General features: G+C 70.6%; 421 protein-coding genes, 6 tRNA genes, 1 other RNA gene and 1 pseudogene (2 of these 429 cut by a window edge). 215 read left to right on the top strand and 214 right to left on the bottom strand.

The genetic code is table 11. The features are described from left to right. Together thpR and GON04_RS17700 are read right to left on the bottom strand one after the other, a co-directional pair. Positions 1-454, bottom strand: partial view of an RNA 2',3'-cyclic phosphodiesterase gene (gene thpR, locus GON04_RS17705; protein WP_338051002.1) — the 5' portion only. 74 nt of this gene lie to the left of the window's left edge; the window shows 454 of its 528 coding nt (coding positions 1-454); it begins with the start codon at positions 452-454; its stop codon lies beyond the left edge, outside the window. Beyond that, positions 451-1,077 (bottom strand): CDP-alcohol phosphatidyltransferase family protein, encoded by a 627-nt coding sequence (locus GON04_RS17700; protein ID WP_157399349.1) that lies wholly within the window; start codon positions 1,075-1,077, stop codon positions 451-453. The genes thpR and GON04_RS17700 overlap by 4 nt, the downstream gene beginning before the upstream one ends. A 175-nt stretch (positions 1,078-1,252) precedes the next feature. Here GON04_RS17700 and GON04_RS17695 point away from each other — a divergent pair, with 175 nt between their 5' ends. After that, on the top strand, positions 1,253-2,515 hold the full coding sequence (locus GON04_RS17695; RefSeq protein WP_157399348.1) for an MFS transporter: 1,263 nt from the start codon (positions 1,253-1,255) through the stop codon (positions 2,513-2,515). On the opposite strand, the gene GON04_RS17690 is transcribed toward GON04_RS17695, so the two are convergent. Next, on the bottom strand, positions 2,479-3,336 hold the full coding sequence (locus tag GON04_RS17690) for an endonuclease/exonuclease/phosphatase family protein (protein ID WP_157399347.1): 858 nt from the start codon (positions 3,334-3,336) through the stop codon (positions 2,479-2,481). The genes GON04_RS17695 and GON04_RS17690 overlap by 37 nt on opposite strands. Before the next feature lie 109 nt (positions 3,337-3,445). On the opposite strand from GON04_RS17690, the gene GON04_RS17685 reads away from it, so the two are divergent. After that, positions 3,446-5,038 carry an alkaline phosphatase D family protein gene (locus GON04_RS17685; RefSeq protein WP_157399346.1) on the top strand — a complete coding sequence of 531 codons (1,593 nt, stop codon included), beginning with the start codon at positions 3,446-3,448 and terminating at the stop codon, positions 5,036-5,038. Then, the gene (locus GON04_RS17680; RefSeq protein WP_157399345.1) at positions 5,035-7,764 is read left to right on the top strand and encodes a sensor histidine kinase; all 2,730 of its coding nucleotides are present in this window, start codon (positions 5,035-5,037) and stop codon (positions 7,762-7,764) included. Before GON04_RS17685 ends, GON04_RS17680 begins: the two co-directional genes overlap by 4 nt. A 10-nt stretch (positions 7,765-7,774) precedes the next feature. On the opposite strand, the gene serB is transcribed toward GON04_RS17680, so the two are convergent. After that, the gene (gene serB / locus GON04_RS17675; protein WP_157399344.1) at positions 7,775-8,500 is read right to left on the bottom strand and encodes a phosphoserine phosphatase SerB; all 726 of its coding nucleotides are present in this window, start codon (positions 8,498-8,500) and stop codon (positions 7,775-7,777) included. Between the two features lie 79 nt (positions 8,501-8,579). Next, positions 8,580-12,026, bottom strand: a complete 3,447-nt coding sequence (mfd, locus tag GON04_RS17670) for a transcription-repair coupling factor (RefSeq protein WP_157399343.1) — start codon at positions 12,024-12,026, stop codon at positions 8,580-8,582. 59 nt (positions 12,027-12,085) lie between these two features. Between mfd and ispD the strand changes: the two genes are divergently transcribed. Together ispD and ispF are read left to right on the top strand one after the other, a co-directional pair. Next, positions 12,086-12,799, top strand: coding sequence for a 2-C-methyl-D-erythritol 4-phosphate cytidylyltransferase (gene ispD, locus GON04_RS17665; RefSeq protein WP_157399342.1), 714 nt, complete (start codon positions 12,086-12,088; stop codon positions 12,797-12,799). Beyond that, entirely contained in the window at positions 12,796-13,281 is a 486-nt protein-coding gene (gene ispF / locus GON04_RS17660) for a 2-C-methyl-D-erythritol 2,4-cyclodiphosphate synthase (protein ID WP_157399341.1), read from the top strand. Before ispD ends, ispF begins: the two co-directional genes overlap by 4 nt. Here the strand turns inward: ispF and GON04_RS17655 are convergent. Next, entirely contained in the window at positions 13,278-14,732 is a 1,455-nt protein-coding gene (locus GON04_RS17655) for a sensor histidine kinase (RefSeq protein WP_157399340.1), read from the bottom strand. The genes ispF and GON04_RS17655 overlap by 4 nt on opposite strands. A gap of 128 nt (positions 14,733-14,860) precedes the next feature. Continuing rightward, a complete protein-coding gene (gene ompR, locus GON04_RS17650; RefSeq protein WP_157399339.1) occupies positions 14,861-15,592 on the bottom strand; it encodes an osmolarity response regulator transcription factor OmpR in 732 nt (243 codons plus the stop codon). 168 nt (positions 15,593-15,760) lie between these two features. Here ompR and GON04_RS17645 point away from each other — a divergent pair, with 168 nt between their 5' ends. The 3 genes from GON04_RS17645 to GON04_RS17635 are packed head-to-tail and all read left to right on the top strand — an operon-like array spanning position 15,761 to position 18,313. Beyond that, a complete protein-coding gene (locus GON04_RS17645; RefSeq protein WP_157400749.1) occupies positions 15,761-16,465 on the top strand; it encodes an SIMPL domain-containing protein in 705 nt (234 codons plus the stop codon). Positions 16,466-16,520: 55 nt separating this feature from the next. Further along, positions 16,521-17,504: a diacylglycerol/lipid kinase family protein gene (locus tag GON04_RS17640; protein ID WP_157399338.1), complete on the top strand. Its 984-nt coding sequence runs from the start codon at positions 16,521-16,523 to the stop codon at positions 17,502-17,504. Then, entirely contained in the window at positions 17,501-18,313 is an 813-nt protein-coding gene (locus GON04_RS17635) for a metallophosphoesterase (RefSeq protein WP_181653635.1), read from the top strand. The genes GON04_RS17640 and GON04_RS17635 overlap by 4 nt, the downstream gene beginning before the upstream one ends. Before the next feature lie 6 nt (positions 18,314-18,319). On the opposite strand, the gene GON04_RS17630 is transcribed toward GON04_RS17635, so the two are convergent. After that, positions 18,320-19,090, bottom strand: a complete 771-nt coding sequence (locus tag GON04_RS17630) for a 3-hydroxybutyrate dehydrogenase (RefSeq protein WP_157399337.1) — start codon at positions 19,088-19,090, stop codon at positions 18,320-18,322. Positions 19,091-19,181: 91 nt separating this feature from the next. On the opposite strand from GON04_RS17630, the gene GON04_RS17625 reads away from it, so the two are divergent. The 6 genes from GON04_RS17625 (at position 19,182) to rimO (ending at position 25,849) form a co-directional block, all read left to right on the top strand. Further along, entirely contained in the window at positions 19,182-20,087 is a 906-nt protein-coding gene (locus tag GON04_RS17625) for an alpha/beta fold hydrolase (RefSeq protein ID WP_157399336.1), read from the top strand. Next, positions 20,084-22,288 carry a RelA/SpoT family protein gene (locus GON04_RS17620; protein WP_157399335.1) on the top strand — a complete coding sequence of 735 codons (2,205 nt, stop codon included), beginning with the start codon at positions 20,084-20,086 and terminating at the stop codon, positions 22,286-22,288. Before GON04_RS17625 ends, GON04_RS17620 begins: the two co-directional genes overlap by 4 nt. 5 nt (positions 22,289-22,293) lie before the next feature. Further along, entirely contained in the window at positions 22,294-23,529 is a 1,236-nt protein-coding gene (locus tag GON04_RS17615) for an amidohydrolase family protein (RefSeq protein WP_157399334.1), read from the top strand. Then, positions 23,507-23,583, top strand: a tRNA-Val gene (locus GON04_RS17610). The genes GON04_RS17615 and GON04_RS17610 overlap by 23 nt, the downstream gene beginning before the upstream one ends. Before the next feature lie 270 nt (positions 23,584-23,853). Next, complete coding sequence (gene phaR / locus GON04_RS17605) at positions 23,854-24,387, top strand: polyhydroxyalkanoate synthesis repressor PhaR (protein WP_181653634.1); 534 nt, start codon at positions 23,854-23,856, stop codon at positions 24,385-24,387. Positions 24,388-24,463: 76 nt separating this feature from the next. Beyond that, positions 24,464-25,849 (top strand): 30S ribosomal protein S12 methylthiotransferase RimO, encoded by a 1,386-nt coding sequence (rimO, locus tag GON04_RS17600; RefSeq protein ID WP_181653633.1) that lies wholly within the window; start codon positions 24,464-24,466, stop codon positions 25,847-25,849. A 157-nt stretch (positions 25,850-26,006) separates the two neighbouring features. On the opposite strand, the gene GON04_RS17595 is transcribed toward rimO, so the two are convergent. Continuing rightward, positions 26,007-26,091, bottom strand: a tRNA-Leu gene (locus GON04_RS17595). 55 nt (positions 26,092-26,146) lie between these two features. On the opposite strand from GON04_RS17595, the gene rnr reads away from it, so the two are divergent. Beyond that, positions 26,147-28,360 (top strand): ribonuclease R, encoded by a 2,214-nt coding sequence (gene rnr, locus GON04_RS17590; RefSeq protein ID WP_157400746.1) that lies wholly within the window; start codon positions 26,147-26,149, stop codon positions 28,358-28,360. A 27-nt stretch (positions 28,361-28,387) separates the two neighbouring features. Then, positions 28,388-29,149 carry an SDR family oxidoreductase gene (locus GON04_RS17585; RefSeq protein WP_157399332.1) on the top strand — a complete coding sequence of 254 codons (762 nt, stop codon included), beginning with the start codon at positions 28,388-28,390 and terminating at the stop codon, positions 29,147-29,149. Here the strand turns inward: GON04_RS17585 and GON04_RS17580 are convergent. The 3 genes from GON04_RS17580 to GON04_RS17570 are packed head-to-tail and all read right to left on the bottom strand — an operon-like array spanning position 29,146 to position 33,241. Continuing rightward, a complete protein-coding gene (locus tag GON04_RS17580; protein ID WP_157399331.1) occupies positions 29,146-30,582 on the bottom strand; it encodes an NAD(P)H-hydrate dehydratase in 1,437 nt (478 codons plus the stop codon). The two genes, GON04_RS17585 and GON04_RS17580, sit on opposite strands and share 4 nt — an antisense overlap. Before the next feature lie 21 nt (positions 30,583-30,603). Beyond that, entirely contained in the window at positions 30,604-31,872 is a 1,269-nt protein-coding gene (locus tag GON04_RS17575; protein WP_157399330.1) for a D-amino acid dehydrogenase, read from the bottom strand. A 28-nt stretch (positions 31,873-31,900) separates the two neighbouring features. Next, the gene (locus GON04_RS17570; RefSeq protein WP_157399329.1) at positions 31,901-33,241 is read right to left on the bottom strand and encodes an amidase; all 1,341 of its coding nucleotides are present in this window, start codon (positions 33,239-33,241) and stop codon (positions 31,901-31,903) included. A gap of 181 nt (positions 33,242-33,422) precedes the next feature. Here GON04_RS17570 and rpsB point away from each other — a divergent pair, with 181 nt between their 5' ends. From rpsB to GON04_RS17470, 20 genes are all read left to right on the top strand, one after another. After that, on the top strand, positions 33,423-34,175 hold the full coding sequence (rpsB, locus tag GON04_RS17565; RefSeq protein WP_157399328.1) for a 30S ribosomal protein S2: 753 nt from the start codon (positions 33,423-33,425) through the stop codon (positions 34,173-34,175). 77 nt (positions 34,176-34,252) lie between these two features. After that, complete coding sequence (gene tsf, locus GON04_RS17560; RefSeq protein ID WP_157399327.1) at positions 34,253-35,170, top strand: translation elongation factor Ts; 918 nt, start codon at positions 34,253-34,255, stop codon at positions 35,168-35,170. Between the two features lie 96 nt (positions 35,171-35,266). Continuing rightward, on the top strand, positions 35,267-35,986 hold the full coding sequence (gene pyrH, locus GON04_RS17555; protein WP_157399326.1) for a UMP kinase: 720 nt from the start codon (positions 35,267-35,269) through the stop codon (positions 35,984-35,986). A gap of 21 nt (positions 35,987-36,007) precedes the next feature. After that, positions 36,008-36,571, top strand: a complete 564-nt coding sequence (gene frr / locus GON04_RS17550; RefSeq protein ID WP_157399325.1) for a ribosome recycling factor — start codon at positions 36,008-36,010, stop codon at positions 36,569-36,571. Further along, positions 36,571-37,314, top strand: coding sequence for a polyprenyl diphosphate synthase (gene uppS / locus GON04_RS17545; protein WP_157399324.1), 744 nt, complete (start codon positions 36,571-36,573; stop codon positions 37,312-37,314). Before frr ends, uppS begins: the two co-directional genes overlap by 1 nt. An 8-nt stretch (positions 37,315-37,322) precedes the next feature. Beyond that, positions 37,323-38,177 (top strand): phosphatidate cytidylyltransferase, encoded by an 855-nt coding sequence (locus GON04_RS17540; RefSeq protein WP_157399323.1) that lies wholly within the window; start codon positions 37,323-37,325, stop codon positions 38,175-38,177. Next, positions 38,174-39,361: a 1-deoxy-D-xylulose-5-phosphate reductoisomerase gene (ispC, locus tag GON04_RS17535; RefSeq protein WP_157399322.1), complete on the top strand. Its 1,188-nt coding sequence runs from the start codon at positions 38,174-38,176 to the stop codon at positions 39,359-39,361. Before GON04_RS17540 ends, ispC begins: the two co-directional genes overlap by 4 nt. 17 nt (positions 39,362-39,378) lie before the next feature. After that, positions 39,379-40,752 carry an RIP metalloprotease RseP gene (gene rseP, locus GON04_RS17530; RefSeq protein ID WP_157399321.1) on the top strand — a complete coding sequence of 458 codons (1,374 nt, stop codon included), beginning with the start codon at positions 39,379-39,381 and terminating at the stop codon, positions 40,750-40,752. A gap of 57 nt (positions 40,753-40,809) precedes the next feature. After that, complete coding sequence (bamA, locus tag GON04_RS17525) at positions 40,810-43,107, top strand: outer membrane protein assembly factor BamA (RefSeq protein WP_157399320.1); 2,298 nt, start codon at positions 40,810-40,812, stop codon at positions 43,105-43,107. Then, a complete protein-coding gene (locus GON04_RS17520; RefSeq protein ID WP_157399319.1) occupies positions 43,107-43,616 on the top strand; it encodes an OmpH/Skp family outer membrane protein in 510 nt (169 codons plus the stop codon). The genes bamA and GON04_RS17520 overlap by 1 nt, the downstream gene beginning before the upstream one ends. Before the next feature lie 7 nt (positions 43,617-43,623). After that, positions 43,624-44,598, top strand: a complete 975-nt coding sequence (lpxD, locus tag GON04_RS17515) for a UDP-3-O-(3-hydroxymyristoyl)glucosamine N-acyltransferase (RefSeq protein WP_181653632.1) — start codon at positions 43,624-43,626, stop codon at positions 44,596-44,598. 2 nt (positions 44,599-44,600) lie between these two features. Further along, complete coding sequence (fabZ, locus tag GON04_RS17510) at positions 44,601-45,038, top strand: 3-hydroxyacyl-ACP dehydratase FabZ (RefSeq protein ID WP_157400745.1); 438 nt, start codon at positions 44,601-44,603, stop codon at positions 45,036-45,038. 4 nt (positions 45,039-45,042) lie between these two features. Then, a complete protein-coding gene (lpxA, locus tag GON04_RS17505; protein ID WP_157399318.1) occupies positions 45,043-45,834 on the top strand; it encodes an acyl-ACP--UDP-N-acetylglucosamine O-acyltransferase in 792 nt (263 codons plus the stop codon). 3 nt (positions 45,835-45,837) lie between these two features. Further along, positions 45,838-46,974 (top strand): lipid-A-disaccharide synthase, encoded by a 1,137-nt coding sequence (gene lpxB, locus GON04_RS17500; protein WP_157399317.1) that lies wholly within the window; start codon positions 45,838-45,840, stop codon positions 46,972-46,974. After that, positions 46,946-47,599, top strand: a complete 654-nt coding sequence (rnhB, locus tag GON04_RS17495; protein ID WP_157399316.1) for a ribonuclease HII — start codon at positions 46,946-46,948, stop codon at positions 47,597-47,599. The genes lpxB and rnhB overlap by 29 nt, the downstream gene beginning before the upstream one ends. Further along, positions 47,596-48,348 carry a TrmH family RNA methyltransferase gene (locus tag GON04_RS17490; protein WP_181653631.1) on the top strand — a complete coding sequence of 251 codons (753 nt, stop codon included), beginning with the start codon at positions 47,596-47,598 and terminating at the stop codon, positions 48,346-48,348. Before rnhB ends, GON04_RS17490 begins: the two co-directional genes overlap by 4 nt. Positions 48,349-48,523: 175 nt before the next feature. Next, positions 48,524-49,693 carry a glutamine-hydrolyzing carbamoyl-phosphate synthase small subunit gene (carA, locus tag GON04_RS17485; RefSeq protein WP_181653630.1) on the top strand — a complete coding sequence of 390 codons (1,170 nt, stop codon included), beginning with the start codon at positions 48,524-48,526 and terminating at the stop codon, positions 49,691-49,693. A 2-nt stretch (positions 49,694-49,695) separates the two neighbouring features. Next, positions 49,696-52,947 carry a carbamoyl-phosphate synthase large subunit gene (gene carB, locus GON04_RS17480; protein WP_157399315.1) on the top strand — a complete coding sequence of 1,084 codons (3,252 nt, stop codon included), beginning with the start codon at positions 49,696-49,698 and terminating at the stop codon, positions 52,945-52,947. Positions 52,948-53,062: 115 nt separating this feature from the next. Then, complete coding sequence (greA, locus tag GON04_RS17475) at positions 53,063-53,542, top strand: transcription elongation factor GreA (RefSeq protein ID WP_157399314.1); 480 nt, start codon at positions 53,063-53,065, stop codon at positions 53,540-53,542. Further along, complete coding sequence (locus GON04_RS17470; RefSeq protein WP_157399313.1) at positions 53,539-53,991, top strand: DUF4149 domain-containing protein; 453 nt, start codon at positions 53,539-53,541, stop codon at positions 53,989-53,991. Before greA ends, GON04_RS17470 begins: the two co-directional genes overlap by 4 nt. On the opposite strand, the gene GON04_RS17465 is transcribed toward GON04_RS17470, so the two are convergent. Then, positions 53,969-54,442, bottom strand: a complete 474-nt coding sequence (locus tag GON04_RS17465; RefSeq protein WP_157399312.1) for a YhbY family RNA-binding protein — start codon at positions 54,440-54,442, stop codon at positions 53,969-53,971. The two genes, GON04_RS17470 and GON04_RS17465, sit on opposite strands and share 23 nt — an antisense overlap. A gap of 36 nt (positions 54,443-54,478) precedes the next feature. On the opposite strand from GON04_RS17465, the gene GON04_RS17460 reads away from it, so the two are divergent. The 5 genes from GON04_RS17460 (at position 54,479) to GON04_RS17440 (ending at position 60,359) form a co-directional block, all read left to right on the top strand. Then, entirely contained in the window at positions 54,479-55,138 is a 660-nt protein-coding gene (locus tag GON04_RS17460; protein ID WP_157399311.1) for an RlmE family RNA methyltransferase, read from the top strand. Positions 55,139-55,643: 505 nt separating this feature from the next. Further along, entirely contained in the window at positions 55,644-57,554 is a 1,911-nt protein-coding gene (gene ftsH, locus GON04_RS17455; protein ID WP_157399310.1) for an ATP-dependent zinc metalloprotease FtsH, read from the top strand. Between the two features lie 77 nt (positions 57,555-57,631). Then, positions 57,632-58,486, top strand: coding sequence for a dihydropteroate synthase (folP, locus tag GON04_RS17450; RefSeq protein ID WP_157400741.1), 855 nt, complete (start codon positions 57,632-57,634; stop codon positions 58,484-58,486). Further along, positions 58,483-59,817 (top strand): phosphoglucosamine mutase, encoded by a 1,335-nt coding sequence (glmM, locus tag GON04_RS17445; protein ID WP_157399309.1) that lies wholly within the window; start codon positions 58,483-58,485, stop codon positions 59,815-59,817. Before folP ends, glmM begins: the two co-directional genes overlap by 4 nt. Continuing rightward, positions 59,817-60,359 (top strand): MOSC domain-containing protein, encoded by a 543-nt coding sequence (locus tag GON04_RS17440; protein ID WP_157399308.1) that lies wholly within the window; start codon positions 59,817-59,819, stop codon positions 60,357-60,359. Before glmM ends, GON04_RS17440 begins: the two co-directional genes overlap by 1 nt. Here the strand turns inward: GON04_RS17440 and GON04_RS17435 are convergent. Next, the gene (locus tag GON04_RS17435; RefSeq protein WP_157399307.1) at positions 60,356-60,499 is read right to left on the bottom strand and encodes a hypothetical protein; all 144 of its coding nucleotides are present in this window, start codon (positions 60,497-60,499) and stop codon (positions 60,356-60,358) included. The two genes, GON04_RS17440 and GON04_RS17435, sit on opposite strands and share 4 nt — an antisense overlap. 94 nt (positions 60,500-60,593) lie before the next feature. On the opposite strand from GON04_RS17435, the gene GON04_RS17430 reads away from it, so the two are divergent. The 7 genes from GON04_RS17430 (at position 60,594) to sixA (ending at position 67,841) form a co-directional block, all read left to right on the top strand. Then, complete coding sequence (locus GON04_RS17430) at positions 60,594-61,598, top strand: M14 family zinc carboxypeptidase (protein ID WP_181653629.1); 1,005 nt, start codon at positions 60,594-60,596, stop codon at positions 61,596-61,598. Then, the gene (locus GON04_RS17425; protein ID WP_338050999.1) at positions 61,595-62,356 is read left to right on the top strand and encodes an alpha/beta fold hydrolase; all 762 of its coding nucleotides are present in this window, start codon (positions 61,595-61,597) and stop codon (positions 62,354-62,356) included. The genes GON04_RS17430 and GON04_RS17425 overlap by 4 nt, the downstream gene beginning before the upstream one ends. A 113-nt stretch (positions 62,357-62,469) precedes the next feature. Then, complete coding sequence (locus GON04_RS17420) at positions 62,470-63,297, top strand: GNAT family N-acetyltransferase (protein WP_157399306.1); 828 nt, start codon at positions 62,470-62,472, stop codon at positions 63,295-63,297. Between the two features lie 10 nt (positions 63,298-63,307). Next, positions 63,308-64,168 (top strand): UDP-2,3-diacylglucosamine diphosphatase, encoded by an 861-nt coding sequence (locus tag GON04_RS17415; RefSeq protein ID WP_181653627.1) that lies wholly within the window; start codon positions 63,308-63,310, stop codon positions 64,166-64,168. Continuing rightward, complete coding sequence (locus tag GON04_RS17410) at positions 64,165-65,256, top strand: glycosyltransferase family 4 protein (RefSeq protein WP_157399305.1); 1,092 nt, start codon at positions 64,165-64,167, stop codon at positions 65,254-65,256. The genes GON04_RS17415 and GON04_RS17410 overlap by 4 nt, the downstream gene beginning before the upstream one ends. 33 nt (positions 65,257-65,289) lie before the next feature. Continuing rightward, positions 65,290-67,389: a polyphosphate kinase 1 gene (gene ppk1, locus GON04_RS17405; protein WP_157399304.1), complete on the top strand. Its 2,100-nt coding sequence runs from the start codon at positions 65,290-65,292 to the stop codon at positions 67,387-67,389. Continuing rightward, positions 67,380-67,841: a phosphohistidine phosphatase SixA gene (sixA, locus tag GON04_RS17400; RefSeq protein WP_157399303.1), complete on the top strand. Its 462-nt coding sequence runs from the start codon at positions 67,380-67,382 to the stop codon at positions 67,839-67,841. Before ppk1 ends, sixA begins: the two co-directional genes overlap by 10 nt. A gap of 7 nt (positions 67,842-67,848) precedes the next feature. On the opposite strand, the gene GON04_RS17395 is transcribed toward sixA, so the two are convergent. Genes GON04_RS17395 through GON04_RS17380 form a run of 4 tightly spaced genes read right to left on the bottom strand, consistent with a single transcriptional unit; the run spans position 67,849 to position 71,499 of the window. Continuing rightward, entirely contained in the window at positions 67,849-68,277 is a 429-nt protein-coding gene (locus GON04_RS17395; protein WP_157399302.1) for a hypothetical protein, read from the bottom strand. Positions 68,278-68,334: 57 nt separating this feature from the next. After that, on the bottom strand, positions 68,335-69,816 hold the full coding sequence (locus GON04_RS17390) for a Ppx/GppA phosphatase family protein (protein ID WP_157399301.1): 1,482 nt from the start codon (positions 69,814-69,816) through the stop codon (positions 68,335-68,337). 53 nt (positions 69,817-69,869) lie between these two features. Beyond that, positions 69,870-71,018: an ABC transporter substrate-binding protein gene (locus tag GON04_RS17385; protein ID WP_157399300.1), complete on the bottom strand. Its 1,149-nt coding sequence runs from the start codon at positions 71,016-71,018 to the stop codon at positions 69,870-69,872. 1 nt (position 71,019) lies between these two features. Continuing rightward, positions 71,020-71,499: a fasciclin domain-containing protein gene (locus GON04_RS17380; RefSeq protein ID WP_157399299.1), complete on the bottom strand. Its 480-nt coding sequence runs from the start codon at positions 71,497-71,499 to the stop codon at positions 71,020-71,022. Positions 71,500-71,655: 156 nt separating this feature from the next. Here GON04_RS17380 and pstS point away from each other — a divergent pair, with 156 nt between their 5' ends. The 7 genes from pstS (at position 71,656) to phoR (ending at position 78,270) form a co-directional block, all read left to right on the top strand. Then, positions 71,656-72,693 (top strand): phosphate ABC transporter substrate-binding protein PstS, encoded by a 1,038-nt coding sequence (pstS, locus tag GON04_RS17375; protein ID WP_157399298.1) that lies wholly within the window; start codon positions 71,656-71,658, stop codon positions 72,691-72,693. Positions 72,694-72,822: 129 nt separating this feature from the next. Then, a complete protein-coding gene (gene pstC, locus GON04_RS17370; protein WP_157399297.1) occupies positions 72,823-73,788 on the top strand; it encodes a phosphate ABC transporter permease subunit PstC in 966 nt (321 codons plus the stop codon). Further along, positions 73,788-74,672: a phosphate ABC transporter permease PstA gene (gene pstA / locus GON04_RS17365; RefSeq protein WP_181653767.1), complete on the top strand. Its 885-nt coding sequence runs from the start codon at positions 73,788-73,790 to the stop codon at positions 74,670-74,672. The genes pstC and pstA overlap by 1 nt, the downstream gene beginning before the upstream one ends. A 9-nt stretch (positions 74,673-74,681) precedes the next feature. Further along, a complete protein-coding gene (pstB, locus tag GON04_RS17360; RefSeq protein WP_157399296.1) occupies positions 74,682-75,455 on the top strand; it encodes a phosphate ABC transporter ATP-binding protein PstB in 774 nt (257 codons plus the stop codon). A gap of 19 nt (positions 75,456-75,474) precedes the next feature. Further along, complete coding sequence (gene phoU, locus GON04_RS17355) at positions 75,475-76,176, top strand: phosphate signaling complex protein PhoU (protein WP_157399295.1); 702 nt, start codon at positions 75,475-75,477, stop codon at positions 76,174-76,176. A gap of 4 nt (positions 76,177-76,180) precedes the next feature. Then, the gene (gene phoB, locus GON04_RS17350; RefSeq protein WP_157399294.1) at positions 76,181-76,891 is read left to right on the top strand and encodes a phosphate regulon transcriptional regulator PhoB; all 711 of its coding nucleotides are present in this window, start codon (positions 76,181-76,183) and stop codon (positions 76,889-76,891) included. Positions 76,892-76,917: 26 nt separating this feature from the next. Beyond that, positions 76,918-78,270, top strand: a complete 1,353-nt coding sequence (gene phoR, locus GON04_RS17345; RefSeq protein WP_157399293.1) for a phosphate regulon sensor histidine kinase PhoR — start codon at positions 76,918-76,920, stop codon at positions 78,268-78,270. On the opposite strand, the gene GON04_RS17340 is transcribed toward phoR, so the two are convergent. The 5 genes from GON04_RS17340 to trxA all read right to left on the bottom strand — a co-directional run bounded on the left by GON04_RS17340 (position 78,221) and on the right by trxA (position 83,548). Continuing rightward, positions 78,221-79,573, bottom strand: coding sequence for an MATE family efflux transporter (locus GON04_RS17340; protein WP_157399292.1), 1,353 nt, complete (start codon positions 79,571-79,573; stop codon positions 78,221-78,223). The genes phoR and GON04_RS17340 overlap by 50 nt on opposite strands. Continuing rightward, positions 79,573-81,261 carry a hypothetical protein gene (locus GON04_RS17335; RefSeq protein ID WP_181653626.1) on the bottom strand — a complete coding sequence of 563 codons (1,689 nt, stop codon included), beginning with the start codon at positions 81,259-81,261 and terminating at the stop codon, positions 79,573-79,575. The genes GON04_RS17340 and GON04_RS17335 overlap by 1 nt, the downstream gene beginning before the upstream one ends. 103 nt (positions 81,262-81,364) lie before the next feature. Beyond that, a complete protein-coding gene (locus tag GON04_RS17330) occupies positions 81,365-81,625 on the bottom strand; it encodes a type B 50S ribosomal protein L31 (RefSeq protein WP_157399290.1) in 261 nt (86 codons plus the stop codon). Between the two features lie 92 nt (positions 81,626-81,717). Then, positions 81,718-82,983 carry a transcription termination factor Rho gene (gene rho / locus GON04_RS17325; protein WP_157399289.1) on the bottom strand — a complete coding sequence of 422 codons (1,266 nt, stop codon included), beginning with the start codon at positions 82,981-82,983 and terminating at the stop codon, positions 81,718-81,720. A 232-nt stretch (positions 82,984-83,215) separates the two neighbouring features. Next, positions 83,216-83,548 carry a thioredoxin TrxA gene (gene trxA, locus GON04_RS17320; RefSeq protein ID WP_157399288.1) on the bottom strand — a complete coding sequence of 111 codons (333 nt, stop codon included), beginning with the start codon at positions 83,546-83,548 and terminating at the stop codon, positions 83,216-83,218. Between the two features lie 149 nt (positions 83,549-83,697). On the opposite strand from trxA, the gene GON04_RS17315 reads away from it, so the two are divergent. Both GON04_RS17315 and GON04_RS17310 read left to right on the top strand, forming a co-directional pair. After that, a complete protein-coding gene (locus GON04_RS17315) occupies positions 83,698-86,163 on the top strand; it encodes a PD-(D/E)XK nuclease family protein (protein ID WP_338050998.1) in 2,466 nt (821 codons plus the stop codon). After that, the gene (locus tag GON04_RS17310; protein ID WP_157399286.1) at positions 86,156-89,407 is read left to right on the top strand and encodes a UvrD-helicase domain-containing protein; all 3,252 of its coding nucleotides are present in this window, start codon (positions 86,156-86,158) and stop codon (positions 89,405-89,407) included. Before GON04_RS17315 ends, GON04_RS17310 begins: the two co-directional genes overlap by 8 nt. A 151-nt stretch (positions 89,408-89,558) precedes the next feature. Here the strand turns inward: GON04_RS17310 and GON04_RS17305 are convergent, their stop codons facing one another. Next, positions 89,559-89,969: a hypothetical protein gene (locus tag GON04_RS17305; protein WP_157399285.1), complete on the bottom strand. Its 411-nt coding sequence runs from the start codon at positions 89,967-89,969 to the stop codon at positions 89,559-89,561. A 243-nt stretch (positions 89,970-90,212) separates the two neighbouring features. On the opposite strand from GON04_RS17305, the gene GON04_RS17300 reads away from it, so the two are divergent. From GON04_RS17300 to GON04_RS26610, 3 genes are all read left to right on the top strand, one after another. Then, complete coding sequence (locus tag GON04_RS17300; RefSeq protein ID WP_338050997.1) at positions 90,213-92,549, top strand: ATP-binding protein; 2,337 nt, start codon at positions 90,213-90,215, stop codon at positions 92,547-92,549. 379 nt (positions 92,550-92,928) lie between these two features. After that, positions 92,929-93,540, top strand: a complete 612-nt coding sequence (locus tag GON04_RS17295) for a hypothetical protein (RefSeq protein WP_198349324.1) — start codon at positions 92,929-92,931, stop codon at positions 93,538-93,540. A gap of 142 nt (positions 93,541-93,682) precedes the next feature. Next, positions 93,683-94,675 carry a hypothetical protein gene (locus GON04_RS26610; protein ID WP_181653625.1) on the top strand — a complete coding sequence of 331 codons (993 nt, stop codon included), beginning with the start codon at positions 93,683-93,685 and terminating at the stop codon, positions 94,673-94,675. Positions 94,676-94,938: 263 nt separating this feature from the next. Here the strand turns inward: GON04_RS26610 and ffs are convergent. After that, an RNA gene (gene ffs, locus GON04_RS17285) (signal recognition particle sRNA small type) lies at positions 94,939-95,035 on the bottom strand. 63 nt (positions 95,036-95,098) lie between these two features. On the opposite strand from ffs, the gene dnaX reads away from it, so the two are divergent. From dnaX to GON04_RS17240, 9 genes are all read left to right on the top strand, one after another. Further along, positions 95,099-96,928, top strand: a complete 1,830-nt coding sequence (gene dnaX / locus GON04_RS17280; RefSeq protein WP_157399282.1) for a DNA polymerase III subunit gamma/tau — start codon at positions 95,099-95,101, stop codon at positions 96,926-96,928. 36 nt (positions 96,929-96,964) lie between these two features. Beyond that, positions 96,965-97,297 (top strand): YbaB/EbfC family nucleoid-associated protein, encoded by a 333-nt coding sequence (locus GON04_RS17275; RefSeq protein WP_013901659.1) that lies wholly within the window; start codon positions 96,965-96,967, stop codon positions 97,295-97,297. A gap of 33 nt (positions 97,298-97,330) precedes the next feature. Further along, the gene (recR, locus tag GON04_RS17270) at positions 97,331-97,918 is read left to right on the top strand and encodes a recombination mediator RecR (protein WP_181653624.1); all 588 of its coding nucleotides are present in this window, start codon (positions 97,331-97,333) and stop codon (positions 97,916-97,918) included. Between the two features lie 38 nt (positions 97,919-97,956). Further along, a complete protein-coding gene (locus tag GON04_RS17265) occupies positions 97,957-98,370 on the top strand; it encodes an MAPEG family protein (protein WP_157399281.1) in 414 nt (137 codons plus the stop codon). A gap of 115 nt (positions 98,371-98,485) precedes the next feature. After that, on the top strand, positions 98,486-99,532 hold the full coding sequence (locus tag GON04_RS17260) for an ABC transporter substrate-binding protein (RefSeq protein WP_157399280.1): 1,047 nt from the start codon (positions 98,486-98,488) through the stop codon (positions 99,530-99,532). Between the two features lie 3 nt (positions 99,533-99,535). Continuing rightward, on the top strand, positions 99,536-100,351 hold the full coding sequence (locus tag GON04_RS17255) for an ABC transporter ATP-binding protein (RefSeq protein WP_157399279.1): 816 nt from the start codon (positions 99,536-99,538) through the stop codon (positions 100,349-100,351). A 4-nt stretch (positions 100,352-100,355) separates the two neighbouring features. Continuing rightward, a complete protein-coding gene (locus GON04_RS17250) occupies positions 100,356-101,195 on the top strand; it encodes an ABC transporter permease (RefSeq protein WP_157399278.1) in 840 nt (279 codons plus the stop codon). Between the two features lie 143 nt (positions 101,196-101,338). Further along, complete coding sequence (locus tag GON04_RS17245; protein WP_157399277.1) at positions 101,339-102,163, top strand: sugar phosphate nucleotidyltransferase; 825 nt, start codon at positions 101,339-101,341, stop codon at positions 102,161-102,163. Positions 102,164-102,176: 13 nt separating this feature from the next. Then, a complete protein-coding gene (locus GON04_RS17240) occupies positions 102,177-102,839 on the top strand; it encodes a PIG-L deacetylase family protein (protein WP_157399276.1) in 663 nt (220 codons plus the stop codon). Here the strand turns inward: GON04_RS17240 and GON04_RS17235 are convergent. The 3 genes from GON04_RS17235 to GON04_RS17225 all read right to left on the bottom strand — a co-directional run bounded on the left by GON04_RS17235 (position 102,822) and on the right by GON04_RS17225 (position 106,307). Beyond that, positions 102,822-104,153: a DUF4910 domain-containing protein gene (locus tag GON04_RS17235; RefSeq protein ID WP_198349322.1), complete on the bottom strand. Its 1,332-nt coding sequence runs from the start codon at positions 104,151-104,153 to the stop codon at positions 102,822-102,824. The genes GON04_RS17240 and GON04_RS17235 overlap by 18 nt on opposite strands. After that, complete coding sequence (locus GON04_RS17230) at positions 104,150-105,430, bottom strand: class I SAM-dependent methyltransferase (protein WP_157399275.1); 1,281 nt, start codon at positions 105,428-105,430, stop codon at positions 104,150-104,152. The genes GON04_RS17235 and GON04_RS17230 overlap by 4 nt, the downstream gene beginning before the upstream one ends. Positions 105,431-105,578: 148 nt before the next feature. After that, the gene (locus GON04_RS17225) at positions 105,579-106,307 is read right to left on the bottom strand and encodes an SDR family oxidoreductase (protein ID WP_157399274.1); all 729 of its coding nucleotides are present in this window, start codon (positions 106,305-106,307) and stop codon (positions 105,579-105,581) included. A gap of 221 nt (positions 106,308-106,528) precedes the next feature. Between GON04_RS17225 and GON04_RS17220 the strand changes: the two genes are divergently transcribed. The 4 genes from GON04_RS17220 to GON04_RS17205 all read left to right on the top strand — a co-directional run bounded on the left by GON04_RS17220 (position 106,529) and on the right by GON04_RS17205 (position 110,812). Further along, positions 106,529-107,602 (top strand): core-2/I-branching beta-1,6-N-acetylglucosaminyltransferase family protein, encoded by a 1,074-nt coding sequence (locus tag GON04_RS17220; protein ID WP_157399273.1) that lies wholly within the window; start codon positions 106,529-106,531, stop codon positions 107,600-107,602. Continuing rightward, complete coding sequence (rfbC, locus tag GON04_RS17215) at positions 107,599-108,171, top strand: dTDP-4-dehydrorhamnose 3,5-epimerase (RefSeq protein WP_157399272.1); 573 nt, start codon at positions 107,599-107,601, stop codon at positions 108,169-108,171. Before GON04_RS17220 ends, rfbC begins: the two co-directional genes overlap by 4 nt. Further along, positions 108,168-109,205, top strand: coding sequence for an NAD-dependent epimerase/dehydratase family protein (locus GON04_RS17210; protein ID WP_157399271.1), 1,038 nt, complete (start codon positions 108,168-108,170; stop codon positions 109,203-109,205). Before rfbC ends, GON04_RS17210 begins: the two co-directional genes overlap by 4 nt. A gap of 134 nt (positions 109,206-109,339) precedes the next feature. After that, positions 109,340-110,812 carry an MFS transporter gene (locus GON04_RS17205; RefSeq protein WP_157399270.1) on the top strand — a complete coding sequence of 491 codons (1,473 nt, stop codon included), beginning with the start codon at positions 109,340-109,342 and terminating at the stop codon, positions 110,810-110,812. Here GON04_RS17205 and GON04_RS17200 read toward each other — a convergent pair. From GON04_RS17200 to gloB, 11 genes are all read right to left on the bottom strand, one after another. Next, the gene (locus tag GON04_RS17200; RefSeq protein ID WP_157399269.1) at positions 110,801-112,225 is read right to left on the bottom strand and encodes an amidohydrolase family protein; all 1,425 of its coding nucleotides are present in this window, start codon (positions 112,223-112,225) and stop codon (positions 110,801-110,803) included. The genes GON04_RS17205 and GON04_RS17200 overlap by 12 nt on opposite strands. After that, entirely contained in the window at positions 112,222-113,280 is a 1,059-nt protein-coding gene (locus GON04_RS17195) for an aromatic ring-hydroxylating dioxygenase subunit alpha (protein WP_157399268.1), read from the bottom strand. The genes GON04_RS17200 and GON04_RS17195 overlap by 4 nt, the downstream gene beginning before the upstream one ends. Further along, on the bottom strand, positions 113,274-114,332 hold the full coding sequence (locus tag GON04_RS17190; protein ID WP_157399267.1) for an aromatic ring-hydroxylating dioxygenase subunit alpha: 1,059 nt from the start codon (positions 114,330-114,332) through the stop codon (positions 113,274-113,276). Before GON04_RS17190 ends, GON04_RS17195 begins: the two co-directional genes overlap by 7 nt. A 19-nt stretch (positions 114,333-114,351) precedes the next feature. Next, complete coding sequence (locus tag GON04_RS17185) at positions 114,352-115,320, bottom strand: ABC transporter substrate-binding protein (protein ID WP_157399266.1); 969 nt, start codon at positions 115,318-115,320, stop codon at positions 114,352-114,354. Between the two features lie 496 nt (positions 115,321-115,816). Next, a complete protein-coding gene (locus GON04_RS17180) occupies positions 115,817-117,181 on the bottom strand; it encodes an FAD-binding oxidoreductase (RefSeq protein ID WP_157399265.1) in 1,365 nt (454 codons plus the stop codon). 25 nt (positions 117,182-117,206) lie between these two features. Beyond that, on the bottom strand, positions 117,207-118,001 hold the full coding sequence (locus GON04_RS17175; protein ID WP_338050995.1) for an ABC transporter permease: 795 nt from the start codon (positions 117,999-118,001) through the stop codon (positions 117,207-117,209). After that, on the bottom strand, positions 117,998-118,840 hold the full coding sequence (locus tag GON04_RS17170) for an ABC transporter ATP-binding protein (protein WP_157399264.1): 843 nt from the start codon (positions 118,838-118,840) through the stop codon (positions 117,998-118,000). Before GON04_RS17170 ends, GON04_RS17175 begins: the two co-directional genes overlap by 4 nt. Then, positions 118,840-119,826: an ABC transporter substrate-binding protein gene (locus GON04_RS17165; protein ID WP_157399263.1), complete on the bottom strand. Its 987-nt coding sequence runs from the start codon at positions 119,824-119,826 to the stop codon at positions 118,840-118,842. The genes GON04_RS17170 and GON04_RS17165 overlap by 1 nt, the downstream gene beginning before the upstream one ends. A 61-nt stretch (positions 119,827-119,887) precedes the next feature. Beyond that, complete coding sequence (locus GON04_RS17160) at positions 119,888-120,754, bottom strand: creatininase family protein (protein ID WP_157399262.1); 867 nt, start codon at positions 120,752-120,754, stop codon at positions 119,888-119,890. A 574-nt stretch (positions 120,755-121,328) separates the two neighbouring features. Beyond that, positions 121,329-122,861 carry a transglycosylase SLT domain-containing protein gene (locus tag GON04_RS17155; RefSeq protein WP_157399261.1) on the bottom strand — a complete coding sequence of 511 codons (1,533 nt, stop codon included), beginning with the start codon at positions 122,859-122,861 and terminating at the stop codon, positions 121,329-121,331. Next, on the bottom strand, positions 122,858-123,661 hold the full coding sequence (gloB, locus tag GON04_RS17150; protein WP_157399260.1) for a hydroxyacylglutathione hydrolase: 804 nt from the start codon (positions 123,659-123,661) through the stop codon (positions 122,858-122,860). Before gloB ends, GON04_RS17155 begins: the two co-directional genes overlap by 4 nt. On the opposite strand from gloB, the gene GON04_RS17145 reads away from it, so the two are divergent. The 5 genes from GON04_RS17145 (at position 123,660) to GON04_RS17125 (ending at position 129,949) form a co-directional block, all read left to right on the top strand. Next, the gene (locus GON04_RS17145; protein WP_232533145.1) at positions 123,660-124,460 is read left to right on the top strand and encodes a class I SAM-dependent methyltransferase; all 801 of its coding nucleotides are present in this window, start codon (positions 123,660-123,662) and stop codon (positions 124,458-124,460) included. The two genes, gloB and GON04_RS17145, sit on opposite strands and share 2 nt — an antisense overlap. Further along, positions 124,457-124,918, top strand: a complete 462-nt coding sequence (rnhA, locus tag GON04_RS17140; RefSeq protein WP_157399259.1) for a ribonuclease HI — start codon at positions 124,457-124,459, stop codon at positions 124,916-124,918. The genes GON04_RS17145 and rnhA overlap by 4 nt, the downstream gene beginning before the upstream one ends. Before the next feature lie 138 nt (positions 124,919-125,056). Further along, on the top strand, positions 125,057-126,496 hold the full coding sequence (locus GON04_RS17135; protein WP_157399258.1) for an efflux RND transporter periplasmic adaptor subunit: 1,440 nt from the start codon (positions 125,057-125,059) through the stop codon (positions 126,494-126,496). Between the two features lie 20 nt (positions 126,497-126,516). Beyond that, the gene (locus GON04_RS17130; RefSeq protein ID WP_157399257.1) at positions 126,517-129,657 is read left to right on the top strand and encodes an efflux RND transporter permease subunit; all 3,141 of its coding nucleotides are present in this window, start codon (positions 126,517-126,519) and stop codon (positions 129,655-129,657) included. A gap of 142 nt (positions 129,658-129,799) precedes the next feature. Next, positions 129,800-129,949 (top strand): hypothetical protein, encoded by a 150-nt coding sequence (locus GON04_RS17125; RefSeq protein WP_157399256.1) that lies wholly within the window; start codon positions 129,800-129,802, stop codon positions 129,947-129,949. A 35-nt stretch (positions 129,950-129,984) separates the two neighbouring features. Here the strand turns inward: GON04_RS17125 and moeA are convergent, their stop codons facing one another. The 6 genes from moeA to GON04_RS17095 all read right to left on the bottom strand — a co-directional run bounded on the left by moeA (position 129,985) and on the right by GON04_RS17095 (position 136,169). Next, a complete protein-coding gene (moeA, locus tag GON04_RS17120; RefSeq protein ID WP_181653623.1) occupies positions 129,985-131,256 on the bottom strand; it encodes a molybdopterin molybdotransferase MoeA in 1,272 nt (423 codons plus the stop codon). Continuing rightward, positions 131,253-131,864, bottom strand: coding sequence for a molybdenum cofactor guanylyltransferase MobA (mobA, locus tag GON04_RS17115; protein WP_157399255.1), 612 nt, complete (start codon positions 131,862-131,864; stop codon positions 131,253-131,255). Before mobA ends, moeA begins: the two co-directional genes overlap by 4 nt. Beyond that, entirely contained in the window at positions 131,865-132,980 is a 1,116-nt protein-coding gene (gene moaA, locus GON04_RS17110; RefSeq protein ID WP_157399254.1) for a GTP 3',8-cyclase MoaA, read from the bottom strand. It abuts the gene before it with no gap. Positions 132,981-133,062: 82 nt separating this feature from the next. Next, entirely contained in the window at positions 133,063-133,824 is a 762-nt protein-coding gene (locus GON04_RS17105; RefSeq protein ID WP_157399253.1) for an SDR family oxidoreductase, read from the bottom strand. A 28-nt stretch (positions 133,825-133,852) separates the two neighbouring features. Beyond that, the gene (locus GON04_RS17100) at positions 133,853-135,286 is read right to left on the bottom strand and encodes an aldehyde dehydrogenase family protein (RefSeq protein WP_157399252.1); all 1,434 of its coding nucleotides are present in this window, start codon (positions 135,284-135,286) and stop codon (positions 133,853-133,855) included. Between the two features lie 64 nt (positions 135,287-135,350). Next, positions 135,351-136,169 (bottom strand): metal-dependent hydrolase, encoded by an 819-nt coding sequence (locus GON04_RS17095; RefSeq protein WP_157399251.1) that lies wholly within the window; start codon positions 136,167-136,169, stop codon positions 135,351-135,353. Positions 136,170-136,270: 101 nt separating this feature from the next. On the opposite strand from GON04_RS17095, the gene GON04_RS17090 reads away from it, so the two are divergent. Next, the gene (locus GON04_RS17090) at positions 136,271-136,861 is read left to right on the top strand and encodes a TetR/AcrR family transcriptional regulator (protein WP_181653622.1); all 591 of its coding nucleotides are present in this window, start codon (positions 136,271-136,273) and stop codon (positions 136,859-136,861) included. 45 nt (positions 136,862-136,906) lie between these two features. On the opposite strand, the gene GON04_RS17085 is transcribed toward GON04_RS17090, so the two are convergent. Then, on the bottom strand, positions 136,907-139,042 hold the full coding sequence (locus tag GON04_RS17085) for a sodium-translocating pyrophosphatase (RefSeq protein ID WP_157399250.1): 2,136 nt from the start codon (positions 139,040-139,042) through the stop codon (positions 136,907-136,909). Positions 139,043-139,269: 227 nt separating this feature from the next. Here GON04_RS17085 and ppa point away from each other — a divergent pair, with 227 nt between their 5' ends. After that, positions 139,270-139,815 (top strand): inorganic diphosphatase, encoded by a 546-nt coding sequence (ppa, locus tag GON04_RS17080; protein ID WP_157399249.1) that lies wholly within the window; start codon positions 139,270-139,272, stop codon positions 139,813-139,815. A 65-nt stretch (positions 139,816-139,880) separates the two neighbouring features. On the opposite strand, the gene GON04_RS17075 is transcribed toward ppa, so the two are convergent. After that, positions 139,881-141,023: a GNAT family N-acetyltransferase gene (locus GON04_RS17075; RefSeq protein WP_157400730.1), complete on the bottom strand. Its 1,143-nt coding sequence runs from the start codon at positions 141,021-141,023 to the stop codon at positions 139,881-139,883. A 41-nt stretch (positions 141,024-141,064) separates the two neighbouring features. On the opposite strand from GON04_RS17075, the gene GON04_RS17070 reads away from it, so the two are divergent. Both GON04_RS17070 and GON04_RS17065 read left to right on the top strand, forming a co-directional pair. Beyond that, positions 141,065-142,729 carry an NAD+ synthase gene (locus tag GON04_RS17070; protein ID WP_157399248.1) on the top strand — a complete coding sequence of 555 codons (1,665 nt, stop codon included), beginning with the start codon at positions 141,065-141,067 and terminating at the stop codon, positions 142,727-142,729. Between the two features lie 14 nt (positions 142,730-142,743). Beyond that, positions 142,744-143,082, top strand: a complete 339-nt coding sequence (locus GON04_RS17065; RefSeq protein WP_157399247.1) for a P-II family nitrogen regulator — start codon at positions 142,744-142,746, stop codon at positions 143,080-143,082. A gap of 24 nt (positions 143,083-143,106) precedes the next feature. Here the strand turns inward: GON04_RS17065 and GON04_RS17060 are convergent, their stop codons facing one another. The 6 genes from GON04_RS17060 to GON04_RS17035 are packed head-to-tail and all read right to left on the bottom strand — an operon-like array spanning position 143,107 to position 146,409. Beyond that, positions 143,107-143,697, bottom strand: coding sequence for an LOG family protein (locus GON04_RS17060; protein ID WP_157399246.1), 591 nt, complete (start codon positions 143,695-143,697; stop codon positions 143,107-143,109). Beyond that, positions 143,694-144,098: a diacylglycerol kinase gene (locus GON04_RS17055; RefSeq protein ID WP_157399245.1), complete on the bottom strand. Its 405-nt coding sequence runs from the start codon at positions 144,096-144,098 to the stop codon at positions 143,694-143,696. Before GON04_RS17055 ends, GON04_RS17060 begins: the two co-directional genes overlap by 4 nt. A 29-nt stretch (positions 144,099-144,127) precedes the next feature. Continuing rightward, entirely contained in the window at positions 144,128-144,676 is a 549-nt protein-coding gene (locus tag GON04_RS17050) for an RDD family protein (RefSeq protein ID WP_255481745.1), read from the bottom strand. A gap of 13 nt (positions 144,677-144,689) precedes the next feature. After that, positions 144,690-145,397 (bottom strand): DUF3106 domain-containing protein, encoded by a 708-nt coding sequence (locus GON04_RS17045; protein WP_157399244.1) that lies wholly within the window; start codon positions 145,395-145,397, stop codon positions 144,690-144,692. A 14-nt stretch (positions 145,398-145,411) separates the two neighbouring features. Continuing rightward, complete coding sequence (locus GON04_RS17040; protein ID WP_157399243.1) at positions 145,412-145,846, bottom strand: DUF3619 family protein; 435 nt, start codon at positions 145,844-145,846, stop codon at positions 145,412-145,414. Continuing rightward, entirely contained in the window at positions 145,843-146,409 is a 567-nt protein-coding gene (locus GON04_RS17035; RefSeq protein WP_157399242.1) for an RNA polymerase sigma factor, read from the bottom strand. The genes GON04_RS17040 and GON04_RS17035 overlap by 4 nt, the downstream gene beginning before the upstream one ends. Positions 146,410-146,682: 273 nt before the next feature. Here GON04_RS17035 and GON04_RS17030 point away from each other — a divergent pair, with 273 nt between their 5' ends. The 7 genes from GON04_RS17030 to pbpG all read left to right on the top strand — a co-directional run bounded on the left by GON04_RS17030 (position 146,683) and on the right by pbpG (position 155,682). Then, positions 146,683-148,485 carry an acetolactate synthase 3 catalytic subunit gene (locus tag GON04_RS17030; RefSeq protein ID WP_157399241.1) on the top strand — a complete coding sequence of 601 codons (1,803 nt, stop codon included), beginning with the start codon at positions 146,683-146,685 and terminating at the stop codon, positions 148,483-148,485. A 160-nt stretch (positions 148,486-148,645) separates the two neighbouring features. After that, positions 148,646-149,137 (top strand): acetolactate synthase small subunit, encoded by a 492-nt coding sequence (ilvN, locus tag GON04_RS17025; RefSeq protein WP_013901625.1) that lies wholly within the window; start codon positions 148,646-148,648, stop codon positions 149,135-149,137. Positions 149,138-149,174: 37 nt separating this feature from the next. Continuing rightward, positions 149,175-150,191: a ketol-acid reductoisomerase gene (ilvC, locus tag GON04_RS17020; RefSeq protein WP_157399240.1), complete on the top strand. Its 1,017-nt coding sequence runs from the start codon at positions 149,175-149,177 to the stop codon at positions 150,189-150,191. A 122-nt stretch (positions 150,192-150,313) separates the two neighbouring features. Then, on the top strand, positions 150,314-151,129 hold the full coding sequence (pssA, locus tag GON04_RS17015; protein ID WP_157399239.1) for a CDP-diacylglycerol--serine O-phosphatidyltransferase: 816 nt from the start codon (positions 150,314-150,316) through the stop codon (positions 151,127-151,129). A gap of 194 nt (positions 151,130-151,323) precedes the next feature. Next, entirely contained in the window at positions 151,324-153,018 is a 1,695-nt protein-coding gene (gene leuA / locus GON04_RS17010; RefSeq protein ID WP_157399238.1) for a 2-isopropylmalate synthase, read from the top strand. Continuing rightward, positions 153,003-154,541 (top strand): 2-isopropylmalate synthase, encoded by a 1,539-nt coding sequence (locus GON04_RS17005; RefSeq protein WP_157399237.1) that lies wholly within the window; start codon positions 153,003-153,005, stop codon positions 154,539-154,541. The genes leuA and GON04_RS17005 overlap by 16 nt, the downstream gene beginning before the upstream one ends. Before the next feature lie 115 nt (positions 154,542-154,656). Then, the gene (gene pbpG / locus GON04_RS17000) at positions 154,657-155,682 is read left to right on the top strand and encodes a D-alanyl-D-alanine endopeptidase (RefSeq protein WP_157399236.1); all 1,026 of its coding nucleotides are present in this window, start codon (positions 154,657-154,659) and stop codon (positions 155,680-155,682) included. Positions 155,683-155,742: 60 nt separating this feature from the next. Here the strand turns inward: pbpG and GON04_RS16995 are convergent, their stop codons facing one another. Genes GON04_RS16995 through GON04_RS16980 form a run of 4 tightly spaced genes read right to left on the bottom strand, consistent with a single transcriptional unit; the run spans position 155,743 to position 158,863 of the window. Then, on the bottom strand, positions 155,743-156,549 hold the full coding sequence (locus GON04_RS16995; protein WP_157399235.1) for an IclR family transcriptional regulator: 807 nt from the start codon (positions 156,547-156,549) through the stop codon (positions 155,743-155,745). A 40-nt stretch (positions 156,550-156,589) separates the two neighbouring features. Next, positions 156,590-157,339 carry an arginyltransferase gene (locus GON04_RS16990; protein WP_181653621.1) on the bottom strand — a complete coding sequence of 250 codons (750 nt, stop codon included), beginning with the start codon at positions 157,337-157,339 and terminating at the stop codon, positions 156,590-156,592. Beyond that, the gene (gene aat, locus GON04_RS16985; RefSeq protein WP_157399234.1) at positions 157,336-158,100 is read right to left on the bottom strand and encodes a leucyl/phenylalanyl-tRNA--protein transferase; all 765 of its coding nucleotides are present in this window, start codon (positions 158,098-158,100) and stop codon (positions 157,336-157,338) included. Before aat ends, GON04_RS16990 begins: the two co-directional genes overlap by 4 nt. 13 nt (positions 158,101-158,113) lie before the next feature. Further along, complete coding sequence (locus tag GON04_RS16980) at positions 158,114-158,863, bottom strand: glycosyltransferase family 25 protein (protein ID WP_157399233.1); 750 nt, start codon at positions 158,861-158,863, stop codon at positions 158,114-158,116. A 185-nt stretch (positions 158,864-159,048) separates the two neighbouring features. Here GON04_RS16980 and GON04_RS16975 point away from each other — a divergent pair. Together GON04_RS16975 and GON04_RS16970 are read left to right on the top strand one after the other, a co-directional pair. Then, positions 159,049-159,124 (top strand) — tRNA-Asn (locus GON04_RS16975). 337 nt (positions 159,125-159,461) lie between these two features. Further along, positions 159,462-160,478, top strand: a complete 1,017-nt coding sequence (locus GON04_RS16970) for a hypothetical protein (protein WP_157399232.1) — start codon at positions 159,462-159,464, stop codon at positions 160,476-160,478. A 24-nt stretch (positions 160,479-160,502) separates the two neighbouring features. On the opposite strand, the gene GON04_RS26835 is transcribed toward GON04_RS16970, so the two are convergent. Continuing rightward, a complete protein-coding gene (locus tag GON04_RS26835; protein WP_157399231.1) occupies positions 160,503-161,288 on the bottom strand; it encodes a response regulator in 786 nt (261 codons plus the stop codon). A 347-nt stretch (positions 161,289-161,635) separates the two neighbouring features. On the opposite strand from GON04_RS26835, the gene thiD reads away from it, so the two are divergent. The 12 genes from thiD to GON04_RS16905 all read left to right on the top strand — a co-directional run bounded on the left by thiD (position 161,636) and on the right by GON04_RS16905 (position 171,847). Further along, positions 161,636-162,478: a bifunctional hydroxymethylpyrimidine kinase/phosphomethylpyrimidine kinase gene (gene thiD, locus GON04_RS16960; RefSeq protein ID WP_157399230.1), complete on the top strand. Its 843-nt coding sequence runs from the start codon at positions 161,636-161,638 to the stop codon at positions 162,476-162,478. Beyond that, the gene (locus GON04_RS16955; protein ID WP_157399229.1) at positions 162,475-163,575 is read left to right on the top strand and encodes a LuxE/PaaK family acyltransferase; all 1,101 of its coding nucleotides are present in this window, start codon (positions 162,475-162,477) and stop codon (positions 163,573-163,575) included. Before thiD ends, GON04_RS16955 begins: the two co-directional genes overlap by 4 nt. Further along, a complete protein-coding gene (locus GON04_RS26830; RefSeq protein ID WP_157399228.1) occupies positions 163,572-165,041 on the top strand; it encodes an acyl-CoA reductase in 1,470 nt (489 codons plus the stop codon). The genes GON04_RS16955 and GON04_RS26830 overlap by 4 nt, the downstream gene beginning before the upstream one ends. After that, entirely contained in the window at positions 165,038-165,778 is a 741-nt protein-coding gene (locus tag GON04_RS26825; protein WP_338050993.1) for an ABC transporter ATP-binding protein, read from the top strand. The genes GON04_RS26830 and GON04_RS26825 overlap by 4 nt, the downstream gene beginning before the upstream one ends. Then, positions 165,769-166,533: an ABC transporter permease gene (locus GON04_RS16940; protein WP_157399227.1), complete on the top strand. Its 765-nt coding sequence runs from the start codon at positions 165,769-165,771 to the stop codon at positions 166,531-166,533. The genes GON04_RS26825 and GON04_RS16940 overlap by 10 nt, the downstream gene beginning before the upstream one ends. Before the next feature lie 5 nt (positions 166,534-166,538). Continuing rightward, positions 166,539-167,528 carry an ABC transporter substrate-binding protein gene (locus tag GON04_RS16935; RefSeq protein ID WP_157399226.1) on the top strand — a complete coding sequence of 330 codons (990 nt, stop codon included), beginning with the start codon at positions 166,539-166,541 and terminating at the stop codon, positions 167,526-167,528. A 13-nt stretch (positions 167,529-167,541) separates the two neighbouring features. Then, positions 167,542-168,309: an SDR family oxidoreductase gene (locus tag GON04_RS16930; protein WP_157399225.1), complete on the top strand. Its 768-nt coding sequence runs from the start codon at positions 167,542-167,544 to the stop codon at positions 168,307-168,309. Beyond that, positions 168,306-169,394 (top strand): thiamine phosphate synthase, encoded by a 1,089-nt coding sequence (locus GON04_RS16925; protein ID WP_157399224.1) that lies wholly within the window; start codon positions 168,306-168,308, stop codon positions 169,392-169,394. The genes GON04_RS16930 and GON04_RS16925 overlap by 4 nt, the downstream gene beginning before the upstream one ends. Continuing rightward, positions 169,391-170,422: an FAD-dependent oxidoreductase gene (locus GON04_RS16920; RefSeq protein ID WP_232533144.1), complete on the top strand. Its 1,032-nt coding sequence runs from the start codon at positions 169,391-169,393 to the stop codon at positions 170,420-170,422. The genes GON04_RS16925 and GON04_RS16920 overlap by 4 nt, the downstream gene beginning before the upstream one ends. Next, entirely contained in the window at positions 170,419-170,622 is a 204-nt protein-coding gene (gene thiS, locus GON04_RS16915; RefSeq protein ID WP_157399223.1) for a sulfur carrier protein ThiS, read from the top strand. Before GON04_RS16920 ends, thiS begins: the two co-directional genes overlap by 4 nt. A gap of 4 nt (positions 170,623-170,626) precedes the next feature. Then, the gene (locus tag GON04_RS16910) at positions 170,627-171,403 is read left to right on the top strand and encodes a thiazole synthase (protein WP_157399222.1); all 777 of its coding nucleotides are present in this window, start codon (positions 170,627-170,629) and stop codon (positions 171,401-171,403) included. Between the two features lie 168 nt (positions 171,404-171,571). Next, the gene (locus tag GON04_RS16905) at positions 171,572-171,847 is read left to right on the top strand and encodes a hypothetical protein (protein WP_157399221.1); all 276 of its coding nucleotides are present in this window, start codon (positions 171,572-171,574) and stop codon (positions 171,845-171,847) included. Between the two features lie 128 nt (positions 171,848-171,975). Here GON04_RS16905 and GON04_RS16900 read toward each other — a convergent pair whose 3' ends face one another. The 7 genes from GON04_RS16900 to GON04_RS16870 all read right to left on the bottom strand — a co-directional run bounded on the left by GON04_RS16900 (position 171,976) and on the right by GON04_RS16870 (position 178,675). Continuing rightward, complete coding sequence (locus GON04_RS16900; protein WP_157399220.1) at positions 171,976-173,079, bottom strand: NAD(P)/FAD-dependent oxidoreductase; 1,104 nt, start codon at positions 173,077-173,079, stop codon at positions 171,976-171,978. A gap of 7 nt (positions 173,080-173,086) precedes the next feature. Then, a complete protein-coding gene (gene fdxA, locus GON04_RS16895; protein ID WP_157399219.1) occupies positions 173,087-173,416 on the bottom strand; it encodes a ferredoxin FdxA in 330 nt (109 codons plus the stop codon). A gap of 103 nt (positions 173,417-173,519) precedes the next feature. Continuing rightward, complete coding sequence (locus GON04_RS16890) at positions 173,520-174,821, bottom strand: sulfate adenylyltransferase subunit 1 (protein ID WP_157399218.1); 1,302 nt, start codon at positions 174,819-174,821, stop codon at positions 173,520-173,522. Continuing rightward, positions 174,821-175,753 (bottom strand): sulfate adenylyltransferase subunit CysD, encoded by a 933-nt coding sequence (gene cysD / locus GON04_RS16885; RefSeq protein WP_157399217.1) that lies wholly within the window; start codon positions 175,751-175,753, stop codon positions 174,821-174,823. The genes GON04_RS16890 and cysD overlap by 1 nt, the downstream gene beginning before the upstream one ends. Then, positions 175,750-176,475 (bottom strand): phosphoadenylyl-sulfate reductase, encoded by a 726-nt coding sequence (locus tag GON04_RS16880; protein ID WP_157399216.1) that lies wholly within the window; start codon positions 176,473-176,475, stop codon positions 175,750-175,752. Before GON04_RS16880 ends, cysD begins: the two co-directional genes overlap by 4 nt. Continuing rightward, on the bottom strand, positions 176,475-176,852 hold the full coding sequence (locus GON04_RS16875) for a DUF934 domain-containing protein (RefSeq protein ID WP_232533198.1): 378 nt from the start codon (positions 176,850-176,852) through the stop codon (positions 176,475-176,477). Before GON04_RS16875 ends, GON04_RS16880 begins: the two co-directional genes overlap by 1 nt. Positions 176,853-176,863: 11 nt before the next feature. Then, positions 176,864-178,675, bottom strand: a complete 1,812-nt coding sequence (locus GON04_RS16870; protein ID WP_157399214.1) for a nitrite/sulfite reductase — start codon at positions 178,673-178,675, stop codon at positions 176,864-176,866. A gap of 193 nt (positions 178,676-178,868) precedes the next feature. Here GON04_RS16870 and GON04_RS16865 point away from each other — a divergent pair, with 193 nt between their 5' ends. Beyond that, a complete protein-coding gene (locus GON04_RS16865) occupies positions 178,869-179,588 on the top strand; it encodes a response regulator (RefSeq protein WP_157399213.1) in 720 nt (239 codons plus the stop codon). Here the strand turns inward: GON04_RS16865 and mnmC are convergent. Together mnmC and GON04_RS16855 are read right to left on the bottom strand one after the other, a co-directional pair. Next, positions 179,563-181,380: a bifunctional tRNA (5-methylaminomethyl-2-thiouridine)(34)-methyltransferase MnmC2/FAD-dependent 5-carboxymethylaminomethyl-2-thiouridine(34) oxidoreductase MnmC1 gene (mnmC, locus tag GON04_RS16860; protein ID WP_181653619.1), complete on the bottom strand. Its 1,818-nt coding sequence runs from the start codon at positions 181,378-181,380 to the stop codon at positions 179,563-179,565. The two genes, GON04_RS16865 and mnmC, sit on opposite strands and share 26 nt — an antisense overlap. Positions 181,381-181,389: 9 nt before the next feature. After that, a complete protein-coding gene (locus tag GON04_RS16855) occupies positions 181,390-181,662 on the bottom strand; it encodes an oxidative damage protection protein (protein ID WP_181653618.1) in 273 nt (90 codons plus the stop codon). A gap of 115 nt (positions 181,663-181,777) precedes the next feature. Here GON04_RS16855 and GON04_RS16850 point away from each other — a divergent pair, with 115 nt between their 5' ends. After that, positions 181,778-182,806, top strand: coding sequence for a sulfate ABC transporter substrate-binding protein (locus tag GON04_RS16850; RefSeq protein WP_157399211.1), 1,029 nt, complete (start codon positions 181,778-181,780; stop codon positions 182,804-182,806). Between the two features lie 284 nt (positions 182,807-183,090). Here GON04_RS16850 and GON04_RS16845 read toward each other — a convergent pair whose 3' ends face one another. Both GON04_RS16845 and GON04_RS16840 read right to left on the bottom strand, forming a co-directional pair. Continuing rightward, the gene (locus GON04_RS16845) at positions 183,091-184,182 is read right to left on the bottom strand and encodes an MBL fold metallo-hydrolase (protein ID WP_157399210.1); all 1,092 of its coding nucleotides are present in this window, start codon (positions 184,180-184,182) and stop codon (positions 183,091-183,093) included. Positions 184,183-184,345: 163 nt separating this feature from the next. Beyond that, positions 184,346-184,993, bottom strand: coding sequence for an FMN-dependent NADH-azoreductase (locus GON04_RS16840; RefSeq protein ID WP_157399209.1), 648 nt, complete (start codon positions 184,991-184,993; stop codon positions 184,346-184,348). Between the two features lie 110 nt (positions 184,994-185,103). Between GON04_RS16840 and GON04_RS16835 the strand changes: the two genes are divergently transcribed. Beyond that, positions 185,104-186,021 carry a LysR family transcriptional regulator gene (locus GON04_RS16835; protein WP_157399208.1) on the top strand — a complete coding sequence of 306 codons (918 nt, stop codon included), beginning with the start codon at positions 185,104-185,106 and terminating at the stop codon, positions 186,019-186,021. A 6-nt stretch (positions 186,022-186,027) separates the two neighbouring features. On the opposite strand, the gene glgA is transcribed toward GON04_RS16835, so the two are convergent. From glgA to GON04_RS16765, 14 genes are all read right to left on the bottom strand, one after another. Next, positions 186,028-187,500 carry a glycogen synthase GlgA gene (glgA, locus tag GON04_RS16830; RefSeq protein WP_157399207.1) on the bottom strand — a complete coding sequence of 491 codons (1,473 nt, stop codon included), beginning with the start codon at positions 187,498-187,500 and terminating at the stop codon, positions 186,028-186,030. Continuing rightward, complete coding sequence (locus GON04_RS16825; RefSeq protein WP_157399206.1) at positions 187,497-192,545, bottom strand: malto-oligosyltrehalose synthase; 5,049 nt, start codon at positions 192,543-192,545, stop codon at positions 187,497-187,499. Before GON04_RS16825 ends, glgA begins: the two co-directional genes overlap by 4 nt. Positions 192,546-192,561: 16 nt before the next feature. Next, entirely contained in the window at positions 192,562-194,418 is a 1,857-nt protein-coding gene (treZ, locus tag GON04_RS16820; protein WP_338050991.1) for a malto-oligosyltrehalose trehalohydrolase, read from the bottom strand. Continuing rightward, positions 194,415-196,577 carry a glycogen debranching protein GlgX gene (glgX, locus tag GON04_RS16815; protein WP_157399205.1) on the bottom strand — a complete coding sequence of 721 codons (2,163 nt, stop codon included), beginning with the start codon at positions 196,575-196,577 and terminating at the stop codon, positions 194,415-194,417. The genes treZ and glgX overlap by 4 nt, the downstream gene beginning before the upstream one ends. Continuing rightward, positions 196,574-197,863 (bottom strand): glucose-1-phosphate adenylyltransferase, encoded by a 1,290-nt coding sequence (locus GON04_RS16810; RefSeq protein ID WP_157399204.1) that lies wholly within the window; start codon positions 197,861-197,863, stop codon positions 196,574-196,576. Before GON04_RS16810 ends, glgX begins: the two co-directional genes overlap by 4 nt. 25 nt (positions 197,864-197,888) lie before the next feature. After that, complete coding sequence (gene glgB / locus GON04_RS16805; RefSeq protein ID WP_157399203.1) at positions 197,889-199,802, bottom strand: 1,4-alpha-glucan branching protein GlgB; 1,914 nt, start codon at positions 199,800-199,802, stop codon at positions 197,889-197,891. Between the two features lie 413 nt (positions 199,803-200,215). Further along, positions 200,216-200,932, bottom strand: coding sequence for an ABC transporter ATP-binding protein (locus GON04_RS16800; RefSeq protein ID WP_157399202.1), 717 nt, complete (start codon positions 200,930-200,932; stop codon positions 200,216-200,218). Position 200,933: 1 nt separating this feature from the next. Then, positions 200,934-201,689: an ABC transporter ATP-binding protein gene (locus GON04_RS16795; protein ID WP_157399201.1), complete on the bottom strand. Its 756-nt coding sequence runs from the start codon at positions 201,687-201,689 to the stop codon at positions 200,934-200,936. 58 nt (positions 201,690-201,747) lie between these two features. Then, on the bottom strand, positions 201,748-202,767 hold the full coding sequence (locus GON04_RS16790; RefSeq protein ID WP_157399200.1) for a branched-chain amino acid ABC transporter permease: 1,020 nt from the start codon (positions 202,765-202,767) through the stop codon (positions 201,748-201,750). Positions 202,768-202,801: 34 nt separating this feature from the next. Then, positions 202,802-203,665, bottom strand: coding sequence for a branched-chain amino acid ABC transporter permease (locus tag GON04_RS16785; RefSeq protein WP_157399199.1), 864 nt, complete (start codon positions 203,663-203,665; stop codon positions 202,802-202,804). Beyond that, the gene (locus tag GON04_RS16780) at positions 203,665-204,282 is read right to left on the bottom strand and encodes a LysE family translocator (protein WP_157399198.1); all 618 of its coding nucleotides are present in this window, start codon (positions 204,280-204,282) and stop codon (positions 203,665-203,667) included. Before GON04_RS16780 ends, GON04_RS16785 begins: the two co-directional genes overlap by 1 nt. Positions 204,283-204,343: 61 nt before the next feature. After that, positions 204,344-205,531 carry an ABC transporter substrate-binding protein gene (locus GON04_RS16775; RefSeq protein ID WP_157399197.1) on the bottom strand — a complete coding sequence of 396 codons (1,188 nt, stop codon included), beginning with the start codon at positions 205,529-205,531 and terminating at the stop codon, positions 204,344-204,346. Between the two features lie 112 nt (positions 205,532-205,643). Continuing rightward, positions 205,644-207,218 carry a benzoate-CoA ligase family protein gene (locus tag GON04_RS16770; RefSeq protein WP_157399196.1) on the bottom strand — a complete coding sequence of 525 codons (1,575 nt, stop codon included), beginning with the start codon at positions 207,216-207,218 and terminating at the stop codon, positions 205,644-205,646. Between the two features lie 133 nt (positions 207,219-207,351). Next, positions 207,352-207,828 carry a flavodoxin domain-containing protein gene (locus tag GON04_RS16765; RefSeq protein ID WP_157399195.1) on the bottom strand — a complete coding sequence of 159 codons (477 nt, stop codon included), beginning with the start codon at positions 207,826-207,828 and terminating at the stop codon, positions 207,352-207,354. Positions 207,829-207,926: 98 nt separating this feature from the next. On the opposite strand from GON04_RS16765, the gene GON04_RS16760 reads away from it, so the two are divergent. From GON04_RS16760 to GON04_RS26600, 5 genes are all read left to right on the top strand, one after another. Beyond that, positions 207,927-208,838, top strand: a complete 912-nt coding sequence (locus GON04_RS16760; protein WP_157399194.1) for a helix-turn-helix transcriptional regulator — start codon at positions 207,927-207,929, stop codon at positions 208,836-208,838. Beyond that, positions 208,838-210,529 (top strand): 2,3-epoxybenzoyl-CoA dihydrolase, encoded by a 1,692-nt coding sequence (gene boxC / locus GON04_RS16755; RefSeq protein WP_157399193.1) that lies wholly within the window; start codon positions 208,838-208,840, stop codon positions 210,527-210,529. Before GON04_RS16760 ends, boxC begins: the two co-directional genes overlap by 1 nt. 42 nt (positions 210,530-210,571) lie before the next feature. Next, positions 210,572-211,996: a benzoyl-CoA 2,3-epoxidase subunit BoxB gene (gene boxB, locus GON04_RS16750; RefSeq protein WP_157399192.1), complete on the top strand. Its 1,425-nt coding sequence runs from the start codon at positions 210,572-210,574 to the stop codon at positions 211,994-211,996. A 154-nt stretch (positions 211,997-212,150) separates the two neighbouring features. Continuing rightward, a complete protein-coding gene (locus GON04_RS16745) occupies positions 212,151-212,711 on the top strand; it encodes a hypothetical protein (protein WP_157399191.1) in 561 nt (186 codons plus the stop codon). Positions 212,712-212,774: 63 nt separating this feature from the next. Continuing rightward, positions 212,775-213,329, top strand: coding sequence for a hypothetical protein (locus GON04_RS26600; RefSeq protein WP_181653617.1), 555 nt, complete (start codon positions 212,775-212,777; stop codon positions 213,327-213,329). Here GON04_RS26600 and GON04_RS16735 read toward each other — a convergent pair. Further along, positions 213,319-213,708: pseudogene (locus GON04_RS16735) on the bottom strand (DUF488 domain-containing protein). The gene GON04_RS26600 and the pseudogene GON04_RS16735 sit on opposite strands and share 11 nt — an antisense overlap. A gap of 39 nt (positions 213,709-213,747) precedes the next feature. On the opposite strand from GON04_RS16735, the gene GON04_RS16730 reads away from it, so the two are divergent. Beyond that, positions 213,748-213,824, top strand: a tRNA-Pro gene (locus tag GON04_RS16730). Positions 213,825-213,944: 120 nt separating this feature from the next. Then, the gene (locus GON04_RS16725; RefSeq protein WP_157399189.1) at positions 213,945-214,373 is read left to right on the top strand and encodes a hypothetical protein; all 429 of its coding nucleotides are present in this window, start codon (positions 213,945-213,947) and stop codon (positions 214,371-214,373) included. A 109-nt stretch (positions 214,374-214,482) separates the two neighbouring features. Here the strand turns inward: GON04_RS16725 and GON04_RS16720 are convergent, their stop codons facing one another. From GON04_RS16720 to ppk2 (GON04_RS16710), 3 genes are all read right to left on the bottom strand, one after another. Further along, entirely contained in the window at positions 214,483-214,839 is a 357-nt protein-coding gene (locus tag GON04_RS16720; RefSeq protein ID WP_157399188.1) for a hypothetical protein, read from the bottom strand. Between the two features lie 78 nt (positions 214,840-214,917). Continuing rightward, on the bottom strand, positions 214,918-215,391 hold the full coding sequence (locus GON04_RS16715) for a bacteriohemerythrin (RefSeq protein WP_157399187.1): 474 nt from the start codon (positions 215,389-215,391) through the stop codon (positions 214,918-214,920). A 137-nt stretch (positions 215,392-215,528) separates the two neighbouring features. After that, positions 215,529-216,425 (bottom strand): polyphosphate kinase 2, encoded by an 897-nt coding sequence (gene ppk2, locus GON04_RS16710; RefSeq protein WP_157399186.1) that lies wholly within the window; start codon positions 216,423-216,425, stop codon positions 215,529-215,531. A 178-nt stretch (positions 216,426-216,603) separates the two neighbouring features. Here ppk2 (GON04_RS16710) and GON04_RS16705 point away from each other — a divergent pair, with 178 nt between their 5' ends. Beyond that, positions 216,604-217,605 (top strand): aromatic ring-hydroxylating oxygenase subunit alpha, encoded by a 1,002-nt coding sequence (locus GON04_RS16705; protein WP_181653616.1) that lies wholly within the window; start codon positions 216,604-216,606, stop codon positions 217,603-217,605. A gap of 12 nt (positions 217,606-217,617) precedes the next feature. Here GON04_RS16705 and GON04_RS16700 read toward each other — a convergent pair whose 3' ends face one another. From GON04_RS16700 to GON04_RS16650, 11 genes are all read right to left on the bottom strand, one after another. After that, entirely contained in the window at positions 217,618-218,718 is a 1,101-nt protein-coding gene (locus GON04_RS16700; protein ID WP_157399184.1) for an FUSC family protein, read from the bottom strand. A 56-nt stretch (positions 218,719-218,774) separates the two neighbouring features. After that, positions 218,775-219,440, bottom strand: coding sequence for a PepSY-associated TM helix domain-containing protein (locus GON04_RS16695; protein WP_157399183.1), 666 nt, complete (start codon positions 219,438-219,440; stop codon positions 218,775-218,777). Between the two features lie 167 nt (positions 219,441-219,607). After that, positions 219,608-221,719, bottom strand: a complete 2,112-nt coding sequence (locus tag GON04_RS16690; RefSeq protein WP_157399182.1) for a PAS domain-containing hybrid sensor histidine kinase/response regulator — start codon at positions 221,717-221,719, stop codon at positions 219,608-219,610. Next, positions 221,716-222,051: a circadian clock KaiB family protein gene (locus GON04_RS16685; RefSeq protein ID WP_157399181.1), complete on the bottom strand. Its 336-nt coding sequence runs from the start codon at positions 222,049-222,051 to the stop codon at positions 221,716-221,718. Before GON04_RS16685 ends, GON04_RS16690 begins: the two co-directional genes overlap by 4 nt. Before the next feature lie 9 nt (positions 222,052-222,060). Beyond that, on the bottom strand, positions 222,061-222,390 hold the full coding sequence (locus tag GON04_RS16680; RefSeq protein ID WP_157399180.1) for a circadian clock KaiB family protein: 330 nt from the start codon (positions 222,388-222,390) through the stop codon (positions 222,061-222,063). Then, positions 222,387-224,123 carry a circadian clock protein KaiC gene (gene kaiC, locus GON04_RS16675; protein ID WP_157399179.1) on the bottom strand — a complete coding sequence of 579 codons (1,737 nt, stop codon included), beginning with the start codon at positions 224,121-224,123 and terminating at the stop codon, positions 222,387-222,389. Before kaiC ends, GON04_RS16680 begins: the two co-directional genes overlap by 4 nt. 163 nt (positions 224,124-224,286) lie before the next feature. Next, positions 224,287-225,411, bottom strand: a complete 1,125-nt coding sequence (locus tag GON04_RS16670; protein ID WP_157399178.1) for a sensor histidine kinase — start codon at positions 225,409-225,411, stop codon at positions 224,287-224,289. A 133-nt stretch (positions 225,412-225,544) separates the two neighbouring features. Continuing rightward, on the bottom strand, positions 225,545-226,384 hold the full coding sequence (locus GON04_RS16665; protein ID WP_157399177.1) for an isocitrate lyase/PEP mutase family protein: 840 nt from the start codon (positions 226,382-226,384) through the stop codon (positions 225,545-225,547). A 225-nt stretch (positions 226,385-226,609) separates the two neighbouring features. Further along, positions 226,610-226,927 carry a hypothetical protein gene (locus GON04_RS16660; RefSeq protein WP_157399176.1) on the bottom strand — a complete coding sequence of 106 codons (318 nt, stop codon included), beginning with the start codon at positions 226,925-226,927 and terminating at the stop codon, positions 226,610-226,612. Between the two features lie 129 nt (positions 226,928-227,056). After that, positions 227,057-228,280: a DUF5666 domain-containing protein gene (locus GON04_RS16655; RefSeq protein WP_157399175.1), complete on the bottom strand. Its 1,224-nt coding sequence runs from the start codon at positions 228,278-228,280 to the stop codon at positions 227,057-227,059. Continuing rightward, complete coding sequence (locus tag GON04_RS16650) at positions 228,277-229,158, bottom strand: DUF6502 family protein (protein ID WP_157399174.1); 882 nt, start codon at positions 229,156-229,158, stop codon at positions 228,277-228,279. The genes GON04_RS16655 and GON04_RS16650 overlap by 4 nt, the downstream gene beginning before the upstream one ends. Positions 229,159-229,390: 232 nt before the next feature. On the opposite strand from GON04_RS16650, the gene GON04_RS16645 reads away from it, so the two are divergent. The 6 genes from GON04_RS16645 to GON04_RS16620 all read left to right on the top strand — a co-directional run bounded on the left by GON04_RS16645 (position 229,391) and on the right by GON04_RS16620 (position 234,327). Then, complete coding sequence (locus GON04_RS16645) at positions 229,391-230,374, top strand: Bug family tripartite tricarboxylate transporter substrate binding protein (RefSeq protein ID WP_157399173.1); 984 nt, start codon at positions 229,391-229,393, stop codon at positions 230,372-230,374. Between the two features lie 16 nt (positions 230,375-230,390). Beyond that, positions 230,391-231,263, top strand: coding sequence for an amidohydrolase family protein (locus GON04_RS16640; RefSeq protein WP_157399172.1), 873 nt, complete (start codon positions 230,391-230,393; stop codon positions 231,261-231,263). Continuing rightward, a complete protein-coding gene (locus GON04_RS16635) occupies positions 231,253-232,104 on the top strand; it encodes an IclR family transcriptional regulator (protein WP_232533142.1) in 852 nt (283 codons plus the stop codon). Before GON04_RS16640 ends, GON04_RS16635 begins: the two co-directional genes overlap by 11 nt. 52 nt (positions 232,105-232,156) lie before the next feature. Then, the gene (locus GON04_RS16630; protein ID WP_157399170.1) at positions 232,157-233,203 is read left to right on the top strand and encodes a ketopantoate reductase family protein; all 1,047 of its coding nucleotides are present in this window, start codon (positions 232,157-232,159) and stop codon (positions 233,201-233,203) included. A 61-nt stretch (positions 233,204-233,264) separates the two neighbouring features. Then, positions 233,265-233,948: a glutathione S-transferase family protein gene (locus GON04_RS16625; RefSeq protein WP_157399169.1), complete on the top strand. Its 684-nt coding sequence runs from the start codon at positions 233,265-233,267 to the stop codon at positions 233,946-233,948. Between the two features lie 82 nt (positions 233,949-234,030). Then, a complete protein-coding gene (locus tag GON04_RS16620) occupies positions 234,031-234,327 on the top strand; it encodes a hypothetical protein (RefSeq protein ID WP_157399168.1) in 297 nt (98 codons plus the stop codon). A 26-nt stretch (positions 234,328-234,353) separates the two neighbouring features. Here GON04_RS16620 and GON04_RS16615 read toward each other — a convergent pair whose 3' ends face one another. Next, entirely contained in the window at positions 234,354-235,940 is a 1,587-nt protein-coding gene (locus tag GON04_RS16615; RefSeq protein WP_157399167.1) for an MFS transporter, read from the bottom strand. 266 nt (positions 235,941-236,206) lie between these two features. Here GON04_RS16615 and GON04_RS16610 point away from each other — a divergent pair, with 266 nt between their 5' ends. Then, positions 236,207-238,672 carry a hypothetical protein gene (locus GON04_RS16610; protein WP_157399166.1) on the top strand — a complete coding sequence of 822 codons (2,466 nt, stop codon included), beginning with the start codon at positions 236,207-236,209 and terminating at the stop codon, positions 238,670-238,672. Positions 238,673-238,910: 238 nt separating this feature from the next. On the opposite strand, the gene GON04_RS16605 is transcribed toward GON04_RS16610, so the two are convergent. The 4 genes from GON04_RS16605 to GON04_RS16590 all read right to left on the bottom strand — a co-directional run bounded on the left by GON04_RS16605 (position 238,911) and on the right by GON04_RS16590 (position 243,716). Next, on the bottom strand, positions 238,911-239,699 hold the full coding sequence (locus tag GON04_RS16605) for a hypothetical protein (protein ID WP_157399165.1): 789 nt from the start codon (positions 239,697-239,699) through the stop codon (positions 238,911-238,913). A 74-nt stretch (positions 239,700-239,773) separates the two neighbouring features. Then, a complete protein-coding gene (locus GON04_RS16600) occupies positions 239,774-241,309 on the bottom strand; it encodes a glycine betaine ABC transporter substrate-binding protein (protein ID WP_157399164.1) in 1,536 nt (511 codons plus the stop codon). A gap of 9 nt (positions 241,310-241,318) precedes the next feature. Beyond that, on the bottom strand, positions 241,319-242,710 hold the full coding sequence (locus tag GON04_RS16595; protein WP_157399163.1) for a S41 family peptidase: 1,392 nt from the start codon (positions 242,708-242,710) through the stop codon (positions 241,319-241,321). A 73-nt stretch (positions 242,711-242,783) separates the two neighbouring features. After that, complete coding sequence (locus GON04_RS16590; RefSeq protein ID WP_157399162.1) at positions 242,784-243,716, bottom strand: LysR family transcriptional regulator; 933 nt, start codon at positions 243,714-243,716, stop codon at positions 242,784-242,786. A 96-nt stretch (positions 243,717-243,812) separates the two neighbouring features. On the opposite strand from GON04_RS16590, the gene GON04_RS16585 reads away from it, so the two are divergent. From GON04_RS16585 to GON04_RS16555, 7 genes are all read left to right on the top strand, one after another. After that, positions 243,813-244,778, top strand: a complete 966-nt coding sequence (locus GON04_RS16585; protein WP_157399161.1) for a Bug family tripartite tricarboxylate transporter substrate binding protein — start codon at positions 243,813-243,815, stop codon at positions 244,776-244,778. Between the two features lie 2 nt (positions 244,779-244,780). After that, positions 244,781-245,836, top strand: a complete 1,056-nt coding sequence (locus GON04_RS16580) for a 4-hydroxythreonine-4-phosphate dehydrogenase PdxA (RefSeq protein WP_157399160.1) — start codon at positions 244,781-244,783, stop codon at positions 245,834-245,836. Beyond that, the gene (locus tag GON04_RS16575; protein WP_157399159.1) at positions 245,833-247,029 is read left to right on the top strand and encodes an L-rhamnonate dehydratase; all 1,197 of its coding nucleotides are present in this window, start codon (positions 245,833-245,835) and stop codon (positions 247,027-247,029) included. The genes GON04_RS16580 and GON04_RS16575 overlap by 4 nt, the downstream gene beginning before the upstream one ends. A gap of 5 nt (positions 247,030-247,034) precedes the next feature. After that, positions 247,035-248,564: a UxaA family hydrolase gene (locus GON04_RS16570; protein WP_157399158.1), complete on the top strand. Its 1,530-nt coding sequence runs from the start codon at positions 247,035-247,037 to the stop codon at positions 248,562-248,564. Between the two features lie 17 nt (positions 248,565-248,581). Further along, positions 248,582-249,511, top strand: a complete 930-nt coding sequence (locus GON04_RS16565; RefSeq protein ID WP_157399157.1) for a dihydrodipicolinate synthase family protein — start codon at positions 248,582-248,584, stop codon at positions 249,509-249,511. A gap of 156 nt (positions 249,512-249,667) precedes the next feature. Further along, complete coding sequence (locus GON04_RS16560) at positions 249,668-251,116, top strand: RNB domain-containing ribonuclease (RefSeq protein ID WP_157399156.1); 1,449 nt, start codon at positions 249,668-249,670, stop codon at positions 251,114-251,116. Between the two features lie 136 nt (positions 251,117-251,252). Then, a complete protein-coding gene (locus tag GON04_RS16555) occupies positions 251,253-251,804 on the top strand; it encodes a GAF domain-containing protein (RefSeq protein WP_157399155.1) in 552 nt (183 codons plus the stop codon). Here GON04_RS16555 and GON04_RS16550 read toward each other — a convergent pair. Continuing rightward, positions 251,801-252,379: a DUF1439 domain-containing protein gene (locus GON04_RS16550; RefSeq protein WP_157399154.1), complete on the bottom strand. Its 579-nt coding sequence runs from the start codon at positions 252,377-252,379 to the stop codon at positions 251,801-251,803. The genes GON04_RS16555 and GON04_RS16550 overlap by 4 nt on opposite strands. A 68-nt stretch (positions 252,380-252,447) precedes the next feature. Next, complete coding sequence (locus tag GON04_RS16545; protein ID WP_181653615.1) at positions 252,448-253,188, bottom strand: siderophore-interacting protein; 741 nt, start codon at positions 253,186-253,188, stop codon at positions 252,448-252,450. A 31-nt stretch (positions 253,189-253,219) separates the two neighbouring features. Between GON04_RS16545 and GON04_RS16540 the strand changes: the two genes are divergently transcribed. Beyond that, the gene (locus GON04_RS16540; protein ID WP_157399152.1) at positions 253,220-253,702 is read left to right on the top strand and encodes a MarR family winged helix-turn-helix transcriptional regulator; all 483 of its coding nucleotides are present in this window, start codon (positions 253,220-253,222) and stop codon (positions 253,700-253,702) included. Between the two features lie 9 nt (positions 253,703-253,711). Here the strand turns inward: GON04_RS16540 and GON04_RS16535 are convergent, their stop codons facing one another. From GON04_RS16535 to GON04_RS16460, 16 genes are all read right to left on the bottom strand, one after another. Next, entirely contained in the window at positions 253,712-255,430 is a 1,719-nt protein-coding gene (locus GON04_RS16535) for a protein kinase domain-containing protein (protein WP_181653614.1), read from the bottom strand. A gap of 4 nt (positions 255,431-255,434) precedes the next feature. Then, a complete protein-coding gene (locus GON04_RS16530) occupies positions 255,435-256,247 on the bottom strand; it encodes a formate/nitrite transporter family protein (RefSeq protein WP_157399151.1) in 813 nt (270 codons plus the stop codon). A gap of 34 nt (positions 256,248-256,281) precedes the next feature. Further along, positions 256,282-256,617, bottom strand: a complete 336-nt coding sequence (gene nirD, locus GON04_RS16525) for a nitrite reductase small subunit NirD (protein ID WP_157399150.1) — start codon at positions 256,615-256,617, stop codon at positions 256,282-256,284. Positions 256,618-256,624: 7 nt separating this feature from the next. After that, the gene (gene nirB, locus GON04_RS16520) at positions 256,625-259,144 is read right to left on the bottom strand and encodes a nitrite reductase large subunit NirB (protein ID WP_157400723.1); all 2,520 of its coding nucleotides are present in this window, start codon (positions 259,142-259,144) and stop codon (positions 256,625-256,627) included. A 301-nt stretch (positions 259,145-259,445) separates the two neighbouring features. Continuing rightward, positions 259,446-259,613 (bottom strand): hypothetical protein, encoded by a 168-nt coding sequence (locus tag GON04_RS16515; protein ID WP_157399149.1) that lies wholly within the window; start codon positions 259,611-259,613, stop codon positions 259,446-259,448. Between the two features lie 137 nt (positions 259,614-259,750). Continuing rightward, positions 259,751-260,584, bottom strand: coding sequence for an amidohydrolase family protein (locus tag GON04_RS16510; protein ID WP_157399148.1), 834 nt, complete (start codon positions 260,582-260,584; stop codon positions 259,751-259,753). 22 nt (positions 260,585-260,606) lie between these two features. Continuing rightward, on the bottom strand, positions 260,607-261,752 hold the full coding sequence (locus tag GON04_RS16505; protein ID WP_157399147.1) for an ABC transporter substrate-binding protein: 1,146 nt from the start codon (positions 261,750-261,752) through the stop codon (positions 260,607-260,609). A gap of 44 nt (positions 261,753-261,796) precedes the next feature. Continuing rightward, complete coding sequence (locus tag GON04_RS16500; protein WP_157399146.1) at positions 261,797-262,651, bottom strand: shikimate dehydrogenase family protein; 855 nt, start codon at positions 262,649-262,651, stop codon at positions 261,797-261,799. Beyond that, positions 262,651-263,550 (bottom strand): dienelactone hydrolase family protein, encoded by a 900-nt coding sequence (locus tag GON04_RS16495; protein WP_157399145.1) that lies wholly within the window; start codon positions 263,548-263,550, stop codon positions 262,651-262,653. Before GON04_RS16495 ends, GON04_RS16500 begins: the two co-directional genes overlap by 1 nt. A 108-nt stretch (positions 263,551-263,658) precedes the next feature. Further along, the gene (locus GON04_RS16490) at positions 263,659-264,627 is read right to left on the bottom strand and encodes a Bug family tripartite tricarboxylate transporter substrate binding protein (protein ID WP_157399144.1); all 969 of its coding nucleotides are present in this window, start codon (positions 264,625-264,627) and stop codon (positions 263,659-263,661) included. Between the two features lie 26 nt (positions 264,628-264,653). Continuing rightward, positions 264,654-265,640 (bottom strand): zinc-binding dehydrogenase, encoded by a 987-nt coding sequence (locus tag GON04_RS16485; RefSeq protein ID WP_157399143.1) that lies wholly within the window; start codon positions 265,638-265,640, stop codon positions 264,654-264,656. A gap of 49 nt (positions 265,641-265,689) precedes the next feature. Continuing rightward, positions 265,690-266,502, bottom strand: coding sequence for an enoyl-CoA hydratase (locus GON04_RS16480; protein WP_157399142.1), 813 nt, complete (start codon positions 266,500-266,502; stop codon positions 265,690-265,692). Beyond that, positions 266,502-267,692 (bottom strand): CaiB/BaiF CoA transferase family protein, encoded by a 1,191-nt coding sequence (locus tag GON04_RS16475; RefSeq protein WP_157399141.1) that lies wholly within the window; start codon positions 267,690-267,692, stop codon positions 266,502-266,504. The genes GON04_RS16480 and GON04_RS16475 overlap by 1 nt, the downstream gene beginning before the upstream one ends. A 10-nt stretch (positions 267,693-267,702) precedes the next feature. Further along, entirely contained in the window at positions 267,703-268,776 is a 1,074-nt protein-coding gene (locus GON04_RS16470; protein WP_157399140.1) for an isocitrate/isopropylmalate dehydrogenase family protein, read from the bottom strand. Positions 268,777-268,887: 111 nt separating this feature from the next. Next, entirely contained in the window at positions 268,888-270,258 is a 1,371-nt protein-coding gene (locus GON04_RS16465; protein WP_181653612.1) for an MmgE/PrpD family protein, read from the bottom strand. Between the two features lie 114 nt (positions 270,259-270,372). Then, a complete protein-coding gene (locus GON04_RS16460) occupies positions 270,373-271,341 on the bottom strand; it encodes a Bug family tripartite tricarboxylate transporter substrate binding protein (protein WP_157399139.1) in 969 nt (322 codons plus the stop codon). Positions 271,342-271,445: 104 nt separating this feature from the next. Between GON04_RS16460 and GON04_RS16455 the strand changes: the two genes are divergently transcribed. Next, positions 271,446-272,360, top strand: coding sequence for a LysR family transcriptional regulator (locus GON04_RS16455; RefSeq protein ID WP_157399138.1), 915 nt, complete (start codon positions 271,446-271,448; stop codon positions 272,358-272,360). A 3-nt stretch (positions 272,361-272,363) separates the two neighbouring features. Here the strand turns inward: GON04_RS16455 and GON04_RS16450 are convergent, their stop codons facing one another. The 14 genes from GON04_RS16450 to GON04_RS16385 all read right to left on the bottom strand — a co-directional run bounded on the left by GON04_RS16450 (position 272,364) and on the right by GON04_RS16385 (position 287,746). Next, a complete protein-coding gene (locus tag GON04_RS16450) occupies positions 272,364-273,323 on the bottom strand; it encodes a tripartite tricarboxylate transporter substrate binding protein (RefSeq protein WP_157399137.1) in 960 nt (319 codons plus the stop codon). Between the two features lie 321 nt (positions 273,324-273,644). Further along, positions 273,645-275,219, bottom strand: a complete 1,575-nt coding sequence (locus GON04_RS16445; RefSeq protein WP_338050988.1) for a gamma-glutamyltransferase — start codon at positions 275,217-275,219, stop codon at positions 273,645-273,647. Continuing rightward, complete coding sequence (locus tag GON04_RS16440) at positions 275,216-276,106, bottom strand: polysaccharide deacetylase family protein (protein WP_157399136.1); 891 nt, start codon at positions 276,104-276,106, stop codon at positions 275,216-275,218. The genes GON04_RS16445 and GON04_RS16440 overlap by 4 nt, the downstream gene beginning before the upstream one ends. After that, positions 276,103-277,065: a tripartite tricarboxylate transporter substrate binding protein gene (locus GON04_RS16435; RefSeq protein WP_157399135.1), complete on the bottom strand. Its 963-nt coding sequence runs from the start codon at positions 277,063-277,065 to the stop codon at positions 276,103-276,105. Before GON04_RS16435 ends, GON04_RS16440 begins: the two co-directional genes overlap by 4 nt. Before the next feature lie 27 nt (positions 277,066-277,092). After that, positions 277,093-278,103: a Gfo/Idh/MocA family protein gene (locus GON04_RS16430; RefSeq protein ID WP_157399134.1), complete on the bottom strand. Its 1,011-nt coding sequence runs from the start codon at positions 278,101-278,103 to the stop codon at positions 277,093-277,095. A 91-nt stretch (positions 278,104-278,194) separates the two neighbouring features. Then, positions 278,195-278,518, bottom strand: a complete 324-nt coding sequence (locus GON04_RS16425; protein WP_157399133.1) for a hypothetical protein — start codon at positions 278,516-278,518, stop codon at positions 278,195-278,197. A 114-nt stretch (positions 278,519-278,632) separates the two neighbouring features. Continuing rightward, positions 278,633-279,985 carry a hypothetical protein gene (locus GON04_RS16420; protein WP_157399132.1) on the bottom strand — a complete coding sequence of 451 codons (1,353 nt, stop codon included), beginning with the start codon at positions 279,983-279,985 and terminating at the stop codon, positions 278,633-278,635. After that, the gene (locus GON04_RS16415; RefSeq protein ID WP_157399131.1) at positions 279,982-280,350 is read right to left on the bottom strand and encodes a hypothetical protein; all 369 of its coding nucleotides are present in this window, start codon (positions 280,348-280,350) and stop codon (positions 279,982-279,984) included. The genes GON04_RS16420 and GON04_RS16415 overlap by 4 nt, the downstream gene beginning before the upstream one ends. Before the next feature lie 8 nt (positions 280,351-280,358). Continuing rightward, positions 280,359-281,897, bottom strand: a complete 1,539-nt coding sequence (locus GON04_RS16410) for an LVIVD repeat-containing protein (RefSeq protein ID WP_157399130.1) — start codon at positions 281,895-281,897, stop codon at positions 280,359-280,361. Between the two features lie 25 nt (positions 281,898-281,922). Beyond that, positions 281,923-283,029: an amidohydrolase family protein gene (locus tag GON04_RS16405; RefSeq protein ID WP_157399129.1), complete on the bottom strand. Its 1,107-nt coding sequence runs from the start codon at positions 283,027-283,029 to the stop codon at positions 281,923-281,925. Between the two features lie 89 nt (positions 283,030-283,118). Continuing rightward, positions 283,119-285,059 (bottom strand): AMP-binding protein, encoded by a 1,941-nt coding sequence (locus tag GON04_RS16400; protein WP_157399128.1) that lies wholly within the window; start codon positions 285,057-285,059, stop codon positions 283,119-283,121. After that, a complete protein-coding gene (locus GON04_RS16395) occupies positions 285,056-285,937 on the bottom strand; it encodes an HpcH/HpaI aldolase/citrate lyase family protein (RefSeq protein ID WP_157399127.1) in 882 nt (293 codons plus the stop codon). The genes GON04_RS16400 and GON04_RS16395 overlap by 4 nt, the downstream gene beginning before the upstream one ends. 29 nt (positions 285,938-285,966) lie before the next feature. Further along, complete coding sequence (locus tag GON04_RS16390; protein ID WP_157399126.1) at positions 285,967-286,761, bottom strand: enoyl-CoA hydratase/isomerase family protein; 795 nt, start codon at positions 286,759-286,761, stop codon at positions 285,967-285,969. A 13-nt stretch (positions 286,762-286,774) separates the two neighbouring features. After that, positions 286,775-287,746: a Bug family tripartite tricarboxylate transporter substrate binding protein gene (locus GON04_RS16385; RefSeq protein ID WP_157399125.1), complete on the bottom strand. Its 972-nt coding sequence runs from the start codon at positions 287,744-287,746 to the stop codon at positions 286,775-286,777. A 141-nt stretch (positions 287,747-287,887) separates the two neighbouring features. Between GON04_RS16385 and GON04_RS16380 the strand changes: the two genes are divergently transcribed. The 9 genes from GON04_RS16380 (at position 287,888) to GON04_RS16340 (ending at position 296,851) form a co-directional block, all read left to right on the top strand. Next, positions 287,888-288,535 (top strand): TetR/AcrR family transcriptional regulator, encoded by a 648-nt coding sequence (locus GON04_RS16380; RefSeq protein WP_157399124.1) that lies wholly within the window; start codon positions 287,888-287,890, stop codon positions 288,533-288,535. Between the two features lie 15 nt (positions 288,536-288,550). Next, positions 288,551-289,384 carry a Clp protease/crotonase-like domain-containing protein gene (locus GON04_RS16375; protein ID WP_157399123.1) on the top strand — a complete coding sequence of 278 codons (834 nt, stop codon included), beginning with the start codon at positions 288,551-288,553 and terminating at the stop codon, positions 289,382-289,384. A 5-nt stretch (positions 289,385-289,389) separates the two neighbouring features. Then, positions 289,390-290,001: an enoyl-CoA hydratase/isomerase family protein gene (locus GON04_RS16370; RefSeq protein WP_157399122.1), complete on the top strand. Its 612-nt coding sequence runs from the start codon at positions 289,390-289,392 to the stop codon at positions 289,999-290,001. Between the two features lie 69 nt (positions 290,002-290,070). Then, a complete protein-coding gene (locus tag GON04_RS16365; protein ID WP_157399121.1) occupies positions 290,071-291,213 on the top strand; it encodes an acyl-CoA dehydrogenase family protein in 1,143 nt (380 codons plus the stop codon). Between the two features lie 16 nt (positions 291,214-291,229). Further along, entirely contained in the window at positions 291,230-292,312 is a 1,083-nt protein-coding gene (locus tag GON04_RS16360) for a Gfo/Idh/MocA family protein (protein ID WP_157399120.1), read from the top strand. A gap of 29 nt (positions 292,313-292,341) precedes the next feature. Then, entirely contained in the window at positions 292,342-293,316 is a 975-nt protein-coding gene (locus GON04_RS16355; RefSeq protein ID WP_157399119.1) for a tripartite tricarboxylate transporter substrate binding protein, read from the top strand. Positions 293,317-293,483: 167 nt separating this feature from the next. Further along, the gene (locus GON04_RS16350; protein WP_157399118.1) at positions 293,484-294,602 is read left to right on the top strand and encodes an ABC transporter substrate-binding protein; all 1,119 of its coding nucleotides are present in this window, start codon (positions 293,484-293,486) and stop codon (positions 294,600-294,602) included. Positions 294,603-294,704: 102 nt separating this feature from the next. Next, on the top strand, positions 294,705-295,808 hold the full coding sequence (locus GON04_RS16345) for an alpha/beta hydrolase (protein ID WP_157399117.1): 1,104 nt from the start codon (positions 294,705-294,707) through the stop codon (positions 295,806-295,808). Positions 295,809-295,846: 38 nt separating this feature from the next. Then, a complete protein-coding gene (locus GON04_RS16340; protein ID WP_232533141.1) occupies positions 295,847-296,851 on the top strand; it encodes a LysR family transcriptional regulator in 1,005 nt (334 codons plus the stop codon). Here the strand turns inward: GON04_RS16340 and GON04_RS16335 are convergent. Beyond that, on the bottom strand, positions 296,820-298,484 hold the full coding sequence (locus GON04_RS16335; protein WP_157399116.1) for a thiamine pyrophosphate-binding protein: 1,665 nt from the start codon (positions 298,482-298,484) through the stop codon (positions 296,820-296,822). The genes GON04_RS16340 and GON04_RS16335 overlap by 32 nt on opposite strands. A 132-nt stretch (positions 298,485-298,616) precedes the next feature. Here GON04_RS16335 and GON04_RS16330 point away from each other — a divergent pair, with 132 nt between their 5' ends. The 6 genes from GON04_RS16330 (at position 298,617) to GON04_RS16305 (ending at position 301,670) form a co-directional block, all read left to right on the top strand. Next, complete coding sequence (locus GON04_RS16330; RefSeq protein WP_157399115.1) at positions 298,617-299,597, top strand: tripartite tricarboxylate transporter substrate binding protein; 981 nt, start codon at positions 298,617-298,619, stop codon at positions 299,595-299,597. 34 nt (positions 299,598-299,631) lie between these two features. After that, on the top strand, positions 299,632-300,534 hold the full coding sequence (locus tag GON04_RS16325) for an amidohydrolase family protein (protein WP_157399114.1): 903 nt from the start codon (positions 299,632-299,634) through the stop codon (positions 300,532-300,534). A 14-nt stretch (positions 300,535-300,548) separates the two neighbouring features. Beyond that, positions 300,549-300,875 carry an NIPSNAP family protein gene (locus GON04_RS16320; RefSeq protein ID WP_157399113.1) on the top strand — a complete coding sequence of 109 codons (327 nt, stop codon included), beginning with the start codon at positions 300,549-300,551 and terminating at the stop codon, positions 300,873-300,875. Between the two features lie 83 nt (positions 300,876-300,958). Continuing rightward, the gene (locus tag GON04_RS16315) at positions 300,959-301,195 is read left to right on the top strand and encodes a hypothetical protein (RefSeq protein ID WP_157399112.1); all 237 of its coding nucleotides are present in this window, start codon (positions 300,959-300,961) and stop codon (positions 301,193-301,195) included. A 122-nt stretch (positions 301,196-301,317) separates the two neighbouring features. Then, positions 301,318-301,497, top strand: a complete 180-nt coding sequence (locus GON04_RS16310) for a hypothetical protein (protein WP_157399111.1) — start codon at positions 301,318-301,320, stop codon at positions 301,495-301,497. After that, complete coding sequence (locus GON04_RS16305; protein ID WP_157399110.1) at positions 301,494-301,670, top strand: hypothetical protein; 177 nt, start codon at positions 301,494-301,496, stop codon at positions 301,668-301,670. The genes GON04_RS16310 and GON04_RS16305 overlap by 4 nt, the downstream gene beginning before the upstream one ends. Positions 301,671-301,697: 27 nt before the next feature. On the opposite strand, the gene GON04_RS16300 is transcribed toward GON04_RS16305, so the two are convergent. Beyond that, positions 301,698-302,201 (bottom strand): YqhA family protein, encoded by a 504-nt coding sequence (locus GON04_RS16300; protein ID WP_157399109.1) that lies wholly within the window; start codon positions 302,199-302,201, stop codon positions 301,698-301,700. Between the two features lie 165 nt (positions 302,202-302,366). On the opposite strand from GON04_RS16300, the gene ppk2 (GON04_RS16295) reads away from it, so the two are divergent. Next, positions 302,367-303,218: a polyphosphate kinase 2 gene (ppk2, locus tag GON04_RS16295; RefSeq protein ID WP_157399108.1), complete on the top strand. Its 852-nt coding sequence runs from the start codon at positions 302,367-302,369 to the stop codon at positions 303,216-303,218. 15 nt (positions 303,219-303,233) lie between these two features. On the opposite strand, the gene GON04_RS16290 is transcribed toward ppk2 (GON04_RS16295), so the two are convergent. Genes GON04_RS16290 through GON04_RS16265 form a run of 6 tightly spaced genes read right to left on the bottom strand, consistent with a single transcriptional unit; the run spans position 303,234 to position 310,152 of the window. Further along, on the bottom strand, positions 303,234-304,241 hold the full coding sequence (locus GON04_RS16290; protein ID WP_157399107.1) for a TRAP transporter substrate-binding protein: 1,008 nt from the start codon (positions 304,239-304,241) through the stop codon (positions 303,234-303,236). A gap of 44 nt (positions 304,242-304,285) precedes the next feature. Continuing rightward, positions 304,286-305,281, bottom strand: coding sequence for a zinc-dependent alcohol dehydrogenase (locus GON04_RS16285; RefSeq protein ID WP_181653611.1), 996 nt, complete (start codon positions 305,279-305,281; stop codon positions 304,286-304,288). A 35-nt stretch (positions 305,282-305,316) separates the two neighbouring features. After that, positions 305,317-307,047 carry an FAD-dependent oxidoreductase gene (locus GON04_RS16280; protein WP_157399105.1) on the bottom strand — a complete coding sequence of 577 codons (1,731 nt, stop codon included), beginning with the start codon at positions 307,045-307,047 and terminating at the stop codon, positions 305,317-305,319. Next, positions 307,044-308,648, bottom strand: a complete 1,605-nt coding sequence (locus tag GON04_RS16275; RefSeq protein WP_157399104.1) for a GMC family oxidoreductase — start codon at positions 308,646-308,648, stop codon at positions 307,044-307,046. Before GON04_RS16275 ends, GON04_RS16280 begins: the two co-directional genes overlap by 4 nt. Beyond that, positions 308,645-309,475 (bottom strand): sugar phosphate isomerase/epimerase family protein, encoded by an 831-nt coding sequence (locus GON04_RS16270; RefSeq protein ID WP_157399103.1) that lies wholly within the window; start codon positions 309,473-309,475, stop codon positions 308,645-308,647. Before GON04_RS16270 ends, GON04_RS16275 begins: the two co-directional genes overlap by 4 nt. Next, positions 309,472-310,152: a hypothetical protein gene (locus tag GON04_RS16265; RefSeq protein ID WP_157399102.1), complete on the bottom strand. Its 681-nt coding sequence runs from the start codon at positions 310,150-310,152 to the stop codon at positions 309,472-309,474. The genes GON04_RS16270 and GON04_RS16265 overlap by 4 nt, the downstream gene beginning before the upstream one ends. A 136-nt stretch (positions 310,153-310,288) precedes the next feature. Here GON04_RS16265 and GON04_RS16260 point away from each other — a divergent pair, with 136 nt between their 5' ends. Genes GON04_RS16260 through GON04_RS16250 form a run of 3 tightly spaced genes read left to right on the top strand, consistent with a single transcriptional unit; the run spans position 310,289 to position 312,932 of the window. After that, positions 310,289-311,128 carry an IclR family transcriptional regulator gene (locus tag GON04_RS16260; protein ID WP_157399101.1) on the top strand — a complete coding sequence of 280 codons (840 nt, stop codon included), beginning with the start codon at positions 310,289-310,291 and terminating at the stop codon, positions 311,126-311,128. Then, positions 311,125-312,045: an SMP-30/gluconolactonase/LRE family protein gene (locus tag GON04_RS16255; protein ID WP_157399100.1), complete on the top strand. Its 921-nt coding sequence runs from the start codon at positions 311,125-311,127 to the stop codon at positions 312,043-312,045. The genes GON04_RS16260 and GON04_RS16255 overlap by 4 nt, the downstream gene beginning before the upstream one ends. Further along, positions 312,042-312,932 (top strand): hypothetical protein, encoded by an 891-nt coding sequence (locus tag GON04_RS16250; RefSeq protein WP_157399099.1) that lies wholly within the window; start codon positions 312,042-312,044, stop codon positions 312,930-312,932. Before GON04_RS16255 ends, GON04_RS16250 begins: the two co-directional genes overlap by 4 nt. On the opposite strand, the gene GON04_RS16245 is transcribed toward GON04_RS16250, so the two are convergent. Both GON04_RS16245 and GON04_RS16240 read right to left on the bottom strand, forming a co-directional pair. Then, complete coding sequence (locus tag GON04_RS16245; RefSeq protein WP_157399098.1) at positions 312,916-313,500, bottom strand: sugar O-acetyltransferase; 585 nt, start codon at positions 313,498-313,500, stop codon at positions 312,916-312,918. The genes GON04_RS16250 and GON04_RS16245 overlap by 17 nt on opposite strands. A gap of 49 nt (positions 313,501-313,549) precedes the next feature. Beyond that, positions 313,550-314,125 carry a hypothetical protein gene (locus GON04_RS16240; RefSeq protein ID WP_157399097.1) on the bottom strand — a complete coding sequence of 192 codons (576 nt, stop codon included), beginning with the start codon at positions 314,123-314,125 and terminating at the stop codon, positions 313,550-313,552. A 180-nt stretch (positions 314,126-314,305) separates the two neighbouring features. Here GON04_RS16240 and GON04_RS26595 point away from each other — a divergent pair, with 180 nt between their 5' ends. Beyond that, positions 314,306-314,824: a hypothetical protein gene (locus GON04_RS26595; protein WP_181653610.1), complete on the top strand. Its 519-nt coding sequence runs from the start codon at positions 314,306-314,308 to the stop codon at positions 314,822-314,824. Positions 314,825-314,839: 15 nt separating this feature from the next. Here GON04_RS26595 and GON04_RS16230 read toward each other — a convergent pair whose 3' ends face one another. The 4 genes from GON04_RS16230 to GON04_RS16215 form a co-directional block, all read right to left on the bottom strand. Next, positions 314,840-315,820, bottom strand: a complete 981-nt coding sequence (locus tag GON04_RS16230; protein WP_157399096.1) for a Bug family tripartite tricarboxylate transporter substrate binding protein — start codon at positions 315,818-315,820, stop codon at positions 314,840-314,842. 11 nt (positions 315,821-315,831) lie between these two features. Beyond that, positions 315,832-316,893 (bottom strand): Ldh family oxidoreductase, encoded by a 1,062-nt coding sequence (locus GON04_RS16225; RefSeq protein ID WP_157399095.1) that lies wholly within the window; start codon positions 316,891-316,893, stop codon positions 315,832-315,834. Continuing rightward, positions 316,886-317,569, bottom strand: a complete 684-nt coding sequence (locus GON04_RS16220) for an aspartate/glutamate racemase family protein (protein ID WP_157399094.1) — start codon at positions 317,567-317,569, stop codon at positions 316,886-316,888. Before GON04_RS16220 ends, GON04_RS16225 begins: the two co-directional genes overlap by 8 nt. Before the next feature lie 97 nt (positions 317,570-317,666). Continuing rightward, on the bottom strand, positions 317,667-318,653 hold the full coding sequence (locus tag GON04_RS16215; protein WP_157399093.1) for a Bug family tripartite tricarboxylate transporter substrate binding protein: 987 nt from the start codon (positions 318,651-318,653) through the stop codon (positions 317,667-317,669). 72 nt (positions 318,654-318,725) lie between these two features. On the opposite strand from GON04_RS16215, the gene acnA reads away from it, so the two are divergent. Genes acnA through GON04_RS16200 form a run of 3 tightly spaced genes read left to right on the top strand, consistent with a single transcriptional unit; the run spans position 318,726 to position 323,175 of the window. After that, positions 318,726-321,368, top strand: coding sequence for an aconitate hydratase AcnA (acnA, locus tag GON04_RS16210; protein ID WP_157399092.1), 2,643 nt, complete (start codon positions 318,726-318,728; stop codon positions 321,366-321,368). Positions 321,369-321,379: 11 nt separating this feature from the next. After that, positions 321,380-322,108 carry an ABC transporter substrate-binding protein gene (locus GON04_RS16205; RefSeq protein ID WP_157399091.1) on the top strand — a complete coding sequence of 243 codons (729 nt, stop codon included), beginning with the start codon at positions 321,380-321,382 and terminating at the stop codon, positions 322,106-322,108. Continuing rightward, positions 322,105-323,175, top strand: a complete 1,071-nt coding sequence (locus GON04_RS16200) for a lactonase family protein (RefSeq protein ID WP_198349319.1) — start codon at positions 322,105-322,107, stop codon at positions 323,173-323,175. Before GON04_RS16205 ends, GON04_RS16200 begins: the two co-directional genes overlap by 4 nt. Positions 323,176-323,184: 9 nt before the next feature. Here GON04_RS16200 and GON04_RS16195 read toward each other — a convergent pair whose 3' ends face one another. Beyond that, complete coding sequence (locus tag GON04_RS16195) at positions 323,185-324,081, bottom strand: GntR family transcriptional regulator (protein ID WP_157400719.1); 897 nt, start codon at positions 324,079-324,081, stop codon at positions 323,185-323,187. Between the two features lie 107 nt (positions 324,082-324,188). On the opposite strand from GON04_RS16195, the gene GON04_RS16190 reads away from it, so the two are divergent. Together GON04_RS16190 and GON04_RS16185 are read left to right on the top strand one after the other, a co-directional pair. After that, entirely contained in the window at positions 324,189-325,169 is a 981-nt protein-coding gene (locus GON04_RS16190) for a Bug family tripartite tricarboxylate transporter substrate binding protein (RefSeq protein ID WP_157399090.1), read from the top strand. Between the two features lie 428 nt (positions 325,170-325,597). Further along, a complete protein-coding gene (locus tag GON04_RS16185) occupies positions 325,598-326,497 on the top strand; it encodes a hypothetical protein (protein ID WP_157399089.1) in 900 nt (299 codons plus the stop codon). A gap of 15 nt (positions 326,498-326,512) precedes the next feature. Here the strand turns inward: GON04_RS16185 and GON04_RS16180 are convergent, their stop codons facing one another. From GON04_RS16180 to GON04_RS16145, 8 genes are all read right to left on the bottom strand, one after another. Continuing rightward, positions 326,513-327,523 carry a bestrophin family protein gene (locus tag GON04_RS16180; RefSeq protein WP_157399088.1) on the bottom strand — a complete coding sequence of 337 codons (1,011 nt, stop codon included), beginning with the start codon at positions 327,521-327,523 and terminating at the stop codon, positions 326,513-326,515. A 136-nt stretch (positions 327,524-327,659) separates the two neighbouring features. Further along, positions 327,660-328,682, bottom strand: a complete 1,023-nt coding sequence (locus GON04_RS16175) for a D-2-hydroxyacid dehydrogenase (RefSeq protein WP_338050987.1) — start codon at positions 328,680-328,682, stop codon at positions 327,660-327,662. Next, on the bottom strand, positions 328,679-329,656 hold the full coding sequence (locus GON04_RS16170; RefSeq protein WP_157399087.1) for a Bug family tripartite tricarboxylate transporter substrate binding protein: 978 nt from the start codon (positions 329,654-329,656) through the stop codon (positions 328,679-328,681). The genes GON04_RS16175 and GON04_RS16170 overlap by 4 nt, the downstream gene beginning before the upstream one ends. Positions 329,657-329,696: 40 nt before the next feature. Beyond that, a complete protein-coding gene (locus GON04_RS16165; RefSeq protein ID WP_157399086.1) occupies positions 329,697-330,479 on the bottom strand; it encodes a class II aldolase/adducin family protein in 783 nt (260 codons plus the stop codon). A 17-nt stretch (positions 330,480-330,496) separates the two neighbouring features. Continuing rightward, complete coding sequence (gene tcuB, locus GON04_RS16160) at positions 330,497-331,666, bottom strand: tricarballylate utilization 4Fe-4S protein TcuB (protein WP_157399085.1); 1,170 nt, start codon at positions 331,664-331,666, stop codon at positions 330,497-330,499. After that, positions 331,653-333,056: an FAD-dependent tricarballylate dehydrogenase TcuA gene (tcuA, locus tag GON04_RS16155; protein WP_157399084.1), complete on the bottom strand. Its 1,404-nt coding sequence runs from the start codon at positions 333,054-333,056 to the stop codon at positions 331,653-331,655. Before tcuA ends, tcuB begins: the two co-directional genes overlap by 14 nt. 59 nt (positions 333,057-333,115) lie before the next feature. Continuing rightward, positions 333,116-334,054, bottom strand: coding sequence for a LysR family transcriptional regulator (locus GON04_RS16150; RefSeq protein WP_157399083.1), 939 nt, complete (start codon positions 334,052-334,054; stop codon positions 333,116-333,118). A 66-nt stretch (positions 334,055-334,120) separates the two neighbouring features. Then, complete coding sequence (locus GON04_RS16145) at positions 334,121-335,029, bottom strand: LysR substrate-binding domain-containing protein (RefSeq protein WP_157399082.1); 909 nt, start codon at positions 335,027-335,029, stop codon at positions 334,121-334,123. A gap of 115 nt (positions 335,030-335,144) precedes the next feature. Here GON04_RS16145 and GON04_RS16140 point away from each other — a divergent pair, with 115 nt between their 5' ends. Genes GON04_RS16140 through GON04_RS16120 form a run of 5 tightly spaced genes read left to right on the top strand, consistent with a single transcriptional unit; the run spans position 335,145 to position 341,663 of the window. Continuing rightward, positions 335,145-337,328, top strand: coding sequence for a thiamine pyrophosphate-dependent enzyme (locus tag GON04_RS16140; protein ID WP_157399081.1), 2,184 nt, complete (start codon positions 335,145-335,147; stop codon positions 337,326-337,328). Further along, the gene (locus GON04_RS16135; protein WP_157399080.1) at positions 337,325-338,788 is read left to right on the top strand and encodes an indolepyruvate oxidoreductase subunit beta family protein; all 1,464 of its coding nucleotides are present in this window, start codon (positions 337,325-337,327) and stop codon (positions 338,786-338,788) included. The genes GON04_RS16140 and GON04_RS16135 overlap by 4 nt, the downstream gene beginning before the upstream one ends. A 60-nt stretch (positions 338,789-338,848) precedes the next feature. Next, complete coding sequence (gene dctP / locus GON04_RS16130) at positions 338,849-339,820, top strand: TRAP transporter substrate-binding protein DctP (RefSeq protein ID WP_157399079.1); 972 nt, start codon at positions 338,849-338,851, stop codon at positions 339,818-339,820. Next, positions 339,817-340,347, top strand: coding sequence for a TRAP transporter small permease (locus GON04_RS16125; RefSeq protein WP_338050985.1), 531 nt, complete (start codon positions 339,817-339,819; stop codon positions 340,345-340,347). The genes dctP and GON04_RS16125 overlap by 4 nt, the downstream gene beginning before the upstream one ends. Then, positions 340,344-341,663, top strand: a complete 1,320-nt coding sequence (locus tag GON04_RS16120; RefSeq protein WP_157399078.1) for a TRAP transporter large permease — start codon at positions 340,344-340,346, stop codon at positions 341,661-341,663. The genes GON04_RS16125 and GON04_RS16120 overlap by 4 nt, the downstream gene beginning before the upstream one ends. 85 nt (positions 341,664-341,748) lie before the next feature. Here GON04_RS16120 and GON04_RS16115 read toward each other — a convergent pair whose 3' ends face one another. Continuing rightward, positions 341,749-342,678 carry a LysR family transcriptional regulator gene (locus GON04_RS16115; RefSeq protein WP_157399077.1) on the bottom strand — a complete coding sequence of 310 codons (930 nt, stop codon included), beginning with the start codon at positions 342,676-342,678 and terminating at the stop codon, positions 341,749-341,751. Positions 342,679-342,780: 102 nt separating this feature from the next. Here GON04_RS16115 and GON04_RS16110 point away from each other — a divergent pair, with 102 nt between their 5' ends. From GON04_RS16110 to GON04_RS16100, 3 genes are read left to right on the top strand one after another with little or no spacing between them, the layout of a single operon-like run. Then, the gene (locus GON04_RS16110; protein WP_157399076.1) at positions 342,781-343,578 is read left to right on the top strand and encodes a gamma-glutamyl-gamma-aminobutyrate hydrolase family protein; all 798 of its coding nucleotides are present in this window, start codon (positions 342,781-342,783) and stop codon (positions 343,576-343,578) included. 2 nt (positions 343,579-343,580) lie between these two features. Continuing rightward, entirely contained in the window at positions 343,581-344,684 is a 1,104-nt protein-coding gene (locus tag GON04_RS16105; RefSeq protein WP_157399075.1) for a M14 family metallopeptidase, read from the top strand. 16 nt (positions 344,685-344,700) lie between these two features. After that, on the top strand, positions 344,701-346,011 hold the full coding sequence (locus GON04_RS16100; protein WP_157399074.1) for an MFS transporter: 1,311 nt from the start codon (positions 344,701-344,703) through the stop codon (positions 346,009-346,011). 374 nt (positions 346,012-346,385) lie between these two features. On the opposite strand, the gene GON04_RS16095 is transcribed toward GON04_RS16100, so the two are convergent. The 8 genes from GON04_RS16095 to GON04_RS16060 form a co-directional block, all read right to left on the bottom strand. Continuing rightward, entirely contained in the window at positions 346,386-347,360 is a 975-nt protein-coding gene (locus tag GON04_RS16095; RefSeq protein WP_157399073.1) for an L-lactate dehydrogenase, read from the bottom strand. A gap of 81 nt (positions 347,361-347,441) precedes the next feature. Beyond that, positions 347,442-349,769, bottom strand: a complete 2,328-nt coding sequence (locus GON04_RS16090; protein ID WP_157399072.1) for a glycoside hydrolase family 65 protein — start codon at positions 349,767-349,769, stop codon at positions 347,442-347,444. Continuing rightward, complete coding sequence (locus GON04_RS16085; protein WP_198349317.1) at positions 349,762-350,508, bottom strand: beta-phosphoglucomutase family hydrolase; 747 nt, start codon at positions 350,506-350,508, stop codon at positions 349,762-349,764. The genes GON04_RS16090 and GON04_RS16085 overlap by 8 nt, the downstream gene beginning before the upstream one ends. A gap of 362 nt (positions 350,509-350,870) precedes the next feature. Beyond that, positions 350,871-351,164, bottom strand: coding sequence for a SorU family sulfite dehydrogenase c-type cytochrome subunit (gene sorU, locus GON04_RS16080; protein ID WP_157399070.1), 294 nt, complete (start codon positions 351,162-351,164; stop codon positions 350,871-350,873). Then, positions 351,164-352,381, bottom strand: a complete 1,218-nt coding sequence (sorT, locus tag GON04_RS16075) for a SorT family sulfite dehydrogenase catalytic subunit (protein WP_157399069.1) — start codon at positions 352,379-352,381, stop codon at positions 351,164-351,166. Before sorT ends, sorU begins: the two co-directional genes overlap by 1 nt. 208 nt (positions 352,382-352,589) lie before the next feature. After that, on the bottom strand, positions 352,590-353,381 hold the full coding sequence (locus tag GON04_RS16070) for an IclR family transcriptional regulator (protein WP_157399068.1): 792 nt from the start codon (positions 353,379-353,381) through the stop codon (positions 352,590-352,592). Beyond that, on the bottom strand, positions 353,378-353,845 hold the full coding sequence (locus tag GON04_RS16065; protein ID WP_157399067.1) for a MaoC family dehydratase: 468 nt from the start codon (positions 353,843-353,845) through the stop codon (positions 353,378-353,380). Before GON04_RS16065 ends, GON04_RS16070 begins: the two co-directional genes overlap by 4 nt. After that, a complete protein-coding gene (locus GON04_RS16060; RefSeq protein WP_157399066.1) occupies positions 353,842-355,041 on the bottom strand; it encodes a CaiB/BaiF CoA transferase family protein in 1,200 nt (399 codons plus the stop codon). The genes GON04_RS16065 and GON04_RS16060 overlap by 4 nt, the downstream gene beginning before the upstream one ends. Before the next feature lie 166 nt (positions 355,042-355,207). Between GON04_RS16060 and GON04_RS16055 the strand changes: the two genes are divergently transcribed. The 12 genes from GON04_RS16055 to GON04_RS16000 all read left to right on the top strand — a co-directional run bounded on the left by GON04_RS16055 (position 355,208) and on the right by GON04_RS16000 (position 372,413). Further along, a complete protein-coding gene (locus GON04_RS16055) occupies positions 355,208-356,197 on the top strand; it encodes a C4-dicarboxylate TRAP transporter substrate-binding protein (RefSeq protein ID WP_157399065.1) in 990 nt (329 codons plus the stop codon). 7 nt (positions 356,198-356,204) lie between these two features. Beyond that, complete coding sequence (locus GON04_RS16050) at positions 356,205-356,768, top strand: TRAP transporter small permease (RefSeq protein ID WP_157399064.1); 564 nt, start codon at positions 356,205-356,207, stop codon at positions 356,766-356,768. Positions 356,769-356,770: 2 nt separating this feature from the next. Continuing rightward, positions 356,771-358,078: a TRAP transporter large permease gene (locus GON04_RS16045; RefSeq protein WP_157400716.1), complete on the top strand. Its 1,308-nt coding sequence runs from the start codon at positions 356,771-356,773 to the stop codon at positions 358,076-358,078. Then, positions 358,075-359,205: a type 2 periplasmic-binding domain-containing protein gene (locus GON04_RS16040; RefSeq protein WP_157399063.1), complete on the top strand. Its 1,131-nt coding sequence runs from the start codon at positions 358,075-358,077 to the stop codon at positions 359,203-359,205. Before GON04_RS16045 ends, GON04_RS16040 begins: the two co-directional genes overlap by 4 nt. After that, positions 359,202-360,365 carry a CaiB/BaiF CoA transferase family protein gene (locus tag GON04_RS16035; protein ID WP_157399062.1) on the top strand — a complete coding sequence of 388 codons (1,164 nt, stop codon included), beginning with the start codon at positions 359,202-359,204 and terminating at the stop codon, positions 360,363-360,365. The genes GON04_RS16040 and GON04_RS16035 overlap by 4 nt, the downstream gene beginning before the upstream one ends. After that, a complete protein-coding gene (locus GON04_RS16030) occupies positions 360,362-361,090 on the top strand; it encodes an SDR family oxidoreductase (protein ID WP_157399061.1) in 729 nt (242 codons plus the stop codon). The genes GON04_RS16035 and GON04_RS16030 overlap by 4 nt, the downstream gene beginning before the upstream one ends. 21 nt (positions 361,091-361,111) lie before the next feature. Then, positions 361,112-361,954, top strand: coding sequence for a fumarylacetoacetate hydrolase family protein (locus tag GON04_RS16025; RefSeq protein ID WP_157399060.1), 843 nt, complete (start codon positions 361,112-361,114; stop codon positions 361,952-361,954). Between the two features lie 397 nt (positions 361,955-362,351). Then, positions 362,352-364,061, top strand: coding sequence for an ABC transporter ATP-binding protein/permease (locus GON04_RS16020; RefSeq protein WP_157399059.1), 1,710 nt, complete (start codon positions 362,352-362,354; stop codon positions 364,059-364,061). Beyond that, on the top strand, positions 364,058-367,447 hold the full coding sequence (locus tag GON04_RS16015) for a hypothetical protein (RefSeq protein WP_157399058.1): 3,390 nt from the start codon (positions 364,058-364,060) through the stop codon (positions 367,445-367,447). Before GON04_RS16020 ends, GON04_RS16015 begins: the two co-directional genes overlap by 4 nt. 1 nt (position 367,448) lies before the next feature. Then, on the top strand, positions 367,449-370,550 hold the full coding sequence (locus tag GON04_RS16010) for a discoidin domain-containing protein (protein WP_157399057.1): 3,102 nt from the start codon (positions 367,449-367,451) through the stop codon (positions 370,548-370,550). Between the two features lie 301 nt (positions 370,551-370,851). Continuing rightward, positions 370,852-371,409, top strand: a complete 558-nt coding sequence (locus GON04_RS16005; RefSeq protein WP_181653608.1) for a phosphatase domain-containing protein — start codon at positions 370,852-370,854, stop codon at positions 371,407-371,409. Further along, positions 371,406-372,413 (top strand): hypothetical protein, encoded by a 1,008-nt coding sequence (locus tag GON04_RS16000; protein WP_157399056.1) that lies wholly within the window; start codon positions 371,406-371,408, stop codon positions 372,411-372,413. Before GON04_RS16005 ends, GON04_RS16000 begins: the two co-directional genes overlap by 4 nt. Before the next feature lie 13 nt (positions 372,414-372,426). Here the strand turns inward: GON04_RS16000 and GON04_RS15995 are convergent, their stop codons facing one another. The 9 genes from GON04_RS15995 to GON04_RS15955 form a co-directional block, all read right to left on the bottom strand. Next, a complete protein-coding gene (locus tag GON04_RS15995; protein WP_157399055.1) occupies positions 372,427-373,281 on the bottom strand; it encodes a class II aldolase/adducin family protein in 855 nt (284 codons plus the stop codon). Between the two features lie 130 nt (positions 373,282-373,411). Beyond that, entirely contained in the window at positions 373,412-374,752 is a 1,341-nt protein-coding gene (locus GON04_RS15990) for a galactose oxidase-like domain-containing protein (protein WP_157399054.1), read from the bottom strand. 635 nt (positions 374,753-375,387) lie between these two features. After that, positions 375,388-376,257 (bottom strand): amino acid ABC transporter substrate-binding protein, encoded by an 870-nt coding sequence (locus tag GON04_RS15985; RefSeq protein WP_157399053.1) that lies wholly within the window; start codon positions 376,255-376,257, stop codon positions 375,388-375,390. Positions 376,258-376,329: 72 nt separating this feature from the next. Further along, complete coding sequence (locus GON04_RS15980) at positions 376,330-377,301, bottom strand: Bug family tripartite tricarboxylate transporter substrate binding protein (protein WP_157399052.1); 972 nt, start codon at positions 377,299-377,301, stop codon at positions 376,330-376,332. A gap of 21 nt (positions 377,302-377,322) precedes the next feature. After that, a complete protein-coding gene (locus GON04_RS15975; RefSeq protein WP_157399051.1) occupies positions 377,323-378,351 on the bottom strand; it encodes an LLM class flavin-dependent oxidoreductase in 1,029 nt (342 codons plus the stop codon). Beyond that, positions 378,348-378,698: a hypothetical protein gene (locus tag GON04_RS15970; protein ID WP_157399050.1), complete on the bottom strand. Its 351-nt coding sequence runs from the start codon at positions 378,696-378,698 to the stop codon at positions 378,348-378,350. Before GON04_RS15970 ends, GON04_RS15975 begins: the two co-directional genes overlap by 4 nt. After that, positions 378,695-379,198, bottom strand: coding sequence for a flavin reductase family protein (locus GON04_RS15965; protein ID WP_157399049.1), 504 nt, complete (start codon positions 379,196-379,198; stop codon positions 378,695-378,697). Before GON04_RS15965 ends, GON04_RS15970 begins: the two co-directional genes overlap by 4 nt. Before the next feature lie 4 nt (positions 379,199-379,202). Further along, on the bottom strand, positions 379,203-379,754 hold the full coding sequence (locus GON04_RS15960; protein WP_157399048.1) for a cupin domain-containing protein: 552 nt from the start codon (positions 379,752-379,754) through the stop codon (positions 379,203-379,205). Between the two features lie 28 nt (positions 379,755-379,782). Beyond that, positions 379,783-380,769, bottom strand: coding sequence for a Bug family tripartite tricarboxylate transporter substrate binding protein (locus GON04_RS15955; protein WP_157399047.1), 987 nt, complete (start codon positions 380,767-380,769; stop codon positions 379,783-379,785). Positions 380,770-380,868: 99 nt separating this feature from the next. On the opposite strand from GON04_RS15955, the gene GON04_RS15950 reads away from it, so the two are divergent. From GON04_RS15950 to GON04_RS15940, 3 genes are all read left to right on the top strand, one after another. Beyond that, complete coding sequence (locus GON04_RS15950; protein ID WP_157399046.1) at positions 380,869-381,690, top strand: IclR family transcriptional regulator; 822 nt, start codon at positions 380,869-380,871, stop codon at positions 381,688-381,690. Next, positions 381,687-382,637 (top strand): alpha/beta hydrolase fold domain-containing protein, encoded by a 951-nt coding sequence (locus GON04_RS15945; protein ID WP_157399045.1) that lies wholly within the window; start codon positions 381,687-381,689, stop codon positions 382,635-382,637. Before GON04_RS15950 ends, GON04_RS15945 begins: the two co-directional genes overlap by 4 nt. A gap of 159 nt (positions 382,638-382,796) precedes the next feature. Beyond that, entirely contained in the window at positions 382,797-383,546 is a 750-nt protein-coding gene (locus GON04_RS15940; protein WP_157399044.1) for a substrate-binding domain-containing protein, read from the top strand. A 60-nt stretch (positions 383,547-383,606) separates the two neighbouring features. Here the strand turns inward: GON04_RS15940 and GON04_RS15935 are convergent, their stop codons facing one another. The 3 genes from GON04_RS15935 to GON04_RS15925 are packed head-to-tail and all read right to left on the bottom strand — an operon-like array spanning position 383,607 to position 386,618. Continuing rightward, complete coding sequence (locus tag GON04_RS15935) at positions 383,607-384,419, bottom strand: HpcH/HpaI aldolase/citrate lyase family protein (protein WP_157399043.1); 813 nt, start codon at positions 384,417-384,419, stop codon at positions 383,607-383,609. 13 nt (positions 384,420-384,432) lie between these two features. After that, positions 384,433-385,614, bottom strand: a complete 1,182-nt coding sequence (locus GON04_RS15930) for a CaiB/BaiF CoA transferase family protein (protein ID WP_157399042.1) — start codon at positions 385,612-385,614, stop codon at positions 384,433-384,435. Between the two features lie 8 nt (positions 385,615-385,622). Next, the gene (locus tag GON04_RS15925; RefSeq protein ID WP_157399041.1) at positions 385,623-386,618 is read right to left on the bottom strand and encodes a tripartite tricarboxylate transporter substrate binding protein; all 996 of its coding nucleotides are present in this window, start codon (positions 386,616-386,618) and stop codon (positions 385,623-385,625) included. Between the two features lie 108 nt (positions 386,619-386,726). On the opposite strand from GON04_RS15925, the gene GON04_RS15920 reads away from it, so the two are divergent. The 4 genes from GON04_RS15920 (at position 386,727) to GON04_RS15910 (ending at position 389,723) form a co-directional block, all read left to right on the top strand. Continuing rightward, the gene (locus GON04_RS15920) at positions 386,727-387,632 is read left to right on the top strand and encodes a LysR family transcriptional regulator (RefSeq protein WP_157399040.1); all 906 of its coding nucleotides are present in this window, start codon (positions 386,727-386,729) and stop codon (positions 387,630-387,632) included. Positions 387,633-388,069: 437 nt separating this feature from the next. After that, the gene (locus GON04_RS26820; RefSeq protein ID WP_232533140.1) at positions 388,070-388,420 is read left to right on the top strand and encodes a hypothetical protein; all 351 of its coding nucleotides are present in this window, start codon (positions 388,070-388,072) and stop codon (positions 388,418-388,420) included. Further along, a complete protein-coding gene (locus tag GON04_RS26815) occupies positions 388,417-389,043 on the top strand; it encodes a DUF1294 domain-containing protein (RefSeq protein ID WP_338050981.1) in 627 nt (208 codons plus the stop codon). The genes GON04_RS26820 and GON04_RS26815 overlap by 4 nt, the downstream gene beginning before the upstream one ends. Positions 389,044-389,099: 56 nt before the next feature. Beyond that, positions 389,100-389,723 carry a hydrolase gene (locus tag GON04_RS15910; protein ID WP_157399039.1) on the top strand — a complete coding sequence of 208 codons (624 nt, stop codon included), beginning with the start codon at positions 389,100-389,102 and terminating at the stop codon, positions 389,721-389,723. Here GON04_RS15910 and GON04_RS15905 read toward each other — a convergent pair. Continuing rightward, the gene (locus GON04_RS15905) at positions 389,720-390,124 is read right to left on the bottom strand and encodes a nuclear transport factor 2 family protein (protein ID WP_157399038.1); all 405 of its coding nucleotides are present in this window, start codon (positions 390,122-390,124) and stop codon (positions 389,720-389,722) included. The genes GON04_RS15910 and GON04_RS15905 overlap by 4 nt on opposite strands. A gap of 154 nt (positions 390,125-390,278) precedes the next feature. On the opposite strand from GON04_RS15905, the gene GON04_RS15900 reads away from it, so the two are divergent. The 14 genes from GON04_RS15900 (at position 390,279) to GON04_RS15835 (ending at position 400,162) form a co-directional block, all read left to right on the top strand. Further along, entirely contained in the window at positions 390,279-390,479 is a 201-nt protein-coding gene (locus GON04_RS15900) for a hypothetical protein (RefSeq protein WP_157399037.1), read from the top strand. After that, entirely contained in the window at positions 390,472-390,846 is a 375-nt protein-coding gene (locus GON04_RS15895; protein ID WP_157399036.1) for a hypothetical protein, read from the top strand. The genes GON04_RS15900 and GON04_RS15895 overlap by 8 nt, the downstream gene beginning before the upstream one ends. An 84-nt stretch (positions 390,847-390,930) precedes the next feature. Further along, the gene (locus tag GON04_RS15890) at positions 390,931-391,290 is read left to right on the top strand and encodes a hypothetical protein (protein ID WP_157399035.1); all 360 of its coding nucleotides are present in this window, start codon (positions 390,931-390,933) and stop codon (positions 391,288-391,290) included. Further along, positions 391,287-391,709 (top strand): VOC family protein, encoded by a 423-nt coding sequence (locus GON04_RS15885; protein WP_157399034.1) that lies wholly within the window; start codon positions 391,287-391,289, stop codon positions 391,707-391,709. The genes GON04_RS15890 and GON04_RS15885 overlap by 4 nt, the downstream gene beginning before the upstream one ends. 54 nt (positions 391,710-391,763) lie before the next feature. Then, positions 391,764-392,669, top strand: a complete 906-nt coding sequence (locus tag GON04_RS15880; RefSeq protein ID WP_157399033.1) for a LysR family transcriptional regulator — start codon at positions 391,764-391,766, stop codon at positions 392,667-392,669. A gap of 109 nt (positions 392,670-392,778) precedes the next feature. After that, the gene (locus GON04_RS15875) at positions 392,779-393,750 is read left to right on the top strand and encodes a Bug family tripartite tricarboxylate transporter substrate binding protein (protein WP_157399032.1); all 972 of its coding nucleotides are present in this window, start codon (positions 392,779-392,781) and stop codon (positions 393,748-393,750) included. Between the two features lies 1 nt (position 393,751). Further along, positions 393,752-394,603: an amidohydrolase family protein gene (locus tag GON04_RS15870; RefSeq protein WP_157399031.1), complete on the top strand. Its 852-nt coding sequence runs from the start codon at positions 393,752-393,754 to the stop codon at positions 394,601-394,603. Further along, positions 394,600-395,460 (top strand): amidohydrolase family protein, encoded by an 861-nt coding sequence (locus GON04_RS15865; protein WP_157399030.1) that lies wholly within the window; start codon positions 394,600-394,602, stop codon positions 395,458-395,460. Before GON04_RS15870 ends, GON04_RS15865 begins: the two co-directional genes overlap by 4 nt. Before the next feature lie 481 nt (positions 395,461-395,941). After that, positions 395,942-396,343: a YciI family protein gene (locus GON04_RS15860; RefSeq protein ID WP_157399029.1), complete on the top strand. Its 402-nt coding sequence runs from the start codon at positions 395,942-395,944 to the stop codon at positions 396,341-396,343. A gap of 2 nt (positions 396,344-396,345) precedes the next feature. Next, complete coding sequence (locus tag GON04_RS15855; RefSeq protein ID WP_157399028.1) at positions 396,346-396,876, top strand: GNAT family N-acetyltransferase; 531 nt, start codon at positions 396,346-396,348, stop codon at positions 396,874-396,876. Positions 396,877-397,010: 134 nt separating this feature from the next. Then, positions 397,011-397,397, top strand: coding sequence for a hypothetical protein (locus GON04_RS15850; RefSeq protein ID WP_157399027.1), 387 nt, complete (start codon positions 397,011-397,013; stop codon positions 397,395-397,397). 3 nt (positions 397,398-397,400) lie between these two features. Next, entirely contained in the window at positions 397,401-397,661 is a 261-nt protein-coding gene (locus GON04_RS15845; RefSeq protein WP_157399026.1) for a DUF5985 family protein, read from the top strand. Next, on the top strand, positions 397,662-397,919 hold the full coding sequence (locus tag GON04_RS15840) for a DUF5985 family protein (protein ID WP_157399025.1): 258 nt from the start codon (positions 397,662-397,664) through the stop codon (positions 397,917-397,919). Beyond that, positions 397,916-400,162 (top strand): trehalose-6-phosphate synthase, encoded by a 2,247-nt coding sequence (locus GON04_RS15835; RefSeq protein WP_181653607.1) that lies wholly within the window; start codon positions 397,916-397,918, stop codon positions 400,160-400,162. The genes GON04_RS15840 and GON04_RS15835 overlap by 4 nt, the downstream gene beginning before the upstream one ends. A 25-nt stretch (positions 400,163-400,187) precedes the next feature. On the opposite strand, the gene GON04_RS15830 is transcribed toward GON04_RS15835, so the two are convergent. Together GON04_RS15830 and GON04_RS15825 are read right to left on the bottom strand one after the other, a co-directional pair. Continuing rightward, entirely contained in the window at positions 400,188-400,448 is a 261-nt protein-coding gene (locus GON04_RS15830; RefSeq protein ID WP_157399024.1) for a DUF3297 family protein, read from the bottom strand. 55 nt (positions 400,449-400,503) lie between these two features. Further along, positions 400,504-401,664, bottom strand: coding sequence for a PAS domain-containing sensor histidine kinase (locus GON04_RS15825; RefSeq protein WP_157399023.1), 1,161 nt, complete (start codon positions 401,662-401,664; stop codon positions 400,504-400,506). Between the two features lie 145 nt (positions 401,665-401,809). On the opposite strand from GON04_RS15825, the gene GON04_RS15820 reads away from it, so the two are divergent. Together GON04_RS15820 and GON04_RS27190 are read left to right on the top strand one after the other, a co-directional pair. Continuing rightward, positions 401,810-402,172 carry a hypothetical protein gene (locus GON04_RS15820; RefSeq protein ID WP_157399022.1) on the top strand — a complete coding sequence of 121 codons (363 nt, stop codon included), beginning with the start codon at positions 401,810-401,812 and terminating at the stop codon, positions 402,170-402,172. 139 nt (positions 402,173-402,311) lie between these two features. Then, positions 402,312-404,852, top strand: coding sequence for an ATP-binding protein (locus GON04_RS27190; protein ID WP_157399021.1), 2,541 nt, complete (start codon positions 402,312-402,314; stop codon positions 404,850-404,852). On the opposite strand, the gene GON04_RS15810 is transcribed toward GON04_RS27190, so the two are convergent. From GON04_RS15810 to GON04_RS15805, 3 genes are all read right to left on the bottom strand, one after another. Continuing rightward, the gene (locus GON04_RS15810) at positions 404,849-408,184 is read right to left on the bottom strand and encodes a CHASE domain-containing protein (protein ID WP_181653606.1); all 3,336 of its coding nucleotides are present in this window, start codon (positions 408,182-408,184) and stop codon (positions 404,849-404,851) included. The genes GON04_RS27190 and GON04_RS15810 overlap by 4 nt on opposite strands. A gap of 11 nt (positions 408,185-408,195) precedes the next feature. Further along, positions 408,196-408,330 (bottom strand): hypothetical protein, encoded by a 135-nt coding sequence (locus tag GON04_RS27090; RefSeq protein WP_255481736.1) that lies wholly within the window; start codon positions 408,328-408,330, stop codon positions 408,196-408,198. A gap of 266 nt (positions 408,331-408,596) precedes the next feature. After that, positions 408,597-408,848, bottom strand: a complete 252-nt coding sequence (locus GON04_RS15805; protein ID WP_157399019.1) for a hypothetical protein — start codon at positions 408,846-408,848, stop codon at positions 408,597-408,599. A gap of 604 nt (positions 408,849-409,452) precedes the next feature. Between GON04_RS15805 and GON04_RS15800 the strand changes: the two genes are divergently transcribed. Further along, positions 409,453-410,796 carry a glycosyl hydrolase family 8 gene (locus GON04_RS15800; RefSeq protein ID WP_157399018.1) on the top strand — a complete coding sequence of 448 codons (1,344 nt, stop codon included), beginning with the start codon at positions 409,453-409,455 and terminating at the stop codon, positions 410,794-410,796. A gap of 195 nt (positions 410,797-410,991) precedes the next feature. Here the strand turns inward: GON04_RS15800 and GON04_RS15795 are convergent, their stop codons facing one another. Beyond that, complete coding sequence (locus GON04_RS15795) at positions 410,992-411,561, bottom strand: type 1 glutamine amidotransferase domain-containing protein (protein ID WP_157399017.1); 570 nt, start codon at positions 411,559-411,561, stop codon at positions 410,992-410,994. A gap of 198 nt (positions 411,562-411,759) precedes the next feature. Here GON04_RS15795 and GON04_RS15790 point away from each other — a divergent pair, with 198 nt between their 5' ends. Beyond that, positions 411,760-411,948, top strand: a complete 189-nt coding sequence (locus tag GON04_RS15790; protein ID WP_157399016.1) for a hypothetical protein — start codon at positions 411,760-411,762, stop codon at positions 411,946-411,948. Between the two features lie 46 nt (positions 411,949-411,994). On the opposite strand, the gene GON04_RS15785 is transcribed toward GON04_RS15790, so the two are convergent. Beyond that, positions 411,995-413,089 carry an ATP-binding response regulator gene (locus GON04_RS15785; protein WP_157399015.1) on the bottom strand — a complete coding sequence of 365 codons (1,095 nt, stop codon included), beginning with the start codon at positions 413,087-413,089 and terminating at the stop codon, positions 411,995-411,997. Positions 413,090-413,247: 158 nt separating this feature from the next. Here GON04_RS15785 and GON04_RS15780 point away from each other — a divergent pair, with 158 nt between their 5' ends. The 3 genes from GON04_RS15780 to GON04_RS15770 all read left to right on the top strand — a co-directional run bounded on the left by GON04_RS15780 (position 413,248) and on the right by GON04_RS15770 (position 414,118). After that, a complete protein-coding gene (locus GON04_RS15780) occupies positions 413,248-413,442 on the top strand; it encodes a hypothetical protein (RefSeq protein WP_157399014.1) in 195 nt (64 codons plus the stop codon). A gap of 66 nt (positions 413,443-413,508) precedes the next feature. Further along, positions 413,509-413,585: transfer RNA gene (locus GON04_RS15775), tRNA-Arg, on the top strand. Positions 413,586-413,896: 311 nt separating this feature from the next. Further along, complete coding sequence (locus tag GON04_RS15770) at positions 413,897-414,118, top strand: hypothetical protein (RefSeq protein ID WP_157399013.1); 222 nt, start codon at positions 413,897-413,899, stop codon at positions 414,116-414,118. Between the two features lie 73 nt (positions 414,119-414,191). Here the strand turns inward: GON04_RS15770 and GON04_RS15765 are convergent, their stop codons facing one another. The 13 genes from GON04_RS15765 to GON04_RS15705 form a co-directional block, all read right to left on the bottom strand. Next, positions 414,192-414,524, bottom strand: a complete 333-nt coding sequence (locus GON04_RS15765) for a hypothetical protein (protein WP_157399012.1) — start codon at positions 414,522-414,524, stop codon at positions 414,192-414,194. A gap of 123 nt (positions 414,525-414,647) precedes the next feature. Next, positions 414,648-415,601, bottom strand: a complete 954-nt coding sequence (locus tag GON04_RS15760; protein ID WP_232533139.1) for a tripartite tricarboxylate transporter substrate binding protein — start codon at positions 415,599-415,601, stop codon at positions 414,648-414,650. A gap of 32 nt (positions 415,602-415,633) precedes the next feature. Then, a complete protein-coding gene (locus tag GON04_RS15755) occupies positions 415,634-416,497 on the bottom strand; it encodes an isocitrate lyase/PEP mutase family protein (protein WP_157399010.1) in 864 nt (287 codons plus the stop codon). Positions 416,498-416,530: 33 nt separating this feature from the next. After that, positions 416,531-417,136, bottom strand: a complete 606-nt coding sequence (leuD, locus tag GON04_RS15750) for a 3-isopropylmalate dehydratase small subunit (RefSeq protein WP_157399009.1) — start codon at positions 417,134-417,136, stop codon at positions 416,531-416,533. Further along, entirely contained in the window at positions 417,133-418,536 is a 1,404-nt protein-coding gene (leuC, locus tag GON04_RS15745; RefSeq protein ID WP_157399008.1) for a 3-isopropylmalate dehydratase large subunit, read from the bottom strand. The genes leuD and leuC overlap by 4 nt, the downstream gene beginning before the upstream one ends. An 11-nt stretch (positions 418,537-418,547) precedes the next feature. Beyond that, positions 418,548-419,540, bottom strand: coding sequence for a Bug family tripartite tricarboxylate transporter substrate binding protein (locus tag GON04_RS15740; RefSeq protein ID WP_157400712.1), 993 nt, complete (start codon positions 419,538-419,540; stop codon positions 418,548-418,550). 40 nt (positions 419,541-419,580) lie between these two features. Then, on the bottom strand, positions 419,581-420,561 hold the full coding sequence (locus GON04_RS15735) for a tripartite tricarboxylate transporter substrate binding protein (RefSeq protein ID WP_232533138.1): 981 nt from the start codon (positions 420,559-420,561) through the stop codon (positions 419,581-419,583). A gap of 34 nt (positions 420,562-420,595) precedes the next feature. Further along, a complete protein-coding gene (locus tag GON04_RS15730; RefSeq protein ID WP_157399006.1) occupies positions 420,596-421,558 on the bottom strand; it encodes a 3-hydroxyacyl-CoA dehydrogenase in 963 nt (320 codons plus the stop codon). Between the two features lie 8 nt (positions 421,559-421,566). After that, positions 421,567-422,586 carry a LacI family DNA-binding transcriptional regulator gene (locus GON04_RS15725; RefSeq protein WP_157399005.1) on the bottom strand — a complete coding sequence of 340 codons (1,020 nt, stop codon included), beginning with the start codon at positions 422,584-422,586 and terminating at the stop codon, positions 421,567-421,569. Continuing rightward, positions 422,583-423,362 carry an SDR family NAD(P)-dependent oxidoreductase gene (locus GON04_RS15720; RefSeq protein ID WP_157399004.1) on the bottom strand — a complete coding sequence of 260 codons (780 nt, stop codon included), beginning with the start codon at positions 423,360-423,362 and terminating at the stop codon, positions 422,583-422,585. Before GON04_RS15720 ends, GON04_RS15725 begins: the two co-directional genes overlap by 4 nt. After that, positions 423,359-424,681 (bottom strand): histidinol dehydrogenase, encoded by a 1,323-nt coding sequence (hisD, locus tag GON04_RS15715; protein WP_157399003.1) that lies wholly within the window; start codon positions 424,679-424,681, stop codon positions 423,359-423,361. The genes GON04_RS15720 and hisD overlap by 4 nt, the downstream gene beginning before the upstream one ends. Positions 424,682-424,820: 139 nt before the next feature. After that, complete coding sequence (locus GON04_RS15710) at positions 424,821-425,324, bottom strand: hypothetical protein (RefSeq protein ID WP_157399002.1); 504 nt, start codon at positions 425,322-425,324, stop codon at positions 424,821-424,823. A 189-nt stretch (positions 425,325-425,513) separates the two neighbouring features. After that, positions 425,514-426,263 (bottom strand): fused MFS/spermidine synthase, encoded by a 750-nt coding sequence (locus GON04_RS15705; protein ID WP_157399001.1) that lies wholly within the window; start codon positions 426,261-426,263, stop codon positions 425,514-425,516. Between the two features lie 83 nt (positions 426,264-426,346). On the opposite strand from GON04_RS15705, the gene GON04_RS15700 reads away from it, so the two are divergent. After that, positions 426,347-426,419, top strand: a tRNA-Gly gene (locus GON04_RS15700). Between the two features lie 76 nt (positions 426,420-426,495). On the opposite strand, the gene GON04_RS15695 is transcribed toward GON04_RS15700, so the two are convergent. After that, a complete protein-coding gene (locus tag GON04_RS15695) occupies positions 426,496-427,077 on the bottom strand; it encodes a lipid-binding SYLF domain-containing protein (RefSeq protein ID WP_157400711.1) in 582 nt (193 codons plus the stop codon). Positions 427,078-427,238: 161 nt separating this feature from the next. On the opposite strand from GON04_RS15695, the gene GON04_RS15690 reads away from it, so the two are divergent. Together GON04_RS15690 and GON04_RS15685 are read left to right on the top strand one after the other, a co-directional pair. Continuing rightward, the gene (locus GON04_RS15690) at positions 427,239-429,230 is read left to right on the top strand and encodes a hypothetical protein (protein ID WP_157399000.1); all 1,992 of its coding nucleotides are present in this window, start codon (positions 427,239-427,241) and stop codon (positions 429,228-429,230) included. Between the two features lie 22 nt (positions 429,231-429,252). After that, a complete protein-coding gene (locus GON04_RS15685) occupies positions 429,253-430,302 on the top strand; it encodes a hypothetical protein (protein ID WP_232533137.1) in 1,050 nt (349 codons plus the stop codon). Between the two features lie 63 nt (positions 430,303-430,365). Here the strand turns inward: GON04_RS15685 and GON04_RS15680 are convergent, their stop codons facing one another. After that, a complete protein-coding gene (locus GON04_RS15680) occupies positions 430,366-431,292 on the bottom strand; it encodes a LysR family transcriptional regulator (RefSeq protein ID WP_181653605.1) in 927 nt (308 codons plus the stop codon). A gap of 86 nt (positions 431,293-431,378) precedes the next feature. On the opposite strand from GON04_RS15680, the gene GON04_RS15675 reads away from it, so the two are divergent. From GON04_RS15675 to GON04_RS15660, 4 genes are read left to right on the top strand one after another with little or no spacing between them, the layout of a single operon-like run. Beyond that, the gene (locus GON04_RS15675; RefSeq protein WP_157398997.1) at positions 431,379-432,305 is read left to right on the top strand and encodes an MBL fold metallo-hydrolase; all 927 of its coding nucleotides are present in this window, start codon (positions 431,379-431,381) and stop codon (positions 432,303-432,305) included. A gap of 10 nt (positions 432,306-432,315) precedes the next feature. Beyond that, positions 432,316-433,131 carry an MBL fold metallo-hydrolase gene (locus GON04_RS15670; RefSeq protein WP_157398996.1) on the top strand — a complete coding sequence of 272 codons (816 nt, stop codon included), beginning with the start codon at positions 432,316-432,318 and terminating at the stop codon, positions 433,129-433,131. A gap of 49 nt (positions 433,132-433,180) precedes the next feature. Further along, the gene (locus tag GON04_RS15665; protein ID WP_157398995.1) at positions 433,181-434,179 is read left to right on the top strand and encodes a Bug family tripartite tricarboxylate transporter substrate binding protein; all 999 of its coding nucleotides are present in this window, start codon (positions 433,181-433,183) and stop codon (positions 434,177-434,179) included. Positions 434,180-434,213: 34 nt separating this feature from the next. Further along, complete coding sequence (locus tag GON04_RS15660) at positions 434,214-435,140, top strand: ZIP family metal transporter (RefSeq protein WP_157398994.1); 927 nt, start codon at positions 434,214-434,216, stop codon at positions 435,138-435,140. Between the two features lie 14 nt (positions 435,141-435,154). Here the strand turns inward: GON04_RS15660 and GON04_RS15655 are convergent, their stop codons facing one another. After that, complete coding sequence (locus GON04_RS15655; protein WP_157398993.1) at positions 435,155-436,090, bottom strand: DedA family protein/thiosulfate sulfurtransferase GlpE; 936 nt, start codon at positions 436,088-436,090, stop codon at positions 435,155-435,157. A gap of 193 nt (positions 436,091-436,283) precedes the next feature. Between GON04_RS15655 and GON04_RS15650 the strand changes: the two genes are divergently transcribed. Together GON04_RS15650 and GON04_RS15645 are read left to right on the top strand one after the other, a co-directional pair. Next, positions 436,284-437,159: a pirin family protein gene (locus tag GON04_RS15650; RefSeq protein WP_157398992.1), complete on the top strand. Its 876-nt coding sequence runs from the start codon at positions 436,284-436,286 to the stop codon at positions 437,157-437,159. A gap of 179 nt (positions 437,160-437,338) precedes the next feature. Beyond that, complete coding sequence (locus tag GON04_RS15645; protein ID WP_157398991.1) at positions 437,339-438,556, top strand: c-type cytochrome; 1,218 nt, start codon at positions 437,339-437,341, stop codon at positions 438,554-438,556. Positions 438,557-438,582: 26 nt separating this feature from the next. On the opposite strand, the gene GON04_RS15640 is transcribed toward GON04_RS15645, so the two are convergent. Genes GON04_RS15640 through GON04_RS15625 form a run of 4 tightly spaced genes read right to left on the bottom strand, consistent with a single transcriptional unit; the run spans position 438,583 to position 443,009 of the window. After that, complete coding sequence (locus GON04_RS15640) at positions 438,583-440,007, bottom strand: dihydrolipoyl dehydrogenase family protein (RefSeq protein ID WP_157398990.1); 1,425 nt, start codon at positions 440,005-440,007, stop codon at positions 438,583-438,585. A gap of 50 nt (positions 440,008-440,057) precedes the next feature. Next, the gene (locus GON04_RS15635) at positions 440,058-441,413 is read right to left on the bottom strand and encodes a Dyp-type peroxidase (protein WP_198349315.1); all 1,356 of its coding nucleotides are present in this window, start codon (positions 441,411-441,413) and stop codon (positions 440,058-440,060) included. Beyond that, on the bottom strand, positions 441,410-442,423 hold the full coding sequence (locus tag GON04_RS15630; protein ID WP_157398989.1) for a hypothetical protein: 1,014 nt from the start codon (positions 442,421-442,423) through the stop codon (positions 441,410-441,412). Before GON04_RS15630 ends, GON04_RS15635 begins: the two co-directional genes overlap by 4 nt. Before the next feature lie 28 nt (positions 442,424-442,451). Further along, positions 442,452-443,009, bottom strand: a complete 558-nt coding sequence (locus GON04_RS15625) for a hypothetical protein (protein WP_157398988.1) — start codon at positions 443,007-443,009, stop codon at positions 442,452-442,454. A 159-nt stretch (positions 443,010-443,168) separates the two neighbouring features. Between GON04_RS15625 and GON04_RS15620 the strand changes: the two genes are divergently transcribed. Continuing rightward, positions 443,169-444,416, top strand: a complete 1,248-nt coding sequence (locus tag GON04_RS15620) for a BamA/TamA family outer membrane protein (RefSeq protein ID WP_198349313.1) — start codon at positions 443,169-443,171, stop codon at positions 444,414-444,416. A gap of 66 nt (positions 444,417-444,482) precedes the next feature. On the opposite strand, the gene GON04_RS15615 is transcribed toward GON04_RS15620, so the two are convergent. The 3 genes from GON04_RS15615 to GON04_RS15605 form a co-directional block, all read right to left on the bottom strand. Continuing rightward, complete coding sequence (locus tag GON04_RS15615) at positions 444,483-444,698, bottom strand: hypothetical protein (RefSeq protein WP_157398986.1); 216 nt, start codon at positions 444,696-444,698, stop codon at positions 444,483-444,485. An 80-nt stretch (positions 444,699-444,778) separates the two neighbouring features. After that, entirely contained in the window at positions 444,779-445,048 is a 270-nt protein-coding gene (locus GON04_RS15610; protein WP_157398985.1) for a hypothetical protein, read from the bottom strand. Positions 445,049-445,193: 145 nt separating this feature from the next. Then, positions 445,194-445,946, bottom strand: coding sequence for a bestrophin-like domain (locus GON04_RS15605; RefSeq protein ID WP_157398984.1), 753 nt, complete (start codon positions 445,944-445,946; stop codon positions 445,194-445,196). A gap of 268 nt (positions 445,947-446,214) precedes the next feature. Between GON04_RS15605 and GON04_RS15600 the strand changes: the two genes are divergently transcribed. After that, a complete protein-coding gene (locus GON04_RS15600) occupies positions 446,215-446,412 on the top strand; it encodes a DUF3606 domain-containing protein (protein ID WP_157398983.1) in 198 nt (65 codons plus the stop codon). Here the strand turns inward: GON04_RS15600 and GON04_RS15595 are convergent. Both GON04_RS15595 and GON04_RS15590 read right to left on the bottom strand, forming a co-directional pair. Beyond that, positions 446,409-446,780, bottom strand: a complete 372-nt coding sequence (locus tag GON04_RS15595) for a hypothetical protein (RefSeq protein ID WP_157398982.1) — start codon at positions 446,778-446,780, stop codon at positions 446,409-446,411. The genes GON04_RS15600 and GON04_RS15595 overlap by 4 nt on opposite strands. Positions 446,781-446,864: 84 nt before the next feature. Then, complete coding sequence (locus GON04_RS15590) at positions 446,865-447,251, bottom strand: 2,4'-dihydroxyacetophenone dioxygenase family protein (RefSeq protein WP_157398981.1); 387 nt, start codon at positions 447,249-447,251, stop codon at positions 446,865-446,867. Positions 447,252-447,445: 194 nt separating this feature from the next. On the opposite strand from GON04_RS15590, the gene GON04_RS15585 reads away from it, so the two are divergent. Continuing rightward, complete coding sequence (locus GON04_RS15585) at positions 447,446-448,534, top strand: AraC family transcriptional regulator (protein WP_157398980.1); 1,089 nt, start codon at positions 447,446-447,448, stop codon at positions 448,532-448,534. Here the strand turns inward: GON04_RS15585 and GON04_RS15580 are convergent. Further along, a complete protein-coding gene (locus GON04_RS15580) occupies positions 448,465-449,358 on the bottom strand; it encodes a DUF4344 domain-containing metallopeptidase (RefSeq protein WP_157398979.1) in 894 nt (297 codons plus the stop codon). The genes GON04_RS15585 and GON04_RS15580 overlap by 70 nt on opposite strands. A 70-nt stretch (positions 449,359-449,428) precedes the next feature. Beyond that, on the bottom strand, positions 449,429-450,392 hold the 3' portion of the coding sequence (locus tag GON04_RS15575) for a hypothetical protein (RefSeq protein WP_198349311.1). 254 nt of this gene lie beyond the right edge of the window; 964 of the gene's 1,218 nt are visible here — the last part of the coding sequence; the start codon falls outside the window, past its right edge; the stop codon is at positions 449,429-449,431.

Below are 450,392 nucleotides of genomic sequence, written 5' to 3'. Positions count from 1 at the left end.
CGCAGCGCCATGCGAAGGGCCGCACGGCTCCCGGCGGCCGCGCGCCCGTGGCCTTGCGCGCAAACGTGACGTGGGGACGGTAGGCCCGGAGTTCGCTCGCGAAGCCCTGGTTGCGCAACGCGGTCGCCAGTGCCGCGTGCAGCTCCTGCAACGCAGGTGGCGCGGCGAGTTCCAGGACGGCGATGCCGCCCGGCCACACCTTCGTGCGGGCACCCTCGGCACCCAGTTCGAACGATTGACCCGCCACTGCGAGCAGCGGGCGCAGGGCCGGCAGGCGGGTCGCCGGCACCGCCCCGAGGAAATGCAGCGTGACGTGCAGCTTCTCCGGCGGCACCAGTGCGGCACCGGGCGGCCAGCCCCACTCCTGCTGCTGCCTGGCCAGGGAGCGGCGGGTCGCGTCGTCGGGCCAGAGGGCAAGGAACAGGCGCAGGGAAGGGACGCCAGCGATCGTCACGGCTTGGGAATGTGCAGCGTCTTGCTGATCATCAGGCTGCCCGACAGCACGAACAGGAGCACCACCGGGTGCAGCGTCCATGGGCCGAGCTCGATCGCGCCGCCCCACAGCTGCTCGCCGATGCGGCCCTGCCAGGCGGCGAATGCCAGCACGGCCGTGAGCAGCACGCTGGTGGGAATGGGCGTGCCCTCGAAATGCGAGACCTTGCCGCTGTCACCGCTGAGCGATTCGGCGGTGACGTTGTAGCGCGCCAGTCGGCTGACGCCGCAGCACACGAAATAGATGAGGGCGGCGGCGTCCCAGCCGCCCTGGGCGCCGGCGGCGAAGGCGAGGGCGGCCGGACCGACGCCGAACGAGATCACGTCGGAGAGCGAATCGAGCTCCCGACCCAGCGGGGAGTGCTCGTGGCGGGCCCGGGCGATGCGGCCGTCGAGCACGTCGAAGATGAACGCTGCGGGGGCCAGGGCGGCGGCGGCGAAGAAATGCAGCGTCTCGCCGCTGACCAGGTACCGCATGGCCAGGAACACGGCGCCGACGCCGCAGGCGGCGTTGCCGAGGGTGAAGAAGTCGGCGAGGTGGAAGCCCCGCAGCATCGAGAAGTGGCGGGGGGCGACGGTGTGCATGGCAGGGACGGTGGATGGGTTGGGAGGGCCGGTCGATGGATCGGCTCACCTTAGTCGCTGTGCGGCAGGGTTGAGTCGGCACGGGGCACCGGCGCTTGTCGGTGCCGTCCGACGGGGCGCGCGCAAGCAGGATGTTCCCGATGCGCCGGGCTGCGGCGCCGTGTCCAATGCGCCGATGACCTCCGCCGCCGTCCTGCGGGGCGCGCCCGCCGCGGCCGCCGCCATCGAGTCCACCTATGCCTGGCTGCGCCTGGCCGTGTCGCTGGTGCTGATGACCATCGGCGGTGCCGGCATGTATGCCGTCACGGTCGTGCTGCCCGCGATCCAGGTCGAATTCGGCGTCGCCCGCGGCGATGCCTCGCTGCCCTACACCCTGACCATGATCGGCTTCGGGGTGGGCGGCGTCGTCATGGGCCGCATGGCCGACCGCTTCGGCGTGATGTGGCCGGTGCTGGTCGGCGGCGTGGGCCTGGGGGTGGGCTTCATCGCCGCCGGGCTGGCGCCGGGCCTGTGGACGTTCTGCATCGCCCAGGGCCTGTTCCTCGGTTTCCTGGGCACCTCGGCCACGTTCGCGCCGCTGGTGTCCGACACCTCGCTGTGGTTCGACCGGCGGCGCGGCATCGCGCTGGCGATCTGCATGAGCGGCAACTACGTGGCCGGCGCGGTGTGGCCCCCGGTGATGCAGCACTTCATCGATGGCCACGGCTGGCGCAACACCTACGTCGGCATCGGCGTGTTCTGCCTGGTCACCATCCTGCCGCTGGCGCTGTTCCTGCGGCCGCGCCCGCCAGTGCTGGCGGCGCCGGCCCCGACCGCGGGCCCGGTGCCGGCGCCCGCAGCCGGTTCGCGGCCGATGGGCCTGGCGCCCGGAGTGGCGCAAACCCTGCTGTGCGTGGCGGGCGTGGCCTGCTGCGTGGCGATGTCGATGCCGCAGGTGCACATCGTCGCGTACTGCAGCGACCTGGGCTTCGGCGCGGCGCGCGGGGCCGAGATGCTGGCGCTCATGCTCGGCATGGGCGTGGTGAGCCGGCTGGTGTCGGGCTGGATCTCCGACCGCATCGGCGGCCTGCGCACCCTGCTGCTGGGCTCGGTGCTGCAGGGCATCGCGCTGCTGAGTTTCCTGCCCGCCGCCGGGATGATGTCGCTCTACCTGGTGTCCGCGATGTTCGGGCTGTTCCAGGGCGGCATCGTGCCGTCGTACGCGCTCATCGTGCGACAGCATTTCCCGCCGGCCGAGGCGGGCGCCCGGGTCGGAACGGTGCTGATGGCCACGCTGTTCGGGATGGCGCTGGGCGGCTGGATGTCGGGCGCCGTGTTCGACCTCACGGGTTCCTACCGCGCCGCGTTCCTGAACGGCATCGCCTGGAACGCGCTCAACCTGGCGATCGTGCTGTTCCTGCTCTACCGGCTCAGGTCCAGCTCGAGCAGGACCGGTTGATGGTCGGACGCCTGCGTCTGCAGGTCGGCCTCGATCCGGCGCACGGCCCCGGCCAGGTCTTGGCTGACGAACAGGAAATCGAAGCTGCCCGTGAAGCCCTTCCACTGCGCCCGGTCGTGCAGGCCGAGGGTGGGGGGATGGGGCTGGCCGGGATGCGCGAGCGTCCAGGCATCGACCCAGCGCGGGGCACCGGCGACCGGCTCCTGCAGGCGCGCCACGGCCGGATCGGTGGCGGCGCAGTTGAAGTCGCCGGTCAGCACGGCGCGCGGCCCGCGCGGGCGGGGCTCGAACGGCGTGCCCTCCTGGCCGGGCAGGCCGGGGGAGGGGTGGGCGGCCGCCGTGCGTTGCAGGTCGCGCAAGGCTTCCACTTGCGCCTGCCGCTGCGCGGCCGAGTAGTACTCCAGGTGCGTGGTGGTGATGCGCAGCGGGCCGCCCGGGGCGTCGAGCACGACCTCCAGCGCCAGCCGCGGCATGCTGTGGTTGGCGGGATCGGCGGGCGAGGGCAGCTGGTGGCGCAGCACCTGCACCGGGGGCAGGCGGGTGAAGACCATGTTGCCGAAGCGCTGCGGCCCCAGCCCCGGCGTGTGGCGCTCGGTCGCCACGCCGTCCACCGCGTGGTAGGCGGGCAGCAGCCCGGCCAGTTGCGCGAACTGGTCGACGCCCGCCGCGAGGCCCTCCAGCCCGGGATAGTTGTCCGCCACTTCCTGCAGGCACAGGACGTCGAAGTCGCCCAGGGCGCGGGCGCCGGCCACGATGCGGGGCAGGTCGACCCGGCCGTCGACCCCGCGGCCCCACTGGATGTTCCAGGTGATGACGAGCATGCGCGCTTCCCGGTGGCTGTGGCGACCAGTGTAGGCAGCGTGCGGCGGCGCGTCAGACCGGACGCTTGCCACTGCGTGCACACGGATGGGTTGCTATAGTCCGCCGGCCATGACCGCCGCCCACCGTCCGGACCGCCGCAGGCTGCTCCAGCTCGCGGCGGCGGCCGCCGGCACGCTGTGGCTGCCCCGCGGCACCCAGGCGCAGCAGCGATGGTCCAGCGACCCCTTCACGCTGGGCGTCACCAGCGGCGCCCCTGCACCGGATTCCGTCGTGCTCTGGACGCGGCTGCTGCCGGCAGGGGGCCTGCCCGACGGCGGCCGCTCGGCGCTGCCGGTGCACTGGGAAGTGGCGCACGACGAGAACTTCGCCCAGATCGTGCAACGCGGCGAGGCCCTGGCCCTGCCGGACCTCGGGCACAGCGTCCACGTCGAAGTGCCCGGGCTCGAGCCGGACCGCTGGTACTTCTACCGCTTCCTGGCCGGCGACGCCGCCAGCACCGTGGGCCGGACCCGGACGCTGCCTGCGCCCGGCGCGGCGCCCAACCTGCTGCGCATCGCGTACGCCTCCTGCCAACGGTGGGAGCACGGGCACTACGCGGCCTGGCGCCACATGCACGCGGAGCGGCCGGACTTCGTGGTGTTCCTGGGCGATTACATCTACGAGTACCCCAATGCGACGGCGGCGGTCCGCAGCTTCCCGACCCTGGGCTGGGTGAAGACGCTGCCCCAGTACCGCGAACGCTATGCCCTGCACCGCAGCGAGCCCGGACTGCAGGCGATGCATGCCGCCTGCCCCTGGCTGGTGACCTGGGACGACCACGAAGTCCAGAACGACTACGCCGGCGGGCACGCCGGCGATCCGCGCCCGCTGCGCATGAACGCGGTGGCCGATTTCGCGGCCCGGCGGGCGGCGGCCTACCAGGCGTACTACGAGCACATGCCGGTGCGCGCGGCCGAGTTCGCGAAGGCGCTCACGGCCGGCCGGGCGGGCGGCGAACTGCGCCTGCACACGCGCTACCGGTTCGGCCGGCTGGCCGACCTGCTGCTGCTGGACGACCGGCAGTACCGTGATCCGCAGGCCTGCGCACCGGACGGACAGGCCTCCGGGCCGGTCGACCCCGCCACCTGCCCGTCCTGGGACGACCCCCGGCGCACCCTGCTCGGCCCGCAGCAGGAGCGCTGGCTCGACCAGGCTTTGGGCGAGGCTCCGCAGGCCTGGACCGTGCTGGGCCAGCAGACGCTGTTCGGGCAGCGCGACCTGCGATCGGGGCCCGGCCAGCTCTTTGCCGGTGATGGCTGGGACGGCTACCCGGCGGCGCGGCGGCGCCTGCTGGAGGCGCTGCAGCGTCACCGGGTCGCCAACCCGGTGTTCCTGGGCGGCGACGTGCACGAGAACTGGGTCGGCCACGTGCTCGCCGATTACGACCGCGCCGACAGCGAGCTCCTGGGCGTGGAGTTCTGCGGCACCAGCATCACGTCGCGGCCCGGTGGCGCCGAGCGCCTGCCGGCGCGGCTGGCCGAGAACCCGCACTTCGTCTTCGCCGACGCCGCCCACCGGGGTTACGGGGTCGCCGAGTTCACGCCCGATCGCCTGACCACCACGCTGCGCGGCCTGGACGATGCGCGGCGCATCGACGCGCAGGTCTCGACGCTGGCCCGGTTCACGGTCGAAGCCGGCCGCCGCCGGCTCGAGCGGGCATGAGGCGCGCCCTGTGGCTGGCGTGGCTGCTGCTGGCGGCCGTGCTGCCCTGCCAGGCCGGCAGCGTCGCGATCGGGACCGAGCCGGTGTACGCCCTGTCGCGCGCCTTCGCGGCGCTGGAGGACCCGGGCGGCATGCTCACCGTCGACGAGGTAAGGCAACCGGCGCTGCAGGCCCGGTTCCAGCCCGTGCCGGCCAGCGGGCCGGGTCCGAACTTCGGCCTGTCGCGGTCTGCCTGGTGGCTCATGGTGCGGCTGGACGCGCAGCCGCAGGCGCCGCGCGAATGGCTGCTCGAGATCGCCTACCCGCCGCTGGACCGCGTGGAGGTCTACGTGCCCGGCCCCGGCGGCGTCGCGCGCCAGGTGGGCGGCGACACCGAGCCCTTCGCCGACCGCACGATGCCGCACCGCAACCACGTGTTCAAGGTCGACGTGCAGCCTGGCGGCCCCACCGTGCTGTACCTGCGCATCGCGTCGGCCGGCACGCTGTCGGCGCCGGCGCGCCTGTGGCAGCCGGCGGCGCTGTGGCAGCACGACCAGGCCACCTACGCGGGCCTGAGCCTTTACTTCGGCCTGCTGGGCGGGCTGCTGCTCTACAACCTGCTGCTGTTCGTCTCGGTGCGAGACCGCTCCTACCTGGTGTACGTGGCCTTCGTCGCCGCGATGGGCGTCGGCCAGGCCGCGCTCCTCGGCCTGGGCGCGCAGTTCCTGTGGCCCGGGCAGACCTGGTGGAACACCGTGTCGGTGCCGGTGGCGTTCACGGCCACCGCCCTCTTCGGGCTGCAGTTCGCGCGCAGCTTCCTCTCCAGCGCCGCACGGATGCCGCGCCTGGACAGGCTGGTGCTGGCGCAGATGGCTGGCTGGGCCGTCGCGCTGGTCGCTTCGCTGGCCTTGCCGTACCGCTCGTCCGCGTACCTGGTCATCGGGCTGTCCCTGGCGGGCGTGGTCACCGTGTTCGTGCTGGGCTACCTCGGCACCCGCGGCGGCTTCGCCGGCGCGCGCGCCTTCTTCCTGGCCTGGGCGCTGCTCCTGCTGGGGGTGGCCATCCTGCTGCTGCACAACGTCGGCCTGTTGCCGTCCAACGCCGTCACGGCCAACTCGCTGCTGATCGGGTCGGCGCTGGAAATGGTGCTGCTGTCGTTCGCCCTCGGCGACCGCATCAACGTGGCGCGCCGCTTCAAGGAGCAGGCCCAGGCCCGCATCGCGGCCGAACACGCGATGGTGGAGGCGCTGTCGCAGTCGCAGGCCCGGCTGCAGCAGGTGCTGGACGAGCGCGAGGTCATCCTGGAGAACTCCATCGTCGGCATCGCCTTCCTCACGCCGGAGGGGCGTTTCCGCTGGGCCAACAAGGCCATGGCCGACATCTTCGGCGGCGGCTTCGAGCCGATCACCTCGATGGAGCCGTTCTACCTGTCGCGCGAGGACTACCTCCAGGTCGGCCGCGAAGTGGCCGCCGCGGTGGCGCGCGGCGAGGTGTACGAGCGCGAGCTGCTGGTGCGGCGGCGCGACGGCGCGCTGATCTGGGTGGCGCTGTCGGGCAAGGCGGTGAGCCGCCGCGACCTGGGCCAGGGCACGGTGTGGGTGGTGATGGACATCACCGAGCGCAAGCGGCTGCAGGAGCAGCTGCAGTCGACGATGTCCGAGCGCGAGGCCATCCTGAACAACGCCGTGGTGGGCATCGTGCTGTCGGTGTTCCGCATCCACGAGTGGGTGAACGAGAAGTTCGCGCAGATGCTGGGCTACCCGCGCCAGGTCCTCATCGGCCAGTCGTCCCTGTACATCCACGCCGACCGCGAGAGCTGGGAGCGGTTCGGCGTCGAGGCGCGCGCCTCGCTCATCGCCACCAACGGCTACACCTGCGAGCGGCAGCTGCGGCGCCGCACCGGCGAGCTGATCTGGGTGCAGATGGGCGGCAGCTGCGTGCGCGCCAACGACCCCGATTCGGGCGTGATCTGGACCTTCCTGGACATCACCGAGCGCAAGAAGGGCGAGGCCGAGATCCTGGAGGCCCTGGAGCAGCAGCGGGCGCTGAACGACCTGCGCACGCGCTTCGTGGCGATGACCAGCCACGAGTTCCGCACGCCGCTGGCGGCCATCCTGTCGGCCGAGGAGGTGCTGCGGCACTACGGCGACCGGCTGCCCGCGACCGATCGCCTGGAAACCCTGGACGGCATCGCGGCCGGCGTGCAGCGCATGTCGCGCATGCTCGACCGGGTGCTGCTGCTGGGCCAGGCCGACGCGCAGATGCTGGAGTTCCGCCCGGCCGACGTGAACCTGCCGGCGCTGTGCCGCCGCCTGGTCGAGGAGGTGTGGGCGCAGCACCCCGACACCGACTGCGAGATCGCGGTGCGGGCCGCTCCCGCGGTGGGCACCTGCCGCTGCGACGAGAAGCTGCTGCGCCACATCTTCGGCAACCTGCTGTTCAACGCCATCAAGTACTCGCCCGACGGCGGCCAGGTGCGCTTCGACGTGCGGCGCGAGGGCGCCGAGCTGGTGTTCGAGGTCGCCGACCAGGGCATCGGCATCCCGCCCGACGAGGTCGGCCACCTGTTCGGGTCGTTCCACCGCGCCAGCAACGTCGGCAGCATCCAGGGCACGGGGCTGGGCCTGGCCATCGTGAAGAACGCGGTCCAGGTGCACGGCGGCCGCATCGACGTGGAGAGCACCCTCGGCAAGGGATCGACCTTCACCGTGCGCCTGCCCATGGTGCCGGCCGGCGCGCCGGCCTGACGGGCGCCGCTTAGGGGCGCACCACCTCGAGCAGGCGGTCGAGGCCACCTTCGTCCACCGCCACCATGGCCTGCTCGCGCACCCTGGGCTTGGCGTGCCAGGCCATCGACAGGCCGGCTTCGCCCATCATCGGCAGGTCGTTGGCGCCGTCGCCCACCGCGATGGCCTGCCGGGGATCGATGCCCAGCGCCGCGCAGGTCTCCAGCAGCATGCGGCGCTTTTCGGCGCCGTCGCAGATGTCGCCCCAGGGCTGGTCGACCATGCGCCCGGTGAGCTGGCCGCAATTGGGACCGGACTCGATCTCCAGCACGTTGGAGCGGGTGTAGTCGATGCCCAGCTTGTCGCGGATGCGGTCGGTGAAGAAAGTGAACCCGCCCGACACCAGCAGCGTCTTCAGGCCGGCCGCCTGGCAGGCCTTCACCAGCTTCTCGGCGCCCGGGTTGAGCTGCAGGCGCTGGGTGTAGACCAGCTCCATGTCGGCCACCGTGACGCCGCGCAGCAGGGCGACCCGCCGGCGCAGGCTCTCCTTGTAGTCGGCGATCTCGCCGCGCATCGCGGCCTCGGTGATGGCGGCCACTTCCTCCTTGCGGCCGGCCGCATCGGCGATCTCGTCGACGCACTCGATGTTGATCAGGGTCGAGTCCATGTCGAACGCGACCAGCTTGAAGTCGGACAGCCGCAGCGGCGGGGTGAAGCCCTGGATGGAAAGGCCGGGAGCGAAGGAGGTCAGTGGCATGGGGGCGATTTTCCCATTCTGGAATGAGGAAACGGGACGTACGGGAGTGCGCGTTCGGGGTTTGCGTCCGCTCCCGCCTTCAGGCCGTTTCAGCAACCTTCGGCTGCCCCAGCGACCGCAGCACGTCGCGCACCATCTGCGCCCGGTCGCGGGGCTCTTTCAGTTCGCGCTCGATGCGCAGCTTCTCGTTGCCGGCCAGCTTGATGTGGCGGTTCTTCTGCACCAGCTCGATGATGCGCAGCGACTCCACCGGCGGGTTGGGCCGGAAGGTGATGGTGATGACGCCCGGCGCGGCGTCGACCTTGACCACGCCATAGGGGCGGGCCAGCACGCGCAGCCGGTGCACGTCGATCAGGGTCTGCGCCTGCGCCGGCGGCTTGCCGAAGCGATCGACGATCTCCTCCAGCAGCGAGTCGATCTGGTCGGTGGTCTTGGACGTGGCCAGCTTCTTGTAGAACGACAGCCGCAGGTGCACGTCGCCGCAGTAGTCCTCGGGCAGGAGGGCCGGGGCATGCAGGTTGATGTCGGTGGTGACGGACAGCGGCGCCAGCAGGTCGGGCTCGTGGCCGGCCTTGAGCGAACGCACCGCCTCTGCCAGCATCTCGTTGTACAGCTGGAAGCCCACCTCCAGCATGTTGCCGCTCTGGTTCTCGCCCAGCACCTCGCCGGCGCCGCGGATCTCGAGGTCGTGCATCGCGAGGTAGAAGCCCGAGCCCAGTTCTTCCATCTGCTGGATGGCGTCGAGGCGCTGGGCCGCCTGCTTGGTCAGGCTCTCGGTGTCGGGCACCATCAGGTAGGCGTAGGCCTGGTGGTGGCTGCGGCCGACGCGGCCGCGCAGCTGGTGCAGCTGCGCCAGCCCGAACTTGTCGGCCCGGCTGATGACGATGGTGTTGGCCGTCGGGACGTCGATGCCGGTCTCGATGATGGTGGAGCACAGCAGCACGTTGAAGCGCTGCTGCACGAAGTCGCGCATCACCCGCTCGAGCTCGCGCTCGGGCATCTGGCCATGCGCGACCGCGATGCGGGCCTCGGGCAGCAGCGCCTCCAGCCTTTCGCGCCGGTTCGCGATCGTCTCCACCTCGTTGTGCAGGAAGTACACCTGGCCGCCGCGCTTGAGCTCGCGCAGGACGGCCTCCCGGACCACGCCGTTGCCCTCGTTGCGCACGAAGGTCTTGATGGCCAGGCGCCGCTGCGGCGCAGTGGCAATGACCGACAGGTCGCGCAGGCCCTCCAGCGCCATGCCCAGCGTGCGCGGGATGGGCGTGGCGGTGAGCGTGAGCACGTCGACCTCGGCCCGCATGGCCTTCATCGCCTCCTTGTGGCGCACGCCGAAGCGGTGCTCCTCGTCGATGATGAGCAGGCCCAGGTTCTTGAACTTGGTCGATTCGGAGAGCAGCTTGTGGGTGCCCACCACGATGTCGACGCTGCCGTCGGCCAGGCCCTTGAGCGTGGCGGTCACTTCCTTGCCGGAGCGGAAGCGCGACACCTCGGCCACCTTGACCGGCCACTTGGAGAAGCGGTCGACCAGCGTCTGGAAGTGCTGCTCGGCCAGCAGCGTGGTGGGAGCGAGGAAGGCCACCTGCTTGCCGCCGGTGACGGCGATGAAGGCGGCGCGCAGGGCGACCTCGGTCTTGCCGAAGCCGACGTCGCCGCACACCAGCCGGTCCATCGGCTGCGGCGAGATCATGTCCTGGATGACGGCGTGGATGGCCGCGTTCTGGTCGGCCGTCTCCTCGAAGCCGAAGTCGTTCGAGAAGGCCTCGTAGTCCTGCGGCGAGAAGCGGAACGCGAATCCCTCGCGCGCCGCGCGGCGGGCGTAGATGTTCAGCAGCTCGGCGGCGGTGTCGCGCACCTGCTCGGCGGCCTTGCGGCGGGCCTTCTCCCACTGGCCCGAGCCCAGCTTGTGCAGCGGCGCCTCGTCGGCCGACACGCCGGTGTAGCGGCTGATCTGGTGCAGCTGGCTGACCGGGACGTACAGCGTGGCCTTGTCGGCGTATTCCAGGTGCAGGAACTCGGTGTTGCCCTGGCCCAGGTCCAGGTTCACCAGGCCCTTGTAGCGGCCGATGCCGTGCTGCGTGTGCACCACCGGGTCGCCGACGTTCAGCTCCGACAGGTCCTTGATCAGGGCTTCGACGTCGCTGACCTGCTCCTGCTTCTTGCGCCGGCGCGTGGTGGCGCCGGCCGCGAACAGCTCGGTCTCGGTGACGATGTCGAGCGCCTCGGCCACCCAGCTGAAGCCCTCGGCCAGCGCCGCGGTGGCGATGCCCAGCTTCTCGTCGCTGGCCAGGAACTCCTCCAGCGAATCGAACGCCGGTGGCGACACCTGGCTGGCGCGCAGGAAGTCGAGCAGGCTCTCGCGGCGACCCGCACTCTCGGCGACCACGAGGACGCGGTGCGCGGTGGCGGCCACGTGCTGGCGGAAGCGGGCCAGCGGCTCCTCGGCGCCGCGCACCACCGACAGCTCGGGCAGCTTCTGGAACAGCGCGCTGTCCGCGATGTCCTGCGTGCCCGGCCGCAAGGCCAGCTGGGCGTGGTCATTGGCGCGGCCGTAGAACTGCTCGATCGTCAGGAACAGGGCTTCGGGCGGCAGGATGGGGCGGTCGGGGTCGCCCTGCAGCAGGCGATGCCGGTCCCGGGTGTCCTGCCAGAAGCGCTGGAAGGCCGGCTCCAGGTCGCCATGCAGCACCAGCGTGGCCTGGGGACCCAGGTAGTCGAACACCGTCGCCGTGTCGTCGAAGAACAGCGGCAGGTAGTACTCGATGCCGGCGGTGGCCACGCCGTTGCCCATGTCCTTGTAGATGCGGCTGCGGGTCGGGTCGCCCTCCAGCAGCTCGCGCCAGCGGCTGCGGAACTTGGCCCGTGCGTCGTCGTCCATCGGGAATTCGCGGCCGGGCAGCAGGCGCACGTCGGGCACGGGATACAGGCTGCGCTGGCTGTCCGGGTCGAAGGTGCGGATCGAGTCGATCTCGTCGTCGAACAGGTCGACCCGATACGGCACGGCCGACCCCATCGGGAACAGGTCGATCAGGCCGCCGCGCACCGCGTACTCGCCGGGGCTGACGACCTGCGTGACGTGGTTGTATCCCGCCAGGGTGAGCTGCGCCTTCAGCCGCGCCTCTTCCAGCTTTTGCTTCACCTGGAACGAGAACGTGTAGCCGGCCAGGAAGGACGGCGGGGCGACCCGGTACAGCGCCGTGGTGGCCGGCACGATGACGACGTCGGCCTCGCCCTGCGAGATGCGCCACAGCGTGGCGAGGCGCTCGCTGATCAGGTCCTGGTGCGGCGAGAACGTGTCGTAGGGCAGCGTTTCCCAGTCGGGGAACAGCGCCACCCGCAGGTCGGGCGCGAAGAACGCCAGTTCGTCGATGAGGCGCTGCGCATCGGCCGCGCCGGCCGTGACGATGCCGGTGGGGCGGCCGGCGGCCTTCTCGCGCTCGGACAGGCGGGCCAGCAACAGCGCGTCCGCCGAGCCGGGAGGGCGGGGCAGCGCGTAGCGCTTGCCGGGTGACAGCTTGGGAAGTTCCATCGGTGGTGCAAATGCGAACACCCCTCGCCGGGCAGGGAGGGGTGTGCATGGATTCTAGAATGGCCCCCATCTCCATGCCGGCCCATCCTTCCGATTCCCCTGTGCGGTTCCACGCCGTGCTGCCGTGCGCAGGAACCGGCAGCCGCGCCGGCACCGAAGGCCCCAAGCAATACGAACCGCTCGCCGGGCGGATGCTGGTGCTGCACACGCTGGCCGCCCTGGCGCAGGTCCGGCGCCTCGCGTCGCTGCTGGTGATGGTCGCGCCGGACGACCGGCGCATGCCGGCCGGCAGCGGCTACACCGTGGTGGCATGCGGCGGCGCCACCCGCGCGCAGACCGTGGCCAACGGCCTGGACGAACTGCACCGGCGCGGCGCGTCGGAGAACGACTGGGTGCTGGTGCACGACGCGGCGCGCTGCCTGGTCACGCCGGCCCTGGTCGACCGCCTCATCGATGCCTGCGCCGACGACACCGTCGGCGGTTTGCTGGCCCAGCCCCTGGCCGACACGCTGAAGGAGGAGGCCGGCGGGCGCGTGGCCGCCACGCTGCCGCGCCAGGGCAAGTGGCTGGCGCAGACGCCGCAGATGTTCCGCCTCGGCCTGCTGCGCCGGGCGCTGGCCGAGGCCGGCCCGGGCGTGACGGACGAGGCGTCGGCCATCGAGGCGCTCGGCTTGCAAGCCCGGCTGGTGCAGGGCAGCGCGCAGAACTTCAAGGTGACGTGGCCGGAGGATTTCGCCCTGGCCCGCGCCGTGCTCGAAAGCAGGACGACATGACCATCCGCATCGGCGAAGGCTGGGACGTGCACGCGCTCGTGCCGGGCCGCCCGCTCATCCTCGGCGGCGTGACCATCCCCTACGGCCGCGGGCTGCTCGGGCACTCGGACGCCGACGCCCTGCTGCACGCGATCACCGATGCGGTGCTGGGGGCCGCCGGCCTGGGCGACATCGGCCGCCATTTCCCCGACACCGACGAGCGCTTCCGCGGCGCCGACTCGGTGCTGCTGCTGGAGGAGGCCGTGCGGCGGGTGGGTGCGGCCGGCTGGCAGGTCGGCAACGTCGACAGCACCGTCGTGGCCCAGGCGCCCAAGCTGGCGCCGCACATCGACGCCATGCGCACGCGCATCGCCAAGGCGCTGGGCGTGGACGCTGCCCAGGTGAACGTCAAGGCCAAGACGGCCGAAAAGCTCGGCCCGGTGGGACAGGGCCAGAGCATCGAGGCCCGGGCGGTGGCGCTGCTGGTGCGCGCCGGTTCCTAGTCGTCGGAGGTCTCGCGCTGCAGCTGCTCGGGCTGGCCGTCGGCCGCCTGCGGCGCCCTCGGCTTCTGCAGCTTGATGTGCGCCGCCAGCCCGCCCGAGGTGGTGTTGGCCAGCGCGAAGATGCCGCCCATGCGCTGCACCGTCTTGTCGACGATGGCCAGGCCCAGGCCGGCGCCGGTGGCGGCGGTGCGGGCGGCGTCGCCACGGAAGAACGGCTTGATGAGGTTGGGCAGCGCTTCCGGTGCCACGCCCATGCCATGGTCGCGCACCTTCAGCAGCACCCATTCGTTGCGCGCCTTGGCTGCGATGTCGACCTTGGCGATGCCGGTCTCGGGCGTCTTGCCGTAGCGCCGCGCGTTCTCGAGCAGGTTGGACACCACGCGGGCGAGCTCGACCTCGTCGGCCAGCACGAAGAGGTTCTTCGGCACGTCGACGTGAATGCGCATGTCCTCGTTGTCCTGCACCGCGTAGACGCAGGCCTCGACCACGTCGCGCAGCGAGACCGGCTTGAGCTCGGCGTGGTCGGGCCGGGCGTAGTCGAGGAACTTGTCGATGATGGCGTCGAGCTGGTCGATGTCGGCGGCCATGTGCTCGCGCGCGTCGGCGTCGGCGACGCTCATCTCGGTTTCCAGGCGCAGGCGGGCCAGGGGCGTGCGCAGGTCGTGCGAGATGCCGGCCAGCATGACGGCCCGGTCCTGCTCGATCTTGGCCAGCTGCTGCGCCATTCGGTTGAAGCCGATGTTCACCTCGCGGATCTCGCTGGTGACGGCCTTCTCATCCAGGCGGCTGGCATCGAAGTCGCCGTCGCGCACCCGGCTGGCGGCGAACGACAGCTGCTTGAGCGGGCGGTTGATCAGCCGGGCGATGAGGGCGGCACCGGCCAGTGACAGGCCGGCAGCCGTGATGAGCCAGATGAGCCAGGTGCGGCCGCCCACCTTGGTGAAGCGGTTGCGGTCCAGCAGCAGCCAGTAGGAATCGGAGTCGATCTTGAAGCCGACCCAGAAGCCCTTCTCGCCGTTGACCGCCGACGCCAGCACGGTGCCGGGACCGATGCGGCCCAGCAGCTCGTCGGCGATGCGGTCGTCCAGCGACAGGTCGTCGACGGTCATGTACACGTCGGTCGGCTTGGCCGGCAGGATGCGCACGCCTTCCTGCTCGGCCAGGGTCTTGATGAGCGAGACGCGGGCGATGGCGTCGGAGTAGCGCAGGGCGGCCCGGCTCAGGTTTACCAGCGACGCGATCTGCTGGGCCGTCTGCACCGCCCGCGGCTCGAACTCGAGCGCCCGGAACGTCTGCAGCCAGGCCACGATGGACCCGATGAGGAGCAGCGAGAGCAGGAAGAAGGTGCGCCAGAACAGCGACAGCCCGACCCGCGGGCGCATGTCCAGCGGAGCCGGAGCCGTCTCGAGCGGCGCCGGGCTGGTGACTTCGATGAATTCCCCTCGGATCATGGCTTCACTTCTTGCGGCCGGTTGCGGCCTGCCGTCTCCTCCTCTGGACGACGGCGGCGGCGATCTTGACTGGACGACGGCGGCGGCGATCTTGATTCTGGCATTGCCGCGCTGCGAGCGCAGCAGGATCAACCCGCGCCGTCCGGTACGAACACGTAACCCACGCCCCAGACCGTCTGGATGTAGCGGGGCGAAGCCGGATCGAGCTCGACCAGCTTGCGCAGGCGCGACACCTGCACGTCCAGGCTGCGGTCGAACGGCTCGAACTCGCGGCCGCGGGCCAGCTGCGCAAGCTTCTCGCGCGACAGGGGCTGGCGCGGGTGGCGCACCAGCGCCTTGAGCATCGCGAACTCACCCGTGGTGAGCGGCAGCTCGTCGCCGTTCTTGCGCAAGGTGCGCGCGCCGAGGTCGAAGGCGAAGGGGCCGAAGGTGACCACCTCGTTCTCGCTGGACGGCGCGCCCGGGGCTTCCTGCGCGGGGCGGCGGCGCAGCACCGCGTGCACCCGGGCCAGCAGCTCGCGCGGGTTGAACGGTTTGCCGAGGTAGTCGTCGGCGCCGACCTCGAGGCCGACGATGCGGTCCACGTCCTCGCCCTTGGCCGTGAGCATGATGATGGGGGTGCGGTCGTTGGCGGCCCGCAGCCGGCGGCAGATGGACAGCCCATCCTCGCCCGGCATCATGAGATCGAGAACGATGAGGTCGGCGGTCTCCCGCAGCATCAGGCGGTTGAGCGCCTTTCCGTCCTCGGCCAGGATGACCTCGAAGCCTTCCTGGGTCAGGTACCGCCTGAGCAGGTCGCGGATGCGCGCATCGTCATCGACCACGAGGATCTTGTCAGTGCGGGCTGCAGCTTGTGTCATGTTGGTCCAAACGTATTTGTAACAGCGCCGATTCTGAAGGAGGCTGCCAGCAACCGTGCGGGAATCCCCGGGAGCTCTGACACACTGTTACAGAAGTTGCGGCAGCTGGGACCGGATCACTTGGCCGCGGTCCACGGCCGCGCTGGGCCGCCCGTTGACACTGCCATGATGCGTCGAATCACCCGTCCCCTGGCCCTCGCGGCCTGCCTCGCCACCACCGCCTCCTGGGCCGCCGCGCAGGTGCTGCCGGTCCCCGAAAACGTCGTGCAGCTGGCCGCCAGCGCGACCGTCGAAGTCCCGCAGGACCTCCTGGTCCTGCAGTTGCAGGCCACCCGCGAGGGCAGCGATGCCGCGCAGGTGCAGTCGCAGTTGAAGGCGGTGCTGGAGGCGGCGCTGGCCGATGCCCGCCGCTCGGCGCAGCCGGGCCAGCTGGACGTGCGCACCGGAGCCTTCACCGTGGGTCCGCGCCATGGCCGCGATGGGCGCATCAGCGCCTGGCAGGGCACGGCCGAGCTCATCCTCGAAGGCACGGACTTCGCGCGCATGGGGCAACTGGCCGGTCGCCTGCCGGGCATGGCCGTGTCGTCGTCGAGCTTCCGGCTGAGCCGTCCTGCGCGCGAGGCGGCGGAACGTGAGGCGCAGGGCCAGGCCGTGTCGGCCTTCCGTGCTCGCGCGGCGGAGCTGGCCAAGGGCTTCGGCTTTCCGGCGTACACCCTGCGCGAAGTCTCCGTCCAGGCGCTGGACCAGGGCCTGCCGCCGCGCCCGCGCGTGATGGCGATGGAGGCCAAGGCGGCCGGCGACGCCCCGGTGCCGCTCGAGGCGGGCAAGGCCAACGTGGTCGTCAACGTCTCCGGTTCCGTCCAGTTGCGCTGAGGTCACGCCGCCGTCCGACACGGAGCCACCACCCGGCCCTCCTAAGCTGGGCCGGATGCAGGCCGCGCAAGCCGACGACATTTCCGCCGACACCGTGGCGGGCCAGGTACCCGAACTGTTGGTGGTGTCCAACCCGGGTTCGGGCGCACAGGATGGCCAGGCCCGGCGCGAGGCGCTGGCTACGGTGTTCCGTGAGCAAGGCCGTGCCTTCCGGTTCATCGACGTCGACGGGCCGGGTGACCTGGAGGAGGCGAGCCGGCGTGCCGCCGAGGAAGCGCGGGGCCGCAAGGGCGTGATCGTCGCCGTCGGCGGCGACGGCACCATCAACACGGTGGCCCAGGCGGCGTGGCGGGCCGGCTGCGCGCTCGGCGTCCTGCCGCAAGGCACCTTCAACCTGTTCGGCCGCGACCACGGCATCGCGCAGGACCTGGAGCAGGCGGCCCGCATGCTGCTGCGGGCACGGCCCCGTCCGGTGGCGGTGGGCGAGGTCAATGGCCGGCTGTTCCTGGTGAACGCCAGTGTCGGGCTCTATCCGCAGTTGCTGGAGGACCGGGAGGTCTTCAAGCAGCAGTTCGGGCGCCGCCGCTGGGTGGCGGTGCTGGCCGGCCTGGTGACCATCTTCGAATGGCGTCGGCAGCTGACGCTGGAATTCGAGCGCGACGGCCAGGCGGTCGTGGTGCGCACGCCGACCCTGTTCGTCGGCAACAACCGCCTGCAGCTCGAGCGCATCGGCCTGCCGGCCGAGGTAGTGGCCCGGGTCGGGGAGGGCGAACTCGCGGCGGTCATGGCCCGACCCATCGGCACCGGGCGCATGGTGCTGCTGATGCTGCGCGGCGCGATCGGCCGGCTGGGCGAGGCCGAGCAGGTGGACAGCTTCGCGTTCCGTTCGCTCACCGTGAAGGTGGTGGGCATGCGCAAGCTCAAGCTGGCCGCGGACGGCGAAGTCGGCGTGATGGCACCGCCGCTGCGGTTTTCGGTCGCATCGCGCCCGTTGCTGCTGATGGTGCCGCGCGACGAGGACCGGGTACCCGTGGCGTGAGCCTGCTGCTGCACCTGTCGGACACCCACTTCGGCACCGAACTGCCGCACGTGGTGCAGGCGCTGCTGGCGCTGGCGCACCAGCGGCGCCCCGACGTGCTGGTGTTCAGCGGCGACATCACCCAGCGCGCCCAGGTGTCCCAGTTCGAGGCGGCCCGGCAGTTCTGCCGCGACCTGGGCATTGCGCGGATGCTGGCGCTGCCCGGCAACCACGACATCCCGCTGTTCGACGTCGCTGCCCGGCTGTTCCGGCCCTACGTCCGTTACCTCGATGCATTCGGCCCGACGCTGGAGCCCGTGCTCGAGACCGACGCGTTCCTCCTCATCGGCGTGAACACCACGCGCGCCTCGATGCACAAGAACGGCGCGGTGTCGCCGGTGCAGGCCGCCCGGGTAGCCAACCGGCTGCGCCAGGCGCGCGGCGGCCAGTTGCGGGTCGTCGTGACGCACCAGCCGGCCGAAGTCGGCCGGCCGGAGGACGTGCACGACCGGTTGCGCGAGGCCGAGCCGGCGCTGCAGGCGTGGTCGGCAGCCGGCGCCGATCTGGTGCTGGGCGGGCACATCCATCTGCCCTACGTGCTGGACCTGGCGGCGCGCGAGACCCCGACGCCGCGGGCGATGTGGTGCGTGCAGGCGGGCACGGCCGTGTCGTCACGGGTGCGGCACGGCACCTCGAACTCCGTCAACTTCATCGAATGGCGGCAGCACCGCGGCGCCGAACGGCGCCACTGCCTCCTGGAGCGCTGGGACTACGACGAGCGGGCGGGGGCCTTCACGGCCGCCTCGACCCGCACGCTGGCGCTGGCCTGAACCGGCTTACTGCGCGGCCCAGCCGCCGTCCATGTTCCAGGCCACGCCGCGCACGTTGTTGGCGGCCGGAGAGCAGAAGAAGACCGCCAGCTCGCCGAGCTCCTCGGGCGTGGTGAACTGCATCGAGGGCTCCTTCTCGCCGAGCAGCTGGCGCGTGGCCTCCTCGTTGCTCCAGCCGTTGGCGGCGGCCTTGGCATCGACCTGCTTCTGCACCAGGGGCGTGAGCACCCAGCCGGGGCAGATGGCGTTGCAGGTGACGCCGGAGGTGGCCGTCTCCAGCGCCACCACCTTGGTCATGCCGACGATGCCGTGCTTGGCGGCGACGTAGGCCACCTTTTCGGCCGAGGCCACCAGGCCGTGCACCGAGGCGACGTTGATGATGCGGCCCCAGTTGGCCTTCTTCATGGCGGGCAGCGCGAGCCGCGTGGCGTGGAAGGCGCTCGACAGGTTGATGGCGATGACGGCATCCCAGCGGTCGGGCGGAAAGTCCTCGACCTTGGCGACGTGCTGAATCCCGGCGTTGTTCACGAGGATGTCGACCTGGCCGAACGTGGAGGCGGCGTAGGCCATCATGGCCTCGATGTCGGCCGGCTTGCCCATGTCGGCGCCGTGGTAGCCGACCTTGACGCCGAGCCTGGCAACCTCGGCCTTGGGGCCTTCGACGTCGCCGAATCCATTGAGCACGATGTTGGCGCCCTGGGCGGCCAGCGACTTGGCGATGCCCAGCCCGATGCCGCTGGTGGAGCCGGTGACGAGGGCGGTTTTCCCTTTGAGCATGGGACGATCTCCGTGGGTGGTTGGTACGATGCGGATGCCGCCGGCAGGGGTTGCCCCCGCCGGAACGCGCGAAGTATCGGACACATTTTCCATGCCCACCCCTACGCTCGACTACGTACCGTGCCCGGACGCCGCCGGCGGCCATCGCATGGCGTACTGGCAATGGGGCGACGCCGCCGCCGGACGGGTGGTCGTCTGCGTGCACGGCCTGTCGCGCCAGGGGCGCGACTTCGACGTCCTGGCCCAGGCCCTGGTGGACCGCAGCCCCGACCCGATCCGCGTGGTCTGCCCCGACGTGGTGGGCCGCGGCCGCAGCGACTGGCTGAAGGATCCCCGCGGCTACGTCCAGCCGACCTACGTCGGCGACATGGTGGTTCTCCTGGAGGCCCTGCACCGGCAGGCGCCGATCGCCGACCTGTCGTGGTTCGGCTCCAGCATGGGCGGGCTCATCGGGCTGGGGCTGGCCGGGAGCCCGAAGCTGTCGCTGCCCTCGCCAGTGCGCCGGCTGGTGCTCAACGATGTCGGACCGGTGATCCAGTGGCAGGCGCTGCAGCGCATCGGCGGCTATCTGGGCCAGACCGGTCGCTTCGAAACGGTCGGGGAGGCCGCGCATGCCATGTGGACCGTGTCCGCCGGCTTCGGCGCCCACACCGCCGAGCAGTGGCTGGCGCTGTCGACGCCCATGGTGCGGCCGCTCGACGGTGGCGGCTGGACGCTGCACTACGACCCGGCGATCGCGGTGCCGTTCCGGGAGGTGACCGAGCAGTCCGCCTTGCAAGGGGCGGCTGGGCTCTGGGCCCTGTACGACGCCGTGAAGGCCCGCACGCTGCTGGTGCGTGGCGCCAGGTCGGACCTGCTGACGCACGACACGGCGCTGGCCATGACCCAGCGCGGCCCGCACGCGCGGCTGGTCGAGATCGAGGGGGTCGGCCACGCGCCCACCTTCGTCGTGCCCGGACAGGTCGACCTCGCCACCGCATTCCTGCTCGAACCATGAAGAGCCTGGCCGCCGAACCCTTGGAGGGGGGCGCGGTTCCGGAGCTGATCGCGGCGACGGAACAGACGCTTCCCCAGCAGGCCAACGCGCTCGCGCGGGCACGGTCGTTCGCCGAGCCCTTCATCGCCGGCGAGACCCTGGACACGGGCGAGAACTCGCTGCAGCACGCCGACGCGGTGGCCGGCATCCTGAAGTCCATGGGAGGCTCGGAGGCGATGCAGGCGGCCAGCTACCTGGTCTATGCGTGCCCCCACCTGAACCGTCCGCAGGAAGTGATCACCAAGGCCTTCGGCGACAGCTACGCCGCGCTTGCGCTGGAGACCAACGACCTGGTGCGGGTGCAGCGCCAGACCCGCTCGGCCGAGGAAGCCGGCCGGCCGGTGGACGACCCGCGGCTGCAGACCGAGAACGTGCGCAAGATGCTGCTGGCGTTTTCGCGCGACCTGCGAGTGGTGATGCTGCGGCTGGCGTCGCGGCTGCAGACGCTGCGCTGGCACGCCGCCCACAAATCGGCGGCGCCGCCCTCGATCGCGCGCGAGTCCCTGCACGTGTTCGCCCCGCTGGCCAACCGCCTGGGCATCTGGCAGCTGAAGTGGGAGATGGAGGACCTGGCCTTCCGCTACCTGGAGCCGGACACCTACAAGCAGGTCGCCCGCCTGCTGGACGAGAAGCGGGTCGAGCGCGAGGGCTACGTCGAGCAGCTGCGCCTGCGGTTGCAGGACGAGCTGCGGCGGCAGGGCATCGAGGCCCAGGTGCAGGGCCGTCCCAAGCACATCTACAGCATCGTCAAGAAGATGCGCGGCAAGTCGCTCGGCTTCGAGCAGGTGTTCGACGTGCGCGCGCTGCGGGTCATCGTCCACGAGGTGCGGGACTGCTACGCCGCGCTGTCATGGGTGCACCAGCGGTTCGAGCCGATCGCGTCCGAGTTCGACGACTACATCGCCAAGCCCAAGCCCAACGGCTACCAGTCGCTGCACACCGTGGTGCGCGACGAGGGCGGACGGCCGATCGAGATCCAGATCCGCACCCAGGCCATGCACGAGCATGCGGAGCATGGCGTGGCCGCCCACTGGGCCTACAAGGAGGCCGGGTCCAAGGGCTACGCCGGCGTGTCGGCGGCCGGCGAGTACGACGCCAAGATCGCCGTGCTGCGCCAGCTGCTGGCCTGGGAACGCGACCTCGCCGGCGCGGCCCGGGGGCTGTTCGACGACCGCATCTACGTGCTGACGCCCGGCGCCGCCATCGTGGAGCTGCCGCAGGGAGCGACGCCGGTGGACTTCGCGTACAGCGTCCACACCAACCTCGGCCACCGCTGCCGCGGCGCCCGGGTCGACGGGGCCATGGTCCCCCTCAACACCCAGCTGCAGAACGGGCAGACGGTGGAGATCGTGACGGCCAAGGAGGGCGGCCCCTCGCGCGACTGGCTGAACCCGGACCTCGGCTTCCTGGCGAGCAGCCGGGCGCGGGCCAAGGTGCGGGCCTGGTTCAACGAGCAGGTGCGCCACGAGACGGTGGCACGCGGCCGCGAGCTGGTGGAAAAGCTGCTGCAGCGCGAGGGCCGCACGGCCATGAAGCAGGTGGACCTGGCGGCGCAGCTCGGGTTCAAGAGCGCGGACGACCTGTTCTTCGTGGTGGGCAAGGACGAGTATTCGCTGCGCAACATCGAGACCCTGCTGCATCCGCCCGAGGCGCCGTTGCCGCCGGACGAGTTCCTGCTGCTGAAGAAGTCCAGGCCACAGGAGAAGCACCCCAAGGGCGGCGTGCTGGTGGTGGGCGTCGATTCGCTCATGACCCAGCTGGCGCGCTGCTGCAAACCCGCGCCTCCCGACCAGATCGCCGGCTTCGTGACCCGGGGCAAGGGCGTGAGCGTCCACCGCACCGACTGCAGCAACTTCCGCGAGATGGCGGCGCGCAACGGCGAGCGGGTGATCGAGGTGGAATGGGGCAGCCCGCGTGGCGGCACCGGTCCCGTCTACCCGGTCGACGTGTCGATCGAGGCGGCCGACCGGCAAGGCCTATTGCGCGACATCTCCGAGGTGTTCGCCAAGGAGAAGATGAACGTGATCGGCGTGCAGACGCAGACCGTCAAGGACACGGCCTGGATGACGTTCACGGTCGAGATCGCCGATTCGGCCCGCCTGGGGCGCGTGCTGGGCGTGGTGGCCGAAGTGTCCGGCGTCCGCTCGGCGCGCCGGCGCTGACCGCCATGGGCACGCTGCTGCTGCGCGACGTCCGGCCGCTCGGTGGCGCTGCGGTCGACGTGCTGGTGCAGGACGGTCGCATCGCGGCAATCGGTGCGGGCCTGGCGGCGCCTGCGGACGCCGTGGTGGAGCAGGGTGGCGGCGGCCTGCTGCTGCCCGGATTGGTCGAGTCGCATACCCACCTGGACAAGACGCTGTGGGGCTTGCCCTGGTACCGCAACGAGGTCGGCGCCCGCCTGGTCGACCGCATCGACAACGAGCGGCGGTTCCGCGCGGCCACGGGGCACGACGCAGAGGCCCAGTCGCTCGCACTGGCGCTGGCTTTCCTGGCCCAGGGCACGACCCGCATCCGCACCCACGTGGACATCGACACCGATGCCGGCCTGCGGCACCTGCGCGGCGTGCTGGCCACGCGCGAGCGGCTGCGCGACGTGCTCGACCTGCAGGTGGTCGCGTTCCCGCAGTCGGGCCTGCTCTCGCGGCCCGGCACCGAGGCCCTGCTGCGGGAGGCTCTGGAGCAGGGCACCGACGTGCTGGGCGGGCTGGATCCGCAGGGAATCGACCACGATGCGGCGCGCTCGCTCGACGTCCTGTTCGGTCTCGCGACCCGCCATGGTGTGCCGCTGGACATCCACCTGCACGAGACCGGCGAGGAGGGCGTGCGGACGCTGCAGGCCGTCCTCGACCGGACGCAGGCGCAGGGCCTGCAGGGACGGGTGGCGATCAGCCATGCCTTCTGCCTCGGCGATGCGCCCGAGGGCGTGCGTGGCGCGCTGCTCGACCGGATGGCCCGCCTGCAGGTGGCGGTGATCACGACCGGGACCGCGTCGAGGCCGGTGCCGTCGCTGCTGGCGTGCCGGGCCGCTGGCGTGCCGGTGGCCGGCGGCAACGATGGGATCCGCGACACCTGGACGCCCTATGGCCGGCCCGACATGCTCGAGCGCGCGATGCTGATCGGCCTGCGCAACAACCTGCGCCGCGACGACGAGATCGCCGCGGCCCTTGAGTGCGTCACCAGCGGAGGTGCGGCGGTCTGCGGCTTCGAAGGCTACGGCTTGGCGCCCGGCTGCGTGGCCGACCTGGTGGTGGTTCAGGCCGAGACGCCGGCCGACGCCGTGGTCAGCCGACCCGTGCGGGATCTGGTGCTCGCACGTGGCCAGGTGGTGGCCCGCGGGAACGGACTTTCGCCTCTGCTACAATCTCATCTCTCAACACCCCAGGCGCGTAGCTCAGCTGGTTAGAGCACCACCTTGACATGGTGGGGGTCGTTGGTTCGAGTCCAATCGCGCCTACCAATCTCGCCGTGCGGCACCATCCGCCGGCACTATTCCCCCAGGAACACGGCCGCCGAGGTGCATCACCTCGGCGCGTTCGCGTTCCATCCGCGGGATGAACATCTGCCGTTGCCCAGGCCATCCACATCCAAGGTGGGTGCGGCCGATTCAGCCCTACCGTGTAGGGAAAACCTTGGGAATGCACGGCCTGTGCCTCCCTAGAATGCATTGATCCGCCCTGCGGCGCCGCCCCGGCGCCACGCTGGTCCGGAGCTCCCGGGAGCCGTCCTCGTGCAAAGCAAGAAAGCCAGTGGCACGCAGCCAACGCAGCGCGTGATCAAGAAGTATCCGAACCGGCGGCTGTACGACACCGACACGTCCACCTACATCACCCTGGCCGAGGTCAAGCAGCTGGTGATGGACAGTGAATCGTTCGTGGTGCGCGACGCCAAGACCAACGAGGACCTCACGCGCAGCATCCTGCTGCAGGTCATCCTCGAGGAGGAGGCGGGCGGCGAGCCGATGTTCAGCGAGGCCGCGCTGGCCAACATCATCCGGTTCTACGGCCACGCGGCCCAGGGCTTCATGGGCAGCTACATCGAGAAGAACATCCAGGCATTCACCGACATCCAGGCCAAGCTGGCCGAGCAGTCCAAGCAGCTCACGCCCGAGATGTGGGCGCAGTTCATGAACATGCAGAACCCCATGATGCAGGGGATGATGGGCAACTACGTCGAGCAGTCCCGGGCCGTTTTCGACAAGATGCAGGAGCAGATGCAGAAGCAGGCCGAGCAGATGTTCGGCGCCTTCGGCATGAAGCGCTGAGCCGGCACCCGCTGCCGTGCGGCCCCGCATGGGCCGGCCCGGTCCCCGGGTATGGGCCTTCTGGGACAATCCCAGGGTGAGTGAAACCATTTCCCCCGACATCTCTGCCGTTCCCAAGGTCGGCTTCGTCAGCCTCGGCTGCCCGAAGGCCCTGACCGACTCCGAACTGATCCTGACCCAGCTCTCGGCCGAGGGCTATCGCACGGCCAAGACGTTCGAGGGCGCCGACCTGGTCATCGTCAACACCTGCGGCTTCATCGACGACGCCGTCAAGGAAAGCCTGGACACGATCGGCGAAGCGCTGTCCGCCAACGGCAAGGTGATCGTCACCGGCTGCCTGGGCGCCCGGGCCGGCGAGGGTGGCGACAACCTGGTGCGGCAGATGCATCCCTCCGTGCTGGCGGTCACCGGACCGCATGCCACGCAGGAGGTGATGGACCATGTCCATGCGCACCTGCCCAAGCCGCACGACCCGTTCGTCGACCTGGTGCCGGCCGCGGGCATCAAGCTCACGCCCAAGCACTACGCATACCTCAAGATCAGCGAGGGCTGCAACCACCGCTGCACGTTCTGCATCATCCCGTCCATGCGCGGCGACCTGGTGAGCCGGCCGGTCGGCGACGTGCTGAAGGAGGCGCGCGCGCTGTTCGAAGGCGGCGTGAAGGAACTGCTGGTGGTGAGCCAGGACACCTCGGCCTACGGCGTGGACGTGAAGTACCGCACCGGCTTCTTCGATGGCCGGCCCGTGAAGACGCGCATGCTGGAGCTGGTGCAGGCGCTGGGCGAACTGGCGCGGCCGCACGGCGCCTGGGTGAGGCTGCACTACGTGTATCCCTACCCGCACGTGGACGAGGTGCTGCCGCTGATGGCCACCGGGGCGGTGCTGCCGTACCTGGACGTGCCGTTCCAGCACAGCCATCCCGATGTGCTGCGCCGGATGAAGCGGCCGGCCAGCGGCGAGCGCAACCTCGAGCGCCTGCAGGCCTGGCGCGCAGCTTGTCCCGAACTGGTGGTGCGCAGCACCTTCATCGCGGGCTTCCCGGGCGAGACCGAAGCGGAGTTCCAGCACCTGCTGGACTTCGTGCGCGAGGCGCAGATCGACCGGGCGGGGTGCTTCGCCTACAGCCCGGTCGAAGGCGCGGCGGCGAACGAACTGCCCGGCATGCTGCCGGCGGAAGTGCGCGAGGAGCGCCGCGCGCGCTTCATGGCGGTGGCCGAGCAGGTGTCGGCCGAACGGCTGCAGCGCCGGGTGGGCGCCACCATGCAGGTGCTGGTGGACAGTGCGCCTGGCCTCGGCCGCAAGGGTGGGATCGGGCGCAGCTATGCCGACGCGCCCGAGATCGACGGCACGGTCCGCCTGCTGCCGCCCGAGAAGATCAGCAAGCAGCTGCGGCCCGGTGAATTCACCCGGGCGCGCATCGTGGCCACCGAGGGACACGACCTCGTCGGGTTGCCGATCTGAACGCGCCGGAAAAAAAGCCGCCTGCGCAGGCGGGCGGCTTCTCGAAGACAAGGCCGGCCTGTGCCGGCAAAGCAAGGCTGGCGAACGCCGGCAAAACAAAGCCGGCATGCTGCCGGCCAAAAAAACAAAGCCGGCGGTGCCGGCTTTATCATCTGCTTGGTGCCCAGGAAGGGACTCGAACCCCCACGATGTTACTCGCTAGTACCTGAAACTAGTGCGTCTACCAATTCCGCCACCTGGGCATCTCAGGAAGACAAGGATTCTAGCATCAAAAATTCAGAACAACGACAGACAGGCCTGCTCGACGAAATCGAAGGCGTGATCCAGGGCCATCGCGACGGCCACGGCTACGTGGTGCGCGACGACGGCGAGACCGATCTCTACCTGCCTCCCAACGAGATGCGCGCGGTGCTGCACAAGGACCGCGTGCGGGCGCGCATCGTGCGGCACGACCGCAAGGGCCGGCCCGAAGGCCGCGTGGTGGAGATCGTCGAGCGCCCGCCACAGCCCATCATCGGGCGCCTGCTGCACGAGAGCGGCGTCTGGCTGGTGGCGCCGGAGGACAAGCGCTACGGCCAGGACGTCCTCATTCCCAAGACAGCGACCGGCACGGCCAAGCCGGGCCAGGTGGTGGTGGTCGAACTCACCGAGCCGCCCAGCCTGTACGGCCAGCCGGTCGGCCGGGTCAAGGAGGTGCTGGGCGAGATCGACGACCCCGGCATGGAAATCGAGATCGCGGTGCGCAAGTACGGCGTGCCGCACGAGTTCACCGATGTCTGCATCGCGATGGCCCGCACCTTGCCCGACAAGGTGCGTCCCACCGATCGCAAGCACCGCGTCGACCTGACCGACGTCCCGCTGGTCACCATCGACGGCGAGGACGCGCGCGACTTCGACGACGCGGTGTACTGCGAGCCGGCCAAGGTGGGCCGCGGCAAGGGCTGGCGCCTGCTGGTGGCGATCGCCGACGTCAGCCACTATGTCGAGACGGGCAGCCCGATCGACATCGACGCCTACGACCGGGCGACGAGCGTCTACTTCCCGCGCCGGGTGATCCCGATGCTGCCGGAGAAGCTGTCCAACGGGCTGTGTTCGCTCAACCCCGAGGTCGACCGGCTCTGCATGGTTTGCGACATGCTGATCGCCGCCACCGGCGAGATCCAGGCCTACCAGTTCTACCCGGGCGTGATGTGGAGCCACGCACGCTTCACGTACACCGAAGTCGCCGCCATTCTGGCCAACACCCGGGGCCCCGAAGCCCAGCGCCGCAAGGACAGGGTGGGCGACCTGATCAACCTGCACGACGTCTACCGCGCGCTGCTCAAGGCGCGCCAGGTCCGCGGCGCGGTCGACTTCGAGACCACGGAGACGCAGATCGTCTGCGACGAGAACGGCCGCATCGAGAAGATCGTGCCGCGCACCCGCAACGATGCGCACCGCCTCATCGAGGAGGCGATGCTGGCGGCCAACGTCTGCTCGGCCGACTTCATCCAGGAGAGCAAGCATCCCGGCCTGTTCCGCGTGCACGAGGGGCCCACGCCGGAGAAGAAGGACATCCTGCGCAACTACCTCAAGGCCATGGGCGTCGGGCTGACCATCAGCGACGAACCGATGCCCGGCGAGTTCCAGAAGATCGCCGAGGCGACCAAGGACAGGCCGGACGCGCAGCAGATCCACACCATGCTGCTGCGGTCGATGCAGCAGGCGATCTACACGCCGATCAACAGCGGCCACTTCGGCCTGGCGTACGATGCCTACACGCACTTCACCAGCCCGATCCGCCGCTACCCGGACCTGCTGGTGCACCGCGTCATCAAGGCCATCCTTGCGCGCACGCACTACACCCTGCCGGCCCTGCCCACGCCCGGCGAGGCACACGAGAAGCTGGCCCGGCGGCTGGCCACCCGCGTCGCGCCGCCCGGCCACAAGCTGAAGAAGCCACCGGCGCCGCCCAGCCGCGAAGTCCAGGCCTGGGAGGCAGCCGGCCTGCATTGCAGCGCCAACGAGCGCCGCGCCGACGAGGCCAGCCGCGACGTCGAGGCCTGGCTCAAGTGCAAGTTCATGCGCGAGCACCTCGGCGAGGAGTACAGCGGCGTCGTCAGTGCCGCCACCACGTTCGGCATCTTCGTCACGCTCGACCAGCTCTACGTCGAGGGGCTGGTGCACATCACCGAACTCGGCGGCGAGTACTTCAAGTTCGACGAGGCACGGCAGGAACTGCGCGGCGAACGCACCGGCATCCGCTACGCCATCGGTTCGCGCGTGCGCGTGCAGGTCAGCCGCGTCGACCTCGACGGCCGCAAGATCGACTTCCGGCTGGTGCGCGAGGGCGAGGACCTGGAAGCGCGCGCGATGCGCGACAAGGGCGTTCCCGCCGGCGGCGGTGCCGGAGCCAAGCGCGCTGCCAAGAAGGCGCCGCGCGGCGTCGAGCACGTGCCGATCAAGTCGTTGACGGCGGCCGTGAAGAAGGCCGCCGCCAACAAGCCCAAGGGCCGCAAGGGGCGGCGCTGAGAGAACCAGGAATCACCAGGAGGCAAGATGAGCAAGAACGAGACGGGCCGGGTGGCCATCGTCACGGGGGCCGGCAGCGGCGTGGGCAAGGCGGCGGCGCTGGCGCTGCTGGGCGGAGGCTGGCGGGTGGCGCTGGCCGGCCGGCGGCCGGACGCCTTGCAGGGCGTGGTGGAGCAGTCGGGTGCCGGCAGCAATGCGCTGGCGGTGCCGACCGACGTCACCGACCCGGCATCGGTGCAGGCCCTGTTCGACACCGTCGTCAAGACCTGGGGCCGCGTCGACCTGTTGTTCAACAACGCCGGCATCAACGCACCCAACACGGCCATCGAGGACCTGCCGATCGAGAAGTGGAAGGCGGTGGTCGACACCAACCTCAGCGGGATGTTCTACACCATCCAGCAGGCCTTCCGCGTGATGAAGGCGCAGTCGCCGCGCGGCGGACGCATCATCAACAACGGCTCGATCTCCGCCCACGCGCCGCGGCCGGGCTCCATCGCCTACACCGCGACCAAGCATGGCGTGACGGGCCTGACCAAGACGGCGGCCCTCGATGGGCGCAAGTACGACATCGCGGTCGGCCAGATCGACATCGGCAACGCCGTGACCGAGATGGCGGCGCGCATGGCCAAGGGCGTGCCGCAGGCCGACGGCGAGATCCGGCCCGAGCCCATGATGGACGTCAACATCGTCGGCCAGTCGGTGCTCTACATGGCCAACCTGCCGCCCGAGGCCAACGTCCTGTTCCACACGGTGATGGCCACGAAGATGCCCTTCGTGGGCCGCGGCTAGCCGCCGGCGCGCGCCGCCAGGGCGCCCGCCACCAGCGGCTCGCCGGCGGGCCAGCGGTCGGCCAGCTGGCCGTGGCGGAACACCGCCGCCTGCCCGGCCTCGAACGCCGGCAGCCCGTGCGCCAGCAGGGCCGCGATCCAGCCGGCGAGCACGTCGCCGGTGCCGCCGGTTGCCAGCCGGGCACTGCCGGTCGGGTTGATGGCCGGCGGCTGCCCCGGCGCGGCGATCACCGTTCCCGATCCCTTCAGCACCACCACGCAGGCGTAGCGCGCGGCGAGTGCCTGCGCGGCGGCCAGCCGGTCGGCCTGCACCGCCGGCGTCGACGTCCCCAGCAGCCGTGCCGCCTCGAGCGGATGCGGCGTGAGCACCGTCGGCAGCGAACGTTGTGACCGCGCGCGCAGCAGCGCCTGCAGGTCAGCCTGCGCGGCCACGGCGTTGAGTGCGTCGGCGTCCAGCACCAGCGATGCTGCTTGCGGCAGCACCTGGGGCAACACGTCCGCCACCGCGGTGCCCCCGCCGCAGCCGCAGGCGACGGCGAGGGACGGCAGCGGCAGCGAGGACCAGTCCCTCAGCATCAGTTCCGGCAGGCCGGGCGCCAGCCGGGCGGCAGCCGGATCGAGCGGGGCGAGGTAGACCCGGCCGGCGCCGGCATGCAGGGCGGCGCTGGCGGCCAGCAACGCCGCGCCCGCCATGCCCGGCGCACCGCCGATGACGGCGACGTCGCCGTAGCTTCCCTTGTGCGACGCGTGGAGCCGGGGCTGGGCCAGTGGCGGGCCGGCGAGGAGGGCGCACGGCGCCTCGGGGCCGGCCGGCACCTCCAGGTCGTCGAACCAGACCTGGCCGGCCGCGTCGCGGCCGCCGGCCGTGAACAGGCCGGGCTTGAGCGTGAGCAGGGCCAGCGTGTGCGTCGCACGGACGGCGAGACCCGCGCCCGTGTCCGCATGCAGCCCGCTCGGCACGTCGATCGCGAGCACGGGGCGGCCGACACCCGCCATCGCCTGCGCCGCTGCCGCCAGCCCGCCCTGCAGCGGCCTGGCGGCCCCGATCCCGAGCAGCGCGTCGATGCACAGGTCGCAGTCGTGCGGAGGGGCGGGTGCCAGGTCAAGCCCGGCCTGGCGCAGGCGTTCCCACGCGCGCTTGGCATCCGCGGGCAATGCGGCAGGGTCGCCGGCCAGAGTGACGACGGCTTCCTTGCCCCATGCGGCCAGGTGCGTGGCGGCTTCCAGGCCGTCGCCACCGTTGTTGCCCGGCCCGCAGGCGATCCAGATGCGCCGGGCGTGCGGCGCGATCGCGAGGGCCAGCCGGGCCGTGGCCAGGCCGGCCCGCTGCATGAGCGTGAACGGCGGCAACGCCGCCTGCGCCGCCTGTTCGATGCGGCGCGTGGCGGCGACGTCGAACAGCGGCCAGGACCGATCCGGAGCGACCTGGTGCATGGCCGCGATTGTGCGGCGCCGTCAGCCGCGCAGGCGTTCGATGCCCAGCCCTTCGAGATCGAGCAGTGGTTCGTTGCCGCCCATGAGGTCGGCGACGACGCGGGCGCTGCCGCAGGCCAGGGCCCAGCCGCTGGAGCCGTGGCCCATGTTCACCCAGATGCCCGGAACACCCGAGGCGCCGAGCACCGGCGGGCCGTCGGGCAGCATGGGGCGCGCGCCCTTCCATTCCTGCACGGCGGCGCCGGTGTTGGTCAGCTGCGCCGCGCCAGGGAACCAGTCGTGCAGCACCTTGTACAGCGTCTGCAGCGAAGCCTCGCGCTTGTGGCGCAGCCGCCCGCCGATCTCGGCGCTGCCGGCGACCCGCACGCGCTGCCCCAGGCGCGTGATGGCCACCTTGTAGCGCTCGTCCATGAGGGCGCTGCGCGGCGCGTTCAGCGGCTCGCGGATGGGCGCGCTGATCGAATAGCCGTACACCGGCGCGATCGGCACCCGCAGGCCGACCGGCCGCAGCAGGGCCACCGATTCGACGCCGCCGCACACGACCACGGCATCGAACCGCGCCTGCCCCTTGGCCTCGCCCTGCCGCACGGTCAGGGTCGTCGGGGCGGCCGGGTCCAGCGGCAGCACCTCGGTGTTGAATTCGAAGCGCGCACCGACGTCCCGGGCCGCGTCCTTCAGCAGGATGGCGAACTGCCGGCAGTTGCCCGCTTCGTCATCGGGCAGGTGGATGGCCCCCAGGAAGTCGGTGTCGGGGTTGATCGCCGGCTCCAGCACACGGGTCGCCTCGGCGTCGATCTGATGGAACGAGACGCCGGCGTCGCGCAGGACCTGCAGGCCGGGCATCACCAGCTGCTGCTCCTTCTCGGAGCGCAGGAGCACCAGGTAACCCGGGCTGCGGTCGTAGTCCAGCTGCAGCGAATCGGTGAGCCAGTGCAGGCGTTCGCGGCTGTAGAACGCGAGCCGCTGCAGCCGCGCCCGGTTGGCGAGGTAGGTGTCGAGCTGGCAGGCCTGCCACCATTGCACCATCCAGGACAGCTCATGGGCCGACAGCGGCAGGCTGAGCTTGACGGGCGCATGCCGGCTGAACAGGTAGCTCAGCACCTTGCGCGGCATGCCGGGTGCGGCCCAGGGCGTGACGTAGCCGGGTGCGACCATGCCCGCATTGGCGAAGCTTGTCTCCTCGGCCACGGCGCCGCGGCGCTCGATCACGGTGACGGCGTGGCCGTCGGCCGCCAGTTCGTACGCAGTGGTGACGCCGATGATGCCGGCGCCGATGACGGCAACTCTCAAGGACGGGGGCTCCGGGGCAGCGGACCGGTCATTCGCCGCGCGCGGCGGCGAGCTTGGCCTCGGCGGCCAGCGCGGTGTCCAGCAGGCCGTCGTCGTGCAGCGCGCCGTGCCAGAGCATCAGGCCCACGGGCAGCGTGCCGGGGGCGTGGCAGGGAATCGAGATCGCGCAGCCGTCGAGCATGTTGACCACGCTGGTGTTGCGAAGGAGCTGGGCGTTGACGCGGAAGAACGCCTCGTCCCGCTCCGCCCCGGGCGCCACCTGCGCAATGGGCGGGGCGACCATGGGCACGGTGGGCGACAGCACCGCGTCGTAGCCCTGCAGCTCGGCTTCCACCCGGGCGATCCAGGCCGCGCGCGCCTGCACCAGGTCCAGGTACTCCCAGGCCTTGATGCCGGCGCCGCGCTCGATGCGGATGCGCACGCGCGGGTCGTAGCCGATGCCACGGGATGCCAGCAGCTGGCGGTGCCAGGCGTAGCTCTCGACGGCGGCGAAACCGCCGGTGGCCTGGATGGTGCCCAGGTCGTGGATGGCATCAAGCGCGATCTCGTCGACGCGCGCCCCGGCATCGCGCAGGGTGGCGAGGGCCGCGTCGAAAGCCTGGGCCACCGCGGGCTCGAGTCCGTCCAGCATCTGCGTGCGGGCGACCGCGAAGCGCTGCTGCGCGAGCGGCTTGCGCGCCAGCACCACGCGGCGGTCGGCCAGGATCTCGTGCGCCAGCACCGCATCGCGGACGGAGCGCGTCATGGCGCAGACCGTGTCCAGCGTCGTGGACAGGGGCAGGGCGCCGTGCAGCGGCGTGAGGCGCGCCGTGTTCTTGAAGCCGACGATGCCGCACAGGGCCGCCGGGATGCGGATCGAGCCGCCGGTGTCCGAGCCCAGGCCGATGAACGCCGCGCCGGCCGCCACCGAGACGGCGGCGCCGGACGACGAGCCGCCCGGGATGCGCGGGGTAGCGGGGTCGGCCGGGTTGGCGGGCGTGCCGTGGTGGGGGTTGACGCCCACGCCGGAGAACGCGAACTCGCTCATGTTGGTGCGGCCGATGACGGTGCCGCCGGCGGCCCGCAGGCGCGCCACCGCCAAGCTGTCGGTGCTGGTCGGTTTCGCGTCGGCCAGCACGGTGGACCCGGCGGCCGTGACCTCGCCCTCGACGTCGAACAGGTCCTTGACGGAGACCGGCAGCCCGGCCAGCGGCAGCGCCCGGACCCCGGCCCGGCCGGAGGCCGCCTTCGCCGCGTCCTTCTGCAGGGTAAGGAATGCCTTCGAGCAGGTCGCCGACGCAGCGACGGAGACGGCGCGCTCGAGCTCGGCGGCCAGGGCGGCAGAGCCACCCGGCGAGAGATGGTCGCGGGTGGCGATGAGGTCGTTCATGGAAGGGGAGGCGGATGCCCGGTGGTATACTCTTGCGGTTTTGCTGGGCGACGGTGCATGGTGCGCCGCTGGCCGGACAGCGAAACGTAATCGCGAATCCGTTCCATCCAGGTGTCGCGGCGGCCCTCGAGGCAACCGTCGATTTCGGCGCGGATTTTAGACCCAACCTCAGGAAATTCTCATGGCAGTCTCCATGCGCGAAATGCTGGAAGCAGGTGTCCATTTCGGTCACCAGACCCGCTTCTGGAACCCCAAGATGGCCCCGTTCATCTTCGGCCATCGCAACAAGATCCACATCATCAACCTGGAAAAGTCGCTGCCGATGTTCCAGGAGGCGACCAAGTTCGTGAAGCAGCTGACCGCCAACCGCGGCACCATCCTGATGGTGGGCACCAAGCGCCAGGCTCGCGAGATCGTCGCCACCGAGGCCCGCCGCGCCGGCGTGCCCTTCGTCGACCAGCGCTGGCTGGGCGGCATGCTGACCAACTTCAAGACCGTCAAGACCTCGATCAAGCGCCTGAAGGACATGAAGGCCCAGCAGGAAGCCGGCCTCGAGTCGATGAGCAAGAAGGAGCAGCTGATGTTCCAGCGCGAGATGGAAAAGCTCGAGAAGGACATCGGCGGCATCCAGGACATGAACAGCCTGCCCGATGCCATCTTCGTGATCGATGTGGGCTTCCACAAGATCGCCGTCTCCGAAGCCAAGAAGCTGGGCATCCCGCTGGTGGGCGTGGTCGACTCCAACCACTCCCCCGAGGGCATCGACTACGTGATCCCCGGCAACGATGACTCGGCCAAGGCCGTCACCCTGTACGCGCGCGGCATCGCCGACGCCGTGCTCGAGGGCCGCTCCAGCGCCGCCAACGACGTCGTGCGCGCCGTCTCCGAAGGTGGCGACGAGTTCGTCGAAGTCGAAGAGGGCGCCAACGCCTGACCGGCCGACCCTGGCTACAAGGAAGGGGCTCTAGGGCCCCTTTTTACCGTCCGAAGAATTCTGAAAGGATCCCGAACATGGCAATCACCGCAAGCATGGTCGCAGAGCTGCGCGCCAAGACCGACGCCCCGATGATGGAGTGCAAGAAGGCGCTCACCGAGGCCGACGGCAACATGGACAAGGCTGAGGAACTGCTGCGCGTCAAGCTCGGCAACAAGGCCGGCAAGGCCGCCTCGCGCGTCACCGCCGAGGGCGTCGTCGCCGCCAGCATCGAAGGCACCACGGGCGCCCTGCTGGAAGTCAACTGCGAGACCGACTTCGTCACCAAGAACGACAGCTTCATCGCGCTGGCCAACGCGGCCGCCGCGCTGGTGGCCAGGAGCAATCCGGCCGACGTGGCCGCGCTCGGCGCGCTGCCGTACAGCCAGGACGGCTTCGGCCCGACCCTGGAGGACGTGCGCAAGGGCCTGATCGGCAAGATCGGCGAGAACATGAGCTTCCGCCGTTTCAAGCGCTTCACCGGCGAGAACAAGCTGGCTGCGTACCTGCACGGAACCCGCATCGGCGTGGTCGTCGAGTACCAGGGCGACGACACGGCCGCCAAGGACGTGGCGATGCACGTGGCGGCGATGAAGCCGGTGGCGCTGACCAGCGCTGACGTCCCGGCCGAGCTGATCGAGAAGGAACGCGCCGTTGCCGTCGGCAAGGCCGCCGAGGACCGCAAGGCTGCCGAGGCGGCCGGCAAGCCGGTGCAGTCGGACGAGATCGTCGCCAAGCGCATCGAGGGCGGCGTCCAGAAGTACCTCAAGGAGGTCTCGCTGTTCAACCAGCCGTTCGTCAAGAACGACAAGCAGACCGTCGAGCAGATGCTCAAGGCTGCCAGCACGCAGGTGAAGGGCTTCACGCTGTACGTGGTGGGCGAGGGCATCGAGAAGAAGGTGGACGACTTCGCGGCGGAAGTGGCCGCCCAGGTCGCCGCCGCCAAGAGCGCCTGATGCCTCCCGGGCCCGCTGCGCGCGGGCCTGCCGCGGCCCCGTCCGCCGGGCGGGGCCGGTAAACTCGATTCCGCCACGCCACAAGGAGCCTCCCGCATGCCATCCACCCCCGCCCACAAGCGCATCCTGCTCAAGTTGTCCGGGGAGGCGCTGATGGGGGACGATGCGTTCGGTATCAACCGCTCGACCATTGTTCGCATGGTGGAGGAGATTGCGGACGTGGTGCACAGCGGCGTGCAGGTCGCCGTGGTCATCGGCGGCGGCAACATCTTCCGCGGCGTGGCCGGCGGATCGGTCGGCATGGACCGGGCCACCGCCGACTACATGGGCATGCTGGCCACGGTGATGAACGCGCTGGCGCTCGCCGACACCATGAACAAGCAGGGCCTGGTGGCGCGCGTGATGTCGGCCATCGCCATCGAGCAGGTGGTCGAGCCGTACGTGCGGCCCAAGGCGCTGCAGTACCTCGAGGAAGGCAAGGTCGTGGTGTTCGCGGCCGGCACCGGCAACCCGTTCTTCACCACCGACACTGCCGCCGCGCTGCGCGGCGCCGAGATCGGCGCGGAACTGGTCCTGAAGGCGACCAAGGTCGACGGCGTGTACAGCGCCGACCCGAAGAAGGACCCGTCAGCCACGCGCTACAGCAAGATCACGTTCGACGACGCGATGGCGCAGAACCTGGGCATCATGGATGCCACGGCGTTCGCCCTGTGCCGCGACCAGAAGCTGCCGATCAAGGTGTTTTCGATCTTCAAGCATGGCGCGCTCAAGCGCGTGGTGATGGGCGAGGACGAGGGCACCCTGGTCTATGCCTAGAAGAGGAAAGAGGAACCCCGCATGAGCAGCATTGCCGAGATCAAGAAGACCAACGAGGGCAAGATGGACCAGTCCATCGCCGCCTTCAAGCACAACCTGACCAAGATCCGCACGGGCCGGGCCAATCCTGCACTGCTGGACACCGTCCACGTCGAGTACTACGGCTCCATGATGCCGCTCAGCCAGGTGGCCAACGTCGCCCTGCTGGACTCGCGCACCATCAGCGTCCAGCCCTGGGAAAAGGGCATGGGCGCCAAGATCGAGAAGGCCATCCGCGAAAGCGACCTGGGCCTCAACCCGGCCAGCATGGGCGACCTGATCCGGGTGCCGATGCCGCCGATGAGCGAGGAGCGCCGCAAGGAGATGACCAAGCTGGTGCGGCACGAGGGCGAAAGCGCCAAGATCGCCGTGCGCAACCTGCGCCGCGACGCCAACGAGAGCGTCAAGAAGCTGGTCAAGGACAAGCAGGCTTCCGAGGACGACCAGAAGCGGGCGGAAGCCGACATCCAGAAGGTGACCGACCGGCACATCTCCGAGATCGAAAGGCTGGTCGAGGCCAAGGAGCAGGAGATCATGGCCGTCTGATGCCAGCACGCGCCATCGCCCCCAACGTGTCCACCATTCCCCACCACATCGCCATCGTCATGGATGGCAACGGCCGCTGGGCCACGAAGCGCTTCCTGCCCCGCGTCGCGGGGCACAAGAAGGGCGTCGATGCCCTGCGCGCCTGCGTTACCCATTGCGGCGAGCGCGGGGTCAAGGTCCTCACCGTGTTCGCGTTCTCGTCCGAGAACTGGAACCGGCCGCCGGAAGAGGTGTCCGGCCTGATGGAACTGCTGGCCGTGGCCCTGTCGCGCGAGGTGCCCCACCTCAAGGGCGAGGGCGTGCGCATCCAGTTCGTGGGCGACCGCTCGGCGCTGTCCGAGAAGGTGCGGGCCGGCCTGCTGCAGGCCGAGGCGGCCACCGCGTCCAACACGCGGCTGGTGTTCAACGTCTGCTTCAACTACGGCGGCCGCTGGGACATCGCCCAGGCCGCCGCCCGGCTGGCGGCACGCGGCGAGGCGATCACCGAGCAGAGCATCGACGAGTCGATGGCGCTCGCGCACGTGCCTGATCCCGACCTGCTGATCCGCACGGGCGGCGAGAAGCGGCTCTCCAACTTCCTGCTGTGGCAGGCCGCCTACGCCGAGCTGTACTTCAGCGACAAGCTCTGGCCCGAGTTCGACGCCGCCGCGCTGGACGCCGCGATCGCCGACTACGCCCAGCGCGAACGGCGTTTCGGCAAGACCTCCCAGCAAGTACAGCCGGTGGCCAAGAAGGCCGCCTGACACGCGGCATGCTCAAGCAGCGCGTGATCACGGCCGTCGTGCTGCTGGCCATCCTGTTGCCGGCGCTGTTCTGGCGCACGCCCGAACCGTTCCTGGCGGTGGCCGTGGTTCTCATCGGGGCCGGTGGCTGGGAGTTCGCCCGCCTCAATGGCTGCGGTTCAGTCGCCTCCATCGCCATGGGCGCGGCCTGCGTCGTCCTGTGCGCCGTGGCCTGGTGGCTCGGATGGGCGGAGCAGCCGTTGCCGGGCCTGTGGCTCGCGGCCGGCATCGTCTGGACGGTCGCCGGCGCCGCGCTGCTGCGTTTGGGCGTGGCCGGCTGGCCCGGCATTCCCCGCGCGCTGAGGCTGGTCGGGGGCCTGGCGGCCCTGTGGCTCGCCTGGCTGGCCGTGGCCCAGGCGCGCGTGACGGGGGTCAATTTCCTGCTGTCGGTGCTGGTGCTGGTCTGGGTGGCCGACATCGGTGCCTATTTCGCCGGCCGCACCTTCGGCCTGAAGTTCACCCGCAACAAGCTGGCCCCCTCCATCAGCCCCGGCAAGAGCTGGGAAGGCGTCTGGGGCGGCGTGGTCGGCGTGCTGCTGCTCGCCGCCGGCTGGATCGCCGGCGACCGCCAATGGGGCGCCGACGTTCCCAGCCTGTACACCCGGCTGGTCGGGCAGGGCTGGGCCTGGCTGCTGGCCGGCGCGCTCTACCTTTCCGCCATGAGCGTGGCCGGCGACCTGGTCGAATCGCTCGTCAAGCGCAGCGCCGGCGCCAAGGATTCCAGCGCGCTCCTGCCCGGCCATGGCGGCGTGCTGGACCGTGTCGATGCCTTGCTCCCCACCCTGCCGCTCGCGATGATGCTGGCGTCCCTGTCCACGCCATGAAGCAGCGCATCGCCGTCCTCGGCTCCACCGGTTCCATCGGCGTCAACACGCTGGATGTCATCGCGCGCCACCCCGACCGCTTCGAGGTCGCGGCGCTCAGCGCCGGCTCGCGTGTCGAGCCGCTGCTGGCGCAGTGCGTGGCGTTCCGCCCGGCCGTGGCCGTCATGGCCGATCCGGGCGCGGCGCGCGAACTGGCCGCGCGTCTGGACGCCGAAGGCCTGCGCACCCGGGTGCTGGCCGGCGCGGCGGCACTGGAGCAGCTTGTCGCGGGCGAGGGCGTCGATACCGTGATGGCCGCCATCGTTGGCGCCGCCGGTCTCGGCTCGTGCCTCGCGGCCGCCCGGGCCGGCAAGCGGTTGCTGCTTGCCAACAAGGAGGCGCTCGTGGTCGGCGGCGAGCTGTTCCTCGACGCGGTGGCGACCGGTGGCGCGACGCTGCTTCCCATCGACAGCGAGCACTCGGCCATCTTCCAGTCGCTGCCGGAAGACCCGGCCACCTGGGCGGACCGCGTCGACCGCATCATCCTCACCGCCTCCGGCGGGCCCTTCCGCGACCGCGCGCCCGAGACGCTGCGCGACGTCACGCCCGAGCAGGCCTGCGCCCATCCCAACTGGGTGATGGGCCGCAAGATCTCGGTGGATTCCGCCACCATGATGAACAAGGCGCTGGAGGTCATCGAGGCCCGCTACCTGTTCGGGCTGCCGCCCGAGCGCCTGCAGGTGGTCATCCACCCGCAGAGCGTCATCCACTCCATGGTGCAGTACCGCGACAACTCGGTCGTCGCCCAGCTGGGAACGCCCGACATGCGGGTGCCCATCGCCTACGGCCTGGCCTGGCCCGAGCGCATCACCTCCGGCGCCGCGGCGCTGGACTTCTCGGCGCTGGCCGACATGAGCTTCGAATCGTTCGACAGCCGACGGCACCGGGAGCGGTTTCCCGGCCTGCAGCTGGCCTGGGATGCACTGGCGGCGGCGCCCGGAACCACGGCGGTGCTCAATGCCGCCAACGAGGAGGCGGTGGCCGCCTTCCTGGACCGGCGCATCCGGTTCGACCAGATCCACGCCGTGAACCTTGCAACTTTGGACGCGCTGGTGCCCTCCAAGCCTAAGGCGCTGGCGGACTTGCTGGCGATCGACGCCCAGGCCCGTGAAGCGGCCCTGCGCGCGATCGGCCGGCTGGCCTGACCGGCGCAGGAGGTCCCATGCTCACCATCGTCTCCTTCCTCGTCGCCCTGGGGCTGCTCATCGCGGTCCACGAATGGGGCCACTACCGCGTGGCGGTCGCCTGCGGCGTCAAGGTGCTGCGTTTCTCGGTCGGCTTCGGCAAGACCGTCTGGCGCTGGAAGCCGGCTAAGCAGCGGCCCGGCCAGGACACCGAGTTCGTGATCGGCGCCTTCCCGCTCGGCGGTTTCGTGAAGATGCTCGACGAGCGCGAGGGGCCGGTGGCGCCGGACGAGAAGCACCTGGCGTTCAACACCCAGCCGCTGCGGTCGCGGGCGGCCATCGTGGCCGCCGGACCGGCGGCCAACCTGCTGCTGGCGGTGCTGCTGTATGCCGTCGTCAACTGGTGGGGCGTTCTCGAGCCGCGCGCGGTGCTGGCGGCGCCGGTTGCCGGATCGGTCGCCGAGCAGGCGGGCTTGCGGGGCGGCGAGCGGGTCGAGCAGGCGGCGTTCGACGACGACCTGCTGGCGCCCGTGCGCTCGTTCGAGGAGGTCCGCTGGCTGCTCACTCGGGGCGCCCTCGACGGCCGGGACCTGCGGCTGGAGGTGGTCGACGACGGTCGGCGCGCCCGGCGCGAGGTGGTCCTGGCCCTCAGCGGGCTGGCGCAACCGGATGCCGATACACAACTGTTCCGCCGGATCGGCTTGCTGGGTCCGTTGACGCGCCCCGAACTCGGCGACGTGGTGGCCGGCGGCGCGGCCGACCGGGCCGGCCTGCGCAAGTGCGACCTGGTGCTGCGTGTCGGCGACCTGACGGTGGTCGACGGGCAGCAGTTGCGCGAATGGATCCGCGGCCAGGCTCAGGGCGGGAGCGCCACGACGGCCACCTGGCGTGTCGAGCGGGCCGGCCGCGCGATGGAACTGGAGGTCACGCCGGACGTGGCCAGCGACGCGGGCCGGGCCATCGGTCGGGTCGGTGCGTTCGTGGGCGCGCCGCCCGAGATGGTGGAAGTGCGTTCCGGACCGGTCGACGGCCTATGGAAGGGGGTGCAGCGCACCTGGGATGTGTCGCTGCTCACGCTGCGCATGATGGGCCGCATGGTGATCGGCGAGGCGTCGCTGAAGAACCTGAGCGGCCCCCTCACGATCGCCGACTACGCGGGCAAGTCGGCGAGCCTCGGACTGGTGCAGTACCTGGTGTTCCTGGCGATGATCAGCGTGAGCCTCGGCGTGCTGAACCTGCTGCCTCTCCCGGTGCTCGATGGGGGGCACCTGATGTATTATCTTTGGGAGGCGGTGACGGGGCGCAGTGTCTCGGACGCGTGGATGGAGAGGCTGCAGCGCGGTGGAGTGGCGCTGCTGCTGGTGATGATGTCGATTGCGCTGTTCAACGACGTCACCCGTCTCTTCGGTTGACCATAACAACGGCCTGCCGCAGCCAGCCCGGGGCCAGCGGGGCATCTTCTCGATTCGATGAAACAACAATTCAGGCGCATCCGCGCTCGCACCGTCTCGGGTGTCGTCGCCGCGCTGTTCGCGGCCCAGGCATGGGCCATCGACCCCTTCACCGTTCGTGATATCCGGATCGAGGGCCTGCAGCGGGTGGAGCCGGGCACCGTGTTCGCCTCGCTGCCGGTGCGCGTGGGCGACCAGTACACCGACGAGAAGGGTTCCACCGCGATCCGCTCCCTGTTCGGGCTGGGCCTGTTCAAGGACGTGCGCCTGGAAGTCAACGACGGCGTGCTGGTCGTGATCGTCGAGGAAAGGCCCACGGTGGCCGACGTCGACTTCGTCGGCATCAAGGAATTCGACAAGGACGTGCTGCGCAAGGCGCTGCGCGACATCGGCCTGACCGAGGGACGCCCCTACGACCAGGCGCTGGCCGACCGGGCCGAGCAGGAACTGCGGCGCCAGTACATCAGCCGCAGCCTCTACGGCGCCGAGGTGGTGACCACCATCACGCCGGCCGAACGCAATCGCGTCAACCTGACCTTCACGGTCACCGAAGGCGACCTGGCGCGCATCAAGGACATCCGCATCGTCGGCAACAAGGCCTTCAGCGAAGGCACCTTGCGCGACCTGTTCGACCTGGACACCGGTGGCTGGCTGTCCTGGTACACCAAGTCCGACCGCTACTCGCGCCCCAAGCTCAACGCCGACCTGGAGGCGCTGCGCTCGTACTACCTCAGCCGCGGCTACCTCGAGTTCCGCATCGATTCGACCCAGGTCGCGATCTCGCCGAACAAGCAGGACATCTCGATCACGATCAACGTCACCGAAGGTGACCGTTTCGTCGTCAGCGGGGTCAAGCTGGAGGGCAACTACCTCGGCAAGGACGAGGAGTTCAAGACCCTGGTGAGGATCCGTCCCGGCGAGGCCTACAACGCCAACGAGGTGGCCGAGACGACCAAGGCGTTCACCGACTACTTCGCCGGTTTCGGCTATGCGTTCGCCAACGTCGAAGCGCGTCCGGAGATCGACCGCTCCACCGGGCGCGTCAACCTGCTGCTGGTGGCCGACCCGTCCCGCCGCGCCTACGTGCGCCGCGTCAACATCGCCGGCAACAACCGCACCCGCGACGAAGTGATCCGGCGCGAGTTCCGCCAGTTCGAGTCGAGCTGGTACGACGGCGACAAGATCAAGCTGTCGCGCGACCGCGTCGACCGCCTCGGCTTCTTCCGCAGCCTGAACATCGAGACCGTCGACGTGCCGGGCGCGCCGGAGCAGGTCGACCTGAACGTCACGGTGGAGGAAAAGCCCACCGGCAGCCTGAGCCTCTCGGCCGGCTTCTCGTCGGCAGAAAAGGTGACGCTGGGTTTCGGCATCAAGCAGGAGAACGCGTTCGGCACCGGCCAGTACCTGGGCATCGACGTCAACACCAGCAAGTACAACCGCGTCATCGCGCTGAACAACACCAACCCGTACTTCACGCAGGATGGTGTCTCGCGCACGGTCGACCTGTACCACCGCAATGCCAAGCCGTACGAGACGCAGGGCGGCAACTACTCCCTGGCCACCACCGGCCTGGGCATGCGCTTCGGCATCCCGTTCAGCGAGTTCGACACGGTGTTCTTCGGTGCCAACGCCGAACGCCTGGAGATCGACCCGGGCACCAACATCCCGGCGGCCTACCTTTTCTATGCGGCCAAGATCGGTGGCTTCACCAGCAACTCGCTGCCGTTCACGGTGGGCTGGGCCCGCGACAGCCGCGACAGCGCACTGGCCCCCACCAACGGCCGGCTGCAACGCCTGAACGGCGAGCTGGGGCTGATCGGCGACAACCGCTACGTCCGCGCCAACTACCAGTACCAGCAGTACATCCCCCTGAGCAAGCAGTACACCATCGCCTTCAACGGCGAACTGGGGTACGGCAAGGGCCTGTCGGGGCGTCCGTTCCCGGTGTTCAAGAACTTCTACTCCGGCGGCCTGGGGTCGGTGCGTGGCTTCGAGCAGAGCACGCTGGGCCCGCGCGACATCACGGGGTCCGTGATCGGCGGCACGCGCAAGATCACCCTGAGCTCCGAGCTGTACGTGCCGTTCCCTGGCGCCGGCAACGACCGCACGCTGCGGCTGTTCGGGTTCACGGACATCGGCAACGTGTACGGCGAATTCGATCCCGTCGAACTCAAGGAACTGCGGGCTTCTGTCGGCGCCGGCATCTCCTGGATCTCGCCCATCGGTCCGCTGCGCTTCGCGATTGCCCAGCCAGTGCGAAAATTCGCTGGCGATAGAATCCAGAAACTTCAATTCCAGATCGGAACCTCATTCTGATGAAGTCCATCATCCGTCCTTCCGCGTGGGTGCTCGCGAGCCTGCTGGCGTTCAGCGTGCCCGCCTGGGCCGAGGACTTCCGTGTCGGTTTCGTCAACACGGATCGCATCTTCCGCGAAGCAAACAGTGCCAAGGCGGCACAGGCCAAGCTCGAGCAGGAATTCTCCAAGCGCGAGAAGGAACTGAACGACCAGGCCGCCGGCCTCAAGGGCCAGGCCGACAAGTTCGAGCGCGAGGCGCCGACCCTGTCGGAAAGCCAGCGCCAGCAGCGGCAGCGCCAGATCATCGACCAGAACCGCGATTTCGAGCGCAAGCGGCGCGAGTTCCAGGAAGACCTGAACGCCCGCAAGAACGAGGAACTGCAGCAGGTGCTCGAACGCGCCAACCGCATCGTCAAGCAGGTCGCCGAGGCCGAGAAGTACGACCTGGTGCTGCAGGAAGCGGTCTACATCAATCCCAAGCACGACATCACCGACAAGGTGATCAAGGCGCTCAACGCCGCCCGGTGAGGCCCTCGTGCAACTCCGACTGGGCGATCTGGTGGACTCGCTCGGCGGCGAGTTGCACGGTCCGCGCGAGGCCGCGATCGACGGCCTGGCACCCCTGGAGTCGGCCACGCCGACCCAGCTGAGCTTCCTCAGCAATCCCAAGTACCAGCAGCAGCTGGCCGCCACCCGTGCGACCTGCGTCATCGTGTCGCCGGCCATGCGCGAGGCCGCCGTGGCGCGAGGACCGGCCATCGTGGCCGACGACCCATACCTGTACTTCGCCCGCGTCACGCGGCTGTGGAAGGCGCGCAGTGCGCCGGCCGACACCGGCCCGGCCGTCCATACCTCCGCGGTCGTCGATCCGCAGGCAGTCGTCGATCCGTCCGCGCGCATCGGCCCCTTGTGCGTCGTCGAGCGCGGCGCGCGCATCGGAGCGGGCACCGTGCTGAAGTCGCGGGTGACGGTGGGGGAGGGCTGCACCATCGGGGCGCGCTGCATCCTCCATCCGGGCGTGGTGATCGGCGCCGACGGTTTCGGCTTCGCGCCGAACCAGGGCGCCTGGGAAAAGATCGAGCAGCTCGGCGCCGTGCGCATCGGCGACGACGTCGAGATCGGTGCCAACACCTGCATCGACCGCGGCGCACTGGCCGACACGGTGATCGAGGACGGCGTGAAGCTCGACAACCTGATCCAGGTCGGCCACAACGTCCGCATCGGCCGCAACACGGCCATCGCGGGCTGCGCGGGCATCGCGGGCAGCGCCATCATCGGGGCCCATTGCACCATCGGCGGGAGCGCCGGCATCCTGGGCCACCTGACCATCGCCGACCACGTGCACATCTCCTCGTTCACGCTGGTCTCGCGTTCCATCCACAAGCCCGGCCACTACACCGGCATCTTCCCCATCGACGACAATGCGTCGTGGGAGAAGAATGCTGCCTCGCTCAAGCAGCTGCACGCCCTGCGCGACCGCGTCCGGTCGCTCGAGAAGAAATTTCCATGACGATGGACATCCACCAGATCCTGAAGCTGCTTCCGCACCGCTATCCCATCCTGCTCGTCGATCGTGTCCTGCAGGTGGAGCTCGGCAAGAGCATCCGCGCCATCAAGAACGTCACGATCAACGAGCCGTTCTTCACCGGCCATTTCCCGCACCGGCCGGTGATGCCGGGCGTGCTGATGCTCGAGGCCATGGCCCAGGCGGCTGCGCTGCTGTCGTTCGCCACCCAGGGCGTCACGCCCGACGACAACACCGTGTACTACTTCGCCGGCATCGACGGCGCCCGCTTCAAGCGGCCGGTGGAGCCGGGCGACCAGCTGGTGATGGACGTCGAATTGCTGCGCTCCAAGGCCGGCATCTACAAGTTCAAGGGAGTGACGCGCGTGGGCGAGGAGGTCGCCTGCGAGGCCGAGCTCATGTGCACCATGCGGCAGGTGGGCTGAGCGGATGGCGATCCATCCCACGGCCATCGTCGACGCGCGCGCGCAGATCGACGCGTCGGTCACCATCGGTCCGTACGCCGTCATCGGCCCGGAAGTGCGCATCGGCGCCGGCACCACGGTGGGGCCGCATGCGGTCATCGAGGGCCGCACGACGATCGGCCGCGACAACCGCATCTTCCAGTTCGCGTCGCTCGGCGGCATTCCGCAGGACAAGAAGTACGCCGGCGAACCGTGCGAGCTGGTCATCGGCGACCGCAACACCATCCGCGAGTTCACCACCTTCAACATCGGTTCGCCCGGTGGCGGCGGGGTCACCCGTGTCGGCAACGACAACTGGCTGATGGCCTACGTGCACCTCGCGCACGACTGCATCGTGGGCGACAACACCATCTTCGCCAACAACTCGCAGCTCGCAGGGCACGTGGAAGTGGGCGACTGGGTCATCCTGGGCGGGTTCACCGTGGCGCACCAGTTCGTGCGCATCGGCGCCCACGCCATGACGGCGATGTGCTCGCTGCTATTCGCCGACCAGCCCCCGTTCGTCATGAGCCAGGGCCAGCCGGCCCAGGCTCGCTCCATGAACTTCGAGGGCCTGCGGCGCCGCGGCTTCTCGGCGGGGAGGGTCTCCGCCGTCAAGGCCATGCACAAGGCCCTCTACCGCGACGGCATCACGCTCGAAGAGGCCAAGCAGCGCATCGCCGACCTGGCCGCGGCCACCCCGGAGGCCGCGCCCGACGTCACGGCCATGCTCGACTTCCTGGCGCGCGTGTCGCCGCAGCGCGGCATCGTGCGCTGACCCATGGAGCCGCGCGTCGCGCTCGTCGCGGGCGAGGCATCCGGTGACCTGCTGGCAGGGCTGCTGCTCGGCGGCATGAGGCAGCGCTGGCCCGGGCTGCAGGCCGCCGGCATCGGCGGCCCCAGGATGGCCGAGAACGGTTTCCAGGCCTGGTGGCCGCACGACAAACTGTCCGTGCGCGGCTATGTCGAGGTGCTGCGGCACTACCGGGAGATCGTGGGCATCCGCCGGCAGTTGCGGGAGCGCCTGCTGCGCGAGCGGCCGCAGCTGTTCATCGGCGTGGACGCGCCCGATTTCAACCTCGACCTCGAGGTGGACCTGAGGGCGGCGGGCCTGCGCACGGTGCATTTCGTCTGCCCCTCGATCTGGGCCTGGCGTCCGGAGCGCATCGAGAAGATCCGGCGTGCCTGCGACCACGTCCTGTGCATCTTCCCGTTCGAGCCAGACCTGCTGGCCCGTCATGGAGTGGCGGCAACTTATGTCGGGCATCCGCTGGCCAACGTCATCCCGATGGAGGCCGACAAGGCCGCGGCACGCGTGGCGCTCGGCCTTCCGGTCGACGGCGAAGTGGTGGCCATCCTGCCGGGCAGCCGCAAGTCGGAGATCCATGCCCTGGCTCGGCGCTTCCTGGACGCGGCGGCCCTGGTCCGCCGCTCGCGCCCGGCCGTGACATGGATCGTGCCGGCATTGCCCGCCCTGCGCCCCGCCATCGATGCTGCAGTCCAGGCAGCCGGTCTCGCAGGAGTAGTCAAGGTGCTCGACGGACAGTCGCACCTGGCGCTCGCCGCGTGCGACGTGACATTGATCGCCAGCGGGACGGCCACCCTCGAGGCAGCCCTGTTCAAGCGGCCGATGGTGATCGCCTACGCGATGAACACGATCAGCTGGCACATGATGCGCCGCCAGCAGCTTCAGCCCTGGGTCGGCCTGCCCAACATCCTGTGCGAGCAGTTCGTCGTGCCGGAGTTGCTGCAGCACGACGCGACCCCCCAGGCCCTGGCCACGTCATTGTTGGAATGGCTGGACGCTCCTGCCAGAATGGCGGCCGTGCAGCAGACGTTCACCGAACTGCACCAGCGCCTGCGGCGCGACACCGCAACATTGGCAACGGATGCGATCCAGCAAGTCATCGAAGGTTGAGCAGGTCAAGCTGCCCTGGGACCCCATTGGCCTGATGGCCGGGGTCGACGAGGCCGGCCGTGGCCCGCTCGCCGGTCCCGTGGTGGCGGCCGCGGTCATCCTCGACGACAGCAAGCGGATCCGGGGCCTGGCCGATTCCAAGCAACTCACGCCGCTGCAGCGCGACCGCCTGTACGACCTGATCTGCGAGAAAGCCCTGTGCCTGTCCATCGCCCAGGCGTCGGTCGAAGAGATCGATAGGCTGAACATCTACCACGCGACCATGCTGGCCATGAAGCGGGCGGTCGAGGGCTTGCGCCTGAAGCCGGCCAAGGTGCTGGTCGACGGCAATGCGCTTCCGCGCATCGAGGTGCTGGCCGAAGCCATCGTGGGCGGCGACGCCAAGGTGAAGTCGATTTCGGCCGCCTCCATCCTGGCCAAGGTGCACCGCGACCGCTTGTGCAAGGAACTGCACGAGGAATTCCCGCAGTACGGCTTTGCCGCGCACAAGGGCTACAGCACCCCCGAACACCTGGAAGCCTTGCGCTTGCATGGCGCCTGCCGCCACCACCGCCGGTACTTCAGCCCGGTCGCCGCCACCATGACGTTGTCGCCTGGCGGTGGCGTCACCGTCACGCCGTCGTGACGGTCATCCACTCGGCCGCCAACCCGCAGTACAAGGTCCTGCGCCTGCTGGCGCAGGACAGCACGGCCTGGCGGCGGCAGGGTCGCATCTGGCTGGAGGGCGACCACCTCTGCCGGGCCGCCCTGCAGCGCGGCGTGCAGCCGCAGCTGGCCGTCTATTCCGAGTCCTGCCGCAGCGACCTGCGGCTGCCGGCAGCGCAGGAGTTGGTGCTGGCGGACGTACTCTTTCGCAGCCTCAGCGGGCTGGAATCGCCGGCGGCGATGGGCTTCGTGATCGGTATCCCGGAGGCGCTGCCCGTCGACCCCCGGGCGCCGACGGTGGTGCTGGACCGGCTGCAGGACGCCGGCAACGTCGGTGCCGTCCTGCGCAGCGCCGGGGCGTTCGGGTTCCGCCAGGTCATTGCCCTGAAGGGCACGGCGGCCCTGTGGTCGCCCAAGGTGGTGCGTGCCGGCATGGGCGCGCATTTCGGCCTGCGCCTGTTCGATGCGGCTGGCCCCGATTCGCTCGATACCTTGCAGCTGCCTCTGCTGGCAACGAGTTCGCACGCGGGCCACTGGTTGCACGCCGCCGAGCTGCCCTGGCCCTGCGCCTGGGTGTTCGGCCACGAGGGGCAGGGCGTGTCGCCCGAGGTGGCGACCCGCGCGGCGTTGGCCGTGCGCATCGTGCAGCCCGGTGGCGAGGAATCGCTCAACGTCGCCGCCGCCGCGGCCATCTGCCTGCACGCCAGCGCGGCCGGCAACGCCGCCTGAGCGATTCCGTTGCGGCTGCCTCGACGGTAGCGGGGCGTCGGCAGGCTATAATCAGCGGCTTTCCCGCAAACTCGTACGCCGAGCGCCGCCAAGCCACTCCCCTGAACAAAAGCTACACCGGAAGCCCAGCTTTCGGCCGCGTTTTGGGCGTACCCGTCACCATCCGGAGAACCCAGTGCTTTTGTCTCAACAGGGAGCCCAGCCTCCCGCCATCCTGGCACTCGCGGACGGCACGGTCTTTCTTGGCAGTTCCATCGGGGCCGCAGGCTCCACCTCCGGCGAGGTCGTGTTCAACACGGCCATCACCGGCTACCAGGAAATCCTCACCGACCCCAGCTACTGCCGGCAGATCGTCACGCTGACCTATCCGCACATCGGCAACTACGGCGTCAACGAGGAGGACGTGGAGGCCAGCAAGGTCCACGCCGCCGGCCTCATCATCCGCGACCTGCCGCTGGTCGCATCCAACTTCCGCACCAGCCTCACGCTCTCGCAATACCTCCAGCGCGAGAACACCGTCGGCATCGCCGACATCGACACCCGCAAGCTGACCCGCCTGCTGCGCACCAAGGGCGCGCAGAACGGCTGCATCCTGGCGCTGTCCGCCGGCCAGGAAGTGACACCCGCGCACGTCGAGCGGGCCGTCGCCGAAGCGCGCAAGGCGCCCGCCATGAATGGCCTGGACCTGGCCAAGGTGGTGTCCGTCGACGCGTCCTATGGCTGGGATCAGACCGAGTGGCAGCTGGGGGCGGGCTACGGCCGCCTCGACCAGCCCAAGTACCACGTGGTCGCCTTCGACTACGGCGTGAAGAAGAACATCCTGCGCATGCTGGCCGAGCGCGGCTGCAAGGTCACCGTCGTGCCGGCGAAAACCCCGGCCGCCGAGGTGCGCAAGCTCAATCCCGACGGCGTGTTCCTGTCCAACGGCCCGGGTGACCCGGAGCCGTGCGACTACGCCATCGATGCCACGCGCGAACTGGTCGAGGACGGCTATCCCACCTTCGGGATCTGTTTGGGCCACCAGATCCTGGCGCTCGCCTCGGGCGCCAAGACCTTCAAGATGAAGTTCGGCCACCACGGCGCCAACCACCCGGTGAAGGACCTCGACAACGGCCGGGTCTCCATCACCAGCCAGAACCACGGCTTCGCGGTCGACGAGAAGACGCTGCCGGCCAACCTGCGCCCCACGCACGTGTCGCTGTTCGACGGCACGCTGCAGGGCCTGGCCCGCACCGACAAGCCGGCCTTCTGCTTCCAGGGCCATCCCGAGGCCTCGCCGGGTCCGCACGACATCGGCTACCTGTTCGACAAGTTCACGGGCCTGATGGACCAGACGAAAAAGTAACCATGGCCAAGCGCACAGACATCAAGAGCATCCTGATCATCGGGGCCGGCCCGATCATCATCGGCCAGGCCTGCGAGTTCGACTACTCGGGCGTGCAGGCCTGCAAGGCGTTGCGCGAGGAAGGCTACAAGGTCATCCTGATCAACAGCAATCCGGCGACGATCATGACCGACCCGGCCACGGCCGACGTCACCTACATCGAACCCATCACCTGGCAGACGGTCGAGAAGATCATCGCCAAGGAAAAGCCCGATGCCATCCTGCCCACCATGGGCGGCCAGACGGCGCTGAACTGCGCGCTGGACCTGTGGCACCACGGCGTGCTGGACAAGCACAAGGTCGAGCTGATTGGCGCCACGCCGCACGCGATCGACAAGGCCGAGGACCGCCAGAAGTTCAAGGAGGCGATGACCAAGATCGGCCTCGGGTCGGCTCGCTCGGGCATCGCGCATTCCATGGAAGAAGCGTGGACGGTCCAGAAGACCGTGGGCTTCCCCACCGTGATCCGTCCCAGCTTCACGCTCGGCGGCACGGGCGGCGGCATCGCCTACAACGCCGAGGAATTCGAGGTCATCTGCAAGCGCGGCCTGGAAGCGTCGCCCACCAACGAGTTGTTGATCGAGGAATCGCTGCTCGGCTGGAAGGAGTTCGAGATGGAGGTGGTCCGCGACAAGGCGGACAACTGCATCATCATCTGCTCGATCGAGAACCTCGATCCCATGGGCGTGCACACCGGCGACTCCATCACCGTGGCGCCGGCCCAGACACTCACCGACAAGGAATACCAGATCATGCGCAACGCCTCGCTGGCGGTGCTGCGCGAGATCGGCGTCGACACCGGTGGCTCCAACGTGCAGTTCGCGATCAATCCCAAGGACGGGCGCATGGTCGTGATCGAGATGAACCCGCGCGTGTCGCGCTCGTCGGCCCTGGCCTCCAAGGCCACGGGCTTTCCCATCGCCAAGGTCGCCGCCAAGCTGGCCGTCGGCTACACGCTCGACGAACTGCGCAACGAGATCACGGGCGGGGCCACGCCGGCCAGCTTCGAGCCCTCGATCGACTACGTCGTCACTAAGATCCCGCGCTTCGCCTTCGAGAAGTTCCCGCAGGCCGACGCGCACCTGACCACGCAGATGAAGTCGGTGGGCGAGGTCATGGCCATGGGCCGCACCTTCCAGGAGTCGTTCCAGAAGGCCCTGCGCGGGCTGGAGGTCGGCGTGGACGGCATGAACGAGAAGACCCAGGACCGCGAGGTGCTCGAGAAGGAGCTGGGCGAGCCCGGCCCCGAGCGCATCTGGTACGTGGGCGACGCCTTCGCGCAGGGCCTGTCGGTCGACGAGGTGTACGACCTCACGAAGATCGACAAGTGGTTCCTGGTGCAGATCGAGGAGATCGTGAAGATCGAGCTCGAGCTGGACAAGCTGGTGGCGCAAAAGGGCGAGGGCACCCTGGCTTCCATCGACGCCCGTACGCTGCGCCTGCTCAAGCGCAAGGGGTTCTCCGATCGCCGCCTGGCCAAGCTGCTCAAGACCACCGACAAGGCCGTGCGCGAACTGCGCAAGAAGCTGGGCGTGCGCCCGGTGTACAAGCGCGTGGACACCTGCGCCGCCGAGTTCGCCACCAACACCGCGTACATGTACTCGACCTACGAGGACGAGTGCGAAGCGCTGCCGACCAACAAGAAGAAGATCATGGTGCTGGGCGGCGGGCCCAACCGCATCGGCCAGGGCATCGAGTTCGACTACTGCTGCGTGCATGCCGCGCTCGCCCTGCGCGAGGACGGCTACGAGACCATCATGGTCAACTGCAACCCGGAGACGGTGTCGACCGACTACGACACGTCGGACCGGCTCTACTTCGAGCCGCTGACGCTGGAAGACGTGCTGGAGATCGTCGACAAGGAAAAGCCCACCGGCGTCATCGTGCAGTACGGCGGCCAGACACCGCTGAAGCTGGCACTCGGGCTGGAGGCGGAGGGCGTGCCCATCATCGGCACCTCGCCCGACATGATCGATGCCGCCGAGGACCGCGAGCGGTTCCAGAAGCTGCTGCAGGAGCTGGGCCTGCGCCAGCCGCCGAACGCCACCGCCCGCACCGAGCCCGAGGCGCTGGAAAAGGCGCAGGCGCTGGGCTACCCGCTGGTCGTGCGGCCCAGCTACGTGCTGGGCGGCCGTGCGATGGAGATCGTCCACGAGCAGCGCGACCTCGAGCGCTACATGCGCGAGGCCGTCAAGGTGTCGAACGACTCCCCGGTGCTGCTCGACCGGTTCCTCAACGACGCGATCGAGTGCGACGTCGACTGCCTGTCGGACGGCCAGCGCACCTTCATCGGCGGCGTGATGGAGCACATCGAGCAGGCCGGCGTGCACTCGGGCGACTCGGCCTGTTCGCTGCCGCCGTACTCGCTGTCGAAGGAGACGGTCGACGAGCTCAAGCGCCAGACGGCCGCCATGGCCAAGGCCCTGAAGGTCGTGGGCCTGATGAACGTGCAGTTCGCCATCCAGCAGATCGACGGCCAGGACGTCATCTTCGTCCTGGAGGTCAATCCGCGCGCCTCGCGCACCGTGCCGTACGTGAGCAAGGCCACCGGCATCCAGCTGGCCAAGGTGGCCGCGCGTTGCATGGTGGGCCAGTCGCTCGAGTCGCAGGGCATCCGAGCCGAGGTGACGCCGCCGTACTTCAGCGTGAAGGAGGCCGTGTTCCCGTTCGTCAAGTTCCCGGGCGTGGACACCATCCTCGGTCCGGAAATGAAGTCCACCGGCGAGGTGATGGGCGTCGGCAAGACCTTCGGGGAGGCCTTCGTCAAGAGCCAGCTCGGAGCCGGAACCAAGCTGCCGCGGCCGACGGATGCCGTCAAGAAGGTGTTCCTGACCGTCAAGAACAGTGACAAGCCGCGTGCCGTGGAAGTGGCACGGCAGCTGGCCGGCATGGGCTTCGACGTCGTGGCGACCAAGGGCACCGCCGCGGCCATCGGCGCCGCGGGCATTCCCTGCGGGACGGTCAACAAGGTCACCGAGGGGCGGCCGCACGTGGTCGACATGATCAAGAACGACGAGATCTGCATGGTGATCAACACCGTGGAAGAGCGCCGCAACGCCATCGCCGACTCGCGGGCGATCCGCACATCGTCGTTGCTCGCCCGGGTGACGACCTTCACCACCATCGCCGGCGCCGAGGCGGCGGTCGAGGGCATGAAATACATGGACAACCTCGACGTCTACTCGGTCCAGGAACTGCACGCCCAGCTGGGCTAGCGGCCGGCCCCCGGCCGGACGGCCGGGCTGGAACTTTTGGGTATCATCAGACCGAACAACACACCGCCGGTCGGCAACGTCCGGCGGTTTGCTTTTGCGAGCATGAGGAACAGACATGGCAACCATTCCCATCACCAAGCGCGGCATCGAGAAACTGAAGGCAGAACTGCATGAGCTGAAGACGGTGCAGCGTCCCTGGGTGATCAATGCCATTGCCGAGGCGCGCGCACAGGGCGACCTCTCGGAGAACGCCGAGTACGACGCGGCGAAGGATCGCCAGGGTTTCATCGAGGGACGCATCCGCGAACTCGAGGGCAAATTGGCCGCCGCGCAGGTGATCGATCCGTCCCAGCTGGACGCGGGCGGCAGGGTCGTGTTCGGCGCCACGGTCGAGCTGGAGGAAGAAGAGTCCGGCGACAAGGTCAAGTACCAGATCGTCGGCGAGGACGAGGCCGACCTCAAGGAAGGCCTGATCAACATCTCCAGCCCGATCGCCCGGGCGCTGATCGGCAAGGAAGAGGGCGATACCGCCGAAGTGCAGGCGCCGGGCGGCATCAAGCGCTACGAGATCGTGGCGGTGCATTACGTCGGATGAGCACCTGGCGGCACCGGCTCCCCGTGCTGGCGGCGGCCCTGTGGTGGGGCAGCCTCAGTGCCATCGGCTTCCTGGCGGTGCCCTTGCTTTTCGCGAACCTCCCCACGCCAGCCCTGGCTGGCCAGACGGCCGCCAGGCTCTTCAGTGCGCAGACCTGGGTGTCGCTCGGTTGCGGCGTGGTCGTGCTGATGGCGTCGCGCCAGCGTGGCGAGGCGCCACGGATGGACTGGGCACGAGGTGCGCTCGGCTTCACGCTCGCTGGACTGCTGCTGGCCTTGCTGGCCGAGTTCGCGGTGGCTCCGCGCATCGTTGCGCGCGAGAACCTGCGGCTCTGGCACGGGGCCGGGACCGCGATGTTCGCCTTGCAGTGGGCCTGCGCCCTGGTGGTGCTGTGGAAGGCGACCGGCGAAGCCGGCCGCGCCGGCGTCAGTCCAGGCGACCCTTCTTGACCGATTTCTGCTTGGGCTTGGCCCGCTTGACCTGGCCCCCGGGCGTCAGGCGCTGGTTCCCCAGCACGCGCAGGGTGCGTACTTCGGGGCGTTGTCCGCCTCGCTTGCTGTATTTCAGGACCTTGACGTCGCGAGGGCCGGGCATGCGGTCCTCGTCGGCTGCCTTGGACTTGGCGGGCTTGGGGCGCCACAGCACCAGCAGCTTGCCGATGTGCTGGATCTGGGCGGCGTTCAGCTGGTCGGCCAGCTGGTCGTACATGGCGTCGCGGGCGGCGCGATCGTCGCCGAGCACCCGCACCTTGATGAGGCCGTGGGCGGACAGTGCGGCGTCGGTCTCCTTGACGATGGCCGGCGTGAGGCCGTCGTTGCCGATCATGACCACGGGGCCGAGGTGGTGGGCTTCGGCGCGGTGCACCTTGCGTTCGGCAATGGAGAGTTGGATGGCTGGCATGGCCGGTATTATCGATCGCAGGCGGAAGGCACTTCCTTGAAAGTCAAGACCAAGAGCAAGAAGGTCAACAAGGCCTGGCTCAACGACCACGTCAACGACCCCTACGTGAAGCTCGCGGCGAAGGAGGGCTTCCGGGCGCGCGCGGCCTACAAGCTCAAGGAGATCGACGAGCAGCTCGGCCTGATCCGGCCGGGGCACCTGGTGGTCGATCTCGGATCGACGCCGGGCGCCTGGAGCCAGTACGTGCGCCGCAAGCTGTCGCCCCAGGGCGCCGCCGTGGGCGCACTGGACGGCACCATCCTGGCGCTCGACATCCTGCCGATGGACCCGATCGAAGGCGTCAACTTCCTGCAGGGCGATTTCCGCGAGCCGGAGGTGCTGGCGCAGCTGGAAGCCGTGGTGGCGGGGCGCAAGGCGGACGTGGTGGTCTCGGACATGGCGCCCAACCTGTCGGGCATCGCGTCGGCGGACGCAGCCCGGATCGCGCATCTGGTGGAGCTGGCCGTGGCGTTTGCCGAGTTGCACCTGAAGCCGGACGGCGCGCTCGTGTGCAAGGTGTTCCACGGCAGCGGCTACAGCCAGCTGGTGAAGCTGTTCAAGGAAAGCTTCCGGATCGTGAAGCCGATCAAGCCCAAGGCCTCGCGGGACAAGTCCTCGGAGACTTTCCTGGTGGGCATCGGCCCCAAGGGCCGCTGATTCAGGCCCTCAGCGGCGGCTTCTGGTCACGTTTTTCGGTGCTGACGCGGGTGCTGACGACTATTTCACGCCCCAGCATTTGGCAACAAAGGGTGAGATTGGTGGAGTCGGTTGGGGACGGAGCGCTCCCGGGCCGCGAAATGAGCAGGAATGTTTCGTTTGCGGTGACAAGAATTGGGGAACCCGAGATCGGGAGTTCTGCCTATCCTCAAGTGCGGTCGAGTTCACAGTCAGGCAAATTCGGTCCTGAAAAGGCCTGCATCAGCTTGACTGGAAGTCGGTTGTCGGGCATTGGATTTTCCGCGGCGATGCGGACCGGCACCTGCACGAGGCGCCCCTTGCTTGCAACCTTTGGGCGAGCAGTGCATCGAACGCCCAGCCGGTGCGATTTCAGGCAGGCCGGCTGTTCAGTCAGCCCGGGGGCAGTCCCCGGGGGAAACATTCCACGACTTGAAACCCCTAGAATGAGCCGTAACTGGCCCAAGTACCGCATCCGGAGTCTGAGTTGAACAATCAGTGGTTCTCGAAAATAGCCGTCTGGCTCGTCATCGCGCTCGTGTTGTTCACGGTGTTCAAGCAGTTCGACACCCGGGGCGCGGCTGGCGCCAGCGTCATGGGCTACTCCGACTTCCTGGAGGAAGTGCGGGGCCGGCGCATCAAGAACGCCGTGATCCAGGAAGGCCAGGGCGGCACCGAGATCGTGGCCATGACGACGGACGACCGCAAGGTGCGCACCACCGCCACCTACCTGGATCGCGGCCTGGTCGGTGACCTCATCAACAACGGGGTCAAGTTCGACGTCAAGCCCCGCGAGGAGGGCTCGCTGCTCATGACGCTGCTCGTGAGCTGGGGCCCGATGCTGCTCCTGATCGGCGTCTGGATCTACTTCATGCGGCAGATGCAGGGCGGGGGCAAGGGCGGGGCGTTCTCGTTCGGCAAGAGCAAGGCCCGCATGCTCGACGAGAACAACAACCAGATCACCTTCGCCGATGTCGCCGGCTGCGACGAGGCCAAGGAAGAAGTCAAGGAAGTGGTCGACTTCCTCAAGGACCCGCAGAAGTTCCAGAAGCTGGGTGGCCGCATTCCGCGTGGCCTGCTGCTGGTCGGCCCCCCCGGCACCGGCAAGACGCTGCTGGCCAAGGGCATCGCCGGCGAGGCCAAGGTGCCGTTCTTCTCGATCTCGGGCTCCGACTTCGTCGAGATGTTCGTCGGCGTGGGTGCGGCCCGCGTGCGCGACATGTTCGAGAACGCCAAGAAGAACGCCCCCTGCATCATCTTCATCGATGAAATCGACGCCGTGGGGCGCCAGCGTGGCGCCGGCTTGGGCGGCGGCAACGACGAGCGCGAGCAGACCCTCAACCAGATGCTGGTCGAGATGGACGGCTTCGAGACCAATCTGGGCGTGATCGTCGTGGCCGCCACCAACCGGCCCGACATCCTGGACGCCGCCCTGCTGCGCCCCGGCCGCTTCGACCGCCAGGTCTACGTGACCCTGCCGGACATCCGTGGCCGCGAGCAGATCCTGAACGTCCACATGCGCAAGATTCCGATCGGCCAGGACGTCAACGCCAGCATCATCGCCCGCGGCACGCCCGGCATGTCGGGCGCCGACCTCGCCAACCTGTGCAACGAGGCCGCCCTGATGGCCGCGCGTCGCAACGCCCGCGTCGTGGAGATGCAGGACTTCGAGAAGGCCAAGGACAAGATCCTGATGGGCCCCGAGCGCAAGAGCATGGTCATGCCCGAGGAGGAGCGTCGCAACACGGCCTACCACGAGTCCGGCCACGCGCTCATCGGCAAGCTGCTGCCCAAGTGCGACCCCGTGCACAAGGTCACCATCATCCCGCGCGGCCGCGCGCTGGGGGTCACGATGAGCCTGCCGGCGCAGGACCGCTACAGCTACGACCGCGAGTACATGCTCAACCAGATCGCCATGCTGTTCGGCGGGCGCATCGCGGAAGAGGTGTTCATGAACCAGATGACCACCGGCGCGAGCAACGACTTCGAGCGCGCCACCCACCTGGCGCGCGACATGGTCATGCGCTACGGCATGAGCGATGCCCTGGGCCCGATGGTCTATGCCGAAAACGAGGGCGAGGTGTTCCTGGGCCGCTCGGTCACCAAGACCACCAACATCTCCGAGCAGACCATGCAGAAGGTCGATGAAGAGGTGCGCCGCATCATCGACGAGCAGTACAGCCTGGCCCGCAAGCTCATCGAGGACCACAGCGACAAGATGCATGCCATGGCCAAGGCGCTGCTGGAGTGGGAAACCATCGACACCGAGCAGCTCGACGACATCATGGCCGGCAAGGACCCGCGTCCGCCGAAGGACTTCACACCGCGCAGCCCGTCGTCCGGCGGCGGTTCCGGTGGCAGCCCCGTGGCCACGGACCCGACGCCCACGGCAGCCTGAAAGAGCCAGTCTGCCAGCAGCAAGAGGGCCCTCCGGGGCCCTTTTTGCTTGTCGGGCTGGCGCACAATCGTCCTCCTATGCACTGGCAGACCGCCCGCTACCGGATCGACCTGGCGCGTCCGCGCGTGATGGGCATCGTCAACATCACGCCCGATTCGTTCTCCGACGGTGGTCGCTATCGCCAGACCCGACAAGCCATCGACCACTGCGAGCATCTGGTCGCGCAGGGCGCGGACATCCTGGATCTCGGCGGTGAATCCAGCCGGCCTGGCACACCTCCTGTAGCGCTGGACGAGGAGCTTGCGCGCCTGCTACCGGTGCTGCGCGAAGCGGTGGCCATGGGGGTCCCCGTCTCGGTCGACACCTACAAGCCCGAAGTGATGCGCCAGGCGCTGGACCTGGGTGCGGACATCGTGAACGACATCTGGGCGCTCCAGCAACCCGGCGCTGTCGACGTCGTTGCGGCCCACCCGTCCTGCGGCGTCTGCCTCATGCACATGCACGGCGAGCCGCAGACCATGCAGCGCACTCCGATGGAAGGCGATGCGGTTCCTCAGGTGCGCGATTTCCTGGCGGCGCGGTCGCAGGAACTGGCGGCACGCGGCGTGGCACCTCACCGGATCGTCTGGGACGCCGGGATCGGCTTCGGCAAGACGGTGGCGCAGAACTTCGCGCTGCTCGCCCGCCAGCGGGAGCTCCTGGACGGCGACCATGCCTTGCTGGCCGGCTGGTCGCGCAAGTCATCGCTGGGGCAGGTGACCGGCCTGCCGGTGAACGACCGGGTGGCGGCCAGCGTGGCCGCGGCCGTGCTGGCGGTCGAGCGCGGCGCACGCATCGTGCGCGTGCACGACGTCCACGACACGGTGGCGGCATTGAAGGTGTGGGCGGCGACCCATCACAACGACGAAGTGGAAGGGAGCATGACAGCATGAGCAGGACGTATTTCGGCACCGACGGCATCCGCGGCACGGTCGGGCAGGCGCCCATCACCCCCGATTTCGTGCTGAGATTGGCCCATGCCGTCGGACGGGTGCTGAAGCGGTCGGAAGAGCGGCCCACGGTGCTCATCGGCAAGGACACCCGGATCTCCGGCTATATGCTCGAGAGCGCGCTGGAATCGGGCTTCAACTCGGCCGGCGTCGATGTCGTGCTGCTCGGGCCACTGCCGACGCCCGGCGTGGCCTACCTCACGCGTGCCCAGCGCGCCAGCCTGGGCGTCGTCATCAGCGCCAGCCACAACCCGTACCCGGACAACGGCATCAAGTTCTTCAGCGCGCAAGGCACCAAGCTGCCCGACGAGTGGGAGCGTGCCGTCGAGGCCGCGTTGAACGACCCGCCCGCCTGGGCCGATTCGGCCAACCTGGGCAAGGCACGGCGGCTCGACGACGCCGCCGGCCGCTACATCGAGTTCTGCAAGAGCACCTTCGCCAACGACCTGACGCTCAAGGGCGTTTCCATCGTCGTCGATGCCGCCAACGGGGCGGCGTACCACATCGCCCCCAAGGTGTTCCATGAACTGGGCGCCGAGGTGCACGGCATCGGGATTGCGCCGGACGGCCTCAACATCAACCGCGACTGCGGCGCCACGCACCCGGAGGCGCTGGTCCAGGCGGTCCGTGAACGCGGTGCGGATTTCGGCGTTGCACTCGACGGCGATGCCGACCGGTTGCAACTGGTCGACGCCGAGGGCCGCCTGTACAACGGTGACGAGCTGCTCTACCTGATGGTCGCCGACCGGCAGAACAGCGGCGAGCGCGTGCCGGGCGTGGTCGGCACGCTGATGACCAACATGGCGGTCGAGAAGGCGCTGCGAGCGCGCGACGTGGAGTTCGTCCGCGCCAAGGTCGGCGACCGCTACGTGCTGGAGGAGCTGGAGCGGCGCGGCTGGATTCTCGGCGGAGAGGGCTCCGGCCACCTGCTCGCGCTGGACAGGCATACCACCGGCGACGGCCTGATCAGTGCACTGCAGGTCCTCAAGGCAGCGGTGCGCGGCCGCAAGAGCCTGGCACAGCTGCTCGCCGGCGTCAGCCTCTACCCGCAGGTCCTCCTCAACGTGCGGTTGCAGGCCGGCCAGGACTGGGCCGCCGCCAAGGCGCTGCCGTCGGTGCGCGCCGAACTCGAGAAGCGCCTGGGCCAGCGCGGCCGCATCCTCATCCGTCCGAGCGGCACCGAGCCGGTGGTCCGGGTCATGGTCGAGGCGGATGACGGCGCGCTGGCGAAGGAAGGGGCCACGGCCCTGGCGGACGCCATCCAGGCTGGCTGATGCACGGCGAGGTCGCTGCGGTCCATCGCAGCGCGAGCCACAGCTTCGGCAAGTTCGCAGAAGACGCCGTCACCCTGGTGGCCGGCCTGGGGGTCGCCGGCGATGCGCACGCCGGCAGCACCGTGCAGCACCGCTCCCGCGTGCGGCGCGATCCCTCGGCGCCAAACCTGCGCCAGGTCCACCTGCTGCAGATCGAGCTCTTCGACGAGCTGCTGCCCAAGGGATTCGCGGTCTGGCCGGGCGAGCTCGGGGAGAACGTGACCACGCGCGGCCTGGACCTGCTGGCGCTGCCGGCCGGCACGCGGTTGCGGCTGGGCAGCCAGGCCACCATCGAGCTCACGGGGTTGCGCAATCCGTGCTCGCAGATCGACAAGTTCCAGCCGGGGCTGATGGCCGCCGTGCTCGATCGCGATGCGCAGGGCAGGCTGGTCCGCAAGGCCGGCGTGATGGCGGTGGTGCTCCAGGGCGGCGAGGTGCGCGTGGGCGATCCCATCGCCGTCGACTTGCCGGCTGGCGAACACCGGGCGCTGGAGCCCGTCTAGGTCGTCCAGCGCGATCCGGATCCCGATCCGGCCATCCGGTCGCGCACCCGCCACACCTGCAACGCCACCAGTTCGCCCACGCCGGCAGCCAATGCCAGGAGGACAGCCAGGAACTGAAGCGGGAATTGGCGTTGGAACATGGTCGCGCCCGTTGTCTGCACCGCGCCACCCTAGCCGGCGCAGGTGGCACTTTCATGTCACGGCGGTGTCGCTGCGACCTTCTAAGCTGGCCGGGTGACCGCGACGTCCTTGCCCGAACTCGACGACCTGCAGCGCGTGCTCGATATCGGCGGCTCCCACCTGGAGGTGAGGCATACAGCCTCGGCGGGGCCCCGTGCACTGCCGGTCTACACCGTGGCGCTCGGCAATCCGGCGCCGGACGTCCCGGCGGTGGGCTTCTTCGGCGGTGTCCATGGCCTGGAGCGCATCGGCTCGCAGGTCGTGATCGCCTGGCTGCACAGCCTGGTGGCGCGGTTGCGATGGGACGCGACGCTGCACCGGCAGCTGGAGCAGGTCCGGCTCGTGTTCATGCCCATCGTCAACCCCGAGGGCATGCTGCGGGGGACCCGGGCGAACGCCGCCGGCGTCGACCTGATGCGCAATGCGCCCGTCGATGCGCTTGATCCCGTGCCGCCCCTGGTGGGCGGGCAGCGCACGAGCGCCGGCCTGCCCTGGTACCGCGGCCGGCTGGGCGCCCCGATGGAGCCCGAGAGCGCAGCGCTGTGTGCCTGCGTGGCGCGTGAACTGCAGGCGCGGCCCTGCAGCCTGGTGCTGGACTGCCACTCCGGTTTCGGCCTGCGCGATCGCCTGTGGTTCCCGTTCGCGCACAGCCGGCGCGCCATCGCGCACCTGGCGGAGATGCACGCGCTCCAGCTCGCATTCGAGGAGTCGCATCCCAACCATCCCTATGTCGTGGAGCCGCAGAGCCGGCAGTACCTGGCGCACGGCGACCTCTGGGACCATCTCTACCTCCAATCGAGCGATGGCCCCGGCGTGTTCCTGCCGATGACGCTGGAGATGGGATCGTGGCTGTGGGTCAAGAAGAATCCCCGACAGCTGCTGTCGCGCGCCGGGCTGTTCAATCCCGTGCTGCTGCATCGGCGACAACGTGTGTTGCGCCGACACTTTCCGCTGTTCGACTTCCTCGTCCGCGCCGGGCTGGCGGCGCGTGAGTGGCTGCCACCTGGGGATGATCGCGAGCGCCACCGCCAGGCCGCCGTCGAGCGGTGGTACCGGTGACCGTGCGCTGGGTCCTGTTGCGCGGGTTGACGCGCGAGGCGGCGCACTGGGGCAGCTTCGGCCCGGAACTGGCCGCGGCGACCGGCGGCGCCGTCGCGGCGATCGACCTGCCGGGCAGCGGAGCCCGTCGTGGCGAGACGGCTCCCTGGCACGTCGCGGCCCTGGCCCAGCACTGCCGGCAGGCACTGCCGCCGCACGACGGTCCCACGGTGTTGCTGGCGCTGTCGCTCGGGGCCATGGTCGCCATCGAGTGGTGCCGACAGGCTCCGGGCCAGGTCGCTGGCTGCGTGCTCGTGAACACGAGCGCCGGCGGTCATAGCCCCTTCTGGCGCCGGCTGCGACCCGTGCACTACCCGACCGTGGTCCGAATGCTGGCCGGCATGGACACCGCCATGCGCGAGCAACGGATTCTGTCGATCACGAGCGCGCGTCCGCAGCAGCACGCACAGGAGGTGGCCCGCTGGATCGCGATCGCGCGCAGCCGCCCGGTGAGCGCCGGGACAGCTTGGCGCCAGCTGTGGGCGGCGGCCCGCTACCGGGCCCCTGCTTCGCCACCCCCGGTGCCACTGCTGGTCCTCGCTTCGGCGGGCGACCGGCTGGTCGACCCGGCCTGTTCGCGCGGATTGGCTCGCGGTTGGCAGGTGCCACTGCGCGAGCACCCGTGGGCCGGACATGACCTGCCGCTCGACGATCCGCAGTGGGTGATCGAGCAGGTTGCGCAGTGGTGGGGCGCGCAGGGCCGCCACGCGCCGCGGTGAATGCGCCGTGCGCCGGCCGCGCCGGGCGCCGCGGTCATCGAACTGCCATCCAATTGCAACGGTCGAGTCACCGGCCGTTCGCACACTGTCGGGCATCCAGACAGGAGCCCCGCATGAACGACCTGCCGAATCCCACCTTGCCGCTGTCGCCGATCGCCTTGCCACGGGGGTCGCTTCCAGGACCTGGTTCGAGCTCTCCTGCTGCGGAGCGCGGCGCGGTTCTGGTCAGCTGGGCGCAGCACGAGGACGAGGTCCGGCAGGCGCAGCGCCTGAGGTATCGCATCTTCGCGGACGAAATGGGGGCGCGCCTGGACACGGCGCTCCCCGGCCATGACATCGACCTGTTCGACGATTTCTGCGAGCACCTGCTGGTGCGCGATCGAGCCACCGGCGAAGTGGTCGGCACGTACCGGGTGCTGACCCCGGCCCAGGCACGGCGGGTCGGCAGCACATACAGCGACACCGAGTTCGACCTCACCCGGCTGCGCGGGCTGCGCACGCGGATGGTGGAGTTGGGGCGCAGCTGCGTGCATCCGGACCACCGGCACGGCGGCGTCATCCTCGCGTTGTGGGGTGCGCTGGCGGAGTTCATGGTGCGCAACCAGCTGGACACCATGGTCGGCTGCGCCAGCATCCCGATGCTGCACAACGGCGTGGTCAGCGGGCACGCCGCCGCGAGCATCTGGAACCAGCTGCGGCAGACGACGCACCTTGCGCCCATCGAGCTGCAGGTGCGTCCGCGGCTCGCGCTGCCGATCGAGCAGCTCGACGGCACGCTGGACGTCGAGCCGCCCGCCCTCATCAAGGGATACCTGCGGCTGGGTGCGAAGGTGCTGGGGCCGCCCGCCTGGGACCCCGACTTCAACAGCGCCGACCTGCCGATGCTGATGCGCATCGCGGACCTGCCGCCACGCTACCGCAAGCACTTCCTGGGCCACTGAGGAGCCCGCCGTGCGCACCGCCTTCGACACCGTCGACTTCGTGGCCGCGGGCGTCGCCGGCGGGACCGCGACGGAGTCCGAGGACCCGGTCCGGCCGCCGTACCGGACGGTGTTCGTGTCCGACATCCATCTGGGCACGGCCGGCTGCCAGGCGGCCGCCCTGCTGGACTTCCTCAAGCGCCACCCCAGCGAACAGCTGTACCTGGTGGGCGACATCGTCGACGGCTGGCAGCTGCGCCGGCGCTGGTTCTGGCCGCAGGCCCACAACGACGTCGTGCAGAAGGTCCTGCGCCGTGCGCGCAAGGGCTGCCGGGTGGTCTACGTGCCGGGCAACCACGACGAGTTCGCGCGCCAGTTCGCCGGCCACGCGTTCGGCGGCATCGAGGTGGCCGAGGAAGCCGTGCACGTGACGGCGGATGGCCGCCGGTTGTGGGTGCTGCATGGCGATGCCTTCGACGGCGTGGTGCAGTGCGCCAAGTGGCTTGCCCACATCGGCGACACGCTCTACGAGTTCACGTTGCGGCTCAATCGCCACCTGAACAGGGCCAGGGGCTGGTTCGGGCTGCCGTACTGGTCGTTGTCGGGCTACCTCAAGCACCGGGTCAAGCGGGCACTGAACTACGTCACCGGGTTCGAGCAGGCGGTGGCGCACGAAGCGCGCAGGCGCGGCCACCAGGGCGTGGTCTGCGGGCATATCCACCGCGCCGAGATGCGCGAGATCGACGGCGTGCTCTATTGCAACGACGGCGACTGGGTGGAGAGCCGGACCGCGTTGGTCGAACACCTCGACGGCCGCCTGGAACTGGTGGAGTGGGGCGCCGTCGACCACCCGGTCGCCTCCCCGCGGATCGCCCACAAGGAGCTTGCATGAAGATCGCCCTCGTCACCGACGCCTGGATGCCCCAGGTCAACGGCGTCGTGACCACGCTGGTGGAACTGGTGCGCGAACTCACGGCAGCGGGGCACGACCTGCTGGTGGTGCAGCCGGGCGACTTCCGCACCCGCCCGTGCCCGGGTTACCCGGGGATCGACCTCGCCGTCGCGCCCCGGCGCCAGCTCGCCGCGCAGCTGGATGCTTTCCAGCCGGATGCGATCCACCTGGCGACGGAAGGGCCACTGGGCTGGGCCGGCCGCCGCTATTGCCTGCGGCGCCGACTCGCCTTCACGACGGCCTTCCACACCAAGTTTCCCGAGATCCTGCATGCTGCCGCGATGGTGCCGGTGGGGTGGGGCTACGCGCTGTTTCGCCATTTCCACCGTCCCTCGTCGGGTGTCATGGTCCCGACGCGGAGCGTGCTGGCCATGCTCGAACGGCGGGGCTTTCGCAACCTGCGGGCCTGGACGCACGGCGTGGACACCGGGCTGTTCGGCTTCAGCGCCCAGCCGCTGCCGCACGACCTGCTGCGGGACCTGCCGAGGCCGATCGCGCTGTTCGTCGGCCGGGTCTCGTACGAGAAGAACATCCAGGCGTTCCTCGAGACCGACCTGCCGGGGAGCAAGGTGGTGTGTGGCGTCGGGCCGGTCGAGGCCCCACTCAAGGCCCGCCATCCCCATGTGCGCTGGATCGGCCTGCTGTCCCGGCCCGAGCTCGCGCGCTTGTATGCGGCAGCCGATGTGCTCGTGTTTCCCAGCCACGCCGACACGTTCGGGTTGGTCATGGTCGAGGCCATGGCCGCGGGGACGCCGGTGGCCGCCTACCCGGTCGACGGTCCCCTGGAGGTGTTGGGGCGCCCGCATCCCGACGGTGGCCGCAGCCTGGGCGGAACCATGCACGAAGACCTGGGCACCGCGATCCGGTCGGCGCTGTCGATCCCGCGGGTCGAAGCCCGCGAACGGGCGTTGGATTTCAGCTGGGCGCACGCCAGCCGCCTGTTCGCCGACTTCCTCGTGCCGGCGCGGCACCCCGTCGGCGACGCGCGGCCCACCGGTGCTGTCACAACTCTGTCATCCTCCCGATGAAAACTCGTCATCGTTTCGTCACACTCGCATCGGATGACATCGCCCCAGACCAGCGCAGACATCTCGAGCCTTCCATGGCTCGATCGCGACCACTGCATTCTTGCCTTCAACGAGCGCGTGCTGGACTGGGCCCATCGCGACGACGTGCCGCTGCTCGAGCGGCTGCGTTACCTGTGCATCGTGTCGTCCAACCTCGATGAGTTCTTCGAAGTGCGTGCCGCGCCGCACCTGACGGCGGCGCTCGCCGGCGAGAGAAAAGGGCTCTACACGGTAGCGAGCTTCGAGGCGCTGTCGGTCGCGGCCCACCGGTTGGTGGAGCGGCAGTACGCGCTCTTCAACGATGAGCTGATGCCGGCGTTCGCCCGCCAGGGCATCGAGCTGGTGTCGCACGGCGAGCGCACAGCACCCCAGAAGCGCTGGGTCGACGACTACTTCGAGCGCCAGGTGCGGCCGTTGCTGGTGCCGGTAGGCCTGGATCCCGCGCACCCGTTTCCCCAGATCGCCAACAAGTCGCTCAATTTCATCGTCCGGCTGGGCGGCAAGGACGCGTTCGGCCGCGAGAACGAGATCGCCATCGTCAAGGTTCCCCGCGTCCTGCCCCGGCTGATCCGCATGCCGGCCAAGGTGTCGGGCGGCAAGACCCTGTTCGTCTCGCTGTCGAGCGTGATCCGGGCCCACCTGCAGGACCTGTTCCCGGGCCGCGAGGTGGGGCAGTTCTCGCAGTTCCGGGTGACGCGGCATTCCGACCTCGCGGTGGACGAGGACGACGTGCGCAACCTGCGCACCGCGTTGCGGGTGGGCCTCCAGCACCGGCACTACGGCCAGGCTGTGCGGGTGGAAGTGTCGTCGGGCTGCTCGGAGTTCCTCGCCCATTTCCTGCTGCAGCAGTTCGCGCTGCCGCCGGTGGCGCTGTACCGTGTGTCCGGTCCCGTGAACCTGGTGCGCCTGCAGCAGCTGATCGACCTGGTGGACGCGCCGCAGCTGAAGTTCCCGCGCTACACGGCGTCGTTCCCGGCCGGGTTGAACGTGAACGAGCCCATCGTCGACCAGCTGCGCCGTGGCGACGTCCTCATCCACCAGCCGTTCGAGAGCTTCGACGGCGTGCTGGCGTTCCTGCGCGAGGCCGTCGACGACCCGGACGTGCTGGCCATCAAGCAGACCATCTACCGCACCGGCAACGAGTCGGCCCTGATGGACCTTCTGCGCGAAGCGGTGCGGCGCGGCAAGGAGGTGATGGCCGTCGTGGAGCTGAAGGCGCGCTTCGACGAGGAGGCCAACATCAACTGGGCCGAGCAGCTCGAGTCGATCGGGGCGCAGGTGGTCTATGGCGTGGTCGGCCTCAAGACGCACGCCAAGATGCTGCTGGTCACCCGGCGGGAAGGGCGTGCGCTGGTGCGCTACGCCCACCTGTCCACGGGCAATTACAACCCGTCCACGGCCCGGCTGTACACCGACCTCAGCTACCTGACCGCCGATCCCAAGCTGACCGCCGACGTGGAGGCGATCTTCGTGCACCTGGCCAGCCAGACGCGGCTCCCGCGGCTCAACTGCGTGCTGATGGCGCCGTTCCACCTGCACCGGCGCCTGATCGAGAAGATCGACGTGCTGGGCGAAGCGGCGGCGCGCGGGCTGCCGGCGCGGATCGTGCTCAAGATGAATGCACTGACCGACGAGCAGCTGATGCACGCGCTCGTGCGGGCGGGCCGCCACGGCGCGCACATCGACCTCATCATCCGCGGCGCGTGCATGCTGCCCCCGGGGCTGCCCGGCTGGACCGACAACATCCGCGTGCGCTCCGTCGTCGGCCGCTTCCTAGAGCATTCGCGCGTCTTCTACCTGCGGGCAGGAAGCGAGGAGGAGCTGTTCCTGTCCAGCGCCGACTGGATGAACCGGAACATGCTGCGCCGGATCGAACTGGCCTGGCCGGTCACCGACCCGGTGCTGCGCCAGCGCATCGTCGACGAGTGCCTGGTGGCCTACCTGCACGACGATCGGGACGCCTGGGAACTGCAGTCGGATGGCCGCTACGAGCCCGTGCGCTCGCGGCGGGGGTCGAAAGGGCACGGCGCGCAGCAAGCCCTCATGGCCCGCCATGGGGTGCGCGCCATTCCACAGGAGCCGGCATGGACCTGATTTTGTGGCGCCACGCGGAGGCCGAAGACCAGCGCGAGGGCCTCGAGGACCTGGAGCGGGCGCTGACCGCCCGTGGCGAAAAGCAGGCGGCCCGCGTGGCGGCCTGGCTCGATCGGCTGCTGCCCGAGGGCGCCCGCATCCTGTGCAGCCCGGCGCGGCGCTGCGACCAGACGGCCAGGGCGCTGGGCCGCAAGTTCAAGGTGCGCCCGGAACTCGGGCCGGCTGCGGACGTGCCCGGCATCCTGGAGGCGGCGCAGTGGCCGTCGGCGCGCCAGCCGGTGGTCGTGGTCGGCCACCAGCCGGTGCTGGGCGAGGTCGTGGCGCAGCTGCTGGGCATGGACAGCGGCACCTGCCAGGTGCGCAAGGGCACGGCGTGGTGGTTGCGTACCCGCGAGCGGGACGGCCACCAGCAGACCGTGGTGGTGGCCGTACAGTCGCCCGACGCGACCTGAGCGGCGCTCAGGCCTTGGCCGGACGGCCCGTCTTGATGGCGGGCACGGCGCCCACCGCGGCCAGGAAGGCCGACTCGGGCATGACGGCCAGGGCCTTGATGCCTGCGCGCAGCAACTCGCTCTTCTTGGCCGGCGTACCGGCCTTGGCGGCCCGCACCTTGAGGGCCTCGAGCACCGCGTATTCGACCTTGGGAATGGTGTAGCTGTCGCGCACCAGCTTCGGCTTGCGGGCCTTGTCGTCCTTCTCGGTCCTGGCGCCGTCGGGGGACTTGGCTGCGTTGGATGGCGGCGGGACCTTGGCAGCCTTGGGCGGCTCGGCCGCCCTGGAGGCCAGCGAGGCCTTGGGTGCAGGCTTGCTCGCCTTCGGCGCTGCGCGCCGTGCGACGGGCTTGGCCGTCCTGGCCGCCTTGGCCACCGGCTTCTTCACTGTTGCCATGATCCGGGTCCTTCCTCGAAACGGTATATACAGTTTAGACCGTTTCCGCCAGGTAACTCAACCGGTGGCGAGAGTCCAGGGTGTCTTCTGCCACGCGACCGCTTCCTCGCGCAGGAGATGCGCGGACTGCGGGTAGGCGCGCGCCCAGTCGGCCGGGATGGACAGCGTGAACTGCTGGTTGCCGGCCCGCAACTGCAGGCCGGAGAGGTTGGGATCGCGCCTGGCGTGGCACAGGATCACGGCCAGCCGCAGGCACAGCAGCTGGTGCACGAACACCACGTCGGAAAAGTCGGCGTCGAGCTTGCGCAGCTTGCCGCGGTGGCCCAGGACCAGCAGGCCCAGGCGGTGCAGTTCGGGTTGCGCAAAACCGGGTGCATCGGCGTGGTCGAGGATGTACGCGCCGTGCTTGTGCGCATCGCTGTGCGAGATGTGGCTGCCGATCTCGTGCAGCAGGGCGGCCCAGCCCAGCTTGCGCTCGTGGCGCGCCAACGCCTGTGGGGAGTCGTCGGCCCCGCGCAACTGCCGCAGGAGCTGGCGCGCGACCTTGCCCACGCGGGTGGCCTGGGGGGTGTCGACGCCGAACTTGGTAGCCAGCCTCTGCACGGTGACCGATCGGACGTCGGTTCCGACATGCTCGCGATCCAGGAGGTCGAACACGACGCCCTGACGCAGCGCGCCCTCGGCCGGCAGCAGCTCCTGGATGTCCAACTGGTCGAACACAGCCTGCAGGACGGACAGTCCGCCACCGATCACCGGCCGCCGGTCGTCCTTCAGCCCTTCCAGCCGGACCCGATCGACCGACTTGGCCGCGATCAGTTGCCCCTGCAGCCACGACAGGCTCTCGCGCGACACCGCCGGCCGGCCGGCCGCCAGCAGGATGTCGCCGACCGCCCCGATCGTGCCTGACGATCCGTACGCCACGTCCCATTGGCGGCGGCCGTAGCGGACCGTGGCGTCCTCGAGCACGGCCTGGGCCGCCACCCGGGCTCGCTCGAAGGCAGCGGCAGACAGGGTGCCGTCCGGAAAGTAGCGCAGCGACCACGCGACGCTGCCGACGCGATAGCTCTCCGTCACCCGCGCCTCGAATTGCTGACCCAGGATCAGCTCGGTGGACCGGCCGCCGATATCCACCACCAGCCGCCGCTCGTCCGACTGCGGCAGGAGGTGGGCGACGCCCTGGTAGATCAGGCGCGCCTCCTCGCGGCCGGAGATCACTTCGATCGGGAACCCGAGGATGTCGTGGGCCCGGCCGAGGAAATCATCGCGATTGCGGGCTTCGCGCAGGGTCTGAGTTGCGACGGCCCGGACCTGGCTGCGCCGGAAACCGGCCAGCCGTTCTCCGAATCGCGCCAGGCATTCCCAGCCACGCCGCATGGCTTCGACGGTGAGGTTGCGCGAGTCGTCGAGCCCGGCGCCCAACCGCACCGTCTCCTTCAGGTATTCGGTGCGGTGGACCTGCCCGTGGTCGTGCCGACCGATCTCGAGCCTGAAACTGTTCGAGCCTAGGTCGACGCCGGCCAGGAGGGTTCCGTTGTCCATTCGCGGGCCAGCATAGCAAAGGAGGCCGTCGGCAGGGGCTCGCCGGGCCGGCTTCAGCCCAGCACGCGCCCGTCCGGCGTCAGCATGCTCTGGGTGACGAAGGCCCCGCTGCGGCGGCGCTGGTCGAAGCTCACGCGGAACCCTCCCAGGTCCAGTGTCGCGCGCCGCCGGAACGCCGCCAGCACGGACTGCCTCGTCAGCGGCACGTCAACTTCGGCCATGACCTCGGACGTGTAGCGCGCCGCGATGAAGCCGGCCAGGGACAGCGTCGCCGGCGGCTCGTCGAACAGCCGGCCCAGGGTGTCGCGGTAGGCGCGCACGATCGGCAGGCTGGCGGTGACCATCGGCACCGGCTGGGTGGCGATCACCGGGATGCTGCGGCCCCCACCCATCTGCACCATCGTCTGCAGGTTCACGTCGGCCAGCGCCACCAGGTAGCGCTGCCGTTGCTGCTGCTCCAGCCCCTGGGTGAACTGCACCAGCTCGGGCGTTCCCCCGATGAAGAGCAGGATCGCCGGCGTGCCCGGCGTCAGCTGCAAGCCCAGACGCACGAGATCGCCGCCGCCCCGGTAGGTCTTCAGTTGGAGATTAAGCGTGGCGGCCACCCGCTCGAGCTCGCGGCCATACAGCGCCTGCTCGGTCGGGGACGCGAACACGGCCCCGACGTCCTTCACGCCCAGCGTGGTCAGCGACTTCAGGGCATGGACGATCTGTTCCTGGCGGGACGCGAAGATCGGGAAGGTGCTGTCGTCGACGTCGCTCACGGAGTCCTGCAGCCACGGGGCAACATGCGCGATCGGCAAGTTGTCCTGCCGCAGGAGGTCGATCACCTGGACGGCGACCGGATCGCCTGCCGTCCCTGACAGGACCACGCAGGAGGGGTTGTCCCGCAGCGAGCCGAGCGCCGCCCGCGGGCTGGCCGGCGTGCCATCGACCTCGACCGTGAGGTGGGTGACGGGCCGGCCGCGGACGCCGCCCCTGGCATTGATGTCCTGCCAGGCCGCGCGCGAGCCGATCAGGAAGTCCTTGGAGACGTCCTGCTGTGCGGGCGAGGTGTCGACGATCTGCGCGACGGTGAGCGGCTTGCCGGCCGGCCGGCCGGGCTGGCCCGCCGACGGGCGTGCGACCGCGGCGGCCGGCGTGGCCAGCAGGAGGGCGCGGCGCCGCGGCGTGAACGATGCACGCTGGTGCTTGGGACTCATGTCAGCGGCGCGGCGGCATCAGCACGCGGTCGATCGTGTGCACGACCCCGTTGCTGGCGGCGATGTCGGCCGTCTGGACCATGGCGTCTTCTACCGTCAGGTAGGCCCCGGCCTTGGCCAGGGCGAGGTTCCCGCCTTCGGTGGTCTTCGCGTTGCTGGTGCTGACCTGGTCAGCCGTCAGGCGCGTCGGCAGCACGTGGTAGGACAGCACGGCCTTGAGCCTGGCGGGGTCCTTGCCGAGCTCGTCCAGCGTCTTGGCCGGTACCGCCTGGAAGGCTTCGTTGGTCGGCGCGAACACGGTGTAGGGGCCGCCGGACTTCAACGTGTCGGCCAGGCCGGCCTTCTGGACCAGGCCGTTCAGCGTCGACAGCTCGGGATCGTGGGCGATGGTGTCGGCCACTGACACGGGGGTCTGGGTTGTGGCACAGCCGGCGGCGAGCAGCGCGGCGCCGGCGATCAGGACGAGTCGGTGAATGGACATGGGGGTTCTCCTCTGCGGTGTTGGGTCGGCGGCGAGCGTAGTGACCTGCCGTGACAGATCCGTGACGACCCAGGTGTGAAGGAGTTGCGCATGTCATCCCGTTGTCACGGAAGCTTCTTAGAGTTCCGCCGGTCCCATCCCCAACCAGGAACAAGCATGACTTCGACTTTCCGTGTGGCCACCCTCGGCCTCGTCTCCCTGACGTTCGCGGGCCTCGCGGCGGCCCAGGAAGTGACGGGCGCCGGTGCAAGCTTCCCGGCGCCGCTGTATGCCAAGTGGGCGGCTGACTACAACAAGGCGACCGGCATTCGCATCAACTACCAGTCCGTGGGGTCCGGTGCCGGCATCCGCCAGATAGACGCCAAGACCGTCGACTTCGGCGCGTCCGATGCGCCCCTGAAGGACGAGGAACTGGCCAAGAAGAACCAGGTCCAGTTCCCGACCGTCATCGGCGGCGTCATCCCCGTGGTCAACATCAAGGGCATCGGCCCGGGCCAGCTGCGCCTGAACGGCCAGGTGCTGGGCGACATCTACCTGGGCAAGATCACCAAGTGGAGCGACCCGGCCATCAAGGCCCTGAACCCGTCGCTGAGCCTGCCCGACGCCGCCATCGCCCCGGTGCGGCGCGCCGACGGCTCCGGCACCAGCTTCATCTTCACCAACTACCTGTCGAAGGCGAACGCGGAGTGGAAGTCCAAGGTGGGCGAGGGCACCGCCGTCAACTGGCCGACCGGCGCGGGCGGCAAGGGCAACGAGGGTGTGGCCGCTTTCGTCGGCCGGCTGCCCAACGCGATCGGCTACGTCGAGTACGCGTACGTCAAGCAGAACAAGATGGCCTACGCACTGATGCAGAACGCGGCCGGCCAGTTCGTGGCGCCGGAAGACAAGGCTTTCAAGGCCGCCGCCGCCGGGGCCGACTGGTCCAAGAGCTTCTACCAGATCCTGACCAACCAGCCGGGCGCGGAGAGCTGGCCCATCACCGGCGCCACCTTCATCCTGATGCACAAGGTGCAGGACAAGCCGGCGCAGGCCGCTGCCACCATCAAATTCTTCGAGTGGGCCTACAAGAGCGGCGACAAGACGGCCGACGACCTCGACTACGTGCCCATGCCCGCGGCCGTGAAGACCCAGGTCGAGAAGCTGTGGGCGACCGAGCTGAAGGACGCCAGCGGCAAGGCCATCGCTTTCAAGTAAGAGAGGTGGGCGGCTGCGGCCGCCCCCGTTCCACAGACGAGAACAGTTCCGGTGTCCTCTACACTCCCGGCCCATGAGGCCCCCTTCGCCGTCCCTGGCGCCGTGCCAGCCCGGAAGGGAGGGCGCCGAATGAGCCTTCCTCCCGCCAGCCGCCCCCGCCGGGCCGCGCCCTGGGGCGACCGGCTGTTCGGGTGGGCGGCCCGCGGTTCGGCCATCCTCACGCTCGCACTGCTGGCCGGCATCCTGCTGTCGCTGCTGGCGGGTGCCTGGCCGGCGATCGGGAAGTACGGCATCGGGTTCATCACCAGCAGCGTTTGGGACCCGGTGGGCGGCGAGTACGGCGGCCTGGTGATGATCTACGGCACCCTGGCCACCTCGCTCATCGCGCTGGTGATCGCCGTGCCCGTCAGCTTCGGCATCGCGCTGTTCCTCACCGAGCTGTCGCCCGCCTGGCTCAAGCGCCCGCTCGGAACCGCCATCGAACTGCTGGCAGCGGTGCCCTCCATCGTGTACGGCATGTGGGGCCTGCTGGTCTTCGGCCCCATCCTGGCCACGTTCGTGCAGCAGCCGCTGCAGGCCCTGTTCGCCGGCGTGCCGGTGCTGGGCGCGCTCGTGTCCGGTCCGCCGGTCGGCATCGGCATCCTCTCGGCCGGGATCATCCTGGCCATCATGATCATCCCGTTCATCGCCTCGGTGATGCGGGACGTCTTCGACGTCACCCCGCCCATGCTCAAGGAGTCGGCCTACGCCCTCGGCTCGACCACCTGGGAGGTGGTCTCGCGCGTCGTGTTGCCGTACACGAAGGCGGGCGTGGTCGGCGGCATCATGCTCGGCCTGGGCCGGGCGCTGGGCGAGACCATGGCCGTGACCTTCGTCATCGGCAACTTCAACCAGCTCGACTCGCTCTCGCTGTTCCAGCCGGCCAACAGCATCACCTCGGCGCTGGCCAACGAGTTCGCCGAGGCGGCCAGCGGCCTGCACCAGGCCTCGCTGATCTACCTCGGGCTGGTGCTGTTCTTCATCACCTTCGTGGTGCTGGCGCTGTCCAAGCTGCTGCTGTCGCGCCTGCGCAGGGCCGAAGGGGCGAAATCGTGATCGGCACCGGCGAGACCCTTCTGCGCAAGGCCGATGCCGCGCGTGCCCGCGAGCGGCGCTATGCGGCGCGCAAGCGCGTGAACCAGGTGGCGCTGGCGCTCTCGCTGGCCGCCATGGCGTTCGGCGTGTTCTGGCTGGTGTGGATCCTGTTCGAGACCTTCCGCCTCGGCATCGGCGGGCTCGCCTGGTCGACCCTGACCGAGATGACGCCGCCGCCCAACGAGGCCGGCGGCATCGCCAACGCCATCTACGGCTCCTGCCTGATGGTGGGACTGGCCACGTTCGTGGCCACGCCCGTGGGCATCATGGCCGGCATCTACCTGGCGGAGTACGACAGCAAGGGCGTGCTGGGGACGACGACGCGATTCGTCAACGACATCCTGCTGTCGGCGCCGTCCATCGTCATCGGCCTGTTCATCTACGCCGTGGTCGTCTCGCGCTTCCGGCACTTCTCCGGCTGGGCCGGCGCCCTGTCGCTGGCGCTGATCGTGGTGCCGGTGGTCATCCGCACCACGGAAAACATGCTGATGCTGGTGCCGGCTGGCCTGCGCGAGGCGGCCTACGCGCTGGGTGCACCCAAGTGGAAGGTCATCCTGAGCATCACGCTGCGGGCGGCGCGCGCCGGAGTGGTCACCGGGGTGCTGCTGGCGGTGGCGCGCATCTCGGGCGAAACCGCGCCGCTGCTCTTCACGGCGCTGAACAACCAGTTCTGGACCTCCAACCTGTCCGAGCCGATGGCCAGCCTGCCGGTCACCATCTTCAAGTTCGCCATGAGCCCCTACGAGAACTGGCAGCAGCTCGCCTGGGCCGGCGTCTTCCTCATCACCATGGCGGTGCTGGCGCTGAACATCCTGGCGCGCGTGCTCACCCGCCACAAGACCTGACGAGTCCCCATGAACGTGAACGCCTCCGCCCCCGCCAAAATTTCCGTACGGGACCTGAATTTCTACTACGGCCGCTTCCACGCGCTCAAGGGCATCAACCTCGACATCCCCGAGCGCAAGGTGACGGCCTTCATCGGCCCCTCGGGCTGCGGCAAGTCGACGCTGCTGCGCACGTTCAACCGCATGTTCGAGCTCTATCCCGAGCAGCGGGCCGAGGGCCAGATCATGCTGGACGGCGAGAACCTGCTCACGTCCAAGCAGGACGTGGCGCTGATCCGCGCCAAGGTGGGCATGGTCTTCCAGAAGCCCACGCCGTTCCCGATGTCGATCTACGACAACATCGCCTTCGGCGTGCGGCTGTTCGAGAACCTCTCGGCCACCGACATGGACGAGCGGGTCGAGTGGGCGCTGCGCAAGGCCGCGCTGTGGAACGAAGTGAAGGACAAGCTGGGCCAGAGCGGTGCCGGGTTGTCCGGCGGCCAGCAGCAGCGCCTGTGCATCGCGCGCGGCATCGCGATCAAGCCCGAGGTGCTGCTGCTCGACGAGCCGTGCTCGGCGCTCGACCCGATCTCCACCGCCAAGATCGAGGAACTGATCGCGGAGCTCAAGCACGACTACACCGTGGTGATCGTCACGCACAACATGCAACAGGCTGCGCGCTGCAGCGACTACACGGCATACATGTACCTGGGCGACCTGGTGGAAGTGGGGCAGACCGAGCAGATCTTCTTCAAGCCCAACCGCAAGGAAACCGAGGACTACATCACCGGCCGCTTCGGCTGACCGCCCCTGGAGGACCGCCATGCCCGACAAGCACCTTTCCACCCAGTTCGACAGCGAACTCAATGGCGTGTCTTCGCGCGTCATGGAGCTCGGCGGGCTCGTCGAATCGCAGATCCGCCAGGCGGTCTATGCGCTGTCGCAGTTCAATGCCGATGCGGCCACGCAGGTGCTCGAGACCGAGCAGCGCGTCAATGCCATGGAGGTGGACATCGACCGCGAGCTGTCGTCCATCATCGCGCGGCGCCAGCCGACCGCGCGCGACCTGCGGCTGCTGATGGCGATCTCCAAGACCACGGCCAACCTCGAGCGGGTAGGTGACGAGGCCGCCAAGATCGCCCGCATGGTCAAGTCCATCATCGACAGCGGTGCGACCCGCACGCTGCCGGCCTCCGAACTGCGCGTGGCTGCCGACCTGGCCTCCGGGCTGCTGCGCAAGGCCCTCGACGCCTTCGCGCGGCTGGACACGGCCACGGCCCTGGCGATCCTCAAGGAGGACGACCTCATCGACCGTGAGTTCGACGGCTTCGTGCGCAAGCTCATCACCTACATGATGGAAGACCCGCGCACCATTTCCTCCAGTCTCGACCTGCTGTTCCTGGCCAAGGCGCTCGAGCGCATCGGCGACCACGCGAAGAACATCGCCGAGTTCATCATCTATGTCGTCAAGGGTGCCGACGTGCGGCATTCGTCGATGGAGCAGATCGAGTCCGCGCTGCGGTGAACCGATGAAAAGCATGCCCCGCGTCCTGCTCGTCGAAGACGAGCCGTCCATCGCCGAACTGGTGGCGGTGAACCTGCGCCACAACGGCTTCCAGCCCATCTGGGCCGAGGATGGCGATGCCGCGCAGCGCGAGCTCGATGCCGTCCTGCCCGATGTCATCCTGCTCGACTGGATGCTGCCCGGCCAGAGCGGCCTGGCCCTGGCGCGCAAGTGGCGAGGCACCGCCCGCACCAAGGCCGTTCCCATCCTCATGCTGACCGCGCGCGGCGACGAGCCGGACAAGGTGGCGGGCCTGGATGCCGGTGCCGACGACTACATCACCAAGCCGTTCTCCACCCAGGAGCTGCTGGCGCGCATCCGCGCCGTCCTGCGCCGCCGGGCGCCGGAGCAGGCGACGGAGACCGTCACCATCGGCGAGCTCGTCCTCGACACGGCGACGCACCGAGTCAGCTTCCGCGGCCAGCCGGTGAAGGTCGGCCCGACGGAATTCAAGCTGCTCAATTACCTGATGAAGCATCCGGAACGCGTGCACAGCCGCTCGCAGCTGCTCGACAAGGTGTGGGGCGACCACGTCTTCATCGAGGAGCGCACGGTCGACGTGCACGTCAAGCGGCTGCGCGAGTCGCTGGGCGAGGCCGGTGCCATGGTCGAGACCGTGCGGGGGGCCGGCTACCGGCTGACGGCGCAACCGCAGGCAGCAGTGCGCGCCGGCTGAGGCCGGGCAACGGTCTCCTCACTTCCATGGCTTGGCGCGTAGGCAGTTTCTTCCTCCTGCTGGCGGCCGGTGCGCTGGCCGGCTGGCTGGCGGCCGCGGACCGGGGGGCGGCCGTGGGCGTGTTCCTGGGTGCCCTGGTCTGGTTCGGGATCGACGTGGTGCGGGGCTCGCTCGTGCTCGAATGGTTGCGCCGCGGCGCGGCGGAGGAGCCGCCACCGACGTCCGGACTGTGGGGCGAGATCGCCGAGCGCATGCGGCGCGTCCTGCGTGGGCGCCAGCGCGAGGTCGAGGACGCGGAAGCGCGCCTGCGCGAATTCCTGGCGGCGATCCAGGCCTCGCCCAATGGCGTGGTGCTGCTCGACCCCGAGGGGCGCATCGAGTGGGTGAACGAGACGGCGGCCGGCCACCTGGGCATCGACCCGGAGCGCGACCTGCAACAGTTGATCGGGAACCTGCTGCGCGATCCGGCCTTCACGGCCTATGGCGCGCAGGGGGACTTCAGCCGCGACGTGGTCATCGCCGGACGCGCCGGCTCTTCCGCGGTGCCGGCGCGAGTGTCGGTCCAGCTGCACCCGTACGGGCAGGGCCGCAAGCTGCTGCTGTCGCGCGACGTCACGGCCCTCGAGCAGGCCGAGACCATGCGGCGCGACTTCGTGGCCAACGTCTCGCACGAGATCCGCACGCCGTTGACGGTGATGGCGGGTTTCATCGAGACGCTGCAGACGCTGCCCCTCGGCGAGGCCGACCGCACGCGCTACCTGGGATTGATGTCCCAGCAGGGCTCGCGCATGCAGACCCTGGTGAGCGACCTGCTCACGCTCTCGCGGCTCGAAGGCAGCCCGGCGCCAGGGGCCGGTGAGTGGACGCCGGTCGCGTCCTTCCTGGCCCAGTGCGAGCAGGAGGCGCTCTCGCTGGCGTCGGTGCTGGACAAGTCGCTGGACCTGCACTTCGACACCACCGCGCACCACGAGGTGTCGGGCGCGCCATCCGAATGGCTCAGCGCGATGTCCAACCTGGTGAGCAATGCCGTGCGCTATACCCCGTCGGGTGGCGAGGTGGCCGTTGCCTGGCGCGTGTTGCCGGATGGCCGGGGCGAGTTCAGCGTGCGCGACACCGGTCCAGGCATCGCGGCCGAGCACCTGCCGCGGCTGACCGAGCGGTTCTATCGCGTCGACCGCAGCCGTTCGCGCGAAACCGGCGGCACCGGCCTCGGCATGGCCATCGTCAAGCACGTGGTGCAGCGCCACGGTGCGCAGTTGCGCATCGACAGCACGCCGGGCGTTGGGTCCTGCTTTGCCATCACTTTCCCGGCCGGGAGGATGCGCCCGCTCAAGCGAACGAAGGACGCCGGGAGCGGACAACCCGCCACAGCAGGATGAACAAGGTGGCCGCGGTCGCCGCCAGCGCGAAGGCTCCCGCGGCCCAGAACGCCGCCGGCGACTGCATGGGAGCCAGGGTTCCTAGGCCTTGGTAGGCCAGCACGTAGCCGCCTCCCAAGCCGACGCCCCAGAGCAGCACGCAATAGACGACCAGCGGCCGATTGGCGACGCCGTAGCTGCGCAGCACGAAGAAGCTGAGGGCTTGCAGGGCGTCGGCCACGTGGTAGGCCGCCCCCCAGAGCAGGAGGCTGCCCGCGGCTGCGACCACCTCGGGCTTGTCGCCGGCATAGAGGTGGGCGATGGCGTGGCGTCCGAGCAGCACCAGCACCGCGCTGGAGGCTGCCAGCGCGAGGCCCAGCTTGTAGCCCAGGCGCAGGGCCTGGCGCGCCTGGCGCTCGTCGCCGCTGCCGAGCCAGTAGCTCACCCGCGCGCTCACCGCCAGGCCCAGCGAGAGCGGCATCATGTACAGCACCGCCGTGAGGTTGGCCGCTATCTGGTGGCTGGCCGAGGCCTGGCTGCCCAGGCGGGCAATGAACAGGGCCATCAGCGTGAAGGACGTGACCTCCACCATGACCGCCAGGGCAGTGGGCACGCCCAGCCGGGCGAATCCGCGCAGGGTGGCCCCATCGGGCGGCTCGATCCGCTGCCAGATCCGGTAGGGCGCATAGAACGATCCAAAGCGGATGGTGGCGATCGCCAGCACCAGCAGCAGGTACTGGACGATGACGGTGGCCCAGGCGCAACCGGCCAGGCCCAGGGCGGGAACGCCGGCGCCGCCGAAGGTCAGCCAGATCGACAGCGGCACCTTCACCGCCAGCGCACCGGTCTGCAGCCAGGTCACCAGGACCGGCTTGCCCAGGGCCTGGTTGAGCGTGGAGTAACCCCGGAACAGCAGGGCGGCGGGCAAGGCGAGAGCCAGGATGCCCAGGTAGGCCTGCACCTCGCCTTCGAGCGACGGGGGCACCTGGGCCCACTGTAGCAGCGGGCCCGGCCAGCGCAGGACAGCGATGCCCGCGGCCGAGGCCACCAGGCACAGATAGAGCGCCTGCCGCACGGAGCGGCCGACCTCCGCCTCGCGGCCGGCTCCGCGCAGTTGCGCCCAAGCCGGCAGTTGCGCCTGTACCAGGCCGGTCAGCGCCACGAAGATGCTGATGTAGACCGCCGAGCCGACCGAGAGGGCCGCCAGGGCGTCGGTGCGGTAGCGGCCGGCGATCATGGTGTCGGCGACGCCGAACGCCATGGTGGCGAGCTGGCCCACGAGCACCGTCCCCGCGTGGCGGGCGATGGTCCGCAACTCCGCCATCAACTGCCGGGCCGGTGGAAGCGATAGAGCAGGACGTTGTCCTTGGCGTCGGTGGGCCGGCGCACGGTGACGACCGGCGTCCAGCGCTTCATGTCCAGCGCCATCGTGGCGACCGGCTGGTAGTCGGACGCGATCACCAGCCAGGGACAGTCTTCGTCGGCGCCGGCGGCGTGCACCTCGAGCTGGCCATGGAAGCGGAAGGCCGCCACCTGCCCGCGGTTGAGGCCGAACTCCTGGATGCAGGTGGGCCGGCCCATCGCCTGGGTCACCCCTCGCACGACAGGCGCGTAGCTGCGCGCGTAGTCCAGCACCGGCAGCCACAGGGTCATCATCAGGAGCCAGCAGAGGGCAGAGCCACCCGCCGGCAGCACCAGGCTCTTCCACAGGACCGAGCGGTGCCGACCGGCACGCCATTTCACCAGCCAGGCCCAGGCCAGCGTGCCGGCCAGGGCGGCAGCGAAGGCGATGGCGGAGAAGCTCGGAACGAACCCGGGCGCAAGGCGGGCGACGTTGGCGGCGGGCTGGGCCGGCACGCCCGTCTGCAGCGAGATCCAGACGACCCAGATCACCACCGCGCAGCCGGTGAAGAACAGTAGGGTGAACCAGTCGATCAGGGCAGAGACGCTGCGCTTGAGGGTCGGCAGCGCGAACGCTGCCAGGGCCGCGAGCGCCGGCAGGCCGAGCAGCAGCGAACGGTCGGAGGAGGGCGTCAGCAATGTCGAGGCAATGGCGACGGCGGCGAACCACAGCGGCAGGGCGACATGGCGGCTGCTCAACTGCCGGCGCCAGCGCCAGACCGTCCACATCGCCAGGGGCCCCGCCGGCCAGGTGAACCACAGCAGCAGCTTGCCGGCCGCCTGCCAGTCGCGCTGGCCTTGCGGCCAGAGCCGCCAGCGCCAGAGGCCGAGCTGGCCGGCGAGCAGCACCACGACACCGGCCACGACCAGCAGGACGACGGCCGAGAGCCAGGCCGGGCTGTGCGGCGACTCGTCCCTGGCCGGATCGAGCAGCGTGATCGCTCCGCCGCCAATCGCCAGCAGCACGGCGGTGGTCGGGGCGCCACTGAGGGCCAGCCCCACGAGGCCGGCGGCGATCGCCAGCAAGGGAGCTGGCCTGCGGTCGGGCAAGGCGGCCATGCCATAGAAGGCCAGGGCCGAGCAACCGAGCTGCGCCAGGGCGGGCGTCGTTTCATGGCTCAGCTGCGCCAGTCCCAGGCAGGCGATGAGGGCCAGCATGCCGCCGTCGGCGATGGCGCGGGCGTAATCGGTCGGAAGGGCCTCGCCGCCGAAGGCGAACGGGACCGGCTGGGCCCGGGTGGTGCGGGCCAGCTGGTAGATGCCGTACCAGGTGGCCAGCAACGTCAGGACCAGCAGCGCGATGAAGGGAAGCCGGGCGGCCACGTCGGCCGGCAACCAGGCTTGGGTCAGCCGGATGGCCCAGGCGCCCAGCCAGTAGGGCAGCAGTGCGTCGAACTCCGGCGGCTGGCCCAGCAGCGTGGGGGCCAGCCAGTTGGCGGCGCCGGTGGCCAGTTCGTGCATGTAGCCGAACGCCGTGATGTCGGCGTTCTTCCACGGCTCGCGGCCGACGAAGCCGGGCAGCACATAGGCGGCACAGAACAGGAACAGCGCGAGCCGCGGCAGCCGCCGCACGGCGCTCTGGGCGACGATGGCGGGGGTGGGCTGGTTCACGCGCGCGAGTGTGTCATAGGCAGCGGTCCGGGGCTTGCCGCGCCGCGGCAACAAAAAAGGCAGCGCGGTCGCCCGGGCTGCCCTTTTCGTGCGGGACGGCTGCTTACTTGGCGGCCGTCTTGCCGAACTTCTTGAAGAACTTGTCGACCCGGCCGCCCATGTCGTTCACGGACTTCTGGGTGCCCGTGTAGAACGGGTGCGATTCGCTCGAGGTGTCGAGCTTGAACATCGGCAGTTCCTTGCCGTCGTCGGTCTTGCCCATCTCCTTGGTGCTGACGCAGGAGCGGGTGACGAACTTGAACCCGTTGGACAGGTCCACGAACAGGACGTCGCGGTAGTTCGGGTGGATGCCTTCTTTGGCCATGGTCTTCTCCTTCGATCAGGTGCGGGAGCCGGCCCGGGACATCCGGACTACTTTCCGCAAGACAGCCTTCGATTATAGCGCGAGAGCGGTGATCAGCCGCCGCGGCGCATCATGTCGAAGAACTCGACGTTGGTCTTGGTGGCCTTCATGGACTTCAGGACCATCTCCATCGCCTCGATCTCGTCCATGTTGTACATGAACTGGCGCAGGATGCGGGTCTTCTGCAGGATCTCGGGGGCCAGCAGCAGTTCCTCGCGGCGGGTGCCGCTGCGATTGAGCTGGATCGACGGGAAGACGCGCTTCTCGTACAGGCGGCGGTCCAGGTGGATTTCGCTGTTGCCCGTGCCCTTGAACTCCTCGAAGATCACCTCGTCCATGCGCGAGCCGGTGTCGATCAGGGCGGTAGCGATGATGGTCAGCGAGCCGCCTTCCTCGACGTTGCGCGCGGCGCCCAGGAAGCGCTTGGGGCGCTGCAGGGCATTGGCGTCGACGCCGCCGGTGAGCACCTTGCCCGACGAGGGAACGACGTTGTTGTAGGCGCGGGCCAGGCGGGTGATGGAGTCCAGCAGGATCACCACGTCCTTCTTCAGCTCCACCAGGCGCTTGGCGCGCTCGATCACCATCTCGGCCACGTGCACGTGGCGGGCGGCCGGTTCGTCGAAGGTGGAGGCGATGACCTCGGCCTTCACCGAGCGCTGCATCTCGGTCACTTCCTCGGGCCGCTCGTCCACCAGCAGCACCATCATGTGGCTGTCGGGGTAGTTGGCCGCGATCGCGTGGGCCATGTGCTGCATCATCACCGTCTTGCCGCTCTTGGGCGGCGCCACCAGCAGGGCGCGCTGGCCCTTGCCGATGGGGGCGATGATGTCGATGATGCGACCGGTGATGTTCTCTTCGCCCTTGAACGCGTCACGCTCCAGCTTCATCTGCTCCTTCGGGAACAGCGGCGTGAGGTTCTCGAACATCACCTTGTGCTTGTTCTGCTCCGGCGGGCCGTCGTTGACCTTGTCCAGCTTGGTCAGAGCGAAGTAGCGCTCGCCGTCCTTGGGGGTCCTGACTTCGCCCTCGATCATGTCGCCCGTGTGCAGGTTGAAGCGCCGCACCTGGGAGGGAGAGATGTAGATGTCGTCCGTGCTCGCCGTGTAGCTGGTGTCCGGGCTGCGCAGGAAGCCGAAGCCGTCGGGCAGGATCTCCAGCACGCCGTCCGCGAACACCTGCTCGCCGGCGCGGGCGCGCTTCTTGATGATGGCGAACATCAGCTCCTGCTTGCGCATGCGGCCGGTGTTCTCGATCTCCAGTTCCTCGGCTTGTTTGAGGACTTCGGAGACGTGGAGCGCCTTGAGTTCGTTGAGGTGCATGGCTCGACTGCTTTGGATGGACCCCGGTGGGGTCGGGCATTGTTGGGTCGGCGGGGGGAGGTCCTGGAGCCAGGCAGAGGCGCCAGGCGGACCGGGGATCGAACTGACCGCGGCGATGCGGTTCAGCGATTCGTCAGATTATGCAATAAATCCGGGCGGTGGGCGCCGGAACGACAACGGGGCGCTGGCGCGCCCCGTCGGATGGGCCGGGCCGCCGGCCCGGGATGGCCGCTCAGGCCAGTTGCTGGTCGAGGAAGGCCGTGAGCTGCGCCTTGCTCATCGCGCCGACCTTGGTGGCGGCCAGTTGGCCGTCCTTGAACAGCATGAGCGTGGGGATGCCACGGATGCCGAACTTGGCCGGGATGTCGCGGTTCTCGTCCACGTTCATCTTGGCGACCTGCAGCTTGTCCTTGTAGGAGTCGGACACCTCGTCGAGGATGGGCGCGATCATCTTGCAGGGACCGCACCACTCGGCCCAGTAGTCCACCAGGACGGGCTTGCCCGCCTGCAGGACGTCGGCTTCGAAGCTGGCGTCGGAGATGTGCTTGATCAGGTCGCTGGCCATGGGGGGAGTTCCTTTCTACGTGGCGATCGATGGAGTCACGATCGATGCCGCTACAGTCAGGGCATTGTGACAGAAACCAAGGTCCCACACCGGGAGCGGGCGGGTGGGAGGATGCTATGGATGGGATAGCGCCGGACCATCGGTCCGCCGTGCTCTGGGCCCGTGTGCTGGGCCATGTGCGAGGTCTGCTGAGCGATCGCCGCGCGCATGCATCGCGCACCGTGGTGCTGGTGCCGTATGCGCAGCTGATGCCGGTCGCCCGACGCGCCTGGTCGTTGCTGCAGCCCGACGGATTCGCGCCCCGCTTCGAGACCAGCATGAACTGGGCGGCCCGCCTGGGCCAGTCGCCCGGTCCCGACGACCTCGCCTTCGACATGGGCCGCGACGTGCTCACCGCGCGCGGCTGGCTGGAACGCGCCGGGCTCGCGACACGGGCCGGCTCGCTCGCCGGCGCGCTGGTGGAAGCGGCTTGGCAGGCTGCGGCCGCAGCCGCCGCCCGACCGCCCGCCGAACGCGCGGCGTGGGCCGCCCAGGCGCGCCAGGCCGTGTCGTCCGGGCTCGATTCGCCGGTGCTCGCACTCGAGGCGGCCATCGCCCGCATCGCGCTCGAGTGGGCTGCCGCCAGCCGCTACGCCACCGATCCCTTGCTGGACAGCCGCGTGCTCGCAGACCTCGACCTGCTGGTGATCTGCGAAGGCTTCCAGGCTGACGCACTGGGCGGGACCCTGGCTGCCCTCGCCGGCGACAAGGCCGTGCGCCTGTCGCTCGACGGCCCGCAGTCCTCCGGCAAGCTCGCACTCCACCAGGCCGCCGACCCGGCCCAGGAAGCGGAACTCGCGGCGGCCAGTGTGCTGCGGCACCTGGAAGCCGGCCGTGCGCCGGTCGCGCTGGCCGCCATCGACCGCGTGTTGACGCGGCGCGTGCGTGCGCTGCTCGACGGCCGCGGTGTCGCGGTGCGCGACGAGACCGGCTGGAAGCTCTCGACCACGCGCGCGGCCGCCCACGTCATGGGCCTGCTGCGCGCGTGCCGGCATGACGCGTCGACCGATGTGGTGCTCGACTGGCTGAAGAACGCACCCGCGGTCCCGAGCGGCTCCACCTCCGCGCTGGAGCGGCGCGTGCGCCGCGCCGGTCTGCGCGACTGGTCCGATGCGCGCGGCCTGGCCGACGACAGCGTGGCCCTGGCCGACGCCTGGCGCGCCACCCTGCAGGCTGCGCGTCCCCTGCGGCAGTGGCAGGAAGCGCTACGCGAACTGCTGGAAACAACCGGCCACTGGGACAGCCTGCACGCCGACGCGGCCGGGGCGCAGGTCCTTGACGTGCTCGCGCTGTCCGACGCGGCCCAGGCCGAATGGCTCCTGCTTCCCCACGGCAGCCGTCGGCTCACTGCCACGGAGTTCTCGACCTGGGTCGACGACAGCCTCGAGGGCGCCAGCTTCGTCCCGCCGGCTCCCGCCATCGAGGACGTGGTGATCCTGCCGTTCCACCAGCTGCTCGCGCGCGATTTCGCTGCGCTGGTGATGCCCGGCTGTGACGAGGTCCGCCTGCCGGCCGCCCCGGAGCCGCCCGGCGCCTGGACCACCGCCCAGCGCGCCGCTCTCGGACTGCCGTCGCGCGAGGACCTGGCGCGCGAGCAGCAGGCCGGGTGGCGCAACGCACTGCGCGTCCCGCATGTCGACCTGCTCTGGCGCGCCAGTGACGACAGCGGCGAGCCCGTCCTGCCCAGTCCGCTGGTGCAGGCCCTGCGCCTGCAGCAGCCCGGCCTGTCGCCGGCGCCTGATCCGCGCGCCTTGCGGGAGCTCGATGCGCGGCCGGTTGCGCGGCCGCTGCCGGTCGCGCCGTCCCTGCCGGTCGACCCGCTCTCCGCCAGTGCCTACGAGGACCTGCGTCGCTGCCCCTACCGCTTCTTCGCGCTGCGCCAGCTCGGCCTGCAGGAAGCCGCCGAGATCGACGTCGAGGTCGACAAGCGCGACTTCGGCAACTGGTTGCACCTGGTCCTGCGCGACTACCACCGGGCCTTGCAGGACGAGCCCGGCACGGACCGCCTGACCCTGATCGACCGCTGCGCCGCATCGGCGACGTCGAGCGCCGGCCTGGCGGACGGCGAGTTCCTGCCGTTCGCGGCCGCATGGCCGCAGGTGCGCGCCGGCTACCTGGCGTGGCAGGACAAGCACGAGGCGGCCGGCGCCGGCTTCGAGACCGCCGAGACCGAGCACGAGATCCGGCTCGGCGACATCCGGCTGGTCGGCCGCATCGATCGCATCGATCGGCTCGCGGACGGCCGCCGCATGGTCGTCGACTACAAGACCGAGGCCCTGCAGGCCTCCCGCGACCGGGTGAAACTGCCCGACGAGGACACCCAGCTGGCGTTCTACGCGGCGCTGCTGGAGGACGACACACTGGCGGCCGCCTACGTGAACGTGGGCGAACGCGGCGAGACGCACAAGGTGGAGCAGCCCGCCGTCGTCGAAGCCCGGGACGCGCTGGTTGCCGGCATCGTGCATGACCTGGGCCGCATCGCAGCCGGCGCCTCGTTGCCGGCGCTGGGCGAAGGCCGCGTGTGCGAGTTCTGCGCCGCGCGCGGCCTGTGCCGACGGGATGCGTGGCATGGCTGAGGCATCACCCGTGACGGACCTGGCGTACGAAATCGACGGTGTCCGCGTGCCGCCACCGGCGTTCTACGCGGTGGCGTGTGATCCGCGGCGCAGCGTGGCCGTGGAGGCCTGCGCCGGCGCCGGCAAGACCTGGATGCTGGTGTCGCGCATCCTGCGTGCGCTGCTCGACGGCGCCCAGCCGCACGAAGTGCTGGCCATCACGTTCACGCGCAAGGCGGCCGGCGAGATGCGGCAACGCTTGCAGGAGTGGCTGCAAGCCTTCTCGACGGCCGAGCCGGCCGTGCTGGCCGCCGAACTGCAGCTGCGCGGTGTGCCGGCCGCCGAGGCGCAGGGCCTCGCGGATCCCTTGCGCACGCTGCACGCCCGGTTGCTGGCCGGCGGCCGGCCGGTCCAGATCCGCACCTTCCACGGCTGGTTCGCGGCACTGCTGCGCAACGCGCCGCTCGCCACGCTGGAGGCGCTGGGGCTGCCGCCGCGCCACACTCTGCTGGAGGACGACACCGAGGCGGTCGACAAGGTCTGGCGCCGCTTCCATGCCGTGGTGGTCACCGATCCGCAGGCCCGGCGCGACTACGAGGAGTCGGTCGCCGCCCACGGCCGCTTCCAGACCCTGAAGGCCTTGCGTGCAGCCCTGTCCAAGCGGGTCGAGTTCATGCTGGCCGATGGCGCCGGCGTGGTGGCCGGGTCCGTCCAGCCCTTCGCGGCGCTGTTCCCGGATTTCGCCGCCTTCGCCCGCCCGGACGCATCGCTCGCCACGCCGGGCGCTCGCGACCGCTGGCTTGCGCGTGCACGGCTGCTCGGAGCGCAGGAGAACAAGACTCCGCGCAAGGCGGCCGACGCCGTGGTCGATGCCTTCGCGCTCGACGATCCCGGTCAGCGCCTGGCCATGCTGCGCAAGGCGTTCTTCGTTGCCGGCGACGACCGGCTGACGCAGCACCTGGCCAAATACGAGGCAGCCCAGGAAGCCGAGGCGGAGCTGCAGCGGCTGTGCCGCGCCCAGGCGCAGCACGAGGCCTGGCTGCACCACCAGCGCCTGACCCGGCTGTCGCGGCTGCTGGTGCACGAGTTCGCCGCGCTCAAGCGCGACGAGGGCTGGGTCGACATGAGCGACGTGGAACAGGCGGCCCACCGCCTGCTGTCCGACCCCGTCCTGTCGGGATGGATCCAGGAGCGGCTCGACACCCACGTCCGGCACCTGCTGGTCGACGAGTTCCAGGACACCAACCCGCTGCAGTGGCAGGCCCTGTACGCCTGGCTGAGCGGTTACGCCGGGGCCGGTGGCACGCCCCCCAGCGTGTTCATCGTCGGCGATCCCAAGCAGAGCATCTACCGGTTCCGCCGCGCCGAGCCGCAAGTGTTCGCGGCCGCCCAGCGGTTCGTGGCGCAGGGCCTCGGTGGCGTGCGGCTCAGCTGCGACCACACGCGGCGCAATGCGCCCGAGGTGCTGGCCGCCGTCAACCACGTGATGGCCGAGGCGCAGGCCGCCGGCCAGTACCAGGACTTCCGGGTCCACAGCACCGGCTCGCGCGATCGCGGCAACCTGCTGCACCTGCCCGTCGTCGCCCGGCCCGTCCCCGTGCGCGCGGCCGACGCGCAGCCGCAAGGCTGGCGCGACAGCCTGTCCGAGCCGCGCGAGCTGCCCGAGGAACATCTCGTCACCCTCGAATGCCGGCAGGCAGCGCGCTGGATCGCTGGCCGCATCCAGGCCGGTGTGCCGCCGGCCGAGATCCTGGTGCTGGCACGCAAGCGCGATCGCCTCGCGGTCCTGGAAGACGAACTGCGGCTGCTGCGCGTGCCGGCCCAGCAGCCCGAGAAGACCGACCTGGGCGAGGCGCCGGAGGTGCAGGACCTGGTCGCGCTGCTCGACGTCCTGGTCTCACCCACGCACGACCTGTCGCTCGCCCGAGTCCTCAAGTCTCCCGTGTTCGGCCTGGGCGACCCGGCGCTGGTGCAGTTGGCCGAGCTGGCGCGCCGCCGCCGCGCGGAAGGCACGCCGCGCTCCTGGCTGGAGTTGCTTTGCGCCGGCGACGGGCTCGACGCCCCCCTGGTCGCCGTCGGCCAGACGCTGGCGGGCTGGCGCCAGCTGGTGCGCAAGCTGCCGCCCCACGATGCCCTGGACGCGATCTGCCAGCAGGGCGACGTGCTGGCGCGCTATGCCGCCTCGGTGCCGCCCGCCCTGCGCGATGCGGCGCTGGCCAACCTGCGCGCACTGCCGGGGGCTGCCCTCCAGCTGGAAGGCGGGCGCTACGCCACGCCGTACGCGTTCGTGCGAGCCCTGCGTGCGCAGGGCGTGCGCGGGCCGGCCGTGGGGGTGGCCGCCGCGGTGCGCCTTCTCACCGTGCACGGTGCCAAGGGGCTGGAAGCGCCCATCGTGCTGCTGCTCGACACCGATGCCGGCCCGCCGCGGCCGGAAACCATGGGCGTGCTGGTCGACTGGCCGGGCGAGCAGGCGGCCCCGCGCCGCTTCAGCTTCCTGGCCAGCGAGACCCGGCCGCCCGGCTGTCACACCGCGGCCCTTGCGGAAGAACTGGCGGCGCGCGCGCGCGAGGAACTCAATGCCTTGTACGTCGCCATGACGCGGGCCCAACGCGAATTGGTCCTCTCCAGCGTGGAGCCGCGCGGCGTGGCGGCCGCGCCCAGCTGGTGGCAACGGCTGGTGCCGCTGTGCCAGCCGGCCGAACTGCCCGAGGATGGCGTGGCCATGGGGGCGCAGGAGGCCCTCGCGCCTGTCGTCATCCCGGTCGTCCCCGCGGGACCCGTGCGCCGGGCGGCCGACACTGCGCCCGCCCGCACCGAGCGCAGCGCCGCCTCCCGCTTCGGCGAGCTCGTGCATCGGCTGCTGGAGTTGCAGGGCGCTAGTGGCATGCCGGACGGCGCCGCCCTGGTGCGCCTGGGCCGCGCATTCGGCGTGGCGCCGCAGGAGCAGGAAGCGGCGTTGGCGATGGCGCACCGCATCGCGGGCGGCGAGGGCGCCTGGCTGTGGAGCCCGGCGCACGTCGACTGGCACGCAGACGAGGTGGAACTCACCGACGGCGGGGAGGTGCTGCGCCTGGACCGCCTGGTGCGCCGGCGCGATGGCACCTGGTGGGTGGTCGACTACAAGTCGGCGTCCCGGCCCGAGCGCGATGGGGCCTTGCAGGCCCAGCTGCGCCGGTATGCCGCGGCCGTCGCCCGGTTGAACCCGGGAGAAGGCGTGCGTGCCGCGTTCCTCACCGGCGAGGGCCGGCTGGTGCCGATCGACTGAGCCGGCGGCGCGCCGGGCGGCGCTCCCGCGATCGCCCGCCTGACCCGACTCCCGTCTTGCTGGAGTCGCAAGCCATTTCCGGCTCGCAGGTCGCACTCGATCGCGTCCGAGAGCGGGAGGCCGGGTCGAGCCCGGCCAGAGATCCAGACCTTCAGAACGACTGGCGGTAATACAGCGTGGGATTGCCGTCGGTGCGTCGCACGCCGATGCGGCCACCGTTGTCGAGCTGCAGGCCGATGAAGCGCAACTCGCTGGCGAAGCCACTGCGGGCCTTGGGCAACTGGAACTCCACCCGGGCGCCGAACGCCGGGTCGCGCTGCTGGGCCAGCGACAGGGCATCGCCCGGCAGTCCCATGCGGTGCCAGGCGGTGATGTCCACCTGCTGCGAGGCGAGAGGCACGCGCCAGCGCAGGCCGATGTCGGCGGCAAAGGCCGCTCGGGACGACGGCATCGTGCCGGCCAGCGGTGCCACCAGGCTGAGGGAGAGGCGGTTGACCGGGTCGTCGCGAGCCGGTGCGGCCACTGCCTGCACGAGCTGGAGGAGATCGGGGTCTGGTTCCACGGCCAGGCACCACGTGCTGGCACAGCAGGCCGCCACGAAGGACAAACCGGCGACGCAACGGGCTCGCCACCGAGGCCGCTTGCTGCTCGAATCCTTCGCCACACTGCGCATGACGACTTCTCCTGTTTGATGCAGGCAGTCTGCGCGGCGACGATAGTCCCGGCTGTGGGACTTTGCCGTCGCCGTCTGTCGGCTCACTCAGGTGACGGCTGTGCGGTCCGGGCATGCCCGACAATGCGCCGCGTGAGAGATCTCGACGTTCCTGGCGGCTCGGCCGCTCCGGAGAAGCCCGCCGCCGTTCGCTATGGACTCGGCAGTTACCTGGCCTTCGCCTTCTCCCTGCTCTCGATCCTGGTCACGGCGTTGCTGGTGATGGCCGGCGACCGGATCGCGAGCGAACAGGTGCGATCGAGTATCGGCAGCAACCTGGCGGAACTGGCCAACCAGACCACCAGCCGGCTCGATCGCGGCATGTTCGAGCGCCATCGCGAGGTGGGGCTGATGGCCCAGCGGCTTGCGCGTCTGGCCGACCCCCGGGCCGTGACCGCCGAACTCGAGGCGATGCAGCGCACCTATCCCAACTATGCCTGGATGGGACTGGTCGATCCGGCGGGGCGCGTCCTGGTGTCCACCGGCGGCGTGCTGGCGGGCGACGACGTTTCTGCGCAGCCGTGGTTCCGGGCCGCCCGCGAAGGCGGGACCGTGGGCGACGTGCACGTGGCCGAGCCACTGGCCAGGCAGCTGCCCAATCCGGGCGGGGAGCCGATGCGGTTCCTCGACATCGCCTTCCCGGTCTCGCGGCCCGGCCGCGCCGAGCCCGACGTGTTCGGCGTGCACCTGTCCTGGCGCTGGGCGCGCGACGTGCGGCGGGCGATCTTCCTGCCGGTCGGACGGGATCGCTCGGTGGATCCGCTGATCGTGGCCAGCGACGGCACGGTGCTGCTGGGACCACCGGAGGTCGAGGGCCGCAAGCTGGCCGTGCCGAGCCTGGCCGCCGCCTCGCGCCAGGCCGGCTACGCCACCGAGCGCTGGCCGGACGGCAAGGACTACCTGGTGGGCTACGCCCACGACCATGGCTACCTGGGCTACCCGGGCCTGGGTTGGCGCGTGCTGGTGCGCCAGAACCTGGACGAGGCCTATGCGCCGGTACGCGAGCTGCAATGGCGGCTGGCGTCCTGGGGCCTGGGCATCGCGCTGCTGTTCTCGCTGGTCGGCTGGGGCGCGGCGCGGCTGGTGACCCGTCCGCTGAAGACGCTGGCGGCGGCCGCACGTGACCTGGAGAAGGATGCCGCCGTCGTGCAGGTGCGGGCGGAGCCCTATCGCGAGGTGGCGCAGCTCGGCGCTGCGCTCGATTCGCTGGTGCGCAACCTGCAGCAGAAGGAAGCCGCGCTGCGCGAGCTCAACACCTCGCTCGAGCGCCGGGTCGAGGAGCGCAGCGCGGCGCTGCGCGAGACCTTCGCCCACGTGCGCGAGAACGAACAGCGCATCCAGACCATCCTGGAATCCGCCCCCGACCCCTTCATCGGCATCGACTTCAGCGGCCGCATCACCGACTGGAACTCCCGCGCGGAGGCCCTGTTCGGCTGGCGCCGCGATGAGATCGTCGGGCGGTCGCTGGTCGAGGTCCTGATCCCGTCGCGCTTCCGTACCTCGGCCTTGAACACGCTGGCGCAGTTCACGACCAGCGGCCAGTTCCCGTCGGCCGGGCTCGCCATCGAGCGCACCGTGGTCGACCGCGCCGGGCGCGAGATCCCGGTGGAACTGCGGGTCGGCGTCATCAACACCGGCCAACTGCAGGTGCTGTGCGCGTTCATGCACGACATCTCGCAGCGCAAGGAGGTCGAGCGCCTCAAGAGCGAGTTCGTCTCGACGGTGTCGCACGAATTGCGCACGCCGCTGACATCGGTCTACGGATCGTTGCGCCTGCTCACCGGCGGCCTCGGCGGCGCGTTGCCGCCGCAAGGCCAGCAATTGCTCGAGATGTCGATCCGCAGCTGCGAGCGGCTCATCCGCCTCATCAACGACGTGCTGGACGTCGAGCGTATCGAGTCCGGGCGCCTGGAACTGCGCCGCACGCGCGTCAACCTGCGTCCTCTGGTCGAGCGAGCGGTGCGGGACAACGAGCCCTACGCGCGCGGGCTGGGAGTGGACCTGCAGGTGGATGCCGCCGGTGACGCCTGGGTCGAGGCCGACGAGGACCGCATCACGCAGGTGGTGGTGAACCTGGTCTCGAACGCCGCCAAGTTCTCCCCGCGCGGCGACACCGTGCGGGTGGTACTGCGGCAGGAAGCGGGCCGGGCCCGGGTCGCCGTGCTGGACCATGGCCCGGGCATCCCGCCGGAATTCCAGCCCCGCGTCTTCGAGCGGTTCGCCCAGGCCGACAGCAGCGACCGGCGGGAGAAGGGCGGCACCGGGCTGGGCCTGAACATCTGCCGAAGCATCGTCCAGGCCCACGGCGGCAGCATCGGCTTCGAGAGCGTGCCGGGCGTGCGGACGGAGTTCCACTTCGAACTGACTCTGGTGGACGTCGGCGAGAGCGAGCGAACCTCTGCGCTGAGGGTCGATCAGCCGGCTTCCTGACGAGCCACCTTGCCTGCTGGGCCTGTGCGAATCGTCCGACAGACGGTCGGATCTGTTTCCGAATGCACTGCGTCGTGCCACACCGATCGCAGCAGCTCGACCCCACGAATCGTTACATCCAGGCTGAAGCGCCCCAGAAAGTGCTCTTCCGACGCACCGTTCAGCCCGACCGTAGGTGGTTTGACCTAAAGCCCTTGTCCTACACGGCACGTTACAAGAGTGCGGGGTGAAAAGCGCGCTCGTCCGTCACAGTCCGGTCCTCGGGACGAAAGCGCCCGTTTCAGCTCCGACCGCAGTTGCCCTGGCTGGCATCGCATAGGTCGGAACTTTGCAATCCCCCATTGAAGGACCTTGAGGAATGAATCCTGAACTCATACGCATGGGCATCGTTTTCCTGCATCTCGTCGCTTGCTGCGTGGCCCTGGGCCTCGTGTTCACCAGCGACGTCGCCATGATCAAGGGGCTGCTGCGGCCCACACCCGACGCCCAGGACGAAGAACACCTGACCCACCTGCACAAGACCATTTCGCGCGCGCTGCTCGTGCTCTGGCTGACCGGCATCGGGCTGGTCTCCTTCGACATCCTGGCCAAGGGCGTCGGCACGCTGGCCAACCCCAAGCTGCAATCCAAGATCGCACTGGTGGTCCTGCTGACGTTGAACGGCATGGTGCTGCAGCGGCAGGTGATGCCGTTCCTGCACCGCGCCGGGAGCCTGATGAAGCTCACCTTCCCGCGCCGGATGGTGGCGCTCTTCGTCGGTTCGGTCTCGGGTGTGTCCTGGTTCTATGCCGCCCTGCTGGGCATCGGCCGGCCGCTCAACTGGAAGTACTCGCTGACGGAGATCCTGATGGCCTACCCCTTCCTCATCGTCGGCGGCTTCGTGGGCATGGTGTTCCTCACCGCCTGGGCCGAGTACCAGGGACGGCAAGCCGTGCGGACCACGGAGCCGGCCGATTCCTGGGAAATCCTGCCGCGCCCGCTGCTGACCTGAGGACCCGGCCCCGGAACCTGCTCGGCCGATGCCGACGGGTTTCCGCTGCAATGACTTGTAAGCCTGACCCATGCGCGAGGCGGCCGCGCCGTAACGTGGCCTGATGTCGTACCGGAATCCGCGCACCCTGACTCCCGCGGTCGTGACGTTCGTCCTGGCGGCGTGCGGCGGTGGTGGCGGTGGGTCCAGCGAACAGGGCACGGCACAAGCCGTGGCCGTCCGGAACAACGCCGAAGGGATCTGGTTCGGTCGCACGTCGGCCGGTGACCGGCAGGACCTGGTGGTGCTGGAGGACGGCCAGGCCTGGGGCATCGCCTCCGACGGCTTCAGCCTCAAGGGCGCCATCCAGGGCGTCGCCAGCGGCGTGGGCACCACGCTCAATGCATCCGTCACCGACTACTCGTTCCTGGACAACCTCCAGCCCGAGACCACCTTCGTCGGCAGCGTGCAGGCGCGCACGGCCCTCGACGCGACCGCCAGCACCGGCCGGCGCCTCTTTCTGTCCTACAACGCCAGCTACGACAGTGCCGCGACGCCGAATGGCCTGGCGGGGACGTACGAGCTGAGCGGAAACACCGTCGCCGTGATCGACGCGATCGGGCGCTTCACCTGGGTGGCCTCCGCCGGGTGCACCCTGGCCGGCCAGGCGGTCCCGCGCGCAACCGGCAAGAACGTCTACATGCTGTCGGCCACCTACGTGGGCGCCGACTGCCTTCATGGGAACGGCACGTCCATCTCGGGCGTCGCCTACCTGGATACCACCGGGGCGCCGAGGCGGCTGTTCACGCTGGCCCTGCGCCCGGACCGGGTGATTGGCTTCATCGCCTTCGCGGACCAGGTGACTCCCGTTTCCGCGGCGCCTGTCGCTGCGCCGGCGCCGACCCCGGCACCCACGGCGGCACCCAGGCCTGCGCCGACTCCGGCTCCGACGGCGGCACCCAGGCCTGCGCCAACGCCGGCTCCGACGGCGGCACCCCGGCCTGCGCCGACGCCGGCACCCCTGCCGGTGCCGACTCCGGCCCCCACGCCTGCGCCGACGCCTGCGCCGACTCCGGCCCCCACGCCGGCGCCGACACCGGCTCCTGCACCTCTGCCCGCACCAGGCAACTCCGGCCGGGGTAACGGGCGGGGCTAGTTGTCGTCGAGGGAAATCGAAGCGGCCGCGAGAGCTGGCGCAGTGGCCGGCCGAATGATGTCAGGTCGCTCCGCCGTGCCGGCGGTTCCATCCTCGCAATCGAAGCGAGGGAATCGGCCGCCAGTAGCAACGGCGAGGCGCAGTTTTCGCGCTCGGTTCGCCAGCGAAGGCACCCGAGGTGACACAGTCAGGTGACACAGGCCGCCTTTTGGACCGCTCCAGCACGGCTAAGTGCTTGATCCGCAAGGCATCTGAGAGGGGAAGTTGACGAGCCTTACCCCCGGCACTGGCTCCACAGTTAGGGCTGCTTGGTTCCCCACCTGACCCGGTTGGCCGCTTCACCATGCGGGGAGGCCCGTCAGGGGTGATTGTAGGCGACTGCGATGCCCGGGCTCGTCGGACCGGGCCCTTAGAATCGCCGCGATGTCGTATCTCGTGCTCGCCCGCAAGTACCGGCCGAAGACCTTCGGCGAGATGGTGGGGCAGGAGCACGTCGTCCAGGCGCTGTCGAACGCGCTGACCCAGCAGCGGTTGCACCACGCCTACCTGTTCACCGGCACGCGCGGTGTCGGCAAGACCACCGTCTCGCGCATCCTGGCCAAGTCGCTCAATTGCCAGGGCCCGGACGGGCAGGGCGGCATCACCGCCACGCCGTGCGGCGTGTGCCAGGCCTGCACCGACATCGACTCCGGCCGGTTCGTCGACTACACCGAGCTCGACGCCGCCTCGAACCGCGGCGTCGACGAGGTCCAGTCGCTGCTCGAACAGGCGGTCTACAAGCCGGTGCAGGGGCGCTTCAAGGTCTTCATGATCGACGAGGTGCACATGCTCACCGGGCACGCGTTCAACGCGATGCTCAAGACGCTGGAAGAGCCGCCCGAGTACCTCAAGTTCGTGCTGGCGACGACCGACCCGCAGAAGGTGCCGGTCACCGTGCTCTCGCGCTGCCTGCAGTTCAACCTGCGGCCGATGGCGCCCGAGACGGTCAACGACCACCTGGCGAACGTGCTCCAGGCCGAGGGCGTCGAGGCCGACCCGCAGGCGCTGCGCCTGCTGGCGCGGGCCGCGCGGGGCTCCATGCGCGACGCGCTCTCGCTCACCGACCAGGCCATCGCCTTCGGTGGTGGCGGCCTGCGCGAGCCGGCGGTGCGCCAGATGCTGGGCAGCGTCGACCGCAGCCACGTGTTCCGGCTGATCGAGGCGCTCGCCGCCGGCGACGGCCGCACCGTGGTGGCGGTGTCCGGGGAACTGCGGTTGAATGGCCTGTCGGCCGCCGGCGCACTGGAGGAAATGGCAGCCGTGCTGCAGCGCATGGCGGTCGTGCAGGCGGTGCCCGAAGCCGGCGACGCCGCCGACCCCGACGCGGGGCAGGTCACGCGCCTGGCCGGCCTGCTGCCCGCCGACGAGACCCAGCTGCTCTACACGATGTGCCTGCATGGCCGTGCCGAGCTCGGCCTGGCCCCCGACGAATACGCCGCGCTCACGATGGTGCTGCTGCGGCTGCTCGCCTTCCAGCCCGGCACGGCCACCGCCGCGGCGGAAAAAAAAACTCTGATCGACGCCAGGCCGGCGGTTGAGCCGCCTGCCGCGGTGCCGCTCGCGCCGGTTCGCGCACCCGCCGCGCCCCCCGTGGTTGCTCCGGCGGCGCTGGCCCCCGCTGCCGCGCCGGCACGCCCGGCCACGGCGCCCGCCAACAACATTCCGCCCGGCCGCGTGCTGCCCGTGGTCGAACCGCCGGCCGTGCGCGGTGCAGCCCCGGCGCGCGAGCGTCCCGCTGCGGGCGGCGGCGAGGTGGTCGGCGTCCCGGTGCGCCAGCAGCCCGAGTCGGCGCGCGAGGCCGCGTCGGCTCCGGCCACCGGTTTCGTGGCGACGGAAGAGGGCGATTTCTGGCATGCCACGGTGCAGCAGCTGGCGGCGGCGGAGGCCATCTCGGCGCTGGTGCGCGAGCTGGGCCTGCAGTCGCAGCTGGTGGCCCGCGACACGGGGCACTGGCTGCTGCGCGTCGAGCGCGAATCGCTCAACCAGCCGGCCGCGCGCGAGCGCCTGCAGACCGCCCTGCGCGCGGCGGGGCACGACGTGGCATTGGCGGTCGAGGTGGGGCCGGTGACCGACAGTCCCGCGCGCCGCAACGCGGCTGCCGCAGCCGAGCGCCAGAAGGCCGCCGAGGAAGTCATCCTGAACGATCCGTTCGTGCAGCAGATGATGCGGGACTTTGGCGCGAGAATCGTGCCTGGAAGCATCAAGCCCGCGTAGCTACGGCACGCGGCAACCACGCAAAGGAATCGACGCATGTTCAACAAGGGACAGCTGGCCGGCCTGATGAAACAGGCCCAGGCCATGCAGGACAACCTGAAGAAAGCCCAGGACGAACTGGCGACCATCGAGGTCACCGGGGAATCGGGCGCCGGCCTCGTCAAGGTCACCATGACGTGCAAGCACGACGTCAAGCGCGTCGCCATCGACCCCAGCCTGCTCGCCGACGACAAGGACATGCTGGAAGACCTGGTCGCCGCCGCCTTCAACGCCGCCGTGCGCAAGGCCGAGGAGACCTCGCAGGAGAAGATGGGCAAGATCACTGCCGGCATGCCGGGCCTGCCCGGCGGCATGAAGTTCCCGTTTTGAGCGGGCACGGGCGCGACGCGCGGGCGGGCGGCCGTGGCTGATCCCTCCCTCAACGCACTCGTCGACGCCTTGCGGCGCCTGCCCGGCGTCGGCGTGAAGTCGGCGTCGCGCATGGCCTACCACCTGCTGCAGCACGACCGCGAAGGCGCGCAGCTGCTCGCGCAGGCGCTGATGCAGGCGACCGCCCGCATCCGGCAATGCAGCCTGTGCCACACCTTCACCGAGGAAGAGGTCTGCCCGACCTGCCGCGATCCGCAGCGCGATGCCAGCAAGCTCTGTGTGGTCGAGACGCCGGCCGACCAGGCCGCGCTGGAGCGCACTGCGGCGTACCGAGGCCGCTATTTCGTGCTGATGGGCAAGCTCAGTCCGCTGGACGGCATCGGCCCCCAGGACATCGGGCTGGGCAAGCTGTTCCAGCGCGCCACCGACGGCCTCGTCCAGGAGGTCATCCTGGCGACCAATTTCACCGCCGAGGGCGAGGCCACCGCGCACGTCATCGGCGAGGCCCTGAAGCAGCGCGGGCTGAAAGTCACGCGCCTCGCGCGCGGCGTGCCGGCCGGCAGCGAGCTCGAATACGTGGACCTGGGCACCATCGCCCACGCCCTCGTCGACCGTCGCTGAGCCAGGGCGGCGTACCAACTCCAACAAGAACGACCACGATGGGACCTGTCCGCTTCACCGTTGCCTACTGGTGCGTGCTCGCCGCCGCGCTGCTGCCGTACGCCTGCGCCTACCTGGCCAAGTCGGGCGGATTCGGCCGGCCACGCAGCCAGGGCGGGTACGACAACCAGGATCCCCGGGCGTGGCTCGGCAAGCTCACCGATTGGCGGGCGCGCGCGAACGCCGCCCAGGCCAACAGCTTCGAGGCGCTCCCGTTCTTCATCGGAGCCGTCGTCATCGCCCACCAGGTGGCCGCGCCGCAGACGCTGGTGGACATCCTGGCGGTGGTCTTCGTCACGCTGCGGGTGGTCTACATCGCCATGTACGTGGCCGGCCTGCCGACCATCCGGTCGGCCATTTGGGCCCTCGCGTTCGTGGTGAACGTGGGCATCCTGCTGGCCGGCCTGCGCTAGCGCCCGGCTGCCCGCTGGGGTTACGTGGAAACCCGCACGGGATGGTCCCGATGCGGTGCAGGGATCTCCTTGGCTAACCTCGTTGCACGAGAGACAGCCGCCCCGGAGAACCCCGATGATTGCCCCCGCCATCACCCGCCGCAGCTTCGCGCTCGCCGCCGGCGCGGCGGTCGCGGTAGTGGCGGTCCCCGCCTTGCGCGCGCAGGCGCGCATCGAGAAGCCCCGGCTCTCGCTGGCGGTCGGCGGCAAGGCGGCGTTCTACTACCTGCCCCTCACCATCTCCGAGCAACTCGGCTACTTCCGCGCCGAAGGCCTCGAGGTGGAAATCTCCGACTTCTCCGGCGGCGCGCGCGCGCTGCAGGCGCTGGTGGGTGGCTCGGCCGACATCGTGAGCGGCGCGTACGAGCACACCATCAACATGCAGGCCAAGAACCAGTTCATCGAGGCCATCGTGTTGCAGGGCCGCGCACCGCAGATCGCGATGGGCGTGTCCACCAAGACCATGTCGGGCTACACGTCGCTGGCCGACCTGCGGGGCAAGAAGATCGGTGTCACCGCGCCCGGTTCGTCGACCAACATGGTTTCCAACCTGGTGCTCTCGCGCGCCGGCATCAAGGCCAACGAGGTCAGTTATGTCGGCGTGGGGACGGCGGCCGGCGCGCTGGCGGCGTTGCGTTCCGGCCAGATCGATGCCATGAGCAACATCGATCCGGTCATGACGATGCTCGAGCAGAAGGGCGACGTGAAGATCATCAGCGACACGCGCACGCTCAAGGGCACGCAGGAGGTGTTCGGCGGGCTGATGCCGGCCGCCTGCCTGTACACGCACGTCGAATTCGTCCAGAAGTACCCCAATACCTGCCAGGCACTGGCCAATGCCATCGTGCACGGCCTGAAGTGGCTGCAGACCGCGGGACCGAGCGACATCATCAAGACCGTCCCCGACAGCTACCTGCTGGGCGACCGCGCCCTCTACCTGGCCTCCTTCAACAAGGTGCGCGAGGCCATCTGCCTCGATGGCCTGCTGCCGGAGGAGGGCGCACGCACGGCGCTGAAGGCCCTGGCGAGCTTCGAGCCCACGGTCAAGGTCGACAAGATCAACCTGGCCCGCACCTACACCAACGAGTTCGCCCGCCGGGCCAAAGACAAGTTCAAAGCCTGAGGGATGGCTGCGGACGCCCTCGAACTCGTCGACCTCACCGTCACTTTCCGGTCGAAGGACGCTCCCGGCCAGCGCTACACGGCCGTCGGCGGCACCACCCTGCGGGTGGCCGCCGGCGAGTTCGTCTCGGTCGTCGGCCCCACCGGCTGCGGCAAGTCGACGTTGCTGAACGTCGCGGCCGGCCTCCTGCAACCCTCGTCCGGCCAGGTGCGGGTGTTCGGCGAGCCGCTGGCCGGCACCAACCGCCGGGCCGGCTACATGTTCCAGTCCGACGCCCTGATGCCCTGGCGCAGCGCGCTGGCGAACGTCATGGCCGGCCTGCAGTATCGCGGCGCCGGCGATGCCGACGCGGCCGACCAGGCGCGCGCCTGGCTGGCCCGCGTGGGCCTGTCCGGTTTCGAGGACCGCTACCCCCACCAGCTCTCGGGCGGCATGCGCAAGCGCACGGCGCTCGCCCAGGTGCTGGCGCTCGACCCCGACATCATCCTGATGGATGAGCCGTTCTCGGCGCTGGACATCCAGACGCGCCAGCTGATGGAAAACGAGGTGCTGGCGCTGTGGGCGGCGAAGCGGAAGGCCGTGCTGTTCATCACGCACGACCTCGACGAGTCCATCGCCATGAGCGACCGCGTCGTCGTGCTGTCCGCCGGGCCGGCCACGCACCCCATCGGCGAATTCACGATCGACCTGCCGCGCCCGCGTGACGTGGCCGAGGTGCGAATGCACCCGCGCTTCGTCGACCTGCACGCGCGCATCTGGGCGGTGCTGCGCGACGAAGTGCTCAAGGGCTATGCCCAGCAACTGCAGAAGGCCGCGTAGCGCGATGTGGTCTGCGGTGCGCCCCAACGAACGCAACCTGGGAGCCTGGCAGGTGGCGGTGCTGGCCGGCATGCTGGTGCTGTGGCATCTCCTGTCGCGCAACCAGCAGACGGCGTTCTTCATCGGCGAGCCGGTGCTGGTGGCCGGGCGCATCTGGGCGTGGTTCGTGCCGGCCACGCTGCCGCCGAACGCGCTGTTCCCGGAGGGCCTGGAAGGCCGCGCCGACATCTACCTGCACCTGGGCATCACCTTGCTGGAGACGGTGCTGGCGTTCGGCGCCGGCACGCTGCTCGGCCTGGGCTTCGGCCTGTGGCTGGCGCTGGCGCCGGCGGCCGGCGCCATCCTCGACCCCTACCTCAAGGCCGCCAACTCGATGCCGCGCGTCATCCTCGCGCCGATCTTCGCCCTCTGGTTCGGGCTGGGCATCTGGAGCAAGGTGGCGCTGGCGGTCACCCTGGTGTTCTTCATCGTTTTCTTCAACGTCTACCAGGGCGTCAAGGAGGTCAGCCCGGTGGTGCTGGCCAACGCGCGCATGCTGGGCGCCAACCGCCGGCAGCTCCTGCGCACCGTCTACCTGCCCAGCGCCACCAGCTGGGTGTTCTCCAGCCTGCACACGTCGGTCGGGCTCGCCTTCGTGGGCGCAGTGGTGGGCGAGTACCTGGGGTCGGCCCGCGGCGTCGGTTACCTGATCCTGCAGGCCGAGGGCACGTTCGACGTCAACACGGTGTTCGCGGGCATTGTCGTGTTGACGGCCTTCGCGCTGGCCCTCGATGGGCTGGTGGGGCGCATTGAGCGCCGGCTCATGAAGTGGCAGCCACGGCAGGGCGAGACCGAAAAGCTGTAGAGCGCCGGGTCGGCCCGCCGTCCGCGCCATCGAGCTCATGGGAAGGCAAGACGTAACCTCTGCAACCGCTGTTAGCTTGCTCAAGTGCGGGCGCCTGATCTGTCGCAAAGTTTGTCCTTCAGCATCTGACAGGACGGGCAGGCATGAAAGTCGTGTTGTTTTGCGGTGGATTGGGCATGCGCATCCGTGATGCCGAAAACGTGCCGAAGCCGCTGGTGCACATCGGGCACCGGCCGCTCCTGTGGCACGTCATGAAGTACTACGCGCATTTCGGCCACAAGGATTTCATCCTCTGCCTCGGTTACCGCGCCGACGCGATCAAGAACTACTTCCTGAACTACAACGAGTGCGTCTCGAACGACTTCGTGCTCTCCGGCGGCGGCCGGAACGTGGAGCTCATGGGCCGCGACATCGAGGACTGGCGCATCACGTTCGCCGACACCGGCATCTCGTCGAACATCGGGCAGCGGCTGCGGGCCGTGCAGAAGTACCTGCAGGGGGAGGATGAGTTCCTGGTCAACTACAGCGACGGCCTGACCGACCTGCCGCTGACCGAGCACCTCGATTACTTCCACCAGCACGGCAAGGTGGCCAGTTTCATGTGCGTGCGGCCGAACCTGAGCTACCACGTGGTCTCACTCCAACCCGGCAGCAACATGGTGGCCGACATCCGCCCCATCGACAACGGCGCGATCCGCATCAACGGCGGCTACTTCATCTTCAACAAGCAGATCTTCGAGTACATGCGCGACCGCGAGGAGCTGGTGGAGGAGCCGTTCCGCCGCCTCGCGAGCGACCAGCAGCTGCTGGCCTACGTGTACGACGGCTTCTGGGCCAGCATGGACACCATCAAGGACAAGCAGCACCTGGAGAACCTGTACTCGACCGGCAACGCCCCCTGGGAGGTGTGGAAGGCCGGCAAGGCCGCGGCGGTCGAGCGCCGCACGGACGTTCCCGCGGGGCAGTGACCGCGGACCACGCATGCTGCCGCTGTCCCTGGCCCGCGATCCGTCCGGCCCGCTCGAGCTGCTGTTCCTCGGCGCGCACTGCGACGACATCGAGATCGGCTGCGGCGGCACCATCCTGCAGTTGCTGGCGCAGCGACCGCACGCGCAGGTCACCTGGGTGGTCTTCAGTTCCGACGCCGTCCGCGAGCAGGAGGCGCGTGCCGGCGCGGCCCGCTTCCTCGGCGATGCCGCAGGGCGGGCCCGTGTCGTGGTCCGGCAGTTCCGGGACGGCTACTTCCCCTACCAGGGCGCCGAGGTCAAGCAGTGCTTCGACGAGCTGCGCCAGGAAGTCGATCCGGATGTGATCTTCACCCATCACCGCGACGACCGGCACCAGGACCACCGCACGGTCAGCGACCTGACCTGGAACACCTGGCGGCGGCACCTGATCCTGGAATACGAGATCCCCAAGTACGACGGCGACCTGGGCACGCCCAACCTCTACAGCCCGCTGCCGCAGGCGATGGTCGAGCGCAAGGCCCGCATCATCCGGGAGGTCTACCGCTCGCAGGCCGGCAAGGACTGGATGGCGGAGGACACCTTCCTCTCGATCGCCCGGCTGCGCGGCATCGAAAGCGGCGCGCCCGAACGGCACGCCGAGGCGTTCCACTGCCGCAAGCTAGTGCTGGGCGCGTGAGGGGGCGGCGGCTGCCGGCGCCAGCAGGTCGTGCTGCAGCAGCAGCCTGGCGGCTTCGTGGATGCGCTCGAACGGCAGGCCGGCACGCTCGGCGATGTCCAGCAGGCCATGGCGCCCGTCGGACTGGTTCAGCACCCACAGCATGGCCATCTCCAGGTCCCGGATGCTGGTGCCACCCATGGCGCCATAGAGTCCCCGCTTGCCCAGCTGCGGTTCGCACTTCGGATTCAGGTTGACGTAGGCGAGGTCGTGCTCCAGGACCTGCACGACCGACAGCACTGTCGCCAGCGAATCGGCCAGCTGGCCGGGCGTGACGAAGCCGGGGTCGTCGGCCGACGTGTGGTACTGCGGGAACTGGCCGTAGTGGCTGCGCATCAGGCAACCCACCGGCAGGTCGAACCCGGGCGAGCAGTACTGCCGCTCGTCATAGCCGTAGGGAGAGAAGTCCAGGAGGGCGTGCTCGCCCCGGGAGTGCCGCAGCACGTGCCGGACCGCGGCGTCGATGGGCGCGTCGCCCCGGCGGCTGCGCTTGTACGTGAAGTTGCCGCTGTCGCCCAGGCAGGTGAGCACCAGGCCGTGCCGGATGGCCTTGGCCTGCTCCTCGTTGCGGCTGAGCCAGGTGATCGATCCGATCGTGCCCGGGATGAACACGAAGCGATAGGTGTGGCGGTGCGGCACCCCGGCCAGGTGCCGCGCCAGGAACGTGGCCACCGCGATCCCCGACAGGTTGTCGTTGCACAGCGAGGGGTGGCAGGTGTGGCAGGAGAGCAGCACCTCGGAGCTCTCGCTGCCAGGCAGCACGCATTCGCCGTAGGTCAGGTGGCCGGGCTCGAGGGTGGTATCGATGCACACCTCGTAGTCGTCCTCGGCCATGCCCTCCAGCTGCCGGTGCGGCAGGCAGAACCCCCACGACTCGCGGTAGTAGGAGGTGCGGTACGGGATGAGGTCGGGCTGGTCGGGAAGGCTGTGGAGGTGCGGGCGCAACTCGGCCAGCGACATCCGCGCGCGAACGGGCACGCTGTAGCTGACCACGTGCAGGTTGTGGCGGCGGAAGTCGATCACCCGCTGGCCGCGCGAGTCCTTGACGTAGGCGTCGCGGATGTTCCATTCCCGCGGCACGGTCCAGTCGAACGCCGGCGTTCCGCTGGGCACCTCGTGCACCTGCAGCGGGATGTCCTGCTGCAGGCGGGCCAGCGTCTGCCGCACACCGTCCCCGGTGATGCTGCGGCAGATCGGGTACAGCTCGCGCACCAGCGCATGCATGGCCGCGCCGTCCGGTGCGGGCTCGCCGGCGGAGCCGGCCGGGTTGCTCACCCAAGGATCTCCACGTCCGGGATCGGCACCACGCAGCGGCCTCCCCACTCGCGGATGTACGACAGCTGCTCCCGGATCTCGTCCTTCAGGTTCCACGGCAGGATGAAGACGTAGTCGGGCCGGGTCTCGCGGATCTTCTCCGGGGCGAAGATCGGGATGTGGGTGCCGGGCAGGAACTTCCCGTGCTTGTAGGGGTTGCGGTCGACGGTGTAGTCCAGGAAATCGCTGCGGATGCCGCAGTAGTTCAGCAGGGTGTTGCCCTTGCCGGGCGCGCCGTAGCCGACGATGGTCTTGCCGTCGCGCTTGGCGTCGATCAGGAACGCCAGGATGCGGCGCTTGGTCGCCTTCACCTGCTCGTCGAACGCGCGGTAGGTCTCCATGCGCGCGAATCCCGCCAGTTCCTCGCGCCGGGCCAGCTCCCGCACCCGCTCGCCGACGGGGTGCGGGCCGCTGTCTGCCAGCTGCGCATAGACGCGCAGGGAGCCGCCATGGGTGGGCAGCTCCTCGACATCGAACACCGCGAGGCCGGACTTGGCCAGGATCCTCATCGCCGTGGTGAACGACAGGTAGGAGAAGTGCTCGTGGTAGATCGTGTCGAACTGGTTGCCTTCCATCAGGCGCATGAGGTGGGGGAACTCCAGCGTGACCACGCCCCGCGGCTTGAGCAGCAGCCGCATGCCGTCGGCGAAGCTGCGGATGTCCGGCACGTGGGCGAAGACGTTGTTGCCCAGGACGAGGTCGGCGCGGGTGCCGCCGCGCACCATCTCGGCCGCCAGTTCCCGGCCGAAGAACCGCACCAGGGTCGGGATGCCCTTCTTCACGGCTTCCCGCGCGACGTTGGCAGCCGGTTCGACGCCCAGCACGGGAATGCCCTTCTCGACGAAATACTGCAGCAGGTAGCCGTCGTTGCTGGCCAGTTCGACGGCGAGGCTGCCGGCGCCGAGACCGAAGCGCTCGACCATCTTGTCGGTGTAGGCCTTCGCGTGGGCCAGCCAGCTGGTGGAGTAGGAGGAGAAGTAGGCGTATTCGGTGAAGATGGCCTGCGGGCTGACGTATTCCTCCAGCTGCACCAGGAAGCACTGGTCGCACACGTGGACGTGCAGCGGATAGAACGGCTCCATCTGGTTGAGCTGCTCTGCGGCGATGAAGCTCTCGCAGGGCGGCGACATGCCCAGGTCGGTGAAGGTGTGGTGCAGCGCGGAGCCGCAGAACCGGCATGTTGCCTGGCGGGGCGCACCCGTGGTGGTGGCGCCGAGCCGTTCCAGAATCGTCGACATCAAGTTCTCCCTGCTTTGCACGGTTGCGTCGGCCGGCCGCCAACGAAGGCTCGGCCGTTTTCATTATTGGGGCTGATCCGTGTTCACGCACATCCAGCCCCGTCGGACGTTGGAGTGCCCCCGCGTAGGACGCCAGCCATGCGCGCCCTCATGCCTGCTTCACCATGGGCCGCATGCAGATCTCGGTGATCTCCACGTTGCGCGGCGCCTGCAACGCGTGCAACGCGGCCGCCGCGACGTCGGCCGGTTGAATCAGCAGCTCCGGGCGGTAGGGTTTGCCTTCCACGCCATGCAGTTCCTCCTGCATCGCCGTCGCGGTGCGGCCCAGATAGAGGCTGAGGACGCGCACGCCGCCAGGGTTCACTTCCGCACGCAAGCTGTCGGCCATCGCCCGCAACGCATGCTTGGTGGCAGCGTACTGGCCCACGTTGGCTCCGGCCGAGAGCCCGGCGGAGGAGTTCACGAACACGACCTGGCCTCGCGCAGCCAGGAGGGCGGGCAGGAGAACCTGGGTGAGTGCGTAGGGTGCACGCACGTTGGTCCGGTAGTGGTGGTCGAACTGGTCGGCGCTGGCCGTCGCGAACGACCCGTGTCGGATGACACCGGCCGAATGGACCAGGATGTCGAGCGAGGGAAGGTCCCTGCGCAGCGTGTCCAGCAGCGACCCGAGGTCCTGTTCCGAGGCCAGGTCGGCCTGGTAGCAGCGGGCGCGGCCACCGCTTGTGCGGGCCTGCTGCGCGACCGCCTCCAGCGCCCCGGGGCGCCGGCCCACCAGGGACAGGTCGGCGCCGTGCGCCGCGAGCGCCAGCGCGATCGCCCTGCCGACGCCGCTGCTGGCGCCGGTGACGAGGGCAGTGCGATCCTGCAGCGGGTTCATGGCTCGGCCATTGTTCGATGCGGGGCCGCAACGCAGGAGCGGCCGATACGGATGGGCCCTGTCGGATGCTGGCGGGCCGCTCTGTCGGACAACATCCAAAATGGGCCATGGATGCCTTGCGGCCAGCTGGGCCTCCGTATAGTTCTGCCGTGCAGGCCGCCCTTGAGGCCTAGCCGAACCAGCCGGGCAACCGCTGCGATGGACACCCGAGGAGCACCTTGATGCAGCCGCGAATCCTGTTCCTGATCATGTCGGCGGTCAGCAGGCCTGAGACCGTCGACCAGCTGGCTGGGACATTGGCTCCGCACGTCGCGCTGGTCCACCACGATTTCTCGCAGACGCCGCACTTTCCCCTCGATGCGCCCAACGTGCGGCTGGTCCCTGAGCCGAAGCGCACCGGCTGGGCGTATTTCGGGTTCGTCGACGGCATCTTCCACTCGCTGCGCCACGCGTTGCGCAACTTCGAGTTCGACTACCTCCAGTTGCTCAGCCCCACCTGCCTGCCGATCAAGCCGATCGCCCAGTTCGAGGCCTGCGTGGACGGCGGCGCGCAGGCCCATTTCGACTGCATCGACCTGCTCGGCGACCGCGATGCGCTGATGAGCGTGGGCTACCGGGCCTTCACGCCCCAGGACACCTGGCGCCACCGCGTCGCCCGGCAGGCGTCCAACCTGTACTTCGGCAACTCGCCGGGACGCCGCGACGAGGCCGGCATCTGGCTGCACAGCGGAGAGGGCAGGGGGCTGCTGTCCTGGCCGTCCGCCCTCTTGATCAAGGCCCTCGCGCGGCCCGCGATCGGGCGCCATCCCTTCGGCGAGGCCTTCCGCCCGTACTACGGGTCGGCCTGGTTCGGCGCCCGGCGCGAGATGGTCGAGGGCATGGTGCGCCTGTTCGAGCGGCCGGGCGTGCGCGACTATTTCAGCGGCCTGCGCATTGCCGAGGAATTCCTGTTCCCGACGCTGCTGATGCAGCTGGCCGCGACACGTGGCCCGATGAACCACGAGATCCAGAGGTTCGACGGCGCGCACGTGGGGACCTTCGGCGAGGGCGACCTGCAGCTGCTGCGCGACTCGCCCGCCTACTTCGCCCGCAAGTTCCCGGACGATCCCGCTGCGCCGGTGCGCCAGCGGGTGGTGGGCGAGCTGTTGCGGGACGGCAGCGCGCCGTCGCCCGCGGCGCCGGTGCGGCTGCATTCGGTGCCCAGTGTCCGTCCCCGTGCCACCGCCGCCAAGCCCGGCACACATGTCCAGCATGCACCGGGCGTGGCCCGCGACGCGAGGACGATGCGCCCATGATCTTCACGGCGACGGAGCTGCCCGGGGCCACGGTTGTCGACCTCGAGCCGCGCCGGGATGAGCGTGGGCAATTCGCCCGGACCTGGTGCGAGCGGGAGTTCGCCGCCCACGGCCTGCCGTCGCGCATGGTGCAGGGCAGCGTCTCGGTCAACCACCAGGCCGGCACCCTGCGTGGCATGCATTTCCAGGGCGCACCGCACCAGGAAGACAAGCTCGTGCGCTGCCTGCGGGGCGCCGTCTGGGACGCCATCGTCGACCTGCGCCCGGAATCGCCCACCTATTGCCGCTGGATCGGCGTGGAACTGACCGAATCGAACGGCCGCATGCTGCTGGTGCCCAAGGGATTCGCCCACGGCTTCATCACGCTCACCGACGACGCCGTGGTCAGCTACCAGATGTCGGCCTTCTACGAGCCGACGGCCGAGCGCGGCGCGCGCCACGACGACCCCGCCTTCGACATCCGCTGGCCGCAGCCGGTGCGGCAGATCTCCGACAAGGACCGGTCCTGGCCGGACTTCATTCCCGAGCCGGGCCGGTCGCCCGGCGCGCTCGAAAGGATGCATCCATGAAATTGCTGGTCACCGGGGTGGAGGGCTACATCGGCTGCCTGCTGGCGCCGCTGCTGCAGGCGCGCGGGCACGACATCGTCGGATTCGACACCGGGTACTACCGCGACGGATGGCTGTTCAGCGACCGCACCCTGGTTCCGCACTTTCCGCGCACGGTCAACGGCGACATCCGCCAGCTTCCGCCCGAGTTGCTGCAGGGCGTCGACGCCGTCGTGCACCTGGCCGAGCTGTCCAACGACCCGCTGGGCGAGAACGTTCCCGAACTCACGTTCGAGATCAACCACCGCGCGTCGGTGCGCCTGGCCGAGCTGGCAAGGGCGGCCGGCGTGAAGCGCTTCGTCTACACCTCCTCCTGCAGTGTCTACGGCGTGGCCGACGGGGCCGAGCCGATGACCGAGCGCTCGCCGGTCAACCCGCAGACCGCCTATGCCCGGTGCAAGACGCTGGTCGAGCGCGATGTCGCCGCCCTGGCGACGCCCGCGTTCTCGCCGACCTTCCTGCGCAATGCCACGGCCTACGGCGCCTCGCCGCGGATGCGGTTCGACATCGTGCTGAACAACCTGTGCGGGATCGCTGCCACCACCGGCAAGATCGCGATGACCAGCGACGGCACGCCGTGGCGGCCGCTGGTGCACGTGCTGGACATCTGCGAGGCGATCGCCTGCGCGCTGGAGGCACCCCAGGACGCGGTGCACGGCGAGGTCTTCAACGTCGGCCACGACGCCGACAACTACCAGGTACGCGAGATCGCGGAGATCGTGGCCGGCGTCTATCCGGGCTGCGAGCTGACCTTCGGCCCGAGCGGCGGCGACAACCGCAGCTACCGCGTCGATTTCGCCAAGATCCACCGGCAACTGCCCGGCTTCCGCTGCACCTGGGATGCGCGCAAGGGCGCACGCCAGCTGCACGACGTGTTCACCCGCATCGGACTGGATGCGGCCGGCTTCGCGGCCAACCCGTTCACCCGGCTCAAGCAACTGAAATACCTCAGCGCGTCGGAGCAGATCGACGACCGCTTCTACTGGCGCTACTAGTGCGGCACGGCCGCCGGGGCGCAGTGGGGCCGCATCGGCCGGGCGCCCTTGGTCGTCGCACGCCTGACTGACGACGCCGGTTGCGCCCGCGGGCTGACGGCGCCTGCCGGCGCGAGCCCGTAGGATCGGCGCCCATGGCCCATTCCCCTGCCGTCGCCGGTGCCGCCGACGCCCGCTCCGGTTTCCTGACGTTGTTCAGCGCGGTCATGCTGCCCATGTTCCTGGCCGCGGTCGACCAGACGCTGCTGGCGGCGGCGACCCCCCGCATCGCACGCGACCTCGGTGGCCTGTCCGACACCTCCTGGATCGCGGTCGGCTACCTGCTGGCCGCCACCATCGCCGCACCGCTCTACGGCCGGATGGGCGACCGCTACGGGCGCCGCAACGTCCTGCTGGTGGCGCTGGCCGTGTTCGTTGCCGGGTCGCTCGCCTGTGGCATGGCGCGCGACATGCATTTCCTGATCGGCGCCCGCGTGCTGCAGGGGCTGGGCGGCGGCGGCCTCATGGTGCTGTCGCAGTCCCTCATCGGTGAACTGGTGCCGCCATCGGAGCGGCCGCGCTACCAGGGCTATTTCGCGGCCGTGTTCACGGTCTCCAGCGTGGGCGGCCCGGTTATCGGCGGCTTCGTCGTCAACCACGGCGACTGGCGCTGGCTGTTCCTGGTCAACCTGCCGCTGGGCCTGGTGGCCGCCTGGCGGGTGGCATCGCTGCCGCGGCCGGCACGCTCGGCCGTGCGAGACGCGCCGTACGACCCGATGGGCGTGGTGCTGTTCGCGACCTGTGCCGCCAGTGCGCTGCTCTGGCTGAGCCTGGTGGGGCACCGCTTCCCGCTGCTGTCGGCGGTGAGCGCAGGCCTGCTCGCGCTGGCGGCCGGCAGCGGCGCGCTGCTTGCATACCAGCAGCGCCGGCACCCGTTTCCCTTCCTGCCCCTGGACGTGCTGCGGGTGCCGGGCGTCGGCTGGGTCTGCCTGTCGGTCATGGGGTTCTCGGGCTCGATGTTCGCGCTGGTGTTCCTGCTGCCGATCTACCTGCAGGTGGGACAGAACACCAGCGCCACCGGCGCCGGCCTGCAGCTGCTGCCCCTGACCATCGGCATGGTGGTGGGCTCGACGCTCAACGCCCGCTTCAGCAGCCGCAGCCAGCGCAGCGGTGTGCTGCCGCCCTGGGGGCTGGGCACCGCCGCCGTGGCCTTGTTCGGGCTGGCCGTGCTGCCGCCGTCGCACCTGGGCATCTCGGTCGCCGCGGCGCTGTGCGGGATGGGCTTCGGCACCGTGATGCCGAGTGCGCAGATCGCCGTCCAGGTCCTGGGCGGCCGGGAACGGCTGGGCGCCGCATCCGCCCTGTTGTCGATCACCCGGTCGACCGGCGCGGCCGTCGGCACCGCGGCCTTCGGTGGCCTGGCCTTCGCGTTGCTGAACCTGCGCGCCGGCGGCGGCGAAGGGGCCACGGTGCGACTGGACGGCCTGGATCCGGGGCAGGTGACCCATGCCTTCCACATCGTGTTCGGCGTCGTGGCCCTGTATGCCGCGGCCGGCGCGTTCTTCGCCAGCCGGGCCCCGCGCATGGACCTGGCCGGCCGCACGCCGGCCGCCCCCTCAGCCGACTGACGCCAGCAGACGCCGGACTTCGCGCCGCGCCTGCTGCCCGAGGTCGCGCAGGTCGATGCCGGGCAGGCGGCCCTGCGAGACGACAGGCTGCCCGGCCACCAGCAAGGCGTGCAGGTGCGCCGCCCCGCCACTGGCCACCGGCCCGATCGCGGGATCGTGCAGGCCGAAGTAGCGCGGATCGTCGTCCAGCCGGTAGATCGCGAGGTCGGCCGCCTGGCCCGGCTGGAGGGTGCCAACGGCGTCCAGCCCGAGCACCTGCGCGCCGCCGGCCGTGCCCCAGCGCACCACGTCCTCCACGGTCGCCGCGGCGGCAGCCTGCGCCTCGCCCTGGCCGCCCCGGTAGCGGGCGACGGCGGCATCGCCGGCGCGCGCACGTTGCAGCAGCCAGGCGGCATGCGTCTCGGACAGCATGTCCGCCGCCTCGTTGGACGCCGCACCGTCGACGCCGATGGACACCGCCGCGCCGGCCGCCTCGAGCTGGCGCACGGGCGCGATGCCGCTGCCCAGCCGGCCGTTGCTTTGCGGGCAGTGGGCGATGCCGGTGCCGGTGGCGCCGAGCAGCGCGATCTCGTCGGGGTCGAGCTTGACCAGGTGCGCGAACCAGACGTCCGGGCCCAGCCAGTCGACCGACTGACAGAACTGCACCGGTTTCATGCGGTGCAGGTCGTGCACCGTGTCCTGGTAGGCCACGGTCTCGGACAGGTGCGAGTGCAGGCGCAGCCCGCGTGCCCGGGCGAAGGCGGCCGTCTCACGCAGTTCGTCCGGGCGCATCGCGTGCGGCGGTGTCGTCGGTGCGACCACGACGCGGTGCATGGCATCGGGCGCAGGATCGTGCCAGCGTGACGCGAGGCGCTCGACGTCGGCCAGGTAGGTGTCGAGCGGCTCCGGCTGCAGCGAGGGCGGCAGGTCGGCCAGGGCCACGCGCGACAGGGTGCCGCCGCCGCGGCACAGCACGAAGCGCAGGCCCAGCGCCTGCGCCTCCTCGAACAGCACCGCCGAGCCGTCGTACGGCATGCCGGGCCAGTAGTGGTAGTTGTGGTCGGCGACCGTGCCGCAGCCGGACAGCGCCAGTTCCACCAGGCCGATGCGGGCGGCCAGGCGGAACATGGCCTCGTCCATGTGCGGCCGCAGGCGCCAAGGCGTGGCCTGCAGCCAGGGCCCCAGCGTGGCATCCAGCCCCCTGGGGTCGCCCTTGAGCAGCGACTGGAACAGGTGGTGGTGCGTGTTCACCCAGGCCGGGTAGATGACGCAGTCCGTCGCATCGAGCTGGGCCTCGCCGGGTTCGGGCGCCAGGGCGCCCATGGCGGCGATCCGGCCGTCGCGCAGCCGGATGTCCGGGCCGCGGTGGCGTGCCTCACCGCCCTTGAGGCCCGTGAGGATGGCCGTCGCGTTGCGAATGAGGAGCGAACTCATGCCGACGTGATGGGGATCGTGCGCGACACCGGCGCCGAGCCACGGTAGACCTCCTCCTCGCCATGGGCGCGCAGCAGCGCGAGCAGCTGCTTGCGGATGACGAGGCCCGGCTTGTCGGACGCCATGTGGAACTCGGCCCGGCGGCTGGTGTCCACACAGGCGTCCGGGTCGGTCGCCTCCAGGATGTCCTTGTCCTCGGCCGTGATCTGCGCATCCCAGTCGATCAGCTCCTGCGTGCTGCACTCGGCCTCGGTGTCGTTCCGGTACAGCCACTGCACCAGCATGATGCGGTCGTCGTCGATGGGCGTCGCGCAGTTGTAGATGATGTGCGCGCGGCCGCTGGCCGGGTAGGTGCAGCCGAAGCGGCGCGCGAAGGGCAGGTAGTAGCGGTTGACCAGGTGCCGGTCGGTGATCGGGTCCGTGGTGCCCGTGATGCGATGGCTCTGCTGCGGATTGCGGATCGGCACCGTGGTGATGGCCTCGAAGCCGTAGTCGGTCTCCTCGAAGCTGTAGGGCGCCGGCTTGGGGTTCTCGAGGATGCCGAAGTTCGCCTTGTGCACGTACGAGAAGTGCGAGTTGTCGAACGAGTTCTCCATCATGCGCAGCGGCGCGGTCTTCCATTCCTCGTAGAACTGGAAGATCCGCCGGAAACCGGGCGCGCCGTCCTCCGGGAAGTGCGGGATGGGCTGCAGCGGGTCCTCGAGCGCCACCCACACGTAGCCGTATTTCTCCTGGGCCCGATAGGCCGGCACCCGGGCGCCGGCCGGGATCTGCAGGTCGGGCTGCTGGGGAATGCGCACGCAGGCGCCGGTGCAGTCGTAGGTCCAGCCGTGGTAGCCGCAGACGAGGTTGCCGTTCTCGACGAAGCCTTTCGAGAGCTTCGCGGTGCGATGGCAGCAGCGGTCGCGCACGGCCGCCGGCGTGCCGTCGGCCTGCTTCCAGAGCACGATGTCCTCGCCCATCAGCCGGAAGGGGCGGGGGCCCTGGTCGAGGAACGACATGGGCATGAGCGCGTACCAGAAGCGGCGCAGGACGTTTTGTCGCGTGGTCAGCATGGGGCTGTCTCCCTCTCGGGCGACGGCGCTGCGCTGGGCCAGCCGTGCACCTCGGTTTCGCCGTGGGCGTGCAGCAGTTCCAGGAGCCGGCGGCGCATGATCATTCCGGGCCGGTCGCTCAGCATGCTCTGCTCGTCGCGGCGGCCGACGTCGACGGGGGCGTCGGCATCGACCGATTCCAGGATGACCCGGTCCTCCTCGACCACCCGGCGGTCCCAGGCATTCAGTTCCTCGGCGGAGCAGTCGGCCTCGGAGTCGTTGCGGTACAGCCACTGGATCAGGCGGATCCGGTGGTCGTCGATCGGCGTCGCCGCCGTGTACAGGTTGTGCAGCAGGCCGTTCGGGTACGCCAGCCCCAGCCGCCGCAGGAACGGCAGGTGCCACTGGTTGTGGAAGTGGCGCGTGGTCGTGGGCTCGGTGCTGCCGGTGATGCGGTGCGACGCCGGGGGATTGTTGATCGGCACGATGGCCTCGGCCTCGAAGCCATAGTCGGTCTCGCGCAGCTCGAAGAACCTGGGCTTGGGCTGGTCGCCCTGGCCGAAGGTGCCCTTGTGCACGAAGGCGAAGTGCGCCGTGTCGAACGAGTTCTCCATCATGCGCAGCGCACCGGTGTTCCAGGTTTCGTCCATCTGGTGGATGCGGCGGAAGGCCGGGTCGTTCTCCTCGGGGGTGTCGGGCAGGGGCACCAGCGGGTCCTCGAGGGCGACCCAGGCGTAGCCGAACTTCTGCGCGCAGTGGTAGGCCGGCACCCGGGCACCGGCCGGGATCTGCAGGTCGGGCTGCTGCGGGATGCGCACGCAGGCGCCGCTGCAGTCGTAGGTCCAGCCGTGGTAGCCGCAGACGATGTGGTCGCCCTCGACGAAGCCCCTGGAGAGCTTCGCGGTGCGGTGGCAGCAGCGGTCGCGCACGGCGGCGGGCGAGCCGTCGGCCTTCTTCCACAGGACGATGGGCTCGCCCAGCAGGGTGAAGGGTTGCGGTCCGGCATCGAGCCGGTCCATCGGCATCACGGCGTACCAGAAGCGCCGCAGGACGGGTTGTCGGGTGACGAGCATGGGCGGGGTCCTGGCTCGTTCAGGGCATGACCTTCAGGTCCTTGACGAACTGCGTCGTGTACGCCTGCTGCCAGTTGGCGATGGGCTTGACCTGGCCGCTGGTGACCATCAGGTCGTAGGTCTGCTTCCAGCGCGCGTCGGTCATGATGCCCACGCCCATCCGGGCAGCGTCGCCGGCGCCGAGGAAGTTGATCTCCTTCATGCGCCGCACGCCGTAGGCGATCAGGTCGTCCTCCATCTTGGGGTTCTCCTGCTTGATCAGCGCGTTGCCGGGTGCAGGGTTGTCCAGGTAGCTCTTGTAGCCTTCGATGGTGGCCTTCACGAAGCGCTGCACGACATCCGGCTTGTCCTTGGCCATCTTCTGGGTGGTGACGATGGTGTTGCCGTAGGGGGGATAGCCGTCGTCGGCGAACAGGAAGAACTTCACCTTCTGGCCGGCCTTGTCGGCGATGAAGGTCTCGGAGGTCGGGAACCCCTGCTGCACCACCGACTTGTCGGCGAAGAACGGCTGCATGCTGAAGCTGTAGGGCCGGGTCTGTTCGTCCTTGTAGCCGTACTTGATCTTCAGCCACGGCCACCAGCTGCTGCGCCCGCTGGTGGCCAGCAGAACGGTCTTGTCCTTCAGGTCGCCCAGGCCGTTCACGTCGGGATGCGTGACCATTCCCTGTGGCTCTTTCTGGAACAGCGCCGCGACGGTCACCAGCGGCACGCCCTGCTCGATGGCCGACAGGGTCTGGAAGTCCTTGCCCATGATGAAGTCGGCCTGGCCCGCCGCGATGAGCTGGACCGAGTTGACCTGCGGCCCGCCCATCTTCACGGTGACGTCCAGGCCGTACTTCTTGTAGATGCCGGTCGCCAGGGCCTGGTAGTAGCCGCCGTGCTCGGCCTGGGCATACCAGGAGGTGAGGATGGACACCTTGTCCTGCGCGTGGACCGCCGTGGCGGCTGCCGCGAGGGCGAAGACGGTGAAGAAGGATCTGGCCTGCATGCGGTTCTCCGGTGATGTCGATGGAACAAGGCGCACCGATCAGGTGCGCGGCGGGACCCTCGTCCCGCCACCGGAGCAATGACCCGCGGCCTGCGCCACTGACTGCTTCTACTCCGGGGAGCGATTTGCAAGAGGCGTGCCGGGTGGGAGCGCGATGGGGTGGGGGCGCGGCAGGTGGTGCCTGGCAGGTTCTCATGGTGTGCCGGTCGCGGCTTTGCTTCGCTCGCCCGCGACTGCGCTCCAACTAGCACCGGGCCGGGCTTGCCGGCTCAAACTCACTGCGCGCTAAGCGCTCCGTTCAGACAATGAGCCGGAGTCAGTTCACGATGCGCGCTGGCGCGCGCTCCGCCCGGCCCGGTCCGTCTCCGCCGTCCCACAAATCGACCCTGCCAGGCACCACCTGCCGCGTGGGCAGGCTCTGCCTGATCGACGCGGGTTCGTTCTGCGCTCTGGCGTTTCTGGCAGGCCCCTGGACGGTTCGGTCCCGGCCGGCAGCTCATGCCGGCACCCCATCCATCCACGCCCTGACCTTGCCCGGGTTCAGCAACCCGAGGGGATCGAAGCGTCGCTTCATGGCGAGGGCGCCCGGGGCCAGGGAGCCCTGGGCCCGGCCGTCCTCGACGATGAAGACGTGGGGGTCGTTCACGCGGATGCCGTTCTCGCGGTACAGCCGCATGATCTCCCGCAGCCGCTCCTCGGAGGTGAAGCGCACCAGCTGCAGGGCCGTGCAGACCATGTGACCGTCGATGTTGCGGATGAATTCCGTGTGGGTGAGCACCTCGCCGGCGAAGAACGCCTCCATCCGGCGCACCTGCTCCAGGTGTTGGCCGGGGGTGAAGGCGATCTGCAGGTACGTGAGGGTCATGTCGACCTTCAGGGCATGCAGGGTGGTGTGGTTCCAGGTGTATTCGAGCAGCGTGCGGTTGCTGGTGCGCACCTCCTCGGCGGTCTTGCGGCAGGTGACCTTGCCGCCGAACTGCGCCACCACTTCCTGCAGCGCCGGCTCGCTGGCCGGCGCCACCGCCACGATGCAGGCGTGGCAGCCGGCCGGCAGGTGGTCGGCCAGCTGGCGCAGGTAGTCGGGGATGGGTGCCGCCAGGAAGCACAGCTCGCGCTTGACGATGCCGGTGCTGCGCGAGACGGCGTCGCCGAAGTCCAGCCCGGCATCGAAGCTGTCGAACACCACCAGCTGCTCCACCCAGTCGTGCGCCGGCGCAAGGCCCACCTCGACTTCGAGCACCAGGCCGTTGGTGCCCCACATGTGGTGCAGCTGCAGTGCGTCGCTGCCCCGAAGCTCGACCACCTGGGGCTGCGCCTCGAACGTGATGGCCTTGATGCCCAGCACGTTGCCGCGCGCGGCCAGCGGGCCGTAGTTGATCGAACCGATGCCGCCGAAGCCGCCGCCGTACAGGCCCCCCAGCGTGGCGCTGCGCCAGGTGCTGGGCACGCAGCGCAGTTCCCAGCCGAGCGGCCGGATGGCGCTCTCCAGCTCCGACAGCCGGATGCCGGCCTGCGCCCGGGCCACGCCGTCGCGCGCCCACAGGAAGGCGTTGTAGCCGCTCATGTCCAGGACGACGCCGCCTTGCAGCGGCACGGCCTGGCCGTAGTTGCCGGTGCCGCTGCCGCGCACCGTGACGGGCACGCGCAGGCGCGCGCACAGGGACACGAGCCGCACGATCTCGTCCTGGCTGCGCGGACGCACCACGGCCTGGGCCTGCTTGCCTTCGAGCTGGCGCTTGAGCACGGGGCTGAACCAGGAGAAGTCCTGGGACAGCCGCGCGATGCGGCCGGCGTCCGTGACCCAGTCGAGGTCGGACAGTTCGACTTGCAGGTGTTCGATCGGGTGCACCGGAGCGTTCATGGAGGGCCGAGCGTGGAAGGGGAAGTCAATCTCGCGAGAGTTCGCTGGCGTGCCAGGAGCCGAGCGCCAGCCTGGACAGCCACGCCATCAGCACGAACAGCGCGACGCCGGTCAGCGAGATCAGCAGCAGGGCGGCGAACATGCGCGGGATGTTCAGCTGGTAGCCCGCCATCAGGATCTGGTAGGCCAGCCCGGTGGCCGCCCCGCCGGTGCCGGCGACGAACTCCGCCACCACCGCGCCGATGAGCGCCAGGCCGCTGGAGATGCGCAGGCCGCCGAAGAAGTACGGCAGGGCACTCGGGATGCGCAGGCGCCACAGCGTCTGCACCCGGCTGGCCCGGTTCATCGCGAAGTAGCTTTGCAGGTCCGGATCGATGCTGCGCAGGCCCAGGGTGGTGTTGCTGATGATGGGGAACAGCGCCACCAGCGCGGCACACAGCACCAGCGAGGCGGTGGGATTCTTGACCCAGATGATGATGAGCGGCGCGACGGCCACGATGGGCGTCACCTGCAGCAGCACCGCGTACGGGAAGAGGGCGGTCTCGATGGCGCGGCTCTGGACGAACACGAACGAGACCAGCACGCCGACGAGCACCGCCATCGAGAACGACAGCACCGTGATCTTCAGCGTCACGAGCAGGGCGGTGAACAGCGCGGCCCAGTCGGTGACCAGGGTCTGCAGCATCAGCACCGGCGAGGGCACCAGGTAGGGCGGCAGCTTCAGGCCGGTGACCAGGCCCTGCCAGGCGCCCAGCAGCACGATGGCCACCAGGGCGGGATACAGGACGCGCTGCGCATGGCGCGGCTTGGCAGTGCTCACGACACGCTCTCCTCGTCGGTGTCCCGGCTGGCACGCAGCAGGCTGTCCTGCAGGCGCTTGGCGTATTGCGCGAAGCGCGGCGTCACCATGAAGTCGGGGGTGCGCGGGTACGGTTCGTCGATCGCCACCTCCTCGACGATGCGCCCCGGCCGGGCCGCCATCATCACGACGCGGTTGGACAGGAACACCGCCTCGTGGATGGAGTGGGTGACGAAGATCACGGTCAGCTTCTTCTCGCGCCACAGCGACAGCAGCTCGGTGTCGAGCTTGTGCCGCGTGATCTCGTCGAGGGCGCCGAACGGCTCGTCCATCAGCAGCAGCTGCGGCTGCACGACCAGGCTGCGCGCGATGGACACGCGCATCTGCATGCCGCCGGACAGGTTGCGCGGCAGCGAACCGGCGAACTTCGCCAGTCCCACCAGCGCCAGGGCGTCCTGCACGCGCTGGTCGGCCTCGGCCCGCGGCACGCCCGCCAGGTCGAGCGGCAGCCGCACGTTGGTGGCCACGCTGGCCCAGGGCATCAGCGTGGGCGACTGGAACACGAAGGCCATGCGCCTGCCGGCCTCGTCGAGTTGCTGGACGGGCTTGCGCCACAGCAGCAGGCGGCCGTCGCTCGGCTCCAGCAGGCCCGCCACCATCTTCAGCAGCGTGCTCTTGCCGCAGCCGGATGGCCCCAGCAACGTGATGAACTCGCCTTCCTGCACCGTGAGGTCGACCGGCTGCAGGGCGACGGTACCGTTCGGGTAGGTCTTGTGCGCCGACAGCACCTCCACCGCGGGCGGCGTAGTGGCGCCGGCCTGCGCCGCGGCGTGCAGGGCCGCGGCGGGCGGTTCGCGCATCAAGGCAGCACCTTGGCGGCCTTCACCCAGTCGAGCTTGAAGGCGTCCTCCACCTTCAGCTTCGAGGGCTCGATGAGCTTGTTGTCGACCAGGAAGGCGTAGTTCTGCTTCGCCCGCGCCTCGTTGATGACGCCGATGCCGGCGGTCCTGGCGTCGCCCGAGCCGATGATCCCCATCTCCTTGAGCTTGCCGACGCTGTACGCGAGCTGCTCGTCGGTCATGTTGGGGTTGTCCTTGCGGATCAGCGCATTGCCCGGCGCCGGGTCGGCCAGGTAGGCCTTCCAGCCTTCCATGGTGGCCTTGACGAAGGACTCGACGGCCTTGGGTCGGCTCCTGATGGTCTCTTCCATGCACGACACGGTGGTGGCGTACGAGGTCCAGCCCTGGTCGGCGAACAGGTGGGCATTGGCCTTCACGCCCGCCTTCTGGATGGCGAACGGCTCGGACGTCAGGTAGCCCTGCTGCACCGTGTTCCCGTCGGCCACGAAGGGCTGGATGTTGAAGGTGTAGGGACGCGTCTGCTCGTCCTTGAAACCGTACTTGCCCTTGAGCCACAGCCAGTAGCCGCGCTGGGCCGAGGGAGCGATGAGGATGGTCTTGTCCTTCATCTCCTCGAAGCTCCTGACGTTCTCGTGCGAGATCAGGACCTGCGGATCCTTCTGGAAGATGGCCGCGACGGTGACCACCGGCAGGCCGCCCGCGCGCGCGATCATCATCTGCATGTCGCTCGAGCCCATGATGCAGTCGGCCTGGCCGGCGGCCATGAGCTGCAGGATGTTGACCTGCGGGCCGCCCATCCGGATGGTGACGTCCAGGCCGTGCTTCCTGTAGATGCCCGTGGCCACCGCCTGGTAGAAGCCGCCGTGCTCGGCCTGCGCGTACCAGTTGGTCATGTAGGTGAGCTTCTCCTGCGCCTGCGCGGCGCCGCACAGCGCCAGGCCCAGGCCGGCGGCGAGCAGGGTGCGTGCGAATGGGATCGTCTTCATCGGGGCTCCTCGGTCGTGGGATGCGTGCGGCAGGCAACCAGCAAGGAGCGGGCCAGTCGGCCTATAAGCCGGCCGACGGCGCGCGCTCGATGTGGCCCTGCTGGTGGCCGTGCTCCCAGGAGCCGGCGTCGCGTTCGATCCAGCGCATCTGGTGCAGGTCGGTGATGGCCTGCACCCAGCTGTCGGACAGCGTGTCCAGGATCTCCAGGCCCTGCTCGCGCGTGGCGCCGAGCGGGTTGCCGATGATGCCGCTGGGGCCGAAGTCGCGCGCGGTCCAGGCGCAGGCCGGGCGCCCGTCGGCCGACAGCAGCTTGCTCGGGAACACCGGCGGCACGTTGGCCACCGCCCGCTCCATGTGCACGGTGTCGGGCGCGAGCGCGAGCATCAGCGCCGTCTCCGAATGGCCGGCGTGCATGGCCAGCCGCTTCTCCTCGTCGGAGATGAACCGGCCCGACGCATTGGGCAGGCGCGAGACGTGGAACGGGACGATGAGGAAGTCGCCGTGCCGCAGCCTCAGTTCCCGTGCCGCCATCTCCAGCACCTGCGGCTGGCCGCCGTGGCCGTTGGCCAGCAGCAGCTTGCGGAATCCCGCCCGGTAGACCGACTCGCCGATCTCGGTGACGCTGGCCAGCAGGGTCGGGCCCGTGAGCGTCATGGTGCCGGGGAAGTGCAGGTGCTCGTCGCTCTTGCCGTAGGTGATGGGCGCCATCCCGAACGCCGGGATGCTGGCCGGCAGCTTCTCGAGTGCCTTGCCGAGCACGCCGCTGGCGATGACGCTGTCGACCGAGCACGGCAGGTGCGGCCCGTGCTGCTCGATGGCGCCCACTGGAAGCACGATGACGGTGTCGGCCTTGTCGGGCAGGCCGTCGATGGCTGTCCAGCTGAGATAGGGCAGGAAGCGGTGCGGCGGGATGTAGCCGTGCAGCATGGGTGTCTCCAGCAAACAGGACAAGCGGGGCGGCGCGCCGGCCGCCGGTCAGGCGAAACGGGTGAAGGCCTGGCCGACCGAGCGCAGGAAGCGCGCCAGCCTGGTTCGGTGGCCACGTTCAGGTGGTCGCAGGCGCGGTGGTCGACGTGTTCCGTGTTGCCGGTGAGGCCGCGCAGTAGCGATGCGGCGGGCCCATGGAGATGGCCGTCCAGCGCAGGCGGCCGTGCAGTGCCGCATGGAAACTGGTCTCGAGGACGCATGACGGCCTCACCGCACCGCCCGCGGGCCGCTCGCACCGAAACCGTGCGAGCAGGCGGCGTGGCCGTGGAGGAGGGAGGGCGGGAAGGTCTCGGGGCGGGTCATGGGATGCGCAGGCATCCGCAAACCCTGTGCCAACGGCTGGGACCACCCGATCCACTGTCGGGTCGCTGCCTCTTTTTTCAGCGATCTGGCGGAGCCCAGTATCCACGCCGCTTTGCCCCTGGGCACCACTGCTTTCGCACAGAGTTGTCCACACCAGTTGTGGGTTTCCTCCTACGCCGCGGTGGCCCGGCGTCCGGCAGGACGCGCGCCGTCAGCGGCGCTGGGACTTGGCGATCTTCGAGGACTTGGTGGTCTTGGCGGGTGCCGGCTTCGCGCGCGGCACGGCGGCCACGGCGTGCGGGCCGTGGGTGCGCGGGGTCGCACGTGCGGCGGCGCGGACCGGCAGGTAGACGACGACCTGCTGACCGGCACGGAACGCCGCCGATGCGCCGACGTTGTTCCATTCGGCGACCTGCGCCGGCGCGACCTTGTAGCGCCGCGCGATGCTGGCCACCGACTCGTTGCGGCCGGCCTTGACCGTGGTGCGGCGCTGGGTGACCTCCGGCGCCAGGCTCAGCTGGCCGTTGTCGGCCAGGTGCTCGGCCACGTCTTCCTGCTTGGAGGGCGGCCTGGCCACCACCAGCACCGAGCCGGCCTTGATGAGCATGCGCGGCGGGATGGCGTTGACGCTGCGCAGCTCGTTCTCGTTCATGCCGACGCGGCGTGCGGCTTCGCCCACGCTCATCGTGCCGGGCACGGTCCAGGCGGTCCAGCTGGCGAAGCGGCCCTCGTTGTACTCGGACATGTTGCGCTGGAACACCTGGGCGTTGTCCCAGGGCAGCAGGATCTGCGGCGTGCCGGCCGCCAGCACCACGGGCCGGTTGAGTTGCGGATTCAGCGCCTTGAAGTCGTCCAGCTCGATGCCCGCCAGCCGCGCCGCCAGGTCGATGTCGATGTCGCGGCCGACGGTCACGGTGTCGAAGTACGGGTGGTTCTCGATCACCGGCAGCTCGGCGCGGAAGCTGTCCGGATTGGCGACGATGTTCTTCACCGCCTGCAACTTGGGAACGTAGTTGCGCGTCTCGTTGGGCATCGACAGGTCGACGTAGCGCGTGCCCAGCCCGGCCCGCTGGTTGCGCGCGATGGCGCGCCCGACGTTGCCTTCGCCCCAGTTGTAGGCCGCCAGGGCCAGGTGCCAGTCGCCGAACATGCCGTACAGCCGCTGCAGGTAGTCGAGCGCCGCGCGGGTCGAGGCCAGGACGTTGCGGCGGTCGTCGCGGAACAGGTTCTGCTTGAGGTCGTAGTCGCGGCCGGTGCCGGGCATGAACTGCCACATGCCGGCGGCGCGGGCGCTGGAGACGGCCTGCGGGTTGAAGGCGCTCTCGATGAAGGGCAGCAGGGCCAGCTCGACCGGCATGCCGCGCCGCTCGAGCTCCTCGACGATGTGGAACAGGTACTTGCGCGACCGGTCCGTCATGCGCTGCATGTAGTCGGGCCGGGTGGCGTACCACTGCTCCTGCTGGCGCACCAGGTCGCCTTCGAGGTTGGGCATCGCGTAGCCACGGCGGATGCGGTCCCAGAGGTCGGCCGGCGGCTGGGTGGCGGCGACGCCGCGCGAGGAGGCGTCGGCGGGCGTGATTGGCTTGAGGGGACCGGCGGGCACCGCGGCGGCCGGCGGCGTCGCCGGGACCGAGGACGTGACGCCTTCGCTCGAGAGAGGGGGGAGGGTGGTGTCGGTCGGCGCTGTCGCGCAGCCGGCCAGCCACACGGCGAAGGCCAGGGCGGCCAGCGTTGAAAACTTCATCGGTACTCGTTCTTCCATTGGCGGATGGCGGCGAAGACCGCCACGTCATCCTCGGCGGGTGCGCCGTTGAAGGCATGGGCGGCCTGCCGCACGCCGGGCGAGCGGGTGCGCAGGAAGGGATTCACGGCCCGCTCGAGTCCGATGGTGGACGGCAGGGTCGGGGTGCCTTCGCGGCGCAGCGCCTCGCAGCGCTGCTGGTATTGCTGCAGCTCGCCATTGCCGGGTTCGACGGCGCGCGCGAACCGCAGGTTGGACAGCGTGTACTCGTGCGCACAGCACACGAGGGTGGCCGGCGGCAGGGCCGCCAGGGCATCGAGCGACGCCAGCATCTGGGCCGGCGTGCCTTCGAACAGGCGGCCGCAGCCGCCGGAAAACAGGGTGTCGCCGCAGAACACGACCGGGCGGCCTTCGGCGGCCGGCCCCGAGGGCGTGTCGAGCGGGCAGTGGCTCGTGTAGTAGGCGATGTGGCCGGCGGTGTGGCCGGGCACCTCCAGCACCTGGAAACGCACGCCCAGGACGTCGACCGTGTCGCCCTGGACGAGCGCCGTGTGGGGCGCGGGCACGGACTCGGCGGCCGGTCCCCAGACCGCAGCCCCGGTGGCCTCGTGCAGGCGCGCCACGCCACCCACGTGGTCGGCGTGGTGGTGCGTGACTAGAATCGCGTCCAGTTGCAGGCCGTCCCGCTGCAGGGCATCGAGCACCGGCTGCGCCTCGCCGGGGTCCACGACCAGGGCCCGCCGCCCGTTGTGCAACAACCAGAGGTAGTTGTCCTGGAACGCGGGCAGGGGAATCAACTTCATGAGCGACGCGATTATAGGAATGCACGAGTGGTTCGAAACGCCACCCGGCCGGTACCTGCTGGCCTGGGAGCGGGCCGAGTTCGACCGTGCCGTCGCCGACATCTTCGGCTACCACGCGTTGCAACTCGGGCTGCCGGAACTCGACACGCTGGCGGCCAACCGCATGCCGCACCGCTGGCTGGGCCTGCGCGAGCCCCATGCCCCGGCCGACATCCGCCGCCCGGCGCTGTGGACCGAGTACGCCGCGCTGCCGTTCGAAGCCCACAGCCTCGACCTGGTGGTGCTGCCGCATTCGCTGGAACTCAACCCCGACCCCCACGCCACCCTGCGCGAGGTCGAGCGCGTGCTGGTGCCGGAAGGAAAGGTCGTGATCAGCTGCCTCAACCCGCACAGCCTGTGGGGTGTGCGCCAGCGCCGCGCGCAGCTGTATCGCCGGTTCGGACTGGGCGAGCTGTTCCTGCCCGAGGCCGGCGAGTTCATCGGCTACCGGCGCCTGCGCGACTGGCTGCGACTGCTGAACTTCGAGGTCGAGACCGGCAACTTCGGCTGCTGGCGCCCCGCCTTCGCCACCGACAAGTGGCTGGGCCGCTTCGACTGGATGGATCGGGCCGGCGAACGCTGGTGGCCCATCCTGGGCGCCGTCTACTTCATCGTGGCCACCAAGCGCGTGCGCGGCGTCAAGCTGATGGCCAGGCGCTGGAAGCCGGCCAAGTCCATTGCCACGGCCCCGGTGCCGCTGGCGAACCGCAGCCGTCCCGCCGGCTCGCCGCAACCCGAATTGACCGGAGAGACTGTTTGAACGAAGTCGTGATCTACACCGACGGTGCCTGCAAGGGCAACCCGGGTCCCGGTGGATGGGGCGTGGTGCTCAAGTCGGGCGCCACCGAGAAGGAGCTGTACGGCGGGGAGCTGGGCACCACAAACAACCGCATGGAGATGATGGCGGTGATCCAGGCGCTGGAGGCGCTGAAGCGGCCGTGCTCGGTGACGCTGTGGCTCGACAGCCAGTACGTCCTGAAGGGCATCACGGAATGGCTTCCTGGCTGGAAGGCCAAGGGCTGGCGCACGGCCGCCAAGGCGCCGGTGAAGAACGTCGAACTCTGGCAGCGCCTCGACGGGCTGGTGCAGGGGGGCGGCCACGCCATCGACTGGCGCTGGGTGCGGGGCCACAACGGCGATGCCGGCAACGAGCGTGCCGATGCGCTGGCCAACATGGGCGTGGAAGTTGCTCTCGGCCGCCGCAAGGCGCCGTTGTAAAGAAGCCGTAAAGTCCCCAACCCATCCGCTGCAGCGCCCCGGTGTTCGGGCATTTGCCCATCGCCGGCAGGGGCGGCGACTGCTACATTGGTACGTTTGCATGCAATCGTCCGCCGTTCGTTTCGGTCCCTGAAGTTCATGGCAGCCAAGCCCCTCTACACGGTCATCGCAGTCGCCGGCATCGCCGCGGCCTCCACCGCCGCCTGGTGGTACCAGCACAAGGCGCCGGCCGCGGCACCGCCCGCGACCACCGGCAGCCCCGCGGCGGCCGCGCCGGCCGGTGGCGCCAGCGGCCCGACCCGGCCCCCGGTGGTGGAGGTGGGGCGCGTGGAGGTCATGCGCCTGACCGACGACGCGCAGACCGTCGGCAGCCTGCGCTCGCGCCAGAGCGTGGTGCTGCGCCCCGAGATCAGCGGCCGCGTCACCCAGATCAATTTCCGCGACGGCGAGCGGGTGCGCAAGGGCCAGCTGCTGGTGCAACTGGACGACCAGCTGCCGCTGGCGGTGGTGCAGCAGATGCGGGCCGAGCTGTCGATCGCGCGGGCCAACCACAAGCGCAACCAGGACCTGGTGGCGCAGTCGTTCATCAGCCAGCGCAGCGTCGACGAGAGCTCGGCCAACCTGCAGGTTGCCGAGGCCAAGCTGGCGCTGGCCGAAGCCACCGCCGCACGGCTGCGCATCGTGGCGCCCTTCGACGGCATCGCGGGCATCCGCAGCATCAACATCGGCGACTACCTCAAGGACGGCGCCGACATCGTCAACCTGGAAGACCTGGACGCGGTGTACGTCGATTTCCGGCTGCCCGAGCGGTTCCAGACCAAGATCAAGCCGGGCCAGCCGGCGCTGGTGCAGGCCGACGCCGTGCCGGGCCGCAAGTGGACCGCGCAGGTGCAGGCCGTCGATCCGCTGGTCGATGCCAACGGTCGCTCGGTCGGCATCCGCGGCTGCATCGACAACCGCCAGCTGGAGCTGCGCCCGGGCATGTTCGCGCGCGTGACGGCCGTGTTCGGCGAGCGTGCCAACGCGATGGTGGTGCCCGAGGAGGCCATCGTGCCGCAGGGCAGCCGCCAGTTCGTCATCCGGCTGGTCGACGGCCCCGACCAGGACAGCAAGACGGCCCAGCGCGTCGAGGTCAAGGTCGGCCTGCGCCGCCCCGGCCGGGTCGAGATCATCGAGGGCCTGCAGCCCGGTGACATGGTCGTCACCGCAGGCCAGCAACGGGTGCAGAAGGACGGCATGCCGGTCCGTGTCCTGGAGGTGAGTCGTGGCGGTGGCGCCGGTGGTGCCGGCGGTGCTCCGGCCGGTGGCGGCGCCCCTGCGGGCGGCGCGCCGACGGTGGGGCCGGCCGCGGCGGCCCCGGCGAACGGTCAGCCCGCCGACCCGGTGGCCATGCCCGTGGCAGCCTCGGGGGCGCGCCCGGCCCAGGTGCCCGTCGTCGACAAGGCGGCCAGGCCCGCTGCGCTCAACGGTCCCAATCCCTGCAACCTCGACGTCGCCCAGGGCGCCGCGCCCCGCAGCGCCCCGGCCGGCGGCTCCTCGGGTCGCCCGGCCCGCGGCGCCCGCGCCGCCCTCAACTGACGCCCGGAAGAAGATCTGCGATGCAGCTGCCCGAGATCTCCATCCGTCGCCCGGTGTTCGCGACCGTGCTGTCGCTGCTGGTGTTGCTGGTCGGCCTGGTCAGCTTCAACCGGCTCTCGGTGCGCGAGTACCCCAAGATCGACGAGCCCATCGTCACGGTCAGCGTCAAGTACGCCGGCGCCTCGGCCGAGGTCATCGAGTCGCAGGTGACCAAGCCGCTGGAGGATTCGATCGCCGGCATCGATGCGGTGGACGTCATCACCTCCATCAGCCGGGCCGAGCAGAGCCAGATCTCGGTGCGCTTCCGCCTCGAGAAGGACGCCGACGCGGCAGCGGCCGAGGTGCGCGACCGCACCTCGCGCGTGCGCAACCGGCTGCCCCAGGCCATCGACGAGCCGGTCATCGCCAAGGTCGAGGCCGATGCCTTCCCGGTCATCTGGCTGGCCTTCACCAGCGACACGCTCACCCCGCTGCAGATCAACGATCTGGTCAACCGCATCGTCAAGCCGCGCCTGCAGACCGTGACCGGCGTGGCCGACGTGCGCATCTACGGCGAACGCAAGTACGCGATGCGGGTCTGGCTCGACCCCGACAAGCTGGCCGGCTACCGACTCACCACGCAGGACGTCGAGGACGCCGTGCGCCGCAACAACCTCGAGGTGCCGGCCGGGCGCATCGAGTCGCAGCAGCGCGAGTTCAGCGTCACCTCGCAGACCGACCTGGTGCGGCCGGCGCAGTTCGCCGACATCGTCATCAAGAGCGTCAACGGCTTCCCGGTCAAGATCCGCGACGTCGCCACGGTGCAGGAGGCCGCCGCCGACGAGCGCACCTCGGCCCGCCTGAACAACCGCTACGCCATCTCGGCCGGCGTCATCCGCCAAGCCACGGCCAACCCGCTCACGCTGTCGCAGGGCGTGCGGGACATGATTCCCAAGCTGAAGCTGGACCTGCCGCCGGACATCATGATCGATGTCGCCAACGACAACTCGCTGTTCATCGACCGGTCGGTGAAGAACGTGTACCACACGATCGGCGAGGCGGTGGTGCTGGTGGCGCTGGTCATCTTCGTGTTCCTGCGCACCGTGCGTGCGTCCATCATCCCCATCGTCACCATCCCGGTCAGCCTGATCGGCGCCTTCGCGATGATGGCGCTGGCCGGCTTCACCATCAACACGCTGACCCTGCTGGCCCTGGTGCTGGCCATCGGCCTGGTGGTCGACGATGCCATCGTGATGCTGGAGAACATCTTCCGGCACATCGAGGAGGGGCTCGATCCGTTCTCGGCCGCCATCAAGGGCGCGCGCGAGATCGGCTTCGCGGTGATCACCATGACCTTCACGCTGGTGGCCGTGTACGCGCCGCTGGCGTTCACGCCCGGGCGCACCGGCCGCCTGTTCGTCGAGTTCGCGCTGGCGCTGGCCGGGGCGGTGCTGGTGTCGGGCTTCGTCGCCCTGACGCTCACGCCCATGATGTGTTCGCAGCTGCTGCGCCACAACCCCAAGCCGAACTGGTTCGACCGCGGGATGGAACGCGCGCTGACGCGCCTGGCGGCCGCCTACGGCAGGGCGCTGCGCTGGGTGCTCACCGCCCGCGCCAGCGGCGGGCGCGGGGCCACCGGCAGGCTGCTGCAGGCGCGCTGGATCGTCATCGGCGTGATGCTCGCCAGCGCGCTGGCCATCGCCCTGGTGTGGCCGACGATGAAGTCCGAGCTGTCACCGCTGGAGGACCGCGGCACCATCCTGGCCAACATCAACGCCCCCGACGGCGCCACGCTCGACTACACCGACCGCTATGCGCGCGCGCTGGAGCGCATGGGGCAGCAGTACCCCGAGTTCGACCGCATCTTCGCCAACATCGGCAACCCCACGGTGTCGCAGGGCAGCGTGGTCTACCGGGCGGTCGACTGGGAGGACCGCAAGAAGACCACGCTCGAGATCGCGCGCGAAATGGCGCCCCGGGTGGGTGGCCTGCCCGGCATCAACGCCTTCATCATCACGCCGCCCTCGCTCGGCCAGGGCTTTCGCGACCGGCCGGTGAACTTCGTCATCCAGACCTCCGACAGCTACGAGAACCTGGCCCGGGTCGTGCGGCAGATGCAGGACGAGATCGCCAAGAACCCGGGCATCCAGGGCGTCGACGTCGACCTGCGCCTGAACAAGCCCGAGCTGCGCATCGTGGTCGACCGCGAGAAGGCGGCCGACATGGGCGTGGGGGTCGACGTGGTGGCGCGCGCGATGGAAACCCAGCTGGGCGGGCGCCAGGTCACGCGCTACAAGCGCGACGCCGAACAGTACGACGTGATCGTCCAGAACCGCGCCAGCGGCCGCACCACGCCGGAGGACATCGACAGCATCTACGTGCGCGGCCGCAACGACACCATGATCCCGCTGTCGGCGCTGGTGAAGGTGAACGAGAGCGTCAGCCCGCGGGAACTCAACCACTTCGGGCAGCGCCGCTCGGCCACGATCACCGCCAACCTCTCACCCGACTACTCCCTGGGCCAGGCCCTGCGGTTCATGAACGACACCGCGGCCAAGGTGCTCAAGCCCGGCTACACCACCGACCTGAACGGCACCTCGCGCGAGTTCCGCAACTCGCAGGGCGCGCTGGCCATCGTGTTCGTGCTGGCCCTGCTGTTCATCTTCCTGGTGCTGGCGGCCCAGTTCGAGAGCTTCGTCGACCCGCTGGTGATCATGCTGTCGGTGCCGCTGTCGATGATCGGCGCGCTGCTGGCGCTCAAGTGGTCGGGCGGCTCGCTCAACGTCTACTCGCAGATCGGCCTGATCACGCTGGTGGGCCTGATCACCAAGCACGGCATCCTGATCGTCGAGTTCTCCAACCAGTTGCGCGAGCAAGGCAAGGAGCTGATCGAGGCCGTCGTCGAGGCGGCCACGCTGCGCCTGCGCCCCATCCTCATGACCACCGGTGCCATGGTGCTGGGTGCGATCCCGCTCGCGCTGGCCACCGGCGCCGGTGCCGAGAGCCGCATCCAGATCGGCTGGGTCATCGTGGGCGGGATGTCGCTGGGCACGCTGCTGACGGTGTTCGTGGTGCCCACCATGTACCTGCTGTTCGCGCGCCGCTCGGTGCCGGGAGCCAACAAGGCGGTGGCCAAGGATGAGCTGGTTCATCCGGTCCCCGGCGAGCTCATCGCCAAGTAGCCGATCCGCGCCGCCTTCGCGGCGCCGCGGCTGTGCCACGGAAGTGTCCAATCCGTCCGACAGGTGACGCGCTGCCTGCCGACATGGCGTCGCGCCGGGCGCTGACCGGATGGCTCTGCCATATGTCCGCACCATGGCGGCCATGAAGATCATCCGTTTCATCCACCTGACGTTCTCGCAGGCGTTCTACGGCTGGGCTCTGCGCGAGATCGACCCGATGCACCCCGACCTGCCCAAGCTGGTCATGAAGCGCCAGGAACTGGCGGACGAGGCGAGGCGAATGTTCGCCTGAGGTGCCGTGGCACCCTTGGCTGGACGCGAGCGGCCCTAGACCACGCCCTCGAACACCATGACGTCGACCTCGTCGCCCACGGCCACGTTCCCCTGGGCGTGGTGCAGCACGATGAGGCCGTTGGCCTGCACCATGGAGCTGAGCACCCCGGAGCCCTGGTTGCCGGTGGTGCGCACCTGCAGCGTGCCGTCGGGCGCGGCGCTGACGATGCCGCGCTGGTATTCGGTGCGGCCCGGCTTCTTGCGCAGGGGCTCGAGGCTGTGCGCCCGCAGCAAAGGTGGCGGGGACGTGTCGCGGCAGCCCATCATGCGCAGCAGGGCGGGTCGGACGAAGGCCAGGAACGTGACCATCACCGCGACCGGATTGCCCGGCAGGCCGAACAGGACGGAGCCGCCGATGCGGCCCACGGCCATGGGCCGGCCCGGCCGCATGGCGATCTTCCAGAACGCGACGTCGCCCAGTTGCTTCATCATGGCCTTGGTGAAGTCGGCCTCGCCGACGCTCACTCCGCCGCTGGTGATGACCGCATCGGCCTGCGCGGCAGCGGTGCGGAAAGCCTGCTCCAGCAAGGCCGGCTCGTCGCGCACCACGCCCAGGTCGACCACCTCGCAGCCGAGCCGCTGCAGCAGGCCGCGCACCGTGTAGCGGTTGCTGTCGAAGACCGCCCCTTCGCGCGGCGCCTCGCCGAGGCTGAGGATCTCGTTGCCGGTGGAGAAGTAGGCCACCCGCAGCCGGCGCGCGACACGGACGGTGGGCAGGCCCAGGCTGGCCAGCAGCCCGCAGGCGGCGGGGCCGAGGCGCTCGCCGCGCAACAGGGCCGGCCGGCCGGCCATCAGGTCCTCGCCGGCCAGGCGTCGGTTGTCCCCGCGCCGCAGCACGCCGGCGGGAATCTCGACGCGGCCGTCGGCCGCCGGCCGGGTGAACTCCTGCGGCACCACGGTGTCCAGGCCGGGCGGCAGGATGGCGCCGGTCATGATCTTGAGGCACTGGCCGGCACCGACCGTGCCCTGCCAGGCAGCGCCGGCCAGCGCGGTGCCGACCACCTGCAGCTGCAGCGGCGCATCGGCTGCCAGCTGCGCGCCGTCGAAGGCGTAGCCGTCCATGGCGCTGTTGTCGTGCGGCGGGACGCTGAACGGCGAGACCACGTCGGCGGCCAGCACGCGCCCCAGCGCATCGACCAGGGCCACGTCCTCGGCGCCGCTGACCGGTTCGGCCAGGCGATCGAGGAAGGCATTGACCGCGGCGGCCGGCAAGGCCTGCGGGTCGTAGCCTTGCAGCTCGGCCGCGATCTGGTCCAGCGTCTTCACCGCCCCTCCAGGATCCGCAGCTCGGCCAGGGTGTTGGCGTTGAAGAAGGCGCGCGGGTCGTCACCCGGGGCGTCGAAGGGGACCGTCACCGTGTGGTGCTGCGCCGTCCAGGCGTCGATCTTGCGGCCGCCCTCGTGGGTGAAGCGGACCAGGCTTTCCAGCAGCTCGCGGCGCAGCAGGCAGAACACCGGCTGGGTGCGCAGCTGCCCGTCCTGCTCGGGGCCGCTCGCCATCGCGATCTCGGCGTCGTGGGCGTCGGCAGCCTGGGCCAGCCGCGCCACCAGGTCGACCGGGAACAGCGGCGTGTCGCAGGGGACGGTGACCAGCCAGGGCGTGGCGCATTGCTCCAGCCCGGCCAGGAAGCCGGCCAGCGGGCCCGCGAAGTCGGGCAGGGCGTCGGGCCAGACCGGGGCGCCGAACGACTCGTACGCCGCCAGGTTGCGGTTGGCGTTGACCAGGAGGTCGCCTACCTGCGGCTGCAGGCGCAGCAGCGTGTGCAGGGCCAGCGGCACGCCGTTGAAGTTCTGCAGGCCCTTGTCGACCCCGCCCATGCGGGAGCCGCGGCCGCCGGCCAGCACGAGGCCGGTGATGTCGTCACTGATGGGCATTCAGCCGCCGATGTAGCTCATTTCGACACGGCGGCGGCCGCCGCCGGCGTCGGGCGGCAGTTGGCCGCGCAGTTCGGAATAGCGATCGCCGCGGTCCTGCCAGATGTGGCCGATGGCCGAGGCCAGGTCGGCGTCGGAGGCGCCGCCGCGCAGCAGGCCACGCAGGTCGTGGCCCTGGGTGGCGAACAGGCACAGGTACAGCTGCCCTTCAGTGGACAGGCGGGCCCGGTTGCAGCTGGCGCAGAAGGCCTGGGTGACGCTGCTGATGACGCCCACCTCGCCGGCGCCGTCGCGGTAGGCCCAGCGCCCGGCGGTCTCGCCGGGGGCGGTGGCATCCAGCGCCTGCAGCGGGAACTCGGCATCCAGGCGGCGCACAATCTCGGCCGACGGCAGCACCTGGTCCATCTTCCAGCCATTGGTCGCGCCCACGTCCATGTACTCGATGAAGCGCAACACGATGCCGGTGCCGCGGAAATGGCGTGCCATCGGCAGGATCTCGTGTTCATTGGTGCCGCGCTGCACGACCATGTTGACCTTCACCGGGCCCAGCCCGGCCTCGCGCGCGGCCTGGATGCCGTCGAGGACCTGGGCGACCGGGAAGTCGACGTCGTTCATGCTTCGGAACACGGCATCGTCGAGCCCGTCGAGGCTGACCGTGACGCGCTGCAGGCCAGCGTCCTTCAGGGCCCGGGCCTTGCGCGCCAGCAGCGACCCGTTGGTGGTGAGCGCCAGTTCCACCGGCTCGCCGTCCACCGTGCGCAGTTGGGCGAGTTGCGCCACCAGGATCTCGATGTTCTTGCGCAGCAGCGGTTCCCCGCCGGTGAGCCGGATCTTGTGCACCCCGTGGGCGACGAACTGCCGCGCCAGGCGGGTGATCTCCTCGAAGCTCAGCAGGTCCGCATGCGGCAGGTACGGGTAGTCCTTGGTGAAGACTTCCTTGGGCATGCAATAGCTGCAGCGGAAGTTGCAGCGGTCGGTGACGCTGATGCGCAGGTCGCGCAGCGGCCGCGCCAGCGTGTCGCGCAACTGCCCGGTGGCGGCCACGGGGGTGGCGGGCAGGCGGGCAGCCAGCGCGGCACCGCGCTGGTCGACGAGGGGGATCACGCGCTCGGCCATCAACCGTGGATTGTGCCGCAGCGGCGCCGGCGGACCGGCCTGCGGCGCGGCCGGCCGCAGGGGCACCGCGGTCTTGCCGGGGTCAGACGCAGCGCGCGCCGTCGACCTCGATGCAGACGCCCGAGATGAACGCCGCCTCGTCGCTGGCGAGGTACAGCGCGGCATTGGCCACGTCGAGCGCGGTGGAGAAGCGGCCGAGCGGGATGGTGGCGCGGAACCTGGCCTTGCGCTCCTCGTCGACCGGGCCGCCGGCGAACTCGGCCGACAGGCCGGTGTCGGGGTTGAACACCGGGTTGATGCAGTTCACGCGGATGTTGTCGGGGCCGAACTCGGCGGCCAGCGACTTGCTGGTGGTGATGACCGCGCCCTTGGAACCGTTGTACCAGGTGAGGCCGGGCCGCGGCCGCACGCCGGCGGTGGAGGCGATGTTGATGAAGCTGCCGCCCTTGTTGGCGCGGAAGGCCGGCACCGCATGGATGGTCGACAGGTAGATGCTCTTCATGTTGATGGCATACACCTTGTCGAACTCGTCCTCGCTCACTTCCAGCGCGGGGCGGTTGCGGTGGGTCCAGCCGGCGTTGTTCACCATGGCGTCGAGCTTGCCGTGGCGGTCGACGGCGGCCTGCACCAGCGCCTTCACGTCGGCTGACCTGGTGACGTCGGCGCGGAAGAACGATGCCTGGCCACCGGCGGCTCGAATGGCGGCGACCACTTTCTCGCCGAGGTCGGCATTGAGGTCGTTCACGATGACCCTGGCGCCTTCCTGCGCCAGCCGCCTGGCGATGCCTTCCCCGATGCCCTGGGCGGCGCCGGTGACGATGATGGATTTGTCCTGGACTCGCATGTGTGTGTCTCCTGTTCCCGTTCGGTCGTCAGCCGTGCCGGATGGCCACGGTCTTGAGGGTGGTGAAGCCGTACAGCGCCTCGAAGCCCTTCTCGCGGCCGTAGCCGGAGGACTTGACGCCGCCGAACGGCAGTTCGACGCCGCCGCCGGCGCCGTAGTTGTTGATGAACACCTGGCCGCTCTTGACGCGCCGGGCCATGCGCAGCTGGCGCCCGCCGTCGCGCGTCCAGATGCCGGCCACCAGGCCGAACTGGGTGGCGTTGGCCAGTTGCACGGCCTCGTCCTCGTTCTGGAAGGGCATCGCGGCCAGCACGGGGCCGAACACCTCCTCCTGCGCCAGCCGGTGCGTGACCGGCACGTCACGCAGCAGGGTGGGGGCCTGGTAGTACCCGGTGTCGGGCGCCTCGTCGACGATCTGGCCCTGGGCCACCATGGGGATGGCGGCGACCTGGGCATCGGACAGGAAATCCCAGACGCGCTGCTGCTGGCTGGCCCGGATCAGGGGGCCGACGTCGAGGTCCATCGCGGCGGGGCCCACGCGCAGGTTGGCGAACAGGCCGCCCAGCCGGTCGAGCAGGGGCTCGTAGATCGATTGCTGCACCAGCAGGCGCGAGCCGGCCGAGCAGGTCTGGCCGGCGTTCTGCACGATGGCGTTGATCACCATCGGCAGCGCGGCGTCGAGGTCGGCGTCGTCGAACAGGATCTGCGGGCTCTTGCCGCCCAGCTCCAGCGTCACCGGGCAGTGCCGCTCGGCCGCCACCTGCTGGATCAGCGTGCCGACGCGGGGACTGCCGGTGAAGCTGATGTGGTCGATGTCGGGGTGCCGAGCCAGTGCGTCGCCGACCTCGTGCCCGAAGCCGGTGACGATGTTGATGGCCCCGGCCGGGAAGCCGACCTCCGCCGCGAGCTGCGCGACCCGCAGCAGGGACAGGCAGGCGTCTTCCGAGGGCTTGACCACGCAGACGTTGCCGGCCGCCAGGGCGCCGCCGACGCTGCGGCCGAAGATCTGCATCGGGTAGTTCCAGGGGATCACGTGCCCGGTGACGCCGTGCGGCTCGCGCCAGGTGAGGACGCTGTAGCCGTCCAGGTAGGGGATGGTGTCGCCGTGCAGCTTGTCGCAGGCGCCGGCATAGAACTCGAAGTAGCGCACCAGGGCCAGGGCATCGGCGCGGGCCTGCTTGGTGGGCTTGCCGCAGTCACGCTGCTCGATCGCGGCCAGTTCCTCTGCATGCTCGGCCACCTTGGCCGACAGGCGCATCAGCAGGCGACCGCGCTCGGCGCCACTGAGCTTGCTCCAGACCCCGTCGTAGCACTGGCGCGCGGCCTTGACCGCGGCGTCGATGTCTTCGGGGCCGCCGCGCTGGAGTTCGTCGAACGGCTGGCCGTCGGACGGATCGATCACGGGGATGGTGCGGCCCGACGCCGAGCGCTGGCCGCTGTTGCCGATGTAGTGGAGTTGCATCCCGCGATTTTGCGACATGCCGCTGTGCAAGGAGCAAGGCGCCCGCGGCGGGGCGCTGCGCGGGTCAGCGGCCGACCGGGATGTACGCGTGCCGGTGCTCGGCCAGCCAGCGCTCGGCGGCCGCACCGTCGTGCCGGGACGGGTGGAAGTCGGGGTGCAGGTAGTCCTTCCAGGGCCGGAACGTCTGGCGCACCAGCCCGCGCCGCCCGAACAGGTAGGACGCCGCACTCTTCCAGGTGCTCCAGCGCCACAGCGTCCCGTCGTGGCGCAGGTTGCGCGCGGTCTGCAGCAGGGTTTCGGACAGGAAGGTGACGGTGATGCGCCGGAACCAGCGCACCCGCCATTCGTGGCTGCCGCCCAGGGCCTGGTACAGGTCGAAGGCGGTGTTCTTGTGCTCGGATTCCTCGGCGCTGTGCCACAGCCAGAGCGTGGCCAGGCGCGGGTCGCGGTCCCCCAGCAGGTCGGGGTTGCGCAGCATCCAGTCGGCGAAGATGGCCGTGAAGTGCTCGTTGGCAGCCGTGATCGCCAGCCAGTGACGCACGTCCACTCCCTGCATCAGCTGCAACCGCTGGCGCGCCCGCACCTCCCAGTGGTTGACGAACCCGCGGCGGGCGAGGTGCTGGTTGTACAGGTCGTGCAGCCGGCGGTGCGTGGCTTCCTGGCCGATGAAGCCCTGCACCTCGGACTGGAAGTGCGCCTGCTGGTCGGGCGGCAACGCCTTGAAGCCGTCACGGACCGAGTCGATGAAGAACTGCTCGCCGAGCGGAAAGCTCATCGAGAGGGCATCGAAGAACGCGGTGCGGAACGCGTCCCCGGCGCACCAGTGGCGCTCGATGGGCTGTTCCATGTCGACGAGCAGGCGGCGGACGACGAGGTCTGTCATGTGGGAGATGGTGGTGGTACTGGGTCGTACCGAGCCCGGGATGATGGCGCGGGCCGCTTGGTACTGTCAAGTACCAGTTCGTGCCACGCCGACAATGGCGCATGGCCGTGCCCCTTCCGTCCCTCCCGTCCGAGCACCGCAGCCGCCTCTTGGAAGGCATGGCGCACGCCGTCGCGCGCAACGGCTATGCCGCGACCACCATCGCCGACATCGTGGGCGAGGCCAGTGTTTCGCGCCGCACGTTCTACGAGCACTTCGAAGGCAAGGCGGAATGCCTGGTCGCCCTGTTCGAGGCGGCCAGCCACAACGCGCTGAAAGTCCTGCGCGATGCCATCGATCCCGCGCACCCCTGGCCGACGCAGGTGGAGCGCGCGCTGGCCGCCTACCTGCAGGCGATGGCCGCCAATCCGGTGCTGCTGCGCACCCTGTACATCGAGATCCTGGGCCTTGGTCCGGCAGGGCTGGCGGCGCGGCGGCGCGTCAACCGCGAAATTGCCGCCCTGGTGCTGGACGTGGTGAACGGCGCCGACCGCAAGGGACCGCCCTTGTCCGGGCAGATGGCCATGGTGGTGGTGGGCGGCATCAACGAACTGGTGCTCGAGTGCATCGAGCACGACCGGGTCGACCGCCTGGGCGACCTGGTGGCGCCGGCCGCGCAGCTGGTGCGCGCGGTCGCGGCCGAGCACCCATGAAAAAGGCCCGCCGGAGCGGGCCCTGCGGGCGCGGGAGGGGCGCCGTTACTTGCTGGCCGAAGCTACCGGCGCGGTGATCGCGGCGGGCGGGTTCTCGCCCTTGGACGGCGTTTCGCCGGCATGGAACTTCACCACCAGCGGCACGATGAGCAGCGCCACGATGTTGATGATCTTGATCAGCGGGTTGACGGCCGGGCCGGCGGTGTCCTTGTAGGGGTCGCCCACGGTGTCGCCGGTGACGGCTGCCTTGTGCGCCTCCGAGCCCTTGCCGCCGTGGTTGCCGTCCTCGATGTACTTCTTGGCGTTGTCCCACGCGCCGCCGCCCGTGCACATGGAGATGGCGACGAACAGGCCTGTGACGATGGTGCCCATCAGCAGGCCGCCCAGCGCCTTGGGGCCCAGCAGCAGGCCCACCAGCACGGGCACGACGACCGGCAGCAGCGACGGAATGATCATTTCCTTGATCGCGGCGCTGGTGAGCATGTCCACGGCCGTGCCGTAGTCGGGCTTGGCCGTGCCTTCCATGATTCCGCGGATGGTCTGGAACTGGCGACGCACCTCCACCACCACCGAGCCGGCGGCGCGGCCGACCGCTTCCATGGCCATGGCGCCGAACAGGTAGGGGATGAGGCCACCGATGAACAGGCCCACGATGACCATCGGGTCGGACAGGTCGAAGCTGATCGCGCGACCGTAGCCCTCGAGCTTGTGGGTGTAGTCGGCGAACAGCACCAGCGCGGCCAGGCCGGCGGAGCCGATGGCGTAGCCCTTGGTCACGGCCTTGGTGGTGTTGCCCACCGCGTCCAGCGGATCGGTGATGTCGCGCACCGACGAGGGCAGCTCGGCCATTTCGGCGATGCCGCCGGCGTTGTCGGTGATGGGGCCGTAGGCGTCCAGTGCCACCACGATGCCGGCCATGCTGAGCATGGAGGTCGCGGCGACGGCGATGCCGTACAGGCCGGCCAGCTGGTAGGACACGATGATGGCGGCACAGACGAACAGCACCGGCCAGGCGGTGGAGCGCATGGAGACGCCCAGGCCCGCAATGATGTTGGTGCCGTGGCCGGTGGTGGAGGCCTGCGCGATGTGGCGCACCGGCGAGTACTGCGTGCCGGTGTAGAACTCGGTGATCCAGACCAGGGCGCCGGTCAGCACGAGGCCGACGGCACAGGCGCCGAACAGGCGCAGCTGCGTGCCGCTGGCCGTCACAGCGTTGTCCGGCATCAGCCAGGTCGTGACGAAGTAGAACGCCACCAGCGACAACCCGCCGGCGATGGCCAGGCCCTTGTAGAGGGCGGGCATGACGTTCTTCATGCCGGGCGAGGCCTTGACGAAGGTGCAACCGATGATGGAGGCGATGATGGACACCGCGCCCAGCGCCAGCGGGTACATGACCGGGGCCGTCCCGGCGCTGGTCAGCAGCAGGGCGCCCAGCACCATGGTGGCGATCAGCGTGACGGCGTAGGTCTCGAACAGGTCGGCCGCCATGCCGGCGCAGTCGCCGACGTTGTCGCCCACGTTGTCGGCGATCACCGCCGGGTTGCGCGGGTCGTCTTCCGGAATGCCGGCCTCGACCTTGCCCACCAGGTCGGCGCCGACGTCGGCGCCCTTGGTGAAGATGCCGCCGCCCAGGCGCGCGAAGATGGAGATCAGCGAGGAGCCGAACGCGAAGCCGATCAGCGGGTTCAGCAGCGAGGCCAGCTTGACGCCGGGGTTCAGGTTGCCGTTGCCGGCCAGGAACCAGTAGAAGGCCGTGACACCCAGCAGCCCCAGTCCGACCACCAGCATGCCGGTGATGGCGCCGCCGCGGAAAGCGACGTCGAGCGCCGGCCCGATGCCGCGGGTGGCGGCCTGCGCGGTGCGCACGTTGGCGCGCACCGAGACGTTCATGCCGATGAAGCCACAGGCGCCCGACAGCACGGCACCGATGACGAAGCCGATGGCAGTCTGCCCGTCGAGGAAGATGCCGATGAGGATGGCCAGGATGACGCCGACCAGAGCGATGGTCTTGTACTGCCGCGCCAGGTAGGCGGCCGCGCCGGTCTGGATGGCGGCCGCGATCTCCTGCATGCGCGGGTTGCCGGCGTCCTGCGAGAGGATCCAGCTGCGTGCCCAGAACCCGTAAGCCACCGCGGCCAGGCCGCAGACGAGCGCCAGGATCAGCGCCGAGTTGCCAGTCATTTCTTCGATCTCCTACACATTGCTTTGCTTGGAGGAGGCGCCACGCAAGCGGAGCCCCCGCTGCGTTGCTTCCTCGCGGCACTCCACGGCGGAGACCCGATTGGCCAACGCGCGGACTATACGGGAAGGAATGTGGCAGGCCTATGTCGAGTTGCGGGCAAGCAAGCCCCGCGAAAGTAAAATCAGGGTTAATCCCGAGTGTTCCCCACCATCCCAGGCAGTTCCCCATGTCCCTCGACAACGTCACCCCCGGCAAGAATGTTCCCGAATCGTTCAACGTGATCATCGAGATCCCGATGAACGCCGACCCCGTCAAGTACGAGGTCGACAAGGAAACTGGCGCCATCTTCGTGGACCGCTTCATGAGCACGTCCATGCACTACCCGACCAACTACGGCTATGTGCCGCGCACCATCAGCGGTGACGGCGACCCGGTCGACGTGCTCGTGATCACGCCGGTGCCCCTGATCCCGGGCGTGGTGGTCAACTGCCGTCCGATCGGCATCCTGAAGATGCAGGACGAGGCCGGCGACGACGCCAAGGTACTCGCCGTTCCGGTCGACAAGGTGCTGGCGATCTACACCCAGTGGCAGAAGCCCGAGGACCTGAATCCGCTGCGCCTGAAGACCATCGCGCACTTCTTCGAGCACTACAAGGACCTCGAGCCCAACAAGTGGGTCAAGGTGCTCGGCTGGGAAGGCCCCGAGTCGGCTCGCCAGGAAGTGCTGGACGGGATCGCCAACTACCAGAAGGCGCACGGCGCGAAGGCCTGAGTCCCCTCGGTCGGCACGCATGAAGAAGGCCGGGTTCGCCCGGCCTTTTGCATGGCGAGAGTCGCTCAGGCTGGCTCGCGGCGGAACGGCGAGCGGTCCTGCAGGTGGTCCAGGTACTGGCCGATGCCGGCGCCCTCGCGCTCGAGGAACCGCTCGACGGCGTCGGCGAACGCCGGGTGCGCGAGCCAGTGCGCGCTGTGCGTCATCACGGGCATGAGGGCCCGGGCCATCTTGTGCTCGCCCTGGGCGCCACCCTCGAAGCGCGGGACGCCGTGCTCGATGCACCACTGGAGCGGCTGGTAATAGCAGGCCTCGAAGTGCAGGCAGTCGACGCGTTCGAGCGCGCCCCAGTAGCGGCCGTAGGCCACGTCCGGACGCCCGTCGGGGCCGTTGCCCAGGGCGATGAGGCTGCAGGCGATGTCCCGGCCCGCGCGCTGCGCGATGAACAGCAGCCAGTTGTCGGGCAGGTCCCGCGCCATGGTGCGGAAGAACGCCCGCTTCAGGTAGGGCGGGTTGCCGTGCTCGCGGTAGGTGCGTTCGTAGCAGCGGTAGAAGAAGTCCCAGTCGGCCTGCCGGATCTGCGCGCCGTGCAGTGCCCGGAAGGTGACGCCCGCCTCCTGCACCTTGCGCCGTTCCTGCCGGATCTTCTTGCGCTTGTCCTGCGCCAGGCTGGCCAGGAAGGCATCGAACGTGGGCCAGCCCTGGCTCATCCAGTGGAACTGGACAGTGTGCCGGGCCATCAGGCCCGCGGCCTCGCAGGCGCGCACGTCGGCGTCGGACAGGAACAGCAGGTGCAGCGACGACAGCTCCTGCTGCCGGCACAGCTGCACCAGCCCCTCGGCCAGCACGCGCCGCGCGTTGTCGTCGCGTGCCAGCAGGCGCGAGCCGGGCACCGGCGTGAACGGCACGGCGACCAGTCCCTTGGGGTAGTAGGCCAGTCCGTGCTGCTCGTGGGCGTTGGCCCAGGCCCAGTCGAACACGTACTCGCCGTAGGAATGGCTCTTGCCATACAGCGCGCAGGCCGCCAGCAGCGTCCCGCCGCGCCGCAGCGTCACGAAGCTGGACTGCCAGCCCGTCTCGGGCGTCGCGCTGCCGCTGTCCTGCAGGGCGCACAGGTACTCGTGGCGCATGAACGGCGTCGGCGCGTCCTGCTGCGCGAGCAGTTCGTTCCAGTCCCGCGCCGGGATCTCTGCCGGCGAGGCGTGCATGCGGATGACATAATCGTCCGGGTCGTTTTTCACTGCTGACAATGGCCCTTCACATCTGCATCGCCCAGCTCAACTTGGTAGTGGGCGACATGCCGGGCAACGCGCAGAAGATCATCGACGCCGCCCGCCACGCCTACGCGCAGGGCGCCCGTCTCGTCCTCACCCCGGAACTGTCGATCTGCGGCTATCCCGCCGAAGACCTGTTCCTGCGGCCGGCCTTCATCGCTGCCTGTGATGATGCCGTCAAAACGGTGGCCCGCGAGCTGGCGGGGTTGGAAGGCCTGCATGTGGTCGTCGGCCACCCCGTCGGGGGCGACGTGCGCAGCAAGTCGGTGCAGGTGCAGCGCCGGCTGAACATGGCCAGCGTCCTCAAGGAAGGTCGCGTGCTCGAGAGCTACGCCAAGCGCGAGCTGCCCAACTACCAGGTCTTCGACGAGCGCCGGTACTTCACGCCCGGGCGCGGCACCTGCGTGTTCGACGTCGAGGGCATCAACGTGGGTCTGCTGATCTGCGAGGACGCCTGGTTCGACGAACCGGCGGCGCTGGCGCGCGAGGCCGGGGCCGAGATACTGGTGGTGGTCAACGCGTCTCCCTTCCACGTCGGCAAGGGCGGTGAACGCGTCGCGCGCATGGCCGACCGGGCCCGCGCCGTGAACCTGCCTCTGGTGTACGCGCACCTGGTGGGCGGCCAGGACGAGGTGGTGTTCGACGGGGGCTCGTTCGCCCTCGCCGCCGACGGGGAACTGGCGGGACGCGCCCCGTCCTTTCGCGAGACCCTGTTCGACGTGACGGCCGACCGCACCGCCGGCGGTGTGACGCTCGCCTCCACCCTGGCGATGGCGCGCGAGCCCGAGGCCGATCTCTGGGACGCCCTGGTGCTGGGCGTGCGCGACTACATCGGCAAGAACGGCTTTCCCAGTGTGCTGCTGGGCCTGTCGGGCGGCATCGATTCGGCGCTGGTGCTGGCGATCGCGGTCGACGCCCTGGGCAAGGACAAGGTGCGCGCGGTGATGATGCCGTCGCCCTACACGGCCGACATCTCCTGGATCGACGCCCGCGACATGGCGGCGCGGCTGGGCGTGCGCTACGACGAGATCTCCATCGTGCCCCAGTTCGAGGCCTTCAAGGCCGCGCTCGCCGGCGAATTCCGGGGCCTGCCCGAGGACGCCACCGAGGAGAACATCCAGGCCCGCATCCGCGGCGTGCTGCTGATGGCCCTGTCGAACAAGTTTGGCAGCATCGTGCTGACCACCGGCAACAAGAGCGAGATGGCCACCGGCTACTGCACGCTGTACGGCGACATGGCGGGCGGGTTCGCCGTGATCAAGGACGTGCTCAAGACCTCGGTGTTCCGGCTGGCCCGCTGGCGCAACGCGAACGACCCGTACGGCACCGGCGCCAACCCCATTCCCGAGCGCATCATCACCCGGCCGCCCAGCGCGGAACTGCGGCCCGACCAGACCGACCAGGACAGCCTGCCGCCCTACGACGTGCTGGACGCCATCCTGGCGCGCTACATGGAGGACGACCAGGGCGTCGACGAGATCGTGGCCGAGGGTTTCGACCGCGCGGTGGTCGAGCGGGTGGCGCGCCTGGTGCGCATCAATGAATACAAGCGCCGCCAGGCGCCGGTGGGCATCCGGGTCAGCCACCGGGGCTTCGGCAAGGATTGGCGCTATCCTATTACCGGCAAGTTCAGAGCGTAGGGGACACAGAGCACATGAAGCAGATCACCGCCATCGTCAAACCGTTCAAGCTCGAGGAGGTGCGCGAGGCGCTCGCCGAGTGCGGCGTCACCGGGCTCACCGTCACCGAGGTCAAGGGCTTCGGCCGCCAGAAGGGCCACACCGAGCTCTATCGCGGGGCCGAGTACGTGGTCGACTTCCTGCCCAAGGTGAAGGTCGAGGTGGTGGTCAAGGACGACGACGTCGAACGCTGCGTCGACGGCATCGTGAAGGCGGCCCGCACCGGCAAGATCGGCGACGGCAAGATCTTCATCACCAGCATCGAACGCGTGGTGCGCATCCGCACCGGCGAGGCCGACGAGTCGGCCATCTGAGCCGACGGCCGCCGCAGCGCGGCCTCAGATCTGGCTGAAGTCCGACGGCGCGCCGGCGCCCAGGGAGGCATCGACGATGGCCTCGAGCAGTGCGGGCGCTTCGCTGCCCACCCGCACCAGGTCCATCTGCCAGTCGTTCATGAAGCCCTTGTTCACGCTTTCGCCGAGGAAGGCCAGCAGGGGCTGGTAGTAGCCCGCGGTGTCCAGGATGCCGACCGGCTTGTCGTGGTAGCCCAGCTGGCGCCACGTCCACACCTCGAAGAGCTCTTCCAGCGTGCCGATGCCGCCGGCCAGCGCCAGGAACGAGCCCGCCCGCTCGGCCATCATCCGCTTGCGGTCGTGCATGGTCTCGACGATGTGCAGCTCGGTCACGTCGCGCTTGGCCCACTCCTTGTCGACCAGCGCCTGCGGGATGATGCCCACGACGCTGCCGCCGGTCGCCATCGTGGCCTGCGCCACCGTGCCCATCAGGCCGTTGGTGCCGCCTCCGTACACCAGCTGGCCGCCGCGCTCGCCGATCCAGCGGCCGACCTCGCGGGCGGCCCGCACGTAGGGCTCGTCGACGCCGTTGCGCGAGCCGCAGTAGACGCAGACGGAAAAGGGCGGGGCGCTCATCCGGCGAACCTTTCGACGATGGCGGCGGTCCAGATGCCCAGCGCCAGCAGCAGGGCCAGCAGGACGGCGGCACTGCCCATGTCCTTCGCCCGCTTGGACAGGTCGTGCCACTCCGGCCCGATGCGGTCGACGACCGCCTCCAGGCCCGTGTTGAGCAGCTCGACGATCATCACCAGCAGGACCGAGCCAGCCAGCAGCGCGACCTGGACCCATCCGCGGCCGATCCAGAACGCCAGCGGCAGCAGGACCAGCGCTGCCATGGATTCCTGGCGGAAGGCGGTCTCGCCCCAGCCGGCGCGCAGCCCCTCCAGCGAATAGCCGGCCGCGTGCCAGACGCGGCTCAGGCCGGTTCGCAGCTTCTGCGGATTGGCGGGTGGCAGGGCATCGGGGCGGCTGGACATTCCCCGATTTTCCACGACTCGGGTGGAGGTCAGCGCTTGGGCAGCGGCGGAGCCGCCACGAGGCGCGTGCCGGCTAGCGCGTCGTGCCAGAACTGGCGCTGGGGGTGGAAGCGGCTCAGGATGGCCCAGACGGCGACCCAACCGGCCACGATGACCGCGTCCTGGGCGCCGGGCAGGTTGAGCGGCGCCAGCGCGGCCAGCGGCGGCAGGAACCAGAGCCAGCAGCAGATGTAGCGCAGCACCGCACGGCCTTGCGACAGCGGCCGGCCGGCGGTGTCGACCACCCGGATGTGCCAGGTCTTCATGGCCAGGGTCTGGCCGCGACTCCAGAACGCCGCGAAGTAGATGCCGAACACCACGAACAGGAACGCCTGCAGGAGGGGGCGGCGGGAGTCCATGCCGCTGCGCACCTGCGCCAGGGTGCTGAACAGCCAGCCGGCGACGAAGACCACGGCGAACAGCAGCATGCCTTCATACAGCCAGGCCGCCATGCGGCGGGGCAGCGGCGGCGCGGTGAGGTCGGGGGCGATGGGGGCGGGCGCTGCCGCGCTGCCGGGGTGCTTCGGCGATTCGGTCATCCGGGCAGGGAAATCAGTTGGCCTGGGGGCCTGGCACGCCATGCGGCGCCGGCTGGTGCGGCGGATGGGCTTCCGCGAGCGGGCCGGCGACGATGCGCGGCGCCTTGGCGTCGGCGCTGCCGCGCGGCACGTTGGCGAGCTTCTGGGCTGGCACGGGGCGCACGGCCGCGGCGGTGGGAGGGGTCTTGCCGCCGGCGCCGGCGGCAAGCTTGTGCTTTTCCTCGGGCGACAGCGCCTGGTAGGCCTCCCACTTGGCCTTCTTGTCATCGGGCGACAGGCCCTTGGCCTCGCCGAAGTTCAGGCGGGCCTGGGTGCGCTGCTGCGGGCTGAGGGCGACCCACTCGGTCATGCGGCTGTGGAGCTTGTCCTGCTCGGCCGGGGGGAGCGCCCGGTAGTTGCCGGACATGGCGATCCACTTGCGCTTCTGCGGCTCGCTGAGCGTGGGCCACTGGGCGGCCAGCGGCTTGAGCGCCTGCTGCTGGTCGGCCGTGAGCTCGGTCCAGGCAGGCTTGGTGTCGACGGCGCGCGACACCGGACGGCCAGCTTGCGGCCGCGGTGCGGCAGGCGCCAGGGCTTGCGGGCCGGCCGATGGCTGCGGTTGCTGGGCGGCGGCCGGGCCGTGCCAGGCCACGGCGGCTCCCAGCACCAGGCTGGCAGTCAGGGCGAGCAGCGGGAGCCGGCGGTCGACAGCCGGGAGAGGGGAAGCGGGGTGGCCCTGCATGCGCGAGCCCGCCTTCAGTCGCCGGCCTTCAGGAATTGGACGAAACCGGGGTCCGCGTAGGCGGACGGGGGCAGGTCGTCGATGAGGAGGGCGGCGTCGACGTCGGCCAGCTCCCGTGCCCGGCGCTCGTTCTGGACGACGTGGATGGTCACCAGGCCGGCGAGCAGGACGATGAGCGGCAAGGCGGAAGCGATGCGCTGCCAGAGGCTGAGGTTGTCGTCGCCGCCGCCCAGGGTGGCCTGGCCACCGGCCGACACGGCCACGACGCCGGTGCGCACCGGCTGGAGGCTGGAGACCTTGCGGCGGGCGACGGCCTGCATGCGGGCGGCGCGCAGCCGCTCGCCCAGGTCGTGGGGCAACTGCGAGGCGCCCTCGTCCAGCCGGGCCGCCACGCGGCGGCCGAACTGGTCCTGGCGGGTGAGTGCCAGCGTGGGGGCGGTGTTCGTCATAGTTGTAATCCCTTTGCCTTCAGTGCCTTGCTGAGGGCCTGGACTGCCCGCGAGCAGTGCGTCTTGACACTGCCCTCGGAACAGCCCATGGCCGTCGCCGTCTCGGCCACGTCCATGTCCTCCCAGTAACGCATCAGGAATGCTTCGCGTTGACGCGTGGGCAGGGCCTGGATCTCCGTCTCGATCTCTCGCAAGATCTGAGCCCGGCGGGTGGCGTCCTCGGCGCTCTCCGACTGCTGAGAGTCGTCGTTGACCGCATAAGTTTCCAGCAGGTCGAAATCTCCGTCATCCGACGCCGATTCGAAATCGCTCATGTTGGAGAACAGCGCGTTGCGGGTCTTCTGGCGCCGGAACCAGTCGAGGGTGCAGTTCGACAGGATGCGCTGGAAGAGCATCGGCAGCTCCGCCACCGGCTTGTCACCGTAGTGCTCGGCCAGCTTCATCATGCTGTCCTGGACGATGTCCAGGGCGGCCTCTTCGTCGCGCACGTGGTAGACCGAGCGCTTGAAGGCCCGCTTCTCGACGCTCCGCAGGAAGTCGGACAGTTCTCTTTCGGTGGCCAAGGAAGGTGCCGCCTTGGGCGGCTGTTTGTCTCGACGCGGTCTGGAATGCACGCGTTTCGGGCGGGGATTATGGCATCCGGCGGTTTGCTGTCGGGTTGGCGCGGGCGGGCCGGTGCCATAATGCGCGCTGCAAGTCAAAAGGCAAACGAGCCCGGATCCGGTGTCGCGATTGGCGCACCCATGGCCCGAGGTTCTAAGTCCCGACGCGGCCCCACAAGGGCTGGCGAAGGGGCACCCCAAGGTTCTTGGTCCTCCAAACCCGAAAGGTTGAACATGGAAATCAGCAAGGCGGAGCTCACCTCCGCGGCGGCCGCCACGGCCGGCACCCCCTCCCATCCGGCGTCCGCCTCCACCCCGCAGGACCTGCGCGGCGCCGAAGTCCTGGTCAAGTCGCTGCAGGCCGAGGGCGTCAAGTACGTCTGGGGCTACCCCGGCGGCGCCGTCCTGCACATCTACGACGCGTTCTACAAGCAGGACACCATCCAGCACGTGCTGGTGCGCCACGAACAGGCGGCCGTGCACGCCGCCGACGGCTACGCCCGCGCCACGGGTGACGTCGGCGTGGCCCTGGTGACGTCCGGCCCCGGCGTGACGAACGCGGTGACCGGCATCGCCACGGCGTATATGGACAGCATCCCGATGGTCATCATCACCGGCCAGGTGCCGGTGGCCGCCATCGGCCTGGACGCCTTCCAGGAGTGCGACACGGTCGGCATCACGCGCCCCATCGTGAAACACAACTTCCTGGTCAAGGACGTCCGGCAGCTGGCCGACGTGCTCAAGAAGGCCTTCCACATCGCGCGCAGCGGCCGCCCCGGGCCGGTCGTGGTCGACATCCCGAAGGACGTCTCCTTCAACAAGACCCCCTGGACTGGCTACCCGGACAAGGTGGAGATGCGCTCGTACAACCCGGTGCGCAAGGGTCACGGCGGCCAGATCCGCAAGGCCCTGCAGCTGCTGCTGGCGGCCAAGCGGCCCTACATCTACACCGGCGGCGGCGTGGTGCTGGGCAACGCCACCCAGGAGCTGCGGCAGCTGGCCGACCTGCTCGGCTACCCCTGCACCAACACGCTGATGGGCCTGGGCTCCATCTCGGGCCACGACCCCAAGTTCCTGGGCATGCTGGGAATGCACGGCACGCTCGAGGCGAACAACGCCATGCAGAACTGCGACGTGCTGCTGGCGGTGGGCGCGCGGTTCGACGACCGGGTCATCGGCAACCCGAAGCACTTCGCGCAAAACGAGCGCAAGATCATCCACGTCGACATCGACCCCTCGAGCATCTCGAAGCGGGTGAAGGTCGACATCCCGATCGTCGGCGACGTGCGCGAGGTGCTGGCCGAGCTGATCGCCATGCTGAAGGAATCGCCGGTGCGGCCCGACAAGGACGCGCTGGGCGCCTGGTGGGAGCAGATCGACGCCTGGCGCAAGCGCGACTGCCTGCGCTATGACCGCAAGAACCAGGACGTCATCAAGCCGCAGTACGTCATCGAGACGCTGGCGGCCCTGACGAAGGACGTCGACACCTACATCACGTCCGACGTCGGCCAGCACCAGATGTGGGCCGCGCAGTACTTCAAGTTCGCCGAGCCGCGCCGCTGGATCAACTCCGGCGGCCTGGGCACGATGGGCGTGGGCATCCCCTACGCGATGGGCATCAAGCTGGCCCGGCCGGACAGCGAGGTGTACTGCGTCACCGGCGAGGGCTCGGTGCAGATGTGCATCCAGGAACTGTCGACCTGCCTGCAGTACAAGACCCCGATCAAGGTGGTGTCGCTGAACAACCGCTACCTCGGCATGGTCCGGCAATGGCAGCAGCTCGATTACGAGGGCCGCTACAGCCACAGCTACATGGACGCTCTGCCCGACTTCGTGAAGCTGGCCGAGGCCTATGGCCACGTCGGCATGCTGATCGAGCACGCCCGCGACGTCGAACCGGCCCTGCGGGAAGCGCGCAAGCTCAAGGACCGCACCGTGTTCATGGACTTCCGCACCGACCCGACGGAAAACGTGTTCCCCATGGTCAAGGCCGGCAAGGGCATCACGGAGATGCTGCTGGGCAGCGAAGACCTCTAACCAGCCCCGTCATTCCCGCGCAGGCGGGAATCCAGCGCATCTGCCCTGGACGCCCTGGATCCCCCTTCCGCGCGGGGATGACGGCCCAAGACGAATCTATTGGTCGCCGAGCCTGCCCATTACCGTGGGCAGGGGAGGGCGCCGAAAAGAGGAATCGAGAATGAAACACATCATCGCCGTGCTGCTGGAAAACGAACCCGGCGCACTGTCCCGCGTCGTCGGCCTGTTCTCGGCCCGCGGCTACAACATCGAGTCGCTCACGGTGGCCCCCACGGAGGATGCATCGCTGTCGCGCATGACCATCCAGACGACCGGCTCCGACGACGTGATCGAGCAGATCACCAAGCACCTGAACCGCCTGATCGAGGTGGTGAAGGTGGTCGACCTGACCGAGGGCGCCTACACCGAGCGCGAGCTCATGATGGTGAAGGTGCGCGCCGTCGGCAAGGAGCGCGAGGAGATGAAGCGCATGGCCGACATCTTCCGCGGCCGCATCATCGACGTCACCGAGAAGAGCTACACCATCGAGCTCACCGGCGACCAGTCCAAGAACGACGCCTTCCTCGAGGCGATCGATCGCACGGCCATTCTCGAGACGGTGCGCACCGGCGCCAGCGGCATCGGCCGTGGCGAACGCGTGCTGCGCGTCTGAGCCCCATCACTCCCACCGGATATCAACAGGAGAGACCATGAAGGTTTATTACGACAAGGACTGTGACCTCAGCCTCATCAAGGGCAAGACGGTTGCCATCATCGGCTACGGCTCGCAAGGCCATGCGCACGCGCAGAACCTGAACGACAGCGGCGTCAAGGTCGTGGTCGGCCTGCGCAAGGGCGGCGCCTCCTGGCCCAAGGTCGAGAAGGCCGGCCTGAAGGTCGCCGAGGTGGCCGACGCGGTGAAGTCCGCCGACGTCGTGATGATCCTGCTGCCCGACGAGCAGATCGCCGCCGTCTACAAGAACGACGTCGAGCCGAACATCAAGCAGGGCGCCTCGCTGGCGTTCGCGCACGGCTTCAACGTGCACTACGGCCAGGTCGTGCCCCGCGCCGACCTCGACGTCTGGATGGTCGCTCCCAAGGCGCCCGGCCACACCGTGCGCAACACCTACACCCAGGGCGGCGGCGTGCCCCACCTGGTGGCCGTGCATTCCGACAAGAGCGGCAAGGCCCGTGACCTGGCCCTGTCGTACGCGATGGCCAACGGTGGCGGCAAGGCCGGCATCATCGAGACCAACTTCCGCGAAGAGACCGAGACCGACCTGTTCGGCGAGCAGGCCGTGCTGTGCGGCGGCACCGTGGAGCTGATCAAGGCGGGCTACGAGACGCTGGTGGAGGCCGGCTACGCGCCCGAGATGGCCTACTTCGAGTGCCTGCACGAGCTCAAGCTGATCGTCGACCTCATCTACGAAGGCGGCATCGCGAACATGAACTACTCGATCTCCAATAACGCGGAGTACGGCGAGTACGTCACCGGCCCGCGCATCATCACCGACGAGACCAAGAAGGTGATGAAGCAGGTGCTCAAGGACATCCAGACCGGCGAGTACGCCAAGAGCTTCATCATCGAGAACCGCGCCGGCGCCCCGACGCTGCAGTCGCGCCGCCGCCTGAACGGCGAGCACTCAATCGAGGTGGTGGGCGAGCAGCTGCGCGCCATGATGCCCTGGATCAAGAAGAACAAGCTGGTCGACCAGACCCGCAACTGACGTCGCACGCGAGCGGCGCTCGCACGCGAAGTCATCCCGGCGAAGGCCGGGATCCAGCGAAAGCCGCCTTCCGGCGGCTTTCGTCGTTTTCGTGCCGCAGGGCAGCCCTTACACTCGCCCCCATGCATGACGGCACGGAATCGGAACAGACCCCGCAGGACGGGGTGGTGGTGCGCAAGCGCCGCAAGGGCATCTACATCCTGCCCAACCTGTTCACGCTGGCGGCACTGTTCGGCGGCTTCTATGCGGTGGTCATGGCCATGAACCAGCGCTTCGACATGGCTGCCGCCGGCGTGTTCGTGGCGATGGTGCTGGACAGCCTGGACGGGCGCGTGGCCCGCATGACCAACACGCAGAGCGCCTTCGGCGAGCAGATGGACTCGCTGTCCGACATGGTCTCGTTCGGCGCCGCGCCGGCCCTGATCGCCTACGAGTGGGCGCTCAAGGGGCTGGGGCGCTGGGGGTGGATCGCGGCCTTCGTCTATTGCGCCTGCGCTGCGCTGCGGCTGGCCAGGTTCAACGTCAACACGGGCGTGGTCGACAAGCGCTACTTCCAGGGGCTGCCGTCGCCGGCGGCCGCGGCCCTGGTCACCGGCTTCATCTGGCTGATGAACGACTACCAGGTCAAGGGCTACGAGGTGGCGTGGACCATGTTCGCCTTCGCGCTGTTCGCGGGCCTGACCATGGTGACCAACGTTCCGTTCTACAGCTTCAAGGACGTGTCGATGAAACGGAGCGTGCCGTTCGCGGTCATCGTCCTCATCGCGCTGGGCATCGCCGTCATCAACATCGACCCGCCGGTGGTGCTGTTCGTGCTGTTCTGCCTGTACGGCGTCTCGGGCTATGCGCTCTATGGCTGGCGCAAGGCCAAGGGCATCCAGACCAGCGTGATCAGCACCTCCACCGACGAGCCGGACGAGCGGGGGCTGCACCGCTAGCGGTTCCCGCCGCCCCTGTGCTACAGTCGCGCCCATGAACCGCATCGCGCTGGCCCTACTGCTAATCCCCCACGGGCGGAGTCGGTAGCGCGCGCGCAAGAACACCTCACTCGACGGCCCGTTTGCACCAGCAGCGGGCCGTTTTTCTTTGGGGCTGCTGGTTCACCACCGAGACGAAAGACGATCCCATGTCCATGTTGAAGAATCCCGCCAGCAAGTACCGCCCCTTCGCGCCGGTGCGCCTGGCCGACCGCACCTGGCCGGATGCCGTGCTGACCCGTCCTCCCGTGTGGTGCAGCGTCGACCTGCGGGACGGCAACCAGGCCCTGATCGAGCCCATGGACATCCCGCGCAAGCTGCGCATGTTCCAGACCCTGGTGCAGATCGGCTTCAAGGAGATCGAGGTCGGCTTCCCGTCCGCCTCCCAGGTCGAGTTCGACTTCGTCCGCAAGCTGATCGACGAGGACCTGATCCCGCGCGACGTCACGATCCAGGTGCTGACCCAGGCACGTGAACCCCTCATCCGCCGCACGTTCGAAGCCCTCCAGGGCGCGCGCCGGGTCATCGTGCACCTGTACAACGCCACCGCGCCGGTGATGCGCAAGGTGGTGCTGGGCCTCGACGAGGACGGCATCGTCGGCCTCGCCACCTCGCAGGCGCGCCTGTTCAACGAACTGGCCGCGCAGCAGCCGGGGACGGAGTGGGTGTTCCAGTACTCGCCCGAGATGTTCTCCGGCACCGAGCTCACGTTTGCCAAGCGCGTGGTCGACGCCGTCATGGACGTCTGGCAGCCGACGCCGCAGCGCAAGTGCATCGTCAACCTGCCCTCGACGGTGGAGCATTCCACGCCGAACATCTTCGCCGACATGATCGAGTGGATGCACCGCAACCTCGCGCGCCGCGACAGCCTCGTGCTGTCGGTGCACCCGCACAACGATCGCGGCACCGGCACAGCCGCCGGCGAGTTCGCGGTGATGGCCGGGGCCGACCGTCTCGAGGGCTGCCTGTTCGGCAACGGCGAGCGCACCGGCAACCTCGACCTCGTGAACGTCGCGCTCAACCTCTACAGCCAGGGCGTCCATCCGGGCCTCGACTTCTCCGACATCGACGAGATCCGCCGGACCGTCGAGCACTGCAACCAGCTGCCGGTGCACCCGCGCCATCCCTATGTCGGCGAACTGGTCTACACGTCGTTCTCCGGCTCGCACCAGGACGCGATCAAGAAGGCATTTGCGGCCCGCAAGGACAGCGATCTCTGGGACATGCCCTACCTGCCGCTCGACCCCAAGGACCTGGGGCGCAGCTACGAGGCGGTGATCCGGGTCAACAGCCAGTCGGGCAAGGGCGGCATTTCCTACCTGCTCGAGAGCGAATACGGCCTGGAGCTGCCGCGGCGGCTGCAGATCGAGTTCAGCCAGGTGGTGCAGGCGGTGATGGACGCCAGCGGCAAGGAGCTGAGTGCGCGCGAGATCCATGAGCTGTTCACACGCGAGTACGGCCTGGCGGAGATCACCGCGCCGCGCCATCAGCTGGTGGAGCAGGCCGGCGCGGACGGCACGCTCGTGAAGCTGTCGGCCGACCTGGTGGTCGCCGGGCGCTCGCTGCAGGTGCAGGGAGCTGGCAACGGGCCGATCGACGCCTTCGTCGAGGGCCTGGCCGCGGCCACCGGCCAGGTCGTCCGGGTGCTCGACTACCACGAGCACGCCATCGGCTCGGGGGCCGATGCCAAGGCCGTCGCCTACCTCGAGCTGCGCATCGGGCACAAGACGTTGTTCGGCGTCGGGATGGATGCGAACATCGTGTCGGCGTCGCTCAAGGCCATCGTGTCCGGCCTGCAGCGGGCCGTCGGGCGGACCACCGGACAGGAGGCAGCATGGCAGACCAACTGATCATCTTCGACACCACCCTGCGCGACGGCGAGCAGTCGCCGGGCGCCTCGATGACGAAGGACGAGAAGCTGCGCATCGCGCGCCAGCTCGAACGCCTGAAGGTCGACGTCATCGAGGCCGGTTTCGCGGCCAGCTCGAACGGCGACTTCGAGGCGGTGCAGTCGATCGCCGGGGCCATCAAGGACTCCACCGTCTGTTCGCTGTCGCGGGCCAACGACCGCGACATCAGCCGCGCGGCCGAGGCGCTGAAGGGGGCGGTCCGCTCGCGTATCCACACCTTCATCGCGACCTCGCCGCTGCACATGGAGAAGAAGCTGCGGATGTCGCCCGAGCAGGTGCTCGAGCAGGCCAAGCTGTCGGTGCGGTTCGCACGCAACCTCTGCGGCGACATCGAGTTCTCGCCCGAGGACGGCTACCGCAGCGACGTCGATTTCCTCTGCCGCGTGCTGGAAACCGTCATCGCAGAGGGCGCCACCACCATCAACGTGCCCGACACGGTGGGCTACGCAGTCCCCGAGCTGTACGGCAACTTCATCAAGACCCTGCGCGAGCGCATCCCGAACTCGGACAAGGCCATCTGGTCTGTGCATTGCCACAACGATCTGGGCATGGCCGTCGCCAACTCGCTGGCGGGCGTGAAGATCGGCGGGGCGCGGCAGGTCGAGTGCACGATCAACGGCCTGGGTGAGCGGGCCGGCAACTGCTCGCTCGAGGAAGTCGTCATGGCCGTGAAGACCCGCAAGGACTACTTCGGGCTCGAGGTGGGCATCGACACGCGGCACATCCTGCCGGCCAGCCGCATGGTCAGCCAGACCACCGGCTTCGTGGTGCAGCCCAACAAGGCGGTCGTGGGCGCGAACGCCTTTGCCCACGCCAGCGGCATCCACCAGGACGGCGTGCTCAAGGCGCGCGACACCTACGAGATCATGCGGGCCGAGGACGTGGGCTGGTCCGCCAACAAGATCGTGCTGGGCAAGCTGTCGGGCCGCAACGCCTTCAAGCAGCGCCTGCAGGAGCTCGGCGTCCAGCTCGACAGCGAAAGCGAAGCCAACGCAGCGTTTGCCAAGTTCAAGGAACTGGCCGACCGCAAGAGCGAGATCCTGGACGAGGACATCCTGGCACTGGTGAGCGACGAGGCGGTGACCCAGCACCAGGAAACCTTCCGTCTGGTGTCGCTGCGCCAGCACAGCGAGACCGGCGAGCGGCCCCATGCCGAGGTGGTGTTCACTGCCGAAGGCAAGGAGGTGCGCGGCTCGTCCGACGGCAACGGTCCCGTCGATGCGTCCCTGAAAGCCATCGAAAGCTACGTGAAGAGTGGCGCCGAAATGGTGTTGTATTCCGTCAACGCCATCAGCGGATCGACGGAGAGCCAGGGCGAGGTGACCGTTCGGCTGCAGAACGCCGGGCGGGTGGTGAACGGCGTCGGCGCCGACCCCGACATCGTCGTGGCGTCGGCCAAGGCTTACCTGAGCGCCCTCAACAAGTTACAAAGTAAAGCTGAGCGGGTGGCTGCACAAGGTTAGGGTTGTGTCCATATAATTCGGCGCACGATGAGGAACCATTCCTAAGTCGTTGATGTTGTGCAGTTTTTACCGGGTCATGCCCCCCGGTAACCAAGGGCCACAAGGAACCGTGGATATGCACCAAGCGCCGAATCTTGTGAAGAAGACCCTGAACCGATTGTTGACTGCCTTGACGGCGGTCGCCCTGGCGGCTGCGCTCCTGCCCGCCGTTGCGGAAGCTGCACCCCGCAAGGTCGTCAAGAAGCCGCGCGTCGCCAAGACCGTCGTCGCCACCAAGCGCCGGCCCGTCATCATGGCCGCGGCGCGCCCCTCGTTCGGCCAGCTGGCCGGCCTGCACGGCAAGGACGAACTCGACCTGCGCTCCAGCGTGGCCCTGGTCATCGACCAGGACACCCGCGAGGTGCTGTTCTCCAAGAACGACCAGGCCGTGCTGCCGATCGCGTCGCTCACCAAGCTCATGACGGGCCTGGTCGTCAGCGAAGCCAAGCTGCCGATGGACGAGGTCATCACGATCACCCAGGACGACGTCGACACCGAAAAGGGCAGCAGCTCGCGCCTGCGCGTGGGCACCACGCTCACCCGCGCCGAAGCCCTGCACCTGGCGCTGATGTCCAGCGAAAACCGGGCCGCGCATGCGCTGGGCCGCACCTATCCCGGTGGCCTGCAGACCTTCGTGTCGCTGATGAATGCCAAGGCCCATGTGCTCGGCATGAAGGACACGCAGTACGTCGAGCCCACGGGCCTGTCCAGCCGCAACCAGTCGAGCGCGCAGGATCTCGCCACGCTGGTGAACACCGCCTACCAGGATCCCCAGCTGCGCGAGTACTCCACGTCGCCGAGCTACGAGTTCGCGGTCGGCAAGCGCACCCTCCAGTACAACAACACCAACCGCCTGGTGAAGCACCCGGACTGGGACATCGGCCTGCAGAAGACCGGCTACATCTCCGAAGCCGGGCAGTGCCTCGTCATGCAGGCCAAGGTGGCCGGCCGCAAGCTGATCATGGTGTTCCTCGATTCCGCCGGCAAGTTGAGCCGCATTGCCGATGCCGAGCGCGTGCGCCGCTGGGTCGAGTCGAATGCCCCGGCCGCGACGCCTGGTACGCCCGCCACCTCGGCCGTCGTGCGGCAGGTCAACGGATAAGGCCGCAGCGCTCGCGGCAACAGCAAAACGGCCCCGTCGGGGCCGTTTCCCTTTGGAGCCTCAGGCCGCTTTGGCCGGCGCCGCCGCGGGAGGGGGCCGATGTCCGAGCGACGTCGAGATCTCGTTGGCGGTGGTCTGCAGCTTGGTGAGCCAGCCTTCGTCGAGCCGGTCGGCCGGCGCGGAGATCGACAGGCCCGCGATCAGCTTGCCCTGGTCGTCGTAGATGCCGGCCGCCATGCAGCGCACGCCCAGCTCCAGTTCCTCGTTGTCGCGGGCGATGCCGTACTGGCGTGCCTTCGACAGTTCGCGCTCGAGCACCGGCAGCTGCGTGATGCTGTTGCGCGTGTGGCCCGACAGGCCGGTTCTCGTGGCGTAGGCACGCACCCGCTGGGGATCGTCGGCGGCCAGGAACAGCTTGCCGGTGGAGGTCAGGTGCAGCGGCGCGCGGCCGCCGATGGCGCGCACGACCTGCATGCCCGAACGCTCGCTGTAGGCGCGTTCGACATAGATGATCTCGTCGCCTTGCCGGACCGACAGGTTCACCGGCTGCTGGATCTGCTTGTGCAGTTCGCGCATCAAGGGCAGGGCTGCATCCCGCACGTTCAGGCGTCCTTTGACCAGGTTGCCCAGTTCCAGCAGGCGCATGCCCAGCCGGTAGCTGCCGGCTTCGGGCCGGTCGACGAAACGGCCGACCGCGAGATCGTTGAGGATGCGGTGGGTGGTGGAGGGATGCAGGCCGGTCTTCTCGCTGATCTCCTTCAGCGACACCGCCTCCTCGCGCGCGGCGAGGACGTCGATCACCGAGAACATGCGCTCGATGACCTGGATGGTGGGGGTGGCGGCCGGGCCGCTGTCTGGCTTTCTCATGGGAACGTCCGGATGCGTCCCATGATTTTACTTTGTGAAATTAAGCCGTGGAAGGCGGAACGTTGGTCCACGTGCCTTCGTGCAACACCTGGTGCGGCTGGAAGCGCGCCTTGTAGTTCATCTTGGCGCTTTCGCCGATCCAGTAGCCCAGGTAGACGTGCGGCAACTTGAGCTTGCGCGCCTGGTCGATCTGCCAGAGGACGCTGTAGGTGCCATAGCTGGCGGTGCTGTCGGGTTCGTAGAAGGTGTAGACCGCCGACAGGCCGTCCCCCAGCACGTCGAGGATGGACACCATGCGCAAGGCGCCGGGCGAACCGTCGGGCAGGGTGTCGCGGAACTCCACCAACCGGGAGTTGACGCGGCTCTGCAGCAGGAACTGCGTGTACTGGTCGATGCTGTCGTGGTCCATGCCGCCGCCCGCATGGCGGCCGCTCTGGTAGCGCAGGTACAGCTGGTAGTGCTCGGGCACGAAGCACAGCTTGAGCACCCGCGCCTGCAGGTTGCCGTGGCGGGCCCACGCGCGGCGCTGGCTGCGGTCAGGCTTGAACTGCGCCGCCAGCACCCGCAACGGCACGCAGGCGCGGCAACCGTCGCAGTACGGCCGATACGTGAACATGCCGCTTCGCCGGAAGCCGCTGGTGACCAGGTCGGAGTACGCGTCGTTGTGGATCAGGTGGCTGGGCGTGGCCACTTGGGAGCGGGCCTGCTTGCCCGGCAGGTAGCTGCACGGGTAAGGCGCCGTCGCGTAGAACTGGAGGGTCTGGAGCGGAAGGTCCTTGAGGTGCGTCACGCGGCGCTCTTCGTCTTCGGCAACAGGGGGAGTTCGCGCCAGTATACGGGCTCGTATCGCCAGTGCGGCGCGGCCTGCTCGGCGCGTTCGGCCACTCCCGCGACGAAGTCGGCGCGCGGGATTTCGCGCGCCCCCAGCGACGCCAGGTGGCGCGTGTTCTGCTGGCAGTCGATGCGGTCGATGCCTTGCACGCGGCAGAAGGCCACGAGCGCGGCCAGTGCGATCTTGGAGGCGTCCGGCATGCGGGTGAACATGGACTCGCCGAACACCGCCTTGCCGAAGTTCACGCAGTACAGTCCGCCGGCCAGCTGGCCGTCGATCCAAGTCTCGACGCTGTGCGCGTTGCCCGCGGCGTGCAGGCCCTCGTAGGCCTGCACCATCTCCGCCACGATCCAGGTCCCGGACTGGCCTTCGCGCGGGCTGGCGGCGCAGGCGCGGATCACCTCGGCGAACGCGGTGTCGAAGCGGACCTCGCAGCGTCCGGACGCCAACAACCGCTGCAGCGTCTTGCGGAAGGAGCGGTGCAGGACGAACTCGTCCGTGAACAGCACCATGCGCGGGTCGGTGCTCCACCACAGGATGGGTTGGCCTTCGCTGAACCAGGGGAAGATGCCGCCGCGATAGGCGCGCTCCAGCGTCGACACATCCAGTGCGCCACCGGCCGCCAGCAGCCCGGGCGCCGGCTGCGACGCGTCCCAGGCCTTCGATGCCGGTGGGAACCGGTCGCCGGGTTCGAGCCAGGGCAGTCGCTTGACGGGCATGCCGGTCGGGGTCTCAGCTTTCGCGGGACGGCCGCTGCCGCTGGATGGTCGAGATGCGCGCGTCGTTGCACGTCACCACCAGGGCCGGGAAGCTGGCATGGCTGGAGGTGTTGGAATACGCCGCGTTCATCGCCGCGTCGATGCCGAGGTTGGGGAAGCTGCGATTCAGGATGGGCATCGGAACCGACAGTTCCGACAGGGGGAAGCATAGCTTGCGCAGCCGCGCCGCACCGGCCGGGCTGATGGTATAGGCCGGGATGCCGAAGCATTTGTCGAGTCGCAACGCGAGCACCGGGTCGCGCAGGGCCTGGAAGGCGTCGAGCGAGCCGCGCATCGCAGCCTGGTCGAAGACCATGGCCGCCGGCGACACGCCCGGCATCGCGTGGACGGACAGCACCGAGTCGAAGTTCCAGCCCCACAGCATGAAATCCCAGCCGACCGGCAGCCCGTCGAGCAGGCGCTGCGCATGGTCGGCGAAGTCGTGCCGGAACACGGCGTCGTCCTCGGCCACGGTCAGGGGCCGGCCACCGTCGATGGCTTCGCCCCAGAGTTGCCAATGCGACAGGGCGGCGCCGTAGGCACCCGGCGTGTACGTCCTTGCCAGGCCCGGCGCGAACAGGCCGGTGGCGGCAATGTCCTCGGGCGTCAGGCGCGCCCCATCCACGGCATCGAAGAACGTGCAGGGCAGATGGCCGTTGCGGGCGAGGAAGGCCTGGCGCCGCTCGGGCGTGCGCTGCAGGCTGATCACGCGGATGGGGAGCAAGGGGATCGGGTCTCTCGACGGCCGGGGTGGTGCGCCGATGGTAGCGAAGACAGCGCGACCGTCGAGTTCGGGGCGGGAATCGAGGGCTGCATCGGCGAACGGCGCCGTGATGTCGAGCCGCCCGGATTTTTTGCGTTCGACTTGCTGACGAGGTCGCGCAAAAGCCGGTTATACTCGTGGGCTGTTCCCCGATAGCTCAGTCGGTAGAGCGCCGGACTGTTAATCCGTAGGTCCCTGGTTCGAGCCCAGGTCGGGGAGCCAAGAACAGCAAGGCCCCGCACGCAAGTGCGGGGCCTTTGTCTTTGTGGCGCTTCCTCGCCCTGCGCGGTCCAGCCTGCCGCTGCCGGCCTGCGCCGTTCACCCCAAACGCGCGCCGTCCGGCTGGCCTTGGACCTTGGTCGCATTGCCCGTCTTGCAGGGGTCGCGCACTGTGGAGGCAGCGTCATTGCCTGCCCGCAGAGGACTCCATGGCCGACTTCCCCACGACGGACGACCGGGATCGGCTCCGTGCTGCGGCGGTCCGCGGGGTCGGGCGGCGACGCGCCGAGCCGATCGTGGACATCCGCGCCTGAACGGCATTCCCGCCTGGAGATCCCGGATGACGACGCTGTCCGCCGCCCGTACCTACAACCAGGTCCACGTGCCACGCCGGTTCGCGCGCGGCAAGCGCCGCATCAGCATCTACTGGACGTGGAGCTATGGCTGGGAGAGCAACCGCGAGTTGATGCAGTTGGACAACCGGTTCGCCACGATGACGGAATTCCGCCGCGCGGCCTGGCCGGCCTACGAGGGATGGCAGTGGAGCGACGCTGCGTTCCTGCAGGGCATCGCCGGCACGCTGGAACTGCTGCACCGATCGGCACAGCAGTTCCAGGCCGTCGCGGGCGAGGCGACGGGCCAGCCGGTCGCGGTGTTCCAGCGCATCGACCAGGCCGGCTACCGGCAGCCGCTCGACGAACGGGTGCTGGCCGACGCCGACACCCTGCTGGTCTTCGGCATGGACCACCTGGCCTGCGGCGACGAGGCCTCGACCGGGGAGATCGCCGCGATCAAGGAGTGGCTCGAGCGCGAGGGCACCTGCCTCGTGTTGGCGCCGCACCACGACGTGGGCTTCAGCGACGATCCCGAGATGCGGCAGCAGGAGTACCTGCACCACGGCGACCCGGTGGTGCCGAGGCAGCAGCGCTTCAGCTGCTACACGCGCAGCCTGATGAAGGCGCTGGGCATTCCGGTGGTCAACCGCTGGGGCCTGCGGCCCGCCGTGCTGCCGGGCGCGCGCACGCCGATGCCGCTCACGGCCGACCGGGACATCGACCAACTGGGGTTGCTGAACGGGGTGACGTCCCTGAACTTCCATCCCCACCTGCCGCACTATGAAGTGCTGGACCCCGGCAACAGCCTGATCAGGGTGCTCGGCCGCCAGCCGGTCGACACCACGCGGCCGCACCCGTTCGTCACGGCCGGCAACACCGAATTCAATGCGCTGCTCTGGATCGCGCCGAACGGACAGCGTGCCGGCGACGTCGTGATGGTGGACGTGGCGCATTTCACGACACTCTCGGGCCGCACGCCCAGCCTCGAGACGTTCTGGCGCAATGTCGCCGCGATGCAATAACGGGCCGGCGCCGGCCGGGGCCGCTCAGGACCTGGCGGCGATGAGCGAATCGATCACCCGGGCCAGGGTGACGGTGGGCACCGGCGTGACGAGGTAGGCGTCGCCGCCCGCGCGGCGCCCTTCGTCTGCGTCGAACTCGCTGACGCACACGGACGAGACGTGGACGATGGGCAGGTTCGCCGTCGCCACCTGGGCGCGCAGCGCCCGGCAGACCTGGCGGCCGTCCAGGTCCGGCAGGAAGACGTCCAGCACCATGGCATGGGCGCGCACGGCAAGTTCCATCGCCTCCTTGCCGGTCGACGCCTCCAGCACCTTGAACCCGGCGGCGCCCAGCCCGCGCGCCGTGGCGTAGCGGCCGGCCGGGTTGTCGTCGACCACCAGCACGGTCTGGTTCTGGCGCTGCGCCGGCACGTGCGTGGTGGCGGCATTGAGCGCCGCATGCAGTTGCTGGAACGGCACCGGCTTGACCAGGTGCAGGTCGATGCCGGCGGAGGTCGATCGCTCCCGTTCCTGGGGCATGCCGTAGCCGGTCACCGCGACGATCATCATGCCGGCGGTGCGTGGATCGGCCCGCAGGATGCGGGCCACCTCGTAGCCGCTCATCACGGGCAGCCCCAGGTCCAGGAACATCACGTCGGGCTGGAAGTCGCGCGCGATGGCCACCGCGTCGGGGCCATTGCGCGCGGACCGGACCTCGCACCCGGCGCCGGACAGCAGTTCCACCATCGTCAGCAGGCAGTCGTCGTGGTCCTCGACGACGAGGACTCGCGTCTTCTCGAAGGGGGCCGCAACGCTGGACGAGCTAGACATGGCATCGTGGTTGTAAGTCGATTCACGCCTGCGCGCAAGGTTGAAGTGCACGTTTTCGCCGGACGGCGCGTCGCATCGCCGCCCGCAACCTCATCCATTGAGGCATCCCCATGACGGCTGCGGCCTTGGCGCGGGTGCGGTCGCGACGGTGTGTCACAATGCCTGCGCTCCGGGGTGTACGCGATAGCGTGCTGAGATCCAGACCCGTGAACTTGAACCGGTTCAGACCGGCGTAAGAAGAGCACCCGCCAGGGCCGTCGGCCATGGCGCACCGTCCTTCGGAGCACCTGCCATTTGCGCAAAGGAGGCTCCATGATCCCGATTGCCAGCACCGCGAGAGGCCGTCCATGAACGGTCCGCAGCGCTTCCAGTATCCGCGCGTGCTGTCCATCGCCGGGTCCGATTCCGGAGGCGGCGCAGGCGTGCAGGCCGATCTCAAGGCGATCGCCGCGCTCGGCTGCTACGGCATGACGGCCATCACGGCGCTCACCGCCCAGAACACGCTCGGCGTGCGGTCCATCCATGCCGTGCCGCTGGACATCCTGGCCGACCAGATCGATGCGGTGGTGGAAGACATCGGGGTCGATGCCGTGAAGATCGGGATGCTGCATTCCGCTCCCACGGTGCAAGCCGTCGCCGCCGCGCTCGATCGCCACGCGTTGCGCCAGGTGGTGCTCGACCCCGTGATGGTGGCCACGAGCGGCGCCACCCTCATCGATCCGGCCGCGGTCGCCTCGCTCGTGCGCGAGCTGTTCCCGCGGGCACTGCTCGTCACGCCCAACCTCGACGAGGCGGCGCTGCTGGTCGAACGGCCGCTGCGAACCGAAGCCGACATGGAAGCCGCCGCCCGCCAGCTGCTGGCGATGGGTGCGAACGCCGTCCTGCTCAAGGGCGGGCACCTGCAGGGCGACACGGTCAGCGACCTGCTGCTGGCCACCGGCGCCGCTCCCGTGTGGCTGCGCCAGCCGCGCATCGCCACGCCCAACACCCACGGCACCGGCTGCACCCTGTCCAGTGCCATCGCCGCCTCGCTCGCCCTGGGGGCTGGCCTCGAGCAGGCGGTGCGCCAGGCCAGCGACTACGTGCGGTCGGCGCTGCGCGCCGGCGCCGAGGTGCGCACCGGCGCCGGCAGCGGTCCCCTGAACCACGGCCACGCACCGCGGCCGATGCAACTGTGCCCCCTCGCATGACGCACCCGGTGCCGCCCCTCCTGCAGCCGGTCGTCGATCGCCTGCTCGCCTTCCTCGCGCAGGAGGGCTGCACCGACGCCGAATTCGACGCCGTCGCCGCGGAGCTGTTCGCCTTCCAGTTCGCGAACGACGAGCCCTACCGGCGCTTCTGCCAGCGGCGCGGCATGGCCCCGCACCGCCTGCAGGGGTGGCGTCAGATCCCGCCGGTGCCGATCAGCGCGTTCAAGGACGCCACGCTGACCTGCGTGCCACCGGCCGACTGCGAACGCATCTTCATGACCAGCGGCACCACGCGCGGCGAGGTGAAGGGCCGCAACCACCACCCGACCATCGCGGTGTGGGATGTCTCCATGCGCCGCAACTTCGAGCGCCGCTTCCTGCAGGGCGCGCGGCAAATGCCCATGGTCCTGCTGTTCCCGGACGAGGCCGAGTTGCGCAACTCCTCGCTGGCGCGCTACCTCTCGCTGGCGGCCCGCACCTTCGGCGCGCCGGGCGGCCGGTCGTACGTGAGCGTGGCCAGCGGCCTCGACGTCGACGGCGTCTGCGCCGCCCTGGCCCAGGCGCAGGCCGGCGGGCAGCCGATCGCCATCCTCGGCGCGAGTGCGAGCTTCGTGCACCTCCTGGACGCCCTGCAGGCGCGCAGCCTGGCCTTCGCCTTGCCCGCGGGCAGCCGCATCCTGGACACCGGCGGCTACAAGAACCAGTCGCGCGAGCTGGCGCCGGACGCGTTCTACGACGCGCTGGTGCGCGCGTTCGGCGTGCCGCGCGAACGCTGCATCAACATGTACGGCATGACCGAGCTCAGCTCGCAGTTCTACGACGACGGCAATGCCGTCGTGCCCTCGGTCAAGTCCGGCCCGCACTGGGTGCGCACCCGCGTGGTGGACCCGCTCACCGGCCGCGACGTGCCGGCCGGCCAGCGCGGCGTGCTGGCGCACTGCGACCTGGCGAACTTCAATTCGGCCACCGCCATCCTGACCGAGGACGTGGGCGTGGCCACGGACCACGGCTTCCTGCTGCTCGGTCGGGCGCAGGGTGCGCAGGCCAAAGGCTGTTCGCTGGCCGTGCAGGAGTTCCTGGAGGCGGCCCGCGCATGACCGACCGCCTGCGTGCCGGCCACCTGCCGGGGCTGGATGCCGCCGACGTGCAGTGGCGCGAGCTGCGCTTTGCCGCCCACGGGCGCGAAGCCGTGGTCGAGGTGCCCCTGCTCACGGAGGCGCAGATGCAGGCCCTGGCCCGCCGGGTCGGGCGTGCCGCGCAGGAGACGCTGCACCGCATGCCGGTGGACGCCATCATCGACGTTGTCGACCGCGCCGTCGCGCGCCTGCTCGACCCCGCCGACCCCGTGCGCCGGCGCCTGGACGACCTGCTGCCGGTGGTCACCGGCTACGACCCCGAGATGGTGCGGCTGGGCCTGACCGCCTACCTGCAGGCGTTCCGCGCACCGCAGTTGCGCCGTTTCGTGGCCCAGGACTTCGCCAACCCCAAGGTGCTGGACGGCTTCCAGCCCGCGGTGAAGGGCGGTGCGGTGCGCGCCTTCGGGCCGCGCGTGCTGGCCCACGGCTGGGCCGGCAACGTGCCGGGGCTGCCGCTCTGGAGCCTGGCGTGCGGCCTGCTGGTGAAGGCCGGCAACGTCGGCAAGCTGCCCAGCGCGGAGCCCGTGTTCGCCAGCCTGTTGGCACGGCTGCTGGCCGAGGTGCACCCGCCGCTGGCGGACTGCCTTGCGGTGGTCTGGTGGAAGGGCGGCGAGGCCGGCCCCGACGTGGCGCTGTACCGCGAAGCCGAGGTGGTGCTCGCCTATGGCGGCAACGCGGCGCTGCGCGAGGTGCGCGAGCGCGTGCCCGTGACGACGCGTTTCCTGGGGTACGGCCACAAGCTCGGCCTGGCCCTGGTGGGCCGCGCGGCGCTGGACCGCCAGCGCGGCCCGGCCGCGGCGCGGCTGGCGGCGCTCGACGTGGTGCGCTTCGAGCAGCAGGGCTGCTACTCGCCGCATGCCCTCTACGTGGAGCGGGGCGGCGCCATGGCCCCGCGCGACTTTGCCCAGCACCTGGCCGGCGAACTGGCGAACCTGGAGCAGCGGCACCCGCGGCGGCACCTCTCGCTCGCCGAATCGGCCGGCGTGGCGGGCTGGCGCCAGTCGGCCGAATGGCGCGCGCTGGCCGGGCAGGGCGGCGAACTGTTCGGCGACGAGCAAGGCCCCTGGGCGGTCGCCTACAGCGAGGCACCCCAGCCCTTCGCGCCGTCGGCCGGCCATCGGTGCGTGCAAGTCAGCGCCGTCGACGCGCTCGACGACGTGGTGCCGCTGGTGCAACCGCATGCCGCCGTGCTGCAGACGCTGGGCCTGGCGGCCGACCCGTCCGAGCTGCACCGGCTGGCGGACGTGTTCGGCCAGGCCGGCATCACCCGCATCGCGCCGCTGGGCGCGATGACGCAGCCGGAAGCCGGCTGGCACCACGACGGCCGCTTCAACCTGGCGGACCTGGTGCGCATCGTCGAGATCGAACAGGCGGCCGAGCGCGCCGCCGACCGCCTGGCTCCGTATGCGCAGGAGGGGTCGCCGTGAGCTTCCTGCAACTGCAAGGCGTGTCGTTCGGCTACCCCGGGTTCCCGCCGGTGGTCGACGACGTCTCGCTGTCGGTGGGGGCCGGGGAGATCCGCTGCCTGGTGGGCCGCAGCGGCTGCGGCAAGACCACGCTGCTCAAGCTCGCGGCCGGCCTGCTGGCGCCGGCGCGCGGCCGGGTGTTGCTGCGCGGCGCGGCGCCGGACGACCGGCGCGAGGTCGGCTTCGTGTTCCAGTCGGCGACCCTGCTCGACTGGCTGACGGTGCGCGCCAACGTGCTGCTGCCGGTCTCGCTGCAACGGCGCCCCGCCCGGCAGGACGAGCAGGCAGCCGATGCGCTGCTGGCGCAACTGGGCCTGGCCGGCTTCGGCCCGCGCTACCCGCGCCAGCTGTCCGGCGGCCAGCAGAGCCGGGTCGCGCTCGCCCGCGCCTTGCTGCTGCAGCCGCCGCTGCTGCTGCTCGACGAGCCGTTCGCCGCGCTGGACGCCATCACCCGGGAGGAACTGCAGCGCGACCTGCTGCGGGTGGTGCGCACCGGCGGCACCTCGGTGCTGTTCGTCACGCACGACATCGCCGAGGCGGTGTTCCTGGGCGACCAGGTCTCGGTCATCGCCGGGGGCCGGCTGGTGCGCACCGTCGATGTCGCTCCCGAGGCGCGCACGCGCGACACGCCGGCTTTCGGCCGCGCCTGCGCCGACGTGCGCGAGGCCCTGGGCCTGGAGGAGGCGGCATGCGCGTGAGCCCACGCGACCGGCTCGCCAGCCTCGCGCTGCTGGCGGCGCTGCTGGCGGCGTGGGAAGCCGCCGCCCGCGGGTTGTCGCTCTCGGCACTGGTGCTGCCGCCGCCCAGCGCAGTGCTGGCCGCCCTGGGCAAGGGACTGGCCAGCGGTTACCTGTGGCCGCACCTGCGCGCCACTGGCAGCGAACTGCTGCTGGGGCTGCTCCTCGGTTGCGGCATCGGGTTCGCCGCCGGCGTGGTGCTGGCCGAGCAGCCCGCGCTGCGCCGGCTGCTCATGCCCTACGTGGTGGTGAGCCAGGTCGTGCCCAAGCTGGCGCTGATGCCGCTCTTCATCATCTGGTTCGGCTTCGGCCAGACATCCACCGTGGTCATCACCGCGCTGATCTGTTTCTTCCCGCTGATGGAGAACACCATGACCGGCCTGGCGCAGGTGCCGCCCGACCGGCTCGAGCTGTTCCGGATGCTGGGCGCGAGCCGCGCCCAGACGCTGTGGCGGCTCAAGCTGCCCAGCGGCCTGCCGTCCGTCCTCGCCGGCCTGCGCATCGCCGTCGTGCTGGCGCTGGTCGGTGCCGTGGTGGGCGAGTTCATCGGCGCCAGCCACGGCCTGGGCGCGCTCATCATCGCGGCGCAGGGCAGCATGGACACCGCGCTGATGTTCGCGGTGCTGGTGCTGATCTCCGTTCTCGGCCTGGCCCTCTACCAGGCGACCGTGCTGCTCGAGCGCCGCCTGCTGCGTCCCTACACCCACTCCGCCTGACCGCCATGCACCTGACCACCCGCCGCCACCTGCTCCTGGCCGCCGCCGGCATCGGCCTCTCCGCTCCCCTCCTGGCACAGCCGCGCCCCGACAAGGTGACGGTCGCGGGCTGGAGCAAGCCCATCACCGAGGTCACGCCGCTGCTGGTGGACGAGGACAAGCCGTTCTACCGGGCCCAGGGCATCACCCTCGACTACATCCCGGGCGCCGGTGGCGGCGATGCCATCCGCAACATCCTCAGCGGCCAGGCCGACGTGGCGTTCACCGATCCCGGTTCGCTGTTCGCCGCCCTCGACAAGGGCGAGAAGCTGCGCGCCATCTACGACATCTACCCGCAGAACGTGTTCAACGTGGTGTCGCTGCGCAAGAGCGGGATCCGCAAGCCGGCCGACCTCAAGGGCAAGCGCATCGGCGTCTACAGCCTGTCCAGCGGCACGCGCCAGAACCTGCAGGTGATGCTGCACCTGGCCGGCCTGAGCGAGGCAGACGTCACCGTGGTCGTCACCGGCCTGCTGAATTTCGCGCCCCTGCTGCAGGGGCAGGTCGACGCCACCGCGGCCACCGACACCGGCCTGCTGGTCGGCCGGCGGCGCGGCCTGGCCGAGGTCGACGTGATGGAAGTCGGCAAGGTGCTCAACGTCTCGAGCGACCTGTTCGTGGTGCGCGAGGAGGTGTACCAGCGCCGCAAGGACGTGCTGCGCCGGTTCCTGCGCGGCTACCGCGACAGCGCGGCCTGGATGATGGCCAGTCCGGCCGAGGCGGCCGCGCTGGCGGGCAAGCGCGCCATCGACGCCACCGACCCGGAGCTCGCGCTGGAGATCATCAAGGTCCGCAATGCCTCCAGCGTGAGCGAGCTCACCAGGCAGCGCGGGCTCGGCACCATGGACGTCGCCATGCTGCAGAAGGCTGCCGACGTGTACCGGCAGCTCGAGCTGGTGCAGCACCCCCTGGACATGGCGCAGGTGGTCGCGGTCGACCTGCTGCCGGGACGCTGAAGGAAGGACGGGAATGGATTTTTCGGGCAAGGTGGTCCTGGTCACGGGCGCGTCGCGCGGCATCGGCGCGGCCATCGCCAAGGCGTTCGCGGCCCGCGGCGCCACCGTGGCAGTCAATTACCTGCGGCGCGCCGACGCCGCCCAGGACGTGGCGCAGGCCTGCCGCCAGGCGGGCGGCGACGGTGTGGCGCTGCAGGCCGACGTCACCGTCCCGTCCGAAGCGGCCGGACTGGTCGGCCGTGTCGCGCAGGACCTGGGACGTCTCGACGTGGTGGTGAACAACGCGTTCGCCCCCTACAGCTTCGACCCCGAGCGGCGCAAGCCGTTCGAGGCCCTGGCCTGGTCGGACTACCAGGGCCAGTTCGAGGGTTCGGTCGGCGCGGCCTTCCATGTCTGCCGCGCCGCGCTGCCGCACCTGCGCACGCGGGCGCAGGGCGCCATCGTCAACATCGTGACCGACCTGGTCGAGGACCCCGTCGTGCCGTACCACGACTACGCCACGGCCAAGTCGGCCCTGGTCGGCTTCAGCCGGCAGCTGGCCGCCGAGGCCGGGCCGCAGGGCGTGCGCGTCAACTGCGTCGCGCCCGGCCTGGTGCACCCGACCGAGGGCAGCGCCGGCACCCGCGCGTCGTTCCGCGAGGCGCTGATGGCGGCCACGCCGCTGCGCCGGCTGGCCCGGCCCGACGACGTGGCCGGCCCGGTGCTGTTCCTGGCGTCGCCGCTCGCCGGCTTCATGACCGGCCAGGTGCTGTTCGTCGATGGCGGGAGGGTGATGCGATGAACGCCGCAACCATGCCCCTGGTGGCGGTGCTCGCCACCGGCTCGACGGTGCCGGAGGTCATGCCGTTCGCGCAGGCCTGCGAAGTGCACGGCGTCCGCGGCCTGGCGCCGGCCGATGCGGCCCGCGCGCTGGCGACCGCGCTGCGTGCCGGTGGTGCGGCGGCGGTGGTCGTCCTGTCCGTCGACCGGATCGATGGCGAAGCCGCCCACTGGCTCGACGCGCAACAGGCCCGCGGCTGGATCCGCGGCGACGACGTCCCGACCTTCGCGCAGGCCTGGGGAGCCGCGCTGGCGCAGGGACACGTGCCGGCCGACGCCGCGCTGCTGGCCTGGCCGTCGCTGCCCCTGCTGTCCTGGGGCGACCAGGGGGCGCCGGCGGCGCAGGCGGCCATGCCGGCGCGCGAGCCGCTCGGCCTGTACGCCATCGTCGACAGCACGGCCCGGCTGCGCCAGGTGCTGCAGGCGGGCGTTCGCACCGTGCAGCTGCGCGTCAAGCGCCCGGCCGACGCGGATGCGGCCTGGGACAACGCCTTGCGCCCTACGTTGGGCGAGGGCCTTGCGCTGGCACGCGACGCCGGTGCCACGCTGTTCATCAACGACCACTGGCGCCTGGCGGCCGAGTTCGGCGCCGCGGCGGTCCATCTCGGGCAGGAAGACCTGCTGGCGCTGGGCGAGGCCGGCCGGGCCGAGCTGCGTGCCAGCGGCGTCGCCCTGGGCATCAGCTCGCATGCGATGTGGGAGCTGGCCCGCGCCCGCGCGCTGGCGCCGCGCTATGTCGCCTGCGGGCCCGTGTGGCCGACCACCACCAAGGACATGCCGTGGCGGCCGCAGGGCCTGGACAACCTGGCCTGGTGGTGCCGCGCGGCCCGGGCGCCGGTCGTCGCCATCGGTGGCATCCTCACCGCCGAGCAGGTCCGGCTCACCGCCCGGGCCGGCGCCGACGGCGTGTGCGTGCTGCGCGGCCTCGGCGCCGACCCGCGCCAGGTCGTGCCGGCCTTGCAGGAGGCGTTCGCGACCGGTCATGCCGAGGCGGCGGCCACGCCGGTGCCGGCCCGGCCGCACCCGACGCTGGGAGCGCTCGCATGACCTCGCTGCGTTCCCTGCGCATCGGCATCGCCGGCGCCGGCCTGCTGGGCCGGCTGCTGGCGTTCACGCTCGCACGCGCCGGCCACGCGGTGCACGTGCACGATCCCGCCCCGGGCCCGGACGGGCGCGGGGCGGCCGGCTGGACAGCGGCCGGCATGCTCAGTCCGCTGGCCGAACTCGAGACGGCCGACGACCGCGTGTTTCGCTGGGGCCTGCGCTCCATCGAGCTGTGGCCGGCCATCCTGCGCGGGCTGCCGCAGCCGGTGGAGTTCGCGCTCGACGGCAGCCTGCTGGTCGCGCACCGCGAGGACGCCGGCGCGGCGCGCCGCGTGCTGGACCTGCTGGCCCGCAAATTGCCGGCAGGACACGAGGCCGAGCCCCTCACGGCCGGCGACCTCGCCGGCCTGGAGCCGTCGCTGCGCGCCGGCCCGCAAGCCTGGCTGCTGCGCGGCGAGGGCCGCATCCACACCGTGCAGGCCATGCAGGCCCTGGTGGCCGGCGCTCCCTCGGCGCACTGGCACTGGTCGTCGCCGGTCGACGCGGTCGAGCCGGGCTGCCTGCACCTGGGCGGCCGGCGCGAGCCGTACGACTGGGTGTTCGACGTGCGCGGGCTGGGCGCGCGCCCGCAGCTGCCGGTGCGCGGCGTGCGCGGCGAGATCTTCTGGCTGCAGGCGCCGGGCGTGGAACTGCGCCGGCCGGTGCGCCTGCTGCATGCGCGCCACCGTGTCTACCTGGTGCCGCGCGCGCCCGACATCGTGGTCGTGGGGGCCAGCGAGATCGAGAGCGAGGACCGCTCGCCGGTCTCGGTGCGCAGCACGGTCGAACTGCTCGCGGCCGCCCACAGCATCGTGCCGGCGCTGGCGGAAGCCCGGATCGTGCACTCGGAAAGCAACCTGCGTCCCGCCTTGCCCGACAACCAGCCCGTGCTCGACTCGCAGCCGGGCCTCACCCGCATCAACGGGCTGTTCCGCCACGGCTGGCTCATCGCGCCCGGCCTGGTGGAGACCGCCCTGGAGTCCCTCGCATGATCGCCATCCAGTTGAACAAGGATCGCCTGGAGCTCGACGACGGCGCCACGCTGGCCACCCTCGTCACCCTGCTCGACAAGCCACCGGCCTCGCTGGCCACCGCCGTCAACGGCGACTTCGTCCCGCGCGACCTGCGCGAGCGGCATCCCCTGCGCGACGGCGACGTCGTGCTGACCTTCGAACCCATCACCGGAGGCTGATCCCATGGCCTTTTCCATCGGCGGCGCCACGCTCGAGAGCCGCTTCTTCCTGGGCACCGCCAGCTACCCCTCGCCCGAGGTGCTGGGCGATGCCATCCGTGCCGCCGGCACCCAGGTGGTCACCGTCGGCCTGCGCCGCCAGCTCTCGGGTGGCGCCGGCGCCGGCGACTTCTACCGCATGGTGCGCGACAGCGGCGCCCACCTGCTGCCCAACACGGCCGGCTGCACCACCGCGCGCGAGGCCGTCACGCTGGCGCGCATGGCGCGCGAGATGTTCGGCACGCACTGGATCAAGCTCGAGGTGGTGGGCGACGAGTACACCCTGCAGCCCGATCCCTGGGAGCTGGTCGAGGCCGCACGCGAGCTGGCCCGGGACGGCTTCGAGGTGTTCCCGTATTGCACCGACGACCTCGTCACCTGCAACCGCCTGCTCGACGCCGGCTGCAGGATCCTCATGCCCTGGGGCGCGCCCATCGGGTCCGGACAGGGCCTGCTGAACCCCACCGCCTTGCGCACGCTGCGCGCCCGCCTGCCCGACGTGCCGCTGGTGGTCGACGCCGGCATCGGCTCGCCGCGCGATGCGGTGCAGGCGATGGAACTGGGTTACGACGCCGTGCTGGTGAATTCGGCCGTGGCGCTGGCACACGACCCGGTGACCATGGCGCGCGCGTTCAGGCTGGCCATCGAGGGCGGCCGCCTGGCGTACGAGGGCGGCATCATGGCCAAGCAGGACATGGCGGTGGCGACCACGCCGGTGACGGGACGGCCGTTCGTGCTCTGACGGGGCTGCGCTTCCGTTCGCACTCCGTCCGTCGCGTCGTGTCGGAGGGTTACGTCCGATACACCTCGGCTGGCCGGGCGAGGTTGGCAGGGGAGCTGGGGCGTGCTTAGACTGGCCAACGGCCGCCGAGCGCGCGGCCATCCATCTTTCCCCGACAGGAGCGTGTGCATGAGCGAATCCACCTTCGACTGCTGGTGCCGGACCGTCGCACCCCTGGCTGCCGCTGCCAGCTTGCTGGTGCTGGCAGGGGCCGCATCCGGCCAGACCCGGCAGGCCGACGAGCGCCAGGCCGGCAGGCAGGCGAACCAGGCCGCCAAGCACGAAGCCCGCACGACCAAGATCGATTGCCGGCAGGAGAACCAGAAGAGCAACGCCGAGTGCCGCCAGGACAAGCGCGACACCAAGCAAGGCGGCCGCCAGGCGAAGCGGGACATCAAGTACTGAGGCACGGCGGCGCTGCTCGCCGCCAAGGGTCGCGCGTCGATCCTGCAGGCAGGAAAAAGCCACCCGAAGGTGGCTTGCATCAACCCGACCGGTGAACGCCAGGCCCACGGGGCCGAGCGGGCCGCTGTTCAGTCGAACACCGGCGATTCCACGCCCAGCACCTTGTGCAGCCTGGGCGACGTCGTCGTGTACTGCAGGTGGATCTTGCCCTTCTCGGGGAAGACGATCGGCGCCGCGCCGAAGGCGGCCAGGGCGCACTCGTGGAAGCCCGACAGGATGAGCTTCTTCTTGCCGGGGTAGGTGTTGATGTCGCCCACCGCGAAGATGCCCGGCACATTGGTGGAGAACTTCTCGGTGTCCACCACCAGCTGCTTGCGCTCGATCTCGAGGCCCCAGTCGGCGATGGGGCCGAGCTTGGGCGACAGGCCGAAGAACACCAGCAGCACGTCCAGCGGCACCACGCGGGTCACGCCGTCCGAGCCGGTGACCTTGGCGCCGGTGAGGCGGCCGTCCTTTTCCTCGTAGCCGGTGACCTGGCCGACGAGGAACTGCATCTCGTGGTTCTCGCACAGCTCGTGCATCCTGGCCACGGAAGCCGGCGCGGCCTGGAAGCCGTCGCGGCGGTGGATCAGGATCACGCTCTCGGCCTTGTTCGGGCCCTCGCCCGCGAAGTTCAAGGCCCAGTCCAGCGCGGAGTCGCCGCCACCGACGATCACCAGGTTCCTCCCCGCGAAATCGGCCGGGTTCTTCACCCGGTAGAACAGCTGCGTGCCGTCGAACTTGTCGAGGCCGTCGACCTTCAGCAGGCGCGGCTCGAAGGCGCCCACGCCGGCGGCGATGAAGATCGTGCGGGTAAGGAACCGGGTGCCACGCGAGGTCTCGACCCAGAAGCGGCCGTCCTCCTGGCGCTCGACCACCGTGACGGTCTGGCCCAGGTGGAAGGTGGCGCCGAACGGCTCGATCTGCTTGAGCAGCGCGTCGGTCAGCTCCTGGCCGGTGCACACCGGGACGGCGGGGATGTCGTAGATGGGCTTGTCGGGATACAGCTCGACCGGCTGACCGCCGGGGTAGGCGAGCGAGTCGATGACGTGGGCCTTGATCTCCAGCAGGCCGAGCTCGAACACCTGGAACAGCCCGACCGGGCCCGCGCCGATGATGACGGCGTCGGTCTCGATCGGCCCGTCGTGCGCGGCGGCGGTCTTGATCACTTCTTGGTCGAGTTGCGGATCCATCGTTCGGTCAGCGGACGAGCTCGGACAGCTTGCCCGGCTTGTCTTTCCATTCCTCTGCATCGTCCAGGGCCGGCTTGCGCTTGGTGATGCTCTTCCAGCCGGTCGCCTGGGCCAGCTCGACGTTCAGTTTGATGAAGCCGACCTGGTCGGCCGGCACGTCCTCTTCGGCGTAGATCGCGTTGACGGGGCACTCGGGGATGCAGACGGCGCAGTCGATGCACTCGTCAGGGTCGATCACCAGCATGTTCGGCCCTTCGCGGAAGCAGTCCACGGGACAGACGTCCACGCAGTCGGTGTACTTGCAGCGAATACATTGTTCGGTGACGACGTGGGTCATGGTCTTCTACGTGGACGCTTGGGGAAAACCCCGAATTTTAGCGGGCGGGGCAGGGCCTGACGGCGGCAGGGACAGCCCTGCCGCATCGTTGGCCGCAGGGGGATCAACGGACGAGAACCGCTCCTGCGGTGCGGTGGCTGGCGGTGTCCACCAGCACCAGTGAACCGGGCCGGCGGGCCTGCGTGTACGGGCGGGTGGCCAGCGGTTCCTGCAACACCAGTTCGACATGGCCGATGGCATTGCGTTCCAGCTGGGTCGCGTCTTCCTCGGCCAGGGTGTGGATGTCCAGCCGGTGCACCACGCGGCGCACCTTGGCCTTGACCCAGCGGTGCCCGTGCAGCGCCCAGTAGGCGCGGCCCGCCACCAGGGGTTCGTCGTCGAGCCAGGCGATGGTGCCGCTGACCTCGCGCACCGCCTCGGGTGCCTCGGGCGCCAGCAGCCAGTCGCCGCGCGAGACGTCGACCTCGCGGTCCAGCACGATGCCGGCGCTGTGGCCGGCGGCCACGTCGCGCGGCCGGCGCACGGTGTCCAGCACCTGGGCGACGACGGCGGTCTGGCCCGAGGGCATGACACGCACCGGCTGGCCGGGCTTCACGGTCCCGGTGGCCACGCGGCCCCAGAACACGCGCCGCCCCTGCGAGGTGTCGGCCGAGCCGGAGAATTTCTCGACCCACTGCACCGGCAAGGCGAAGGCCTGCGCGGTCTCGGCGGCTGCGGCGGGCAGGCTTTCGAGCACCTGCAGCAGCGAGGCACCGGTGTAGCCGGCCCAGCCGGGCGTGGGCTGGACGACGTTGAAGCCCTCCAGCGCCGAGATCGGCACCACGGCGCGGGCGGTGATGCCGGCGGCTTCGCAGAAGGTGGCCAGCGCGCCGGCGATGTTGCGGAAGGCCAGCTCGGGCTGTTCCACGGCGTCGAGCTTGTTGATGGCGAACACCACCGACGGCACGCGCAGCAGGTGCACCAGCAGCGAGTGGCGGCGCGTCTGCGGCAGCAGCGCGAGGCCGGCATCGGCCCAGCGCAGCTTGGTGGCGTCGACCAGCACCACGGCGGCATCGGCGCTGGAGGCGGCCGTCACCATGTTGCGGGTGTACTGCTCGTGCCCGGGCGCGTCGCCGATGATGAACTTGCGCCCGGCGGTGGCGAAGTAGCGATAGGCGACGTCGATCGTGATGCCTTGCTCGCGCTCGGCGGACAGGCCGTCGGTGAGCAGGGCCAGGTCGGTGGCGCCGGCGCGCTGCACGCCCGCCAGCTGGTCCTGCAGGACGGCCTGGCTGTCCACCAGCAGGCGGCCGATGAGGGTGCTCTTGCCGTCGTCGACCGAGCCGCAGGTGATGAACCGCAGGGCGGCGGCGTGCTCCTCGTCCTGGACGGCGGCGAGCACGGCGGGGGAAACGCTGGCGTTCATCAGAAGTAACCGTCCTTCTTGCGCTTCTCCATGGAAGCATCGGATGTCTTGTCGTCCATGCGGGTGGCGCCGCGCTCGCTCACGTCGGCGGTGATGGTCTCGGCCACCACCTCGGTGGCGTTGGCGGCGGGGCTGGCCACGGGGCAGGTGCAGGTGATGTCGCCCACGGTGCGGAAGCGCACGGTGCGGGTGACGACCTGCTCGCCCTCGCGCGGCGGCGTGAGCTGGGTCACCGGCACCAGCAGGCCCTTGCGCTCGACCACCTCGCGCTGGTGCGCGTAATAGATCGAGGGCAGCTCGATCTGCTCGCGCTCGATGTATTGCCAGACGTCCAGCTCGGTCCAGTTGGAGATCGGGAACACGCGAAAGTGCTCGCCCGGGTGGATGCGGGTGTTGAACAGCGTCCACAGTTCGGGCCGCTGGGCCTTGGGCTGCCACTGGCCGAAGCTGTCGCGGTGCGAGAAGATGCGCTCCTTGGCACGTGCCTTCTCCTCGTCGCGCCGCGCGCCGCCGATCAGGGCGTCGAAGCGGAATTCCTCGATCGCCTCCAGCAGCGTCACCGACTGGTGCACGTTGCGCGACTCGCCCGGGTGGGCCAGGCGCACCGTGCCACGCTGCATCGAGTCCTCGACGCTGCGCACCACCAGTTCGGCGCCGAGCTGCTTCGCACGGTAGTCGCGGAAATCGGTCACCTCCGGGAAGTTGTGCCCGGTGTCGATCATCAGCAGCGGGTACGGGATGCGGCCGGCCCCGAAGGCCTTCTCGGCGCACTTGAGCAGCACCAGCGAATCCTTGCCGCCCGAGAACAGCAGGGTGGGGCGTTCGAAGGCGCCCGCCACTTCGCGCAGCACGAAGATGGCTTCCTCCTCGAGCGCATCGAGGTGGCGGTTGGAAAGCTGCGACAGCAGCTGCGGTTCGACGCGGGCGTTCATGCCGCAACTCCTTCGGGGTTCTTCACGTGCAGGCCGCATTCCTTGGCGGCCTCGTCCTCCCACCACCAGCGTCCGGCGCGGAAGTCCTCGCCCAGGGCGATGGCCCGGGTGCAGGGCGCGCAGCCGATGCTGGGATAGAACTGGTCGTGCAGCGGGTGGTAGTCGACCCCATTGCTGGCGATGTAGTGCCAGACGTCGCCCCAGGTCCAGTCGGCCAGCGGGTTGATCTTGGTGCGCGGCTCGCTGGTGTCCACCAGCGGCACCTCGGCGCGCGCGTTCGACTGCTCGCGCCGCAGGCCGGTGATCCAGGCGCGCTGGCCTTCCAGCGCGCGCTGCAGCGGCTCGACCTTGCGGATGTGGCAGCAGCCCTTGCGCAGCTCGATGCTGCGGTACATGGCGTCCTTGCCCTCGCGCTGCACGAACTGGACCACCTGCTCCTGCACCGGCTTCCACACTTCCACCGGCGCGCGCGAGGTGGCCTGCAGGCGCTCCAGCAGCTGCAGGGTCTCGGGGTGCAGCATGCCGGTCTCGAGCACGAACACCGGGATGTCGAGGGCGAGCGCGTTCACCAGGTGCGTGATCACCATGTCCTCCGCGCCCAGGCTGTTGGCCTGCTTGAGTGGCGAGAACTCGGCGGCGGCGCGCACCAGCAGCTGTCGCGTGTCGGCCAGCTTGCGGTCGTAGTCCCTGGATGGCCGTGCGTGGAGGTCGATCGCTCCCATCAGGCCTCCCGCGCGAAGTGCGGGCGCTTGAGCTGCACGTCGCCCTGGTAGAAGGCGGGGAAGCGGTCGAACTGGCGCTGGGCGTGCGCGATGTCCTGGTCCTCGCGCAGCACGGCGGACGAGAAGCCCGAACGCTGCATCTGCACCAGCTGGTCGATCAGCACCGCGCCGGTGGCGCGGATGTCGCCGGCGTAGCCGCGGCGGCGCAGGGTGTAGGCCTGGCTGAACGCGCGGCCGTCGGTGAACTTCGGGAAGTCCAGCTCGACCAGCTGCACCCCGTCCAGGTCGACGGTCTCGACGTCGGCGTCGTTGGTCAGGCGCAGCACGTTGGCGGCGGCGGCCAGGGCCGCGGACTCCTGCGCGGTCAGGATCTTCAGGGTACGCAAGGTCATGCGAGCTCCCGCTCGGTGAAACGGGCCGCGTTGGCGGCGGCCTTGAAGGGGTCGAGCCCGATGCGCCGCACGGTGGCGATGAAGGTCTCGCCCTTGCCGTCGACGGTGATGCGCTCGCGCCGGTAGGTGTCGAGCACGGCCTCGATCACCTCGGGGACCTCGGCGGCGGAGAACGACGGTCCGACCACCTTGCCCGGCACGGCCGGGCCCGACAGGTGCGAGCCGTCGGCGCCGCCCAGCGTGACCTGGTACCACTCCTTGCCGTCCTTGTCGACGCCGAGGATGCCGATGTGGCCGGCATGGTGGTGGCCGCAGCTGTTGATGCAGCCGGAGATGTTCAGGTCGATCTCGCCGATGTCGTGCAGCTCGTCCATGTCCTGGTAGCGCTGCGTGATGGCTTCGGCGATCGGGAGCGAGCGCGCGTTGGCCAGCGAGCAGAAGTCGCCGCCCGGGCAGGCGATCATGTCCGTCAGCAGGCCGATGTTGGCGCGCGCCAGGCCCAGCTTGCGGGCGGCGGCCCACAGCGCCGGCAGGTCGTCCTGGTGCACCCAGGGCAGCAGCAGGTTCTGGCTGTGCGTCACGCGTGCCTCGCCGGATGAGAAGCGGTCGACCAGGTCGGCTGCGGCGGCCAGCTGGTCGGCGTCGGCGTCACCGGGCGCCTGGCCCAGTCGCTTGAACGACAGGGTGACGGAGCGCAGTTGCGGGTTGCGGTGCGGGTGCACGTTGCGCACCAGCCAGCGGTCGTACTCGGGGTCGGCCTCGGCGTCGGCGCGCACGATGTCCAGCATGCGGGCGTCCCTGGAGGCCGGCTTGGCAGCCGGGGCCACGAAGCAGGCGGCCACGCGGTCGTACTCGGCCTGGGTGATGGTGTGCGCGGCGCCGGCGGCGCGGATGCGGCCGAACTCCTCTTCCACCTGGTCGATGTAGCGCTGGCCCTCGGCCTTCACGAGGATCTTGATGCGGGCCTTCCACAGGTTGTCGCGGCGGCCGTAGCGGTTGTAGACCCGGATGCAGGCCTCTACGTAGTTGAGCAGCTGGTTCCAGGGCAGGAACTCGCGCACCACGCTGTTGATGATGGGCGTGCGGCCCATGCCGCCGCCGACCTGGACGCGGAAGCCCAGTTCGCCGGCCGGGTCCTTCAGCAGCTGCAGGCCGATGTCGTACCAGCCCAGCGCCGCGCGGTCTTCCTCGGCGCCGTTGATGGAGATCTTGAACTTGCGCGGCAGGAAGGCGAACTCGGGATGCAGCGTGCTCCACTGGCGCAGGATCTCGGCGAACGGCCGCGGATCGGCGATCTCGTCGGCCGCCACGCCGGCCAGCTCGTCGGTGCAGATGTTGCGGATGGTGTTGCCGCTGGTCTGGATGCCGTGCATGTTCACGCTGGCCAGCAGGTCCATGACGTCGGCGCTCTTGTCCAGCGGGATCCAGTTGAACTGGACATTGGTGCGGGTGGTGAAGTGGCCGTAGCCGGTCTTGAACCGGGTGACCACCGGCGTGCCGCCGGGCACGGGCACCTCGCCCAGGGCGAGCTGCTTCTCCTGCGCGTCGCGCAGCAGGGCGGCATCGGGCTGGTCGTACTCGCGCGCAATGCGCGACAGGGCGCGCAACTGCATGCTGGAGATCTCGCCGTAGGGCACGGCCACGCGCAGCATCGGCGCGTAGCGCTGCAGGTACCAGCCGTTCTGCAGGCGCAGCGGGCGGAAGTCGTCGTCGCTCAGCTGGCCGGCCAGGTTGCGCTCCAGCTGGTCCCGGTACTGCGCCGCGCGCGCACGCACGAACGCCTTGTCGAACTCGGTGTACTGATACATAGGGCCGCAACTGTACGGGAGGGGCATATGGCGACAAACGATTTTTTTCTTCGTCGCTTATGCGGATATGCATATGCGCCAGTACCCCCGCGGGTTTGCGGGCCGTCATGAGCTAATCCCGGATAAGGGCCCGCACGCCCGGCCGCCAGCCCGGCCATAATCCGCCCCGCCAAGGGGGCAGCAGGACACAACCATGGGCCAGCGGGTGTTCGTCAAGGTGGTCGGCTTCGACGACGTGGAGCGCCATGCGCTCAACACGCTCTTCCGCGTGTCCGGCGACAGCGGCAACGGCTTCGCGTTGTGGACGCCCGAGACGCGAGGGGAGCCCGGGCTGGCCCTGATCGACAGCGAGTCCTACGAGGCCAGGGTCGAGTTCGAGTCGCCCCTGAACGACAAGCTCAGGATGGTCTGGGTCGGTCCGCATGCGCCGGCGCGGGCCTGGCGCAGCTTCCAGCGGCCGTTGCGCTGGCCCGAGGTCATCGCCGCGATGGACGAGCTGTTCAGGCCGGTCGAGCCGCTCGATTTCGACCTGGACGTGGCCGAGCCGGCGTCGGGTGTCCGCCGGGCGCTGATCGCCAGCCCCGACCGTGCCGAGCGGCTCTACCTGCGCGCCCGGCTGGCGCTGGCCGGCATCACCCAGGCCGACGAGGCCGAAACCGGTCCGCAAGCCATGGAGCTGGTGCGGAACAACCGCTACCAGGTCGCCTTCATCGACTTCGGGCTTCCCGGCCTGGGCGGCTGGGATCTGGTGCGGCAGGTCACTGCCGCGCAGCCCCGCATCCCGGTGGTGGTGGTCACCAAGGACACCGTGTCGACGCGCGAGCACATGAAGGCGCACGGCAGCGGCGTGGCCCTGATGCTGGCCAAGCCGCCGCATCCGACCAAGATCAAGGCGCTGCTCGAGAAGGTGTGACGCCGGCGTGGCGCCGGGCGTCCAGCGCCGCCGCCAGCCGCACCGGCAGGGGGAGCGGTTCCGCATGCAGCCGGGCCGCCAGCAGCTCGGCGCACAGGGCGGCAAACGTCAGCCCGCGCGATCCCATCGCCGTGCTCACCCACAGGCCCGGCGCCACGTCGCCTACCAGCGGGCGCCGGTCGGCCGAGGCGCAACGCACGCCGCTCCAGGCCCGCACCGTGCCGGCGGCGAATGCGGGCGCCAGCCGATCGGCGGCAGCGGGCAGGAGGGCGCGCAGCCGCGCCAGGTTGGCCTGCTGGTCCTCGGCGCGCGGGGCGGCATCGGCATCGCCCCGGCCGTAGGTGGAGCCGCTGAGCCAGCAGGTGCCGGCCTCCAGCGGCACCTGCGGCAGCAGGTGGCCGTTGCCGTTGACCGGCGCCCCCGCCAGCGGTTCGCCGTCGCCGAGCAGGTCCCAGCTGACCTGGCCGCGCACCGGGTGCAGGGCGGCGAGATCCGGCAGCAGCGCGGCACTGCCGAGCGACGCCGCGACCACCACCAGCGGGGCCTGCGCGATCTGCAGGCCGTCCGCGTCGAGCAGCTGCCACTGCCCACCCGACCGCTCCAGCCCGTGCACCCGCACGCCGCCGCGCCAGCGGATGCCATCGCCGGTGAGCCAGGCCTGGACCAGCCGCCCCGGCTTGATCCAGGCGGCCGCCGGGTGCCACAGCTCGCGCGGGCTGCCCCCGGGCCAGCGCTGCCAGGCGTCGCCCCACGGCCCCAGGTCGGCAGGCGCACGCTCGTCGGCGCCGCGCCGGCGCAGGACGCCGCTGTGGGCCCAGTCCTCTCCCGCACGCAAGCGCAACGCCGCTTCCTGCAGCGTGATGCGCACGCCGCTGCGCGACAGCCGCGCCAGCAGGTTGTCGTCCGGCGAGACATGCGGGGCCAGCAGCCCGGCCGGCAATGCCGAGGCGCCGCTGGCCGGCTGGTGCGCTGCGTCCAGCACGTCGACCTGCCATCCCCGGCGGGCCAGGCTGCTGGCGGCCGCGGCGCCCGCGAGCCCGCCGCCGACGACCACGGCGCGTGACGGCTCGACGGCCGGGCGCTCGGCGCGGCGCAGCTCCCAGGCAGGATCGAAGCGGCCGCGCAGGCATTCGCGCTTGGGCGGCAGCCCGGTCACCTTGTCGAGCACGAAACCGCACTGCTGCAGCTCGCGCCGCACTGCGCCGGCGACGGTCCAGGTGGCCATCGTGGTGCCGCGCCGGCACAGGCGGGCGACGGCTTTGAGCAGCGGCAGGTCCCACATGGCCGGATTGCGCTGCGGGTCGAAGCCGTCGAGGAACACCGAGTCGGCGCTGAATGCCTGCTCGGCCAGCATCGCGCGCGCATCGCCCACGGACAACGTGAGCAGCACCCGGCCGCCCTCGAAACCCATGCGGTGCACGCCCGGCACCAGGCCCCACCACTGCGCCGCCAGCATGCGGGCGAGCGGTTCCAGGTCGGGATGCAGGGCCGCGCTGCGCAGCAGGTCCTCGGCCGCGACGGGGTAGGCCTCGACCGAGGCGAAGTGCAGCACGGTGGGGCGCTGTGGATCGGCCTTCCAGGCGGCCCAGGTCGCGAGGAAGTTCAGCCCCAGGCCGAAGCCGGTCTCCAGCACGCGCCACTGGCGCTGCCCGGCCCACTGCTGCGGCAGCCCGCAGCCGGCCAGGAACACGTGGCGCGCCTGTGCCAGGCCGCCGCTGGTGCTGCGGTAGATGTCGCCGAACCGGGCGTTGTGCGGCGTGCCGTCAGGCGACCACGCGACCGGCTCGGACACGGGCGGCGCTCAGGCGCTGGGCGGCACGTAGCCCTGTGCCACGTCGGCACCGCCGCCGAAGAAGTGCGCTTCCATCTGGCGCTTGAGGTACTCGCGGGCGCGCTGGTCGGCCAGGTTGAGGCGGTTCTCGTTCACCAGCATGGTCTGGTGCTTGAGCCAGGCGGCCCAGGCTTCCTTGCTGACGTTCTCGTACAGGCGCTTGCCCAGCTCGCCGGGGTAGGGGGGGAAATCCAGGCCTTCGGCCTCCCGGCCCAGCTTGATGCATTGAACGGTGCGCGCCACGTGAACGACTCCAGGAATGTGCTTATGCGGATATGCAAGTGAGAACTCCATCGTTCCCCTTTGCGCGGCTCGCCGGAAGAATGCGGCCCGTCAACCACAACGGGCATCGATTTCCATGAGCCTTCGCCGCGACTTTATCAAGATTCCCCTGGCGGCCGCCGCGGCGGCAACGCTGGGCCTGCCCGCCGTGTCGGCCTTTGCACAGCAGCCGGCCGTGACGCTGCTGAACGTGTCGTACGACCCCACGCGCGAGCTGTACGTCGACTACAACCAGGCGTTCGCCAAATACTGGAAGGGCAAGACCGGCCAGGACGTGAGCATCAAGCAGTCGCACGGCGGCTCGGGCAAGCAGGCCCGCTCCATCATCGACGGCCTGGAGGCCGACGTGGCCACGCTGGCCCTGGGCGGCGACACCGACGCGCTGGTGAAGAACGGCGGCTGGGTGAAGGACGGCTGGCAGAAGCGCCTGCCGCTGAATGCCTCGCCGTACACGTCCACCATCATCCTGGTGGTGCGCGAGGGCAACCCCAAGGGCATCAAGGACTGGGACGACCTGGTCAAGCCCGGCATCAGCGTCATCACGCCCAACCCCAAGACCTCGGGCGGCGCGCGCTGGAACTACCTGGCGGCGTGGGAGTTTGCCAAGCGCAAGTACGGCGGCGACGCCAAGGCCAAGGAGTTCGTCGCCAAGCTCTATGGCAACGTGCCCGTCCTGGACACCGGCGCGCGCGGCTCCACCATCACCTTCGCCCAGCGTGCCCAGGGCGACGTGCTGATCGCCTGGGAGAACGAGGCCTTCCTGCTCGAGAAGGAGTTCGGCGCCAAGTTCGACGTCGTGGTGCCCACGCTGTCCATCCTGGCCGAACCCGGCGTCACGGTCGTGGACAGGAACGTTGACAAGCGCGGCACCCGTGCGGTGGCCGAGGAATACCTGAAGTTCCTGTACTCCGAAGAGGGCCAGGACATCATCGGCAAGAACTTCTACCGGCCGGCCGCGTCGCAGAAGGCGCAGGCCAAGTACGCCAGGCAGTTCCCGAAGATCAACCTGTTCACCATCGACCAGGCCTTCGGCGGCTGGGGCAAGGCCGACAAGGAGCACTTCGCCGACGGCGGCAGCTTCGACCAGATCTACACGAGGAAGTGACATCGCGCCGCGCCGCTTGCGGCGCGGGCAATGTCATCCCGGCGAACGCCGGGACCCATCTCCGGGACGAGCCGCACCTGGGCCAGGATCGGGAGATGGATTACGGGTCGAGCCCGCAATGACGGTGATGCGTGAGGGAAGAACGCGTCGTGCCACAGCAGATGTCGTCATGCCGGGCCCGACCCGGCATCCATCTCCGGAACGCCGCTGCACCTGAACCACGGATGGGAGATGGATTGCGGGTCAAGCCCGCAATGACGGCATCGGTGCCCTCGGCGGGCCGCTCAGCGCAGCCCCTGCCACCAGCGCCTGTTCTCGCGCGGCTTGCCGATGGTGAGGACCTCGCCGATCTCGGGCGTGGCGAGCTCCAGGCCCTTGCGCTCGGCGATGGCCGCGGCCCGCTCGAGCGGGTCGCGCCAGCCGTGGAAGGCCATGTCGAAGGTGCTGTTGTGCACCAGGTACAGCACCCGGGCGCCCAGGTCCTCGAAGGCCTGCACGGTCTCCTCCGGGGCCATGTGCACCGAGGGCCAGTAGCCGTCGTAGGCGCCGTTCTCCATCAGCGCCAGGTCGAAGCCGCCCAGGCGGCGCCCGATCTCGCGAAAGCCCGGGAAGTAGCCCGAGTCGCCGCTGTAGAAGATCTTCTGCCCGCCGCTCTGGATCGACCACGACGCCCACAGCGTGCTGTTGCGGTCGAACGGGGTGCGGCCGGAAAAGTGCTGCGCCGGCGCGGCGGTGAGCACGATGTCGCCGTAGCTGCCTTCCTGCCACCAGTCGAATTCCTCGATGCGGTCGGCCTCGACGCCCATGGCCACCAGGCGCGCCCCCACGCCCAGCGGCACGAAGTAGCGCTGCACGCGCCCGATCAGCGCGCGGATGGTCGGCCGGTCCAGGTGGTCGTAGTGGTCGTGCGAGAGGATCAGGCCTTCGATGGGCGGCAGTTCCGTCGCGGCCAGCGGCGGAGGATGGAAGCGCTGGGGCCCGGCCCAGCTGAGTGGCGAGGCGCGCGGGCCGAACACCGGATCGATCAGCCAGTAGCGCCCGCGCAGCTTGAGCAGGTGCGACGAGTGGCCGAGCCGCACGACATGGTTGGCGTCGGTGTCCAGCGCCTCCAGCGCGGCGCGATCGAGCGGGCGCAGCGGAATCGGGTCGACCGGCACCGTGCCCTCGGGCTTGCCGGCGAAGAGGAAGCGGCTCCAGATGTCCCAGCTGCCGCGGCTGGGCAGCGCATCGGGATTGGGCGCGTTGCGGAAGGTGCAATCCTGCGCCACGAATTGCGGCGAGCGGGCCAGGCGCGGATCGCATGCGCCATCCACGAAGCCCGCCAGTCCGCCCAGCAAGGCAACCAGCGACAGGCGCAACCAGCGCAGGACGCTCATCGCGCCCCACCCGTGCAGCCGTCGGTGGAGGCGGTGGCAACGAGCCGCGCGAGGCCGCGTGCGGGCATGGTGGAAGCGCCGTGGGCGCCCGGGTGGAGGGGGCCCGAGCATAGGGCAAGCGCCGCCGGCCTGTCGGGCCGGCGGCGCTGCGTGGGGTGCGGCCTCAGGCCGCGTCGACGTACTGCGGCTCCTGTGCCGTGTCGAGCGCGACTTCGATCTGCGCCTGGGCGGCATCGAGTGCCTGCTGCTTCGCGGCCTCGCCCATCGCCACGCCCTCGGCGCGCACGATGCGCACGTCGGTGATGCCGAAGAACCCGAACACCGCCTTCAGGTAGCTCTCCTGGTGGTCGAGCGCCGCCAGGGCCGGGTTGGTCGAGTACATGCCGCCCCGGCTGGATGCGACGATCACCGTCTTGCCGCCGGCCAGGCCCTGCGGTCCCTGCGCGGTGTAGGTGAAGGTGCGGCCGGCCTGGGCCACTCGGTCGATCCAGGCCTTCAGCTGGCTCGGGACGCCGAAGTTGTACATCGGCGCACCGACCACCACCACGTCGGCAGCCAGGAACTGGCTCACCAGCCGCTCCGACAGGGCGTTCTCGCGCCGCTGGGCGTCGGTCAGCCCTTCGGCGCCGAGGCCCAGGCGAAAGCCGAGCGAGTCCTGGTCGAGGTGGCTGGGGGCGTCCACCGCCAGGTCCAGGTACTCGACCACGGTCGACGGGTTGGCGGCCTGCCACTGCTCGACGACGCTGGCGCTGAGCTGGCGCGACACGGAGTTGCCGGCGAGGGGGCTGGAATCGATGTGGAGCAGCTTCATGGTGGGGTCCTTCCTTGAACAGTGTTTGCCGATGGAAAGATTGTGGGCATGAAGCGAATCGTTGATAAGACGGCCAATCCGCGATAGATTGTTCTAACAGTGGAACGACGATGCGCGACCTGAACGACATGCTCTTCTTTGCCGAGGTGGTCGACCGCGGCGGCTTCGCCGCCGCCGGCCGCGCCCTGGGCATCCCGAAATCGCGTCTGTCGCGCCGGGTGGCCGACCTGGAGGCGCACCTCGGCGTGCGCCTGCTGCAGCGCACCACCCGCAAGCTGTCCCTGACCGAAGCCGGCGAGCAGTTCCACCGCCATTGCGTCGCCATGCGCGAGCAGGCCGAAGCGGCCGAGGAAGCGGTGGCGGTGGTCCATGGCGAGCCGCGCGGCACCATCCGTGTCACCTGTCCGGTGACGCTGGCGCAGACCATGGTCGGCGCGGTGCTGCCGCTGTTCCTGGAGCGGCACCCGCAGGTGCGCCTGGACATGCAGGTCACCAACCGCGTGGTCGACCTGGTGCAGGAGGGCGTCGACGTGGCGCTGCGGGTGCGCCAGAGCGTCGACGACAGCGGCAGCCTGGTGGTCAAGAAGCTCAGCCGCACCTGGAGCTGGCTGCTGGCCACCCCGGGCCTGCTCGACCGGTTGGGCCGGCCGCACGGCATCGAGGACCTGGCCCGGCTGCCCACGGTCGCGATGTCGGCGGCCGACGGGCGCGCCTCCTGGCGCCTGCTGGGCCCGGGCGGTCGCGAGCACGACCTGCAGCACCGGCCCCTGCACACGGCCGACGACCTGCTGGCGCTCAAGTACCTCGCGCTGCAGGGACTGGGCATGTCCGTGCTGCCCGACTACATGTGCGCGCGCGACGTGCGCGAAGGGCGGCTCGAGCACGTGCTGCCCGGGTGGATGCCGCCGGCGGGCGTGGTGCATGCGGTGTTTCCGTCCCGGCGCGGAATGGTGCCGGCGGTGCGCCGCTTCCTCGACTTTCTCGGCGAGCACCTCACCGAGGAGGCGTTCCGCCAGGAGTGCCCCTGATCCTGCTCAGGCGACGGGTTCGGCGGCCGCCGCCATCGCCTGTGCGTAGACCTCGAGGTAGCGCCGCGCGCTGGCGTCCCAGCCGAACGGGCGCGCCATGCCGTTGGCCTGGATGCGACGCCAGCGTGCCGGGTCCTGCCAGGCCTGGCGCACCCGGCCCAGGGCCTCGGCGAAGCCGGCAGCGTCCGCCGAGCGCATGACGAAGCCGGTGCCGCCTTTGGGATCGTCGTCGGCGTCGACGACCGAGTCGACCAGGCCGCCGGTGGCATTCACCAGTGGCGGCGTGCCGTAGGCCTGGCTGTACATCTGGTTCAGGCCACAGGGCTCGAAGCGCGAGGGCATGAGGAAGCAGTCGGCGCCGGCCTCGATGCGGTGGGCCAGCTGCTCGTTGAAGCCCAGCGTCACGTGCACCTGGCGCGGCGCGCGCGCGGCCGCGTCGCGCAGCGCGGCCTGCAGCGCTGGGTCGCCCAGGCCGAGCACGGCAAGCTGGCCGCCGCCGGCCAGCACGGCGTCGAGGTTCTGCAGCACCAGGTCGATGCCCTTCTGCGAGGTCAGGCGGCTGACCACGCCGAACAGCGGCGCCTGCGGCGCGGCGGCCAGCCCGAGCTGGGCCTGCAGGCCGGCCTTGTTGCGCGCCTTGGCGGCCAGGTCGCCGGCGCTGAAGTGGTGCAGCAGTTGCACATCGGAGGCGGGATTCCAGGCCGCCGTGTCGATCCCGTTCAGGATGCCGGTGAGGTGCGCCGAGCGCGCCCGCAGCACGCCGTCCAGGCCGACGCCGAACGCCGGCGTCTGGATCTCGCGCGCGTAGGTCGGGCTGACGGTGGTGATCGCGTCGGCGAACTGCAGGCCGGCCTTGAGCATCGACAGCTGGCCCCAGAACTCCACGCCGTCGATGCCGCGCCAGATGCCGGGAATGCCCAGCCGGTCGGCGTTGTCCATCGCGAACGTGCCCTGGAAGGCCATGTTGTGGATGGTCATGACGCTGGCGGCCATCGGCTGCCGCGGCGCCAGCTCGCGCGCCTGCCGCAGGTAAAGCGGCGCGAGGCCGCACGGCCAGTCGTTGGCGTGCACGATGTCGGCCCTCCAGTCGCCCAGCGGACTGGCCGGCGTGCCGAGGAGGGCGGCGATGCGGCCGAGGAAGCCGAACCGCAGCACGTTGTCGTGGTAGTCGGCCCCGCCGGCGTCGACGTACGGGCCGCCGGCGCGCTGGTAGAGCGAGGGCGCGGCCAGCAGCAGCAGCGTGACCCCGTTGTCGGCCTTCACCGGCAGCAACTGCGCCGCCGGCCAGGGGCCCCGGGCGGGCAGGTCGACGCCATCGCCGAGCTCGCCGCTCACCCGCATGCCGCGGTAGGCCGGCAGCAGCACGCGCACGTCGTGGCCCAGCGCAGCCAGGGCCGCCGGCAGTGCCCCGCTCACGTCGCCCAGGCCGCCGGTCTTCACCCAGGGCGCGCACTCGGGGGTGGCGAACAGGATCTTCATGCCTCGGCCTCCTCGGCCACGAGCACCGCGAACGGCAGGCCGGCGGCGCCGGAGAACACGGCGTCGAGCTGCAGGGCGCCGGACTCGGCCGGTGCGTGCAGGTCCTGGCCGGTGAACCAGTGGCGCCAGCGCGACCAGCGGCGCAGCATCGCCCACTCGCCCAGGCGCAGCTGGGTGCGGCTCCAGGCCGTGGGCGTCCAGCGCGCCTCGTCGCCGCCGCACAACGTCCAGGCCAGCCGCGCCGCCACCACGACCACGGCGCGCGAGCCCAGCGTGCGGGCGAACGCGAGCGCGTGGTCGGCCGCCTCGCCCTCGACCGGCAGCGGCTGGTACAGGCCGTCGCGGAACAGGTCGGGCCAGCGCTGGCGCAGCTGCAGCAGCCGCCACGTCACCAGCTGCTTGACGCGCCCGTCGGCCGCCTGGGCCTGCAACTGCTGCCACTGCAGCGTGGACGGGAGGCCGCCGGCGCACTGCGCCTGCAGCTCGGCCAGCGAGCGGGACAGCTTGCCGAAGTCCACCGGCCGCCGATTGTCGGGATCGACCAGGCTGAAGTTCCACTGCTCGCAGCCCTGGTACAGGTCAGGCACGCCGGGCACGGTGAACTTCAGCGCCACCTGCGCCAAGCTGTTGCGGAAGCCCCAGGGCGCCAGCCGGATCGTGAAGCGTTGCAGCTCGTCGACGAAGGGATTGGGCTGGCCGGGCCGCAGCACGGCGTCGACGTAGCGCGCCAGCGCATCCTCGTAGGCCTGGTCGGGGCAGACCCAGCTGGTGTGGCGCTTGGCCTCGCGCACCGCCTTGCGCATGTACTCCTGCACGCGCCGGCGCAGGTCCTCGCGCTCCTGCGCGTGCGGCAGCTGCACCGGCCACAGCCCGACCAGCGTCTGGAACAGCAGCCAGATGTCGTTGCGCGAGGGCGCGATGCCGGCGTCGGTCTCGCCCAGGTACAGCTCGGCCCAGCCGGCCCAGCGCTGCAGCGCCTCGGCCCACGGCTGCGGCACCTCCGACAGCACGTCGATGCGGGCGCGCAGGTCCTCGCCGCGCTTGCTGTCGTGGGTTGAAGTGGCCAGCAGGCACTGCGGGCGGTGCCGCGCGCGCGCCTGGTTGGAGCCGTGGAAGGCGGCCACCGAGATGCCGTAGCTGGCCGGCTCGCCGCCCACCTCGTTGAGCGAGGTCAGGCGCAGGTAGCGGTAGAAGGCGGTGTCCTCGACCGCCTTGGCCATCACCGGTGCGGTGAACTGCTGCCAGCGGGCCAGGAAGCGGGTGCGCTGGTCGGCCGGCACGTCGGAGGCTTCGCCTTCGCCGAGCAGCACCTCGCGCACATGGTCCAGCACGCCGGCTTCCGAGCCGCCCAACCGGCGCTTGGCCGAAGCGACGGCCCAGTCGATGTGGCGCCGGTCGGCCGGACTCGGGTTCTCGCCCACCCGCAGGTAGGTGCGGTAGACCGGGAAGCCGGCCGCGATCTCGGCCAGCGCCAGCCGCAGGCGGTTGCGGGTGAAGTCGCAGCGGCGCCGGTTGGCGCGCGAGATGCGGTAGATCGCCTCCACCAGCCAGTTCAGCTCGGAGAACAGCGAGGTGCCGATGATCAGCCGCTTGCACTGGTAGGCGATCTCGCCGAAGTCCTCGTGCTCGTCGGTGAACTGCCGGTAGGCGCGGTCCAGCGCGCCGACCTGGCGCGTATCGACGAACAGCCCGTTGACCAGGTTGCCGAAGCGGTAGCCGGTGTCGCCGTGCACCGGCCACAGGTGCGACAGCGGCTCGTGCTCGGCCAGGATCTTCTCGACCACCAGGTACAGCGCGCGCGGCTCGCGCCCGGCCACCTCGGCCTGCCGCGCGAAGCGGGCCTGCAGCCGCTGGAAGTACTGCTGCGGGTCCGACAGGCCGTCCGGGTGGTCGATGCGCAGCGCATCCAGGTGGCCGTCCTGCAGCCACTGCAGCACGCGGGCGTGGGTGGCCTCGAACACCTCCTGCCGCTCCATGCGCAGCGCGGCCAGCGTGTTGACGTCGAAGAAGCGGCGGTAGTTCACGTCGTCGCTGGCCACGTGCCAGTCGGCCAGCCGGTAGGCCTGGCGCGACACCAGCCGGTCGAGCAGGTCGAAGCTGGCCGGCTCGCCGGGCTGGCCGTTCAGGCGCTGCACGCAGCTGTCGATCCAGTGCGCCAGCCAGTCGTTGCGGGACACCAGGCGGGCGAGCTGGCGCTTGTAGATGGCGGCGTCGCGCACGCGGGCGCGGCGCTGCTCGTCGTCCTGGCTGTCGCGCGCGGGCAGGCGCTCGAACGACGCCAGCACCGACGCCACCACGGCATGGCTGTCGCTCTCGGCCTCGTCCTGCGCCGGCGGTGCCGGCAGCACGGACAGGATGTCCGGGTAGGTCGCCGGGTCGATCGGGAAGCGGTGGTCCCAGTAGCGCAGGCCGAACTCGCCCGTCTCGGCGGCGAAGGTCAGCTGCAGCTCGCCCGATTCGAGGATGCGGCCGTACTGGTCGCCCAGCACCGGCAGCAGCACCCGGCCGCGCATCTCGGGCGCCGAGGGCGCCCATTCGATGTCGAAGGTGTGCGCGTGGGCCGAGGCCTGGCCGTGCTCCAGCACCTCCAGCCACCACGCGTTGTCGGCCTCCAGCACGCCCATGTGGTTGGGCACCAGGTCCAGCATCTGGCCCATGCCATGGCGCCGCAGTGCATGGCACAGGCGCTCGAAGTCGCGCTCGTCGCCCACCTCGGGGTTGAGCGCCGTGTGGTCGATGATGTCGTAGCCGTGCGTGCTGCCCGGCCGCGCCCGCAGGTAGGGGCTGCTGTACAGGTGGCTGATGCCCAGCTGGTGCAGGTAGGGCACCGCCTCGGTCACGTCGGCGAAGCTGCAGCCCTCGTGGAACTGCACCCGGTAGGTGGCGACCGGGATGCGCGCCGTGGCCAGGTCGGGCAACTCGGTGGGGCCGACGTCGGGGGCCGGGCCGCTGCGCTCGGCCCGCAGCACGGCCGCCACGGCGGCGAAGCGCTCGTCGGCCGCCAGGTCCTCGACGGCGACCGCGATCTTGCGGCGCCAGTTGGGGAATCGGTCCTCGGTGGTGCCCGGCACGTTGACCTGCAGCAGCTGGCCGGTGACGTCCTCCAGCTGCACGCCGACCAGCCAGCAGGGGGTGCGGGCGAGGAAGGCATAGACCGCGGCGGTGAAGGCCGGCGTGGCATCGGGCACCGAAGTCGGTTGCGTGCTGGTGTCGGGCGGCAGCAGGTCCTGGTGCTGCAGCGCGATCAGCAGCCGTGCCCGGTCCTGCGCGCGCGCGATCACGGCCTGGTCCTGCGCGGGGCCGTCCGGGAACAGGTTCAGCTTGCCCAGCAGTTCCAGGTCCTCGCCCAGCCAGAAGCCGCGCAGGGTCGGCAGGTCGTGCGTGCTGACCACCGCCAGCGCCTGCGGCTGCCAGTCGCTGGGTGCCCGGAAGCTGCCGTCCTCGCCGCGCTCGAACAGCAGCGGCCGGTACGACAGCAGGGTGCGCTCGCGCATCGCCTCGCGCATTGCCGGCGCCACGTTGCCCAGGTCCTCGCCGATGACCATGCACTGGTGGCGGTGGCTTTCCAGCGCCAGGATGCCCAGCAGGTCGGCCAGCGGGTAGCTGACGTAGGTGCCGCCCTGGCCGCCGATCCAGAACAGGCGCATCAGCGCCATCACGTGGTCCATGCGCAGCGCGCCGCTGTGCCGCATGTTGGCACGCAGGGTCTCGATGAAGGGCTGGTAGCGCGCGGCCTTCAGCTGCACCGGGTTGAGCGGCGGCAGGCCCCAGTCCTGCCCCAGCGCGTTCAGCGGATCGGGTGGCGCCCCCACGTGCATCCCCAGCGCATAGAGCGACGGCTGGACCCAGGTCTCGGCGCCACCCTCGTTCACGCCGACGGCGAGGTCGCAGTACAGGCCCAGGCCCATGCCGCGCGAGCGCGCGTAGCGCTGCACCGATTCCAGCTGCACCTCGGCCAGCCACTGCAGCCAGAAGCGGAACTGGATCGCCGAGGCGTGGGTCCGGCGGAACTCCTGGACGGCCTCGCCCTGCGGATCCCGGTAGGCCTCCGGCCAGGCCGGCCAGCCCCACACGCCCGGGTCCTGTGCGAACAGGTGGCCTTGCAGGGCTTCGAACAGCGCGTGCTGGCCCAGCGTGGACTCGCGCTCCTGCATGAAGCGCGCGAAGTGCGCTCCGCGCGAGCGGTCGGGGTGCAGCTCGTGCTGCTCGAAATGCCGCCACAGCGCCAGCAGCATCTCCTCCTTGGCGGCGGCGACGCCCGGGTAGTCGACCATCTCGGCGTCGCGCAGCCGCCGCAGCCGGTCCTGGAACTCCTCGCCGTGCAGCTTGCGGCTGGCTTCCTCGCTGCCCGCCAGTTCGGCCAGCGCCTGCACGTCGATGTAGATGGGATTGAGCGCCATCCGGCTGGACGGGCTGTAGGGGCTCGCCACCTCCGGCCGGTGCGGGAACAGCGCATGCAGCGGCGACAGGCCGATGAACGAGGCGCCCTGGCGCGCGGCCGTGTCGACCAGCCGGCGCAGGTCGCCGAAGTCGCCGATGCCCCAGTTGCGCGATGAGCGCAGGGCGTACAGCTGGATGGTGCAGCCCCACCAGCGCTGGCCGCCGAGCAGCGCGTCGGGGGCCCAGCAGCGGCGCGGCGCCACCACCACCAGGCAACGCGCGGCTGCGTCGCCGTCGACCGTCAGCTGCCAGTAGCCGGTGGCCAGCGAGGGCGGCAGGTCGATGACCCAGCTGTCGCCGTGGCGCTCCACGGCGCCGCTGTAGCCGGCAGCCGACGCCTGCTCGGGCGCGAGCCGCCAGCCGGTGGCCGGTGCGGGGGCGCGCCAGGCGAGGCGGATGGGATCGCCCTCGAGCGCCACCTGCACGGGCGGCAGGGACTCGTCGCCGGTCGGCGGCGTCCGGTGCAGGCCCATGCTCGTGAGGGCCTGCGCCAGCACTTCGGGCGCCACCTGCTTGTCCTCGCCCCAGAAGGAGTGGTAGCGCAGCGCCACGCCGTGGCGCTCGGCCTGCTGCGCAAGGTCGGTCTCGTCCTGGTCGAGGCTCATGGGAGGGCGCGGGATGTCATTGCGTGATGTCGGGTCCGATGCGCCAGCGCGCCGCCCACGCGGGCCAGGTCGCGGCGGAGGCGTCCGCGGGCCAGCGGTGCCGGAACACGTCCTGCGCCTCGACGGGGCCGGGCCGTTGCGGGGGGGCCTGCAGCGCCTCGCCGCCGAGGTTGATGTCCAGGGCGAGCACCTGGCCGTCGGCGTAACGCCACTGCACGGCGATGCCGGTCGGGCCGACGCGCTGGGCGGTGTGCTGGCCGGTCAGCAGCTGGTCATGGCGCGGCGCGATCCAGCGCCTGCGCGCCGCCAGTGCCTCGCGCACCATGGCCAGCCAGGCCTGTCCCTGCGGGCTGGACCGCTCGGCGGGATCGGGACGGCTGGCGTCGAAGGTCGCGGCGCTGCACGGGTCGGGCAGCGGCAGCGGCCGGCCGTCGACGGTCTTGCTGACATGCCCGAACTCGCGCCGGCGGCCTTCCTGCACCGCCTTCTTCAGGTCGCCCTCCCAGTCGGCGAAGTACAGCCAGGGATGGGTGCTGCCGAATTCCTCGCCCAGGAACAGCATGGGCACTGCCGGCGTGAGCAGGGCCAGCAGCGTGGCGAGCGGGGCGGCGTCCGGTCCGGCCAGCACGGCGAGCCGCTCGCCGAACGCGCGGTTGCCCACCTGGTCGTGGTTGTGGGCGAAATTGACCAGCGTGCCGAGCGGGATCGCCGGCGTGGCGCGCGGTGTCTCGCGGGCGCCGCCGGGCTTGCGCCGGCTGTCCTCGAACAGCATGCCGTGCGTGAGGCAGCGCGCCAGCAGGTCCAGCGGCTGCTCGGCCGGCGTGCCGCCATAGTCGTGGTAGTAGCCGCCGGTCTCGCCGGTCAGCGCGACGTGCAGCGCATGGTGGAAGTCGTCGTTCCACTGCGCGTCGTAGCGGCCGGCAACCGGCGTGGTGGCCAGCCGTTGGTGCTGGTTGTTCTCGTTCTCCAGCACCAGGTGGACCTGGCGGCCCGCCGTCGCCGCGCGCACCCGCGCCGACAGCTCCTCGAGCACGTGCGGGCGGCTGTCGTCCGCGATCGCATGCACGGCATCCAGCCGCAGGCCGTCGAACCGGTACTCGGTGGTCCAGTGCACCGCGTTGCGGATGAAGAATTCGCGCACCCAGCGGCTGCCGGGGCCGTCGAAGTTGATCGCCGCGCCCCAGGGGCTGCTGCGCGTGCGCGAGAAGAACTGCGGCGCGTAGCGGTGGAGGTAGTTGCCTTCCGGCCCGAAGTGGTTGTAGACGACGTCCAGGAACACCATCAGGCCCAGCCGGTGCGCCTGCTGGATGAAGGCCTTGAGCTCCTGCGGCGTGCCGTACGCGGCATGCGGCGCGAACGGCAGCACGCCGTCGTAGCCCCAGCCGAAGCGGCCCGGGAAGGCGGCCAGCGGCATCAGCTCGATGGCGGTGATGCCCAGCGCGGCCAGCTCCGGCAGCCGCGCCGCGGCGGCATCGAAGGTGCCCTCGGGCGTGAACGCGCCCAGGTGCAGTTCGTACAGCACGACGTCGCGCCACGGGCGGCCGCTCCAGCCGGCGTCCCAGGCGAACGCCTGCGGGTCGACCACCATGCTGGGCTGGTGGACGCCGTGCGGGTTGCAGCGCGAGGCCGGGTCCGGGACCATGAGCTCGTCGTCGATGCGCCAGTGGTACAGCTGGCCGGCCGCCGCCGCGGGCACGTGGCAGGTCCACCAGCCCTCGGCGTCGCGCCGCGCTTCCAGCAGGGTGGGCTTGGCGCCCACTTCGTCGTACAAGGCCAGGCGGGCCTCGCGCGCGGCCGGCCCCCAGAGGGAGAACTCCACGCCGCCTTGCGGGCGCAGGGTCGCGCCGAAGCGCGGCGACATCGGTTCGGTCACGCGGGCTGCCCCTCCACCAGGACCGCCATGGCGTGCGACTCGAGCTCGATCTGGGCCTGCGGCTGCACCGCCTCGGCCTCGTGCTGGGCGAAGTGGCCCTGGCCGGTGTCGACGCGCACCCGCCACTGCGCGATGCCCGCCGCTTCGGGCAGGGTGAAGGTCACCGCCTCGTCGGAGGCGTTGAACAGCAGCAGCACGCTGGGGCTTGGCCGGCCGTCGACCGGCGCGAACTTGCCGTCGAACAGGGCGACGATGCAGCGCACCGTGGGATTGGTCCACTCCTCCTCGGTCATGGGCAGGCCCCATACGCTGAACCAGGCCAGGTCGCGCCGGTCCTCGTCGTCGGGCTGGCCAGAGGGCCAGCGGTTGTCGCGCAGCACCGGCAGTTCGCGCCGCAGCGCGATGAGCTGGCGGGTGAACTCGATCAGCGGATCGCCGCGACGGTCCTCGCTCCAGTCGAACCAGCTGACCGGGTTGTCCTGGCAGTAGGCGTTGTTGTTGCCGCCCTGGCTGCGCCCCATCTCGTCGCCGCCCAGCAGCAGCGGAACCCCGCGCGAGACGAACAGGGTGGTCAGGAAGTTGCGCTTCTGGCGCTCGCGCAGGACCAGCACGTCCTCGTCGTCGGTCTCGCCTTCGGCGCCGCAGTTCCAGCTGCGGTTGTGGCTCTCGCCGTCGCGGTTGTCCTCGGCATTGGCCTCGTTGTGCTTGTCGTTGTAGCTCACCAGGTCGTGCAGGGTGAAGCCGTCGTGCACCGTCACCAGGTTGATGCTGGCCGACGGCCGGCGGCGCGAGGGCCCGAAGATGTCGGCCGAGCCCGCCAGCCGCGCCGCGAACTCCTGCACCGCGCCGTCGGTGCCGCGCCAGAAGTCGCGCACCGAGTCGCGGTAGCGCCCGTTCCATTCCGACCAGCCGGGCGGGAAGCCGCCGACCTGGTAGCCGTTGTCGCCGATGTCCCAGGGTTCGGCCACCAGCTTGACCTGCCGCAGCACCGGGTCCTGCGCCACGGCGGCCAGGAAGGGCGAGCGGTGGTCGAATTCGTACTGCCCGTTGCGCGCGACGGCCGGCGCCAGGTCGAAGCGGAAGCCATCCACGTGCATCTCTTCCACCCAGTAGCGCAGGCTGTCCATCATCAGGCGCAGCGTGGCCGGGTGGCTGATGTCCAGGGTGTTGCCGGTGCCGGTGACGTCGGCGTAGTAGCGCCGCTCTTCCGGCACCAGCCGGTAGTAGGCCGGGTTGTCGATGCCCTTGAGGAAGAGGGTGGGGCCCAGGTGGTTGCCCTCGCAGCTGTGGTTGTAGACCACGTCCAGGATGACCTCCAGCCCCGCCGCATGCAGCGCCTTGACCATGCGCTTGAAGTCGTTGGGGTCGCCGCCGGCGCAGTAGCGTGGCTCCGGGGCGAAGAAGGCCACGGTGTTGTAGCCCCAGTAGTTGGCCAGTCCCAGGTCGATCAGGCGGCGCTCGTCGTTGAAGGCGTGGACCGGCAGCAGCTCGATCGAGGTGACGCCCAGCGACTTCAGGTGCGCCAGCGCCGGTTCGCTGGCCAGCCCGGCGAAGGTGCCGTGCAGGCCGTGCGGCACCTCGTCCATCAGGCGGGTGAAGCCGCGCACGTGCACTTCGTAGAGGACGGTGTCCTCCAGGGGGATGCCGGGGCGGCGGTCGTCGCCCCAGTCGAAGCCGGTGTCCAGCACCACGCACTTGGCTGCGCCGGCGCCGTTGTCCGCCGTGTCCATCGCCAGGTCGCGCGCCGGCCCCCCGAGCGTGTAGGCGTATTGCCAGGCGCCACCGCGCAGCGGCCGGTCGAGCGCCCGGGCGTAGGGGTCGAGCAGCAGCTTGTTGGGGTTGCAGCGCAGCCCGTCCTGCGGATGGTAGGGGCCGTGCACGCGCAGGCCGTAGCGGGTGCCGGCCGGCAGGCCCGGCACCAGGCCGTGCCAGATGTCGTCGCTGCGGCAGGGCAGGGCGTAGCGCCGCACCTCGCGGGTGCCGGTGCGGTCGAACAGGCAGATCTCCACCTTCTCGGCGATGCTGGAGAAGACCGCGAAGTTGACGCCCCGTTCGGTGAGCGTGGCGCCGAGTGGCCAGGGGCGGCCGGCCTCGCAGTGGTCCGGCAGCGGGGATTCGGTGGAGGACGGGGCAGGTGCGGCGACGGCCAGCGCCGTCATGCAACGACCTCCAGCCGGCCCTTGCCGGTGCGCACGGCGGGCCGGGCGGCGGGGTGGGCATGGTGCTTGGCGCCGGGATGGAAGTAGCCCGCCGGCACCACCACGATGCCGCTGTCGGTGACGTGGAAGCGCTTGCGGTCGTGCGCCAGGTCGAAGCCGATGCGCTCGCCGGCCGGCACGTCGTTGTCCTGGTCGACGATGGCGCGCCGCACCTGCGCCCCGCGGCCGATGCGCGAGTGCTCCATCACGATGCAGTGCTCCAGGCGGGCGCCGCGTTCGACCAGCACCGAGCGGCGCAGCATCGCGTGGTCGAGCGAGGCGCCGTCGATGATGCTGCCGGAGCCCACCACCGAGCGGTTGATGACGCCGTTCTCGATCTGGGCCGACTCGGCCTGGTCGGGGCTGGCGTAGATCGGCCAGCGGGCGTTGGTCATGCGGAACTTGGGCGCCGCACCCAGCGTGTCGAAGTGGGCGTCGAAGTAGGCGTCGATGGTGCCCACGTCGCGCCAGTAGCCGTGCTCCTCGTAGGGCTCGGTGCCGGGGATGTGGTTGGTGTCGAAGTCGTAGGCCACCAGCTTGTGGCTCTTCACCATCGACGGCAGGATGTGCTTGCCGAAGTCGCTGGTGCCGTTCTCGTGCATCTTTCGCAGCTGCTCGAGCAGGACGTCGGCGTTGAAGATGTAGTTGCCCATGGAGCCCAGCGCATGGGTGGTGCTGCCCGGCATCGGGTCGCAGGTGGAGGGCTTTTCCTTGAAGTCGACGATGCGGTTGTTGTCGTCGATGTCGACGATGCCGAACTGGTCGCTCTGCGACAGGCGCACCGGCAGGGTGGCCACGCTGGCGGCGGCGCCGCTCTGGATGTGGAAGTCGATCATCTGCCGCACGTCCATGCGGTAGATGTGGTCGGCGCCGAACACCGCCACCAGGTCCGGCTTCATGGTCTCGATCAGGTGGATGTTCTGGAACACCGCGTCGGCCGTGCCCTGGAACCACTCGGGGCCGTTGCGCATCTGGGGCGGCACGCAGGTGATGAAGTGCTGCGGCATGAAGCGCGCCATGGTCCAGGTCTGGCGCACGTGCTCGATGAGCGACTGCGACTTGTACTGCACCAGCATGTAGACCGAATAGATCTCCGAGTTCACCAGGTTGGACAGGACGAAGTCCACGATCCGGTGCTTGCCGTTGAAGGGAACGGCGGGTTTGCAGCGCTCGGCGGTCAGCGGGTGCAGGCGGGAACCTTCTCCGCCGGCCATCACGAAGGCCAGGACGTTGCGGTGATCGGGCATGTGTTCTCCTCCAGAACGGGCTCTGTCAATTGGCTTGCGCCACCAGGACCAGGGTGGCCAGGGGGGGCAGGGTGAGCGTGGCGCTGGCGGGGCAGTCCGCCAGCGGGGTGTCGGTGGCGTCCACGCGGCCGAGGTTGCCCATGCCGCTGCCGCCATAGCCGGTCGCGTCGCTGTTGAGCAGTTCGCGCCAGGCGCCGGCGCAGGGCAGGCCGACGCGCAGCGCGACGCGCGGCTCGGCCGTCATGTTGCACAGGGCGACCACCGGCGCGTCGCCGGGCGCGCCGCGGCGCACGAAGGCCAGCACCGTCTGCGGCTCGCCGGTGTCCACCGGCAGCCAGCCGAAGCCCTCGGCGTCGAAATCGTTCACGTGCAGTGCAGGCAGCGAGCGGTAGGCCGCGTTCAGGTCCGCCACCCAGCGCGCCACGCCGGCGTGCAGGGGCCGCGCCCACAGGTGCCAGTCGAGCGTGCGCTCGTGGTGCCACTCCTGCAGCTGGCCGAACTCGCCGCCCATGAACAGCAGCTTCTTGCCCGGGTGTGTCCACATCAGGCCGTACAGGCAGCGCAGGCCCGCGAAGCGTTGCCATTCGTCGCCGGGCTGGCGGCCCAGCAGGCTGCCCTTGCCGTAGACGACCTCGTCATGCGAGAGCGGCAGGACGAAGTTCTCGTTGAAGGCGTAGACCGAGGAGAAGCGGATGTCGTCGCCATGCCAGCGCCGGTAGAAGTGCGGCCGCGCGATGTAGCGCAGCGTGTCGTTCATCCAGCCCATGTTCCACTTCATGCCGAAGCCCAGGCCGCCGTGGTGCACCGGGCGCGACACGCCGGCCCAGGCGGTGGATTCCTCGGCGATGACATGCACGTCCGGGAACTGGGCGTAGACGGCGCTGTTGAGGTCCTGCAGGAAGCGCACGGCCTCCAGGTTCTGATTGCCGCCGAACTGGTTCGGGATCCACTGGCCGGGCTCGCGGGCGAAGTCCAGGTACAGCATCGATGCGACGGCGTCCACGCGCAGGCCGTCGAAGTGGTACTTCTCCAGCCAGAACAGCGCATTGCTGATCAGGAAGTCGCGCACCTCGTAGCGGCCGTAGTTGAAGATCAGGCTGTTCCACTGCGGGTGGTAGCCCAGCCGCGGGTCCTGGTGCTCGTACAGCGCGGTGCCGTCGAACTGGGCCAGCGCATGCCAGTCGGCCGGGAAGTGCGAACCCACCCAGTCGAGCAGGACGCCGATGCCATGCTGGTGCAGCGTGTCGACCATCACCATCAGGTCCTGCGGCGTGCCGTAGCGTGCCGTCGGCGCGAAATAGCCGGTGGTCTGGTAGCCCCAGGAACCGTAGAACGGGTGCTCGGCGACCGGCATCAGCTCCACGTGCGTGAAGCCCATGGCACGGCAGTGCGAGGCCAGGCGCACCGCGATGTCGCGGTAGTTGAGCATGCGCCCGTCTTCCTCGCGCTGCCACGAGCCGAGGTGCACCTCGTAGATGGACATCGGGGCCCGGTGCGACTGGCGCTGGCCGCGCTGCGCCATCCACTCGCGGTCGCCCCAGCCGTGCGACAGCTCCCAGATCTGGGACGCCGTGCCGGGCGGGTGCTCGCAGCGCATCGCGTACGGGTCGGCCTTGTCCATCCAGCCGCCGTGCGCGCCCTGGATGCGGTACTTGTAATAGTCACCGGCCCGTGCCCCCTCGACGCGACCGTGCCACAGCCCGCTGCCGTCGTCGATGCGTTCCAGCGACTCGCCGTGCCAGCCGTTGAAGCTGCCGGCGACGCAGACGCTGAGCGCATTCGGGGCCCAGACCGTGAAGCGCGTGCCGCTGCCGTCGAGATGGGCGCCCATCACGTCGTACTGGCGGAAATGGTGGCTCGGCCGTGGGGCGCCGGGGCCGGAGATGCTGCCCACGGCAGCGTTCGGCAGGTCGCCTCGATGAGTCGGTGTGGCCGTCATGTTCCGTAACTTGCGTGAGGAAAAATTCTGGGTCCTCGTCCATCACCAGAATGAAGGATGCACGGGCCAAACACCGTAGGCCGACACCTACACCCGGGCGCCGATTGCGCCGACGTCGCGGCGGGCTGGGCGGCCGCTCAGCAGGAAGCGGAAAAGGAAGTCAGCAGTGGGCTGGAGGCTGACAAGGAGAGGACCCCGCCATGGCGGTTGTCATGCCGGGCTCGAACTCCGCAACAACGGTCGTCATGCCGGTCCCGAGCTCCGCAACAACCGTCGTCATGCCGGGCTCGACCCAGCATCCATCTCCGCAATCCGGACGCGTCCAGGCCTGGCGTGGGAGATGGATTGCGGGTCAAGCCCGCAATGACGGAAGTAGGGACAGATTGCGGGGCGTGCCCGCAATGCCCCGGCCCTTACACGCCCAGATGCTGGGCCAGGACCTCGGGATGCGCCCGCAATTCGTCGGACGTGCCGCTGAACACGACCTCACCCTTGACCAGGATGAGGTTGCGGTTGGTCAGCTGCGTGACGTGCTTCCAGTTCTTGTCGACGATGACCGTCGAGATGCCGGATTCACGGATGACGGCACAGATGCGCCAGATCTCGCGTGCGATGAGCGGGGCCAGCCCTTCGGTGGCTTCGTCGAGGATGAGCACGTCGGGGTTGGTCATCAACGCGCGGCCGATGGTGAGCATCTGCTGCTCGCCGCCGGACAGTTGCTGGCCGCCGTGCGCCAGGCGCTCGGCCAGCCGCGGGAAGGTCTCCAGCACCCGCTCGTAGGTCCAGTCGCGCTGGCCGCGGCTGCCGGGGCGGGCCGCCATCCTCAGGTTCTCGACCACCGACAGGTTGCCGAAGATGCCGCGCCCCTCGGGCACGTAGGCCACGCCCGCCTGGGCGATCTCGTACGTCGGGCGCCGGGTCATGTCCTGGCCCATCACCTGCACCGACCCCGTGCGCGGGCGCACCAGCCCCACGAGGGTCTTGAGCAGGGTGCTCTTGCCCATGCCGTTGCGGCCCATGAGGCCGATGGTCTCGCCGCGCGCGACGTGGAAGTCGATGCCGCGCAGGATGTGGCTCTGGCCGTAGTAGGTGTGCAGGCCGCGGGCCTCGATCAGCAGGGGCGCCGCCATCTCAGTGTTCCTCGCCCAGGTAGGCGGCCCGCACGCCTGCGTCGTGGCGGATCTCGGGCGGCGTGCCGGAGGCGATGACCTTCCCGTCGACCATGACGGTCAGGCGATCGGCCAGCGCGAAGACGGCGTCCATGTCGTGTTCGACGAGCAGCATGGCGTGGGCGTCCTTCAGCCGCTGCAGCAGGTCGACCATGCGCTCGGCCTCGGCGGTGCCCATGCCGGCCAGGGGTTCGTCGAGCAGCAGCACCCGCGGCGCGGTGGCCAGGGTCATGGCGATCTCGAGCTGGCGCTGCTCGCCGTGGCTGATGGTGCCCGCGATGGCATCGCGGCGCGGCGCCAGGCCGGCGAGCTCCAGCGCCCGCTCGGCCCGCTCGTTGGTGCCGGCGAACGCGGTGGCGCGGCGCAGCCAGCTGGCCGGGTGCTGGGCGCGCGACTGCGCGGCCAGCCGCACGTTCTCCCAGACGGTGAACGGCAGGAAGATGTTGGTCTTCTGGTAGCTGCGGCCCAGGCCGGCGCGCGAGATGGCCTCCGGGGTGCGGCCGGTGATCTCGGTGCCGGCGAGGCTGACGCTGCCGGTGGTGGGCGGCAGGTCGCCCGAAAGCAAATTGGTCAACGTCGACTTGCCGGCGCCGTTGGGGCCGATCACCGCATGGATGCGGCCCAGCCAGAGCTCGAGCGAGACGTCGTGCACGGCCGCCAGGCCGCCGAAGCGCTTGGTGAGCTGGCGCGCCTGCACCAGCACTGTGCCGTCGCTCATTGGACGACCTCCGCGCCATGCGCTGCGGTGCCATGAGCCGTCGGAGCGGCCGGGCGGCTCATGGTGCCTCCCTGCGGCGCAGCAGCCGCTCGGCCACGCCCAGCAGGCCGCGCGGCGCGAACGCCACCACCACCACGATGAACAGGCCGATCCAGAGCTGCCAGTGCTTGCCGGTGTTGAAGCCGCCGATCGTCGGCAGGTCCTTGAAGACGTGCAGGAGGTACTCGAAGGCGAAGGCCCCGGCGATGGCGCCGGCGAAGTTGCCCATGCCGCCGAGGATGACCATCATGATGGCGTGCGCGCTCATGTGGAACCCGAGCAGCTCGGGGTTCATGAAGCCGGTCTGCGCGCCCCACAGGTAGCCGGCCAAGCCGGCCAGCGCGCCGGCCAGCGTGAAGGCGGCCAGCTTGTAGCCGAAGGTGCCGTAACCCAGAGCCCGCATGCGGTGCTCATTGACGCGGATGCCGGCCAGCACGCGGCCGAACGGGCTCCAGAGCAGGCGGCGCAGGAAGGCGTACACCGCCAGCAGGCAAGCCAGGGTGAAGTAGTAGAAGACGGTCTTGTTCTCCAGGTCGACCAGGCCCGCGTCCGGCTTGAAGTTGATGTAGATGCCGTCGGAGCCGCCCAGCCGCAGCGACAGGCCGGCGATCCGCAGGTCCTTGTTGTCGAACACCAGGTAGAACAACATCTGGGCGAATGCCATCGTGACCATGATGAAGTAGATGCCGTGGGTGCGGACCACGAAGAAGCCGATGACCAGCGCGAACAGCGCTGCCACCGCCACCGCCAGCGGCAGCGTCCACCACAGGCTGACCGCGCCGGCGTCCGAGGACACCAGCGACAGCGCGTAGCCGCCGAGGCCGAAGAACGCGGCGTGGCCCAGGGACACCAGGCCGGTGACGCCCTGCAGCAGGTCCAGGCTCATCGCGAAGATGGCCAGGATCATCATCCGGGCGACCATCTGGGCGTAGAAGTCGGTGGTGACGAAGGGGCAGGCCACCAGCGCCACCAGCCCGAGGGCGAGCAGCACCTGCAGGCTGCGCGGCAGCACTTCGAGGCGGGACTGGGCGAGGCTCATGTCCGGCCCCCGGTCCCGCAGATGACGGGCGCGGTCATTGCTTGAACAGTCCTTCTGGCTTCCACAGCAGCACCACCGCCATCAGCATGTAGACCAGCATGCCGGCCACCTGCGGCAGCAGCACCTTGCCGAAGGTGTCGACGGTGCCCACCAGCAGGGCGGCGATGAGGGCGCCGCGCACCGAGCCGATGCCGCCGATGACCACCACCACGAAGCACATGATCAGCACCTGCGAGCCCATGTTCGGGTACACGCTGGAGACCGGCGCGGCGATCATGCCGGCGATGGCCGCCAGCGCCACGCCGAGCGCGAACACCACCGCGTGGATGCGCTTGATGTTGATGCCCAGGGCCTCGGCCATGGCGTGGTTGAAGGCGCCGGCGCGGATCTTCATGCCCAGCCGCGTCTTCGAGATGAGCAGGTACAGCCCCAGCGCCAGCGCGACGCACACGCCCGACATGACCAGCCGGTAGACCGGGTACGACAGGTTGTCGGTGAGCGGGAGCGAGGCGGCCAGCGCCTGCGGGATGTCGACGCCGTGCACGTCGTCCCCCCACAGGATGGAGCGCAGTTCCTCGAAGACGTAGATCAGGCCGAACGTGAGCAGGACCTGGTCGAGGTGGTCGCGCTGGTAGAAGTGGCGGAACAGCAGGTGCTCCAGCAGCAGGCCGAACGCCACCGCGATCACGGCGCCGGCCAGCAGCGCCAGCGTGAGGCTGCCCAGGCGCGCGGAGAGCGACCAGGCGAGGTAGGCGCCCAGCATGTAGAAGCTGCCGTGCGCCAGGTTGACCACGCCCATGATCCCGAAGATCAGCGTGAGGCCGGCGGCCAGCATGAACAGCAGCAGCCCGTACTGCACGCTGTTGAGCAGCTGGATGAGGAAGTTGGCGAAGTCCATCAGGTGCCGCGGCGGGTGAAGAGCAGGGCGGTGCCCAGGAGCGCGAACAGGCCGCCACAGACGCGGTCGATCCAGCGCACCACGCGCGCCTGCCGCAGCCAGCCGGCGATGCGGCCGACCCCGAAGGCCGCGGCCACCAGCATCAGGAAGTCGGTGGCAACGAAGGTGCCGGCCAGCAGCGCGAACTGCGGCGGCACCGGCGCGGCCGGGTCGATGAACTGCGGGAAGAAGGCCGAGAAGAACAGCAGCGCCTTGGGGTTGCTCGCACCCACCAGCAGGCCCTGCACGAACAGCGAGCGGCCGGCCGGCGCGGGCGCGGCTTCGGCCAGCGCGCCGGTGCCGCGGAAGGTGCGGATGCCCAGCCACACCAGGTAGCAGGCGCCGGCCACCTTGAGCACGGTGAAGGCCGCCTCGGACGCGGCCAGCAGTGCGCCCAGGCCCGCGGCCGACAGGGCCATGATGCCCAGGCTGGCCGCGAGCGCACCGGCCGCCGAGGCCAGCGCGCGCGCCGGCCCGTGGTGGAGGGCGTTGCTGACGCACATCAGCAGCGTGGGGCCGGGCGTGACGACCAGCAGCGCCACCGCGGCGAGGTAGATCAGGTAGGTCGAGGAAGTCATCGGGCGGATCGGCCAAAAAAATGGGAGGCTCGCGCCCCCCCATCAGCACGATGCGTGCCGGTCAGGCGATCTTGCAGCCGGCGCCGGAATCGGCCAGCGCCTTGGCCGCCACGCCGATCACCTTGTTTTCCTTGTTCTCGACGCGGCGCAGGTAGATGTCCTGCACCGGGTTGTGCGCCTTGCTCATGCTCCACTTGCCGCGCGGGCTGTCGATGGTCTGGGTCTCCAGCGCCTTGTACAGGGCCTGCTTGTTGCCGATGTCGCCCTTGACGGCGGCGGCGCCCTGCGCGAGCAGCAGGCCGGTGTCGTAGCCCTGGACGGCGTAGACGTCGGGCTGCATGCGGAAGGCCTTGGCGTATTCGAGGCGGAACTGGTTGTTGCGCGGCGTGTCCAGCGAGTCGCTGTAGTGCATGGTGGTCATGATGCCGTCGGCCGCGGGGCCGGCCGCATCGAGCACGCCTTCGGTGAGGAAGCCCGACCCCCACAGCGGGATCTTGTCCTTCAGGCCGGCCGCCGCGTAGTCGCGGATGAACTTGGCGGCGCCGCCGCCGGCGAAGAAGCAGGCCACGGCATCGGGCTTGAGCGAGGCGATCTCGGTAAGCAGGGCCTGGAATTCGACGTTCGGGAAGGGCAGGCCCAGTTCCTTGACGATGGTGCCGCCCGCCTTGGTGTAGCTGTCCTTGAAGCCCTCGAAGGCCTCGTCGCCGGCGGCGTACTTCCAGGTGATCCAGACGGCCTTCTTCAGGCCCTTGTCGACCATGGGCTTGCCCAGGGCCAGCGTGGGCTGGCTGTTGGTGAACGAGGTGCGGAACACGTTGGGCGCGCACAGGGCGCGCGTGGCGGCGTGGACGCCGGCATTGGGGATGAGGTTGAGCACGCCCGATTCGCGCGCGACGCGCTGGATGCCCATCTGCACGCCCGAGTGGACGGTGCCGATCAGCACGTCGACCTTGTCGCGCTGCACGAGGCGGTTGGCGTTCTCGACGCCCTTGGACGGCTCGGATTCGTCGTCGACCTTGAACCACTCGATGTCGCGTCCGCCGAGCTTGCCGCCCCTCTCGCCGATGGCCATGCGCACGCCGTTCTCGATCGCGACGCCCAGCTGCGCGAAGGTGCCGGTGTAGGGCAGCATGAAGCCCACGCGCACCTTGCTGGACTGCGCGCGCACGATCTGCGGCAGCAGCAGGCCGGTGGATGCGGCGCCGACGACGGCGGCGCTGCGGGCGAGGACGAGACGGCGGGTGGACATGGCGTGGCTCTCCTGGATTCCGGATTTAGTTTAGGCTTAAAGGATTTGTACCTGATCCCGGCCGGGCACGCCACATGACTTACCCGGATTTGGGCGGCGCGCGCGGCGCGTGTCAGGCGCCGGCGGCGGCGCGCAGCTTGAAGCGCTGGATCTTGCCGGTGGCCGTCTTGGGCAGCTCGGGCACGAACGCGATCCAGCGCGGGTACTTGTACGGCGCGAGCTGGTTCTTCACGTGCTGCTGCAGCTGCTCCTCGCTGGCCGACTGGCCGGGCTTGAGCACCACGTAGGCCTTGGGCTTGACCAACTGGTCGCTGTCGGCCACGCCGATCACGGCCGCCTCGAGCACCGCCGGGTGCGTGCCGAGGCAGGCCTCGACCTCGAACGGCGACACGTAGATGCCGCCCACCTTGAGCATGTCGTCGCTGCGGCCGCCGTAGGTGTAGTAGCCGTCGGCGTCACGCGTGTACTTGTCGCCGCTGCGGGTCCACTCGCCGGCGAAGGTGGCCTTGGTCTTGGCCCGGTTGTTCCAGTACATCAGGGCCGCGCTGGGGCCGCTGATCTGCAGCTCGCCGATCTCGCCGGGGCCGCACTCGCGGCCGTCGTCGCCGACGATGCGCAGCTCGTACCCGGGCACCGGCTGGCCGGTGGTGCCGTAGCGCACCCGGCCGGGCCGGTTCGACAGGAAGATGTGCAGCATCTCGGTGGAGCCGATGCCGTCCAGGATCTCGCAGCCGTAGGCCTGCGTCCACCGCCTGCCGATGTCGGCCGGCAGCGCCTCGCCGGCGCTGGTGCACACGCGCAGCCGCAGCTGCGCCTTCGACGGCGCGGCCGGGTGGGCCAGCAGGGCGGCGTAGAGCGTGGGCACGCCGTAGAAGATGGTGGGCTGGTATCTCGCCAGCACGCCGAACACGTCCGCCGGGGTGGGGCGCGAGGGCAGCAGCACGGCGGTGGCGCCGACGCTCATCGGGAAGGTGAGGGCGTTGCCCAGGCCGTAGGCGAAGAACAGCTTGGCCGCGGAGAAAACGACGTCGTCCTCGCGGATGCCGAGCACCGCACGGCCGTACAGCTCGGCGGTCTGCACCAGGTGGGCATGCAGGTGCACCGTGCCCTTGGGCGTGCCGGTGGAGCCGCTCGAATAGAGCCAGAAGCAGGGTTCGTCGGCGCCGGTGTCGGCTACCCGGCGCTCGCCCGATCCGGCGGCGACCAGGCCGGCCACGGAGTCCGGGCCTTCGCCGCCGGCGACGAAGACGGCCTGCAGCGACGCAGCCCGCTCGACCACGCCGTCGAAGGCGGGCCGCAGCGCCTGCGAGACGAACAGCGCCTGGGCGCGCGAGTCGCGCAGCATGAACTCGAAGTCCTGCGGCGTGAGCAGCGTGTTGGCCGCCACCGGCACCACGCCGGCCAGGATGCAGCCGAGGAAGACCACCGGCCATTCGGGCGTGTCCAGCATTGCCAGCAGCACCCGCGACTCGGGGCGCAGGCCGCGCGCCCGCAAGGCATTGGCCAGCCGGTGGGCCTGGTCGGCGAGCTGCCCGTAGGTGAGGGTGGCGCCCGACGCGGCGTCGATGAACGCCACCTTGGCGGCGCGGCTTGCGTTGCGTTCCAGCAGGTCGTGCGCGGCGTTGTAGTCGCGCGGGATGTCCAGCCGAGGCGGGCTGGTGCTGTGGTCGGCGTGGCTCAGGCGCATGGCCGGTCTCCTCGTTGTGTTCTGCGTTCCCATCGTCGTCACCATGCCGGACCGACGCACTTCACACCCCTGGCGTCATGCCGGGCTTGAGCCGGCATCCATCTCCCGTTGCCGAGCGCCTCCGGCGGTCGGTTCAGGCCGCCTGCGCCTGCTCCGCGGCCAGGGCCTGCGTCAGCCACTGGCGGCACCAGGCGGTGCCTTCCTCCTCGGGCATGGTGCCCGCGCTGGCGTCGTGGCACCAGACGTCGCCGATGCGCTGCGCGCCCAGTCCCTGCAGGCGCTCGTCGAACTTCTTGCCGCCGAAACAGAAGGTCTGCAGGTAGGTGCGATCGCCGAGCGCGATGACGCCATAGCGCACGTGGCCGAGGAAGCGCGGCGTGGCATCGAGCGACTCGTAGAGGTTGCGCGCGTTGTCCGGTACGTCGCCCGAGCCGTAGGTGGAGCTGCAGATGAGATATAGCGCATCCGCCTCGTCGAAGGCGGAGATGTCCAGGCCGTCCATCAGCTGCACCTCGATGTCCTCGACCAGGTCGGCGCAATCCATCTGGATCGCCTGCGCCACGTAGTCGGCGGTGCTGGTCATGGTGCCGACGAGGATCTTGAGCTTCATGAAGGCCTCACATGCAGTAAACTGCTTGACATGTCGATGGACGGAAGTATACTGCAATCTTGATGCAGGTCAAACGAAGCGCAGAAACCCCGCCCGCCATGCAGCTGATCACCGACTCCGACACCGACACCAGGGCCACGCTGGCCGAGCTCGGCGGCCGCGTGCGTGCCTGGCGCGCCCGGCGCGGCATGACGCGCAAGCAGCTGGCCGCCGACTCGGGCCTGTCCGAGCGCTTCCTGGCCGACGTCGAAAGCGGCAAGGGCAACGTCTCGATCAATTCGCTGGAGGCGGCGGCCCGGGCGCTGAACATCACCATCCTCGAGCTGCTGCAGGATGCCCCGCGCCCCGCGCTGGCACGCGTGCAGCAGCTGCTGGGCCGGCTGGACGAGGGCCAGCTCGACCAGGCCTATGTGCTGCTGGCCGACGCCTTCGGCCTGGGCGATGCCCAGGGGCGCGAGCAGCGCATCGCGCTCATTGGCCTGCGCGGTGCCGGCAAGTCCACGCTGGGCGCCCAGCTGGCCGCACAGCGCGGCGTGCCCTTCGTCGAACTCGACCGCGAGATCGAGCGCGAGGCCGGCACCAGCATGAACGAGATCCTGCTGCTGCACGGCCAGGCCGGCTACCGCCGCTACGAACGCCGCGCGCTGATGCGCATCGCCGAGGACCACGCCGATGGCGTGGTCGTCACCACCGGTGGCAGCATCGTGAGCGAGCGCGAGACCTTCGACCTGCTGCAAAGCCGCTTCTGGTGCGTCTGGCTCAAGGCCAGCCCCGAGGAGCACATGAGCCGCGTGGTCGCCCAGGGCGACATGCGGCCGTTCGACACCACCCGCGGCGCGACGACGGAGGCGATGGAGGACATCCGCCGCATCCTGGCCAGCCGCGAATCGCTCTATGCGCGCGCCGACGCCGTGGTCGACACCGCGGCGCGCACCGTCAAGCAATCGATGAAGGACCTGGAGCGCGCCGTTCCGGCCCCCGTCCCGCAACGTTCCAAGGAGACCGCCTGATGAATGCCATGACAGAACCTTTGTTGTTCACGCAAGGGGATCGCGAGCTGGTGCGTTTCGCCACCCACCCGTCGAGGTACCGTCACTGGCAGCTGTCGGTCGAGGGGGACGTCGCGCGCCTGAAGCTCGACATCGACGAGGACGGCGGCATCAAGCCGGGCTACAAGCTCAAGCTCAACTCCTACGACCTGGGCGTCGACATCGAACTGCACGACGCGGTCAACCGCATCCGCTTCGAACATCCCGGCGTGAAGGTGGTGGTGTTCGAGTCCGGAAAGGACCGCATCTGGTGCTCGGGCGCCAACATCTACATGCTGGGACTGTCCACCCACGCGTGGAAGGTGAATTTCTGCAAGTTCACCAACGAGACGCGCAACGGCCTGGAGGACTCGTCCCGCCACGACGGCCTGAAGTCGGTGGCGGCCGTTACCGGTGCCTGCGCCGGCGGCGGCTACGAACTGGCGCTGGCCTGCGACCGCATCGTGATGGTGGATGACCGCTCGTCCACCGTCAGCCTGCCGGAGGTGCCGCTGCTGGGCGTGCTGCCCGGCACCGGCGGCCTGACCCGCGTGACCGACAAGCGCAAGGTGCGCCGCGACCTGGCCGACATCTTCTGCACCACCAGCGAGGGCGTGCGCGCCGACCGTGCCAGGGACTGGAAGCTGATCGACGCCCACGCCAAGCCGCAGGACTTTCCCCGGCTGGTGGCGGCCGAGGTCGACGCGCTGCGCGGCCAGTCCACCCGCAACGGCCCGCAGCGCGGCATCGAGCTGACGCCGCTGGACGGCACCATCGACGAGCAGGGCTACCACTACGGCCTGGTCGACGTGGCGATCGACCGCGCGGCGCGCACTGCCACCCTGACGGTGCAGGCGCCGGCGGCGCCCATCGAGGCGACGCCCGAGGCCATCGTCGCGGCCGGTGCCGGCTGGTGGCCGCTGCGGCTGGCCCGCGAGCTGGACGACGCGATCCTGAACCTGCGCACCAACGAGCTGGAGATCGGCACCTGGGTGCTCAAGACCCGCGGCGAGGCCCAGCGCGTGCTGCAGGCCGACGCGGTGCTCGAGCAGCACCGGGACCACTGGCTGGTGCGCGAGACCCTGGGCCTGCTGCGCCGCACGCTGGCCCGCCTGGACGTCACCAGCCGCTCTCTCATCGCGCTGGTGGACCAGGGCTCGTGCTTCGCCGGCACCTTCTACGAGCTGGCGCTGGCCTGCGACCGCATCTACATGCTGGACCTGCCCGATGCGCCCGATGCGGCGCCGGCGCTGCACCTGTCGGCGGCCAATTTCGGCCGCTACCCGGTGGTCAACGGCCTCACGCGCCTGCAGACCCGCCTGTACGAGGACGCCGCCGCGATCGGGCAGCTGCAAGGCCTGCAGGGCAGCGCGCTGCGCGCCGACCAGGCCCTGGGCCTGGGCCTGGTGACCCTGACGCCCGACGACATCGACTGGGACGACGAGATCCGCATCATGCTGGAGGAGCGGGCGTCGCTCTCGCCCGACGCGCTCACCGGCATGGAGGCCTCGCTGCGCTTTCCCGGCCCCGAGACCATGGAAACCCGCGTCTTCGGCCGCCTGTCCGCCTGGCAGAACTGGATCTTCATCCGCCCCAACGCCGTCGGCGAGGACGGCGCGCTGAAGCTGTTCGGAAGCGGCAAGAAAGCGAAGTTCGACTGGAAGCGCGTCTGAGGCGGACACGGAGTCCGTTCCCCGATCACCAAGGAACACACCATGAGCACCATCGACCTGCAAGCCCTGATCCCCAACAACGTCGACCTGGCCGACAACCGCCAGCTGCAGCGGGCGCTGGAGAAGTGGCAGCCCGCCTTCCTGAACTGGTGGAACGAGATGGGCCCGAGCGACTTCAAGGCCAACGACGTCTACCTGCGCACCGCCGTTGGCGTCGATGCGTCCGGCTGGGCCAGCTACGGCTACACGCCCATGCCCGAGTACCGCTGGGGCATCTTCCTGGCCGACCGGGAGGAAAACCGCAAGATCGGCTTCGGCGACTTCATGGGCCAGGACGTCTGGCAGGACGTGCCCGGCGAATACCGCTCCACGTTCCGGCGCCTGATCGTGACGCAGGGCGACACGGAACCGGCGTCGGTCGAACAGCAGCGGCTGCTGGGCCACACCGCGCCCTCGCTCTATGACCTGCGCAACCTGTTCCAGGTGAACGTGGAGGAGGGCCGCCACCTGTGGGCCATGGTCTACCTGCTGCACGCGCACTTCGGCCGCGACGGCCGCGAGGAGGCCGAGGAACTGCTCGAGCGCCACTCCGGCGACGTCAACAAGCCGCGCATCCTGGGCACGTTCAACGAGCCGATGGACAACTGGCTGTCGTTCTTCATGTTCACCTACTTCACCGACCGCGACGGCAAGTTCCAGCTCAAGAGCTTTGCCGAGAGCGCGTTCGACCCGCTGGCGCGCACCACCCGCTTCATGCTGACCGAGGAGGCGCACCACATGTTCGTGGGCGAGACCGGCGTGGGCCGCGTCATCCGGCGCACGCTGGAGGTGATGAAGGAACTGGACACCGACGACGTGGCCACGCTGCGCAAGGCCGGCGTGATCGACCTGCCCACCGTGCAGCGCTACATGAACTACTGGTTCAGCGACTCGCTGGACCTGTTCGGTTCGGAGTCGTCGTCCAACGCGGCCAACTATTTCAGCAACGGCATCAAGGGCCGGCCCGACGAGGCGCGCTTCGCCGACCACGTGGAGAGCGGCACCGAGATGACCATCCAGGTGCCCGACGGCCAGGGCGGCCTGCGCAGCGAGACGGTGAGCGTGCGCAACGGCCTGAACGAGGTCACGCGGCTCGAGTACGTCAAGGACTGCAACATCGGCGTGACGCGCTGGAACATGGCCATCAAGCGCGCCGGCATCGACTTCGAGCTGAAGCTGCCGTCGACCCGCTTCCGCCGCGAGGTGGGCATGTGGGCCGGGGTGCCGACCACGCCCGAGGGCACGCCGATCAGCCAGGCCGAGTTCGACGCGAGAAAGGCGCAGTGGCTGCCCAGCGAGGCCGACCAGGCCTTCGTCAAGAGCCTGATGCAGCGCGTCACCGAGCCCGGCAAGATGGCCGCGTGGATCGCGCCGCCCGATCGTGGCATCAATGCCCAGCCGGTCGAGTACGAGTACGTGAAGCTCTGACGGGCTGCGGCCCGTAGGCCGCGTCCCACAGGGCGTCGGCGCTCGGCGACGTGGGATTGCTTCCCACGGCCGACCGGAGCGCTGCCGTCGAGCGTCCATCCTGCCTGCATGGCTGGCGCAACCGCGCCGGCAAGCAGTTCCAAGGAGATTCTCGATGAGCAAACTACTCACCATCCTGCTCGCCACCGTCGTGGCCGGCGGCGCCTACGCGCAAGGCGCCAGCAGCAGCACGACCCTCGGCACGCAGTCGGGCGCCTCGTCCGGCAGCAGCGGAACGCTGAAGAACGACAGCAGCGTGACCACCGGGCAGGGTGCCACCACCGGCGGTGCTCTGGGCGCAAGTGGCGGCGCCATCGTGCGTCCCGGCAGCCCGGGCAGTCCGGACCGCAGCACCAGCACCATGGGCAACAGCGGCACGACCGGATCCACCGGCTCCACCGGTCCGACCACGTCCAGCCCCAGCGCTTCCGGCGGCACGGGCACCAGCCCGGGCACGGCGTCGGGCAGCACCAGCGGCTCCGACGCGGGCGCCAGCGCGACCAACAGCAACACGACCAACGTCAACGTGCTGGGCGGCAGCGGCACGTCCAGCGGCAGCACGGGCACCTCGGCGTCCGGCAGCACCATGGGTGCGGGCAAGGACTGCCCGCCCGGACTGGCGAAGAAGGACAATGGCTGCCTGCCCCCGGGCCAGGCGAAGAAGCAGCAGCCCTGATCCCCGGCGCGCCCGGTCCTGCCGGGGCCGGCGCGCCGTCAACTCCAGGAGCGTCGATCCGCGATGAACAAACTCTTCACCCTGCTTGCCATGGCCGCCTGTTCGGCCGCCGTGGCGCAAGTCGTCCCGCATGTCCCGGGGACCAACACCGGCGGCGGCTCCCAGCCGAGCCGGCCCTCGACCGCGATGAAGTCCAGCACGGCCACGACGCCGGGCGACGACGCCTTCACGACCGAGGGCGCCGGGGCGAGGACGGCCGGCTCGGTGCGGGGCCCCGCGGGGGGCGCCGGCAGTCCGAGCGGGGCGGGCGGGATGGCTGGCGGGCGGGCCGTCCCGGCCACCTCGGGCATCACCACCATGCACGGCGATGGGCCGTCGGTGGGGCCCAGCCCCGCGGCCGGCCCGTTGATGAACGGCGCGTCGTTGGGCGGCGTGACCAGCGGCACGATGTTGAACGGCGGCGGCACGAGCCTGGCCACGTCCCCCAGCGCCATGTCCCAGCCCTCGCTGGGCGCCGGCACCGACACCGTGTGCCCACCGGGGATGATCAACACCGGGCTGGGCTGCAAGTCGACTTCCACCCCCCGGCCGCGTCCGGCGACGCCGGTCAGCCGGTGATCACCGCCCCGCGCTCGGCCAGCAGTCCGCGCAGCAGGGAGCGGTGGCAGCGCGCCTCGTCCGCGCAGTAGCAGCCGACCGAGAAATCGGCCGTGCGCGACAGCGCGGCGAGCAGGTCCAGGGTTCGGATCGCATCGGGTTGCGCCATCTCGGCGCGGTACTTGCGGGTGAACGCCGCCCATTCCTTGTCGGTGCTGGCGGTCAGGCCCAACTGCATGGTCTCGACGCTGGGCGCGAGGTTGGGGTACCAGACGTCTTACCAGTTGCCCGAGGCGAACTCGGTCTTGGGCACGCCCCGCGGCGGCCGCCGCACGGTGCCGATGCGCAGGCCCTCACCGGCCTGGCGCTCGCTTCCCAATCGCACGATCCGCACAGCCATGCCGTTCCTCCTGGGGTGCACCGGTAGAATGGCGCGAGTCGGAGCGTAGCGCAGTCTGGTAGCGCATCTGGTTTGGGACCAGAGGGTCGTAGGTTCGAATCCTATCGCTCCGACCATCCAAGCCGTTGATCTGCAACGGCTTTTTTTGGTTTGGTTGTTGCCCAAAACGGGCAGTTTTCGAACCAGGCCGAATTCTGCGCGCCCAATGCCGAGTCAACGCCGCGAAGAAAGAACGGATGTCCAAGCTCATGGCGCAAGTGCTGGTACTTGCCGCATTGCTCGTCTCGACGTTGACGACGGCCCAGCCAGTAGATCCCAAATCCAAGGTGCCTGCGGACGTGCTCCTACGCAGAGACTTCCCCCTTGATCTGCATGTCACGCTTGAGGACAGCGACATCAGCGCACGGGCATCTCAGGCCAGGCAAGCCAAAGGATTGGGCATCGATGACGCAGAGATCACCGCAAAAAGAGAAGCCGAGTTATCGGCTCTCAGTCAATCTGTCTTTCCAGGCGGTCGGCGCGGGAGCATTGTCGTTCTAAGAGAAGGTCGCCAAGTTCCGACCGTGGTGGTGCGTGTTCCGAATGCGGCGGCGCTGGATGAACTACTTGCTGACCCGCGAGTGAAATCGGCCGATGACCTTCACCGTAAATATTATCCTCAGTGAGATCTGCTCGGCGGGAACATAGAAGGCAAGGCGGGATCTGCAGCCCGGCGCCCACCATGGCCTGGAACACGTTCGCTCGGCTCACCGACGCAGCGCCGACCGGATCCATTCACTTGCGCTCGAGTTTCTCGGAGATGCGGATATCGGACCGTTGATCGAGGCCGACAAGTGCTATGAGCGGCTGGACCTCCTTCAAGACGGCCATCAGCCCTGGGAAATCGTCCGCGACCAGGCACGCGAGCTGGCTGCCCGCTCCCGAGATGTCGACCAGGAAGCGAGGAGAGCTGGACGAGTTCTCGTAGATCGAGATCTCGGCGCCGACGCCGCCGTCGATCGCCGATGACACCTGCTTGGTGTAGCCGGCGTCAGTCAGCGCGAGCTCATAGTCGGTGTTGTGCGGCGGGAGTGGGTCTGGTGCCTCGACGAGCGTGCCGTTGCTCAACTTGTAGGCGAAGACGGGGTTCATAGACGGCCTCAAAGTGTCGATGCTACCGGCCAGGCAGCACCGCAGTGTTCCGCGTCTGAGCCGCCCGCGCGGGCCCTGTCACGGCGTTCTCCCCGGTTGCACATCCAGCGGATCCGGCCCATCCGGATCCCGCACCCGCCGCGGGTCGGTCGCCAGGTACTCGACCGCCGGCAGGTCCATGTCCTGCAGGTGGGTGACCAGCCAGCCCTGCAGGGCCAGCACCAGGCGATGGCGTGAGAGGTCGCCGCAGGCCACAGCGGCCCACACGGCCTGCAGGCGGTCGAGCCCCGCCACATGCTCCTGGCGGTGCTGCTCCAGCCACTCGTAGCCGTTGACCAGCAGCATCTGCTCCTCGGCCGCGCAATGGCGCTGGGCTAGGCCCAGGATGTCCCCGTAGGCGGCCGCCAAAGTCTCGTGGCTCATCTGGGCGACATCGGCGGCGAACGACCGCGTGAGTTCGAACAGCAGGATGTGCTGCCGGTCGAGCAGCGGGTTGCCAAGGCTGTAGCGGGGATTCCACTGCAGGGAACTGGTGGGCGGGCTGGTGTCCATGTCGGGCGGTGCAATCGAGGCACAGTGCCTCACACCCGTGTCAGGCGCATGAACCCTCCTGGCGTCCCGGCGGGCCGCGGCGCAGTCATCGTTTCTGTCGGCTGCTTCGGGCGCAGGCGCCGGCGTGCAGGGAGTTGCTAATAGACCTGCGGCACGTACATCTCGTGCGGCACGGGGCGCCGGGTGTAGTCCTCGTGGCGCACGCGCGCGGGCATGACGACCTCCGGGTGGGGCACGTCCTCGAACGGAACGAGCGACAGCAGGTGCCGGATGCAGTTCAGGCGCGCTTTCTTCTTGTCGTCCGCATGCACCAGCCACCACGGTGACTCGGCCGTGTGCGTGCGCTGCAGCATCACTTCCTTGGCCTTGGTGTAGGCCTCCCAGCGCCGCCGCGACTCCAGGTCCATGGGGCTGAGCTTCCACTGCTTGAGCGGGTCGTGGATGCGCGACAGGAAGCGCGCGTGCTGCTCGTCATCGGAGATCGAGAACCAGTACTTCACGACCTGGATGCCCGAGCGGATCAGCATCCGCTCGAACTCGGGCACGCTGCGGAAGAACTCCTCGTACTGCTCGTCGGTGCAGAACCCCATGACGCGTTCGACGCCGGCGCGGTTGTACCAGCTGCGGTCGAACAGCACGATCTCGCCGGCGGCGGGCAGGTGCGCGACATAGCGCTGGAAGTACCACTGGGTCCGCTCGCGGTCGTTCGGGGCCGGCAGCGCAGCCACCCGGGCGACGCGCGGGTTCAGCCGCTGGGTGATGCGCTTGATCACGCCGCCCTTGCCCGCGGCGTCGCGGCCCTCGAACAGGATCACCAGCCGGTGGCCGCTGGCGACCACCCAGTCCTGCAGGCGCACCAGGTCGCGCTGCAGCTCGAACAGGGTCTCGAAGTAGAGGTGCCGCTGGAGCCGTTCGGCCTCGGTCATCGGCCGCTCGGAGCCGTCGGCGAGGAACTCGCGGTCTTCCAGTTCCAGCTCGTATTCCTCGTCGAGGTTGTCCTGCAAGTCGGCGTGCAGCCGGTCCGTCGTGTTCATGGCGCGGGCAGTGTGGACACCCCGGATGACATTTGCGTGACGGTGGCCGCGCGGCCCTGACACGGTCGTTCACAGCCGTTGCCGACAAGTTGGGGTGTCGGCACGGACGGCAATGGCGCGAGGTGGGCCGCCGGGCGGCGGGCCTATAGTCGTCCCCTCCCTGACGACCCCCGCTCCGATGCTCGATCCGCTGCTGTTCCACGACTGGCATCCCGTGGCCGAGAGCCGCCTGCTCGCGCCCGGCACCATCCACCCGTTCCGCCTGCTGGGCGAGGAAGGCATCGCCTGGCGCAGCGCCGACGGTGCCGTGCAGGCCTGGGACGATCGCTGCCCGCACCGCGGCTCGCGCCTGTCGCTCGGCCGCATCGTGGGCGACCGGGTCGTGTGCGCGTACCACGGCTGGCAGTTCGACGCCGGCGGCCAGTGCCGGCTGCAGCCGGCGCAGCCGCGCGAGGTGCCGCCGAGGACGGCCTGCGCGCGGCGCTTCCATGCGGCCGAGGCGTACGGCCTGGTGTGGGTGAGCCTGGGCGAGCCCGCGCGCGACCTCCCCCCGGTGCCCGAGCACACCGACCGCGGCTGGCGCGTGGTGGCGGGCCCGCCGCAGCGGGTGGCCACCTGCGGCCCGCGCATCGTCGAGAACTTCCTGGACATGGCCCACTTCGCCTTCGTCCATGCCGGCATCCTCGGCCACCCCGACCATGCCGAAGTGCCCGACTACCAGGTCGGCCCGTTCGACGACGGCCAGGGCGCGCGCGGCATGCGCGGCGTGGTCGCGACCGGGTGCTTCGCCTACCAGCCCGAGCCCAGCCTCACCGTGGGAGCCGATGCGTCCATGGTGGAGTACACCTACCGCGTGTTGCGGCCGCTGACCGCGGTGCTCACCAAGCTCGCGCAGGAGCCCGCCTTCCCGCAGGCGATCAGCCTGCACGTGCAGCCGCTGGACGCGGAGACCTGCCATGCCTGGATGGTCATGTCCGGCATCGACGCACAGACGGCCGACGACGAGCTGCTGGCGCGGCAGGGGCGCATCTTCGAGCAGGACCTGCAGATCCTCGAGTCGCAGCGTCCGAAGCAGGTGCCGCTGGAAGCCGGCGTGGAGGTGCCGCAGCGGGCCGACCGGCTGTCGAGCGCCTACCGGCGCATGCTCAAGGCAGCGGGCCTGCGCTACGGCGTGCTGTGACGCCGGGCCGGGTCAGCGTGCGTCCCGGCGGACCCAGCGGCCCACCAGGCTGCGCAGCGCCGACGTGTGCAGCACCGCAGCGCCCGCCAGCCCGAACAGGCAGCCGATCACCGTGTCCAGCAGCCGGGCCTGCATCAGGTCGTGCACGGAGTGACCGGCGACCTGGCCGGGCAGTTGTGCGGCTTCGGCCAGCAGCACCGCCAGCGGCGTGATGAAGACCACCGCGGCGCCGTAGTGCCGCACGACCAGCGTCTCGACGACGAAGGTCAACCCGGTCACGGCGGCGGCGACGTGCCAGGCCGTCAACGGCGCGGCGGCGAGCGCCCCGAACAGCAGCATGCCGACCCCGGTGCCCGCGATGCGCTGCAGTTGGCGCGTCCAGGCGGCCCGCAGCGAGGCGCCCTGGAGCACGGCCATGCAGCTGACCGGCACCCAGTACGGGCGTTCCAGGCCGGCGGCCTGGGCGACCGCCAGCGAGAGCGCAACGAAGCTGCCGATCACCAGGCTCTCGGCCAGGATGACGACGCCGCCGGCCGGCGCGGGCCGGGCGGGTGTGGCGGCAATGTCGTGCGGCAGCAGCAGGCGGTAGGCCACGGCGACGGCCAGGGCCAGCAGGCATCCGGCCGCGAGCAGCTCCGTGTTCAGCAGGGCGCGCCCCGGGTGGACCGGCGTCTGGGCGGCGATCGACACCGCCATGACGAAGAACAGGGCGGCCGGCGGGCCCACCCCGCGCCAGCGGCACAGCAGCGCGGCGGCGAAGGCCACCAGCCCGGTGGCCGCCACCGTCGCCGCGGGCGACACCTGGCTGGCGGTGCCGATCGCATGGCTGGCCACCATGCCGATCGCGCAGCCCGCCACCCTGGCCAGGCCCCGGGCACCCGCCGCGCGCGGCAGGTAGAGGAACACGAGCCCGCCCAGCGACGCCGCCAGCCCGAGGGCCAGGTTGCCATGCCAGGCGGCGGCCAGAAGGGGCCCGCCGCTGGCGATCGCGGCGGCCGCGGGCAACTGCCAGGGCCGGTCGCTCTTCTGCACCCGCACCAGCTCCGTCCACTCGGCGCGCAGCCGGCGCCACAGCCTGGCGGCGACGGAACTTGCGTGCGTGCGGTGGGGCATCGGCGGATTGTGACCAGCGACGCTGCGGCCAACGTCCGCCTCGCGCCACGGGGCTGTTAGAGGCGGCTGGCCACCAGGGCTGCGGTCAGGCCGGCCGAGGCGGCCAGGATGGCCAGCCCGATGCGGGCCCGCCGGCGGCGCATCAGCCACCAGAGCCCGACGCCGCTCAGGCACAGCGCGATGAGGCTGCCGGCCAGGGTGTCGACCAGCAGGATCCAGCCGACCGGCATGCCCACGCCCTTGTGCAGGTTCGCCAGCGTGGCGGCGAGGCCGCTGTCGATGCGCGTGACGGCGACCTGCGGATTGCCCAGCCAGTAGTCGGCCTGCACGCGGTGGGCCGGGCCGCCGAAGGTCACGGTCCAGTGCTCCGGCTGCACGGCGGGGGCGCCGCCCGGCAGCGACCAGGGCAGGCGTTGCGCGGGTTCGACCTTGATGGCGCCTGGCCGGTCCTGCTGCAGTCGTTCACCCAGCCACGCCGCCAGGGCGGTGGCGTTCGCCGGGACCGGGGCGGGCAGGGCCAGTTCGGAGCGGCTGCGCGACTGCTCCATCGGCAGCTTCAGCACGGCGCGGTGGTTCAGCCAGATGCCGGCAATGCCGAACAGCAGGCCCAGGGTCGCGCCCCACAGTCCCAGCCAGCCGTGCGTCTTGCGCAGCCACGCCAGCAGCAGCACGGAGCGGTTCGGCAAGGGGCGGGCGGCAGGTGGTGCGATCGTGGAGTGCATGCGAAGGCGTGGGAGCGGAAGCGACGGGACAGTGGCCAGTCTATTCCAGTTGAGAGTCATTCTCATTTGGCGCGTCAGGCTTCCGACAGGCCGAACCGGCGGCAAGCGGCCGACGCCAGCGGGTCAGCGGCGTCGCGCGGGACGGTTCGCGGCGAACGCTACGAACGCTACGAACGCCTGGCCGCCGGCGCGCTCACCGCCTTCATCAAGGCGTCGAGGTCGACCGGCTTGACGAAGTGATGGTCGAAGCCCGCCTCGACAGACTTGTGCTTGTCGGCTTCCTGGCCCCAGCCGCTCAGCGCGATCAGCAGCATGTCGCGCCCCCAGTCCTGGGCGCGGATTCGGCGGGCCACATCGTGCCCGCTCAGCAAGGGAAGGCCGATGTCCAGCAGCAGCACTTCCGGCCGGAACGATTCGGCCAGGGCCAGCGCTTCCAGCCCGTCGTGCGCCATGGCCGTCTCGTAGCCCAGCATCTCCAGGACCTGGGCCATGGTGAGCGCGCTGTCGACGTTGTCGTCCACGACCAGCACCCGCTGACCCGTCGCCGAGACCGGCTGCACCGGCCGCGCGTCGGAGCCCCGCGCACCACCGTCGGCATGGGGCGCCAGGGGGAGCCGCACGGTGAAGGTCGAACCCCGTCCCGGCCCCTCGCTGCTGGCCTCGACCTGGCCGCCGTGCAGGTCCACCAGCTTGTGCACCAGTGCCAGCCCGATGCCCAGCCCGCCCTGGGAGCGGCCGATCGTGCGGTCGACCTGCGTGAACATCTCGAACACGCGCGGCAGCATGTCGGGCGGGATACCGGCGCCCGAGTCCCGGACCTCCACCACCGCCCAGTCATCCTGGCGCCGCGCGACCAGCTCGATCCGGCCCGCTTCGGGCGTGTACTTCGCCGCGTTGTTCAGGAGATTGGCGATCACCTGGCAAAGGCGCGTCACGTCGGCGTGGACCAGCAGCGATTGCGGTTGCGGCAACTGCACGGTCAGCTGATGCCGGCCGGCCTCGATCAGCGGGCGGCTGGTCTCGACGGCGGACTGGACGATGGCCGTCATGTCGGCCACCTCGCGGCGCAGGTCGAGCTTGCCCCGGCTGATGCGGCTGATGTCCAGCAGATCGTCCACGAGGTGGACCATCTGGCCCAGCTGCCGTTCCACGACGCCGCGCGCGTCGGCATGCACCTCGGGCCGTTGCGACATCCGCATGAGCTGCAGCGCGTTGCGGATCGGCGCGAGCGGGTTGCGCAGCTCGTGCGCGAGGGTCGCGAGAAACTCGTCCTTGCGCATGTCCGCCTCGCGCAGCCGCGCCTGGCTTTCGCGCAGGTCCTCGTTGACCCGTTCCTGCTCGGTCACGTCCACGGCGATGGACAGGACCGATTCGACGGCGCCCTGCTCGTCGAACTCGGGGACCAGGCGCGCGTCGAACACCGCCTTGCGGCCGTCCACCGCATCGAAAGCGAACTGGACCCGGCCGATCTCTCGTCGCTGGAAGACACCGTCCAGCGCGACCTGCCACTCGCGCACCAGGTGGTCCGGCATCCCGAGCTCGGCGTTCGTCTTGCCCAGGAACCGCGACGGGTCCGCGCCGGTGTAGTGCGTCACGATCGGGCTCACGTAGAGGTGGCGGTGGCTGCGGTCCATGCGGGCGAAGATGTCGGGCGAGTTCTCCACCAGGGTGGAGAACTGGCGCTCCCGCCGCGCCAGCGCGCCGGCCGCTGCCGCCAGCGACTGCTCGGCCTTCACGCGCTCCTCGATGTCGCGGATCACGTACAGCCGGCCGGTGGCGTTGCCCGCGACGTCGCGCAGCACCGACAGCGCAATCTCCACGTTGACCGCGCTGCCCCCGCCCGGCAGGCGATGGAGCACCTGGGCGCGGGCCAGGCCCTTGTCGCGCAGGGCCTGCTCGCAGGACTCCCGATCGCCGTCACTGGGCCACACTTCCTCGAACAGCTGCGCCTTCGGCCGGCCCAGCAGGTCCGAGGCGCCCTGGCCGTAGTGGCGTTCGGCGGCCTCGTTCATGAAGGTCAGGTTGTCGTCGCCGTCGAAGGCCAGCACGGCGTCTTCCATCTGCGCCAGCACGTCCTGGCGCAGCTTGCCGGCGGCGGCATGGGACGAATCGAGGGTGTAGATGTCGGCGCCGACCACCAGGGCGTCCACGTCGCCCTGGCGGATCGCGACCAGGGTCTCTTCGGCTTCCTGCAGCCGGATGCGTAGTTCGTCGTTCTCTTCCTGCAGCCGTTGCAGGGCATCGCCTGGCAGGTCTGTGGCCGACCGGGACAGGCTCATGGCTGCTCCTTTGCCTGTGGCGCGGCCGGCAGGCCGAGGCCCTCGCGCAGCCGCCCCGGGTCGGACATGTCACCGATGAACCGGCGCACCGGCAGCGGCCACAGCCGGAGCAGCGTGGGGACGGCCACCACCTGGTCGGCGGTCGCTTCGACGACGCGCTCGGAAATGTCCAGCACTTCCAGCTCGTAGTGCCCGGCAGCGTGTTCCTCGCAGAAGGCGCGGGTGTTCACGATGGCGCGGGATGAGGACGGCGCGGCCGTGCTGACATAGAGCCGCAGCACCAGTGCGATGCCTGGTCCGGGCCGCGAAGCCGCCTGGTTGCGCGATCCCATGCAGCGCGCCTACCGCAGGGGCTGCAGGTCGAGGCCGACCAGCACCCGGTCCTCGTTGGACAGGTCGCCGATGATCTTGCGGATGGGCTCGGGAAACTTGCGCACCAGGGTCGGCACCGCCAGGATCTGGTCGCCGGCGGCCAGCTTGGGGTTGACCAGCAGGTCCACCACCTCGATCGAGTAGCGCCCGGCCAGGTGGGTCTCGCAGACCCGCTTGAGGTTGGCCAGCGCCGCCGCCGACTTGGCCGTCGTGCCGGCTACGTACAGCCGCAGTTGCCACTCGGCCTTGTCGGCGGGCCCCGGGCCGGCCTTCAGGGGCCTCACCTTGGCCGTGCTCATCGGCCGGCCTTCCGGGGCTTGGGGGCCGGCGCACGCGAGCTGCCGGCCTGGGCGATCTCCTTGGCCCGCGCGGCCACGCCGGCCGCCTCGAACCGTTCCCGGGCAATCGCGAATTCGACGTCTCCAGCGCGCTGCTCGGCATCGGCATTGAGCGCGGCGATCTGGGCATCCAGCGCCTTGCGCTGGTTGGCCAGGTCGCGCAGCCGGCGGTCATGGTCCTTGGTGCGCATCTCGGTGGCGGCCAGTTCCTGGGCCTCCTGCGCAACCCGGGCCGTGCCGGTCAGGACGCGGTCGCCGGACAGGTACACGTCCACCAGGTCGACGCCGTGGTTGCTGAACACGAACTCGCGCACCTGGTTGGAGTGGTGCATGCCGCGCGACTTCAGCACCTGCAGCGTGCGGGTGCGCTCGCCGTTGTAGGCAATGTTGGTCAGCAGCAGCCAGCTGTCCATGAGCGAGGAGACACCGACCTCCGACGCCGCGAGGGCCACCGTCGTGTCCACCGTCAGGCTGGTGAACAGCGCGGTCACGCCCTGCTGCTTGAGGAAGTCGATCAGCCGCATCAGGGTCAGCTTCAGCCCGGCATCGTGCGTGTCCGAGCTGAGGTTGCTGATCGGGTCCACCACCACCACCGAGGGCTTGAACTCGTGCACCAGCTCGTAGATGTGCACCAGGTGCTGCTCCAGGCCGTGCAGCGTGGGGCGCGAGGCATGGATCTGCAGCTGGCCCTTGCGCAGCCAGGGCGCCAGGTCGATGCCGATCGACCGCATGTTGCGCAGCAGCTGGCTTTCCGACTCTTCGTAGGCGAACAGGAGCGCCCGCTCGCCGCGCGCGCAGGCCGCATGCGCGAAGGTGGCCGCCACGCTGCTCTTGCCGGTGCCGGGAGCGCCCGACACCAGGACGCTGCTGCCGCGGTAGACCCCCTGGCCGCCGAACATGGCATCCAGCCCGGCGATGCCCGTGGACACGCGCTTTTCGGACACCTGATGGTCCAGCCGCAGCGAGGTGATGGGCAGCACCGACAGCCCCCGCGATCCGATGAGGAACGGGTATTCGTTGGTGCCGTGGGCCGAGCCGCGGTACTTCACCACCCGCAGGCGGCGGGTGGAGACCTGGTCGACGATGCGGTGGTCCAGCAGGACCACGCAGTCCGCGACGTACTCTTCCAGGCCGTAACGCGTCAGCGTGCCTTCGCCGCGCTCGCCGGTGATCACCGCCGTCACGCCCTTGTCCTTGAGCCAGCGGAACAGCCGGCGCAACTCGGCGCGCAGGATGGCCTGGTTGGGCAGGCTGGCGAACAGCGCCTCGACGGTGTCCAGCACCACCCGCTTGGCTCCGATCGAGTCGATGGCGTGGCCCAGCCGGATGAAGAGGCCTTCCAGGTCGTACTCGCCGGTTTCCTCGATCTCGCTGCGCTCCACCCGGACATAGTCGAGCGCGAGCTTCTTCTGCCGCTGCAGCTTCTCGAGGTCGAAGCCGAGCGACCGCATGTTGGCCACGAGCTCCTGCTCGCTTTCCTCGAACATCATGAAGACGCCCGGTTCGCCGAACTCGGTGGCGCCCCGCACGATGAACTCAGCCGCCAGCATCGTCTTGCCGCAGCCCGCGGCACCGCAGACCAGGGTGGGACGTCCGCGCGGCAGTCCGCCCTGGGTGATTTCGTCGAGTCCGCTAATGCCGGTAGGCGCTTTCGGAAGGCCGGACAGGGGAAGGGCCGGGGAAGGTTTGACCATGTAGGGGTTGTGTCGAAGGAGTTCGCATGTCACTCCCCTGCATGTGGTTCTGACGCACTGTCACGGAAGGCTGGCGCTTTGATTATCCACTCGTGGATAGCTCTGCGCGGGCCCGACGAGCTCATCAACAGGGCGCCCGCGGCCGCGCTTGCACCCCCGGAGATCAGGCCGGCGGAAGGGCAATCGTGAACACGCAACCCACGCCCGGGACATCGCGAACGCCCAGTGTTCCGCCTTCGCCCTCCACACCCTGCCTGGCGATCGACAGGCCCAGTCCCAGCCCGCTCCTGTTCGTGCCCGCCTGCGTGAACGACCTGAACATCGCTGCAGAGAAACCGGGCGGCAGCCCGCCGCAATGGTCGGACACGTCGATGCAGACGCTGCCGTCCTCGCCCGCATAGGCATTGAGCACGACCTCCGTCTGGGGGTGGGTGAACTTGAACCCGTTCTGCAGCAGGTTCACGATCGCCGCGATCAGCGGTTCGCGCCGCGCGCTGACCCGCAACGCCGGGTCGACCGGCCGTACGACCATCGTGCAACCGCGAGCGGCCGCATCCAGCGCCGCGCTGCTGGCGGCTTCCCCGATCACGGAGGCGACCGAGAGTTGCGGCGGGGGCGGTTCGGCATGGGCCGCCGAGCGGATCGTCGACACGGCGTCGGCCAGCAGCACGGTCATGGTCGCCAGGCTGCGCTTGAGCACGCCACCGGTGGCGCCCTGCAACGACAGGCTCCCGGATTCCAGCGCGGCCGCTGCCAGGGTGGCGGTATGCACGGCATTGCGAAGTTCGTGCACCACGAACCCGATCCGCTCGGTGACGATCTCGTTGTGGCGACGCTCGACCACGAGATCCCGCTGTGCGCTGAACTCCGTGACCGCATCGGCGATCGCGTTGTCGAGGCAGCGGTTGAGGGTCCGGAATTCGTCGATGGTGAATGGGGCGTCGCGCTCCACCGCCAGGCTGGTGACGGCCTGGCAAAGGTCGCCGTAGTCATGCACGACCTGGTCGACCGAATAGCCGAGTTCCATCAGCTGCCGGCCGTGCGCCGTCGCGCCCATGCCGATCTCTGACAGCGCCAGGTCGCCACCCGGGGGGCCCGAAATCTGCACGCTGAGCGCCGCGCTGTCGCCGGACTCCTCGGCATCGAGCGTCCTCATGAGCTGGTCCAGGAACAGGGGGATGCCGTTGCGCAGCTGAAGCTCGGTCGCCACCCGTTTCGGACGCTGCGCAACCGACGCCTTGCAACGCGCGATCAACTCCTCGCGGTTGTTCCTGAGAAACGAGTGCATGCGACCAGCCTTTCTGCCGCCGAGCCCCAGACAATCCTCTCTCAGCACTGCCAGGGAGTGTGCATCGGAACCCGAAGGGGGAGGGCGAAGCGGTGCCGGGCTCCCGAAATCGGGTCAGGGACTCGCAAGGCCATCAGGGCTTGTCGCCGCTCGGTTGGCGGAAGAACGTGTTCAGCTCGTTGCCCGGCGTGGCATCCGCGAAGCCGTCGAAGCGGCCCTCGTGGGCCAGGCCGCGTGCGGCGCGCAGGAAGCCACCCCAGGCAGCCCGTGCCAGCGCCCCGCCGACGCTCACGCGCCGCACGCCCAGGGCCGCAACGTCCTGCAGCGTCAGCTCGCTGGTCCCTCCGATCAGGAGGTTGACCGGGCGCGGTGCCACGGCGGCCACCACCGCGGCGATCTGCTCCGGGGTGCGGATCCCCGGGGCGTACAGGCAGTCGGCACCCGCCTGCGCATAGGCCCGCAACCGGGCCAGCGTGTCCGGCAGGTCGGGACGCCCGAGGAAGAAGTTTTCCGCGCGCCCCACCAGCAGCACCTCGCCGCCGGCCTCGTCGATCGCCGCGCGCGCCGCGCGCAGGCGCGCGACGGCATCGGCGAGAGACCGCACCGGGTCGGCGGGGTCGCCGGTGGAGTCCTCGATGGACAGTCCGGCCACCCCGGTGGCGATGGCCATCCGCACGCTCTCGGCCACGCCATCGGGATCGGAGGCGAACCCGTCTTCGAAATCGGCATTCACGGGCAGGGCGGTCGCTTCCACCATGGTGCGCAGATGCTCCAGGACGACCTCCCGGGACGCCGCGCCGTCGGGGCATCCCTGCGACCACGCATGGCCGGCACTGGTGGTGGCCAGGGCCTGGAAGCCCAGGCCCTGCAGCATGCGTGCAGTGCCCATGTCCCAGGGATTGGGCAGGACGAAGCAACCCTGGTCGTGCAATGCGCGAAAGGCCGCGCGTTTCGCTCGTGTGTCGGCGTTCAACGATCTCTCCTTGTCCGGTCGCAGCGACGTGCTGTCGGCGGCCAGTGTGCGCTCCGATGCCAGCGGCCGCTGGCCGAGCCGCGGTCCAGCGCGCCCGGCGTGGAGCGGTCGGTGTTCGTGCACGCCGAGGGCCCTGCTCTTCGAGGCGCACGGCCACCACGCCGCGGGGGCGTTCGCGTCGGGGCGCCGGGCCGGGTGGTTCTCGGCGGGGGAAGCCAGCGCCGGCTAGCTGCGCTGCCGTGGCGCGGTGGCGCCAGCGGCCGGTGCGCGCGGCAGGCGCCGGCCGTCCGGTGCGCCCTGGCAGGTGGGCACGTTCACCCAGCGCAGCGCCTCGGCCTGGCGGCTGATGCCGGCCATCGTGGCTCGGAACAGCGAATTGGCCTCGGCCCGCAGGGCCGACGCGCGCTGGAAGTCCTCCGGCGACGGCTCGGGGCCGGCGCTGCTGGTGTAGGCGATCGCGGCCTGGAAGACGGCCTGCTCCGCATGGGTGGCCCGTTCGTGGGCCGCGTGCCAGGCACGGAAAGTGGGCGGATCGATGGTCACGGTGTCACCTCCTCGGCAGGGCGGTCGCATCGCATGCCCCGGCGCAGCCGCAGCGGGCTGCCTGGGGGCGGTGGCGATGCGGGGCTGCATGCAACGCTTTCGGGGCCGCGTCCGGCTGGCTCGGCTGCCTCAGCTCTGGAGCCGGATCCTCGACGCCACCCACTGGCCGGCGATCAGGCTGGCCCGCACGCGCACCGACGGCGTGGCGCCCGTCGTCCAGTTGGGCACCTCGTTGCGGGTGTTGGCGTTGTAGGTGAAGTTCACGCCGCGCACGGTGAAGGTCTGGGTCACGACGTTCAGGTTGCTCACCGTGCCGAAGAAATCGAACTCCTGGACTTGCAGGCCTTCGTCATTCTCGACCTCGACCCGTGTCGCGACGATGACACCGTTGCGCACCGCGCCGTGCACCTCGACCGCGACGCCCAGCGCCACGGTGCCGGAGACCTGCGCCGTCGACGAATCGACCGTGATGCCGTTGACCTTGAACAGGTTGGTGCCGTCCAGGCTGGTGACCGTGCCCTTGAGTTCCGACTCGGCCCGGTCTTCCACCTGCAGGTCGGCCAGCTGCGATTCGCGATCCCGGATGCGGGTGGCGCGCCAGAGGCCGCCCACCTGGGTGGGCGCGACCGACACCCGCACCAGCAGGCCGTTGGCCCAGCCGGACGGCAGGGCCGTGGTGGTGTCGTAGCCGATCAGGGCCGTGCCCAGCGAGAAGGTGCGGGTGGTGGTGTTCAACCCGCTGACCTGGCCGCTGATGCGGAAGGCGCCCGGTGCGGTGTTGGACACCTCGACGCGCGTGGCCAGCAGGTGGCCGTTGGCCAGGTTCAGGTAGCCGTGCACCTCGACGAACTGGCCCGGCCGGACGGCCGAGAGGCCGGCGACGTCCTCGAACACGGCCGTGGCCGGGACGTCGACCGTCTGGCCCAGCACGGTGAGGGTGCGCGCCACGGTGTCCACGGCACCCACCGGCCCGACCCATTCGCTGGCGTAGGCGATGCGGTTGGCGGTGGCCGTCGGCAGGGCGTCGCCACCGGTCGAGGCGGTGATGGGCGAGGCCTGGACGTACACCACCATGCCGGGCCGCAGGCTGCCCACCACGCCGTCGTCGGAGCGGGACACCTGGGCCGAGGCGTCGTCGTAGCGGGTGCTGTTGACGATGATCGAGCCCAGCCCGGCGATGGTGCCGGTGGTGAACGAGCCGGTGCCGCCGCTGCTCAGGCCGGAGATCACGCTGGTGACGGCGCCGGCGGCCCCTCCGCCGCCGCAGCCGGCGAGGGTGGCCAGGCCGCCAGCCATGGCCAGCAGGGCGCCTCGGCGGCTCAGCGCAGCCGTGTTGTCGGGTTGATTCGTCATGGGGTCACCTCGCTTGTCGTGTCTGGGGAATCAGGCGCGTCAGGCGCCTGGCTGGGGGCCGGCATCGGTGCCGACCAGGAATACAGGCCGATGCGCAGTGCCTCGCTCTGGCCCCTGCGTTCGCGCTCGTCGTCGTCGATCAGGGCCTGCAGCTGCGGGCCCAGCGTCGTCATCAGGCTGCGCCACTGCTCGGCGATGAGGTGGCGGGCCTTGTCGACCGACTGCGGCGACAGCTCGTCGGCCAGCAGGGCCTGCTCGAAGTGCTCGCTGCCGGTGCCCAGCACGTTGGTGACGCCGGCGCGCAGGTGGTCGCCGACGTTGCTGCCGAGGAAGCCCACCATGCGCGGCCAGTCGCTGCGCGGCACGAAGGCGCTGTCCAGCAGGGTGAGCGTGTCGGCGGCCGTGTCGTGCTCCACCAGGCCCAGGCGCATCAGCTCGGCCATGAGCGAGCGCGGATGCACGTCCTTGGTCACGCTTGCGGCCAGGGCCTCGAAGCTGGGTTCGGCGCCGACCCGGGGCAGGGCGATCGGGCGGCCCTGGGCATCGGTGTAGCCCGGCAGGCTGGCCCAGCGGGTGAGCACGTCGGTGGCGGGCGAGCGGGTGGCCGGCAGGTCCAGCGCGGGGGCGGCCGAGATCCGGCTGACCTCGCGGCGGGTCAGGCCGGTCATGGTGCTGATGCGGCTGGTGAGCCGGTCGCCCTTGGCGTCGTCGCAGGCGGCGCGGGCCGCCTGCACGAAGGCGTGCCGGATCAGCTCCTCGACGCCGTGGATGGTGACCGCCTTGGCCACGCACAGCTGGGCGATGGGCTGCAGCAGCCTCTCCAATACCGCCAGCACAGCCTGGCGCTCGGCCTGCAGTGGATGGTCGTTATTGGTCATGGTCGGGATATTAATGTGCAATCAACACATTTGCAGCTGAAGTTTGTAACCAGCTGCGGCGGATGGGTTGGGCACCGGACGCGCGATCCGGCAATGGATCGGCTCGGATTGGTTGGGCTACGAACCGGAAAGTTCAACCGGTGGAATTCCGGCCGACGGACGGCTGGACCCACCCGGGACCCGTTCCTATCCTCGCCGCGTACCCCCATCCCATCGACAACGGAGACACCCCATGACTTTCCTGGTCCCCGGCCGGCGCACGCGCCGCCTCCTGGTGGGAGCTCTCGCGGCGCTCGCCGCTTCCTGGGGCGCCCAGGCCCAGACCAGCCGCCCGGTGACCCTGGTGGTGCCGTTCGTGGCCGGCAGCCCGACGGATGTGGCGGCCCGGGCCTTTGCGCTGGACTTCGCCGCCGCCCTGAACACCACCGTGGTCGTCGACAACCGGCCGGGCGCCAACCAGACCATCGCCGGCGCCTCGGTCGCCCGCGCCCAGCCCGACGGCACGACCCTGCTGTTCGCCAACCTGCCGGCCGTGGTGCCGCCCTCGATCAAGTCCAAGCTGCCCTACAACGGCATGCGCGACCTGACCCCGGTGGCCGACATCATGACCATCGGCTTCGTGCTGGTGACCTCGCCCAACGTGCCGGCGACCAACCTGAAGGAGTTCATCGCGCTGCTCAAGGCCGATCCGTCCAAGTACTCGTACGGCTCCTCCGGCATCGCCACGCCCATCCACCTGATGGCCGAGATGTTCAACAAGGAGATCGGGGTCAAGACGTTGCACGTGCCGTACAAGGGCGGCAACCAGGTCCAGCTCGACCTGATGAGCGACCGCGTGACCTACGCCTTCCTGCCCACCGGCTCGATGGAATTCGTGCGCGGCGGCAAGATCAAGAGCTACGGGCTCGCGGCCGACAAGCGCGACCCCGACTACCCGGAGCTGCCGACCATGTCCGAAGGCGGGCTGCCGGGCTTCAAGGCGACCGTGAAGTTCGTGCTGGTCGGGCCCAAGCAGATGCCGGCCGACGTGCTGGCCCGGCTCAACGCCGCGGCCAACAAGGTGATTGCCAGCGAGGGCTTCTACGCCAAGGTCAAGTCGGTCGGCGGCGTCGAACTGTCCAGGCCGGCCACGCCGGTGCAGGTGGGCGCCGCCATCGCCGCCGAGGAGGCCAAGTGGGACGACGTGGTCAAGAAGGCCAACATCGAGCTCGAATGAGCCGGCCGGACGCCCGATGACCGTCGCCACCGACCGCCTCGTCCCGCCGGGCGCGTGTGACTGCCACACGCATGTCTTCCTGGACGAGGGCGCCTATCCGTTCGCCGCCGCGCGGCGCTACACGCCGCCACCGGCTCCGATCGAGGACCTGGCGCGGTTGCACGACGGCCTGGGCATCGACCGGGTCGTGATCGTGCAGCCCAGCGTCTACGGCGCCGACAACGCGGCCACGCTGGAGGCGCTGCGCGTGCTGGGCCCGGGCCGTGCGCGCGCCGTCGCCGTCATCGACGCCACCACCACCGACGAGCAGCTGGCCGCCTTCGACGCGGCGGGCGTGCGCGGCGTGCGGGTCAACCTCGAGGTCGACGGCGAGCGCGATGCCCGGCGTGCCACGGCGTGGCTGCGCGAGGCGGCCGCCCGCGTCGCGCCGCTGGGCTGGCATGTGCAGGTGTTCGCCAGCCTGCCGCTGCTGGGCGCCTGCAGCGACGTGCTGGGTGCGCTGCCAGTGCCGCTGGTGTTCGACCACTACGCGGGCGCCCAGGCTGGCCTGGGAAGCCGCCAGGAAGGACTGGCCGAGGTGCTCGAGCTGGTCGGGGCCGGGCGCGCCTACGTGAAGCTGTCGGCGCCGTACCGCTGCTCGGGCGAGCCGGACTACGCCGACCTCGCGGACCTCACCCGCCTGTTCATCGAGCGCAATCCCGATCGCATGCTGTGGGGCAGCGACTGGCCGCATCCGCAGCCCGGCGTGCGGCCGACGCCGCAGGACGTGTGCCCGCCGCACGAGGTGGACCTGCGGCACGTGCTCGCCCAGCTGGCCCGGTGGACGCCCGATCCGGCGGTGCTGCGCGGCATCCTGGTGGACAACCCGGCGCGCCTGTATGGCTTCTGACGCGAACCCGGCCATGGCCTCCGATCCGACGGACATCCTGCTGCAGCACGCCGATGCGCCGAGCGAGCGGCCCGGCACCCGCAGCCTGTCGCGGCTGATCAAGCTGCTGCGCATGGTGGCGGCGCGACCGCAGTTCGGCTGGCGGCTGTCGGACCTCTCGGCCGCCTGCAACCTCGACCGCGCGACCGTGCACCGCATGCTGGCCTGCATGATCGACGAGCGGCTGGTCGAGCAACGTGCCGACGACCGCCACTACCTGCCCGGGCCGCTGCTGTTCGAGCTCGGGCTGGCCCGGCCGGACCACCTGGACTTCCAGCGCCGCGCCGAGACCGCGCTGGCCGCCTTCGCCCGGCGCACCGGTGGCATCGGCGTGCTGCTGCTGCGCAGCGGCAACGAGTACGTGTGCAGCGTGCGGGCCGAGACCCAGCCGCTGTCCGGATCGGTGCTCTTTCCCGGCGCGCGCCGGCCGCTGTTCACTGCGGCCGGCGGCGTGGCCATCCTGCAGACGCTGGCGCCGGGCGAGGCCCATGCCGTGCTGCTGGACAACGTGACGCAGGAGGTCGCGCGCTGCGGCTCCAGCCGGCTGGCGGCGCTGCAGCGGATGCGCGAGCGCTCCGACCGCCATGGCTTCGGCGTCAACCTGGGCGACGTGGTGCCGGGCGTGCATGCGTTCGCCGTGCCCGTGCACGGCGGCAATGGCCAGGCGTTCGCGTCGGTGTGCCTGCTCGGCTCGCCGCAGCAGTTCGGCGAAGAGCGCCTGCCGGCCATCCGCGACGAACTGGCGACCGTGGCCGCGGCCCTGGCGGCCGAGGCCCGCCAATTGAACCTGTGGACGCGCTGATGCCGGGCACCCGCCGCGGCCGCGTCCCATCCACAACGAAGGACACGAACGAATGACCAGGATCTGCATCGTCGGCGCGGGCGCCGTCGGCGGCTACGTGGGCGCGCACCTGAGCGCCGCCGGCATCGACACCACCCTCGTCGACCCCTGGCCCGAGAACGTGCAGGCCATGCGCGAGCGCGGCCTGGTCGTCAGCGGCATGGCGGGAACCGTGTCGGCCCGGGTGCGGGCCCTGCACGTTTCCGACGTGCCGCAGCTGGTGCGCGAGCGGCCGTTCGACGCCGCCTTCATCGCCGTCAAGGCCTACGACACGGCCTGGGCGACCCAGCTGGTGCTGCCCTACCTGGCGCCCACCGGCTGCGTCGTCTCGCTGCAGAACGGGATCAACGAGGAAACCATCGCCGCCATCGCCGGCTGGAGCCGCACGCTGGGCTGCTCGGTCAGCGCGCTGGCCGCCGAGCTCGTCGAGCCGGGCCGCATCGTGCGCAATTCGCCGCTGGGCGACGACAAGAAGGCGGGCCTGCGCATCGGCGAGCTGCACGGCCAGGTGACGCCGCGCGCGACGATGCTGGCCGGGCTGCTGTCGCACGGCGACACCTGCAAGGTCACCACCAACCTGTGGGGCGAGCGCTGGTCCAAGCTCACCATCAATGCCATGCGCAACGGCCTGTGCGCCCTGACCGGCATGACCGGCAAGCAGCGCGACACCCACCCGGTGTCGCTGGACCTGAGCATCCGGCTGGGCAGTTCCTGCATCCGCGTCGGCCGGGCGCTGGGCCTGGCGCTGGAGCCGGTCGGCGGGCTGGACCTCGACCTGCTGGCCCGCGCCGACGACGAGCCGGCGGCCCGCGACGCCATCACCCGCATGATTCTGGAGGTGGCGCAGTCGCGCACCGACGCCCAGCGGCCGTCGATGGGCCAGGACATCCTGAAGGGCCGGCGCACCGAGATCGACGCCATCAACGGCCTGGTCGCGCGGCGCGGCGAGGAGGTGGGGGTCGACGTGCGGTTCCACCACCGCCTGGTCGACGCCATCCGGCGCATCGAGCGCGGCGAGGCGACGCCCAGCCCCGACCTGCTGCGGCACGTGGCCGACTGAGGCGCCCCGTCGTGGCCCGCCCCGGCGGGTGATACTGCGGACTCGACTGCCGGGACCTGTCTTGATCACGCTCCACCACTGCGTCAGCGCGCGCTCCTTCCGGCCCCTCTGGATGCTGGAGGAGCTGGGCCTGCCCTACGAGCTGCGGATGCTGCCGTTCCCGCCGCGCGTGAAGGCCCGCGCCTTTCTCGAGCTCAACCCGCTGGGCACCATCCCCTTGCTGGCAGACGGGTCCACGCGCATGACCGAATCGGCCGCCATCTGCCACTACCTGTGCTCGCTGGCGGCGCCGACGCCGCTGCAGGTCGGGCCCGGCGAGCCGGGCTACGCCGATTTCCTGAACTACCTGCACTTCGGCGAGGCCACGCTCACCTTCCCGCAGACGCTGGTGCTGCGCTATTCCCTCCTCGAGCCGCCCGAGCGCCGCCAGCCCGCGGTGGTGGAGGACTACACCCGCTGGTTCCTGGGGCGCCTGCGCTCGCTGGAGCCGCTGCTGGCCGGCCAGGACCACCTGTGCGCCGGCCGCTTCACCGCCGCCGACGTCTCGGTGGGCTATGCGCTGCTGCTGGCGCAGGACCTGGGGCTGGCGCCCCGCTTCACGCTGGCGGTGGCGGCCTACTGGCAGCGCTTGCAGGCACGCCCGGCATTCGGCCGCGCGCTGCAGGCACAACACGCCGCCGCCCTGGCCCAGGGCGTGTCGCCGCTGTCGGCCCCGCACGAACTGCTGGGCGGGTCGGCGGGGTAGGGCGCGACCCGGCGCCAGGGCACGCCCGCGGGGCGTTTCCCCGCGGGCCGTACAATCCGCGCCCGCACTAGCTTCCGCACCGATGACGTTCACCCTCTCCCATGCCGTGCTCGACGAGATCCTGGCCCGGCACCGCATCAGGTCGAACGACCTGACGGGCATCGACAAGCTGTTCGGCGGCGCGGACGGCTACTACTGGTACCACACACTGCGGCACCTGTGCCCCAAGGGCGAGGTGATGACCTGGTCGACCCAGGAGGAGCTGCGTGCCGCCGTGCAGGGCATCGAGGACGAGACGGCGGCCGAGGACGAGGTCAAGCCGCAGCAGCTGCGCCCCGAGCACCTGGCCGCCATCGCCGGCCACCTGGGTACGCCCTAGGCAGCCCGGCCGGCGCGCCGCGCCGCTCAGCGCTCCGCGATGTAGTGCTGCGTCGTCACGGCCTCGCCGTCGCGCAGGAACTCGCGCACCGCGGCTTCCAGCTCCTGGTCGGCCAGCGTCGCCCGCGCGCGCTGGTGCAGGTAGTCGGCCCAGGAGGCCACGATGAAGCGTTCGACGTAGCGCGAGGGATCGGCCAGGTCGCGGTACACGCGCCAGAAGGTGGCGCCGTCGCGCCGGCGCGAGGCGCGCAGCCGGCTCACCGCCTGCAGGAATTCCTCGGCTTCGCCGGCGCGGATGCGGTAGCCCACCTCGACCGACACCGGGCCGTCGTCGGGCAGCGGCTGCTCGGTGGCGAACACATCCTCGAACAGCCCGACCCCCGGCGTCACGTCCTGCGCATCGCCCATGCGCAGCGGGAAGGCACGGGCCAGGAAGATGCCGGCGGTCATCGCCAGCGCCGCCACGCTCAGGGCGGCCGGCACGCCCGCCACGCCGGACACCGCGCCCCAGAACGCCGAGCCGATGGCGAACGAGCCGAGCGCGCTGACGGTGTGCAGCGCCACTGCGCGCGAGCGCACCCAGGGCGGCGCGCTGGACTGGGTCGCGGTGTTGAAGGTCGCCATCACCGCCATCCAGGCCGCGCCGCCGATCGCCAGCGCCACGAACACCACGGTCGGGATGCGCACGAAGGCCGACACCAGCATCACCGCCGCGAACACCAGGCAGCCGATGGCCACCAGCCGCTCCAGCCCCAGCCGTGCGCGAAGCTTGCCCAGCACCAGGCCGGTGGCGACCGCGCCGGTCCCCAGGCAGCCCATGAGGAAGCCGAAGCCGGCCGCGCCCAGTTGCAGGTGCTGCGCCGCGATGGCCGGCAGCAGCGCCCACAGCGCCGAGCCGGCGCCGCTGTAGGCGACGGTGCGCAGCAGCTGCGCCAGGATGATGGGCGAGTGGCGCGCATAGCGCAGCCCGGCCAGCGTGCCGCTCCACAGGCGCTCGGCCGGCAGCGGTGACTTGGCGTGCGCGGCGGGCGGCCAGCGCCGCACGACCAGCAGCATGGCGACGGCGCTGAGGACGGCCACCACGAACACCCAGCCGGCCCCCAGGGCGGCGAAGATGAAGCCGGCGATCGAGGGCCCCAGCGCCCGCGCGCTGTTCCAGGCGATCGACATCGCCGTGATGGCCTGCGGCATGTCCGCGCGCGGCACGGTGTCGGCGACGCTGGTGTTCCAGGCCGGCGACAGCAGTGCCGTGCAGCAGCCGGCGGCGAAGGTGAAGGCCAGCAGGACCGCCGGGCCCGCCCATCCGAGCAGGGCCAGCAGCGACAGCAGCACCAGCACGCCCACCTGCACGCCGAGCGACCGCACGATGAGGGTGCGCCGGTCGCTGGTGTCGGCCAGCACGCCTGCCGGCAGCGCGAGCAGGAACATGGGCAGGAAGACGGCGGTCTGCACCAGCGCCGCGAGGAAGGACGAGCCCGTCCGTTCCACCATGAGCCAGGACGCCGCCATGACCTGCATGGCGTTGCCGGTGAAGTAGACGGCGCTGCCGGCCCACAGGCCCCGGAACGTCGGCAGCCGCAGGGGCGACCAGATGGAGTTGGAAGAGGACGACATCAAGGAATGCGCCCCGGATTATGGGTGCGTGGGAGGAATGCCCATGCGAGTGCGGCGCCGCCGCCGGACCTTTCGGTCGAGCGACCTTGCCAACCGCTACGTTCCACGCAATCGGTGACACCACGGCCGCCGCGCGGCCAAGGGCGCGTGGCACGGGGCATTGCATGCGGCGTGCACCGCTTCGGAGCCGCGCCGAGCTGCAGGAATTGGGGATGGCCGGGGGCCGCACGTGCCTGGACACTGGCCCGCTCCACGACGCAGCCACGATGCACCCGACCCACACGATCGACGAGACCGCACACGGGGCCCGGCGCGCATCGGCAGCGCTGGCGCGCGCGGCGGCCGTGGCGGGCTGCCTGGCAGCGGGCGCGGGCCCGGCAGCGGCCCAGGCAGTGGCGCAGGCAGCGGCCCAGCCGCCCGCCATCCGGGCCGAGCCCCACACCGGCGAGTGGCTGCAGACCGGCGACGCGCGCGCGTACTGGGTGATCGACAACCGGTGGGGCCAGGGCAGCATCCGGGCCGACCAGTTCCGCCAGGGCGTGGGGGTGGCCGCCTCCACCAGCGCCAGCGGCGGCGTCGCCTTCCGCATGGCCTGGAGCTGGCCCCAGGGCGACACCGAGGTCAAGGGCTACCCGGCGGCGCTCTACGGCCGCAAGCCCGGCTACGCCAGCATGTCGAACCTGGTGGACGGCGTGCCGGTCAAGCTGCCCGACGGCAGCACGCTGGGCCAGGCGCCCAGCGGCTTCACGCCCGGCAACTTCTTCCCGCTGCAGCTGCCGCTGCCCTCGCTGGGCGCCCAGTTCGCCTTCGAGCACAACACCGTGCCCACGGGGCAGGGCCAGCTCACGTTCGACATCTGGCTGCAGTCGGACCCGCGGCAGGACTTCGGCTTCCTGAACTCGTCGGTCACGCACGAGGTCATGATCCCGCTCAGCAACTGGGGCAACTACGGCGCCCACGCCGTCCCCGGCGGCCGCAACCCCGCCTGGTACGACCACGATGCGACCATCGCGGGCAAGCTCTACCACCTGTACATCGTCAAGGATGCGGACGGCTGCAGCCGTCACAACTTCGGCCGGCTGAACGGCGCCTACGGCAGGGCCGGCTGGAAACTGATCACCGTGCTGCCGGACGCCCTGCCGGTCGAGACCGGTTCGCTCGACATCTCCGCCATCATGGCCTACCTGGCGACGCGCAAGGACGCCTGCGGCACGCCCTGGGTGCAGGGCAACGAGTACATGGTCAGCGCCGAGCTCGGCGTCGAGCCCGTCGTCGGCAGCGGCGACATCACCGTCTACAACTACCTCCTCACGACCGACGGCGTCCCCGTCGCCGTGCCCTTCTTCAGCGGCCCGACGGGCAATGCGCCGGTCGAGGACAACCGCGGCCATGGCGGGAACGGCGGGAATGGAGGCGATCGGGGGAACGGCGGCAATGGCGGCAACGCGGGCGCCGGAGGCAACACCGGCCCCGGCGGCAGCGCAGGCAACCCGGGCGGCGGTGGCTACCCAGGCGGTGGCGCCAGGCCGCCGACCGAGTCCAAGCCGCCCATCGTGGTGAAGCCGCCGGTGGAATCCAGGCCACCGGGCGACGACAAGCCGCCCTCGCAAGGCAAGCCACCCGCGGAGGACAAGCCTCCCGTGGTGAGCAAGCCGCCCGAACCGGCCAAGCCCCCCAGGGACACCAAGCCTTCGGACGGCAAGCCGGACGAGGACAAGTCGCCGACGCACGGCAAGCCACCGGCCAACGACAAGCCGCGGGAGGCAGGCAAGTCGGGCAAGGACGACAAGGCCGCAGCAGATGCCAAGGCCGCAGCAGATGCCAAGGCCGCAGCGGAAGCGAAGGCTGCGGCAGACGCCAAGGCTGCAGCGGAAGCGAAGGCTGCGGCAGACGCCAAGGCTGCAGCGGAAGCGAAGGCTGCGGCCAAGGCGAAGGCCGCGGCAGAGGCGAAGGCTGCGGCGGAAGCGAAGGCCGCGGCAGAAGCGAAGGCCGCGGCCGAGGCAAAGGCTGCGGCAGAGGCCAAGGCAGCAGCAGAGGCCAAGGCAACGGCGGAAGCGAAGGCCGCGGCAGAGGCGAAGGCTGCGGCGGAAGCGAAGGCCGCGGCAGAGGCCAAGGCTGCGGCGGAAGCGAAGGCTGCGGCAGAAGCAAAGGCAGCGGCAGAAGCAAAGGCTGCGGCCGAGGCCAAGGCTGCGACGCCCGCAACACCGGCGACGCTCGCAACACCGGCGACGCCCGCGGCAGCAGCCACGCCTTCGGCTGCGCCTGCGCTCCCGCCAGCTACGCCGGCCGCGCCCGCGGCAGCAGCCACTCCTGCGGTCCCGGCCACGACCGCTGCACCGGCCACCTCCGCGACCCCGGCCACGCCTGCAGCAGCGGCCACGCCTGCAGCAGCGGCCACGCCTGCAGCAGCGGCCACACCTGCGGCACCGAGCACGCCTGCGGCACGTGCGGCGGTCGCCGCGACGGCCGCGACGCCCGCGACGCCCGCGACGCCCGCGACGCCCGCGACGCCCGCGACGCCCGCAACGCCCGCAACGCCAGCGACACCAGCGACACCAGCGACACCAGCGACACCAGCGGCGGCCACGCCGGTGGCACCAGTTCAACCCGCGACCTCGGCCACGCCTCCGACCGCGGCCGCGCCTGCGACCCCGGCTCCATCTGCGACCCAGTCCACGCCCGCGACCCCAGCCGCGCCTGCGGTATCAGCCGAGAGCAAGCCGCCCGCCTGACCTGACCCGTGGTGGCTGCCATGTCCGGGGCAGCGCCGCGGCGACAACGGTCCCGGATGCGGCGGCGTGGAAAGCAGACACGCACCGAAGCCAGCCAGGGCGCGGTCGCCCCGAACAAGCGCAGGGCTCCAGGGCCTGCGCGCGCCCGGCCGGATAAGGACGGCCTAACGATCGTTCGCCGGAGTCGCGCCCGGCCCGCATCCTCCATCGCCGGGCGACGCCGCCGCCCGTGCGGCCGTCATCCGCGCGGAGGCCGTGATCCGGCGCTGGTGTCCGGACCGGACGGCGCCGCGAGCAGGGCCTTCGCCGCCTCGATGCGCAGGCGCAGGTCCAGCGTGCCGTCGTTCATCACCGCCAGCAGGAAGCGCCGGGGATCCGTCTCGGTGATCGTGGCCCCGCCCGCGCCGGCCGGCGTGCGCGTTGCCGCGTGCGCCTGTGGTTCCGAGGTCGCGGCGTCGGCGCTCCGCAGCTGCGCCAGCGCCCGGACGAAGGCGTCGGTCCGGATGCAGCCCAGCCCGCCCAGCACGTTGGCCTGCGCATCGGCGCTGGGCGGCAGGTCGACCCAGGGCTCGTCGGCGAACAGCGCGGCCAGGTCCGGCGTGACGAACGCCGACCAGCGCCCGGCGTCCGCCTGCAGGCTGGGCACCAGCGGCATGCGCTGCGTCGCCGCGTCGGCTGCGGGAAAGGTCGCGACACGGTCCGGCCGGACCTGCCCGAGGTAGCGCGCGCACAGGCCCTCGAGGAAGGCCAGGGCGTCGGCCAGCGGCACGGGCTGGGCCAGCGAGAGCCAGAGCTGGTAGGCGTCGACCCCGGTGACCGCGATCGCCGGCGGGGGCAGCTCGAGGTCGGCCTGCACGCCGGCCCAGGCCGCCGACAGGGCCTGCCAGCCGGCCGGCAGGGCCGCCTGGAGCACCAGCGTGCGGACCCGGCCGTCGCTGCCGACGAGGAGCACGCGACCGGCGTCCGCGCCCGGCGGCTCGTCGGGCAGGACGTAGAGGCGTTGCAGCTCGGCTTGCAGTCGGTTCATGGGATCGGCGGTGCGGGTGGGGCGGGGCTGCACTCTAGCGGCAACTGGCCAGCGGCGCGCGGGCGCGGCTGCGCTCAGGCCCGGCGCGGGTCCTCGTGCTCGGCACGCCAGCGCCGCCGGCCGGTCCAGCGCTCCAGGACCTCGAACACGGCCTGCGTCACCAGGGCCAGGGCGGCCGCGGGAATCGCGCCGGCGAGCAGGGTCGCGCCGTCGTTCAGGGCCAGGCCCTGCGCGATGCGCTCGCCGTAGCCGCCGGCGCCGATGAAGGCGGCGATGGTGGCGGTGCCCACGGTGAGCACCGCGGCCGTCTTCACGCCGGCCAGGATCACGGGCAGGGCCAGCGGGAGGTCGACGCTGCGCCAGCGCTGTGCCGGCGTCATGCCGAGCGCCACGCCCGCCTGCTTCAGGCCGGCCGGCACCTGGTCCAGGCCGGTGGCCGTGTTGCGCACGATGGGCAGCAGCGCGTAGAGCGACAGGGCGATCACGGCCGGCACCGTGCCGATCCTGCCCAGCAGCGGGATCAGGGCGGCCAGCAGGGCCAGCGAGGGGATGGTCTGCAGCAGGCCGGTGGCGCCGAAGATCCAGTGGCCCAGGCCGTGGCGTGCCGCCGCGGCCGCGCCCAGCGGCACGCCCAGGACGACGGCGACGGCCAGCGAGATCGCCACCAGGCCGATGTGCTCGCGCGTGAGGCGGCCCAGGTCCGGCCCGAACAGGCGCTCGCCCAGGCCGGCGCGGCCGGCGGGCGTGGCCGCGGCGGCCGCGCCCTGGACGAAGTCGGCGGCGATGGCGGAGAAGGAGCGGCCGCGCAGTTCCGCGTCGCCGTTCAGGGCGATCATGCGGGCGGTGTCGATCCGGCCCTCCAGGCCCGCCACCGCCTTCCAGGCAGCGGGCGCGCGCGCCGGCAGGTCGCTGCGGTACAGGAGCACGGAGTCGTAGCGCGGGAAGTAGTGCTGGTCGTCCTGCAGCACGGCCAGGCCCAGCTCGGCGATCTTGGCGTCGGTGGTGTAGATGTCGGTGACGGCGATGCGGCCGCTGGCGAGTGCCTCGTAGGCCACGCCGTGGTCGATGCCGGTGGGCTGGTGCGGCAGGCGGTAGCGCTGGGCGAGGCCGGGCCAGCCGTCGACGCGGCCCAGGAATTCCTGCGACAGCGCGACCGGCAGCGCCGGCTGCCGGCGCAGGTCGCCGATGGTGCGCAGCGACAGCTCGCGGGCGCGCTGGGCGGTCGTGGCCAGCGCGTAGCTGTTCGCGAAGCCCAACGGCACGCCGAACGACAGGCCCATCTTCCCGAGCTCGCGCCGGATCACTTCGTCGCTGCTGCCGGCCGGCAGCTTCAGGATTTCCGACTCGATGGTGCCGATGTATTCCGGGTAGACGTCGATCGAGCCGGTCTTCAGCGCCTCCAGCACGACGGCCGTGCTGCCCAGTCCCTGGCGGTGCACGGCCTCGGCGCCGGCCTGCTGCGCGGTGCGCGCGACGATCTCGCCCAGGATGTAGCTCTCGGTGAAGCGCTTGGAGCCGACCACCAGGCGGTCGGCCGCGGCCGCAGCGCCGCAGCCTGCCATCCAGGTTGCCAGCAGCACGGGCAGCAGGGACAGCAGGCGGGGCCGCATGGGGCGCCGTCAGTCCGTGCCGGCGGCCGCGAACGCCGGCGCGCCGCCGGCCAGCAGGTAGGCCACCGCGCAGGCCAGCACCGGGTCGCTGGCCGGCGCCGGCGCGCAGCGGCTGGTGGGCACGTGCGCCCGGGTGCGGCCGGGCTGCACCGCCGGGGCGAGGTCGTCACGCACCGGCGCCGCCGCGCCGCCGGCGGGTGGCAGCAGCTCGATGTCGGGCGCCACGCCGGCCCGCTGCACCGTCTCGCCCGATGGCCCGTGGTACAGCGAGGTGGTCAGCTTCAGTCCGCCCTTGTTCTCGCCGAGCGAGTAGGTGGACTGGACGCTGCCCTTGCCGTAGCTGCGCTGGCCCAGCACGGTGGCGCGGCCGTGGAACTGCAGCGCATCGGCGACGAGTTCGGCGGCCGAGGCCGAGCGGCGGTCGACCAGCACCACCATGGGCACGCCCGGCAGCAGCTCGTCGGGATCGGCCTGCCAGGTGCGCTGCAGCACCGACCCGCTGCCGCGCAGGGACACGATGTCGCCCTGGGACAGGAAGGCGTCGGCGACCCGGATGCCCTCGCGCAGCAGCCCGCCGGGGTTGCCGCGCAGGTCGAGCACCACGGCCCGCGGCGTGCGGCTGGCGCTGGCCTCGGCGACCGCCTGGGCCACGGCCCCGGAGGCCGAGCCGCTGAAGCTGGACAGGCGCAGCACCAGGACGTCCTGTTCCATCGACCAGCGCAGCAGTTCGCGGCGGATGGTGTCGCGGGTGAGGGCGACCGTGAAGTCGCCCGGCAGGCCGGCGCGCCGCAGGGTGATGGCGATCGGCGTGCCGGGCTCGCCGCGGATGCGCGCCAGCGCGTCGGCCAGCGGAACGCCCTGCACCGGCTGGTCGTCCACCCGCACGATCAGGTCGCCGGGCCGCAGGCCGGCGCGCGCCGCTGGGCCGCCGGGAATGGGATTCACGATCTGCACCAGGCCCTCGCTGGCCTGCACCTCGATGCCGACGCCGACGAAGCTGCCGGTGGCCTCGCCGCGCTCGCCGGCAAGCGCCCGCGGGTCGATGTAGCGGGCGTAGGGATCGAGCGGGCGCAGGGCCGTGTTGATCGCCTTGCGGAACACGTCCGCCGGGTCGCCGGTGCCGGCCGGCAGTTCCTCGACCACCGTCGCCGCGGCGGAGGCGAAGGCCGGCAGGTCGACCACCGTGGCATGGCTGCGCTTGATGCGCTGGAGCACCGTGGCCAGCAGCTCGCGGTGCAGGTCGGCCTGCTCGCCGGGCACCACGGCCCGTGCGTAGGCGTCCTGCAGGGCGGTGATCGCTTCCTCGTCGCTGGCCGCGGGTGTCGCCGCCGCGGCGGCACCGGCAATGGCCAGCAGCCAGGCGGCTGCGAAGGTGCGAAGGGTCGGTCGGGGGTGACGCATCGCCGCTCCGTGAAGCATCGGGGCGGCCAGTATGGCACCGGCCGGCCGCGCCGGGCAGCCCGCGCCCGCTCCCTCAGTCCGCGTGCAGAAGCTCCACCAGCCGCGCCGCCGGCGCGCTCAGGGGCCGGTCGCGCGGCACCAGGCTGCCGTACGCCTCCAGCGCATGGCCGAAGCGGTAGGGCAGCATGCGCAGCATGCCGTGCTCGGCGTGGCCGGCCGCCACCGCCTGAGGGATCACGCCCAGCAACTGCGAGCCGCGCACCAGGTTGATCGTGGTGAGGATGGAGCCGGTCTCGATCAGCCCGCGCGGCAGGTCGACGTGGTGGCGGCGGAACTCGCGCTCGATCAGGTCGCGCATCGGGCTGCCCTGCGGCTGCAGGATCCAGGGATAGTCCAGCAGCGCCTCGAAGGCCAGCGTGCGCCGGCGCGCGAGCGGGTGGTCGTTGCCGGCCACCACCGCCAGTGCCTCGTCGGCGATGGGGGTGAAGGTGCAGGCCACGCCCGGCACGCTGGCCAGGCGGCCGACCACCACCTCCAGCACGCCCTCGCGCAGCTGGGCCAGCAGGCGGTCGCTGGTGTCGACCGCCACCTCCATCGAGAGCATCGGGAACTCGGCCTTGAGCTGCAGCAGGGCGCGGGTGAGCCGGCCGGGCGAGGCGGCCATGATGCTGCCGATCGCCAGCTTGCCGGCGCCACCCTGGCGCAGCGCCTCCAGCTCCTGGTTGAGCGCTTCCATGCTGCCGCGGATGCTGCGGAAGAAGCCGGTCACTCGGGCGCCCGCCGCGTTGCGCTGCAGGCCGCGCCCCACGCGGTCGAACAGCCGCTGGCCGAGCGAGGTCTCCAGTTCGTTGAGCATCTTGGTGGCCGCCGGCTGGGTCAGGCCCAGCTGGCCGGCGGCTGCGCTCAGCGTGCCCAGCTCGTCCAGCGCCAGCAGCAGCGCCACCTGCCGCATGCGCAGGCGATTCATCAGCTGGGGCGTGGTGTGCTGGCGGTCGATGGATCCCATTACCTGTGGCTATCGTTTGATGAAGTTCTTTCAGTTTACGGGCATGGATCCCATCCCTAGCATCCGGGCCACTTGCTGTACCCGAAGGAGACAACCATGCAACGACGACTGCTGCTGGCCTGTGCGGCCGCGGCCCTGGCCGCCGGCACTGCCGCCGCCCAGACCACCGACTGGCCGGCCCGGCCGGTGAAGATCCTGGTCGGCTCCGCTCCCGGCGGCGGCACCGACGCCATGGCGCGTGCCGTGGCCGACCGGCTCGGCCCCGCGCTGAAGGTGCCGGTGGTGGTCGACAACCGCCCGGGCGCGTCCAACACGCTGGCCGCCGACGTGACGGCCAAGTCGACCGACGGCCACACCATGGTGATGGGCGTGTCGACCGCCCACGCCATCGCGCCCAACCTGCTCAAGCTCAACTACGACAACAACAAGGACCTGGTGCCCGTGGCCTTCGTCGGCTCGGTGCCCAACGTGCTGGTGGTCAGCAACAGCCTGGGCGTGAACAGCGTCGCCGAGCTGGTGGCGATGGCCAGGAAGGCGCCGGGCAAGCTGAACTTCGCCTCCAGCGGCTCCGGCAGCACCCAGCACATCGCCGCCGAGCTGTTCAAGGAAGCGACCGGCACCTTCATCACCCACATCCCCTACAAGGGCAGCGGCCCGGCCCTGATGGACCTGATGTCCGGCCAGGTGCAGATGAGCTTCGACACGCTGGCTTCCGTGCTCCCGCACATCCAGTCCGGCAAGGTCAAGGCCCTGGCCGTCGCCAGCGCCCGGCGCAATCCGCGCCTGCCCGACGTGCCCACCCTGGCCGAGGCCGGCGTCAAGGGTGTCGAGATGGGCGCCTGGTACGGCATCTACATGCCGTCGGCCACGCCGCGGGCGGTGCAGGACCGGGTGCAGCAGGAAGTGGCCAAGCTGCTCCTGCTGCCCGAGACCCGCTCCCGCCTGGACGCCATCGGCGCCGAGATCACGCCGATGACGCAGGCCCAGTTCGTGGCGTTCCACAACGCCGAGAACAAGCGCTACGCCGAGCTGATCCAGCGCCGCGACATCCGCATGGAATGAACATGACCCGAACGAACGACGACAAGCCCGTGGTGGCCCTCACGCTGGGCGACCCGGCCGGCATCGGCGCCGAACTCATCGCCCGCTTGCTGGCACGGCCCGAGACGCTGGCGCAGGCCAACGTGGTGCTGGTGGGCGACCCCTGGCTGTGGGTCGACGGCCAGAAGGTCGCCGGCCTGGAGATTCCCACCCGGCGCGTGGCCAGCCTGGCCGACGTGCGCGGCCGCGGCGACACCTCGGTGGCGGCGTTCCTGCCGGTGGACACCGTGGCGCCGGGCGCGGTGGTGCGCTCCGAGTCGCGGGCCGCGGGCGGCGCCTCGGTGCTGCGCGTGCTGGACCTGTGCATGGGCGCGGCGCAGGCGCGCGACATCGACGCCATCTGCTTCGCGCCGCTGAACAAGCAGGCCATGAAGCTGGGCGGCCTGCGCCACGAGGACGAGCTGCACCATTTCGCCGAGTTCCTGGGCGTCACCGGCTACTTCTGCGAGTTCAACACGCTGGACGGCCTGTGGACCTCGCGCATCTCCTCGCACGTGCCGCTGGAGGACGTGCCCAAGTACATCACCCGCGAGCGGGTGATGGAGGCGGCCAAGCTGATGGTGCGGTCGCTGCAGGCCAACGGCTTCGCGAGCCCGCGGGTGGCGGTCGCCGGCCTCAACCCGCACAACGGCGAAGGCGGCCTGTGCGGCCGGCAGGAGGTCGACGTCATCGCGCCGGCCGTGCGCGAGCTCAACGCGCAGGGCTTCCCGGTGGTGGGGCCGTTCTCCGCCGACACCATCTTCCTGAAGGCCCGCGACGGCGCGCTCGACGCCATCGTGACCATGTACCACGACCAGGGCCAGATCGCGATCAAGCTGATGGGCTTCTCGCGCGGCGTGACGGTGCAGGGCGGCCTGCCGATCCCGATCACCACGCCGGCCCACGGCACCGCCTACGACATCGCCGGCAAGGGCAAGGCGGACGTCACGGCGACCGCCAACGCCTTCGCCATCGCCGCCCGCATGGGTCGCGCGTACCGCGACTCCTCGACCAACGACACCCGGAAAGCCTTCGCATGAAAATCAAATCCGTCCGCGCCCGCGTCTTCGAATGGAAGGGCAAGACCGTCCCGCCGCAGGGCAACTTCTGCTCCAACGCGATGGACCTGGTCTACAAGAACCCGGCCAGCCAGCATGCCGCCGGCAAGGACACCATGAACACGTTCCGGTTCCACCAGTGGACCGTGGTCGAAGTGGAGACCGACGACGGCATCGTCGGCCTGGGCAACGTGGCGCTGGCGCCCCGGATCGCCAAGGCCATCATCGACGAGTACCTGGCGCCGCTGGTGGTGGGCCAGGACCCCTGGGACTACGAGTACCTGAACCAGCGCATGTACCGCGCCACCCACGCCTGGGGCCGCAAGGGCGTGGGCATGGCGGCGATCTCCGCCGTCGACATCGCCATCTGGGACATCCTGGGCAAGTCGGTCGACAAGCCGGTGTTCAAGCTGCTGGGCGGGCGCACCAAGGAAAAGATCCCCTGCTACTACAGCAAGCTGTATCGCACCGACCTGAAGGAGATGCAGAAGGAGGCCGAGACCTACCTGAAGCAGGGCTTCCGCGCCTTCAAGATGCGCTTCGGCTACGGCCCCCAGCACCTGCAGCAGGGCGTGGTGGAGAACCTGAAGTCGGTGGAGGCCGTGCGCGAGGTGATCGGCTACGACAACGACCTCATGCTCGAGTGCTACATGGGATGGAACGTCGAGTACGCCAGGCGCATCCTGCCCAAGCTGGAGAAGTTCCAGCCGCGCTGGCTCGAGGAGCCGGTGGTCGCCGACGACATCGACGGTTACGCGGAACTCAATGCGCTGACCAGCATTCCGATCTCGGGCGGCGAGCACGAGTTCTCGCTCTACGGCTTCAAGCAGCTGCTCGACCGCAAGGCGGTGTCGGTGGTGCAGTACGACACCAACCGGGTCGGCGGCATCACCATGGCGCACAAGATCAACGCGCTGTGCGAAGCCTATTCCGTGCCGGTGATCCCGCATGCCGGCCAGATGCACAACTACCACCTCACCATGAGCAGCCTGAACTGCCCCATGAGCGAGTACTTCCCGATGTTCGACGTCGAGGTGGGCAACGAGCTGTTCTATTACATCTTCGAGGGCGAGCCGGTCGCGCAGGACGGCTTCCTGCAGCTGGACGACGACAAGCCGGGCCTGGGCCTGACGCTGCGCACCGACTACCTGCAGCAGTTCAACATCATCGAGTGACCACCATGGCCGGCCCCCGCGTCGTCCGGCTGCACCACGACGACGACGTGGTGGTGGCCCTGGAACAACTGGTCTCCGGTGCCGGCCTCGGCATCGAAGGCGTCTCCGTGGCCGGCCTGGTGCCGCCCGGGCACAAGGTCGCCGTGCGGCGGGTCGAGGCCGGCGCGCCGGTGCGCCGCTATGGCCAGGTGATCGGCGCGGCCACGCGCACCATCCTGCCGGGCCAGCACGTGCACACGCACAACCTGGCGATCGCGGAGTTCGCACGCGACCACGCGTTCGGCGTCGACGCGCGGCCGACGCCGCCGGCGGCCGCACCGGCCACCTTCGACGGCATCGTGCGCGCCGACGGCCGCGTCGCAACGCGCAACTACATCGGCATCCTCACCACCGTGAACTGCTCGGCCACGGTGGCGCGTGCCATCGCCGACCACTTCCGGCGCGACATCCATCCGCAGCGGCTGGCGGGCTTCCCCAACGTCGACGGCGTCGTCGCGCTCACCCATGGCGCCGGCTGCGCCATCGACTCGCAGGGCGAGGGCCTGGCCCTGCTGCGCCGCACGCTGGGCGGCTATGCCTGCCATCCGAACTTCGCCGGCGTGCTGGTCATCGGCCTGGGTTGCGAGACCAACCAGGTGCAGGATCTGGTCGCCGCCCAGGGCCTGGCCGGCGCGCCCAACCTGCGGACCTTCACCATCCAGGAGAGCGCCGGCACCACGCGCGCCATCCAGCTGGGCATCGAGCAGGTCGAGGCGTTGCTGACGCAGGCCAATGCGGTGCAGCGCGTGCCCGTGCCGGCCAGCCACCTGGTGGTGGGCCTGCAGTGCGGTGGCTCCGACGGCTACTCCGGCATCTCGGCCAACCCGGTTCTGGGCGCCGCGGTCGACCGGCTGGTGGCGCACGGCGGCACGGCCATCCTGTCCGAGACGCCCGAGATCTACGGCGCCGAACACCTGCTGACGCGGCGAGCCCGCACGCCGGCCATCGGCCACAAGCTGCTGGCACGCATCCGCTGGTGGGAAGAGCACTGCGCCCGCAACGGCGCCTCGCTCGACAACAACCCGTCGGCCGGCAACAAGGCGGGCGGCCTCACCACCGTGCTGGAGAAGTCGCTGGGCGGCATCGCCAAGGCAGGCTCGACCGACCTGGTGGAGGTGTACGAGTACGCCCAGCCGGTGACGGCGCGCGGCCTGGTCTTCATGGACACGCCCGGCTACGACCCGATCTCGGCCACCGGCCAGGTGGCGGGCGGCGCCAATTTGATCTGCTTCACCACCGGCCGTGGTTCGGCATATGGCTGCGCGCCCACGCCGTCGCTCAAGCTGGCCACCAACACCGCCCTGTGGCAGCGGCAGGCGGACGACATGGATTTCAACTGCGGCGAGGTCCTGGACGGCACCGCCACCATCGACGAGCTGGGCGAGCGCTTCTTCTTGCGCATGCTGCAGGCCGCCTCCGGCGTGCGTTCGCGCAGCGAAGTGCACGGCTACGGCCAGCAGGAATTCGTTCCCTGGCAGACCAGCGTCATCACCTGAAGCGCATCATTCCTTCCATGAGCACTCTTTCCAATCCCCGCTACCGCGGCCTGTTCCCGGTGGTGCCCACCACGTTCACCGAGAGCGGCGAGCTCGACCTGGCCAGCCAGAAGCGCTGCGTCGACTTCATGATCGAGGCCGGCTCCGACGGCCTGGCCATCCTGGCCAACTTCTCCGAGCAGTTCCTGCTGGCGGACGCCGAACGCGAGGTGCTCACCCGCACCATCCTCGAGCACGTGAACGGCCGCGTGCCCGTCATCGTCACGACCACGCACTTCAGCACCGCGGTGTGCGCCGCGCGCTCGCGCCAGGCCCAGGAGATGGGCGCGGCGATGCTGATGGTGATGCCGCCCTACCACGGGGCCACCTTCCGCGTGCCCGAGCGGCAGGTCTTCGAGTTCTACCAGCGCCTGTCCGACGCGGTCGGCATCCCCATCATGGTCCAGGACGCGCCGGCCGCCGGCACGCCGCTGTCGGCCGACTTCCTGGCCCGCATGGCGCGCGAGATCGAGCACGTCGCCTACTTCAAGATCGAGACGGCCGGCGCCGCCGCCAAGCTGCGCGAGCTGATCCGCCTGGGCGGCGAGGCCATCGAGGGCCCGTGGGACGGCGAGGAGGCGATCACGCTGCTGCCCGATCTGGAAGCGGGCGCCACCGGCGCCATGACCGGCGGCGGCTTCCCCGACGGCATCCAGCCCATCCTGAAGGCGTACCGGGCCGGCCGCCGCGACGAGGCCATCGCCGCCTACGAGCGCTGGCTGCCCCTGATCAACCTGGAAAACCGCCAGTGCGGCTTCCTGGCGGCCAAGGCGCTGATGAAGGAAGGCGGCGTGATCGCCTGCGAGGCGCCGCGCCATCCGTGGCCGCCGCTGCACCCGGCCAGCCGCTCGCTGCTCATCGAGACGGCACGGCGCCTGGATGCCATGGTGTTGCGCTGGGGCCGTTGAGGGTCGAGCCCGCCTTGACGGGTTGCCGAAGGCGGACGGATTCCTGACCGCGTCCTGCCGGGCTCGACCCGGCACCCCTCTCCGGCACCAGGCCCGACCTGAACCGGCATGTCGGAGACGCCCCCGCGAACTGCCGCGTCCCCCTACAGTCGCCGCATGGAAACGTCCCACCTGCACGCGCTCGCCGTCGAGGCGATGCGCTCGCGCGGCCTCCTGCCCGAATTTCCTGCCGAGGTGCTCGCAGCAGCCGAGGCGGCCGGCGCCACGCCGCAGCGGGCGGGCGGGGCGGTGCGGGACCTGCGCGGCCTGTGCTGGTTCTCGATCGACAACGACGACACGCGCGACCTCGACCAGCTGAGCGTGGCCGAGCCGCTGGCCGGCGGTGCGGTGCGGCTGCGCGTCGCGGTGGCCGACGTCGATGCGCTGGTGCCCCGCGATGGGCCGGTCGATCGCCATGCGGCCGCGAACACGACGTCGGTCTACACGGCGGCGGGCGTGTTCCCGATGCTGCCGGAGGTGCTGTCGACCGGCCTGACCTCGCTGCACGAGGGGCAGGAGCGCCTGGCCGTGGTGGTCGACATGGAGGTCCAGGCCGACGGCAGCATGGGCACCGCGCACTTCGAGCGGGCCCTGGTCCGCAACCGCGCCAGGCTGGCCTACGACGCGGTGTCGGCATGGCTGGACGGCGGGGCCGCGCTGCCCCAGCTGGCCGCCGTGCCGGGCCTCGCGGAGCAGCTGCGCCTGCACGATGCGGTGGCCGGCGCCTTGCGGCGCTGGCGGCACGAGCGCGGTGCGCTCGACGTCGACACCATCTCGGCGCGGCCGGTCATGCAGGACGGCCGGCTGGTGGACCTGCGCGCCGACGAGCGGGTGCGGGCCAAGGACCTGATCGCCGACCTGATGATCGCGGCCAACACGGCGGTGGCGCGCTTTCTCACGGCCCGGCGATTTCCCTCGCTGCGCCGCTTTCTCGAGTCGCCGCGCCGCTGGGACCGCATCGAGGCGCTCGCGGCCGGCTACGGCACCACCTTGCCTGCCGAGCCGGATGCCGTGGCGCTGCACCGCTTCCTCGGCGCGCGGCGCGAGGCCGACCCGCAGGGCTTTGCCGACCTGTCGCTGCGCGTCGTCAAGATGCTGGGCCCGGGCGTCTACGTGGCCGCGGCACCGGATGGCGAGGAGCTCGGGCACTTCGGGCTCGCCGTGAGCAACTACGCGCACTCGACGGCGCCGAACCGCCGCTATCCCGACCTCGTCACGCAGCGCCTGATCAAGGCGGCGATCGCCGGCGCGCCCTGTCCCTACACCCTGGACGAGTTGCAGGCGATCGCCCGCCATTGCACGGCGCAGGAGGACAACGCCAACCGCGTCGAGCGCCAGGTGCTCAAGGCGGCCGCGACGGCGCTGCTACAGGGCCGCATCGGCGACACCTTCGACGCCATCGTCACCGGCGCCTCGCCGCGGGGCACCTACGTGCGCATCGCCCGCCCGCTGCTCGAAGGCCGGCTGGTGCGCGGCACCGAGGGCGCCGACGTGGGCGACGCACTGGCGGTGCGGCTGGTGGCCCTGGACGAGGCGCAGGGCCACATCGACTTCGAACGCGCCTGAGGTCGCTGCTCGGCCGCGCCCGGGCAGCCCGGCCGGGGCGCTGCGACCGGGTCCCGGTCCGGCCCGCGAACGGGCCAAATGCCTATGCCGTGATCGCGGCAGGCGGCCTAGATTGCCCACTCGGGAGGTGCAAGCGATGAGTTCGACCCGCCACCACGACGTTGGCCACCTGCTGTGCATCGCCAATGACATCGCCGTCGCGACGGCCAGCTACGCGACCGCACCGGCGCTGGGGACCATCCACCAGTTCCTGCACGACATCCGCCAGGCGCTGGGGATGGACGTTGCCTTCATCTCGCAGATCGTCGCCGGCCGGCGGCGCTTCGAGGTGGTGAGCGCAGCCACCAGCGGCCCGGAGCCGATCGCCGCCGGGCAGTCCGACGCCCTGGTCGACACGTATTGCAAGCTGGTGGTCGACGGCGAGCTGCCGCCCGTCATCCGCGACGTCGCCGACTTTCCGCGCGCCGCCGCGCTGCCGATCACGCGGGCCCTGGACATCCGCAGCTATCTCAGTGCCCGCGTGCTGCTGTCCTCGGGCGAGGTGTTCGGCACCCTCTGCTGCTTCAGCCACCAGACCCGGCCCGACCTCGTGGAGGCAGATGGCGAGGCGCTGCAGTCGATCGCCGATGCGATCGCGGCCGGCGTGGAGCGCGGCGAGGCCGCACCCGGCGAGCCGGCCTGGCGCTAGCGCTCGGCGGGCGGACGCGGCGGCCGCTTGTCCCCGAACACCACCAGCAGCCCGTCGTCCAGCACGGTGAGCTCGCGCGGCTCGACCCCCATGGTGTCGGCAAGGGCGAGGTCGCGATCGCTGAACTTGTGCAGGACGACCTCGCCGACAGCCTCGCGGGCCATGGCCGGCAGCATGCCGCGCAGGGTCGGCAGGATCTCCGGCGGCAGTCCCGGCCAGGCGACGTCCAGCACTTCGGGGTTGAAGGCGCGGATGCTGCGGTCGGACGGCTCGTAGCGCAGCGCGAACACCACGTCCAGCTCGCCGGGCGGCATGGGCTGCAGCTGGCGGCCGGTGGCCTGTAGCTGCAGGCCGGCGCCGAGCCGGTTGCGCGACGGCAGCAGGTGCAGGCTGGGCGCGCTCACCTCCAGTGCGAGCAGGCCGGGCACGCCCATGCGCACCGGAAAGCGGGCCGACAGCGACTCGTGCAGCTGGCGGGCCGAGATCTTCAGCCGCGGCCGCTGGGCTTCGTCCTGGGCGCGCAGGCGGGCGGCCGGCAGGCAGGCGAGGGCGGCGAGCAACAGGCGACGGTCCATGGTCCGGTCCATTCTGCCGCGCCCCTGTGTCGCTGCTGCAAAGTGCGCCGGCGCGGACCCGGGACTGCTCAGTCCTCCAGGTTCTCGTGGTGGCCGCTGGCGCCGCGCTTCCAGTACGCCGCCACGCGCATCGCCTCCTTCGCCAGCCCCTTCTCGTCCACCAGCACCCGGCGCAGCCGAGCCATGGCCGCCGCTTCGCCGGCCGCCCAGGCGTAGCCGTCGCCGGGCGGCAGCGCGAGGCCGCGCAGGGCCTCGGCCAGGTCGGCCGCCGGGTCGATCCAGTGCAGGTCGAGCCGGGCTGCGGTCGTGAACGGCAGGCGGTCGGCAGCGTCCAGCTGGGCGAGCACGATGGCGCGGGCGCCGGCCGGCAGTTCCTCCAGCCGGCGGCGGATGGCGGGCAGCGCCGTCGCGTCGCCGGCCAGCAGGTGCCAGTCGTAGTCGAGCGGAACGATGAAGGAGCCACGCGGGCCGCCGATCACCACCCGCTGGCCCACGGCCGCGTGGCGCGCCCAGTCCGACGCCGCGCCGTGGCCGTGCAGCGCGAACTCGATGGCCAGTTCGCCGGCGGCGGCGTCGTAGTGGCGCGGCGTGTAGTCGCGCCGGATCGGTTCGCCGCCGGCGTCGTCGCCGGGCATGAACTTGAGATGGTCGTCGAACGAGGCCGAGACGAAGCCGGCGAGTTCGTCGCCGGCGAGGGTCACGCGGGCGAACTGCGGGCTGGGCCGCTCGACGCGCACGACCGCGAGCTCGCGCCGGCGCAGTTCGTGTCGCACGCGCTGGACGCGGCGGGTGGTGGCAGGAATGTCCATGCGGGATGATTGGTTGATAATGTCATCCATCATGTCCAAATCAGTTGATGTTGTCAACCAAGTGCGGCGTGCCCCCGGCGCGCGCGAGGACGTGCTGGAAGCCATCCATGGCGTCATGCACCTGTACCGCTCGCGCCAGTACCGGGTGCTGCGCGACTCGCCCCAGGCCGTCACCCACATGGAAAGCAAGGTGCTGGGCTTCGTCGCCCGCCACCCCGGCGCCACGCAGAGCGAGCTGGTCGCACAGTCCGGGCGCGACAAGGGCCAGCTGGCCCGGCTGGTGGGCGGCCTGAAGGAGCGCGGCCTGCTGGACGCCCGGCCCGACGAGGCCGACCGGCGCGTGCTGCGCCTGCAGCTGACCGCGCAGGGGCAGGCGGCCGACCAGGCCTTGCGGCGGCAGGCGCGGCGCCTGTCGGGCGTGGCGGTGCAGGGCTTCAGCGACGCCGAGCGGGCGCAGCTGGCCGACCTCCTGGAGCGGGTGCGCCGCAACCTCGAGGCGGCCGACGACGCCTGAGCCGCAGGTTCAGCCGCGCGCCGCCAGCAGGCCCAGCAGGCCGACGCAGCACAGCCCGAGCAGCACGGCCAGGGTGCGCCAGAACGTCAGCGGGTCGCGCTCGGCCAGGGGCAGGGTGGCGCGCCGCCCGGCCACCGGGTGCTCGAGCGCGTGCACGAATTCCGCCACGTCGGCGTGCCGGCGCCCGGGCTCCGGGTGCAGCGCCTGCAGCAGGGTGTCGTCGACCCAGGCCGGCACGTCGCGGCGCATGGCGTGCAGCGAGCGGTAGCGCAGGCGTCGCTGCTCGGCCAGGCTGTGGCAACGGGGCAGGTCCAGGCCATAGGGCAGGCGGCCGGTGAGCAGCTGATAGGTCAGCACCGCCAGCGAGAACAGGTCGGAGGCCGGGGTGCCCGCCTCGCCCAGGAACAGCTCGGGCGCCATGTACTGCGCCATCCCCGGCAGGGCCAGCCGTTCGCTGGTGTCGCGCTCCTCGATGCCGGCCACGCGCACGGCGCCGAAGTCGATCAGCTTTGCGCTGCCGGTGGCATCGAGCATCACGTTCTCCGGCCGCAGGTCCTGGTGGACCATCTCGGCCCGGTGCAGGGCGCGCAGGCCGCGCGCGATCTGGGCGACGATGGCGCGCACCTCCTGCAGCGGGGGCCGCGGGTGGTCGACCATCCACTGCGCCAGCGTCTGGCCGTCGACGAACTCCATCACCGTGTAGAGCGAGCTGCGCCGGCCGGAAGGCGGGAAGGCCTTCAGGACATGGGCGTTGTCCAGGCGGCGCGCCACCCACTCCTCCAGCAGCAGCCGTTCGAGGGCGCGCGGGTCCTCGCGCTGCTCGGTGGCCGGCACCTTGACGACGACCGGCCGGCCGCTGGCCTCGTCGAGCGCCAGCCAGGCGTGGCTGCGGCTGCTGGCGTGCAGCTCGCGCACGATGCGCAGGCCGTCCAGCAGCAGGCGCGGCGCGAGCGGTGGCGGCAGCGGCAGCGCGCCCGCGCCGCCCACGGCCTCCAGCGCGTCGCCGTCCGCCACGCCCTCCACCCGCAGCAGCTGGACGGTGAGGTTGTCGTTGCTGCCGTGGCGCAGCGCCTCGTCGACGATGGCGCGCGCGGCCGCGTCCAGGTCACCGCCGTGCTGCTCCAGGCTGGCGGCCAGGAAGGCGGCCGGCACGTGGTCGTAGACGCCGTCGGTGGCCAGCACGAAGGCGTCGCCCGCCTCCAGCGGCAGCCGCCGGTAGTCGATCTCCACCTGCGGGGCGATGCCCAGGGCGCGCCCCAGGTAGGTCTCGCCGCCCACGTGCACCCGGTGGTCGTGGGTCAGCTGCTCGAGCGCGCGGCCCTGCAGCTGCCAGACACGGGTGTCGCCGACGTGGAACAGGTGGGCGGTGCGGCCCTTGAGCACCAGGGCGCTGAGGGTGCAGACCCAGCCGCGGTCCTTGTCGTAGCGGCCGGCGCCGCGCTGCGTCTGCGCGTACAGCCACGAGTTGGCGGCTGCCAGCACCCGATCGACCGATTGCCGGACCGACCAGGCGTCGGGGGTGCAGTAGTAGTCCTGCAGCAGGCTCGCGACCGCCACCTGGCTGGCCTGGCCGGCGCTGTCGCTGCTGCTGATGCCGTCGGCCAGCGCGACGGCGGCGCCCTTGGCGGCCAGGGTGGCGCCCTCGGGCAGGCAGATGCCGTGGAAGTCCTGGTTGGCCGGCTTGCGGCCCGCGCTGGAATGCTGTCCGACGGCGATCCGCAGCGGCACGGTGTCAGGCGATGGCGCGCTTGCGGGCCGTCTTGACGTGGGTGGCGTACAGGGTCAGGCCGGTGAACGACAGGCCGCCCACCAGGTTGCCCAGCACGGTGGGGATCTCGTTCCAGATCAGGTAGTCCATGATCGTGAAGTGTCCACCCAGCAGCAGGCCCGAGGGGAACAGGAACATGTTGACGATGGAGTGCTCGAAGGTCATGTAGAAGAACAGCATGATGGGCATCCACATGGCCAGCACCTTGCCACCCACGGTGGTCGAGATCATCGCGCCGACGACGCCGGTGGACACCATCCAGTTGCACAGCATGCCGCGCACGAACAGGGTCAGCATGCCGGCCGCGCCGTAGTGCGCGTAGCCCAGCGTGCGCGACTCGCCGATCACCCCGATCGCCTTGCCGACCGCGTTGGGCTCGGTGGAGAAGCCGAAGGTGGTGACGATGGCCATCATCGCGGCCACCGTGAAGGCGCCGGCGAAGTTGCCGGTGAACACCAGGCCCCAGTTGCGCAGCACGCCGGCGGCCGTGACGCCCGGGCGCTTGTCGATCAGGGCCAGCGGCGCCAGCACGAACACCCCGGTGAGCAGGTCGAAGCCCAGCAGGTACAGGATGCAGAAGCCGACCGGGAACAGCACGGCGCCGGCCAGCGGCTGGCCGGTCTGCACGTTGATCGTGATCGCGAACCAGGCCGCCAGCGCCAGGATGGCGCCGGCCATGTAGGAGCGGATGAGCGTGTCGCGCGTGCTCATGTGGATCTTGGATTCACCGGCGTCGACCATCTTGGCGACGAATTCGGAAGGGACGAGGTAGGCCATGGAGGTTCTCTTGAAGGGGATGGGGGGAGGGCGGTCAGATGGCCACGAGGACGGTGTCGTCTTCGACGCGCACCGCGTAGGTGCCCACCGAGTGCTCGGGCACCTCCAGGCACTCGCCGCTGCGCAGGTCGAAGTGGTGCTTGTAGAGCGGCGAGGCGACGACGATGCGCTCGCCCAGGTTGCCCACCAGGCCGCGCGACAGCACGCTGGCGCGGGCGTTCGGGTCGACGTTGTCGATGGCGTACAGCTCGTCGTCGCCGACCCGGAAGATGGCGACGTGGCGCTCGTCCAGCAGGGCGCAGACGCCGGTGTCGGGGACGATGTCGTCCAGCCGGCAGACGGGGTTCCAGTGCAGGTCGTGTCGGTTCATGGGGTCTTCAGGCGGTGGTTTCGGTCTCGGGGCTCCGCTCCTGGGCGGTGGCGGGGCGGATCTGGCGGCGTTCCGGCACGAACATCACGAGCGGATCGGGCCGGTCGGTGTTGACGAAGGGGCGGAAGCGCTTGCGGGTCTCGGGGTCCTCGACGGCGGCCTTCCACTCGCAGGCATAGCTGTCCACCAGCTGCTGCATGTCGGCCTCCAGCTCGGCGCCCAGCCCCAGGCTGTCGTCGACGACCACGGCCTTGAGGTAGTCGAGGCCGCCTTCCAGGTTCTCGCGCCACACGCTGGTGCGCTGCAGCCGGTCGGCGGTGCGCACGTAGAACATCAGGAAGCGGTCGATCAGGGCGACCAGCCGCTCCTTGCTGAGGTCGGCCGCCAGCAGTTCGGCGTGGCGCGGCTTCATGCCGCCGTTGCCGCAGACGTACAGGTTCCAGCCGCGCTCGGTGGCGATGACGCCGACGTCCTTGCCTTGCGCCTCGGCGCATTCGCGGGTGCAGCCGGAGACGCCGAACTTGATCTTGTGCGGCGCACGCAGGCCCTTGTAGCGGTTCTCCAGCTCGATCGCGAGGCCGACGCTGTCGCCCACGCCGTAGCGGCACCAGGTGGAGCCCACGCACGATTTCACAGTGCGCAGCGACTTGCCATAGGCATGGCCGGACTCGAAGCCGGCGGCGATCAGCTCCTCCCAGATCGCGGGCAGCTGCTCCAGCCGCGCGCCGAACAGGTCGACCCGCTGGCCGCCGGTGATCTTGGTGTACAGCCCGTACTTCTTGGCGACCATGGCCACCGCCATCAGCCCGTCGGGCGTCACCTCGCCGGCCGGCATGCGCGGCACCACCGAGTAGGTGCCGTCCTTCTGGATGTTGCCCAGGAAGTAGTCGTTGGAGTCCTGCAGGGCGGCCCGGTCGCGCGCCAGGACGAAGTCGTTCCAGCAGGAGGCGAAGATGCTCGCGGCCACCGGCTTGCAGATGTCGCAGCCCCGGCCCTTGCCGTGGCGCGCCAGCAGGTCGTCGAAGCTCCGGATGCCCTCGACCTTGACCAGGTGGAACAGCTCCTGGCGCGAGTGGGCGAAGTGCTCGCACAGGTGGTTGTTCACCGCCACGCCGTTCTTCTTCATCTCGGCCTTCATCACCTGGGTGACCAGGGGCACGCAGCCGCCGCAGGCGGTGCCGGCCCGGGTGCAGGCCTTGAGCGCGGCCACCGTGGTGGCGCCGTCGCGCACCGCGGCGCACAGCGCGCCCTTGGAGACGTCGTTGCAGGAGCAGATCTGGGCCGCGTCGGGCAGAGCGTCCACGCCTAGGGCCGGCCGTGCCTGGCCGTCGCTGGCCGGCAGGATCAGCGCCTCGGGGGCGACCGGCAGGTCCAGCCCGTTGAGCATGGTCTGCAGCAGGGTGCCGTACTCGGCGGCGTCGCCCACCATCACCGCCCCGACCAGCTTCTTGCCGCAGGCCGAGACGACGATCTTCTTGTAGACCTGCTTGCGCTCGTCGCTGAACTGGAAGGCGCGCGCGCCCTCGGTGCGGCCGTGCACCTCGCCGATGCTGGCCACGTCGACGCCCATCAGCTTGAGCTTGGTGCTCATGTCGGCACCGCGGAAACGCTGGTCCTTGCCGGCCAGCTGCGCCGCCGCGGTCCGGGCCATGTCGTAGCCGGGCGCCACCAGGCCGTAGACCATGCCCTCGTAGGCCGCGCATTCGCCGATCGCCAGGATGTCGGGGTCGCTGGTGCGCACCTGCTCGTCGACGGCGATGCCACCGCGCGGGCCCAGGGCCAGGCCGGCCTCGCGCGCCAGCGCGTCGCGCGGCCGGATGCCGGCCGAGAACACCACCATGTCGGTCTCCAGGTGGCTGCCGTCGGCGAACTCGAGCCGGTGGCGCGCCTCGTGGCCGTCGACGATGCGCAGGGTGTGCTTCTGCGCGTGCACGCTGACGCCCAGTGCCTCGATGTGGCTGCGCAGCATGCGGCCGCCGCCCTCGTCGACCTGCAGGGCCATCAGCCGCGGGGCGAATTCGACCACGTGGGTCTGCAGCTGCATGTCGCGCAGGGCCTTGCCGCATTCCAGGCCGAGCAGGCCGCCGCCGATGACGACCCCGCTGCGCGAGCGACGCCCGGCGGCCTGCATGGCCTCCAGGTCCTCGATGGTGCGGTAGACGAAGCAGTCGGGCCGGTCGCTGCCCTCCATTGCGGGCACGAAGGGCGCCGAGCCGGTGGCCAGCACCAGCTTGTCGTAGGGGAACACCTCGCCGGAGCTGCCGGTGACGGTGCGGGCGGCGCGGTCGATGGCCACCGCGCGCTCGTTCAGGCGCAGCACGCGGCCGGGGCGGTCGAAGAAGCCCGGCGCCACCAGCGACAGGTCGTCGGCGCTGCGGCCGGCGAAGAATTCGGACAGGTGCACCCGGTCATAGGCGGGGCGCGGCTCCTCGCACAGGACGGTGACGTGGGCCTGCAGGCCGCAGGCCTCCAGGCTTTCGAGGAACTTGTGGCCAACCATGCCGTGGCCGATGAGGACGATCTTCAATTGCATGACCCGGTTCGTGATCCCAAACACACGCCGCGGCCGAGCGCGGGCGGAGGGCCTGATTCACTTCCGGTGTGCTGCAGTGCGCACCAGGGACGCACGTCGTTGTGCGCCGGGAGGCTAGGGGCACGCCGGAAGGCGCGCCGTCAGGTGCGAAGGGGTACGCAAGCACCGTGCCAGTGCCTGGGGATGCAGCGGAACGCGGCCGCGCCACCGAAGCGTGCGCTTGGCGGCGGGACCGGGCACCGTTGACGCGCGTGCCGTGCACGGGCGCGCCAAGACGGTGCGGACGGGTCCGGGGTCAGCCGGTGGGCGTGTCGTCGCCGTGCACCGGCCGCGACGGCAGCGTCTTCTCGATCACGGTGGCGTCGGGCACGTCGTGCGGGCCGTCCTCGTCCGGCATCGGGGGAGGGGCATCTGGCGGCTCGTCGGCGCCGGGATCGGGGTCGGGGGACTGGATGGTGGCCATGAAGGGACTCCTGGACAGCAGCATGGCCGCTGCGCGGCGCAGTTCTGCGGCCAGTCGGCGGGAATCGGCGTAGGACACGGCTTTCCCGGACACGGGAACCGGGGCGGCCGGCTGGCCCAGCAGGCCTGGGCGAGCGCTCAGGCGGCGCCGAACCCCAGCCAGCGCCGCGGGGTGTCCCACAGCACCCGGCGACGGTCGGCGGCATCGGGCAGCAGCCGCTCCAGGTCGCGCAGCAGCGGGCCGACGTCCAGCCGCTGGGGCGCCTTGAGGAAGGGCCAGTCGGACGCCCACAGGCAGGCGTCGGGGGTGAAGGCGTCGAGCAGCGCCCGCACGAAGGGGCGGGCGTCGGCGTAGGGCGGCGGTTCGGCCGAGAACTTCTGCAGGCCGGACAGCTTCACCGCCACCCGGCCGCTGCGGGCCAGCGCCAGCAGGGCCTGGAAGCCGGGCTGCCCGATCCCGGCGCCGGCCGCCGGCCGCCCGCAGTGGTCGATCAGGACGCGCACGCCGCTGGCCTGGAGCACCGACCACAGGGCCGGCAGCTGGTCGTGCTCGACCTGCAGCGACACCAGCATGTCCAGGTCGGCCAGCAGCCGCAGCAGCGGGCCGGCGGCGGCGTAGTGCTCGATCCCGAGCAGGGTGGCGTTGAAGGCGACGCCGATGATCCCGGCCTCGCGCAGGGCCAGCAGTTCCTGGCGGGCGATGTCGTTGCGCACCACGGCGATGCCGCGGAACCTGCCGGCGCCCTGGCGCACGGCGTCCAGCAGGCAGCGGTTGTCCAGGCCGTAGCCGGAATTGGGGCCCACCAGCAGCGCATGGCGGATGCCGTAGGCGTCCATCACCTGCAGGTACTGGGCCAGCGTGCCGGCTTCCTGGCCGGCCGGGCGGTAGGCGACGTCGGGCGCGTACGGGAAACGCGCCGGGTCGAGCACGTGGCAGTGCGTGTCGATCTTGGGTTCGTCGAACACGCTCATGGCTGCGCCGCCCGCGAGAGTGTCACTTGCGGCCCAGCGCCGGCAGGATCTCCTTGATCTCCTGCTTGCCGCCGCGCACCTCGACCAGGAAGCTGTCGCGGTCGAGGTCGCCGTTGTTGTCGAAGGCGACGTCCAGGATGACGTTCTGCTCCTTTGCCACCGCCACGCTCAGGCCGTGCATCGCCTGCGCGATGGCTTTGCGGTCGACCTTGCCGGCCTTCTCGATGGCCGCCTTCAGCACGTAGACACCGGTGTAGCCCTTGATGCCGTTGTGGTCCGGCGTGTAGCGGTATTCCTTCTCGAAGCGGGCGCGGAAGGCGCGCATGGCCGGCATCGGGGCGTCGACGGTCAGGCCCACGTGGGCGACGGCGCCGTTGGCGGCGTCGCCGGCCAGCTCGATCACCTTCTGGCCCACCAGCGTGGTCTCGCCCACGATGGGCTTGCTGACGCCCTGCTTGCGCAGCTCGCGCAGGGCGCGCGCCGACTCTTCCTCGTTGGTGTAGACGAACACGATGTCGGCGTTGCTCTGCTTGGCCTTGAGCACCGGCGCCGAGAAGTCGACCTGGTTCTGGTCGGTCGAGATGTCGGCCGTGACCTTCACGCCCAGCGGCTCCAGCGCCTTCATCAGCGACTCGCGGCCGCCCTTGCCGTAGTCGTTGTTCACGTAGATCAGCGCCACGCTCTTCGCCTTCAGGTTGCTGGCGATGTAGCGCGCGATCTTGGGCATCGCGGTGTCCTGCGTGAAGCTGGTGCGGAAGATGTAGGGGTTGCCCTGCTTGGTGATGGCCGCCGCCTCGCCGCCGGTGAAGTTGGGCAGTTCGGCGCGCCGGGTCTCGGCCATGCTCACCATGATGGAGCCCGAGAACACCGGGCCGAACACGGCCACCACGCCGTCGTCGACCGCCTTCTGGGCCAGGCCCTTGGCGACGCCGGGGTTGCTCTGGGTGTCGGCGGTGCTGGTCTCGATCTTGCGCCCGAGGATGCCGCCGGCGGCGTTGATCTCCTTGACGGCCAGCAGCACGCCGTCCTTGAAGTTGGTGCCCGAGGTGGCGCCGGCACCCGACAGCTCGACGATGTTGGCGATCTTGATCGGCTGGGCCCAGGCGGGGGCCTGGAGCAGCAGGGCGAGGCCGGCGGCGGCCAGCAGGCGGGGCAGGGTGGGGGCCATGGGTGTCTCCTCGTGGTTTCTCGTTCGACGGAATGCCGGCCTGGCTACTTCGGCGCCAGCAGCGCGCGGATCGGCGCCAGGTCGGCCTGCAGCGTGGCGGCCAGGCTGTCGAAGCCGAAGAAGCGCAGGTATTCCGGCACCTGCTGCACCAGCATCTCGAAGCCGGGCTCGGCGCGCAGGCCGCGGGCCCGCGCGGCCTTGAGCAGCGGCGTGGGTTCCCTGGTCATGATGATGTCGAGGACGGCCGTGCCGGCGCCGGCGCGGGCCGGGTCGAAGGGCAGGGCGTCGCCGGGCTGGAGGCCCTGCGAGGTGCAGTTGACGACCAGGTCGTAGCCGGCCGGGTCGTTGCTGGCCGCCACGGTGGCCGCCGCGCCCACCAGGGGTTGCAGGCGGCGCACCAGCGACGCGGCGCGTTCGGTGGTGCGGTTGTACACGGCCAGCGCCGCCGGCTGGCGCTGCGCCAGTGCCGCCGCGACCGCGTGGCCGCCGCCGCCCGCGCCGACCACCAGCACGCGGCGGCCGGTGACCGGGATGCCGAAGTGGTCGAGGCCCTTGACGAAGCCGATGCCGTCGAACAGCGCGCCTTCGAGCGTGCCGTCCGGCCGCCGGCGCACCGCGTTCACCGCGTTGGCGACCGTCGCCACCGGGTCCTTGGCGGGCAGCAGGTCGGCCAGCGCGCCCTTGTGCGGGATGGTGACCCAGAAGCCGCCGATGTTCTCGGCCGCCATGCCGCCGTCCTGCAGGAAGCCCCGCACGGCCCCCGCCGGCAGCTTCAGCGGCACCAGCACGGCATCGATGCCGTGCTGCTGGAACAGGTGGTTGTAGACCGTCGGCGCCTTCACCTGGGCCACCGGGTCGCCCAGGATGTAGAAGACCCGGGTGCTGCCGCTGATGGCCATCACGCCGACGCCAGGTTGAGCTTGAAGAAGGCGATGGTGCGGTCCCAGGCCAGCTTGGCGGCGGCCGCGTCGTAGCGCGGCGTGGTGTCGTTGTTGAAGCCGTGCTGGGTGCCCGCGTACTGGACCATCTGGTACTTCACGCCCGCCGACTTGAGCGCCGCCTCGTAGGCGGGCCAGGCGGCGTTGATGCGCTCGTCCACGCCCGCCAGCTGCACCAGCAGCGGCGCCTTCACCTTGGCGGCTTCCTCCGGCGCCGGCGTGTTGCCGTAGAAGGGCACGCCCGCGGCGAGGTCCGGCAGCTGCGTGGCCAGCCAGTGCACCACGCCGCCGCCGTAGCAGAAGCCCACCGCGCCCAGGCGGCCGTTGGTGTCCGGGCGGGCCTTCAGCCAGCCGACGGCGGCCAGGAAGTCCTGCCGGGTCTTGGCCTGGTCGAGCTTGGCGAAGGCTTCGCGCGCCTTGTCCTCGTCGCCCGGATAGCCGCCCAGGGGCGTGAGCGCGTCCGGGGCGAAGGCCATGAAGCCGTCCAGCGCCAGCCGGCGCGTGATGTCCTCGATGTGGGGATTCAGGCCGCGGTTCTCGTGGATGACCAGGACCGTGGGCAGTTTGGCCGCGCCGGAGCCCGCCGGGCGGGCCAGGTAGCCGCGCACGGTGCCGTTGCCCTGGGGCGAGGGCAGCGTGACCCATTCGGTCTTCAGGCGCGCGTCCTCCGGCTTGACCTGCTGGCCGGCGGCGAAGTTGGGGCTGAGGGCGGCCAGCAGGCCGGCGGCGGTGACGCCCGCCTTGGCGAAGCGCTGGGCCTGGTCGAGGAAGCCGCGCCGGTCGACGGCGCCGTGCACGTACGCGTCGAAGAGGATCAGCAGGTCCTGGTCGAAATCCTGGGCTGTCAGGCGAGGCGGCATGCGGGTCTCCGGAAAGTGAAGGCGGAGCTTACCGAAGCGCCCCCATCGCCGATGCAGGGCAAACGCGCAGTCCGGGCGCTCCGCCGGCCGGCCCGGACCCGCCGGGACTCAGTCGACCTTGACCTTGGCGTTCTTGACGAGATCGACCCAGAACTTGCCGTCGTCGACCAGGAAACTGGCGAACTGCTCGGGCGACCTGGACAGCGACACCTCGGTGCCGTCGCGTGCCAGGGCCGCCTTCACCGACGGCTGCTGCATGGCGGTGGTGGTGGCGTCGAAGATCTTCTTCACGATCGCGGGCGGTGTGCCGGCGGGCACGAACATCCCGTACCAGAACTCCAGGTTGTATTCGGGCAGGCCGGCTTCCTTCATGCCGGGCAGGTCGGGCACCAGCGGCGAGCGCTCGCGCGTGCTGACGGCGATCGGGCGCAGCCGTCCGCCGCTGGCCTGCGGCAGCACGGACGGCGAGGTGCCGAAGGTCACCTGCGTGTCGCCGGCCATCACCGACTGGATGGCCAGCGCGCCGCCCTTGTACGGCACGTGCGTCATCTCGGTCTTGGTGATGAGGCTGAACAAGGCTGCGCCCAGGTGGGGCGCGGAGCCGTTGCCGGAGGTCGAGTAGTTCAGCTTGCCCGGATCCTTCTTCGCCGCCGCGATCAGTTCGGGCACCGTGCGGATGCCCGTGCCCGGGTTGACGGCCAGCACCAGCGGCGAGGTGGTCATCTTGGTCACCGGCAGCAGCTCTTCCGGCTTGTACGTCAGCCTGGGGTTGAGCGCCGGGTTGACCGAGATGCTGCTCGGGCTGGCGATCAGCAGGGTGTAGCCGTCCGGCGCCGCCTTGGCCGTGATGTCGGCGGCGATGCTGGAGCCGTTGCCCGGCTTGTTGTCCACCACCACCGGCTGGCCCAGGGCCTTGCCGAAGGCATCGCTCATGGAGCGCGCCACGATGTCGGCGGCGCCGCCGGGGGCGAAGCCGATCACCAGCCGGATCGGCTTGGAGGGATAGGGTGCCTGCGCGCCCGCCGTGCCGGCCAGGACGGCCAGCGCGAAGGCGGTGACCAGGTGCTTGCTGTTCATCGCTTGTCTCCTCGTTGTTGTGCGGGTCAGGCGGCCGACGGGCCGCGCAAAATGATCTTGCCGACGTGCGCGCCCAGTTCCATGCGCGCCTTGGCCTGCTCGAGCTGGGCGAAGTCGACCACCCGGTCGACCTGCGGCTGGATGCGGCCCGAGGCGAAGTGCGGCATGACCTCGGCCACGAAGCGCGGCACCGCCGCGGCCCGCTGCTGCTTGGTGCGCAGCTTGTTGGAGACGCCGAACAGCGTCAGCCGCTTCGCATGCACCGCCTCCAGGTCGATCTCGGCCTTCACGACGCCGTCGACGTAGCCGACGGTGGCGTGGCGGCCCTCGAAGGCCATGCAGCGGATGTTCTCGGGGAACACCGTGCCGCCCACGGTGTTGACCACCAGGTTGGCGCCCTTCTGGCCGGTGGCCTCCATCACGGCCGGCGCGAAGTCGGGCCCGCGGGTGCACAGCGCGACGTCCAGGCCCAGCGGCTTGAGCGCGTCCAGCTTGGCGCTGGAGCCGGAGGTGCCGATGACGCGCGCGCCCAGCGCCTTGCCCAGCTGCAGCGAGGCGACGCCCACGCCGGAGGAGACGCCGTTGACCAGCAGCCACTCGCCGGCCTGGAGCCTGCCCTGTAGCACCAGCATGTCGTAGGTGACCAGGAAGGTGAGCGGGATGCCCGCAGCCTGCTCCCAGGACAGCGAGGCCGGCATCGGGATGGCCTCGGCGGCCTCCATCAGCGCGAACTCGGAGAAGGCACCGGCGCAGCGGCCCATGACGCGGTCGCCGGGCCGCAAGCCCTGCACCTGCGCGCCCACGGCCACCACCTCGCCCGCGCCCTCGCCGCCGATCGCCTTCCAGCTGCCGGGCTTGCCGTGCAGCCCGTGGCCGAGCAGGAACTCGCCGCGGTTCAGTCCCGCCGCGGCGACGCGCACCAGCAGCTGGCCGGGGCCGGGCGTGGGCGTCGGGCTGTCGCGCAACTCCAGGACCGTGTCGGTGTCGGTCATCTGCATCCACCAGGATTGCATCGTGGCTCCTTGGCCGGCTTGGCGGCCTGTCAGGGAAAGAAAAGGGGACTTAGCGGCCCGTGAAGACCGGCTTGCGCTTCTGCATGAAGGCGGTGCGGCCCTCGGCGTAGTCGGCGCTTTCGAAGCAGCCGCGGATGAGCGACGCGCACAGCGCCATGTCCAGCTCGGGCGAGGGCTTGAGGATCTGGCGCGTGATCGCCTTGCCGGCCATGACGGTCAGCGGCGCGTTCTCGGCCAGCGCCGCCGAGTACTCGGCCAGCAGGGCGTCCAGTGCCTCGGGGGCGGCGGTGCGCGAGACCAGGCCGAGCGCCTTGGCCTCGGCGGCATCGATGCGGCGCGCGGTGAAGAACAGGTCCTGGGCGGCGCCGGGGCCGATCAGGTCGACCAGGTTCTTCATCGCCGAGTAGCGGTAGCCCAGGCCCAGCCGGGCGGCCGGGATGGAGAACACTGAGTCGGTGGCGGCGATGCGGATGTCGCAGCTGATGGCCACGTTGACGCCGCCGCCGATGCAGTAGCCGCGGATGGCCGCGATGGTCGGCTTGGGGAAGTCGTAGATCCCCATCAGCGTGGCCTCGGCCATCTTCTCGTAGTACGCCACGGCCTCGCGGGCGGCCCGCATGTCCTCGAACTGCGAGATGTCGGCGCCCGACACGAAGGCCTTCTCGCCGGCGCCCGAGAAAGCGACCAGGCGCACGCGGTCGTCGTTCCTGGCGATGTCCAGCAGCGGCGGCACCGCCTCCCACATGTCGACCGACAGCGCGTTGTGGCGTGCCGGGTTGTTGAAGCGGATGTGCAGCGTGCGGCCGTCCAGCCAGGTCTGCACGCGCTCGGTGCTGGAGGTGTAGGTGGGTTCGGTGGCCATCAGAAGACTCCGTTCGATTTCATGCGCGTGAGGTCCTCGCGGGTGAGCCCGAGTTCGAGCAGGATCTCCTCGGAGTGCTCGCCGCGCTTGGGCGCCGCGCGGGCGATGGTGCTGGGCGTGCGCTCCAGCTGCATCGGCTGGCCCACCAGCTTCTGCGGGCCGTGCCACTTGGAGACCACCTCCTTGACCATGCCCAGGTGCTGGATCTGCGGCTCCTGGAACACGCCGCGCATGTCGTTGATCAGGCCGCAGGCGACGCCGCCCTCGTTGAACTGCTTGACCCAGTACTCGCGGTCCTGGGCGGCCAGCCGCCTGTTGATCTCGGCGTTGAGCGCGTCGCGGTTGACCGAGCGTGCGGCCTTGTCGTGGTAGCGCGGGTCGGCCACCCACTCGGGCGCGCCCAGGATGGCGCAGAAGCGCTCCCAGATCTTGGAGCCGAACACCGCGATGTTCATGTAGCCGTCGCGGGCCTTGTAGACGCCGGTCGGGATGCTGGTCGGGTGGAAGTTGCCGGCCTGCGTGGCCACTTCGCCCTCGATCAGGTAGCGCGAGGTCTGGAAGTCCATCATGTAGACCATGGACTCCAGCAGCGAGGTGTGCAGGAACTGGCCCTTGCCGGATGACTGCCGCTCCAGCAGCGCCACCAGGATGCCCTGGGCGCAGAAGATGCCGGCGCACAGGTCGGCGATGGGGATGCCCACCCGCACCGGGCCGTCGCCGGGGATGCCGGTGACCGACATCAGCCCGCCCATGCCCTGGGCGATCTGGTCGAAGCCGGGGCGCTGGGCCAGCGGACCGGTCTGGCCGAAGCCGGAGATGCTGGCGTAGACCAGGCCGGGGTTGTCGGCAGCCAGCGAGGCGTAGTCGATGCCCAGCCGGTGCTTCACGTCGGGGCGGAAGTTCTCCACCACCACGTCGGCGCCGGCGATCAGCCGCTTGAGCGTGGCGATGCCCTCGGCCTGCTTGAGGTCGAGCGTGATCGAGCGCTTGTTGCGGTGCGTGTACTGGTAGTCGGAGCCGTCCTGTCCGCCCAGGGTGTCGTCGCCGCGCATGTGCTCGGGCATCTGCACCTGGATGACGTCGGCGCCCCAGTCGGCCAGCTGGCGGCAGGCCGTGGGGCCGGCGCGCACCTGGGTGAGGTCGATGACGCGGAAGCGCGCGAGGGCGGCGGAAGCAGGCAGGTGGGGCATGGGGAAGCTCCTACTTGGTCAGGTTGCGCAGCACCGCCTGCGTGAACGTCGCGGTGTTGCCCTTGCCGCGGATGTCGCCGGTGCGCGCCTGCGGGTCGGCCAGGGCCGCCGTGATGGCGCGCGACATGGACGCCGCCAGGCGCACCGCGCCGGGGTTGTCGCGGCTGTGACCCAGCCAGTCGAACAGCATGCGGGTCGATTCGACCATCGCGTACGGGTTGGCGATGCCCTTGCCCGCGATGTCGGGTGCCGAGCCGTGGGTGGCCTGCGCCATGGCGATGTTGCCGTCGCCGATGCACAGGCCCGGCGCCATGCCCAGTCCGCCCACCAGGCCGGCGGCCTCGTCGGACAGGATGTCGCCGAACATGTTGGTGGTGACGATGACGTCGAAGCTCTGCGGGTCGCGCACCAGCCGCATCGCCATGGTGTCGACGATCACGTCGTCGACCAGCACGTCCGGGTACTCGGGCGCGAGCCGTTTGCATTCCTCGACGAACATGCCGCAGCCGAGCTTGAACACGGTGTCCTTGTGCACGTAGGTCAGGTGCTTGCGGCGCTGGCGCGCCAGCTCGAAGGCCGCGCGCGCGACGCTGCGGCTGCCGGTGCGCGTGATGACGCGCATCGACAGCGTCACCTCGTCGTTGGGGCGGAACTCCGCGTTGCCCACCAGCATGTTGCGGTCGGGCTGGAAGCCCTCGTTGTTCTCGCGCACGATCACCAGGTCGACACCGTCGTGCAGGCAGCCGATGTCCGGGTACGAGCGGGTCGGCCGCACGTTGGCGAACAGGTTGAACGACTTGCGCAGGATGGGGTGCGGGTTGATCGCGTTCGGGCCCTTGGGATAGGCGCGGTGGCCGATCGGGCCCAGGATCCAGCCGTCCAGGGTCTTGAGCGCCGCCATCGTCTCGGGCGGCAGCGTGTGGCCGTGGGATTCGAGGGCGCGGGCACCGACGGGCAGGGGGTGCCAGTCGATGGCCACGCCGTGCAGTTCGGCGGCGGCGCGGGCGATGGCCACGGAGGCCGGCACGATCTCGAGGCCGATGTCGTCGCCGTCGAGGATGCCGATGCGGAGGGGGGCAGTCATGGGGTCGGGAGGTTCTCTTGGGTCGGTCGACGTTTCCGCGCGCTCAGTCCTGGGGCCCGCGACGGCGGGACGCCTTCGCGGGGGTGGTGGACCGGTGGCGCACGGGAGGCTTCAGGGCCGGCACAGGGCCACGAAGCTGCGGATGTCGGAGAGGGCGGCCAGGTTCTTCCACTGGCCGGTGATGTCGCGGCAGCGGGCCTCGCCCAGCACCGGGACCACCAGGGCGGCGAACTTGGCTTCCAGCTGGGCGTCGGACAGCGGGTTGTGCATCGAGCCGATGGCGTTGTCGACCCGCACGTCGATGCGGCGGCCGTCCTTGAGCACCGCGGTCACCTGCACGGCCTCTTCCGCGATGGAGTCGTCCACCGTCGCCTGCACCTTGTTGCGCAGCGCCACGACCGCCGGGTCGTTCACCACCGCATCGGAGAACTCCTCCTCGCCGGCACGGCCGTAGATCAGGCCGACGGCGCAGCCGTGGTAGACGCTGAACTTGCCCTGCAGTCCGTCCTTGGGCTCCTTCTTGCCAGTGAGTTCCAGCACCAGCGAGTGCACGCGCAGCTCGATGCGCTCGACCTGGTCGGCCTGGACGCCCCGCTCGCGCAGCTGCACGCAGGCGTCGATGCTGGGATGGATGACGATGCCGCAGGCGAACGGCTTGTAGGTGTTGAACGAGATCTCGAAGCGCTGGCCGAGTTCGTCGGTGGCCTCGTTCCAGGCCCGCTTGTCCGATGCCACCTGCACGAAGCCGCGCGGCGCCTCCAGCGCGCGCGGGCTGGACGTGAAGCCCTTGCTGGCCAGCAGCGCCGACATCAGGCCGGCACGCGCGGCGCCGCCCGGGTGGAACGGCTTGGTCATGGTGCCGAACTGCTCGCGCAGGCCGACCGGCTGCGACGCCGCGATGCCCAGCGCCATCTGGGTCTGCTGCACATCGAGGTGCAGCAGGCGGGCGCAGGCGGCGGCCGCGCCCAGCATGCCGGTGGAGCCGGTGATGTGCCAGCCGCGGTCGTAGTGGTCGGGGTACATGACGTTGCCGATGCGGCAGGCCACGTCGATGCCCAGCACCAGCGCGTCGATCACGTCGCGGCCGCTGGAGCCGCGCAGCTCGGCCAGCGCCAGCGCCGCCGAGGCCACCGGGCCGGCGGGGTGGATGATGGTCTTGAGATGGGTGTCGTCGAAGTCGAAGGTGTGCGAGGTGATGCCGTTGACCAGCGCGGCGCTGGCGATGTCGACCTTCTCCTGGCGGCCCAGCACGGTGGCCTGCGCGGCCGGCTCCAGCACCTGCACGGCGCCGAGCGCGGCAACGGCCGCCTCGTGGTGGGCGGCGCCGATGGCGCAGCCCAGCCAGTTGTAGAAGGTGCGGTGGGCTTCGCGCTCGACGGCGTCGCTCCACCCGCGGGCCGGATGGCCGGCGACGAAGGTCGCGAGGGTGGAGGTGATGGGGGGCGCCGCGGTGTCGGCGGCGACGTGGGTATTGCGAGCCACTGGGTTGTCCTGGATGGGGGGAAAAGAAAAGGGGAGTGTCGACGCCGCAAGCCCCGGGATTTCCGCGTCTGCTTTCGCTCCAGGCGCGGGAAAAGGCGGGCCTGCGGCCGGGTGCTATTCGTCGAGCCGGATGTTGCGGGCCTTGGCCAGCCTGGTCCAGCGCGCGATGTCGGCGCGGATGTACTCGCCGAACTGCTCGGGCGTCATGGGCCAGGGCTCGACGGCCTCGCCGGCCAGCTTCTCGGCCAGGTCGGGCGCCTTCAGCACGGCCACCTGGGTCTCGTTCAGGCGCTTGACGATGTCGGCCGGCAGGTTCGCCGGTCCGACCGAGCCGTACCACTGCATGGCGTCGAAGCCCTTGAAGCCGATCTCCTCCATGGTGGGCACGTCCTTGAGCTGGGGGCTGCGCTGCTTGCCGGTGACGGCCAGGGCGCGCATGCGGCCCGAGCGCAGGTGCGGCAGGGCGGCGGCCAGGCCCGGGAACATGGCCTGGGTCTGTCCGCCCAGCACGTCGTTGATGGCCGGTGCGATGCCGCGGTAGGGGATGTGCAGCATGAAGGCGCCGGTCTCCTGCTTGAACAGCTCCATCGTCAGGTGCGTCAGCGATCCCGCGCCGGCCGAGCCGTAGCTCACCTTGCCCGGGTTCTTCTTCACGTAGTCGATGAATTCCTTGACGGTTTTGGCCGGCACCGCGTCGTTGATGGCCAGCACGTTGGGCGTGGCGCCGATCATGCCGATGGGCGTGAAGTCCTTGATCGCGTCGTAGCTCACCTTGCGCGTGGCCGGCGTGGTGCCGTGGGTGGCGACGTAGCCCTGCATCAGGGTGTAGCCGTCGGCCGGCGCGCGCGCCGTGATCTGGCAGGCGACCACGCCGCCGCCGCCGCTCTGGTTGTCGACCACGAAGGTCTGGCCGAGCAGGCGGCCCCAGCGTTCGGTCACGACGCGCGAGATCATGTCGTTGCCGCCGCCGGCTGCGACCGGGCAGATGTAGCGAATGGGTTTGGTGGGATAGCTCTGGGCCAGCGCGAGGCGCGGCAGGGCGATCGCAGCCGAGGCTGCCTGGAGCAGGTGGCGTCGCTTCATCGGGGTGTCTCCTGAGTTCTGGGCGCGATCTTCCACGCCGCCGCAACCGTTGTAAATTGCAATGTTCTGAGGCTTTGTTGCAAAGCCTGCAAGAATGCGACCCCATGCTCAAGCCCTCCCTGGCCGACCTGCGCGCCTTCGTCCTCGTCGGCGAACTGCAGAGCTTCGCCGCCGCCGCCAAGGCCCTGCACCTGTCGCAGCCCGCGCTGTCGCGCCGCATCACCCACCTGGAAGAGCTGCTGGGCGTGCGGCTGTTCGACCGGACCACGCGCAGCGTGGCGCTGACGGCGCTGGGCCGCCGCTTCCTGGGCGAGATGCGCGGGCTGGTGGAAGACCTCGACCGGTCGGTCGTCAGCCTGCGCGATGCGGCCGAGCTGGAGGCCGGCGACGTCACCATCGGCTGCGTGTTCTCCGCCGTGCACCACTTCCTGCCGCCGGTGATCCGGGCTTTCGGCGAGCGCCACCCGCACGTGCTGGTGCGCATCATCGAGGAGGGCGCCGACGAGGTGCTGGCCAGCGTCAAGCACGGCGAGGCCGACTTCGCCGTCAACTACATCGGCATGCAGGACCCCGACCTTGAGTTCACGCCGCTGCTCAAGGAGCCCTACGTGCTGGCCTGCCCGGCCGACCACCCGCTGGCCCGGCGCCGCTCGGTGAAGTGGTCGGAGCTGGCGGGTTACCCGCACGCGCGGGTGTCGCACGCCTCGCGCAACCGGCTGCTGATCGACCAGGCCCTGGCCGAACTGCCGCCGCTGCCGCGGCCCATCATCGAGGTGCGCCATGTCTCCACGCTGATCGGCATCGTGGAGAGCGGGCTCGGGCTGGCGGTGGTGCCCCAGCTCACGCTGCCGCTGCAGCCGGCGTCCATCGTCGGGGTGCGGCTGGAGGACCCGGCGATCGGCCGCACGCTGGCGATCGTGAAGCGGCGCGGCCGCAGCCTGTCGCCGGCGGCCGCGGCCTTCGCGCAGCTGCTGACGGCGTCGGGCCGCGGCACGGCGAAAGCGGGCCGCCGCAAATAGGCGTCAGTCGACGGTGGCGCCCGACGCCGCCACGGCCTTGCCCCATTTGTCGACTTCGGTCGCGACGAACCGGGTGGCGTCCGGCCGGGACTTCGGCAGGGCCTGGGCGCCGTTGCTCTCGAGCCAGGCCCGCACCTGCGGCGTCTCCAGGGCGGCAAGCGCCTCCTTGTTCAGCAGGTCGAGGATCTCGGCCGGCGAGTCGCGCGGCGCCATCAGCAGCGCCCATCCGATGGCCTCGAAGCCCGGGACGCCGGACTCGGCGACCGTGGGCACCTCGGGCAGCTGGGCGATCCGCTTGCCTGACGTGACGGCGAGGGGAACGGCCTTTTTGGCCCGGATGTTGGGCAGGGCGGCCGTCACGGAGTCCGCCATCAGCGGGAGCTGGTTGCCGAGGAAGTCGGCCTGGGCGGGGCCGCTGCCCTTGTACGCGACGTGCACCACGGAGATGCCGGCCTGGGCCTTGAACATCTCGAAGGCCAGGTGCTGCGAGCCGCCGATGCCGGCGCTGGCATAGCTCAGGCTGCCCGGCTTGTCCTTCGCCTGCTTGACCAGGTCGCCCAGGGTGTGGATGCCCGACTGGGGCGTGGCCAGCAGCACCAGCGGGACCGAGAACACGGGCGTGATGGCGGCCAGGTCCTTGCGGACGTCATAGCGGATGCTCTTGTAGAGCGTCTGGTTGATTGCCATCGCGCTGGCGCCCAGCAGCAAGGTGTAGCCGTCCGGGGCCGAGCGCGCGACGGCCTCGGTTCCGATCGTGCTGCCCGCCCCGGCGCGGTTGTCGACGACGACCGGCTGCTTGAGCGACTGCGACAGCCGCTCCGCGAAGACCCGGGCGAACAGGTCGGTCGCCTGGCCGGCGGGGAAAGGGACGATGAGCTTGATGGGGCGGTCGGGGTAGGCGGCCGAAGCGGCTGCGCTGAAGCATGCCGCCGCGACCAGGAAGGTCACGGTCCTTCTCTGCATCGGGTGTCCTGTGGATGGTCGAAGCGCCGGAGCATACCGGGGCCGGCCGGCGGGTGGCACGGTGAAGGCGGGACGCCGCAGCTAGGCGGCGCCGCGCTTCCCCACGTCATTGCGGGCTTCGACCCGCAATCCATCTCCCGTGCGAAGCCTGGGCGCGTTCGCGTTCCGGAGATGGATGCCGGGTCAAGCCCGGCATGACGACACTCTGGGTCATGCCCGGCACGGCGACTCTCGGGCCCGGGCCCGGCATGACGACTCGCGGGTGCCCGGCCCCGCATGGCGACAGTGAGCGGCGGAAGTTCGGTGCGCGGCGTGCCGCCCTCAGCCCGCCACCGCATCCCCCCACGGCGACATGATCTCGGTGCAGCCCATGTTGCGGCCCTCGTGCCGCATCACCCCGGCCGGGCAGGCGAACAGGTAGGGGAACACCATCCGGCGACCCGGCGCCACCGGCATCACCTCCGCCAGCGCGGCGAGGATCTCGGGACCCAGCGCCTGGTCGGCCGTCACCTGGCCGCCGCCGCTGACGTCGATGCGCGGCTGGTGGAAGGCCTGCTCCAGCGACATGCCGTGGTCGAGCAGGAAGGAGCTCAGCTGCATCACCGCGCCCAGGATCTTGCGGCCGCCGGAGGCGCCGATGGCGAACTGGCGGCCGTCGGCGCCCACGCCCACCACCGGGCAGTAGTTGGCCAGCACGCGCCGGGCCGGCGCCAGCGAGTTGGGCTTGCCGGGCTCGGGGTCGAACCACATGATCCCGTTGTTGAGCAGCAGCCCGGTGGAGGGCGACACCACGCGCGAGCCGAAGATGGACAGCAGGGTCTGCGTCACCGCGACCATGTTGCCGTGCCGGTCGACCACGCTGAAGTGGGTGGTGCAGGGCGGCGCCTTCGGGCTCTCGTGGTCGCCCATGGCCGTCAGGCGGGTCTGGAACGCGGCGGCCAGCGTGCGCGCCATGGCCTGGTAGGCGCGTGCGTCGGCGCCCCGGCCCGGCTGCAGTTCCTTTTCGAGCGCCTGCAGGGCCTGCGCGAACGTGGGACCGCCGGTCAGGCCCGGAGCGGCATGGACCTGGCCGCCGCGGTAGTCCACCGTGAGCGGCTCCGCCCACTCGGCCTGGTAGGCGGCCAGGTCCTCCTCGGCCAGGCAGCCGCCCTTGGCCTGGATGTCGCGCGCCAGCGCCCGCGCGATCGGGCCTTCGTACAGCGCGCGCGGCCCGCCCTCGGCGATCTGCTGCAGCGTCGCGGCCAGCTGCCGCTGGTCGAGGTGGCGCTCGGCGCTGCCGGTCCACGAGCCCAGGATGGGCCAGGTGCCCTCGTCGAGGAACAGGGCTGCCGCGTCCGAGTCCTGCGACAGGGCCTTGGCGCTCGACGCCGTGACCAGCCCCGAGTACCAGTCGACCAGCAGCCCCTGCCGGGCCAGTTCCACCGCCGGCATCACCAGCTCGCGCCAGGGTCTGGTGCCGTAGCGCGCGTGCGCCAGGCCCATGCCCGCCACCACGCCCGGCACCGCCACCGCGGTCGCGCCCTGCACGTTGCGGTCGCCCACCACCGCCTTCCAGGGGAACAGGTCGGAGCTGCGGCCGTCGCCGCTGAGCGGGTAGTCGGCCGGGTCGAGCCCGCGCGGCGAGCGCATGCCGTAGTCGACCACCTGCGCCCGGCGCTCGCCGGCGCGCCACAGCACCATGCAGCCGCCGGCCATGGCGCCGCTCATCCAGGGCTCGACCACGCCGAGGGCGAACGAGGTGGCCACCGCCGCATCGACGGCGTCGCCGCCGGCGGCCAGCACCGCGGCACCGACCTGCGCCGCACGCTTGTGCTGCGAGGCGACCACGCCGGCCTCCGTCGCGATGACGGTCTTGCGCACCACCTGCGCGTTGGAGAGGTTGTCGTCCAGGGTCACCCGTGCTCCTTCGCGTGCCGCACCACGTCGGCATGGGTGGCGAACCACACGTCGCCCAGGCTCCGGGCGTGCCGGATCAGCTCCTCGAGGATCCAGGCGCGCGAACGGTAGCCGCTGATGTGCGGGTGCATCGTCAGCTGGAAGATGCCGCCCTCGGCATGCGCCGCCTCCAGCTCGCGCCGGAAGATGTCGAACACGTCGCCGGGCGGCGTGTACGGCCGCAGGCCGGCGAAGCGGTTCATGTTGAAGTACACCGCGTCGTCGCGGATCCACTCCACCGGCAGCTCCACCACGCCGGTGGGCTCGCCGTCCAGCAGCAGCTCGTAGCAGTCGACGTCGGCCATCAGCGAGGAGTCGTACAGCAGGCCCATCTCGCGCGTGACCTTCAGCGTCGACGGGCTGAAGTCCCAGGACGGCGTGCGGATGCCCACCGGCCGCACGCCCGCCGTGCGCTCCAGGACGTCGGCGGCGCGCAGCATCAGGTCGCGTTCGGCGGCTTCGGGCAGTACCGAGTTGCGCTCGTGGATCCAGCCGTGCAGCGCCACCTCGTGCCCTTCGGCGGCCACCTGCCGCTGCTCGTCGGGGTAGAGCAGGGCAGTGACGGCCGGCACGTAGAAGCTGGCGCGGACGTCGTGCCGGCGCAGGATGTCCAGGATGCGCGGGATGCCCTGGCGGTTGCCGTACTGGCCCTGCGACAGCTTGCCGATCGATTCGCCGCCCTCGCGCAGCTCGTTGGTCTCGTGATCGGAGTCGAACGACAGCGCGATGGCGCAGCGGGCGCCGCCCGGCCAGGCGGCGGGCTTGTACGGGCGGCCGGCCCGCACGTGGCCGACGATGCGGCGCCAGTGGTCGTCCGGCCATTGCCAGGGTTGCAGTGGCTCGCTCATTTCTTGATGCTCCGGGCGATGTCCTGGGCCGCGCGCGCCTCGTCGGCGACGAAGCGGGCGAACGGCGCCGGCGGCATGGCCACGCCTTCGAGGCCGAGGCCGTCGAACTGCTGCTTCACCTCGGGGTCGTTCACGGCGGTGGCGACGGCGGCGTGGATGCGGTTGACGATGTCGGGCGCCGCGCCGGCCGGCAGCCACAGGCCGAACCAGTTCACCTTGTTGAAGCCCTTGAGGCCCTGCTCGTCCATGGTCGGCACGTCGGGCATGCCCTTCCACCGCTTGCTGCCGGTCAGGGCCAGGGCGCGCAGCCTGCCGCTCTGCACGTGCTGCACGGCGATCTGCGTGCCGACGAAGAACATGTCGATGCGGCCGGCCATCACGTCGGTGGTGGCCTCGGCCACGCCCTTGTAGGGGATCGACAGGATGTCCAGGCCGGCCATGGACTTCATCACCTCGGCCGGGATGTGGCTGGCGGTGCCGTCGCCGGCGTTGCCGTAGGTGAGCTTGCCGGGGCTCTTCTTCGCCAGCGCGATCAGCTCCTGCACGGACTTCGCCGGCAGCTCGGGGTTGACCACCAGCGCCTGGCCGAAGTTCTGCGCCGCCAGCGTCACGTGGGTGAAATCCTTCACCGGGTCGTACTTGGCGTTCTCGTTGAACGGCGGGATGTTCACGTGCGAGGCGGTCGTGAACAGCCAGGTGTAGCCGTCGGCCGGCTGCCCCGCGACGAAGGCCGTGCCGATCAGGCCGCCGGCGCCGGCGCGGTTCTCCACCACGATGGGCTGGCCGAGGGCGGCCGTCATCTTCGGGATGATGGCGCGCAGGATCAGGTCGGGCGGGCCGCCGGGCGGCGAGGGCACCACCACCTTGATCGGCTTGTTCGGGAAGCCCTGCGCCTGCGCCAGGCCTGCCGCGGATGCCAGCAGCGCGGCCAGCGCGGCGATCCAGAAACGTCGGTTCATATCGCTCGTCCTCCTTCGGGGATGGGGTCAGGCCAGCCGCACCGGCTGCTGCGTCTGCGCGGACTGCAGGATGGCCTGCAGCACCGCCACGTTGTGCACCGCGTCGCCGCCCGGCACGGAAAGCGGCCGGCGCGCGGCGGCGGCCTGCGCGAAGTGCTCGAGTTCGGCCCGCTCGGTGCTGGTGACCGGGAAGGTGTGCACCTGCGGGCGCTGCTTGACCGTGACGTTGGCGCGATCGACCAGGCACACCTTCAGCTCCCAGGTGTGCAGGTGCTCGACGTCGCCCACTTCGGCCCAGCCGTTGCTGCCGAACACCTGCAGCCGCCAGGTCTCGGCGGTGGCGATGACGGTGCCCAGGTAGCCGGTGGCGCCGCTGTCGAAGCGCAGCAGCATGGAGGTGGTGTCGTCGACGCCGAAGTCCTGCGCCAGCCGGTAGCTCTGCGCGGTGACCTGGCCGATGGGGCCGGCCAGGTACAGCATGGCGTCGATCACGTGCACGCCGCGGCCGGTCATGCCGCCGGCCGGCACCTCCTCGCGGTCGTGCCGCCAGTGGCCGCGCGGGAAGCGGTAGGCGCTGGGGCCGCAGAAATTGCCCTCGATGTGCAGCACCCGCCCCAGCGTGCCGTCGTCGAGCAGCTGGCGGATGCGCTGCAGCGCCGGCTGGTGGCGCCAGTTGTAGCCCACGCCCAGCGTCACGCCGTGGTCGGCGCAGGCGGTGGCGGCGCGCTGGGCGCTTTCCGCGTCCAGCCCCAGCGGCTTCTCGCTGAAGACGTGCTTGCCGGCGCGGGCCGCGGCCACGATCTGGTCGGTGTGCAGCGAGTGCGGCGTGGCCAGCACGACGGCGTCGACGTCGGGGTCGCGCAGCACGTCGTCGTAGCTGGCCAGCAGGCGCAGCCCGTGCGCCTGCGCCACGGCGCGGCCCTTGTCGACGTCGCGCGTCGCGGCAGTGGTGAACTGGATCGAGGAACTGTGGCCCTGGACGCTGCGGACGAGGTTCTGTCCCCAGGTGCCCAGGCCGATGATGGCGGCACGGATCATGGATGGTGGCTAAGGGTTGCGAAAGACTGTAGCGAGGACCATGCCGCGCTGCCAGCGACAAGGGCGTGGCTGCGCGGCCCACCGGTGGGGTTCAATCCGCCGGCGGTGGTGCGGGAATGGCCTGGTTGCCGAGCCGGCGCTGCAGGCGGGCCTCGATGGCCGTGGCGATCGCGTCGAGCGCGGCATCGGCCGTGGGCCGGGGGCCGAGGGAGATCTTCAGGAAGGCGCTGGGCGTGTCCCAGACCGAGACCGGACGATCCCGGCACAGCTTGCCGTAGGCATGGAAGCCGCGCGAGCGTTCGATCGCGTAGCACGCCAGCCAGTGGCCGTGGATCGGGCCACGGATCTCCTCCTGCACCACGTACGCGTCCAGCGCACTGGTGGTGGGGAAGTCGAGGCTGGAATGGTCGTCCACGGGGCGTGCCGATGAGCTTCCAGATTCTCGGGACGGGTTCTGACCGGTTCCTGACCCGGGCATCCGGGTTTTCCCGGGCTGCCAGGACGAGCCCGATGGGTCTTTGCGGTGCCGTCATTCCTGTGCGGCGGCCAGCAGGACCAGGCTCGAGGCCGTGAAGGCCACCATCAGCAGCGTCAGCGGCACCAGGGCGGCGGCGGCCCGGCGCCGCGGCACGCCGGTCGCCAGCACGACGCGGTGCGACCACCAGATCGAGGCGGCGTGGCCGGCCAGGATGGCGCCGGTGGCCACGAACCAGGTGATGCGCGCATCCAGCCAGGCGATGTCGGGGTAGTAGCGGGCGGTGCCGAACAGGTCCCACTGCAGCCCGAACGGATCGGACAGCAGGGCGACGATGCGTTGCCCCTGCAGCACCAGCGTCGAGAAGTTGTGGGCGAGGTGGTAGGCGGCGGCGATCGGCACCAGCGTCAGGGCGATGCGCGGGGGCAGTGCGGGGTCGCGGCCGGATGGCCCCAGCAGCGCCAGGCTCGCGTGCAGCGCCGCCTGGTAGAGCAGCAGGAAGGCCAGCCACACGGCGACCAGTCCGGCGGCGCCGGCGATGAAGCCGTTCGGATCGGCCTGCGCCGGTACCACCGTGCGCACCAGGCGGTCGACCAGCTCCCAGGCGGCGGCGCCGTGCAGGCCGTCGAAGATGACGGTGGCCAGCAGCGCCATCACCAGGGCGGCCAGGCCGGCCGCCGGCGGTGCCGCCGGTCCGCTGGCCAGGCGCCAGGGCGCCATCCGGCCGAAGGTGGCGAAGACCACCGCGAACAGGTCGGCGTGCGCCTGCCAGGCGGCGCGGCCGAACGCCGCCATGCCGCCCAGGTTGACGGCGGTCCACGCCAGCAGCAGCGCGCCGAGACGGGCCGGCGAGCTGGCGCGCGGGTCGACCACCTCCATCCAGCTCCAGGCCAGCAGCAGCAGCACGGCCGGCCAGACGCCGATGCGGGCCGGCCAGTGCCGCCGAGGAGTAGGCGCCGGCCGTCGCCACAGCGCCTGCCAGCCGGCGTGCAGCGTGCGCCACGGATCCAGCAGCGGCCAGACGTCGGCGACGAAGGCGCAGGTGAGCGAGAGCCCCAGCCAGGCGACGATCCAGACCAGCGTGGGCGTGAGGTTCATGAGGGGGTCGCGCGTGCCCCAGAGCGCACTGGCCACCGCGAGCAGGAACAGGACCAGGCCGAGCGTGCGGGTGACGGCCAGCAGCGGCGCCGGCACAGCCAGCGCGCGGGCCTCGCGCGGGGCGCCGGCACCGCGGCGGGCGAACAGCGCGGCGGCCGCGAACGTCAGCACCACCGCCAGGCAGCCGCCGGCCACCACGTAGGCCAGCGGCAGCGGCAGGTCGTAGCGCTCCTGCAGCGCATGGGCGCGGGTCGCGCCCGCCGCGAGCAGGGCAGTCAGGGAGAGGACGGCGCGCGCGCAGGCCCTCACCGCGGCTGCACTTCCAGCACCAGCAGGGGCGCGTCGTGGCGGTCCGTGTTCGTCGCGCCGGCCGGATGCCAGCTGGCGCGGAAGCGGCCGCTGGCATTGGCGGTGAAGGCCAGTTCGGCGATCCGGCCGGGCTGCACCGCCACTGCCAGCCGATAGGCATGAAGGTGCAGCTCGCCGGCGGTGTCGCTGGTGATGCGCCAGCGCAGGCGGTCGCCCTTGACCGCGCGCTGCAGGCGCTGGCCGGCCGGCAGCACGCCGGCCGCGATGGCCAGTTCGTGGACGGTTTCGGCAGCCTGGGCCGGCGCCCCGCCGGCCCACAGCGCGAGGGCCGCGCCCGAGCCGGCCAGGACAGCGCGCCGGTGCACGGTCGGCGTCAGTTCTTGACCGCCGCACTCCAGTCGGCGATGTTGCGCGCCGGACCGGTGAGCTCGAGGATGTGCAGGCCGGTGTTGGCGCGGTCGACGATGTAGACGTAGCCGCGCTCGTCGACCTCGACGTTGTTGGTCTGGATGGCGCGCCGCTTCGAGGCCTCGGTGAAGGGCAGGCCCGACGCCGCCATGCTGGCCGGCGTCTCCAGCACCACCGTCTCCTTGGTCATGGCCGGGATGTACCAGGCCACTTCCTTGAGGTTCATCGGGTTGCGCACGTCCAGCACCCGCACGCCGGCGTTGAAGTGGGCGAAGAACATCAGCTTCTTGTGGAACACCGGCGCCGTGCTCTCGTTCGACGAGTGGGTGCCGAAGCGCCCGCCGCGGGTGCAGAAGTTGCCGCTGGCCTCGGGCACGGTCCAGCTGGAGACGCCGAACGGCTTGGTCTCGGTGGTGACGTCGACCACCCACACCATCTGCCGGCCTTCCAGGCATTCCTTCTGGATCGCCTCGTCGGTCACCACGATGAAGTCGCGCTTCTTGCCCAGCAGGTTCTTGGAGAACTCGGGGATCTCGACGCCGAACAGCGGGAACACCGTGTGCGCGCCATGCATCGGCGGCAGGTCCAGCCGCGCGACCTGGGGCGCCAGCAGGTTCTCGGGCGTGGGCTCCTTGGGGCCGTTGAGCAGCTTGTCGCGGTCGACGATCTGCAGCACGCCGTCGGTGTTGGTGCCGTAGCCGAAGTAGACGCGGTTGCCCTTGGGGCCGCTGGAGATCGGGCCGTGCAGCGAGATCGGCACCGGGCCGCCGGCGCCGGGCTGCTGGCCGACCAGGCCGAAGTCGCGGATGAACACCGGCTTGGCGGGATCGGACAGGTCGTAGATCTGCGTCATCCGGTTGGTGCGCCACTGGGGATGGCCGGACACCAGGTAGGCGATGCCCGTGTCGCACTCCCAGAAGTTCTTGTGCGTGCCCTTCAGGCCGCGCCCGATGGTGGTGAGCAGCGTGGGCTTCTCGGGCGCGGTGACGTCCCAGATCTCGTGCGCCTGGTTGCCGAACACGCGCAGCATGTAGAACTTGCTCTTGTCGCCCTTGGGCAGGTCGGCGCCGGCGCACACGCGCACCATCTGCGCGCCACCCTGTTCGGCCTTGCCTTCCTCGCCCGGGATGTGGGTGAGGTACTTGGGCTTCTTCGGATCGGTGACGTCGACGACGGAGGTGCCGTTGTCCTCCATCTTGCCGGTCAGCGGATTCATCTTCTTGTCGCCGTGGTGGCCCACGTAGGCGATCCAGCGGTTGCCCTGGTGCTGGATGGTGGGCTGGTAGGCGGTGCGGCCCTGCAGGGGCTCGGCGCCCACCAGGCGCATGTTGAGCGATTCGGCCTTGCCTTCGGCGACCTGTTTGTCGGGCACGCCGTCGGACGGCGCCTTGGGCGGCGTCTGGGCCAGCGCCCAGGGCGCCGCCGCGAGGGAGCACCACAGGGCGGCCGCCGCCCAGCGGGCGGGGAGGGCGCGGGCGCGCGGGAGGAAGGAGCTGGCGATCATGGTGGATGTCCTCGTCATGGCGGGCTCAGGCATGGAAGCCGAACAGGCGGGCCGCGTTGTGGCCCAGGATGGCGTCCTTCTGCTGCGGGGTCAGCGTCTTGGCATCGCGGATCAGCTTGACCGGCTGCTCGTTCCAGGGGATGGGCGAGTCGGAGCCGATGACGACGCGATCGGCGCCGACCTCGGCCACCAGGTGGCGGATGCCCTCGTCGGTGAACACCAGCGAGTCGAACCACAGCTGCGACAGGTACTCGGTCGGCTTCTTCTTCAGCACGATGGACGGGTCGCAGTTGGCGGGCGCCACGAAGCAGCTGTGGTCGGAGCGCGGCGCGTAGGAGCCGAAGTAGCCGCCACCGTGCGCGGCCAGGACCTTCAGGCCCGGGAACTTGTCGAGCGTGCCCTCGAAGATCAGCTTGTTCAGCGCGATGGTGGTGTCCAGCGGGTTGCCGATCACGTTGGACAGCCAGCCGTTGCCCTTGAAGCGCTTGCCCAGCTCGGGCGTGCTCTGCGGGTGGATGAAGAGCACGGCGCCCAGCTCCTGCGCCTTGGCCCAGATCGGGTGGAAGCGGGCGGCGGAGAAGTCCTCGCCCTGCAGGCTGCCGCCGATGGCCGCGCCCACCAGGCCCTGCTTCTTCACCGCCTCCTCCAGCATCTGCACCGACAGCTCGGTGTTCTGCAGCGGCAGGCTGGCGAAGGCGGCGAAGCGGTCCTTCTTCCGGGCGCACAGCTCGGCCAGCTTCTCGTTGTTCACCTTGGTGATGGCGCGCGCGAGGTCGGGGTCGCGGCCGTACCAGAACGGGTTGATGCTGAGCACCTGCATGTCCACGCCCTGCGCGTCCATCGAGGCCAGCCGCTTGTCGATGGAGTCGAAGTGCTCGGCCTGGCCTTTCACCGGCGGCAGCGCGGCCTTGGCGCCCTCCGGTCCCAGCAGGTCGAGCGCCTCCTGGAAGTAGCAATGGGTGTGGGTGTCGATGGTCTTGACCCGCGAGCGGCGCACCGCGGGTGCGGCGGGCTTGGGCGGCGCCGTCGTCTGCGCCGCCGCCTGGCGGGCATGCAGCAGGCCGCAGCCGCAGAACATCAGTCCGGCGAGGGAGCCGGAAGTACTGGCCAGAAACGATCTCCGATCACGCATGCTTGTCTCCTTGGTTGGTGTTGTGGATGCGATGGAACTCGGGAGGCGCGGCCCCTGGCGAGGCGGCCGCGTCTGGAACGACTGGGACGCTATCCGGCGGGCTGGTCCTCCAGCTGGATCACGTAGGGAACCGGGAACGCCGACAGGATGGCGTCGGCCTGCTCCCGCGCACCCCGTGCCTCGCCGCGCAGGGTGAGCGTGGTGCGCATGCCGCTGCCGCCGGTGTTGACCACCTCCAGGTCCCACGAGGCGGGCAGCGCGCTCAGGGCCTCGCGGAACACGCGCTTGGCCGCGTCGACCTGCAGCAGGTGCTTGACCGGCTTGCCCACCGCGGTGAGCGGCAGCTTGTCCAGGAAGATGATTTCCTTGGGCACGGCGGGCCGCTCGGGAATGCGTTCGGCGGCGTACCGCAGCAGCTCGTCGGCGGTGACCTGGGCACCGGGGTGCAGTTCGACATAGGCCACCGGCAGCTCGCCCGCGTGGGCGTCGGGGCGGCCGACGGCGGCGGCCTGGGCGACCCAGGGCGACTGCAGCAGGGCGTCCTCGATCAGGCGCGGCTCGATGTTGTGGCCTCCGCGGATGATGAGGTCCTTCTGGCGGCCGGTGATCTTGATGTAGCCGTCGGCGTCGATGCTGCCCAGGTCGCCGGTGACGAAGAACCCGTCGGGCAGGAACGAGCCCTTGTCCTGTGCCGGGTCGAGGTAACCGCCGGCCACGCCGGGCCCGCCGACCAGCACCATGCCGTCCTCGCCCGGGGCGCACTCGCGCTCCACCGAGCCGTCGGCCGCCAGCCGCACCACGCGCACCTTCATGTAGGCAACGCGCAGGCCCGAGTAGCCGCGCCGGATCTCGCCGTCGCGCGGGTCGACCGAGACGTGGCTGGTGTTCTCGGTCAGGCCGTAGCTCTGCAGGGCGCGGGCGCCGGTGATCTCGCCGATGCGGGTCTGCACCGCCGGCGCCATGGCCGTGGAGCCGGTGGCGAAGTAGGGCCGCAGCGAGGAGATGTCCTCGGTGGTGGGCGGGTTCTTGGCCAGCACCGAGAGCGTGGTCGGCACGCCGGAGATCTGCGTCACGCCGAAGCGCTCGACGTAGCGCCAGTAGTTGGCGATGTAGCGCTTGTCGCGCGCGCCGTGCATGCTGGGGATGACGGTTGTGTGGCCGTCGGCCGTGGACACCAGGCCGCGCACCAGCAGGCCGCCGATGTGGAACAGCGGCGTGTCCGACAGCACCACGTCGTCGGGCGAGAACGCCATGCAGGTGTTGGCCGCCCACTGCCGGTAGACCATGCCGCCGTGCAGGATCTTCACCACCTTGGGATGGCCGGTGGTGCCGCCCGAGTGGACGTAGCACGCCACGTCGAAGCGCTTCGCGGTGGGCCGGTCGAAGGCCAGCCGGTCGCCCGGGTGGGCGGCCGCGGCGGTGAGCAGGTCGCCGGGATGGGCCGGCGCGAACGGATCGTGCAGCGTGAACAGGCGCGGCGGCTGCTCGAGCCGGGCCAGCGCCGCCGTGACGTTCTCGTGGATGGAAAAGCCCGGCGTGGGACCGAGCGCGATGACGACCCTGGCCTTGGTCAGCCCGATCAGGCTGGCCAGCGCGTTGGTGTCCAGCATCCAGTTGATCGGGAACGGCCGGCAGGCCAGCAGGCCGCCGATCAGGGCGGCGAACATCGCCGGGACCGTGGGGCTGACCAGGGCCACGGCGTCCTGCGCGCCGACGCCTTGCGCGCGCAGCAGGTTGGCGATGCGCAGCGCCTGCTGCTCCAGCTCGGCGAACGACCAGGTGATGACCTGGCCGTCGAGGTCGCCGTTGTCGGTGGCGTGCAGGGCCGCGCGCTGCGGCGCATGGCGGCAGCCGTCGAGCAGGTTCTGCGCGAAGTCCCAGCGCGTGATGCGCTGCTCGATGGGCACCTGCTCCAGCGCGTGGACGTCGGCCAGCGTGCACAGGGGCGGGTGTTGCAGGGGCGGCACGCTGCCGTGCGGGCCGATGTCGGGCGTGACCGACGCCGGGCGCTGGGTGAGGGCGCCGCTCATGCCGCGCCCGCCAGCGACAGGGTGCGCTCGGCCAGGCGCACGTTGGCCTGGTCGACCATCATCCCGCGGAACTTCACGGCGCCGATGCCGCGTGCCTCGCCCTCGCGGTAGGCGGCCAGCAGGCCCTGGGCGTACTCGACCTCCTGCGCCGTGGGCGAGAAGACCTCGTGCATCACGTCGACCTGGGTCGGGTGGATGGCCATCTTGCCGACGAAGCCGAGCTCGCGGGCGATGGCGCATTCGGTGCGCAGCGCCTGCGTGTCCTTGAGGTTCATGAACACGCCGTCGACCAGCCAGTGCAGGCCGGCGGCACGTGCATCCACCACCATCTTGCTGCGCGGGTAGGCCAGGGCCAGGCTCTGCGGGGTCCAGCGGCCGCCCAGGTCGACCATGAAGTCGCCTTCCTCGGCGCTGGCCAGCGCCATGCCGCAGATGCGCGGCGAGGCCTTGGCGATGTCGTAGGTGTTGCGCAGGCCCAGGCAGGTCTCGACGAGCGGCAGGATCGACAGGCTGCCGGCGGCGCGGCCCGAGGCCGCCTCGACGGCTTCGAGTTCCTTCGCGACGGCCTGCACGTCGGCGGCGTCGTCGGCCTTGGGCAGGATGACGCCCTTCACGGCGGCACCGCCGTGGCCGGCGCGCAGCACGGCCAGGTCGGCCCTGAAGTCGCCGGCGCGCGGGTTGTTGATGCGCAGGTACATGGGCTTGCGCAGGCCGGCGGCCAGCGCCTCGCCCACGTTGCGGCGGGCCTCGTCCTTGGCGTTGGCGGGAACGGAGTCCTCGAGGTCGAAGATCAGCGCGTCGGCGGCGCCGGCCTGCGCCTTGGACAGCAACTCGGGCCGGGTGGCCGGGGCGAACAGCAGGGTGCGGAACAACTTCATGGGATCGGTGCGAGGGGTGTCGGTGGGGTTCAGCGGCCGCGCCAGACGGGCGGGCGCTTCTCCAGGAAGGCGCGCGGGCCCTCCTGGGCGTCTTCGGTGGTGTAGAGGAAGGCGGCCAGGTCCTGCTCGAGGCGGAGGCCGTCCTGCAGCGGCATCTCGGCGCCGCGCACGATGGCGGCCTTGGCGGTGCGCAATGCGATGGGTGCGTTGGCGGCCATCTGCTCGGCCAGGGCCACGGCCCGCGCCAGCAGGTCCGGCCCGGGCACCACGTACTCGACCAGGCCGATGGCCAGCGCTTCCTGCGCGTCGACCGTGCGGCCGGTGAGCACCATCTCCAGCGCCCGCGGCATGCCGATGCGGCGCGACAGGCGCTGCGTGCCGCCGTTGCCGGGCATCAGCCCGCGCTTGATCTCGCCGAAGGCGAAGCTGGCCGTGTCGGCGGCGAACACCAGGTCGCACAGCAGTGCCAGTTCGACACCGCCGCCGATGGCCAGCCCGTTCACCGCCGCCAGGATGGGCTTGTCGAAGGTGGCGATGCCGTCGGTGGCGGCCTGGCGCAGCCGCTTGACCTCGGCCACCGGCAGGTCGGCGCTCAGCTTGGCGAATTCGCGCAGGTCCATGCCGGCGGAGAAGGCCTTGTCGCCGCTGCCGGTGAGCACCACGGCGCCGATGTCCGCATCGGCCTGCAGCGCCTCCAGTGCCTGGCGCATCTCGGCGCGCATCCGCATGCTGATGGCGTTCATCGCCTCGGGCCGGTTGAGCGCGAGGATGGCGACGCGGCCTTGCCGCGTCAGGATGAGGGTGTCGTGGACCGGTTCGCTCAAGGGTGCCTGCCCGTCATGGCTCGAGGGTGATGTTGGCCTGCTTGAGGATGGCCGTCCACTCCCCGAGTTCGCGGTGGATGCGGTCGGCCATCTCCTTGGGCGTGGATCCCAGGGGCTCGTACCCGAGTTCCTGGATGCGCTTGTTCATCTCGGGCTTGTGCACCACCTTCACGATGGCGGCATTGAGCCGCTGCACGATGGCCGGCGGCGTGCCGGCCGGCGCCCAGAAGCCCTGCCAGCCGGTCATCTCGTAGCCCGGCACGGACTCGGCGACGGTGGGCACGTCGGGCAGCACGGCCAGCCGCTTGGGCGAGCTGACCGCCAGCACCTTGACCTTGCCCGCCTTCACCAGGCCGAGCGAGGCCGCGACCGGATCCAGCTTCAGCTGCACCACGCCGGCCATCAGGTCGGAGTTGGTGTTGCCGCGGTAGGGCACGTGGACCATCTGCGCGCCGGTCATGCGCTCGAGCATCAGGCCGCCGAGGTGGGCGGCGGAGCCCGGCCCGGTGGACGCGTAGTTCACCGTGCCCGGCTTGGCGCGGTTGATGCGCGTGAGGTCGGCGATGCTGTTGGCCTCGAACTCGTTGGTGGCGATCCACATGTAGCTGAGGTTCAGCGTCAGCCCCAGGGGGACCAGGTCGCGCTCGGGCTGGTAGGGCAGCTTCTTGTACAGGGGCGGGTTCATCGTCGCCACCTGGTTGAAGCCGTACAGCAGCGTGTAGCCGTCGGGCGTGGACTTGGCCACCTTGTCGGTGCCGATGATGCCGGCGGCGCCGGTCACGGTCTCCACCACCACCGGCTGCCCCAGCTCCTCGCCGAGCGGGGCCGAGATCAGGCGTGCGAGCACGTCGGGACTGCCGCCCGGCGAGCTGGGGACGATGACGCGGATGGGCTTGCTGGGATAGGTCTGCGCCTGGCCGGTGCTGCCGACCGCCACCGCGGCTGCGAGCAGCAGCCATCGGGTGGCGCGCTGGACGTACTTCATGGGTCTCCTGGAAACGGATGGTGGGCCGCATGGCGGCTCGTGTGCGGGCAGCATATCTGAAGCAGGCGGGTGAATCAAGCAATTGATTGAATCGCTTGATTGGATAGAATGCGGACACCTCCACAACCAGAGCGCACCACCATGGCCAGGGAAGCCGAGGTCACCGCCGATTCCAACGCGAGCACGCCCGAGCGCATCCTGCAGGCGGCCGAGCGCCTGTTCAGCGAGCGCGGCATCGACGCCGTCAGCCTGCGCGAGATCACCTCCGCCGCGGGCGTCAACAGCGCCGCGGCGCACTACCACTTCGGTTCCAAGGAAGCGGTGCTGGAGGAGCTGTTCACGCTGCGGGCCCGCCCGATCGCGCAGATGCGCGAGCAGCTGCTGCGCGACCTCACGCTCGACCGGCACGGACGCCCCAAGCTGGAGGACGTGCTGCGCGCCTTCCTGCGGCCGGCCTTCGACGCGCTGCACACGCCCAACGGCGTGGCGTTCACCATGCTGCGCGCCCGCATGGCCTTCGAGCGTGAGGAGGTGCGGCGCGCCGCACTGGGCAAGGCCTTCAACGCCTCCAGCGCGATGGCGCTGCAGGCGCTGGCCCAGGCGCTGCCCAAGCTCGAGCCCAAGGAGCTGTACTGGCGCTTCCACTTCGTGATGGGCGCGATGGTCTACACCATGGCCGCGCCCGGCCGCATCGAGTCGATCAGCCACGGCGACATCGACACCTCCGACCCCGAAGCCGCCCTCGAGCACCTGGTGCGCTTCGCCGCCGCCGGCCTGCGCGCGGCCTGACCCGGGGCGCAGCCCATGCAGATTCCAGATGGCGCCGTGCTGGCCGACGGCGTCCTGACCGTGGCCGTGGACCGGTTGGCGCAGGTGCTGCCGGGACTGGCGGGCCTGGCGGGCGATGACGAAGTGCGGGTCGTGCTTGTCCTGGCGGACTCGACCCGCCATCCATCCCTCGATCCCGTCATGGCGGGCCCAACCCGCAATCCATCCATTGATCCCGTCATTGCGGGCTCGACCCGCAATCCATCTCCGGGAAGTGACGACCGCGCGACCGATGGAAAAATCCCGGACGAACCCGGCGCGGGAGATGGATGCCGGGTCGAGCCCGGCATGACGATGGACAGGGTCGAGCCCGGCATGACGACAGGGGCGGGGACCGATGGATGCCTTGGCGACCCCGGCATGGCGCCCTCCACGCTGCTGCGCGCCTTGCCCCAACCGGTGGTCGCAATGGCCGGCGGGACGTGTGAGGCCGCCACCGTCGCCGTCCTCGCCGCGAGCGACATCGTCTTCGCCGCGCACGACGCCCGCTTCGTGGTCATCGACGGCACCGTCGTCGACGCCCGCGAGGCGGAGGCCCGCGGGATCGTGACCTGCACCTTCCCGGCCGCCGACCTCGAGCGCGAGACGCAGGCCCTGGCGCGCGACCTCGCCGCCAAGGACCCGCTCGCGCTGCGCCTGACGAAGGAGACGCTGGCCGAGGTGGGCGCGATCGCGTGGGACGCCGTGCTGGACTACAACGCCGCCAAGGTGGCGCAGCTGAAAGAGCTGCAGGCCGGCCGGCCATCATCGCGTGCGGCTGGCGTCGCCAGCTTCCTGGCTGGCAAGAGCAAGCCCGGGCTGGGGAGCTGACGGCCATGCTGCGCATCGACGACCACGCGGGCGGCATCCGGTCCATCGGGCTGGACCGCGCCGCCAAGCGCAACGCCATCGGGGTGGAACTCACGCTGGCCATGGAGGCCGCGCTGCTGGCGGCGCGCGCCGACCCGGCCGTGCGCGCGCTGGTGTTCCACGGCATCGGCGGCAACTTCTGCGCCGGCATGGACATGAAGGACTTCTTTGACAGCTCCACCCGGCCGCCCGACCAGCTGGCGCGGGCGCGCTCCGCCACCGAGCACTGGCGGCGCTTGCTGCGCGAGCTGCCGCAGGCCATCGTCACCGCCGTGCAGGGCTACTGCTTCGGGGCGGCGCTGCCCATCCTGGCCGCCTCGGATGCGGTGATCGCCGGCCGCGACGCCCGCATCGGCCTGCCCGAGATCAACTTCGGCTTCGTGCCGGGGGCGCAGATCGTCAAGGCCGCGGTCCATGCGATGGCCCCGCGCGGCATCGCCTACGCCGCGCTCACCGGCCGCCCCCTGGCGCCCGAGCGGGCCCAGGCGTGGGGCCTGGTGACCGAGGTGGTGGACGGCGACCCCCTGGAGCGCGCACTGGCGCTGGCCGGCTCGCTCGCGGCGGCCCGGCGTGATTGACGGTCGGGGCTGTCCGGCCTATGATTCAATCAGTTGCTTGAATCACTTGATACAGAGAGACCGCTTCGCATGAATTTCGGCATCACCCCCGACCAGCAGGCCCTGGTCGACCACGTCCGCACGCTGCTCGACGACGTGTGTCCCATGGACTACGCGGCCCGCTGCGACGAGCAGATGCAGCCGCCGCGCGAGGCCTTCCAGGCGCTGGCGCGTGCCGGCTGGCTGGGCCTGATCGCGCCGGAGGAATACGGCGGCGCGGGTGGCTCGCCGACCGACCTGGCACTGCTGCTGGAGGAGACCGGCAACCACTTCGAGGAGCTGGGCCTCTGGCTGTTCCGCAACTTCACCTACGGTTGCTACGCCGTCCTCAAGCACGGCACCGAGGAGCAGAAGCAGCGCATCGTCCCGGGCGTCGTGCAGGGCGAGCTCTCGTTCGCCTTCGCGCTCACCGAGCCCGACTCCGGCTCCGACGCCGCTGCGCTGAAGACGCGGGCGGTGGCCGACGGTGACCACTTCGTCATCAACGGCCGCAAGCAGTTCACCTCGGGGATGGACATCGCCGACTACGTGCTGGTGGCGCTGCGCACCAGCGACCTGGGCAAGAAGCAGCTGGGCATCAGCACCTTCCTGGTCGACACCAAGTTGCCCGGCATCGAGGTGCGCAAGATCCCGACGCTGGGCCAGCACGCCATCGGCACCACGGAGGTGACCTACACCGACGTGCGGGTGCCGCGCAGCGCCCTGCTGGGCGAGCTGGACAAGGGCTGGGCGATCTGCGAGGACACGCTGCGCTACGAGCGCCTGTGCCTGTCGGCGGCGCGCATCGGGGCGGCCCGGCGCGCGTTCGAGTTCGCTCTCGACTACGCCAAGACGCGCACCCAGTTCGGCAAGCCCATCGGCAGCTTCCAGGTCACCCAGCACAAGTTCGCCGACATGAAGGTGATGCTGGACACCGCGCAGACCATGGTGCGCCGCTACGCCTGGCTGATGGAGCACGGCCAGGCCGAGCGGGCCGACACCGCGGTCATCAAGTACTACGTGGGCGAGTCGTACAAGACCATCTCCGACGTCTGCCTGCAGATCCTGGGCGGCTACGGCTACTGCATGGAATACCCGATGCAGCGCTTCTTCCGCGACTCGCGGCTGGCCACCATCGGCGGCGGCACCTCGGAGATCCAGAAGAACATCATCGCGGCCAGCCTGGGCCTGTGAAGAAAGCTGCGACGCCATGAAAGCGAAGAAGGACATCGGGCTGGCCATCGTCGGCAGCGGCCGCATCGGCACGCTGCGCGGGCGGCTGGCGGCCATGCACCCGTCGGTGCGCTTCATCGGCGTCATGGACACCGATGAAGCGGCGGCGCAGAAGCTGGCCAGGACGATCGACGCCTCGTTCTGCACCACCGACATGGAGGCGCTGGTCTCGCACCCCGAGGTGAACGCCATCATCGTGTCGTCCGCCGAGGGCGAGCACACCGCGCCCGTGCTGGCCGGGCTGCGGCGCCAGGTCCCGGTGCTGGTGGAAAAGCCGATCGCGCTGACCGTGCCGGAGGCCGACCTGATGCTGCGCACGGTGGCCGAACTGGGCGGCGACCTGCGGGTGGGCTACAGCCGGCGCTACAAGACCCGCTACCTGCTCGCCAAGGAGCAGCTCAAGCAGGGCCGCCTGGGCACCATCACCGGGGCCTGCGCCCGCCTGTACAACTCGCGCGCGCAATGCCTCGCCATGCTGGGGCGCAACCCGCACGCCACGCCGGTGGTGGACGCGCTGACGTACTACGTCGACCTCATGGGCTGGCTGCTCGAGGGCAACCCGGTCACCGAGGTCTTCGCCCGCGGCCAGAAGGGCGTGATCCAGGCGGCCGGCCACGACGTCGACGACGTGACCTGGGCGGTGCTCACCTGCCGCGATGGCGCGGTGGTGAACCTGGGCGTGAGCTACGCGCTGCCGGAGAAGTGGCCCTCGGTCGGCCACAGCGCGCGCGTCGAACTGCTGGGCACCGACGGCGTGCTGCTGGTCAACGACGACCACACCGATCAGATCATGCACACCAACGCCGGCTTCCCGCACGTCTACCTGCCGGGGCAGAAGGTCGAGACGGTGTTCCTGGAGAGCTCGACGCCGGGCGACTGGGCGCTGGGCGATTTCCTGGGACCCATCGCCGACGAGACCCGCGCCTGGCTCGACTACCTGTCGACCGGCAAGCCGTGCAACCTGGCCACGCCGGCCGACGCGCGCCACACGCTGGCGGTCACGCTGGCGATCGAGGAGTCGGCGCGCACCGGGCGCTCCGTGGCCGTGGCGCACGGGTGACGAACAACGACGTCGAGGGGAAACGCAGCATGGCCTCCATCCGACCGCTGGCCCGCCTGGGCCTGGCATTGCTCCTGGGCGCGGCGCTGCTGCCGGCCCGGGCCGCCTGGCCCGAGCGGCCGATCCGCCTCATCGTCGCCTTCCCGCCGGGCGGCGGCACCGACATCGTGGCGCGCCTGCTGGCGCCGGCGCTGTCGCAGCGCCTGGGCCAGCCGATCACCATCGACAACCGCGGCGGCGCCGGCGGCAACATCGGCACCGACGCCGCGGCCCATGCGGCGCCCGACGGCTACACGCTGCTGATGGGGAACATCGCCCCGAACGCCATCAACGCCAGCACCTTCAAGCACCTGCCGTACGACCCCGAGAAGGACTTCGCGCCGATCTCGCTGGTGGCGGTGACGCCCAACATCCTGGTGGTCAACCCCTCGGTGCCGGCGCAGTCGGTGGCCGACCTCATCGCGCTGGCGAAGTCGCAGCCGCACTCGCTGAACTACCCCTCGGCCGGCCGCGGCACCTCGTCGCACCTGGCCGGCGAGCTGTTCAACACCATGGCGCGGGTCGACATGGTGCACGTGCCGTACAAGGGCGGCGGGCCGGCCTTCACCGACCTGCTGGGCGGCCAGGTGCAGCTGTTCTTCGCCACCATGCCGGCGGCGATGCCGTTCGTGAAGTCGGGCCGGCTGCGGCCGCTGGCCGTCACCTCCAGCCAACGCTCGGCCACGCTGCCGGACCTGCCGACCATCGCCGAGTCGGGCCTGCCCGGCTACAGCGCGGTCACCTGGTACGGGCTGCTCGCGCCGCGCGGCACGCCGGCCGACATCGTGCAGAAGGTGAGCCGAGAGATCAACGAGATCCTGAAGCTGCCCGCCACGCGCGAGCAGCTGATCGCCCAGGGCTTCGAGCCGGCCGGCAGCTCGCCGTCCGACTTCGCCGGCTTCATCAGCGCCGAGATCGTGAAGTGGGGCCGGGTGGTCAAGGCCGCGGGCATCGCGCCCGAATGACGCCAGGACGACGATCGCGGGGCGCCACGCCCTTGCGGCGCACGATGCGGACGCGGGGTCTGTGACTTTTCCCCGACGCGCCGCCGCCGGCAGGCTTCCGCGAACGGGGCGGGTCGGGTAACTTCGACCGGTGGCGCTCGCCACGGACAAGACCAATAGGGGAAATGATGAAGTCTTCAACGGTGGCCCGTGCCGGCCGCCTCCTTGCCATCGCCGCCTGCCTGGCGCCGACCCTGTCCTTCGCCGACATCGTGCTGGGGCATTCCGGCGACCTGTCGGGCACTTCCGCCGCGCTCACCAAGGACTACCTGCGCGGCATGAACGCCTATTTCGACGACCTGAACAAGAAGGGCGGCGTGCGCGGCGAGAAGATCAAGCTGGTCAGCCGCGACGACGGCTTCAACCCGGACAAGACGGCCGAGAACACCAAGGCCCTGATCGAACAGAACGTGCTGGCCCTGGTGGGCTACCGCGGCACCGCCAACGTGCAGAAGATCGTGCCCCTGGTGCAGGCCGCGGGCATCGCCGAGATCGGCAACACCAGCGGCGCCAAGTCGCTGCGCGACCCCTACGTGCCGGGCCTGTTCCACGTGCGCGCCAGCACCACCGACGAGATCGAGGCGACCGTCAACCACGCCTGGACCATCGGCGTCACGCGCATCGCCGCGGCCTACCAGGACGATGCGTTCGGCAAGGAAGGCCTGGACGCGCTGAATGCGGCCATCCAGAAGCGTGGCGGCAAGGCGGTGGCCGCGGCGCCCGTGCCGCGCGGCACGGTCGACGTCGACAAGGCCGTCGAGGCGCTGGCTGCGGCCGATCCGCAGGCCGTGCTGTTCATCGGCCAGTCCAAGCCGGCGGCGGCGCTGGTCAAGGGCCTGCGCGCCAAGGGCAAGCGGCCGCAGTTCATGGTGCTGAGCGTGGCCTCGGGCCTGCACGCCGACCTGGGCGAGGATGCCGCCGGCGTCATCGTCAGCCAGGTCGTGCCGTACCCGTTCACCGAGCTGGGCACCCCGGTGGTGCGCGACTACCAGAAGATCATCGGCCAGCTGGACGACAAGAAGTACAGCTACAACAGCATGGAGGGCTTCCTCAATGCCAAGCTGGTGGCCCAGGCGCTGCAGAAGATCCAGCCGCCGTACACGCGCGCCAAGGTCATCTCCACGCTGGAGGCGATGAACAACGAGGACCTGGGCGGTTTCGCCGTCTCGTACGGCAAGCAGAGCAACCTGGGCTCGCGCTTCGTGGCCCTGACCATGATCCGCAAGGACGGCTCGTTCGCGCGCTGACGCGCGGCCCGCGACGGTCCGCGACCGTCCGGGTTTCCCTCCTGCCCGCTGCGGGGTCCCGGCTCGATGATCCGGGTCCATCCAACTGACCCGGAGCCCCGCATGCCGATCCGCCACCTGCTCGCCAGCGCCTGCCTCGCCGCCTTGGGCGGCTGCGCGATGCCGGGTCCCGGCAACCTGCAGTCCACCGACCTGCGCGTGCCCGTGACCTCCACCGCGCCGGGCATGCGAGGACAGGCCGCACAGCTCTACGTGCGTGAGGTGACTCCCGCCGATGCCGCGAAGCTGCCGGTGGTGCTGTTCGTCCACGGCGCCGGCACGCCCGCCGAGGTGTCGTTCGATTCGCGCCTGGAGGACTACAGCTGGATGCGCCAGGTGGCGCGGGCCGGCTTCGACGTCTACTCGGTCAGCCTCACGGGCTACGGCGGGTCGACACGGCCGGTGCCCATGGGGGAGCCGTGCAACATCGCGAAGGCGCAGCAGGCCGGCTACGTCGCCGCGCCGTGCGCGCCCACCTGGCAGGGCCCGATCACCACCATGTCCTCCGACTGGAACGACATCGATGCCGTGGTCGAGCACGTCCGCCGGGTGCGCGGCGTCGAGCGCGTGTCGATGGTGGCCTGGTCGCAGGGCGGTCCGCGCGTGACCGGGTATGCGGCGCTGCATCCCGGCAAGGTCGACCGCATCGTGGTGCTCGCACCGGCCTACAACCGCACCGGCATCGCCCGCGAGCCCAGCCCGCTGCCGGCCTTTCCCGAGGGCGCGATGACGGTCCAGTCGCGCCGCGATTTCATCGCCAACTGGGATCGCCAGGTCGGCTGCCCCGCGCAGTACGACCCCGCGGCGGCCACCACCATCTTCGACGAGATGCTGGAGTCCGATCCCGTCGGCGCGAAGTGGGGGACGGGCGTGCGTCGCGCGCCCAGCGTTCCCACCTGGGGCTTCAACAAGGAGGCCGTCGCCGGCGTGAAGGCGCCGTACCTGATGGTGACCGGCATCCACGACAAGCAGGTGCCGCCCGAGCGCGTGCGCGAGCTGTACGAGGACCTGGGCAGCCCGAGCAAGGTGCTGGTCGACCTTGGCTGCTCGTCGCACAACGCGATGTGGGAGAAGAACCGCAAGGTGCTGTTCGACGCCACCGTCGACTGGCTGCGCCACGGCAAGGTCAACGGCCTGGAGCGCGGCACCGTCCGGATGGGGTATTGAGGCCGCGGTAAGCTGGGGCATCCCCGCGGTACCCCTTGATGAAGGCCCTGAGTTCCGACGACCTTGCCTGCTTCGCCCTGGTGGCGCGCGCCGGCAGCTTCTCCAGGGCGGCCCTCGAGTCGGGCAGCAACCAGTCGACCATCAGCCGCCAGATCGCGGCGCTCGAAGCGGGGCTGGGCGTGCGGCTGTTCCACCGCAGCGGCCGCGGCGTGGTGCTGACCGACCGCGGACGCGAGCTGCAGCAGTACGCGGACACCGTGGCCGGGACGCTGGAGGCCGCCTCGCGCGCCATGGGCGTGCACGCCGACCAGGGCCCGGTGCGCCTGCGCATCGCGGCCCAGCCCACCATCGCGCAGGTCATGTTCGGCGAGCTGGGGCACGCCCTGCACCGGCGCTTTCCCGGCACCCGCATCCGTTTCGTCGAGGGCCTGGCCAGCCACCTGCTGAAGGACCTGCACGACGGCGAGATCGACCTGGCCCTGCTGTACCGGCCGGAGCACCCCGGCGCCCTGACGTACGACCCGCTGCTGCAGGAAGGCATGCACCTGGTGGCGCCGGCCGGCTATCCGGTCGGCGAGGGCCCGTTCCCGGTGGCCCGCCTCGGCGAGGTCCCGCTCATCATGCCCAGCACGCACCACGGCATCCGCGTGCTGGTGGAGGCGCTGGCCACGCGGCACGGCTTCGTGCCGCGGATCGCCCTCGAGTGCGATGGCTCGGTCGCCATCACCCGGCGGCTGGTCATGCAGGGCTGCGGCTGCACGCTGCTGCCGCTGGCGGCGGTGGCCGACGACGTGCGCGCCGGGCAGCTGCTGAGCCGGCCGCTGGCCAGCCCGCCGGTTTGCCGCACCGTCGGCGTGGTCCTGGGCCGCAATTCGGCCGGCGCGGCGGGCCTGTGGGAGGCCACCCGCCTCGTCAAGGACCTGGTCGTGCGCCAGGTGCAGCAGGGCCGCTGGCCCGGCACGGTGCTCGACGCCGCCCTGGCCGGGGCGCAACCGGGCGCCGGCCCGGACCTCAGGGAGCCGGCAGGCGCGACTGGGGGGTGATCTGCAGCGGGTCCGTCCGCAGCTCGATCAGGGCCGCGCGCCCGCAGGCCCGGGCCCGCTCGAACGCCGCCGGGAAGTCGCCGGTCTGCTCCACGCGCTCGGCGTGGGCGCCGAATGACCGCGCCAGGGCGATGAAGTCGGGGTTGGCCAGCCGGGTGCCGGACACCCGCGCCGGGTACTCGCGTTCCTGGTGCATGCGGATGGTGGCCAGCATGCCGTTGTTGACGACGATGACCACCACCGGGGCGTCGAACTGCATCGCCGTGGCCAGCTCCTGCGGGTACATCATGAAGCAGCCGTCGCCGGCGAAGCACACCACGGTGCGCTCGGGGCAGCGCAGCTTGGCCGCGATGGCTGCCGGCAGCCCGTAGCCCATGGCGCCGTTCACCGGCGCCAGCTCGGTGGCGCGGCGGCGGTAGCGGTAGTAGCGGTGCACCCACACCGTGTAGTTGCCGGCGCCGTTGCTGATCACCGCGTCCTCGGGCAGCACCTCGTTCAGGTGGGCCACTACCGCCGCCAGGTCGACGCCCTGCAGCGCCGGGTCGGCCGGGGCGGGCGTGGAATGCGCTTCGTAGTCGGCGCGCGCCGCCCGCGTCCAGTCGCGCCAGCGTGGCGCCGGGGTGGCGGGCAGCGCCGCCAGCGCCGCCGCCAGGGCCGGCATGCCGGTGGCCAGGGGCAGGGTGGCGTGGTACACGCGGCCGAGCTCCTGCGGGTCGGGGTGGGCGTGAACGAGCACCTGGCGAGGCACCGGGCTTTCCACCAGCGTGTAGCCGGACGACGAGGCCTCGGCCAGGCGCGAGCCCAGCACCAGCAGCAGGTCGGCCTGCCGGACGCGTTCGGCCAGGCGCGGGGAGACGCCCAGGCCCAGCTGGCCGGCGTAGTGCGGGTCGCGGTTGTCGAACAGGTCCTGGCGGCGGAACGAGGCCACCACCGGCAGGTCGTGCGCGTGGACGAAACGGGCCAGGTCGGCGCAGCCGGCGTCGGTCCAGTCGCCGCCGCCGACGATGACCAGCGGGCGTGCGGCCGCGCCCAGGCGCTCGGCCAGCTCGCGCACGGCGTCGGGCTCCGGCGCCGAGCGGCCGATGCGCACCGGCGGCGCGTCGGCGACCGCTGTGCTGCCGAACAGCACGTCCTCGGGCAGCCCGACGACCACCGGACCGGGGCGGCCGGACTGGGCGACCGAGAAGGCGCGCGACACGATCTCGGGGATGCGCTCGATGGCATCGATCTCGACCGCCCACTTCGCCAGCCCGCCGAAGACCTGGCGGTAGTCGATCTCCTGGAACGCCTCGCGGCCGATGAAGCCCTGGTCGACCTGGCCGACGAACAGGACCATGGGGGTCGAATCCTGCATCGCGGTGTGCACGCCGTTGGCGGCGTGGGTGGCACCGGGCCCGCGGGTGACGAAGGCGATGCCCGGGCGGCGCGTGAGCTTGCCGTGCGCCTCCGCCATGTTGCTGGCGGCGCCTTCGTGGCGCGCCACGATCGTGCGGATCGAGGGATGCTGGTGCAGGGCGTCCAGCACCGGCAGGAAGCTCTCGCCGGGGACGCAGTAGACGTGGTCGACCTGGTTGGTGGCCAGGGCCTGGACCAGGATCTGGCCGCCCGTGCGGGCGGGAAGTGGGTGTGTCATGGCGAGCGCGATGATGGGTGCAAGCGGCCGGAGCGGCCCTGCACCCGGCGCATACCAGCTATGGAGGGCCGGGCCTTGTGGCCCACCATCGGCTTTGCCATAGTGCCCCCACCCCGAACAACGAGCAGAGACATGTCCCCCTTCCCGTTCTTGCGCACGGCCCTCGCGCTGGTGCTGGCCGCAGCCGCCGTGCTGCCCGCGCAGGCGCAGGCGCAGAGCAGCGCCGGCCGCAGCATCCGCTTCGTGGTGCCCTTCGGCCCCGGCGGCGCCGGCGACCTCACGGCCCGCATCGTGGCGCAGAAGATGTCGGAGTCGCTGGGCCAGCCCATCGTGGTCGACAACAAGCCGGGCGCCGGCGGCGTGGTGGCGAACAGCGCCGTGGCCAAGGCCCCGCCCGACGGCCAGACCCTGCTGCTGCTGACCAACGCGGTGGCGGTGACGGCCAGCCTGTTCAAGACGCTGCCCTACGACACGATGAAGGACCTGGCGCCGGTCACGACCCTGGGCTACTTCGACATGGCGCTGGTCACCGCGCCCGATTCGCGCTTCAAGTCCCTGCCCGAGCTGCTCGCCTATGCGCGCGCCAACCCGGGCCGCCTGAACATCGGCACCATCAACGTGGGCAGCTCGCAGAACCTGGTGGCCCAGATGTTCAAGAGCGCCGCCGGCATCGACGCCCAGGTGGTGCCCTTCAACGGCACGCCCGCGGTGGTGACGGCCCTGCGCGGCGGGTCCATCGACGCGGCGGTCGAGATCGTGGGGCCCCTGATCGGGCAGATCCGCGGCAACGCCGTGCGCGCCCTGGCCCTGATGGGCGAGAAGCGCTCGTCGGCGCTGCCCGACGTGCCCACGGCAGGCGAGGCCGGCGTGCCGCGCTTCGGCGTGTCGGCCTGGAACGGCCTGGGCACCACGGGCGGCACGCCGCCCGCCGTCGTCGAGCGGCTGAACAAGGCCGCCAACGCCGCCCTGGCCTCGCCCGAGGTGCGCAAGCAGCTGGCCGACCTGTACGTAGAAGCCCGCGGCAGCACGCCCGAGCAGATGGCGACACTGCTGCAAAGCGAGATCCAGCGCTGGTCGCAGGTGATCGAGCAGGCCGGTATCCCCAAGCAATGAGCATCCAACCCCGCATCCAGCGAATCCCCTCGCCATGAGCAATTCCGACAAGTCCGCCGCCACCATCCTGCCGCCGCACCCGAACCCGAGCCGGCCGGCGTTCCGCCTGCCGCCCGGCGCCTGCGACGCGCACTGCCACGTGTTCGGCCCCGGCGACCGCTTCCCCTATTCGGGCAAGCGCACCTACACGCCGCCCGACGCACCGGCGGCCGGCCTGCGCGCGCTGCACCAGCTGCTGGGCATCGAGCGCGTGGTGCTGGTGCAGGCCAGCGTGCACGGCCACGACAACAGCGCCATGCTCGATGCCATCGCGCAGTCGCCCGACACCTACCGCGGCGTGGCCATGGTGGGCGCCGGCGTCACCGACGCCGAGCTGCAGGAACTGCACCGCGGCGGCGTGCGCTCGGTGCGCTTCAACTTCGTGCAGCACCTGGGCGGCGCCCCCGACCTGCCCACCGTGCAGCGCATGGCCGAACGCATCAAGCCGCTCGGCTGGCACCTGGTGCTGCACCTGGACGCCGAGGACCTGGTGACCTACCGCGAGTTCCTGCTCGGCCTGCCGGTGCCGTTCGCCATCGACCACATGGGCCGCACCATGGTGAAGAACGGCCTGGACCAGCGCCCGTTCCAGCTCCTGCTGGACCTGGTGAAGTCCAACGAGAAGGCCTGGGTGAAGGTGAGCGGCGCCGAGCGCATCTCCGACGCCCTGTCGGCGGCCCGGGGCGGCCCCTACGCCGATGCCGCGCCGTTCGCCCGCCAGCTGATCGAGGCCGCGCCCGACCGCGTGCTGTGGGGCACCGACTGGCCGCATCCCAACGTGCGCGAGATGCCCGACGACGGCAAGCTGGTGGACCTGCTGCAGCAGTTCACGCCCGACGAGACGCTGCTGCGCAAGCTGCTGGTCGACAACCCGACGCGCCTGTACTGGTACGACTGAAACCGGAGTTCCCGATGATCTACGAACAGCGCGTCTACCGCGCCCTGCCGGGCCGCCTGCCCAAGCTGCTGGCGCGCATGGAAACCGACACCCTGCCGCTGTGGGAGAAGCACGGCATCCAGCCGGTGGGCTTCTTCACCACCGTGGTGGGCGAGTCGTCGAACGACCTGACCTACCTGCTGGCGTGGGCCTCGATGGCCGAGCGCGAGGCGCGCTGGGGCGCGTTCCAGGCCGATCCCGAGTGGAAGGCCAAGCGTGCCGAGAGCGAGAAGGACGGCCCGCTGCTGGCCAACATCTCCAACACCATCCTGGCGCCGACGGCGTTCTCCCGGTTGAAGTGATGGATGGGCGGTGGTGGCCGCCCTGTGAGAACTGACGAGCCAGGGCGCGGCCGGCGGGCCGTTCGCCGCTAGCATGGCCGGCCATGCCAGACCACGTGCCGCCCGACGCCCTGCAGATTCCCCGGTTCGTCGACTCGACGGCCTCGCTCGGCGATGAACTGACCCGGGCCGAGTCCGACGCGCGCGCTGCCTTGCGGCAGGTCACCCGCCTGCGGCTGCGCGGCGCGCCCTTTTCCGATTTCTCCGCCGCCATCCGGCAGGCCGGCCGGGCCCATTCGCGCGTCGAGATGCTGCAGCGCGAGGCCGAGGGATTGCGCTGAGCGGCGACCATCGGCAGGGCGCTGACGTCGCCTCGCAACTCATCCGTGTAACCAGACGCTGCGCGACCGTCGAGCCGATAGATTCCGCACCACCGGCACCGACTGGATGAGGAACCGAGGACATGGGGACCAACGCGCGTGGCAGTGCGGACCACCAGAAGCAGCAGGACCGCAACGGCGACCAGGCCGACCAGCAGACCAGCGGGCAGGGCGCGGCCAGCGCCCTGGCCCGGTTCATGACCCAGCGCGAGCAACGGCGGCGGGAAAGCCCGCCGGAGGCGCCCAGCGAGGATCGCTCATGACCAAGCCTCCCGCCGAGGGCGTCCCGAAGTACAAGGATTCGGTCCCCCACACGGGCGAGGGGGCCGACAGTGCCTTCTTCGCGCTGCTGCGCCGGCAGCGGCAGAAGCCGGGCGAGCCGACCGGCTTCCAGGACACCGTGCCCATGCCGCGGCCGGACGAGGACGACGCCTGAACCAGCCCTGGCGGCCTGCCCCGGCCGTCACTTCTGCGTGCGGATGAACACGCTGAGCGAGAGGATCACCGCGGCAATGGCGACGCCGTAATAGAGCAGGTCGGGCCCTGCCGACCAGCCGAACGTCTCGCCCAGGAACAGCACGCCCAGCGCCAGCACCACCACGCCGATCAACTTGGCCTTGAGGTCGTCCAGGCTCTCGACGCCGGCCCGCAGCCAGGTGCGCGCCGAGGGGTCGATGAACAGCGTGTAGAGGCCGCTTGCGGTGAGCCAGGCCACGGTGGCCAGCAGGAACAGATCCAGCGCCTGGATCGCGACCAGGGCCAGTTCCTTGGCGTCGCAGCTGCCGACGCAGGCCAGGCTGCGCAGCAGCATCGAGATGCCGGCGGCCACCAGCCCGGCCTCCAGGATGATGGAGCCGACCACGGCGCCCAGCAGCAGGAAGCGGCAACCGGCCAGCGCCCTGCCCAGCACCGACGTTGCCGGCGGTACGGCGTGGGGGGGCTCGGGGAGGGTGCTCGATGGATCCATGGGGGCCTCTCGGTCGCTGGGCCGCCCATTCTTCTGCCGAGGTGCGTGCCCAGCTATGGGACCTTCGTCCCACGTCACGCGACGGTCACGGAATTGACCCAAAGTCCCATTGGCAGGTCGGCCGTTGCGCTCCACAGTGGTTCTCCCCCGTCTAGGAGACAGGCAATGGGCAAGGAACACAAGAACGGGCACAAGGACAAGGCTGGCAAGGACGACCACCACGACGATGCGCAGGCCGTCCCGACGAAGCTGGGCAACCGCGCCTACCTGGAGGAACTGCGCAAGCTGCACATCGAGCTGGTGAAGCTGCAGGAATGGGTGCAGCGCCACCGCGCCAGGGTCTGCGTGGTGTTCGAGGGCCGCGACGGCGCCGGCAAGGGCGGCACCATCAAGGCCATCACCGAGCGGGTCAGCCCCCGGGTGTTCCGTGTCGTGGCGCTGCCGGCGCCCAGCGAACGCGAGAGCAGCCAGATGTACATGCAGCGCTACGTGCCGCACCTGCCGGCCGCGGGCGAGGTGGTGATCTTCGACCGCAGCTGGTACAACCGCGCCGGCGTCGAGCGGGTCATGGGCTTCTGCACCGAAGAGCAGTCGCAGGAGTTCCTGAAGGTCGTTCCGCTGGTCGAGCAGGCCATCGTGCGCTCGGGCGTCACGCTGCTGAAATACTGGCTGGAGGTGAGCCAGGAGGAACAGACAAAGCGGCTGCAGGACCGCATCGACGACGGGCGCAAGGTCTGGAAGCTCTCGCCGATGGACCTGAAGTCGTACGGGCGCTGGTACGACTACTCGCGGGCCCGCGACGAGATGTTCCTGGCCACCGACACCGAGATCTCGCCCTGGCTGGTGGCCCGCACCGACGACAAGCGGCGCGGCCGGCTCAACATCATCTCGGACCTGCTCTCGCGCATCCCGTACGAGCAGGTCAAGCGCGAGAAGATCGCGCTGCCCAAGCGGCAGAAGGCCGGCCACTACCAGGAGCCGGACTACCCGTACCACCGCATCTCGGAGCGCTACTGAGCGCCCCGATGGTGTTCAGCGCACCGTGGCGCGCACCTTCTCCAGCTCGGCCCGGTAGACCTTCACCACGGCCGGGTCGTACGACGCGGCGAACTTCTCGGCCACCGGGGTGGTGAGTTCGCGCATGCGCGCCAGGGTGGCGGGCGGGACGTCGTTGACCTGCATCTTGCCTTCCAGCTCCTTGCGCGCGACCGAGGACGCATCGCGGCTGACCTTGCGCTGGTAGGCGCCGGCCTCGATGGTCGCCTCGCGCAGGATCTTCTGCTGGTCCGGCGTCAGCTTGTCCCAGGTCTTCTTGCTGACCACCACCGGGTTGGCGGTGTAGACGTGGTTGGTGACGCTGAGGAACTTCTGGACCTCGAAGAACTTGCTGGTCTGGATGACCGAGAACGGGTTCTCCTGCGCATCCATGGCCTTGGATTCGAGCGCGCCGTACAGCTCCGGGAACGCCATCGGCACCGGATTGGCGCCCAGCGCGCTGAAGCTCTCGACGAACATCGGGTTGGGGATCACGCGCAGCTTCAGGCCCTTGATGTCCTCCACGTTGACCAGCGGCTTGCGGCTGTTGGTGAACTGGCGGAAGCCCGTTTCCCAGAACGCCAGGCCGACCATGCCCTTGTCCGCCAGCTTCGACATCAGCAGCTCGCCGAACGGGCCGGCCAGCAGCGCGTCGACCTGCTCTGCCTTGCCGAAGGAGAACGGGATGTCGAGCAGGGTGAACTCCTTGACCACGCCGCCCATGACCGTGGCCGAGGGCAGCGTCATGTCCTGTACGCCGCCCTGCACGGCGCTCAGCTGCTGGGCCTCGCCGCCGATCGATCCCCCGCCGAGTTCCTGCAGCTTCATCTTGCCGCCGCTGCGGGCCGCCAGCAGCTCGGCGAGCTTCTGCGCGCCCAGCGAGATCGGATGGCCCGGCTGCACCACGTGGCCGAAGCGGATGGTGTGCTCCTGGGCCTGCACGGGGCCGGCCAGGGCGAGCGCCGCCGCGGCCAGGGTGGCGGCGAGGAAGTGACGGGTGTTCATGCGGGTGTCTCCTTGGAATGGGTTGGAAGGAAAGGAAGCGGGAATCAGGACGGGCGCAGCACGATCTTGCTGCCCTCGCGACGCTCGACCATCTGCAGCGCGCGCTCGAAATCGCGGAACTCCACCTGGTGCGTCACCAGCTTGAGCACGTCGGCCGCGACCCGCGGCAGCACGGTCATCATCAGCCGCCAGGTGGTCTCGTTGTAGCCGCGCGAGCCGATCAGGGCGAGCTCCTTGAGCACGATGGGCGTGCTGCGCAGGGTGCTGGCGCCGTGGCACAGGCCGATCAGTCCCACGCTGCCGCCGCGGCGGCACATCGCCACCGCCTGCTCCAGCGTGCTGGCCACGCCGCTGGTCTCGTACACGATGTCGGCGCCGTCGGCCTGCAGCGCGCGCAGCGCCGCCAGCGGGTCGGCCGCGTCGATGTCGACCGGCACCGCCCCCAGCTCGCGCGCCAGCCGCAGCCGGCCGGCGTCGGCCGCGACGCCGGTCACCAGCACCTGCCGGGCGCCGGCCGCCAGGGCCAGCACGGCGCACAGGATGCCGATGGGGCCGGCGCCGATGACGGCCACCACGTCGCCGGCGCGCACCGGCACGCGCTCCAGCACCGCGTGCGTGGCCACCGACAGCGGCTCCAGCAGGGGCGCGACCGCGGCATCGGTGCCCGCGGGCAGCGGGTGCACGTTCCATTGCGGCACGCTGACCAGCTCGGTCCAGCCGCCGTCGATGCGGCCGCCCATCAGGCGGCGGTCGTCGCACAGGGTGGGGCGGCCCAGGCCGCAGTAACGGCAGTGGCCACAGGCGATCTGCGGGTTCACCGCCACCACGGTGCCGGGGGGCACGCGGTCGCCGTCGGACTCCACCACGGTGCCGGCGAACTCGTGGCCGACGATCAGCGGGAAGCGGGGCGCGTACTGGCCGACCACGGCCTCGTGCCACTTCCAGATTGCGACGTCGGTGCCGCAGATGCCGCCGGCCGTGATGCGCACCAGCACTTCGCCCGGCCGGCGCTGCGGCGGGTCGACGTCGATGAGGGCCATGGCCCCGGGTTCGGGGCGGAGTTTCGCGACGGCTTTCATGGGGTACCTGCCTGCAAGGGAATGGATGCCTTCGCGGCCTGCACGGCGGCATAGGCGAAGACGAGGGCGGGGCCGAGGTTGATGCCGGGGCCGGGATAGGCGTCGCCCATCACCGACTGCATGTCGTTGCCCACGGCGTACAGGCCGGCGATGGGTGCGTCGCCGCGCAGCACGCGCGCCTCGGGGTCGGTGGCGAGGCCGGCGATGGCCGCGATGTCGGCGGGCTGCAGCCGCACGGCGTAATAGGGCGCCTGGGCGATGGGCGCCAGGGTGGGATTGGGCTGCACCGCCGGATCGCCCAGGTTGCGCTGGTAGGCGGAGCTGCCGCGCTGGAACTCGGTGTCCACGCCGGTGCGGGCGTGGCCGTTCATGCGCTCGATGGTCCGTTGCAGGGCGGCCGCGTCGATGCCCAGCTGGCCGGCCAGGGCCGCGATCGACGGCGCACGCACCAGGTAGCCCTCGCGCAGGTAGTGCGCCAGGCTGCGCCCGCCCGGGCGCACCATGCCCAGCCCGTAGCGGGTGAGTGCGCGCTGGTCGGCGATGAGCCAGGCGACGGCGTTGGGCCGGCCGCCCGGCCCCTCGGCCAGCATGCGCTCGCCGAACTGGTGATACGAAAGGCTCTCGTTGAGGAAGCGCTCGCCGGCCGCGTTGACGACCACCGTGCCGGGCTTGGCCCGGTCGAGGACGAAATGGGGGAACACGGCGGTGCTGCCGTCGCCGCGCCGGTGCACCGACACCGGGGCCCAGAACGCGGCGCTGCCGGCCGGCCGCACGAACCGGGCACCGAGCCCGATCGCTTCCTGCAGCAGCGTGCCGATGGCGCAACCGGCGCGGGGCGAGTGCGTCACGTCGGCCGGGATGAACTGGCTGCGCAGGCCGGGGTGGTCGTTGAAGCCGCCGCCGGCCAGCACCACGCCCAGCCGCGCCTTCACTTCCAGCGGCTGGCCGTCGCGCAGGGCCACCACGCCGGTGACGCGGCCTGCGGTCTGCACCAGCTGTTGCACCGGCGTGCCGGTCCAGATCGGCACCTGGCGCTGGCGCAGCGACTGCAGCAGCCGGCCGACCAGCGCATTGCCCATCACCAGCCGGGCACCGCGCGGATGGCGCAGCCGGTCGCCGGCATGCCGCAGCAGCAGGCGGGCCGCATGCAGGAACGAGGCGCGCGAGCGCGTGGCGTTGAGCAGGTGGCCGATGTCGATGCGGTCGACCATCATCCCGCCCAGGATGGTGAACTCGGGGATGGGCGGGCGCACCAGGGCCAGCGCCGGTCCCAGCTGGCGGCCGTCGAACGGCAGGCACTCCAGGACGCGGCCCCAGGTGGTGGCGTCGGGCAGCTCGGCCAGGTAGTCGGGGTGGTGCGGGAAGGCACGCAGACGCACCTCGGTGTGGTCTTCCAGGCAGCGCACCGCCTGCGGCCCCAGGGCCAGGAAGCGCTCGCGCAGGGCGGCCGGCGAGCGGCCGCCGGTGGCGAGCTCGAGGTAGTGGGCGGCACGGGCTGGCGTGTCGCCCGAGCCGGCGGCCAGGTGCGTGTTGGGGATCCACAGGGCGCCGGCCGCCAGGGCGCTGGTGCCGCCGACCCAGCGCGACTGCTCGAGCAGCAGCACGTCCAGGCCCTCCAGGGCCGCGAACAGGGCGGTGGCCATGCCGGCCGCGCCGGCGCCGCAGACGACCAGGTCGACTTCGCGCACGGCGGGCGAAGCGGCTCGCGGATCGAGATCGCGCTTCATGGCGTGGCCTGCGCGTCGGCCAGCACCATGGCGGCGCCCTTCTCGGCCACCATCAGGGTGGGTGCGTTCGAATTGCCGGAGGTGGTGGTGGGCAGCACCGAGGCGTCGATGACGCGCAGCCGCTGCACGCCGCGCACCCGCAGCCGCGGGTCGACCACCGCATCGGCGCCGCCCATGCGGCAGGTCCCCACCAGGTGGTAGCCCGACACGCCGCGGGCCCGCGCGTAGTCCAGCCACTCGGTGTCGCTGTCGACGGCGGCGCCGGGCAGCGTCTCCTCCACCCCCCATTGCTGCAGCGCCGGCATCGAGAACAGCCGGCGCGCCAGCCGCAGCCCGGCCAGCAGCGCCTCGCCGTCGGCGGCGGCGCTGAGGTAGCACGGCGTGATCGCCGGCGCGTCGGCGGCATCGGCCGTGCGGGCGCGCACGCTGCCCGTGCTGTGCGGGTAGGACTGGTAGACGCTGATGGTCATGCCGCCTTCGCGCTCCAGCGAGTAGGTGCCGGGCTGGAAGCTGGCCGGTGCGAAGCTCAGTTGCAGGTCGGGCGCCGTGCGGTGCGCGGCGCTGCGCGCGAACGCCGCGCAGGTACTGGCGCCCAGCGTGAGCAGCCCCGCGCCGGTGGCCGCATAGCGCAGCAGCTCCAGGCCGAGCGCCAGCCCGCGGGTGCGCTCGTTCAGCGTGCCGATGCCGCGCACGCGCTGGGTCAGGCGCACCGAATAGTGGTCGCGCAGGTTGGCGCCGACGCCGGGCCGCTCGGCCAGCAGCGGGATGCCCAGGCCCTGCAGCAGGTCGGCCGGCCCGATGCCCGACAGCTGCAGCAGGTGCGGCGAGCGAATCGCGCCGCAGGCCACGATGACTTCGCGCCGTGCCCGCACCCGCAGGCGGCCCGTCGGCCCCTGCAGTTCGGCACCGCTGGCGCTGGTGCCGTCGAACAGCAGCCGTTGCGCCAGCGTGCCGGTCATCACCTCGAGATTGCGGCGGCCGCGTGCCTGGCGCAGGTAGGTCTGGGCGGGGCCGCGGCGGAAGCGCCCGGCCCGGTTCTGGTGGAAGGCCGCGGCGCCTTCGCGCTCGGGGCCGTTCAGGTGCTCGCGCAGCGGCAGGCCGGCCTCGGCGCAGGCCTGCAGGAAGGCGCCGTTCAGCGGGTGTTTCTCGGCGAAGGTCGACACCGGCAGCCGGTTGGCCGGCGCGGCGCCGTCGACGTTCTCGATGCGCTCGTAGTACGGCAGCACCTCCTCGAACGACCAGCCTTCGCAGCCCTGCGCCAGCCACTCGCGGTGTTCGGCCGGAGCGCTGCGCACGTACAGCATGCCGTTCATGCTGCCGGTGCCGCCCAGCATGCGGCCCTGCGGGTAGGCGATGACGCGGCCGTCCTGGGCCGCATCCGGCTCCGAGCGGTAGCGCCAGCTCACCACCGGGTCGTCGATCAGGCGCAGGAAGCCGGCCGGCACGTGGATGAAGGGATTGCGGTCGGCCGGCCCGGCCTCGACCAGCAGCACCCGGTACCGGCCGTCCTCGGTCAGGCGGTCGGCCAGCACGCAGCCCGCGCTGCCGGCCCCGATCACCAGGTAGTCGACCTCGCGGTCCCAGCGTTCGGCGGCGGTCATCCTGCCTGCTCCAGGAGCGCGAGGGTGAGCTGGCGCAGCTGGCGCGCCCGCTCCACCGGCGGCAGCAGGCCGGGGCGCCCGTGCAGAGGCGTCTCGATCGAGACCATGCAGCCGGGCGGCAGCGCGCGCAGCATGCCGGGCAGGTCGAGTCCGCCCTGGCCGGGTGGCAGCCGCGCCTGGCGCGTCTGGAACAGCAGCTCCTCCTGGGAAGCGGGCCGCTGCGCCGGTGCGTCGCAGATCTGGAACCAGGCCCAGGCCGCGGCCGGCAGCGCGGCCAGGTCGGCCGCCGTGCCGCCCGAGCGGTCGAGATGGATGGCGTCGACGATGACGCCGCCCACGCCGGCGCGCTGCACCACGCGCAGGGCCGAGGGCAGGTCGCGGATGCCGCGCCAGGGCATGAACTCCAGGCCCAGCTGCACGCCGTAGCGCGCCGCCAGCTGCGCGAGCGCATGGAAGCGGTCGGCCAGCCGCTCCTCGTCGGCGTCGTCGCCCGCCACCAGCAGGCGGCTGGCACCGAGCTCGGCGGCGGTCGCGATCAGGGGTTCGAAGCGGGCGACCTCGCTGGTCCCCGACAGCCGCACCAGCTCGACGTCGTGCACCGCCACGCCGCGGTCGCGCAGCCGCGCCAGCGTCTCGCGCAGCATGGGCGTGCCGCCGATCATGGGGTGCTGCCGCTCGCCATCCGACGCCGGCGCGATCCGCAGCCCCAGGTGCGTGTAGCCGGCATCGGCCGCCGTCTCCACCACCTGCGGCGGGGTGAGTTCGATCACGGTGAGGTGCGCGAGCCCCACCGGATGCGGGGCGCCGGCCGTCGGGCGCGTCGTCATCGGACGTCGGCCGGCGTCGCCGAGAAGGACACGGTGTACAGGCCGCTCTCGGCGCCGGCGGCCGCGCCCGCTGCCTGCAAAGCCTCGGGCCCGAGCCGGGATGCCGCCAGGGCGCGCAGCACCGCCTCGTCGTAGCCCACGGCCACGAACACCCAGTCGGCGAAGCGGTCGCCGCCACGGATCTTCTGCTCGGTGGTGGTCTCGATGGGCGGCGGCTCGTGGCGCAGCAGGTGGCCGCCCACGCAGCCGGCCTGGTCGGCCAGCGAGGCCGCCAGCGCCTGCAGGCCGGCCTGCAGCGCCTCGTCGCGGCCGGGCGCCGGCGACAGGCGCACGGCGAGCGCATGGCGGGCGACCCCGGCGCCGGTGGATGCCAGCACCCGGCACTGGCTGCGCACCATGTGGCGGTGGTGCGGCATCATGCGCGTGGACCAGGGCGTCGGCGCGTTCAGGCTGGCGAGGTAGTGGCTGGACGACAGGGTGGCGTAGGCCTCCAGTTCGTAGAGCTGGAACACGCCTTCGCCGCCGTCGGCACTGGCCCAGCGCGTGGCGCGCCGGAAGCCGGGGATGGCCAGCCGCTCGCGGAAGTGTTCGTGCGAATGCCAGTCCTGGAATTCCGTCCGCATCGCGGGCGCCATGTCCCACCACATCGCGAGCGCCGCCTGTCCCAACAAAGCCATGCCTGCCTGTCTCCACCGTTCAGGTGCGGAGTGCCGGGACTTCCGGCGCCGCCCATCGGCCGATCATGCCAAGAAGTTGAATGACGTTCAACTTTTAGATAGCATTCAACTTTTGAACGGCGAAGGACGTGCCCGCATGAGTGGTGCCCTGGAGAAATCGCTCGCGATCCTCGAGTACCTGGTCGACTACCCCGACGGCGCCGCGCTGGCGCAGATCGCGACCGACCTGAACCAGCTGCGCAGCGGCTGCCATCGCACCCTGCACGAGCTGATCGGCTATGGCTACGTGCGCCAGCTGCCGCAGCGCGGCGACTACGCGCTCACCACCAAGATGGCGTCCATGGGCCTGAGCTTCCTGGGCAAGTCGGGCGTGGTCGACATCGCGCAACCGGTGATCAACCGGCTGGCGCAGGCCACCGAGGAACTGGTGCGGCTGGCCATCGTCGACGGCGAGCGCCTGACGCTGGTGGCCAAGGCCCAGGGCGCGCGCTCGGGCCTGCTGTACGACCCCGACATGGGCATCGACCTGCGCCTGTCGTGCAGCGCGGCGGGGCAGGCCTGGCTGATGACGCTGCCCGAGGACGACGCCATCGCCTACGTCACGCGCCAGGGCATCGGCGACCCGAAGCACTACGGCCCGGCCGCGCCCACCAGCATCAAGGCGCTGCTGAAGGCGCTGGACGAAGGCCGCAAGCGCCGCTTCAGCATCATCCAGGACGCCTATGCGCCGGGCATGAGCTCGATGGCGGCGCCGGTGCAGCGCGCCGGCGAGCGCGCCACCGGCGTGGTGGTGATCGCCGGGCCGTCGTCGCGCCTGACGCTGCCGCGCATGCTGCAGTTCGGCCAGCCGCTGCTGGCCGCCGCCGACGAACTGGCTGCCACCGGCCACGCCTCGCCGCTGCTCAAGGGCGCCAACGTCGGCACCTGGGGCAACGTGGCCGAACGGCCGGCGCGCCGCGCCCGGAAGGCAGCATGACGGCGGGACATGCCGGCGTGCACTGCGCGGTGCCGGGCACCGACCTGCTGGGCGAGACGCCGCTGTGGTGCGAGCGCACCCGCTCGCTGCTGTGGCTGGACATCGACGGCGGCCGGCTGCAGCGGTTCCATCCCGCCACCGGCCGGCACGACAGCTTCACCTTCGACGGTCGCTACGTCGGCTCGCTGGCCCTGGCGCAACAGCCCGGCACGGTGCTGCTGGGCATCGACCTGGGCCTGTTCCTGTTCGACCTGGGCACCGGCGAGCAGCGGCTGCTGTGCCAGGTGGAACCGGCCGATCGCGACAACCGGCTGAACGACGGCCGCTGCGACGCCCGCGGCCGCTTCTGGGTGGGCACCATGGACAACCAGCTGCACCGGCCGCAGGGCGCGTTCTACCGGGTCGACCCCGACGGCCGCTGCGAGCGGCTGTTCGACGACGTGATCGTCTCCAACACCGTGGCCCTGTCGCCGGCGCAGGACCGGCTCTATTTCTCCGACACGCGCCGCTTCACCACCTGGCAGTTCGATCTCGACCTGGACCAGGGCACGCTGGCCAACAAACGCGTGTTCGCCGACCACACGGCCGCGCGGCTGCGCCCGGACGGCGCCTGTGTCGATGCGCAGGGCTACCTCTGGAATGCCATCTTCGCCGGCAGCCGGGTGGTGCGCTACACGCCGGCCGGCGAGATCGACCGGGTGATCGACCTGCCGGTGACCAACCCCACCTGCGTGTGCCTGGGCGGCCCCGGCCTCACGACCCTCTACATCACGACCGCCCGCAAGTTCCTCGACCGCGGGCGGTTGCGCCAGGAGCCGCTGGCCGGCTCGGTGCTATCGGTCGAGGTGGACGTGCCCGGCCTGCCGGAGCAGCGATTCGGCACGCCGCCGTCCGGCGCAACCAGGAGCCAGCCATGAGCGCAAGCGACCGTCCGCCCTTCGACCGGGCCGCCGACGACCTCGGCAACATCACCCTGCTCGAGCACTACAACTGCGTGATCGACGACCAGCGCCTCGCGACGCTGTTCTACGTCGTGGGCCTGGGCGGCACGCGCGATCCCTACCTGTTCAACGGCCTGGACAACATGTGGGTGAACTTCGGGCGCACGCAGGTGCACCTGCCCAGCCGCGGCGGCACGCCCCAGCGCCTGCGCGGCACCGCCGGCTTCGTGCTGCCCGACCTGGCCGCGCTGACCGCGCGCATGGACAAGGTGCGCAGCGAATCGCGCCGCGTCGTGCCCGACCGCCCGCACGCCTTCGACGCCACGGTCGGCGACGGTGTGGTCGACCTCACCTGTCCCTGGGGCAACCGCATCCGCTGCCATGCGCCGTCGCCCGAGTGGCCGGGCATCGAGATCGGCCTGGCCTACATCGACTTCGACGTCCCGGCCGGCACCGCCGAGGGCATCGCCCGCTTCTACGACGAGGTCATGGGCGCGCCGGCACAGATGCGCGGGCGCCAGGCCATCGTGCGTGCCGGCAGCTTCCAGACCCTGCGCTTCACCGAGACCGACCGCGAGCTGCCGCCCTACGACGGTCACCACTTCCTGGTGTACCTGGCCGATTTCTCCAGCCCCTACCGCTGGCTGCGCGAGCACGGCCTGATCACCAAGGATGTCGATCCGCACGAATGGCGGCTGGAGTGGATCTGCGACCCGCGCGACGGCCGCCGGCTGTTCCAGATCGAGCACGAGGTGCGCAGCACGCGCCACCCGCTCTACAACCGCGCGCTGGTCAATCGCAATCCGGGCCTGACCAACGTGAACTGGACGCGCGGGAGCGAGGCGTTCAAGGGCGGTTACTGAGGCCCGCCGGGTCCTGCGGTCCCAGGGGGCGGAGCACCCGGCAGGGATTGCCCGCCGCGAAGACGTCGGCGGGGACATCGCGCGTCACCACGCTGCCGGCGCCGATCACCGCGCGATCGCCGATCGTGACCCCCGGCAGCACGATGGCGCCGCCGCCGATCCAGACGTCGCTGCCGATCGTCACCGGCCGGCCGGACTCCTGCTCGCGACGCTGCCGTGCATCCATGGGATGCAGGGGCGTGTAGACCTGCACCGCGGGGCCGAGCAGGGTGTGGGCGCCGATGGCGATGCGGCACACGTCCAGCAGGACGCAGTTGAAGTTGAGGAAGACGTCGTCGCCCAGTTCGATCTGCGTGCCGTAGTCGCAGTGGAAGGGCGGGGTGATGGCCACGCGGGCCCCGGCCGCGCCCAGCAGCTGGTCGAGCACCGCGCGTTGCCGCGGGTGGTCGGGCGCCGTGGCGTTCAGCCGCGCGCACAGGGCCCGCGCGCGCTCGCGCGCAGCCACCAGCTCGGGATCCATCGCCCGGTAGGGCTGGCCGGCGAGCATCTTCTCGCGTTCGGATGGCATCGGCAGGTCTCGGCCGCCACGCGCTTTCGCGGTACGCAGGCCGCGTGACTCAGCGGGGCGGAGGGGGGACCAGCGGCACGACCCGCGTGCCCGGCGGCGGGTTCGGGAAGCCCTGCAGCGCGGCGTCCAGCAGGGCCACCGGGCTCGCTCCCGCACTGCTGCTGGCCTGCGACTGGAACACGACCTTGCCGCTGGCCACGTCGCGCACCTGCACGTCCATGCGCTGGAACTCGTGCACGCTGCCGCCGATCGGGAAGCCCAGCCCGATGCCGATGCCACCGCCGCCCCAGCTGCTGGCGCCCAGGCCGACCCCGACCGAGGGCGAGGCGGGGGCACTGCCGTAGTAGTCCTGTCGGTAGCCCAGCTGCACCGCCAGCTGTGCGCCGGTGTCGACCCGCCGCAGGCCGGCCTGGGCCAGCAGGTCGTCGGCTGCGCGCTCGAGCTGGTCCTGGCCCGGCAGGCCGGCCTGCGAGGGCAGGCGGTCGTGCCGGTAGGTGGTGCCGGCCATCTGGCCCGGCTGGTTGGCGAAGACCTGCACCGTCGCCTGCGGTGGCGCGCTGGCGCAGGCGGCGAGCAGTGCGGCCATCGACAGGCCGAGCAGGCGGGGGACGCAGCGCGGGGTCATGGTCGGCAGTGTCGACCCGGCGCCGCCGGCGCGTTGTAGGACCGCGGCCGCTGTGGCGTGCGGCGTGGAACTCGGCAGGCGTGGCTGGAGCTTTCGATTACCCGGCTTGCGTTCGGTGGCGCAACTTTGCCGGACAGTCCGGGTCTGACCAGCTCACCCTGCCGTGTACCGGAGGACCCGATGGAGACCACCGCATCGCCCGGCAGCAAGCTGTTTCGCGGCCTGCTGTGCCTCGTGCTGCTGCTTTGCGCGGCCGGGCTGGTTGCGGCCCGGGGCGGCGGAGGTGGACACGGTGGCGGCGGCCACGGCGGTGGTGGGCACGGGGCCCACGGCGGCCATGGCGGCTCCGGCGCCAAGGCACCCGGCGGCGGCTTCCAGGCGCGCGGCGGCGGGGGCGGTGGCGGCGGAGGGCACGGCGGCGGCGGAGGCCACGGTGGGCATGGCGGCCACGGCGGACATGGTCATGGCCACCATGGACACGGCCATGGGTTCGTCGGCGGCGGCTGGGCGTGGGGCTGGCCGGGCTACTACTACCCGTCCTACCCCTACTACTACGACGGCACCTATGCGCCCGGCGTCTACAACGCGCCGAGTGCCACCTATTACTACTGCAATGCGCTGCAGGCGTACTACCCGCAGGTGCTGTCGTGCCCCGAGGCCTGGGTGCTGGTGGCGCCGCAGGGCGCTCCGCAGTACTAGCCGCGCAGCGTCGGGTCAGTCCGACGTGATCCCGTTCTGCTTGATCAGCGCGCCGTAACGCGCGAACTGGGTGCGCATGGCGGCGCCCAGTTCGTCGGGCGAGGTGCCGCGCGGCGTCAGGCCCTGCCCGTTGAGCTTCTCGCGGATCTCCGGGTCGGCCAGCGACTTCTGGATCGCGCCGTGCAGCGCCTGCACGATCGGCCGCGGCGTGCCGGCCGGCGCCATCATGGCGAACCAGGAGTTGAACTCGAAGCCCGGCAGGCCCGACTCGGCCACCGTCGGCACGTCGGGGAACTGCGGCATGCGGCGCGGCGTGGCGACGGCGATCAGCCGCAGCTTGCCGGCCTTGACCAGCGAGGTGACGGTGGCGATGCCCTGGAACGCGGCCTGCACCTCCTGGCCGGCCACGCCCATGGCGGCCTGGGTCGCGCCCTTGTACGGCACGTGCTTCATCTGCACGCCGGCCTGGGAGGCGAACAGCGCCATCGCGATGTGCTGCGGGCTGCCGTTGCCGCCCGAGCCGTAGGTGAGGTCGCCGGGCGTGCGCTTGGCGCTGGCGATGAGCTCGGCGGCGGTGCGGATCGGCGAGTCGGCGTTGACCACCAGGCCCCACTCGACCGTGGCCACCAGCGACACCGGCTCGAAGTCCTTCAGGATGTCCCACGGCATCTTGGCGTGCATGTGGGGCACCATGGTCATGATGCTGTCGTTGAAGCCGCCCAGCGTGTAGCCGTCGGGCGCGGCCTTGGCGACGTTGCCGGCGCCCACCAGGCCGGCGGCGCCCGGCTGGTTCTCCAGCACGAACGACTGGCCCAGCTCGGTGCCCATCTTCTGCGCCACGATGCGCGCGGCGTTGTCGACGGCACTGCCGGCCGCCAGCGGAACGATGATCTTGACCGGCTTGGCGGGCCAGGTGGCCTGGCCGCGGGCGGCGCCGGTGAAGGCGAGCGCGCCGCTGGAGGCGGCGAGCAGGAGGTGGCGGCGGTTCAGGCGCATGGGGTCTCCGTTCAATTCGTGTTGTGCAGGGTCGGGATGCCGAGCTCGCCGGCGATGGCGTCCAGCTGGGCGAGCAGGGCCGGCGGCAGCGCGATGCCCTCGCGTTCGTTCTGCTGGCGGCGCAGGTGGCTCTGCTCGCCGGGCAGCCAGACGCGCTCGACGCCGGGCATGCGTTCGCTGGCGCGCATCTCGCGCACCACGGTGTCGACGCGGGCCTTGAAGGCGGCCACGTCGCCGAATGCCGCCGGGTCGATGACCAGGATGGCCTGCCCGGTGTTGGTCGTGGTGCGGTAGTCCTTGTTGAAGTCGATCACCTCGCGGCCCATGGCGGCGCCGTTGAGCGTGCCGGCCAGCATGCCGATGACCAGCGCCAGCCCGTAGCCCTTGTAGCCGCCGATGGGCATCAGGAAGCCTTCGTCGGCACGCTTGGGATCGGTGAGGGGCTGGCCCAGGCGGTCGATCATCCAGCCGATGGGCATCTGCTCGCCGCGCTGCGCCTTGGCCTTGACCTTGCCGTAGGCCGCCACGGTGGACGCCATGTCCAGCACCACCGGCGGCTCCTCGGCGGCCGGGATGGCCACCGCCACCGGGTTGGTGGACAGCAGCATGTCCAGCCCGCCCCAGGGCGGCAGGTGGTTGGCATTGCCCACGGCGAAGTAAACGCCGATCATGTCCTGCGCCGCCGCCATGCGCGCGTACAGCGAGGCCGGGCCGGCATGGTTGGACAGGCGCGAGCCCACCCAGGCCACGCCGCAGGTGCGCGCCTTCTCGATGGCCAGCTCGGTGGCCTTGTGCATCACCAGGTGGCCGAAGCCGTTGTCGCCGTCCAGCAGCGCCATGCCCGGTTTCTCCTGCACCACGCGGATGGCCGGCTGCAGGTTGTAGCCGCCCTCGCGCACGCGGCGCGCATAGGGCGCGAGGCGGATGGCACCGTGGCCGTCGGACCCCTGCGTTTCCGCATCGGTCATCAGGCGGGCAACGGTGGCAGCGTCGGTGGGGGGAAGGCCCAGCCGCTCGAGGGCGGCGGTGATGAAACGGCACAGGCGCGCCGGCGGCACGCGGGAATCAGGCATTCACGATCCTCTGGTGAAGGGCGAGCACGGCGCAGTCGGGGCTGCTCAGGACGGGGCAGGGCAGTTGCTTCTGCACCGCCTCGCTGGCGTCGGCCATGGAGAACTGGGCCAGCATCACGACGTCGCAGCCCTGCAGCTGGCGCGCGACATCGGCGATCTTGCGGTGGTGGTCGGCGGTGCGCCCGTGCGCCAGGTCGTCCATGGCCTGCGGCACGAACATGCTTTGCAGGTCGACGGCCATGCCGCGCGCATTCGCCATGGCCTGGAATTCCTCGGCCATCGACGGGATGGAGGCGGCGAAGGTGGCCAGCAGGCCGGCCTGCAGCACGGCCCCGCGCGGCTTGACCGCCAGGGCCTGCTCGAACATGGCCTCGTTCGGCTTGAGCGTGGGGCGGCCCGCTTCGCGCGCGGCGGCCTCGATGGCGGGACCGAAGGCGGAGCAGGTGAACAGGATGCCCTGGCAGCCGGTGCCGACGACGTAGCGCGTGAGCTCCAGGAAGCGGCCCACCATGGCCTCGGTCAGCCTGCCGGCGGCGGCGCGGTCGACCGACAGGCTGTCGTCCAGCAGGTTCATGCGGATGGCAGACGGCCAGTGGCGCTTGAAAGCGGCCTGGATCGGCTCCACCGCCAGCGGCGTGGCATGGATGAGTGCGATCCGGGGTCCGGGAGGGGTCATGGGCGGCGATGGTAGCCGCGCAGGGGGCGGCCGGCGTGAGGGAAAGTGCGCATGCGCCGCAAGGGGCGGCCGGGCGCCCGCGGGCCGCCGCCCGGCCTCACTCGGCGGTGATCCTGGCCGTCTCGACGATGCGCGCGAACTGCGCAGACTCTGCCTTGATGAAATCGCGGAACTGCGCGATGGGCATGGCCGCCGGCTCGCCGCCCTGTTCGCGCAGCTTCTTCACCAGTTCGGGGTCGGCCAGTGCCTGCGTCACGGCCGTATTGAGCTTCTGCTGCACGTCGGCGGGCGTGGCGGCCGGCGCCCACAGGCCGAACCAGTTCTCCAGCTGGTATCTGGCCAGCGGCTTGTACTCGGCGATGGCGGGCAGGTCGGGCGCGAAGCTGGTGCGCTTGGCGGACGTGACCGCCAGTGCCTTCACCTTGCCGGCCTGGATGAACGACTTGGCCGCGGTGTAGCTGACGAAGGTGAGGTCCACCTGGCCGGTGGTCACGTCGATCAGCTGGCCCGAGGCGCCCTTGTACGGCACGTGCACCATGTGCATGCCGGCCAGCTCCTCCAGCAGCTCGCCGTTCAGGTGCTGCGGGTTGCCGACGCCACTGCTCGAATAGGTGAGCTTGCCGGGGTTCTTCCTGCCGTAAGCGACCAGTTCCTCCATGGTCTTGACCGGCAGGGTGGGGCTGGCCACCAGCACGTTGGGCACCCGCGTGACCAGCGTGATCGGCGCCAGGTCCCGAGCCGGGTCGTACTGCATGCGGCCCTTGTAGACGAAGGGGTTGATAGCGGTCTCGCCGGCCGATCCCATCAGGAGCGTGTAGCCGTCCGGCTGTGCCTTGACCACCGCCATGGCGCCGATCATCCCGCTGCCGCCGGCCTTGTTGTCGACGACGACGCTGGTGCCGAGCGTGGTGCGCAGCTTGTCGGCCAGCAGGCGGGCCATGGTGTCGACCCCGCCGCCGGCCGAGAAGGGCACGACGATCGTGATCGGGCGCGAGGGATAGGCGTCGGCGGCGCCGGCCTGCGTGGAGGCGACGGCCGCGGCGGCGGCCAGGGCGCCCAGCAGGGCGCGGCGGTGGATGGACATGGTGTCTCCTGGGGCGGTTTTGGGGTGGCGGCGATTATTGCATTTCAACTTGAAAAAGTGCAAACTTCGGGCATGACGATCCGGACGACCCCATGGCTGGGCCACCTGCAGTGGCGCGGCGAGGACCTGCTGTTCGCGGACCTGCCGCGGCACTTCGGCGACAAGCTGCAGCGCCTGCCGGTGGTGCTGCGCGTCCTGCTGGAGAACGTGCTGCGCAACAGCGCCGGCGACGAGCGCGAGGCCGCCGTGGCGGCCCTGCTGGCGTGGCTGGAGACCGGCCGCAGCCAGGCCGAGATCGCGTTCCAGCCCGGCCGGGTGCTGATGCACGACACCACCAGCACGCCGGCGCTGGTCGACGTGGCGGCCATGCGCGACGCCCTGGCCGAAGCGGGGGCCGATCCGCGCCGGCTCAATCCGCAGCTGCCGGTGGACGTGTCCGTCGACCACTCGCTGGCGGTGGAGGTCTACGCGCGCAGCGACGCGGCGGCGGTGAACCTGCAGCACGAGATGCGGCGCAACCGCGAGCGCTACCAGTTCCTGCGCTGGGCCGCGCAGGAACTGCGCAACGTGCGCATCCACCCGCCGGGCACCGGGATCATGCACACCATCAACCTGGAGCAGCTGGCCACCGTCGTGACCACCGAGGACCGGGCCGATGGCCGCTGGGCCGTGCCCGACGCGATGATCGGCACCGACAGCCACACGCCCATGGTCAACGGCATCGGCGTGCTGGGCTGGGGCGTGGGCGGCCTGGAGGCGCAGACGGTGATGTTCGGGCTGCCGACCATGCTGCGCATCCCGGAGGTGACGGGGGTTCGCCTGGTCGGCCGCCTGGGCCCGGGCGTGCAGGCCACCGACCTCGCACTCACGGTCACCGCGCGGCTGCGCGAGCTGGACGTCACCGGCGAGTTCGTCGAGTTCTTCGGCCCCGGCGTGTCGGCCCTGGCGGCCGGCGACCGGGCCGTCGTGGCCAACATGGCGCCCGAGTACGGCGCCACCACAGGCTACTTCCCGGTCGACGCCCACACGCTGCGCTACCTGCGCGAGACCGGCCGCGAGCAAGCCGCCGTGGAACTGGTCGAGGCCTATTGCCGCCGCGCCGGCCTGTGGTTCGACCCCGCGGCGGTGCCGCGCTACACGCGCACGATCGAGATCGACCTGGGGGCCATCGGCCTGCACGTGGCCGGCCCGCGCCGCCCGCAGGACCTGCTCGACCACGGTGACACCGGGCGCGCGCTCGCCGCCACCGGCTTCACGCCCGTCCGGCCGTCCACGCTGCCGCGGCACCCGGTCGCGATCGCGGCCATCACCAGCTGCACCAACACTTCCGACCCGCGCCTGCTCATCGCGGCCGGCCTCGTGGCGCGCAAGGCACGCCTGCTCGGCCTGCGGGTGCCGGCCTGGGTGAAGACCTCGCTGGCACCCGGTTCGCCCGCCGCGGCGTCCTACCTGCGGCGCGCCGGCCTGCTGGACGACCTCGAGGCGGTGGGCTTCGGCATCGTGGGTTACGGCTGCACCACCTGCATCGGCAACCCGGGCCCGCTGACCGAGCCGATCCGCGCCGGCCAGGCCGAGGGCGCCTGCAAGGCGGTGGCCATCCTGTCGGGCAACCGCAATTTCCCCGGCCGCGTGCATCCGGACATCGAGCTGAGCTTCATCATGTCGCCGGCCCTCGTCGTGGCCTTCGGCCTGGCCGGCGACGCCGAGCGCAACCTGCGCGACGAGCCGGTGCAGGTGGCGCCCGACGGCCGCGCCGTCCGCCTGCAGGACCTGTGGCCGACCCACGAGGAAGTCGACGCGCACCTGGCCGCCGCGCAGGACAGCACCGACTACGCGCGCGACTTCCGCATCGCGAGCGGCAACCCGCTGTGGCGCGACCTTGCGGCGCCGCAGGGGGCACTGTTCCCCTGGAGCGCCGGCTCGACGGCGCTGCGGCGCCCGCCGTTCGCCGCCGTCACCGAAGGCAGCCTGCTGGGCGAATACGTCGCGCATCCGCTGCTGGTGCTGGGCGACGACGTCACCACCGACCACATCTCGCCAGCCAGCGCCATCCCGCCCGACAGCCTGGTGGCCGACTACCTGGTCGAGCGCGGCGAGCGGCGCGACGACCTGAACGTGTTCGCCTCGCGCCGTGGCAACTGGGAGGTGATGGTGCGCGCCGCGTTCCACAACAAGACGCTGCGCAACCTGCTGCACCCGGCGTCGCCGGTGGCGCACACCCTGCATGCGCCCAGCGGAGAGGTGCAGCCGATCTGGGACGTGGCGGCGCGCTACCGCCGCGACGGCGAGTCGGTGGTCGTGGTGGCGGGCGAGCGCTACGGCATGGGCTCCTCGCGCGACTGGGCCGCCAAGGGCCAGCGCCTGCTGGGCATCCGCGCGGTGCTGGCCAACAGCTTCGAGCGCATCCACCGCTCCAACCTGATCGGCATGGGGATCCTGCCGGTGCGGCTGCCGGCGGGGGTGACGCCGGCCACGCTGGCGCTGCGCCCCGGCGACCGGCTGGCGGTGGACGCGCGCAGCGACCGGCTCGAGGTCCGTGGCACGATCGCGGTCCGGGTGCTGCGGGCCGATGGCGGCGTCGAGGCCTTCGACGCCACCGCGGCCGTGGAAACCCGGCTGGAAGTCGAGTTGCTGCGCGTGGGCGGGGTGATCCCCTCCATCCTGCACGAGACCCTGGCCACGCCGGCGCGCACGGGCGCGGCGGCCCCATCCTGAAGGAACTTGCGATGAACGACCTGTCCGGCCTCGTGGCCGAAGCCGCTCCCGGCGGCACCCTGCGCGTCTCGATCAACGTGGGCAATGCGGTGCTGGCGCGCCGCGACGGCGACAGCGCCGCCGGCGTCTCGGTCGACCTCGGGCGCGAATTCGCGCGCCGCCTGGGCGTGGCGGCCGACCTGCTGGTGTTCGCCACCGCCGCCGAGTCGGTCGACGCCGTGCGCAGCCAGAAGGCCGACCTCGGCTTCTTCGCCATCGATCCCAAGCGCAGCGACGGCATCGAGTTCAGCGCGCCCTACGTGCTGATCGAGGGCGCCTACGTCGTGCGGGACGGCTCGCCGCTGAAGGTCAACGAGGAGGTCGACCGGGCCGGCCACCGGGTGGTGGTGGCCAAGGGCAGCGCCTACGACCTGTTCCTCAGCCGCGAGCTGAAGCAGGCCGAGATCGTGCGCGTCGCGAGCTCGCAGGCCGTGGTGCAGGAGTTCGTGGCCAGCGGCGCCGAGGTGGCCGCCGGCGTCAAGCAGCAACTCGAGGCCGACCTCGCGCGCCAGCCGGGGCTGCGCCTGCTGCCGGGCCGCTTCATGGTGATCCAGCAGGCCATGGGCGTGCCGGCCGGCCGCCCCGCGGTGGCCGAGGCGCTGCGCCGCTTCGTCGAGGAGATGAAGGCCGGCGGCTTCGTGGCGCAGGCGCTGGCGCGGCACGGCATCCAGGGCGCCGGCGTGGCGCCCCCGGCGGCATGAGCGGTCGCCTGGTCGCCTACGCCGGTTCGCGCACCACGCGCGAGCGCAACGCGCGCGGCGAGGGCATCAGCGTGTTCGAGGTCGACGAGGCCAGCGGCGACCTGCGCCTGCTGCAGGTGATCGGCGATCTCGTCAACCCGTCTTACCTGGCCGCCAACCGCGGCGCGACCCGCCTCTACGCCGTCCACGGCGACGGCCAGGAAGCGAGCGCGTTCAGCATCGGGGCGGGCGGGCGGCTGGAGGCCATGGGGTCCGTGGACTGCGGCGGGCGCAACCCGGTGCACCTGGCGCTGGACCCGGCCGAACGGTCGCTCGTCGTGTCCGGCCACCTCAGCGGCCTGGTGGCGGTGCTGCCGGTCGAGGCCGACGGGGCGCTGGGCCGCGTTGCGCAGTCGGAGCCGTTGCCCGGCGAGCCGGGGCCGCACCGCATCGAGCAACCGTTCTCCAAGCCGCATTTCAACCTGTTCGATCCGTCCGGGCGCTGGGTGATCGTGCCCGACAAGGGGCTGGACCGCATCTTCAGTTTCCGGTTCGCGCAGGGCCGCCTGGTGCCGGCCGTCCAGCCCTGGGTGCCGGCGCGCGAAGGGGCAGGGCCGCGGCACGCGGTGTTCCATCCGCGGCTGCCGCGCGTCTACGTGCTGAACGAGCTGGACTCCACCGTCACCACCTATGCGTTCGATGCCGACACCGGCGCGTTGCAGCCCCTGCACGTGCTGTCGAGCCTGCCGGCCACCTTCACCGGCAACAGCCGCGCCGCCGGCATCCAGGTCGGCGCCGACGGCCGCCACCTGTACGCCTCGAACCGGGGCCATGACAGCATCGCGGTGTTCGAACTCGAGGGCGCGACCGGCCTGCCGCGGTTCGTCGCCGCGACCCCCGCGGGCGGCCGCACGCCGCGGTTCTTCACGCCTTCGCCCGATGGCCGCTGGCTCTACGTGCTGAACGAGGACTCCGACACCATCGTGCGCTTCGCCGTCGACCCCGTGGCGGGCACGCTGGCCCCGGCCGGCACGCCCCTGCGCTGCGCCAGCGCGACCTGCCTGGTGTTCGCGCGGCTGCCGGCCTGAGCACGGCGCTCAGGGCTTGAGGATCTTCGAGATCTTCTTCAGGTTCCTGAGCGTGTCGCCCAGGTGGGTGCGCAGCATCTGCGCGGCGTCTTCCTGGCGCTCCTGCTCCAGCAGGTCGAGGATGGCCAGGTGCTGTTCGCAGTGCTGCCGGTAGCGCTTGCGGTCCTGCGTCGAGCGGTAGGAGAGCAGCCGCCGCACCCGGTTCACCCGCCGGATGGTGTCGATGAAGAACGGGTTGCCCGAGCCCTCGACCAGCGCTTCGTGGAAACGCACGCCGCGCTCGTGGATCTGGCCGGCGCTGTCGGTCTGGATGCCACCCTGCAGCAGGTGCTGCTCGGCGGCCCGGCAGCGCGCGATGACCTCCGGCGCGATGCGGTAGCCCGGTTCGAGCAGGGCCGCCGGCTCCAGCGCCAGGCGCAGCCGGTACGACTGCAGCAGGCTTTCGGAGGTGGTGAGCATGGGCGAGAACTCCCAGCCGTAGCCGGGCTTCTTCTGGACCCAGCCCTCGTGCGACATGCGGTTCAGCAGGGACTGCAGCTGCGCGCCGGTGAGCCCGTAGCGCTGCTTGAGCAGGGTCTCGCTGAAGGCGTCGGGCAGTTCGCCCTTGAGCCGGTCCTCCGCGATGCGGAAGTAGGTGGCGCTCACCGATGCGCCTTCGTCCAGCCCGAGCTGGCTGGCCAGTTCGTCAGGCGGCCCCTCGATGGCGCTGGCCAGGAAGTAGCCGCGGTTCGGCTCGCGGTGCAGCAGGCCCTTTTCGTGCAGCAGGCCCAGGGCCTGGTTGACGGGCGAGCGGGACAGCCGCAGCCGGTCGGCCAGCATCTGCGCCGGCAGGTGGCTGCCCACGGGCAGCCCGTCGGCGCGGATCAGGTCGATGATCCTCTCGGGAACGGACAGGTCGACGTGCATGAGCCGGTCACGATAACCCATGGCTGCGGCCCGCCGCGGGGCGGGATGCGTGTTTTCCACTATGCCCCACTTTGCACGTTAAAGCTAAAAAGTGCAAGAATTCGGGCATGACGATTTGCTCCACCCGCCGCTCTGCCGCGGCCCTCCTGGCCTCGCTGGTCCTCGCACCCTGCGCCGCCCTGGCGCAGGACTATCCCGCCAAGCCGATCACCCTGGTGGTGTCGTTCAGCGCCGGCGGCAACAACGACATCCGCGCCCGCCAGCTCGGGATCCCGGTGGCGGCCATGCTGGGCAAGACGGTGATCGTGGACAACAAGCCGGGCGCCAGCGGCAACATCGGCCACGACTTCGTGGCGCGCGCCGCGGCCGACGGCTACACGCTGGGCATCGGCGCGATGGGCCCGCTGGCGGTCAACCCCGCGCTCTATCCCAAGATGCCGTTCGACCCGCAGAAGGACTTCACGCCCATCGTGATGATCGAGCGGGCGCCGCTGGTGCTCGTCACGCGGGCCGACAAGCCGTTCAAGTCGCTGAAGGACGTGGTCGAGGCGGCCAAGGCCAAGCCCGGCCAGCTCACCATCGGCAATGCCGGCGCCGGCGGCGCGCACCACCTGAGCGGCGAGCTGTTCAAGCAGACCGCCGGCATCTTCATGCTGCCCATTCCCTACAAGGGCGGCGGCCCGGCCTCGCAGGCCCTGCTGTCGGGCGAGATCGACATGATGTTCGAGCAGACCTACGCCGCGCTGCCGTCCATCCAGGCCGGCAAGACGCGCCCGCTGGCCGTCACCAGCGCGAAGCGCCTGCCCAGCCTGCCCGACGTGCCGACGATGGCGGAACTGGGCTACCCGCAGGTCACCGTGTCGAATTGGCTGGGCCTCGTCGCGCCCAAGGGCACGCCGCCGGCGGCCGTGAAGAAGCTGAACGAGACCTTCAACAAGGCACTGGCCGCGCCGGACATGCGCGAGAAGATCACCGGTCCCGGCAACGAGATCGGCGGCGGCACGCCGGAGGAATTCGCCGCCTTCATCGCGGCGGAGAACAGGCGCTGGGCGGCGCTGGTGAAGTCGGCCCAGATCAAGCTCGACTGACCGCGCCTTCGCGCTGTCCACCTCCTCGCCATGGCGGGCTCGGCCCCCATCCATCCGCGGCCCGTCGACCGGACGCCGACGTGAGACGTCCCGGGGCGCGCAACGACCTGGAGGTGGATGCCGGATCCAGTCCGGCATGACGGGGATCGCGTGGTCTGCGACTGCTACGTCCACATCGTCGATCCCGTCCGCCATCCCCATCGCGCCGCCAGGACCGACAGCAATCCGGGGGCGAGGCGGTGTCCGACGCGGTCCTGCGGCCGATGCCGATGGCGTTGCGTGGATTCGCTTCCAGCCAGATCACAGGCTGACGGAAGCCTGTCTCGACCGGAACCAGCGGAACGTTTATTGCATCAGACTTGTCTCTCGCAGTGACCCCGCCAAGACCGGGGGGCTATGCACCAAACGCAGTAACAGGGAAGCATGCAATGAACACTAGTGGTGCACTGCGCACGCCATGGCAGAAACGCGATGGGGGCCGCGCCAGCGTCGTGGTCCGCTCCATCCTCAAGAGCCGCATCCACACGCACGAGAACCGGCGCTTCGCCAAGGACCTCGCCTGGCGCTGGGTGGGGGCCAAGTGGCCACGCCTCGTGCCGTCGGCCTCCGAGCTGGAAAAGAGCCACATCGACGCCGTGCTGCCCGGGCGCAAGCTGTCGGTGGCCACCAGCGAGGACGGCGCCACCTGGACCCTGGAGGTCAGCCACCAGGAGCGCGATGGCGCCCGCACCTGGACCACGCAGGTCGTCGTCTCCGATGCCGGCGATGCCGACGTCGTGGCCGTGCAGACCAGCTGCACCGACGTGGAATCGGCCCGCATCATCGCGCCGCCCGGCGTGCTGGGGTCCTGGGTGGAGCGGCTGGACGTGCACGATGCCGGCGTGCCGGTGCTGGCCGAGCCGCGGCTGCTCGAAAGCCCGGAGCAACTGGACCCCTTCGTCGAGCACCTGCTGATGCCCGAGCGCCGGCTGCCGGTGGTGGTGCTGGCCAACAAGCCGAACACCCGCTACTACGGCGCCGATCCGCGCGGCATCGCCGAAGCGGCACGCGGGCTGGCCCACGTGGTGTGCCTGGCGCCCGAGGCGTTCGCCACCTTCACGCAGACGGTGGACCGCAAGCTGGCCCCGGTGCAGGGGGCGGTGCGCATCTACAAGCCCGGATTCACGGCCGCTGCCGATGGCAAGGACCACCCGCTGCTGCGCCCCGAGCCCAGCCGGCCGGGCGCCGGCGCGCTGGACGGCGAGCCCGATCCCAACGGCCCGGCGGTGTTCCGGCGGCTGCTGTGCCTGAAGCTGTGCCAGATCAGCGTGGCGGCCACCGCCGCCTGACGCCGCGCGGGCCGGTCACAGGATGATCGCGCCCTCGGGCCGCGCCAGGGGCGGCAGGTCGGTCTCGCCGGCCATCTCGCGCAGCTCGTGCGCCAGCACCTGGCAGATGCGCGTGATGGGGACGTCGTTGGCACCGCCCTCGAAGGGGTTCTCGGTGCTGGCACCCACCTGGTCCAGCGACACGTAGAGCCACGACACCAGCAGGCTGGCCGGCGCCGCCAGCCAGGGCAGGACCGCCGCCACCGGTCCCTGCGCGCCGGCCGCCAGGCGCGCGAATTCGCCCACCAGCCCGAACGGCAGCAGGGCGGCGAAGGTCCACACGAAGATGCGGTTCACGATCGCGTACTGGCGCGGGTACGGGAAGTTCTTCAGCCGCTCGGCCCGGGCCTGCTGGTCGACCAGTTCGCGCAGCGTCTTCTGCATTTCCGTGTGGTGCAGCACCACCAGCAGCTGGCGGGTGTACAGCTCGCGGATGGCGGCGCTCTGCAGCCCGAGCAGCAGCGCCGCCTTGTTGCGGGCCTGCATCACGGTCGCCAGCTCCGGCGGCGCGAGGTGGCGCCCGAGTTCCATCTCGAGCGCGGAGTCTTGCTCCGGTACGCGGAAGCGCCCGGCGCGGTAGGCGAGGTCGGCGCCGACGGCGGCCGTCTCCCAGGGCCGCGGCCGGCGCAGCTGGAAGCGCAGGGCGGTCAGCCAGGCAAGGTGCCGCTGCAGCAGGGGGGCGGCGTGTCCCGCCTGCGTGGGGAAGTCGCGGCAGATGAGCGACCAATAGCGGCTGGCCGCGGCGATGGCCGTCCACACCTGCTGGGCCTCCACGGTGCGGCCGTAGGTCTGGGCGTTCTTGAAGCCGACGATGAAGGAGCTGGCCGCGCCGAGCACCGCCACCAGCACCCAGGGCAGCGCCAGCCAATGCCAGCCGGCCAGCTGGTGCAGGACCACCGGCAGCACCGACAGCAACAGCAGGATGGCCAGGCGGCGCCGGGTCCAGGCGATGAACTCGCCGAGCCGGTAGGACTTGCCGATGTGCATGGCGCTTCCTCAAGGCGTGCCGACGGGCACGCGACGCGGCAGGGTAACCCGGCTGGTGGAGGGAGGGGGTGCTGGCATGCCCATCAGACGGATGGACGGGCGCGGTTGTGACGGGGCGGCCGGGGGACCGCGGTGGTCAGGCGAGGCCCGGCCCCGTCTCGACCGCGTTCACCAGCGCCTCCCCGCGCACGAACCGGCCCAGGTTGTTCAGGAACATGTCGGCCACGGCGGCCTCGTTGGCATCGGAGAAGCCGGCGCTGTGCGGCGTGACGATGGCATTGGGCAGGTCCCACAGCGGCGAGTCGGCCGGCAGCGGCTCCTGCATGAACACGTCCAGGTAGGCGCCGCCCAGGCGTTGCGCGCGCAGGGCCGTGACCAGGGCCGCTTCGTCCACCACGTCGCCCCGGGCCACGTTCACCAGGCCGCAGTGCGGCGGCAGCAGAGCGAGTTCGGCCGCGCCGACCAGGCCGCGCGTGCGCGCCGTGAGCGGGCAGGCCAGCACCAGCCAGTCGGCGGTGGGCAGGACGGTGCGCAACTGCGTGTCCGGCACGGTGACCAGGCCGGGCCCGGCGGCGCGGTCGCTCTGCCGCACGACGACGACCCGCAGGCCGAGCGCCTGCAGCAGGCGCCCGATCTCCCGGCCCACCGGACCCCAGCCCACCACCACGGCGGTCTGGCCGCGCAGGTCGCGCGGCAGCCCGCTGCCGAACAGGGGCGCCCAGCGGTGCTCGCGCTGGGCAGCCTGCAGGCGCGGCCAGTGGCGCGCCAGTGCCAGCAGCCCGAGCAGCGCGGTCTGGGCGACCACCGGCGCGTTGGCGCCCGACGAGGTGGTGACCGGCACGCCGCGCCGCACCAGTTCGACGAACACGGGCCGGTCGGCGCCGGCCGAATGCACGTGCAGCCAGCGCAGGGCCGGGGCGGCCAGCAGCAGGTCATAGAAGCGCCGGGTGTCCGGCAGCACCCGGTGCTTGGTCGACAGGCCGGTGATGTCGCGCGAGACGAAGGCCACGTCGGCCTGCGCCGCCTCGGGGTGGTCGGGCGGCAGCAGGTGGTATGGGCGGCCGGCCAGCACCTGGCCGATGCGCGGGGCCAGGCTGGCGATGGCGTCCGCCGACAGCAGCAGGCGCAGCGGGCGCGGTGGGGAGGCGGCGGTGCTCACTCGGCGGTGGCGCCCGATTCACGCACCACGGTGCGCCACTTCTCGTATTCCTTCTGCACGAACTGGCCCAGCTGCGCCGCCGAACCGCCCACCGGATCGGCGCCCTCGCGCACCATCTGCGCCTCCAGTGACGGCAGCGCCTCGTTCACGGCCTTGTTCAGCGTGGCGATCACGGCCTCCGGCGTCCCCTTGGGGGCGAACACGCCGAACCACGAGCCGGCCTCGAAGCCGGGGTAGCCGCGTTCGGCCACCGTCGGCACGTCGGGCATGGAGCGCGAGCGCTTGACGCTGGTGACCGCGATGGCGCGCAGCTTGCCGGCCTGGATGTGCTGGATGACCGAGGGGATGGTCGCGAACATGAACTGGATGCGGCCGGCCAGCAGGTCGTTCAGGGCCTCGGCGCCGCGGTACGGCACGTGCGTGGTCTCGATGCCGGCGCGCTTGCCCAGCATGTAGCCCGACAGGTGCGAGGAGGTGCCGATGCCGGTGGAGCCGTAATTGAGCTGGCCGGGCTTCGTCTTCGCATAGGCGACGAACTCGTCGACCGTCTTCGCCGGCACCGAGGGGTTGACCACCAGCACGTTGGGCACGTCGGCGATCTGCACCACCGGCACCAGGTCGACCAGCGGGTTGATGTTCAGCTTCGGGTAGAGCGTGGGGTTGACGGCCATGGGGCCGACCGAGTTGACGATCAGGGTGTAGCCGTCCGGCGCCGAGCGGGCCGCCATCTCGGTGCCGATGTTGCCGCCGCCGCCCGGCTTGTTGTCGATGACGAAGCTCTGCTTGAGCCGGTCGGACAGCTTCTGGGTCACCGCCCGGGCCAGCACGTCCGTGGTGCCGCCGGCCGTGAACGCCACCAGCACGCGCACCGGGCGCGACGGGTAGTCGCCCGCCTGGGCCCAGGCCGCGGGCGCCGCCAGGGCGGCGGCGCCCGCCAGCACGCTGCGGCGGGTGAGGGGAAGGGGGCGGTCCATGCGTTGTCTCCTGTCGTTGTCGTTGTTGTCGCCGGCGCTCTCAGGTGCGGAAGCCCGGATCCAGCCGGTCGAGCTTGCGCAGCAGCGCCGGCCATTCCATCAGGCCGTAGGGCCTGCGCGTGCCGGGCTGGTAGTTGTTCCAGGTCTCTTCCAGCACCTCGGGCGGCACCGGCCGCAGCCTGGTGTTGCACGACATGGCGGCGATCTGCGAGCGGCAGGCCAGCTCGAGCCGGTGCGTCCAGTTGAAGCACTCGCCGGCCGTGCGGCCCACCACCAGCGCGCCGTGGTTGCGCAGGATGACGGCTTCGCGGTCGCCCAGGTCGCGCACCAGCGAAGCCTTCTCGTCGTCGTTCAGCACCACGCCCTCGTACTCGTGGTAGCCGATCTTCAGGAAGCGCATCGCGGTCTGCGTGATCGGCAACAGGCCGCAGTCGAGGGCCGACACCGCCATCGACGCCCAGCTGTGCGTGTGGATGACGCAGCCGACCTCGGGCCGGGCCTCGTGGATGGCGCTGTGGATCACGTAGCCGGCCTTGTTGACGCCGTAGTTCAGCGCGCCGAAGTCGGGCCTGGACAGGACGGTGCCCGCCAGGTCGACCTTGAGCAGGCAGGAGGCGGTGATCTCCTCGTACATCATCCCGTAGGGGTTGATGAGGAAGGTCTCCTCGCCCGGCACGCGCACCGAGATGTGGTTGGCCATCATGTCGGACATGCCGTACAGGTCGACCAGGCGGTAGCACGCGGCCAGGTCGATGCGGGCCTGCCATTCCTCGGGGGAACAGCGGTCCTTCATCGACGGGATCTGCAGGACTCCAGGGTTCATGGCACTTCTCCAGGCAATCAGTCGGCGCCCAACTGCAGCCGGTTCGGCTGCCGCCGCTCGATGGCCCATTGGAGCAGGGCGGCGCAGCGGTACACGGCGTGGGCAAATTTTCCGTAGGGCAGCGTGAGGAACAGCGCCAGCACGCAGCCCAGGTGCACGGCCAGCAGCAGCGCCATGGCACCGGTGTCGCGGCCGGCCAGCAGCGCCAGCCCGGTGAGGCTGGTGGCGAACAGCAGCACGATGAAGGCGCGGTCCATGGGGCGCTGGGCCGGGTCGCCGTGCAGGGGATGGCGGCGCAGGTTCAGCCACAGCAGGCCGGCCGGCCCCGCCAGCAGCCCCAGGCCGCCCAGGGTGCCCAGCAGCACCGGCAGGCTGGTGACCGGGTAGGGGGCCGGGTGGCCCGCGTAGTGGTACAGCGTGGCCACGCCGGTCGACGCGAAGCACAGCAGGAAGCCGTAGAACGTCAGGTGGTGGAACCGGCGCCGGGCCAGCGTGTAGCGGTCGTCGGACTCGTTGCAGCCCTCGTGGTGGCCGCCGTCCAGGTAGGTGAGGGCGAGCGCGTTGTGCGCGGCCTCCGCGGCCGAGGCGCCCGTCACCGCGCCCGGCGTGCGGCCGCGCCAGAACCGCGACGCACCGATGCCCAGTGCCAGCACCGCCCAGCCGAAGGCGGCGCCGAACAGCGCCACCAGCAGGTTGTGCGGGAAGACGGCGTAGAAGTTGCCGGCCAGCGGCTCATGCAGCAGGGTGCCGCGCAGCGCCAGCACCAGCACCAGGAACAGTGCCAGCCCGCCGGCGCCGGCCAGGGCCAGCGTCACGCCGTTGTGGCGGTACAGCGCCCCCAGCGCCTGCGGCCAGGCGTGGTCGGTGTAGGTTTGCTGGCGCACCTGCGCCATGGCACGCGGCACGTTGACCGCGAATTCGTGCGGCGGCGCGTACTGGCAGGCGTGCAGGCAGGCGCCGCAGTTGTGGCACAGGTTGGCCAGGTAGTGGATGTCGCCGGCGTTGAAGTCGAGCCGGCGCGTCATGGCCGGGAAGACGGCGCAGAAGGTCTCGCAGTAGCGGCAGGCATTGCAGATCTGCATCTGCCGCGCCGCTTCGGTGGTGGCGGCGGCGGAGTCCGTGGCCGGCACGACCTCGCCGTTGGCCAGGGCCACGGCCTCGCGTGCCAGGGCGTCAAGCGACTGCATCGGCGGTCTCCTTCTGGGCGGCGCGGGCCGCCTCGGTGCCGGCGATGCGGCCGAACGCCGTGCCGATGCTCATGCCCACCCCCGCGGTGTACCCCTTGCCCAGCACGTTGCCGGCCATCATCTCGCCGGCCACGAACAGGTTGTCGCTGGGGGCGCCGCCGAAGTGCACCCGCGCCCGGGCGTCGGTCTTCAGTCCCATGTAGGTGAAGGTGATGCCGGGCCGCAGCGCGTAGCCGTGGAACGGCGGGGTGTCGATGGGCCGGGCCCAGTGGGTCTTGGGCGGCGTGAGGCCCTCGGTGCGGCAGTCGTCCATCACGGTGTGGTCGAAGGTGCCGGGGCGGCAGGCGGCATTGAAGGCGTCCAGGGTCTGCATGAAGGTGGTGGGATCCAGGCCCAGGGCGCGGGCCAGCTCGGGCAGGGTGTCGGCCTTCACGGCGGGGAACACCGGCGGCATGAAGCGCCCGACGGCCTTGGCGTCGATGATGCAGTAGCCGATCTGGGCCGGCTGCAGCGCCACCAGCCGGCCCCACAGCGCATAGCGCTTGGGCCAGAAGTCCTCGCCCTCGTCGTGGAAGCGCTTGCCCTCCTGGTTGACCATGACGCCCAGGGACACGGCGTCGACGCGCGTGACGATGCCGCCGTCGTAGAGCGGGGCGCGGGCATCGATGGCCACGCAGTGCGCCTGGGTGGGGTCGCCGATGGTGTCGGCGCCCTGGGCCATCAGGTCCTTGAGCAGCACGCCCTGGTTGAAGCGGGTGCCGCGGATCAGGAAGTTGTCGGACGGCCACTCGCCGCGCTCGTTCCGGCCCCAGGCCTCGCGCAGCCAGTCGCGGTTGGACTCGAAGCCGCCCGAGGCGACGACGCAGGCCCTGGCCTCGATGCGCCGGCCGCCGGCATGCGCCGCCACGAAGCGGCCGTCCTGCAGTTCCAGCCGGTCGACCGGGGTCTCGTAGCGGATCTCCACGCCCAGGCTCTCGGCGCTGCGGAAATAGGCGTTGACCAGCGCCTTGCCGCCGCCCATGAAGAAGGCGTTGGTGCGCGACAGGTGCAGCGTGCCGGCCAGCGAGGGCTGGAAGCGCACGCCGTGCTTGCGCATCCAGGTGCGGCAGGTGGAGGAGGCCCGGATCACCAGCCGGGCGAGCTGCTCGTCGGTGTTGCCGCCGGTGACCTTGCGCAGGTCCTGCCAGAACTCCTCCTCGGGGTAGGCCTCGAGCAGCACGTCCTGCGGCGCATCGTGCATGCAGCGCAGGTTGCGGGTGTGTTGGGAATTGCCGCCGCGCCATTCGCGCGGGGCCGCTTCGAGCAGGAGCACGCTGGCCCCGGCCTCGCGGGCCATCAGGGCGGCGCACAGGGCGGCGTTGCCGCCGCCGATCACCAGGACGTCATGCATCCCGCCGCACTGTAGACGTGACGGCCGGCCCGGGCCAGAGGGGAATCCTCAGAGGGGTATCAGGCTTCGTGATGGCTGAAGCGGGCGCCGGCCCAGCGGCCGCTGTCGACGAGCTCGCGCGCGCAGTCGGCCAGGGTCACCCGCACCGCCAGCGCCGCCGGCGACAGTTCCTCGTCGGAGATGCTGCACAGGGAATTGAGCCGGCGCAGCCGCCCGCCGGTAATCTCGGCCACCTCGAAGGCTGCCTCGGCGTCGGCGGCGCGCGCCAGGGCGGCGCGCGGCTGGATGGTGCAGCCCAGTCCCGAGCGCACGGCATCGATGAGCAGGGCGAGCGAATCGATCTCCACCGGCAGGAGCCGGGCGAGCCGGCCGCTGGAGAACGCGCTGTCGAGCGTGCTGCGCAGGCCGTGCGAGCCGCTCGGCAGGATCAGCGGCAGGTCCTTCACGTCGGCCAGCCGGATGCGCGCCGGCAGCGGCTTGCGGCCCCCGCCCCGTGCCTGGATCAGGTAGAGCTTTTCCTCCACCAGCGGCGTGACGCTCCAGCGCCGGCCGGGATCGGCGTCGAACAGCACGGCCAGGTCGAGCTGGCGCGCATTGAGCATGGCCGACAGGTGCCCCGACAGGCTCTCCACCATGTGCAGCCGCACGTCGGGGTAGCGCTCGCGAACTGCCAGCATCAGCGGCAGCCCCAGCACCGAGGCCGTGGTGGGCGCCAGGCCCACGCTCACGCTGCCGGACAGGCGCGATTGCTGCGCGGCGCGCCCGGCCTCGTCGGCGTGCCGCAGCGCGAGCTGGGCCTGCTGGAAAAACGCCAGGCCGGCCTCGGTGGCCACCACTCCGTTGGAGCCGCGCTGCAGCAGCCGCGTGGCCAGCTCGCCTTCCAGCCGCGCGATCTGCTGGCTGACCGCGGACTGCACGACGTCCAGGTCCACCGCCGCCCGGCTCATGCTCCCCAGTTCGACCACGCGCACGAAGTAGCGCAATTGCCGCAGTTCCATGGGGCGAGGGTACCGCGCCCCGCTCAGGCGGCCGCGGAGGCGATGCGCCCGCCGCGGCCCGGCGCGTCAAGGCGTCCGGCCGAACAGTTCGTGCAGCAGCGCCCGCAACCACTGCTGCGCGGCGTCGCGGGCGGTGCTCGCGTGCCAGACCAGCCGCACGTCGTACTTCGGCGCGAAGGGCAGCTTCCAGGTGCGCAGGTGCGGGCGGCTGGCCGCGTACATGGCGGGCACGATCGCCATCAGGTCCGAGGTGGTGACCAGCTCCGGCAGGGCGCCGAAGTGGCGCGCCCGCAGCACGATGCGGTCGGCCAGCCGCTCCTGCACGAGCATCTCCTCCACGCTGCTGTGGAAGGTGGCCGTGGGCGAGGCCACCACGAGCGAGGCGGCGGCCAGCTGCGTGCGGGTGAGGCTGCTGCCGGCGCGGCCGCTGGCGGGCCGCCAGCCGGGCGCGGTGATCGCGACGTACTGCTCGCGGAACAGGAGGTCGGCATGCACCCCGCGGTGGCGCGGCTGGAGGATGCCGATGGCGCAGTCGATCTCGCGCGTCTCCAGCGCGGTGGCGACGGCGGTGCCAGCGACGGAGATGTTGCTGATGCGTGTCTGCGGTGCGCGCTGGCGCAGGGCCGAGGCCAGCGGCGGCAGGAACAGCATCTCGCCCAGGTCCGACAGCGACAGCCGCCAGGTCGTGTCGCTGCGGGCCGGGTCGAACTGGTCCCGGTCCGTGACCAGCGCCTCCAGGGACAGCAGGTGCGCCAGCACCGCCGGGGCCAGCTGCTCGCACAGGCGGGTGCGCTGCAGCCCGGCGGGCGAGCGCACGAACAGGTCGTCCTGGAAGAAATCGCGCAGCCGCGCGAGTGCGTTGCTGGTCGCCGACTGCGACAGCGACAGCGACCGGCCGGCGGCCGTCACCGAACCGCTGCGGTGGATGGCCGCCAGCACGCGCAGGAGGTTGAGGTCCAGTTGCCGGAAGTTCATGGGGCCTCAGGGTTCACCCTGATCATGGATGCGGTGAATGTAGATCATCCGTGAAACCCATTCGCCAAATGCGCTCCGGCTGGCTAGATTGCGGCCAGTCACCACCGGTACCACCATGGCCGAGCGATCCTTCACCAGCGAAGTCGGCAAGCTGCGCCTGGCGGCGGGCGAGGAGTTCCGCGGCGAGGGCATCCTGGCCGTGACCAAGGCGCTGCTGCAGTCCGGCGTGTCCTATGTCGCCGGCTACCAGGGCGCACCGATCTCGCACCTGATGGATGTCCTCACGGATGCCAACGACATCCTGCGCGAGCTGGGCATCCGCTTCGAGCACAGCGCCTCGGAAGCGACGGCCGCCGCCACGCTGGCCGCCTCGGTCAACTACCCGCTGCGCGGCGCCGTGACCTTCAAGTCCCCGGTGGGCACCAACGTGGCGTCGGACGCCATCGCCAACCTGTCCTCGGGCGGCGTCACGGGCGGCGCGCTGATCATCGTCGGCGAGGACTACGGCGAGGGCTCCAGCATCATGCAGGAGCGCTCGCATGCCTTCGCGATGAAGTCGCAGGTCTGGCTGCTGGACCCGCGTCCCAACCTTCCCAGCATCGTGCGGGCGGTGGAGCAGGGGTTCGAACTGTCGGAGGCGAGCCGCACGCCGGTGATGCTGGAACTGCGCATCCGCGCCTGCCACGTGCACGGCAGCTTCACCGCCAGCGACAACCGGCGCGCGGACTTCACGCTCAAGGATGCGATCGAGCACCCGCGGCGCGACACCGAGCGCATCGCGCTGCCGCCGTCCACCTACCTGCACGAGCAGGAGAAGGTGAACCAGCGCTGGCCGGCGGCAGTGCGCTTCATCCGCGAGCGCGGGCTCAACGAGTTCTTCGCCGAGGACGCGCAGGACTTCGGCATCGTGCTGCAGGGCGGGCTCTACAACGGCGTGCTGCGGACGCTGGAACTGCTGCAGGTCGCGGATCCCTTCGGCCATTCGCGCGTGCCGCTCTACGTGCTGAACGTCACCTATCCGCTGGTGGACGAGGAGTTCACCCGCTTTTGCGCCGGCAAGCGGGCGATCCTGATCGTGGAGGAGGGCCAGCCCGACTTCATCGAGCAGGCGGTGCACGCGGCACTGCGCCGCGCCGACGTGCAGACGAAAGTGCACGGCAAGGACTTCCTGCCCAAGGCCGGCGAGTACACGGGGGGACTGCTGCTGCAGGGCATCGCCCGCTTCCTGCAGCAGGTGGCCCCGGCGCTGATCGAGGGCCGCGCCCTTCCCGCCGGCGCCCTGCCGGCGGTGCCTGCGGTGCCGGCGGCCGCGGGCCTGAAGACCATCGCGATCCAGGACGCCACCGCCCAGGTGCATGGCCGCCCGCCCTCGTTCTGCACCGGTTGTCCCGAGCGGCCGATCTTCACCGCCATCAAGCTGGTGGAGCGCGAACTGGGCCCCCACCACATCAGCTGCGACATCGGCTGCCACCTGTTCTCCATCCTGCCGCCCTTCAACATCGGCGCGACCACCATGGGTTACGGCCTCGGCTGGGCGGGCGCGGCGGCCTTCAACACGCCGGAGACGGGCAGGAGGACGCTGTCCATCATGGGCGACGGCGGCTTCTGGCACAACGGCCTGACCAGCGGGGTCGGCAATGCGGTCTTCAACCAGACGGACAACGTGCTGCTGGTGGTCGACAACGGGTATTCGGCGGCGACCGGCGGGCAGGACCTGCTGTCGTCGAAGGCCGACAGCCCGATCCGGTCCACGAAGCACCCGATCGAGAAGGCCGTGCGCGGCGTGGGCGTCGAATGGGTCCGGACGGTGGACCACACCTACAGCCTGGAGCGCATGCGCGACGTCCTGCGCGAGGCGCTGACCACGAAAGCCAAGGGCCCCAAGGTGATCGTGGCCTCGTCCGAGTGCATGCTGAACAAGCAGCGGCGCGTGCGGCCACTGGTGAAGAAGGCGATCGGCGAGGGCCGGCGCGTCGTGCGCGAGCGCTTCGGCGTCGACCCGGACACCTGCACCGGCGACCATTCCTGCATCCGGCTGTCCGGCTGCCCGTCGCTCACGATCCGGCCCAACCCCGATCCGCTGCGGCGCGACCCGGTCGCGGCGGTCGTCGACAGCTGCGTCGGCTGCGGCCTGTGCGGGGAGGCGGCGCACGCGGCGGTGCTGTGCCCGTCGTTCTACCGCGCCGAGATCGTCAACAACCCCACCCGCTGGGACCACTTCGCGCAGCGCGTGCGGAGTGCCGTGATCGGCTGGCTGCAGGGCCGGATCGCCCGCCGCCTGGAAGGTCTCGCCGCATGACGCAGCCCCGCGCGATCACCATCGCCCTGCTCGCCATGGGAGGGGAGGGCGGCGGCGTGCTGTCCGAATGGCTGGTGGACCTGGCCGAGCACCACGGCTACCTCGTCCAGGCGACCTCGGTGCCCGGCGTGGCCCAGCGCACGGGCGCGACCGTGTACTACCTGGAGCTGTTCCCGCGTGCCGCGGTGCCCGCGGACGCGCGGCCGGTGCTGGCCCTGTCTCCCGTGCCGGGCGAGGTCGACGTGGTCATCGCGTCCGAACTGATGGAAGCGGGCCGTGCGCTGCAGCGCGGACTGGTGAGCAGCGAGCGCACCACCTTCATCGTCTCCACCCATCGCGTCTACTCGATGACGGAGCGCACCGCGATGGGCGATGGCCGGGTCGACGCGCCCAAGCTCCTCGACGGTGCTCGCGCCGCGGCCGCTCGCCTCGTGGCGGCCGACTTCGCGGCCATCGCGGAACAGGCCGCGGGGCCGATCGCCCCGGCGCTGTTCGGCGCCCTGGCCGCGTCGGGCGCGCTGCCGTTCGAGCGGGCGCAGTTCGAGGAGGCGATCCGGCGCGGCGGGGTGGGCGTGCAGGCGAGCCTGAAGGCGTTCGCCGCCGGTCATGCCGCCGCTCTCGCGCCGGAGGCGCTGCCGCCGGACGCCGTGCCGCCGGTGCGGCTCGGCCCGCGGCTGGCGGCCCTGGACGAGCGCATCGGCGCCGGCTTTCCCCTCCACGTGCAGGACACGCTGCGGCACGGCGTGCTGCGCCTGGCCGATTTCCAGGACGTGCCCTATGCCGCCGCCTACCTGGACCTGCTGCAGCCGTTGCGCGACACCGGCGACGTGCTCACCGAAACCGCGCGCCATCTCGCGCTGTGGATGACCTACGAGGATGCGATCCGCGTCGCCGACCTGAAGACCCGCCGTAGCCGCTTCGACCGCGTCGCAGGGGAGGTCAAGCTCACGGACGGGCAGCTGCTGCACATCAACGAGTTCATGCATCCGCGCGTCGAGGAGATCGCCGACATCCTGCCGGCGGGACTGGGTCGCTGGCTGCTCGCCACCGGCTGGGCCCGCGGCGCGCTCGGGCGCTTCACGCGCAGCGGCCGCATCGTGCGCACCAGCTCGCTGCGCGGCTTCCTGCTGCTCTACGCCATCGCGGCGCTGCGGCCACTGCGGCCGCGGTCGCTGCGCTTCGGTGTCGAGCAGGAACGCATCCGCACCTGGCTGGCCGGGATCCAGCGCCTGGCCGGCAGCCAGCCGGCGCTGGCGCTGGAGCTCGCGCGCAGCCAGCGCCTCGTGAAGGGCTACGGCGACACCCACGCGCGCGGCTGGCGCAACTTCCAGCGCCTGCTCGGCGAACTGCCGCGGCTGGAGGGCGACGAGGCCGGCGCCCGGCGGTTGTCGGAGCTGGCGCGTGCCGCCCTGGCCGACGAGAGCGGGCAGGCGCTGGAGCACATGCTGGCGTCTGCCTGAATTGACCGCCCTGCGCGCACAACGTATGGTCGATTCCCACCCACGAGAGGAGACAGGAAGATGAAGATGACGAGCCTTCGACAGGCCGCCCTGCTGGTGCTGGCCCTGGGCGCGGCCGCGGGCGCCGCGGCGCAGGAGACCACCCTGCGGCTGGTGAGCGCCTTCGCCGAGAACGGCATCTACGTGCAGCGCCTGCAGCCCTGGATCCAGAAGTTCAACGCCGAGGGCAAGGGCGTGCTGCAGATCAACTTCATCGGCGGCCCCAAGGCCATGCCGCCCTTCGAGGCGGGCAACGCCGTGAAGACCGGCGTGGTCGACATGGCGATGTCGACGGGAGCCTTCTATACCAACGTGATGCCCGAGGCGGACTTCCTGAAGCTCACCCAGATCCCGGTGGCGGAGCAGCGCAGGAACGGCGCGTTCGACGCGATCAACAAGGTGTGGAACGAGAAGGCCAACATGCAGTACCTGGCCCGCATGGTGGAGAACCAGCCGTTCCACATCTACACCAACAAGAAGGTCGACAAACCGGACCTCAGCGGCCAGAAGATCCGCATCACGCCGGTGTACCGCGACTTCTTCCAGGCCCTCAACGCCACCGTCATCACCACGGCGCCGGGCGAGGTCTACACGGCCCTCGAGCGGGGCGTGGTCGACGGCTACGGGTGGCCCATCGGCGGCATCTTCGACCTCAAGTGGGAGGAGAAGACCAAGTTCCGCATCGACCCCGGCTTCTACGACGCCGAGGTGTCGCTGGTCATGAACCTGCCGGCCTACAACAAGCTGTCCAAGGCGCAGCACGACTACCTGCACAAGCAGCTGCTGGCGCTGGAGGCCGAAAACTCCTTCTGGGCCCGGTACACGGCCGAGGAGGTGGCACGGCAGCAGAAGGCGGGCATCGAGACCATCAAGTTCGATCCCGCCACCAGCAAGGCCTTCGTCGACAAGGCCTACCAGGTGGGCTGGGCCAGCGCGGAGAAGCAGAGCCCGGACATCGCCAAGCGCTTCAAGCCGCTGTTCGCGCCCAAGTGACCGGGCGCCTCTCCATTGCCTTCGCCAGGCTGCTGGCCGCGCTGGCGCTGGGCGGCTGCGCGGTCATGTTCGCCATGATGCTGGTGATCGTGGGCGACGTGGCGCTGCGCAACATCCCGGTTCCCGGCCTCCCGCGCGGGCTGGCCTGGAGCAACGAGGTGTCCGAGCTGATGCTCTATCTCACCACGGTCCTGGTCGCGCCGTGGCTGCTGCGCCAGGGCCAGCACATCCGCGTGGACATCCTGCTCACCGCCATGCCGCCCAGGCTGGCCTGGTACTTCGAGTGGCTGGGGGACGCCCTCGGCCTGGCCTGCTGCCTGTTCATGGCCTGGTATGCGGCACGGGCCGCGTGGGCCAGCTACGCGGGCGGGGCGCTGAACATCAAGACGCTGGTGACGCCGGAGTGGTGGTCGCTGGCGCCGCTGCCGCTGATGTTCGCTCTGCTGGCCGTCGAGATGGTGTTCCGCATGCAACGGTTGCAGGGCGCCGAACGGGCGCCGCGGCGCGACGCGGTGAGCGCGGCATGAGCAGCTGGGTCGTTGCCGCCTGGCTGATGCTGGGGGGCTCCACGCTCCTGCTGTTCATCGGCATGCCGGTGGCGCTGACCTTCATCACCGTCAACATCGTCGGCGCCTTCCTCTACATGGGCGGCGAGGTGGGGCTGGCGCAGCTGGCGCGCAGCAGCGTGGGCTCGGTGACGGCCTTCTCGCTCACGCCCATCCCCCTCTTCGTGCTGATGGGCGAGATCCTGTTCCACACCGGCCTGGCGCTGAAGGTGATCGAGGGGATCGAGCGGCTGATCCGGCGCGTGCCGGGGCGCCTGGCGGTGGTGGCGGTGGTCGCGGGCACGGTGTTCTCCGCGATCTCGGGCTCGACCATCGCCACCACGGCGATGCTCGGCTCCCTGCTGCTGCCGGTGATGCTGGCCAAGGGATACCACCCGACGCTCGCCACGGGGCCCATCATGGCCATCGGCGCCGTGGACATGCTGATCCCGCCCTCGGCGCTCACGGTCCTGCTCGGGTCGCTCTCCGGCATCTCCATTTCCAAGCTGCTGATCGGCGGCGTGCTGCCGGGCGTGATCCTGTCGGTGGCCTTCGTGCTGTGGATCGTCGTGCGGGTGCGGGTCACGCCCTCGCTGGCGCCGGCCGCCGACGAGCAGCGGGCCTACAGCGGCTGGGAGCGCTGGCAGCCCTTTTTCGGCTATGTGCTGCCCACGCTGTCCATCTTCGGCGTGGTGGTGGGCGCGCTGGCCGCGGGCTGGGCCACGCCCACCGAATGTGCGGCGCTGGGCGCCTTCGCCACCCTGGTGCTGGCGCTGGCCTACCGCGCCCTCACGTTCGACGCGCTGCTCAAGGCCCTCAAGGGCACGGCGGGCATCTCGGGAATGATCCTGTTCATCATCCTGGGCGCCACCACGTTCGCGCAGATCCTGTCGTTTTCCGGCGCCAGCAACGGGCTGGTCCAGATGATCACGGGGAAGGGGTGGTCCACCGGCATGATCGTCGCCGGCATGATGCTGGTGCTGATCTTCCTGGGCATCTTCGTCGACCAGGTCAGCATGATGATGATCACCCTGCCGATCTTCATGCCCGTCGTGCAGGGGCTCGGCGTCGACCTGGTCTGGTTCGGCGTGATGTTCCTGATCTGCATGCAGCTGGGCCTGCTGCTGCCGCCGCACGGGCTGCTGCTCATGACCATGCGCGGCGTGGCGCCACCGGCCGTGACCATGGGCCACATCTTCCGCGCCGTGGTGCCCTACGTGGCCATGAGCCTGCTGCTGCTGGCGGCCGTGTTCTGGATCCCCTCGATCGCGACGGCGCTGCCCCGCTGGATGGGCTGAGGGCGAGAGTTGGCCGTTGCGCCGGATCCATCCGGTGCACTCGGGGGGGCGCCTCGGCCAGCGGTCCCGGGGCACGTGCGGTGATTCAGGCGTGCTGGGCGATGGCGCGCTGCGCATCCTCGAAGTAGCGCCGCACGATGGCGAAGGCCCGCTCGGCCGAGGGGGGCAGGGTGCGGCCGTCGCGCCGCACCATCCCCAGGGTGAGCTCCAGGTCCAGCGGCGGATCGACGTCGAGCGCCTGCAGCCGTCCCGCCGCGACCTCCAGCACGGCCGAAATGTGCGTGCTGGGCAGGATCGCGTCGCTGGCCGCCAGCAGCGCGTGCACGGTGGCCATGTCGTTGCTGTTGACCGCGAAATGGTCCTCCAGCGGAAGTGACAGTCCGTACAACCGGGCCAGGCGGCGCAGCATGCCTTCCTCGGCGAAGCCGGGGAGCACGCAAGGGTAGGCCAGCAGGTCGGCGATGCGCAGGCGGCGCCTGCCAGCCAGGGGATGGCCCGTGCGGACGAACCAGCCGAAGCTGCACTGGTGCAGGGGTTCGACGGCCATGTCGGCGTCCTGCTCGGCCACGCGCACGTCGCCGACGAAGAAGTCGATCTGCTCGCGCGCCAGCGCCTCGAGCAGCACGTCCGAGCTCTGCACCATGGTGCGCAGGCGCAGGTTCGGCGCGGTAGCCAGCAGCTGCAGCACCATCGGCGCCAGCAGGCCGTGCGCGAGCGACGACCCCATGCCGAAAGCCAGCGGACCCAGCTCGCCGGCTTGCATCAGCCGCACTTCGCGCGCGGCCTCCTTCTCGTCGAACACGATGCGCCGCGCGCGCTGCGCATACAGCTGTGCGTAGGGCGTGGGCGCGAGGCCGCGGCCCTCGCGGTCGAACAGGGGAATGCCCAGGCTGTCCTCCAGAGCCCGCAGGCTGCGCGAGAGCGCGGGCAGGCTCAGGTGGACCTGCTGGGCCGCCGCGCTGAGCGAGCCCAGGTCCATGACCGCCAGGAAGTGCCTCAGCTGTCGTGTATTCATGGCGCCATGATTGCAGGAAGTGCAATTCCTACTTGATTAGATTGCAATTTACGCAAGGTGGTCCGGTTCCTAGACTGGGGCGCATTCAAAGGAGACAAGCCCATGCCCCGCCCCTTCGCCGCGCCGCGCGCGGTCGTGGCGATTTCGACCGACCGCGTGGAGCGTGAAGGCCACGCCACCCACGCCGGCTTCCATGGCTACGTCCACGCCGTCTCGGCAGTGGCCGGCGCGCTGCCGCTGCTGTTGCCCTCGGACGCGCAGGCGCTCGACGCCGACACGCTGATCGCCAGTGTCGACGGCGTGCTGCTGACCGGCAGCCCGTCCAACGTCGATCCCGCCCGCTACGATGCGCCGCGGCCGCACGCCGCCATGACGCTCGATCCCGCGCGCGACGCCGCCATCCTGCCGCTGCTGGCGCGCCTGGTGGAAGCCGGCGTGCCGCTGCTGGCGGTCTGCCGTGGCTTCCAGGAGCTGAACGTGGCCTTCGGCGGCACGCTGCATCCGGCGGTCCACACGCTGCCGGGCCGCCTGGACCACCGCGAGGGCGACCATGACCGGCCCGTCGAGCGCTGGTACGACGACAGCCATGCCCTGCGCATCGTCCCCGGCGGACGGCTCGCCCAGCTGGCCGGCTGCGAGGCGGTGCAGGTCAATTCGCTGCACCACCAGGGCATCGACCGCCTCGGTGCAGGCCTGCGCATCGAGGCCGTGGCACCCGACGGCCTGGTCGAGGCCTTCAGCGTGGCCGACGCCCCCGGGTTCACCCTGGCCGTGCAGTGGCACCCGGAGATGCGCGTGGACGACAGCCCGCTCGCGCGGGCTCTCTTCTCGGGCTTCGGCCAGGCCTGCCTTGCGCGGCGCGACGAGCGCCTGCGTTCCCTTTCGAATCGGACCTCCTGACCATGGACCACCCTTCCGTCCTGCAGCACTTCAGCGACACCTACGCCGAGGCGAGGCGCAAATTCGTCCGGGCCGCGGCGCGCCGGGGCCTGCCGGTCGAGAGCGAACAGCTCCCCCTGCGGGGTGCCGAGGGCGAACTGCTGGCCATGGACGTCGTGCGCGACGGACCGGCCCATGCGTCCCGCCTGCTGGTCGTGATCAGCGGCGTCCATGGCGTCGAGGGCTTCTGCGGCTCGGCCATCCAGACCGGCCTGCTGGAGGAGGGCGTGCGGCCCCTGGCGCCGGACACGGCCGTGCTGCATGTCCACGCGGTCAACCCCTATGGCTTTTCGCACCTGCGCCGCGCCACCCAGGAGAACGTGGACCTGAACCGCAACTTCGTCGATTTCCGGCAGCCGCTGCCGGTCAACGCCGGCTATGCGGACATCCACGACGCGCTGCTCCCGCAGGAGTGGCCGCCCGGCGCCGCCAGCGAGGCCTTCCTCGAGGACTACCGCCAGCGCCATGGCGCGCGCGGACTGCAGCGCGCCATGTCGCTGGGCCAGCACTCGCATGCCGACGGGCTGCACTTCGGCGGCCTTGAGCCGGCCTGGAGCAACCGGGCGTTCCGGAACGTGCTGCGCCGCCACGCGGCCGGCGTCCACCTGCTCGCATCGGTCGACATCCACACGGGACTCGGGCCGTCCGGGCACGGCGAGAGGATCTTCGCCAGCTTCGACTCCGATCCCACCGTGCTGGAGCAAGCCACGCGCTGGTGGGGGCCGCTCACCAGCGTGACCACCGGCACCTCCGCCAGCATCCCCATGAGCGGCCCGATCCAGACCGCGCTGCACCAGGAGTGCCCACATGCGCGCCACCTGGGCATCTGCCTGGAGTACGGGACCCATCCCATGCCGCGTGTCATGAACGCCCTGCGCGCCGAGCACTGGCTGAACCGGACCGGCGCCGACGCGGACCGGTCCGCTGCCATCCGGCAGGACCTCAAGGACGCCTTCTATCCCCAGGACGACGACTGGAAGCGCGCCGTCTGGCGGCAGGGCCGCGAGGCCTGCCTGCAGGCCCTGGCTGGCCTGGCCGACACCTGTTCCTTCCCGCTCGCCGCCTGATTCCCCTGGAGACGCCATGACCGCCGCCACCCTCGACTCCCTGTCCAGCCATGCCGCCGGTGCCCAGCCGAGCGCGGGCTCGATCAGCCGCAAGGCCATCGCCGCCGCCGTCGCCGGCAACGCGCTGGAGTTCTACGACTTCGTCATCTACGCCTACTTCGCCGTCTACATCGGCAAGGCCTTCTTCCCGGTGGGAGGCGAGTTCGGCAGCCTGCTGGCCGCCGTCGCCACCTTCGGGGTCGGCTTCTTCGCGCGTCCCCTGGGCGGGGTGCTGATCGGCTCCTTTGCCGACCGTGCCGGCCGCAAGCCCGCGATGATCCTCACCGTGGCGCTGATCACCATCGGCACCCTCGGGTTGGCCGCGACGCCCGGCTACGACGCGATCGGCGTCGCCGCGCCCATCATCGTCGTGCTGTGCCGGCTCGTGCAGGGCCTGGCCCTGGGCGGGGAGGTCGGCCCGGCCACGGCGCTGCTGATCGAGGCGGCCCCGCCCGGCAAGCGCGGCCTGTACTCCAGCTGGCAGATCGGCAGCCAGGGACTGGCGGTCGCGGTCGGCGGCGTGTTCGGCGTGACCCTGTCCCTCATGCTGACCCCGCAGCAACTGGCGAGCTGGGGCTGGCGGGTGCCGTTCCTGGCCAGCCTGGCGCTGGTGCCCATCGCCCTGTACCTGCGCCGCCACTTGCCCGAGACGCATGCGGCCCAGGAATCCAGCGGCACGAGCATCGTGGGCACGGTCCTGCGCGGCCATCGCCGCGTCGTGCTGCTCGGGGTGCTGGTCTCCGCGTCCGTCGCCGTCACCTCGCAGGTGGGCAACTACATGGTCAGCTATGCCGTGCAGGTGCTGAAGCTGCCCGCGGCGGTGGCGCAGTCGAGCGTGCTGATCGGCGGCCTGGTGACCTTCGCCTTCGGCATCCTGGGCGGCGTCCTGTGCGATCGCTACGGGCGCAAGCTGATCAACCAGCTGCCCCGCATCGGCCTGATGGTCCTGATCGTGCCCCTGTTCCTGTGGCTCACCGGTGCACCTGGCACCGGCACGCTGCTCGTCGTGACGGCCATCCTGGCGGCGTTGACCGCCGTCTCCGGGGCCGCCGGCATGGTGACCGTGCCCGAACTGCTGCCGATCGCCGTGCGCAGCACCGGCATGTCCCTGGTCTACGCGATCAGCACCGCGGTGTTCGGCGGCACCACCCAGTTCGTCGTGACCGGGTTGCTGGCCGTGACGCACGACCCGCTCGCCCCGGCGTACTACGTGGTCGCCATGAGCTTGCTGAGCGTCGGCGCGATGGCGCTGCTGCCCGAAACGCGCGACGTCGACGTGCGCCGCTGAGCCGGCGACGCCAGCCTCCAATGCCGGAGGCGTACCCGGCCCGACCCTGGGACCCGTCATGCCGGGCCTGACCTCCAGACCCGTCATGCCGGGCTTGACCCGGCATCCACCTCCGGAACAAGGCTGCACCTGGCTCCACGGACAGGAGATGGATTGCGGGTCAAGCCCGCAATGACGGGGCGGGGAGGCACGTGCTCCACCTTTTGAACGTCATCCAGGCCTGACCCGGCATCCACCTCCGGAACGGCGCTGCACCTGGCACAACGGACAGGAGATGGATGGCGGGTCAAGCCCGCAATGACGAGGTGGGGAAGCCGTGCTTCACGTTTGAACGTCATGCCGGGCTCGACCCGGCATCCATCTCCGGAATGAGGTCAGGCCGGCAATGACGGGGGAATGGCCGGCGGCAGGTCCGCGACGTCGGCGATGACGCCCCTGATCGCCTCGGCCGAGCGTTGCATCGCCGACAGCTCCTCCGGCGCCAGCGAGACCGGCAGCGTCCTGGTGACGCCGTGCCGGCCCACGATGGCCGGCAGGCTCAGGCAGACATCCGAGATGCCGTACTCGCCGTGCAGCAGGGTGGAGACGGTGAGGACCGATGCGTCGTCTCGCACGATCGCCTCGACGATCCGGGTCAGCGAGGTGGCGATGGCGAAGTTGGTCGCCCCCTTGCGCTGGATGATCTCGTAGGCCGCCCGGCGCACGCGCTGCTCGATGGCGTCCATCTCGGTCCGTGAAAAGACCATGCCGGCCAGGCTGCAGTAGTCGGGGATCGGCACGTTGCCCAGGCTCGCCGTGGACCAGGCGACGAACTCGCTGTCCCCATGCTCCCCGAGCACGTAGGCGTGGACGTTCCTGGCGTCCACCGCGCAGTGCCCAGCGAGTTCCGCCCGCAGGCGGGCCGAGTCCAGCACCGTGCCCGAGCCGAAGACCCTGCCAGGCGGCAGGCCCGTCAGCCGCAACGCGACATAGGTCAGGGCATCCACGGGGTTGGTGGTCATCAGGAAGAGGCCTTCCGGGTTCACGTCCATGACGCCCTGGAGGACATCCCGCAGCATCTCGACGTTGCGCTGGAAGAGCGCCGTCCGCGCTTCGCCCGGCCGCTGCGCTGCGCCGGCCGTGAGCACGGTCACCAGCGCCCCCTGCGCGTCGTCGATCGCCCCGGGCCGCACGACGACCGGGCGGTGGAAGGGAACCGCGTGCGCGATGTCCATGGCCTCGCCCTCCGCGCGCGCGCTGTCGGCGTCGATCAGCACGATCTCCCGGGCCAGGCCCGAGGTCGCCAGGGTGTACGCAAAGGTGCTGCCGACCCGGCCGGCGCCGATGATCGCGATCTTGGTGTCCTGCATCACGCTTCACCTCCAGGGTTCCAGGCGGGCCTTCGTGCACGTCGACAAACTCTCGCGGCCAGCGGTGGCCCGTCCGCCGGTCTAGGAACGTTGCACCGGTCGTCCCGGCTGCAACTCCAGCCGCTCGTCCCGGTGCCAGATGGTCAGGCCGTCACCCTGCTCCAGCCGGTACGTGACGCTGCCGCTCTCCATCTCGACGGCGAGTTGCTGGCCGCGCACGCTCAGGCGGAAGCGCAGGGCCTGCACCTGCCGGTGCGGCTGGAACGTGAGACGCCCGCCGTTGTCGCGCAGGCCGGCCACGCCGTAGACGACGCCCATCCACGTTCCGCCCATCGAGGCGATGTGGCAGCCGTCCCTGGCGCCGACATCGGCCAGGTCCATGAGCAGGGCACTGATGAGATAGCTGATGGCGTGCTCGTCGTGACCGACTTCGAACGCCAGGATGCTCTGGATGCAGGCCGAGAGGGATGAGTCGCCAGTGGTCAGCTCGTCGTAGTAGTCGAAGTTGCGCCGCTTCTGTTCCAGGGTGAATTCATTGCCCAGCAGGAACATCGCCAGCACCACGTCGGCCTGCTTGATGACCTGGTGCCGGTAAATGACCAGTGGGTGAAAGTGCAGCAGCAGCGGGTACTGGTCGCGCGGCGTGCCCTCGAAGTCCCACTTCTTCAGGTCGAGGAAGTCGTCGTCCTGCGGATGGATCTGCGAACGCTCGTCGAAGGGGACGTACATGCGCTCGGCCGCCCGCCGCCAGTCGTCCGCTTCGGCTGGATCGAGCCCGGTCCGCAGCACCAGTGCCCGGTAGTGGTCGGGACTGTGCTGCCGCATGTCGTCCACCGCGTCGGCGGCGAACCGCAGGTTGTCGCGCGCCATCAGGTTGGTGTAGGTGTTGTTGTTGACCACCGTGGTGTATTCGTCCGGCCCCGTCACCCGGTGGATGCAGAAACGCCCGTCGCGCCGCGGCGAGAAGAAGCCCAGGTCGAACCAGAGCCGCGCGGTCTCGACCAGCATTTCGGCGCCGCATTCGAGCAGGAAGTTCCGGTCGCCCGTGACATCGACGTACTTGACGATGCCATGGGCGACGGCGGCGTTGATGTGGTACTGCGCGGTGCCGGCGGCGTAGTAGGCCGACGCTTCGTCACCGCTAATGGTGCGCCAGGGAAACAGCGCGCCTTTCTGGCCCACCGCGCGGGCGCGTTCGCGCGCCTTGTCCAGGATGCTGTAGCGGAACCGCAGGACATTGCGCGCCAGGCTGGGCGACGTGTAGATCAGGAACGGCAGGACGTAGATTTCCATGTCCCAGAAGTAGTGGCCGTCGTACGTCTGGCTGGTCAGCCCCTTGGCTGCAATGCCGGCGCGATCGGCGCGGCCGCAGGCCTGGATCAGCTGGAACAGGTTCCAGCGCAGGCATTGCTGCATGCGCGGGTGCCGCGAGCTGATCTGGATGTCGCTGCGGTGCCAGAAGTCGTCCAGGTAGGCGCGCTGGTCGTCCAGGAGCCGCCCGAACCCCTCGGCCACCACACGATCCAGCGTTCGTCCTGCGCGCAGGCAGAGCTCGGCGGTCTTGTCGTCCCGGGAGGTGTGGTGGGTGATGTACTTGGTGAGCGCGATCGGCTTGCCCGGCTCCGCGTCCACGGAGAACACCAGGCGCGCGCCATGCCCGCCCCAGTCGGCCTTCATCGTCCAGGTGCAGTCGGTCTCCAGGACATGGTCGATGCCGCAGGCCATGGTCATGCCGCTGCGGGTCGTCCGGTAGCCCAGGATCACGCGGCGATCCTTGCCTTCGGCCGCCTGCAGGGAGAGCACGCGATCCATGGTCGCGTGCGCCAGCCGGGGGTCGTCCTTCACGTCCTGGCCGGTCGGCAGGTGCTCGACGACCTCGGACGACAGGACGAGCGCGGCCTTGGCGTTGAGGACCGTCACCCGGTAGGAGATCGCGGCGACATGCTTCTCCTGGAACGAGACCAGGCGCTGCGACTCGACCAGGACCTGCCGGCCGGCAGGCGTTTCCCAGAGCACCCGCCGCTCGAGCGTGCCGGCCCGCATGTCGAGTGCACGCTCGAAGCTCAGGAGGCGGGCGTTCGCCAGGTCGAAGGGCTCATCGTCGACGTACAGGCGGATGATCTTGGCGTCCGGCAGGTTCGCGATCGTCTGGCCGGTCGTGGCGAAGCCGAACGCCCACTCGCCGTAGGGGATGGGCCAGGTCTCGTGGAACCCGTTGACGAACGTGCCGTGGCGAAAGGCCGGCCCGCCTTCCTCGAACGCTCCCCGGATGCCTAGGTAGCCATTGGAGACGGTGAAGACCGTCTCGGCCTGGGGCAGGAAGCCCGGCGCGAACGACTTTTCGACCCAGCGCCACTCCTCGATCGGGTAGATGATCTCCGGCGGCAGGACCGGCTCGTGCTTAAGCATCGAGCAACTCCGCCAGGTCGGCCACGACGATGTCGGCGCCGTTCGCCCGCAGGGTGTCTGCACCTGCGTCCCTGGCCACGCCGATCACCAGGCCGAACTGCCCGGCCCGGCCGGCCTGGACACCGGCAATGGCGTCTTCGATGACCACCGCGCGGGCCGGGCTGGCGTTCACCAGCTCGGCGGCCTTGAGGAAGGCGTCCGGCGCAGGCTTGCCGGGAAGCCCGAGCTGGGTTGCGACCACTCCGTCGACCCTGGCATCGAACAGGTCGAGGATGCCCGCCGCGAGCAGGATCTGCTCGCAGTGGTTGCTCGACGAGACCACGGCCGTGCGGATGCCCCGGTCGCGCAGTTGCCGCACGAAGGTCACCGATCCGGGGTACGACTCGACCTCGCCACGGTCGATCGCCGCCTCGACCAGCGCGTCCTTGCGGTTGCCCAGGCCGCAGACCGTGTCGGCAGCCGGCGGGTCCGAAGGTGCACCTTCCGCAAGGGTGATGTCGCGGGACGCGAGGAAGCTCCTCACGCCGTCGTAGCGCGCCTTGCCGTCCACGTACCACTTGTAGTCGGTGTCGATGTCGAACGGCCGGAACGACTCCGCATCGCCTGCCCGCAACGAGAGGAACTCGTCGAACACCGTCTTCCAGCAGCGCGCATGGATCCGGGCGGTCGACGTGAGAACGCCGTCCATGTCGAAGAGGACGGCGTCGAAGCGGTCCGGCGTGACCGGGCCGGCGGTCACCACGTCGCTCCTTCGAGCCGTCGACCCGGCAGGCCGACAGGCAGGTGGTGTTCGTGGTCGAAGGGGACGGTGCCAACGGAAAGCGTCTGGTCCACGCTTCACCTCCAGACAGGTGGAAGCACCCTCGCGGCGCAGCCGCGGGCCCCGACGATCACCATCCCCGGCGGATGCGGCCGCTCCTCGGCGCTGGACGCCATGATGCGCCCGCGCGCAGCGCGAGCGCATGGGACCTTGGTCCAACCGGTGCGCGGCACGCCGCCGACGCCGGGTGGGACAAGCTCAGCGCACGGGTCCGGGCCAGCCGGGCGGTGCGCACCGCCTGGCGCCGTTGCGGCGCCAGGGTGGGTTTCAAGGGGCGCGGCTCAGCGCGTCGCCTTCTCGATGTATTTCGCCAGTTCCTGCACCTGTTCGTCGCTCAGGTGCCGGAAGGCGGGCATCTGGCCGATGCCGTTGCGCAGCGCCTTGACCACGCGCGGCGCATCCGGTTTCAGTTCGTCCAGCGACGGGCCGACGGCGCCGGTGGCCCCGGCGTCCTTCAGGGCGTGGCACAGGGAGCAGGCGGGCGTGACGCTGCTGAACAGCGCCTTGCCGTCCTCGGCGGCCTGGGCCGCGCCCGCCGCGAGCAGCAGCGCGATGGCGGGAAGGATGCGCGCCATCACGCCACCGTCAGCGGGAACGCGTGCGAGCGCCAGCCGCTGTTGAGGTAGCCGCCGCCGTTCTCCGGGCTGGCTTCCACCTGCCAGTTGAACTGCACGTCCTGCGCGCGCGAGGCCAGCATGTACTGGCCCGGCTTCAGCTGCACGGGCAGCACGAACTGGCGCCAGGCGAAGCGGCCCAGGTCCGGGCCGACGAAGCGCGCTTCCTGCCAGCTCTGGCCGCCGTCGAGTGAGACGTCGATGCGGCGCAGGGACCGCGTGCCGCCCATGGCGACCCCCTGGATCTGCACCCAGCCGGCCTTGACCGTGCCGGCTTCCGGCGCGGGGCCGTTGATCCAGGACTTGACGTCCATCTCCCACACGGAGGGATGGCTCGGATCGCCCTTGGCGCCGGGCGGGGACATGCGGTAGCCGGTCTTCTGGATCGCGGCTTCGGTCTCCTGCTCGGTGAAGGCCAGGCGCTTGATGTACTTGATGTTGTTGACGCCGCTGTAGCCCGGCACGATCAGGCGCAGCGGGCCGCCGTGCGCATGCGGCAGCGGGTCGCCGTTCATTTCCCAGGCGAGCAGCGCGTCTTCGAAGGTGCGCACGGGCACCGAGCGCTCCACCATGATGGTCTTGGGATCGATGCCCGCCGGCAGGGTCTCGCCACCGGTGCCGGTCATGAAGCGGGCGCCATCGGCCAGGCCGCCGAGTGCGGCGACGACGGTGCGCACCGGCACGCCGCTCCACAGCACGCAGCCGGCCGCGCCGACGGACCACTTGGTGCCGCTCGGCTTGTCCGCGAAGTAGCCGCGGCCGTTGCCGGAGCACTGCAGCACGGTGGCCATCGTCTCCAGGCCCATGCCCTTGAGGTCGGCGACGCTCAGGGTGCGCGGCTGGCGCACGCCTTCGACGGCCATCTGCCAGGCGTCGCGGTTGGCGACGATGGACGCGTCGGGCGCGGGCAGGTTGTTGCGGATGTACAGGCGATCGGACGGCGTGACGATGCTGGTGCCGAAGGCGCTGCGCTTGGTCTCGATGGTCGTGCTGGTGTGCACGATCATGTGGTCCTGGTTCTTCCAGGCCACGTACCCGGGCAGGGCGGGTTTGGCGGCGGGCGCGGCCGGTGCCGCGGCCTGTGCGGCGGCTTCGCGGCCCAGGGTGGCCGCGGCGATGGTGGCGGCGCTGCCCGCCAGCAGGCGGCGGCGGCCGGAATCCGGCTGGTCGTTCTTCATCTCTTCCTCTGTCCAACGCATGCAGTAGTGCAGCCAACGACTCTATTGCGCGCAGGGGGGCGGCGCAAGAGGAGGCGGGGTGCCGGAGCCCCCCCGCGTCGGGGGGGCTGATGTGCAGAGCTACGGGAGCGCGCCGGTCAGCGCCAGGCGAATGACCTCGTCCGGATCAGGCACATGCCCGTGTTGATTGGCCCGGCTGCCAGCCTGGCTAGCCGAGGCCGCAGATGCGCGTGATCTCGCCCGCACACTGCTGCAGGCGGGGCAACAGGTCGAACAGGTCGGGGCAGTCCGGGCCCTTCAGGGCGGCGATGGTGAGGGCGGCGCGGGTGCGGGCGCCCTCGCTCCCGATCGGCACCCCGAGATCGATGCCGCCCATGAACCGCGCGCCCTCGGCATACGCCCAGCCATCGGCCCGCACGCGCTCGAGCCGCTCGTTGAACTCCTGCCGTTCCCGCGCACCCATGCGCAGGTAGTCGGCCTGGCGCGCCAGCAGTTCGGTGCGTTCGCCCGCTTCCAGGTGGGCCAGGAGCAGTTGACCCGAGACCGTGGCCACCGGGGAGTGCAGGGAGCCGATCTGGACCGACAACCGGACGGGTTGCGGACTTTCCACCTGCTCCAGCACCAGCACCTTGTCCCGGTGCAGCACCGACAGGTGACAGGACTGGCGGGCGAGATCGACCAGGTCGCGCATCAGCGGCGTGGCCACGTCGATCAGCTGCTCGTGCGGCGAATGGGTGCGGCTCAGTTCGAAGAGCTTGAGCGTGAGCTGGTAGCCACCCGCATCGTCGCGGCGCAGGTAACCGCGCGCTTCCAGCACGGTCAGCATCCGGAACAGCTCGCTGGGTTCGCGTCCCAGCGCGCGGGCCAGCTGCGCCTGCGTGAGCGGCACGGCCTGCTCGGACAGGTACTCCAGCACGTCCAGCGCCTTCTCCAGCGCGGGGACCGCGTACTTGTTGCGCGGGGACTCGCTGTCGGTGACTGGCGGGGTCGAGGCGGTCATCGGTTGTCGGCGGCGGCCAGCGGCACGCGCCGCTCGACCAGGTGCAGATGATCGCAGACCAGCACGGTCTCGTCGCGCTGGTTGGTGACCGTGACCGTTTCCACCACGATGCCGTGACCGGCGCGCTTGGGGTGCGGACGGCGGTCGGTGATCTCCACGCGGGAATAGATCGTGTCGCCGATGAACACCGGCTTGACGAAGCGCAGCCTGTCGTAGCCGTAGGACATGGCCCGGGGGTTGATCGTGGAGGCGGTCAGGCCGATGCCCACGCTGAACACGAGGGTGCCATGCGCGATGCGCTGCTTGAACTCCTGGGTGGCGCACCAGGCCGCGTCCATGTGGTGCGGGAAGAAGTCGCCGGTCTGGCCGGCGTGCAGCACGATGTCGCCCTCGGTGATGGTGCGGCCGGTGGTGCGACGGGTGCTTCCCAGCTCGTACTCCTCGAAAAAACGCTCGTCGGTCATGCGACGCTTCCTTCCCTGGCGGGGCCGAGCCCCAGTTCTCGCAGGATCTCCTGCGTGTGCTCGCCGATGGCGGGCGCGGGCCGCGGGCTGCGCAGCACCTGGCGGTCGATGCGCAGCGGGCAGCGGGTGGTCTTCATGCCGGCGGCGCGACCGGACAGCGGCTGCACCATGTCGAGGACGGCGAAGCCGGGGTGCTCCAGCAGCCGCGACCAGGTCAGCACGTCGGCACACCAGATGCCGGCCGGCTCCAGCTGCGCCAGCCAGTGCTGCGTCGAGCGGCTCCGGAGGTGGTCCTGCAGCGCCTGCTTGAGCGTGTCGCGCTCGCGGTACCAGCTGGCGCGGTCGGCGGCCAGTTCCGCCAGCCGGGGGCTCTCGACCAGGCGGGCCAGTTCGTCCATCGGCGCCATGGCCAGCGCCAGGAAGCCGTCGGCCGTGCGGTAGATGCCGTAGGGCGCGGCGGCGTGCACGTTGGCGTGGTTCACGCGGCTGCGCCGCGGCGCCTCGCCGTCGCCGTTGAGGAAGGCGGTGAAGGGCTCGAATTGCAGGTCCAGCGCGGTTTCCAGCAGGCTGGCATCCACCCGCCCGCCGCGGCCGGTGATGCCCCGGCGCACGAGCAGCGCCAGGATGCCCTGCAGCAGGTGGGCGCCGGTCATCATGTCCACCACGGAGAGGCCGGCGGGCACCGGCGGCGCGTCGTCCCCGCCCTGGCCGCTGAGCCAGGCCATGCCGGACAGCGATTGCACCAGCAGGTCCTGACCCGGCTTGCCGCGCCATGGTCCCGCCTCGCCATAGCCTGTGACGGCCGCGTAGACCATGCGCGGATTGAGCTGTTGCACCGCGGCAAAATCCAGGCCCAGCCGTTCCATCACGCCGGGGCGGAAGTTGTGGATCATCACGTCCGCGCGCGCCACCAGCGCTGTCACGTGCTCGAGATCGGCGGGGTCCTTGAGGTCAGCCGCGAAGCTTCGCTTGTTGCGGTTGATGGTGTGGAAGAGGGCGCTGTCGCCGCCCACCTTCTGGTCCGCCAGCACCAGTTGCCGGCAGAGGTCGCCCCCGTCCGGGCGCTCCACCTTGATCACGTCGGCGCCGAGGTCTGCCATGCGCAATGCGCACGACGGGCCGGCCAGGAACTGGCTGAAGTCCAGCACGGTCAGGCCGGCCAGAGGCAGGGCGGTGTCGTCCTGATTGAGATTCATGGGTGAATGATAGATTCATCAGAGAGACGCGAACACCAGTCTGATGGGTCTTGAGGTTCAGTGGAAACCCCTAGGCGGCTGATTCTTCTGTGCACCTAGCATTCACCTATAAATCTTCCGTTCGCGCAAGAACAGCCTTTCCACCTTTCATCCTTCAGGAGACAGCATGAACGTTCGCCGCCATTTCCTCGCCGCCGCCGCGCTTGCCGGCCTGCTGGGCGCGGTCGCTCCGGCCCAGGCCGAGAGCTACCAGCTGCGCTTCTCCACCTCGCAGGTCAATCCGAACGAACCGGTGGTGAAGGTCATGCACAGCTTCGCCGACCGCGTGAAGGAGCGCTCCAAGGGGCAGCTCACGCTGACCATCTTCACGGGCGACCAGCTCGGCCCGCAGAAGAAGGTCAACGAGATGATCAAGGGCGGCGCCCGCGTGCTCAGCGTCACCGACTACGGCCAGCTGTCGCAGTTCGTGCCTGACATGGCCGTCGTGGCCGGCCCCTACATGTTCGCCAACCCGGACGAGGCCAAGCGCCTGTTCACCTCGCCGGTCTTCGGCGAGATGTCCACCAGGCTGGAGCAGCAGGGCCTCAAGCTGGTCATGGCCGACGGCCTCTTCGGTGTGCGCCACCTCCTGGCCAGCAAGCCGGTGCGCACCCCGGCCGATATCGCCGGCATGACCCTGCGCGTGCCGCCGTCGCCGATCATGCTGGAGACCTTCACCGCCCTGGGCGCCCGTCCGCAGGCGCTGCCCTGGGGCGAGGTCTACAACGCCCTGCAGACGGGCGTGGTCGATGCCGCCGAGGCCAACTACGGTTCGCTGGCCGGCTCCAAGCTGTATGAAGTGCGCAAGGTGGTGTCCAACACCGCGCACCAGATGATGTTCGCCGCCTTCGTCACCAGCACCAGCTTCTTCAACAGCCTGCCGGCGGACCTGCAGAAGATCCTGCTGGAGGAGGGCCGCAAGGCCGGGGCCGAACTCACCGCCGCCACCGTCGCCTCCGACAAGGCCTTCGCCGAGGAGTTGAAGAAGAACGGCGTGCAGATCGTCGAGAACGTGGACGTGAAGGCCTTCGCCGAGAAGGCCAAGGCTGCCTATGCGAAAGTGCCGGGCCTGACGCCGGGCATCTACGACAAGGCGCGCCAGGCGCTCGCCCACTGATCGCGAGATGCAGACCGTGCAAACTCTCGCGCCCCCGTCCGGGGGGCAGGAGGAAGCCGTGCCGGCCGCCGGTGCCTCGCGCGCCGGCCGGCTGCTCAGCCTGCGGCGCATCGACGAGGCCATCGGCGTTGCCTGCATGCTGGCCATCGTCGCCTCCATTGCCTGGGGTGTCATCACCCGCTACCTGTTCCCCCAGCCCGCCGCCTGGACCTTCGAGGCCGCGGTGATCGCTTTCGGCTGGCTGGTGTTCTTCGGCTCGGCGGCGTGCGTGCGCTGGCGCATGCATGCCGACGTCGATGCCCTGGTCGCGATGTTCCCGCCCAAGGTCCGGCGCGTCGTGTTCATCGGCAACTGGCTGCTGCTTGCCGTGCTGTTCGTCGTGCTGGCGGCCATGTTCGCCTGGCAGGGCGTGATCGCCCATTCCATCCGCGTGGTGTCGCTGGACATCCCGCGTTCCGTCGTCTACGCGCCCATGTCCGTCGCCTCCATCCTCATGCTGGTGCAGCACCTGCTGCTGGCGCCCTGGCGCGATGGCTGGCAGTGGCGGGCCTCCTCGGAGTCCGCGCTGTGAGCATGCTGCAACTCTGGCTTCCCTCCGTGCTGATGCTGGCGCTGCTGGCCCTGCAGACGCCCGTGACCTGGTCGATGGCGATCGCCGCGCTGTCGTTCTTCCTGATGAACATGGGCGAGATGCCGCTGGCCAACTTCGCCCAGCAGATGGCCGAGGGCACCGAATCGGTGTCGCTGCTGGCGCTGCCGCTGTTCGTGCTGGCAGGCTGCGTGATGAATGCGTCGGGCATCACCCGGCGCCTGCTCCATCTCGCCGAGGTGCTGGTCGGCCACATGACCGGCGCACTGGCGCAGATGTGCACGGTGCTGGCGACGCTGCTGGGCGGCCTCACGGCCTCGGCCAACGCCGACGCGGCGATGCTGTCCAAGACCATCGGCTCCCAGATGGTGCAGCGCGGCTACGGCGCGCCCTTTGCCGCCGTGATCACGTCGTCCGCTGCCATCATCACGGCACTGATCCCGCCCTCGATCGGCCTGATCGTCTACGGCTTCCTGGCCGAGGCCTCGATCGGCCGGCTGTTCGCCGCCGGCGTGGTGCCGGGCCTGCTGCTGGCTGCCGGGCTGATGCTCACCACCCACTTCCTGGCGACCCGGCGCAAGTACCAGCCGCAGCGCGCCAGCCGCGCCACGGCGAGCGAGATCACCCAGGCCGTGATCGACGGCCTGTGGGCCCTGTCCATCCCCGTGGTGATCCTGGGCGGCACCCGCTACGGCATCTTCACCACCACCGAGTCCGGCGCCGTCGTCGTGATCTACGTCGTGCTGGTGGCGCTGTTCGGCTATCGCGAGATCAGGCTGCGCGACCTGCCGGAAGTGCTGGCCGAGTCCGTGCGCGATTCCGCCAGCGTGATGATGATGATCTGCGCGGCCGCCGCCTTCGGCTTCTACCTGTCCTGGCAACAGGTGCCGCAGGCGATGTCGGGCTGGCTGGCGGGCACCACGACCAACCCGGTCATGCTGCTGCTGCTGATCAACCTGGTGCTGATCGCGCTGGGAACCGCCATCGAGGGATCGGCGGCGCTGATCATCCTGACGCCCATGCTGCTGCCCCTGATCGAGGGCGCGCACATCGACAAGGTGCACTTCGGCATCGTGCTGATCACCAACCTCACCATCGCCGGCATCACGCCGCCGGTGGGCGGCCTCATGTACATCTCCTCGCAGACGCTCAAGGTGAAGATGGGCGACTACTCCCGCGAGATCGCGCCCTACCTGGCCGTGATGATGGGCCTGCTGGTGCTGTTGTCGGTGTTCCCGCAGCTGTCGCTGTGGCTGCCCAACCTGCTGTACGGCACCGGAGGAGTGCAATGACGAAGAACACAGTGGCCCTGCGGGGCATGACCTGGAACCATCCGCGCGGCTGGCAGCCGCTGGAAGCCTGCTCGGCGCTCTGGCAGGAACGCACCGGCGTGGCGATCACGTGGGACCGGCGCTCGCTCCAGGAGTTCGAGACCTTCCCGGTCGACCAGCTGGCCCGCGAGTACGACCTGATCGTGATCGACCACCCGCACGTGGGCCAGGTCGCGCGCGAGAACTGCCTGCTGCCGCTGCCGCAGGACCGCCTGGCGGACATCGCTGCAGGCAGCGTCGGCGCCTCGCATCCCAGCTACTTCTGGCAGGGCAAGCAGTGGGCGCTGGCGATCGACGCCGCGACCCAGGTCCAGGCCTGGCGTCCGGACCGGCTGACGGCACCTGCGGCCAACTGGGAGCAGGTGCTGGAACTCGCACGGGCCGGCTACGTGGCGCTGCCGCTGCGCTCGCCGCACGCCCTGATGTGCCTGTACACGCTCACGGCACAGCTCGGGGCGCCAGGCCGCGTGGAAGGGCCCGAGCTGTTCGAACCCGAGACCGCTTCGGTGGCGATCGAGTTGCTGCGCGCGCTGTTGCCGCACCTGGCCGACGCCGACTTCACGCAGGACCCCATTGCGGTGTTCGAGCGCATGGCGCTGGACGATTCCCCCATCCGCTGCGTGCCCCTCATCTACGGGTATGTGAACTACGCCGTCGCGGGGTTCCGGCCGGGGCGCATCGGCTTCTCCGACATCCCGTCGCTGCGCGGCAGGGGACCGTCGGGTTCCGCCCTCGGCGGCACCGGCATCGCCGTGTCGGCCCGCGGCGCCCACACCCAGGAGGCGCTCGACTTCGCGCTGTGGGTCGCGGGCCCGCAGGCGCAGTCGGGTCCGTACGTGGCGTCCGGCGGCCAGGCCGGGCACGCCAGGGCATGGGAGGACGACGGCGCCAACGCCGCGACGCACGACTTCTACCGCGCCACGCGACGCACGCTGGAAGGCGCCTGGGTCCGCCCGCGCCACGATGGCTACATGCCCTACCAGGACGCAGCCTCGGAGCGCCTGATGGCGGGACTGCGCGGGACGGAGCCCGCGGGCGCCATCGTGGCCGACCTGAACCGCATGTTCCGGGAGACCCTGCCGCGATGAGCCTGCTGCAAGGGCTGCTGGTCGTCGACCTCAGCCAGTTCCTGTCGGGCCCGTCGGCGGCCCTGCGGCTCGCGGACCTGGGGGCCCGCGTGATCAAGGTGGAGCGCGCCGGCACCGGCGACATCTGCCGCACGCTCTACCTCACCGACACCGACCTGGGCGGCGATTCGACGCTGTTCCACGCCATCAACCGCAGCAAGGAAAGCCTGGCGCTCGACCTGAAGAACCCGGACGACCTGGCCGTGCTGCGCCGCCTGCTGCAGCGCGCGGATGTCCTGATCCAGAACTTCCGGCCGGGTGTCATCGAGCGACTGGGGCTCGGCTGGGACGACGTGCAAGCACTCAACCCGCGCCTGGTCTACGCCAGCGTGTCCGGCTACGGCGAGAGCGGGCCCTGGGTCGGCCTGCCGGGCCAGGACCTGCTGGCGCAATCGGTGTCGGGTGTCACCTGGCTCAACGGCCATGACGGCGACGGCCCGGTTCCGCTCGGCCTGTCGGTGGCCGACATGCTGGCGGGCCACATCCTCACCGAAGGCATCCTGGCCGCCCTGGTGCGCCGGGGACTCACGGGCAAGGGCGCGCTGGTGCAGACGAGCCTGCTCGAGGCGCTGATCGACCTGCAGTTCGAGCTGCTCACCACGCACCTGAACGACGGCGGCCGCCTGCCGCGCCGGGCCGGCTTCCGCAACGCCAACGCCTACCTCGCGGCGCCCTACGGCATCTATCCCACGCAGGATGGCTATCTGGCGCTGGCGATGATGCCGCTGGAGCAACTGGCCGAGACGCTGCCGCTGCCGGACCTGCGCCGCTACTCGGCCGAGGACGCCTTCGGCAAGCGCGACGAGATCAAGCGCCTGGTCGCGGCCGAGCTGGTCCGCCACAAGACGGAGCACTGGCTCGGGCGCCTGCGGCCGGCCGACGTCTGGTGCGCCGAGGTGCTGGACTGGCCGCGCCTGCTGGACAGCGAAGCTTTCCGCCGCCTGGACATGCTCCAGACCGTGCAGCGCGGCGATGGGACCCCCGTGCACACCACGCGCGGTCCGCTGCGCATCGACGGCCAGCGTGCACTGGGTGCGCGCGGTGCGCCGCGCATCGGCGAGCACAGCGCGGCGCTGCGCGCCGAATTCGAACTCGATCCCCTTGGAGAAACCGCCGCATGAACCTCACCGGCAAGACTGTCCTCATCACCGCCGCCGCGCAAGGCATCGGCCGCGCCAGCGTCGAAGCGTTCGCCCGCGCCGGCGCCCGCGTCTGGGCCACCGACATCAACGAAGCCGGCATGGCCGGCCTGCGCGAGTTGCCCGGCGTCACCGTGCGCAAGCTCGACGTGCTGGACGAAGCGGCCGTGCGCGACCTCGCCGGGGCCATCGGCCGCGTGGACGTGCTGTTCAACTGCGCCGGCGTCGTGCACGGCGGCAGCGTGCTGCAGGCCAGCGACAAGGACCTCGACTTCGCCTACGACCTCAACGTCAAGGCCATGGTCCGCACCATCCGGGCGGTGCTGCCCGGCATGCTGGAGCGCCGCGACGGCGCCATCATCAACATGGCCTCGGTGGCCAGCAGCGTCAAGGGCGTGGCCAACCGTTTCGCCTACGGCGTGACCAAGGCCGCCGTGATCGGCCTGACCAAGTCGGTCGCCGCCGACTTCGTGGCGCAGGGCATCCGCTGCAACGCGATCTGCCCGGGCACCGTGGAGTCGCCCTCGCTCCAGGAGCGCTTGAAGGCGACCGGTGACTTCGAGAAGGCGCGCGCCGACTTCGTCGCGCGCCAGCCCATGGGACGCATCGGCGCGCCGGAGGAAATCGCCGACCTCGCCGTGTACCTCGCGGCTGCCACCTACACCACGGGCCAGGTCCACGTCATCGACGGCGGCTGGGCCATCTGATCGTCAAGGAAGCATCGAATCATGAAGTTGCTGCGTTTCGGCCCGGCGGGCCAGGAAAAGCCCGGCCTGCTGGATGCCAGGGGCCAGTTGCGGGACCTCACGGCCCTCGTGGGCGACATCGCGGGCGAGGTGCTGCTGCCCCAGGGGCTGGCGCGCCTGGCGGCGATCGATCCCGCGACCCTGCCGCTGGTGCAGGGTTCCCCGCGCCTCGGTCCCTGCGTCGCCGGCACCGGGAAGTTCATCTGCATTGGCCTGAACTACTCCGACCACGCGGAGGAGACCGGCGCGACGGTGCCGCCCGAGCCGATCATCTTCATGAAGGCGACCTCCGCGATCGTCGGGCCGGACGACGACATCGAGATCCCCCGCGGTTCGGTCAAGACCGACTGGGAAGTCGAGCTGGGCGTGGTGATCGGCAAGACGGCGAAGTACGTCAGCGAGCAGGATGCGATGGAGCACGTCGCGGGCTACTGCGTGATCAACGACCTGTCGGAGCGCGAGTTCCAGATCGAGCGGCAGGGCCAGTGGACCAAGGGGAAGTCTGCCGACACCTTCGGCCCCATCGGTCCCTGGCTGGTCACGCGCGACGAGATCCCGGACCCCCAGCACCTGCCCATGTGGCTGCAGGTCAACGGCGTGTCGCGCCAGAAGGGCTCCACGGCGACCATGGTGTTCGGCGTGGCCAGCCTGGTGTCGTATCTGTCTCAGTTCATGAGCCTGCGTCCGGGCGACATCATTTCCACTGGCACGCCGCCTGGTGTCGGCCTGGGGATGAAACCGCCGACCTACCTGAAGCCGGGCGATGTGGTGACCCTCGGCATCGAGGGACTGGGCCAGCAGAGGCAGCGGGTGGTCGCCGGCTGATCCCCACGCCCGGGCCCTGTCCTGGCTCGGGCGTCGCTCTGGCGTGGTGCATCCGGCCCCGCGCGCGTGAGCCGGCCCCGTCGATTCCGGGTCTCGGCTGAGGTCGGGCGGGCAAGCTGCCCACCTTCCGCTGAGCCGCCATTGGGCCAACGTCCCATGGTGCCCGACACGCGGCTGCGCAAAGCTGCTTCAATGCGGGAAGACCGCCCCTGTCGTGCAGGCAGGACCAGTTTCCGCGTGGCGTCCGCCGGGTCGTCGCAACCCGGGCGCGCCAGGTCGACGCCGGGGGCGAGGACGGCGGGGGCGCGCCGATCCGGAACCCGTTCGCCCATCCCGCGGGCAAGGCCAGGGGCCGGGCGAACCTGATGCGCGCATCGTGCGCCAGGAGCAGACCGCGATGACGGAATTCCGTCAGATCCTGTTCGATCGTCTGACATGGACGCGCTGGCGCAACGCCATCGGGGCCTTTGCGGGTTCGCCGGATGCGGGGCGCCGGGCGAAAACGCTGTTCGCGGCGCTGCTCGTGTTGCTGCTGGCGATCAACGGCCTGAACGTCGTGAACAGCTACGTCGGGCGCGACTTCATGACCGCGATCGAGCGGCAGAGCATGCCGCGCTTCGTCTCCATGGCTCTGCTGTACGTCGGCGTCTTTGCGCTGTCCACGATCGTGGCCGTCCTGTACCGCTTCGCCGAGGAACGCCTCGCGCTGCTGTGGCGCGACTGGCTGACGCGCCGGCTGGTGGGCCTGTACCTGGAGGGTGCCACTTACTACTGGCTGCGTGAACGCGAGTTCGCGAATCCGGACCAGCGCATCGCCGACGACGTGCGCGTCTTTTCCGCCAGCACCCTCTCGCTCGCCCTGGTGCTGCTCAACACGACCTTCACGATCCTCGCGTTCTCGAGCGTGATGTGGTCGATCAGCCCGCTGCTGTTCGGCGTGGCCGTCGGCTACGCGGCGCTCGGCTCGGGCCTGACGGTTCTCTTCGGCCGGAAACTGATCGGGCTCAACTACCACCAGGCGGACCGCGAGGCGAGCCTGCGGGGGGAACTGGTCCACCTGCGCGAGAACGCCGAGTCCGTCGCCGTGCTGCACCGCGAAGGCCGCATCGGCGCACGCCTGAACCGTCGGGTGGACGACCTGGTGTCGAACGCGAGGCGCATCATCAGCGTGAACCGCAACCTCGGCTACTTCACCACCGGCTACAACTACCTCATCCAGATCATTCCGGCACTCATCGTCGCGCCGCTGTTCATCCGGGGCCAGGCCGACTTCGGGGTGATCACGCAATCGGCCATGGCCTTTTCCCACCTGGTCGGCGCGTTCTCCCTGGTCGTGACGCAGTTCCAGCAGATCTCGGGCCTGGCCGTCGTCGTTGCCCGGCTGTCGGACCTGGCCGCGAGCTCCGAAAGGGTGACGGCACGCAGTGCGGGCGGCATCGAGATCGTCGACGGCGAGCCGCGGTTCGCCTGGGACGGCCTGTCGTTGCGCATGCGGCGCGACGGCACGCCCTTGCTGCACTCGCTGAACCTTGTCATCCCTGCCGGCACGCATGTGCTGGTGACCGGTTCCGGCAAGGGAGGGCGCATGGCGCTCTTCCGGGCCAGCGCGGGCCTGTGGCGGGCGGGAGAAGGCCGCATCCTGCGGCCGCCGCCCGGCGAGATCTCGTTCATCCCCGAGCGGCCCTACATGCCGCCGGGAACCCTGCGCGAAGCGGTCCTGCCCACCCATCATGAAGGTGCTGCCGACGACGCGACCATTGCCGCCGTGCTGCACGCGGTCGGGGCCGAGGAGACGGTGGTCCGCGCCGGCGGCCTGAGGGCGGTGGGCGACTGGGATGAGTTGCTGCCGCTGGCGGACCGGCAGCGCCTTGCGTTTGCGCGCGTCCTGCTCGCTGCGCCGCGGATCGCCCTGCTCGAGGATCCCGACACCCTGCTCGGCACCGACGTCGCGGCCCACCTGATCGAACTCCTGCAGGAGCGGTCTGTCACCGTCGTCACCTTCGCCTCCGACGAGGCGCTCGCTGCCAACCACAACCTGCGACTCACGATCGAAGCCGGCGGGAAGTGGAGCACGCAGCCCATCCACATCGAAAGGCCGGTCACATGAGCGCATTCGGCCCGCTGAACCTGGCCAGCCCTTCGGGCCTGGTGGTGCAGGTGAACAGGAACGGTTCCGTCCGTCGCATCGACCACCGCGACGTGATGGTGAACGCCTTCCTCGGCAACGAGCTCGAGGGCGGTGCGGCCAACCTCTACCTGCGCCGCCACGGAACGCGCGTCGAATGGACGGAACTGCTCGGGCCGCACAGCCCCGGCGAGGTCCGGGTCGACGGGAGCGGCCTCGAGATCGCGGGCGAGTGGGCGGGCTTGCGCTTTCGCGTGTCGCTGACGCTGGCCGCAGCCGCCCCGGCGTGGTTCTGGCATGTGTCGCTGGACAACGTTGCCGGGGAACCCTGCCGGGTCGACCTCGTCTTCGCCCAGGACATCGCGCTGGCCAGCTACGGCGCGGTCCGGCTGAACGAGTACTACGTCAGCCAGTACGTCGACCACACGCCGCTGCACCATCCTTCGCAGGGCGCGGTGCTGGCGGTGCGGCAGAACCTCGCGGTCGGCGGGCGGCATCCCTGGCTCTGCATCGGATCGCTGCGGCACGCCGAGAGCTTCTGCACGGATGCGCTCCAGTTCCACGGGCTGTCCACGCGTGCCGGCGGCTCGCCGGCCGCACTGGAAGCCGAGCGCCTGCCCGGGGTGCGCCGCCAGCACGAGCATTCGATGGCCGTGCTGCAGGATGCGCCCGTGTCGCTGCTCCCCGGCGCGGGTGTCGGCCTGGGCTTCTTCGCCTGGCTGGAACCGGATCACCCGGGCGTCAGCAGCGCCGCCGACCTCGTCTTTGCCGACCGGGCACTGGCGCAGCCCGAGGCCGCGCCGCCAGGCTCCAGGGCGGGCGTGGCGGCGCCGCGTTCCGCCACGCTCTTCAGCGACGCCCCCCTGCTGGCCGCTACATCCCTCGATCCAGACGCGCTGGTGCGGCACTTCGGCGCCGATCGCGTGGCGGTCGAGGAGGAGGGCGGGGCTCTGCTCTCGTTCTTCCGGCCCGACGGGGCGCACGTCGTGCTGCCGGCCAAGGAGCGCGCGACCCTGCGGCCCCATGGGCAGATCCTGCGCACCGGCGACCGGCTCGAGCCGGACGAAGCATCGCTGACGACGACGGTCTGGATGGGTGGGGTCTTCCATTCGATGCTCACGCAAGGGCACGTCAGCATCAACCGCTTCCTCTCGACGACGCACTCGTACCTCGGCCTGTACCGCTCGCACGGCCAGCGGGTGTTCGCCGAAGTCGGGGGTGCATGGCACCTGCTCGGCGAGCCGTCCGCCTTCGAGATGACCCCGAGCGGCGCGCGCTGGCTGTACGCCAGTGACGACCGGCTGCTCGAGGTGCGCAGCTGGGCTGCAGTGGAACGGCACGAACTGTGGCTCGCGGTCCGCGTGCTGGACGGCGCCCCGTGCCGCTTCCTCGTGTCGCACCACATCGCGCTCAACGGCGACGACGGCTCGGAAGCCGTGCCCGCCCGCTGGACGCGCGACGGCCGGGCCGTGGTCGTCGGCTGCCTGCCCGACACCGACGTGGGACGCCGCTTTCCCCACGGCGCTTTCCGCATCAACATCGCGCCCGGACCCGCGATCGAGCGCGTGGGTGCAGATGAGCTGCTCTTCAGCGACGGCCGCTCACGCGGCCAGCCCTTCGTGGTGCTGGTCACCGCGCCGACCACCTCGCTGGGTTTGCGCATCACCGGGTTGCTGACCGGCGCGCCGCCCGCCGAATTGGAGGCGGACGTCGCCGACCGGTGTGCTGCCGATGCCGCCAAGGCCGGTCGCTTCTGGCACGGCATGACCGGGCCGCTGGTGCTGGAGGCACCGGCATCGCAGGACGTGACGCGCGTCACGGCCATCCTGCCCTGGCTCACGCACGACGCCTGGATCCACCACCTCGCGCCGCGCGGGCTCGAGCAGTACTCGGGCGGCGGCTGGGGCACCCGGGACGTGTGCCAGGGGCCCGTCGAGTTGCTGCTTGCGATCGGGCGCGCAGCCGCGGTGCGCGAGTTGCTGCTGTGCGTCTTCCGGAACCAGGACGAGGACGGCGACTGGCCGCAGTGGTTCATGTTCTTCGAGCGCGAGCGCACCATCCGCCCGCAGGACTCGCACGGTGACATCGTGTTCTGGCCGCTTCTCGCCCTCGCGCAGTACCTGCTGGCCACGGACGACGTCGCGGTGCTCGAGCAGGAACTGCCGTATTTCCATCCCGAGGGGCCCGCCAGGGCGCAGCACGCCAGCGTGCTGGCGCATGTCGAGCGCGCCCTGGCGCTGATCGGGCGGCGCGTGATCGCCGGGACACGCCTGGCGGCCTACGGCCATGGTGACTGGAACGATTCCCTGCAGCCCGCCGATCCGGCGCTGGCCCGCGAGCTGTGCAGCGCCTGGACCGTCACCTTGCACTACCAGACGGTCGCCACGCTGGCGCAAGCGCTGCGGCGAACGCGCCATGCTGCGTTCGCCGCGACACTGGAGGCCACGCTGCCCGGCATCCAGGACGACTTCCAGCGCCTGCTGGTCGCCGACGGGGTCGTGGCGGGCATGGTGCGCTTTCCCCCCGGTGGTGCCGCGGAGCACTGGCTGCATCCGAACGACCGGGTCACGGGCGTGCACTACAGCCTGCTGCCGATGATCCACGCCGTCCTCGCGAACCTCTTCACCCGCGAGCAGGCGGTGCGGCACGTCGAGCTGGTTCGCCGCCACCTGCTGGCTGCCGATGGCGCGCGCCTGTTCGACCAGCCGTTTCCGTACCACGGCGGCCTGCAGCGCCACTTCCAGCGTGCCGAAACCAGCACCTTCTTCGGTCGCGAGATCGGGCTCATGTACATGCACGCGCACCTGCGCTGGGCCCAGGCGCTGGCCCACCTGGGCGACGCCGAGGGCGCATTCCATGCGTTGCGCCAGGCCAATCCGGTCGGCCTGCGCGATGTCGTGCCGAACGCGCGGCTGCGCCAGGCCAACTGCTACGCCTCCAGTTCCGACGCCGACTTCGCGGACCGTGCCGAGGCGACGGCACGCTACGACGCGGTGCGTTCGGGCACCGTGGGGGTCGAGGCCGGCTGGCGTGTCTATTCGAGCGGCGCCGGCATTGCCGTGCGGCTCCTGCGCGAGTCGCTGCTGGGCCTGCGCCTGCACCGCTCCTCGGTGTGCCTCGATCCGGTCCTGCCGCGGACGCTCGATGGGCTGGTCGCGCGCATCACGCTGGAGGACCGGGAGGTGGCAGTGCGCTACCGGGTCGGTGCGCGCGGGCATGGGCCCTTGGCCATCACGTGCAATGGCCAGCCGCTGGCGTTCGAGCGCGAACCACACCCGTACCGGACCGGCGGCGCCGTGATTGCCATGGACGCCCTGCGGCAACACCTGCGGGACGGCGACAACGTCATCGAGATCGAGGTGGCCTGACATGACCCCAGCCGGCGAATTGCTCGACGACTTTCGCGACGTCTCCGGCTGGAGCGCCGTGACCTCGGGTCAGGCACAGCTCGCGATCGCGCCCGCCACCGCCCCGGCGGAGCGGCCGGCGCTGCAGCTCGACTACGACTTCAAGGGCGGGGGCGGCTTCGTGGTGGCGCGCAAGAGGCTGCCGCGCGTCATGCCGGCCGCGTGGGCGCTGTCGATGTCCGTGCGGGGCGCGGCACCCGGGAACAAGCTCGAGATCAAGTTCGCGGATCCCAGCGGCCGCAACGTGTGGTGGTGGCACCGGGACGCGTTCGACTTCCCCGCCGACTGGCAGCTGCTGCGCATCCGCAGCAGCGAGGTGACGTTCGCCTGGGGGCCGGCGGGCGGTGGAACGCTGCGCGAGCTGGGCACGCTCGAAATCGCGATCGCCGCCGGGCCGGGCGGTCGCGGAACGGTCTCGCTGGGCGACCTGCGCTTCGAGGATCTGTCGCCCACTTCCGCTCCGCGCATTGCTGCGTCGAGCGCGGCCGTGGGGTGCGAGCCGGCGCATGTGTTCGATGCGTCGGCGGCAAGCTGGCGCAGCGCAGACGCCGCGTCGCCCGCGTGGTTGGCGCTGGATTTCGGCCGCGAGCAGGAATACGGCGGGCTGGTCATCGACTGGGCGGAGGCCGGCGCTGCCCGCGCCTTCGACGTGCAAGGCTCCGGCGACGGCACCACGTGGACGCCGATGGCGAGCGCCATGCAGGCCGAGGGCGAGCGCAGCTACGTCTACCTGCCGGGCGGCGGTTGCTCGCGCCATCTGCGGCTGTTGCTGCGCGAGCCGCCGGCCGGCGGCGGGCCCCATGCCATTCGCCGGCTCGACGTGCGGCCGTTCGACTTCTCGCGATCCGTCGCTGATTTCTTCCACGCCGTCGCTGCCTGCGAGCCGCGCGGACACCATCCCCGCTGGCTGCACCGCGAGCAGTCGTACTGGACGCCGGCGGGCATCGCCGGCGGGACGACCGCAGCGATCCTGAACGAGGAAGGCCTGCTCGAGCCCGACCGTGCCAGCTTTTCGCTGGAGCCCTTCCTGCACACGGACGGCGAGCTGATCACGTGGGCCGATGCCGAGGTGACGGTCTCGCTGGCCCATGGCGTGCTGCCGATCCCATCGTCCACCTGGCGCCGGCGCGACCTCACCCTGACCATCACGGCGTTCGCGGCGATCGAGGCCGGCCGTCCGCAAGTGCGCGCGTCCTACCGTGTCGCGAATGCCGGTCCGGAGCCGCGGACCGTGCGTCTGTTCGTGGCGCTGCGCCCCTTCCAGGTGTCGCCGCCGTGGCAGGCGTACCGGGGCGTCGGCGGCATGGCGCCGATCCGCAGCCTTGCCTGGCGCGACGGTGCCGTGCTCGTCAACGATGCAACCAGCGTCGTGCCGCGGACCACTCCGGACGGGTTCGGCGCCGCGGCGTTCGAGCAGGGCGGGGTGCTGCCCCACCTGGTGCGCGGCGAGATGCCGCCGCGTTCGGCGGTCGTCGATGCCTCCGGCCATGCATCCGGCGCGCTTTGCTGGGACCTGCAGATTGCAGCAGGTGCCGCGAGCGAGGTGGAGCTGGCGATCCCGTTCACGGAGCGGCCCGCCCTCGGTCCCGTGTCGTCCACCCCGGCCGGCGAGGCGCAGCTGGCGAGCCTGGCCGACGTCGAGCGCCATTGGGCAGACAAGCTGGGCGGCCTGGCGATCCGGATCGGGGGCGAGGAACCGGCGTGCGCGCAGGCGCTGCGGACGGCGACCGGCCACATCCTGGCCAATCGCGACGGCCCTGCGATCCAGCCCGGTCCGCGCCGCTACACGCGCTCCTGGATCCGCGACGGCGCCACCATGTCCGCGGCCCTGCTGCGCATGGGGTGCGGCGACGAGGTGCGGGATTTCCTCGCCTGGTACGCGACGCACCAGGCCGCGGACGGCAACGTTCCCTGCGTGGTGGATCGCAACGGCCCCGACTGGCTGCCCGAGCACGACAGCCATGGCCAGCTCGTGTTCACGCTCGCCGAGTACTTCCGCTTCACGGGCGATCGCTCGTTCACCGCGGCGCTGTGGCCGGCCGCGCAGCGCGCCATCGGCTACCTGGAGGCCCTGCTGGCGACCCGTCGGACGCCCGAATTCCGTACGCCGGACCGGCGCGCCTGCTTCGGCATCCTGCCCGAGTCGGCCAGCCACGAGGGCTATCTCGCGCAGCCGGTCCACGCCTACTGGGACGATTTCTGGGCGCTGCGCGGCATCGGCGACGGCGTGGAACTGGCACAGGCGCTGGGCGAGGCGGCGCAGGCCACGCGCCTGCGGGTCCTGCGCGACGAATTGGGCGCCTGCCTGTACCGGTCGATCGCCGCGACGATCGCTGCACGCGGCCTCGACTACATCCCCGGTTCGGTGGAGTGGGCCGATTTCGATCCCACCGCGACCGCCACGGCGATCGCCACGACGGATGCCGCGGATCGCCTCCCGCCCGCCGCGCTGGCCTGGACCTTCGACGAGTACCTGCGTGGCCTGCGCCGGCGGCGGCACGGCGAGATCGACTGGAACAACTACTCCGCCTACGAGATCCGCATCCTCGGCGCGCTGGTGCGGCTGGGGAGTTGCGCCGAAGCGCACGAATTGCTGGAGTTCTTCCTCGCCGACCGGCGGCCCACGGGCTGGAACCAGTGGCCCGAGATCTCGTGGCGGGACCCGCGCAGCCCCGGTCATCTCGGCGACGTCCCCCACGCATGGATCGGCGCCGAGTACGTGCTGGCCGTGCTCGCCATGTTCGCCCATGAGCGGCCCAGCGACGCGGCGCTGGTCATCGCCGCCGGGGTCTCCGACGCGTGGCTGGATGCGGGCGTGGTGGTCGAAGGCCTGCCCACCTGGTGGGGAAGATTGAGCTACACGATGCGGCGCGAGGGAAGCCGCGGCGTCCGGATCGACCTCGCACCGGGCATCACCATGCCGCCCGGCGGCGTCGTCGTCCGCGTGCCGACCTCGGCGCGCCCGCTGGTGCGCGTCGAGGTCGATGGAGAACCGCTGCAGGCCTTCGAGCCGGATGGAGTGACGCTCACCCGGTGGCCGGGGAGTGTTGTCCTGGGGTTCTGAGGGCGGGGCGTAAACCCGTGGCCGCGGGGGCCTGGGGAGACCCCCTTGCCGGACCCCGGCGTCTCATCCCAGCCACGCCGTTCCCGGAAATCGGCAGCCTCCTGCCGCGCTGCTCAAGAATTGGGCGTTTCGCTGCAACCCGCGTCGTTGCTGGTCCCGGCACGGTTGCCCGTCGGTTCTCCACAGGGTTCTCCACGCGAGCTGTGAAGACTCGTGAGACGGCGGTGTGGTAGGGCCGTTGCGTTCCACACCTGCCCGGCTGCCGGACCTAAACTGCCCCGATCGCCAGCCCGGAGATCCCGTGCAGATCAGGTCCAGCACCTCCCACCCCCTGCAGATCGCAGAACTTGCCACGCCCGCCGGCGGCCGCATCGGCATCACCTTCTGCCCGGGCAAGTGCGGGCCCAGCCTGTTCGACCACACCTGGCAGCGCGACCTGGATGCCGATCTCGACGTCATCGGGCGCTGGGGCGCCAGCGTCGTCCTGACACTGGTCGAGGCCTTCGAGCTGGAAGCCCTGCAGGTGGCGGGACTCGGCGACCGGGTGCGCAGCCGGGGCATGCGGTGGTTGCACCTGCCGATCGTGGATGTCAGCGTGCCGACCGCAACATTCGAGCGGCAGTGGCGCGAGGAACTGCCCGGGCTGCGCGCCACCCTCGCCCAAGGTGGCAAGGTGCTCGTCCATTGCAAGGGCGGCCTCGGCCGTGCGGGAATGGTGGCGGCCCTGCTCCTGATCGAGGCCGGCGAGCGTTCCGATGCCGCCATCCGGAAGGTGCGCGCGGTTCGTCCCGGTGCGATCGAGACGCCAGCGCAGGCAAGCTACGTGACGGCGTATCGGCCGGTCGGGGAGGAGCGATGAACTGGTTCCAGGCCATCACCGGCTTCCCGGAAGGCACGTACGAAGCGACACAGGGCCGCCTGCGCGTGGTGATGGGGCAGCTGGCTTCGGACGCGAGCGCCCGGTCGTTCCGCGTGGGCTCGCTCGAGACGCCCACCCTCGGCGACCTGCGAGCGCGAACGGCGCACCTGGCGGACGCGGGCCGCACCCGGGTCAGCATCCTCCAGGGCGACGCGCGCATGCTGCATGCCCATCCGGAAGGCGCCGGGGCGCTGTTCCAGGTGGCCTCGCAGTTCAACCTGCTCGAGATGGTCCATCCGGACGTGTCGCCCGAGGATGGCGTGGCGCGCTACGAGCTCGATCGCACACAGGGCCCTGCCTGTGCGATCGCAGCCGGGGCGGGCACCATCTTCCGCAACTACCTGGTGCGGTTCCCGGACGGGACGATCGGACAGACGCGCGAGCGGCAGATCGATTGCCTGCGGGACCTGGGGGCGGCGCTGGGCGATGCCGATGGCCATCCCTGGCGGATGCAGAACGGCTATGCGCTGTTCACGGCCGAGGGCCTCTCCAGCGTCGACCGCCAGCTGGCCGGTGCCGATGCCGGCCGGCTCGACGAACTGCGTGGCCTCCTGCGCATCGGGCTGCACTGGGACGTGGGCCTGACGGACGTGGAGCCGGGGCCGACCGTGTCGCAGGCGTTCTGTTCGGCCCTGCCGGTCAGCTACAACCGCATCGCTGCCACGGATCTGTGGGCCCGGTTCGCCACGCTGGTCCTCGAGGCGGCCTACGAGGCGACCTTGCAGGCCGGGCGGCTCGCCACGGCGCGCGGCGGCAGCAACCGCGTGTTCCTCACGCGGCTGGGCGGCGGCGCCTTCGGGAACCAGGCGGCGTGGATCGACCAGGCGATGCGGCGAGCCCTGGAACTGGCGCGTGCGTGGGGCCTCGACGTGAGGGTGGTGAGCTATGGCCCGCCGGACCACGATCTCCAGCGACTGGTGCGCGAGTTCGGCGAGCCGACCTGACGTGCGGGCGCGGTCAGTCGAACAGGTCCGGCTGCGTCGCAGCGAGGTGCTCGAAGATCGGCTGGAAGTGCAGCCAGCCGATGTATTCCGAGCCCACGTGCTCCCGGCTGTAGCGGGCGCGATCCGGGGGCACCAGCATGGGTTGGTGGCCGGTGGCTTCCACCATCAGCTGCTGGCGGCAGCAGCGCTCCAGCGCGATGAACCAGAACGCGGCGGCCTCGATGCTGTGCCGGCTGGCCGTCAGCAGGCCGTGGTTCTGGTGGATGGCCGCCTTCACGCCCCTGAACCAGTCGCCCACCGCGACCCCGGCCCGCTCTTCCACGGCCACCTGGCCGGCTTCGCTGCGGATGACGACATGGTCCTCGAAGAAGGCGGCGGCATCCTGGGAGATCGGATCCAGCGGCCGGCCCAGCGCCGCGAACGCCGTGCCGTAGACCGTGTGCGCGTGGCACATGGCCACGATGTCGGGATGCGCCTCGTGCACCGCGGCGTGCAGCACGAAGCCGGCACGGTTGATGGCGTGCCGGCCCTGCACGACCTGCCCCTTGTGGTCGGCGAGGATCAGGTTCGACAGCTTCACCTGGGCGAAGTGGACGCACATGGGATTGGTCCAGTACAGCTGCGGCTGCTCGGGGTCGCGCACGGTGAGGTGGCCGGCAAAGCCGTAGTCGAAGCCCTCGATGGCGAAGGCGCGGCAGGCAGCGACCAGCCGCTCCTGCCGGTGGCGGCGCTCCGCGGCGACGTCGTCGAACGACGGAAGCTCCGGATAGACCAGGCCCTGCTGCTGGGGCTGGTAGATCGAGATGCGCCCGTCGGCCAGCGGACGAGGTTCGGCCTTGCCGGAGGGACGATGGAGGACGGAGGACATGGGGGTTCCTTGTCGTGTGGGCCCGGGCATCATCCGCCCGCGCGGGGATCCTGGATCGGGTGGCCCGTCCCGTCCAGCCTGGCCGCGCAGGAGCCATCCGGTGGATGGACCAGCTCTGCTGCGTGGCAGCTCAGGCGCCACCCACCTGAACGATGCTGCCGACCGACGGCACGCCGTTGGCATTGACGAGGAACAGCATGTAGAAGCCCGGCGGCGCCAGGTTCCCGCTGCCCGGCGCCGTGATGTCCAGCGCCCCCGTGCGCGCCGTGAACGGCAGCACGTTCAGGCGCTGGTCCATGTTGAACGCATGCGTGACCGCCGACAGCCGGATGAGCGTGACCTTGGCAATGCCGGCCGCCTGGGCGCTTTGCACCGTGAACCGCTGGCCGTAGCCCAACTGCGCCGGCGCGCCGCTGAAGGCCGGGCGGGACCCCTTGAACAGGTAGGGCGGCGAGAAGAGCTCGACCTGGGTGGTGACGTCGGCGGCGCCGCGCTCGCCACCCACCACGGCCACCCGCCCATCGGCCAGGAGCAACGCCGCGGAGTGGTACAGCCGGGGCACGCTGCCGCTGGCCAGGGAGGTCCAGGTTTCGGTGGCGGGATTCCACAATTCCGCGTGCAGCACCGCCGCGCTGGCGTCGTTATGCCCCGGTCCCGAGGTTCCACCGGTCACCAGCACCGTCCCGTCGGGCAGCAGGGTGCCGGTGTGGTGCCGCCGGGGGACGGACATCGGGGCGACCATGCGCCACGCCGGCGCCGGCGCGGCCAGGTCGATGACTTCGGCCGAGGCCAGCGGCGGGTCGCCGCCCCCGACCACCAGGATCTTGCCGGGCGTGTACATGACCGCCGTGCCGTAGTCACGGAATCGGTCGATGTGGTCGGCCACGAACGACCAGCGGCCCGTGCCGCTCACATCCAGCGCGCGGGTCGTCGTGCCCGGGCCGGTGTCCACCACCCGCCCGTCGGGCGTGACGAACATCATCGGGTACATCGGCTGGCTCAGCTGCGCGGTCGTGAGGTTGCGCCAGCTGTTGGTGGCGTGCTGGTACACCTGTGGCAGCGGGTTCGCGTCCCCGTCGCCGGCGATCGTTCCTGACGTGACCAGCGCATCGCCGTTGGGGAGCCCCGTCACCGTGGGGTACCAGCGGCCCGCATTCATGTCGGGCGCCCGGGTCCAGCTGTTGGTCTTGGGGTCGTAGATCGAGGCCTGGGCCAGGCCGACGAAATCGGCGCGGTGGCCACCGGCCAGCAGCACGCGCCCATCCGGGAGGTAGGCGTGGCCGGCGCAGAACAGGTCGTAGTTGGGGTTCGACAGGACCTCGATGAACTGGTTCACGGGGTCCCAGAGGGCCTGGTTCTGGAAGCGGCCCACCATCATGATCGTGCCGTTGGGCAGGTACACGTTGTGGACCGGCGAGATGGGCAGGTCCCGCAGCCGGGTCCACTGGCCGTTGATGGCGCTCTGCGACATCACGGCGGCCGAGCCAGCGTCGGTGGCGGTTCCTGTGCCGGATCCCGTGGCGGTTCCCGTGCCAGCGCCGTCGCTTGCGGTGCCGGTGCCAGTCGTGGTGCCAGTGCCGGTCGTGGTGCCGATACCAGGCGTGGTACTGGTGCCAGGTGTCGTGCCAGTGCCAAGTGGCGTGCCAGTGCCAGTGCCAGTCGTGGTGGCGGTGCTGGTGGCGGTGCTGGTGGTCGCGGGAAGGGTGCTGGAACCCGGAGCCGTGGCATTGCTCGCTGCGGGAGGCGAGTTGCCACCGCCCCCGCCGCCCCCGCAACGGGTCAGAAAGAGCACGCTGGCAGCAGCGAACACTGCCACCCTGAACGCTACAACCCTCATAGCGCCTCCGTCGGACTGCCTCTGCACCATAGGCTGTTTCGTGGTGCCCGCTGTAGCCACTTCGGACTATGGATCGGCTGGATTCGGACGTGCGGTTCTTGTCCTGCGTCAAGTCACCGTGTCGAACCTATCGCGCTGGCGGGTGCGGGGGCAGGCCGGAAGGCTGCCGTGGCGTTCCGGAGATGATGCCGGGTCGAGCCCGGAATGGCTTCATCGCGCCAGACAAGGCGCGCGGCGACCTGCAGGAGGGCGCGTCCCGCGCCACTGGCTTACTGCGGCAGCCGTCCCAGCCCGTAGACCACCTTCAGGATCGGGCTCGGCTCGCCCAGTCCGGCGAACCAGCGGGCATAGATGTCGGGCAGGGCCGGGCTGGCGTAAACCTTGGCGAGCGCCGCGTCCACGGCCTGTTGCATCGCCCAGTCGCCTCGCGGCAGCGCGATGGCATAGGGCTCGAAGGAGAACGCATCGGTCAGCAGGACCAGCTTCGACGGGTCCTTGGACCCGGAGGCCAGTCCCAGCAGCAGCACCCGGTCGCTGGCCACGGCGTCGATGGCGCCGGATTCCAGCTGCGCCAGGCCTTCCTCCCGCGACTGCAGCGGCACCACCGTCGCCGTGATGAACAGCGACTTCATGGCGTCGGCCAGCGCGCGTTCGTTGCTGGTGCCGCGCACCACGCCGATCTTCTTGCCGGCCAGATCCGCCAGCGACTGGCCGGGCGTGGACTTGAGCGCCAGCAGGCCGGTGCCGTCCACGAAGACCAGGGACGAAAAGCCGACTTCCTTCTTGCGCCCCAGCGTCACCGTGCTCGCGCCGCATTCCATGTCGGCCTGGCCGCTCGCGATGGCGGTGAAACGCGTCTGAGCCGTCACGGGCACCCATTGCACCTTCAGCGATCCCGCGCCCAACTGCTCTTCGATGGCGGTGACGACGGCGCGGCACAGGTCCACCGTGTAGCCGGCCGGCTTCTTCTCGGCGTCCTCGAAGGAGAACGGCATCGCATCCGGCCGGTAGGCCACCGCGATCGTGCGGGTGGACTGCACCTTCTTGAGGCGGCCCTCCAGCGGCGGCGTGGCCCCCTGGGCGAAGGCAAGGGAGGGCGCCAGGCACAGCGCCGCGAGGAGGGTGGTCAGGCGTGTCATGGCCCGACTGTCGGGCGTGCGCCACCCGGCTCGAAATTGGACGAAGGTCCTACCCGTGCCGGTGCGCCGGCGTCATTCGCCCTTGACCTTGAATTCCGTCATCAGCCTCTGCCATTGCTGCACCTCGACCGGGATGGCGCGGGAGAATTCGCGCGGGGTGGAGCCGACCGGCTCGATGCCCTGGTCGCGCATGAGCCTGGCCATCGCGGGGTCGTTGACGATCGCGATGATGTCCTTCGACACCTTGTCCACCAGCCCGGCCGGCGTGCCGGCCGGTGCGAGGAAGCCGAACCAGCCGCCGCGCTCCATCCCTTCGTAGCCCAGTTCCGCGAAGGTCGGCACATCGGGCAGCACCTTCGACCGGCCGGGTGCCACGTTGGCCAGCGCGCGCAGCTTGCCGGACCGGATGTGGGGCAGGGCCGTGCCCACCGAGTTGAAACTCACGTCCAGGTGCCCGCCGAGCAGGTCGTTCAGGTGCAGCGCCTCGCCCTTGTAGGCAACGGGCACCACCTCGATGCCCGCGATGCGGCCCACCACCAGGCCGTAGAAGTGGAAGCTGGAGCCGTTGCCGAAGTGGCCGTAGCGCATCGGCCGGCCCGACGACTTGTAGCCCGCCGCGAGGTCCTTCAGCGTCTGATAGGGCGAGTCGGACCGCACCAGCATCACCACCTCGGGGACGGCGTACTGCGTGATGGCGGCGAAGTCGGTGACCGGGTCGTAGGGCGTGTCGGGGTTGAGCAGCTTGGCCATGGTGTGGGTGCCGAACGTGGACAGCAGGGTGTAGCCGTCCGGCGCGGCCCGCGCCACCTCGCCCGCGCCGATGCGCGTGCTGGCACCGGGGCGGTTTTCCACCACGACGGCCTGGTTCCATTGCTTGCTCAGGCGCTCCGCGATCAGGCGCGTGAAGCGGTCGGGGCTGCTGCCCGGTGCGCTGGGAATGACGATCTTCACCGCCCTGGCGGGCCATTCCTGCGCCAGTGCGCGCAGAGGCATCGAGCCGAGGGCGGCGCCGGCGACCAGCAGGCAGCGGCGGGTGGAATCCATGCGTCGTCTCCTGCTGCCGGATCAGGCCGTCACCGATTCGCGCACGAAACGCGGCATCACCTCTCGCGCCAGCAGTTGCGCCGAGCGCAGCGACTCCTCATAGGTCAAGTCGCCGAAGGCCAGGCGTGCCAGCAGGTAGTTGGCGCCCGAGGCCTCGAGCTCGCGCGCCAGGCCTTCGGCCACCTCGTCGGGCGTTCCGGCGAGGATGACGCCCAGGTCGACCCCGGCGTTGAAATCCTCCGGAATGGGATAGTGCGTCATCGGGTTGCCGTGCAGCCGCCACAGGTGCTGCAGGCTGGCGTACCAGCGATCGAAACCGCGCTTGCCGGCGGCGAGCGCCTCCTGCCGCGTGTCGGCCACCACGATGTGGCGCACCATCCCCAGCAGGGGCAGCGGCTGCCGGGACGAGCGCGGGCTGCCGGCCCACACCTCGCGATAACGATCGGTGAGCGGGCGGATCTTGTCCGCCGGCCCGTTGCACATGATGTTGATGCCGTTCTCGGCCGTCCACGGCACGGCCGCGGGCGCCGAGAGGCCGTACCAGACCGGCGGCGTGGGCTTCTGGATGCATTCCAGTTCGACGGGCACGTCCTTGAACCGATAGTGCTGGCCCTCGAAGGTGATGGAGCGGGATTTCAGCCCCTGCATCAGCACCTCGTAGCCCTCCTTGTACAGAACGCCCGACGCCTCGGGTGTCACGCCGAAGTACGCCAGTTCGTAGGGCGAGCTGCCGCGGCCGACGCCCATTTCCAGGCGGCCGCCGCTCATCTGGTCGAGCATGCAGACTTCTTCCAGCAGCCGCAGCGGATTGACCAGCGGCAGCGTGAACACGCAGGTGCCCAGGCGCAGGCGCCGGGTGCGCTGCGCGACGGCCGACAGGAACACGCTGGGCGACGAGGCGATGCCCAGCGGGGTCGAGTGGTGCTCGGCGATGTGGTACGCGTGGAAGCCCTCCCGGTCATACGCCTCGGCCAGCTTCAGGCGGTTCTCGTAGTGTTCGGCCAGCGATACCTGACCCCGATCGACGTGGTCGAAGACTCCGAATTTCAAGTGGATGCTCCTGTGGGATGAGAGAGAGTTGCGCCTTCCTGGCGCCGCCACACGACGTGGCTCCTGATGCTGGGCTCCTGGCCGCGCGTCCAGCCGTGCCGGGCGGCGCCCTCCAGCATGGTCTCGGCTTGCGCCAGCCAGGGATCGCCGGCGACCGCGCGGCCCAGTGCCAGCAACTCGCGGCGGCCGACCCAGGCGGTCTCGGTGGATTCGATGTCGCCGAACGACGCGAAGGCCTGGCGCGCGGCTGGCAGGTCGAGCGCGGCGTCGACCTCGACGTGGAACCGGCGCAAGTCGTCCGGCTGCAGCAGCACCACCGTGTGGTCGGCCTGGATGGCAAGGATCATGCGGCGCCTCCGGCCATGGCCTGCGCGCCAGGCGCATAGCGGCCGTTGACGAAGACCAGCGGCTCGCCCTCGGTGTGCTCGTAGTGCAGCACGTGGCCGAGGAAGATGACATGGTCGCCGGCGTCGATGGTCTTCCACGCTTCGCATTCGAAGGTGGCCAGGCTGCCGGGGATGCGCGGCGTGCCGCCCACGCCCTCCTGCAGCACCAGCCCGGCGAACTTGTCGGCCGCCGGCTGCGCCATGCGCCGCGACAGCTCGATCTGCTCGGCCGAGAGCACGTGCACGACGAAGTGCCGGCACGCCAGCACGGCCTGCAGGTGCGGCGATGCGCGCCGGTAGTTCCAGCTGACGAGCGGCGGATCCAGCGACACGCTGGCGAACGAGTTGGCCGTGATGCCCACCCGGCGCCCGTCGTCCAGGCGGAAGGTGACCACCGTCACGCCGGTGGCGAACCGGCCGAACGCACGCCGCAGGTCCAGCGGGTCGAGCGCGCTGCGCATGGGATCAGGCCTTGTCCAGCGGATCGACGCCGTCGATCAGCACGAAGGCGATGCGGCACACCTCCTTCGAGCGGTTCACCCAGGCGTGGTTGGTCCCCTGCTGGATGAGGAAGTCGCCTGCCTTCATGTGCACTTCGGAGTCGTCCAGCAGCATGTCGATCTCGCCCTGCAGCACGATGGCGTAGTCGACGCTCTTGGTGCGGTGCATGTACGGATGGCGCGCGGGCCCGCCGCCGTGGGCGTGGTGCTGGGCGCCCATGGACTTCACCAGCTCGGCCTGGTCGATCTTCTCCGTGTTCTCGTCGACCGGCGGGAAGTCGACCACGCGCAGGATGGAGCCGTTGGGCGGCGGCGGCACGCCGATGGTGCGCTCGGCGCGGTCGCCGTGGACATCGGCGCGGGCAGGCGTCTCGTCGGTCACCCACAGCAGGCTGCTGACGAAGCCTGCGCCGGGGCGCACTTTCACGTGCGGGCAGATGCCGTCCATTTCGACGATGGCCTTGCCGCTGTCGTCGTGGCCGGTGACGATGCGGCGGATCTGGTGGGTCGGGTGCATGGTGCTCCTGGAAGGAAAGGGGTCCGGGTCAGTCCTGCGTGGCGCCGGAGACCTTGATCGCGGGGCCCCAGCGCTCGTGCTCCTTGCGCACGAACTCGGCCATCTGTGCGGGCGCGATCGGTTCGGTGGGTTCCATTGCCGCCTTGTTCAGCAGCTCCGCGAATTCCGGCGTGCCCTGCAGGCGGCGGATCTCGCCGGCCAGCACGTTGACGACGGCGGGCGGCATCTGCGCGGGACCGGCGACGCCGATCCAGCCGCTCCAGTCGAACCCCGGCACGGTCTCGGCGATCGGCGGGGCCGAGGGCATCAGCACGCTGCGCTTGGCCATGGAGGTGCCGAGCGCGAACAGCTTGGCCGCCTTGATGTTCGGGATGGCCAGCGTGCCGTCGAGGAATGCCATGTCCACCTTGCCGGAGAGCAGGTCGGGCATGGAGCTGCTGCTGCCCTTGTAGGGCACGTGCACGATGTCGAGGGCCAGCTCCTTCTTCAGCAGCTCCATGAAGATGTGGTGCGGCGAGCCGTTGCCCGACGAGGCGTAGCTGTACTTGCCCGGGTTCTTCCTCACCTCGGCGATCCATTCCTTCATGGTCCGCGCCGGGAACGACGGGTGCACGCTGAGGAAGAAGTTGGTTGCGCCCAGCCGCGCGATGGGCGTCAGCTCCTTCAGGGGATCGATGCCGGGCCTGGACACCAGCTGCGGCGCCATGCTCATGGTGGTGACGGTGGGCACGAACAGCGTGTAGCCATCGGGCGGGGCGGCCGCGACGATCTTGGCGCCCAGCAGCGTGCTGGCACCGGGCTTGTTGTCCACGACCACCGGCTGCTTGAGCGACGCGGTGAGCGCCTCGCCGAGCGAGCGCCCCAGCACATCCACCAGCGAGCCGGCCGGGAATGGCACCACGAGCTTGATCGGCTGGCTCGGATAGGCCCGGCTGTCCTGTGCGGCCGCGGGCAGCGTGGCGGCGGCCAGGGACAGGAGCAGCCACCCGGCGCAGCGGGCGAACAACGGCTTCATGGAGTCTCCTTCATGGAATTACGTTTACCGTAATCTTTTACGTATAATGTAATCAACTATACGGGCCGCACGCGCGCCCTGTCAACTGGAGGTGGTGCGATGGCGATGACGGCGGAAGCGTCGAAGCCCGGTGGGGTCGAGACGGTGGAGGTGGTCGGCACGATCCTGCAGGCCATGCTCAGGTTGCCGCGACCGGTCCGCCTGAAGGACCTCGAGGCCGATACCGGCATCGCGTCGGCCAAGCTGCACCGCTACCTTGTCAGCATGGTCCGTTGCGGCCTCGTGGCCCGCGAATCGGGCGGGCACCGCTACGACTTCGGCCTCCTTACCTACCGCATGGGGCAGGTCACGGCGCAGGACGCCAATGCGCTGGCGCTGCTGGAGCCGCACTTCGAGGAGTTCGTCGCCCGCCTGGGCAAGCCCGGCCTGGGGCAGGCCGTGGGCATCGGCCAGTGGGTGGGCCGCGGCGCCACCATCGTGCGCTGGTTCGAGAGCAACGCGCCGCTGACGATCCGCACCAAGCCCGGCGTGGCGCTGAGCCTCACGTCCTCCGCCACCGCGAAGCTGCTGGCGGCCTACGAGCCGCGCGCCGTCACCGAGCCGCTGGTGAAGCAGGAACTGCAGGAGCAGGGCAGGGCGGGCAAGGCAGCCGTCGAGGCGGTGTACGCGGAGTACGAGTCCATCCGCCGGGACGGGATCGCATGGTCCCTGGGCGCGCGCCGGCGCGGCCTGAACGCGCTCTCGGTCCCGCTCTTCGACCACGAAGGGCAGGTGATCGCCGCGGTCACGGTGCTGGGCATGGCGCCGCAATTCGATGCCGCCCCCCAGGGCCCGGCCGCCCGGCTGCTGCGCCAGCTGGGCAAGGAACTCTCGACCCGGATGGGCCATGCCAGCCAAGTCGACCTGGAGGAAACCGCTTGAACCATCCCGACATCGACCCGCAGATGCGCGCCGCCAGCGCGCGCAACGACGAGATCCTGCGCGGGCTCGGCCCGGCGGCACCCGGCATCGCCGGCGTGCGGCAGCAGTTCGCCCGTGCCCGCGACTGGTGGAACGAGGGCGGGCCCGCGGTCGCGCGCGTGCTGGACACCTCGGTGCCGGGGCCCGAGCGCGACATCCCTGTGCGCGTGTACGTTCCCGAAGACACCGGCCGGCCGCTGCCCGCCTACATCTACTTCCATGGCGGTGGCTATCGCCTCGGCTCGCCCGCATCCAACGACCGGCAACTGCGCGAGCTGGCGGCGGCCTGGGGCGGCATCGTGGTCAGCGCCGATTACGCCCACATGCCGGAACAGCGCTTCCCTGCCCCGGTGCTGGAAGCCGCCGCGGTCTACGAGTGGGTGGCCCGCCACGGCGCCCGGTGGGGCATCGCCCCGGATCGGCTCGCGTTCGGCGGCAGCTCGGCCGGCGCGAACGTGGCAATGGGTGGCTTCGAAGCGGCCTCGGAGGACGCGCGCGCCGCGCTGCGCTGCGCAGCCCTCGTCGTCGGCGTGTTCGACGACGCCCTGGACACAGCCTCCATGCGGCAGTACAACGCGACGGACCTGCTGCCCAGCGTCGCGAGCGCAAGGCAGATGTTCGACGACTACGCAGGCACCGGTGAGCACCGGCGCGACCCGCGCTTCAACGCACTGCTGCAGGACGCGAGCCGCTGGCCGCCACTGTTCCTGGCGGCGGCGGAAGTGGACGTGTTCCGCGACAGCTCCGTCGCCCTTGCCGAGCGCGCCCATGCTGCGGGTGGCTCGGCGCAACTGCACATCTACGCCGGCATGACCCACCTGTTCTTCGGCTACACGCGCAGCGTCGAGGCCGCGCAGGGGTGCCTGCGGGAGTTGGCGGCGTTTCTGCACAGAGAACTGCCGGCCTGACGGGTCATTTGAAGCAGAGAGGGCTGGCGGCTGCTCAACGGTCGTTCGAAGCAGCCCTCCTGGCTGCGAGGTACAGTGCCCGCCGGCGCGGCCGGAGGCGCCTGGCTCCGCGCGCGGCTCAGTTCGAACGACAGGCGACCTCATCAGCAAGGAGAAACGATGGTCTCCCGACTTGCGCTTTGCCTGATGACCGCCCTGGGCGCCGCTGGCGCCGCGGTCGCCGCAGACATCAAGGTCCTGGCGCCCAATGCCGCCAGGGAGGCCGTCTCGGAGGCGATCTCCGTGTTCGAACGATCCTCCGGGCACAAGGTCATCGTCGCCTGGACGGGAACCGAGTCCATCACCAGGCGCGTGGCGGACGGTGAAGCGGTCGATATCGTCGTCAATGCCGCACAGAACATCGATCGACAGTCCAGGGACGGGCGGCTCGCGGGAGCGACGCGCACGGACTTCGCCCGCTCGGGCATCGGCGTGGCCGTTCCCGTCTCTGCGGCGAGGGTGGACGTGTCCACCCCAGAGGGCTTGAAGGCCGCACTCCTGTCCGCGCGCAGCGTCGTCGTGTCCTCGGGAACGAGCGGCCGCCACATGGTGGAGGTGGTGTTCCCGAAGCTGGATGTCGGCGAGCAGTTGAAGACCAAGACCAGGCAGCCACCGTCGGGTGCGCAGATCGCCGACTTCCTGGTCTCGGGCGAGGCCGACCTCGGGTTCCAGCAAGTCAGCGAGCTGCAACACGCCAAGGGCATCCACTACCTCGGCCTCGTCCCCGCCGAGCTGCAGAGCTACACGATCTACTCGGCAGCCATGTCTGCCAACGCGGCCAATGCCGAGGCTGCAATGCCGCTGTTGTCGGCGCTTCGCTCGCCACCGGTGCAGGCGGCTGTTCGCGCGTCGGGCATGGAGCCGCTCTGAGGGCGAGGCGCCGTCCCAGGGCGCGCTGGCGGCGCAAGCCCTGGCTCCAGGACACCGCGGCTAGCCGGGCAGCCCCTGGCCCGCTTCGTCCAGGATCGCCTGCGCGCGAAGGATCACGGGCCGGTCGACCATCTTTCCATCGACCGCGATCGCGACACCCTTGGCGCTGCCGGCCGCTTCCAGGACCCGCTTCGCCCAGCGCACGTCGGCCTCGGAGGGACTGAAGGCCGCATGCACGGCCTGCAACTGCCTGGGGTGGATGCACAGCTTGCCGCCGAAGCCCAGCCGCCGGGCGCGCGCCGCGTCGGCGGACAGCTGCGCCGCATCGTCGATGGCCGTGCTCACGCCGTCGACGGGCGCCGCCACCCCGGCCAGCCGGGAGGCCAGCACGAGGCCGGAGCGGAAGGCCAGCAAGGCGTCGTCTTCGCCGGTGATGCCCAGGTCGAGCTGGAAGTCGATCGACCCGAACACCAGCCGGTGCACGCCCGCTGCACCGGCGAGTTCCCGGGCGCGGTCATAGCCGACCGCGGTTTCGATCAGCGGCAGCACCGCCGCGGCGCCGGCGGCGCGCAGCGCCTCGATGTCCTCGAGCCGCTCCGCCTTGGGCAACACGACGCCGGCCACGCCGGGCCTGCCGGCGAGCGCACAGTCGTCGCGGAACCACGCGGTGTCGGCCGCATTGATCCGCACCAGCACCGGGTGGTCCGGATGCAGCCACGCGGCCAGGGCGGCCCGGGCCGCGGCTTTCTGCTCCGGGGCGACCGCATCTTCGAGGTCGACGATCACCGCGTGGGCGCCGCTGGCGCAGGCCTTGGCGAAGCGCTCCGGCCGGTCGCCGGGCACGAACAGGTAGGAACGGGGGGGCGAAGCCATGCCGGTGCGCCCCTCAGATGGCCTGCTGCCCGCGCAGCGCCGCGATGTCCTGCTCGCTGCGGCCGAGCTGGCGCAGGATGGCCTGCGTGTGCTCGCCCACGGCGGGAATGGGGTCCATGCGGTACTGGAAGCTGTTGTTGCGGCCCGGTGGCAGCAGGGCCGCGATCGGGCCCGCCGGCGTCTCCACCTGGCCCAGCCGCTCGCGCGCCTGCAGCTGCGGGTGCGACCACAGGTCGGCCATCGTGTTCACCTGCGCGTTGGCGATCTTGGCGCGCTCCAGGCGCTCGATCACCTGGGACGCCGTGAGCTGGCCGAATTCCGCCAGGATCAAGGCGCGCAGCGCCGCGCGGTTCTCGTTGCGCCGGGCATTGCTGGCGTACAGCGGGTCGTCGGCCAGGGCGGGGCGCAGCAGCACGTGCTCGCAGAACGCCTTCCACTCGCGCTCGTTCTGCAGGCCCAGCATCACCGCCTTGCCGTCGCCGGCCTCGAACGGCCCATACGGGTAGATGGTGGCGTGCGAGGCGCCGCTGCGCGGCGGCGGCGGGGCGCCGTCGTAGGCGTAGTACATGGGAAAGCCCATCCACTCGGCCAGGCACTCCAACATGGACACGTCGATGTGGCAGCCTTCGCCGGTGTGCTGGCGCTGCAGCAGGGCGGCCAGGATGCTGGTGTAGGCGTACATGCCGGCTGCGATGTCGGCGATGGAGTTGCCCGACTTGCACGGCTCGTCCGGCGTGCCGGTCACCGACAGGTAGCCGGCCTCGCTCTGGATCAGCAGGTCGTAGGCTTTCTTGTCGCGGTACGGGCCATCGTTGCCGTAGCCGGAGATGTCGCAGACGATCAGCCGCGGGAAGCGCGCGCGCAGCTCCTCGTAGCCAAGGCCCATGCGCGCCGCGGCGCCGGGCGCCAGGTTCTGCACCAGCACGTCGGCGCTGGCCAGCAGGTCCTGCAGCACCGCCAGCGCCGGCGGCTGCTTGAGGTCCAGCGTGAGGCTCTCCTTGGAGCGGTTCACCCAGGTGAAGTGGGATGACAGGCCGTTGGCCCGCTGGTCGTAGGCGCGGGCGAAGTCGCCTTCGCCCGGCCGCTCCACCTTGATCACGCGGGCGCCCAGGTCGGCCAGCTGGCGGGTGCAGAAGGGCGCCGCGATCGCGTGTTCCAGCGAGACGACGGTGATGTTGTCGAGCGGGCGGGTCATGGCTGGCCTCAGTCCACAGTGGCGCCGGAGGCCTTGACGATGCGCGACCACTTGACCAGGTCTTCCTGCAGCAGCTTGGCGAACGCCTCCGAGCCCACGGGCTGGGTCGGCGTGCCGGCGATCTCCACGCCCTGCTGCTCGAGCTTGTCGCGCAGGTCCTTGGCGACGAGGGCCTTGGCCATCGCGTCTTCCAGGCGCGCGCTCACGTCGGCCGGCACCCCGGCGGGGGCGAACAGGCCGATCCACAGCGTGCCGCTGTAGCCGCGCACGACTTCGCCGATGGTGGGCACGTCGGGCAGCACGGGCGACCGGGTGGAGCCGCTCACGGCCAGGGCGCGCAGCTTGCCGGCCTTGATGTGCGCCAGCGACGAGGGCAGGCTGCCGAACAGGATCGGGAGCTGCCCGCCCAGCACGTCGTTCATCGCCGGCGCCACGCCCTTGTACGGCACGTGCTGCAGTTCGATGCCGGCCATGCTGTTGAGCATCTCGCCCAGCAGGTGGTTCAGCGTGCCGTTGCCGGCGGACGCGTACTGGTAGCCGTTCGGCTTGGCCTTGGCCAGCGCGATCAGCTCGCTCAGGTTCTTTGCCGGAAACGAGGGATGGACCAGCAGCACGTTGGGCACCGCGCCGATCAGCGCGATCGGGCGGAAGTCCTTCACCGGGTCGAAGCCGGGGTTCTTGTACAGCGCCGGGTTGATGGCCTGGGTGCTGCTGATGGTCATCAGCAGCGTGTAGCCGTCCTTGGGCGCCTTGGCCGCCAGCTGGGTGCCGATGTTGCCGCCGGCGCCGGGGCGGTTGTCCACCACCACGCTGGCCTGCAGCACCTCGGCCAGCTTCTGGCTGACGACGCGGCCCACGATGTCGTTGGTGCCGCCCGGCGCCTGCGGCACGATCATCGTGATGGGCCGGCTCGGGAAGGGCGACTGCGCGGCGGCCAGCAGGGGGGCCGCCAGGGCGGCGGCGAGCAGCGCGCGGCGCGCAGTGCTGAATCGGGGTCGGGTCATGGGAAGCTGTCTCCTTGGAGCCGCCATCGTGGCATCGGGGCGGGCGACCCACAATCATTCATTTCGCGAGCCAGCGTTCGGAAATTCCGAAGGCTTTAGCATGCCGGCATGGATTTCGACCTGACGGACCTGCGGCTGTTCACCGCCGTGGCGCGCGAGGGCAACCTCACGCGCGCCGCGCAGATGCAGCACCTGTCGCTGGCGGCCGCCAGCGCGCGCATCAAGGCGCTGGAGCAGCAGGCCGGCGTGCCGCTCCTGCAGCGCGAAGCCCGCGGCGTGCGGCTGCTGCCGGCGGGCGAGGCGTTCCTGCACCACGTGCGCGCCGTGCTGCGCGAGACGCAGGCCCTGCGCGACGAGCTGGACGAATATGGCGCCGGGCTGCGCGGCCACGTGCGGGTGTTCGCCAACACCACGGCCGTCACCGATTTCCTGCCCGAGATCCTGCCGGGCTTCTTCAAGGCCCATCCCGGCGTCAACATCGACCTGCGCGAGAAGCCCAATGCCGAGATCGCGAGCGGCGTCCTGGAGGGCAGCGCCGACGTGGGCATCGTGGCCGGCGAGGTGGACACGCGCGGCCTGCGCGCCATCCACTTCAGCACCGACCAGCTCGTGCTGGTGGTCCCGCGCGGCCACCGCCTGGCACGCCGCAAGCGGGTCGCCTTCGCCGACACGCTGGCCGAGGATGCTGTGGGCATGCATGGCGGCAGCACGCTGCAGGCCTTCCTGTCGAACATCACCGAGGACCTGGGCCGCACCCTGAAGCTGCGCATCCAGGTCTACGGCTTCGACGCCATGTGCCGCATGATCGCGGCCGGCGTGGGCGTCGGGGTGGTCCCGGAGAGCGCGGCCAGGCGCAACGTGGCCACGCTGGACCTGGTGCAGGTGGAGCTGACCGACGCCTGGCGCGTCCGCAAGCGCTACATCCTGGTGCGCGAGGGCGACATGCTGGCGACGTACGCGCGTTCGCTGGTCCAGACGGTCTGCACGCACTACGGCTGCGACGTGCGGATCTGACCTCATGACAGAGGCACGCCGGGGCTCGACCCGGCGTCCGTCGCCGGAACGCGGCCGCACCCTGAACCACGAGCGGGAGGTGGATTGCGGGTCGAGCCCGCAATGACGGGGAAGGGGCACGCCGGGCTCGATCAGACCCGTCCCGGGCGCGCCTCGGAGACTCGTCATTCCCGGGCTCCCTCAAATCGTCGTCATGCCGGGTTCCCTCTCGTCGTCATGCCGGGCTCGACCCGGCATCCATCTCCGGAGCGGGATCGCACCTGAAGCCCGTTTGGGAGATGGATTGCTGGCCAAGCCCGGCATGACGGGAGTGGAAGCGCTCCCCCGCCATGACGCAAGCGCGGCTCAGGCCCGTCGCGCAACGCGGGGAAGCCAGCATGGCCGGCCGGCACGAACCGGTTACGCTCGTGCCGCACCCCGCCCGTTTCGCATCCGGCATGACCCCGACCACCGATCCCGACCTCGCTCCCTACGTCTCGCACCAGGAGTTCCGCACCGGCCTGCCTGCCGGCCACTTCCGCGTCATCATCAACCGCAAGCTGGCGCGCGGCTACGTGTCGCAGCGGCTGTGGATGCTGCCGGTGCTGTTGCCCGTGTTCGGCGCCGGCCTGGCGCTCGCGCTGAGCGGCTACACCTGGGCCGGCGGCCTCCTGGTCGCCCTGGGCGTGGTGGTGAACCGGGCCGTGGTGTGGGGCGCCGGCAAGATCCTCCTGCACCTGGCCCTCAAGGACCCCGCGACCTACGACTTCGCGACGCAGCACGCGATCCTGGAAGTGCGGCGGGTGTGAGCGCCGGGCCGCGCTTCACCGGCCGGCTGAAGGCCTGGCACGATGACCGGGGCTACGGCTTCATCGAGCCGGCGCAGGGCGGCCAGGAAATCTTCGTCCACGTCTCGGCGTTCGCACCGCGGGTCGGCCGGCCCCAGCAGGGCGAGGTGTTGACCTTCGAGGTCGAGCCCGGCCCGCGTGGCAAGAAGCGCGCGAAGCGTGTCGAGGTCGTGCGCCAGCCCGCGCGCGCCCGGGCACGGCGCGACTCGCCGGCGGCCTGGGGCACGGCCACGCTGTTCGCCATTCCGGCCTTCGCGGCGCTGGTGCTGGCCGTCGCCGTGTTGTGGAAGCCGCCGGCCGGCGTGGCCGTCGTCTACCTGGTGGCGAGCGGGGTCGCCTTCGTCGCCTATGCGCTCGACAAGGCCGCCGCCCGGCGCGGCGATTCCCGCACGCCGGAAGCGACCCTGCACCTGCTGGCCCTGGTGGGCGGCTGGCCGGGCGCGCTGCTGGCGCAGCAGTTCCTGCGGCACAAGTCGGTCAAGGCCGGGTTCCGCGCCGCCTTCTGGGGCACGGTGCTGCTCAACGTGGCCGCCTTCGTGGCCTTGTGCTCGCCGTTCGCCCGGCGGCTGTGGCCGTTCCACTGAGGGGGTCGTGCGGGCGCCGGTAGGATGGCGCTCCCTCGTTTCGCCAGGAGCCCGCCATGTCCGACGTCACCCCCATCCGCGATCCCGGCACCGATTCCCTGCTGACGCCGCAGAACGCGGTGCTGGCGCTCATCGACTACCAGCCCGAACAGTACGCGGGCGTCCGCTCGGTGGGCCACGACGAACTGCTGGCCCACGTGACCATGCTCGGTCGCGTGGCCACGGTGTTCGGACTGCCCGTCGTGCTGAGCACCGTCTACGTCAAGCACGGCATGTCGGGCACCAACCCCGAGCTGCGCGAGGCACTGCCGGGCGTGCCCGAGATCGACCGCACCTCCATGAATTCGTGGGAGGACCCCGACTTCCGCGCCGCTGTGCAGAAGACCGGGCGCCGCAAGCTCGTCATCGCCGGCCTGTGGACCGAGGTCTGCGTCGCCTTCCCGACCCTGGACGCGATCCGCGAAGGCTACGAGGTCTACGTGGTGGCCGACGCCATCGGCGGCGTGAGCAAGGTGGCGCACGACAGCGCCATGCAGCGCATGGTGCAGGCCGGCGCGGTGCCCATCACGGTGCTGGGCCTGGCCTGCGAGCTGCAGCGCGACTGGGGCCGGCCGCAAGCCGACCGGCTGCGCGGGATCATGCGCGAGTACTTCGGCAAGATGCACGCCCTGCAGCGCTAGGGGCCGGCCGGCGGCCGATCCGCGACGGCCGCCTCCGTGTGCATGACGCACTGCCAGCGGTCGCCCGTGCGGATCCAGGTCGATGTGTCGCGCATCTCCTGGGTCTGGGTGGCGCCGCCCGCGCGCGCCTTGACTTCCTGCTTCACGCGGTAGACCAGGATGCCCGTGGTGTCGTTGGGGAACACGACCATCATGTCGCTGAGGGTGAAGGCGGTCACGATCACCGACCCCTGTTCGGCCATCTTGCGGTAGGCGGCATGGTCGAACTGCATGGCGCCGTGCGAACTCACCATCAGCGCGCGTTCGCTCAGCAGCTCCAGCGCGACGTCGGTCTTCTGGTCGACGATCGATTGCCAGAAGCGGTGTTCCAGCTCGATGAGGGTCTTGGCGGGGGTGGTCATGGGAGGCTCCTCGGACGTGGACCCATGGTCCCGCCCGACCCGCCGAATGCAGTCGGGAGGTGCGGCCACTGGACGTCAGGCGGGTCCTACGCCGAGGTAGACCGCCGTTCGCCATTTACCATCGCCTGCCCACGAGACCTGGACCCGAGACGCCATGGAACCACGACGACTTCGCGCCGGCAGCGCGATCACCCCGCAGGAATTCGACGAGCTGTCCGACGAGCAGCTCGAGCGGCTGGTCCCCAAGCGCTACCGCGACGAGTTTCCGGGCAAGGACGGTTGCGCCGACGGGTACTTCTACCTGCACGACGGCACCGCCTACAGCTTCTACAAGGGCGGCCTGCTCGATGACTGAGCCGGGCGCGCGGCGGCACACCGTGGGCTGGCCCGAGGCGGTGGCGCATTTCGAGGCGCTGGCCCGCGATCCGGTCTTCGAACCCCTGGCCGCGCTGGTCGCGTCGCTGGCGTCGTCGCGTTATGCGGCGTCGCTTCATCCCTGCGCCGAGGACGAACTCCTGGTGCTCGGCCGCCGGCCGCAGTTCGAGGCCGGCCGCGACGAGTTGCAGGTGCGGTTCGAGCCGCAGCACCAGCAGTTCGTCTTCGCGCATGTGCAGCGGCCCGGTGAGGCCGAGCCCTGGTCGCGCGCGTGCGATGCCGGCGAGGGGCGCGCCGTGTTGGAACGGCTGTTCCACCGCCGGCTGCACTGGTTCCACGAAGGCTGACGGCAACCTCTGCCGCAAGACCCTGCCGGGGGTGCGACGGTCCGGCCTTCCTGCTATGGTGGTGCCGCTTCCGCCCGACGTCCCATGGCCGACTCCTACACCTTCCTGCGCCCGGCGCGCCTGCCGCTGTCGATGGCCGATCTCGGCACCGACACCGTCGGGCCGCTGCCTGCGGAGCAGGCGGTGCCCTGCCTGCGGCAGGCTTTCCCGCAGCTCGAATGGCCGTCGGCCACCGAGGCCAGGGGCGAGCTCGCCGAGGGCTGGGTGGAGTTCCGGTTGCATGACGACGAGAAGCTGGGCGCGTGGCTGTCGATGCGCTGCTCGCTGCGCGCCGACTACTCGGGTGCCGTGCAGGCCTTGTGCGACCGCTACGGCTGGATCGCCTTCGATTCCGGCGCCCGCCTGATCCAGCCGGGGCGCGCCCGCCTGGAGGCCGGCGCATGAAACCGCGCATCACGCTCCTGACCCTCGGCGTCGACGACCTGCCGGGGGCCGTGGCCTTCTACCGCGACGGCCTGGGCCTGCCCACCCAGGGCATCGTGGGCGAGCAGTTCGAGAACGGCGCCGTCGCATTCTTCGACCTGGAGGGCGGCCTGCGGCTGGCGCTGTGGCCGCGCAAGAGCCTGGCCATCGATTCCGGCCTGTCCACGGGGCCGCGCAGCGCCACCGAGTTCTGCCTGGCGCACAACGTGCGCACGCGGGCCGAGGTCGATGCGGTGGTCGCGCAGGTGCAGGCCGCCGGCGGCGTGCTGGTCAAGGCGCCGCATGACACCTTCTACGGCGGCTACGCGGCGTACTTCCAGGACCTCGATGGCCACCTCTGGGAAGTGGCCTGGAACCCGGAAATGCTGCCGGCCGACTGAGCGCGGGCAGGGCAGGGCGCCGCCGCGGCTATCCTGCCGGGCGGAGACACCCCCATGCAGATCGACTTCCTCGGCATCCAGGCCTTCCTGGCCGTGGCGGAGACCGGCGGCTTCAGCCAGGCCGCGGCCCGCCTGCACCTGTCGCAGACGGCCATCAGCCACCGCATGCGCAAGCTCGAGGACAGCCTGGGCGTGCAGCTGGTGGTGCGCACCTCGCGCGGCATCTCGCTCACCCAGGCCGGCGAGGCGCTGCTGCCGCGGGCGCGCCACGCAGTGCGCCAGCTGGAGGAGTCGTGCGACGTGGTCCGCACGCACGGCCAGAACGCGCCGCAATGGGTCACCTTCGGCTGCCTGCCCACCATTGCCGCCGGCATCCTGGCCCCGCTGCTGGAGCAGGTGCGCGCCGCGCATCCGCAGCTGCCGGTGCGGGTGTTCGACAGCTCGCCGGCCGAGATCGTGGAGCTGGTGCAGGCGCGCACGGCGGCCTTCGGCGTGTCGCTCGACCAGCCGGCCGCCGAGGGCCTGGCGATGCGCCTCGTCGCGCGCGAGCCGTTCGTGCTGGCCTGTCCGCGCGGGCACGCGCTGGCGGCGCGCCCGGCGGTCGGCTGGGCCGAACTGCGCGGCCAGCCCCTCGTGCGCATCAGCCTGCCCTCGGGCAACAGCGCGACCATCGACGAGAAGCTCGGCCCGCTGCGCGAGGGCCTGCAGTGGATCTACGAGGCACAGCGCACGGCCGTCGCCCTGAAGCTGGTGCGCCACGGCCTCGGCCTGACCATCGTGCCGCGGCTGGCGGTGCGCGACGAGGACGGCGTCGCCGTCGTGCCGTTGCACGAGCCCGAGGTGAGCCGGGCGATCGTGCTGCTCACGCGCCAGGGCGAGGCGCCGGGCGAGGCCGAGCGCTTCATCGCCGACACCGCCACCCAGCTGATCCGCGCCGCGCCGGGCCTCACGCCTGCATGAACCGCGTTCATCGGGCGCTCGAAACGATTCATTTCCCAGCCGGGGCGGTCGTCCCTAGACTGCCGGCGAGCGGACCGACCCGTGTCCGCCCGCCCTGGAGACTCCCCCGATGCGCACTTCCTCCTTCGCACCCACCCGGCGCCGGCTGCTGCTGGCCGGCGCGGCGACCATCGCCTCGCCGCTGGCCTTCGGCCAGGGCGGGTTCCCCTCGCAGCCGCTGAAGATCATCGTCCCGTTCGGCCCCGGCGGGCTGGCCGACGTCACGGCCCGCCTCACGGCCCAGAAACTGGGCGACAAGCTCGGCCAGCAGGTCCTGATCGACAACCGCCCGGGCGCGGGCGGCATCGTCGCCGCCCAGACCGCGCTCACCGCCCCCAAGGACGGCCACACGCTCATCCTGTTCAGCAACGGCACCACCATCGCCAAGACCCTGATCAAGCTGCCCTACGACCCGCAGGCCGACTTCGTGCCGGTGTCCTCGCTGGCCTACTTCGACCTGAACCTGCTGGTGAGCAAGGACAGCCGCTTCACCAACCTGAAGTCGCTGCTGGCCGAGGGCGCGCGCCGCCCGCTGACCTTCGGCACCATCAACCCGGGCAGCACCCAGCACCTGTCGGCCGAGCTGTTCAAGGCGGCGACCAAGTTGAACGCGACGCTGGTGCCGTTCAAGACCTCCGGCGAGGTGCAGGCCGGGCTGCAGCGCGGCGACATCGACGTCGGCTTCGAGTCGTACACGGCGCTGCGCGGCGCCATCGACGGCGGCGTGCTGCGTGCCATCGCGGGCACCGGCCCGGCGCGCACCCCCTGGCTGCCCAACGTGCCCACCGCCCGGGAGCAGGGCGTCGACTACGAGGTGACTGGCTGGAACGCGGTCTACGCGCCCAAGGGTGTGCCCGAGGCGGCGCTCGAAGTCATCGGCAATGCGATGCGCGACGTGCTGGCGCAGCCCGAGCTGCGCAAGCGGCTGGCCGAGATGGGAGCCGATCCGCGCGCCAGCACCGCCGCCGAGATGGGCTCGGTGTTCGAACGCGACCGCCGCAAGTGGCAGCAAGTCATCCAGCAGGCGGGCATCAAGGTCTGACATGGTCGTCCTCGACACCTCCGCATCCGTCCTGCGCCCCGTGCAGCAGCCCGACGCCCCGCTGGTGGACTCGCATGTCCACGTGTTCCGGCGCGGCATGCCGCTGATCGACAACCCGCGCCACGCGCCCACCTACGAGTTCACCGCCGAACAGCTCGAAGGCACCCTCGCCGAGCACGGCGTGAAGTTCTGCGTCATCGCGGCGGCCAGCCCCTGGGGCGACTGCAACGACTACGTGGTGCAGGCGTTGCGCACCCGCCCGCTGTGGCGCGGCACCGCCATCCTGGAGCCCACGGCCACCCGCCACGAGCTGGAGCACCTGGCGCGCGCCGGCATGGTCGGCGTGCGATTGCCCTTCATCAGCCTCACCGACCTGCCGGACCTCACGACCTGGGAGTACCGGCGCTTCCTCTGGCGCCTGGCCGACCTCGACTGGCACGTGCACCTGCACCTGGACGGGCCGCGCATCCCGCAGGTGCTGCCGCACCTGGAGAACGCGGGCGTGAAGATCGTCATCGACCACATCGGCCGGCCCGATCCGGCACTCAAGGAGAAGTGCGCCGGCTTCGAGGCGGTGACGCGGTCGGTGGAGAAGGGCCGCACCTGGGTCAAGCTGTCGGGCGGCTACCGGCTCGGGTCGCACGCCGCCGCCCTGGCCCGGGAGCTGTGCCGCCGGGTCGGCTACGAACGCATGCTGTGGGCCAGCGACTGCCCCTTCGTGGGCGCCGAGTCCACCACCTACCGCAGCACCGTGGACTGGCTGGCCGACGCGGTGCCCGACGAGGCCATGCGCCGGGTGCTGGGCCTGAACGCCATCGACCTGTACTTCCGCCATCCGCCGGCCGCCGCATGATCATCATCGACTCGCAGGTCCACGTCTGGGAGGCGCACCGGCCCGACCGGCCCTGGCCGGCCGAGAGCCTGGCGGCCGCGGGTGGCTTCGTCGCCGTGCCGGGCGCCCGCCCGCACCGCGCCGAGCCCGTGGATGCCGCCGAGATGGCGGCCATGATGGATGCGGCGGGCGTGCACCGCGCCGTCATCGTGCCGCCGTCGCCGGCCGGTGACAGCAACCTGTTCGCGCTCGAGGCGGCGCAGCAGTACCCCGACCGCTTCGTCGTGATGGGCCGCTTCGATCCCATGGCGGCCGGTGCGCGCGAGCGGCTGGCCGGCTGGCTGGAGCAGCCGCACATGGCCGGCATCCGCATGACCTTCCACAAGCCGCAGTGGAGCGGCTGGCTGGACGACGGCAGCATCGACTGGTTCTGGGCCGACTGCGAGCGGCTGGGCATCCCGCTGATGCTGCTGGTGCCCGGCCGCCTGGAGGCCGTGGGCCGGATCGCGCAGCGCCATCCCGGGTTGCAGCTGGTGATCGACCACCTGGGCATCCACAGCAACCTGCGCGATGCCGCCTGCGCCGGCGACATCGCGGCGCTGGTCGCACTGGCCCGTCACCCCAACGTGTCGGCCAAGGCATCGGCCGTGCCCTGCTACTCGAACGAGCCCTACCCGTTCCGCAACCTGGACGGCTACCTGAGGGCTGTGTACGACGCCTTCGGGCCGCGCCGCCTGTTCTGGGGCTCCGACGTGACGCGCCTGCCGTGCAGCTACACCGAGGCGGTGGAGCACTTCACCCGGGCGCTCGACTTCATTCCGCCGGCGGAACTGCCGTGGGTGATGGGGCGGGGGCTGTCCGAGTTGTTGCGCTGGTGAGTGGCGGCGTGCCGGGGTCGCCTCTCGGCGTCGTCGTGCAGCCTCGACCCTGAAAGTCGTCATACCGGGCTCATCGTCACGCCGGCCCCCCTCAGAGTCGTCTGCCGGGCTCGACCCGGCATCCATCTCCGGAACCGGGCCGCACCTGAACGGCGGTCGGGAGATGGATTGCGGGTCGAGCCCGCAATGACGGGGAGGGGGATGACGTGGCCCGCGCGAGGGGCGTCATGCTGCGCTCGACCCTGACATTCGCCACGCCGACCCACCTTCAGAGTCGTCATGCCGGGCTCGACCCGGCATCCATCTCCGGAACCGGGCTGCACCTGAACCACGGTTGGGAGATGGATTGCGGGTCAAGCCCGCAACGACGGCGAAGGTGCATGTCGCCTCGACCCCGCCGTGGCGTGGAGCGGTCCGCCCTTGCCCTGACGCCAGCAACGGTGAATGATGCGCACCTTCCGCATCGTCCCGAGGCCCGCCCATGACCCAGCCCGGCATCCATTCCGAGTTCCTCGTCCTGTCCCGCGGGCAATGGGACGAGGACAAGAGTCCCGACGAGATTCAGGCCGCCATCGATGCCTTCTACGGCTGGCACGAGGCGCTGGTGGAGCAGGGCCTGGCCAGGCCCGGGCAGCGGCTGGGGCCCGAGGGCCGGGTGGTGTCGCGGCAGGCCATCGTCGACGGGCCGTTCGCCGAGGCCAAGGAGGTGGTGGGCGGCTACTGGTTCATGATCGCCGCCAGCCTGGACGAGGCCGCGGCCCTCCTCGCCGGCAATCCCTGCCTCGCCTGTGGACTGCAGATGGAGGTCCGTCCGCTCGACCCCGAGCGCGCGTCGGCGCACGTGCAGGCCAGCGAGACGCCCGCGAGCCGCCGGCGGCCCTGAGCATGCCGGCACCCGCCACCATCCGCCGCCTGCTGCCCGCCGACGCCGAGGCATACCGCGCCCTGATGCTGGAGGCCTACGCGGCCACGCCCGATGCGTTCACGTCGACGGTCGCCGAGCGCAGCGCGCTGCCGCTCCCCTGGTGGGCCGCGCGCCTGGCCGATGACCCGGGCGCCGGGCAGCGCGTGTGCGGAGCCTTCGTCGACGGCGCACTGGCGGGGGCCGCCGGGCTGGCCTTCGAGCAGCGGGAACGGACCCGCCACAAGGCCCTGCTGTTCGGCATGACGGTGCGCCCGGTCTTTCGCCGCCACGGCCTCGGCCGGGCGCTGGTCGAGGCCGTGTTGCGCGAGGCCGCGGCGGCCCCATCCACGCGCGTCGTCCAGCTGACGGTCACCGACACCAACCGCGCGGCCCTGCGCCTGTACGCCGCCTGCGGCTTCCAGCCCTTCGGCACCGAGCCCATGGCGGTGCGGGTGGACGGCCGCGACGTGGCCAAGGTCCACATGTGGCGCCTGGTCGATCGGTCGGGCTGACCACCGAAAGCTGACGACCACGCACCGCGGCGTGCGGATGAGCACCTGAATGGCCCCGCTTTGGGTAGAGTCAGACGCCCCTGGACGAGCCAGGCGGCGGGAGTGCTGCCCGGCCGGCTCGCCAACGATGACGCATGACGAAGCCACCGGTTCCGGACGATGTCCGCCGATTCCTGCTCACCAGCGTGCCCTCGGTTCCGTACCTAGAGGCGCTGCTGTTGATGCGGGCCGACCCCGAGACGGCCTGGGACGCCTTCCGGGTGGCCGGGCGGCTGTACATCCCCGAGTCGCACGCGCTGGAGATGCTGCGGGCCCTGGAGGCTGCGAACTTCGTGGTGCGCACGTCCGAAGGCCACTTCTGCTTCCGGCCGGCCACGCCCGAGATGCGCTCGGTGATCGACACCGTTGCGACGACCTATGCATCCAACCTGGTCGGCGTGACCGAGCTGATCCATTCACGCATCGACAAGCGCGCCCTGCAGTTCGCCGACGCGTTCCGCTGGAAGAAGGAGGACCGCTGACCCATGGCCGCGTTGATCTATTCACTGTGTGCGCTGACCAGCCTGGCCGCCGCCGGGCTGCTGTGGCGCGCCTGGGCCGGTTCGCGGGCTCCGCTGCTCTTCTGGAGCGCCCTGTGCTTCCTGATGCTGGCCGCCAACAACGTGCTGCTGGTGCTCGACAAGGTGGTCTGGCCGGTCGAGGTGGACCTGCGCACCGCTCGCCTGGGCACCGCGCTGGCTGCGGTGGTCGTGCTGCTGGTGGGTCTGGTGTGGGAGGATGACTGAATGAACGACCTGCTGGCCGGCGCCGTCGCCATGGGCTTCGCCCTGATCGGGCTGTTTTTCCTGCGTTTCTGGCGCCGCACGGGCGACCGCTTCTTCCTGTACTTCGCCGCCTCGTTCTGGATCGAGACGGCCAACCGGATCGCGCTCTCGCTGGTGCCCTATGCGAGCGAGCACGAGCCGGTGTTCTACCTGGTGCGCTTGCTCGGATACGCACTCATCCTCGTGGCCATCTGGCAGAAGAACCGGGCCCGGCGGTGAGGTGGATCAAGCTGCAACTGCGCTTCCTGGTGCCGCTGGTGGCGGTGCTGGCGCTGGTCGCGTGGCTGGCGCTGCCGGTGCTGGACCGGCTCACGCTGCGCTGGTTCGCGCGTGACCTCAACCTGCGCGGCGCGCTGGTCGCCAACACGCTGGCCGACTCGGTCTCCGAAGCCCTGGCCGACCCTCGCGGGCGGCGCCTGCCGGCCCTGTTCGGCCGCGTCGTGCAGGACGAGCGGCTGGTGGCCATCGGCTGGTGCTCGCCCAAGGGCGAGCTGCTGGTGCGCACCCCGTTGTTCCCGCAGTGGCTCAATTGCGAGATGGCCGAGCAGGCCACGCAGGAGCGTTCGCAGCAACTGAGCATCGAGGGCGGGCCGGTGCACGTGAGCATGCACGCGATGACGGCCGAGACCGGGCCGGTAGGCCAGCTGGTGCTGCTGCACGACCTGAGCTTCATCGAGCGGCGCAGCCAGGACACGCGCAATTACCTGATCGCGCTGCTGGCCGGACTGGGCGTCCTGATCGGGCTGGTGACGATGGCCGTGGCACAACTGAGTTGGCGCGGCTGGATGCGCGGCACCCGGGCGTTGCTGCGCGGCGAGGGCATCCTGACACCGCCGGTGGCCGGCGCGCCGGAGCTGGAGCCGCTGGCGGCCGACCTGCGCGCGCGCCTGCGCGACCTGGAGGACGAGTACCGGCGCTCGCGGCCGCAGGACGCGGTCTGGGATGCGCCGCAGCTGCAGTCGCTGCTGCGCACCCAGCTGCGCGGCGACCAGGTGATCGTGGTCTCCAACCGCGAGCCTTACCTGCACGAGCGCGGCGAGGACGGCCAGATCGTGGTGCGGCGCCCGGCCAGCGGGCTGGTCACGGCGGTCGAGCCGGTGATGCGGGCCTGTTCGGGCACCTGGATCGCCCACGGCAGCGGCAGCGCCGACCGCGCGGTGGTCGACCGCAACGACCGCGTGAGCCTGCCGCCGGGGCAGGACGAGTACCGGCTGCGGCGCCTCTGGCTGACGCCGGAGGAAGAACAGGGCTACTACTACGGCTTCGCCAACGAGGGCCTGTGGCCGCTGTGCCACGTGGCCCACGTGCGGCCGGTGTTCCGCGAGTCCGACTGGCAGTGCTACCGCGAGGTCAACCAGCGCTTCGCCGACGCAGTGGTGTCCGAGGCACGCAGCGACGATCCCATCGTGCTGGTGCAGGACTACCACTTCGCGCTGCTGCCGGCGATGGTGCGGCGCCGGCTGCCGCGCGCGACCATCCTGACCTTCTGGCACATCCCCTGGCCCAACTCCGAATCGTTCGGCATCTGTCCCTGGCGCACCGAGCTGCTCGAGGGCCTGCTGGGCAGCACCATCGTGGGCTTCCACACGCCCTACCACTGCAAGAACTTCCTGGACGCGGTCGACCGCTACCTGGAGGCGCGCATCGAGCACGAGCACTCCACGGTGAGCTACCGCGGCGAGCAGAGCCTGGTGCAAAGCTACCCGATCTCGATCGCCTGGCCGTCGCCCGAAGCCGTGGCCGCCATGCCGTCGCCGGCCGAGTGCCGCCGCCGCATCGGGGCGGAGCTGGACATCCCGCCGGACCACCGGCTGGCGGTGGGCGTCGACCGCTTCGACTACACCAAGGGCATCCTGGAGCGGCTGCACGCCGTCGAGCGGCTGCTGGAGAAGCACCCGCGCTGGCGCGACCACTTCACCTTCGTGCAGGTGGCCGCGCCCACCCGGGCGGTGCTGGAGGAATACCAGGCGTTCCAGCAGCGCATCGAGGCACTGGCGCGGCGCATCAACCAGCGTTTCGGCGCCGGCGGGCGCGACCCGGTGCGCCTGCTGGCACGGCACCACGAGCACGACGCGGTCAACCGCCTGTTCCGCGCGGCCGACGTCTGCCTGGTCACCAGCCTGCACGACGGCATGAACCTGGTGTCCAAGGAATTCGTCGCGGCGCGCGACGACGAGCAGGGCGTGCTCGTGCTCAGCCGGTTCGCCGGCGCGGCGCGCGACCTGCCCGAGGCGCTGGTCGTCAACCCCTACCACGTCGAGGAGGTGGCCGACGCGCTGCACCAGGCGCTGACCATGCCGGTGGGCGAGCAGCGCGAGCGCATGGCGCACCTGCGCAGCACGGTGCGCGAGGCCAACGTCTACCGCTGGGCGGGGCGCATGCTGACCGACGCGGCGCGCTGGCGCCTGCGCGAGCGGGTGTCGCTGCGGGTGCAGCGGCAGCACGAGGGCGGCTGGGACTGAGGGCGCGGCCGGCGCGCGGTCCGCGCTACTTGTAGAACGCCTCCACGGCGCCCTTGAGCTTGATCATCAGTGGGTGGCCCTTGCGGTCCACCGTCTTGCCGGCCGGCACCCGGATCCAGCCCTCGCTGACACAGTACTCCTCGACGTCCTCGCGCACCTTGCCGTTGAAGCGGATGCCGACCTCGTACTGGAACACCTCGCGCACGTGGTGCGGGCTGCGGGGGTCGATGGACAGGCGGTCGGGCAGGGCGGGGCGGTCGGTGGGGGGCGTGGCTTCGTCAGTCATGGGGCCGCATTGTGCAGAAAAGCGCCGGCCCGCCTTGCGCGCCGCCTTCCGCAGCTCAGGGCAGCGGCAGTTGTGCCGGCGGCTGCGGCTCGCCCGGGTCCAGTGGCAGGCGCACGGTGAACTCGGACCCCTTGTCGCGTCCCGCGCTGCGCGCCTGGACGCTGCCGCCGTGCAACTGCATCACCTCGCGCACCACGGCCAGGCCGATCCCCAGGCCGCTCGGGTCGATGTCCTGCGCCGCCTGTTCCCGGCTGAACAGGTCGAAGATGCGCGGCAGCTCCTGGGGGTCGATGCCGATGCCGGTGTCCTCGACGCGCAACAGGACGTCGTCGCCTTCCTGCGTGGGCTTGAGCCAGATCGAACCGCCGGCGGGGGTGTACTTGATCGCATTGCCCACCAGGTTCAGCAGCACCTGCTGGAAACGGTCGGCATCGATCCGCACCGGCAGGCGCCCGGCCGGCAGGATGCATTCGAGGGCCACGCCCTTGATGCGCGCCTGCGGCTGCAGCGCGGTGACCGAGCCCAGCGCGACCTCGCGCAGGTCTGCCGGCTCCAGCTGCAGGCCGACCTTGCCGCCCTCCAGCCGCGAGACCTCCATCAGGTCTTCCGCCAGCCTGCGCAGCGCGCCGACCTGGCTCTGGATGATGTCGACCACGCGCCGGGTCTTCTCGTCGGAATGGAGCTTTTCCAGGATGAAGGCGGAGTTCTGCAGCGGGGCCATGGGATTGCGCATCTCGTGGCCCAGCGTGCGCAGGAACTGCAGGGTCCTCTGGTGCGCCGCCTGCAGCCGGTCGCGCTCGGCTTCCAGGCCCTTGGTCCAGGTGTGCAGGTCCGAGCGGTCGCGCATGACCTTCACGAAGCCGATCAGTTGGCCCTGGGCATCGCGGATGGCGTCGACGGAGCCGGTGACCCAGATGCGCGTGCCGTCCTTGCGCAGGTGCCAGCGGTCGTCCTCCGAGCGGCTGTCGCGCCGCGCGACCTCGAGTTCGTGGTCGTGGAAGCCCTTCGCCCGGTCTTCCGGGGTGAACAGCAACTCGCCCACGTGCCGGCCGATGGCCTCCCCGGCCGCGTGGCCGAGCAGGGTTTCCGCGGCGCCGCACCAGGCGACGACGCGGCCTCCGGCGTCGAGCGCGACGAGGGCGTATTCCTTGGTCTGGGTCAGCAGTCCGTCGATGAGCGCACGCTGCAGCGTACCGGGGGCCAGGGGATCTTGCATCGGCCACCCAGAATACAGGCGGGCGGAACCCGGCCGTGGCGGCCCGCGGCCCAGCAGGAGTCAGCAGGCGCAACGGTTGCTGCAATCCGTTGCGGCGGGGCCCGGCAGTGGCGACGGCAGGGCCTGTTTGCCGCACCATTCGTGGATGACCTCGAACCCGCCCGCCCATTCCATCCCGAATGCCGAGCTCATCCGGGCCGTCCTCGACGGCCAGGTCGTGCAGGTCACGCCGAACGATGATGGCTGGACCGACATGGAGCCGGCCGTCGCCGTGGCCACGCTGGTGCGATCGGCGCCCGGCCTGAAGTTCCGGCTCAAGCCCAGGACGCTGGTGCACTGGCTGCCCGTGGTGCGCGATGCCAAGAATGGCCCGGGCCTGGGCAACGTCTATCTCGACCGCGACCGCGTGCCGCGCGACCTGCCCAGCGGCCAGGTGGTGCGCCTGATCCGCCTCGAACTCGACCCGAACACGCTCGAACCGCTGGGAGTGACGACCGAGGAACCCTGACCTGCGGTCGTCCGTGACACGTCGGCCGTGAAGGCCGATGCACCTGTGAACGTGGGCAGCACGCGACACGGGTAGCCCGGCCGTCAACGCTGACAGGTCCGCGATTGCGAGCACCTGCACATTGCTGCATGCTCGCGGGGTGAACGAGGAGCTCGTCCGGACCGACGCCCCGACGCGCCTGGCCGACTGGCTCCAGCGACGCGCCGGTGCGCTGGTGTTGGCGGCCGGTTACCTGCTGTTCGGGCTGCTCTGGATCCTGTTTTCGGACAGCGCCGGCCAGCTGCTGTTCACCACCCCCGAGTCGCTCACCGTCTTCCAGAGCTGGAAGGGCGGCGGCTTCGTGCTGCTGTCCGCGCTGTTCGTCTATGCCGTGCTGGCGTTGCGCCGCCACCGCTCGCCCGACGAGGCCTCCACCCTGCTGCCGCCGCAGCTGCAGCCGTCCGGCCGCGGCCGCCTGCCGGTGGTGGTGCTGCTGTCGCTGCTGGTCCTGGCCACCGGCCTGCCGATGGTGGCCCTGCTCGGGTGGAACGTGTCGCGCGACACGCGGTTGCAGGTCGACGCGGCTGACCGGCTGGTCCGCGACGTGGCCCGGAACACCGCGTCCGATGTCGCCAGCTTCTTCAACTCGCAACAGCGCATCGCCGCGTCGCTGGCGCAGCGCGATGCGGTGCGCGCACTCGACCCGGCCGCCTGCGATCCACTGCTGCCCGAGCTGGCGGCCATCCACGAGGCGGTGTTCGAGATCTCCAGCTTCCACGCCGATGGCCGCCTGGCCTGCGGCCGGCCCGAGCGCCGCAACCTGCCGCCGCCGGCCTGGACGCAGGCGTTGCAGCGCACCCGCGCCCCGCTGGTCGCGCCCCTCGGGCGCGAGGGCGTTGCCGACGTCTGGCGCTTCGCCGTGGTCCAGCCCGTCTTCGGCGCCGACGGTGCCCTGCGCGGCGCCGTCGAGATGGTGCTGCCGGTGTCGGCGCTGGTCCCGCTGGTGGAGACGCCGCTGCCCGACGGCGGGGCGGTGGTCCTGGTGGACCCGCTGCGCCAGCGAGCCGGGCGCTTCCCGGGCGGCCTCGAGTACGTCGGCACCCGCGCCAGCGATCCCGGCGTGGTGCAGCGCATGGCCGTCGATCTCCCCGACGCCACCACCACCCGGGCGAGGGGTCCCGACGGCGTCGAGCGGCTGACCGGCGTGGCGCCCGTGGGGCGCACCGGCTGGTACGTCGCGGCCGGCGTGCCGGTCGCCAGCATCTACGGGCCGGCGCGCACCGCGTTCCTGCATTCGCTGCTGGTGGGCCTGGCCATCGTGGCCTTGTGCGTGTGGCTGGTGCTGGTGATCGGCCGCAGCATCACCGGCCCGCTGCAGGGGCTGCGGCGCACCGCCGCGGGCGCGGCCGTCGGCGATTTCTCGGTGCGCGCGCCCGAGCGCGGCCCGGCCGAACTGGCGGCGGTGGCCGCGGGCTTCAACCAGATGCTCGAGCGCCTCCCCGAACTGCAGCGCGAACTGCGCGAGAGCGAGCTGCGCAACCGCAACCTGCTGGAGAAGATCTCGAGCAACGTGCCGGGCGCCATCTTCATGTTCCAGATGCTGCCGGACGGCCACACCCGCATCCCGTTCGCCAGCCAGGGCCTGCGCGCGGTGTTCGAGCTCGACCCGGCCGACGTGGCGCACGATGCGCGGCCCGCCTTCGAGCGCCTGCACCCGCTGGACCGCGACCGCGTCGAGCAGCTGGTGGCCGGGAGCGCCCGTTCGCTCGAGCCGCTGGTCGCCGAGTACCGCTTGCTGCTGCCGCGTGCCGGCTTGCGCCACGTGCTGACCAACGCGCTGCCCGAGCTCGCAGCCGACGGCTCCGTCATCTTCTACGGCTCGGTCATCGACGTCAGCTCCCTGCACCAGGCCCAGCAGGCGCTGGAGGAGGCCAACCGCACGCTGGAGCAGCGCATCGGCGAGCGCACGGCCGAACTGGCCCAGACCAACCAGGCGCTCGAATCGTTCTCGTATTCGGTCGCGCACGACCTGCGCGCACCGCTCGCCTCCATCGACGGCTTCGCCCAGGCGATGACCGAGGCGCTCGATCGCGACGATCCGTGGCGCGCGCGCGGCTACGCCGCACGCGTGGTGGCCAACGCGGCCCGCATGAACCTGCTGATCGAGGGCTTCCTGGCCCTGGCGCGGGCCGGCCGCGAGCCGCTGGTCGACTCGCCGGTCGACCTGCAGCGCCTGCTGTCCGAGGTGCTGGCCGAGGTGCCGCGCCCGCCCGCCGCGCGCATCGAGGTGCAGCCGCTGCCGCGCGTGCTGGCGGACCAGGCCACGCTGCGCCAGGTCTGGCACAACCTGCTGTCCAACGCCGTCAAGTACAGCGGCCGGCGCGAGCAGCCGGTCGTGCGGGTCGCCTGCGAGCGCGGCGACGGCGAGCTGGTGTTCTCGGTGCAGGACAACGGCGCCGGCTTCGATCCGGCCTACGCCGGCAAGCTGTTCACGCCGTTCTCGCGGCTGCACAAGGCCGACGAATTCGAGGGCACCGGCGTCGGCCTGGCGCTGGTGCGGCGCATCGTCGAGCGGCACGGTGGACGGATCTGGGCCCGCTCGGAGCCCGATCGCGGCGCCACCTTCTCGTTCACGCTGCCGCTGGAGCGCCTGCTGGCCGGCGGCGCAAGCGCGGCCCCGGGCGTCGCCGGCGGCAGCTAGGTCAGGTCGGCGGCCTCGGCGGCCAGCGCCGACAGCGTGCCATCCACTGCTTCGCGCACCGCCGCGGCCAGCGCGTCGGTCGGCGTCGAGGCGTCGCCCCGCAGCACCAGTTCGGCGCTGGCGGCGCGCCGCGCCAGTTCGTCGGCCGCCATGGTGCCGGCCATGCCCTTGAGGGTGTGGAACAGGGCGCAGGCCCGCTCGGGCGGCGTGTCGAGCGACAGCTCCTGCAACTGGCCCGCGGTGTCCTGCAGGCTCTTGCGGAACAGGGGCACCATGCGTTCGAGCAGGCTGGGGTTGCCGCCCAGGCGCTCCAGCGCCACGGCGCGGCTCCAGAACGCGGGCCCGGCGGGGGCCACATCGACGTCCGCGGGGCGCGGCGGCGCAGCGGCGCGCTCGCGCGCCGTCGTGATCGCACGCTGCAGCACCGCCATCAGGTTCGGAAGGTCGATCGGCTTGCCCAGGTGGTCGTCCATGCCGGCGGCCAGGCAGCGGTCGCGGTCGGCCGCCATGGCGTTGGCCGTCATGGCGATGATGGGCAACCGCGTGGCGCCCAGCCGGGTGCGGATCTCGCGCGTGGCGGCCAGGCCGTCCATCACCGGCATCTGCATGTCCATCAGCACCGCGTCGAAGGCGGGCTCGGCGGTCTGCACCCGGTGCACGCCTTCCTGGCCGTCGTTGGCCAGCGTGACCTGCGCGCCCTGGCTGGTCAGCAGCTCGCGCGCGACCTGCTGGTTGACCGGGTTGTCCTCGACCACCAGCAGGCGCATGCCGGCCAGCGGCCGTGCGCCGGGGTCCAGCGGCGGCGCCGGCTCGGGTTGCAGCGGCGCCGCCAGGCTGGGCTCGGCGACCGGCAGCTGGAGTTCGAAGTGGAACCGGCTGCCCTGGCCGAGCTGGCTGTCCACGCGCAGCTCGCCGCCCATCATGGCCACCAGGCGGCGGCAAATGCCCAGCCCCAGGCCGGTGCCGCCATAGGTGCGCGTGATCGCGGCCGACGCCTGGCTGAAGTCGCTGAACACGCGCGCCTGGTCCTCGGGGGCGATGCCGATGCCGGTGTCGCTGACCTCCACGCCCACGCGCACGGCGTCGCCCTCGCGTCCGAGCTGGCGGACGCGCACGGCCACCTCGCCCGCGGGCGTGAACTTGACGGCATTGCCGCCCAGGTTCGCCAGTACCTGGCGCAGCCGCATGTCGTCGCCCACCAGCACCGGCGGCAGCCCGGGGTCGAGCTCGATCGACACCCGCAGTTCCTTGCCGGTGGCGGCGCCCGAGAGGATGGAGCGCAGGTCGTGCAGCAGCACGTCGAAGCGGAACGGCGCCGGGTCGAGCATCATCTTGCCGGCCTCGATCTTCGACAGGTCGAGGATGTCGTTCAGGATGCCGAGCAGGGAGCGGGCCGCATGTTCGGCCTTGCTCGCCCAGTCGGCCTGGCGGGCCTCGAGCGCGGTGCCGCGCAGCAGCCCCAGCATGCCCAGCACGGCGTTCATGGGCGTGCGGATCTCGTGGCTCATGTGAGAGAGGAACTGGCTCTTGGCCTGGCTGGCCTGCAGCGCCTGCTCCTGCGCCAGCTTCAGCTCGGTGATGTCCATCGCGAACACGAACAGCCCGCAGGCATGGCCGTGCTCCATGTCGGGGACCACGTGCATCAGCGTGATGGCGCTGCCGCCGCCGCGGCGCGGCTGGCTGAGCTCGAAGTGCTGGGCGCGGCCGGCCAGGGCCTCGCGCATGCGCGGCTCCAGTTGCGCGAAGGCCGAGCCGCCCACGATGTCGGCCATCGACTGCCCGAGCAGCTGCGGGCCGGGCCGGCCCAGCGACAGGATCATGGCGCGGTTGACCAGCCGGCAGCGCAGGTCGGCGTCCCAGTAGGACAGCTTGGCCGGGATGCTGTCGGTCATCAGCCGCATCAGGTGCTCGCTCTCGGCCAGCCGGCGTTCGGCCAGGCGGCGCGGCGTGATGTCGGCGGCGGTGAGCAGGAAGCCGCCGTCCTCGTCGTGGTCGGGCTGCACGTCGGCATCGAACCAGCACAGGGTGCCGTCCTTGCGCCGGTGCAGCAGTTCCATCCGCACGCTGGTCGAGCCGTGGCGCAAGGGATCCACGCCCTGCGCCAGTTCGCGCCCGCCGTCGGCCGCCCGCAGCAGGCGGCCCACCGGCTGGCCCACGACCTCGGTGTCGGTCCAGCCGGTCTGCAGCGTGAAGCCGGCGTTGACCCAGGCCACCCGCAGGCGCTCGTCCAGGCCCATCACCACGCCGGAGGTGCGCTGCATCAGCTCCTGCATGCGGTCGATGTCGGCCTGCATGCGGCGCGCCCGTGCCTCGTTCTCCTCGCGCGCGCGCAGGAAGCGGCCGGCGGCCAGGGCCAGCAGCAGGCTGAGGGCGGCGCCGGACAGGGCCACCGCCCAGGGCGCGCGGCGCGCCTCGAGCGATTGCACCCAGTCGTCGGCCCGCACCCGCAGCGTCAGGTCGCGGCCGCCCAGGTGCAGGCCGCGTTCGAGCAGGAAGGAGGCCGGCCTCTCGCGCACCTGCGAAGCCGCGCCGGCCCGGCTGTCGTACATCTGGTGATCGGGCGAGGGCGAGCCGTCGTACAGCTGGAACTGCAATCCGTCCTCGAGGACGCCGCGCACGTCGGACAGCACCTCCGCGATGGACATCGCCTCGTACACCAGGCCCTCCAGCGCGGCGCGGCGCTGGGCGACGGTGGCCAGCGGCGCGCCCTCGCGGTACACCGGCAGGAACAGCAGCCAGCCGAGCGGGCGCGGGCCCTGGACCAGGGTGATGGGAGCGGAGAGGGTGGCCTCGCCGGTGTCGATGGCGTGCTCGGCGGCGGCCCGGCGCACCGGGTCGGCGCCGAGGTCCGAGCCCAGCAGCCGTGACAGGCTTGCCGCCGGCTCGACGAAGCGCAGCAGCATGTAGGGCTCGACCGCGCCGGTGGAGCGGACCGTGAAGTCGGGGGCGCCGTCGGCCCGCTCGCGCCGCACGAACGCCTCGATGCCGGCACGCGGCACCAGTTCGATCAGGCCGATGGCCCGCGTGCCGCGCATCTCCCCGCCCTGGGCCAGGCTGGACATGTAGGTGGCGAAGGTCTCGCGGCGGAATCCGCCGAGGGCGCGGTGGGTGGCGAGGGTGGCCTTCAGGTTGGCCTCGGCGCGCCGGATGCGGCGTCCCACCGAGCCTTCGAGGCGGTCGGCGCGCGAGGTGAAGCGCTCGGTGGCCTCGGCCCGCACCGACTCGGCGGTGCGCAGGGTGGCGGCCATGGTCAGGCCCAGGCCGGCGACCAGCACGGCCAGCCCGGCGCGCAGCGGCCAGGCGGATCGGGCGTCGGGGGAATGCGTGCGCATGCCCCTGCCGTTCAGGCCTGCATGGCGGGCGCGCCGGTGGACGCGGCCGCCGGTGTCGCCTGCAGCCCCGGCCCGCCGGCAGCACGGCGGTTCGAGGAGGCGGGCAGGGGCGTGGGCAGGCCGGAAGCGATGGGCGGGAAAGTCATGGCGGGGCCGGGAACGCGGGTGGCAGGGACTGTAAGCGGGGCGCCAGGGGCGGGATGGACAGAAATAGCAGGTCGAACCGGCCCCCATTGTCCCGCACGGATGGGCTGACTCTGGTCCAAGGATGCCGGGGCGAGACAAGCGGCGCCCTTCAGGGGAAACCCGACTCCCTCACGCGACGCGCCAGCAGCTGGGGCGCCGGTGCTGGGTGCTCCTTCCTCTAATAAGAAGGAGGGGGCCGGGGTGTCCTGGGAACCCCGGCTCCGGCTCAGCGGCGCGGCGCCGCCTTGCCGCGGCCGCCAGCCCCCGTCGGCGCCTGCGTGCTGGCGCGGGCCAGCAGCGCTTCGAACTCCATGCGCGACAGCATGAGCGACAGGCTTCCCCCCGCGCCAGGGGTGCAGGCCACGCGCACGGCGTAGTGCAGCGGCTCGCGGCCCAGCAGCATCACCTCCAGCACCTCCCAGTCGCCTTCGGCGGTGGTGATGCGGGTGCCGCGTTTGGGAAGGTCGGGATGGGCCATCTCTTCCCAGCGTAGACCGGGCCGCCCGTTCCCACGGTCGGACGGCTTCGGCTCCGTGCGACATCCGCCAACACGCTCCCAACGTGGGCCACTGTTGAGCTATCTCCAGCTCATCAGTCGGTATCTGCGCCACGAACAGTCGCGTGCAGTCGTAACTTTGACATCCCATTTTTTCCTGGAGGCCGCTGGCTGGGCCTTGGAGCGCCCGGCTGAGCCCCCCCATTTGCGGCCGAGCCAGCCCGCGCCGCCGAGCTTCCGCAGGGGCCGCAGAGCCAGTCCCCGCGGGGGGCTCAACCGTTTGCGGCTACGGCTGGGATCGGTCCGGGGGACTACGTAAGAGGGGGGTTCGAATCGTGCGTCGCCGAGCTTTCCAGCCGGGACATGACGTTACGAATGTCAGCGGCCGGAGGACGCGGATGTGGGACGTGTCCTACTACATTCGCTGCTCTCGCTGAGGTTTGCACCTGGCCTGACGCAACCGCCGCAACCCGGCCGTCCGCGATCCAGCCGATCCCCGTGCTCCGCAGTTCATTCCTTCAACAGGTTCAGGCACGCACGCAGACCAAGAAGTGCCCCGACCACAACCCCAAAAAAGTTGTTGAACATGAAAAGACGTCTCTTCCTCCAATCCGGCTCCGCGACCTCCGTCGCCCTCGCACTGACCGCCTGTGGTGGCGGCGGCGGTGGTGGCACGGTCGACACGGCCGGCTCTGCGGGGACCGCAGCGGCCTCCACGAACACCAGCACGGCCAGCACCATCGCCAGCTCGACCACGCGCAGCGCGGTGTCCGGCCCCAACTCCTACCCCTTCGGTGCGCGCCTGGACGCCTACGTGGCCGGCATCATGCCGAACAACGTGTCCAACTCGTCCATGGACGACTCGATCCGTCGCGCCTACGACTCCTGGAAGGGCAACATCGTCGACGTGCCCAGCGTCTCGGGCGGCAAGGCGCTGCGCTTCGCCAACAACTACCTGACCGTGTCCGAGGCCGCCGGCTACGCCATGCTCATCACCGTGCTGATGGCCGGTCATGACTCCAACGCGCGTTCCACCTTCGACGCCCTGCTCAAGACCGTGCGTGCCCGCCCGGCCTACAGCATCCCCGGCGTGGGCCAGTACCTGATGGATTGGCGCCTGGAAGCCGACGGCTCCTCGAGCGGTGCGGCCGGCGGTGGCTGGAACGCCATGGACGGCGACCTGGACATCGCGATGGCGCTGCTGATGGCCGACCGCCAGTGGGGTTCCACGGGCACCTGGAACTACAAGCAGGAAGGCATCAACACGATCAACGCGATGAAGACGTGGAACATGAAGTCGGACGGCACGACCAAGGGCCTGCCGTCGCCGGAGACGAGCCGGACCTCCGACTACATGATCAGCCACTTCCGCGCGTTCGCGAAGGCGACTGGCGACACGTTCTGGAGCACATCGGCCATCGATCGCGCCTACGAGCTGATCGACCGCATGCAGACCCAGTTCTCGCCGAACGCCGGCATGATGCCCGACTTCATCGTCAACAGCGGCAGCAACCCGGTGCCCTCGCCGGGCGGCATGGGCGACGGCACGGCCACCGAGATGCACTACTTCGTGAACGCCCAGCGCAACCCGTGGCGCTGGGGCACCGATTACGTGACCTCGGGCGACGTGCGCTGGAAGAACGTGTGCGACAAGATGATGAACTTCTTCAAGGCCGACACCGGCGGTGACCCGGCGCGCACCGCGACCGGCTACCGCCTGGACGGCAGCGCGCTGGACCGTCCGTCCGGCTGGCAGCCCAAGGGCATGATCGGCCCGCAGCTGTGCGGCGCGATGGTCAGCAGCTCGCACCAGGACTACCTGAACGCCCTGTGGTCGTACAACGCCAACAACTTCTCGACCACCTACTACGACGGCGAGCTGCAGCTGCTGCCGATGATCGTCGCCTCCGGCAACTGGTGGCAGCCGTGACGTCCCCGTCGGCACCGCCGCGCGGTGTCGACATGCACGGTTGATCGAACCCGGACCGCTCCGGATCCGGAAGCAGAAAAAGGGGCCCGCCTGGGGCGGCGCCCCGGGCGGACCCCGACTTGGTCGTGCGTCCTGTTGAAGAAACTTGAATTTTTGCCAGCCGCTAGTTCAGGGCTGGCATCTTTTTTTCGGAGATCAGTGCGCCGTGGCCACCCTCTGTTTCGCGAACAGGTCCAGCATCGCCGCGTTGAACACGGGGATGTCGGCCGGCTTGCGGCTGGACACCCAGTTGCCGTCGTGCACCACCTCGCGGTCGACCCAGGTCGCGCCGGCGTTGCGCACGTCATCCTGCAGCGAGGGCCAGCTGGTGAGCGTGCGGCCCTTCACGAGGCCGGCCGAGACCAGCAGCCAGGGCGCGTGGCAGATGAAGGCAAAGGGCTTGCGGCCCCGCTGCATGCCCTGCACGAAGCGTTGCGCGGAGTGGCTCAGGCGCAGGTGGTCGGCGTTCATCACGCCGCCGGGCAGCAGCACCGCGTCGAACGCCTGCGGGTCGGCCTTCTCAAGTGTGAGCTGCACCTCGAAGGTGTCCGCCGGTTTGTCATGGTGGAAGCCACGCACCTGGCCGGGATTCATCGAGACCAGGGTGGTGCGGGCGCCGGCGGCTTCCAGCGCCTTGCGCGGCTCGGTCATTTCCACCTGTTCGAAGCCGTCGACCGCCAGGATCGCGACCGACAGGCCGTGCAGGTCGGGGGGGGCATCGTTCATGGCAAACCTCCTTGCAACCCATCAAATTAGGCAAGGGCGTGCGCCGGCGCTGCGGGCGGCTGCCTACCGCATGCGTAGGACAGGCCAGCGGTTCGCGTTGCACCCTGGCCCGGCCGCGCCAGTACGAGATGCCGCCGTCCTACAGCCGCGCTGGCCCGACCGGCGCACCATTCGTATACCTGAGCCAGGAGGCACACCGTGACCGACGACATCCCCGCAACCATCCCCCACCGTGGCAACGGCGAGGCTCCCCGCAGCCGTGGCGTGATCGGCCTGCTGGCAGCGCGCTGGACGCAGATCGCCGAGCCGTTCCGCGAGACCGACTTCGAGCAGCAGGAACCCTGGTTCGACCCGACCCAGTTCGATTCGCCCCTGCCCAATGCCTGAGCTGCCCTGAGGGCGGGCGCAAGCGGGAGCGGACATCCCGCCCCGTTCAGAGCACCGCGCGGAGGGAGACGCCGGCGCCGGGCCGGGTGCGCAGGTGCAGCCGGCCGCCGACCAGCTCCACGCGCTCGAACATGCCGTGCAGGCCGACGTTGTGCTCGCCCGGCTGGCCGCCCAGGATGGCCGCCTTGTCGAAGCCGACGCCGTCGTCCAGCACCAGCACGCCGATGCGGTCGTCGGCCGTGAACCGGATGCGCACCAGGATGCGGCTGGCGCGGCTGTGACGCACCGTGTTGGCCAGCGCCTCCTGCACCAGCCGGATGGCGACAAAGGCGCGCTCGTCGCGCTCGGCCGGCTCGCGGCCGCGGGCGATGACCTTCCAGGCGAGCCCGGCCGGTTCGGCCATGCGCTGGACGGCGCCGTCGATGGCAGCCACCAGTCCGAGCAGGTCGAGTTGGGTGGGACGCAGCGAGAACGACAATGTCTTGACCTGCTGCACGGCGCCCTGCGCCATCTCCATCGCTGTGGCGGTGTGGCGCTGCGCCGCCTGGGGGTCGGCGGCGCGCTGGGCGGCATGCAGGTGGATGACCATGCCGGTGAGGGTCTGCCCCAGCTGGTCGTGCAGCTCGCGAGAGATGAGGGTGCGTTCGCGCTCCTGCGCGGCGACCACCCGGGCGGAGAGCTTCTTCAGCCGCCGGTAGGCCGTCTCCAGCTCGCGCGCCATGCGTTCCTGCTCAGCGCTGCGGCGCCGCTCGGACATGATGCGGTCGATGATCTGGGGCAGGGTGCCCAGCTTGTCCTTGGTGACGTAGTCCTTGGCGCCACAGCGCAGCACGTGCACCGCCGCTTCCTCGCCGATGGCGCGCGTGACCACCACCAGCGGCGTGGAGCAGCGGCGCGCCACCAGGATCTGCAGTGCGGCATACGGCGAGAACCGCGGCATGTTGAAGTCGCACAGGATGGCGTCGAAGTCCCGCTTGAGGGCCTGTGCGAACGCCGTGGCGTCGTCGACCCGATGCAGCACGTAGCGCGCCCGCGGGTTGGCCCGCTCCAGCGCCAGCGCCAGCAGTTCCACGTCGTCGGGGTTGTCCTCGACGCAGAGCAGCTGGATGGCGGGCAGGTCGTCGGGGGGCGACGCGGGCATGGGCGGGGCGATCCTGGGCGGCACAGTGTACCGGGGCGACTCGACCGTCCAGATCGCGACCGGATCGGAAATCCCCCTGGGTGGCCTTAGTCGAACGCCCTAAGGCTGAGCATGGGGCCGCTCCTAAGCTGTCCCCACGACTCCCTCTGGATCGCCGAATGTACGCACCGCCCGCCGAACGCCACGCCCAGCCGTTCCCCCAGGTCGAACCCGGTGCGCCCGTCTTGCCGGCGCACGCCGCGTCCGGGTCCGAAGATCCCAACCTCCTGGCAAGCCCCGGCTTCTGGCTCGGTGGCGCGGCCTCGGTCCTGTGCTGGACGGGCCTGGCGCTGGCCATCCTGCACCGGTTCTGACGTCCTCTTGAAGGCGCTGCAGCCTGGCGCGGCGTGGCGGTGCGAGAATGCGCCCCGTCGTCCAGGCTGCCCGTAGCTCAACCGGATAGAGCAGCTGCCTTCTAAGCAGCAGGTCGGGGGTTCGAGTCCCTCCGGGCAGGCCAAACTGACCTGCGCCCCCCATGCCAGGGGCGAGCGCCACCACCCGCTCACGCTGCGCGCTCCAGAATCCTTTCCGATTCAGGAGGATTCCGACCGCGCGGGCGCATGATGCGTCAGGAGGTCTTCACATGAAGCCGCACCCTAAAGTCCCACAACCGCCCGCCGAGGTACCCCGACGAGCCGAGCACGACACGTCCGGGGACCAGAAGCGTCGAGCCGGGGAAAGGTCGGGGGAAGGGGCCGATGCCTTGAGGCCCTACCTGTCGGACGATCGCATCGGGCGTGTGGGCCGTGAGCGGCGGGGAATTCCCGGATGAAAGCGACCGCACTGCGGGCCGTCCACAAGCTGAGCACGACGGACATCCTGCAGCTGCCCAATGACTCCCAGCTGTACCGGGTGGTATCCCTGGAGAAACTCCTGGGCGGACGCTGGAAGGTGTCGCTGCGGTCCATGGAGGCGAAGGCCGACGTGATGATCGTGCGGTCCGGGACCGATCACGTGTTCGTCGTGCCCGGTGGGGCTCTCCTGCATTGAGCAGGCGGACGGGAGTTCCCCAGCCGTTCGCCGGATCGCTACGCGCGGGGCGCCGCTGCGACTGGCCTGGTGCTCACCCGGGGTCGCCGAAGAGCAGTGACCTCAGTGCGCTCAGGCGCTCGACCGGCCTGGTGCTGTTCGCGAGCGAATGAACGTCGGGCATCTGGCGCATCTCGACTGTCGGAGCCTTCACCCCAGCCGCGGCGGAGAGACTTTCGACGGCCTGCTGGCGATGGGCCGTCTGGTCGGCGGACTCGAGCTCGCCAGGCTCGGCGATCGCCTTGCCGTGCAGTGCCACCAGGTCGTCCTGCAGTCCTTGCAGCACGTCCCTGAGCAACAGCGCCGTGGCCGCCGGAATGAGCAGATCGCCGTTGGGCAGTCGGGTCGCAGCAGGTGTCGCTTCCATGCGCATAGTGTCGCCCCATTCAGCGGCGCCTGTGTCCGGAAACGTTCCGCTGCAATCACCTGCCGCACGGGCGCGCCACACCCATGGCATGCCGCCCCAGTCGCAGCAGGCTGAGCCGCTCCGCTAATCCAGCGGAAAGCGCTTGGCCAGGCCGGTGAAGCGCTCGTCTTCCTTGCGCACCTGGGCGGCGAATTCCTCCGGCGTGTTCACCAGCGGGATCGCGCCGGCGGCAGCAATCGACTTCTGCAGTTCGGGATTGCGCATCACGTCCTTCACCGCGGCGTAGATGGCCTGGGCCACCGCCGGTGGCGTGTCCTTGGGCGCGAACAGGCCGAACCAGGTCGTGTACTCGTACTGCGGCAGGCCGGTTTCGATCACCGTGCGCACCTCCGGCGCCGCGGGAGCGCGGATGGCGCCCTGGCTGGCGACGATCTTCAGCGTGCCGGCCTTCTGGTGCGGCAGCGCGGACGTGATGCCGGTGACGGCGAAGTTCACGTTGTTGGCGATCATGTCGGTGATGATGGCCGCCGTGCCCTTGTAGTTGACGACGATCAGGTTGGGCAGTGCCTCGGCCTGCAGTTGCCGTCCGAACAGCTTGGCCACGTTCTCGCCGGTGCCCATGGAACAGGGCGTGGGCGCGGTCTTGCAGTACGCGATCAGTTCCGGCAACGTGGTGGCCGGGATATTGGCATTGGCCACGATGACGCCGGGCGACTGCGCGATGTTGGTCACCGGCTTGAGCTGGGCCAGCGGATCGGGGCCCTTGAAGGACGGCGCGTGCTTGGTCAGCACGATGGCTGGCGTCTGCAGCAGCAGGGTATGGCCGTCGGCACGGGCGTCGACCACCCGCCGTCCGCCGATCAGGCCGTCGGCGCCGGGCATGTTCTCCACCACGACCGGCTGGCCCCAGAGCTCACCGAGCAGCTTGGCCGTGGCCCGCGCCGTCGCGTCGGTGCCGCCGCCCGCCACGTAGGGCACGACGATGGTGACGGGGCGGGTGGGCTTCCAGGCCGTCTGGGCCTGGGCCGTCGTGGCGAGGGCGAGCAGGCCCGCCAGGGCAAGGGAGTGCGTGCGCATCTTGCGAATGAGGGAAGTGTGGTTGCGGATCATCAACGGGCCCAGCGCTTCTCGAAGTCCCACACCTGTTCGAAGCCGATCAGCTTGCAGAACTCGCCGAAGTCGAACATGTCGATGCCCGGCGTCTGGCTCACGCCCTGCTCCTTGAGCGTGCGCAGCGCCTTTTCCATGGCGGCGGCGGCCACCAGGCTGGTCATCGACGGATAGATCGCCAGGGCATAGCCGATCTCCTCCAGCACCTTGGCCGGCAGGATCGGCGTCTTGCCGCCGTCGGCCATGTTGGCCAGCATCGGCTTGTCGAAAGCCTCGCAGGCGCGCCGCATCTCCTCCTCGGACTGCGGTGCCTCGAAGAACAGGATGTCGGCGCCGGCCTTGTCGTAGGCCTCCATCCGGCGCATCGCCTCGTCCACCCCCAGCCCGGCGCGGGCATCGGTGCGGGCGATGATCAGGAAATTCTCCTTGTCCTCGCGGGCCTCGACGGCCACCTTGATCTTGTCCACCATGTCCTGCGTCGGCACGCAGCGCTTGAACGGCGTGTGGCCGCACTTCTTGGGGAACTCCTGGTCCTCGATCTGGATGGCGGTGACGCCGGCTTCCTCGTAGCCGCGGACCGTGTGGTGCACATTCAGCAGGCCGCCGTAGCCGGTGTCGGCATCGGCGATGAGGGCCGCATTGCTGGTGCGCGCCACCGTGCGCATGCGGTCCACCATCTGGGTGTAGGTGGCGATCCCGGCATCGGGCAGGCCCAGGCTGGAGGCGGTGAGCCAGTAGCCGGTGCCGTAGATGATGTCGAAGCCGACCTTGTTGGTCATGACGGCGGCGATCATGTCGTGCACGCCGGGGATGACGAGGAACTCGCCGGCGGCGAGTTTCTGGCGGAGGATGGGATTGGCCATGGTTCGGATGTCTGGTGGGGTGGAAAGAAGGGGTCAGCCCAGCGATGCCAGCCAGGGCTGCTGCTGTCGCACGCGCTCTTCATGGGCGCGCAGGGCGGCTTCGTGGCGCAGGGTGCGGTCCACTTCGTCTTCGGACGACAGCAGTTGCTCGGCGTGGCCTGCTGCCAGGACCACCGGCAGCGTGCCGCCGTCGGACAGGTGCAGCGTGCTGGTGGCGACGTCCAGCCGCAGCTCCCCGTCGGGCGCGGCGACCAGGGCCTGCAGCAACCGGGCATGGTCGGCCGGCGCGACGACGGCCGCGACCACGCCGTTCTTGACGCAGTTGTTGCGGAAGATGTCGCCGAAGGACAGGGCCAGCACGGCCTGCACGCCGTAGTCGGCCAGCGCCCAGACGGCATGCTCGCGCGAGGAGCCGCAGCCGAAGTTCTGCGAAGCCACGAGCAGGCGCGGCGGATCCTGGCGCTGCATGAAGGCCACCTCGGGCCTGCCTTCGGCGCGCCAGTCGGCAAACAGGTGGGCACCCATGCCATCGCGCTGCACCAGGCGCAGGAAGCGGCCCGGGAAGATGGCATCGGTGTCGATGTCGTCGCGCTGCATCAGGGCGGCGCGGCCCGACGCCTGGGCGGTGACGGCCTTCATGACAGGAACTCCCGTGGATCGGTCAGCTTGCCGCGCACGGCGGAGGCGGCCGCGGCGGCAGGGCTCATCAGGTGGGTGCGGCCCCCCTGGCCCTGGCGGTTCTCGAAATTGCGGTTGGAGGTGGACGCGCTGCGCTGGCCCGGGGCCAGGCTGTCGCCGTTCATCCCGATGCACATGGAGCAGCCGGGTTCGCGCCATTCGAAGCCGGCGTCCAGGAAGACCTGGGCCAGGCCTTCGGCTTCGGCGGCGCGCTTGACGCTGCCCGAGCCGGGCACCACGAGGGCGCGCACCCCGGACGCCACGCGGCGGCCGTGGGCCACGGCCGCCGCGGCGCGCAGGTCCTCCAGGCGGCCGTTGGTGCAGGAGCCGATGAAGACCACGTCGATCGGCACGGAGGACAGCGCCTGGCCGGACTGCAGGCCCATGTAGGCCAGGCTCGCCTCGAGCCGGCGGCGTTCGGCCTCGTCGGCCGGCGCGGCGCCGTCGCCCACGCGGCCGGAGAAGACCGCGCTGTCGGACGGCATGGTGCCCCAGGTGACGCGCGGGCTGACGCTGGCGGCATCGAACACCACCCGGCGATCGAAGTCGGCCGGGTCGTCCGTGCGCAGCGCGGCCCAGGCCTGCACGGCCTGCTCGAAGTGCTCGCGCGCCGCGCCCTGCACCCGCTCGCGCAGGTAGGCCACGGTGGTCGCGTCGGGCGCCACCAGGCCGAAGCGCGAGCCGGCTTCGATTGTCATGTTGCACAGCGTCATCCGGGCTTCCATCGACAGGCCGGACACCGTCGGACCGACGTATTCGGTGCCGTAGCCGGCGCCACCGCTGGTGCCGGTGTGGTGGATCAGGGCCAGCGCCAGGTCCTTGGCATAGACCCCGGGGCCCAGCGCGCCCGAGATTTCGATGCCCAGGGTGCGCGGCTTGCGCATCCACAGGCTCTGGGTGCTCATCACGTGGGCGACTTCCGAGGTGCCGATGCCCCAGGCCAGCGCGCCCAGCGCGCCCAGGGTGGCGCTGTGCGAATCACCGCACACCACGGTGCTGCCGGGCAGCACGTAGCCCAGTTCGGGCGCGATCACGTGCACGATGCCTTGCAGCGGATGGTCCAGGTCCAGCAGGCGCATGCCGGTGGCCTGCGTGTTGCGGCGCAGGGTCGCGATCTGCTCGGCGCTTTCGGGGCTGGCGATGTGGGTCAGGCGGTCGGCCGTGGTGGGCACGTTGTGGTCCTGCACCGCGATGTGGCGGGCGGCCGAACGCAGGACATGGCCCGACGCCTTCATGCTGGCGAAGGCCTGCGGGCTCGACACCTCCTGCACCAGGTGCCGGTCGATGTAGACCAGGTCGTCGCCGGCCTCGTTGCGGGCCACCGCATGGGCGGCCCAGATCTTGTCGAACAGGGTGGTCATGCTGGCGCCGCTCAATCCAGCTTGATGTCGGCGGCCTTCACGATCGCCTTGTTCTTGGCCAGGTCGCGCACGATTTCCTGGCCGAAGGATTCCGGCGTGCCGGGCTGGGCCACGATGCCCAGCTGGTTCAGGCGTTCACGCATCTCCGGCACGCTCAGCACCTTGTTGAGTGCCTGGTTCAGCTTGGCGATCACCGCCGGCGGCGTCTTGGCCGGGGCCACCAGCCCGACCCAGGAATTGAATTCGAAGTCCTTCAGGCCGGCCTCGATGAAGGTCGGCACGTCCGGCAGCGAAGGCGCGCGCTGGCGCGAGGCCACGGCAATGGGCCGGATCTGGTTGCTCTTGATGAAGGGCATGGCACCCGCCACCGCGGTGAAGTGCATCGGCAGGGTGCCGCCCACCAGGTCGCCCATCGCCTGGCCGCCGCCCTTGTAGGGCACGTGGGTCAGGTTCATGCCGGTGCGCTGGCGCAGCATCTCGCCGGCCAGGTGGGTGGTGCTGCCGGTGCCGGCACTGCCGTAGGAGAGTCCTCCGGGCGTGGACTTGGCCACGGCCTGCAACTCGGACAGCTTGGTGGCTGCGACCTTGGGATTGACCACCACCAGCAGCACGGCGTCGCCGATCTTGCCGATCGGTGCGAAGTCCTTGATCGGATCGAAGGGCACTTTCGCGTACACGTTGGGGTTGATCACCAGCGTGCCGTCGTAGCCGAGGAGCAGCGTGTAGCCGTCCGGTTCGGCGCCGGCCACCTGCTGCGTGCCGATGTTGCCGGCGGCGCCGGCCTTGTTCTCCACCAGCACCGTCTGGCCCAGGGCCTGGCCGAGCTTCTCGGCCACGATGCGGGCGCTGGTGTCGGTGACGCCGGCGGTGGCGAAGGGAACGATCAGCCTGATCGGCTTGCTCGGGTAGTCGCCTTGCGCGTGGGCGGGGGACAGGCCGCAGGCGGCCAGGGCGAGGGCCGCGCCCAGCAGGCGGCGGCGGGTCGAGGGAAGGTGGGGATGCAGGTTCACGATGCGGGGCTTTCCGGGGCGTCGGTTGTCAGGTTCATTCGGGTTTGATGCCGCCGCGCTGGGCGACGGTGGCCCACTTGGCGGCTTCGCTGCGCACGAAGCGGTCGAGGTCGGCGGGGCCGGCCAGCACGAGTTGGGCGCCCTGGTCACGCAACTGGCTGACCACCGCCGGGTCGGCGCAGACGGCGCGCAGGTCGCGGACGATCTGGTCGACCAGGGCCGGCGGCATGCCGGCCGGGCCGAACATGCCGTACCAGCTGAGCGATTCGATGCCCGGCACGCCGGCCTCGGCAAACGTCATGGCATCGGGGAAGACGGCGATGCGCTCGCGCGAGGCCACGCCCACCACCCGCAGGTTGCCCGCCTGCACGTGCGGCAGGGCGGTCAGCACGCTGGTAAAGCCCATCGGCAGGTGGCCGCCGATGATGTCCACCATCATCGGAGCGCCGCCCTTGTAGGCCACCTCCACGGTCTTCAGGCCGGCGGCCTGGCGCATCAGCTCGCCGGTCAGGCGCGTCTGGCCTTCCGAGTAGCCCACGCCCAGTTCCTGCTCGCGGGACGCCTTCAGCAGATCCGGCAGGGCCTTGTGCGGACCCTTGGCCGACACCACCAGCACCATGGGCGAGGTCGCCACGTTGGTGATGGAGGTGAAGGCGCTCAGGGTGTCGTACGGCATCTTCTTCATCAGAGCCGGGTTGACCGCATGCGAGCCCACCACCAGCAGCAGGCTGTAGCCGTCGGGCGACGACTTGGAGACCAGGGCGGAGCCGATCACGCCGTTGGCGCCGGTGCGGTTGTCCACCAGCACCGACTGGCCCCAGCGGTCCGCCAGCTTCTGGGCCAGTTGCCGGCCGACGATGTCGGTGCCGCCGCCCGGCGAATAGGGCACCACCAGGGACACGGGCTTGGCCGGAAAGCCGGCCGCCAGGACCGGGCGGGTGAAGGCCAGCGCGGCCATGCCGCCCAGGGCGGCACGGCGGTTCAATGCGCCGGGGGCGCGATGGGGGCGTTGCATGGGATGTCTCCGTTGATGCATGTGTTGCGAGGTCTCATTCCGTCCGGGCCGGGGCGCGGCGAGCCGCGAATTCCATTAAGCGCTCATCGCGCCAGGCGCGGCGCGTTTCGAGCTCGGCATGGGCCAGGTGTTCGCGCCGCTGTGCCTCCACCTGCCGGATCAGTTCGTCGTCCCATGGCTGCTCGTGCGTGCGTGACTCGGCGATGCGCTGGTACAGCGGGCCCAGGCGCGCCGCGTAGTCGGCCACGCCGCCCGGCGCGTTCAGGTCGATGGTCTCGAACGGGCCCATGAACGACCAGCGCCAGCCGAGGCCGTCGCGCACCGTCTTGTCGATGTCCTCGCTGCTGGCCACGCCTTCCTGCACCAGCGCCCAGGCTTCGCGCAGCAGCACTGCCTGCAGCCGGTTCAGCACGAAGCCTTCGACCTCCTTGCGCACGTGCACCACGGTCTGGCCCACCGCCCGCATCAAGGCGTCGGCGAAGGCGACGGTGGCGGCCGAGGTCTGCGCAGAAGGCACCAGTTCGACCACGGGCACCAGGTAGGGCGGATTGACCGGGTGCGCGATCAGCACCCGCGGCGAGATGCCCAGGCCGAGCGCGAACGCCGAGCCGGGAATGCCGGAGGTGGAACTGCCGACGATGAGGTCGGGCGCCGCGAGCGCGTCGAGATCGGTCATCAACTGCCGCTTCACGTCGACCCGCTCCAGCACGGATTCCTGCACGTAGCAGGCACCGTCGACCGCCTCCGCCAGCGTGGCGACCGGCGTGATGCGCGCCAGGATGGTCGCAGGATCCTCGTGGACCAGGCCGTGCCGGCGCAGCCCGGCGAGCTGGCCCTCGATCAGCGGGATCGCCTTCGCGGTGGTCTGCGGATTGGCGTCGAACATCTTCACGGCGAGGCCGGCGCGTGCGTAGACGATGGCCCAGCCGGCGCCCACGAGCCCGGCGCCGACGATGGCGACCGGTCGGTCGCCGCTGAGTTGCTGGATCTCTGTCATGTGTGGTCTCAATTCCTTCTCGCTTGCACCGTCGCGCGTTCCACCAGCACGCAAGGCACGGTCTCGCTGCGGGCCATCACCTCGCCTTCGATCTGCTCGAACAGCAGATTGCGCGTGGCCTCCACCATGCTGTCCACGTCCTGCTGCACGGTGGTGAGCGCGAACGAAGGCCAGGCCGCCTGCGGCACGTTGTCGAAGCCCACCACCGAGACGTCCTCGGGCACCCGCAGGCCGAGGTCGGCGCGCAGGGTCTCCAGCGCCGCGATGGCCATGTGGTCGTTGGCGGCGAACAGCGCGTCGGGCCGGTCGGCCGGATCGGCGAACAGCTCCATCACCGCACGCCGGGCCTCGTTGAAGTCGTAGCGGCCGACCCCCCGCGCATGCAGGGACAGCCCGGCATCGGCCAGCGCTTCGCACAGGCCGGCCTCGCGATCGAGGCTGGTCGATGCGTTTTCCTGGCCGGCCAGCCAGGCGATGCGGCGGTGCCCGGTGCGCACCAGCATCTCTCCCACCAGGCGGCCGCCTTCGCGGTTCTGCGAGGTGACCGAGCTGGTGGAAAAGCGCCCCATCGCGCCGAGCTGCGCCACGCGGTTGAACAGCACGACGGGGATGCCGGCCTCGGCGCAGTCGTGCGCCAGCCCCGACGACAGGGTGGTGGAGGCCATCACGATCCCGTCCACCTGGTACTGCAGGATGTCCGCCAGGATGGCGTCGGCGTCGGCGGTCTCGCTGATGAACAGCAGGACGTGGTAGCCGTCGCGCTGCAGGGCCTGCGACAGGCGTTCGATGACCAGCGGGTAGAACTGGTTCTCGAGGTAGCTCATGACCAGCCCCACGATGCGGCTGCGGCGCGTGATCAGCGTGCGGGCAATGGCGTTGGGCCGGTAGCCCAGCTCGCGCGCCGCCGCCAGGATGCGTTCGCGCGTGGCCGGCGCCACGCTGGCGCCCTCGGTGAAGGCGCGGCTCACAGCCGACTGCGAGACTCCCGCCAGCCGGGCGACGTCGTGCGCGGTGGGGTTGGACTTCATGCCGCCGTCCAGCCGCCGTCCAGCATCAGTGCGCTGCCCGTCATCAGGCTCGACGCCTCGCTGGCCAGGAACACGATGGGGCCCATCACTTCGTCCACCCGGCCGATGCGGCCGAGCGCGATCTTGCCGATGACGAATTCGCGGAACTGCGGGTCGGTGAACATCGGCGCCGTGAAGGCGGTCTCGATGAAGGTGGGGCACACCGTGTTGACGCGGATGCCGGCGGGACCCAGCTCCCACGCCAGTGCCCTGGTCATGCCTTCCAGCGCATGCTTGCTGGCGCAGTACAGGGTGCGGCGTGCGCTGCCGACGTGGCCCATCTGCGAGCTGACGTTGATGACCGAGCCCCTCTCGCCGGCCTGCAGCATGCGCTGCGTCACCGCGCGAGTGACGTAGAAGGCGGCCTTCACGTTGAGGTCGAGCACCGCATCGATGTCCTCGTCGGGCGTCTCGGCCAGTGGCTTGGGCCGGTTCATGCCGGCGTTGTTGACCAGGATGTTGAATGGCGGCCGCGCCTCGACAGCAGCGGTCACCGCGTGCGAATCGGTCACGTCCAGCACGAGGACGTCGGCCCGCCCGCCGGCGGCCCGGATCGCCTCGCAGGCCGTTTCCAGCTCGCCGGCGGAGCGCGCCGCCAGCGTGACGGCCGCGCCGGCCTGGGCCAGCGCGGCGGCCGCCGCCAGGCCCAGGCCCCGGCCGGCGCCGGTGACCAGCGCCCGCTTGCCGTCGACCCGGAAGCCCGGGAATGCCGGCAGTGCCTCCGGCGCCCCGTTCATGCGTCCAGTGCCGGCACGGGTTCGTACCAGGGCACTTCCGGGCGGGTGCCGTAGCGGCGCACGCGGATGTTGGCCTGTTCGCCGTGGCCGGCGAAGTTCTCCATGTGGCACAGGCGCGAGCAGTACTCGCCGATCTCGGCACTGGCCTCGTCCGTCACCACCTTCTGGAAGGTGCAGGTCTTGAGGAACTTGCCGACCCACAGGCCGCCCGTGTAGCGCGCCGCCTTGTTGGTGGGCAGGGTGTGGTTGGTGCCGATCACCTTGTCGCCGAAGGCCACGTTGGTGCGCGGGCCGATGAACAGCGCGCCGTAGTTGGTCATGTTGTCCAGGAAGTAGTCCGGCTCGCGGGTCATGATCTGCACGTGCTCGGACGCCAGTTCGTCGGCCTTTTCCAGCAACTCCTCGCGCGTGTCGCAGACGATCACCTCACCGAACTCGGCCCAGCTCTGGGCCGCGATGGCAGCGGTGGGCAGCACCTTCAGCTGGCGCTCGATCTCGGCCAGCGTGTCGCGGGCGAGGGCCTCGCTGTCGGTCAGCAGCACCGACGGCGACGTCGGGCCGTGTTCGGCCTGGCCCAGCAGGTCCACTGCCACCAGTTCGCCGTCGACCGAGTCGTCGGCGATCACCAGGGTTTCGGTGGGGCCCGCGAACAGGTCGATGCCGACGCGGCCGAACAGCTGGCGCTTGGCTTCGGCGACGAACATGTTGCCGGGGCCGACCAGCATGTCGACCGGCTTCAGGCTGGGCGTCCCCACGGCCATGGCGACCACGGCCTGCACGCCGCCCAGCACCAGGATCTCGTCGGCGCCGGCCAGGTGCATGGCGGCGACGATGGCCGGATGCGGGGCGCCCTGGAACGGCGGAGCGGTGGAGACGATGCGCTTGACGCCGGCCACCTTGGCGGTGAGGGCGCTCATGTGGGCCGAGGCGATCATCGGGTACTTGCCGCCGGGCACGTAGCAGCCGACCGCGTTGACCGGGATGTGGCGGTGGCCGAGGAACACGCCGGGGCGGGTTTCCACCTGGACGTCGCGCATGGAATCGCGCTGGATCTGCGCGAAGTTGCGGATCTGCGCCTGGGCGAAACGGATGTCTTCCAGCTCGCGCGGCGACAGGCTCCTGATCGCCGCCTCGATCTGCGACTGCGACAGGCGGAAGTCCTGCGGGTCCCAATTGTCGAACTTGCGGCTGTACTCGCGCACCGCCTCGTCACCGCGCTGCTCGATGTCGCGGATGATGCCTTCCACGGTGGCGCGCACCTTGGTGTCGTCGGCGGTGCGGGCCTGCACGTCACGGCCGCGCTTGAGATATCTGATCATGGGGTCGGGTCCTTGCTGGGCTTGCATTCGTATGCAAGGCCGCAGTCTGAGGATCTTGCATTCGTATGCAATTAGGTGTTTACCCTCGGTTTTCGCCACGCGGTCCGGCTGGACCTCCCAGACCAGGGGCAGGCCAGGATCAAGCGCGGCGCGGGCCGGCCCGGAGGAACTCGATCCCCTGGTGCGCGCGCCGCACCACGCCCTGGGGGTCGACGTAGACCCAGAAGAAGCGGTCCATGCCAGGACCCATGTTCCAGCGGTAGGTGAGGATGGGGCCATCCCATCCGCGCATCCGTTCGACCCGGGCGGCGGGCCCGAATTCGCGCTCGACGTCGTCCCGGGTCCACTGCCCGACCTCGATCCGCCGGAAGTCGTTCTCGTTGAGCACCTGACGCAAGGAGACCAGGCGCCCGCCGGCGTCGAAGTCGGCCATCCACGCGTACTGGCCGGCGGGCTGCTGGGAGTACTGCAGGCGTTCGCCGCCGTTGGGCAGGCGGACCACCGCGGTCGGCTGCCCCATGCGCTGGATCACGGCGTCGCGGGTCGCACCAGGCTCCAGGCCAGAGCCGGTGGCGCAGCCGGCCAGGGCGGCTCCAAGTGCGAGCGACAGGGTCGCGAGGAACGTGTGGACCCGGCGTGTCATGCGTGCACCGTCTCTCCCATTGGGCTCCAGGATCTTGGTCCTGATCCGGTAGCGCTTCAAGGGCGACAGGGACCCGACGACCAGTGCGCCCGACAGGCGCGGTCGTCGGTCAGCTGAGCAACAGCCCTCGGCTTTCGTCCCGAGACCATCCGGGCGTTCGGAGCAGCGCCGGCTGGACGCCGCTGCCCGTTACCTGGTCGGTTGAACGGGACCCGGTGTGCGCCGGGCCATGGCCAGCCACGCGGGTGCGGGGAGTCCCCAGCGCTGTTCGATCGTTGCGGCGCGCGCGGCCAGCAGGTCGTCCGCCGGCATGTCGCCGCAATGGGCGATCACGACCACGTTGCCCGCCGCGGTGGGCGGGAACTGCCAGACGGTGGTCGGCCGCAGGCCGGTGCGGATGCGGGCCACGCTCCCACGCAGGTCGAGCGCGTCGCCGACCAGGTTGATCGCCACCGTGCCGCCCTCGCGCAGGCGGCCGCGGCAGTCCGCGTGGAAGGCTTCGGTGTCCAGGACGGGCTTGTCGACCGTGGCGTCGTAGGCGTCCACCAGGAGCACGTCGATGCTGCGCTGGTGGCGCGCCTGCGCGATGAACTCGCGCGCGTCCGCGTGCACGACGTGCAAGCCATGGCCGTCCGGTGGCAGCTGGAAGTGCGTGCGGCAGGCGTCGATGACTTGCGCATCGATCTCCACGGCGGTCGACTGCATCCCGAGCACGCGATGCGCGAAACGGGTCAACGAGCCAGCGCCCAGGCCCAGGGTGACGAGGTGCTTGCCTGCGAGGCGGCCAGGATCGTGGAAGAGCAGCCAGCCGAACATGCGCACGGCGTACTCCAGCTCCAGCTGGTCCGGAGCGTCCAGCCGCATCGCTCCCTGGCACCAGGGTGTGCCGCCCAGTCGCAGCAGGCGCAGGCCGTCCGTCTCGGTGATGTCGATGGCCATGGCGTGCAGGCTACCCCACCGGTGTCATGCCCCGACACCGCGCAAGGTCCGAGACGAGGTTGCGGGACCACCGGTGGCCCATCGCCTGTAGCTCAGCCGGATAGGGCAGTTGCCTTCCCCGCAGCAAATCGGAGGGTGAGTCCCTCCGGTCAGGCTCTACACGGGCTTGAACGAGGCCGAGCAGCGACTCGCCGTGGCCGGACAGAATCCTTGGCCACCAAGGAGCAAGCGTTCAGGCCCGCTTCTTGAACGAGTATTTCTGTCCCGCCAACGACACTTCATACATCAAGCCGCCACGCACGATGGTGAAGATGGCCATCCCGTTGTTGTACTTCGCAGTGGCGGCGGCCTTTTCCTTGGTGACGCTGGCGCCGGCCCCGGAGCCGGTGGTGGTGGCCTTGGCGCCTGCACCGGCCGTGAGGGCGACCGCGGAGGCCTCGGCGCCGAACTCGAAGTTGCCGGCGGTGAACTTGTCGAGGGCGGCCTTGTTTTCGAAGAAGATCATCTCGGCAAATCCTTCGCCGCCCAGCTGGAACCCGATCGAGAGCTGGTTCATCGTCGAATCGCCGATGACCTTGCCCTTCTCGTAGACGCGGCCCTCGCCGTGGGCCCCGCCGATCCCGATCGCGCCTTTCAGGATCTTGGGGAAGACGGCGTAGGCATGCGCATTCGAGAAGAACTTTGCCGTGTCCTCGGGCTTCTTGAACAGGGCAATCGTCTCGTCGTACTCGTCGGCCCAGGCCGGCCGGACCCATGCCCCAGTGCACGCGGCCAGCGACACGGCCAATGCGGAACGCCTGTTGATCCTGTCCATCGTCAGCACTCCTTGTTGTGGCAAAAGTCGACGGTATGGGCCCCGGACCGCGGACGGATAGTGGACCTTGGTCCAACCGCCGAGAGGCCGGGCACCGGCGCTTCCCTGTGGTTTGATTCGTGAAAGCCCTTGGTTCCGCATGGACCTGATCCATGAGATCGATGCTCGCTGCCAAAGCGCTGCCGCGCCTGGTCGCCTTCCTGGTGGTCGGCGTCATGCCCCTCGTCGCGCTCAGCTGGGTCTACCCGGAGCATCGCATCCTGTCGCTGCTGGCCGTGCAGCAGCTGGACAGCGAACGCCGGGCCGTGTTCGACCACACCTGGGAACTGGCACGCAGTGGTGACGAGGCACGGCTGTGTGCCGCCGGCGCCGACCAGGGGCAGGGAACGGCGCCTTCGTGCATCGACTGGGCGGCCTTGAGCGCCATCGCGGGCGACCATTCCTGTTCCAGCCTGGAGATGATGGAGACGGCCCGCGGCGCGCCCTGGATCCTGCAGGTGGCCGACGTGGGCGCCCAGCTGAAGGAAGACCTGGCGCGCATTCCGATGACGCCCAACCCGGATGCCCTGGACCGGTCCGCCGATCTGATCAGTGGCGCCCAGCGAAGCATCTCGAGCGAAGCCGTGCGAGCGCAGCGCGTCAATGCCCTGAGGACCGCCGACATCCGCCTGCAGCGCGCCGACCCACAGTACGTCACGCGCGCCGGATCGAACAACGCCCACTTCCTGCTGTCACGCCCGCAGACCACCACGACGCTCGCCGACTACGCCGAGCTGTCGCTGCGACCGGGTTCGGACATCAGCGCCATCGGCATCTATTCCTACCTGCACCTGAGCGCGCTGCAGAAAGCCAGCCGCCTCGCCGCAGAGCCGCAGTTGTCCGCAGCCGGGCGCGCCGCACTGGCCCGTGCCGCGCTGGCTGACGAAGCCTTCGCGCTGCACTTCCTGCAGGATGCCTTCGCCGCTGGCCACATATCCGGAACATGGGGGGACCGGTCGCAGCGGCAGGGAACGCACGACTACTACAACCACAACGGCCTGGAGGTGTTCACCTGGTCGGGCGGAAGCCGGTCCGTCGTGCTGATGGGCGATGCCTACATGCGATCAGAGGATGCCGACTTCGCGGCCAAGACCGTGCGAACCAGCCTGGAGCAGGTGCTGGATGTCGCGTCGGGCCGCGTCCCCTTCGCGCATGCACCGGCGGCGGCGTCCGTGCCCGACGGCTTCGACGTCTGCCGCAACACCGGGCTGCCAGCGCGGGAGCCGGAACTTCGGCTGCAACCTGAACAACGGCAGCTCTTCGCCGCCACGCTCCTGGACACGCCGGTGCCGGGCCTGGGGCCGGGGTTCGGTGCTATGCCGCGGTTCCGCAGCGAAGTGGGACCTTTCGTGGGCTTGGCCGGGACCATCGATGGAAGGGTGGTCGATGGCGGGTTCTCGGACCTGCAAACGCGCCGGGGCGGGGTCGCCGGCCTGGACCTGTCGTTCCGTGCCGGGTTCGGGCTCGATGGCGTGACCAGCGAGGCGGGCGACGGCCTGGTCTACGCCTCCATCGGCCTGCGCTCGGACGGGCCGTCAGCCAATCGCTTCAACGACACCTTCCCAGGGTCGGGGAGCGGCAATCTCAGCGCCGCCATCCCGGCGCGCGCGGGGGTGTCGCTGCGGTTCCGCATGCCCTTCTACGTGGTCCCGGGCGACCTGCTGCTGCTGTCGCCGATGTACTTCATCGACCGTCAGGCCTACGCGAAGATGGCGGTCACCGCGGGCAACGGCGGACTGATCCCCTGGCAGAGCGGCTGGGCCACCGGGATCGGCCGGTTTCAATTCGTGCTGGGGCGTGAACTGGGCATCACGCTCTATGGCCTGGATGACAAGGACCAGCTCGTCGTCCCCCGTGCCGACGCGTCTTCCCAGGCGCGGGTGGTCAACTTCAAATCGGTGTCCTACGACCTGCCGATCTTCGAGTACCGGCCCTACCGTTCCTTCTCGTCCAACCAGAGTTCGTCGGTCGTGTTCCAGCTGTTTGCCGCAGCCGACGTGCCGTACGGCGGCTCGACCGTCTTTCCCCCCGGCGCTCCCACGCCGGGCCTGCACACGGTGTGGTCCCTCGGCGTGCGCATGGTGTTCGACTGGCGCCACTACTTCAGCTACTGACATGTCCCGAGTCCACCTCGCCATGACTGCCTGCCTCGCGCTGGCCGCCTGCTCCGCGACACCGCTGATTCCCTACTCGGCGGACACGCCGCCGATGGTGCTCGTGCCCGCGGCCAGGGCCGGCGTCCAGGACAAGCGCGGCCGCTTCCGCGAGATCTACTGCGCGGTGCTGCAGGCGCGCAAGGAACTCCCCGACGTGCGGCCCTGCGACGAGGCGCTGACCCGCGTCGGCACCGAGCCCGCGGGCACCGGAAGGCCGGTCGACCTCGGACCATCCAGGCGGCGGCTGGTCGTCGCCGCTGTCCCCGGCATCGGCTACGAATGCTTCGAGCAATGGCTGCAGAGCCCCAACTCCAGCACGGCGCATGTGCGCCAGTTCGGCTACGACGGCGCCTGGCTGCGGGTCGATGCGCTGTCCGGCACCGAGATCAACGCGCGGCAGATCCGCGACGCGATCATGGCCATGCCGCAGGAGCCGGGCCCGCCGCGACTGGTGCTGCTCGGCTATTCCAAGGGCGCGCCCGACATCCTCCAGGCCGTCGTCGGCTATCCGGAAATCCGCAGCCGGGTGGCAGCAGTGGTCAGCGCAGCCGGCGCCGTCGCCGGCTCGGCCCTTGCGAACGACGCCACCCAGTTCCAGGCCGACCTGTTGCGCCATTTCCCGGGCGCCACCTGCCAGTCGGGCGACGGCGGTGCCGTCGAGAGCCTGCGCCCCGGGGTGCGGATGAAGTGGCTGGCGCAAAACCCGTTGCCGCGGGAGGTGCGCTACTACTCGCTCGTCACATTTCCCCAGCCGGAGCGCATCTCGTCCATCCTCAGCAGGAGCTACGGCAAGCTGGCGCAGATCGACGCACGCAACGACAGCCAGGTGATCTTCTACGATCAGGTCATCCCGGACAGCGCCCTCGTCGGCTATGTCAACGCGGACCACTGGGCACTGGCCGTTCCGATCGCGCGGACGCACACGACCGTCGGTTCCCTGTTCGTCACCCAGAACGCCTACCCGCGCGAAGCGCTGCTGGAAGCCCTGTTGCGCTTCGTGGAAGAGGACCTGGAAACACCCGCGCCATAGGGAGAGTCAGCGAGCCGGCGCGCACGCCGTCCAATTCATTGATGGCCCCGACACCGGGCGAGGTCAGAGTTTCTTGGCGAGGTCCGAGACCAGGTTGCGGAACCACTGATGGCTCGGCTCCTTGTGGGTGCGTTCATGCCAGTACATCGCCTGCCGGATCTCGGGCACCGCGATGGGAATGGGCAGGACCTGCAAGGGGAACTTGGTGGCCAGGGCACGAGCGAAGCGCTCGGGCAGCGTGCCGATCAGGTCCGAATGGGCCACGACGTTGCACAGCGCCAGGGCGTCCTGCACCTTGATCTGGACCTGGAGCTGGCGATGGCGTGACAGCACGGCCTGTTCGACCGCCCGGCGGGCGCTCTTCATGCGCTCGTTCTGGACCACGTGGGCGATGCCCATGAACTGGTCGTCCGTGATGGAGCCCGCAATCACCGGATGGCCCCGCCGGACCACGCAGACCAGGGGGTCGCGCATGAGGCGCTTGGCGCGCAGCGCCGGCGCGGACTCGGGCCACCACCCGATCCGGAAATCGAGCTCGCCCCATTCGAGCCATTCCAGCGCGCGATCGGGCTGCGCGCTGCGAAAGGTCACGCGCACGAACGGCGCCTCCTCCTGGAGCCGGGCGATGAGGCGCGGCAGCAGCAGGTACTCCACGTATTCGGCCGTCATCACCGTGAACTCCTGGCGCGATTCGGCCGGGAAGAAGACCGAGCGCTTCTCGACCAGCCGGTAGGCCGCCGACAGCGCTTCGCGCAGCTTGGGCTCCAGCCCCAGCGCCCGCGTGGTGGGCGTCATGCCGCCCCGGCCGCGGGCCAGCAGGGGATCGTCGAAAAGCGTGCGCAGGCGCGCCAGGGCATGGCTCATGGCGGGCTGGCTCAGTTCGAGTTTGGCCGCCGCGCGCGACACGCTGCGCTCGGCCATCAGGGCCTCGAAACACCGCAGCAGCTGGAGATCGAAGTTCAGTTCGTTATTCGCACTGTCGATTTCCATCATTCGCGCCGCCGGGTTTCAAAGAATGCCGCGAAGACTACAGTAGCCGCCGGGCAACCACAACCGATGGGCTGGAGAGGGACACGATGAACGCTGGAACGGGAGACCACCTCGCGACGCTCGCGGCGCCGGCAAGGGAGCTGGGAAGTGCCGTGCACACCCTGGTCGAGGGGCGGCTGTACGCACTGCAGAACGTCTTCGGGCTGGGGGGCGCCGCCAGCGCCTATCCGGCCAATGCGCAGGGCTACTCGGTCTGCAACTGCTACCTGCTCAAGGAAGGCGATCGCGCGCTCCTGCTCGACTCGGGGCTGGCGGTGCATGCCAGTTCGCTCATCTCCCAGATCGCCAGGCTGATCGAGCCGGGGACGCGCCTGTCGGTCTACCCGCTGCGCATCAACGAATTCATGTCGGTCAGCAACGTCGAGGCGCTCGCCGATGCCTTCGACCTGGAGCAGTGCTACTCGAGCAACGCCGACGCCGCCCTGTGGGTCGACTTCGGCGGCCGCTCCGACCGGCCCGGGGCGAAGGCCGATCCCGTGAAGACGACCCTGGTCAAGCGCGCCCAGCGCCTGCATGTCGGCGACGAGGCCCGGGGTCGCGCGCTGGAAGCCTTCCAGGCGCCGATCCGGTTGATCGGCACGCGCTGGATCTACGACGAGGCGACCCGCACCCTGTTCACCTCGGACAGTTTCTCCTGGGAATGGAGCCTGGAGGCCGAGGGGCCCTGGTTCCTCGACGGGCGCGGCTGCAGCACGACCGCCGCCCACGTGCGCAGCTTCCTCCTGAACACGCGCTACTGGTGGCTCGAAGGCGGCGACACGGCGACCTTGCGCAAGAAGCTGGCCGTGGTGTTCGACAAGTACGACATCGAGAACCTGGCACCCGGCTACGGGCGGGTGATGCGGGGCCGCGACCTGGTGCAGCGCCAGTACCAGTTGCTGGACGACGTGCTGGCCAGCCTGGACCGCAGCGTGGTGCAGGCCCGCTACGTGGATCGCGACGAACTGCGCTAGGAGAACACCGATGACGCCCCCCAAGAACCCGATGCCCCGCGAGATCGCCCCCGGCCTCTTCTGGCTGGGCGACTGCCTGGAACAGATCACCGGCGGCAAGGTCTACCACACCTACAACGCCGCCTACCTGCTGGTCGGCACGGATGCCTGTGCGATGGTCGAGACCGGGCATCCGAAGGACTTTCCTCTGATCAGCCGGCAGCTCGACGGGTTGCTGCCCGGCCTGCCGCCGCTCAAGTACCTGTTCGTGACCCACCAGGAGACACCGCACTCGGGTGGCCTGGGGCGCGTGATGCACAAGTATCCCGACGTGCAACTGGTCGGCGACATGTGCGACTACGCCTTGGCGTTCCCGCAGTTCGCCCACCGGATGGTGCCCCTGAAGGGAGGCGACGAGATCGACCTGGGTGGGCGCGCGCTGCGCCTGGTCGAGCCCGTCATCCGTGACCTGCGCACGACCTGGTGGGGTTTCGACACCGGCGCGAACGTGCTGTTCCCCGCCGACGGCTTTGCCTACAGCCACTACCACGAGGACGGCCACTGCGGGCTGTGCGCCGAAGAGGCGATCTCGCTGGACATCCCCGAGGTGTCGGCGGTGTTCGCCGACCGTGCCCTGTTCTGGACCAAGTTCACGAACATGAACCTCTACATCGACCGGCTGCAATGGCTGCTGGATACGCTCGACGTGCGGGCCATCGGCCCGACGCACGGACTGCCCATCCTGGATCCGGCGGCCACCGTCCCCCGCATCAAGGCCGGCCTCCTGTACGGCAGTGCCGTGGCGGAGATGGGGCCGGACGCGGGTGGCCTCGCGCCGATGGCCTGAGGGCGGCGCTCCGCCGGACCGAACACACAAGAACGAAGGAGACAGCAGCATGGACATCACGACGCGACCCTGGTTGCGCAACCTGGCCCTGGCACTGGCCTCCGGCGCCCTGGGGCTCGGTGCGGCCGGGAGCGCCCTGGCCCAGGCGCCGTACCCGAATCGCCCGATCACGGTGGTCGTGCCGCAGGCGCCTTCCGGCGGCATGGACGCGGTCGCGCGCGCGGTGACCCAGAAGATGGGCACGCTGCTGAACACGAGCTTCGTCGTCGACAACAAGCCCGGCGCGGGCGGCAACATCGGCGCCCTGCAGGTGGCCAAGGCCAAGCCGGACGGCTACACCATCCTCATGGGCCAGACGGCGCAGTTCGCGATCAACCCGCACCTGTATGCCTCGATGCCCTTCAACCCCCTGAAGGACCTGGTGCCGGTCGTCATGCTGGCCGATGCGCCCAACGTGCTCGTCGTCGGCCCCGACTCGCCCTTCCGGTCCCTCGCGGACATGGTGGCTGCCGCCAAGGCCAGCAAGGAGCTGCTCGATTTCGCCACTCCGGGACAGGGCACGCCGTCCCACCTGATCGGCGAGATGTTCCAGAAGGCAGCCGGCATCAAGCTGGTCCACGTCCCGTACAAGGGGGCATCGGGCGCCACCACGGACACCATCGCCGGTCGGGCCGCGATGATGCTGTCCTCGATCCCGTCGGCCCTGCCGCTCATCCGGAGCAGCAAGCTGCGGCCCATCGCGGTGTCGTCCAACCAGAGAAGTCCGTCGCTGCCCGACGTCCCCACGATTGCGGAGCAGGGGTATCCGGGCTTCAACGCCGGCACCTGGTACGGGCTGTTCGTCCCGGCGAACACGCCACCCGAGGTGATCAGGACGCTGAGCGCGGCCGCCAATGAGGCGCTGGCTTCCAAGGATGTCATCGCCTTCATCCAGAAGGAGGGCGGCACCATCCTGGGCGGAACGCAGGACGTCTTCGCCGAACGCATCCGGCTCGACTACGCACAGCTCGGCAAGGCCGTGCGGGAGTCGGGCGCCAGGATCGACTAGGTCGCCGTCGCAACGCGGCACGGAGGGACGACACATGCACTTCAATCCCATCGCGATCGGCAGCGGATCGGCGCCAGCCGGGTTCAGGTCGGGCCGCTCCCGCATCAGGAGGTCGATCGGCTTCGCGATCGTGCTGGCGGGGGCGGTGCTGTTGCTCGGCCAGGCCTGGAGCCACCTGCTCGGCGCCGACGAGCGCCTGCGGGGCGCCATGCTGGGCGGTTTGCTCGCAGCCTGCGCCACGGCACTCGGGACCCTGCCGGTCCTGCTGTCCCAGCAGTTCTCGCAACGCACGCACGACGCCATGCTGGGCTTCGGCGCCGGCGTCATGCTGGCGGCCAGCGCGTTTTCCCTGGTCATTCCCGCGCTGGCCTCGGCACGGGGACTGGGGGCCAGCGGCTGGGCCGCCGGCGGGATCGTCGCCGTGGGCATCCTGGCCGGCGCGACGCTGCTGTTCGTGATCGACCGGGTGATTCCGCACGAGCATTTCATCAAGGGACTGGAAGGGTCGCAGGGCCGCGCCATCCGGCGCGCCTGGCTGTTCGTGCTGGCGATCACCCTGCACAACCTGCCGGAAGGGCTGGCCATCGGCGTGGCCTTCGCCGGTTCCGACGCCACCGGAGCCAGGGCGCTGGCCGCCGGCATCTCCATCCAGGACGTGCCGGAGGGCATGGTCGTCGCGTTGGCGCTGCGGGGCGTGGGCTATGGACGCTGGATGTCGGCCGGCCTCGGCGTGCTGTCGGGCCTCATCGAGCCCGTCGCCGCGGTGCTGGGCGTGGCGGTCATCAGCCTGTCGGCGAGCCTGCTGCCGTGGGGACTGGCAGCCGCGGCGGGCGGGATGCTCTACGTGATCAGCCACGAGATCATTCCGGAATCGCATCGCAAGGGCCACGAGGCTGTCGCCACCGCGGGACTGATGCTGGGCTTCGTCCTGATGATGCTGCTGGACACCGCCATGGCCTGAAGTGGCGCGGTCGCTCAGGCAGTCGCCACCGGCAAGCCGGCCTCCACCCATCCGTCGAGCCCGCCGGTGAGTGGCCGGGCGCGCAGCAGCCCGCTGCGGATCAGCAGGCCGGCGGCCTTGGCGGCCGAGGCTTCGTTGGGGCAGTTGCAGTACAGCACGATGTCGCGGTCGCGCGGCAGGCGGGGGGCGTGGGCGGCGATTTCCCCCAGGTCGATCAGGACGGCGCCGGGAATGCGCCGCGGATCGAGGTGAGCCGTGGCGGGCCCGCGCACGTCGATGACCACGGGCTCCTCGCCGCGCTCCATCATCTCGCGCAGCTCGGCGGCCGTGACCCGACCGGCAGCGGCGACCTCGCGCAGGAAGCGTCGGCGCCGCCACCACCGGTAAGCGACGAAAGCGCCCAGCGCCAGCACCAGCAGCGCGACCGCTGCCATGCCGGCATTGGCCATGGCCGAGAGCAGTTCCTGGATCTGCTGGTTGAAGAGCAGGCCCAGCCCGAGGAACGCCGCCGCCCACAGGGCGCCGGCCACGAGGTCGTAGCAGACGAACCGCCGCGCCGTCATGCCCAGGGCGCCGGCCATCGGGGCGGCCACCAGCGACACGCCGGGCACGAACTTGGCGGCCAGCAGCGACCTGCCGCCCCAGCGCGCCACCAGCGTCTCGCTCTGCCGCACGCAGGAGTCGGGCTCCAGGGAGATGCGGCACAGCAGGCGCATCATCCGGTAGCCGTACCGGCGCCCGGCCAGGAACCACACACCGTCGCCGAGCACGTTGGCGGCGGTCGAGACCGCGAGGACGAACGCCAGCGAGACCCGGCCGCCGGCGGCCAGGCCGCCGGCGACGACCAGCAGGGGCGCCGCCGGGACCGGCAGGCCGATGCGCGCGGCCAGCGTGACCAGGAAGACCGCCAGCGCGTCGTGCCGGATGAGCAGGTCGATGAGGGTCTGCATGCGGGTCTCCGGGAGCCAGGCCGGAGCGGGATCGCGATTGTCCGCCTGCGCGGCCCTTCACGCATCGCGGCCCGTGTCCCATCGATGGAACGCTGTGTCGCTGGTGCGTGTGCTTCTGCGCCGTGCCATCGTCCCCACCATGTGGTCTTGGCGGAGCGCCTCCTGCGCTCCGCCCGAACCTGGGAGCCCCTGCATGAAGAAGATCCTCTCGACCCGCAACGCGCCGGACCGCCACTGGGTGGGCGACGGCTTCCCGGTGCACGGCCTGTTCGACTACCAGACCGGTGCCCGGGAGCGCAGCCCGTTCCTGCTGCTGGACTACGCGGCGCCCACCCGCTTCGAGCCGACGGACGCGCGCCGCGGCGTGGGCCAGCATCCGCACCGGGGCTTCGAGACCGTGACCATCGTCTACGACGGCGAGGTGGAGCACCGCGACTCCACCGGCCGGGGCGGCGTCATCGGTCCGGGCGACGTGCAGTGGATGACGGCCGGCGCCGGCATCCTGCACGAGGAGTTCCACTCGGCGAACTACGCCCGCACCGGCGGGCCGTTCGAGATGGTGCAGCTGTGGGTCAACCTGCCGGCGCGCGACAAGATGGCGCCGCCGGGCTACCAGGCCATCGCCCGCGCCGACATCCCGGTGGTGCCGCTGGTCGATGAAGCGGGCGCGCCGGCGGGGCAGGTGCGCGTGATCGCCGGGACGGCCGGTGATGCCCGGGGGCCGGCCCGCACCTTCACGCCGATGAACGTGTGGGACGTGCGTGTCCAGGCAGGTCACGTGGTGTCGCTGGCGCAGCCGGAGGGCTGGACCAGCCTGCTGGTGGTGCTGGACGGCACCGTGCGGGTCAACGGCGACACCACGCTGCAGGCGGCGCAGATGGCCACGTTGTCGGCGCAGGGACGCGACATCCGCGTCGAGGCCACGGCCGATGCCAAGTTGCTGCTGCTGGCCGGCGAACCGATCGACGAGCCGGTGGTCGGCTACGGCCCGTTCGTGATGACCAGCCAGGCTGGCATCGTGCAGGCGATCGAGGACTTCAACGCCGGCAAGTTCGGTCGCATGTCCTGAGGCGGGGGCGCGGCACCGCGGCCCGAATCACCGATGGATGCCGCGACGCGGTCCGGCGTTCCCGGTGTGCCCGGGCCGGGTTGCCGTCGGGGAAAGGAACCTCGGCGGTTGTCACGCGCGGCCGCCTCGTGACATCCAAGGCGGTGAAGGGCGATACCAAGGCCCTGCTGGAGACCGCGATGCCACCGATTGCCCGCCACCTCGTCGCCGCCCTGTGCTGCGCCGGCCTGCTGTCCGCCTGTGGCGGTGGCGGCGGCAACAGTGGCGGCAGCACCACCGCCGCCAGCTTCTCGCCGCAGTTGCTGGCCTCGGGCCAGCAGATCTTCCGCTTCGACACCTTCGGCGACGAAGCGCAATGGACCGACGCGCTGCGCATGCACGAAGTCATCGAGCAGGCGGTGTCGCCGGCCGTGGCCCTCTCGGTGGGCCTGAAGGTGGACGCCCAGGCGCTGCCGCCCGCGCTGGTGGCCGCCATCCAGGCCGGCCAGGTGGACCTGGGCAGCCCGGCCGCCACACTGGCGCTGCTCAAGCTCGATGCGGTTGTCGGCGTCAAGGGCCAGGTCGAGTCGGTCAACGGCGTCGACCGGCTGCGGCGGGTGGGCATCACCTGCGCGCTGTGCCACTCCACCGTGGACGATTCGTTCGCCAAGGGCATCGGCAAGCGACTGGACGGCTGGCCCAACCGGGACCTGGACCCGGGCGCGATCATCGCGCTCTCGCCGGCCCTGGATGCCAAGGCCAGGGCGGTGTACAGCTCCTGGGGCAAGGGCAAGTTCGACCCCCGCTTCAACGTGGACGGCGTGAGCCGGCCGGTCGTCATTCCGCCCGCCTTCGGCCTGGCCGGCATCCCGAAGGTGACCTTCACCGGCGACGGCGATTCGCCGGCCTACTGGAACCGCTACGTCTCGGTGGTCGAGATGGGAGGGCAGGGCAGCTTCGTCGAGCCGCGGCTGAACCTGTCCATCACCCACGGGACCCAGGACCTGGTCTCGTCCAAGCTGCCGGCCCTGGAGGCCTACCAGCTGTCGCTGGCCGCGCCTGCGGCACCGGTGGGCTCGTTCGATCCGGCGGCGGCGCTGCGCGGCCAGCTCCTGTTCGCCGGCAAGGCGCAGTGCGTCACCTGCCACAGCGGGGCGACCTTCACCGATGCGGCCAGCCGGTTGCACCCGCCAGGCGACTCCGTCGCCGACCCGGAAAGCCCCAGCTATGCCAGCCGGTCGGCCACGGGCCAGTACCGCACGACGCCGTTGCGCGGGGCCTGGCAGCACCCGCCGTACCTGCACGACGGCTCGGCCGCCACCTTCGACGCCGTGGTCGATCGTTACAACCAGCGGATGGGGCTGGGGCTGTCACAGCAGGAGATCGCGGACGTCGCGCAGTACCTGAAGTCGCTCTGAAGCCATCGTCGCGCGGGCCCAGTCGGTCAGGGGGGATAGTGCTCCATCCGCGCCGATCGGGCGTCCGTGCCCAGGCGCAGTTCCCGCGTGGCCGACGCGGCGGCCCGGGCGAGGACGCCGGGGTAGGTGGGAAACGAGATCGGCAGGAAGGCGAGCCGGTCGACGGGCATGGCGCCGGCCATTGCGATGGCCGCGGCCTGCACGATGTCCACCGCGCGCTCGCCGACGATGTGGCAGCCCAGGATCTGCCCCGAGGGCCGGTCGACGATCAACTTGCAGAAGCCGGTCGTGCGGCCGTCGATGATGGTGCGGGTGGTGGCATCGAACGGCACGACGGTCACCAGGCAATCGTGCTTCGCACGGGCCCGCGTTTCGGTCAGCCCCACCTGGGCGTACTCGGGGTCGGTGAAGCTGCCGACCGGGCTGACGGAATAGTCAGCGGCCATGGAGCCGCCCAGCGCGTTGGTCGCGGCCACGAAGCCGTCGTGCAAGGCCTGCGGGACCAGCATCAGCCGGCCGGTGACGTCCCCGGCCGCGTAGATGTGCGGCTGGGAGGTGCGCAGTTGTGCGTCCACGCGCACGAACCCACGGGCGTCGAGTTCGACGCCGGCGGCATCGAGGCCGAGGTCCGCCGTGTCGGCGCGCCATCCCACCGCCAGCACCGCGAGCGCCGCCTCGGCACTCTCGTGCGCCTGGCCCCTGGAGTACCGCATGCGGATGCCGCCCGCCGCCTGCTCGAACGATTCGACGGCGCCCAGGCCTTCGTGGACGACGATCCCCGCGTCGCGGAACGCCTGGGCCATCGCCGCCGAGACGGCCTCGTCCTCGGTGGGCAGGATGCGCGGGCCGGTCTGGAAGAGCTGAACGCGGGTGCCGAACGCATGGAAGATGGACGCGACCTGCGCTCCGGTCGCACCGGCGCCGATCACCAGCATCGATTCGGGCACCGCCGTGAGCGACCAGGCGTCGCTGTGCGTCGCCGCGAGCTCGCCGCCCGGCACCGCGAGCCGCCGGGCGACGCCGCCGGTGCACAGGATGAAGTGGCGGGCGGTCAGCCGCGTCCCCCCGGCCGATTCGACCACCTGGGGGGCCACGAAGCGCAGCATGCCGGCGTTGTCGCGCACGGTCACGCCGGCCGCGTCGATCTGGGCGCGGTACGCGGAACGGCGCCGCACCTCGTCGACCACCTGGCGTACCCGGTCCAGCAGTTGGGGGTAGTCCACCACGGGCTCCGACGTCACGATGCCGTAGCGGCCGAGCTGCCGGGCCTCCCGCAGGAGCCGCGCCGCGTGGGCGAGCGTGCGCACCGGCACCGGCCCGTCGTTGGCGGCCATGCCGCCGAAGGCACCGCGCGTGACGAGCGCCGTGCGCGCGCCCTGGTCCGCGGCACGCAGGGCAGCCGCGACACCGGCCGGTCCGGAGCCGATCACGAGGACGTCGTAGGAATCCATCTGTTTGTCTCCCTGGAAGTGCCAGGCACCTGCCGACAGTGCCGGGGGGATCAGGCGCCGGTGTCCTGCAGATCGGCCAGCCAGCGCAAGGCGGCCAGGCTGGGCATGAAACCGTATTCACCGCCGCGCGTCACGACGAAGTTCGAGAGGGATCGCAGGCGGCGCGGAAGGGGGCGGCGCGGAATCGTGAACTCGCCCGAACCGTCGGCCGCGCCCGTGACCGGGTCCACCGCATCACCGAGGCCGAGGAAATCGCCACCGTTGATCCACTCCGACTGCACGAACTCGAACTGCCGCTTGAGGTGCGCGCCGACGAAAGCGAACATCAGTCCGCGGTCGGCGCCGTCGTCCTCCAGGACGCCATCCGGCAGCAGCGGGCCGTAGGCCGTGCCGCGGCGGATCATGCGGTGCAGCCGCACCACGCCGGCCACGTCGGCGTCGCGCGGGTTGCAGCGGCGGATGTGCGAGCCGGGCGGCGTCGCGTAGCCGATGGGGTCGCCGGCCCTGTACAGGAACGCGTTGGTGCGCGCCGGGTCGGCGCCCAGGGCCGGATCGTCGTGCAGCGGGCACAGCGCGAGCGGTGCGCCGCTGCGCCAGCGGCCCATCATCTTGGCGGCGAGCAGCGCCTCGTCGTCCGCGTCCTTGGCATTGCCGCGCAGGTAGCGGCGGAAGGCGGCAACGTCCTGGTACAGCTTGCGGAACGCGACGTAGGTGCCGTTGCGCCCCAGGACGTCTGGCACGGGAGCGGGGGGAAAGGCGCCCGTCTCGTCGCGGTAGCCGAGCACCAGCTCGCCGGCCTTCAAGGGCCGCTCGTGGGGGTTGTCGCCCGGGATGCCGCTGCCCTCGATCGCCGGATGGCTGATGCCGTCGCGAAAGCCGAACGGCTCCTTGTGGTCGGGCGGTGCGCGGCAGTCCTGGCGCCAGACCGGCACGATGCCGGGCAGGTCGGCGATGGCCTTGCGGGCCTGGCCGATTGCGGCTTCGAGGCGGTGCTCGTCGGGCGACACGCCCGTGAGGACCAGGTGGATCTGCGAGGTGCCGAACGGCGCTTCCCACTGGCCGGGCGCGCTGGCGCCGACGTCGCCCAGTGCGGCCGCGCGCGCGGCCATGCCCTGGCGGAACTCCCAGGCGAAGCTGTCGAGGCTGGCAGCGGGCACGCCCAACGCCCGCAGGCCGGCATGCGTCAGCGCCACGCTGACCCAGGTGTCGCGGTCGGGCCGGTCCGGCGTGGCCGCGGAGGTGACGACATCGCACAGCAGGCGCAGGAACTGGCGGCCCTGCCGGCGGTCGTCCACGCGCAGCAGGATGTAGGTCGCCACGTAGGGGTTCGGCCGCGGCCGCAGGACCCCGCTCTGGATGTCGTGCAGCTGCAGCGGTGGCGTGGCCTCGCCGGTCATGGCGCTCATGCAGCGGTGGCGAGGTTCTTCCAGAAGCGCTCGAGGCTCGCGTCGCCCCCGAACAGCGTGCTGAAGGCGGTGGAGTCGCACACCAGCACGTCGCCGGCCCGGTCGCCCTTGGGCGGTGCCCAGACGACCGAGTTGAACTCCGTGGCGCCGGCCTGCGCGAACGGATGCGGGCGCGACAGGTCCATGGGCTGGCGCGCGATCACGCGCGCCGTGCCGTCGTCGCGCGTGACCGCGTAGTGCGGCAGGTGCATGTGGAACGTGAGGCTCTCGACGCCGGCCATCCAGCCGCGCGTGTCGGCGTCGCGGTCGACCGACAACGGGGCGACCTGGTTGCGGGTGCCGGGCTGCACGGCCGGCCGCAGGGCGTACCGGTTCACCACCGGAATGTCCAGCGCCTGCAGCAGGGCGATCGTGTACCCGCCGAAGCGCTGCTGCCGCGGCACCAGCAGGTCGCCGTGGTGGGCGTATTCGATCGCGCGCACCTCCAGGTCGTCGGTTGCGCCGACGTCGTGGTGCGGGCCAATGACCAGGCAGGTCTTCTCGCGCTGCAGGAATTTGCGCAACGCCTCGATCTCGGCGGGCGAAGGCAGCTGGCCGGTGACGTTGTGGTCCAGCCCGAAGAGGAACAGCGTGTCCACGTCGGCCAGCACGCGCTCGTCGAGCGGCTGCGCGAAGCCGGCCTGGTCCACGCGCTGGAACACGGGCACCGGATGCCCCGTCACCTCGCCGGCCAGCTTCTGGAACGGCACCCAGGCCCAGAAGAACAGCTCCAGCGAGCCGGCGATGCCCTGCTTGAACTGGCGCGGGTCGGCGAAGCGCGGCACCTCGTAGGCCGGCCAGAGCACGCGCCGCACCTCGGTCATGGTGGAGAAGCGGTTGTCCAGCTCGGTGATGTCGCGGTTGGCCTCGGCCGGATAGCTCCACGAGATGTAGATGCTGAGCCGGCGGCGGCCGGGCGTCGCCGGGCGCGGCACATGGACCTGGTTGTAGGTGCGGGCGGCTTCGCTCATGGCACTGCTCGATCGGGCGGGAGTGCGCTCACTGCAGCTGGTCGAGCGCAATGGTCAGTGCGGCCTTCATCCGCAGTGCCTTCTTGATCTCGTCCGCGCTCACGTACGGGTACTCGGCGTATTCGAGGAAGCTGGGAACCTGGTGTTCGCGGAAGAAGCGGATCACCGCGGTGCGGTTGTCCTTCCAGTCCTCGGGGAAGTCCTCCAGGTTCACGAACACGGTCGTGATGCCGGTGGACAGGAACAGCGACAGCGCATCGTCCATGTACTTGTCGAAGTCGGTGTCGAAGATGCCCTGGTACATGAAGTACAGGTCGCCCTTGATCGGGAACAGCAGCCAGCGGAGGTAGTGCAGCTTGAGAGGGGCGAGCACGTCGGGAGTGGCGGCCACCGCCGCCTCGATGGTCTTCGCGTAGGCGCGGATCGTCTCCTCGCGCCCCGGCTTGACCTTGCCGAGGATGGAGAAGCCGTAGTTCGCCGGCGTCTTCGGGAACAGCGGGCCGTGGGGGCCCTCCACCCGCTCGAAATAGCCCTCCTTCGGGATCGCCAGGGCGGCGGGCCGGGTGGGGTCGTGGGCGACAGTCATGCAGGTCCTCGCTCTCCTGCCGCGCGCCCGGCGCGGATCGCGAACGCCGCGGGCAGGGGCCCGATGGTTGCCGCGCGAGCGCATCCGGCGAAGTGGACCTAGGTCCAATGCGCGCCGGCTGAGCGGCCGCAGTTTCCGGGAAGGAGCGCGCTTACCATCGTGGCCACCCACGCGGAAGACCGCTCCATGGCACTGGCGACGATCCACCCGGGCTGCTGGCCGTGCCGCATCGGTGCGGCCGTGGCGTGGGTGGCGAGCGTGCTGCTCGTGGCGCCCGCCCACGGCCAGGCGCCCGAACCGGCGGCCGAGGCCACTCCAGCGGCCATCACCAAGCGATCCGTCTTGCGTGACCCGGAGGACGGGAAGCTCGACCTGTCCGAGTTCCTGCTCGAACGCAAGGGCTTCCTGCCGGTGCCCTTCGTCGTTACCGAGCCGGCGGTCGGCTACGGTGGCGGCCTCGCGGCCCTGTTCTTTCGCCAGTCCATGAGCGAGGCGAGGGAGCAGGCAACCAAGACCGGCCACATCACGCCGCCGGACATCTACGTGCTGGCGGCCGGGGGCACCGAGAACGGGACCCGGTTGCTGGGCGCAGGCGCCATGCTCACCTTCGGCGACGACCGCTGGCGCTACCGCGGCTTCGTCGGCCGCACCGACCTGCACCTGGACTTCTATGGCGTGGGCGGCGTCCTCGGCAAGGACGCCCGGCTCGCCTACAACCTGGATGGCCTGCTGTCGACCCAGCAGGTGCTGTACCGGCTGGGCGAGAGCGACAACTTCATCGGGATGCGCTGGATCTACCTCGACCTGCCGGGCAGCTTCCAGGGCAGCAACACCCCGGCACTGCCGGCGCTTCCAACATTCACCAACAGGAGCTCGGGCCTGGGCCTGTCGTTCGAGCACGATTCGCGCAACAACTTCTTCACCCCGTCGCGCGGGGTCCGGGCCGCGCTGGACACACTGTTCTACGCGCCCGGCATCGGCAGCGACGCCCGTTTCCAGACCTACCGGGGCTTCGTTTTCGCCTACACCCCGGTCAGCAAGAACCTGGTGCTGGGCGGCCGGCTGGACCGGCGTGCGGCGCGGGGGGACGTGCCGTTCTACCAGCTGCCCTACATCGACATGCGCGGCATTCCCGCCGTGCGCTACCAGGACAACGATGTCGCGGTGGTCGAAGCCGAACTGCGCTGGAACGTCTCGGACCGCTGGGGGCTGGTGGGTTTCGCCGGGGTCGGCCGCGCCTGGGGCGGCGGCACCAGCTTCGGCGAAGCCGCCAACCGGGTGTCCAGGGGAGCCGGGGTGCGCTACCAGATCGCGAGGGTGCTGGGCCTTTGGGTGGGGCTGGACGTGGCCCGGGGCCCCGAGGGGGACCTGGCCTACTACATCCAGGTCGGCAATGCCTGGCGCTGACGCCTGGCGTGGGCCTGCGCGGTCGGGCAGGCCCAGGAACCGCGGTCGTGGACGGCTACGGCCGCCTCACCAGAGGGCCGAGTCCCGGAGTTCTTCCGTCTTCTGGCGGTCGCGCCGCAGCCGCCGGGCCCTCCAGCCGCCCAGCAGGGCCACGCTGGCACCGCCCACGAGCAGCGCCTCGGCCAGCCCCAGGCTCCGGTGGGCCCAGAGCGGGGCCAGGAACCAGGCGGACGCGGTGACGAAGGCGGAAGCGAGGGGAACGGTCAGGCGGGAGCGATACATGGCTGCCCCGATTTTCCACGGCCGAGGCCCGATGGTGCGAAACCGCCTCACGGAATCGTCGGGCCGGCGCAACGCCCGCCTCAATGCAGGGACTTGCTGGCGTGCGTGGGCGTCACCGCCACAAGCAGGCCGCTGACAGCGCCGAGGGCCGCGACTTCCTTCATCGCCCAGTCGAACTGGGAGCAGGCCAGGGACCGCAACGCCCGTGCCGAGTCGATCATGTAACGGTCGGGCGGATCAGCGCCGGTGCTGATGGAAGCCAGGGTCATGAGCACGATCTCCTCCTCGGCCCGGCAGGCGCGCGCGTGCAGGTCCCGCCAGCGGTCCAGCTCCGGTGTGATCGACGCCATGGCACTTCCTCCTCAGTGACGACAAGGGACCGTACGCCGTGGCGGGGAGCGTGTCGATAGGCCCGTTTCCACGGCGCATTGGACCAAGGTCCAACGCCCCGGCGGATGGGTTCCGAGGGCGGCGGAGGCCGACGTCCCCGCGTGGTCAGGGCGGGCGCAGGGACCCGGCCAGGATCAGGAGGTTCTGGGGCGACACCCGGATGAGGCCGGCACGCGGGCTCTCGATGTCCGCGATCAGGAAGACCGCGACGGAGACCAGGGCCGGCAGCAGCAACTGCATCAAAGGCCCGGGCCTGGCCTTGACCAGCTGGAAGCCGAGCAGCGCGTTGCAGAAGACGGCCAGGGTGGCCATCAGGGCCCAGGCCGCGATCGGGATCCGGTTCAACCAGGCGGCCTGCGTATAGCCCTGGGCGTTGATCACGTCGTTCATGCCGCTGACGGCCAGGGCCGTGACCGGTGTCGGGCGCGCCATGGCGGGCCCGGCCACGGCAGCCCAGAGCTGTGCCTGCAGTTCGCCCGTCCTGGCCTCCACCGGTTCGTGGCGGGCGGTGTAGTAGGTGATGCGCTGGTCCAGGTAGTCGCGCAGCAGTGCACGCACCTTGGCTGCATCCTCGGCCGGCAGCAAATCGGCCCGGACGAACTCGGTGCCGATGGCATTGGCTTCGGCCTCCTCGTAGTTCTTGCGCTGGTCGTAGCGGGCCAGGGCCATCGAGAACGAGAACCCGATGATCAGGCCCAGCAGCGTCAGGGCGGCGCTCTGGATCACCTCGAAGGCGGGCCGGACCTCGGTGGCCAGCGGCCGCGCCCGGCCCACCCACTTGCCGGCCTGCACGGACAGCCACAGGACAGGCAGCGACAGCACGAGAAGCAGGACCGGATGGTTCAGGACGTAACTCATCGGGCCGCGCGCGAACGCGCCGTGATGGGGGTCCGGAAGTATCGGATGCCGCCAGTTGCTCGGCCATGGGACCTAGGACCTACCTCGCGGGACCGGTCCGCGCCCACCTGGCAGCCGGGTTCGCTGGCCGGGCGATGGCTGCCGTCCGTTCGTGACAAGTCGATGAACGTGTTGTTGCGTTGCTATGCAATGGGTTTCATATTTGAACAATTCGCTTACATGGACCATCATGCAAGGACCGCTCAAGCAGCGCCCCGGAGATTCGGACATGAACAGCCAAGTCGCGAAGCAACGGACCGTGCAGGTCATCGACCTGTCGAACTACGCGGACGTGTGGTTCTGGAGTGGATACCTGGAGGTCACGGCTGCCCAGCTCGTGGAGGCCGTGTCCCGGGTCGGCCGCGAGATGGATGCGGTCCGCCGCTACCTCGCCGACAACGCGCGCCAGGTCCCCCCGGCGCGTTAGGTCCCCAGCAACCACTCCATCGCGGTCTCGTAGTCGAGGAAGGCGCGCACGCGGCCGAACCCCTGTTGCGCCGCCAGCAGGCTGAACAGGTGCCCGTTCTCGAACCGGTCCGGCGGGCACAGCACCGCCGTCTTGCGCTGGAAGGTGTCCTCGAACCCGGCCAGCGCGGCCGCCATCTGTTGCAACTCGTCGGTGCGCAGCCGGCCGATCGTGTGCCGGATGTCGATCAGCACCTCGTACTCGTCCAGCGCCGCCGCCGCCGCCGCCAGCCGCTGCAGCAGTTGCAGGGCGGCCGGCAGGTCCACCTGGCCGTCCGGGTCGGCGCGCAGGAAATCGGAGGGTTTGATGACCCGGACGTTGCTTGGCATGGAGACGCGCCTGATCGCGCGGATCTTCCCGGCCTGCAGGGTGCCCGGATATGGGACCTTGGTCGCAGGGGCGCGGACGTGGACTCAGGACAGGTTGGCGAGGTCGCGTGCCGGGATGCCCGCCGAGCGGCAATGTTCCTTGTAACGATGCAGGCCGGTCTCGCAATTCTCGATCGCGAGCACCTCGCCCCGGTCGTCCAGGAAGGCCAGGTCGCCGACCACCACCTTCAGCACCAGGATGTCCTCGTCCCCGCCCAGCGCCTGCGCGGTCTTGCATTCCCCCGGACCCGAGTAGACGACGCTGCCAGGCTCGGCCACCCAGTCGTGTTCCAGGTACTGCCAGCGGCCCTTGATCGTGCAGGCAATGACCGTGCCGCTCTGGTGCCGCCTGGGCATGCGGGCCTGCGGGGAGGCCTTCACCAGCAGCACCATCTCGCCGGACGCAGGGTCGATCTTCACGTACTTCACCATGACGCTGTTGTCATGTGGGACAAAGGGTATCCAAGGGTCTCCGGTCGCTGCGGCCAGACCCATTTCGTGCACCATGGGCATCTCGTGTGATGGGCAAAAGGTGGCGATGATCCCGCGCAGGGGCCTCGCCCGGCTAGGTCGCTTTCGGACACGCGCCCATCCATTCCGGACATCCGTCCCCGGGAGACACCTCCATGGCCGCTGACAGTCGACGCGTGGCTGCAAGGTACTTCGCCGCCCTGTGCGACAAGCTCGCCAGGGACGGGGTGGACACGGCGCAGCTCCTGCGCCGCAGCGGCATCAGCGCGGAGGCGCTGGGCCGGCAGGGCGCCACCCTGACGGCCACCCAGTTGCAGGCCTTCGTGTCGACATCGCGCGAGCTGGTGGGTCGCACCGACCTGGGATTCCAGACCGGCCTGTTGATCAAGCTGAATTCGCACGACCTCCTGGGTTACGCCATGCTCAGTTGCCGCAACGTCGAACAGATGCTGCAACTGGTTTCGCGCCACTTCCACACGATGATCGACATGTTCACGGTGCGGTACCGGCGCCTGGGCGCCGTGGGCGAGGTCGTGTACTCGCCGGTGACCAGCATGCCGGCCGAGGTGCTGCACTTCTGCCTGGAGGCCATCGCGGTGGCGCACCACGGCCAGGTCGCGATGCTGCTCGGGCCCGCCCTGACCGGCTACGACCTGCTCCTGACGATGCCGCGGCCCGTGCATGGCGCGCTGTACGACGGCCTGGCGCCGGCGCGGGTGTTCTTCGATGCACCCGGCCCCGCCGGGGTCACCGTTCGCATGGAAGGCGCGATGCTCGACCACCACCTGCCGCTGGACTCGCCGGCCGTGGTGCAGCAGATCGAGGAGATGTTGCACACCGTGCGGCAGCGCCCGCTTCCGGATCGCGACTGGGGTGCGTTCATCCGCATGCTGCTGCGCGAGTCACGCGGCCACCGGCTCACCCTGGACGAGATTGCCACCCGCATCGACGTGTCCACCCGCACCATCGACCGCCACCTGCTGAAGGAGAACCTGCAGTTCCGCACCCTGGCGCAGGAGGTGTTCCTGGAGCGCGCCCGCAGGCTGCTGGCCGAGCCGGGAGCCACCGTGGAGGAGGTCGCCCACGCGCTGGGGTTCGCGGAGGCCGCCGGCTTCACCCGGGCCTTCCGCAAGGCGACCGGCGTCTCGCCCGCGGCCTACAGGCGGGCGCCCCCTCAACGCAGCGCCGGCCGCGCCGACATGCGCGCCGAGGCCTCGGAGGCGGGCCGGCGCACGTCGAGGTAGGGGCCGACCAGGGCCGCGATCGAGTAGCTGGCCAGCCGGTACTCCTCCTCGCAGCTTTCGGCGCGATCGGCGGTGAGCCAGCCCTTGGCCACCGCGTCGGCGAACAGCGCCGGCCGGGCGCCATACGCGAGGCAGACCAGGTTGAACTTGCGCTGTTCCGGCAGCAGGTGGACGTCGGCGAGGTAGCCCTTGGGGTCGGCCACCTCGCTGCTCTCCTGCGTGTAGAGCCAGGCGATGCCCATCACCATGTCGTGGGCCGCCCGGTCGTCCATCTGCAGCAGGACCACCGTCGCCAGGGTGTCGGCGGCGTCCTCCTCGCGCCCCAGGATGGGCGTGCGCAGCTGGTCGAAGAGGGCGTGCGCCGCCTCGTGCAGGAAGATGTACGCGATGTTGTTCCGTACCGCGCCCTCGGGCGTGACCCCCGCCGGACGGGCGGGGCCTGTGGCCAGCCGGCGCATGTCCTCCACCAGCCCGTAGCAGACGCTGATGGCGGGCGCGTCGGCGTCGTAGAACGCGTTGGAGTCGTTACCGCAATCGCTGAACGCCAGGCGCACCGGCCGCGGCAGGCGAACGACGCGCAGGAACTCCCGGACGGATTCCAGCGTCCGGTCCGCCTTCAGTTCGTCCTGGATGCCGCGGAACTTGGGATCGTCCGTTGTCTCGTAGGCCAACTGGAAGGCCTGGTCCTGGAGCGTGGACGCCGCCATGCTGCCGCCCAGGCCGCAGGCCAGGAGCAGGGCCAGCGCGAACCATCCGCCCGGCCGGAGCAGGGCCCGCAGCGCCCGGGTGCCGGGCAGGCGGGTCGGACCGGTCTCGATCTGCATCCCCGGTTCTAGCCGTCCGCGCTGCGGGCCGTCATTGGACTTTGGTGCCACTGCCGGGGGGCGGGCGACGCTAGAGCAGCAGCTTCACCAGCGACTTGAGCAACTCGTCCAGCGGCATCATGGTCAGCAGCAGGGGCAGGAATGGCACCAGCGTGTACAGCAGCAGCCGCAGCACCGAGGTGGTCGAGACCAGCGCAACGCGCATGCCGCGCACGATGTCGTAGCTCCCGGCCAGGTCGGCCAGCGACTGGATGTCGGCGCTGCCGACCAGCGGCTCGCCCGGATCGGTCCGTCCGTGCACCCACTTGAGGTCGAACTCCCGGACATACCGGCTGGCCAGCGAGCCGTACTGCGCCAGCCCGACCCGCTGGGTGCGGGCCAGTTGCGGCACGAACAGCATCAGGGGCCCCAGGAACACCAGCATCACCAGGGCGGTCAGCAGGCCGATCTCGGGAACGAACTCGGGCAGGGTGGCTTCAGCGTAGAAGATCTGCTGGGCGATGCGGGCCGACAGCAGCGTGGCGTGGGCGACGATGACCGCAGCAAACCCGTCGAGCAGTGCGGCCAGGAACCCCAGCCCGCCTGCGCCGTCGGGATGGGTGGGCAGCAGGTCGAGGTCGATGCGCGACACCTGCCAGAGAAACCGGGTCCAGACCGCCAGCCGGAAATACCAGCGCAGGATCAGGAACTGGACCAGGGGCATGGCGACCGCGCGCAGCCAGAGGCCCGCGGCCGACAGGCCCCCGTCGGCCTGGCGCCACGTCGTGCCCTCGTCGGCCGCGAAGTGATGCGGCACGAGAGAAGCGCCGGCCAGGACCACGACGGCCAGCAACGCCAGTTCGACCGCCACCGAATTGCGCCAGCGCATGGCCGAAGCGATCGCGTGCTGGAACTGCTGCATCCCGGCCGGTGGGACCAGCCCGCGCTCGGTGAACTGGGCGATCCACAGGCTCATGCGGCGGTGCGCCAGCCACTCTGCCGCGATCAGGAGCGGCAGGACCACCAGGAAGCGGACCTGCGCCTCGATGTCGAGC

The organism is Ramlibacter pinisoli, from assembly GCF_009758015.1.
Taxonomy (GTDB): domain Bacteria; phylum Pseudomonadota; class Gammaproteobacteria; order Burkholderiales; family Burkholderiaceae_C; genus Ramlibacter; species Ramlibacter pinisoli.
This window is presented reverse-complemented; position numbering and strand designations above follow the sequence as displayed.

Bases quoted from the DNA above. Each gene is read 5' to 3' on its own strand.
- GON04_RS16585 (WP_157399161.1), top strand. From the start codon at position 243,813: ATGCAACGACGACTGCTGCTGGCCTGTGCGGCCGCGGCCCTGGCCGCC.
- GON04_RS26820 (WP_232533140.1), top strand. From the start codon at position 388,070: ATGACCCCGACCACCGATCCCGACCTCGCTCCCTACGTCTCGCACCAG.
- leuD (WP_157399009.1), bottom strand. From the start codon at position 417,136: ATGAAGGCCGTCACCGCCCAGGCGTCGGGCCGCGCCGCCCTGATGCAG.
- GON04_RS16265 (WP_157399102.1), bottom strand. From the start codon at position 310,152: ATGGCTTTGTTGGGACAGGCGGCGCTCGCGATGTGGTGGGACATGGCG.
- GON04_RS15675 (WP_157398997.1), top strand. From the start codon at position 431,379: ATGAACGCTGGAACGGGAGACCACCTCGCGACGCTCGCGGCGCCGGCA.
- GON04_RS16720 (WP_157399188.1), bottom strand. From the start codon at position 214,839: ATGAACCCCGTCTTCGCCTACAAGTTGAGCAACGGCACGCTCGTCGAG.
- dnaX (WP_157399282.1), top strand. From the start codon at position 95,099: ATGTCGTATCTCGTGCTCGCCCGCAAGTACCGGCCGAAGACCTTCGGC.
- GON04_RS16655 (WP_157399175.1), bottom strand. From the start codon at position 228,280: ATGACGAATCAACCCGACAACACGGCTGCGCTGAGCCGCCGAGGCGCC.
- GON04_RS15665 (WP_157398995.1), top strand. From the start codon at position 433,181: ATGGACATCACGACGCGACCCTGGTTGCGCAACCTGGCCCTGGCACTG.
- GON04_RS16930 (WP_157399225.1), top strand. From the start codon at position 167,542: ATGGATTTTTCGGGCAAGGTGGTCCTGGTCACGGGCGCGTCGCGCGGC.
- GON04_RS16490 (WP_157399144.1), bottom strand. From the start codon at position 264,627: ATGAACAGCAAGCACCTGGTCACCGCCTTCGCGCTGGCCGTCCTGGCC.
- GON04_RS16920 (WP_232533144.1), top strand. From the start codon at position 169,391: ATGACCTCGCTGCGTTCCCTGCGCATCGGCATCGCCGGCGCCGGCCTG.
- ispD (WP_157399342.1), top strand. From the start codon at position 12,086: ATGGCCCCCATCTCCATGCCGGCCCATCCTTCCGATTCCCCTGTGCGG.
- GON04_RS16260 (WP_157399101.1), top strand. From the start codon at position 310,289: ATGAGTGGTGCCCTGGAGAAATCGCTCGCGATCCTCGAGTACCTGGTC.
- aat (WP_157399234.1), bottom strand. From the start codon at position 158,100: ATGCCCGTCAAGCGACTGCCCTGGCTCGAACCCGGCGACCGGTTCCCA.
- nirD (WP_157399150.1), bottom strand. From the start codon at position 256,617: ATGAACCGACACGACCTGCACTGGAACCCCGTCTGCCGGCTGGACGAC.
- GON04_RS17160 (WP_157399262.1), bottom strand. From the start codon at position 120,754: ATGCTGCACGGCTACATCCCGCCGCACCGCTTCCTGCCCTATCTCAGC.
- GON04_RS16530 (WP_157399151.1), bottom strand. From the start codon at position 256,247: ATGGCCTACCTCGTCCCTTCCGAATTCGTCGCCAAGATGGTCGACGCC.
- GON04_RS16940 (WP_157399227.1), top strand. From the start codon at position 165,769: ATGCGCGTGAGCCCACGCGACCGGCTCGCCAGCCTCGCGCTGCTGGCG.
- GON04_RS16440 (WP_157399136.1), bottom strand. From the start codon at position 276,106: ATGAGCGAGCCACTGCAACCCTGGCAATGGCCGGACGACCACTGGCGC.
- GON04_RS16610 (WP_157399166.1), top strand. From the start codon at position 236,207: ATGCACCCGACCCACACGATCGACGAGACCGCACACGGGGCCCGGCGC.
- GON04_RS16380 (WP_157399124.1), top strand. From the start codon at position 287,888: ATGGCCAGGGAAGCCGAGGTCACCGCCGATTCCAACGCGAGCACGCCC.
- GON04_RS16360 (WP_157399120.1), top strand. From the start codon at position 291,230: ATGAAAGCGAAGAAGGACATCGGGCTGGCCATCGTCGGCAGCGGCCGC.
- kaiC (WP_157399179.1), bottom strand. From the start codon at position 224,123: ATGGTCAAACCTTCCCCGGCCCTTCCCCTGTCCGGCCTTCCGAAAGCG.
- GON04_RS15705 (WP_157399001.1), bottom strand. From the start codon at position 426,263: ATGGCCATCGACATCACCGAGACGGACGGCCTGCGCCTGCTGCGACTG.
- GON04_RS15920 (WP_157399040.1), top strand. From the start codon at position 386,727: ATGGATTTCGACCTGACGGACCTGCGGCTGTTCACCGCCGTGGCGCGC.
- GON04_RS16850 (WP_157399211.1), top strand. From the start codon at position 181,778: ATGAGCCTTCGCCGCGACTTTATCAAGATTCCCCTGGCGGCCGCCGCG.
- GON04_RS16180 (WP_157399088.1), bottom strand. From the start codon at position 327,523: ATGCACATCGGCAAGTCCTACCGGCTCGGCGAGTTCATCGCCTGGACC.
- GON04_RS15670 (WP_157398996.1), top strand. From the start codon at position 432,316: ATGACGCCCCCCAAGAACCCGATGCCCCGCGAGATCGCCCCCGGCCTC.
- GON04_RS15725 (WP_157399005.1), bottom strand. From the start codon at position 422,586: ATGAAGTCCAACCCCACCGCGCACGACGTCGCCCGGCTGGCGGGAGTC.
- GON04_RS16410 (WP_157399130.1), bottom strand. From the start codon at position 281,897: ATGATCGCCAGCTCCTTCCTCCCGCGCGCCCGCGCCCTCCCCGCCCGC.
- GON04_RS16580 (WP_157399160.1), top strand. From the start codon at position 244,781: ATGACCCGAACGAACGACGACAAGCCCGTGGTGGCCCTCACGCTGGGC.
- GON04_RS17255 (WP_157399279.1), top strand. From the start codon at position 99,536: ATGGCTGCGGACGCCCTCGAACTCGTCGACCTCACCGTCACTTTCCGG.
- GON04_RS16010 (WP_157399057.1), top strand. From the start codon at position 367,449: ATGACCCCAGCCGGCGAATTGCTCGACGACTTTCGCGACGTCTCCGGC.
- GON04_RS16575 (WP_157399159.1), top strand. From the start codon at position 245,833: ATGAAAATCAAATCCGTCCGCGCCCGCGTCTTCGAATGGAAGGGCAAG.
- GON04_RS15825 (WP_157399023.1), bottom strand. From the start codon at position 401,664: ATGCAAGATCCCCTGGCCCCCGGTACGCTGCAGCGTGCGCTCATCGAC.
- GON04_RS17130 (WP_157399257.1), top strand. From the start codon at position 126,517: ATGCAGCTGCCCGAGATCTCCATCCGTCGCCCGGTGTTCGCGACCGTG.
- GON04_RS15935 (WP_157399043.1), bottom strand. From the start codon at position 384,419: ATGGCTTCGCCCCCCCGTTCCTACCTGTTCGTGCCCGGCGACCGGCCG.
- GON04_RS15610 (WP_157398985.1), bottom strand. From the start codon at position 445,048: ATGGCGTCGATCACACCGGAGCTGGACCGCTGGCGGGACCTGCACGCG.
- dctP (WP_157399079.1), top strand. From the start codon at position 338,849: ATGAAGATGACGAGCCTTCGACAGGCCGCCCTGCTGGTGCTGGCCCTG.
- rfbC (WP_157399272.1), top strand. From the start codon at position 107,599: ATGATCTTCACGGCGACGGAGCTGCCCGGGGCCACGGTTGTCGACCTC.
- GON04_RS17700 (WP_157399349.1), bottom strand. From the start codon at position 1,077: ATGCACACCGTCGCCCCCCGCCACTTCTCGATGCTGCGGGGCTTCCAC.
- GON04_RS16405 (WP_157399129.1), bottom strand. From the start codon at position 283,029: ATGCGTGATCGGAGATCGTTTCTGGCCAGTACTTCCGGCTCCCTCGCC.
- GON04_RS17205 (WP_157399270.1), top strand. From the start codon at position 109,340: ATGGCCCATTCCCCTGCCGTCGCCGGTGCCGCCGACGCCCGCTCCGGT.
- sorT (WP_157399069.1), bottom strand. From the start codon at position 352,381: ATGAAGAACGACCAGCCGGATTCCGGCCGCCGCCGCCTGCTGGCGGGC.
- GON04_RS16050 (WP_157399064.1), top strand. From the start codon at position 356,205: ATGCAGACCGTGCAAACTCTCGCGCCCCCGTCCGGGGGGCAGGAGGAA.
- GON04_RS16645 (WP_157399173.1), top strand. From the start codon at position 229,391: ATGACTTTCCTGGTCCCCGGCCGGCGCACGCGCCGCCTCCTGGTGGGA.
- ilvN (WP_013901625.1), top strand. From the start codon at position 148,646: ATGAAACACATCATCGCCGTGCTGCTGGAAAACGAACCCGGCGCACTG.
- phoU (WP_157399295.1), top strand. From the start codon at position 75,475: ATGCCCGACAAGCACCTTTCCACCCAGTTCGACAGCGAACTCAATGGC.
- GON04_RS17275 (WP_013901659.1), top strand. From the start codon at position 96,965: ATGTTCAACAAGGGACAGCTGGCCGGCCTGATGAAACAGGCCCAGGCC.
- GON04_RS15600 (WP_157398983.1), top strand. From the start codon at position 446,215: ATGAACAGCCAAGTCGCGAAGCAACGGACCGTGCAGGTCATCGACCTG.
- GON04_RS16565 (WP_157399157.1), top strand. From the start codon at position 248,582: ATGAGCACTCTTTCCAATCCCCGCTACCGCGGCCTGTTCCCGGTGGTG.
- GON04_RS16785 (WP_157399199.1), bottom strand. From the start codon at position 203,665: ATGGACTTCGCCAACTTCCTCATCCAGCTGCTCAACAGCGTGCAGTAC.
- GON04_RS17615 (WP_157399334.1), top strand. From the start codon at position 22,294: ATGGGCACGCTGCTGCTGCGCGACGTCCGGCCGCTCGGTGGCGCTGCG.
- GON04_RS16060 (WP_157399066.1), bottom strand. From the start codon at position 355,041: ATGAATCTCAATCAGGACGACACCGCCCTGCCTCTGGCCGGCCTGACC.
- GON04_RS15780 (WP_157399014.1), top strand. From the start codon at position 413,248: ATGTACGCACCGCCCGCCGAACGCCACGCCCAGCCGTTCCCCCAGGTC.
- GON04_RS17260 (WP_157399280.1), top strand. From the start codon at position 98,486: ATGATTGCCCCCGCCATCACCCGCCGCAGCTTCGCGCTCGCCGCCGGC.
- sorU (WP_157399070.1), bottom strand. From the start codon at position 351,164: ATGGCGCGCATCCTTCCCGCCATCGCGCTGCTGCTCGCGGCGGGCGCG.
- GON04_RS15820 (WP_157399022.1), top strand. From the start codon at position 401,810: ATGACCTCGAACCCGCCCGCCCATTCCATCCCGAATGCCGAGCTCATC.
- GON04_RS15630 (WP_157398989.1), bottom strand. From the start codon at position 442,423: ATGAGCGAAGCCGCCCGCACCTACAACCAGGTCCATGTGCCGCGCCCG.
- GON04_RS16090 (WP_157399072.1), bottom strand. From the start codon at position 349,769: ATGCTTAAGCACGAGCCGGTCCTGCCGCCGGAGATCATCTACCCGATC.
- GON04_RS17090 (WP_181653622.1), top strand. From the start codon at position 136,271: ATGGCCGTGCCCCTTCCGTCCCTCCCGTCCGAGCACCGCAGCCGCCTC.
- GON04_RS17470 (WP_157399313.1), top strand. From the start codon at position 53,539: ATGAGCACCTGGCGGCACCGGCTCCCCGTGCTGGCGGCGGCCCTGTGG.
- GON04_RS16935 (WP_157399226.1), top strand. From the start codon at position 166,539: ATGCACCTGACCACCCGCCGCCACCTGCTCCTGGCCGCCGCCGGCATC.
- GON04_RS16205 (WP_157399091.1), top strand. From the start codon at position 321,380: ATGAACGACCTGTCCGGCCTCGTGGCCGAAGCCGCTCCCGGCGGCACC.
- folP (WP_157400741.1), top strand. From the start codon at position 57,632: ATGCACTGGCAGACCGCCCGCTACCGGATCGACCTGGCGCGTCCGCGC.
- GON04_RS15770 (WP_157399013.1), top strand. From the start codon at position 413,897: ATGAAAGCGACCGCACTGCGGGCCGTCCACAAGCTGAGCACGACGGAC.
- GON04_RS16470 (WP_157399140.1), bottom strand. From the start codon at position 268,776: ATGACTGCCCCCCTCCGCATCGGCATCCTCGACGGCGACGACATCGGC.
- GON04_RS16695 (WP_157399183.1), bottom strand. From the start codon at position 219,440: ATGCACTCCACGATCGCACCACCTGCCGCCCGCCCCTTGCCGAACCGC.
- GON04_RS17680 (WP_157399345.1), top strand. From the start codon at position 5,035: ATGAGGCGCGCCCTGTGGCTGGCGTGGCTGCTGCTGGCGGCCGTGCTG.
- GON04_RS16905 (WP_157399221.1), top strand. From the start codon at position 171,572: ATGAGCGAATCCACCTTCGACTGCTGGTGCCGGACCGTCGCACCCCTG.
- GON04_RS15730 (WP_157399006.1), bottom strand. From the start codon at position 421,558: ATGACAGAGATCCAGCAACTCAGCGGCGACCGACCGGTCGCCATCGTC.
- GON04_RS16515 (WP_157399149.1), bottom strand. From the start codon at position 259,613: ATGGCCACCATCCAGTCCCCCGACCCCGATCCCGGCGCCGACGAGCCG.
- GON04_RS15590 (WP_157398981.1), bottom strand. From the start codon at position 447,251: ATGGTGAAGTACGTGAAGATCGACCCTGCGTCCGGCGAGATGGTGCTG.
- GON04_RS17190 (WP_157399267.1), bottom strand. From the start codon at position 114,332: ATGCTCGTCACCCGACAACCCGTCCTGCGGCGCTTCTGGTACGCCGTG.
- GON04_RS16015 (WP_157399058.1), top strand. From the start codon at position 364,058: ATGAGCGCATTCGGCCCGCTGAACCTGGCCAGCCCTTCGGGCCTGGTG.
- GON04_RS15695 (WP_157400711.1), bottom strand. From the start codon at position 427,077: ATGGACAGGATCAACAGGCGTTCCGCATTGGCCGTGTCGCTGGCCGCG.
- GON04_RS15580 (WP_157398979.1), bottom strand. From the start codon at position 449,358: ATGCAGATCGAGACCGGTCCGACCCGCCTGCCCGGCACCCGGGCGCTG.
- GON04_RS17640 (WP_157399338.1), top strand. From the start codon at position 16,521: ATGCAGGCCGCGCAAGCCGACGACATTTCCGCCGACACCGTGGCGGGC.
- GON04_RS16430 (WP_157399134.1), bottom strand. From the start codon at position 278,103: ATGATCCGTGCCGCCATCATCGGCCTGGGCACCTGGGGACAGAACCTC.
- GON04_RS17100 (WP_157399252.1), bottom strand. From the start codon at position 135,286: ATGCAACTCCACTACATCGGCAACAGCGGCCAGCGCTCGGCGTCGGGC.
- GON04_RS16315 (WP_157399112.1), top strand. From the start codon at position 300,959: ATGCCAGACCACGTGCCGCCCGACGCCCTGCAGATTCCCCGGTTCGTC.
- GON04_RS16030 (WP_157399061.1), top strand. From the start codon at position 360,362: ATGAACCTCACCGGCAAGACTGTCCTCATCACCGCCGCCGCGCAAGGC.
- GON04_RS16070 (WP_157399068.1), bottom strand. From the start codon at position 353,381: ATGACCGCCTCGACCCCGCCAGTCACCGACAGCGAGTCCCCGCGCAAC.
- GON04_RS16840 (WP_157399209.1), bottom strand. From the start codon at position 184,993: ATGAAGCTGCTCCACATCGATTCCAGCCCCCTCGCCGGCAACTCCGTG.
- GON04_RS17045 (WP_157399244.1), bottom strand. From the start codon at position 145,397: ATGCAGGGCCACCCCGCTTCCCCTCTCCCGGCTGTCGACCGCCGGCTC.
- ppk1 (WP_157399304.1), top strand. From the start codon at position 65,290: ATGACATCGCCCCAGACCAGCGCAGACATCTCGAGCCTTCCATGGCTC.
- GON04_RS17625 (WP_157399336.1), top strand. From the start codon at position 19,182: ATGCCCACCCCTACGCTCGACTACGTACCGTGCCCGGACGCCGCCGGC.
- GON04_RS17265 (WP_157399281.1), top strand. From the start codon at position 97,957: ATGGGACCTGTCCGCTTCACCGTTGCCTACTGGTGCGTGCTCGCCGCC.
- GON04_RS15830 (WP_157399024.1), bottom strand. From the start codon at position 400,448: ATGACTGACGAAGCCACGCCCCCCACCGACCGCCCCGCCCTGCCCGAC.
- GON04_RS15905 (WP_157399038.1), bottom strand. From the start codon at position 390,124: ATGACCACCCCCGCCAAGACCCTCATCGAGCTGGAACACCGCTTCTGG.
- GON04_RS16135 (WP_157399080.1), top strand. From the start codon at position 337,325: ATGACGCAGCCCCGCGCGATCACCATCGCCCTGCTCGCCATGGGAGGG.
- tcuB (WP_157399085.1), bottom strand. From the start codon at position 331,666: ATGCAGTCGCTTGACGCCCTGGCACGCGAGGCCGTGGCCCTGGCCAAC.
- GON04_RS15655 (WP_157398993.1), bottom strand. From the start codon at position 436,090: ATGCAGACCCTCATCGACCTGCTCATCCGGCACGACGCGCTGGCGGTC.
- GON04_RS26835 (WP_157399231.1), bottom strand. From the start codon at position 161,288: ATGTCTAGCTCGTCCAGCGTTGCGGCCCCCTTCGAGAAGACGCGAGTC.
- GON04_RS17070 (WP_157399248.1), top strand. From the start codon at position 141,065: ATGGCCCTTCACATCTGCATCGCCCAGCTCAACTTGGTAGTGGGCGAC.
- GON04_RS15660 (WP_157398994.1), top strand. From the start codon at position 434,214: ATGCACTTCAATCCCATCGCGATCGGCAGCGGATCGGCGCCAGCCGGG.
- mobA (WP_157399255.1), bottom strand. From the start codon at position 131,864: ATGCCCATCAGTGACGACATCACCGGCCTCGTGCTGGCCGGCGGCCGC.
- GON04_RS16725 (WP_157399189.1), top strand. From the start codon at position 213,945: ATGTCCAAGCTCATGGCGCAAGTGCTGGTACTTGCCGCATTGCTCGTC.
- GON04_RS16370 (WP_157399122.1), top strand. From the start codon at position 289,390: ATGCTGCGCATCGACGACCACGCGGGCGGCATCCGGTCCATCGGGCTG.
- GON04_RS15805 (WP_157399019.1), bottom strand. From the start codon at position 408,848: ATGGCCCATCCCGACCTTCCCAAACGCGGCACCCGCATCACCACCGCC.
- GON04_RS17135 (WP_157399258.1), top strand. From the start codon at position 125,057: ATGGCAGCCAAGCCCCTCTACACGGTCATCGCAGTCGCCGGCATCGCC.
- glgB (WP_157399203.1), bottom strand. From the start codon at position 199,802: ATGACGGCCACACCGACTCATCGAGGCGACCTGCCGAACGCTGCCGTG.
- GON04_RS15985 (WP_157399053.1), bottom strand. From the start codon at position 376,257: ATGACACGCCTGACCACCCTCCTCGCGGCGCTGTGCCTGGCGCCCTCC.
- ispC (WP_157399322.1), top strand. From the start codon at position 38,174: ATGAAGCAGCGCATCGCCGTCCTCGGCTCCACCGGTTCCATCGGCGTC.
- GON04_RS16025 (WP_157399060.1), top strand. From the start codon at position 361,112: ATGAAGTTGCTGCGTTTCGGCCCGGCGGGCCAGGAAAAGCCCGGCCTG.
- gloB (WP_157399260.1), bottom strand. From the start codon at position 123,661: ATGAAGTTGATTCCCCTGCCCGCGTTCCAGGACAACTACCTCTGGTTG.
- serB (WP_157399344.1), bottom strand. From the start codon at position 8,500: ATGCCACTGACCTCCTTCGCTCCCGGCCTTTCCATCCAGGGCTTCACC.
- GON04_RS16620 (WP_157399168.1), top strand. From the start codon at position 234,031: ATGACGTTCACCCTCTCCCATGCCGTGCTCGACGAGATCCTGGCCCGG.
- GON04_RS17245 (WP_157399277.1), top strand. From the start codon at position 101,339: ATGAAAGTCGTGTTGTTTTGCGGTGGATTGGGCATGCGCATCCGTGAT.
- GON04_RS16435 (WP_157399135.1), bottom strand. From the start codon at position 277,065: ATGAACCGACGTTTCTGGATCGCCGCGCTGGCCGCGCTGCTGGCATCC.
- GON04_RS15930 (WP_157399042.1), bottom strand. From the start codon at position 385,614: ATGACCCGCCCGCTCGACAACATCACCGTCGTCTCGCTGGAACACGCG.
- glgX (WP_157399205.1), bottom strand. From the start codon at position 196,577: ATGACGGCGCTGGCCGTCGCCGCACCTGCCCCGTCCTCCACCGAATCC.
- GON04_RS16790 (WP_157399200.1), bottom strand. From the start codon at position 202,767: ATGAGCCTCGCCCAGTCCCGCCTCGAAGTGCTGCCGCGCAGCCTGCAG.
- GON04_RS16240 (WP_157399097.1), bottom strand. From the start codon at position 314,125: ATGACCCCGCGCTGCGTCCCCCGCCTGCTCGGCCTGTCGATGGCCGCA.
- GON04_RS16495 (WP_157399145.1), bottom strand. From the start codon at position 263,550: ATGCCGCCTCGCCTGACAGCCCAGGATTTCGACCAGGACCTGCTGATC.
- GON04_RS17395 (WP_157399302.1), bottom strand. From the start codon at position 68,277: ATGGCAACAGTGAAGAAGCCGGTGGCCAAGGCGGCCAGGACGGCCAAG.
- GON04_RS15760 (WP_232533139.1), bottom strand. From the start codon at position 415,601: ATGCGCACGCACTCCCTTGCCCTGGCGGGCCTGCTCGCCCTCGCCACG.
- pstS (WP_157399298.1), top strand. From the start codon at position 71,656: ATGACTTCGACTTTCCGTGTGGCCACCCTCGGCCTCGTCTCCCTGACG.
- GON04_RS16170 (WP_157399087.1), bottom strand. From the start codon at position 329,656: ATGGACCGCCCCCTTCCCCTCACCCGCCGCAGCGTGCTGGCGGGCGCC.
- GON04_RS15650 (WP_157398992.1), top strand. From the start codon at position 436,284: ATGAAGAAGATCCTCTCGACCCGCAACGCGCCGGACCGCCACTGGGTG.
- GON04_RS15800 (WP_157399018.1), top strand. From the start codon at position 409,453: ATGAAAAGACGTCTCTTCCTCCAATCCGGCTCCGCGACCTCCGTCGCC.
- GON04_RS16595 (WP_157399163.1), bottom strand. From the start codon at position 242,710: ATGCGTCACCCCCGACCGACCCTTCGCACCTTCGCAGCCGCCTGGCTG.
- GON04_RS17155 (WP_157399261.1), bottom strand. From the start codon at position 122,861: ATGAAGTTTTCAACGCTGGCCGCCCTGGCCTTCGCCGTGTGGCTGGCC.
- GON04_RS17295 (WP_198349324.1), top strand. From the start codon at position 92,929: ATGGGCATCGTTTTCCTGCATCTCGTCGCTTGCTGCGTGGCCCTGGGC.
- GON04_RS17125 (WP_157399256.1), top strand. From the start codon at position 129,800: ATGAAGATCATCCGTTTCATCCACCTGACGTTCTCGCAGGCGTTCTAC.
- GON04_RS17330 (WP_157399290.1), bottom strand. From the start codon at position 81,625: ATGGCCAAAGAAGGCATCCACCCGAACTACCGCGACGTCCTGTTCGTG.
- GON04_RS16045 (WP_157400716.1), top strand. From the start codon at position 356,771: ATGCTGCAACTCTGGCTTCCCTCCGTGCTGATGCTGGCGCTGCTGGCC.
- GON04_RS15990 (WP_157399054.1), bottom strand. From the start codon at position 374,752: ATGTCGCAGAGCGCCATCAACGGCCAGTGGACCCGGCTGCGGGACCTG.
- GON04_RS16685 (WP_157399181.1), bottom strand. From the start codon at position 222,051: ATGGGATCGCGCAACCAGGCGGCTTCGCGGCCCGGACCAGGCATCGCA.
- GON04_RS16190 (WP_157399090.1), top strand. From the start codon at position 324,189: ATGACGATTTGCTCCACCCGCCGCTCTGCCGCGGCCCTCCTGGCCTCG.
- thiS (WP_157399223.1), top strand. From the start codon at position 170,419: ATGATCGCCATCCAGTTGAACAAGGATCGCCTGGAGCTCGACGACGGC.
- GON04_RS17040 (WP_157399243.1), bottom strand. From the start codon at position 145,846: ATGACGAACACCGCCCCCACGCTGGCACTCACCCGCCAGGACCAGTTC.
- GON04_RS16165 (WP_157399086.1), bottom strand. From the start codon at position 330,479: ATGAACCCTGGAGTCCTGCAGATCCCGTCGATGAAGGACCGCTGTTCC.
- GON04_RS16995 (WP_157399235.1), bottom strand. From the start codon at position 156,549: ATGAGAAAGCCAGACAGCGGCCCGGCCGCCACCCCCACCATCCAGGTC.
- GON04_RS17620 (WP_157399335.1), top strand. From the start codon at position 20,084: ATGAAGAGCCTGGCCGCCGAACCCTTGGAGGGGGGCGCGGTTCCGGAG.
- fabZ (WP_157400745.1), top strand. From the start codon at position 44,601: ATGGACATCCACCAGATCCTGAAGCTGCTTCCGCACCGCTATCCCATC.
- GON04_RS15640 (WP_157398990.1), bottom strand. From the start codon at position 440,007: ATGGATTCCTACGACGTCCTCGTGATCGGCTCCGGACCGGCCGGTGTC.
- GON04_RS17570 (WP_157399329.1), bottom strand. From the start codon at position 33,241: ATGAACGACCTCATCGCCACCCGCGACCATCTCTCGCCGGGTGGCTCT.
- ilvC (WP_157399240.1), top strand. From the start codon at position 149,175: ATGAAGGTTTATTACGACAAGGACTGTGACCTCAGCCTCATCAAGGGC.
- GON04_RS16590 (WP_157399162.1), bottom strand. From the start codon at position 243,716: ATGGGATCCATCGACCGCCAGCACACCACGCCCCAGCTGATGAATCGC.
- GON04_RS15950 (WP_157399046.1), top strand. From the start codon at position 380,869: ATGGCGATGACGGCGGAAGCGTCGAAGCCCGGTGGGGTCGAGACGGTG.
- frr (WP_157399325.1), top strand. From the start codon at position 36,008: ATGAGCAGCATTGCCGAGATCAAGAAGACCAACGAGGGCAAGATGGAC.
- boxC (WP_157399193.1), top strand. From the start codon at position 208,838: ATGAATGCCATGACAGAACCTTTGTTGTTCACGCAAGGGGATCGCGAG.
- GON04_RS16560 (WP_157399156.1), top strand. From the start codon at position 249,668: ATGGAAACGTCCCACCTGCACGCGCTCGCCGTCGAGGCGATGCGCTCG.
- GON04_RS15970 (WP_157399050.1), bottom strand. From the start codon at position 378,698: ATGATCCTTGCCATCCAGGCCGACCACACGGTGGTGCTGCTGCAGCCG.
- rho (WP_157399289.1), bottom strand. From the start codon at position 82,983: ATGCACCTCAACGAACTCAAGGCGCTCCACGTCTCCGAAGTCCTCAAA.
- GON04_RS16355 (WP_157399119.1), top strand. From the start codon at position 292,342: ATGGCCTCCATCCGACCGCTGGCCCGCCTGGGCCTGGCATTGCTCCTG.
- GON04_RS16475 (WP_157399141.1), bottom strand. From the start codon at position 267,692: ATGCCCCACCTGCCTGCTTCCGCCGCCCTCGCGCGCTTCCGCGTCATC.
- GON04_RS16020 (WP_157399059.1), top strand. From the start codon at position 362,352: ATGACGGAATTCCGTCAGATCCTGTTCGATCGTCTGACATGGACGCGC.
- bamA (WP_157399320.1), top strand. From the start codon at position 40,810: ATGAAACAACAATTCAGGCGCATCCGCGCTCGCACCGTCTCGGGTGTC.
- GON04_RS17220 (WP_157399273.1), top strand. From the start codon at position 106,529: ATGCAGCCGCGAATCCTGTTCCTGATCATGTCGGCGGTCAGCAGGCCT.
- GON04_RS15845 (WP_157399026.1), top strand. From the start codon at position 397,401: ATGGCCGCGTTGATCTATTCACTGTGTGCGCTGACCAGCCTGGCCGCC.
- rnhB (WP_157399316.1), top strand. From the start codon at position 46,946: ATGCGATCCAGCAAGTCATCGAAGGTTGAGCAGGTCAAGCTGCCCTGG.
- GON04_RS15895 (WP_157399036.1), top strand. From the start codon at position 390,472: ATGACTGAGCCGGGCGCGCGGCGGCACACCGTGGGCTGGCCCGAGGCG.
- moaA (WP_157399254.1), bottom strand. From the start codon at position 132,980: ATGGCCGAGCGCGTGATCCCCCTCGTCGACCAGCGCGGTGCCGCGCTG.
- GON04_RS17200 (WP_157399269.1), bottom strand. From the start codon at position 112,225: ATGAGTTCGCTCCTCATTCGCAACGCGACGGCCATCCTCACGGGCCTC.
- GON04_RS17165 (WP_157399263.1), bottom strand. From the start codon at position 119,826: ATGAAGACGATCCCATTCGCACGCACCCTGCTCGCCGCCGGCCTGGGC.
- GON04_RS16500 (WP_157399146.1), bottom strand. From the start codon at position 262,651: ATGGCCATCAGCGGCAGCACCCGGGTCTTCTACATCCTGGGCGACCCG.
- GON04_RS16870 (WP_157399214.1), bottom strand. From the start codon at position 178,675: ATGTATCAGTACACCGAGTTCGACAAGGCGTTCGTGCGTGCGCGCGCG.
- GON04_RS15855 (WP_157399028.1), top strand. From the start codon at position 396,346: ATGCCGGCACCCGCCACCATCCGCCGCCTGCTGCCCGCCGACGCCGAG.
- GON04_RS16000 (WP_157399056.1), top strand. From the start codon at position 371,406: ATGAACTGGTTCCAGGCCATCACCGGCTTCCCGGAAGGCACGTACGAA.
- GON04_RS16635 (WP_232533142.1), top strand. From the start codon at position 231,253: ATGGCTTCTGACGCGAACCCGGCCATGGCCTCCGATCCGACGGACATC.
- acnA (WP_157399092.1), top strand. From the start codon at position 318,726: ATGACGATCCGGACGACCCCATGGCTGGGCCACCTGCAGTGGCGCGGC.
- tcuA (WP_157399084.1), bottom strand. From the start codon at position 333,056: ATGCATGACGTCCTGGTGATCGGCGGCGGCAACGCCGCCCTGTGCGCC.
- ppk2 (WP_157399186.1), bottom strand. From the start codon at position 216,425: ATGAACACGACGGACCGGCTGCACGCCGACTTGCAGGACAACCTCGAC.
- GON04_RS27090 (WP_255481736.1), bottom strand. From the start codon at position 408,330: ATGACTTTCCCGCCCATCGCTTCCGGCCTGCCCACGCCCCTGCCCGCC.
- GON04_RS16745 (WP_157399191.1), top strand. From the start codon at position 212,151: ATGAGCAAACTACTCACCATCCTGCTCGCCACCGTCGTGGCCGGCGGC.
- GON04_RS16095 (WP_157399073.1), bottom strand. From the start codon at position 347,360: ATGCAGGACACCAAGATCGCGATCATCGGCGCCGGCCGGGTCGGCAGC.
- GON04_RS15765 (WP_157399012.1), bottom strand. From the start codon at position 414,524: ATGGAAGCGACACCTGCTGCGACCCGACTGCCCAACGGCGATCTGCTC.
- GON04_RS17390 (WP_157399301.1), bottom strand. From the start codon at position 69,816: ATGGACAACGGAACCCTCCTGGCCGGCGTCGACCTAGGCTCGAACAGT.
- GON04_RS16825 (WP_157399206.1), bottom strand. From the start codon at position 192,545: ATGAGCCTCGACCAGGACGAGACCGACCTTGCGCAGCAGGCCGAGCGC.
- GON04_RS16800 (WP_157399202.1), bottom strand. From the start codon at position 200,932: ATGGCGGCGCCCCTGCTGATCGAGGCCCGCGGCCTGCACACCTACTAC.
- GON04_RS16955 (WP_157399229.1), top strand. From the start codon at position 162,475: ATGACGCACCCGGTGCCGCCCCTCCTGCAGCCGGTCGTCGATCGCCTG.
- GON04_RS15615 (WP_157398986.1), bottom strand. From the start codon at position 444,698: ATGTATCGCTCCCGCCTGACCGTTCCCCTCGCTTCCGCCTTCGTCACC.
- GON04_RS16110 (WP_157399076.1), top strand. From the start codon at position 342,781: ATGCCCCGCCCCTTCGCCGCGCCGCGCGCGGTCGTGGCGATTTCGACC.
- GON04_RS26600 (WP_181653617.1), top strand. From the start codon at position 212,775: ATGAACAAACTCTTCACCCTGCTTGCCATGGCCGCCTGTTCGGCCGCC.
- GON04_RS16910 (WP_157399222.1), top strand. From the start codon at position 170,627: ATGGCCTTTTCCATCGGCGGCGCCACGCTCGAGAGCCGCTTCTTCCTG.
- GON04_RS17185 (WP_157399266.1), bottom strand. From the start codon at position 115,320: ATGCAGGCCAGATCCTTCTTCACCGTCTTCGCCCTCGCGGCAGCCGCC.
- GON04_RS16215 (WP_157399093.1), bottom strand. From the start codon at position 318,653: ATGTCCATCCACCGCCGCGCCCTGCTGGGCGCCCTGGCCGCCGCCGCG.
- GON04_RS15960 (WP_157399048.1), bottom strand. From the start codon at position 379,754: ATGCACCCGACCCACCAGATCCGCCGCATCGTCACCGGCCACGACGAC.
- uppS (WP_157399324.1), top strand. From the start codon at position 36,571: ATGCCAGCACGCGCCATCGCCCCCAACGTGTCCACCATTCCCCACCAC.
- GON04_RS16670 (WP_157399178.1), bottom strand. From the start codon at position 225,411: ATGCACTCGTTTCTCAGGAACAACCGCGAGGAGTTGATCGCGCGTTGC.
- GON04_RS17410 (WP_157399305.1), top strand. From the start codon at position 64,165: ATGAAGATCGCCCTCGTCACCGACGCCTGGATGCCCCAGGTCAACGGC.
- GON04_RS16630 (WP_157399170.1), top strand. From the start codon at position 232,157: ATGACCAGGATCTGCATCGTCGGCGCGGGCGCCGTCGGCGGCTACGTG.
- GON04_RS16220 (WP_157399094.1), bottom strand. From the start codon at position 317,569: ATGACCCCTCCCGGACCCCGGATCGCACTCATCCATGCCACGCCGCTG.
- sixA (WP_157399303.1), top strand. From the start codon at position 67,380: ATGGACCTGATTTTGTGGCGCCACGCGGAGGCCGAAGACCAGCGCGAG.
- GON04_RS16845 (WP_157399210.1), bottom strand. From the start codon at position 184,182: ATGAGCGTCCTGCGCTGGTTGCGCCTGTCGCTGGTTGCCTTGCTGGGC.
- lpxB (WP_157399317.1), top strand. From the start codon at position 45,838: ATGGAGCCGCGCGTCGCGCTCGTCGCGGGCGAGGCATCCGGTGACCTG.
- leuC (WP_157399008.1), bottom strand. From the start codon at position 418,536: ATGACCACCCTGTTCGACAAGATCTGGGCCGCCCATGCGGTGGCCCGC.
- GON04_RS15965 (WP_157399049.1), bottom strand. From the start codon at position 379,198: ATGCGCAGCGCGCTCGACCCGCTGGACCTGCGGCGTGCGTTCGGCCGG.
- GON04_RS16040 (WP_157399063.1), top strand. From the start codon at position 358,075: ATGACGAAGAACACAGTGGCCCTGCGGGGCATGACCTGGAACCATCCG.
- GON04_RS17225 (WP_157399274.1), bottom strand. From the start codon at position 106,307: ATGAACCCGCTGCAGGATCGCACTGCCCTCGTCACCGGCGCCAGCAGC.
- GON04_RS16275 (WP_157399104.1), bottom strand. From the start codon at position 308,648: ATGACCGCCGCCGAACGCTGGGACCGCGAGGTCGACTACCTGGTGATC.
- greA (WP_157399314.1), top strand. From the start codon at position 53,063: ATGGCAACCATTCCCATCACCAAGCGCGGCATCGAGAAACTGAAGGCA.
- ompR (WP_157399339.1), bottom strand. From the start codon at position 15,592: ATGACACAAGCTGCAGCCCGCACTGACAAGATCCTCGTGGTCGATGAC.
- glgA (WP_157399207.1), bottom strand. From the start codon at position 187,500: ATGAAGATCCTGTTCGCCACCCCCGAGTGCGCGCCCTGGGTGAAGACC.
- GON04_RS16455 (WP_157399138.1), top strand. From the start codon at position 271,446: ATGCTCAAGCCCTCCCTGGCCGACCTGCGCGCCTTCGTCCTCGTCGGC.
- GON04_RS15690 (WP_157399000.1), top strand. From the start codon at position 427,239: ATGCTCGCTGCCAAAGCGCTGCCGCGCCTGGTCGCCTTCCTGGTGGTC.
- GON04_RS17385 (WP_157399300.1), bottom strand. From the start codon at position 71,018: ATGAGTCCCAAGCACCAGCGTGCATCGTTCACGCCGCGGCGCCGCGCC.
- GON04_RS15680 (WP_181653605.1), bottom strand. From the start codon at position 431,292: ATGGAAATCGACAGTGCGAATAACGAACTGAACTTCGATCTCCAGCTG.
- GON04_RS16510 (WP_157399148.1), bottom strand. From the start codon at position 260,584: ATGAGCGTGTTCGACGAACCCAAGATCGACACGCACTGCCACGTGCTC.
- GON04_RS17105 (WP_157399253.1), bottom strand. From the start codon at position 133,824: ATGCGAGTCCAGGACAAATCCATCATCGTCACCGGCGCCGCCCAGGGC.
- GON04_RS16680 (WP_157399180.1), bottom strand. From the start codon at position 222,390: ATGAGCACGGCCAAGGTGAGGCCCCTGAAGGCCGGCCCGGGGCCCGCC.
- GON04_RS17630 (WP_157399337.1), bottom strand. From the start codon at position 19,090: ATGCTCAAAGGGAAAACCGCCCTCGTCACCGGCTCCACCAGCGGCATC.
- GON04_RS16145 (WP_157399082.1), bottom strand. From the start codon at position 335,029: ATGAACTTCCGGCAACTGGACCTCAACCTCCTGCGCGTGCTGGCGGCC.
- GON04_RS15605 (WP_157398984.1), bottom strand. From the start codon at position 445,946: ATGAGTTACGTCCTGAACCATCCGGTCCTGCTTCTCGTGCTGTCGCTG.
- GON04_RS17580 (WP_157399331.1), bottom strand. From the start codon at position 30,582: ATGCACCAGGTCGCTCCGGATCGGTCCTGGCCGCTGTTCGACGTCGCC.
- GON04_RS16395 (WP_157399127.1), bottom strand. From the start codon at position 285,937: ATGAAGTTGTTCCGCACCCTGCTGTTCGCCCCGGCCACCCGGCCCGAG.
- GON04_RS16480 (WP_157399142.1), bottom strand. From the start codon at position 266,502: ATGGCCACCGAACCCACCTACACCTCCAGCACCGAGCGCGTGCAGACC.
- GON04_RS16320 (WP_157399113.1), top strand. From the start codon at position 300,549: ATGATCTACGAACAGCGCGTCTACCGCGCCCTGCCGGGCCGCCTGCCC.
- hisD (WP_157399003.1), bottom strand. From the start codon at position 424,681: ATGATCAGATATCTCAAGCGCGGCCGTGACGTGCAGGCCCGCACCGCC.
- GON04_RS15885 (WP_157399034.1), top strand. From the start codon at position 391,287: ATGAAACCGCGCATCACGCTCCTGACCCTCGGCGTCGACGACCTGCCG.
- GON04_RS17005 (WP_157399237.1), top strand. From the start codon at position 153,003: ATGGCAGACCAACTGATCATCTTCGACACCACCCTGCGCGACGGCGAG.
- GON04_RS16290 (WP_157399107.1), bottom strand. From the start codon at position 304,241: ATGAACACCCGTCACTTCCTCGCCGCCACCCTGGCCGCGGCGGCGCTC.
- GON04_RS16245 (WP_157399098.1), bottom strand. From the start codon at position 313,500: ATGCCATCCGAACGCGAGAAGATGCTCGCCGGCCAGCCCTACCGGGCG.
- GON04_RS16795 (WP_157399201.1), bottom strand. From the start codon at position 201,689: ATGAGCGACGGCACAGTGCTGGTGCAGGCGCGCCAGCTCACCAAGCGC.
- GON04_RS17145 (WP_232533145.1), top strand. From the start codon at position 123,660: ATGAGCGACGCGATTATAGGAATGCACGAGTGGTTCGAAACGCCACCC.
- GON04_RS16200 (WP_198349319.1), top strand. From the start codon at position 322,105: ATGAGCGGTCGCCTGGTCGCCTACGCCGGTTCGCGCACCACGCGCGAG.
- GON04_RS15810 (WP_181653606.1), bottom strand. From the start codon at position 408,184: ATGCGCACGCATTCCCCCGACGCCCGATCCGCCTGGCCGCTGCGCGCC.
- GON04_RS16365 (WP_157399121.1), top strand. From the start codon at position 290,071: ATGAATTTCGGCATCACCCCCGACCAGCAGGCCCTGGTCGACCACGTC.
- GON04_RS17310 (WP_157399286.1), top strand. From the start codon at position 86,156: ATGGCTGAGGCATCACCCGTGACGGACCTGGCGTACGAAATCGACGGT.
- GON04_RS15755 (WP_157399010.1), bottom strand. From the start codon at position 416,497: ATGGCCAATCCCATCCTCCGCCAGAAACTCGCCGCCGGCGAGTTCCTC.
- GON04_RS17210 (WP_157399271.1), top strand. From the start codon at position 108,168: ATGAAATTGCTGGTCACCGGGGTGGAGGGCTACATCGGCTGCCTGCTG.
- fdxA (WP_157399219.1), bottom strand. From the start codon at position 173,416: ATGACCCACGTCGTCACCGAACAATGTATTCGCTGCAAGTACACCGAC.
- GON04_RS16760 (WP_157399194.1), top strand. From the start codon at position 207,927: ATGCAGCTGATCACCGACTCCGACACCGACACCAGGGCCACGCTGGCC.
- boxB (WP_157399192.1), top strand. From the start codon at position 210,572: ATGAGCACCATCGACCTGCAAGCCCTGATCCCCAACAACGTCGACCTG.
- GON04_RS17075 (WP_157400730.1), bottom strand. From the start codon at position 141,023: ATGCACGCCTCGCCGGCAGAGATCCCGGCGCGGGACTGGAACGAACTG.
- GON04_RS16570 (WP_157399158.1), top strand. From the start codon at position 247,035: ATGGCCGGCCCCCGCGTCGTCCGGCTGCACCACGACGACGACGTGGTG.
- GON04_RS17465 (WP_157399312.1), bottom strand. From the start codon at position 54,442: ATGCCAGCCATCCAACTCTCCATTGCCGAACGCAAGGTGCACCGCGCC.
- GON04_RS16115 (WP_157399077.1), bottom strand. From the start codon at position 342,678: ATGAATACACGACAGCTGAGGCACTTCCTGGCGGTCATGGACCTGGGC.
- GON04_RS15865 (WP_157399030.1), top strand. From the start codon at position 394,600: ATGATCATCATCGACTCGCAGGTCCACGTCTGGGAGGCGCACCGGCCC.
- GON04_RS16270 (WP_157399103.1), bottom strand. From the start codon at position 309,475: ATGACGACGCGCCCGACGGCCGGCGCCCCGCATCCGGTGGGGCTCGCG.
- GON04_RS16345 (WP_157399117.1), top strand. From the start codon at position 294,705: ATGCCGATCCGCCACCTGCTCGCCAGCGCCTGCCTCGCCGCCTTGGGC.
- GON04_RS16300 (WP_157399109.1), bottom strand. From the start codon at position 302,201: ATGGATCCATCGAGCACCCTCCCCGAGCCCCCCCACGCCGTACCGCCG.
- GON04_RS16100 (WP_157399074.1), top strand. From the start codon at position 344,701: ATGACCGCCGCCACCCTCGACTCCCTGTCCAGCCATGCCGCCGGTGCC.
- GON04_RS16375 (WP_157399123.1), top strand. From the start codon at position 288,551: ATGCAGATTCCAGATGGCGCCGTGCTGGCCGACGGCGTCCTGACCGTG.
- GON04_RS17095 (WP_157399251.1), bottom strand. From the start codon at position 136,169: ATGACAGACCTCGTCGTCCGCCGCCTGCTCGTCGACATGGAACAGCCC.
- GON04_RS16600 (WP_157399164.1), bottom strand. From the start codon at position 241,309: ATGCGGCCCCGCCTGCTGTCCCTGCTGCCCGTGCTGCTGGCAACCTGG.
- GON04_RS17440 (WP_157399308.1), top strand. From the start codon at position 59,817: ATGCACGGCGAGGTCGCTGCGGTCCATCGCAGCGCGAGCCACAGCTTC.
- mfd (WP_157399343.1), bottom strand. From the start codon at position 12,026: ATGGAACTTCCCAAGCTGTCACCCGGCAAGCGCTACGCGCTGCCCCGC.
- GON04_RS17435 (WP_157399307.1), bottom strand. From the start codon at position 60,499: ATGTTCCAACGCCAATTCCCGCTTCAGTTCCTGGCTGTCCTCCTGGCA.
- GON04_RS16775 (WP_157399197.1), bottom strand. From the start codon at position 205,531: ATGTCCACCCGCCGTCTCGTCCTCGCCCGCAGCGCCGCCGTCGTCGGC.
- GON04_RS17540 (WP_157399323.1), top strand. From the start codon at position 37,323: ATGCTCAAGCAGCGCGTGATCACGGCCGTCGTGCTGCTGGCCATCCTG.
- GON04_RS15585 (WP_157398980.1), top strand. From the start codon at position 447,446: ATGGCCGCTGACAGTCGACGCGTGGCTGCAAGGTACTTCGCCGCCCTG.
- GON04_RS16810 (WP_157399204.1), bottom strand. From the start codon at position 197,863: ATGCCCGATCACCGCAACGTCCTGGCCTTCGTGATGGCCGGCGGAGAA.
- GON04_RS17655 (WP_157399340.1), bottom strand. From the start codon at position 14,732: ATGATCCGAGGGGAATTCATCGAAGTCACCAGCCCGGCGCCGCTCGAG.
- GON04_RS16120 (WP_157399078.1), top strand. From the start codon at position 340,344: ATGAGCAGCTGGGTCGTTGCCGCCTGGCTGATGCTGGGGGGCTCCACG.
- GON04_RS16325 (WP_157399114.1), top strand. From the start codon at position 299,632: ATGAGCAATTCCGACAAGTCCGCCGCCACCATCCTGCCGCCGCACCCG.
- pstC (WP_157399297.1), top strand. From the start codon at position 72,823: ATGAGCCTTCCTCCCGCCAGCCGCCCCCGCCGGGCCGCGCCCTGGGGC.
- GON04_RS16105 (WP_157399075.1), top strand. From the start codon at position 343,581: ATGGACCACCCTTCCGTCCTGCAGCACTTCAGCGACACCTACGCCGAG.
- glmM (WP_157399309.1), top strand. From the start codon at position 58,483: ATGAGCAGGACGTATTTCGGCACCGACGGCATCCGCGGCACGGTCGGG.
- GON04_RS15875 (WP_157399032.1), top strand. From the start codon at position 392,779: ATGCGCACTTCCTCCTTCGCACCCACCCGGCGCCGGCTGCTGCTGGCC.
- GON04_RS15890 (WP_157399035.1), top strand. From the start codon at position 390,931: ATGGCCGACTCCTACACCTTCCTGCGCCCGGCGCGCCTGCCGCTGTCG.
- GON04_RS17240 (WP_157399276.1), top strand. From the start codon at position 102,177: ATGCTGCCGCTGTCCCTGGCCCGCGATCCGTCCGGCCCGCTCGAGCTG.
- GON04_RS17065 (WP_157399247.1), top strand. From the start codon at position 142,744: ATGAAGCAGATCACCGCCATCGTCAAACCGTTCAAGCTCGAGGAGGTG.
- GON04_RS17690 (WP_157399347.1), bottom strand. From the start codon at position 3,336: ATGCTCGTCATCACCTGGAACATCCAGTGGGGCCGCGGGGTCGACGGC.
- GON04_RS17645 (WP_157400749.1), top strand. From the start codon at position 15,761: ATGCGTCGAATCACCCGTCCCCTGGCCCTCGCGGCCTGCCTCGCCACC.
- GON04_RS17420 (WP_157399306.1), top strand. From the start codon at position 62,470: ATGAACGACCTGCCGAATCCCACCTTGCCGCTGTCGCCGATCGCCTTG.
- GON04_RS16335 (WP_157399116.1), bottom strand. From the start codon at position 298,484: ATGACACACCCACTTCCCGCCCGCACGGGCGGCCAGATCCTGGTCCAG.
- GON04_RS16035 (WP_157399062.1), top strand. From the start codon at position 359,202: ATGAGCCTGCTGCAAGGGCTGCTGGTCGTCGACCTCAGCCAGTTCCTG.
- ispF (WP_157399341.1), top strand. From the start codon at position 12,796: ATGACCATCCGCATCGGCGAAGGCTGGGACGTGCACGCGCTCGTGCCG.
- GON04_RS15720 (WP_157399004.1), bottom strand. From the start codon at position 423,362: ATGAACGGGGCGCCGGAGGCACTGCCGGCATTCCCGGGCTTCCGGGTC.
- trxA (WP_157399288.1), bottom strand. From the start codon at position 83,548: ATGGCCAGCGACCTGATCAAGCACATCTCCGACGCCAGCTTCGAAGCC.
- GON04_RS16285 (WP_181653611.1), bottom strand. From the start codon at position 305,281: ATGGCCCTCATCGACGTCGACCCGCCGCAGCGCCGGCCGGGCGAAGTG.
- GON04_RS16055 (WP_157399065.1), top strand. From the start codon at position 355,208: ATGAACGTTCGCCGCCATTTCCTCGCCGCCGCCGCGCTTGCCGGCCTG.
- GON04_RS16195 (WP_157400719.1), bottom strand. From the start codon at position 324,081: ATGCACGTCGACCTGTCCGTTCCCGAGAGGATCATCGACCTGATCCGC.
- GON04_RS16505 (WP_157399147.1), bottom strand. From the start codon at position 261,752: ATGGCCCCCACCCTGCCCCGCCTGCTGGCCGCCGCCGGCCTCGCCCTG.
- GON04_RS16330 (WP_157399115.1), top strand. From the start codon at position 298,617: ATGTCCCCCTTCCCGTTCTTGCGCACGGCCCTCGCGCTGGTGCTGGCC.
- GON04_RS16280 (WP_157399105.1), bottom strand. From the start codon at position 307,047: ATGAAGCGCGATCTCGATCCGCGAGCCGCTTCGCCCGCCGTGCGCGAA.
- tsf (WP_157399327.1), top strand. From the start codon at position 34,253: ATGGCAATCACCGCAAGCATGGTCGCAGAGCTGCGCGCCAAGACCGAC.
- GON04_RS16340 (WP_232533141.1), top strand. From the start codon at position 295,847: ATGAAGGCCCTGAGTTCCGACGACCTTGCCTGCTTCGCCCTGGTGGCG.
- GON04_RS16780 (WP_157399198.1), bottom strand. From the start codon at position 204,282: ATGACTTCCTCGACCTACCTGATCTACCTCGCCGCGGTGGCGCTGCTG.
- GON04_RS17170 (WP_157399264.1), bottom strand. From the start codon at position 118,840: ATGCGCGAACCGCCCGCCGCGGCCCTGCACGCCGCGGCGCAGGCCGGC.
- GON04_RS16715 (WP_157399187.1), bottom strand. From the start codon at position 215,391: ATGGACACCAGCCCGCCCACCAGTTCCCTGCAGTGGAATCCCCGCTAC.
- rpsB (WP_157399328.1), top strand. From the start codon at position 33,423: ATGGCAGTCTCCATGCGCGAAATGCTGGAAGCAGGTGTCCATTTCGGT.
- GON04_RS17340 (WP_157399292.1), bottom strand. From the start codon at position 79,573: ATGGCGGAGTTGCGGACCATCGCCCGCCACGCGGGGACGGTGCTCGTG.
- lpxA (WP_157399318.1), top strand. From the start codon at position 45,043: ATGGCGATCCATCCCACGGCCATCGTCGACGCGCGCGCGCAGATCGAC.
- GON04_RS16925 (WP_157399224.1), top strand. From the start codon at position 168,306: ATGAACGCCGCAACCATGCCCCTGGTGGCGGTGCTCGCCACCGGCTCG.
- GON04_RS17250 (WP_157399278.1), top strand. From the start codon at position 100,356: ATGTGGTCTGCGGTGCGCCCCAACGAACGCAACCTGGGAGCCTGGCAG.
- GON04_RS16310 (WP_157399111.1), top strand. From the start codon at position 301,318: ATGGGGACCAACGCGCGTGGCAGTGCGGACCACCAGAAGCAGCAGGAC.
- GON04_RS16065 (WP_157399067.1), bottom strand. From the start codon at position 353,845: ATGACCGACGAGCGTTTTTTCGAGGAGTACGAGCTGGGAAGCACCCGT.
- GON04_RS16865 (WP_157399213.1), top strand. From the start codon at position 178,869: ATGGGCCAGCGGGTGTTCGTCAAGGTGGTCGGCTTCGACGACGTGGAG.
- phoR (WP_157399293.1), top strand. From the start codon at position 76,918: ATGGCTTGGCGCGTAGGCAGTTTCTTCCTCCTGCTGGCGGCCGGTGCG.
- GON04_RS16450 (WP_157399137.1), bottom strand. From the start codon at position 273,323: ATGCAGAGAAGGACCGTGACCTTCCTGGTCGCGGCGGCATGCTTCAGC.
- GON04_RS17060 (WP_157399246.1), bottom strand. From the start codon at position 143,697: ATGAGCGCCCCGCCCTTTTCCGTCTGCGTCTACTGCGGCTCGCGCAAC.
- GON04_RS15685 (WP_232533137.1), top strand. From the start codon at position 429,253: ATGACTGCCTGCCTCGCGCTGGCCGCCTGCTCCGCGACACCGCTGATT.
- GON04_RS16705 (WP_181653616.1), top strand. From the start codon at position 216,604: ATGCTCGATCCGCTGCTGTTCCACGACTGGCATCCCGTGGCCGAGAGC.
- GON04_RS15980 (WP_157399052.1), bottom strand. From the start codon at position 377,301: ATGGATTCCACCCGCCGCTGCCTGCTGGTCGCCGGCGCCGCCCTCGGC.
- GON04_RS17180 (WP_157399265.1), bottom strand. From the start codon at position 117,181: ATGAACGCTCCGGTGCACCCGATCGAACACCTGCAAGTCGAACTGTCC.
- GON04_RS16350 (WP_157399118.1), top strand. From the start codon at position 293,484: ATGAAGTCTTCAACGGTGGCCCGTGCCGGCCGCCTCCTTGCCATCGCC.
- GON04_RS16230 (WP_157399096.1), bottom strand. From the start codon at position 315,820: ATGCGCCTGAACCGCCGCCACCTCCTGCTCGCCGCCTCCAGCGGCGCG.
- GON04_RS15840 (WP_157399025.1), top strand. From the start codon at position 397,662: ATGAACGACCTGCTGGCCGGCGCCGTCGCCATGGGCTTCGCCCTGATC.
- GON04_RS15735 (WP_232533138.1), bottom strand. From the start codon at position 420,561: ATGCAACGCCCCCATCGCGCCCCCGGCGCATTGAACCGCCGTGCCGCC.
- GON04_RS17695 (WP_157399348.1), top strand. From the start codon at position 1,253: ATGACCTCCGCCGCCGTCCTGCGGGGCGCGCCCGCCGCGGCCGCCGCC.
- GON04_RS16700 (WP_157399184.1), bottom strand. From the start codon at position 218,718: ATGCCCCACCGCACGCACGCAAGTTCCGTCGCCGCCAGGCTGTGGCGC.
- pstB (WP_157399296.1), top strand. From the start codon at position 74,682: ATGAACGTGAACGCCTCCGCCCCCGCCAAAATTTCCGTACGGGACCTG.
- GON04_RS26830 (WP_157399228.1), top strand. From the start codon at position 163,572: ATGACCGACCGCCTGCGTGCCGGCCACCTGCCGGGGCTGGATGCCGCC.
- GON04_RS26595 (WP_181653610.1), top strand. From the start codon at position 314,306: ATGGAGACCACCGCATCGCCCGGCAGCAAGCTGTTTCGCGGCCTGCTG.
- GON04_RS17085 (WP_157399250.1), bottom strand. From the start codon at position 139,042: ATGACTGGCAACTCGGCGCTGATCCTGGCGCTCGTCTGCGGCCTGGCC.
- thiD (WP_157399230.1), top strand. From the start codon at position 161,636: ATGAACGGTCCGCAGCGCTTCCAGTATCCGCGCGTGCTGTCCATCGCC.
- GON04_RS17030 (WP_157399241.1), top strand. From the start codon at position 146,683: ATGGAAATCAGCAAGGCGGAGCTCACCTCCGCGGCGGCCGCCACGGCC.
- GON04_RS17195 (WP_157399268.1), bottom strand. From the start codon at position 113,280: ATGCTGACCACGCGACAAAACGTCCTGCGCCGCTTCTGGTACGCGCTC.
- phoB (WP_157399294.1), top strand. From the start codon at position 76,181: ATGAAAAGCATGCCCCGCGTCCTGCTCGTCGAAGACGAGCCGTCCATC.
- GON04_RS15795 (WP_157399017.1), bottom strand. From the start codon at position 411,561: ATGAACGATGCCCCCCCCGACCTGCACGGCCTGTCGGTCGCGATCCTG.
- GON04_RS16615 (WP_157399167.1), bottom strand. From the start codon at position 235,940: ATGTCGTCCTCTTCCAACTCCATCTGGTCGCCCCTGCGGCTGCCGACG.
- GON04_RS16970 (WP_157399232.1), top strand. From the start codon at position 159,462: ATGACGACGCTGTCCGCCGCCCGTACCTACAACCAGGTCCACGTGCCA.
- GON04_RS16140 (WP_157399081.1), top strand. From the start codon at position 335,145: ATGGCCGAGCGATCCTTCACCAGCGAAGTCGGCAAGCTGCGCCTGGCG.
- pbpG (WP_157399236.1), top strand. From the start codon at position 154,657: ATGCACCAAGCGCCGAATCTTGTGAAGAAGACCCTGAACCGATTGTTG.
- GON04_RS16555 (WP_157399155.1), top strand. From the start codon at position 251,253: ATGAGTTCGACCCGCCACCACGACGTTGGCCACCTGCTGTGCATCGCC.
- GON04_RS15870 (WP_157399031.1), top strand. From the start codon at position 393,752: ATGGTCGTCCTCGACACCTCCGCATCCGTCCTGCGCCCCGTGCAGCAG.
- leuA (WP_157399238.1), top strand. From the start codon at position 151,324: ATGTTGAAGAATCCCGCCAGCAAGTACCGCCCCTTCGCGCCGGTGCGC.
- GON04_RS16250 (WP_157399099.1), top strand. From the start codon at position 312,042: ATGAGCGCAAGCGACCGTCCGCCCTTCGACCGGGCCGCCGACGACCTC.
- ppk2 (WP_157399108.1), top strand. From the start codon at position 302,367: ATGGGCAAGGAACACAAGAACGGGCACAAGGACAAGGCTGGCAAGGAC.
- GON04_RS15925 (WP_157399041.1), bottom strand. From the start codon at position 386,618: ATGACCCGACCCCGATTCAGCACTGCGCGCCGCGCGCTGCTCGCCGCC.
- GON04_RS16460 (WP_157399139.1), bottom strand. From the start codon at position 271,341: ATGAAGCGACGCCACCTGCTCCAGGCAGCCTCGGCTGCGATCGCCCTG.
- GON04_RS15710 (WP_157399002.1), bottom strand. From the start codon at position 425,324: ATGACACGCCGGGTCCACACGTTCCTCGCGACCCTGTCGCTCGCACTT.
- GON04_RS15880 (WP_157399033.1), top strand. From the start codon at position 391,764: ATGCAGATCGACTTCCTCGGCATCCAGGCCTTCCTGGCCGTGGCGGAG.
- GON04_RS15955 (WP_157399047.1), bottom strand. From the start codon at position 380,769: ATGAAGCCGTTGTTCGCCCGCTGCGCCGGGTGGCTGCTCCTGTCCCTG.
- GON04_RS16185 (WP_157399089.1), top strand. From the start codon at position 325,598: ATGAACACTAGTGGTGCACTGCGCACGCCATGGCAGAAACGCGATGGG.
- GON04_RS16550 (WP_157399154.1), bottom strand. From the start codon at position 252,379: ATGGACCGTCGCCTGTTGCTCGCCGCCCTCGCCTGCCTGCCGGCCGCC.
- GON04_RS16690 (WP_157399182.1), bottom strand. From the start codon at position 221,719: ATGAGCCTGTCCCGGTCGGCCACAGACCTGCCAGGCGATGCCCTGCAA.
- pyrH (WP_157399326.1), top strand. From the start codon at position 35,267: ATGCCATCCACCCCCGCCCACAAGCGCATCCTGCTCAAGTTGTCCGGG.
- GON04_RS15900 (WP_157399037.1), top strand. From the start codon at position 390,279: ATGGAACCACGACGACTTCGCGCCGGCAGCGCGATCACCCCGCAGGAA.
- GON04_RS16400 (WP_157399128.1), bottom strand. From the start codon at position 285,059: ATGAGCGGCGCCCTCACCCAGCGCCCGGCGTCGGTCACGCCCGACATC.
- carB (WP_157399315.1), top strand. From the start codon at position 49,696: ATGGCCAAGCGCACAGACATCAAGAGCATCCTGATCATCGGGGCCGGC.
- GON04_RS15910 (WP_157399039.1), top strand. From the start codon at position 389,100: ATGTCCGACGTCACCCCCATCCGCGATCCCGGCACCGATTCCCTGCTG.
- GON04_RS15860 (WP_157399029.1), top strand. From the start codon at position 395,942: ATGACCCAGCCCGGCATCCATTCCGAGTTCCTCGTCCTGTCCCGCGGG.
- ppa (WP_157399249.1), top strand. From the start codon at position 139,270: ATGTCCCTCGACAACGTCACCCCCGGCAAGAATGTTCCCGAATCGTTC.
- cysD (WP_157399217.1), bottom strand. From the start codon at position 175,753: ATGAACGCCCGCGTCGAACCGCAGCTGCTGTCGCAGCTTTCCAACCGC.
- GON04_RS16545 (WP_181653615.1), bottom strand. From the start codon at position 253,188: ATGGACATTCCTGCCACCACCCGCCGCGTCCAGCGCGTGCGACACGAA.
- GON04_RS16650 (WP_157399174.1), bottom strand. From the start codon at position 229,158: ATGACCAATAACGACCATCCACTGCAGGCCGAGCGCCAGGCTGTGCTG.
- GON04_RS15995 (WP_157399055.1), bottom strand. From the start codon at position 373,281: ATGTCCTCCGTCCTCCATCGTCCCTCCGGCAAGGCCGAACCTCGTCCG.
- GON04_RS15940 (WP_157399044.1), top strand. From the start codon at position 382,797: ATGGTCTCCCGACTTGCGCTTTGCCTGATGACCGCCCTGGGCGCCGCT.
- GON04_RS15645 (WP_157398991.1), top strand. From the start codon at position 437,339: ATGCCACCGATTGCCCGCCACCTCGTCGCCGCCCTGTGCTGCGCCGGC.
- GON04_RS17585 (WP_157399332.1), top strand. From the start codon at position 28,388: ATGAGCAAGAACGAGACGGGCCGGGTGGCCATCGTCACGGGGGCCGGC.
- GON04_RS16385 (WP_157399125.1), bottom strand. From the start codon at position 287,746: ATGAAGTACGTCCAGCGCGCCACCCGATGGCTGCTGCTCGCAGCCGCG.
- GON04_RS16485 (WP_157399143.1), bottom strand. From the start codon at position 265,640: ATGCAATCCTGGTGGATGCAGATGACCGACACCGACACGGTCCTGGAG.
- GON04_RS16605 (WP_157399165.1), bottom strand. From the start codon at position 239,699: ATGAACCGACTGCAAGCCGAGCTGCAACGCCTCTACGTCCTGCCCGAC.
- GON04_RS15850 (WP_157399027.1), top strand. From the start codon at position 397,011: ATGACGAAGCCACCGGTTCCGGACGATGTCCGCCGATTCCTGCTCACC.
- GON04_RS16770 (WP_157399196.1), bottom strand. From the start codon at position 207,218: ATGCGCCTGAGCCACGCCGACCACAGCACCAGCCCGCCTCGGCTGGAC.
- GON04_RS15785 (WP_157399015.1), bottom strand. From the start codon at position 413,089: ATGCCCGCGTCGCCCCCCGACGACCTGCCCGCCATCCAGCTGCTCTGC.
- GON04_RS16255 (WP_157399100.1), top strand. From the start codon at position 311,125: ATGACGGCGGGACATGCCGGCGTGCACTGCGCGGTGCCGGGCACCGAC.
- GON04_RS16900 (WP_157399220.1), bottom strand. From the start codon at position 173,079: ATGGATCCGCAACTCGACCAAGAAGTGATCAAGACCGCCGCCGCGCAC.
- GON04_RS16540 (WP_157399152.1), top strand. From the start codon at position 253,220: ATGTCCAAATCAGTTGATGTTGTCAACCAAGTGCGGCGTGCCCCCGGC.
- GON04_RS17685 (WP_157399346.1), top strand. From the start codon at position 3,446: ATGACCGCCGCCCACCGTCCGGACCGCCGCAGGCTGCTCCAGCTCGCG.
- GON04_RS15635 (WP_198349315.1), bottom strand. From the start codon at position 441,413: ATGAGCGCCATGACCGGCGAGGCCACGCCACCGCTGCAGCTGCACGAC.
- GON04_RS16150 (WP_157399083.1), bottom strand. From the start codon at position 334,054: ATGGAACTGCGGCAATTGCGCTACTTCGTGCGCGTGGTCGAACTGGGG.
- GON04_RS16835 (WP_157399208.1), top strand. From the start codon at position 185,104: ATGCGCGACCTGAACGACATGCTCTTCTTTGCCGAGGTGGTCGACCGC.
- GON04_RS17230 (WP_157399275.1), bottom strand. From the start codon at position 105,430: ATGTCGACGATTCTGGAACGGCTCGGCGCCACCACCACGGGTGCGCCC.
- GON04_RS16880 (WP_157399216.1), bottom strand. From the start codon at position 176,475: ATGGGAGCGATCGACCTCCACGCACGGCCATCCAGGGACTACGACCGC.
- GON04_RS17050 (WP_255481745.1), bottom strand. From the start codon at position 144,676: ATGACCGAATCGCCGAAGCACCCCGGCAGCGCGGCAGCGCCCGCCCCC.
- GON04_RS16305 (WP_157399110.1), top strand. From the start codon at position 301,494: ATGACCAAGCCTCCCGCCGAGGGCGTCCCGAAGTACAAGGATTCGGTC.
- rseP (WP_157399321.1), top strand. From the start codon at position 39,379: ATGCTCACCATCGTCTCCTTCCTCGTCGCCCTGGGGCTGCTCATCGCG.
- pssA (WP_157399239.1), top strand. From the start codon at position 150,314: ATGCATGACGGCACGGAATCGGAACAGACCCCGCAGGACGGGGTGGTG.
- GON04_RS15595 (WP_157398982.1), bottom strand. From the start codon at position 446,780: ATGCCAAGCAACGTCCGGGTCATCAAACCCTCCGATTTCCTGCGCGCC.
- GON04_RS17520 (WP_157399319.1), top strand. From the start codon at position 43,107: ATGAAGTCCATCATCCGTCCTTCCGCGTGGGTGCTCGCGAGCCTGCTG.
- GON04_RS17055 (WP_157399245.1), bottom strand. From the start codon at position 144,098: ATGTCCAGCCGCCCCGATGCCCTGCCACCCGCCAATCCGCAGAAGCTG.
- GON04_RS17380 (WP_157399299.1), bottom strand. From the start codon at position 71,499: ATGTCCATTCACCGACTCGTCCTGATCGCCGGCGCCGCGCTGCTCGCC.
- GON04_RS15625 (WP_157398988.1), bottom strand. From the start codon at position 443,009: ATGACTGTCGCCCACGACCCCACCCGGCCCGCCGCCCTGGCGATCCCG.
- GON04_RS16640 (WP_157399172.1), top strand. From the start codon at position 230,391: ATGACCGTCGCCACCGACCGCCTCGTCCCGCCGGGCGCGTGTGACTGC.
- GON04_RS16765 (WP_157399195.1), bottom strand. From the start codon at position 207,828: ATGAAGCTCAAGATCCTCGTCGGCACCATGACCAGCACCGCCGACTAC.
- GON04_RS16890 (WP_157399218.1), bottom strand. From the start codon at position 174,821: ATGAACGCCAGCGTTTCCCCCGCCGTGCTCGCCGCCGTCCAGGACGAG.
- GON04_RS16225 (WP_157399095.1), bottom strand. From the start codon at position 316,893: ATGCCTGATTCCCGCGTGCCGCCGGCGCGCCTGTGCCGTTTCATCACC.